This is a genomic window from Stenotrophomonas sp. GW821-FHT02D01, assembly GCF_059421765.1.
Genome location: NZ_JBWKVP010000003.1, coordinates 111,266 through 483,622 on the forward strand (window position 1 = coordinate 111,266; position 372,357 = coordinate 483,622).

Annotated in this window: 326 protein-coding genes and 3 pseudogenes (1 of these 329 running past the window's edge); 193 read left to right on the top strand and 136 right to left on the bottom strand. The window is 66.2% G+C overall.

Going from position 1 to position 372,357, the window contains the following annotated elements:
- The 7 genes from gspL to AC07UW_RS08045 form a co-directional block, all read left to right on the top strand.
- Window positions 1-568, top strand: partial view of a type II secretion system protein GspL gene (gspL, locus tag AC07UW_RS08015; protein WP_495211796.1) — the final stretch only. Its footprint begins 599 nt before the window's first position; 568 of the gene's 1,167 nt are visible here — the last part of the coding sequence; the start codon falls outside the window, past its left edge; it ends in the stop codon at window positions 566-568.
- Entirely contained in the window at window positions 565-1,089 is a 525-nt protein-coding gene (locus AC07UW_RS08020; protein WP_495211797.1) for a type II secretion system protein M, read from the top strand. The genes gspL and AC07UW_RS08020 overlap by 4 nt, the downstream gene beginning before the upstream one ends.
- The gene (gspD, locus tag AC07UW_RS08025) at window positions 1,086-3,461 is read left to right on the top strand and encodes a type II secretion system secretin GspD (protein ID WP_495211798.1); all 2,376 of its coding nucleotides are present in this window, start codon (window positions 1,086-1,088) and stop codon (window positions 3,459-3,461) included. Before AC07UW_RS08020 ends, gspD begins: the two co-directional genes overlap by 4 nt.
- Before the next feature lie 2 nt (window positions 3,462-3,463).
- Complete coding sequence (gene gspE, locus AC07UW_RS08030) at window positions 3,464-4,900, top strand: type II secretion system ATPase GspE (protein WP_495211934.1); 1,437 nt, start codon at window positions 3,464-3,466, stop codon at window positions 4,898-4,900.
- 7 nt (window positions 4,901-4,907) lie between these two features.
- Window positions 4,908-6,107, top strand: a complete 1,200-nt coding sequence (gene gspF / locus AC07UW_RS08035; protein ID WP_495211799.1) for a type II secretion system inner membrane protein GspF — start codon at window positions 4,908-4,910, stop codon at window positions 6,105-6,107.
- Window positions 6,108-6,377: 270 nt separating this feature from the next.
- Window positions 6,378-7,568, top strand: coding sequence for a substrate-binding domain-containing protein (locus tag AC07UW_RS08040; RefSeq protein ID WP_312112461.1), 1,191 nt, complete (start codon window positions 6,378-6,380; stop codon window positions 7,566-7,568).
- Between the two features lie 200 nt (window positions 7,569-7,768).
- Window positions 7,769-20,158, top strand: a complete 12,390-nt coding sequence (locus AC07UW_RS08045; RefSeq protein ID WP_495211800.1) for a filamentous hemagglutinin family protein — start codon at window positions 7,769-7,771, stop codon at window positions 20,156-20,158.
- A gap of 422 nt (window positions 20,159-20,580) precedes the next feature.
- On the opposite strand, the gene AC07UW_RS08050 is transcribed toward AC07UW_RS08045, so the two are convergent.
- Genes AC07UW_RS08050 through gspH form a run of 3 tightly spaced genes read right to left on the bottom strand, consistent with a single transcriptional unit; the run spans window position 20,581 to window position 21,997 of the window.
- On the bottom strand, window positions 20,581-21,195 hold the full coding sequence (locus AC07UW_RS08050; protein WP_223482583.1) for a prepilin-type N-terminal cleavage/methylation domain-containing protein: 615 nt from the start codon (window positions 21,193-21,195) through the stop codon (window positions 20,581-20,583).
- A complete protein-coding gene (gene gspI, locus AC07UW_RS08055; protein ID WP_313248210.1) occupies window positions 21,192-21,554 on the bottom strand; it encodes a type II secretion system minor pseudopilin GspI in 363 nt (120 codons plus the stop codon). Before gspI ends, AC07UW_RS08050 begins: the two co-directional genes overlap by 4 nt.
- Window positions 21,551-21,997, bottom strand: a complete 447-nt coding sequence (gene gspH / locus AC07UW_RS08060; RefSeq protein WP_313248213.1) for a type II secretion system minor pseudopilin GspH — start codon at window positions 21,995-21,997, stop codon at window positions 21,551-21,553. Before gspH ends, gspI begins: the two co-directional genes overlap by 4 nt.
- 116 nt (window positions 21,998-22,113) lie before the next feature.
- Here gspH and AC07UW_RS08065 point away from each other — a divergent pair, with 116 nt between their 5' ends.
- Complete coding sequence (locus AC07UW_RS08065) at window positions 22,114-22,572, top strand: hypothetical protein (protein WP_336028866.1); 459 nt, start codon at window positions 22,114-22,116, stop codon at window positions 22,570-22,572.
- A 7-nt stretch (window positions 22,573-22,579) separates the two neighbouring features.
- On the opposite strand, the gene AC07UW_RS08070 is transcribed toward AC07UW_RS08065, so the two are convergent.
- On the bottom strand, window positions 22,580-22,921 hold the full coding sequence (locus AC07UW_RS08070) for a hypothetical protein (protein WP_495211935.1): 342 nt from the start codon (window positions 22,919-22,921) through the stop codon (window positions 22,580-22,582).
- Window positions 22,922-23,122: 201 nt separating this feature from the next.
- Here AC07UW_RS08070 and AC07UW_RS08075 point away from each other — a divergent pair, with 201 nt between their 5' ends.
- The 6 genes from AC07UW_RS08075 to AC07UW_RS08100 all read left to right on the top strand — a co-directional run bounded on the left by AC07UW_RS08075 (window position 23,123) and on the right by AC07UW_RS08100 (window position 29,901).
- The gene (locus AC07UW_RS08075; RefSeq protein ID WP_313248218.1) at window positions 23,123-24,745 is read left to right on the top strand and encodes a ShlB/FhaC/HecB family hemolysin secretion/activation protein; all 1,623 of its coding nucleotides are present in this window, start codon (window positions 23,123-23,125) and stop codon (window positions 24,743-24,745) included.
- 37 nt (window positions 24,746-24,782) lie between these two features.
- Window positions 24,783-26,567 carry a DUF2341 domain-containing protein gene (locus AC07UW_RS08080; RefSeq protein ID WP_495211801.1) on the top strand — a complete coding sequence of 595 codons (1,785 nt, stop codon included), beginning with the start codon at window positions 24,783-24,785 and terminating at the stop codon, window positions 26,565-26,567.
- A gap of 10 nt (window positions 26,568-26,577) precedes the next feature.
- Window positions 26,578-26,991: an ExbD/TolR family protein gene (locus tag AC07UW_RS08085; RefSeq protein ID WP_230110066.1), complete on the top strand. Its 414-nt coding sequence runs from the start codon at window positions 26,578-26,580 to the stop codon at window positions 26,989-26,991.
- A 3-nt stretch (window positions 26,992-26,994) separates the two neighbouring features.
- On the top strand, window positions 26,995-27,693 hold the full coding sequence (gene tolA / locus AC07UW_RS08090) for a cell envelope integrity protein TolA (protein ID WP_312308927.1): 699 nt from the start codon (window positions 26,995-26,997) through the stop codon (window positions 27,691-27,693).
- 42 nt (window positions 27,694-27,735) lie between these two features.
- Window positions 27,736-29,475 (top strand): putative porin, encoded by a 1,740-nt coding sequence (locus AC07UW_RS08095; protein WP_495211802.1) that lies wholly within the window; start codon window positions 27,736-27,738, stop codon window positions 29,473-29,475.
- 96 nt (window positions 29,476-29,571) lie between these two features.
- The gene (locus AC07UW_RS08100) at window positions 29,572-29,901 is read left to right on the top strand and encodes a hypothetical protein (protein WP_093818477.1); all 330 of its coding nucleotides are present in this window, start codon (window positions 29,572-29,574) and stop codon (window positions 29,899-29,901) included.
- 34 nt (window positions 29,902-29,935) lie between these two features.
- Here AC07UW_RS08100 and AC07UW_RS08105 read toward each other — a convergent pair whose 3' ends face one another.
- The 4 genes from AC07UW_RS08105 to AC07UW_RS08120 form a co-directional block, all read right to left on the bottom strand.
- Entirely contained in the window at window positions 29,936-30,334 is a 399-nt protein-coding gene (locus AC07UW_RS08105; RefSeq protein ID WP_025874386.1) for an OsmC family protein, read from the bottom strand.
- An 80-nt stretch (window positions 30,335-30,414) separates the two neighbouring features.
- The gene (locus tag AC07UW_RS08110) at window positions 30,415-31,056 is read right to left on the bottom strand and encodes a hydrolase (protein ID WP_336028847.1); all 642 of its coding nucleotides are present in this window, start codon (window positions 31,054-31,056) and stop codon (window positions 30,415-30,417) included.
- Window positions 31,057-31,137: 81 nt separating this feature from the next.
- Window positions 31,138-31,818: a hydrolase gene (locus tag AC07UW_RS08115; RefSeq protein WP_313248232.1), complete on the bottom strand. Its 681-nt coding sequence runs from the start codon at window positions 31,816-31,818 to the stop codon at window positions 31,138-31,140.
- 68 nt (window positions 31,819-31,886) lie between these two features.
- Entirely contained in the window at window positions 31,887-32,753 is an 867-nt protein-coding gene (locus AC07UW_RS08120; protein ID WP_134832649.1) for a pirin family protein, read from the bottom strand.
- A gap of 150 nt (window positions 32,754-32,903) precedes the next feature.
- Here AC07UW_RS08120 and AC07UW_RS08125 point away from each other — a divergent pair, with 150 nt between their 5' ends.
- From AC07UW_RS08125 to AC07UW_RS08170, 10 genes are all read left to right on the top strand, one after another.
- Window positions 32,904-33,830 carry a LysR family transcriptional regulator gene (locus AC07UW_RS08125; RefSeq protein ID WP_313248237.1) on the top strand — a complete coding sequence of 309 codons (927 nt, stop codon included), beginning with the start codon at window positions 32,904-32,906 and terminating at the stop codon, window positions 33,828-33,830.
- Between the two features lie 122 nt (window positions 33,831-33,952).
- Window positions 33,953-34,456 carry an RNA polymerase sigma factor gene (locus AC07UW_RS08130; RefSeq protein ID WP_099784331.1) on the top strand — a complete coding sequence of 168 codons (504 nt, stop codon included), beginning with the start codon at window positions 33,953-33,955 and terminating at the stop codon, window positions 34,454-34,456.
- Between the two features lie 82 nt (window positions 34,457-34,538).
- Window positions 34,539-35,492 carry a FecR family protein gene (locus AC07UW_RS08135; RefSeq protein WP_336028839.1) on the top strand — a complete coding sequence of 318 codons (954 nt, stop codon included), beginning with the start codon at window positions 34,539-34,541 and terminating at the stop codon, window positions 35,490-35,492.
- 233 nt (window positions 35,493-35,725) lie between these two features.
- Window positions 35,726-38,836: a TonB-dependent receptor gene (locus AC07UW_RS08140; protein WP_495211803.1), complete on the top strand. Its 3,111-nt coding sequence runs from the start codon at window positions 35,726-35,728 to the stop codon at window positions 38,834-38,836.
- A gap of 56 nt (window positions 38,837-38,892) precedes the next feature.
- Window positions 38,893-39,657 carry a Slam-dependent surface lipoprotein gene (locus tag AC07UW_RS08145; protein ID WP_025874394.1) on the top strand — a complete coding sequence of 255 codons (765 nt, stop codon included), beginning with the start codon at window positions 38,893-38,895 and terminating at the stop codon, window positions 39,655-39,657.
- 90 nt (window positions 39,658-39,747) lie between these two features.
- The gene (locus AC07UW_RS08150; protein WP_495211804.1) at window positions 39,748-41,208 is read left to right on the top strand and encodes a surface lipoprotein assembly modifier; all 1,461 of its coding nucleotides are present in this window, start codon (window positions 39,748-39,750) and stop codon (window positions 41,206-41,208) included.
- A gap of 96 nt (window positions 41,209-41,304) precedes the next feature.
- Window positions 41,305-41,646: a type II toxin-antitoxin system prevent-host-death family antitoxin gene (locus AC07UW_RS08155; RefSeq protein ID WP_025874396.1), complete on the top strand. Its 342-nt coding sequence runs from the start codon at window positions 41,305-41,307 to the stop codon at window positions 41,644-41,646.
- 3 nt (window positions 41,647-41,649) lie between these two features.
- Window positions 41,650-42,303 (top strand): ATPase, encoded by a 654-nt coding sequence (locus AC07UW_RS08160; RefSeq protein WP_099842614.1) that lies wholly within the window; start codon window positions 41,650-41,652, stop codon window positions 42,301-42,303.
- A 35-nt stretch (window positions 42,304-42,338) separates the two neighbouring features.
- Window positions 42,339-42,959: a hypothetical protein gene (locus AC07UW_RS08165; protein ID WP_495211805.1), complete on the top strand. Its 621-nt coding sequence runs from the start codon at window positions 42,339-42,341 to the stop codon at window positions 42,957-42,959.
- Window positions 42,960-43,026: 67 nt separating this feature from the next.
- On the top strand, window positions 43,027-43,626 hold the full coding sequence (locus AC07UW_RS08170) for a hypothetical protein (protein WP_495211806.1): 600 nt from the start codon (window positions 43,027-43,029) through the stop codon (window positions 43,624-43,626).
- 49 nt (window positions 43,627-43,675) lie between these two features.
- On the opposite strand, the gene proP is transcribed toward AC07UW_RS08170, so the two are convergent.
- Window positions 43,676-45,163 (bottom strand): glycine betaine/L-proline transporter ProP, encoded by a 1,488-nt coding sequence (gene proP, locus AC07UW_RS08175; protein ID WP_495211807.1) that lies wholly within the window; start codon window positions 45,161-45,163, stop codon window positions 43,676-43,678.
- A 587-nt stretch (window positions 45,164-45,750) separates the two neighbouring features.
- On the opposite strand from proP, the gene AC07UW_RS08180 reads away from it, so the two are divergent.
- Both AC07UW_RS08180 and AC07UW_RS08185 read left to right on the top strand, forming a co-directional pair.
- Window positions 45,751-46,167, top strand: coding sequence for a baeRF12 domain-containing protein (locus AC07UW_RS08180; RefSeq protein ID WP_025874400.1), 417 nt, complete (start codon window positions 45,751-45,753; stop codon window positions 46,165-46,167).
- A gap of 5 nt (window positions 46,168-46,172) precedes the next feature.
- Window positions 46,173-46,496 (top strand): thioredoxin family protein, encoded by a 324-nt coding sequence (locus tag AC07UW_RS08185; protein WP_495211808.1) that lies wholly within the window; start codon window positions 46,173-46,175, stop codon window positions 46,494-46,496.
- A 124-nt stretch (window positions 46,497-46,620) separates the two neighbouring features.
- Here the strand turns inward: AC07UW_RS08185 and AC07UW_RS08190 are convergent, their stop codons facing one another.
- The gene (locus tag AC07UW_RS08190; RefSeq protein ID WP_495211936.1) at window positions 46,621-49,296 is read right to left on the bottom strand and encodes an autotransporter family protein; all 2,676 of its coding nucleotides are present in this window, start codon (window positions 49,294-49,296) and stop codon (window positions 46,621-46,623) included.
- A 273-nt stretch (window positions 49,297-49,569) separates the two neighbouring features.
- On the opposite strand from AC07UW_RS08190, the gene AC07UW_RS08195 reads away from it, so the two are divergent.
- On the top strand, window positions 49,570-51,921 hold the full coding sequence (locus AC07UW_RS08195; protein ID WP_495211809.1) for a GH92 family glycosyl hydrolase: 2,352 nt from the start codon (window positions 49,570-49,572) through the stop codon (window positions 51,919-51,921).
- A gap of 74 nt (window positions 51,922-51,995) precedes the next feature.
- On the opposite strand, the gene AC07UW_RS08200 is transcribed toward AC07UW_RS08195, so the two are convergent.
- Window positions 51,996-52,739, bottom strand: coding sequence for an SDR family oxidoreductase (locus AC07UW_RS08200; RefSeq protein ID WP_495211810.1), 744 nt, complete (start codon window positions 52,737-52,739; stop codon window positions 51,996-51,998).
- Window positions 52,740-52,845: 106 nt separating this feature from the next.
- On the opposite strand from AC07UW_RS08200, the gene AC07UW_RS08205 reads away from it, so the two are divergent.
- On the top strand, window positions 52,846-53,739 hold the full coding sequence (locus AC07UW_RS08205) for a LysR family transcriptional regulator (RefSeq protein WP_495211811.1): 894 nt from the start codon (window positions 52,846-52,848) through the stop codon (window positions 53,737-53,739).
- 33 nt (window positions 53,740-53,772) lie between these two features.
- Here the strand turns inward: AC07UW_RS08205 and AC07UW_RS08210 are convergent, their stop codons facing one another.
- Genes AC07UW_RS08210 through dkgB form a run of 5 tightly spaced genes read right to left on the bottom strand, consistent with a single transcriptional unit; the run spans window position 53,773 to window position 57,829 of the window.
- Entirely contained in the window at window positions 53,773-54,774 is a 1,002-nt protein-coding gene (locus tag AC07UW_RS08210; RefSeq protein WP_336028805.1) for an aldo/keto reductase, read from the bottom strand.
- A gap of 24 nt (window positions 54,775-54,798) precedes the next feature.
- A complete protein-coding gene (locus AC07UW_RS08215; RefSeq protein ID WP_313113540.1) occupies window positions 54,799-55,128 on the bottom strand; it encodes a MoaF-related domain-containing protein in 330 nt (109 codons plus the stop codon).
- On the bottom strand, window positions 55,125-56,063 hold the full coding sequence (locus tag AC07UW_RS08220) for a cyclase family protein (protein ID WP_336028801.1): 939 nt from the start codon (window positions 56,061-56,063) through the stop codon (window positions 55,125-55,127). Before AC07UW_RS08220 ends, AC07UW_RS08215 begins: the two co-directional genes overlap by 4 nt.
- 19 nt (window positions 56,064-56,082) lie before the next feature.
- On the bottom strand, window positions 56,083-57,012 hold the full coding sequence (locus tag AC07UW_RS08225) for a TIGR03571 family LLM class oxidoreductase (protein WP_495211812.1): 930 nt from the start codon (window positions 57,010-57,012) through the stop codon (window positions 56,083-56,085).
- Between the two features lie 13 nt (window positions 57,013-57,025).
- Window positions 57,026-57,829, bottom strand: coding sequence for a 2,5-didehydrogluconate reductase DkgB (gene dkgB, locus AC07UW_RS08230; protein ID WP_495211813.1), 804 nt, complete (start codon window positions 57,827-57,829; stop codon window positions 57,026-57,028).
- A 112-nt stretch (window positions 57,830-57,941) separates the two neighbouring features.
- Here dkgB and AC07UW_RS08235 point away from each other — a divergent pair, with 112 nt between their 5' ends.
- Window positions 57,942-58,844: a LysR substrate-binding domain-containing protein gene (locus AC07UW_RS08235; protein WP_495211814.1), complete on the top strand. Its 903-nt coding sequence runs from the start codon at window positions 57,942-57,944 to the stop codon at window positions 58,842-58,844.
- 52 nt (window positions 58,845-58,896) lie between these two features.
- Here AC07UW_RS08235 and AC07UW_RS08240 read toward each other — a convergent pair whose 3' ends face one another.
- Window positions 58,897-59,373: a MerC domain-containing protein gene (locus tag AC07UW_RS08240; RefSeq protein WP_033831217.1), complete on the bottom strand. Its 477-nt coding sequence runs from the start codon at window positions 59,371-59,373 to the stop codon at window positions 58,897-58,899.
- A gap of 32 nt (window positions 59,374-59,405) precedes the next feature.
- Here AC07UW_RS08240 and AC07UW_RS08245 point away from each other — a divergent pair, with 32 nt between their 5' ends.
- From AC07UW_RS08245 to AC07UW_RS08280, 8 genes are all read left to right on the top strand, one after another.
- On the top strand, window positions 59,406-59,939 hold the full coding sequence (locus AC07UW_RS08245) for a ZrgA family zinc uptake protein (RefSeq protein WP_336028788.1): 534 nt from the start codon (window positions 59,406-59,408) through the stop codon (window positions 59,937-59,939).
- On the top strand, window positions 59,936-60,631 hold the full coding sequence (locus AC07UW_RS08250) for an ATP-binding cassette domain-containing protein (protein ID WP_025874416.1): 696 nt from the start codon (window positions 59,936-59,938) through the stop codon (window positions 60,629-60,631). The genes AC07UW_RS08245 and AC07UW_RS08250 overlap by 4 nt, the downstream gene beginning before the upstream one ends.
- Window positions 60,624-61,877, top strand: coding sequence for an ABC transporter permease (locus AC07UW_RS08255; RefSeq protein WP_495211815.1), 1,254 nt, complete (start codon window positions 60,624-60,626; stop codon window positions 61,875-61,877). Before AC07UW_RS08250 ends, AC07UW_RS08255 begins: the two co-directional genes overlap by 8 nt.
- A gap of 8 nt (window positions 61,878-61,885) precedes the next feature.
- A complete protein-coding gene (locus AC07UW_RS08260) occupies window positions 61,886-62,428 on the top strand; it encodes a DUF3299 domain-containing protein (protein ID WP_495211937.1) in 543 nt (180 codons plus the stop codon).
- Window positions 62,418-63,047 (top strand): DUF3299 domain-containing protein, encoded by a 630-nt coding sequence (locus AC07UW_RS08265; protein ID WP_495211816.1) that lies wholly within the window; start codon window positions 62,418-62,420, stop codon window positions 63,045-63,047. The genes AC07UW_RS08260 and AC07UW_RS08265 overlap by 11 nt, the downstream gene beginning before the upstream one ends.
- A gap of 46 nt (window positions 63,048-63,093) precedes the next feature.
- A complete protein-coding gene (locus tag AC07UW_RS08270) occupies window positions 63,094-63,816 on the top strand; it encodes a hypothetical protein (RefSeq protein WP_495211938.1) in 723 nt (240 codons plus the stop codon).
- A gap of 125 nt (window positions 63,817-63,941) precedes the next feature.
- Entirely contained in the window at window positions 63,942-65,474 is a 1,533-nt protein-coding gene (locus tag AC07UW_RS08275) for an MFS transporter (protein WP_495211817.1), read from the top strand.
- Window positions 65,475-65,478: 4 nt separating this feature from the next.
- Window positions 65,479-66,039 carry a TetR/AcrR family transcriptional regulator gene (locus AC07UW_RS08280; RefSeq protein WP_025874422.1) on the top strand — a complete coding sequence of 187 codons (561 nt, stop codon included), beginning with the start codon at window positions 65,479-65,481 and terminating at the stop codon, window positions 66,037-66,039.
- A gap of 28 nt (window positions 66,040-66,067) precedes the next feature.
- Here AC07UW_RS08280 and fdhD read toward each other — a convergent pair whose 3' ends face one another.
- Window positions 66,068-66,925, bottom strand: coding sequence for a formate dehydrogenase accessory sulfurtransferase FdhD (fdhD, locus tag AC07UW_RS08285; RefSeq protein ID WP_495211818.1), 858 nt, complete (start codon window positions 66,923-66,925; stop codon window positions 66,068-66,070).
- A gap of 221 nt (window positions 66,926-67,146) precedes the next feature.
- Between fdhD and AC07UW_RS08290 the strand changes: the two genes are divergently transcribed.
- Window positions 67,147-69,432: an FdhF/YdeP family oxidoreductase gene (locus AC07UW_RS08290; protein WP_495211819.1), complete on the top strand. Its 2,286-nt coding sequence runs from the start codon at window positions 67,147-67,149 to the stop codon at window positions 69,430-69,432.
- Between the two features lie 9 nt (window positions 69,433-69,441).
- On the opposite strand, the gene AC07UW_RS08295 is transcribed toward AC07UW_RS08290, so the two are convergent.
- Window positions 69,442-69,876 carry a hypothetical protein gene (locus tag AC07UW_RS08295; RefSeq protein WP_495211820.1) on the bottom strand — a complete coding sequence of 145 codons (435 nt, stop codon included), beginning with the start codon at window positions 69,874-69,876 and terminating at the stop codon, window positions 69,442-69,444.
- A 110-nt stretch (window positions 69,877-69,986) separates the two neighbouring features.
- Here AC07UW_RS08295 and AC07UW_RS08300 point away from each other — a divergent pair, with 110 nt between their 5' ends.
- The gene (locus AC07UW_RS08300; protein ID WP_222389387.1) at window positions 69,987-70,310 is read left to right on the top strand and encodes a hypothetical protein; all 324 of its coding nucleotides are present in this window, start codon (window positions 69,987-69,989) and stop codon (window positions 70,308-70,310) included.
- Between the two features lie 117 nt (window positions 70,311-70,427).
- Window positions 70,428-70,970, top strand: coding sequence for a DUF411 domain-containing protein (locus AC07UW_RS08305; RefSeq protein ID WP_495211821.1), 543 nt, complete (start codon window positions 70,428-70,430; stop codon window positions 70,968-70,970).
- Window positions 70,971-71,012: 42 nt separating this feature from the next.
- Here AC07UW_RS08305 and blaL1 read toward each other — a convergent pair whose 3' ends face one another.
- The 4 genes from blaL1 to AC07UW_RS08325 all read right to left on the bottom strand — a co-directional run bounded on the left by blaL1 (window position 71,013) and on the right by AC07UW_RS08325 (window position 75,863).
- Complete coding sequence (gene blaL1, locus AC07UW_RS08310; protein WP_495211822.1) at window positions 71,013-71,882, bottom strand: L1 family subclass B3 metallo-beta-lactamase; 870 nt, start codon at window positions 71,880-71,882, stop codon at window positions 71,013-71,015.
- 93 nt (window positions 71,883-71,975) lie between these two features.
- Window positions 71,976-74,402 (bottom strand): TonB-dependent receptor, encoded by a 2,427-nt coding sequence (locus AC07UW_RS08315; protein WP_495211823.1) that lies wholly within the window; start codon window positions 74,400-74,402, stop codon window positions 71,976-71,978.
- A gap of 70 nt (window positions 74,403-74,472) precedes the next feature.
- Window positions 74,473-75,333, bottom strand: coding sequence for a FecR family protein (locus tag AC07UW_RS08320; protein WP_495211824.1), 861 nt, complete (start codon window positions 75,331-75,333; stop codon window positions 74,473-74,475).
- Window positions 75,330-75,863, bottom strand: a complete 534-nt coding sequence (locus tag AC07UW_RS08325) for a sigma-70 family RNA polymerase sigma factor (protein WP_495211825.1) — start codon at window positions 75,861-75,863, stop codon at window positions 75,330-75,332. Before AC07UW_RS08325 ends, AC07UW_RS08320 begins: the two co-directional genes overlap by 4 nt.
- A gap of 207 nt (window positions 75,864-76,070) precedes the next feature.
- On the opposite strand from AC07UW_RS08325, the gene AC07UW_RS08330 reads away from it, so the two are divergent.
- On the top strand, window positions 76,071-76,337 hold the full coding sequence (locus AC07UW_RS08330; protein WP_336028754.1) for a hypothetical protein: 267 nt from the start codon (window positions 76,071-76,073) through the stop codon (window positions 76,335-76,337).
- Between the two features lie 14 nt (window positions 76,338-76,351).
- Window positions 76,352-77,530, top strand: a complete 1,179-nt coding sequence (locus tag AC07UW_RS08335; RefSeq protein ID WP_495211826.1) for a low temperature requirement protein A — start codon at window positions 76,352-76,354, stop codon at window positions 77,528-77,530.
- Between the two features lie 23 nt (window positions 77,531-77,553).
- Here AC07UW_RS08335 and AC07UW_RS08340 read toward each other — a convergent pair whose 3' ends face one another.
- The 7 genes from AC07UW_RS08340 to pip all read right to left on the bottom strand — a co-directional run bounded on the left by AC07UW_RS08340 (window position 77,554) and on the right by pip (window position 85,016).
- Window positions 77,554-78,069, bottom strand: coding sequence for a DUF1697 domain-containing protein (locus AC07UW_RS08340; protein ID WP_495211827.1), 516 nt, complete (start codon window positions 78,067-78,069; stop codon window positions 77,554-77,556).
- Window positions 78,066-78,707, bottom strand: coding sequence for a response regulator transcription factor (locus tag AC07UW_RS08345; RefSeq protein ID WP_495211828.1), 642 nt, complete (start codon window positions 78,705-78,707; stop codon window positions 78,066-78,068). Before AC07UW_RS08345 ends, AC07UW_RS08340 begins: the two co-directional genes overlap by 4 nt.
- Window positions 78,700-79,758, bottom strand: coding sequence for a sensor histidine kinase (locus AC07UW_RS08350; protein WP_478030556.1), 1,059 nt, complete (start codon window positions 79,756-79,758; stop codon window positions 78,700-78,702). The genes AC07UW_RS08345 and AC07UW_RS08350 overlap by 8 nt, the downstream gene beginning before the upstream one ends.
- Before the next feature lie 162 nt (window positions 79,759-79,920).
- The gene (locus tag AC07UW_RS08355; protein WP_100552611.1) at window positions 79,921-80,658 is read right to left on the bottom strand and encodes an MgtC/SapB family protein; all 738 of its coding nucleotides are present in this window, start codon (window positions 80,656-80,658) and stop codon (window positions 79,921-79,923) included.
- 25 nt (window positions 80,659-80,683) lie between these two features.
- Window positions 80,684-83,443 carry a magnesium-translocating P-type ATPase gene (gene mgtA / locus AC07UW_RS08360; protein WP_495211829.1) on the bottom strand — a complete coding sequence of 920 codons (2,760 nt, stop codon included), beginning with the start codon at window positions 83,441-83,443 and terminating at the stop codon, window positions 80,684-80,686.
- Between the two features lie 60 nt (window positions 83,444-83,503).
- Window positions 83,504-83,803, bottom strand: a complete 300-nt coding sequence (locus tag AC07UW_RS08365) for a hypothetical protein (protein ID WP_032974628.1) — start codon at window positions 83,801-83,803, stop codon at window positions 83,504-83,506.
- Between the two features lie 265 nt (window positions 83,804-84,068).
- The gene (pip, locus tag AC07UW_RS08370) at window positions 84,069-85,016 is read right to left on the bottom strand and encodes a prolyl aminopeptidase (RefSeq protein ID WP_336028733.1); all 948 of its coding nucleotides are present in this window, start codon (window positions 85,014-85,016) and stop codon (window positions 84,069-84,071) included.
- A 148-nt stretch (window positions 85,017-85,164) separates the two neighbouring features.
- Between pip and AC07UW_RS08375 the strand changes: the two genes are divergently transcribed.
- The gene (locus AC07UW_RS08375) at window positions 85,165-85,836 is read left to right on the top strand and encodes a TraX family protein (RefSeq protein WP_336028731.1); all 672 of its coding nucleotides are present in this window, start codon (window positions 85,165-85,167) and stop codon (window positions 85,834-85,836) included.
- A 10-nt stretch (window positions 85,837-85,846) separates the two neighbouring features.
- Here the strand turns inward: AC07UW_RS08375 and AC07UW_RS08380 are convergent, their stop codons facing one another.
- From AC07UW_RS08380 to AC07UW_RS08400, 5 genes are all read right to left on the bottom strand, one after another.
- A complete protein-coding gene (locus AC07UW_RS08380; protein ID WP_495211830.1) occupies window positions 85,847-87,202 on the bottom strand; it encodes an AMP-binding protein in 1,356 nt (451 codons plus the stop codon).
- A complete protein-coding gene (locus AC07UW_RS08385; protein ID WP_336028728.1) occupies window positions 87,199-87,780 on the bottom strand; it encodes a hypothetical protein in 582 nt (193 codons plus the stop codon). The genes AC07UW_RS08380 and AC07UW_RS08385 overlap by 4 nt, the downstream gene beginning before the upstream one ends.
- 78 nt (window positions 87,781-87,858) lie before the next feature.
- Window positions 87,859-89,658 carry a hypothetical protein gene (locus AC07UW_RS08390; RefSeq protein ID WP_495211831.1) on the bottom strand — a complete coding sequence of 600 codons (1,800 nt, stop codon included), beginning with the start codon at window positions 89,656-89,658 and terminating at the stop codon, window positions 87,859-87,861.
- Window positions 89,655-90,632 (bottom strand): hypothetical protein, encoded by a 978-nt coding sequence (locus AC07UW_RS08395; protein ID WP_495211832.1) that lies wholly within the window; start codon window positions 90,630-90,632, stop codon window positions 89,655-89,657. The genes AC07UW_RS08390 and AC07UW_RS08395 overlap by 4 nt, the downstream gene beginning before the upstream one ends.
- Window positions 90,633-90,634: 2 nt before the next feature.
- The gene (locus tag AC07UW_RS08400; RefSeq protein WP_336028723.1) at window positions 90,635-92,215 is read right to left on the bottom strand and encodes a MoxR family ATPase; all 1,581 of its coding nucleotides are present in this window, start codon (window positions 92,213-92,215) and stop codon (window positions 90,635-90,637) included.
- A gap of 117 nt (window positions 92,216-92,332) precedes the next feature.
- On the opposite strand from AC07UW_RS08400, the gene AC07UW_RS08405 reads away from it, so the two are divergent.
- Both AC07UW_RS08405 and AC07UW_RS08410 read left to right on the top strand, forming a co-directional pair.
- A complete protein-coding gene (locus AC07UW_RS08405; protein ID WP_336028720.1) occupies window positions 92,333-93,445 on the top strand; it encodes a DNA glycosylase AlkZ-like family protein in 1,113 nt (370 codons plus the stop codon).
- Window positions 93,446-93,523: 78 nt separating this feature from the next.
- Window positions 93,524-94,315, top strand: coding sequence for an exodeoxyribonuclease III (locus AC07UW_RS08410; protein WP_495211833.1), 792 nt, complete (start codon window positions 93,524-93,526; stop codon window positions 94,313-94,315).
- Here the strand turns inward: AC07UW_RS08410 and AC07UW_RS08415 are convergent.
- From AC07UW_RS08415 to AC07UW_RS08460, 10 genes are all read right to left on the bottom strand, one after another.
- Window positions 94,312-96,030 carry a sensor domain-containing diguanylate cyclase gene (locus AC07UW_RS08415; protein ID WP_495211834.1) on the bottom strand — a complete coding sequence of 573 codons (1,719 nt, stop codon included), beginning with the start codon at window positions 96,028-96,030 and terminating at the stop codon, window positions 94,312-94,314. The two genes, AC07UW_RS08410 and AC07UW_RS08415, sit on opposite strands and share 4 nt — an antisense overlap.
- A gap of 70 nt (window positions 96,031-96,100) precedes the next feature.
- Window positions 96,101-96,295, bottom strand: a complete 195-nt coding sequence (locus AC07UW_RS08420) for a hypothetical protein (RefSeq protein WP_025874451.1) — start codon at window positions 96,293-96,295, stop codon at window positions 96,101-96,103.
- Window positions 96,292-96,927 (bottom strand): DNA-3-methyladenine glycosylase, encoded by a 636-nt coding sequence (locus AC07UW_RS08425; protein WP_495211835.1) that lies wholly within the window; start codon window positions 96,925-96,927, stop codon window positions 96,292-96,294. The genes AC07UW_RS08420 and AC07UW_RS08425 overlap by 4 nt, the downstream gene beginning before the upstream one ends.
- 70 nt (window positions 96,928-96,997) lie before the next feature.
- A complete protein-coding gene (locus AC07UW_RS08430; RefSeq protein WP_312109764.1) occupies window positions 96,998-97,948 on the bottom strand; it encodes a cation diffusion facilitator family transporter in 951 nt (316 codons plus the stop codon).
- A gap of 116 nt (window positions 97,949-98,064) precedes the next feature.
- Window positions 98,065-98,661, bottom strand: a complete 597-nt coding sequence (locus tag AC07UW_RS08435; protein WP_495211836.1) for a nucleotidyltransferase family protein — start codon at window positions 98,659-98,661, stop codon at window positions 98,065-98,067.
- Window positions 98,658-99,650 carry an XdhC family protein gene (locus tag AC07UW_RS08440; protein ID WP_442251065.1) on the bottom strand — a complete coding sequence of 331 codons (993 nt, stop codon included), beginning with the start codon at window positions 99,648-99,650 and terminating at the stop codon, window positions 98,658-98,660. The genes AC07UW_RS08435 and AC07UW_RS08440 overlap by 4 nt, the downstream gene beginning before the upstream one ends.
- Complete coding sequence (gene paoC / locus AC07UW_RS08445) at window positions 99,647-101,848, bottom strand: aldehyde oxidoreductase molybdenum-binding subunit PaoC (protein WP_495211837.1); 2,202 nt, start codon at window positions 101,846-101,848, stop codon at window positions 99,647-99,649. The genes AC07UW_RS08440 and paoC overlap by 4 nt, the downstream gene beginning before the upstream one ends.
- Window positions 101,845-102,801: an FAD binding domain-containing protein gene (locus AC07UW_RS08450; RefSeq protein WP_223482540.1), complete on the bottom strand. Its 957-nt coding sequence runs from the start codon at window positions 102,799-102,801 to the stop codon at window positions 101,845-101,847. The genes paoC and AC07UW_RS08450 overlap by 4 nt, the downstream gene beginning before the upstream one ends.
- Window positions 102,798-103,442: an aldehyde dehydrogenase iron-sulfur subunit PaoA gene (gene paoA, locus AC07UW_RS08455; RefSeq protein WP_032974655.1), complete on the bottom strand. Its 645-nt coding sequence runs from the start codon at window positions 103,440-103,442 to the stop codon at window positions 102,798-102,800. Before paoA ends, AC07UW_RS08450 begins: the two co-directional genes overlap by 4 nt.
- A gap of 144 nt (window positions 103,443-103,586) precedes the next feature.
- The gene (locus AC07UW_RS08460) at window positions 103,587-106,382 is read right to left on the bottom strand and encodes a PAS domain-containing hybrid sensor histidine kinase/response regulator (RefSeq protein ID WP_495211838.1); all 2,796 of its coding nucleotides are present in this window, start codon (window positions 106,380-106,382) and stop codon (window positions 103,587-103,589) included.
- Window positions 106,383-106,540: 158 nt separating this feature from the next.
- On the opposite strand from AC07UW_RS08460, the gene AC07UW_RS08465 reads away from it, so the two are divergent.
- On the top strand, window positions 106,541-107,323 hold the full coding sequence (locus tag AC07UW_RS08465; RefSeq protein ID WP_495211839.1) for a CHAD domain-containing protein: 783 nt from the start codon (window positions 106,541-106,543) through the stop codon (window positions 107,321-107,323).
- A gap of 91 nt (window positions 107,324-107,414) precedes the next feature.
- Here AC07UW_RS08465 and AC07UW_RS08470 read toward each other — a convergent pair whose 3' ends face one another.
- The 13 genes from AC07UW_RS08470 to AC07UW_RS08530 form a co-directional block, all read right to left on the bottom strand.
- Complete coding sequence (locus tag AC07UW_RS08470) at window positions 107,415-107,675, bottom strand: hypothetical protein (protein ID WP_025874461.1); 261 nt, start codon at window positions 107,673-107,675, stop codon at window positions 107,415-107,417.
- Window positions 107,672-109,021: a TFIIB-type zinc ribbon-containing protein gene (locus AC07UW_RS08475; RefSeq protein ID WP_495211840.1), complete on the bottom strand. Its 1,350-nt coding sequence runs from the start codon at window positions 109,019-109,021 to the stop codon at window positions 107,672-107,674. Before AC07UW_RS08475 ends, AC07UW_RS08470 begins: the two co-directional genes overlap by 4 nt.
- Window positions 109,022-109,045: 24 nt before the next feature.
- On the bottom strand, window positions 109,046-110,194 hold the full coding sequence (locus tag AC07UW_RS08480; protein ID WP_442243623.1) for an SPFH domain-containing protein: 1,149 nt from the start codon (window positions 110,192-110,194) through the stop codon (window positions 109,046-109,048).
- Between the two features lie 200 nt (window positions 110,195-110,394).
- Window positions 110,395-112,833 carry an aminotransferase class V-fold PLP-dependent enzyme gene (locus AC07UW_RS08485; protein ID WP_495211841.1) on the bottom strand — a complete coding sequence of 813 codons (2,439 nt, stop codon included), beginning with the start codon at window positions 112,831-112,833 and terminating at the stop codon, window positions 110,395-110,397.
- Window positions 112,834-113,035: 202 nt separating this feature from the next.
- On the bottom strand, window positions 113,036-113,569 hold the full coding sequence (locus tag AC07UW_RS08490; RefSeq protein ID WP_032974662.1) for a lipocalin family protein: 534 nt from the start codon (window positions 113,567-113,569) through the stop codon (window positions 113,036-113,038).
- A gap of 14 nt (window positions 113,570-113,583) precedes the next feature.
- The gene (locus tag AC07UW_RS08495) at window positions 113,584-114,660 is read right to left on the bottom strand and encodes an SAM-dependent methyltransferase (protein ID WP_248150122.1); all 1,077 of its coding nucleotides are present in this window, start codon (window positions 114,658-114,660) and stop codon (window positions 113,584-113,586) included.
- A 5-nt stretch (window positions 114,661-114,665) separates the two neighbouring features.
- Window positions 114,666-115,442, bottom strand: a complete 777-nt coding sequence (locus AC07UW_RS08500) for a DUF1295 domain-containing protein (RefSeq protein WP_301863566.1) — start codon at window positions 115,440-115,442, stop codon at window positions 114,666-114,668.
- Window positions 115,442-115,984: a DUF2878 domain-containing protein gene (locus tag AC07UW_RS08505; RefSeq protein WP_025874468.1), complete on the bottom strand. Its 543-nt coding sequence runs from the start codon at window positions 115,982-115,984 to the stop codon at window positions 115,442-115,444. The genes AC07UW_RS08500 and AC07UW_RS08505 overlap by 1 nt, the downstream gene beginning before the upstream one ends.
- Before the next feature lies 1 nt (window position 115,985).
- A complete protein-coding gene (locus tag AC07UW_RS08510; RefSeq protein ID WP_495211842.1) occupies window positions 115,986-117,251 on the bottom strand; it encodes a class I SAM-dependent methyltransferase in 1,266 nt (421 codons plus the stop codon).
- Entirely contained in the window at window positions 117,248-118,015 is a 768-nt protein-coding gene (locus tag AC07UW_RS08515; protein ID WP_033831169.1) for a DUF1365 domain-containing protein, read from the bottom strand. Before AC07UW_RS08515 ends, AC07UW_RS08510 begins: the two co-directional genes overlap by 4 nt.
- Entirely contained in the window at window positions 118,012-119,289 is a 1,278-nt protein-coding gene (locus tag AC07UW_RS08520) for an NAD(P)/FAD-dependent oxidoreductase (protein ID WP_134832606.1), read from the bottom strand. Before AC07UW_RS08520 ends, AC07UW_RS08515 begins: the two co-directional genes overlap by 4 nt.
- 1 nt (window position 119,290) lies before the next feature.
- A complete protein-coding gene (locus AC07UW_RS08525) occupies window positions 119,291-120,247 on the bottom strand; it encodes an acyl-CoA desaturase (protein ID WP_336028666.1) in 957 nt (318 codons plus the stop codon).
- Window positions 120,248-120,331: 84 nt separating this feature from the next.
- Entirely contained in the window at window positions 120,332-121,099 is a 768-nt protein-coding gene (locus tag AC07UW_RS08530) for a hypothetical protein (protein WP_336028665.1), read from the bottom strand.
- Between the two features lie 144 nt (window positions 121,100-121,243).
- On the opposite strand from AC07UW_RS08530, the gene AC07UW_RS08535 reads away from it, so the two are divergent.
- From AC07UW_RS08535 to AC07UW_RS08550, 4 genes are all read left to right on the top strand, one after another.
- Window positions 121,244-121,867 (top strand): sigma-70 family RNA polymerase sigma factor, encoded by a 624-nt coding sequence (locus AC07UW_RS08535; protein WP_025874474.1) that lies wholly within the window; start codon window positions 121,244-121,246, stop codon window positions 121,865-121,867.
- The gene (locus AC07UW_RS08540; RefSeq protein ID WP_025874475.1) at window positions 121,864-122,538 is read left to right on the top strand and encodes a ChrR family anti-sigma-E factor; all 675 of its coding nucleotides are present in this window, start codon (window positions 121,864-121,866) and stop codon (window positions 122,536-122,538) included. Before AC07UW_RS08535 ends, AC07UW_RS08540 begins: the two co-directional genes overlap by 4 nt.
- A 19-nt stretch (window positions 122,539-122,557) precedes the next feature.
- Entirely contained in the window at window positions 122,558-123,241 is a 684-nt protein-coding gene (locus tag AC07UW_RS08545) for an NAD-dependent epimerase/dehydratase family protein (RefSeq protein WP_140225041.1), read from the top strand.
- Between the two features lie 77 nt (window positions 123,242-123,318).
- Window positions 123,319-123,624: a hypothetical protein gene (locus tag AC07UW_RS08550; RefSeq protein ID WP_312400485.1), complete on the top strand. Its 306-nt coding sequence runs from the start codon at window positions 123,319-123,321 to the stop codon at window positions 123,622-123,624.
- Here the strand turns inward: AC07UW_RS08550 and AC07UW_RS08555 are convergent.
- Complete coding sequence (locus AC07UW_RS08555; protein ID WP_336028657.1) at window positions 123,621-124,106, bottom strand: TspO/MBR family protein; 486 nt, start codon at window positions 124,104-124,106, stop codon at window positions 123,621-123,623. The two genes, AC07UW_RS08550 and AC07UW_RS08555, sit on opposite strands and share 4 nt — an antisense overlap.
- A gap of 80 nt (window positions 124,107-124,186) precedes the next feature.
- Entirely contained in the window at window positions 124,187-126,382 is a 2,196-nt protein-coding gene (locus tag AC07UW_RS08560) for an AsmA family protein (protein WP_336028656.1), read from the bottom strand.
- A gap of 120 nt (window positions 126,383-126,502) precedes the next feature.
- Between AC07UW_RS08560 and AC07UW_RS08565 the strand changes: the two genes are divergently transcribed.
- Window positions 126,503-128,356 (top strand): XVIPCD domain-containing protein, encoded by a 1,854-nt coding sequence (locus AC07UW_RS08565; RefSeq protein WP_495211843.1) that lies wholly within the window; start codon window positions 126,503-126,505, stop codon window positions 128,354-128,356.
- Window positions 128,357-128,410: 54 nt separating this feature from the next.
- Here the strand turns inward: AC07UW_RS08565 and AC07UW_RS08570 are convergent, their stop codons facing one another.
- From AC07UW_RS08570 to AC07UW_RS08590, 5 genes are read right to left on the bottom strand one after another with little or no spacing between them, the layout of a single operon-like run.
- The gene (locus AC07UW_RS08570; protein ID WP_495211844.1) at window positions 128,411-129,394 is read right to left on the bottom strand and encodes an alpha/beta fold hydrolase; all 984 of its coding nucleotides are present in this window, start codon (window positions 129,392-129,394) and stop codon (window positions 128,411-128,413) included.
- Window positions 129,391-129,723, bottom strand: a complete 333-nt coding sequence (locus tag AC07UW_RS08575) for a DUF6958 family protein (protein WP_336028649.1) — start codon at window positions 129,721-129,723, stop codon at window positions 129,391-129,393. Before AC07UW_RS08575 ends, AC07UW_RS08570 begins: the two co-directional genes overlap by 4 nt.
- Window positions 129,716-130,252 carry a GFA family protein gene (locus tag AC07UW_RS08580; RefSeq protein ID WP_336028647.1) on the bottom strand — a complete coding sequence of 179 codons (537 nt, stop codon included), beginning with the start codon at window positions 130,250-130,252 and terminating at the stop codon, window positions 129,716-129,718. The genes AC07UW_RS08575 and AC07UW_RS08580 overlap by 8 nt, the downstream gene beginning before the upstream one ends.
- Window positions 130,253-130,280: 28 nt before the next feature.
- A complete protein-coding gene (locus tag AC07UW_RS08585; protein WP_336028644.1) occupies window positions 130,281-131,198 on the bottom strand; it encodes a TolB family protein in 918 nt (305 codons plus the stop codon).
- Window positions 131,195-132,259 (bottom strand): twin-arginine translocation signal domain-containing protein, encoded by a 1,065-nt coding sequence (locus AC07UW_RS08590; protein ID WP_336028641.1) that lies wholly within the window; start codon window positions 132,257-132,259, stop codon window positions 131,195-131,197. The genes AC07UW_RS08585 and AC07UW_RS08590 overlap by 4 nt, the downstream gene beginning before the upstream one ends.
- Before the next feature lie 89 nt (window positions 132,260-132,348).
- Here AC07UW_RS08590 and AC07UW_RS08595 point away from each other — a divergent pair, with 89 nt between their 5' ends.
- From AC07UW_RS08595 to AC07UW_RS08610, 4 genes are read left to right on the top strand one after another with little or no spacing between them, the layout of a single operon-like run.
- Window positions 132,349-133,278: a LysR substrate-binding domain-containing protein gene (locus AC07UW_RS08595; RefSeq protein ID WP_336028639.1), complete on the top strand. Its 930-nt coding sequence runs from the start codon at window positions 132,349-132,351 to the stop codon at window positions 133,276-133,278.
- Window positions 133,275-133,736, top strand: a complete 462-nt coding sequence (locus AC07UW_RS08600; RefSeq protein WP_025874482.1) for a helix-turn-helix domain-containing protein — start codon at window positions 133,275-133,277, stop codon at window positions 133,734-133,736. Before AC07UW_RS08595 ends, AC07UW_RS08600 begins: the two co-directional genes overlap by 4 nt.
- Before the next feature lie 11 nt (window positions 133,737-133,747).
- Window positions 133,748-134,179: a VOC family protein gene (locus AC07UW_RS08605; RefSeq protein WP_336028635.1), complete on the top strand. Its 432-nt coding sequence runs from the start codon at window positions 133,748-133,750 to the stop codon at window positions 134,177-134,179.
- Entirely contained in the window at window positions 134,176-134,406 is a 231-nt protein-coding gene (locus tag AC07UW_RS08610) for a hypothetical protein (protein ID WP_099842541.1), read from the top strand. Before AC07UW_RS08605 ends, AC07UW_RS08610 begins: the two co-directional genes overlap by 4 nt.
- An 81-nt stretch (window positions 134,407-134,487) precedes the next feature.
- Here AC07UW_RS08610 and AC07UW_RS08615 read toward each other — a convergent pair whose 3' ends face one another.
- A complete protein-coding gene (locus tag AC07UW_RS08615; protein ID WP_363733365.1) occupies window positions 134,488-135,228 on the bottom strand; it encodes a DNA/RNA non-specific endonuclease in 741 nt (246 codons plus the stop codon).
- Between the two features lie 464 nt (window positions 135,229-135,692).
- On the opposite strand from AC07UW_RS08615, the gene AC07UW_RS08620 reads away from it, so the two are divergent.
- The 3 genes from AC07UW_RS08620 to AC07UW_RS08630 all read left to right on the top strand — a co-directional run bounded on the left by AC07UW_RS08620 (window position 135,693) and on the right by AC07UW_RS08630 (window position 137,734).
- On the top strand, window positions 135,693-136,040 hold the full coding sequence (locus AC07UW_RS08620; protein ID WP_336028628.1) for a hypothetical protein: 348 nt from the start codon (window positions 135,693-135,695) through the stop codon (window positions 136,038-136,040).
- Between the two features lie 124 nt (window positions 136,041-136,164).
- On the top strand, window positions 136,165-136,929 hold the full coding sequence (locus AC07UW_RS08625; RefSeq protein WP_336028626.1) for a DUF72 domain-containing protein: 765 nt from the start codon (window positions 136,165-136,167) through the stop codon (window positions 136,927-136,929).
- On the top strand, window positions 136,922-137,734 hold the full coding sequence (locus tag AC07UW_RS08630) for a DNA-formamidopyrimidine glycosylase family protein (protein ID WP_313248398.1): 813 nt from the start codon (window positions 136,922-136,924) through the stop codon (window positions 137,732-137,734). The genes AC07UW_RS08625 and AC07UW_RS08630 overlap by 8 nt, the downstream gene beginning before the upstream one ends.
- Here the strand turns inward: AC07UW_RS08630 and AC07UW_RS08635 are convergent.
- From AC07UW_RS08635 to AC07UW_RS08650, 4 genes are all read right to left on the bottom strand, one after another.
- Window positions 137,704-138,057, bottom strand: a complete 354-nt coding sequence (locus tag AC07UW_RS08635) for a hypothetical protein (RefSeq protein ID WP_336028622.1) — start codon at window positions 138,055-138,057, stop codon at window positions 137,704-137,706. The genes AC07UW_RS08630 and AC07UW_RS08635 overlap by 31 nt on opposite strands.
- A gap of 65 nt (window positions 138,058-138,122) precedes the next feature.
- Window positions 138,123-138,377, bottom strand: coding sequence for a hypothetical protein (locus tag AC07UW_RS08640; RefSeq protein WP_313248401.1), 255 nt, complete (start codon window positions 138,375-138,377; stop codon window positions 138,123-138,125).
- A gap of 116 nt (window positions 138,378-138,493) precedes the next feature.
- Entirely contained in the window at window positions 138,494-138,991 is a 498-nt protein-coding gene (locus tag AC07UW_RS08645) for a YciE/YciF ferroxidase family protein (RefSeq protein WP_032974702.1), read from the bottom strand.
- Window positions 138,992-139,138: 147 nt separating this feature from the next.
- On the bottom strand, window positions 139,139-139,408 hold the full coding sequence (locus tag AC07UW_RS08650; RefSeq protein ID WP_336028617.1) for a hypothetical protein: 270 nt from the start codon (window positions 139,406-139,408) through the stop codon (window positions 139,139-139,141).
- 175 nt (window positions 139,409-139,583) lie between these two features.
- Between AC07UW_RS08650 and AC07UW_RS08655 the strand changes: the two genes are divergently transcribed.
- Together AC07UW_RS08655 and AC07UW_RS08660 are read left to right on the top strand one after the other, a co-directional pair.
- Window positions 139,584-140,051, top strand: coding sequence for a BLUF domain-containing protein (locus AC07UW_RS08655; protein ID WP_180831124.1), 468 nt, complete (start codon window positions 139,584-139,586; stop codon window positions 140,049-140,051).
- The gene (locus AC07UW_RS08660; protein ID WP_336028613.1) at window positions 140,048-140,494 is read left to right on the top strand and encodes a DUF1579 family protein; all 447 of its coding nucleotides are present in this window, start codon (window positions 140,048-140,050) and stop codon (window positions 140,492-140,494) included. The genes AC07UW_RS08655 and AC07UW_RS08660 overlap by 4 nt, the downstream gene beginning before the upstream one ends.
- Before the next feature lie 52 nt (window positions 140,495-140,546).
- On the opposite strand, the gene AC07UW_RS08665 is transcribed toward AC07UW_RS08660, so the two are convergent.
- Complete coding sequence (locus AC07UW_RS08665) at window positions 140,547-140,786, bottom strand: hypothetical protein (protein WP_336028611.1); 240 nt, start codon at window positions 140,784-140,786, stop codon at window positions 140,547-140,549.
- Between the two features lie 247 nt (window positions 140,787-141,033).
- Here AC07UW_RS08665 and AC07UW_RS08670 point away from each other — a divergent pair, with 247 nt between their 5' ends.
- The 6 genes from AC07UW_RS08670 to AC07UW_RS08695 all read left to right on the top strand — a co-directional run bounded on the left by AC07UW_RS08670 (window position 141,034) and on the right by AC07UW_RS08695 (window position 148,049).
- On the top strand, window positions 141,034-141,567 hold the full coding sequence (locus AC07UW_RS08670) for a sugar dehydrogenase complex small subunit (RefSeq protein WP_312108183.1): 534 nt from the start codon (window positions 141,034-141,036) through the stop codon (window positions 141,565-141,567).
- Between the two features lie 46 nt (window positions 141,568-141,613).
- Window positions 141,614-143,254 carry a GMC family oxidoreductase gene (locus AC07UW_RS08675; protein ID WP_495211845.1) on the top strand — a complete coding sequence of 547 codons (1,641 nt, stop codon included), beginning with the start codon at window positions 141,614-141,616 and terminating at the stop codon, window positions 143,252-143,254.
- Window positions 143,251-144,648, top strand: coding sequence for a c-type cytochrome (locus AC07UW_RS08680; protein WP_495211846.1), 1,398 nt, complete (start codon window positions 143,251-143,253; stop codon window positions 144,646-144,648). The genes AC07UW_RS08675 and AC07UW_RS08680 overlap by 4 nt, the downstream gene beginning before the upstream one ends.
- A complete protein-coding gene (locus tag AC07UW_RS08685) occupies window positions 144,645-145,916 on the top strand; it encodes a carbohydrate porin (RefSeq protein WP_495211847.1) in 1,272 nt (423 codons plus the stop codon). The genes AC07UW_RS08680 and AC07UW_RS08685 overlap by 4 nt, the downstream gene beginning before the upstream one ends.
- 124 nt (window positions 145,917-146,040) lie before the next feature.
- On the top strand, window positions 146,041-147,615 hold the full coding sequence (locus tag AC07UW_RS08690; RefSeq protein WP_495211848.1) for a S15 peptidase family protein: 1,575 nt from the start codon (window positions 146,041-146,043) through the stop codon (window positions 147,613-147,615).
- A gap of 80 nt (window positions 147,616-147,695) precedes the next feature.
- Entirely contained in the window at window positions 147,696-148,049 is a 354-nt protein-coding gene (locus AC07UW_RS08695; protein WP_164279926.1) for a hypothetical protein, read from the top strand.
- Between the two features lie 112 nt (window positions 148,050-148,161).
- Here AC07UW_RS08695 and AC07UW_RS08700 read toward each other — a convergent pair whose 3' ends face one another.
- The 4 genes from AC07UW_RS08700 to AC07UW_RS08715 all read right to left on the bottom strand — a co-directional run bounded on the left by AC07UW_RS08700 (window position 148,162) and on the right by AC07UW_RS08715 (window position 152,037).
- Window positions 148,162-148,566: a hypothetical protein gene (locus AC07UW_RS08700; RefSeq protein WP_495211849.1), complete on the bottom strand. Its 405-nt coding sequence runs from the start codon at window positions 148,564-148,566 to the stop codon at window positions 148,162-148,164.
- 464 nt (window positions 148,567-149,030) lie between these two features.
- A complete protein-coding gene (locus tag AC07UW_RS08705; protein WP_495211850.1) occupies window positions 149,031-150,053 on the bottom strand; it encodes an NADP-dependent oxidoreductase in 1,023 nt (340 codons plus the stop codon).
- 52 nt (window positions 150,054-150,105) lie between these two features.
- Window positions 150,106-150,894, bottom strand: a complete 789-nt coding sequence (locus AC07UW_RS08710; protein WP_025874510.1) for an SDR family NAD(P)-dependent oxidoreductase — start codon at window positions 150,892-150,894, stop codon at window positions 150,106-150,108.
- 45 nt (window positions 150,895-150,939) lie between these two features.
- Complete coding sequence (locus AC07UW_RS08715; RefSeq protein WP_336028566.1) at window positions 150,940-152,037, bottom strand: alkene reductase; 1,098 nt, start codon at window positions 152,035-152,037, stop codon at window positions 150,940-150,942.
- 148 nt (window positions 152,038-152,185) lie between these two features.
- On the opposite strand from AC07UW_RS08715, the gene AC07UW_RS08720 reads away from it, so the two are divergent.
- Complete coding sequence (locus tag AC07UW_RS08720; RefSeq protein WP_336028563.1) at window positions 152,186-152,767, top strand: TetR/AcrR family transcriptional regulator; 582 nt, start codon at window positions 152,186-152,188, stop codon at window positions 152,765-152,767.
- A 62-nt stretch (window positions 152,768-152,829) separates the two neighbouring features.
- On the opposite strand, the gene AC07UW_RS08725 is transcribed toward AC07UW_RS08720, so the two are convergent.
- Together AC07UW_RS08725 and AC07UW_RS08730 are read right to left on the bottom strand one after the other, a co-directional pair.
- Window positions 152,830-153,525: a type 1 glutamine amidotransferase domain-containing protein gene (locus AC07UW_RS08725; RefSeq protein WP_495211851.1), complete on the bottom strand. Its 696-nt coding sequence runs from the start codon at window positions 153,523-153,525 to the stop codon at window positions 152,830-152,832.
- A 16-nt stretch (window positions 153,526-153,541) separates the two neighbouring features.
- Window positions 153,542-154,477: an NAD-dependent epimerase/dehydratase family protein gene (locus tag AC07UW_RS08730; RefSeq protein WP_336028556.1), complete on the bottom strand. Its 936-nt coding sequence runs from the start codon at window positions 154,475-154,477 to the stop codon at window positions 153,542-153,544.
- A 174-nt stretch (window positions 154,478-154,651) separates the two neighbouring features.
- Between AC07UW_RS08730 and AC07UW_RS08735 the strand changes: the two genes are divergently transcribed.
- Window positions 154,652-155,104 carry a MerR family transcriptional regulator gene (locus tag AC07UW_RS08735; RefSeq protein ID WP_336028552.1) on the top strand — a complete coding sequence of 151 codons (453 nt, stop codon included), beginning with the start codon at window positions 154,652-154,654 and terminating at the stop codon, window positions 155,102-155,104.
- Between the two features lie 26 nt (window positions 155,105-155,130).
- Here AC07UW_RS08735 and AC07UW_RS08740 read toward each other — a convergent pair whose 3' ends face one another.
- Together AC07UW_RS08740 and AC07UW_RS08745 are read right to left on the bottom strand one after the other, a co-directional pair.
- Entirely contained in the window at window positions 155,131-156,792 is a 1,662-nt protein-coding gene (locus AC07UW_RS08740) for a fatty acid--CoA ligase (protein ID WP_336028551.1), read from the bottom strand.
- A 25-nt stretch (window positions 156,793-156,817) separates the two neighbouring features.
- Window positions 156,818-158,662: a 3-hydroxybutyrate oligomer hydrolase family protein gene (locus AC07UW_RS08745; RefSeq protein ID WP_336028548.1), complete on the bottom strand. Its 1,845-nt coding sequence runs from the start codon at window positions 158,660-158,662 to the stop codon at window positions 156,818-156,820.
- 88 nt (window positions 158,663-158,750) lie between these two features.
- Here AC07UW_RS08745 and AC07UW_RS08750 point away from each other — a divergent pair, with 88 nt between their 5' ends.
- Window positions 158,751-159,425, top strand: a complete 675-nt coding sequence (locus tag AC07UW_RS08750; protein WP_025874518.1) for a response regulator transcription factor — start codon at window positions 158,751-158,753, stop codon at window positions 159,423-159,425.
- A 7-nt stretch (window positions 159,426-159,432) separates the two neighbouring features.
- Here the strand turns inward: AC07UW_RS08750 and AC07UW_RS08755 are convergent, their stop codons facing one another.
- The 4 genes from AC07UW_RS08755 to AC07UW_RS08770 form a co-directional block, all read right to left on the bottom strand.
- The gene (locus AC07UW_RS08755; protein WP_495211852.1) at window positions 159,433-162,765 is read right to left on the bottom strand and encodes a hybrid sensor histidine kinase/response regulator; all 3,333 of its coding nucleotides are present in this window, start codon (window positions 162,763-162,765) and stop codon (window positions 159,433-159,435) included.
- 70 nt (window positions 162,766-162,835) lie between these two features.
- The gene (locus AC07UW_RS08760) at window positions 162,836-163,321 is read right to left on the bottom strand and encodes a MaoC family dehydratase (RefSeq protein ID WP_336028536.1); all 486 of its coding nucleotides are present in this window, start codon (window positions 163,319-163,321) and stop codon (window positions 162,836-162,838) included.
- Complete coding sequence (locus AC07UW_RS08765; RefSeq protein WP_336028534.1) at window positions 163,318-164,196, bottom strand: alpha/beta fold hydrolase; 879 nt, start codon at window positions 164,194-164,196, stop codon at window positions 163,318-163,320. The genes AC07UW_RS08760 and AC07UW_RS08765 overlap by 4 nt, the downstream gene beginning before the upstream one ends.
- Before the next feature lie 11 nt (window positions 164,197-164,207).
- A complete protein-coding gene (locus AC07UW_RS08770) occupies window positions 164,208-166,382 on the bottom strand; it encodes a TonB-dependent receptor (RefSeq protein WP_495211939.1) in 2,175 nt (724 codons plus the stop codon).
- Window positions 166,383-166,563: 181 nt separating this feature from the next.
- Between AC07UW_RS08770 and AC07UW_RS08775 the strand changes: the two genes are divergently transcribed.
- Both AC07UW_RS08775 and AC07UW_RS08780 read left to right on the top strand, forming a co-directional pair.
- Window positions 166,564-167,967 carry a GntP family permease gene (locus AC07UW_RS08775; RefSeq protein WP_495211853.1) on the top strand — a complete coding sequence of 468 codons (1,404 nt, stop codon included), beginning with the start codon at window positions 166,564-166,566 and terminating at the stop codon, window positions 167,965-167,967.
- 87 nt (window positions 167,968-168,054) lie between these two features.
- The gene (locus AC07UW_RS08780) at window positions 168,055-169,059 is read left to right on the top strand and encodes an extracellular catalytic domain type 1 short-chain-length polyhydroxyalkanoate depolymerase (RefSeq protein WP_312785750.1); all 1,005 of its coding nucleotides are present in this window, start codon (window positions 168,055-168,057) and stop codon (window positions 169,057-169,059) included.
- Between the two features lie 116 nt (window positions 169,060-169,175).
- Here the strand turns inward: AC07UW_RS08780 and AC07UW_RS08785 are convergent, their stop codons facing one another.
- From AC07UW_RS08785 to msuE, 3 genes are read right to left on the bottom strand one after another with little or no spacing between them, the layout of a single operon-like run.
- The gene (locus tag AC07UW_RS08785; RefSeq protein WP_223495141.1) at window positions 169,176-170,216 is read right to left on the bottom strand and encodes a methionine synthase; all 1,041 of its coding nucleotides are present in this window, start codon (window positions 170,214-170,216) and stop codon (window positions 169,176-169,178) included.
- 40 nt (window positions 170,217-170,256) lie between these two features.
- Complete coding sequence (locus tag AC07UW_RS08790; RefSeq protein ID WP_495211854.1) at window positions 170,257-171,234, bottom strand: DUF1852 domain-containing protein; 978 nt, start codon at window positions 171,232-171,234, stop codon at window positions 170,257-170,259.
- A gap of 58 nt (window positions 171,235-171,292) precedes the next feature.
- Entirely contained in the window at window positions 171,293-171,874 is a 582-nt protein-coding gene (gene msuE / locus AC07UW_RS08795) for an FMN reductase (RefSeq protein ID WP_033831130.1), read from the bottom strand.
- 175 nt (window positions 171,875-172,049) lie between these two features.
- Here msuE and AC07UW_RS08800 point away from each other — a divergent pair, with 175 nt between their 5' ends.
- Window positions 172,050-172,964, top strand: coding sequence for a LysR family transcriptional regulator (locus AC07UW_RS08800; protein WP_495211855.1), 915 nt, complete (start codon window positions 172,050-172,052; stop codon window positions 172,962-172,964).
- A gap of 20 nt (window positions 172,965-172,984) precedes the next feature.
- Window positions 172,985-173,872: a methylenetetrahydrofolate reductase gene (locus AC07UW_RS08805; RefSeq protein WP_495211940.1), complete on the top strand. Its 888-nt coding sequence runs from the start codon at window positions 172,985-172,987 to the stop codon at window positions 173,870-173,872.
- 14 nt (window positions 173,873-173,886) lie between these two features.
- Here AC07UW_RS08805 and gcvA read toward each other — a convergent pair whose 3' ends face one another.
- On the bottom strand, window positions 173,887-174,798 hold the full coding sequence (gene gcvA / locus AC07UW_RS08810) for a transcriptional regulator GcvA (protein ID WP_495211856.1): 912 nt from the start codon (window positions 174,796-174,798) through the stop codon (window positions 173,887-173,889).
- A 131-nt stretch (window positions 174,799-174,929) separates the two neighbouring features.
- On the opposite strand from gcvA, the gene AC07UW_RS08815 reads away from it, so the two are divergent.
- Genes AC07UW_RS08815 through AC07UW_RS08830 form a run of 4 tightly spaced genes read left to right on the top strand, consistent with a single transcriptional unit; the run spans window position 174,930 to window position 177,777 of the window.
- On the top strand, window positions 174,930-175,751 hold the full coding sequence (locus AC07UW_RS08815) for an MBL fold metallo-hydrolase (RefSeq protein WP_495211857.1): 822 nt from the start codon (window positions 174,930-174,932) through the stop codon (window positions 175,749-175,751).
- Window positions 175,748-176,614 carry an MBL fold metallo-hydrolase gene (locus AC07UW_RS08820; protein ID WP_218787529.1) on the top strand — a complete coding sequence of 289 codons (867 nt, stop codon included), beginning with the start codon at window positions 175,748-175,750 and terminating at the stop codon, window positions 176,612-176,614. Before AC07UW_RS08815 ends, AC07UW_RS08820 begins: the two co-directional genes overlap by 4 nt.
- A gap of 43 nt (window positions 176,615-176,657) precedes the next feature.
- Entirely contained in the window at window positions 176,658-177,341 is a 684-nt protein-coding gene (locus tag AC07UW_RS08825; RefSeq protein WP_495211858.1) for a hypothetical protein, read from the top strand.
- Between the two features lie 52 nt (window positions 177,342-177,393).
- Entirely contained in the window at window positions 177,394-177,777 is a 384-nt protein-coding gene (locus AC07UW_RS08830) for a nuclear transport factor 2 family protein (RefSeq protein ID WP_495211859.1), read from the top strand.
- A gap of 15 nt (window positions 177,778-177,792) precedes the next feature.
- Here AC07UW_RS08830 and AC07UW_RS08835 read toward each other — a convergent pair whose 3' ends face one another.
- Window positions 177,793-178,725, bottom strand: coding sequence for an ABC transporter six-transmembrane domain-containing protein (locus tag AC07UW_RS08835; RefSeq protein ID WP_495211860.1), 933 nt, complete (start codon window positions 178,723-178,725; stop codon window positions 177,793-177,795).
- 273 nt (window positions 178,726-178,998) lie between these two features.
- Between AC07UW_RS08835 and AC07UW_RS08840 the strand changes: the two are divergent.
- The 3 genes and pseudogenes from AC07UW_RS08840 to AC07UW_RS08850 all read left to right on the top strand — a co-directional run bounded on the left by AC07UW_RS08840 (window position 178,999) and on the right by AC07UW_RS08850 (window position 181,992).
- Window positions 178,999-180,171: pseudogene (locus tag AC07UW_RS08840) on the top strand (serine hydrolase domain-containing protein).
- Between the two features lie 69 nt (window positions 180,172-180,240).
- Window positions 180,241-180,822 (top strand): hypothetical protein, encoded by a 582-nt coding sequence (locus AC07UW_RS08845; protein ID WP_495211861.1) that lies wholly within the window; start codon window positions 180,241-180,243, stop codon window positions 180,820-180,822.
- A 300-nt stretch (window positions 180,823-181,122) separates the two neighbouring features.
- Entirely contained in the window at window positions 181,123-181,992 is an 870-nt protein-coding gene (locus AC07UW_RS08850) for a S1 family peptidase (protein WP_495211862.1), read from the top strand.
- Between the two features lie 64 nt (window positions 181,993-182,056).
- Here AC07UW_RS08850 and AC07UW_RS08855 read toward each other — a convergent pair whose 3' ends face one another.
- The 4 genes from AC07UW_RS08855 to AC07UW_RS08870 form a co-directional block, all read right to left on the bottom strand.
- Window positions 182,057-182,548 (bottom strand): hypothetical protein, encoded by a 492-nt coding sequence (locus tag AC07UW_RS08855; RefSeq protein WP_495211863.1) that lies wholly within the window; start codon window positions 182,546-182,548, stop codon window positions 182,057-182,059.
- Window positions 182,549-182,592: 44 nt separating this feature from the next.
- Window positions 182,593-182,829, bottom strand: coding sequence for a hypothetical protein (locus tag AC07UW_RS08860; RefSeq protein ID WP_495211864.1), 237 nt, complete (start codon window positions 182,827-182,829; stop codon window positions 182,593-182,595).
- A gap of 20 nt (window positions 182,830-182,849) precedes the next feature.
- Window positions 182,850-191,561 carry a glycoside hydrolase family 94 protein gene (locus AC07UW_RS08865; protein WP_495211865.1) on the bottom strand — a complete coding sequence of 2,904 codons (8,712 nt, stop codon included), beginning with the start codon at window positions 191,559-191,561 and terminating at the stop codon, window positions 182,850-182,852.
- A 330-nt stretch (window positions 191,562-191,891) separates the two neighbouring features.
- Window positions 191,892-192,857 (bottom strand): AraC family transcriptional regulator, encoded by a 966-nt coding sequence (locus AC07UW_RS08870; RefSeq protein ID WP_495211866.1) that lies wholly within the window; start codon window positions 192,855-192,857, stop codon window positions 191,892-191,894.
- A gap of 191 nt (window positions 192,858-193,048) precedes the next feature.
- Between AC07UW_RS08870 and AC07UW_RS08875 the strand changes: the two genes are divergently transcribed.
- Complete coding sequence (locus AC07UW_RS08875; protein WP_223495124.1) at window positions 193,049-194,206, top strand: MFS transporter; 1,158 nt, start codon at window positions 193,049-193,051, stop codon at window positions 194,204-194,206.
- A 143-nt stretch (window positions 194,207-194,349) separates the two neighbouring features.
- Here the strand turns inward: AC07UW_RS08875 and AC07UW_RS08880 are convergent, their stop codons facing one another.
- Window positions 194,350-195,243 carry a LysR family transcriptional regulator gene (locus tag AC07UW_RS08880; RefSeq protein WP_033831116.1) on the bottom strand — a complete coding sequence of 298 codons (894 nt, stop codon included), beginning with the start codon at window positions 195,241-195,243 and terminating at the stop codon, window positions 194,350-194,352.
- A gap of 109 nt (window positions 195,244-195,352) precedes the next feature.
- Between AC07UW_RS08880 and AC07UW_RS08885 the strand changes: the two genes are divergently transcribed.
- From AC07UW_RS08885 to AC07UW_RS08920, 8 genes are all read left to right on the top strand, one after another.
- Entirely contained in the window at window positions 195,353-196,411 is a 1,059-nt protein-coding gene (locus AC07UW_RS08885) for an alpha/beta hydrolase (protein WP_495211867.1), read from the top strand.
- A complete protein-coding gene (locus tag AC07UW_RS08890; RefSeq protein ID WP_495211868.1) occupies window positions 196,408-197,610 on the top strand; it encodes an MFS transporter in 1,203 nt (400 codons plus the stop codon). Before AC07UW_RS08885 ends, AC07UW_RS08890 begins: the two co-directional genes overlap by 4 nt.
- Before the next feature lie 163 nt (window positions 197,611-197,773).
- A complete protein-coding gene (locus AC07UW_RS08895; RefSeq protein WP_495211869.1) occupies window positions 197,774-198,403 on the top strand; it encodes a TetR/AcrR family transcriptional regulator in 630 nt (209 codons plus the stop codon).
- Between the two features lie 62 nt (window positions 198,404-198,465).
- Window positions 198,466-199,578 (top strand): efflux RND transporter periplasmic adaptor subunit, encoded by a 1,113-nt coding sequence (locus tag AC07UW_RS08900; RefSeq protein ID WP_134832557.1) that lies wholly within the window; start codon window positions 198,466-198,468, stop codon window positions 199,576-199,578.
- Window positions 199,575-202,640, top strand: a complete 3,066-nt coding sequence (locus tag AC07UW_RS08905; RefSeq protein ID WP_495211870.1) for an efflux RND transporter permease subunit — start codon at window positions 199,575-199,577, stop codon at window positions 202,638-202,640. The genes AC07UW_RS08900 and AC07UW_RS08905 overlap by 4 nt, the downstream gene beginning before the upstream one ends.
- Window positions 202,641-202,676: 36 nt before the next feature.
- On the top strand, window positions 202,677-203,954 hold the full coding sequence (fabF, locus tag AC07UW_RS08910) for a beta-ketoacyl-ACP synthase II (RefSeq protein ID WP_033831109.1): 1,278 nt from the start codon (window positions 202,677-202,679) through the stop codon (window positions 203,952-203,954).
- Between the two features lie 2 nt (window positions 203,955-203,956).
- Window positions 203,957-204,568 carry a TetR family transcriptional regulator gene (locus tag AC07UW_RS08915; RefSeq protein WP_495211871.1) on the top strand — a complete coding sequence of 204 codons (612 nt, stop codon included), beginning with the start codon at window positions 203,957-203,959 and terminating at the stop codon, window positions 204,566-204,568.
- Window positions 204,569-204,737: 169 nt separating this feature from the next.
- Entirely contained in the window at window positions 204,738-205,925 is a 1,188-nt protein-coding gene (locus tag AC07UW_RS08920) for a serine hydrolase domain-containing protein (RefSeq protein ID WP_495211872.1), read from the top strand.
- 12 nt (window positions 205,926-205,937) lie between these two features.
- Here the strand turns inward: AC07UW_RS08920 and AC07UW_RS08925 are convergent, their stop codons facing one another.
- From AC07UW_RS08925 to AC07UW_RS08940, 4 genes are all read right to left on the bottom strand, one after another.
- A complete protein-coding gene (locus AC07UW_RS08925) occupies window positions 205,938-207,539 on the bottom strand; it encodes a phosphoethanolamine transferase (RefSeq protein WP_495211873.1) in 1,602 nt (533 codons plus the stop codon).
- A gap of 112 nt (window positions 207,540-207,651) precedes the next feature.
- Window positions 207,652-208,044, bottom strand: coding sequence for a diacylglycerol kinase (locus AC07UW_RS08930; RefSeq protein WP_495211874.1), 393 nt, complete (start codon window positions 208,042-208,044; stop codon window positions 207,652-207,654).
- A 60-nt stretch (window positions 208,045-208,104) separates the two neighbouring features.
- Window positions 208,105-209,361 (bottom strand): sensor histidine kinase, encoded by a 1,257-nt coding sequence (locus AC07UW_RS08935; RefSeq protein WP_495211875.1) that lies wholly within the window; start codon window positions 209,359-209,361, stop codon window positions 208,105-208,107.
- Between the two features lie 9 nt (window positions 209,362-209,370).
- Window positions 209,371-210,066 (bottom strand): response regulator transcription factor, encoded by a 696-nt coding sequence (locus AC07UW_RS08940; RefSeq protein ID WP_495211876.1) that lies wholly within the window; start codon window positions 210,064-210,066, stop codon window positions 209,371-209,373.
- 123 nt (window positions 210,067-210,189) lie between these two features.
- Here AC07UW_RS08940 and AC07UW_RS08945 point away from each other — a divergent pair, with 123 nt between their 5' ends.
- The 3 genes and pseudogenes from AC07UW_RS08945 to AC07UW_RS08955 all read left to right on the top strand — a co-directional run bounded on the left by AC07UW_RS08945 (window position 210,190) and on the right by AC07UW_RS08955 (window position 211,594).
- Window positions 210,190-210,735, top strand: coding sequence for an NADPH-dependent FMN reductase (locus AC07UW_RS08945; RefSeq protein WP_223495110.1), 546 nt, complete (start codon window positions 210,190-210,192; stop codon window positions 210,733-210,735).
- A 217-nt stretch (window positions 210,736-210,952) separates the two neighbouring features.
- Window positions 210,953-211,114: pseudogene (locus AC07UW_RS08950) on the top strand (helix-turn-helix domain-containing protein); the annotation flags it as partial.
- Window positions 211,115-211,246: 132 nt separating this feature from the next.
- Window positions 211,247-211,594, top strand: coding sequence for an RcnB family protein (locus AC07UW_RS08955; protein WP_059064347.1), 348 nt, complete (start codon window positions 211,247-211,249; stop codon window positions 211,592-211,594).
- A gap of 79 nt (window positions 211,595-211,673) precedes the next feature.
- Here the strand turns inward: AC07UW_RS08955 and AC07UW_RS08960 are convergent, their stop codons facing one another.
- Complete coding sequence (locus AC07UW_RS08960; RefSeq protein ID WP_033832140.1) at window positions 211,674-211,952, bottom strand: hypothetical protein; 279 nt, start codon at window positions 211,950-211,952, stop codon at window positions 211,674-211,676.
- A gap of 275 nt (window positions 211,953-212,227) precedes the next feature.
- Between AC07UW_RS08960 and AC07UW_RS08965 the strand changes: the two genes are divergently transcribed.
- Window positions 212,228-213,280: a sensor domain-containing diguanylate cyclase gene (locus tag AC07UW_RS08965; protein ID WP_495211877.1), complete on the top strand. Its 1,053-nt coding sequence runs from the start codon at window positions 212,228-212,230 to the stop codon at window positions 213,278-213,280.
- 91 nt (window positions 213,281-213,371) lie between these two features.
- On the opposite strand, the gene AC07UW_RS08970 is transcribed toward AC07UW_RS08965, so the two are convergent.
- Window positions 213,372-214,619 carry an arsenic transporter gene (locus AC07UW_RS08970; RefSeq protein ID WP_033831083.1) on the bottom strand — a complete coding sequence of 416 codons (1,248 nt, stop codon included), beginning with the start codon at window positions 214,617-214,619 and terminating at the stop codon, window positions 213,372-213,374.
- 517 nt (window positions 214,620-215,136) lie between these two features.
- Here AC07UW_RS08970 and AC07UW_RS08975 point away from each other — a divergent pair.
- Both AC07UW_RS08975 and AC07UW_RS08980 read left to right on the top strand, forming a co-directional pair.
- The gene (locus AC07UW_RS08975; RefSeq protein WP_495211878.1) at window positions 215,137-215,661 is read left to right on the top strand and encodes a DUF6622 family protein; all 525 of its coding nucleotides are present in this window, start codon (window positions 215,137-215,139) and stop codon (window positions 215,659-215,661) included.
- Between the two features lie 130 nt (window positions 215,662-215,791).
- Window positions 215,792-218,443, top strand: a complete 2,652-nt coding sequence (locus AC07UW_RS08980; protein ID WP_495211879.1) for an excinuclease ABC subunit UvrA — start codon at window positions 215,792-215,794, stop codon at window positions 218,441-218,443.
- A gap of 30 nt (window positions 218,444-218,473) precedes the next feature.
- On the opposite strand, the gene AC07UW_RS08985 is transcribed toward AC07UW_RS08980, so the two are convergent.
- Together AC07UW_RS08985 and AC07UW_RS08990 are read right to left on the bottom strand one after the other, a co-directional pair.
- Window positions 218,474-218,959 (bottom strand): hypothetical protein, encoded by a 486-nt coding sequence (locus AC07UW_RS08985; protein WP_495211880.1) that lies wholly within the window; start codon window positions 218,957-218,959, stop codon window positions 218,474-218,476.
- Window positions 218,960-218,971: 12 nt separating this feature from the next.
- Window positions 218,972-219,328, bottom strand: coding sequence for a hypothetical protein (locus AC07UW_RS08990; RefSeq protein WP_495211881.1), 357 nt, complete (start codon window positions 219,326-219,328; stop codon window positions 218,972-218,974).
- Window positions 219,329-221,211: 1,883 nt separating this feature from the next.
- Here AC07UW_RS08990 and AC07UW_RS08995 point away from each other — a divergent pair.
- The 7 genes and pseudogenes from AC07UW_RS08995 to AC07UW_RS09025 all read left to right on the top strand — a co-directional run bounded on the left by AC07UW_RS08995 (window position 221,212) and on the right by AC07UW_RS09025 (window position 228,155).
- Window positions 221,212-221,397 (top strand): hypothetical protein, encoded by a 186-nt coding sequence (locus AC07UW_RS08995; RefSeq protein WP_336028353.1) that lies wholly within the window; start codon window positions 221,212-221,214, stop codon window positions 221,395-221,397.
- A 55-nt stretch (window positions 221,398-221,452) separates the two neighbouring features.
- Window positions 221,453-222,565 (top strand): MvdC/MvdD family ATP grasp protein, encoded by a 1,113-nt coding sequence (locus tag AC07UW_RS09000; protein ID WP_495211882.1) that lies wholly within the window; start codon window positions 221,453-221,455, stop codon window positions 222,563-222,565.
- A gap of 89 nt (window positions 222,566-222,654) precedes the next feature.
- Entirely contained in the window at window positions 222,655-223,641 is a 987-nt protein-coding gene (locus AC07UW_RS09005; RefSeq protein ID WP_495211883.1) for a DUF6624 domain-containing protein, read from the top strand.
- 150 nt (window positions 223,642-223,791) lie between these two features.
- Window positions 223,792-224,928, top strand: a complete 1,137-nt coding sequence (locus AC07UW_RS09010; RefSeq protein ID WP_495211884.1) for an HlyD family secretion protein — start codon at window positions 223,792-223,794, stop codon at window positions 224,926-224,928.
- A 44-nt stretch (window positions 224,929-224,972) separates the two neighbouring features.
- A complete protein-coding gene (locus tag AC07UW_RS09015) occupies window positions 224,973-227,072 on the top strand; it encodes a peptidase domain-containing ABC transporter (RefSeq protein WP_495211885.1) in 2,100 nt (699 codons plus the stop codon).
- A gap of 248 nt (window positions 227,073-227,320) precedes the next feature.
- Window positions 227,321-227,611, top strand: a pseudogene (locus AC07UW_RS09020) (TraX family protein); the annotation flags it as partial.
- 97 nt (window positions 227,612-227,708) lie between these two features.
- Window positions 227,709-228,155 carry a hypothetical protein gene (locus AC07UW_RS09025; protein ID WP_495211886.1) on the top strand — a complete coding sequence of 149 codons (447 nt, stop codon included), beginning with the start codon at window positions 227,709-227,711 and terminating at the stop codon, window positions 228,153-228,155.
- 41 nt (window positions 228,156-228,196) lie between these two features.
- Here AC07UW_RS09025 and AC07UW_RS09030 read toward each other — a convergent pair whose 3' ends face one another.
- Window positions 228,197-228,661 carry a DUF3653 domain-containing protein gene (locus AC07UW_RS09030; RefSeq protein WP_495211887.1) on the bottom strand — a complete coding sequence of 155 codons (465 nt, stop codon included), beginning with the start codon at window positions 228,659-228,661 and terminating at the stop codon, window positions 228,197-228,199.
- Window positions 228,662-229,229: 568 nt separating this feature from the next.
- On the opposite strand from AC07UW_RS09030, the gene AC07UW_RS09035 reads away from it, so the two are divergent.
- Window positions 229,230-229,922, top strand: a complete 693-nt coding sequence (locus AC07UW_RS09035; protein ID WP_495211888.1) for a response regulator — start codon at window positions 229,230-229,232, stop codon at window positions 229,920-229,922.
- Between the two features lie 29 nt (window positions 229,923-229,951).
- Window positions 229,952-232,246 carry an ATP-binding protein gene (locus AC07UW_RS09040; protein WP_495211889.1) on the top strand — a complete coding sequence of 765 codons (2,295 nt, stop codon included), beginning with the start codon at window positions 229,952-229,954 and terminating at the stop codon, window positions 232,244-232,246.
- A gap of 1 nt (window position 232,247) precedes the next feature.
- Here the strand turns inward: AC07UW_RS09040 and AC07UW_RS09045 are convergent, their stop codons facing one another.
- From AC07UW_RS09045 to AC07UW_RS09085, 9 genes are all read right to left on the bottom strand, one after another.
- On the bottom strand, window positions 232,248-233,003 hold the full coding sequence (locus tag AC07UW_RS09045; RefSeq protein WP_495211941.1) for a SapC family protein: 756 nt from the start codon (window positions 233,001-233,003) through the stop codon (window positions 232,248-232,250).
- A 111-nt stretch (window positions 233,004-233,114) separates the two neighbouring features.
- The gene (locus AC07UW_RS09050) at window positions 233,115-233,387 is read right to left on the bottom strand and encodes a hypothetical protein (protein ID WP_025877210.1); all 273 of its coding nucleotides are present in this window, start codon (window positions 233,385-233,387) and stop codon (window positions 233,115-233,117) included.
- A 202-nt stretch (window positions 233,388-233,589) separates the two neighbouring features.
- Window positions 233,590-235,632, bottom strand: a complete 2,043-nt coding sequence (gene fusA, locus AC07UW_RS09055) for an elongation factor G (RefSeq protein ID WP_495211890.1) — start codon at window positions 235,630-235,632, stop codon at window positions 233,590-233,592.
- A gap of 404 nt (window positions 235,633-236,036) precedes the next feature.
- Complete coding sequence (locus AC07UW_RS09060) at window positions 236,037-236,786, bottom strand: hypothetical protein (RefSeq protein ID WP_495211891.1); 750 nt, start codon at window positions 236,784-236,786, stop codon at window positions 236,037-236,039.
- A 66-nt stretch (window positions 236,787-236,852) separates the two neighbouring features.
- Entirely contained in the window at window positions 236,853-237,614 is a 762-nt protein-coding gene (locus tag AC07UW_RS09065) for a heme ABC transporter ATP-binding protein (RefSeq protein WP_495211892.1), read from the bottom strand.
- Window positions 237,611-238,654, bottom strand: coding sequence for a FecCD family ABC transporter permease (locus AC07UW_RS09070; RefSeq protein ID WP_100436257.1), 1,044 nt, complete (start codon window positions 238,652-238,654; stop codon window positions 237,611-237,613). The genes AC07UW_RS09065 and AC07UW_RS09070 overlap by 4 nt, the downstream gene beginning before the upstream one ends.
- On the bottom strand, window positions 238,651-239,697 hold the full coding sequence (locus AC07UW_RS09075; RefSeq protein WP_495211893.1) for a heme/hemin ABC transporter substrate-binding protein: 1,047 nt from the start codon (window positions 239,695-239,697) through the stop codon (window positions 238,651-238,653). Before AC07UW_RS09075 ends, AC07UW_RS09070 begins: the two co-directional genes overlap by 4 nt.
- A gap of 50 nt (window positions 239,698-239,747) precedes the next feature.
- Window positions 239,748-241,127 carry a YncE family protein gene (locus AC07UW_RS09080; RefSeq protein ID WP_495211894.1) on the bottom strand — a complete coding sequence of 460 codons (1,380 nt, stop codon included), beginning with the start codon at window positions 241,125-241,127 and terminating at the stop codon, window positions 239,748-239,750.
- 119 nt (window positions 241,128-241,246) lie between these two features.
- On the bottom strand, window positions 241,247-242,275 hold the full coding sequence (locus AC07UW_RS09085) for an alpha/beta hydrolase (protein ID WP_495211895.1): 1,029 nt from the start codon (window positions 242,273-242,275) through the stop codon (window positions 241,247-241,249).
- Between the two features lie 270 nt (window positions 242,276-242,545).
- On the opposite strand from AC07UW_RS09085, the gene AC07UW_RS09090 reads away from it, so the two are divergent.
- Window positions 242,546-242,920, top strand: coding sequence for a hypothetical protein (locus AC07UW_RS09090; protein ID WP_495211896.1), 375 nt, complete (start codon window positions 242,546-242,548; stop codon window positions 242,918-242,920).
- Between the two features lie 85 nt (window positions 242,921-243,005).
- Here AC07UW_RS09090 and AC07UW_RS09095 read toward each other — a convergent pair whose 3' ends face one another.
- The 5 genes from AC07UW_RS09095 to AC07UW_RS09115 form a co-directional block, all read right to left on the bottom strand.
- Complete coding sequence (locus tag AC07UW_RS09095; RefSeq protein WP_248150400.1) at window positions 243,006-243,407, bottom strand: DUF805 domain-containing protein; 402 nt, start codon at window positions 243,405-243,407, stop codon at window positions 243,006-243,008.
- 85 nt (window positions 243,408-243,492) lie between these two features.
- Complete coding sequence (locus tag AC07UW_RS09100; protein WP_495211897.1) at window positions 243,493-244,791, bottom strand: replication-associated recombination protein A; 1,299 nt, start codon at window positions 244,789-244,791, stop codon at window positions 243,493-243,495.
- Between the two features lie 99 nt (window positions 244,792-244,890).
- Entirely contained in the window at window positions 244,891-245,523 is a 633-nt protein-coding gene (lolA, locus tag AC07UW_RS09105; protein WP_495211898.1) for an outer membrane lipoprotein periplasmic chaperone LolA, read from the bottom strand.
- A 110-nt stretch (window positions 245,524-245,633) separates the two neighbouring features.
- Window positions 245,634-247,574, bottom strand: coding sequence for a DUF3857 domain-containing protein (locus tag AC07UW_RS09110; protein ID WP_495211899.1), 1,941 nt, complete (start codon window positions 247,572-247,574; stop codon window positions 245,634-245,636).
- Between the two features lie 41 nt (window positions 247,575-247,615).
- Window positions 247,616-249,979 carry a DNA translocase FtsK gene (locus AC07UW_RS09115; RefSeq protein WP_025877236.1) on the bottom strand — a complete coding sequence of 788 codons (2,364 nt, stop codon included), beginning with the start codon at window positions 249,977-249,979 and terminating at the stop codon, window positions 247,616-247,618.
- Between the two features lie 232 nt (window positions 249,980-250,211).
- Between AC07UW_RS09115 and trxB the strand changes: the two genes are divergently transcribed.
- The gene (gene trxB / locus AC07UW_RS09120; RefSeq protein WP_176020735.1) at window positions 250,212-251,183 is read left to right on the top strand and encodes a thioredoxin-disulfide reductase; all 972 of its coding nucleotides are present in this window, start codon (window positions 250,212-250,214) and stop codon (window positions 251,181-251,183) included.
- Between the two features lie 172 nt (window positions 251,184-251,355).
- Window positions 251,356-252,480 (top strand): GNAT family N-acetyltransferase, encoded by a 1,125-nt coding sequence (locus tag AC07UW_RS09125; RefSeq protein ID WP_495211900.1) that lies wholly within the window; start codon window positions 251,356-251,358, stop codon window positions 252,478-252,480.
- A gap of 61 nt (window positions 252,481-252,541) precedes the next feature.
- Here the strand turns inward: AC07UW_RS09125 and AC07UW_RS09130 are convergent, their stop codons facing one another.
- A complete protein-coding gene (locus AC07UW_RS09130) occupies window positions 252,542-253,810 on the bottom strand; it encodes a hypothetical protein (protein WP_495211901.1) in 1,269 nt (422 codons plus the stop codon).
- Window positions 253,811-253,881: 71 nt separating this feature from the next.
- Between AC07UW_RS09130 and aat the strand changes: the two genes are divergently transcribed.
- The 3 genes from aat (at window position 253,882) to AC07UW_RS09145 (ending at window position 255,525) form a co-directional block, all read left to right on the top strand.
- A complete protein-coding gene (gene aat, locus AC07UW_RS09135; RefSeq protein WP_495211902.1) occupies window positions 253,882-254,622 on the top strand; it encodes a leucyl/phenylalanyl-tRNA--protein transferase in 741 nt (246 codons plus the stop codon).
- A gap of 86 nt (window positions 254,623-254,708) precedes the next feature.
- The gene (gene infA, locus AC07UW_RS09140) at window positions 254,709-254,927 is read left to right on the top strand and encodes a translation initiation factor IF-1 (protein ID WP_005409596.1); all 219 of its coding nucleotides are present in this window, start codon (window positions 254,709-254,711) and stop codon (window positions 254,925-254,927) included.
- Window positions 254,928-255,129: 202 nt separating this feature from the next.
- Window positions 255,130-255,525 carry a hypothetical protein gene (locus tag AC07UW_RS09145; protein WP_447945064.1) on the top strand — a complete coding sequence of 132 codons (396 nt, stop codon included), beginning with the start codon at window positions 255,130-255,132 and terminating at the stop codon, window positions 255,523-255,525.
- Between the two features lie 73 nt (window positions 255,526-255,598).
- Here the strand turns inward: AC07UW_RS09145 and clpA are convergent, their stop codons facing one another.
- Window positions 255,599-257,881, bottom strand: coding sequence for an ATP-dependent Clp protease ATP-binding subunit ClpA (gene clpA, locus AC07UW_RS09150; RefSeq protein ID WP_032974818.1), 2,283 nt, complete (start codon window positions 257,879-257,881; stop codon window positions 255,599-255,601).
- A gap of 137 nt (window positions 257,882-258,018) precedes the next feature.
- On the opposite strand from clpA, the gene AC07UW_RS09155 reads away from it, so the two are divergent.
- Window positions 258,019-258,831: an APH(6) family putative aminoglycoside O-phosphotransferase gene (locus tag AC07UW_RS09155; protein WP_495211903.1), complete on the top strand. Its 813-nt coding sequence runs from the start codon at window positions 258,019-258,021 to the stop codon at window positions 258,829-258,831.
- 45 nt (window positions 258,832-258,876) lie between these two features.
- Here AC07UW_RS09155 and clpS read toward each other — a convergent pair whose 3' ends face one another.
- Window positions 258,877-259,203, bottom strand: coding sequence for an ATP-dependent Clp protease adapter ClpS (clpS, locus tag AC07UW_RS09160; protein ID WP_025879127.1), 327 nt, complete (start codon window positions 259,201-259,203; stop codon window positions 258,877-258,879).
- Between the two features lie 113 nt (window positions 259,204-259,316).
- Between clpS and AC07UW_RS09165 the strand changes: the two genes are divergently transcribed.
- The 9 genes from AC07UW_RS09165 to AC07UW_RS09205 all read left to right on the top strand — a co-directional run bounded on the left by AC07UW_RS09165 (window position 259,317) and on the right by AC07UW_RS09205 (window position 266,242).
- On the top strand, window positions 259,317-259,805 hold the full coding sequence (locus AC07UW_RS09165; protein ID WP_025879126.1) for a hypothetical protein: 489 nt from the start codon (window positions 259,317-259,319) through the stop codon (window positions 259,803-259,805).
- A 1-nt stretch (window position 259,806) separates the two neighbouring features.
- Window positions 259,807-260,268, top strand: coding sequence for an NUDIX hydrolase (locus tag AC07UW_RS09170; RefSeq protein WP_025879125.1), 462 nt, complete (start codon window positions 259,807-259,809; stop codon window positions 260,266-260,268).
- Complete coding sequence (mnmA, locus tag AC07UW_RS09175; RefSeq protein ID WP_025879124.1) at window positions 260,265-261,407, top strand: tRNA 2-thiouridine(34) synthase MnmA; 1,143 nt, start codon at window positions 260,265-260,267, stop codon at window positions 261,405-261,407. The genes AC07UW_RS09170 and mnmA overlap by 4 nt, the downstream gene beginning before the upstream one ends.
- Window positions 261,404-262,018 carry a high frequency lysogenization protein HflD gene (gene hflD / locus AC07UW_RS09180; protein ID WP_495211904.1) on the top strand — a complete coding sequence of 205 codons (615 nt, stop codon included), beginning with the start codon at window positions 261,404-261,406 and terminating at the stop codon, window positions 262,016-262,018. Before mnmA ends, hflD begins: the two co-directional genes overlap by 4 nt.
- Before the next feature lie 164 nt (window positions 262,019-262,182).
- Entirely contained in the window at window positions 262,183-263,373 is a 1,191-nt protein-coding gene (locus tag AC07UW_RS09185) for a methyl-accepting chemotaxis protein (RefSeq protein ID WP_025879122.1), read from the top strand.
- A gap of 98 nt (window positions 263,374-263,471) precedes the next feature.
- Complete coding sequence (locus tag AC07UW_RS09190) at window positions 263,472-263,687, top strand: hypothetical protein (protein WP_080148816.1); 216 nt, start codon at window positions 263,472-263,474, stop codon at window positions 263,685-263,687.
- Between the two features lie 154 nt (window positions 263,688-263,841).
- On the top strand, window positions 263,842-264,306 hold the full coding sequence (locus AC07UW_RS09195) for a hypothetical protein (protein WP_495211905.1): 465 nt from the start codon (window positions 263,842-263,844) through the stop codon (window positions 264,304-264,306).
- Window positions 264,307-264,455: 149 nt separating this feature from the next.
- Window positions 264,456-264,983, top strand: coding sequence for a hypothetical protein (locus AC07UW_RS09200; RefSeq protein WP_495211906.1), 528 nt, complete (start codon window positions 264,456-264,458; stop codon window positions 264,981-264,983).
- 122 nt (window positions 264,984-265,105) lie between these two features.
- Complete coding sequence (locus AC07UW_RS09205; protein WP_495211907.1) at window positions 265,106-266,242, top strand: GAD-like domain-containing protein; 1,137 nt, start codon at window positions 265,106-265,108, stop codon at window positions 266,240-266,242.
- A 142-nt stretch (window positions 266,243-266,384) separates the two neighbouring features.
- Here AC07UW_RS09205 and AC07UW_RS09210 read toward each other — a convergent pair whose 3' ends face one another.
- The gene (locus AC07UW_RS09210; protein ID WP_495211908.1) at window positions 266,385-269,144 is read right to left on the bottom strand and encodes a bifunctional diguanylate cyclase/phosphodiesterase; all 2,760 of its coding nucleotides are present in this window, start codon (window positions 269,142-269,144) and stop codon (window positions 266,385-266,387) included.
- Between the two features lie 143 nt (window positions 269,145-269,287).
- Between AC07UW_RS09210 and AC07UW_RS09215 the strand changes: the two genes are divergently transcribed.
- Both AC07UW_RS09215 and AC07UW_RS09220 read left to right on the top strand, forming a co-directional pair.
- A complete protein-coding gene (locus AC07UW_RS09215) occupies window positions 269,288-271,390 on the top strand; it encodes a sensor histidine kinase (RefSeq protein ID WP_495211909.1) in 2,103 nt (700 codons plus the stop codon).
- 4 nt (window positions 271,391-271,394) lie between these two features.
- Window positions 271,395-273,170 carry an EAL domain-containing protein gene (locus tag AC07UW_RS09220; RefSeq protein WP_088099874.1) on the top strand — a complete coding sequence of 592 codons (1,776 nt, stop codon included), beginning with the start codon at window positions 271,395-271,397 and terminating at the stop codon, window positions 273,168-273,170.
- An 88-nt stretch (window positions 273,171-273,258) separates the two neighbouring features.
- On the opposite strand, the gene AC07UW_RS09225 is transcribed toward AC07UW_RS09220, so the two are convergent.
- From AC07UW_RS09225 to flgA, 4 genes are all read right to left on the bottom strand, one after another.
- Window positions 273,259-274,476, bottom strand: coding sequence for an ATP-binding protein (locus AC07UW_RS09225; protein ID WP_025879115.1), 1,218 nt, complete (start codon window positions 274,474-274,476; stop codon window positions 273,259-273,261).
- A gap of 92 nt (window positions 274,477-274,568) precedes the next feature.
- Window positions 274,569-274,907 (bottom strand): flagella protein, encoded by a 339-nt coding sequence (locus AC07UW_RS09230; RefSeq protein WP_025879114.1) that lies wholly within the window; start codon window positions 274,905-274,907, stop codon window positions 274,569-274,571.
- Window positions 274,904-275,209 carry a flagellar biosynthesis anti-sigma factor FlgM gene (flgM, locus tag AC07UW_RS09235; RefSeq protein ID WP_025879113.1) on the bottom strand — a complete coding sequence of 102 codons (306 nt, stop codon included), beginning with the start codon at window positions 275,207-275,209 and terminating at the stop codon, window positions 274,904-274,906. The genes AC07UW_RS09230 and flgM overlap by 4 nt, the downstream gene beginning before the upstream one ends.
- Window positions 275,210-275,284: 75 nt before the next feature.
- A complete protein-coding gene (flgA, locus tag AC07UW_RS09240; protein ID WP_088099872.1) occupies window positions 275,285-275,941 on the bottom strand; it encodes a flagellar basal body P-ring formation chaperone FlgA in 657 nt (218 codons plus the stop codon).
- A gap of 132 nt (window positions 275,942-276,073) precedes the next feature.
- On the opposite strand from flgA, the gene AC07UW_RS09245 reads away from it, so the two are divergent.
- From AC07UW_RS09245 to AC07UW_RS09565, 65 genes are all read left to right on the top strand, one after another.
- Entirely contained in the window at window positions 276,074-277,018 is a 945-nt protein-coding gene (locus tag AC07UW_RS09245) for a chemotaxis protein (protein WP_025879111.1), read from the top strand.
- 139 nt (window positions 277,019-277,157) lie between these two features.
- Complete coding sequence (gene flgB / locus AC07UW_RS09250; RefSeq protein WP_025879110.1) at window positions 277,158-277,553, top strand: flagellar basal body rod protein FlgB; 396 nt, start codon at window positions 277,158-277,160, stop codon at window positions 277,551-277,553.
- A 3-nt stretch (window positions 277,554-277,556) separates the two neighbouring features.
- On the top strand, window positions 277,557-277,964 hold the full coding sequence (gene flgC / locus AC07UW_RS09255; protein ID WP_025879109.1) for a flagellar basal body rod protein FlgC: 408 nt from the start codon (window positions 277,557-277,559) through the stop codon (window positions 277,962-277,964).
- 23 nt (window positions 277,965-277,987) lie between these two features.
- Window positions 277,988-278,671: a flagellar hook assembly protein FlgD gene (locus AC07UW_RS09260; protein WP_025879108.1), complete on the top strand. Its 684-nt coding sequence runs from the start codon at window positions 277,988-277,990 to the stop codon at window positions 278,669-278,671.
- Between the two features lie 32 nt (window positions 278,672-278,703).
- A complete protein-coding gene (gene flgE, locus AC07UW_RS09265) occupies window positions 278,704-279,927 on the top strand; it encodes a flagellar hook protein FlgE (RefSeq protein WP_025879107.1) in 1,224 nt (407 codons plus the stop codon).
- 32 nt (window positions 279,928-279,959) lie between these two features.
- Window positions 279,960-280,709: a flagellar basal body rod protein FlgF gene (locus AC07UW_RS09270; RefSeq protein WP_025879106.1), complete on the top strand. Its 750-nt coding sequence runs from the start codon at window positions 279,960-279,962 to the stop codon at window positions 280,707-280,709.
- Window positions 280,710-280,812: 103 nt separating this feature from the next.
- On the top strand, window positions 280,813-281,598 hold the full coding sequence (gene flgG, locus AC07UW_RS09275) for a flagellar basal-body rod protein FlgG (protein WP_025879105.1): 786 nt from the start codon (window positions 280,813-280,815) through the stop codon (window positions 281,596-281,598).
- A 22-nt stretch (window positions 281,599-281,620) separates the two neighbouring features.
- Window positions 281,621-282,313, top strand: coding sequence for a flagellar basal body L-ring protein FlgH (flgH, locus tag AC07UW_RS09280; RefSeq protein ID WP_495211910.1), 693 nt, complete (start codon window positions 281,621-281,623; stop codon window positions 282,311-282,313).
- Between the two features lie 2 nt (window positions 282,314-282,315).
- Complete coding sequence (locus AC07UW_RS09285) at window positions 282,316-283,458, top strand: flagellar basal body P-ring protein FlgI (protein ID WP_025879103.1); 1,143 nt, start codon at window positions 282,316-282,318, stop codon at window positions 283,456-283,458.
- 1 nt (window position 283,459) lies between these two features.
- A complete protein-coding gene (flgJ, locus tag AC07UW_RS09290) occupies window positions 283,460-284,653 on the top strand; it encodes a flagellar assembly peptidoglycan hydrolase FlgJ (RefSeq protein ID WP_025879102.1) in 1,194 nt (397 codons plus the stop codon).
- A gap of 8 nt (window positions 284,654-284,661) precedes the next feature.
- Complete coding sequence (flgK, locus tag AC07UW_RS09295; RefSeq protein ID WP_495211911.1) at window positions 284,662-286,542, top strand: flagellar hook-associated protein FlgK; 1,881 nt, start codon at window positions 284,662-284,664, stop codon at window positions 286,540-286,542.
- Complete coding sequence (gene flgL, locus AC07UW_RS09300) at window positions 286,539-287,741, top strand: flagellar hook-associated protein FlgL (RefSeq protein ID WP_033831049.1); 1,203 nt, start codon at window positions 286,539-286,541, stop codon at window positions 287,739-287,741. Before flgK ends, flgL begins: the two co-directional genes overlap by 4 nt.
- 367 nt (window positions 287,742-288,108) lie before the next feature.
- The gene (locus AC07UW_RS09305; protein ID WP_025879099.1) at window positions 288,109-289,329 is read left to right on the top strand and encodes a flagellin; all 1,221 of its coding nucleotides are present in this window, start codon (window positions 288,109-288,111) and stop codon (window positions 289,327-289,329) included.
- A 72-nt stretch (window positions 289,330-289,401) separates the two neighbouring features.
- Complete coding sequence (locus tag AC07UW_RS09310; RefSeq protein ID WP_032974832.1) at window positions 289,402-290,592, top strand: flagellin; 1,191 nt, start codon at window positions 289,402-289,404, stop codon at window positions 290,590-290,592.
- Window positions 290,593-290,678: 86 nt separating this feature from the next.
- A complete protein-coding gene (locus tag AC07UW_RS09315; protein WP_032974833.1) occupies window positions 290,679-291,857 on the top strand; it encodes a flagellin in 1,179 nt (392 codons plus the stop codon).
- 443 nt (window positions 291,858-292,300) lie between these two features.
- Window positions 292,301-293,719 (top strand): flagellar filament capping protein FliD, encoded by a 1,419-nt coding sequence (gene fliD, locus AC07UW_RS09320; protein WP_336028160.1) that lies wholly within the window; start codon window positions 292,301-292,303, stop codon window positions 293,717-293,719.
- Between the two features lie 129 nt (window positions 293,720-293,848).
- Window positions 293,849-294,265 (top strand): flagellar export chaperone FliS, encoded by a 417-nt coding sequence (gene fliS / locus AC07UW_RS09325; RefSeq protein WP_025879005.1) that lies wholly within the window; start codon window positions 293,849-293,851, stop codon window positions 294,263-294,265.
- Entirely contained in the window at window positions 294,262-294,555 is a 294-nt protein-coding gene (locus AC07UW_RS09330) for a hypothetical protein (RefSeq protein ID WP_025879004.1), read from the top strand. The genes fliS and AC07UW_RS09330 overlap by 4 nt, the downstream gene beginning before the upstream one ends.
- Window positions 294,552-295,130 carry a PilZ domain-containing protein gene (locus AC07UW_RS09335; RefSeq protein WP_025879003.1) on the top strand — a complete coding sequence of 193 codons (579 nt, stop codon included), beginning with the start codon at window positions 294,552-294,554 and terminating at the stop codon, window positions 295,128-295,130. Before AC07UW_RS09330 ends, AC07UW_RS09335 begins: the two co-directional genes overlap by 4 nt.
- 91 nt (window positions 295,131-295,221) lie before the next feature.
- A complete protein-coding gene (locus tag AC07UW_RS09340; protein WP_025879002.1) occupies window positions 295,222-295,854 on the top strand; it encodes a response regulator in 633 nt (210 codons plus the stop codon).
- Between the two features lie 300 nt (window positions 295,855-296,154).
- On the top strand, window positions 296,155-297,564 hold the full coding sequence (gene rpoN / locus AC07UW_RS09345) for an RNA polymerase factor sigma-54 (protein ID WP_025879001.1): 1,410 nt from the start codon (window positions 296,155-296,157) through the stop codon (window positions 297,562-297,564).
- Window positions 297,565-297,578: 14 nt separating this feature from the next.
- Window positions 297,579-297,956 carry a response regulator gene (locus AC07UW_RS09350; protein ID WP_025879000.1) on the top strand — a complete coding sequence of 126 codons (378 nt, stop codon included), beginning with the start codon at window positions 297,579-297,581 and terminating at the stop codon, window positions 297,954-297,956.
- On the top strand, window positions 297,953-299,458 hold the full coding sequence (locus AC07UW_RS09355; RefSeq protein WP_495211912.1) for a sigma-54 dependent transcriptional regulator: 1,506 nt from the start codon (window positions 297,953-297,955) through the stop codon (window positions 299,456-299,458). Before AC07UW_RS09350 ends, AC07UW_RS09355 begins: the two co-directional genes overlap by 4 nt.
- A 248-nt stretch (window positions 299,459-299,706) precedes the next feature.
- Window positions 299,707-300,123, top strand: coding sequence for a hypothetical protein (locus tag AC07UW_RS09360; RefSeq protein WP_495211913.1), 417 nt, complete (start codon window positions 299,707-299,709; stop codon window positions 300,121-300,123).
- A 521-nt stretch (window positions 300,124-300,644) separates the two neighbouring features.
- A complete protein-coding gene (fliE, locus tag AC07UW_RS09365; RefSeq protein ID WP_025878997.1) occupies window positions 300,645-301,010 on the top strand; it encodes a flagellar hook-basal body complex protein FliE in 366 nt (121 codons plus the stop codon).
- Between the two features lie 12 nt (window positions 301,011-301,022).
- Window positions 301,023-302,669 (top strand): flagellar basal-body MS-ring/collar protein FliF, encoded by a 1,647-nt coding sequence (gene fliF / locus AC07UW_RS09370; RefSeq protein WP_025878996.1) that lies wholly within the window; start codon window positions 301,023-301,025, stop codon window positions 302,667-302,669.
- Between the two features lie 10 nt (window positions 302,670-302,679).
- On the top strand, window positions 302,680-303,666 hold the full coding sequence (gene fliG / locus AC07UW_RS09375) for a flagellar motor switch protein FliG (protein WP_025878995.1): 987 nt from the start codon (window positions 302,680-302,682) through the stop codon (window positions 303,664-303,666).
- Window positions 303,663-304,304, top strand: coding sequence for a FliH/SctL family protein (locus AC07UW_RS09380; protein WP_033831041.1), 642 nt, complete (start codon window positions 303,663-303,665; stop codon window positions 304,302-304,304). Before fliG ends, AC07UW_RS09380 begins: the two co-directional genes overlap by 4 nt.
- A complete protein-coding gene (locus tag AC07UW_RS09385) occupies window positions 304,301-305,701 on the top strand; it encodes a FliI/YscN family ATPase (protein WP_025878993.1) in 1,401 nt (466 codons plus the stop codon). The genes AC07UW_RS09380 and AC07UW_RS09385 overlap by 4 nt, the downstream gene beginning before the upstream one ends.
- Complete coding sequence (gene fliJ / locus AC07UW_RS09390) at window positions 305,698-306,165, top strand: flagellar export protein FliJ (protein ID WP_025878992.1); 468 nt, start codon at window positions 305,698-305,700, stop codon at window positions 306,163-306,165. The genes AC07UW_RS09385 and fliJ overlap by 4 nt, the downstream gene beginning before the upstream one ends.
- On the top strand, window positions 306,165-307,328 hold the full coding sequence (locus tag AC07UW_RS09395; RefSeq protein ID WP_495211942.1) for a flagellar hook-length control protein FliK: 1,164 nt from the start codon (window positions 306,165-306,167) through the stop codon (window positions 307,326-307,328). Before fliJ ends, AC07UW_RS09395 begins: the two co-directional genes overlap by 1 nt.
- Before the next feature lie 221 nt (window positions 307,329-307,549).
- Entirely contained in the window at window positions 307,550-308,065 is a 516-nt protein-coding gene (locus AC07UW_RS09400) for a flagellar basal body-associated FliL family protein (RefSeq protein WP_025878990.1), read from the top strand.
- 10 nt (window positions 308,066-308,075) lie between these two features.
- Window positions 308,076-309,080 (top strand): flagellar motor switch protein FliM, encoded by a 1,005-nt coding sequence (gene fliM, locus AC07UW_RS09405; RefSeq protein ID WP_025878989.1) that lies wholly within the window; start codon window positions 308,076-308,078, stop codon window positions 309,078-309,080.
- Window positions 309,077-309,412 (top strand): flagellar motor switch protein FliN, encoded by a 336-nt coding sequence (gene fliN, locus AC07UW_RS09410; RefSeq protein ID WP_025878988.1) that lies wholly within the window; start codon window positions 309,077-309,079, stop codon window positions 309,410-309,412. The genes fliM and fliN overlap by 4 nt, the downstream gene beginning before the upstream one ends.
- Window positions 309,409-309,813 (top strand): flagellar biosynthetic protein FliO, encoded by a 405-nt coding sequence (fliO, locus tag AC07UW_RS09415; RefSeq protein WP_033831039.1) that lies wholly within the window; start codon window positions 309,409-309,411, stop codon window positions 309,811-309,813. The genes fliN and fliO overlap by 4 nt, the downstream gene beginning before the upstream one ends.
- 1 nt (window position 309,814) lies before the next feature.
- Window positions 309,815-310,594 (top strand): flagellar type III secretion system pore protein FliP, encoded by a 780-nt coding sequence (fliP, locus tag AC07UW_RS09420; RefSeq protein WP_025878986.1) that lies wholly within the window; start codon window positions 309,815-309,817, stop codon window positions 310,592-310,594.
- A gap of 109 nt (window positions 310,595-310,703) precedes the next feature.
- The gene (locus tag AC07UW_RS09425) at window positions 310,704-310,973 is read left to right on the top strand and encodes a flagellar biosynthetic protein FliQ (RefSeq protein ID WP_005413254.1); all 270 of its coding nucleotides are present in this window, start codon (window positions 310,704-310,706) and stop codon (window positions 310,971-310,973) included.
- 16 nt (window positions 310,974-310,989) lie between these two features.
- Window positions 310,990-311,781 (top strand): flagellar biosynthetic protein FliR, encoded by a 792-nt coding sequence (gene fliR / locus AC07UW_RS09430; RefSeq protein ID WP_105164005.1) that lies wholly within the window; start codon window positions 310,990-310,992, stop codon window positions 311,779-311,781.
- Between the two features lie 161 nt (window positions 311,782-311,942).
- On the top strand, window positions 311,943-314,063 hold the full coding sequence (locus AC07UW_RS09435) for a putative bifunctional diguanylate cyclase/phosphodiesterase (protein WP_495211914.1): 2,121 nt from the start codon (window positions 311,943-311,945) through the stop codon (window positions 314,061-314,063).
- Window positions 314,064-314,196: 133 nt separating this feature from the next.
- Entirely contained in the window at window positions 314,197-315,327 is a 1,131-nt protein-coding gene (gene flhB / locus AC07UW_RS09440; protein WP_033831035.1) for a flagellar biosynthesis protein FlhB, read from the top strand.
- A complete protein-coding gene (gene flhA, locus AC07UW_RS09445) occupies window positions 315,324-317,426 on the top strand; it encodes a flagellar biosynthesis protein FlhA (RefSeq protein ID WP_032974843.1) in 2,103 nt (700 codons plus the stop codon). The genes flhB and flhA overlap by 4 nt, the downstream gene beginning before the upstream one ends.
- A 145-nt stretch (window positions 317,427-317,571) precedes the next feature.
- Window positions 317,572-319,197, top strand: a complete 1,626-nt coding sequence (gene flhF, locus AC07UW_RS09450) for a flagellar biosynthesis GTPase FlhF (protein WP_495211915.1) — start codon at window positions 317,572-317,574, stop codon at window positions 319,195-319,197.
- On the top strand, window positions 319,184-320,071 hold the full coding sequence (locus tag AC07UW_RS09455) for a MinD/ParA family ATP-binding protein (RefSeq protein ID WP_025878980.1): 888 nt from the start codon (window positions 319,184-319,186) through the stop codon (window positions 320,069-320,071). Before flhF ends, AC07UW_RS09455 begins: the two co-directional genes overlap by 14 nt.
- Complete coding sequence (locus tag AC07UW_RS09460) at window positions 320,068-320,811, top strand: RNA polymerase sigma factor FliA (RefSeq protein ID WP_025878979.1); 744 nt, start codon at window positions 320,068-320,070, stop codon at window positions 320,809-320,811. The genes AC07UW_RS09455 and AC07UW_RS09460 overlap by 4 nt, the downstream gene beginning before the upstream one ends.
- Before the next feature lie 19 nt (window positions 320,812-320,830).
- Complete coding sequence (cheY, locus tag AC07UW_RS09465) at window positions 320,831-321,223, top strand: chemotaxis response regulator CheY (RefSeq protein WP_005413247.1); 393 nt, start codon at window positions 320,831-320,833, stop codon at window positions 321,221-321,223.
- Window positions 321,223-321,828 (top strand): protein phosphatase CheZ, encoded by a 606-nt coding sequence (locus AC07UW_RS09470; protein ID WP_025878978.1) that lies wholly within the window; start codon window positions 321,223-321,225, stop codon window positions 321,826-321,828. Before cheY ends, AC07UW_RS09470 begins: the two co-directional genes overlap by 1 nt.
- Window positions 321,829-321,830: 2 nt before the next feature.
- Window positions 321,831-323,669 (top strand): chemotaxis protein CheA, encoded by a 1,839-nt coding sequence (locus AC07UW_RS09475; RefSeq protein ID WP_495211916.1) that lies wholly within the window; start codon window positions 321,831-321,833, stop codon window positions 323,667-323,669.
- A 126-nt stretch (window positions 323,670-323,795) separates the two neighbouring features.
- Complete coding sequence (locus AC07UW_RS09480) at window positions 323,796-324,536, top strand: flagellar motor protein (RefSeq protein WP_025878976.1); 741 nt, start codon at window positions 323,796-323,798, stop codon at window positions 324,534-324,536.
- Window position 324,537: 1 nt separating this feature from the next.
- Complete coding sequence (gene motD, locus AC07UW_RS09485) at window positions 324,538-325,551, top strand: flagellar motor protein MotD (protein WP_495211917.1); 1,014 nt, start codon at window positions 324,538-324,540, stop codon at window positions 325,549-325,551.
- Between the two features lie 4 nt (window positions 325,552-325,555).
- Entirely contained in the window at window positions 325,556-326,338 is a 783-nt protein-coding gene (locus tag AC07UW_RS09490; protein ID WP_032974847.1) for a ParA family protein, read from the top strand.
- Entirely contained in the window at window positions 326,335-327,699 is a 1,365-nt protein-coding gene (locus tag AC07UW_RS09495) for a chemotaxis protein CheW (RefSeq protein WP_495211918.1), read from the top strand. Before AC07UW_RS09490 ends, AC07UW_RS09495 begins: the two co-directional genes overlap by 4 nt.
- A gap of 94 nt (window positions 327,700-327,793) precedes the next feature.
- Window positions 327,794-328,102, top strand: coding sequence for an STAS domain-containing protein (locus AC07UW_RS09500; RefSeq protein ID WP_032975458.1), 309 nt, complete (start codon window positions 327,794-327,796; stop codon window positions 328,100-328,102).
- Window positions 328,099-328,464 (top strand): response regulator, encoded by a 366-nt coding sequence (locus AC07UW_RS09505; RefSeq protein ID WP_025878971.1) that lies wholly within the window; start codon window positions 328,099-328,101, stop codon window positions 328,462-328,464. The genes AC07UW_RS09500 and AC07UW_RS09505 overlap by 4 nt, the downstream gene beginning before the upstream one ends.
- 45 nt (window positions 328,465-328,509) lie before the next feature.
- A complete protein-coding gene (locus AC07UW_RS09510) occupies window positions 328,510-330,489 on the top strand; it encodes a chemotaxis protein CheA (protein WP_154880256.1) in 1,980 nt (659 codons plus the stop codon).
- A gap of 385 nt (window positions 330,490-330,874) precedes the next feature.
- A complete protein-coding gene (locus tag AC07UW_RS09515; RefSeq protein WP_495211919.1) occupies window positions 330,875-333,121 on the top strand; it encodes a methyl-accepting chemotaxis protein in 2,247 nt (748 codons plus the stop codon).
- A 213-nt stretch (window positions 333,122-333,334) separates the two neighbouring features.
- Window positions 333,335-334,108, top strand: coding sequence for a flagellar brake protein (locus tag AC07UW_RS09520; RefSeq protein WP_495211920.1), 774 nt, complete (start codon window positions 333,335-333,337; stop codon window positions 334,106-334,108).
- A 181-nt stretch (window positions 334,109-334,289) separates the two neighbouring features.
- Window positions 334,290-334,781 carry a chemotaxis protein CheW gene (locus tag AC07UW_RS09525; RefSeq protein WP_025878967.1) on the top strand — a complete coding sequence of 164 codons (492 nt, stop codon included), beginning with the start codon at window positions 334,290-334,292 and terminating at the stop codon, window positions 334,779-334,781.
- Between the two features lie 137 nt (window positions 334,782-334,918).
- Window positions 334,919-335,302 carry a hypothetical protein gene (locus AC07UW_RS09530; RefSeq protein WP_025878966.1) on the top strand — a complete coding sequence of 128 codons (384 nt, stop codon included), beginning with the start codon at window positions 334,919-334,921 and terminating at the stop codon, window positions 335,300-335,302.
- Window positions 335,303-335,400: 98 nt separating this feature from the next.
- The gene (locus tag AC07UW_RS09535; protein WP_117310339.1) at window positions 335,401-337,776 is read left to right on the top strand and encodes a methyl-accepting chemotaxis protein; all 2,376 of its coding nucleotides are present in this window, start codon (window positions 335,401-335,403) and stop codon (window positions 337,774-337,776) included.
- A gap of 516 nt (window positions 337,777-338,292) precedes the next feature.
- A complete protein-coding gene (locus AC07UW_RS09540) occupies window positions 338,293-340,557 on the top strand; it encodes a methyl-accepting chemotaxis protein (RefSeq protein ID WP_495211921.1) in 2,265 nt (754 codons plus the stop codon).
- Between the two features lie 32 nt (window positions 340,558-340,589).
- Window positions 340,590-341,459 carry a CheR family methyltransferase gene (locus AC07UW_RS09545; RefSeq protein ID WP_032975462.1) on the top strand — a complete coding sequence of 290 codons (870 nt, stop codon included), beginning with the start codon at window positions 340,590-340,592 and terminating at the stop codon, window positions 341,457-341,459.
- On the top strand, window positions 341,456-342,052 hold the full coding sequence (cheD, locus tag AC07UW_RS09550) for a chemoreceptor glutamine deamidase CheD (protein WP_108759286.1): 597 nt from the start codon (window positions 341,456-341,458) through the stop codon (window positions 342,050-342,052). The genes AC07UW_RS09545 and cheD overlap by 4 nt, the downstream gene beginning before the upstream one ends.
- Window positions 342,049-343,122: a protein-glutamate methylesterase/protein-glutamine glutaminase gene (locus AC07UW_RS09555; RefSeq protein WP_099783897.1), complete on the top strand. Its 1,074-nt coding sequence runs from the start codon at window positions 342,049-342,051 to the stop codon at window positions 343,120-343,122. Before cheD ends, AC07UW_RS09555 begins: the two co-directional genes overlap by 4 nt.
- Before the next feature lie 239 nt (window positions 343,123-343,361).
- On the top strand, window positions 343,362-344,792 hold the full coding sequence (locus AC07UW_RS09560) for a hypothetical protein (RefSeq protein WP_495211922.1): 1,431 nt from the start codon (window positions 343,362-343,364) through the stop codon (window positions 344,790-344,792).
- A 103-nt stretch (window positions 344,793-344,895) separates the two neighbouring features.
- Window positions 344,896-345,279 (top strand): hypothetical protein, encoded by a 384-nt coding sequence (locus AC07UW_RS09565; protein ID WP_223495031.1) that lies wholly within the window; start codon window positions 344,896-344,898, stop codon window positions 345,277-345,279.
- Between the two features lie 115 nt (window positions 345,280-345,394).
- Here AC07UW_RS09565 and AC07UW_RS09570 read toward each other — a convergent pair whose 3' ends face one another.
- The 5 genes from AC07UW_RS09570 to AC07UW_RS09590 all read right to left on the bottom strand — a co-directional run bounded on the left by AC07UW_RS09570 (window position 345,395) and on the right by AC07UW_RS09590 (window position 350,555).
- On the bottom strand, window positions 345,395-346,486 hold the full coding sequence (locus AC07UW_RS09570; RefSeq protein ID WP_495211923.1) for a WG repeat-containing protein: 1,092 nt from the start codon (window positions 346,484-346,486) through the stop codon (window positions 345,395-345,397).
- A 219-nt stretch (window positions 346,487-346,705) separates the two neighbouring features.
- A complete protein-coding gene (locus tag AC07UW_RS09575) occupies window positions 346,706-347,170 on the bottom strand; it encodes a hypothetical protein (protein WP_495211924.1) in 465 nt (154 codons plus the stop codon).
- A gap of 124 nt (window positions 347,171-347,294) precedes the next feature.
- Entirely contained in the window at window positions 347,295-349,886 is a 2,592-nt protein-coding gene (acnB, locus tag AC07UW_RS09580) for a bifunctional aconitate hydratase 2/2-methylisocitrate dehydratase (protein WP_495211925.1), read from the bottom strand.
- A 39-nt stretch (window positions 349,887-349,925) separates the two neighbouring features.
- Window positions 349,926-350,324: a type II toxin-antitoxin system VapC family toxin gene (locus AC07UW_RS09585; RefSeq protein WP_008267153.1), complete on the bottom strand. Its 399-nt coding sequence runs from the start codon at window positions 350,322-350,324 to the stop codon at window positions 349,926-349,928.
- A gap of 6 nt (window positions 350,325-350,330) precedes the next feature.
- Window positions 350,331-350,555, bottom strand: a complete 225-nt coding sequence (locus AC07UW_RS09590) for an AbrB/MazE/SpoVT family DNA-binding domain-containing protein (protein WP_230111144.1) — start codon at window positions 350,553-350,555, stop codon at window positions 350,331-350,333.
- Between the two features lie 300 nt (window positions 350,556-350,855).
- Here AC07UW_RS09590 and acnA point away from each other — a divergent pair, with 300 nt between their 5' ends.
- Entirely contained in the window at window positions 350,856-353,609 is a 2,754-nt protein-coding gene (gene acnA / locus AC07UW_RS09595; RefSeq protein WP_495211926.1) for an aconitate hydratase AcnA, read from the top strand.
- Window positions 353,610-353,871: 262 nt separating this feature from the next.
- Here acnA and AC07UW_RS09600 read toward each other — a convergent pair whose 3' ends face one another.
- Entirely contained in the window at window positions 353,872-355,422 is a 1,551-nt protein-coding gene (locus AC07UW_RS09600; RefSeq protein WP_059064113.1) for a BCCT family transporter, read from the bottom strand.
- Between the two features lie 170 nt (window positions 355,423-355,592).
- Here AC07UW_RS09600 and betI point away from each other — a divergent pair, with 170 nt between their 5' ends.
- From betI to AC07UW_RS09625, 5 genes are all read left to right on the top strand, one after another.
- Window positions 355,593-356,183, top strand: a complete 591-nt coding sequence (betI, locus tag AC07UW_RS09605) for a transcriptional regulator BetI (RefSeq protein ID WP_099818365.1) — start codon at window positions 355,593-355,595, stop codon at window positions 356,181-356,183.
- Window positions 356,184-356,224: 41 nt separating this feature from the next.
- Window positions 356,225-357,697, top strand: a complete 1,473-nt coding sequence (gene betB, locus AC07UW_RS09610; RefSeq protein WP_312785826.1) for a betaine-aldehyde dehydrogenase — start codon at window positions 356,225-356,227, stop codon at window positions 357,695-357,697.
- Between the two features lie 101 nt (window positions 357,698-357,798).
- A complete protein-coding gene (gene betA, locus AC07UW_RS09615; RefSeq protein ID WP_312785827.1) occupies window positions 357,799-359,481 on the top strand; it encodes a choline dehydrogenase in 1,683 nt (560 codons plus the stop codon).
- Between the two features lie 222 nt (window positions 359,482-359,703).
- A complete protein-coding gene (locus AC07UW_RS09620; protein ID WP_336027938.1) occupies window positions 359,704-361,380 on the top strand; it encodes a long-chain fatty acid--CoA ligase in 1,677 nt (558 codons plus the stop codon).
- A gap of 161 nt (window positions 361,381-361,541) precedes the next feature.
- Window positions 361,542-362,414, top strand: coding sequence for a crotonase/enoyl-CoA hydratase family protein (locus AC07UW_RS09625; RefSeq protein ID WP_025878947.1), 873 nt, complete (start codon window positions 361,542-361,544; stop codon window positions 362,412-362,414).
- 96 nt (window positions 362,415-362,510) lie between these two features.
- On the opposite strand, the gene AC07UW_RS09630 is transcribed toward AC07UW_RS09625, so the two are convergent.
- From AC07UW_RS09630 to AC07UW_RS09655, 6 genes are all read right to left on the bottom strand, one after another.
- Entirely contained in the window at window positions 362,511-364,682 is a 2,172-nt protein-coding gene (locus AC07UW_RS09630) for a response regulator (protein WP_495211927.1), read from the bottom strand.
- Window positions 364,679-365,824 (bottom strand): cyclic di-GMP phosphodiesterase response regulator RpfG, encoded by a 1,146-nt coding sequence (gene rpfG, locus AC07UW_RS09635; RefSeq protein WP_025878945.1) that lies wholly within the window; start codon window positions 365,822-365,824, stop codon window positions 364,679-364,681. The genes AC07UW_RS09630 and rpfG overlap by 4 nt, the downstream gene beginning before the upstream one ends.
- A 203-nt stretch (window positions 365,825-366,027) precedes the next feature.
- Entirely contained in the window at window positions 366,028-367,539 is a 1,512-nt protein-coding gene (lysS, locus tag AC07UW_RS09640; RefSeq protein ID WP_154880240.1) for a lysine--tRNA ligase, read from the bottom strand.
- 199 nt (window positions 367,540-367,738) lie between these two features.
- Entirely contained in the window at window positions 367,739-369,379 is a 1,641-nt protein-coding gene (locus tag AC07UW_RS09645; protein WP_495211928.1) for an acetolactate synthase large subunit, read from the bottom strand.
- Between the two features lie 75 nt (window positions 369,380-369,454).
- Window positions 369,455-370,846: an NAD-dependent succinate-semialdehyde dehydrogenase gene (locus AC07UW_RS09650; RefSeq protein WP_495211929.1), complete on the bottom strand. Its 1,392-nt coding sequence runs from the start codon at window positions 370,844-370,846 to the stop codon at window positions 369,455-369,457.
- A 682-nt stretch (window positions 370,847-371,528) separates the two neighbouring features.
- Window positions 371,529-372,311, bottom strand: a complete 783-nt coding sequence (locus AC07UW_RS09655) for a helix-turn-helix transcriptional regulator (RefSeq protein WP_025874707.1) — start codon at window positions 372,309-372,311, stop codon at window positions 371,529-371,531.
- Window positions 372,312-372,357: the final 46 nt, after the last annotated feature.

The window sequence follows — 372,357 nt, forward strand, 5'->3', positions numbered from 1 at the left end:
CGTGCCGCCCGCTTGGGCCGAGCGTCTGCCGGCGAGCGTGCTGACGCAGGCGGTTCAGTGCAGCGGTCCGCTGCCTGGCTGGTCACTGCCGTTGCCGGCCTCGCGTGCGGGTGCGCCACGCGTGGCCATCGGTCTTGCGCTGGCGGCGGCAGTGCTGGCTGCGCTGGGCCTGCAACTGCAGGTGTCGCGCTGGCACAGCGAGGGTGAAGCCCTGCAGCATGACATGGCGCGGCAGTTCAGCACGCACTTCCCCGAGATCGACGATGTGGTCGATCCGGTGGTGCAGGCACGGCGGGCACTGGCGGTGCCGGCAGCGCCACGGGCGCTTCCTGCCGTGCAGCAGCAGGTTGCCGGCGTGCTGCAGGCCATCCCCGAGTTGGCTGGCCAGGTTCGCAGCCTGCGCTATCAACCGGGCCAGATGGACTTGGAACTGGACGCCGACGCACAGGCGTTGGCCGAGGACGCGCAGCGGCTGGAGCGCTGGCAGCAGGCGATGCAGGCACAAGGGCTGCAGCTTGCGCACGAAGCCGGTGGCCGCTTGCGGATCAGCAGCGGGACTGCTCCGTGACCACAGCGGAACTACGGCCGGCGGGCTTCGTGCGCGGACTGTCGCAGCGTTGGCAGCGGCTGGCGGCGCGCGAGCGCGCGATGCTGCTGTTGATGTCTGCAGCGATAGCGGCGGCCGCACTGTGGCTGGGCTGGCTGCAGCCGCTGCTTAAGCAGCGCAGCCATTGGCAGGCTGAGCTTCCACGGCTGCAGGCGCAGGCGGCAGCACTTGCACCGCTGCTGCGCGCCCGTGAACAGCAGCAGGCGCAAGTCCGGCGGCCGACACTTGCAGGCCTGCGCCAACAGATCACCGCTGCGGGCCTGGCCGGCAGCCTGCATATCGAAACGCGTGACGGGCGCTGGCACCTGCAGGTGCGCAGTGTGCCCGCCGATACGCTCTGGAACTGGCTGCTGCCCTTGCTGGCCGACCCGGCCATCGAACTGCAGCAACTGCAACTGCAACGAACAGGGGACGCGAACATGCCGGCGGCACGGATTTCCGGAAACATCGTGATGGCCGCCCAGGGCGGTGGCCATCCATGAAGGCGATGCGCAGCCTGGGCTGCAGCGCGGCATTGGCACTGGTGGTGGGCCTGGCCCATCTTCCGGCGCCGGTGCAGGCGCAGGACGCCAATGGCGAACCGGTGCAGCTGAACCTGGTGGACACCGATATCGGTGGGGTGCTGCGCATGGCGGCACGCTTCACCGGCCGCCAGTTCCTGGTCGACCCCCGGGTGAGCGGCAAGATGACCGTGGTCTCCGATGGGCCGGTCAGCCGCGTGCAGGCTTACCAGCTGCTGCTGGGTGCATTGCGCATGCGCGGTTTTGCCGTGGTTGAAAGCGGGGGCGTCAGCCGGGTGGTGCCGCAGGCCGATGCCAAGCTGCTGGGCGGCCGCGTTGGTGCCGGTGGTGCGGGCGGCGAGATAGCCACGCGCACATTTGCCCTGCGCTACGAGAGTGCCGCGGCGCTGGTGGCGGTGCTGCGACCGATGATCACCGCGGACAATCCGATCACCGCGAACCCCGGCAACAACACGCTGGTCATCACTGACTACGCCGACAACCTGGAGCGCATCGCGCGGGTCATCGCCAGCGTGGATACACCGGCCGGCATGGACACCGACGTGGTGAAGCTGCAGCAGGGCATTGCCGTGGACGTGGCGGCGATGGTCGCACCGCTGCTGGATGCGCAGGGAGCGGAGCCGGCGCAGAAGGTGGTGGTGATGGCCGACCCGCGCAGCAACAGCGTGCTGCTGCGTTCCAGCAGCCCGGGCCGCACGCGCCTGGCGCGGCAGCTGGTGGAGAAGCTGGACAAGGCCCAAGACGAGTCCGGCAACCTGCATGTGGTGTACCTGCGCAACGCCCAGGCGACCCAGCTGGCCGGGGTGCTGCGTGGCGTGGTGGCAGGGCAGAGCGATGCGCCCGCGATGGGCAGCGCCGACGGCATCACCGCATTGCCGGGCGAGACCAACCGCAGCGCCAGCACGCCAGCGCAACCTGCGCAGGGCAAGAGCAAGGGCAATGCGCTGGAATCGCCACGGCTTGATCCGGGCCGTCGTGATCCGATCGATGCCGGCAGCACCGGTTTCAGCCAGAACGGCATCTCGGTGCAGGCTGACATCGCCACCAATACCCTGCTGATCTCCGCGCCGGAGCCGGTGTACCGCAACCTGCGGCGGGTGATCGACCAGCTGGACCAGCGTCGCGCGCAGGTGCTGGTGGAGAGCCTGATCGTGGAGGTCAACCAGACCGACGCCGCCGAACTGGGCGTGCAATGGATGCTGGGCAACGGCCGCACCTTTGGCGGCACCCACTTCGGCGGTACCACCGGCGGCAGTGGGCTGAACACCACCGCGCGCACCACGCTGGATGTGCTGCCGAAAGACGGCCTGAACATCGGCGTGATCGACGGCACGATCAACCTGCCAGGCGTCGGCCAGATCCTCAACATGAAGGCGCTGGCCAATGCGCTGCAGAGCAAAGGCGGCGCCAACATCCTCTCTACACCCAACCTGATGACCTTGGACAACGAGGCGGCCAGCATCATGGTCGGGCAGACCGTGCCTTTCGTCAGTGGCCGCTATGTGACCGATGGTGGCGGTGGCAGCAACAATCCGTTCCAGACCATCGAACGCGAGGACGTGGGCCTGAAGCTGCGGGTGCGCCCGCAGATTTCCGAGGGCGGCACGGTGAAGCTGGACATCTACCAGGAAGTCAGCAGCATCGATGCGCAGAGCTCGGGCAGCGCCGGCATCATCACCAACAAGCGCGCGCTGGATACCAGCGTGCTGCTCGATGACGGCCAGATCATGGTGCTGGGCGGCCTGCTGGAAGACAGCGTCAGCCACGGCCGCGATGCCGTGCCGGGGCTTGGGAAGATCCCGGTGCTGGGCGCGCTGTTCCGCAGCGATACGCGCAAGCGGGCCAAGACCAACCTGATGGTGTTCCTGCGCCCGCACGTGGTGCGCGACCCGGCCGCCGGACAGCGCCTGACCCGCGATCGCTACGACTACATGCGCAATGCACAGGCCGCTGCGCAGCCGGTACAGAGCTGGGCGTTGCCGGCACTGTCGGCACCGCAGCTGCCGCCGCAGGACCTGTCGGTGCTGGGCCAGGGCAATGCACGTGATGGCCAGGGCCAGCCGCTGCAGAACGGCAGCCTTGCGGCGTTGTATCCGGCCAGCGAGGGCACTGTGCAGGTGGTGCAGTTCGCGCAGGGGCTGGATGCAGCGCGTGCCACGCAGGCCGTGGCACAGGTGCGCGCGCTTGGCCTGCAGGCCTATGCCGAAACCACGCCGGGCGAAACTGGACAGCGACTGCGGGTGCGGGTGGCACGCGACCCGGCCACGCTCGACCCGGCGCTGCAGCAGCTACGTGGGCTGGGCTACACCCCGGAACTGGTCATCGGCCCATGAGCATGGCCACGCCGCCGCCAGCGCTGCCGTATGCCTGGGTGCGCAGCCACGGGGTCATGCTGGTCGAAGCAGGCGGAGCGCCGGTACTTCTGGGGACCGCCGAGACCGCTGCCTGGGCAGTGGCCGAGCTGCGCCGCCGGCACGGGCCGCTGCCGTTCCAGGTGCTGGATGCGGCGGCCTGGCAGCAGCGGTTGGGCGAGCAGTATCGTGACGGTGGCGATGCCGCTGCGGTGGTGGGCGCGGCCGAAAGTGAAGTCGATCTCGACCGGCTGATGCAGGACATGCCCGAGGTGACCGATCTGCTGGATGCACAGGACGACGCGCCGGTGATCCGCATGATCAACGCGTTGCTGGCGCAGGCCGCGCGTGACGGCGCCAGCGACCTGCACATCGAACCTTTCGAAACGCATTCGGTGGTGCGCTACCGCGTCGATGGCACCCTGCGTGACATGGTGCAGCCACGACGTGCGTTGCACGCGGCGCTGGTCTCGCGCATCAAGATCATGGCCCACCTGGATATCGCCGAGAAACGCCTGCCGCAGGATGGGCGCATTGCGATCCGCGTGGGCGGCCGGCCGCTGGATATCCGCGTCTCCACCGTGCCCACCGGGCACGGCGAACGGGCGGTGCTGCGCCTGCTGGAAAAGGATGCCGGGCGGTTGCAACTGCAACGCCTCGGCATGGCCGACGATACGCTGGCCACCTTCAACGGGTTGATCCGCCAGCCGCATGGCATCGTGCTGGTGACCGGGCCGACCGGCAGCGGCAAGACCACATCGCTGTATGCGGCACTGGGGCAGCTCGACAGCAACACCAGCAACATCCTCACCGTGGAGGACCCGGTGGAGTACGACTTCGCCGGCATCGGCCAGATCCAGGTCAACGCGCGCATCGGCATGAGTTTCGGCACGGCATTGCGCGCCATCCTGCGCCAGGATCCGGACACCATCATGATCGGTGAGATCCGCGACCTGGAAACGGCGCAGATCGCGGTGCAGTCGTCGCTGACCGGTCACGGCGTGCTGGCGTCGCTGCATACCAACGATGCGATCTCGGCGGTGACCCGCCTGGCCGACATGGGCGTGGAACCGTTCCTGCTGGCCTCATCGTTGCGGGGCGTGCTGGCGCAGCGGCTGGTACGCAGGCTGTGCCTGCACTGCCGGCGTGACGAACTCGATACCGAGGGGCGCACCGTGTGGCGGGCCGTAGGCTGCTCCGCCTGCGCGAACAGCGGCTACCGCGGGCGCACCGGCATCCATGAGCTGTTCGTGGTGGATGAGCGCGTGCGGGCGTTGATCCATGAAGGGCAGGGCGAACCCGCGCTGCGTGAGGCCGCGCGCCGTGCCGGCATGCGCACCCTGCGCCAGGACGGGCAGCGCTGGGTCGACAGCGGGGTGACCACGCTGGAGGAAATCCTGCGCGTGACCGGCGACGACTGAGGCGCGCATGGCACTGTTCGACTACCAGGCCGCCAACGCACAGGGGCGCATGGAGAAGGGGCAGCTGGACGCCGACAGTGCGCGCGGCGTACGCCAGCAACTGCGTGGGCGTGGGCTGACACCGGTACAGGTGTCGGCCGCACGCAGTGCCGGCGGTGGCTGGGGCGCGCGCAGGCTGTCGGCCAGCGAACTGGCCTGGGCCACGCGGCAACTGGCCAGCCTGCTGGCCGCCAGCCTGCCGCTGGAAAGCGCATTGAGCGCGGTGATCGAACAGGCAGAACGGCCACATGTCGCGCAGGCACTCACTGCGGTGCGTGCCGATGTGCGCGGCGGCCAACGGTTGACCGTGGCGTTGGCGGCACGGCCGCGCGACTTTCCCGCGATCTATCGTGCCCTGGTGGGTGCCGGCGAGGATTCCGGCGATCTGGCACGGGTGATGGAGCGACTGGCCGACTACATCGAAGAGCGCAACGCGCTGCAGGCGAAGGTGCTGACGGCATTCATCTACCCGGCAGCGATCAGCCTGGTGTCGGTGGCGATCGTGATCTTCCTGCTCAGCTACGTGGTGCCCCAGGTGGTGACGGCGTTCGTGCAGGCGCGGCAGACGTTGCCGATGCTGACCCAGGTGATGCTGGCGGCCAGTGCTTTCGTACGCGCGTGGGGCGTATGGACGGGGATCGGTATCGGCGCATTGGTGGTGGGCTGGCGGCTGGCCCTGCGGCAACCGGAGCTGCGCCTGCGCTGGGACAGCCTGCTGCTGCGCGTACCGATGGTGGGGCGCTTCGTGCTGGGCGTGAACAGCGCACGCTTCGCATCGACACTGGCGATCCTGCTTGATGCCGGTGTGCCCTTGCTGCGCGCACTGGACGCCGCACGACAGACACTGGGCAACGCGCTGCTGGCGCGCTGTGCCGATGATGTGGCCGCACGCGTGCGCGAAGGTACTTCGCTTGGCGCTGCGCTGAAGGTGCAGAAAGTGTATCCGCCGATCCTGGTGCATCTGGTGGCCAGTGGCGAGAAGACCGGTTCATTGGCGCCGTTGCTCGACCGCGCTGCACAGACCATCTCGCGCGAGATTGAACGCCGCGCGATGGCACTCACTGCATTGCTGGAGCCAACGATGATCCTGGTGATGGGTGGCGTGGTGCTGACCATCGTGCTGGCCGTGCTGATGCCGATCATGGAAATGAACCAACTGGTGCAGTAGATCCATGCCATGCGTGGGTGAAGCGTCACGCGCGCGATGCGCGGCGCATCCACGCATGGCGTGGATCTACTGATACCCGGTTTTCTCCAGACAATTCTCCACACCTTTTTCCGATCTTCCACAGGTTTCTTAAGCGGCCTGTCATCGGCGACGGCCAGCATGTCCCTGTCGCCGCAGAGTGGGCTGGGAGGCCCTCGGCGGCAGCAGGCGTGTAGTGACCGTTCCTCCCTTGGTGTTTCACCTTCGCAGTAAACCCTTCAGGAGAAGATCATGAACAAGTACAAGACCCTGGCCGCGCTGGTTGCTACCGCGCTTCTCGCCACTGCCGGTGCCGCCTCGGCGCAGACCGTTACCGGTGGTGGCGCTTCGCTGCCGGCCGACCTCTACAAGGGTCAGGCGGACAGCATCCTGCCGAGCAACTTCAGCTACGCCGTGACCGGTTCGGGCACTGGTAAGAAGGCCTTCCTGCAGAATGATTCGCAGCTGTTCTCGACCACCGGCACCGTGCACTTTGCCGGCAGCGACTCGGTGTTGAGCTCGACCGAACTGAGCACCTACACCACCAACTACAACCAGACCAGCAATGCCAACCGCTATGGCAACCTGATCCAGGTGCCGTCGGTGGCTACCTCGGTGACCATTCCGTTCAACAAGGCCGGCTCGGCGGTTGACCTGAGCGTGGCACAGATCTGCGGTGTGTTCTCCGGTGCGATCACCGACTGGTCGACCATCGATGCCAACCGTAGTGGCCCGATCCAGGTGGTCTACCGTCCGGAAAGCAGCGGCACCAGCGAGATGTTCACCCGCTTCCTGACCGCCGCCTGTGCGCCGGAAGTGGCTGCCACTTCGAACCTGGTCGATGGCAAGTTCGCCATCAAGTCGACCTTTGCCGATCTGTACAAGCGTGATGCCAACAACAACCTGCCGGCTTTCCTCGTGGCCGCGCCGGCCACCGGTGGCACCTCGCTGTACAACGCCGTGTACGCGCAGGCCGGCCGCATCGGCTATGTGGGTCCGGACGTGATCCCGAGCCTGACCGATGCCACCAAGGTTGCAAAGGTCAAGGGCTTCTCGCCGGACCAGGTGAGCGTGCAGGCCACCCTGGAAACCGTCGCGCCGCCGACCGGCACCGCTGCCGAGAACCCGGCCAACTGGGTGCCGGTGTTCGGCAATCCGTCGGCTGGCTATCCGATCGCCGGCTACACCAACCTGGTCATCGGCCAGTGCTACAAGGATTCGACCGTCGCCAACAGCCTGCGTGGCTTCCTGATGCGCCACTACGCCACTGACTACACCGCCACCCCGGCGCTGGTGGCCCATGCCAAGGCGATCACTGACCACGGTTTCATCCCGCTGACCAAGGCTTGGCGCGATGCGATCCGCAACCGCTTCGTGCTCGCCGGCAACGCCGCTGGCCTGAACAACCCGAGCACCTGCGCTGGCATCGGCCGTCCGCTGTAATCGCGCCCGTTGGTTGCAATCTGTGTTGACCGACGCCGGCCCCTTGGGCCGGCGTCTCCTTTTCGGCGACGGTGCGGGCCGGTGCAGCGCATTGCTGTCGGCTTCATGTCACGTGAACCGTCTATCAGTGGCAGGGCATGCGTTGCGCGTGCCTCCCGATCGCTGCCGCAGCTGCGGCCCACCAGGTTGATGAGGTTCCGATGTCGCTCCCGCACACGTCCGCTGTTCATTCGGCCGCGCCGATGCGCCGCAACCACCCGATGGCCTGGGCCATCGCGGTGGCATTGGGAACCCTGGCTGCCCCCGCCAGCCATGCGCAACAGGCATTCAGCCCGGGCTGGTTCGCCGACCGCGGCGCGGCGCAGGGTGCGGCCGCACAGAGCGGGCGCATGCCCAATGGCGTGCCCATCCAGTTCCAGTTGCCCGCGCAGCAGCAGGACGCCGCGCGGCAGAAGCTGCAGCAGTCGATCGACAACCTGGGCACCGCGGCGCAGGCGATCGCCCTGCAGCAACGCATGCAGGAACAGGCCCGGCAGGCGCGTCGCGAGGCCGGCTTCGTGGTGGCCGATGGATTGGGCAAGGATGGACTGAAGGTCGATGAGAACCCCCTGACGCGCGGCTGGGTGAATGCGCGCGAGGCGATCCAGTCGCAGGGCAGCGATGGCCGCGTACAGGTCAGCATCGAGCAGACTGCGGACCAGGCGATCCTGAACTGGGAAACCTTCAACATCGGTGGCAACACCACCCTGAACTTCCTGCAGAACCCCGACTGGGCGGTGTTGAACCGGGTCAACGACCCCAACGCGCGGCCCAGCCAGATCCTGGGCCAGCTGAAGGCCAACGGCACGGTGTTCGTTGCCAACCGCAACGGCGTGGTGTTCGGCAACAACAGCCAGGTCAACGTCCGCAACCTGGTTGCTGCTGCTGCACGCATCAGCGACGCGCAGTTCCGTGACAACGGCCTGTACAGCGCCGACACGAGCACCTCGGCCCTCACCGATGCAGTGGGCAAGGTCATGGTTGAACGTGGCGCGCGCATCACCACGCATGAACCAACCAGCGCAACGCGTGGCGGCGGCTATGTGTTGCTGGCCGGCCACAGTGTGGAGAACGCTGGCCAGATCGAGACGCGCAAGGGCCAGGTCCAGCTGGCGGCCGGCGACAGCTTCGTGATCCGCCGTGGCGTGGGTACTGCGGCCAATACCGCTTCGACCACACGCGGCAACGAAATCGCGCCGCGCCTGGTCAACGACAGTAGCGCCGGCAGCGTCCGCAATACTGGCCTGCTGCTGGCCCGCGAGGGCGACATCACCCTGGCCGGACGCAGCGTCGAGCAGGCAGGTGTGGCCGTGGCCAGCACCACGCTGGGCCAACGCGGCACCGTGCACCTGCTGGCCTCGGCCAGTGACACCCGGGCCAAGGTCACCTTGGCCGAAGGCTCGACCACAGCGGTGCTGATCGAAGACGATGGCAAGGCCAGCGCACTGGATACCCAGCGCGATGCACTGCTGAAGGAGTCGGCCGAACAGGATGCGCTTCGTGCAGCGTCGCGGACGACGACCTTCGACAATCTGTCCCTGCACAGCGATCGGCGCGACCAGTCGCGGGTGGAGATCGTTTCCGGGGGCGACATCCATTTCCAGGGCAACTCGCTGACGTTGGCTACCGGCGGCCAGGTGATCGCCGATGCCGGTCGCCGCAGCCAGCTGGACAACGGCGCCCGTGTGGATGTCTCCGGCGCGGTAGGTGTGCATGTGGCTATGGAAAGCAACAACGTACAGGTCAAGGTGCAGGGCAATGAACTGCGCGATTCGCCCGACAACCGCGACAGCGGCAAGCTGACCAGCAGCGAAGTATGGATCGACCGCCGGCAGCTGATCCACGTGCCGGCGGGCACCGGCGGCCACGAAGGCGATCGCTGGTATGCCGCCGGGGGCCTGCTGGAGGTGGGCGGCTATCTGGACAACCAGGGCCACTCCATCAGCGAATGGGCTGCGCAGGGCGGCACCGTGTTGCTGGGCGGCAGCGAGGTGGTCGCGGCCGCGGGCTCGCGGATCAATCTGGCAGGCGGCAGTCTGGATGTGCAGAGCGGGGCGATACAGCAGAGCTGGTTGCGCGGCATCGATGGGCAGGTATACCGGCTGGACGACGCGCCGGCGGAGATGCTGTTCGATGGTCTGTACAAGGGCTACGAGGTGAAGCAGGAGCGCTGGGGTGTCACCGAGGCGTTCCGCAATCCCATCGTTTTCGCTGCGCAGCGGACTGACAACGGCTACACCGTCGGCCGCGATGCCGGGCGCCTTGTAGTGTCCGCGCCGACCGCGTTGCTGGACGGCCAGGTGGAGACCACGACCTTCCAGGGCGCGCAGCAGGGGCGACGGCCGGATGCTGCGCTGGAAGGCTATGCGCAGGCGCAGACGGCGGTGGCGCGCAACGCAGGGCTGTATCTGGGGCGCTATGACGCCCAGGGTCGCAACGGCGTGTTCGATTCGGACGTGCATGTGCGCAGCGCGACGACAGGGACAGCGACAGCGGGTGTGTCGCTGCAGTCGCCGATCGTCAGTGAGCGGCGCAATACGGTCTGGCTGGATGCCGGGCTGGTCAACGCGCAGCAGTGGGGCTCCATGGACCTCGCCAGCGCAGGCAGCGTCGCGGTCGATGCACCGCTGGCGCTGCAGGCGGGCGGCGCACTCAACCTGATCGGCAGCACGGTGAACGTGGCCGGTGACATCCGCATTGTCGGTGGCCAGCTGCAGGCGGGCAATCTGCTGGACGTGCTGGGGCGGCCGACAGCGCTGCTGCGCGATGGCCGCGCCAGCGTCGCCATCGCCGACGGTACCCGCATCGATCTTGCCGGTGGCTGGAGCAATGCGTCGTTCGGTGCCGGGCAGGACAGTGGCCGTGCATGGATCGACGGTGGCAGCCTGCGCCTGCAGAGCAGCCATGACGTCACTGTGGGCAGCCGGGTGGCCGTCGATGTCGACGCCGGTGCTGCGCTGGACATGCAGGGCAAGGGCCGCATCGGCAAGGGCGGAGGCGTGAGCCTGCAGGCCAACACCGCCGAGGTGGCTACCGACGGCAGTGGTCGCGTGCGATTGGGTGAAGGCAGCTATTTCAGCGGCCGTGGCGAGGGCGGCGGCACGTTCGCGTTGGGTACCGGAGGCAAGGCGGTCGTCGGCGCAGCGGAGCAGGACGTGACGGTGGTGCAGCTTGACACCGCGTTGTTCGGCAGTGGTTTCGCGCAGTACGACATCAACGCGCACCAGGGCCTGGACGTCGCCGACGGTACCCAGCTGGTCGCGCGCATGCCGGGTCTGCGCCTGGCTGAAGACGCACGCACGGCGCGGGATCGTGCCTCCGCGCTGCAGCCGTGGTCGGCACCGTTGTATGCCGCCGATCCGCAGAGTGGGCGCATCCGGCAGCGCAGCGGGGCCAGCATCACCCTGCGCTCGGACCGCAACAGCGTGGGCGGCGACCTTCGGGTGGGCCGCGATGCGCGGGTCGCCGTCGATCCGGGCCAGGCGATCACCCTGCTCGGTGCGGGCAACATCGACGTGGAGGGGACGCTGCAGGCACGAGGCGGCCGCATCAGCATCGACGATGTGCGCCCGGATACGGCGCTGTACGCCGGCCAGCGCAGCGAGCGCACCTGGCGGATCGATGACGGTGCGGTACTGGACGCCAGCGCCGATTCGGTGTCGATGGTCGATGCTGCTGGCCGCCTGCGCGGCCAGGTGCGGACGGGTGGGCGCATCGAGATCGGTGGCGCGCTCGACTGGGAGACGTCGGCTTTCGTCGACAACCGGCCGCCGGAAGCCTTCATCGTGGTCGAGCGGGGCGCGCGCCTGGACGCACGCGGCGCTTCGGCCGAGCTGGACATCGACGGCCAGGGCCGTACCCGGGTCGACAGCGACGGGGGCCAGATAGTGCTGCGTTCGGCCAATGCGCTGTACCTGCAAGGGGCGATGGATGCGGCGGCCGGTGGCAGTGGGGCGCGTGGTGGCACGCTGGGCCTCGCCTTCGGCGGCAGCGTGCATGCACGCGGAGCAACCGAGGAGGTGCTGCGCGAACGGGTGATCACGCTCAGCCAGCAGACTGCGGCCGAGACGTCGCTGCCAGCGCGGCTGGACTATGGGCACGCCGCACTGTCGGTGCAGCAGATCCAGGCCGGCGGATTCGACAACCTGTCGGTCTTCGGCGACATCCGCACGCTCGGCAATGTCGACCTGCGCATGGCCGAGTCCCTGCGCATCCATGGGCAGGGGCAGTCCAGCCTGGGCGTGGCGGCAGGCGCGAGCACCCCCAGCGCGATATCGCTGTCGGCGCCGTATGTGCGCCTTGCGCAGGCGCGCTGGAAGCAGCTGTCGGGCGAGAGCCTGCAGTTCACCCAGGGTGCGGTGTCAGCTACTGCGGGCGATCATGCGCTGGCGGTCAACGGCGATCTCATCGATCTTCGCGATGTCACCTGGCTGCCCAGTTTCGACCATCTCTCGTTGAACAGCCGCAGCGATGTGCGCCTTCTTTCCAGCATCGCCAGCAACGCTGCGGTCAGTTCGCTGCTGGCACCGGGCTCGATCGACCTGACCGCGGCGCGCCTGTATCCGACGTTCGGGGCGGCGGGCCGGGTGGTGGCGGGTGCATCGGCGCAGACCGTGGACACCGTCGACTACTGGGCGAACCCGGATGCGGTGCTGCGCATCCAGGGCAACGGCACGGCATCGGGTGTCCCTGCATCGGCGTTCGGTTCGCTTCGACTGGTGGCCGCTACCGTGCAGCAGGGCGGTGCGGTGTGGGCGCCGATGGGAACACTGCAACTGGGTGGTCTGGCCGTGGGCGGTACTGCCGGCGGACGGGTGGAACTGCTGCCCGGCAGCATCACCTCCACCAGCGGTGCCGGCCTGGCGCTGCCCTATGGCGGTACCGCCGATGGCGTCAACTGGCGGATCGGCAGCCGAAGCGTGGATTCCTTGACCGCTGGTGGCATCAGCTCGATGGGCGTCACCCTGAAAGCCAACCAAGTGAACGTGAGCCCGGACGCGCTGCTGGACATGTCCGGTGGCGGCGACCTGACCGGTGCAGCATTCATCTCCGGGCGGGGCGGTTCGGTGGACGTACTGCGCACCGCGTTGGCCGATGCCAATCCCCGCTATGCGTTCAGTGCCTCGGGCAACCCGGTGTATGCCATCGTGCCCGGCTATACGGGCGCGTTCGCGCCCACCAGCACCGACGGCTTCGCCGCGCCCGGCATCGGTCAGCAGATCACCGTGCCGGCGGGTGTTCCCGGATTGCCAGCGGGCACCTACACCCTGCTGCCGGCCAACTTCGCCCTGCAGCCCGGTGCGTTCCGTGTCGAGCTTGGCGCGACCGGTGCGTCCGGCATCTCCCGGCCGCTGCAGACCGGCACCGGCACCTGGCGTGTGTCCGGCCACCAGCGTGGCGATCTGGGCGGCGTGGAATCGCCACTTCTGACCGACCTGCTGTTGACACCGGCGGCGGTGGTGCGGCGGCATTCGGGTTACAACGAAACCAGCTACAACGCCTTCGTGCAGGCAACGGCCGACCGCCGCGGCGAATCGCGCGGCTGGCAGACCATCGATGCGCTGGGCCTGACCCTGGCGCTGGGCGAGGGCGCCGGACGCCAGGGCGCGGCGGCGATCGACTTCGCCGGTACCGCGCGGTTTGCCGCCGCCAACGACAAGGGACGGGGCGGCACCCTGGTTGCTTCGATGGCCAACCCGGCCATCGGCACGCTGGAGGTCATCGGTGCGGACGGCGTGGCGCAGGCGCGCGATCGCGGCGTGACCTTCACCGACCAGGCACTCAATGCGTTCCAGCCCGCGCGCATTGTGATCGGTGGTCAGATCAACCAGGCGGCGTCGCAGGTGGCAGTGACCGGCCAGGCCCGCAGCGTGGCGATCCGTTCCGGGGCCACGCTGCAGGCGCCGGAAGTCCTGGTGGCAGCAGCCTCCGGTGGCAGTGGCATCCTGGTCGAAGCCGGGGCGACCGTGGACACATTGCCCTACGCACGCGCTGGTGGCGACGCCGTCGACACGCTGCCCTACCAGGTCACGGGCGGCCTGCTGGCGGTGTCCAACCAGCGGCTGAACCTGATCACCGGTTCCACAGGCGTTGCCGCCGGCCCGGTGGCGATCGATATCGGCGGCTGCCAGGACGCGTGCGAGGGACAAGCGCGCCTGGTGTCCGACGGCAGCATCGCCGTCGCCACCGACGGCACCCTGCAACTGCGCGATTCGGCCAGCTACGGCACGCGCCAGCTGGGCGTCAGCATGGCTGCATTGAACCTGGGCAGCGCCGAAGCCATCGCACAGGCGGCAGCAGCGGGTGCACTGCCCGCCGGCATGACCATGAACCAGATGGTGCTGCAGCAACTGTTGCGTGGCAACGTGGCTACCGGCGCACCTGCGCTGGACACGCTGAGCCTGGTGGCGCGCGATTCGGTGAATGTGTTCGGCAGCGTCGACCTGGATGCGCGCGACAGCGCCACCGGCGTTGGCAGCCTGCGCACGCTGGTGCTGGGTGCGCAGGCGATCCACGGCTATGGGAACGCCAGCGACCGTGCGCGCATCCTGGTGGATACGCTGGTGTGGGATGGTGCGCTGGCGGCCACGCAGGCCACGGGCAGCAACGTGGCCGTGCCGCCGTCAGAGCCGATGGTGGATCGCTTGGGCGACGGCCAGCTGGATATCGTCACGCGCACCCTGACGCTGGGGCGTGCGCCGTACAGCAGGCCCAGCTCCGAGGTCGCGGCCAACCGTCAGGTACTTGGCTTCAGCGCGTTGAACCTCGGGGCTTCGGAACAGATGGTGTTCTCGGCGAAGGGAACACTGGATGTGTACCAGCAGCGCGGCGAGTACCTGGCAGACAAGGGCTGGCAGTACAGCGGCGGCAGCGTGGCCATCAGCACGCCCCTGCTGACCGCCGACCCCGGCGCGCAGCTGGCCCTGCGCACCGGCGGCAGCTTCGCCCTGCATGGAGGCAACGGCAAGGCCGGTGGTGATGCGCTGGGCAGCGAACTCAGCATCGACGCCGATCGCATCCTGCTGGACAGCACGATTGCGCTGGCCTCCGGCCGCCTGTCGGCCAGTGCACGCCAGGGCATCGGCGTGGGTGCGCATGCGGCGCTGGATCTGGCGGGTCGTAAGGTCAGCCTGTTCGACGTGGACAAATACAGCTGGGGCGGCGATGTGCTGCTGTCCAGCGACAGTGGCGAGGTGACCACCGATGCCGCCTCGCGCATCGATGTGTCGGCGCGCAACAACCGCGGTGGACGATTGACGGTCAATGCCCTGGCCGGTCGCGCGGATCTGGCCGGACGTGTGGACGGCGCGGCCAGCGGCCGCTACGACGCTGGTGGCACCGTGGTGCCCTACGACGCGAGCGAACTGGTGGTGCGTGCACGCCAGCTGCTGGATTTCGCAGGGTTGAACCAGCGGCTGAACAGCGGCGGCGTGACCGGCGCGCGCACCTTCCAGATCGGCGAGGGTGACCTGCAGATCGGCGACGAGGTGAAGGCGCGCCGGGTCGACATCAGCGTGGACAAGGGTAGCCTGACCGTGGCCGGGCGCATCGACGCCAGCGGCGAGCAGGTCGGCAGCATCCGCCTGTACGCCCGTGATGCGCTGCAGGTGAACGGCACGCTCGACGCGCATGGCAGCGGCCTGCGCGTGGACAGCTACGGCAAGATCATCGACAGCGCCAACCGGGCGACGGTCGAACTGGGCAGCGCGGCGGGCCAGGTCAGCATCGGCGCTGGCGCCGCGATCGACCTGCGTGCCGGCAGCGGGGTCGCCGTGGGCAGCCAGCGCGGGCAGAACGATGGCGTTGCGCGCGGTACGCTGAAAATCGATGTGCCGCGGATCGGCACCGATGACGCGGCCATTGCCGTTGCCGACGGTGTGCGCATCACCGGTGCGGCCGACATCCAGGTCAACGGCGTGCGCCGCTATGACGATGCACCGCTGGCCTCCAGCGTGGATGTGCACGGCAACCGGGCGCAGGTCGTGACCCAGCAGTGGCTGGACCAGATCGTCGATCCGGATAACCGCACGTGGATGGACGGGGCGCTGGCCAATGCCGATCTGCAGCAGCGCACCACAGCGCTTGGCAGCCACCGGCTACGTCCGGGCGTGCAGGTGGTGGCGCGCCGTAGTGCGGACAACCCCGGTGGCGACCTGACGGTTTCCGGTGACATCGACCTGTCTGGCTACCGCTACGGTCCCGATGCCGACCGTCTCGACCCGGCGCGGCGCGGGTTTGGCGAATCGGCCTCGCTGGTGCTTCGGGCCGAAGGCAACCTCAACATCCATGGCAGCATCAACGATGGCTTCGCGCCACCGCCCGCCAACCCGGATGAAGCCGGCTGGGAACTGATCGAGGGTCGCAGCAGTGGTGCCGCCAACACACCGTTCGGTGGCAGCCTGGTGGTGCCAGTGGAAGGCGTACAGCTGCAGCCGGGTACCGAATTCCCGGCGGGCGCCACGCTGAACTATGCGGTACCGGTGGAATCGGCTGTGCTGCCGGCCGGTACCGTGCTGCCCGCAGCGATGACACTCGCCGACAGCTTGCGACTGCCTGCCGGCACCGTGCTCGGTGCGGCGGTGACCACCCGTGATGGGCAGACCTTCGCCGCCGGCACCCTGCTTGACCAGCCGTTGCAGCTGGAGGCAGGGGCGCGCCTGGGTGGTGGCTTCCGTCTGCGCAGCAGCGTGCAGATGGCTGCACAGGATTGGCCCGCCGGTGCTGTGCTGCCGATCGCGTTGCGTCTGGCACGGGCGGTGGACCTGAAAGTGGGCGCATACATTCCCTCCATGACCAAGGTGGAGCTGGCCGCCGATGCGCCGGTGAAGCTGCGACCTGCCGATGCCAATGGCAACCAGGGCCGCAACTGGGCGCTGGCGCCGATGCTGGCGGAAGGCACGACGTCGTGGGACCTGACCGCTGTGGCCGGCGCGGACAGCGACGCTGCCGATCCGCGCACGCGTCGCTGGGGCAGTGACGGCAGCGTGGTGCTGGCCGATACCCATCAGGGATCGGTGGGCACGGTGAAGACCGAGATCATTTTCGTGGGCGACCGTGTGCTGACCGAGCAGGCCTCGCTGGACTGGATGGGGGACACCTCCTACGCCGGCCGCCCGATCGCCGAACTGGCCGATATCTTCGGTTACACCGAAGAGGAGTTCTGTGCACTGGCAGACGGTTACTGCGGCCCCGCGCCGCGGCAGGTGGCCGCACAGGGCTCGCTGGATTTCTGGGGCGACGAATCCTACGTCGGCACGTCGGCCAAGGACTTCGCGGCGATCTTCGGCATGACCGAAGACGAGTTCTGCGGATCGGCACCCACCTATTGCTTCGGCGGAGGCACGCAGACCGAGGTGACCACCTACGGCAAGCGCCCCGGCACACCCGCGTGGAGCGTGCTGCGCACCGGCAAGGGAGATCTGGAACTGCTGGCGGCCGGCGACGTGGTGATGAAATCAGGATTCGGCGTCTACACCGCAGGGACACCCACCTCGCTCGGCAACGGTCGTGATGCGGACTTTAATTCGCCGCGTGCGCCGGCGCCCTGGAACAGCGCTCTGCTCGGAAAGGGCGTGGTGCCAGGCAGCTACGACGCCGCACTGGCGGGCTACCAGGCGTGGTATCCGGACCATGGTGGCAACCTGCGCGTGGAGGCCGGGCGAGACATCGTCGGCGATGTGTGGACCGCGCGCGCCGAGTCGGGCAGCACCGACCGGGACATGGCCCTGCATGGCAGTGCCGCAGTGGGCAACTGGCTCTGGCGGCAGGGCACCGGCAGCACCGCCGGGGTGAAGCCGGTCCCGACCAGCTGGTGGGTGAACTTCGGCACCTACGCCAATGTCTCGGCCACCGCAGGCAGCACGCCGCGGATGGTGGGTTTCACCGGCTTCGGTACGCTCGGTGGCGGCAATCTCACGCTTGACGCCGGCCGCAACGCCGGTGTGCGCGAGGCGATGGGCGATGCTCTGGGGTTCATGACCGCACCGCACTCGGGTGCGATCGTTGCCGCGGTCGGTTCCACCGGACGGGTCAGTGATGGCCAGCTGTACCTGACCGGCGGTGGCGATCTGCGCTTGCGCACCGGGGGTGTGCTGAATCCGGAGCTGACGGCCACGTTCTCCAGCCTCAACACCGCCAGGGCAGCGCAGGACCTCGATCTCAACGGCACCTTCACCAACCTGCGGGGCAGCCTGCTGCTGGAGGCCGGTCGCATCGGTGGCATGGGCGTGACGCTGGAGAACTACGGCACACTCGGTCGCCAGCGTGCGGCCGACCTGTTCGCCGCCGACAGTGCACGTGCGATGGGCGGTCCGGTGCTGGTGCTGGGCGATGCCACGGCATCGCTGCAGGCGCGCGGTGACGTAGTGCTGGGTGGTGTTGGCGATGCTGGCCGGGTAGCGGTGGCGAACTACAGCGGTGTGACCCAGGACAACGGCAGCCGCGCCGCCGGTACCACGTGGTTCTCGCTGTGGACCGCATCCACCGCCGTGGACCTTTTCAGCGCCGGAGGCGATCTTTCGCCGGGCGTGGCCGGACCCCTGAATCTCAGCGGCAGCAACCTCGGCGCCGAGCAGGTGCAGCTGCAAGCCGGCGGGCGCGATCTACTGCAGTACTGGCTCTATCCTTCGCGGTTCAGCGCGGTTGCCGCACAGGGCAACATCACCTTCGACCGCCTTAGCATGCAGGACAACACCCAGGACGTACTGCTGCTGGCACCCTCGGCCAGTGGTCGCCTGGATGTACTGGCCGGCGGCGGCATCTTCGCCCAGCCGGGCGCCACCCAGATCGCGCGTTCGGCCGCGGATACACGTATGCCGGGGCCGTTCGATCCAGCCTTCATGGCCCAGGTGGGCGATGGCAACGGCAACCTCACCCGGCCGCACCACAATCTGTCGGTGGATGGCCATTCGGCGACGCCGGAGGCGGCATTGCCGCTGTTCGCGTTCGGTCCCAATACACCGTTGTCGAATCTGCCGGGTGCACTATCGCCCAGCCGCTTCTATGCCGTGGGCGGCGACATCATCGGCCTGCAATCGGGTGCGCAGCGTACCTTGGATCGCTCCGGCAGCCAGCGCACGCAGTTTGCTCTGTTCGAGGCGGCCGGTGCGGTGCAGATGCGCGCCGGGCGCGACATCCTGGGTGTTTCGCTGACCGCCCTGAACAGCACAGCCACCGATGTGTCGGTGGTGGACGCAGGGCGCGACATCGTACACCTGGATGCCGTGGTGGCCGGTCCCGGCAATCTGGAGGTCAGTGCGGGTCGTCAGCTGCGGCAGGAGGACGTGGGCAGCATCGTGACGCTGGGCGGTATCGTGCAGGGCGATGCCCGCTCGGGGGCGAGTGTCGGCCTGACCGCCGGCAACCAGCAGATCGACTTCGCCGCACTGCGCGCGCGCTATCTCGACCCGGCCAACCTCGCCGATCCAGCGCAGTCGCTGGCGGCGCAGCCGGGCAAGGCGGTGAAGATCTATGACAAGGAACTGAAGCAGTGGCTGCAGCAGCGCTTCGGTACCTCCAGCGAAGGCTCGGATGCACTGGCCGCGTTCGACGCGTTGCCGAAGGAACAGCAGCGCATCTTCCTGCGCGAGGTCTACTACGCCGAGCTGCGCGAAGGTGGTCGTGAGTACACCCATGCGGAAGGGCCGCGTTTCGGTTCCTACCTGCGCGGTCGCGAAGCGATCGCCACGCTGATGCCGGACAAGGATGCGAATGGCGCAACCATCAACCGCGCTGGCGATATCGTGATGTACGGCGGTTCCGGTGTGCGCACCGAGGCCGGCGGCAACATCGAGTTGATGGCCCCGGGCGGGCAGATCGTGGTGGGCGTGCAGGGCGTGGTGCCTCCCGCAAGTGCGGGCCTGGTCACCCAGGGTCAGGGTGACATCCGTCTGTTCAGCCAGGACAGCGTGCTGCTGGGCCTGTCGCGGGTGATGACCACCTTTGGCGGCGACATCGTGGCATGGTCCGAGCAGGGCGACATCAATGCCGGACGTGGTTCGCAGACCACGCTGCTGTACACCCCGCCGCGTCGCGTCTATGACACCTGGGGCAACGTGATCCTCTCGCCGCAGGCACCGGCCAGCGGCGCCGGCATTGCAACGCTGAACCCGATCGCCGAAGTGGCACCCGGCGATGTCGACCTGATCGCACCGTTGGGCACCATCGATGCAGGCGAGGCGGGTATCCGCGTGTCGGGCAACATCAACCTGGCGGCATTGCAGGTGCTCAACGCCGCCAACATCCAGGTGCAGGGCGACAGCAAGGGCCTGCCGGTGCTGGCCTCGGTGAACGTCAACGCGCTGGCGTCGGCAAGCGCTGCGGCCAACAGCGCCAGCCAGGCCGCACAGGACGTGATGCGCAAGAGCCAGGACGATGCGCGGCGCAACCAGCCGTCGGTGATCAGCGTGCAGATTCTCGGCTTCGGCAGTGCCAGCAGCAGCATCGACCCGCCAGCACGCGGAAACAGGGCCGCCGCCAGCGGCTACGACGTCAACAGCGCCTTCCAGTTCCCGCAGGCGCGGGCAGACGCGGGCAAGCAGCAGGTGCAGTAGATCCATGCCATGCGTGGATGGAGGAACGGTGCGGACCAAGGACCGCACCCACCACGCGCAGAACACAGGATCGGGCCAGCTGCCAGGGAACGGTGGCGGCCCCAGCCAGGACGGCACCGAGGGCAGGGAGCAGCCATCAGCGGTGAGGACCACCGACACGGCGCCGCCGGGCGCGGGACAGCGCCCGGCGGCAGGAGGGCGGTAGATCCACGCCACGCGTGGATGCCTCTCGGTAGATCCACGCCATGCGTGGATGCCTCTCAGTAGATCCACGCCGCGCGTGGACGCCTCTCAGTAGATCCACGCCATGCGTGGATGGCTGGGTCAGCTTCAGTGCCGACCAACGGTCGGCACCCACCAGAGCAGGCTTGGCAGCAGAAGCAGGCCTGGCAGTAGATCCACGCCATGCGTGGATGCTCCTCTCAGAGCGCCAACACCCGCCGGTAGCTCAACGGCCCGCGCCCATCACGCAACCCCAACCGCAACTCCAGACCGGTCGCCGGCAAAACCTCCCCTTGGCTGGGCAGCATCGCCCAACCCACCCCGGGCTGCCATGCCCGCACCTCAAAGCGCTGCACATCACGGGCCACCAGCAACCCGCGCGTCGGCTCGGGCGCCGGCAGCGGATAGTGATCGGACGGCGTACCGCTGGCGCGCCACAACGTGCTGCCTTGCCGCCACCAGCGAACGCGCTGCCACTGCAGCCCATCACTACCGACGCTGCGGGTGATCTCCAGCGTGAAGCCACCATCGGGGTGGCGCTCACTGGTCAACGACGGCGGCAGCAGCCGCGCGGGTTGATCGGCCGGCCGCACCGCGCCGTTCATCAGCGCATCGTCAGCGCGCATCTCGATATCGCGCTGGAACTGCTGCAGCACCCGCATCGCCGTGCTGGTCTCGGCATCCGCCTGGCGCAGGCGCTGGTCCGTATTGGCAACGCTGTCCAGTGCGCGCCAGCAGATCACCGCAAGCACGCCCATGATGGTGATGGCGATCATCACCTCGATCAGGGTGAAACCGCCCGCCGCGCGTTTCATGGCGCCGCCGTCCACGGCAACTGCAGGCGCGTCAGCGATTGCTTCGGCGCATCTTCGGCCACCACGCTCAACTCCAGCTGCGGTTGCCCGTCCATACCACTGCCCAGGTGCTGCTGCACCAGGAAGCGGGTGCGCCCCTGCAGGCACAGCAGGCGCGCATCGCTGGGTGGCTGTGCGGACAGACGCAGCTCCTGCCAGCGGTCCTGCGCGCACAGCAGGGCCAGCCGGCGGTCCCGCAGGCGCGACTGGTCATCGGTCGCCACCGCCACCGAGCGCATCACCGCTGCCAGCGCGATGGCCACGATGGCCAACGCGATCAGCACCTCGATCAACGTGAATCCGTGTTGCTGCCGCTTCACTGCATGACCTGCAATTGTCCACTGCCATCATCACGAAGACGCAGTCGACGACCGTCCAGCGACAACGCCAGCTCCCACGGCACACCAATCCATTCGGGGCTCAGCTCGATGGCGGCCGTGGGTTGCACGGTGATGCCACGGGTCTGCCACTGCTGGGGGCGCAGCAGGTCATCGCGCCGCAGCTCGACCCAGCCCTGGCTGTCGCGGCGGCTGAAGCGGTAGCCCTCCGCAGTGGCCTGCCAGCGGATCGGCCGACCATCGATGCGAGCTTCGTCGCGAGCGACCTGCAGGCGCTGCGCCAGCCGCTCGGATTCCTGCCGCAGCTGCCGCGCGGGGTCGAGCAGGCTGCCCAGGCCGAGGCCGATACCCGCCGTGCAGATGCCGATGATGACCAGCACCACCATCAGTTCGATCAGGGTGAAACCGCGTGGCCTGCGTTGCATCGCACATCGCCTCCCGTCCTTGCCGATAGCTGCCAGCCTAGATGCGGATGATGAAACAAAAGCGTCAGCGGCGGCTGCTAGCGTGGCCGCACAGGAACCTGGCGAAGGTGCAGAACATGGACGGCTGGCGTTGGGATCGCAATCGCATGTTGACCCTGCTGGCGGCCATGCTGCTGCTGACCGTGGCGGGATACTGGGGCATGGCCCTGTTCATGGCGCCGGCTCGCGCTGCCGCCGCCACGATGCAGGTCGCCGTACCCGCTGCCCCGACCTTCGACGACGCTGCGAGCGCACCGCTGGTGCGGCTGCTCTCGCCCGGCGCGGTGCAGACCGACGTGACCGTGCTGGGCGTAATGGCCGGGCAGCAGGCGCCGCTGGCGCTGCTGTCGGTGGATGGGGCGCCTGCACAGGCCTATGCACCGGGCCAGCGTCTCGGCCCATCCACGGTACTGGCAGCAATCAGCGCGAACGCGGTTGAACTGCAACAGGCAGGCCAGCCGCGCTCGCTGCCCGTGCCCGAACTGCCGCCCATGCCTACCGATGGCATCGTCCCCACCGCGCTGGGGCGGCACTGAACACGACTCAGCGCGCTGGGCGCTGTGGCACCACCGAACGCCCGAACGCATCGCCCATGCGTTGCCGCGTGCCCTCCAGGTTGTACTGCAGCAACTGGTTGCCGGGCTTGCGCAGCAAGCGTTCGGCTTCGGGAAGGTCGGGGCGGGCGGCCGTGCCTGCTGCCGGCGCCAGCTTGCGTTGCAGGCAGTCCCAGGCGGGGATGCGCTCGCCGTTGACCTGTACTTCGATGCATGGCGCTGCATCTGCCTGTTTGGCAGCCTGCTCAGCCCGCGCCCAGGGCGCAGCCAGAGCCAGAACCAACGCCACACAGAGGGCAGGGCGGTTTGGTGTAGCCAGGGTGGCGTGCATCTTGAATCTCCCGAGGCAGCAGGCGCTTTGCAATGAAGACGTGTGCCAGGCGAAGTGTCCGCCTGCGCCTGTTTCAGCATCGTCAACAGATGACAGCGCTGTCACAAAACTGTTGGCGGTTTTGACGCGGCCTGCACGTCCTGTTGGTAGACCCACGCGCCGCTCCCTGGCCATTCCCTTCGATACGACGCGATGCCTTCGATGACTCCCGTTCCGTGCCGTGCCGTTCGCCTTCCGCTGCGCCTGCATCCTTTGCTGCTGGCCCTGTCGTCGTTGCCATTTCCAGCGCTCGCGCAGGACGCCGCACCAGCGTCCACGGTGAACATCAACGAGTACATCGTGCGCGGCAACACCGTGCTTGATGCGCGCCAGATCGAACGTGCAGTCGAACCGTTCCTCGGCCCCGGCAGGACGCTGGCCGATGTCGAGAAGGCACGCGATGCAGTCAACGCGCTGTACCAGCAGGGCGGCTACCAATCGGTCTATGTGGAGCTGCCCGAGCAGCAGGTCAACGCAGGCGTGGTGCTGCTGAAGGTGCAGCAGACGCCCATTGGCCAGCTGCGCGTGGTCGGTGCCCGCCATGACTCACCCGAGCGCATCCGCGAACGGGTACCGGCATTGGCTGAAGGGCGCGTGCCCGACTTCGACCAGGCACAGAAGGAACTGACGGCGCTGAACGAAGGGGGCCGCCGCCAGGTGCTGCCGCTGGTACGCGAAGGCCAGGTGCCCGGCACCATGGATGTGGACCTGCAGGTAGAAGAAAAGTCACCTTGGCGTGCCAGTGCAGCGCTCAACAACGACCACAGCGCCGATACCGAGAAGCTGCGCCTGAGTGCATCGCTGGCCCACGACAACCTGTGGCGGCGAGGACACAGCGCGAGCATCGGCGTGTTCATCGCGCCGGAAGACACCGACCAGGCAAAGGTGTTCTCCGCGTCCTACACGGTCCCCTTCGAGGGCACGCCGTGGAGCCTGGAAGCATCGGGCTACAAGTCCGACAGCCGCGTACTCAATGCCGGCGGGCAAGGCGGCGCGGGCACGGGCACCGGCACCAACGTGATCGGCAACGGTCATTCGATCGGTCTCAAGCTCAACTACCGCCTGCCGGGCAGCAGCGCTTGGTGGCGCCAGCTCAGCCTCGGCGTGGACTTCAAGGACACCGAAGAAGACACGCAGATGGGCAAGGACAGCCTGAAAACGCCGTTGAAGTACGCGCCGGTCACCCTGGCCTTCGTCGGCGTGCGCCAGGGCGAGAACGATCAGCTGAGCATCAACACGCAGCTGGTGGCGGGAACCCGGCGTCTATTCGGTTACGGCAGCAACGCCACTGATTTCGGTCAGAAGCGCTACTGGGCCGATCCGAGTTTCGTGGCGTTCAAGGCCGATGTCTCCAACACGCACACCTTCGGCAACGACTGGCAGTGGTATGCGCGTGGCTCGCTGCAGGCGACCGACGCGCCGCTGGTCTCGGCCGAACAGTTCGCCGCCGGCGGCATGTACACCGTGCGTGGCTACCTGTCGGCCGAAGCAATCGGCGACTACGGTGGCCTGGTCAACCTGGAATGGCGCACCCCGGCGTGGTCGCTGTGGAGCGGTACCGACCTGCGGCTGTACAGCTTCGCCGACGCGGCCTACCTGCGCCTGCGTCAGCCGCTGCCGGAACAGCGCGACAAATACAACCTGGCGTCGGTCGGGCTGGGCGCGCAGCTGCGCCTGGGCGAACACCTGCAGCTGCGCCTGGACTACGCCTGGCCATACGCCGATGGCCCGGTTACGCGCAAGGACGACCCGCGGCTGCATTTCAACATCAGCACCAGCTACTGACCCTTCCCTTGAGATGCGTTCTCCGGAGACCTTTTGCATGGACCGTCTGCTTTCCCGAATGTTGCTGCTGTTGGCTGCGCTGATCGCGCTGCCCGCCGCCGCGGCCGATGCCAACTGGTGGCAGGCCGAATGGAAGTACCGCAAGCCGATCACCGTCGACGCAGGCCCACAGGGCGCGGGGTTGACCGGCAACCCCGGGCGTACGCCGCTGCTGCTGCGCCTGCATACCGGCAACTTCGGCTTTGATGGCACCCAGGAGGGTGGCAACGACCTGCGTTTCGTTTCTGCCGACGGTCGCACCGTGCTGGCCCATCAGATCGAGCAGTTCGACCCGAACCTGGGCCTGGCCCTGGTCTGGGTGGACGTTCCGGTACTGACTGCCAGCGCGCCGCAGACGATCTGGATGTACTACGGCAACGCGAAGGCGCCGGCCAGCGGCAATGGCCAGCAGGTGTTCGATCCGGACTACACGCTGGTCTACCACTTTGCCGAAGCCAACGCGCCGGCGCGTGATACCACGGCCTACGGCAACACGGCCGGTGCGGTAGTGCCTGCGGCGGAAAGTACGGTGATCGGGCGTGGCGCGCAGCTGGGCGCCAGCCCGCTGGCGCTGCCGGGCAGCGCGTCGCTGGCACAGGAAGCGGGTGCGCCGCTTACCGTTTCTGCCTGGATCAAACCGGGCGCGCTGACCACCGCGCAGGCGATCTATGCGCGCCGCGACGGCAGCGCCGAGCTGGTGGTGGGTATCGACAACCGGGTGCCGTTCGTGCAGCTCAACGGTCAACGCAGCACGCCGGCGCAGCCGATTCCGGAAGGGCAGTGGGCGCATGTTGCGGTTACCGCCGAGAAGGGCTCGCTGCAGCTGTATCTGAACGGTCGCGTGGTGGCCCAGCTCAGTCGTGAGCTGCCGGCACTGACCACCGCAGCGGTGGTGGGTGCCGATGCGCCGGGCGCGGCGCAACCGCTGGCCAACTTCGATGGCGCGCTGGATGAACTGCGCATCTCACGCGTAGCACGCCCGGCGGCGCTCCTGCTGGCCGATGCCACCGCGCAGGGCGCCGATTCGCGCTTGATCAGCTACGGCGCCGACGAGCAGTCGGCCGGGCAGAGCCACTTCGCCTTCATCCTCAAGGCGATGCCGTTCGATGCCTGGGTGGTGGTCGCCATCCTCGGCCTGATGATGCTGTTGTCCTGGGCGATCATGATCGCCAAGAGCCGTCATTTCGGCCGCACCAGCAAGGCCAATGCGGTGTTCACCGAGAGCTTCAGCAAGCTCTCCGGCGTGCCGCTGCGCACGTTGTCCGAGATGGACCGGCAGGGCAAGGTACCGACGGCGATGCACGACGGCTCGCTGTGGCGCATCTACCAGGTGGCCATCGATGAGATGCAGCAGCGTCATCAGCGCGATGGCAACTCCGGCTACCTGAGCGCGGCCACCATCGCCGCCATCCGCGCGTCGATGGATGCGGTGATGGTGCGCGAACAGGAGGCGATGGCGAGGCGCATGAACTGGCTGTCGACCACCATCGAGGGCGCACCGTATGTCGGTCTGTTCGGCACCGTGATCGGCATCATGCTGGTGTTCGTGGTGGCGGCGATGGCCGGTGCGGTGGACATCAACTCGGTGGCCCCGGGCATGGCGGCAGCGCTGCTGTGTACCGCCGCCGGCCTGGGCGTCGCGATTCCTGCGCTGTTCGGCTACAACTGGCTGGGCGCACGCGCCGAAGCGATCGGCGCCGACATGGCGGTGTTCATCGACGAGTTCGCCGCCCGCCTGGCCGAAGAGCAGGACGGGCGCGGCCCGGCCGCGGTCCAGGGCTGAGGGGCCTGCCATGGCCTACAAGGCGAAGTTTGGCGTCAAAAAGCGCGAGAAGGGCATCAACGTGACGCCCTTCGTCGACGTGCTGCTGGTGGTGCTGGTGATCTTCATCCTGACCAGCAACGCCTCCATTCCCGGCATCGAGGTCAATCTACCGAAGGCCAGCAACAGCACGGCACTGGAGAAGCCCAAGACCAAGGCGATCACCATCGACCCCAGCGGCCAGGTGTTCCTGGATGCGTACCCGGTGACGATGGCCGAGCTGGAGGACCGCCTGCGTACCGAACGGGCAACCTCGCCGGATTTCCCGGTGATCGTGCGCGGTGATGCGCAGGTGCAGTACGCGCGCGTGGTCGAGGTGCTGGATCTGCTGCGCCGGCTGGAGCTGGCCCAGGTCGGCCTGGTCACCGGCAAGGCGCAGGGCTGAGGCATGGCCGGTCATCGACCACCCCTGCAGGAGCCCGGTACGCGCGGACGCCAGTTGCTGGTGACGATCGCGCTGGTGCTGGCGGCGCTGCTGGTACTGGGTGTTGCCGTGTGGTGGCTGCTGTTCAAGGACACCGCCAGCACCCGCCGGCCGGTGGTGCAACCGCCGATGCTGGCGTTGCCACCACCGCCGCCGCCTCCACCACCACCGGAAAAGCCGCCTGAGCCGGAGACGCCACCGGAAGAGACCGTGCCCGAGCCGGAGCCGCTGGAGCAGCCAACGCCGGCCGAAGAACCGACGCCGACGCCGGACAATGCCGACCCGGTGACCATGGACGCCGATGCGCAGGCCGGCGGTGACAACTTCGGCATCCAGTCGGGCAGCGGCGGTGGCTCGTCCGGCGTTGGCCGTGGCGGTGCCGGCAACGCCAGCTATGGCCGCTACCTGGGCTATCTGATGCAGCAGGCGATTTCGCGCGATGCGCGGGTCAAGCGCCTGGCGTTCCAGCTGCAGGTCAATGTCTGGCTGGCGCCCGATGGCCGGCTGGAGAAGGTCGAGCTGGTGCGTGGCAGCGGCAACGAAGAGGCCGACGTGGCCGTGCTTGAAGCACTGCGACAGATCGGCAAGGTCGACCAGATGCCACCGGCGTCGCTGGATTTCCCCGCGCGCGTGCTGATCCAAGGGCGCCGTCCCGGCGCGTGACCGATGAATTCCGTGATTTCCCTTCTTTCGATGAGAACCGTGATGAACGACCACGACCGCGCTCGAACCGCATCCCGCCGCCCACGGCCGGCCCGACGGGCGCTGCTGTGCTGCGCCGTACTGCTCAGCCTGACCGTTCCGGCCAGTGCGATGGCGGCCGAAACCACCATGGTCAAGTTGATCAAGGGATTGATCGCCAGTGGCGCGCTCAAGCCCGAAGACGGCCAGGCCCTGCTGGTGCAGGCCGAAGCAGAAGCGGCGGCTGCGCAACGCGGCACCGCCGGCAGCACAGGCAGCAGCGGCGGGGTGGCGCTGGAGGCCGGTGATGTGCGCGTGCCGTACGTGCCGCAGAGCGTGCGCGATGGAATCCGTGATGAGGTACGCCAGGACGTGATGGCGCAGGCCAAAGCCGAGGGCTGGGCCGCGCCGAACGAGGTGGCCGAGTGGACCAAGCGCATCAAGGTCAGCGGTGACATGCGTGTGCGCAGCGAATCGCGCTTCTACTCCGAGCGCAACAGCGACATCGAGACCAACTGGGCCTCGGTGAACGCCGGCAACGGCTTCGATACCAACAACAACACCAACCTGCAGCTGCCGCCGCTGCTCAACACCCGCCAGGACCGCCGCAACCTGTGGCGCATCCGCGCACGGCTGGGCATCGAAGCGATGATCGGCCAGCACACCACCGCAGGCGTGCGCCTTGCCAGCGGCAGCAGCAACGGGCCGGTGTCCACCACCGAACAGCTTGGCGGTGGCCTGGGCAAGAAGGACGTGTGGCTGGATCAGGCATGGCTGGCCTACAGCCCGTCCGACTGGGTGACGGTGCGCGGCGGACGCTTCGGCAATCCGTTCTGGACCAGCGACACCCTGTTCTCCAACGATCTGAACTTCGACGGCCTGGCGGCCAATCTCAGGTACGACCTCGCCGAGGACGTCGGCCTGTTCGGCAACCTGGCGGTGGTGCCGTTGGAGTACACCTCCGACAGCGCGCCCAGCCAGAGCCGGGTGAAGACGCCCAACGAGAACAAGTGGCTGTCCGGTGCGCAGGTGGGGGTGAACTGGCGCTTCAACGATGACAACAGCCTGCGCGCGGCACTGGGCTACTACGATTTCAAGAACATCAGCGGTCGTCTGTCGTCCCCGTGCGCGCTGTATGCCGGCGCGGTCGGTTGCGATACCGACTGGTCGCGGCCGGCATTCATGCAGAAGGGCAACACCCTGATGCTGATCCGCGACATCGCCCGCAACCCGCTGGATCCGGCCAACACGCCCACGCCGCAGTACGTGGGCCTGGCTTCTGCCTTCCGCCTGGCGACCTTCAACCTGCGCTGGGATACACAGCTTGCGCAGGACATCGGCATGCGCCTGGATGCGGACTACATCCGCAATCTGGCCTATGACAAGCAGGCCATGTTCGCGCGGGCCAACAACGGCATCGTCAACAACTACGGTGCCGGTGGCAGTGCCAGCATCGACACCTTCCGCAGCGGCGACACCGCCTGGATGCTGCAAGCCACCTTCGGCGCCACCGAGCTGAAGGAGAAGGGCCAGTGGCAGGCCCTGCTGGGCTACAAGCGGATCGAGGCCGATGCACTGCCCGATGCCTACAACGATCCGAACTTCCACCTGGGCGGCACCAATGCGCGCGGCTACTACGTGGGCGGCGCCTATGCGCTGGACGCGCGCAGCTGGATCAGCGGCAAGTGGATGGCGGCCAAGGAAGTGTCGGGCCCGCCGTTGTCGATCGATGTGTTCCAGCTGGAGTTCAATACCGGTTTCTGATCGGACAGCGTGACCACAGTCACGACACGTGTGGCGGGGGCGCGGCAATGCGCCCGTCTAGGAAAGGAGACCACGCGTTGCACAAAGGAGGAGTGGATGAGTCGTCGCAAACTGTTCGAGAGTTCCGAGCCCGCCGCGCAGGCACTGGGCATTGGGCCGGCCTATGTCTCGGTGGAGGGGTTGCGCCAGCACCTGGCCGAATTCCTGCTGTATGCAGGGCGGCCGGTCGTCATCATGCGCGGGCGCAGCGAGGTTGGCTATTTCCTGCCGGCACGCTGCTGGCGCCAGCGCGAGGATGATCCGCTGGCTGCCGCCGCGGCCGATCAGCTGCTCGATGCCGCCGGCTTCCAGATCGAAGACATCCAGCAGGTCGAACAGGAGTTCAACGCCATGCGCCAGCGCACCGTGCTGCATTCAAGGCGTTGAGGGGCCAGTAGATCCACGCCATGCGTGGATGCGCTTATGCTGCCGCCCCGCGCTCGCTGGTGATCCGTGCACCCTCGCGCATCACCAGCGTCACCGGGGTCTTCTCCACCACCTCCAGCAGGCGCTGCCACTGCGCATCACTCAGCTCGGCGGTGGCATGCAGCACGCGGTGCACATGGAAGCGTCCATCCGCATCACGTTCGGAACGCAGCTCGGCGTGGAACTCGCCCAGCTCCCAGCCCTTGCGCTGGGCGTACATGCGCAGGGTGATGGCGGTACACGCGGCCAGCGAGGCCAGGTACAGGTCGAACGGGGCGAAGCCCTTGCCCTGGCCGCCGAGTGAAGCGGGTTCATCGGCCGCGACATCGAAGTGGCCGTTGCTGATGTGGTGCAGGTAGTTGTCGGCGGTCGAAACAATGCGTGCGTAGGCCATGGGAATCCCCGGTTGTAGGGCCGAGCCATGCTCGGTTGCAGGAAAAGGCGGCGCCAGCCGGAGCCGGAGCCGCCAAGGAATCACTCGCTACGATCGTACGAGAACTGGATGCCGGCCGTGCCACCGGTTTCGATGAAGAGATTCATGAAGGCCGGCACGGTCTCCGCCCGCATCCAGTCGCGCTGCAGTTCGCAGAACAGCTGCGTCACGCTGATCAACTGGCCGCCAGCCTGTTCGATGCGGCGCAGCGCGGCATCATGCGCGGCCAGCGACGTGCCGCCCACCGCATCGACCACCACGTAGACCTCATAGCCTTCCTTCAGTGCATCCAGCGCGGGGAAGGTCAGACAGGCTTCGGTCCACAGCGCGGTCATGATCAGTTTCCTGCGGCCGGTGGCCTCCACCGCCTTGCGGAACTCGACATCTTCCCAGGAGTTGATGGTGGTGCGGTCGTAGGTCGGGTAGTCGCCCAGCACCTTGCGCAGCTGCGCGATCGGCGGCTTGTTCAGGCCGGTCTGCACGTTCACGGTCGAATGCACGATCGGCAGGCCGTAGGCGACCGCCGCCTTGGCACTGCCGACGATGTTGTTGACCAGCAGCTGGCGGTCCATCGAGGCAATGGAGTTCACCTGTACCGGCTGGTAGTCGATGATGATGAAGGCGGAATTCTGCGGGGTCAGCAGGTGGTCGCTGACGGGGTCGCGGATCGGTTCACTGGCCATGGGGGGTGTCCTGGTCGGGGTTGGCTTGCGGTGGAGCCGGCGGCGTGCCGGCAGGCGGAAATCGCCGTGGATGCAGCGGGCTCAGCTACGCTGGGAATCCAGCTGCTCATGGTTCTTCTGCACGTCCTGCGCTTTCTGGTAGCTCTCGATCAGCAGCTGGTAGTTGGGGAAGATCTGCGTGTAGACCTCTGCCCACTGCTGGGCGTCCTCGCGGTTCCAGGTGCGCTGGATTTCCGAGGCGACCGCAGCGGTGTCCATCGGCACCACACCGGCCTGCACCACGCGCGCCAGGGTGATTTCCTCGGCCATCTTCGAATAGGTGCCGGAGGCGTCGACCACCGCGAACACCTGGTAGCCGTCGGCGACGGCGGCAATCGAGGGGAAGGCCATGCAGACGCTGGTGATGGTGCCGGCGATGATCAGCTGCCTGCGGCCGGTGGCCTTCACCGCGGCGACGAACTCGGCGTTGTCCCACGCGTTGATCTCGCCGCGGCGCGCCACGTACTGCGCATGTGGTGCGGCGTCATGGATCTCCGGGATCAGCGGGCCGTTCGGCCCCTGCGGCACCGACGCGGTGGTGATCACCGGCATCTTCGCCAACGTGGCCATCTTCGCCAGGGCGGTGGCGTGCGCGCGTACCGAAGTGAACGGCATGTCGCCGATGGTCTGGAACAGGCCACTCTGGTGGTCGATCAGCAGCATCGCGGCGTTGTCCGGGTCGATCACCGGGCGGGCGCCGTTGAAGTTGGCGGGGGTACTCATGGTCAGTCTCCTGGGGAGGGGCGAAGGCCAGGAAAGCGGCGGGCGGTTGCCCGCCGCAATGCAGTGGATCAGTGCGCGATCTGGCCGAAGCGGCCGCCGTTGAAATCGTTGACGGCCTGGCTGATCTCGGCCTGGGTGTTCATCACGAACGGGCCATAGCCCACCACCGGCTCGTCGATCGGTTCGCCGCTGAGCAGCAGCACGGTGGCGTCGCTGTCGGCGTCGATGAACACGTCTTCGCCGCTGCGGTCGAAGGTCACCAGCTGTGCTTCGCCGACTGCCTGGCCACCGTTGATCCGCACCGTGCCCTTCAGCACCACCAGCGCCAGGGTGCGGCCGTCGGCCACCGGCAGCTCGGCGTGCTGGCCCTGCAGCAGGCGGATGTCCCACACGTCCATCGGGGTATGCGTGCGGGCCGGGCCGGCATGGCCATCGAATGTCCCTGCGATGACGCGTACGCGGCCGGCACCGTCGGGCAAGGCCACTGAAGGAATCTGCGCATCGAGCAGGGTCTGGTAGCCCGGTGCGCCCATCTTGTCCTTGGCGGGCAGGTTCACCCACAGCTGCACCATGTCCAGGGTGCCGCCGCGCTTGCTGAATTCCGGCGTGTGGAATTCCTCATGGAGGATGCCGGAGGCAGCGGTCATCCACTGCACGTCACCCGGGCCGATGGTGCCGCCGGCACCAGTCGAGTCGCGATGGGCCACTTCGCCTTCGTAGACGATGGTGACCGTCTCGAAGCCGCGATGCGGATGCTGGCCGACCCCGCGCGGGGTCTCGCTGGGCGGGAAACTGTACGGCCCGGCGTAGTCCAGCAGCAGGAACGGGCTCAGGTGCTGGCCGTGGGTGTTGTAGGAGAACATCGAGCGGGCGGGGAAGCCGTCGCCCACCCAGTGCGGGCGGGGGGCGCTGTAGGTACCGGTGACACGCTTCATGGCGATCTCCTGACCGGAGCAACCGGTCGCTGTTTTTCGTTGCGGAGACGATATCGGCGTGACAATGGTCCCGGTAGTCTGCAGAATTTGCCGTCATAGTCCTATTTCGTGAACGATGCAGGCCCAGTAGGGGCCGCAGGAGATCGTCCCGTGTTCATCGCCGACATCCGCCGCTGCGATCTGAACGACCTGTTCTACTTCGCCATGGTGGTCGAGCATGGCGGCTTCTCGCAGGCAGGGCGCGCACTGGCCATGCCCAAGTCCAAGCTCAGCCGCCGCATCGCCCTGCTGGAGGAACGGCTGGGTGTCCGCCTGATCCAACGTTCCACCCGCCGCTTCTCGGTCACCGAGATCGGCCAGGACTACTACCGCCACTGCAAGGCGATGCTGGTGGAGGCCGAAGCGGCCGAGGAGGCCATCGCCCTGTCACGCGCAGAGCCACGCGGCACCCTGCGGCTGGCCTGTCCGATCGCACTGCTGCACGCGCGCATTGGTGCCATGCTGGCTGACTTCCTGGCCCTGCATCCGCAGGTGACCCTGCAGCTGGATGCCACCAACCGGCGCGTGGACGTGGTGGGCGAGGGCGTGGATGTGGCCATCCGCGTGCGCCCGCCACCGTTGGAGGACAGCGATCTGGTGGTGCGCGTGCTGGCCCGCCGCATCTGGTGCACCGCTGCCAGCCCGGCCTTGCTCAAGCGCATGGGTACGCCGAAAGTGCCGGCTGATCTGGCGATGATGCCAACCGTGGACCTGGCATCGCCCGCCCAGGTGCATGCCTGGGAGTACGCCGGGCCGGAGCAGGTGCAGGCCAGCGTGCACCACCGCCCGCGGCTGGTCAGCGATGACATGATCGCCCTGCGCAGTGCGGCGGTGGCCGGTGTCGGCGTGCTGATGCTGCCGCGGATGATGATCACCGACGAACTGGCCAGCGGCGCGCTGGTGCCGATCCTGCCGCAGTGGCAGCCCAGGCACGGCATCGTGCATGCGGTGTTCCCGTCGCGGCGCGGCCTGCTGCCGGCGGTGCGCGCGTTGATCGACTATCTGGCCTCGCGTTTCGAGGCGCTGGAAGAGCCGTAGATCCAGGCCGTGCGTGCAGCGTGGCGGATGACCGGGGGTGCAGGATCGGCGGTTGCCGCCTACACTCCCGGTCCGGACCGTCGCCATCACGCCCATCATTCCCCGGTCCGGCCTTGGCACTTATGTCTCCCAATGCCCTGGCGCTGATCGAGCTGTTGATCCGCGAGCGCCGTGCGTTGTCCCGCTTCATTGCCCGCTACCTCGATCCGGCCAGTACCGAGGACACCCTGCAGAACCTTTATCTGAAGGCCAGCAGCGTGCCCGGCGACCCGCCGATCCTGGAACCGCGTGGCTATCTGTACCGCATGGCCTACCACCACGCGCTCAACCGCAGCCAGGCCGACGCGCGCGAACGGCGGGCGATGGCGGAGTACGCCAGCGACCTGGCAGATGCCAGCACTGATGGCCAGGCGCAGGCGCTGGACCAGGCCCAGCTGCGCGAGATCAGCCAGACCATCCTGGCGCTGCCGCCGCAGGTGCGCGAGTGCTTCGTGCTCAACCGCTACCTGGGGTTGAGCGAACGCGAGATCGCCGAGCGCCTGGGTATTTCCAAGAGCGTGGTGGGCAAGTACGTGCTGCGCGCGGCCCTGCTCATCCAGCAGCACCAGCGGGGAAGCCGGGCATGACCGGCATGTGCTGTGGGCAGATGCCGCTCGCCGTTGTCTCAACTGTAAGGCGCACCCGTTGGTGGTGCCGCGGGCCACAATCATGACTACGTCCATACCCTCGCCGCGTCAGGCCAGGCAGGCGTTGCGCTGGGTGATACGGTGCAATGCGGGCCGGTTGCCGGAGCGCCAGCAACGCGCCCTGCAACGCTGGCTGCAGGCCGATCCCCGGCATGCCGATGCCTGGCGCCAGCAACAGGCCTTCTGGCAGGGCCTGGATGCCGCCGGCCCGGATGTTCTGGCTGCGCTTCCGGAGCTGACAGCCGAACCCGCTCTGCGGCCTCTGCAGCCGCGGCGTCGACTGCCTTGGCTGCTGGCCAGTGCGGCGGTGCTGCTGCTTTCGGTGACGGTGGCGCCGCACGCATGGCTGCTCGTCCACAGCGATGTGCGCAGCGACAACGCGCCGCGCACGGTGCAGCTGCAGGATGGCAGCACTGCCATATTGGATGCAGGCAGTGCGCTGGCGCTTGATTTCAGCGCCGGCCAGCGCCGCCTGCAGCTGCTGCGTGGCAGGGCCTGGTTCCAGGTGGCGCACGAAGCACGACCGTTCCGGGTGGAGGCCGGCGGTGGCGAGATCCGTGACATCGGCACGGCCTTCAGCGTTGCACTGCAGGATGCCGTGGTGACCACCGAGGTCAGCCAGGGCGAAGTGGAGATCAGGCCGGGTCATGTCGCCGCGCAGCGGATGCAGGCCGGGCAGGCACGCGCGTTCCGCGATGGCCGCTGGCTGCAGCCGCTCCAGCTGGCCGATGTGGAGGCCATCGCACCGTGGCGACGCGGCGAGGTCGTCATTGATGATCTGCCTGCGCAACAGGCGATCGAGCGCCTTGCCCGCTATCGGCGTGCGCCGGTCTGGGTTCTGCGCGGCCAGGGCGCGCAGGTGGCGGTGAGCGGGTTGTTTCACCTGCAGCAGCCGGATGCAGCCATCGCCGCGGTGGCCCAGCAGGCCGGTCTGCGCAGCCAGCGCTTGCCTGGCGGCGCGTTGTTGGTGTGGTGATGCCACGGGAGTAGCGGGTGGGTTCATCCACGCATGGCGTGGATCTACTGGGGCGCATGGTAGATCCACGCCATGCGTGGATGATCTGACGATCAACAAAAAACCGTGGGCAGTTCCGGCTCCACGTTGTCTCTAATGGTATAGCCAGAGCGAAACCGCGTTTCTTCTCAAGCCAACCGAACCGCGTGCACCCGACGTGCGCACGGTCCCGCCACCTTGAGGAGTCACCGTTCATGCCGTTCCCGGCATCCGCCCGTCATCGCCGCGCCACCGTCCTCGCCCTGGCCATCGCCACGGCACTGGTTCCCTTCGCTTGGGCGCCGACCGCCCGCGCCCAGGCCGCTACTGCGTCCGTGCGCGCGTATGCCATTCCCGAACAAGCCTTGGCCGACGCAGTGCGCAGCTTCGGTCGCCAGTCGCAGGTGCAGGTGGTGTTCCGCAGCGATCTGGTGGAAGGGCGGCGCTCGCGCGCAGTGCAGGGCCAATACAGCCCCACCGAGGCACTGGACCAGTTGCTGCAGGGCAGTGGCCTGCGCGCGCAGCAGGAGCCGGGCGGCACCTGGACCCTGCAGGCCGCCGCCGATGACGGCGGGGTGGTGGTCACCGACACGCTGAAGGTGGGCGGACGCCTGCAGGCCGACGGCGGCGAAACACGTGATCGTTGGGGATACGACGACGTGTTCGCGCTCGACCTGAGCACGGCCTATTCCGGTCGCGACCGGGTGGAGCGCTATCGCGGCGCCAACCCGGCCGATGTGGTCAAGGACCTGGTCGGTGTGTTCAGCGGCGATGCCCGCAACAGCGGCGCGCTGGACCTCAACATCCGCGGCATCCAGGGGCCGGGACGGGTGCCGGTCAGCATCGACGGCGGCGAGCAGGCGCTGACCGTCTGGCGGGGCTACAACGGCGTCAGTAACCGCAACTACATCGATCCCAACCTGATTGGTGGCATCCAGGTCATCAAGGGGCCAGCGTTGGTGCGCGATGTACACAGCGGTATCGGCGGAGCGATGGTCATCAAGACCCTCGACGTCGACGACATCGTGCCGGCCGGCGAGCGCTTCGGCGGGGAGCTGAAGATCGAAGGCAGCAGCAATGCGGTCTCGCCGCGCCTGCCACGGCTGCACACCGGCGAGGACTACCGCACGGTGGAGGGGTTCCCGCAGTCGTCGCCGGCCTCGCCCTATGCTGACCGCACCCTGGTGGTGCCAGTGAAATCGCGCAGTGGTGACAACCCGTTCGATGGCGATGACCAGGCCTGGCGCCTGGCGCTGGGCTGGCGCGGTGAGCGGGTGAACGTGATGGCGGCCTACGCGTGGCGCAAGCGCGGCAACTATTTCTCCGGCAGCAAGGGCGGTGCGTACTACGACCAGGACCCGCGCGAGCAGTACGAATACCAGGGCATCGACTACATCACTACGCTGGCGCGCTACTTCAAGCCGGGTGATGAAGTCCCCAATACGTCCAGCGAACAGGAGTCGTGGCTGCTGAAGGCCACCTGGCAGATCACCGACGACCAGCAGCTCAAGGCCACCTGGCGGCACACGCTTTCGCACTATGGCGAGATCATGCCCTCGCGCATCCTGTCCGCACCGGATTACGGGCGCATCCAGTGGCCGCTCAGCCGGGTCGATTCCGATGCCTGGAACCTGGAATACCGCTGGCAGCCGGCCGGCAGTCGTTGGCTCGACCTGCGCGCCAACCTGTGGCGAACGGAAACCAACAGCGATACCTACACCGCCGGTGGCTTCCCCAACTTCGCCTCGGGCAACCCCGATTGGGATCCCAGCCGCAGCCCGATCCTGCGCAACACCGCGCTGGCCAATGCCCGTAACGACCGTACCGGCCTGACCCTGAGCAACCGCTTCGGCCTGCATTCCACGCTTGACCTGACCGTAGGTGGCAACTGGCAGTACGAAACGCTGCGTTCGGGCGATCCGTACTTCGGCGTTACCGACGGCTGGCGCATGTACCCGCGCGCCGGCCGGCGCCAGGAAGGCGAAGGCTACCTGAGCCTGGAATGGCGGCCGGTCGAGTTCCTTACCCTCAACGCCGGTGTGCGCTACAGCCGCTACTGGGCGTTCGACGATTTCCTGCAGGCGCATCCGGAGCTGCTGACCCGCAGTGTCGGCAGCAAGGAGGCGCGATACCGGGTCAATGAGCTGCCGCCTCGCCCTGCGAGCCTGCAGGGAGAGATCGATGCGATCGAATCGGAGCGTGAGTTCTGGGAAAGCATCGGCATGGGCTCGCTGGTCGACGACCTGCTGAAGAACCTGCTGAGCAAGTACGAAACGCCGGTGCCGGTGGAGCACAGCATCGCCTGGGCAGCGGATGCCGATGGCAATTACACGCGAGCCAGCAACCCCTGCCTCAACGGCCAGGTGGCCGCCATCCCCGGGCTGCTGCCGATGGTGCTCGGTACCGACCAGACCTGCCGGGTGCAGAACGCCGTGCAGGGGCAGGCGGTGCAGGCGCACAACAGCCGCCGCCGCGACCATGCCTGGCTGCCCACGTTCTCGGCCACCGTGCATTTCTCACCTACTGCGCGCCTGTATGCCCGCTACACCGAGGCCAAGCGCTTCCCCAGCATGTTCGAAAGCACCATCGCGTTTTCCAGCAGCCTCAATCCGCTGTATCCGCTCAAGCCCGAACACGCTTACAACTACGAGCTGGGTTATGTGCACAACCTCTCTGCGCTGTTCGGCGGCACCGCCGATGCGGACGTAAAGCTCAGCTACTACGTGCAGAAAACCCGCGATGTGATCGAGCGCGATGCGTATTTCCTGTTCGACAACATCGACAAGCAGACCCTGCGCGGCATTGAGCTGCAGGCGCGCTTCGACAACCGACGTTTCTTCAGCGACCTGGGCATCGCCCGCACCCTTGAAAACGAAGTGTGCGACGAAAGCACCGCAGTACAGCTGGATGCCAACCGCGGCCTGGTGCCCAACTGCGTGCAGGACGGTTTCGTCGGTGGCTATCTGCTGACCCAGGCCGTGCCGAAGCTGTCGGTGAACCTGTCGCTGGGCACCCGCCTGTTCGACGAGCGGCTGGAACTGGGCAGCCGCATCGTGCACTACCGGCGTCACCACAACCCGGACCTGCAGGCTTACCGCGACCGCTTGCTGGCCGGCGGCAGCAGCCTGCTGTGGCAGAACGTGCCGTTCACCTGGGGAAACATCACCACGGTGGATGCCTATGCGCGCTGGCGCTTCAACGACCACGCCAGCGTCGAACTGGTCGGCAGCAATCTCGGCAACCGCTATTACGTCGACCCGGCCACGCGCTCCACGCTGCCGGCGCCCGGTCGCACCCTCAAGCTCGCAGTCACCGCGCGCTTCTGACGCCTCACCGATTCAAGCGTTGTACCTGTAGTTCCCTCAATCCAAGGAGTTTTTCCATGAAAATGTTCTCCCGCTCCCTGCTCACCGTGGCCGCCAGCCTGGCCCTGGCCGGTGCCGCCCACGCTGCCGATATCGTCGGCGCCGCCAGCGCCGTCACCGATCCGCAGTTGAACGTCAACGTCGGCGAATCGCAGGTCAATGGTGGCCCGCACGTCGCTGGCAAGGCCGGCATCGGCGTCGGCACCGTGTCCGGTGGCACCCGCGTGGACTTCCAGGGCCTGAGCGCCTATTCGGCACCCACCACCGTCAATGGCACCACCGTGCGCACCCTGGCCATGCCGATCACCGGCACCCCGGGCAACCACGCCGGCATGGGTCACTTCAACTTCGTCAAGGTGGGCAGCGGCGATGTCTGGTTTGGTGAATGGTCCAAGGATGGCGCCGCCGGTGGCTTCAACAACCGCCAGGTCTATTTCGCTGGTGACCGTGCGGGCACCACGTTGCCGGCAGGCGTGGCCACCTACAGCGTGGCGGGCCTGAACAAGTTCAACGGCAGCAACCTGCTGACCGGTGCGTTCCGCGCCGACTTCGGTGCCGGCACCCTGCGTGGCCAGATCGCCGGTGGCGGCCTGACCGTGGGCGTCAACGCTGCCATCAACAGCGCCAATGCGTCCTTCGCAGGCACGGCCGTGGCCAACGGCTCGGTGTCGGGCAGCACCCAGGGCCAGTTCTTCGGTGCCAACGCCGCCACCCTGGCCGGCATCGCCACATTCGCCGGCAACAGCCAGTACGACACCGCCTTCGGCGGCAGCAAGAACTGATCGCCACGCCCCTGACGGGGCAGGGCAGGGACAAGCCGCGATCCGCCAGTCCCTGCTTCGGCCCGCGATAGTGCTTCAACCGGATCGAACATGCGCCACCTTCTCTTTCTTGTCGTCCTGCTGCTGGCATGGCCGCTCAACGTTGCCCACGCCCAGCAGGAAGACCTGCGCCGTGTGCTCGAACAGGGCAGCGAGCTGCGTCATCAGCAGCAGGACCAGCAGCGCCTGCGCCAGGCCGAACACGAGCGACCGACCATCACCCTCGACGGCCAGCAGTACCGCGTGGAGCGCACTGTCGACGACCTCGGCCAGGCGCTCTATCTCGCGCTGCAGCACCAGCAATGGCAGGCCGCGGCCGCCTTCCTTGCCGAGTACATCGAACTGCCTGGCCACGATCCGCTGCTGCGCCACTACGCGCAGGGTGCGCTGGCGCGCGTGGGTGGCCAGCACGGCAAGGCCGCGGCCGAATACGAGGCCGTGCTCGCCGCGCAGCCGGACTTCCTGCCGGCGCGGCTGGAACTGGCGCGTGTGTATGCAGAGGACCAGCGCGACCGCGATACCATCACCCTGTTCGAGGCGATCGCAGCCGGCATCGATGGCGGCGACCCTGCAACGGCGGGCGTGCGTACGCGGGTGGACGGCTACCTGCAGGCCCTGCATGCACGCCAGCGCTGGAAGGGTGGCATCGCCGCCGGCCCCGCCTGGAGCGACAACGTCAACCGCAGTTCGGCCAGCCGCACCTGCCTGTTTGGTGACGGCACCACCTGCTTCATCGAACGCCGGTTGCCCGATGCACAGGCAGCGTTCGGCCTGGACTACGACGCCAGCCTGGAACGGCGCCTGCCGTTGGCCGGCCACCATGGGCTGTACCTGCGCGGGCTGGCGTTCGGCCAGGCGTGGCGTGGGCACAGCGACTACAACGAGCTCAATGCCAGCGCGCAGGCCGGCTACAGCTGGCGCAGCGCACGGCATACCTTGCTGCTGGCGCCCAGCTACGACTACCAGGGACTCGGCAACCACGCGCTGCAGGGCGGTGCCGGCATGCATGGCGAATGGCAGTTCGCCGCAGATGCGCGCAGCCTGCTGAAGCTGGAAGCCGACTGGAAACGCCAGCGCTATCGACAGCAGGGCTTGGCCAGCAACTACGACGGTGAACTGGCGGCGATCTATGCCACCTGGTTCCGCGCGCTCAACCCGCGCTGGACGGTGTTTGCCGGGGTCGACCTGAGTGACAGCAGCGCCGCCGATCCCGCCAATGGCTACCGGCAACGCGGCCTGCGCCTGGGCGCAGCGCGCCAGTGGAGAGGCACCACGGCCACGGTGTTCGTGTCGCTGCGAGAGCGTGACTACGATGCCTGGAGCCCGCTGCTGGAAGCGCGTCGGCAGGACAGCGAGCAGAACCTGATCGCCATCGTGCGCAGCGAGCGCCTGGCCGTGGCCGGGCTGGTGCCCAGCCTGAGCCTGCGTTACGCACGCATCGACAGCAACGTGGACTGGCTGTACAGCCACGACCGCAGTCTGCTGAGCGTGAAATGGGAGCGGGCGTTCTGAGCCGTTGGGGGGGCAGGAGGGGTGGGGCAGTCCATTAATCCCCAATTTGGCCAAATTGGGTATAGTGGCCGCATATCCTTCCGCTGGAGCCGTGCCATGACCCTCCCGCTCGACCTGCCCGGCCTCGACAAGGCCCCGGCATCCTCGGTCAAGACCCGTGGCTGGCCCAGCCTGATGCGTACCGTGCGCGAGAAGCAGGCGCTGGTCATCACCAACCACAATCACCCCGAGGCGGTGATCGTGGACATCAAGACCTACCAGGAGCTGTTGGCCAGGGCCAGCGGCAGCGACAGCGAGGAGCGCAGCGACGTGCTGTCGCGCCTGCGCAGCGAGTTCGACCAGGCGCTGGCCGGGCTGCAGCAGGGTGAGGGGCTGGGCAAGGTGATGGGCAAGCCGATCCGCCGCGGCCACAAGGTCGCGCTCGGCCGTCCGCTCTGAATCATGGGGCGGATCCTGGCGTTGGCCGGCGTCAACGGCGCCGGCAAGAGTTCGCTGCTCGGCACCTGGCTGGAGGCCGACGGCCTGGGCTGGTACAACCCGGACAGCTTCACCCGGCGCCTGGTGGAGGCGGGCTGGCCGTTGGCCGACGCCAACGCCGAAGCGTGGCAGGAGGGCGCACGACGACTGCGCCAGGCGATCGCCGACGGCAGTGACTTCGCCTTTGAAACCACCCTGGGCGGCAACACCATTCCGCGCCTGTTGCGCGAGGCCTGCAGCCAGCATGACGTGGCGATCTGGTTCTGCGGGTTGGCCACCGTCGAACTGCATGTTGCCCGCGTGGCAGCCCGCGTTGCCGCCGGTGGCCATGATATCCCGCAGGACAAGATCCGCGCGCGCTTCGATTCCGCACGCGAGAACCTGTTGGCATTGATGCCGCACCTGGCCGAACTGCACGTGTATGACAACAGCGCGCCGGCCGATCGCTACGGACGTGTTGCCCCCTTGCCGGTGCTGGCGCTGGATCGCCAGGGCCTGCAGTATCCGGTGTCGGTGGTGGAACTGCTGCACACCCCGGACTGGGCCAAGCCCATCGTCATGCGCGCGATGGAACTGCATGCCGACAGTACGCCGCTTGCCGGCCCGCCTGTGCGATGATCCGAGCCCGCAGATTCATTGATCGAGGAACACGGATGTACGAGCGGAAGCACTGGCAGGCCACTGGCCTGCGCGCGCTGGTAGCGGCCATGGCATTGACGGTGGCGGCGCCGCTGTTGGCACAGGATGCAACGCCGGCCGACGCCAAGGCCGAGGCGCCGAACGAGCCGATGAGCTACGACAAGGCACGCCGCACCGCCGAGGCATCGCTGCGCCTGCACCCGGGCACCGACAGCCAGTACGACTACCGCCCGCTGTGGGCCGGCAATGCCGACCTCGATGGCGACGGCCGCCCGGAGATCATCTATCTCTACACCGCGACCCAGACCGGCAGCGCGATGCAGCTCAACGAGCTGGTGGTGATGACCCCGCTGGCCGAAGGCGATGCACGAGGCCAGGCCACGTCACCCGGCAAATCCGCCTATGACGATGAAACCTACGCGTTGATCCGCGCCTCGGGCTACGCCGATGACGCTGTTGTGCACATTCCCGGCGAAATGGAAACGATCACCATGGACGGTGACCGCATCCGCGTGACCTTCAACAGCACCCGTAGTTCGAAGCTGTGCGTGCGTGGCAAGGTTGCCTGCCCACCGGAAGGTCAGCATGCCTCGGTGTATCGCTGGAGCCCGGGCAAGTTGACCCGCGCCGACTAGTCCGCATCAACGGCAGCGCCAGGCCATGCCAGGTGTATGCACGCAACGAATCACCAAGGAGAACGCCATGCACGGACCTGCATTTTTTCATCCCGTCCTGCTGCCTTCCGCATTGGCGCTTTGCGCGCTGGTGGGCGGTGGCCCGGCATCTGCGGCATCGCAGGCATCGCCACCGAGCCTGGTACAGGCGTTCCACGCAGCCGAAGCTTCGCTGCGGCGTATCCCAGGCGATGACATCGAGAGTGATTTCCGTCCCGTGTGGACCGCCGTTGCCGATCTGGACGGTGATGGCCGCGCAGAGGTCATCTACCTCTACACATCGACCTATACCGGCGGCTCGTTCGCGCAGAGCAATGTGGTAGCGGTGATGACCGCGTTGAGCAGGAACGACCCGCGTGGCCAGGAGAACCCGAAGAGTCTGTCGCCGGTGGAGGCAGAGGATTTCGCCGCCATCCGCGCTTCAGGCTACGGCGATGACGCGGGTGAGCAGATTCCTGGTGCGGTGCACTCCATCAGGATCGAAGGTGACCACATCATCGTCGCGTTCAAGGTCGCTGCCGGTGCACGCACGTGCGATGTCGTGGATTACAAGCATGTCTGCCCGCCAGATGGCGACTATGTCTGGCCCCTGCGCTGGACCCCGGGCAAGCTGACCCGCGTCGACTAGCGCTGGGCACCCGGCAGCGCCAGGCAATGCCTGGCGCCACCCCGGCCAGTCAGGCCGGGGTCACCTGTTCCGGTTCGGCCACGTCCGGCAACGGCGGCAGGGCGCGGTCCACCGTGACCGGTGCATCGCTCTTCAACAGCGCAGCCGCCTCCTTGTCGCAGCCCACGGCCGGCGGCGAACCGCGCAACGGCAGGCCGGCGGTTTCCTTCACGAAGATCATCGTGATCAGGCCGATCACCGCTGCGCCCATCAGGTAGTAGGCCGGCACCAGCGGATCGCCCGTGTGTTCCACCAGCCAGGCGGTCACCAGCGGCGTGGTGCCACCGAACAACGACACCGACACGTTGAACGCAATGGACAGCGCGCTGTAGCGCACCGGCGTATAGAACAGTGCCGGCAGCGTGGATGGCATCGAACTGGTGAAGCACACCAGCGCCAGGCCCAGCAGCATCAGGCCGAGAAAGATCAGCCAGTCGTTGCCGCTGCCCACCAGCAGCAGGCTCGGCACCGCCAGCACCAGCAGCGCGATGCAGGCGCCGATGATCATCGGGCGCCGGCCCAGCTTGTCGCTGAAAAGGCCACCCACGATGTTCAACGGCATCATCACCAGCATCACGATGATGATCAGCAGCAGGCCCTTGCTCTCCGCATATCCCATGGTCACGCTCAGGTAGCTGGGCATGTAGGTCAGCAGCATGTAGTCGGTCACGTTGAACACCAGCACCAGGCCCATGCAGACGATCAGCTGGCGCCCGTGCACGCGGAACAGGTCGACCAGGCCGGGGCGCTCATGGTCGCGCTTCTCGGCCTCTTCGGCGAACGCGCGGAACGCTGGCGTTTCCTCCAGCCGCATGCGCATGTACAGGCCCAGCAGGCCGAGTGGGCCAGCCACCAGGAACGGAATGCGCCAGCCCCAGTCCAGCATCTGCTCGCTGCTCAACAGCATGTGCAGTGCGGTCACCGTACCGGCACCGGCGATATAGCCGCCCAGCGTGCCGAACTCCAGCCAGCTGCCCATCAGGCCGCGGTTGCGGTCGGTGGAGTACTCGGCGATGAAGGTCGCCGCACCGCCGTACTCGCCGCCGGTGGAAAAGCCCTGCACCACGCGCGCGAGCAGCAACAGCACCGGCGCCCAGATGCCGATGCGTTCATAGGAGGGAATCAGGCCGATGGCGAACGTGCCCAGTGCCATCATGATCATGGTGAAGGCCAGTACCTTCTGGCGCCCGTAGCGGTCGCCCAGGGGGCCGAAGACCATGCCGCCCAGCGGGCGTACCAGGAAGGCCACAGTGAACGTGGCGAACGCGGCGATCACCTGTGCGGTGGGGTTGCTGGACGGGAAGAACACCTGGCCGATGGTGACGGCAAGATAGCCATAGACACCGAAGTCGAACCATTCCATCGCATTGCCCAGTGCAGCGGCGCCGACGGCGCGCTTGAGCATGGGTTTGTCGACAACGGTGATCTCGTCGACCTTCAGATGGCGGCGGCGTTTGAACCAGCCGAAATGGGCATGGGCATCGGAGTTGTCCTGCATGGGGACTCCCTTGGAAGAATGGAAATGGCGTTGGAATGGGCGGTACGAATGTCCCGGAATTCGGAAACGGCGATGCTGGCGCAGCAGGCGCAGGGGCATCGGATGGAAGACCCGGAAGGGGGCGAAAGGCGTGTGCGATGAAACGCCGCGCACGCAACATGCATTGCCCGCTGCCAGAACGCAGAGCGACATGCTGGACGAACGGATGGGTCCGATTACGTGTCAGCGCACGCGCGGGTGGGGCAGGCGCAGGGAACAGGCGGGGCAGGGCCCGCAGGCGTCATCCGCCGGGATCCAGCGCGAGGCGATGGAAAGGCGAGGGAGAGGCAATGATGGAAAGCGAAGCGCCGGTCGGCAGTGCTTCCCGCAGGCCAGCAACAGATGCTGACGTGCAGTGGGTCGTGTCGATCATGCGTTCATGATAACGGTTACAGTGTGAGCGTGCCGAGAATCGCGTCAGTACGAACGCAGCGTTCCATGTTGCCTGTTCATGCACATGACCCACGCACATCGAATGAACATGTTGTGCTCGCTTCGCTCACGCCATGGCTTTTACGGTGGTCACGAACCAACGCAAGGAGTAACGCATGACCCGTCGCATTCCCGAAGGCACCTTGGTTATCGTCGCCGACGGTGGCTCGGCCCGCGTGTTCACCAACGTCGGCAACGAGCACAAGCTCACCCTGAAACAGGAAGGCGAGCTGCGCCTGCAGGACATCAGCGAACAGGGTGTGTCCGGTCAGGGGCCATCCGGTGCGGTGCCCAAGGACATGTCGATCTCGCAGCTCAACGAGGCGACCTTCGCCAAGCAGGTGGCCGAGCAGCTCAATGAAGACGCGCTCAACAACCGTTATGCGCATCTGGTGCTGATTGCCGATCCCACCACGTTGGGCCGCATCCGTCCGTTGCTGCATAAGGAGACGCAGGCGCGCTTGCTGGCCGACATCGCCAAGGATCTTACCAACGCGCCGCTGGAAGACATCCAGCGCACGCTGCAGGCGTAACCGACATGCCGTTCACGCCTGACCATGTGGCAGCCGAGCCCGCCCGCGCGAAGGTGGATGCGCAGGCCGGTTGGCTGTTGCTGGAGTTCGGCGCACCGTGGTGCGGCCATTGCCAGGCTGCACAACCGGCACTGCAGGCCTTCGTCGAGGCACAGGATCTGCCGCACTGGAAGGTCGAAGACGGCAAGGGCAAGCCGCTGGGCCGCTCGTTCCAGGTGAAGCTGTGGCCCACCGTGATCCTGTTGCGTGATGGCATGGAAGTGGCGCGTGTGGTGCGGCCGGTGGATGCGGCAGATCTTGCAACGCTTCAGAGCGCGCTGCCGGATTGACAGCCTCCCGTAGCGCCGAGCCCACGCTCGGCTCAATCCGGCAGTTCCCGTAGTGCCGGAGCATACCGAAGCCGAGCGTGGCTCGGTTCTACACGCTTGAGTGCCCAAAAGGCGAGAAGCGGCCTTACCAGCTGTAACTCACACCCACCTGCGCACTGGTCTGGTGGAAGCCACTGGCCTTCTGCAGCGACAGCCCGCCCCAGGCAACCACACCGTTGCCGAACGTCAGCGACGCACCGGCACTGAGCTCGCCACGGCTGCGCGGAATACGTGCGTCCACCACCTCGTCGTCCATGCGGATCTGCGATTCGGCGCGGGTGCGCAGCCAGTGGGCCGCGATGTACGGTTGCACTTCGGTGGCTCCATTGCCCCAGCGCGTCACGCCGGACAGGCGCAGGCCAGCGCGGCCGAACAGGCCGTCGGCATCTTCGACGGTCACCACCGTACCGTTGGCTTCGGTGTGGTGGTGAGTGTCCCAACGGCTGTAGCCCAGCTGCAGCTGCGGCTCCAAGAAGATGCCAGCATTGCCGGCACCACCCACACGGTAGGCGTAGCCGGCTTCAACGGCGCCCTGCCATGTGCGGGTGCCATAGCGCTCGTCAGCCAGGCCGATACCTTCCACGCGATTGCGGAACTGCGCGCGCTGCAGCGAGCCGTCCACGTAGAAGCCCGCATACGGGTCAGCGCCACTGCCGCCGCGCCAGGTGCCGTACACGCCCAGTGCCTCACCCTTCACCTTGCCACGGGCGTAGTAGCCGGTAAGCGTGTTGGTGGAGGTGCTGCTGGAATTGCCGCTGGACAGCGTCACGCCCACGCCGCTGCCGGAATCGTGACGCCACACATCGGCGCCCACGGTCAGCGCCTGGCTGTTGCCGCGGATGACCAGCTGACGGCTGACCCCCTCGAAGCCACTGCGAGAGCCCTCCACGCGTGCCCACGCACGGCCACCATTCTGGCCAGCCTCGCGCTCGTGGTAGCCGAGACGGAACATCGTCTGAGCGGCCTGCAGGTTGGCCAGATAGGCGCCGGGTTCGGGGCGCGGCACGGGCGCAGGGGCGATTGGATCGACCGGATCAACCGGACGAACCGGATCCACCGGATCAATTGGATCGACCGGATCAATTGGATCCACCGGAGGCGTGCAGCTGCTCGGATCTACGTCGCACGGATCGGGTGTAGGCGGTAGCTGTGAGCGTAGGTACCAGTTGCCATCGCCAGCCGCTCCCTTGTGCAGGAAATAGTCGTACTGCCCGCCCACGGCACGGCCAGCCAGGGTGAACTTACCGTTCGACGCGCCGCCCACCTGGATCAGCTCAATGCCTTGGATGGTCTGCGCACCGGCACCGCCCACATTGTTGACTCGCACATGGGCGGTGCCGCTGGTATCGCCGCCGATGATCAGCTTGTCAGTGGCTGCGTTGTCGCCGGCCAGCACGGTATTGAGGACAATCGTGCCACCGGTGCCGGTGAAATCGCCGAGGATGTTCAAGACGTGGAATGCATCCCCCTGTCCAAGCGCTATCAGGCCACCCTGGTCGAGCCGCAGGCTATCGATGTGGCTGTTGGCAGTCAGTTGCCACCGCGCATCGTGTACAGCAACTGCCCGCGCCTGGTCGATCTGCCCGATCAACGTAGCGCCATCACGCAGGGTGACATCCAGCGCGGCGCTTGAGTGGCCCACCAGGTTGCCCACCAGATGAGAGGCAGATACCAGCAGGTCCACCCGGGCGCCAGCCTGTGCCCGCAGGAGGGTGCCGCTGCCTGCGCTCACTGTAGTACCGCCGCGCAATTCGATTGGAATGATCGCCGAGGCAGCAGGGGTCACCAGGATCGCATCCCCTGCGCTTGCCTTGACCTGGACACCCTCCAGCAGGACGCGGCTGCCTTGAAGATCTGAATCCACGCGCAGCGCCGAAAGGGTTCCGTGGATATGACCGCCGTATGCGGCCAGCGAACTGTCGCCCTGTAGCCGCAGGCCGATGCCGTTGGAGCCCTCGCCACTCAGGTGGCTGTCACGGAGTGTCAGACTTGCGGTCCCGGACAGCGCCACTGCGGTGCCATCCGTCGCGAGAATGGATGCTCCCTCCACGTGCGCCTGCGCGGCAGTCGCATTGTCGATGATCTGCAGCCCAAGTGTGCGGCCACTCAGGGTGCTGTTGGTGATATCGGCGCTGCTGTCGGTCATGGTCATCGCGACATCGCCGGCCTGGATGTGGCTGTCGGTGATCCAGGCTTTGCTGTCCATCAGCTTCATCCCGGTACTGGCGAAGCGGTTGGTTGCCTCTACTCGCACGTCCTGGAGAAAGACCTCTGCGTTGTCACTGGCGTCCACGCCAACTTGATTTGCAGTCACCGTGGAATGGCTGACATGGACCTCGGTACCACTACGCAGCGCCTCGATGCCCGTGCCCGTTGCGATGATGTCGAGATCTTCCAGATGGCCCACGCTGTAGCGAAAACGCGCAGCTACCGTGCCTCTGCCGAGAGTGCCCAATGTTCCACCACGAACGTTGACACGTCCTCGCGTGGCGATCACTTCATTGATGTGGGCATCGGTTGCCTCCAGACGGGAGTCGGTTACGAATGCGATCAGGGTTCGGGATTGGGGTGACAACGTGAGCAGCGCGCCATCGGTGATGAACCAGTCCTCGGCTCGGTCACCGGGCTGGACAACATGGCTTGCATCCGGCCCCGAAACGGCGCCGGCCAGCGCGTGGGGTGAAGGAATGACGAGCGCGGCCATCAGTGCAATGGGCAGCGTTCGTGCGCGCGGAAAAACCGGCATCGGGCGGATTGCCATGGTGTTGGTCTTCTTGAACGGGGGGCGTGCCCCAGCCGATGCGCGAGTGGCGCTGCTCGGGCCGATAGAGTGTTGAACGCAGGGGCCGCATGCACCATGCAATTTGTTGCAAAGAGCGGGGTGCCGCGGGCGATCTTTCGCGCAACGGGAAGAAGGGCCCGCCGTGGCCGGACGCGGTTGCCAGCCGGTGTCCCTGATGTCACTCAATCGCACCGCAGCATGCCAGCGCTTCACCCCGGTGCTAGGATCTGACCACCACCTGAATCGATCCAAATGCCGATGCCCACGCTGGACCGTCGTCTCCTGATCGCTGTCGCCGCCACGGCGATGTTCGCCTCCGGCCTGGCTGCGGCTGCCCCGGCCAAGACCGCCGCCGACAAGGCCTATGCCTCGGTCGATCCCTTCATTGGTACCGGCGGTGAGGGGCACACCTATCCCGGCGCAACGGTGCCGTTCGGCATGGTCCAGCTCAGCCCGGACACGCGCATCCAGCCGCGCGAGAAGGCCTACGGCTGGGCGGCGGGCTACCGTTACGACGACAGCAGCATCGTCGGTTTCTCGCACACACACTTTTCCGGCACCGGTCATTCCGACCTGGGCGACATCCTGCTGATGCCGTTCACCGGCAACCCTGGCCTGGAGCGCGGCGACCCCGAAAAGCCACGCAGTGGTTATGCCTCGCGTTTCCGCCACGATGACGAGAAGGCCGAACCGGGCTATTACGCGGTCACCCTGGACGACTACAAGGTGCGCGCCGAGCTGACCACCAGCGCCCGCGTGGGCGTGCATCGCTATGCGTTCCCGAAGGGCAGCGAAGCCAAGGTGCTGCTGGACATGCGTACCAGCATGTATGACTACCCGGGCAAGATCCTGTGGTCGCGGGTACGCGTGCGTGGCGATGGCACCATCACTGGCTTCCGCGAGACGCGTGGCTGGGCCGCCGGCCGCCAGCTGTATTTCGCGATGCGCTTCTCGCGGCCGCTGGCCAGCCACGAGCTGCACAACACCGAACAGGACATCGTCTACAAGGGCTTTACGCCCCCGGGCGAGAAGGACCCGGCGCAGCGCGCGCAGATCGAGGGGCGGCAGCTGGTGGGCACCTTCGACTTCGGCAAGCTGGATGCACCGCTGGTGGTGAAGGTGGCCATTTCGCCGGTCAGCGAGGCGGGCGCCATCGCCAACCTCGATGCCGAAGTGGCCGACTTCGATTTCGACCGTGTGCGCGCGCAGGCGAAGCAGGAGTGGACGCAGGCGTTGTCGGTGCTGGATATCGACGCACCGGAACATGCGCGTCGCAGCGCCTACACCGCGCTGTACCACACGCTGCTGGGGCCGACGCTGTTCATGGATGCCGACGGCCAGTACCGCGGCGCTGACAACGCCGTGCACCAGGCCAAGGGCTACACGAACTATTCGACGTTCTCGCTATGGGATACCTACCGGGCGCTGCACCCGCTGCTGACCCTGGTGCAGCCGGAGAAGCGCAACAGCGATTTCGTCAATTCCATGCTGGCCCATCATGAGCACAGTCCCTACGGCATGCTGCCGGTGTGGTCGTTCCATGGCCTGGAAGACTGGTGCATGATCGGCTACCACGCGGTGCCGGTGATCGCCGATGCCTACGTGAAAGGCATTCGTGGCTTCGACGCGGACAAGGCCCTGAAGGCGATGGTGCAGACCGCCAACTACGGCCCTTACGATGGCATCGCGCAGTACCGTGAGCTGGGCTACGTGCCGATCGACGAGGAGGGCGAAGCAGCCAGCAAGACGCTGGAATACGCGTTCGATGACTGGACCATCGCGCGCATGGCGCAGGCGATGGGCAAGACCGATGTGGCCGCAACCTTCGACAAGCGCGCGGGCAACTGGCGCAACGCCTTCGACAAGGACACCGGCTTCATGCGGGCGCGCAAGCGCGATGGCAGCTTCCGTACGCCGTTCGATCCCAGCGCCAGTGGCTACGGCACCGACTACACCGAAGGCAATGCCTGGCAGTACTCATGGTACGTGCCGCAGGATGTGGCCGGCCTTGCCGCAGCGCATGGTGGCAGTGACAAACTGCTGGCGCGCCTGGATGAAGTGTTCAACGCGAAGGTCGATCCGGCCATCTTCGAGCACATGGAAGACATCACCGGCCTGATCGGCTGGTATGCGCATGGCAACGAGCCCAGCCACCACGTGGCCTACCTTTACTCGCATGCCGGCCAGCCGTGGCGCACGCAGGCACGCCTGAAGCAGATCATGGACACGCAGTATGCCGATCGGCCCGATGGCCTGGCCGGCAACGATGACGTGGGCCAGATGTCGGCGTGGTACGTGTTCACCGCGCTGGGTTTCTACCCGGTGGCACCGGGCTCGGGCGAGTACATCCTCGGCCGGCCGTTCCTGCCGAAGACCGCAATGCGGCTGCCCAACGGCAAGACCTTCACCATCGTGGCCGAAGGGCTGGACGACAAGCACACCTATGTCGGCTACGTGACCCTCAACGGCAAGCCGTTGCAGCGCACCTTCCTGCGCCACGATGAGATCCTGGCCGGTGGCGAGCTGCACTTCACCATGCAGGCCGAACCGAACAAGGACTGGCCGGGGCAGGGCGCGCAGGCACCGTATTCGATGAGCCCGTGACGGAGCGCCCACCAAGGTGGGCGACTACCGATGTGGCGTGATCTGGTAGATGCCAACCTTGGTTGGCATGCGGTCTACACCATCCCACCATTGGCCCGCAGCACCTGGCCATTGATCCACTCGCCATCGGCACCGGCGAGGAACGCTACCGCGCCGGCGATGTCTTCCGGCGTACCCAGCCGCTCCAACGGATTCATCTTCGCCAGCCGATCGATCAGTTCCGGCGACTTCCCGTCCAGGAACAGATCGGTGGCGGTCGGCCCGGGCGCCACCGCGTTCACGGTGATGCCGCGCCCACGCAGTTCCTTGCTGAGAATCGCGCCCATGGTTTCCACCGCGGCCTTGCTGGCGGCATACACGCTGTAGTTTTCCAGCTTGATGCCAACCACGCTGGTGGACAGGGTGACGATGCGGCCACCATCGCGCACGCGTCGCGCGGCCTCGCGCAGCACATTGAATGCACCCTTGAGGTTGATGCCGATCACGCGGTCGAACAGGGCATCATCGCTGTCGGCCAGTGCGGCCAGCTGCAGCACGCCGGCACTGTTGACCACCACATCGATGCCACCGAAGCGCGCCTCGATGGCGTCGAACAGCGCGTGCACGGCCTGCGGTTCGGCGACATCGGCCTGCAGGGCGATGGCGTGCCCTCCGCTGGTGGTCAATTCGGCAGCCAGTGCTTCGGCCTCACCACGGCGGCCGGCATAGTTGATCACCACGGCATGGCCGTCGGCGGCCAGACGGCGCGAGATGGCAGCGCCGATGCCACGGGAGCCCCCGGTGACCAGGGCGACAGAGCGGGAAGCAGAGGAGGTCATGGCAGATTCCAGAAGGGCGCGCCGGCATGGCGCAGGGCCATCTTCTTCTCTCCGCCGTCGCGGATAATCATGGATAATCCGGAAACATCATCCGGCTGCCCGAACAATGGACAGATTCACCGCCCTGCGTGCGTTCGTGCGGATCGTCGAGCGCCGCAGCTTCAGCCGTGCCGCCGAAGACCTGGGGCTGCCGCGGGCCACGGTGACCGACGCGATCAAAGCACTGGAGCAGCGTCTGGGCGTGCGCCTGCTGCACCGGACCACGCGCGTGGTGATGCCGACGCTGGAAGGCGAGGCCTTCTATGGCCGCTGTCTGCGCCTGATCGCGGACATGGACGATGCCGAAGCCGCATTCCGTGACGTGCCGCCACGCGGGCCGCTGCGCATCGAGGTGCACGGTACGCTGGGGCGCCACCTGTTGTTTCCGCATCTGCCGGATTTCCTGCAGCGGTACCCGGACATCGAACTGGAGGTCAGCGAGGGCGACCGCTATGTCGACCTGCTGCGCGAGGGGGTGGATGGGGCCATCCGCGTGGGCACCCTGGCCGACAGCGATCTGGCCGCACGGCGCCTGGCGTTGCTGCGCGAGGTCACGGTGGCGTCGCCCGCCTACGTGAAGTCACACGGGCGGCCGGAAAACATCGCGTCGCTGGCGGCGGGACACCAGATGGTCGGCTACCGTTCCAGCGCCACCGGCCAGCTGATTCCGCTGGAGTTCCAGCAGGGCGGGCAGGTTCGCCACGTGCCACTGCCGGCACGCGTGCGGGTGTCCGGTGCCGACGCCTTCCTCGGTTCCGCGCTGGCCGGGTTGGGCATCATCCAGGCACCGCGTTACCGGATGGACCCTTACATCGCGCGCGGGCAGCTGCTGGAGCTGTTGCCCGGGATGCCACCCACACCGAGCCCGGTCAGCCTCGTCTATCTGCGCAACCGTACGCCATCGCCGCGGCTGCGGGTGTTCATCGACTGGGTGGCGGCTGTGTTCGAGCACGCAGGCTGACGCCGACCGTAGCCGGCGTCGCCGACCTGCCGCTCAACCCAGGCCGGGCAGCGGCGCGTGCGATGACACCAGCTGGCGGTCGCGCAATGCCTGCCAGAACGCGGTGGGAATCGTCGCCCCGGCCAACGCCAGGTTCTCGGCGATGCGCTCGGGACGGCTTGCGCCGGGAATCGCCGCTGCCACTGCCGGGTGCGCCAGCGAGAACTGCAGCGCGGCGGCGCGCAGGTCCACCTGGTGTTCTGCCGCAACGTCGCGCAACGCCTGCACGCGGGCCAGCACCTCTGGTGTGGCGGTCTGGTATTCGTAATGCGCGCCGCCGGCGAGGATGCCGGAGTTGTACGGCCCGCCGACCACGATGCCGACGCCACGTGCGGCGCTGGCCGGCATCAACCGCTGCAGGGCCTCTTCGTGGTCGAGCAGGGTGTAGCGCCCGGCAATCAGGAAGCCATCCGGGTCGGCCTGCTGCAGCGCCATCTCGCAGGGCTGCACGCGGTTGACGCCCAGGCCCCAGGCCTTGATGACACCTTCCTCGCGCAGGCGGGTGAGCGCCACGGCGGCGCCGTCCATCGCCTGCTGGAAGACCTCCTTCCAGGCATCGCCATGGAAGTCACGCGCCGGATCGTGGATCCAGACGATGTCCAGGCGATCGGTACGCAGGCGCTGCAGGCTCTCCTCGATCGCGCGCAGGGTGCCGTCAGCGCTGTAGTCGTAGACGATGCGGTTGGGCAGGCCATGCTCGAACAGGCCGCCTTTCTCACCAAGGTCGCGCCGGGTGGTGTCTTCCACCTCGTCCAGCACACGGCGGCCGACCTTGCTGCTCAGTACATAGGCATCACGGTCGTGATGCTGCAGGGCCTCGCCCAGGCGCAGTTCGGCCAGGCCAGCGCCGTACAGCGGTGCGGCGTCGAAGTAGCGGATGCCCTGCTGCCAGGCTGCCTCGACGGTATCCAGCGCCTCCTGCTGGGGGATGTTGCGGTACATGTTGCCCAACGGTGCGGTGCCGAAGCCGATGGGCGAGGGAATGGAAAGTCGCATGGGAATCTCGTGGGGAAGGGACATTCAGTCGTGCGGGGGCAGCGCCTGCAGCGTGCCCTGCATGCGGTGGAAGCGGCCATCGGTGGCGGTGAACCACGCCAGCGAATGGCCGTGCAGGAAGTCATCGACGTGCACCACGGTGGCACCGTCGGCTTCCTGCCAGGAAATGGCATAGATGCCCTCGGCAACCTGCCGCCACTCGCAGTTGGCTTCGCCGTGGGCACCGGCATAGGCACCGGAGACGATGGCGTAGTGCACGCGATGGCCATCAGCGCTGTAGCGGTTGTCAGCGGCCAGGCCGTCATAGCTGACCCGGAACCGGCGACCGGCAAACATCGGCGGGGCGTCGCTCATCGGATCGCCACCGGGTTGATGTTGACCTGGGTGGAGCCGACGTACAGCGGCTGGCCGAGCACGAACAGGAATTCCCACGCCTTGTCGCGCACCAGCGCGCGGCTGTCGATGAGTTCCAGGTTGTAGATGCCGCGCTTGGCCAGCATGTACTGGTTCACCGGGAACTCGTCGGCGCCGTGCGGATTGGGGTAGACCTCCGAGGCCCAGGTGTCACCGCCGAAGGCGACGATGCCCTGGTCGGCCAGCCACTTCGCCGCGTCCATGCCGATGCCCGGCTCGACCTCCAGGAACTGCGTGTTGTCCTTGCCGATCAGCTCCAGCCAGCCGGTGTTGAACAGCACCACATCGCCCTTGCGCAGGGTCAAGTGCTGCTGCTTCAGCACGGCCTGGATGTCGGCGACGCTGAACTCGGTGCCGCCGGGCACGATGGGCTTGCCGTAGTACGCGGTCATGTCCAGCACCACGCCGCGTGTGACCAGCGGCGGCACCTTCTCCACGCCCAGCCTGCGCACGCCATCGACGCTGACGAAGTCGGCGGCCTTGTTGCCGTTGTAGTAGACGTTGTCGATGCCGATGTGGCCAATGCCGTTGAGCTGGGTGCCAACACCGGTCCAGGCGTTCACCAGTTCATCGTTGAAGGTGAATCTGTTCGGGCCCAATGACTTGCCGGCCTGTTGCCCGACCTGCACGTTGTACAGGCGGAAGCTGCGATGGCGGAAGGCGGGCAGGTTCTTGTCCACCGGTACCGCCAGCGGATACGTCTTGCCGGTCTTCACCAGCGACACCGCCTGCTTGACCACATCGGGGGTGAGCAGGTTGGCTGCGCCGATCTCATCGTTGGCGCCGTAGACGGAGGGATACCAGTCCGCAGCGAGAGCGGCGGAGGGCAGCGGGAGCGAGGCCAGTGCAAGCAGGGTCAGGGAGGTGATGTTCATTGCGGGGCTCCAGTGCCGGTCACGCGTGCGCCGCGAACTGCGGCAGCACGTACTCGGCGATTTCGTGGAAGGTGTCGGCCAAAGGCCGTTCGTTGCGGCGGAACTGCAGGCCGATGTGGTCGACGCCGGCGGCCTGCATCGCCTGCAGTTCGGCCAGCAGCGCATTGCGGCCGCCGCGCAGGCCGAAGCGCCAACGCTGCAGCGGTGCGTCGGCCCGTTCCAGCAGATCCAGGTGGATGAAGCTGGCATAGGGTTTGTTGCCGGCTACCGCGCGCCACGCCGCCACGCGGTGGGCGTGTTCCTGGGGCGTGCCGGGGTAAGCCAGGCAGCCGTCCATATGTGCGCCGATCCAGGCCGGCTGCTGCTGCGCCAGGCCGGCCACCAGCAGCGGCAACGCCGGACCGTCGGCAGGCAGTACTTCCAGCCCCTGCGGCAGCCGTGCAGCGGTGCCTTCGCGCAGCTGCCCGATCTGCTCGCGGAAACGCGTGCCACGGGTGTCGAAGTCGCGACCGAACAGCGGGTATTCCACCGGCCGGTCGCCGCTGGCAACGCCCAGCAGCAGGCGATCGCCACTGAGCTGCTGCACGCTGCGTGCCGACTTCAACGTCAGCAGAGGTTCGCGGATCGGCAGCACCACCGCGCCGGTCCCCAGCAGGATCTCTTCGGTGATGCCTGCCAGGTAGCCGAGATAGGTGAATACTTCGAACACCTGCGCGGCATCGCCGAACGCCGGGTCGTACACCGGCACGTCGCGCACCCACAGCGCACGGAAGCCGAGGCGGTCGGCCAGCCGGGCAAGGTCGGCGTGCTGCTGCAGGTCCGGTTCGCCCGGCAGGCGGCGCGCCGTGCGCCGTGCCTGTTCGCCCAGCGGCGTCCAGTCGTTGTCCAGCGGCGCTTCAATGCCAATGCTGAAGCCGCCCGCCTGCAGTCGTGTCAACGCAGTAGCCATCAGCGCGTGCTCCTCAGTCCCAGGCAGGCGCCAGGCCCGGCGGGTCGACTTCGCGGCCGTTGCGCTCGAGTGCGGCGATCGCAGCCATGTCTTCGGCATCCAGCTGCATCTCGCGGGCAAGCAGGTTGCTGGCCAGGTTTTCGCGCTTGGTCGAGGACGGAATGACGGCGTAACCCAGCTGCAGCGCCCAGGCCAGTGCGACCTGGGCCACCGTGGCCTGGTGCTTGTCGGCGATGGTGGCCAGCACCGGGTCCTTCAGTACCTTGCCGTAGGCCAGGGTCATGTAGGAGGTCACCGCGATGCCCTCTTGCTGCAGGAAAGCGGTCAATGCCGGGTTCTGCAGATAGGGGCTGAGCTCGATCTGGTTGGTGGCGATCTGGCCCTGGCCAACTACGGCGATGGCCTGGCGGGTCAGTTCGATGTTGAAGTTGGATACGCCGATCTGCCGGGTCAGGCCCAGCGTCTTTGCTTCGGCCAGTGCGGTCATGTACTCGCGCAGCGCGACCGCGCTGCCCGGTGCCGGCCAGTGGATCAGCAGCAGGTCGACATGGTCGGTGCGCAGCTTGGCCAGGCTCTCGCGCAGGCTCGGCAGCAGTCTGTCGGCGGCATGGTTGTCGACCCAGATCTTGGTGGTGATGAACAGTTCGCCGCGCGGTACACCGGATTCGGCGATGGCCTGGCCGACCTCGGCTTCATTGCCGTAGATCTGCGCGGTGTCGATGGCGCGATAGCCGAGCTCGAGGGCGTTGCGCACTGAATCGATGACGGTCTGGCCGGTCAGGCGGAACGTGCCGACGCCAAAGGAAGGAAGGCTCATGGGAACTCCAGCTGGGTAGGGAGCGGTGTGCTCCGATGGGGGCCAGTCTGGTCGCTTTACATTTGCAGATTAAGCCGTGTATACGGGAAATGCTTTTGCGCCGAGGTAAAGAATGAAAACCACCCTGGATGAGCTGAAGGCGTTTGTCGCCGTGGTCGACAGCGGCTCGATCACCGCCGCCGCCGAGGTGCTGGGACTGACCATCTCGGCCACCAGCCGCACCCTGGCGCGCTTGGAGGACAAGCTGCAGACCACGCTGCTGCGGCGGACCACGCGACGGCTGGAGCTGACCGAAGAGGGCGCGGCGTTCCTGGAATACGCGCGCACGATCCTGGCCACGGTGGACGAAGCCGAGGAACAGATGGCGGCGCGCCGGCAACAACCGGTAGGGCGGTTGCGGGTGGATGCGGCCACGCCGTTCATGCTGCACGTGATCGTGCCGCTGCTGGCCGGCTTCCGCGAGCGCTATCCGCAGGTGCAGTTGGAGCTGAACTCCAACGAGGGCATCACCGACCTGATCGAGAAGCGCACCGACGTGGCGTTCCGCATCGGCGTGCTGCGCGATTCCACCCTGCATGCGCGGCCGATCGGCCACAGCCGCATCCGCGTGGTCGCCAGCCCGGAGTACCTGCGGCAGTACGGTACGCCCACCCGCATCGCGCAACTGCGCGCGCACACGCTGCTGGGTTTCACCCACCCGGGTTCACTCAACGAGTGGCCGCTGACCGACGCCGATGGCGGTCCATTGGTGATCCAGCCGGCCATTGCATCTTCCAGCGGAGAAACGCTGCGGCAGATGGCGGTGAACGGGCTGGGCATCGCCTGCCTGTCCGATTTCCTGACCCGCCAGGACCGGCGCGAAGGGCGCCTGGTACAGCTGTTCGCCAAGCAGACCAAAGAGGTCCGCCAGCCGATCAACGCGGTGTACTACCGCAACACCGCGCTGGCCGCGCGCATCACCTGTTTCGTCGACCACGTGACGCAGACGCTGGGTCAACGCCCGTTCGACGAATAGCGTCCTGGCGGTCGGCGGACAGCCCGCGCTAGGCCGCCGCTTGTGAGCGGCATCAGCCGGCGGGCCGCAGGGCCCGCCGGTTGCGCAGATGTGCGGTGGCCAGCATCACCCCACCACAGGCGGTGGCAGCGCCGTGCCAGAGCAGCGATTCCTTCAACGGCAGGTACAGCGAGGCGGACAGCAACAGGATCGCGCCTGCCAGGGCCACGCACAGCGGCAGGGCGCGTCGATGGCGCCGCTGGCCGGCGGCGGTGCTGAGCAGGGCGATCGACGAGGCCAGTAGCGCGAACAGCCATTCCCAGCGCGACATCACCAGCAGTGCGGTCATCGCGCCATGGCCAGGGTGCTGGAACGAGCGCAGCGCCATCATCGCCGCCGGCGTGAAGGCCAGCAGCAGGGGCAGGGCCACGCAATGCACGGCACAGGCCAGCGACAGCCATGCGCCTGCCAGATCGAAACGGGGATGCCAGCGTGCCGAAGCTGGCGGTTGGGTGCGGGCCCTTGCGGGCGAGATCGGGATGTGGTCCATAATGTTACATAGTAACAATACGGAGCCGCCCGATGAAACGTTCTGCCGCCCTTCTGCTGTTGCTTGCTGCCCATTCTGCGAACGCCCACGACGTGCGCCATCACGGTGCTCATGTCCATGGCCAGGCCGATGTCGATCTGGCCGTGGACCAGGGAACGCTGGAACTGGCACTGCGTGCGCCCGGCATCGGCATCCTCGATTTCGAGCGACCGCCGGCCGACAGCCGCGAACAGGCCGCATTGGCGCGGGCGCGATCGATCCTGCAGAGCGGCAGCTGGGTCACGTTGCCGACCGCTGCGCAGTGCCGGTTGGACCATGCCGAGGCGACGGCGGAGGGCTTTGCGCCAGTGGCTGTGGCAGCACAGCCAGGCCAGCACACGCACGCTGGATTCACCGCCGCACTGCGCTACCACTGCGCCAACCCGGCAGCACTGCGCGGGCTGGCATTGCCGCTGCCTACGCTGTTTCCGGGGCTGCACGAGGTGATCGTCAACACCGCAACGCCGACCGGGCAAGGCCGCAGCGTGGTTACTGCTGACAGCCTGCGGGTGCCGCTGGCGCCATGAACGACGATGCCATCATCGACCTGCAGGGCGTGCAGTTCGGCTACTCAGGCCGTGCAGTGCTGGACATCGCACAGCTGCAGGTGCGCGCAGGCAGCAGCGTGCTGCTGCGCGGGACCAGCGGCTCGGGCAAGAGCACGCTGCTGGGCCTGCTGGCGGGCATTCTGCTGCCGGCCAGCGGCAGCATCCGGGTTGCCGGCCATCGGGTGAACACGCTCGGTGCCGCCGCGCGCGATCGTTTCCGTGCCGACCAGCTGGGCGTGATCTTCCAGCAGTTCAACCTGCTGCCGTTCCTGAGCGTGCGCAACAACATCGCCCTGGGCGTGCGCTTTTCGCCATTGCGCAACGCGCGCATTGAAGGTGGGCTGGACGCGGAAATCGCACGCCTGCTGCGTGCGCTGCAGCTCGATCCGGCACTGATGCCGCGCGCGGCAGGCACGCTCAGCGTCGGCCAGCAGCAGCGCGTTGCCGCTGCCCGTGCCTTGATCGGTCGCCCGGCGGTACTACTGGCCGACGAACCGACCTCGGCGCTGGACCCCGAAGCGGCCACGGCGTTCGTGCAGCTGATGTCCGCGCAGTGCCGCGCCGCTGGCACCACCGCGCTGGTGGTCAGCCACGATGATCGCCTGCAGCCGTTGTTCGACCAGGTGTTGTCGCTGGGTGATCTGAACCGGGCAGGGGGTGCACATGTTTGAGTTGGCCTGGACCAGCCTGCGCAGCCGCGCCTTGAGCGTGAGCCTGACCGTGCTGGTCATCACCCTGAGCGTGGTCCTGCTGCTGGGCGTGGAGCGCATCCGCACGCAGGCCCACGAAGGCTTTGCCAGCACCGTCTCGGGTACGGACCTGATCGTGGGCGCACGCTCGGGACCAGTGAACCTGCTGCTGTACTCGGTGTTCCACATCGGCGACCCGACCAACAACGTGTCCTGGCAGTCCTACCAGGAACTGTCTACGCTGCCGCAGGTGAAATGGGCGGTGCCGCTGTCGCTGGGCGATTCCTGGCGTGGCTATCGGGTGATCGGCACCACCGCCGGTTATTTCGAACATTACCGGCATGGCGCAGGGCATGCGCTGGCATTCGCGCAGGGCCAGCCGTTCGACGACCTGTATGACGCGGTGGTCGGCGCTGAAGTCGCGCAGGCCGCGCGCATCGGCCTGGGCGCTGAGATCGTGCTGGCCCATGGCACTGGTGCGGTAACGCTGGCCACGCATGCCGACAAGCCGTTCCGCGTGGTCGGCATCCTGCAGCGTACCGGCACGCCGGTGGATTCGTCCGTGCTGGTGTCATTGCCGGCGATCGAAGCGATCCATGTCGATTGGCGCTCCGGCGTGCAGTTGCGCAGCCAGCATGTCAGCGCAGAACAGGCACGGCAGCTTGATCTGACCCCGACCAGCATCACCGCCTTCATGCTCGGACTGAACTCGCGGATCGCCACCTTCGGCGTGCAGCGCAGCATCAGCGAGTATCCAGACGAAGCACTGCAGGCGATCCTGCCCGGCGTGACGTTGCAACAGCTGTGGCAGTCGCTGGGCACTGCCGAGCGCGCGCTGCAGCTGATCAGTGCGATGGTGGTGCTGCTGGGCATGGTGTCACTGATGGCGCTGCTGGTATCGACGCTGCAGGAACGCCGCCGTGAGATGGCGGTGCTGCGCGCCACCGGTGCGCGTCCGGCCTATGTGGCCTGCCTGCTGGTCGTTGAGGCCGTGGCCACTGCAGCAATGGCCTGCGCGTTGGCGCTGGCGGTGCTGACCTGTGCCAGCGCGGCCGGGCGCAGCTGGGCGCTGGCCAATTTCGGTCTGTCGATCACCCACGTCTGGCCGGACGCGCGCGAACTGGCCTGGGTGGGCGGCGTGCTGCTGATCAGCGCGGTTGCCGGCCTGCTGCCTGCGCTGCTGGCCTACCGGCGCACCCTGGCCGATGGCCTGGCGCCTGCGTCGTGAGCGCGGGCGTGCGCTGGCTGCTGCTGGCTGCGGCAATGCTGCTGGTTGCCTGCAAGCGGCCGACCGATACCGGTGTGCAGGCACTGCCGCCGTCGCCGGTACAGAGCAATGCTGGCACGCAAAGCGAGCAGGAACTGGACTGGCTGCAGATGCTGCCCAGCGATGAACTGGCAGCACTCGAGCGCGGTGAGGGGCCGGAGGTGCAGCACAACGGCAACCGGCGCATGGCCCAGTTCGGTACGTTCCGTACGGTGGACGCGGTACTGGATCGCGCAGTGCGGTTGCCGGGCTACGTAGTGCCTTTGGCCAACGCGGCAGATGGCCGACTGGTCGAATTCCTGTTCGTGCCGTACTACGGCGCGTGCATCCACGTGCCACCGCCGCCACCGAACCAGATCGTGCATGTGCTGCTGCCGCGGCCGATCGCCATGCCCGACATGTACTCGCCGTTCTTCCTGGCAGGCGTGCTGCGCGCCGAGCGGGTGGACGATGATCTTGCCGGCTCCGCCTACAGCATGGCCGACGCCGAACTGAGGCCTTATGAACCGTAGCGCGAAGCTGCTTGGCGGTGTGCTTGCCGCTGTACTGCTGGCCAGTTGTGGCCGGCCCGCCGTGGACGCCCCGCCGCCACAGGCCAACAATGCTGCTGCGTCGCCGGTGGCGGCGTCTGCAGTGATCGACCGCTGGGACGCGCTGATGCCCGAAGAGGACAGCTTCCAGCGTCCACCGCCGCAGATCGGGTTGTCGCGTGGCAATGGCATGGACGGGGTGGGGGGCTTGATCGACGATACGGGTTCGGGCTCGCTGCCTGGGCAGGCCATCGATCACTCCAGCCCGCTACGCGCGCAGCAGTTCGGCTCGTCGGCGGTGGTCGATGGCGTGGATGGACGGGCGCTGGACCTGGATGGCTATGTGGTGCCGCTGGCGATGAACGACGCCGGGCAGGTGGACGAACTGCTGTTCGTGCCATTCTATGGCGCGTGCATCCACGTACCGCCGCCACCACCGAACCAGATCATCCATGTCACCCTGACCAGCCCCATCACGATGGGCGCGCTGTGGGATCCCTACCGGCTGTCAGGGCGCCTGCAGGTGAAGCACTTCGAGGCGGATATCGCCAGTGCGTCCTATGACGCTGCCGCAGCGACGCTTTCCGCGATCAGCCGATGACGAGCACCCGATGACGAGGCTCCGCGCACGCACCGTCGCGCTGCTGATGGCGGTGTTGCTGCTGGCAGGCACCGGGGCGGCGCTGCTGTGGAACGCAACGCACGCGCCCTCGCCACCGGTCGTTGCATTTCCCGCACCGGTGGCGGAGGCGCAGGCACGCATCGAACATCACCTGGCTGCCGACAAGGCCTTTCGTGATGACCTGCTGTTCCTGCTGGTGGCGACGCTGCGCGACCGCTGCGAACCCGAGCAGGCGGGAGTGCTGGCGCGCATGGCCAACCGCGCGTCGCTGCCGGTGCTGGCGGCGGTCAGCGCCGTTACCGCGCAGGATGCGAGCCTGGACCGACCGATCTACCAGTACATCCAACACCGCGCCGACGCCACCGGCTGCGGTCAGCCACTGCGCGTGCCGGCAGGCGAAGGCGGCACTATCGAGGTGGACATCGAACAGTACGCGCGCACCTTCCCGGACAGCTATTTCGATCCGCAGCGCAGCAGCGTGCCGCGTGACTTCAGTGGGCGTCCGCTGGCGGAACGCGCCGGCAACGCCTGCAACAGCGTGGTCTATTCAGTGCTGCCGCTGGGAGGGGTCGATTGGCGCTGCAGCACGCTGCGCAGCAACGCCCGCGCCCGGGTGCGGGCGCTGTGCGAAGAGGAGATGCAGCGGCAGCACGGCCATCTGCGTGGCGAGCTGGATGCCGCGGTGGGACACGCCATGCAGGACCCGATCGTGCAGGCGGTCGCTGCCTTGCCTGCGGAGTGCAGGTAGGCCCAGGGTTATGAGGCAGGGAGCATTGCGCCTCCCGGCAGCTGAATGGCGTTCGCTGGGACATTTATAACTATACAGGACATCCTGTATAGTTACGGGCGTACTCCTTCCCCATCCAGGTTCCCATGGCTCTCTCCCAGCCCTTGGACGGTACTCCGTCCCTGTCGCGCGCCCGACGCTGGTCGCTGCTGTTCACCGTTGCCGCCGGCCTGCTGCTGGTCACGCTGGACAACTCGGTGCTGTATACCGCGCTGCCGACCCTGACCGAGGAGCTTTCGGCCAGTGCCGGGCAGGCGCTGTGGATCATCAACGCCTATCCACTGGTGATGGCCGGTCTGCTGCTGGGCGCTGGCACCCTGGGTGACCGCATCGGCCACCGCCGGATGTTCCTGATCGGCCTGGTGGTGTTCGGCATCGCTTCGTTGGCGGCCGCATTCTCTGCAACCGCAGGGCAGCTGATCGCCGCGCGTGCCTTCCTCGCGGTGGGTGCGGCGGCGATGATGCCGGCCACGCTGGCCTTGATCGGGCTCAGCTTCCATGAAGAGCGTGAGCGCAACATCGCCATCGCGATCTGGGGTTCGGTGGCCATCGTCGGTGCGGCGCTGGGGCCGATCATCGGTGGCTTGCTGCTGCAGCACTTCTGGTGGGGCTCGGTGTTCCTCATCAACGTGCCGGTGGTGGTGGTCGCTTTCATCGCGACCCTGCTGCTGGCGCCGGAAGGGCAGCGCGACAGCACCCGCCCATGGGACCTGCTGTCCTCGCTGCTGGCACTGGCAGCGCTGTCGGGCCTGGTACTGGCGATCAAGTCACTGATCGCCACGCCGCCCTCGTACAGCGTGGGCGCGGTCTCGCTGCTGCTGGCGGTCATCTCCGGCATCGCCTTCAGCCGCCGCCAGCAGCAGTTGCCGTATCCGCTGCTGGATTTCGCCATCTTCCGCAATCCAGCCTTCCTTGCCGGCACCCTGTCGGCGGTGTTCACCCTGTTTGCGATGGCCGGGCTGCAGCTGCTCACCACCCAGCGTTTCCAGCTGGTGGCCGGCCTCAGCCCGTTGCAGGCGGGCCTGCTGGTATCGGTGGCGGCGCTGGGCAGCCTGCCCAGCGCGTTGCTGGGCGGCAGCGTGCTGCATCGCGTCGGCCTGCGCCCACTGATCTGCGGCGGCCTTGCGGCCGGTGCGGTAGGTGTGGGCGTGGTGGCGCTGGGCTTCCCGCATGGGCTGGGCTGGGTGGTGGCCGGCATGGCGATCACCGGCTTCGGCATGGGTGCTGCCATCTCGGTGGCGTCCACCGCCATCCTCAACAACGTGCCGCCGCATCGCGCGGGCATGGCCTCGTCCGTGGAGGAAGTGTCCTACGAGTTCGGTGGCCTGCTGGCCGTCGCGCTGCTGGGCAGCCTGAGTGCTGCGATGTACGGCGCTTTCCTGCCCGAGTCTGCGGGTATTCCGGTCGCCGCACGCGAGGGCTTCACCCAGGCGCTGCACGTGGCGCGTGAGGTGGGGCAGGGCGAGTGGTTCGCGCTGGCCACCGCGGCTTACGATCGCGGTTACCAGATCGTGCTGCTGGTGATCAGTGCGGTGCTGGCGGCCGGCGCGGTGATCATCGCGCGCCTGCTGCGTGGACGCGCCGGCGGCCGCGACGGCGCCGCCGATCGCGTAAAATAACGGCATGAGAACCAGCAAGCGCGAGCGCATCCTCGACGCCGCCGTCAGCGTGATCAACCGCGACGGCGTGCGTGCGGTCACCTTTGAATCGGTGGCGGCCGAGGCGCAGTTGACCCGCGGCGGCCTGCTGTACCACTTTCCCTCGCGCGAAGCGTTGCTGCGCGGCATCGACGAGCACCTGGTGCAGAGCTGGGAAGCATCGATGGAGGCGCTGCTGGGCAAGTCGGCCGGCGAGGCCACTGCGCTGGAGCGCTACCAGACCTTCGTGCGCGTTTCGGCGCAGAGTGCCACCCGTGCCGAGCTGATGTTCATGCTGGACTCGGTGGACCCCGAATTCCCCAGCGAGCGGCCGTGGGCACCGGTGGTGCAGCGCTGGGCGCCTTCGCCACCGGCCGCCGGCAGCGACGACCCGGCGGCGCTGGATAATTTCGTGGCGCGGCTGGCCGCCGATGGCCTGTGGATCTACGAGGCCATGTACGAAGGCCAGCTGGACGAGAACGTGCGCGCGCAGGTGACCGAACGGATCGGCGGGCTGCTCTCCCCCGAGCGGTCCCGGAAGGCGTAGCAGCAAGTCCATCCGCTGAGGGCGGCCATCAAGCAGGCGGATGCCCGTGCAGGCCATCCCCCTGCAGCCGTTCCGGGTGGGTATACACGTTGAAGCCCTCTTCGCGGGCGAAGCCCACCAGACACAGGCCGGCACTGCGAGCCAGGTCGATGGCCAGCGCAGTCGGGGCCGAGACGGCGGCCAGTACGCTGGCACCGGCGCGCGCTGCCTTGCTGACCATTTCGTAGCTGGCACGGCTGGACACCACCAGCAGGCCGCCATCGATGCTGTGTTCGTTGTGGTGCAGTGCACCTATCAGCTTGTCCAGCGCATTGTGGCGGCCGACGTCTTCGCGCACCCAGCCGATGCGGCCACTGGCATCGGCCCAGGCCGCTGCATGGGTCGAACCACTGGCTGCATTCATCGGCTGGCGTAGGGCCAGGCCGGCCAATGCCCGCTGCAGTGCAGCCGTCTGATAGGTGCGGCGGTCTTTTACCGGAGGCAGCGGACGCAGCACGTCCTCCAGCTGGCGCGCACCGCACAACCCACAGCCGCCGCGACCCGGCAGCAGGCGCCCGTTGTCAGGATCCAGTGCGGCGCCGGGGGCGTCGGCGGACACGCTCATCCTCAGCTCGATGCCCTCCAGTTGTGGCTGCAGCTGGATGGACAGCAACTGATCAGGACGCTCGATCAACCCTTCGCTGAGCGAGAAGCCCAGCGCGAAATCCTCCAGGTCGCATGGCGTGGCCATCATCACCGCGAAGGCCGCGCCGTTGTAACGCATCGCCACCGGTACTTCTTCGGCGATCGTATCGACCCGTTGCTCCTGCCCCGTGCTGCGCCAGCGTTGCAGCGTGCGCAGGGCCGTGCCGGCGGGCGGGGGCGAAGGCAACGTGGATCCGGGCATGCGGCACATCCTGGGTAAAGCAGAAGGGCAGGCTACGCCCGGAGGATAGCGCAGCCATCCAGTGAAGACGCGGCGGTAACCGTTGCCATGGCAGCCTGCTGTACCCGGGCCGGGCCATGGCGGCCATGGCGCCGGGGTTGCCGGTGTGCTTGACTGGCCACGGCAGCCGGGCGTGGTCCCGGCACTGCAGGCAGGCACTCCACCAACGCAGGTTCCCGACCATGTCCGAACAGAAGCCGCCGCGTTACAAGCCTTACAACCAACCGGCAGGCGGCTGGGGGGCCGCCGGTGCGACCGCCAAGGTGCTGCTGCAGCAGAGCGTGATCGGCAAAGGATCCAAGGCGCTGCTGGCGATGAACCAGCCGGGCGGATTCAAATGCCCCAGCTGCGCGTTCCCCGATGCCGACCACCGCAAGAAGCTGGAATTCTGCGAGAACGGTGCCAAGGCCCTGGCCTGGGAAGCGACCCAGCACCGGGTGACCCGTGAGCTGTTCGCTCAGCACACCGTCACCGAGCTGATGGCGCAGACCGACTACTGGTTGGAGCAGCAGGGCCGGCTGACCGAGCCGATGCGCTACGACGCCGCCACCGATCACTACGTGCCCTGCGAATGGGACGAGGCGTTCGCGCTGATCGGCCGTCATCTGCAGGCGCTGGACAACCCTGACCAGGCCGAGTTCTACACCTCCGGCCGCACGCCCAACGAGGCGGCGTTCCTGTATTCGATCTTCGTGCGCGAGTTCGGTACCAACAACTTCCCGGACTGCTCGAACATGTGCCACGAGCCGACCAGCCGTGGCTTGCCACCGGCGATCGGCGTGGGCAAGGGCACCATCGTGCTGGACGACTTCGAACACGCCGAGGCGATCTTCGTGATGGGCCAGAACACCGGCACCAACTCGCCGCGGATGATGAGCAACCTGGTGGAAGCGCGCAAACGCGGCGTGCCGATCGTGGCGGTCAACCCGATGCCGGAGCGTGCCCTGATCCGCTTCACCGAACCGCAGGACGTGGTGCAGATGGCCACCTTCGGTTCCACCGAGATCACCAGCGAGTTCGTGCACGTCCGCATCGGCGGCGACTTGGCGCTGATCAAGGGCATGATGAAGGTGATGTTCGAGCGCGAAGCCCAGGGTGAGTCAGTGCTGGATCATGCCTTCCTGGCCGAACACACCGTTGGCCTGGAGGCGCTGCGCGAGGACGTGCTGGCGCAGGACTGGGATGAGATCGTGCGGGTGTCGGGCATCGCGCAGGAACAGATCCGGCGCTGCGCGGAGATCTACATCCGTTCGCAGGCGACGGTCATCTGCTATGGCATGGGCCTGACCCAGCACCAGCAGGGGTCGCGGCTGCTGCAGCAGGTGGCCAACCTGTTGTTGCTGCGCGGTAATTTCGGCAAGCCGGGCGCGGGTATCGGTCCGATCCGTGGCCATTCCAACGTGCAGGGCGACCGCACCGTCGGCATCGACGAGAAGCCGACGGCGCGCTACCTGGATCGCGTGCAGCAGGTGTTTGGTTTCGATCCGCCGCGCGAGCACGGCCACCATGTGGTCGAGTCGATCGCGGCGATGCTCGATGGCAGCGCCAAGGTGTTCATCGGCATGGGCGGCAACTTCATCCATGCCGTGCCCGATACCGAGCGCGCCTACCAGGCCATGCGCAAACTGGAACTGACCGTGGGCATCGCCACCAAGCTCAACCGGGGGCATCTTGTGCACGGTCGCGACGCGCTGATCCTGCCGGTGGTGGCGCGCTCGGAGTGGATCCGCACGCCGAAGGGCGAGCAGTTCGTCACCATCGAAGATGCGATGTCCAACGTGACGGCGTCGCGCGGCGTGCTGGAACCGGCCAGCGACCACGTGCTGCCGGAGGTGGAGATCGTCTGCCGGATGGCGATGGCGGCGTTGCCGGACAGCAAGGTGGACTGGGCCGCGTACATGCATGATTACGGCCCGATCCGCGACCTGATCGCGGCCGTCTATCCGGACATCTATGCCGGCTTCAACGAGCGCATCCAGGCACTGCACGGCTTCCACCTGGATATTCCACCGCGCCGGCGTGTGTGGCCGACCCCGAACGGCAAGGCCAACATCCTCGTCATGCCGGGCCTGGAAGTGAACACGGTAGTCGATGACCCGGAGATGCTGCGTCTGGCCACGGTGCGTTCGCACGACCAGTACAACACCACCATCTACAGCTACAACGACCGCTACCGGGGCGTGTACAACGACCGCATGGTGGTGTTCATGAACATCGAGGACCGTCTGGCGCGCGGGCTCGGCAAGGAAGCCTTGGTAAGCCTGGAAACGATCAGCGACGACGGCGTGACGCGGCGAATCGAAGGCCTGACCGTGCTTGACTACCCGATGCCGCGCGGGGCGCTGGCGGGCTACTACCCGGAGCTCAACCCCCTGCTGCCGCTGGACTACTACGATCGGATCAGCGGTACGCCAGCAGCGAAATCCATTCCGGTACGGATGCGCGCGCAGGTCGACGTGCCCGCGTAGGCGCCTATCCTACAATTGCTCGTTGTCGCTCAGCACGATGCTGCCATCCAGCAGCACCGGCACCATCTGGGTCCAGCCCTTGGCGTTGTAGTCGAGGCTGACCAGGTACACCCAGCCGCGCGCTGCGTCCTCGCTCTGCGGCGCAGCGCCGGCGGTGAACCGCTGCAGGCTTACCTCGGAGACCACGAAGTCATCGCCGGGATAACGCAGGCGCGCGTGGGCCAGTGCTGCCGCCGCAGCTTGATGCACCGACAGCGGCGGCTCGGCGCGCGCCGGGTCGAACACGGGAAGCGTTCGCAACCGCGTCCCGCTTACCTGCCAGCGCTCATGGGTGTGGTCACCATCGCCGCTGGACAGCACGGTCCATTGGCGTTCGCCTGCCATGGCCGGAGGGCTAAGCAACGCGGACAGCAGGAGGGCAGCAGAGGCGAAGCGGGCAGGCATGGAAAGGCTCCAATGAACGTCATGCATGATGACAGCAGGCAGCGGCGACGGGCGCATCGTGCGTCGGCTATCATCAGCCCGTGGATATATCCGGCCTGCTGCTGCGACTGATGCTGCTCCTGACCCTGGTGCTCAATGCACCGGCGCTGGCGCTTGCCTCGGGCGGCATCAACGGTCAGTCCGGCGGTGGTCATTGCGATGGCCCCCACGAGATCGCCGACGCTGCGATCTCTGTCACGCCCGCCTGCTGCGATGAACGGAACGCAGCCGCGTGCAGCAGCGAGGGTTGCGAGTGCGTGCCTGCGAGTGTGGCCATGCTGCCGTCGGCGGCAAGCCTTGCTGCATGGCCGCTGCGTGCAGTGCCCGGTGACGCGCTGCCGCCGGCTCATCCCGCGCCTGCGCTACCTCACCTGATTCGCCCGCCGATCGCCTGATCGCGCGCAGGTTGCGTACCTGCCGTCCTGCAGTACCCCTCATCTACTTGACCCACGCGCATCCGTCGCGTGGATGGCAGGCGCTCGCGCCTGCGATTGCAAAGGAAAACCTGATCCATGAACCGCATTCTTTCCCTGAGCCTGTTACTCACCCCCGTTCTGCTGGCCACCGCCTGCGCGCGCGCCTCCGAAGAGGCCACGTCCTCGCCTGCATCCGCAACCGCCACCGCCTCGCCAGTCGCGGTGACGGCCGGTGCGACCATCGATCCGGAACTGCCACTGGCGATCGTGCACAAGACGGCCAGTTGCGGTTGCTGTGGCGTGTGGGCCGACCACCTGAAGGCTGCCGGCTTCGCGGTTGAGATACGCGATACCGATGACATGCATCCGGTCAAGCAACGGCTCGGCGTACCGGCCGGCAAGGCGTCCTGCCATACCGCCGAGATCGGTGGCTATGTGGTGGAAGGCCATATTCCGGCCAGCGACATCAAGCGCCTGCTGAAGGAACGGCCGACTGCGCGTGGCTTGGTGCTGCCAGGCATGCCGGCCGGATCTCCGGGCATGGAAATGCCTGATGGCTATGTGCAGCCGTATACCGTAGAGCTGGTGCGCACCGACGGCAGCACCGAGCCCTTCGCACGGCATGGGCAGGGCGACTGACAAGGTTCAGCGGGCGCGGCGGCGGATCGCCGCCGCGCCTGGTCAACGCTGCTTTTCGCGTTGCTTCTTCAACTGCGCGTCGAAATTGCGTTCGGCCGTGTCGGCGTAGTCCTGGCAGGTCATTGCCTTGGCTCCTGCCGATGTGCCCGCTGCGTAGTTCCAGCCGCTGGCGCCGGGATGCGGGGTCAGCAGAACATCGCAGGGCAGGGCGCGCACCGTGGCGAAGCTGCGGCGATAGTCCTCGATCAAGTGCGGGTAACGCGGGTTGGCCTGCAGCTGATAGCCCGGCGCACTCAAACTGTCGGCATAGACCATGCGCACCGGTTTGCCGCCCCGGGTGTCGGTCCAGGTCCAGGCGGTGCTGCCCGGGGTATGGCCGGGCACGAAGTGCGCGGTGAAGTCGACGCCACCGAGCGAGACCACCTCGCCATCCATGATGATCCTGTCCGCCGTTGCCGGCGGATAGGTGATGTCGTCGCCGAAGTGCAGGTCGTTGCTGCCGCCACGTGCCAGCAGCACCGCAGATTCGGCATTTGCGACGATCTGCGCAGCGGTACTGCGCTTGAGCGCAGCAACCGGGCCGGCGTGATCGGCGTGGGCATGGCTGAGCAGGATCAGGCGCAGATCCTGCGGCGTAACGCCGCGCGCTTTCATGTTGCGCAGCAGGTGGTCGGCCATCTGCGGCATGCCGCCATCGAGCAGCACCGCGCCCTGCGGCGTCTGCACCAGCAGTGCGGTCAGGTCTTCGGTGCCGATCTGCCAGGTGTGATCGGCAATCTGCAGCGGCGCCATCGGCTGCAGCCAGGAGGCATCAACGGTGTAGGCACGCAGTTGCGGCAGCGCTGGTTCGGCGGCAGAGGCCGCAGTGGGAAGCAGGGCAGCGAGCGTGATGGCGAGGGTCTGCAAGCGCATGGGAGGGCACCGATGAAGGAGGCCCAGAAACTAGCATGGGCCTCCTTCGTCGCGTCACGCATAGAATTCATGGCACCCATAAGGCGCCATGTCTCAGTAGCGGTACTGCCACCCCAGCGTCAGTACACGCCCGCGCCCGGCAAAATAGCTCGGGTTGGATGGCGTGGTCTGCGAGTAGTAGGTGATGTACTGCTTGTTGGCGAGGTTCTGCACGCCCAGGGTGAAACTGCTCTTGCCCAGCGCATAGCGGGCGACCAGGTCGAACGTGGTGTAGCCCTTGAAGCTGGCCACCGGCACGCCGCGCAGGTCGAAGTCGCGATCGAAGGCATGGCTGGCCTGCAGGCGGGTGCTGAGCTGTGAGGTCCAGCCCTGTTCCCAGAATGCGGTCAGCCGGTTCGGGGCGATGTTGACGCCCGCCAGGTCGCTTTCCAGTTGACCATCCAGATTGGCGTCGTAGCGGCCGTTGGCGCGGGCATAACCCAGGCCGAGGCGGCTGTCGCCCAGGCGCAGGCGCAGATTGGTCTCGAAGCCTTCCACCCGGGTAGCCTGGCGCTGCACGTTGTAGGCATCGATGCCGGCGTCATAGACCAGTACCGAACCCAGCTTGGATTCGGACGTGTAGTACGCAATGTCGCCGCTGAAGCGACCATCGTCATATTCCAGTCCGATCTCTCGGTTGTCCGACACCACCGGCGACAGGTCCACCAGGTTGTCCACGCGCTGGCCATCGCGATTGATCGCGCGCAGCACGCGGCCAACATCGGCCACGGTGTAGCCTTCCGAATACGACGCGTAGGCATTGAGACGGTCATTGATGTACCAGACCGCGCCGAAGTTCGGCAGCGTCTCGCTCATCGTCGGCTTGCCGCCTGCCACCTTGCGTGCGCCGTAGCGGGGCAGGGTGGTGTAGTCGCCCACCTCCAGCTCGCCCTTTTCGTAGCGCAGGCCAGCGGACAGCATGACGTGGTCGGTGGGCCACCACTGCAGCTGCAACAGCGGCGACAGGCTCTGGTAGGTGGTCAGCGGCACCCAGTTCAGGCCACTGGCCAGCAGCACCTGGTGGGTGCGGTCACGCAAGCCATCCAGGCCCAGGGTGACGTCCAGCGACGTGTCGCCGATGCGGCGCCAGCTCTGGGTCAGCTTGAAGCCGCGTTTGCCCGATTCGTTCTGGGTCTGGTCCCAGGCAGCGTTGGCACCCGTGTTGCCCCACGGGTCCCACTGGCTGGCGCCGTAACGCCCTTCGAAATCAACCGCGAAGGCCTGCGCCAGGAACTGGCCGCCGAACAGATCGGCGTTGCTGTAGTCCAGGGTCAGCGAGCGTGAGCGGTTCATCGGCGGATCGAGCGGCGTATCGCCGGGCACCGACGTGGCCGGGCGACCGGTGCGGAAGTTGCCATCCACGGGCAGGTAATTGTCCAGGCCACGCAATTCGTAGCGATTGGCCATCAACTGCAGGCGCTGGCCTTCGGCAATGTTCCAGCCAAGCTTGGCGAAGATATTGGTCGAGGTCGAATCCATCAGTTCGCCCTGCGCGTTGGTGCCGATCGCACGGCCGTCGCCGTCGTAGTACAGGCCCTGCCGTTCATGGGCCAGGCCGGCCACGAGGTCGAACTGTTCACCGCGGATGCCCACCAGTGCCGAAGCGCGCTGGCCGTCATCATCGCGCCGGCGCGGCGAGGCGGCGGTGAGCGAAAGGCTGCTGTCCAGCAGGAAAGCACCCGGTTCGCTCGGCGCACTGCGGGTGATGATGTTGACGATGCCACCGGTGCCGCCGATACCCTGCAGCGCGTTGGCGCCGTGGATCACTTCGATGCGTTCGATCATCGCCGGATCGATGGTATGTGAATCACGCGAACCATCGCGCAGCGGCGTGGACTGCGGCACGCCGTCAACCATGTACAGGATGCCGCGCCCGCGCATGCTTTCGCCATAGTTGGACATCTTCTCGCGCGCCGGGGCGAAGGCCGGGATCTGCGAGGACAGTACGCGCGACACATCCGAGCCCAGCGCCAGCTGTTGCTGGACGTCCTCACGGGTGAGCACGGTGATGGTGTTGGGCATGGCGGTCTCGCCCTGCGGCATGCGCGCGGTGGACGCCGACACGGTCACTCTGCCGAGTGAGGTCGTGGCTGCCGGCGTTGCTGCCGTACGCGGGCTGTCTGCTTTTGCCGCCGGCGTGGCGGTTGCGACCGCACTGCGGATCACGAACACGCCCGGCGAGCGTTCCTCGACGCTCAGGCCCTGGCCGGCAATCAGCCGTTGCAGTGCTTCGCGCGGGGCATAGCGGCCGTCCAGCGCTGGCGCCTGGCGGCCGGCAACGCTGTCTGCAGCGAACAGCAGTTGGATGCCGCTCTGCCTGGCGACCGCATTGAGTGACTGTTGCAGCGGGGCGGCCGGAAGATGGACGTCCACCGCCGTGGGGGTGGACTGCGCCGCCGCCGGAAGGGCGGCGCACAGGCTGACGGCCAGCAGGGCAGGCGTCAGACGGCGCAGGGCGGCGGGCAGGGCAATGCGGGTCATGCGGGGTCCTTCAGAGGGGTTCATGCAGCAGCCGGATGAGCAGGGCCATAACCCACCCTCGGTGCCGAATTCAGTGGCGTGCGGAGATGTGCACGCTGCCATCGCCGCGGACGTGGACGGCGACGGGCAGGATCTCCGGCAGCAGCGCCAGCGCGGTGGCGGCATGGTCGCCATCGAACACGCCCGATACCTGCAGCGTGGCCAGTCCGGGTTCGTCCAGTACGATTGCGCCGTGGTGATAGCGCTGCAGGCTGCGTACCACCTCGCCCAGCGGGGCCTGCGCGAACTGCAGTCGGCCCTGCGTCCATTCCCCGCTGCCAGTGGCGATCGGCTGCGGCAGCTGGACCGGCCCTGTGCCTGCCAGCAGCTGCTGGCCAGGCTGCAGGTGCTGCTCGCCGTCACGGCCAGCAACGCGCACGCCGACCTCGCCTCGCCACAGGCGGACTTCACTGCGGTCACCGCGTCGCTCCACGTCGAACACCGTGCCGTAGTTGCGCACCTGCACGGGCCCGGCATCGACCTGGAACCGGCGCCAGCGCGAGGGCGCCACGTCGAAGCGGGCGCGTCCGGAGACCAGCACCGCGCGGCGAGAACGCAGATGGCTGCGCACCTGCAGATGGCTGCCCGCATCCAGCTGGATACGGCTGCCATCGGCCAGCAGCACGCTGCGACGCTCACCGACGGCCGTCTGGTAATCGCTCTGTTGCCAGCCGGGATCGACAGCGTAAAGCCCGCCGAATCCAGCGATCAACAGCAAGCCGAGCACGGCACCGCCGATCTGCCGGCTGCGATGAGGCCGATACAGCTGCGCCGGATCGGGCACCGGAAACAGTGCCTTGAGAGTGTCCCGATGTTGATCCAGCACACGATCAGGCGAAGGCGCGCCGGTCTTGTCCGGGCGTGGGGGGCGCGGGCGGCGTGGTGCTGTCACGTCAGTGCCCGCACATCCAGCGCCTGCCGGCAATCGACCATCGCCAACCGCAGATGCCGCTCGACCGCCTTCAGGCCGATGCCCATGCGGCGGGCAACCGCAGCCTGCGGAACGTCATGGATCTTGTGCAGGATGAACACCTGGCGGCGTCGACAGGGCATCGCACGGATGACGTCGACAAGCCGTGCCAGTTCCTGCGCGGCAACGGCCTGTGTCGCCGGGCCGGCACCTTCGCAGGCCGCATCGGGCAGTTCGGCACGGGGTTCCACCCACTGGCGGCGCAGGTCTTCAGCACGGCAACGATCAACCGCAGCGTCATGCGCCATCCGTCGCAGCAGCGCCATCGGCTGCCGCACATCTGCCGGGGAGGGGCGTTCCAGCAGGCGTACGCAGACGTCGTGCACCACCTCGCGGGCCAGCCCGGGCGAGGCGAAGCGACGGCGCAGGTAATCCACCAGATCCTCGTAGTGGCGCACCAGCGAGGACACCAGCGGCAGCGCAGGTGGTGGGGAGGGCGGGGGCGTGGACATCCGGGGGAGGCAGTGCAGGCGGGAAGGGTGGGCCGCACAAGGCCAGCCTGCGCGGTGCCACGATAGTAATGGGAACTGTTCGCATTTGCTATCAGGGTGCCCGGTGAGGGATTGTTCGCCGCCCCCGGAAAGTGAATCCACGATCACCCTCTGCAGCGCACACTCGGCCGCAGATAGGCTGCAGGGCAGCCATCGGGGAGAGTGACCATGCACGTGCTTCTGGTGATCGTCGGCGGGTTCCTGTTGCTGGGCGTCTTCGCCCTGTTCGGCAAGCTCTGGAGCACAAGCAGCCCGCTGCTGCCAACGGCGCTGTTGGCCTTCATCGGCACCTGGCTGCTGGTGTCGGTGGCCAACATGTGGGTGGGGGTCAGCCGGGCGGGCTATACCGTGCGCGAGGAACTGCCGATCCTGCTGCTGGTGTTTGCCGTCCCGGCGTTGGTAGCCGGTGTCATTTTCTGGCGGCTGGGCCGCTGAACCGAGGATCCGCGATGCCGGCAACGCCCCGTCTTCCTGCCCTGCGTCGTCGCGACGGCCATCACGCGCGGGTGACCTACGAAGAACTGTTCTTCGACCTGGTCTACGTGTTCGCTGTTACCCAGCTCAGCCACCACCTGCTGCACCACCTGGGTCTGATGGGCGTGCTGCAGACGCTGGTGTTGTGGTTTGCGGTCTGGCTTGGCTGGCAGTACGCGTGTTGGGTCAGCAACTGGTTCGACCCGGAGGCGCCGCGTATCCGTGGCCTGTTGTTCGTCACGATGCTGCTGGCGTTGCTGATGTCTTCGTCCATCCCGGAAGCCTTTGCCGGTCGCGCCTGGATGTTCGCCGGTGCCTACGCCACGATGCAGGTAGGGCGGACGCTGTTTGTGCTGCTGGAAGTAGGGCGCTCGCACCCGCTGGCCGCCAATTTCAGACGCATGCTGGCCTGGGTCTGCGTTTCGGCCTGCTTCTGGCTGGCCGGTGCAGCGGTCGAGGGCAATGCGCGGCTGGCATTGTGGGCGCTGGCTGTCGCCTGTGAATACATCTCGCCGATGTTCGGCTTCGCGTTTCCTGGTCTCGGCCGCTCGCGCACCCGCGAGTGGACCATCGAAGGCGGGCATCTGGCCGAGCGCTGCCAGCTGTTCGTGATCGTCGCACTGGGTGAGACGCTGCTGGCAACCGGTGGCGTGCTGAGCGAGGTGGAGCACTGGAGTGGAGAGGTGGTTTCGGCGGTGCTGGCGACCTTCGCCGGTACGATCGCGATGTGGTGGCTGTACTTCGGCATCTCCAGCCGCGACGCCACCGACACCATCACCCGTTCCGACGACCCGGGCCGCATCGGCGCCTACTTCCACTACGTGCACGCGCTGCTGATCGCCGGCATCATCGCTACCGCCGTTGGCAACGACCTGGTGATGGACGAACCGGAGGCGAGGGTGACCCTGGCGTATGCCGCGATGCTGGCAGCAGGGCCGCTCATCTACCTGCTGGGCAGCGCACTGTACAAGCGGGCGGTCTACGGCCGCGTGCCGCGCTCGCACCTGGTGGGGGCAGGGGTTCTGGTCGTGCTCGGCTTCGTGCTGCCATGGATGCACCTGCTGGCGGCAGGGTGGCTGACCAGCATCGTGCTGCTGGTGGTAGGGCTGGCCGATACGCGGTTGAAACGGAACATCGCAGCGGCGCGCCGTTAGGGGGCTGCCCGGCAGGCCTGAGCTCAGCGCAGCTCCGCAGCCATCGCCGCCAGTCGGCTCACGGTGTTGATGTTGCGGCCGGTTCCGTTTGCTGCGAAGGGGACGCGCAGGCGCGAACCGGCCATGCCATCGCCGTAGTGGATGAACAGCTCGCGCTTGCCGAGAGCGAGCTGTTCTTCGCCAATACCCGTCACGCCCTGCAGCGGGTCCTTCGGCAGCTCCGCATCGATGAACAGGGCGACGACACGGTTGCCGGCGGCGTCCTTGAACGGGTTGCGGGCGACCACTTCGGCCATCTCAGCAGCGGTACGCGCCAGCACGCCGACCGGCTTGCCCGCATAAGCATGCAGGCTTTTCGCCAAACTGCCGCGCACACCCGCCTCGTCGAGCGTACTGCTGAACACGGCATTGCCGCTGGCGATATAGGTGCGGACGTCCCGGAATCCGGCGTTCTCGCACATCCGCACCAGCTCGGTCATCGGTAGCTTGCCGGTGCCGCCGACATTGACCGCGCGCAGCAGGGCCACGTAGGCGGTCATGGCGCAGCGGCCTGCAGCCGGTCATACATGCGCACCAGATCGACCAGCGTGCGTGCTTCCATCTTGCGCATGACCTGCGCGCGACGCACCTTCACGGTGATCTCGCTGACACCCAGGTCGGCGGCGATCTGCTTGTTCAGGCGCCCGCGCACCACGCCGGCAACCACCTCGCGCTCGCCGGCGTTCAAGGTGCGCCAGCGCAGCTGCAACGCCCCCAGCGCGTCACCCTCGCGACGCCGCTGGCGATCGATCCCGATGCCCCTGTGGATCGCGTCCAGCAGTTCCTGGTCGCGGAACGGCTTGGTCAGAAATTCGATGGCGCCGTCCTTGATCGCATTGACGCCCATGGCAATGTCGCCGTGGCCGGTGATGAACACCACCGGCAGGTGCAGATCGTGGCTGGCCATGCTGCGATGGAAATCCAGTCCGCTCTGCCCAGGCATGCGCACGTCCAGCACCAGGCACGACGGAGCGTCGTCCCGCGGGTGGGCAAGAAATTCCCCAGTGGAGGCGAAGGCCCGCACCTGCAGGCCCATCGATGCCAGCAGGTCCTCCAGCGCGGCGCGCACCGAGGCGTCGTCGTCGATCACATAGACGATCGGTGCCGGTTCCATAGGTGCTGTGGTGGCTTTACGCATGCGCAGCCTCCGTGGCCGTGGGCAGCTCGAAGATGAAGCAGGCGCCGCCACCGGGCGGTCGTTCCGCGCGGATATGGCCGCCGTTGGCCTCGATCATCGAGCGGCTCAGGCTGAGGCCCAGGCCGAGGCCGTTCGCCTTGGTGGTCCAGAATGCATCGAACACGCGGTCAGTCTGCTCAGCGGGCAGGCCGACACCGCGATCGCGCACGCTCAGGCTGACGTGGCCGCGACCATCGTACGCCGTCAGCAGGGACAGCCTGCGCTCGCTTACGGGCGTGTCCGACATCGCATCGACGGCGTTGAGGATGAGGTTGCCGATCACCTGCTGCACCTGTACGCGATCGGCATGGGCAGGGGGGAGTTCATTGCCCAGCACCAGCGCCACGGTCACACCATGCTGTTCCAGTTCGCTGCGCGAGAGTGCCAGCATTTCCTCCACGGCCAGGTTGAGGTCGAAGGCCTGGCGCTCTGGCGCGGCGCCTTGGGTCAGGCCGCGGATGCGGGCAATCACGTCACTGGCACGGTGGGCGTCGGCGACGATGCGGGCGATGGTCTGGCGTGCCTTGTCCAGGTTTGGCGGCTCCTGGGCCAACCAGCGCTGGCTGGCTTCGGCGCTGCTGGCGATGGCCGCCAGCGGCTGGTTCACTTCATGTGCGATGGAGGTGGTCAGCTCGCCGACGGTGGAGGCGCGGGCCACCCGCAGCAGGCGCGCCTGTGCATCCTGCACCGCGGCCTTGGCCGCTTCCATCTTCAATGCCAGGTAGGTGGTGATGCCGATCACCAGCATGCCGATCGCTGAATTGACCAGGCCGATGCGGTAGGTGCCGAAGCGGGTCAGGAAGAAGCTGAGGCCGGTCAACCCGATGCAGACTGCCGCAAGGGCGATGAGCCCGCGTGCGGGCAGCCGCCGCGACGCCGCCAGGATCACTGCAGCGTAGAAGCAGGCGGCGGCAACGGCGTAGTCGGTAACCGTATCGACCAGGAAGATGGCCGCCATCACGATGATCAGGGCCAGCACGACCAGGGGGCGGCGGGGCGACAGCGATGGCATCGGGACGGCTCCCTGGCGTGGGTGGAAAGGATAGCAAAGCGCTGTTCAGTAGATGCCGACCTTGGTCGGCATGCGCCAGAGAGATGCAGGGTAGTGCCGGCCGCTGGCCGGTATCTGCAGGGTGTTCCCGCAGTTCATGAGGTTGCCGGCCAGCGGCCGGCACTACTCCTCCAGGCTGGCGTTCCAGAATCCCTGCAGCACGCCCGGCGTGGCGGCCAGCGTTGCCAGCACCGCATCCAGTTCGCCGCCATCGACCGTGGTGGCGTACAGCACCGCTTCGATCTCGACATCGCGCTCGCCGAACGGGCGCTGGTCGACCGCGCGTACCGGGTACTGCGCCTGCTCCAGCAACAGCAGAAGCCGGTCCAGCACCTCGGCCTGCTGCTCGCGCTGACAGACCACGTTGATGGCGTAGGTGGCTTCGCTGAAGGCCTCCGGCAGCGGTTGCCGCTGGATGCGGTTCACCACCGGCCGCAGCAGGGTATTGGCAGCCAGCACGAACACCGCAGCCAGCACGGCTTCAGGCAGCAGCTTGATGCCGGCACAGGCGCCGACTGCCGCCGAGCCCCACAGCGTGGCGGCGGTGTTCAGGCCCGACACCTGTGCGCCATCCTTCATGATCGCGCCGGCACCGAGGAAGCCGACGCCGGAGATCACGTAGGCCACCACATGCAGTGGCGACGGCGGCCCGCCGTACAGGTCGTGGAAGCGCACGGCCAGGTCGACGAACACCGCTGCACCCACCGCTACAAGCGTATTGGTGCGCAGGCCGGCGGTGCGCTGGCGGAACTGCCGCTCCAGGCCGATCAGCGCGCCCAGCACGAAGGCGACGGACAGGCTGATCAGCGAGCTGAGGGTGGCGCCCGCGTTGAACGCGGGCAGGTGGGGGTTGAAGTCCATGAGGGTTCTCCCTGCGCCAATGCGCTTACTGCCAGCCGTAGCGACGGATGTAGAGCTTCTTCAGTGCGGTGGTCAGCACCGCATAGCCGAACAGGATCGCCACCAGGAACGGCCAGTAGCCGGCCGGCAATGCCTGCAGCTTGAAGTAACTGGCCAACGGACTCATCGGCAGGATCACGCCGATGGCCATGATCGCCCCGGTCATCAGCAGCAGCGGCGGCGCGGCGATGCTCTGCAGGAACGGTACCTTGGGCGTGCGGATCATGTGCACGATCAGGGTCTGGGTCAGCAGCCCGACCACGAACCAGCCCGACTGGAACAGGCCCTGGTCGGCCGGCGTGCGCGCATCGAACACGTACCACATCAGGGCGAAGCAGCTCAGGTCGAAGATCGAGCTGATCGGCCCGAAGAACACCATGAAGCGGCCGATGTCCGCCGGGTTCCACTTCAGCGGCCTGCGCACCAGCTCCTCATCCACGTTGTCGAACGGAATGGCGATCTGCGAGATGTCATACAGCAGGTTCTGCACCAGCAGCTGCAACGGCAGCATCGGCAGGAAGGGCAGGAACGCCGAAGCCACCAGCACCGAGAACACGTTGCCGAAATTGGAACTGGCGGTCATGCGGATGTACTTGAGCATGTTGCTGAAGGTGCGCCGCCCCTGGATGACACCTTCCTCCAGCACCATCAGGTTCTTTTCCAACAGGATGATGTCGGCGGCCTCCTTGGCGATGTCCACCGCGCTGTCCACGCTGATGCCGATGTCGGCTGCGCGCAGTGCGGGAGCATCGTTGATGCCATCGCCGAGAAAGCCGACCACCTTGCCCTGCGCGCGCAGCTCGCGCACCAGCCGTTCCTTGTGCAGGGGCGTGAGGCGGGCGAACACGCGGTGCTCCTGCAGTGCGCGCGCCACGGCAGCGTCGTCCATGCGCTCGATCTGCGGGCCGGTCACGATCGTGTCGGCGTCCAGGCCGACCTGGGCGCAGATCCGCGCGGTGACCAGTTCGTTGTCGCCGGTGAACACCTTCACTTCCACACCATGCGCGGCCAGCGCCTGCAGTGCGTGAGCAGCGGATTCCTTCGGCGGATCGAGGAAGGCCACATAGCCGACCAGGGTCAGATCCCGCTCGTCGGCCTGCGAGTAGACCGTCTGGCTGGCGGAGGTTTCTTTCATCGCCACCGCCACCACGCGCAGGCCCTGTTCGTTCAGTTCCTCGGTGGTTTGCCGCACCCGGGCCAGGCGCTGCTCATCCAGCGGCATATCCTTGCCGTTCTCGCGCACGGTGCTGCACACCGCCAGCATTTCCTCCACCGCGCCCTTGCAGATCAATTCGTGATGGTCCTCGCGCTCGGATACCACCACCGACATGCGGCGGCGCTCGAAGTCGAACGGAATCTCATCGACCTTGCGGTAGTCCTGCGACAGGCGCAGCGAGCTCTGCAGCTCCACATGCTCCAGCACCGCACGATCCAGCAGGTTGATCAGGCCGGTCTGGAAGTGGCTGTTGAGGTAGGCGAAGGTCAGCACATCCTCCGAATCCTGCCCGAACACATCGGTGTGCCGCTCCAGCGCGATCTTGTCCTGGGTGAGGGTGCCGGTCTTGTCGGTGCACAGCACTTCCATCGCACCGAAGTTCTGGATCGCGTCCAGGCGCTTGACGATCACCTTGCGCCGCGACAGCAGCACCGCGCCCTTGGCCAGGGTGGAGGTGACGATCATCGGCAGCATTTCCGGGGTCAGGCCGACCGCCACCGACAGCGCGAACAGGAATGCTTCGGTCCAGTCGCCCTTGGTCCAGCCATTGACCAGCAGCACGAACGGCACCATCACCAGGGCAAAGCGGATCAGCAGCCAGCTGACACTGTTGACCCCGGCCTGGAATGCCGTAGGCGCGCGATCGCTGGCACTGCTGCGCTGGGCGAGGGTGCCGAAGTAGCTGGTGTTGCCGGTGGCCAGCACCAGTGCTGTTGCCGTGCCGGACACCACATTGGTACCCATGAACAACACGTTGGCCTGTTCCATCAGGCCGGCGTCGGCGTTGCCCGGCTGCACGAACTTCTCCACCGGCAGCGATTCGCCGGTCATCGCCGCCTGTGCGACAAACAGATCCTTGGCGGCGAGCACGCGGCAGTCGGCCGGGATCATGTCGCCTGCCGACAGCACGATATGGTCACCCGGTACCAGGTCGCGGATCGGCAGATCCAGCAGCCGTGCCGGTCGCCGGCTGTGCAGCTGTGCGCCGAAATACTGATCGGCCACTTCTGCCGCCTCGGTGCCCGCAGCGCGGCGCAGCACGCGGGCGGTGTTGCCTACCAGCGCCTTCAGCCGTTCGGCGGCGCGATTGGAGCGCCCCTCCTGCACGAAGCGGATCAGGGTGGACAGCACCACCATCGCGCCGATCACCACCGTCGCCTTGGCGTCTTCGGTCAGCCAGGACACGGCCGCCAGCACCGTCAGCAGCAGGTTGAACGGGTTGCGATAGCACTGCCACAGATGGCGCCACCACGGCAGCGGCTTCTCGTGATCGACCTCGTTGGGGCCGAAGCGCAGCAGGCGCTCTTCGGCCTCGTGCGGGCTGAGACCATCGACATGTGACTGCAGGGTGGCCAGCGCATCGGCTTCGCTGCCCTGTGCAAGCGCGAGCAGTCCAGCAGTGAGCGCGGCGGGCGCGGCCTGCGTAGTGCCACGGCCATAACCGGCTTCGGGCATCGCGCGACGACCGAACAGGTTGCCCGCGCGACGGCTGCGCAGGAAGGCGTTGAACCAGGCGTTGAGCAGGCTCATGGGAAGGTCCTCTTGGAGCGGCGCCGGGCGGAGCCGGCGCGTGGAGCGGAAGGGGTGGTATCAGGCGTGGCGCATGGCCAGCACCGACGGAGACCAGGGCTGCATGCGCAAGCGTTGGCTGCCGCCGATGCACAGCGGCTTCATCGCATCGCGCAGCGGGTAGGGCAGGTGGCGCAGCACGTTGATGCGCTCGCTGATCGGCAGCAGCGACAGTGCGTCGGCCACCACCCGTGGCGAGCCGAGGGCCAGCGAACGGGCGAACAGGACAGGGCCGTGCTGCAGCAGCAGGCTGCGCAGGCCGGAAACATCGCGCTCGCCGATCAGGCGGCGGACGGTGATGTAGAGAATCTTGTAGGACATGGGATTCCTCCGGGCAGGCGCTGCCCGGGGCTCCCATCGCTTACACGGACAGGAACCGGCGTTCAGTCGCCAGCAGTGAACAAGGGGGCAGGCAGGGGCGCGCGTTGCGCCCGGCAGGGTCGGGATCCATCTGCGTCTCCGCGTGGGGCGGCCAGTCGCTGGCCAGTGGCGCTATTGTCCGCGCTCGTATTCAGCAGGCCTAGAGGCCCGTGGGTTAGCCCGGCTATACCTTGGTATAGAAAAAGGGGCCGTTGGCCCCTTTTGTTCAGCTGCGGTCCGCGAATGCGTCGGTGGCCCGCACCAGGGCATCGGTCGTGGCCGCTTCGTTGGCGCTGTGGCCGGCGATGACCATCTCCAGCCGGGCTTCCGGCCACGCCTGTGCCAGGTCCCAGGCACTGCGCGGCGGGCAGATGATGTCGTAGCGCCCCTGCACGATGACACCCGGCAGATGGCGGATGCGATCGATGTCGCGCAGCAGCTGGCCGTGCTCGAGGAAAGTGTTGTGACGGAAGTAGTGGGCCTCGATGCGTGCCTTTGCCAGCGTATCGAGCGGATCGGTAGCGGACACCGCGTCGACGTCGTGCACCAGCGTGGCGGCATTGTCTTCCCACCCCAGCCAGGCCTGTGCCGCGGCGATGCGGATGCCTTCGTCGGCGTGGTCCAGGCGCTTCCAGTACGCGTCGAGCATGTTGCCGCGCTCGTCCTGCGGGATGTGGGCCTGGTAGCGATCCCAACGCTCCGGGAAGATCCAGCGCGCACCGCCGTTGAGCTCGGCGAACCAGCGGTTCTCTTCCTCGCGCCCCAGGAACACGCCGCGCACGATCAGTCCGGTGGCGCGGTCGGGATGCGCCTGTGCATAGGCCAGCGACAGCGTTGAGCCCCAGGAACCGCCGTAGACCAGCCAGCGCTCGATGCCCAGGTGTTCGCGGACCTTCTCGATGTCGGCCACCAGATGCTGCGTGGTGTTGTCGCGAAGCTCGCCGAAGGGCGTGGAGCGGCCGCTGCCGCGCTGATCGATCAGCACGATGCGATAGCGGTTGGGGTCGAAGAAGCGACGATGGGTAGGCGAGATCCCAGCCCCCGGGCCGCCGTGCAGGTACACCACCGGAATGCCATCGGGCGTGCCGCACTCCTCGACATGCAGGGTGTGCAGTGCATCCACGGGCAGCGTGTGTTCGCGGTACGGGGTAATCGGCGGGTACAGCGTGCGCATGGCAGTGCCTCACAAGCAGGGCGTACAAGCATAGCGGGGCATATCGACCAGCGTCATCCGCCCCATGTTCAAGTACTCTCTGCGTTCAAGGGGGAGCGCCATCGATTCCTGGCGATCTGGACCCGGCAGGACGCAGAGGATGTATGGCATGAGCGCGCAGGACGTCGCGGAACGACACCCAATGGCGGGCAGCGCCCTCAGCAGCAGCGCCCGTGAGTCGCTGAAGTGGCTCGCGCTGCTGTCGATGACCGGTGACCACGTAGCCAAGGTTGTTTTCGGTGGCTATGTGCCGGTGGTCAGCGAGTTGGGGCGCATCGCTTTCCCGCTGTTCGCGCTGGTGATGGCCTGCAACCTTGCGCAGCCGGGGGCGGATCTGGGCAAGTCGATCCGCCGGCTTGGGGTGTGGGGCCTGGTCGCGCAACCTTTGCATGTGCTGGCCTTCGGCTATTGGCTGCCGTTGAACATCCTGCTGACGTTCTGCCTGGCCGCCGTGGCCGTGCATGCGCTGGTCAACAACCGGCAATTATTGCTGCTTGTGGCGGGAGGACTGCTGCCGTTCTTCGTGGATTACCAATGGGCGGGGGTGGCATTGGTGATGCTGGGCTGGATCGCATTCCGCCACCGGACATACTGGCTGCTGGCGTTCGGATTCGGCGGGCTGTGCTGGTTCAATGGCAATGGATGGGCATTGCTGGCCATCCCGCTGGCGCTGGCGGTCGCGCGCGTGCAGTGGCGGCTGCCACGATGGCGCTGGGCGTTCTACGTCTACTACGTGGCGCACCTGGCGGTGCTGGCCGCCTATGCGCAATGGCTGCGCTGACGCACGGCACTCATCGCGGCGGCGAACTGCTCCCGGCTACGTCGCTGGTGTACTGCAGAACCTTGTCTTCGCGCTGCAGCGCAATGACATCCACAGGCTGTCCTCGCAACACTGCGCGCAGGCAGCGGATCGCCTCGGCAGAGTAGCCCAGCTCTGCAGGTGGCAACGACAAGGCAACGCTGCCATCGCTGTGCTGATGCACCACGTATCGTGACAACGGCAGCGCAGCCAGCGCATGTGTCAGGTCGATGTTGTTGATCCACTGCTGGTCGGCAGTCAGATAGCGTACCGGACGTCGCCCCTGCAGGCCGACGATCATCGGCGTATCGCCGGCCATGGCCAGCGCGCCGCGGTCGCCGGTGCGGTAGCGCAGCAGCGGCAGGCAGAAGTTGAATCCGCCGCTGAGCGTGATCTCACCGACCTCCCCGGGCGGCGACGGCGCCCCGTCGGCACCGAGAATTTCCACATACATGCGCGGCTGCAGCAGTACATGGCCGCCGGCAGCATCGTCATGCACGGCCAGCGGGCCCGCCTCGTTCATCGAATACAGATCGAGCACCGCGCAGCCAAACCGCGCAGCCAGCGCCTGGCGCAGGCCCGGAGACAGCGCCATCGATACCGACAACAGCGCCTGCGGCCGGTGCCGTACGGGCAATTCCAGCAGCGCTGCGAAGGAAATCGGATCGCCGGCGATCACTTCCGGCTGCATCTGGTCGATGTAGCGTGCGCGGTCATCGGGATGGCGCCAGTCATCGGGATGCAGGTTGATCTTGGCCAGGCCGGATTCGTCCATCGTCGGTGTCACCGAAACATAGGTGAAGCACCGCTGCTGCATGCCCAGCAACATCACCCCCATCTGGCCGCGGCCGTGCGCCAGGGTGATGCCGAAGCGCTGCAAGGCGCGCTTGTGATGGGCCAGATAGCGTGCCGCCACCACCGGATGCGATGGCAGTACCAGTGGATGGCCGGTGGTGCCGGTGGTGCGGAAATTGATCATCCGCTCCAGCGGTACCGGGTCTGGCACGAAACGGGCGATGTCCGCTGCGAGGTCGCCACGGTGGACCGGTGCAATGTCGGTGAAGGCGGCTGGCATCGCCTGCGTGCGGTAATACGGCACCTGCGCAAACACCTCGGTCACATGCGCCTGCAGCCACGGTGGCGGTTGGTCTGGCGTCCACTCGAAGCGCGCGCAGGCGATCTCCCGTTCGTAGCCACGCAATGCCGTCACCTCATCGGCACGCAGGCGGTTGCCGCTGGCATTGCGGAAGATCGGCGCCGCCGGGTGCTCGCGCATCTGCTGCAGCATCGCCAAGCCCGCCGCGCTCAGCGTGGGATAGCGATCGGCATCGGTCGGCTCGCGGCTCACTCGCGGGTCCACTTGTCCGCAGACTCTTCGGCCGCCTTGCGCGCCAAGGCCTCGCGGATGGCACGTGCGCGCTCTTCAGTAGCGCGGCTGGCATCGAGCAGACGCTGCCGTTCCACGCCGCTGACCCGGGCCAGGCGATCGGCCGCCTGGGCCGCCGTTTCACCCTGCGGCTGCAGGCCCAGCCGGGCCACGACGGTGCGCACCAGTTCTTCGCGGCGCTCCGGATCGAACACGAACCGGTCTGCGCTGGTACTGGTCGCCAGCGCCGGCACTGCTTCGGTGAACAGGGGCATCCACGCCTCGGGAGCAATTTCCAGTTCATTCCAGTACGCATCTGCCATCAGCCATGCGGTCACTGCTGACAGCGAGAGCTGGTTTGCATCCACGCCGGCCAGATCACCCGACAGCGTTGCCCGCAGTGCAGGGGGCAGGTACAGCGAGCGTGCGGCAAAGACATCGCCCACCACCGCCGCGACGTGCAGCCGGCCGTTGCCGGCGCGGCGCGGTGGCTCGAGGAAATCGGGCGGCATGTCCAGCAGGCGCCGCAGCAGAACATCAAGGGAGGGGCCGGAGAGCATGGTCAGGGTCCAGACTTGGCAAATACCTGGGTGGAAGGGCAATCGTCACAGGTGCTGCGGGCGCAGCGCGGTCCACGATCATCGCTGCACCCGCATGTCGCCAGGGCCGTAGTGCTGCTGGCTGAAGGCGCGCGCGAACTGCAGCAGGTCGGCCATGTCACGCACCACATGGATGTTCCATCCCGCGTCGCGTGCGCGCAGCAGATCGCCGGTCCATCCCGCGTTGCCGGCATCGGCGATGCGGGACGGCAGCGGGCTGAACAGGTTCAGCGCCATGGTGCCGCCACCACCGGCCACACGCAGCGCTCTGGCGGCCACCTCCCAGCCGCTGTTGCCGCGCTCATCCTTGTCGAACATTGTGGTGATGCCGTCGTCGGAGATGTGCAGGATATGCACCGCCCGTGCATGCGGCGGACGCTCGGCATAGGTGTCACGCAACCGGTGGATCGGAAACGCGGTGGCGCCACCGAAATAGCCGGTAAGCACCTTGAGGATGTCGTCTTCCGAACGCACGAAGCCGTCAGTGTGCAGGTGCTGCCCGGTGCCGCTCCACAGCGTGGCCTGCACGCGTGCACCCACGCGCAGCGCCGACAGCGCGATGATGGCGCCGGCCAGCGTCAGGAACGAGGTCCATGCCTGCGGGTTGGGCATCGAACCGGAACTGTCCACGTACAGATCCAGGTCCACCGGTTCGGCAGCGGGTTCACGGCCGGGTGCCAGCCCGTGCACACGCTGTACCGTCGTCAGCCCGGGAATCACATGGGGTGACTGCAGTACCGATTGCAGCCAGTCCACTGCGTCCAGTGCATCGCCGGCTTCCCAGGGCTGCAGCCCCTCCGGCAGCGGCTCCAGGGCCTGCGGCTGCGGCCGCGACGGGTAGCGGATCAGGTGTGGCAGCGCGCGCTCGCGGTAATAACGCACGGCGATCTGATGGTCATCCAGGTCCAGGCCGGCCGCGCGCAGGATCTGCCCGTACTCGAACGGCTCGCGCATCTGTCCTGGCGAGTGCGCAGGGTCCCCAGCGAGCGCATCCGCAGGCAGATCGCTCTTCTGCGGTGCGTCTCCGCCGCGCTCATCGCCGGTGATGCGTGGATCGGATGCGGGGTGCGGCGCCGGCGCCAACTCGTCGTCCTCCAGCTGCCCCAGGCCGACCGGTTGGCTTCCCTGGCCGGCGTGCCGGGTATCCATCAAGGCATCCACCCGCGCATCCTGCTGTGATTCCAGCAGCCAGGGCAGCAGCAGCGTGGCGAAGCGACCAGCGCCGATCATCCAGTCGCTGGCGTAGACGCGCACGACGCGTGCACCGAGCCAGGCATCGCCCTGCAATGCGCTGTCGTCGGCCGAGCCCCCCAGCGTGCCGCGCGGCTGCTGCCACAGTTCCTCGTAGATGCCCATGTACAGCTGCCAGACCGGCGAGCTGGCCTGCGCCGATTGTGCGGCCAGGCGTCGATAGATCGCATCCATGCGCAGCCCGCTCTGGCGCTGCAGGCGATCGTTGATGAGCAGGTCGGTGTAAAGGTTGGCGACCATCGGTGCATGCGCTTCCAGCGTCGGCAGCGCACGGCGGATGCGCGCCAGCAGACGTGCATGGTCGCTTGCGGTGGCAGGCGCCAGCACGTGGTGACCGATCTCGTGGGCGAGGATCTCCAGCGCGTAGGGTTGCAGCTGCAGGCGCTGTACTTCTTCCAGATCGATGACGATGCGCTGGTCGGCGAGGCGGATGGCCGCGAAGCTGCCGGTCAGGCCCTCGGCGGCCGCCTGCATGCGCGAATGGCACAGCTTCGGGCCCTGCAGCCGGGTGAAACGGCTCCATGTGGCCAGTGCCTGTGGCCAGGCCTCGCGCCAGGGCTGCAGCGGATCAGCGACCGTGGCACTCATTGGGGTGGCAACACATGCACATGGTGCGACCACGGCGAGAACAGGGCGATGCCCGACGCGCCGGAGACCGCACACAGGTCGTCCTTGGACAACGCCGGCGCCATCCACTGCACGCCCAAGCGGGCGGTCACATCCGGCGCCGGTCCGCTGCTGCTGCCCGCTGCGTATTCGGCGGCGCTGGCAGGCAGCAGGACGGTACCGAAGGCATCGGCGAGCAGCAGGAAGTACCCGCCTGCACTTTCGACCACGAAGCCCTCGGTCGCTGCACGAACCTGCGGCGGTGCCGGAAACGCGCCGTCCAGGCCGCTGAAGCTGCCGACACGATGCCCGCGCAGGTCGACGCTGCCCTGCCGCGGATTCCACCAGCGGTCCTGCTCAAGCTGGACCCGGACCGAGGCCAGATCACCCGCATCGATGCCCAGCACGGCGGCGACCGTATTCGCGGGCAGGGCATCGATACGGGCAAGGGCAGGGCGGCGCAGCTGCACCATCCCCGCCTGCCAGGCACAGAGCGCGCCTATGTCGCGCAGTTCCGGCAAGGATGTACACACGCCTGCATGCGCGGCCATCGCATCGATCCACTGCGCAACGCGAACGTCCGGACTGGCGCCCAGCCGCACCACCGCATTGCTGATGGTGCCGAGGGTCTCGCGCGGAGCGTGGGCCAGCAACGGGGCGAGGGCCGGGGCCAGCGAGCGCCAGGCCTGCTCGACCCACGGGAGACGCGCCTTAGGGCCGGCATGGCCCTGCGCCACCAGCTCCAGACCGATCTCGAAGGCGGCCTCGCAGGCGCCCTGCGTTGCCGACGGGTGGTGGCGCTGGATGGCCTGGCAGAGGGGGTCGATGGTCTGGGTGACGAACGCGCTGAAGGCGGCCATGTCCAGGCCGGGCCAGCGGTGGCGGGCATCGGCCACGGCCTGGTTCAGGACGGAACGGCGCGCGGCCAGCAGCTCGGCGAGAACGGCGGAAACCACGATCAGCGTGCCCGCAGCCAATGCAGGTAGTTGGTGTAGCGCTGGTGCAGGTACTTCAGCTTCAGCAGGTCGTCGTACAGATGGCCGTACAGCTTGCGTCCCTTCACCCGTTCGTCCACCAGACGCTCGATGCGGGTCAGGCGCTTGCGCGTTTCCGTCTCGGTCATCCCATCCAGGCCCTGCTGGAACTGTGCCGACAGCTCGCCCACCGGATCGTCGCGATCCAGATCCAGCCGGTCATATTCGGCATTGGAGGCATCGAGCAGCCAGCGCAGCCAGCTGAGCCGATCGCTGCGATAGGGCGCATTCTCCGGCAGGGCGAAGAAGGGAGCATCAAGATCCGGTTGCAGCTTGTCGTTCAGCACGAAGGGCAGTACCTGGCGCACATCCTCCAGGGCAACGGCAGGGCTGCCGCGGAAGTACGCCATGGCCTTGGCGAACATCAGCAGGGTCATCAGGTTGCGCACCGACAGGCCGTTGCGGGTCTGGCAACCCAGGTCCTTCATGCGATCGCGGCCGCTGTCGGCAGCGGTTGCCTGCGCCCATTCGGTGCCGGCCAGGCGCACGGTATCCTTGGTCAGGTACTCGAACTGGGCGCCGGCGGTTTCCATCAGCTCGAACTGGCTGCTGAAGAATTCGATGCGGCGGCGCACGTCCTGCGGTACGTCGACCGCGCGGATCTCCTGCAGCAGCTGGTCGCCCTCGGCCTCGCTGAAGATGATGTCACGCGGCACGACCTCTTCCGGGCGGATGTCCTGCTCGATGCGCAGCAGCATCTCTTCCAGGAACCGCGGGTTGAATGCCAGTGCCTGCACCACCACGTCGATGCGGTCGCGCAGGGCTTCGATCACCTGGTAGGTACCGCCGCCGCGATCATCGTTGGCGGTCAGGTACCACGCCGAGTCCGGGCATTCGTAGACGTGGTTGAGGATCTCGGCGTAGTTGTCGCCCATCACCGTCAGCAGGGCGCTCTGGGTGCGGGTGGGAATGCGGTTGTATTCGTCGATGATCTTCACCCGCATGCCCAGCCACGACCGCCAGGCAATGCGGATGTCCGCCATGTCCTGCGCGGCCACCAGGTCGGCGGGCAGGGGGTTGCCGAGCAGATCGGCGATGGTCATCTGCGGGTGCCCGTGCTGCATCGCCCGACGCACCTCGCGGACCGGATAGCCGGCCAGGACGCCCATCAGGATCGCGCTGGCGGTCTTGCCGCGCCCTGGCCCACCCACGAACAGGCACTTGCGGCGGGTGGCGAAGGTCAGCAGCGGCAACAGCACGTAACTGGAATAGCTCTGCGCCGATGGCAGGGTCAGCGGCCGCCGTGTGTCACCCACCGCGAACGAGGCGGAGGGGCCCTCGTGGTACTCGATGTCGTAGTGCGGGCTGATGATCGCGTTGTTGACGATCCAGAAGTAGGCCTGGCGCAGTTTCTCGTCCAGCCGCAGCGGGGCGGCGGCTGCATCATCCTGCAGGCGCACCGGCCCTTCGTACAGCTCGGCCACATCGAATGTGCGCGGTGCAGTGTCGGTGCGCGGGTTGGTCGGCGCCTGCGACAGGCGCTGGAACAGGTTGAACGGTGGCACGCGATTCCCTTGGCTGTGGCCTGCTGGGGAGATTGTAAGCGGCGGGCCAGCGGATCCGGCGCGCCTTGCGCGGATGACGTCCTGCAGCGGGGCGGCCGGCAGTCCTACAATCGGCCCATGCCGACCTCGCCGACCCTCGATGATCTGCGCCGCTACGCCGTAGCCCGCACGCTGTTCACGCCTACCACGTTGCTGACAGCGATCCGTCGGCTGGGCTTCGTGCAGGCCGACCCCATCCGTGCGCCCGCACGCGCCCAGGACCTGACCCTGCGGCACCGGGTGAAGGGCTACCGGGCCGGTGATCTGGAGCGCCGCTACAGCCGACTGCCGATCGAGGAAGACTTCCTGGTCAACTACGGCTTCCTGCCGCGTGAACACCTGTCCCTGATGCATCCCCGGGTGTCCCGCAGGCCATGGGACGCGAGCACGCGGCGCAAGGCAGCCGACGTGCTGGCGTTCGTGCAGGAGCGGGGGGCGGTGCATCCGCGCGAAGTCGACCAGGCGTTCGCGCATGGCCGGGTGACCAACTACTGGGGCGGCACCAGCAACGCCAGCACCCACCTGCTGGACGGCATGCACTATCGCGGCATGCTGCGCATCCATCGTCGTGACAGCGGTACCCGCATCTATGCCGTTGCGGCACATGCCCCGGCCGATGGCGGCAAGGCTGCACGCCTGCAGCGTGCCACGGCACTGATCGATCTGGTGGTGCGCAAGTATGCGCCGCTGCCTTCTGCGAGCCTCACCTATCTGGCGCGGCTTCTGGGCTATGGCGCACCGCATCTGGCGGAGGAGATCCAGCAGGCACTGCGGTTGGCGCGCGAGCAGCTGGCGGGCTGCAGCATCGATGGAACCACCTGGTACTGGCCGGCCGACGAGAACCCCCGTTCGCGGCGCTACCAGGCCGATGAACAGGTGCGGCTGCTCGCGCCGTTCGATCCGGTGGCCTGGGATCGGCGACGGTTCGAACTGCTCTGGGGCTGGGTGTACCGGTTCGAGGCCTACACCCCGGCGGCCAAGCGTCGCTTCGGCTACTACGCGCTGCCGCTGTTGTGGCGCGACCAGGTGATCGGCTGGGCCAATGTCGCGGCGAAGGATGGGCAGCTGCAGCCCAGCTTCGGTTATGTCGATGGCAGCGCACCAAGGGACGTGGCATTCAGCAATGCGCTGGAGGAGGAGCTGGAGCGGATGGCGAACTTCCTGCCAGGGACGGGCCCGGCAACGCCGTGATCCTGCGTGCGGCGTCCTCCACGCTGCCTGCATGCCGCCTCGCCAATACTGCAGGCCCGCCGCTCGGGTACTTCCGCAATGGCTCGCCGCAAGACACTGCGCATTGCCACGTTCAACGTCAATGGCATCGGCACGCGCTTGCCGCATCTGCTGTCCTGGTTGCAGCGTGAAGCGCCCGACGTGGTGGCACTGCAGGAGCTGAAGGCGGTCGATGCCGCTTTTCCGGTCGACGCGCTGGAGCGGGCAGGGTATGGCGCACTGTGGCTGGGTGAGGCGCGCTGGAACGGGGTGGCGATACTGGCCCGCGATGCCATGCCGATCGAAAGCCGGCGCCGCCTGCCCGGCGAACCGGCCGATACGCAGAGCCGGTACCTGGAAGCTGCCGTGCATGGCGTTGTGGTTGCGGCGCTGTACCTGCCCAACGGCAATCCCCAGCCGGGGCCGAAGTTCGACTACAAGCTGCGATGGATGCAGCGGCTGATCCGCCATGCGCGCACCCTGGTCGATCTTCCGCACCCGGCACTGCTGCTGGGGGATTTCAATGTCATTTCAGACGACGAGGATGTGTACGACCCGGCCTCGTGGCGGCGCGATGCGCTCATGCAGCCGGAGGTCCGCGATGCCTTCCAGCAGCTGCTGGCGCAGGGGTGGACCGACGCCCTGCGCACGGTTCATGGCGACCAGCGCATCTACACCTTCTGGGACTATTTCCGCCAGCACGCCGAACGCGATCGCGGCCTGCGCATCGATCATCTGCTGCTGAACCCGGTACTGGCCAAAGGGCTTGAGGATGCCGGTGTCGATCGTTGGGTGCGGCTGCAGGAGAAGGCCAGCGATCATGCCCCTGTGTGGGTCACCGTTACCCGCTAGTCGGCGCTGCCCGGCGGACGCATCTCGCGACGTACCCTGGCCCGCGTGCGATACAGCCGGCTGTCGGCCTTGTGGATGGTGTCGGCAACGGGTTCGCCGGGGACGTTGACGGCGGCGCCCATCGAGAACGCGGTGGGAGCACGCGCGGCGTTGCCCGCATACCAGGCTTCCAGCGCAGCCAGCCGCCCGGCCGCCGGTTCGATCAGCGCCACCAGGAACTCGTCGCCGCCCAACCGCACTGCCGCCTCATTGGCCTGCAGCGGCGCGCGCAGGAATTCGGCGAACTCGACCAGCACCGTGTCGCCACGACGGTGCCCCAGGGTGTCGTTGACCTGTTTGAAGTGATCCAGGTCGAACACCAGGCAGGCCCAAGACCGTGAGGCGACGTCGTCGAGCCGGTGCAGGTACCGGCGGTTGTGGCACTGGGTCAGCGGATCCTTCAGCGACAGTTCGCGCAAGCGCTCTTCCTGCAGGCGCAGCGCGGTCACGTCCTGGGCGTGGCCGAGCACGAACGGCGGATGGGTCTCGGCGTCCAGTACGTTGTTGTAGGCCCAGTAGCGGCGGGTGCCATCGGCGGCGAGCAGTTCGATCACGCCTGCGTCGGTATGGTTGGCTTCGATGCGCCGCAGGTAGGCCTTGAACGCCTCGCGCTTTTCCGGCGGCATCAGGTCGCACAGGCTGCGGCCAACCATCTCGCTTTCCGGGTAGCCCAGCGACTGCACGGCTGCCGGATTCACCGATGTCACGGTGCCGTCCAGCGTGTGCGTGCAGATCAGGCCCAGGCTGTAGTGGAAGAGACGGCGATAACGCACCTCGCTGGCTTCCAGCGCGTCCACCACCGCGCGTTCTTCGGTGATGTCCTGGATGGCACCGACCAGCCGTGGCAGGCCCTCCACCTGTTGCCGGGTGCCCACCACGCGGGTCCAGATGCTGCGGCCATCGGCGGTGGTCATCGGCAGCTGCACTTCCCAGGGCGTGCCATGTTCGGTGCAGCGCTGCACCGCCGCCTGGATGATGCTGCGGCTGTCCGGACGATAGAACGACAGGGCCGATTCGAATGTTGGCTGGTAGCTGGAACGCACGCCGTGGATCTGCTTGGTCTCGCGCGTCCAGCGCACTTCGCGGGTGGCCAGCTCCAGCTCCCAGCCGCCGACCTTGGCGGCAGTGTTGGTGCGTTCCAGGAAGTCCTCGCTGCGCTTGAGATCGCGATGCAGCGCCTGTGCTTGGTCGATTTGCCGCAACAGCGCACTGCGCTGCTCCAGCACCTGAGTCGTGACCCGGCCAAGATGGACCATCAGCTCACGTTGCGACGGTGACAGCACGCCAGGCAGGGTGTCGAGCAGGCACAGCGTGCCGATGCGCGCGCCATGGGCAGTGGCCAGAGGGATGCCGGCATAGTGGCGCACCCTGGGCCCGGCGGTGACCAGCGGGTTGTGGGCGAAGCGCGGATCCTGCCGCGCATCCGGAATCTCCAGCAGCGCGTCCTGCTCGATGGCGTACGTACAGAACGAGATGGAGCGCGGCGTTTCGCTGACATCGCCCAGGCCGATGCTGGATTTGAACCATTGCCGTTGTTCGGCAACGATGGAGACCAGGCCGATGGGCATGCCGGTGGCGGCGCGCGCGGCGGCGACGATGGCATCGAACACCGGCTCGGGCGGCGTATCGAGCACGCCCAGCCGTTCGATTTCGCGAAGTCGGGTGGCCTCATCCATGGCTGTCCACGCTAGTACCCGGTCTGTTAGCGCCCTGCGTACGGCAGTGATGCCGTCGTGATGCGCCTGCTCATGGCTGTTGCAGGGAAGCCTGCAGGGCGCTGGCCAACGCGGCGTCCCCGGAGACGAGGTCTTCCCAGCGCAGTTCCAGGCCCTTCCGCCGTCCCTTCTCGACCAGCTTCAGTCCGCTCGGGTCCAGGGTCAGCGTATAGGCCTGGCCGGCGATGGTCAGTTCACGGCGCAACGGTTTGTCGAGAGGTGTCATCGGGGGCTCCTTCGCGATGAGGCGCGGGCAGGGCGCACTGAAACGTGACGATGATCGCGAACATGCCAGCGCCAAGGAAAATCCACTGCCCGGGTGATGCCGATGCGTGGGCCCACCACCGCATCGTCGGGGGGCCGCGTGCCGTCATCCACGAGGGTGATGCCGTGGCTGGCGGTGACCAGATCGGCGCCATCAACGCACCGGTCCAGGCCGAACGCCTGCGACAGTTTGCCGGGACCGCTGGCGAGGTCGTGATCGTGGCGGGCAGCTGGCCGCAGCGGGTACATCCGTTCCTGTCCGGCAACCGGCTCTGCCGCGCGCAGCAGTACCGCAACACCCTCGCCGACCTCGCCGCAGACCACATTGCTGCCCCAGTGCATGCCGTAGGTGAAATACACATACAGGTGCCCGGCCTCGCCAAACATGCTGGCGTTGCGTGCGGTCCTGCCGCGATACGAATGGGCAGCCGGATCCTCACTGCCGGCGTAGGCTTCGACTTCGACGATACGCGCTGCACGGCCGTCGCTGCGCACCAGCAGCTTGTTGAGCAGGTCCGGTGCAACCACCGTCGACGGGCGCCGGTAGAAGGTGCGGGGTATCGGTATCCAGGTATCCGGCAGCCAATCCATCATGTTGCGGCAGTGCTCGCTTCCCAAGCCTGCTTCAGTGTGGCGTGCAGCGGGTGAAGCCGCCGCCATCGATTCACTCCGGGTCAGCCAGCGCCGCGCGCCGCCTGGCGAAGACTTCCGGCGTCTGCGGTTTCACGAACAGCGCCACCAGTTCCGGGAACTCCTGCTTCACCGCACCCTCGATGCGGGTGATGCAGGCTTCGATCTGCGGGGTGGTGCGGTCGTCCTCGAATTCGGCGCTGAGCATGGCCACCACCTGTTCCGGGCCCATCTGCATGGTGGTCACGCCATTGGCACGGCGCAGGTCCGGATCGGTCACGGCCACCGCCATGATGCGTTGGGCAACGGCCGGGTGCGCAGGTTCGCCCACCAGCAGGCCCTTGGTTTCACGCGCCAGCAGGAATGCGGTCAGCGCCAGCACGCCGGCAATGCACAACGAGGCGACCCCATCCAGTACCGGCATTTCCAGCAGCTGCGCGGCCAGCAACCCGACCAGGGCAAAGCCGAGGCCGAGCAGGGCGGCACTGTCCTCCAGCAACACGGTGAAGGTGGAGGGGTCCTTGCTGCGGCGGAACGCCTCGAAGTATCCCAGTGAGCCCTTGCTGCGGCGGAATTCGCGTAGCGCAACCCACCATGAAGCACCTTCGAACAGGATGGAGATGCCCAGCACGCTGTAGCTGATGGCGTGGTTGGTGGCCGGTTCCGGCTGGCGGATGTGCTGGATGCCCTCATAGGCCGACACCCCGGCGCCGGCGGCAAAGACCAGCAGGGCGACGATGAAGCTCCAGAAGTACAGCTCGCGGCCGTAGCCGAACGGGTGCAGGGTGTCGGGGGCCTTTTCGGCACGGCGCAGACCGTACAGCAGCAACACCTCGTTGAGGGTATCGACCAGCGAATGCACGCCTTCGCTGAGCATCGCCGAACTGCCGGACAGGCCGGCGGCGATGAACTTTGCAACGGCGATGGCGAGGTTGCCGGCCAGCGCGGCGTAGATGACAAGGCGGGAGCCTGAGGGTGCGGCCATGTGCGGGAATGCTGGCAGGTAGCGGGCGCTCCATCCTGCGCGGCGGAGCGTCCGCGCAGCGTGTATGCCAAGCGCCCGCGCAGCGCGGTCGGTCCAGTTCAACTGTCGCCGGGCCCTCAGGCGGACGCAGGATCCAGCCAGCCGAGCGCGCGCGCGCGGCGCAGGTCCTCGGGCGTATCGATATCGCATTCCAGCCCGGCGCCGGAGCAGCGCGCAATGCCCTCGGTCTGCCGCAGCCGCCGGCCAAATCCCCCGTCTGCAGGTTGCAGTCCTGTGCCGGCAAACCAAGTGCCCGGCACCACCGCCGGCACGCCGATGGTGTCGCCCAGTACCGTGGCGGCGCAGCCGGACGGTGCAGCGGTTGCCGCGCCCAGCAGCGCGCGCAGGTGCTCCACGCGCAGCGTCGGTTGATCGCAGATCATCACCAGCACCCTGGCGGCGCTGTGCACGTGGGTGGCGGCCAGCGCCAGGCTGCCGCCGATGCCGAGCCCAGGGGTGGGATTGCGCAGCCGCTGCGCCGGCAGACCGTGGAGTTCTTCTTCGAAGTGGGGGTGCTGGGGCAGTACCACCACCAGCGTGTCTGGCAAGGTTTCCAGCGCCAGCCGCACGCTGCGTCGCAACAGCGTCTCTCCGCCCGCGCGCAGCAGCTGCTTGGGCTGCCCCAGGCGCTGGCTGTACCCGGCTGCGAGCACCACGGCCGCATGCCCGGTCATGGCGTGGCCAGGGGCGTTCCGTGCCGCCATGCCTGCAGCTGCGCGGCAATGCTCAAGGCAATCGCTTCGGGACCACGTCCGCCCAGTGGCAGGCCGATCGGTGAGCGCAGGCGCGGTTCCAGCGCACGGCGCGTATGGGTATCCAGCACGCTGAAAAGGTCGTCCTTGCGACGGCGTGGCCCCAACAGCCCGATGAAGGGCACGCGCGAGCCTGCCAGCCGTTCGAGCGCGTCACGGTCGAGCTCGAAATTGTGATGCATCACGAGTGCGGCATCGGCCGCGCCGGCGGCAGCGGAAGAACAATACGAACCAGCGGCAAGGGGCAGGTGCTCGCGCCAGCGGGGTCGCGGTTCCTCAACATGCGCGCACCAGCCCAGATGGTCCAGCAGGGGTAGCAGAAGCGCGGCCTCCGGGCCTGCTCCGTGCACGTGCACGATAGGCGACCGGTGCCACTGCAGCCGCCAGCGGTGGCTGCCGTCCGGCGACTGCGGGGCGGCCGGGGGCACCGTGCGGGTGAAGGTGAAGCCGGCGCAGCGGGCGTCCAGCCGTCCATCAGCCTGCAGTGCCAGGTGCAGCGTATGCGGCCCTTGCAGCCAGGCATCGAGAAGCTGTTCGATGCCGCCGAGCTGCGGCAATGGAAGCAGTGCCAGCCACTGGCGACCCCGGCATCCGGTGGCATTGCCGGAGAACAGCGCAGCGTCGTCGCGGTTGTCGATCTCCATCCATGCGATGCGCCCGGCATCCACCGCGTTGGCGGCCTGTCGCGCCAGCTCCGGTTCCAGGCAGCCGCCACTCAGCCAGCCCACCTGTCGACCCGGTTCGAACAGCGCACAGGTGCCCGCGCGGCTGTAGCTGGACCCTTCCGTCTGCAGCACCACTGCCAACGCAGCCGGACGACGGGCTCGCGCCGCGTCGGCGGCAGCCTGCAGCACCGGGCGCGGGTTGCCACCGTCCAGATCCAACGGGGCAGGGTGGAGCGCACTGGTCATGCGATGTCCGGCAGGCCAGCGAGCAGCTTGTCCAGGGTCAGTGGATAGTCGCGCACGCGGATTCCGGTCGCGTTGTACACCGCGTTGGCCACTGCCGCGCTTACGCCGCACAGGCCCAGCTCGCCAACGCCCTTGGCCTTCATCGGCGACGACGCCGCATCGCTTTCATCAAGGAACACCACCTCCTGGTGCGGCACGTCGGCATGCACGGGTACTTCATAGCCGGCCAGGTCGTGATTGACGAAGAACCCCAGCCGCCGATCCACCACCAGTTCCTCCGACAGCGCTGCGCCGATGCCCATTGTCATCGCGCCGATCACCTGGCTGCGCGCGGTCTTCGGGTTGAGGATGCGGCCGGCTGCGCACACGGCCAGCATGCGGCGGATCCGGCTTTCGCCCGAGGCCACATCCACGCCCACCTCGACGAAATGCGCGGCGAAGGTCGACTGCTGGTACTTCTCCTGCAGCGTGTCGAACTCGATGCTGTCTTCGGCCACCAGCTCGCCGGCCTGAGCGGCATCGGCAAGGGCGCGGCTGCGGCCCCCTGCGGTCACCTTGCCGGCTTCGAACTGCGCTGCCGCCGGGTCCATTCCTAGCGCCTGCGCGACCTTCGTACGCAGTGCCATGCATGCGGCGTAGACGCCTGCGGTGGAGCTGTTGGCGCCCCACTGGCCACCGGAGCCGGCAGCCACGGGATAACGGGAATCGCCCAGCTTGACCGTGACCTGCTGCAACGGAACGCCGAGCATTTCCGCGGCCGTCTGGCCGATGATGGTGTAGCTGCCGGTGCCGATGTCGGTCATGTCGGTTTCCACGGTGACCTGGCCATCAGCGGCCAGGCGGACGCGTGCGCCGGATTTCATCACCAGGTTGTTGCGGAAGCCTGCTGCCACGCCCATGCCGACCAGCCAGCGTCCATCGCGCACGGCGCCCGGGGTGGCGCTGCGCTGCTGCCAGCCGAACCGTTCGGCGCCCGTGCGCAGGCACTGCACCAGCTGCCGCTGTGAAAAGGGGCGCTCGGGATTGGACGGGTCGACCTGGGTGTCGTTGCGGATACGGAATTCGATCGGATCCAGGCCGAGCTTGATGGCCATTTCGTCCATGGCGATCTCCAGCGCCATCAGTCCCGGCGTTTCGCCCGGCGCGCGCATGGCATTGCCTTCGGGCAGGTCGAGGGTGGCCAGGCGCAATGCGGCCAAGCGGTTGGGCCCCGCATACAGCAAGCGCGTCTGCTGCACCGCTTCCTCCGGCGAGCCGCCTGGCAGGTTGCCCGACCATGATTCGTGGCCGATGGCGGTCAGGCTCCCTTCCGGCGTTGCGCCCAGCCGGATGCGCTGCAGCGTGGCCGGGCGGTGCGTGGTGTTGTTGGCGATCAGCGGCCGCTGCAGGGCCACTTTCACCGGCCGCTTGGCAGCGCGAGCGGCGAGAGCGGCCAGCAGCGCATCGGAGCGCAGGAACAGCTTTCCGCCAAAGCCGCCGCCGATGTAGGGCGACACCAGCCGCACCTTGTCCTTGGCGATGCCCAGGGTGCGGGCCAGATCGGTGCGGCCCCAGTCGATCATCTGGTTGGAGGTCCACACCGTCAGCTGGTCGCCTTCCCAGGCGGCCATCGTCGCGTGCGGCTCCATCATTGCGTGCGACTGGTCCGGGGTGTGGTAGGTCGCATCGAGCGTAACCGCCGCCTGGCTGAAGGCCTTCTCGAAATCGCAGACGCGCGCATCGGGCTCCGGCGTCTGCAGGGAAGCGCCTGCCTGCTTGGCCTCCGCCAGATCGAAGTGGCCGCGCTGCGGGGCATAGCGGATGCGGATCTGTCCGGCCGCAGCGCGGGCCTGTTCGAACGTTTCGGCCACCACCACCGCTAGTGCCTGGTGATAGTGGTGCACCTTCGGACCACCCAGCAGCGGCGCGGCGTTGCGCTTGACCGGATGCAGCGGCCCGGCGGTGTCGGCGGTGACGATGGCCAGAACGCCGGGCGAGCGCCGCGCTGCGTCCAGCTCCATGCGGGTCACGGTGCCGGTGGCAATGCCCGCCCCGACCACCACGCCATAGGCGGGGGCGGAAGGCGTGGCGTCATGCCATTCGTGTGCGTAGGTGGCCTTGCCGGTGACCTTCAGCGGGCCGTCGATGCGATCGTGCGGCTTGCCGACGACGGTCTGCGCATCGATCGGATTGCGCCCTGCGGGGGTGTCGAATTTCATGCCTCGGCCCTCACGTCCTGCAGGATGGAAGCCAATGTGCGTTCGGCCAGTGCCAGTTTGAAGGCGTTCTGTGCGGTGGGCGCAGCACCCTGCAGCAGCACCGACATCACGGCGGCGGCGCCCTGCGGCAGGGCTGCATCGGCCGCAGCGCTGTGCCACGGCTTGTGGGCGACACCGCCAAGGGCGATCCGGCCGCTGCCGTCGGGCCGCAGGATCGCCGCCACCGACACCAGGGCGAACGCATACGATGCGCGGTCGCGCACCTTGCGGTACACGTGCACGCCACCCGGGGGCGGCGGCAGGACCACGGCGGCGATCAGCTCGCCCTTGTCCAGTACGGTGTCGATATGCGGCGTACGGCCAGGAGCGCGATACAGGGCGTCCAGCGCGATGTTCCGGCGCGATCCGTCGGCGCGGACGGTCTCCACCGATGCATCCAGCGCCATCATCGCCACCGCCATGTCGCTGGGGTGGGTGGCGATGCAGTGCTCGCTGGCGCCGATCACGGCCAATTGCCGGCTGAAACCTTCGCGCGCGCCGCAGCCACTGCCGGGTAGCCGCTTGTTGCAGGGCTGTGCGGTGTCGTAGAAATAGGGGCAGCGGGTGCGTTGCAGCAGGTTGCCGGCGGTGGTGGCCTTGTTGCGCAGTTGACCCGATGCGCCGGACACCAGTGCGCGGGTCAGCACCGCATAGTCGCGCCGGATGCGCCGGTCGGCCGCCAGATCGGTATTGCGTACCAGCGCGCCGACGCGCAGGCCTCCCTGGCTGGTGGGCTCGATGGTGTCCAGGTCCAGCCCGTTGACGTCGATCAGGTGGGCGGGCGTCTCGATCTCCAGTTTCATCAGGTCCAGCAGGTTGGTGCCGCCGGCAATGAACCGAGCGCCCTGGGTACGCGCCGCTGCCGCTGCCGCCTCGGCGGGAGAGCGGGCGCGCTCGTAGCTGAAAGCTCTCATGCGCTGGCCTCCCCGACGTCCTGGATGGCCTCGATGATGTTGGAATAGGCACCGCACCGGCAGATGTTGCCGCTCATGCGCTCGCGCAGTTCTTCGGCGGTGAAGGCGCTGGGCGCGTCCAACGCGGCGCTGACGTGGCTCGGTATGCCGGCCTTGATTTCCTGCAGCACGGCGACGGCCGAGCAGATCTGCCCCGGGGTGCAATAGCCGCACTGGAAACCGTCATGCTTGACGAAGGCCGCCTGCATCGCGTGCAGCCGGTCTGGCGTGCCGAGGCCTTCGATGGTGGTGATCTTCGCGCCCTGGTGCATCACCGCCAGCGTCAGGCAGGCATTGATGCGCCGGCCGTCCACCAGCACGGTGCAGGCACCGCACTGGCCGTGGTCGCAGCCCTTCTTGCTGCCGGTCAGGTGCAGGTGCTCACGCAGGGCGTCGAGCAGGGTGACGCGGGTGTCCAGCCGCAGCGATCGCGCTGTTCCGTTCACCTCGAAGTCCACCTGCATCAGTTCCGGTGCCCGTGCACCGGTCCGGTCCGGCTCCGCCGCAGCGACCACGGCAGGCAGGGCCATGGTGGTGGCCGATCCCGCGCTCAACTTCAGCAGTTCCCGGCGCGAAAGGGGAAGGTGTGACGGTGGGCTCATCGTGGCTCCTCGCTGGCTGCGGCAGGCTGGCTGGCGGTTTCAGTGCCGGGACAGCATGGCGGTGCCGCGGTAGGCATGCGGTGAAGCATGACCCGGTCGCGCATTCATCCGCTGCCGGCTGCGGCGCAAGCTGCGTGGCGGCCTTCAGCCATCGCCGGCCAGCGCGATCCTTACCCGCGAGGCCAGCTCGCCGATGGTGAACGGTTTGCCGATCAAGTGAACCTGCGCATCCAGCACGTTGTTGTCGACCAGCGCGTTGCGGCTGTTGCCGGTGGCGAACAGCACCTTCAGCTGCGGATGGCGCGCGCGTGCCTGCTCGGCCAGCTGCCGTCCATTGACCTCGGGCATCACCACATCGGTAAACAACAGCGCGACCTCTGGATGGGCCTGCAGCAGCGCCAAGGCGCTGGCGGCGCCATCTGCGGCCAGTACACGATAGCCGAGTTCAGTGAGGGCATCGACCGAGAACGCGCGGACGGCCGCATCATCGTCCACGACGAGAATGTGCTCGCGCCCACCGTGCAGGGCCGGCGCATCGTCATCCGATGCGGCAGCGGGCATGTCGACGTCGGCCAGCAGCCGCGGCAGGTAGACCTGTACCCGCGTCCCTTTGCCGGGCGCGGAATCGAGTTTCACATGCCCGGCCGATTGCTGGACGAAGCCATACACCTGCGACAGCCCGAGCCCGGTACCCTGGCCGACCTGCTTGGTGGTGAAGAACGGATCGAACGCGCGCGCCATCACCTCCGGCGTCATCCCGTTGCCGTCGTCGGTCACCGCGATCACGACGTAGTCGCCTGCAGGCACGCCGGCATGCGCCGATGCGGTGTCGAGGTCGACGCGCTGGTTGCGGGTCTCGATCTTCAATCGGCCGCCGGAGGGCATCGCATCGCGCGCGTTGACCGCCAGGTTCAGGACCACGTTCTCCAGCTGGTTGGCGTCGGCATGGGTCCACCACAGGCCCGCGCCGAGTGCGGTTTCAAGGATGATGCTGCTGCCAAGGGAATGCACCAGCAGGTCGGTCATGCCGGCCACCAGGCGGTTGGCATCCATCGCCACCGGCTGCAGCGGTTGCTGGCGCGAGAACGCAAGCAGGCGCTGGGTCAGCTGAGCGGCGCGCTGCGCGCCATCAAGGGCCATTTCAATGTACCGGCTGGCGCGCGCGTCGCTGTCGCCGAGGCGCAGCGCCAGCAGGTCGAGCGGCCCGATCACCGTCGCCAGCATGTTGTTGAAGTCATGGGCGATACCTCCGGTCAGCTGGCCCACCGCCTCCATCTTGCGGCTCTGCCGAAGCGCCTCTTCCACCCGCAGGCGCTCGGCGACTTCGGCCCGCACACGTGCCTCCAGCTGCCCGTTCAGCTCCTGCAGGCGCGCATCGGCGGCCTTCCGCGCGGTGATGTCGATGGCCACGCCCAGCACGCGCACGCACCTGCCGAACTCGAAGATGCCGCGGCCCTTGGCGGCGACCCAGCGGACGATGCCGTCCTCCTTGCCGACGGTGCGGTATTCCACGTCATAGGTCTTGCGTTGCTCGGGATCGCAGGCGGCGGCGAACGCGGCCAGGGTTGCCGCGCGGTCGTCCGGGTGCAGTCCGGCACGGAAGTCGTCCATGGTCACCGGCGCACCGGCGGAGATGCCGAACATGGCCTTGGTGCGCGCCGGCCAGATCAGCACGTCCTGCACCATGTCCACGTCCCAGAACCCTTGCTCGCCTGCTTCGGTGGCCAGCCGCAGGCGCTCTTCGCTGTCGGCCAGCGCCGCTTCGGCGGCCTTCCGCCCGGAGAGATCCAGCATGGCCCCGATCATCCGCAGCGGGGTGCCATCAGCGTCGCGCAGGACCGTTCCGCGATCCAGCACCGACGCATAACTGCCATCCGCGCGCTGGAAACGGTACTCGTCCGTCCAGCCGCTGCCGTTCCCCTCGATCACGGCGTGGATGCCGTGATCGAGGCGTGCGCGGTCATCGGGGTGGATGTGCCCCAGCCACCATTGCGCGGTCGTGTTCTTTTCCGTGTGGCCGAACAGGCTGGCCAGCGCTTCGTTCCAGATCACCTGGCCATCGGCGATGCGCCAATCCCAGATGGCATCGTTGGTGGCCTGTGCGGCCAGCCGGTAGCGCTCTTCGATATCGCGACGCTCGGCTTCGGCGGCCTTGCGGTCGGTGATGTCCAGCGACGTACCGACCAGGCCGATCACGGCGCCATCGGCGTCGCGCAGCGGCGATTTGGTCGACAGCCACCAGGCCCGGCGACCATCGGGGAAGCTCACTTCCTCCTCGAGCTGCTCGCTGTTGCCGCTGGACATGATGCGCTCGTCGGTCGCCATCACCGACGCCGCCTGGGCGGGGTCGCCCAACAGCTCGGCATCGGTGCGCCCGATATATTCCCCCGGCGGCAGGCCGATCAGCTCGGTGGTGCCGTGGTTGCCGATCAGCAGCCGGCCTTGCCGATCCTTGGCATACATCACGCCCGGTGCCGCCTCCACGAACGAGCGCAGCAGCGCCTGCGCCTGGTCGCGCTCGGCCTCGACGCGCAGGCGCTCATCGATGTCGATCAGCACGCCCGGGAAACCCAGCGCGCGGCCCTGGGCATCCATATCGACCCTGCCGATGCTTTCCAGCCAGTGATAGCTGCCATCGGTGGCGCGCGCGCGGTACTGGTGGGCAAAGCGCCCGCCCGCCTGCACGGTCTGCTCAATCGCCGCCGACAGCGCGGGCAGGTCATCGGGATGCACGGCGCCCAGTACGTCCTGCAGGTGCAGTTTCCGCTGCGCCATTGCCGGGTCCAGGCCGAAGGCGCGGGCCAGGGCTTCATCGACCGTGAGCTGGTCGGCCTGGACGTCCCAGAACCAGGTGCCGACGATGGCCCCGGCGGCCAGTGCCATGTTGACGCTGTCGGTGGCCCGGCTGTCGCGGGTGGCAAATGAGGGCAGGGACGTCACGTTGATCTCGAGCGGGAGGATGGGTGCTGCGCCAGCGTGGCGGGATCAGCACGGGCGAAGGGGCGCAAGTCTAGGCAGCGCCGCGTCACGGCTGCGTGGTGCCGGTGCCCGACGGGGCGCAGGCTACACTGCGGCTCCCATCCCGGCAGGGAACACCGATGCCCGCAGCAGAAGCCGGCGAGGCCTTTCGCCAGAGAGCGCTGCATGAGTGTGCCGCGATCGCTGCGGCGTTGTCGTCGGCATCCGACCCGCACCCGGCCATCCATTCCGCGCGCAAGGCCATCCGCCGATTGCGGTCCCTGTTGGCGCTGCTGGAGCACGCAGCGCTGGACGTCGAGACTGCCGACCTGGGATTGAAGCGCCTGGGTGATGGCCTGTCCCGCCTTCGCGATGCGCATGTGGTGGTCGAGGTCGCCCGGCAACTGCAGGAGCGGGTTGCCGATCCGCGATGGAACGGCGTCATCCGGATGCTGGTCCTGCGTCGTGAGGGGCTGCTGCAGGCGACCCTGCAGCGTGACCCGGGGTTTGCACGCCGCCTGCGTGTCCTGGCAGCGGTGCAGCAGCAGTTGGCGGTCCAACCCTGGCATCAGCTGCGGCGTGGCCCGCTGCGCCAGAATCTTGAGCGTAGCTGGCGCCGCGTGGACAAGGCTGCCGCACGGGCGAAACGCGACGGCAGTGCCGCAGCGGTCCACCGCTGGCGCCGACGCGTGCGCAAGCTGCGCATGCAACTGGATATCGCCTGCGACCTGCAGCTGCACGTGCCGCACAGCAGGCCGCTGCACGCCTCGGGGCATCGTTACAAGGCGCTGCATCGGCTCAGCGACGAGCTTGGCCGGCAGCAGGACCTGCGGCTGCTGCGCAACCTGGTGCGGGCGATGCCTGCCAGTGACGGCAAGCGCTCAGTGATGCAGCAGATCAACGGAGAGGTGGCGCCGGACTGAATCGAGGGGCATCGGAACATACGGCCACCTGACGTTCCGGTTTGCTTCGAAGGCTGGGAGGGTCCCAGCCCCCGAAGCGCTGGCGGAGCGTTCAATCGTCTCCGCTGCTCACCCGCGCCACCCGCTTTCGATACTCATACACGTTGTCGCCGCGGATCCGCTTTTCCTGCGTGCCCGAGATCGAATCGACCCGGCGATCCGAGCCGGTCACCGGCTTGGCATCGATCTCGGTCTCGTGCTCGAACGAATGCGATTTGTCGGTGTTCCGGTAGAACCGGTACAGCGCCCAGTACAGCGCAGTTGCGCCGGCCGGGCCTGCGGCCAACAACCAAAGACCACTGTCATCACTCATGTGCTGGCCACCAGGAAGGCAATTGCGAGGGCTTCGATGATCGTGCCGGCGGTCAGCGCCGCCAGCAGCATCTTCCACTGCTGCACGGGCACGCTGCCCATGGTTTCACCGGTCCGGCCGTTCACCGCGATGTAGTGCAGCATGCCGCCGTTCTTGCCGGGCTGGTGGTACGAATACAGCCACACCGGCAGGTACATGGCTACCCAGCGGGTGCCGTGCACTTCCAGTTGCTCCTGTTCCCAGCGCACGCCACGGTCGTAACGGCGCACCGTGCCTTCCACCTGCGCGCGGGCGATCGACAGCAGCTGGTCTTCCAGTCGCGGCCGCAGCTTTTCGACGTCCAGGTTGCGCTTCTCCGAAGTGAACCCCGCCAGGTACGAGGCGTTCCACTTCACCGCGTTCTTGGTGTCGAACGGCAGAATCGTGTTGATGATGTTGTTGGTGTTGGCGCGCGTGTCCAGGTTGCCGCGCTCGGCAGAGGATTCCAGCGGCAGGTCGTCCACGGTGAAATCGACCTGGCGTTCCACCTGGTAGATATCCGCGTCGTAGTAGGTCTGCTTGTTCTTCTCGGTGCCACGGGTGTACTCGCGGGTCTTGATCTCACCCTTGCCAGCCACCGCTGCGCTGACATTGCCGTCGACGATCATGTAGGGCAGGTACACGCCCACCACGTTTTCCGGGGTGAACTGTTCCTTGAACGCCTTGAGCGCGAACATCCGGCGCTTGTCGACGAACTGGCGGATGCGCGCGACCGCATCCTCCTTCTTGATATGGAACGGCAGCACGGCGTCGGGCACCGCGCCGTTGGCGATCTGTTCGTTCACGCCGAACACATGCCGGCACCAGTGGCAGCGCGCCGTCATCGTGCTTTCGGTGTTGACCGTGACTTCGGCGCCGCAACCGGTGCACTTGAAGGTCATCAGCGCCGAGGTGTCGGCATCGATATCGCGTGCGCCCGATGCGATGACGGTGCCACGCAGCTGGTCGATGGCTTCACCCAGCCCGAATTCCTCCTCCACCCGCGCGCCATGCCATTCGTGACGGCAGTACAGGCAGACCAGGATGTCGGTGCCCAGTTTGGGCCTGATGTCGGTGGCGCCGCACTTGGGGCAGCGGTTGAGGCCGTCTTTCAGTTCGGCCGCAGCGGTGTCGATGGCGACCGGGTCGGGCGCCTCGACTTCGTTGCGGATGGCCTCAGGCAGCTTGGAGGTATCCAGCGGGAAGCTGCCGGGCAGGGGAGGAACATCCTGCGGCGAACCGGGGCCGTCCAGCACCGCCGCCGGCAGGGGCGGGGGTGCTGAAGCGGATCGGGGCAGCGGCGGAGGCGTGTTTCTGGGATCGGACATGGTGGTTGCGCGTCCTGCGTCTTCTTACAGTCCCAGCGCCTTGGCCTTCAGCGCGTCGTAGTCGGTCTGGGTGATCAGGCCCAGGTCGAGCATTTCCTTGGCCTTCTTCAGCTTGGCTACCGGGTCGTCGGCGGCAGGGGCGACCGGGGTTGCCGGCTGCTGCAGGTTGCCCGCGCCGAACATGCCCGACGCCATGCCCACGCCGACAAGGCCGGCGGCACCGCCGTTCTCACCGGCGGACTGGATGCCCTGGGCGACGCTGGCCTGCAGGTTGGAATTGCCACGCGAGCCGGACAGCGCATCGGCGCGCTGCACGGTCTTCAGCAGTTCGCGGGTGTTGGCGTCGTACTCGATCGAGACGATGGCGGTCTTGACGATGGCCAGGCCACGATCGGACTTCCACTGGTAGCCCTGTTCGACGGCGGCCGACAGGCTCTGCGCAAAGCCCAGCGAATCCTGCTGCAGCTTGGTGATGCGGTTGCCCTTGCCCGGATCGTTGGTGTACAGGCTGAACGCCGGCGCCAGCGAACCCACCACTTCATTGAACAGCTGGCTGGCAGCGGCATTGTCCAGGTCGGTGAAGTCGAACACCTGGCCCGGCCGCAGGTAGCTGGCCGGCACGAAGTTCTTCACGAACAGGATCGGGTCGACGATCTTCAGCGTGTACGAACCACGGGTGACCGCGCCGACCTGGGTGTTGAGGAAACCGTCGTCCCAGTAGATTTCCGACTGGGTGCCGAAGCGGTTGTCCGGCAGTTCCTTCAGCGAAACAAAGAAGGCGGCCTGCTGCGAGCCCGGCTGGCCGCCGAACTTGAAGCGCTCCCAGCTCTGCTTGATGAAGGTGCTGACCAGGCCGTCGCCGGCGAAGATCGACTGCGAGTTCAGATCGTCCGAGCGCCACTCGTAGCCACCCGGCTCGGCCACGAAGGCAGTGATCGCGCCATCCTGGAACAGCAGCAGGCCGTAGCCCTCGGGGACGACGATCTTCGAACCGTTGCTGATGATGTTGGAGGAGCCGCTGGTGTTCGAACCGCGCCCGGCATTGGTGCCCTGCGGCACCGCCGCGAACAGGGCTGCCGTGGACGGCAGGCCGGTCGGCACGGTGTAGAAGTCCTTCCACTGGTCGGCCAGCACACCGCCGACTGCACCCTTCACCGCTTGTACCAGACCCATGACCCACTCCCTGTAGTTGCCGGACAGGCACCACGCCTGTCGTGCTCGGCTGACTATAGAGGAGGCAGGCTGCATGCGGCTAGCGGACGGGCAGATCCCCATTCATCTCGCGTCACAGGCCAGGTGCGGTTGATCAGGCCGTGTCTGGACTGTCGGCACCGCGCCGCCGACAGTCCGCCCGGGCACGGCCCCGCAGCGATTCAAGCCTGCACAGTGCTGGCAACCCGGGGTTCCGGAGCCGGTGCCGATGATTGCTCCATCACACATTCCAGGCCTGAAGCATCTGTGTCCAGCAGGCAGGTGGCGAACAGCAGGAAGCGATAGGCATCGGTGAAATTCGATCCCAGCCCGAACGAAATCCTGACCGCACCGCAATCACCCTTCTCCAGGATCTTCTCGTCGAATGTGGTGCAGTCGAGAATCTTCCCGGTCTTGTCCAGTTCACAGTGCTCGGCGCCTGCGGTAGCGTAGGTCGCCTGCTGGACGGCGCCCAGGTTGCAGAAGCAGCCATTGCGCAGGGTGATGCCGAACCGGTCTGCGGCGCGCTTGATGCGGGCGTGCGGCAGGATCGAACCATAGCAGTCGAAGAAGTTCAGCATCAGCGTCGCGCCCCGCTGCGCAGCGGGCGGGCCATAGATCTGGCACAACGGCAACGCGCCGCCGATGTGGTGGCGAAGCGATGACAGCTGCGACTGCAGCCACTCGGCCAACGCACGCGAGCGCAATGCGACCGCTTCCACTCCGCCCAGCGCAGCCACGAATTCAAAGCCTCTGGCGATGGCCGGGAAGGCGGCGTAGTTGGGCGTGCCGACTTCGAATCGCTGGCCCGCATCGCGGTACAGCAGGCGATCGGTGGGTGACCATGGCCCGGAGTAGTAGCACACGCCACCACCGGCAAACGACGGCGGTTTCAGCAGGTCGAGTGCGGTCCGCCGGGCGAGCAGGCAACCCGCGCCGGTGGGGTAGCCGAATATCTTGTAGAACGATGCCACCACGAAATCGGGGTGATGACGGCCGCAGTCAAGCCGGTATTGCGGCACCAGGGCTGCCGCGTCACACAGCACCGTCGCGCCATGCGCCTGGGCCCGCTCGATCCAGGCCAGATCGTGCCGGGCGCCGGTCGCATTGGATTGCGCGGGAAAGGCGAGCAGATGCGGGGCGCCGGGCTGCAGCCGCTGCAACGCGCGCCACATCAGCCCTTCATGCAACAGCAGCTCGTCATCCAGCGGAATGTACTTCACCTGTGCGCCCTTCGCCGTTGCGTACTCGCGCAAGCCGTGTACCGAGGTGTGATTGTCCTTGGTCAGCAGTGCCTGCGACCCGGCCTGAAACGGGAATGACTCGGCCACCAAACGGATTGCACTGCTGGCATTGGCGGTGAACAGTATCTCGTACTCCTCCGGCGTGGTTCCGAAGAAGGCGTGGATCTGCTCACACGCCCCATGAAGCGCGTCCTGGGATGCTTTCGATCCGCTGTGCGGATTGCCGAGAATCGTCCGCTTGAGTGCCTGGTAATCCTGCTCAAGCAGGCTGTCGGGTGGCAATGTTCCGCCCACGTGATCCAGATAGGTCACCTGTTGCTCATCCAGCCGCGCATATTCCTGCTGACGCATGGCCTCGACCTGATCATGGGGATAATCGGGGTGGTCGGCGAGAAACCGTGCGCGAGCGCTTTCGAAGCCGCGCATCGCGCACGCGTCCTGCTGCAGCGGCAGGTGGAACGCCAGCAGGGGTGAGAAATCCGGTGCCCGGAGGGCGGCCTGCGCAGGGGTGTGTGCAGCATCCACACAGCCGCGCAGCAACCAGGCTTCCACCTGGTAACGCCGGTCTGGCACTGCTGCATGGACGGCATCCAGCATCGCGTCCAGATAGCGTTCCCTGCTGGGGGCGTCGCACTGGTTGAACTCCTCCAGAAGGATGCAGGCGTTGAACAGGAACTCGCGCACATCGGCGTCGCCCATGGCAAACGCGAGGGGCCGCAGTTCAGCCATCTCGCCCTCGCGCGGGGAAAGTCCTTCGATCGCGAACGCGCGTGTGATGGGCGACGGGTCGGTCAGGCTCAGGGCTGCATCCATCAGCCGCGAGGGCATGCCAAAGTGCTGCCGGGACTGTTCGCGGGCCAGCTCGAACAGCTGGTTGTAGTGGAATGCCGTGGCGTAGACCCGTCCGCCAGGGCGGAGCACGCGCCTGAACTCGCGGGCGACGCGCGCCTTGTCCGGCGGGAACATCAGGCCGAACCCGCAGACGATGACGTCGAAGCTGGCGTCGGCGAAGGGCAGCTCCGCCATGTCCACATCGGCAAGGAGGGGCACGTTGCGCTGCACCTCATCGCTCAGCACGCTGCGTGCCACGTTCACAGCGATCGCTGAAAGATCGGTGGCGACCAACCGTAGGCCGAGCGGCCTGCTCAGGTGCTGGTAAAGGTTTGCGGTGATGACCCCGGTGCCGCAGGCGACCTCCAGGACGTCGGACGCGTTGAAACCGGCCCGGATGTCGCCAGCGATCTCCTCGGCCAGCAGCTTTCCGTAGGGACCGAAAATGCGCTGGCTCAGTACGCGCTCATAGAACTCCATGAACGTGCTGAGCGACCATTTCCGTTCGGATACAACCTTGCACTGATGCGGCGAGACATCCTGCATGGCACGCTCCCTGTGGCCGGAGGCCGGTGAATCTTCGCCGCCTTTATTGCATGGGAGTAAATGTCTTTAAGTGATATTAATCACATAAAGCGGGATTGATAATCCTTGAAAGGCCGGGCAGCCCTATATTCCCCCATTCATGGGGCAATGGCGCCATTCGGCGCTAGCGTCATTCTGTTCTGGAGCATCGCTTCGCGCAGGGTCAGCGCACCGACTGCGGCACACGGCGCAGCTTGCCGGTGTCGTATCCCATTGCCTGGATGCGGGCGACCGCCTGCTGGTAGTCCGCCTCGCTCACCTGCGGCGTGCGCGCCATGTACCACACGTAGTCACGCTTGCTGCGGGCCACGATGGTCTGGGTGTAGCCCTCATCCAGCCAGGCGATCAGGTATTCGGCCTGGATGGGCCAGATGAACTGCATTCCCCAGACCGCACCATTGCCGTGTTTTTCCACACGGCCCACCGGGTGCATCGACTTCTGTGGCGACTGGAAGCTGCCCTTGCGATAGGTGAAAGTGGTCTGGATGCGGCCATCGGCCTGCAGCGCGTAGCTTTCCACCGCGTCGAAGGCCTCGCGCTCGGGCCGGGACGGAATATGGGCGATGACATACCAGTCGCCCATGAAGCGCGGCACGTCCACCTTCGGAGGCAGCGGGATGGGGCGGGTGTCGTGGCTGCTGCAGCCTGCGCCGAACAGGGCAACGGCCAGCAGCGGGAACAGCGATGCGATACGCATGAGGGCGGTCTCCTTCAACGCGGGCGGAACAGGTAGTGGGCGACCAGCCATTGCTGGCCGTCGTCGTAGCCGAACAATTCGGCGCAGGCCATCCAGAACATGCGCCAGCGCTGCCACCAGATGCGTGCCGCCGCTTCGTCGCCATAGGTCTGTGCCAGCACCGGCAGCAGCTGTTCACGGGCAGCATCCTGGTTGGCCAGCCAATGGTTGGCCGTGCGCTGGTAGTGCGTGCCGTCCAGCAGCCAGCGCTGGTCCAGCACCAGGTCGCGCTGGAAGTGCAGCAGCGTGTCCGCTGCCGGCATCAGGCCGCCGGTGAAGAAATGCCGGCCCATCCAGTTGTCGTCGCCCTCGGTCTCGAACGGATACATCAGCGTGCGATGGGCGAAAATGTGCACGAACAGTGCACCGTCCGGCTTCAGCCAGCGGGCAATGCGGCCCAGCAGGCGGTCGTAGTTGCGGACATGCTCGAACATCTCCACCGACACGCAGCGATCAAACGCAGCGGCAGGCAGGTCCAGCTGGTTGACGTCCCGGGTGAGTACCTCGACGTTGCCGAGCCCGCGCGCCTCGCACTGCGCCAGGATATGGCTGCGCTGGCTGTGCGAGTTGGAGACGGCGGTGATGCGCGCGTTCGGGTAGCGCTCGGCCATCCACAGCGTCAGCGAGCCCCAGCCGCAGCCCAGCTCAAGAATGTCCTGGCCGTCGGCCAATCCGGCGCGCTGCCCGTACAGCTCCAGCATCGCATCCTCGGCCTGGTCCAGCGTCTCGCGGCCGGTGCGGTAGTAGCAGCTGCTGTACTTCAGGCGATGCCCCAGGCAGCCCTGGAAGAAGGCGGCAGGCACCTCGTAATGCTGGCGGTTGGCCGCATCCACGTGCAGTGCCAGTGGGCTGCCAGCGAGCTCGGCGATACGGCGGCTGAAGCGCTGGGCCTGCTCCTCCATGCTGCCGCTCGACTCCTCGGCCAGGCGTTGCGCACACAGGCGGCGTATGCCCGCGCGCAGCGCCGCATCGGGCAGCCAGCCACGCTCGGCCCAACCGGTAAGGCCGGCTTCCGTATCGGCAACCGGAGCAAGGGACGGGGTGCTGTTCATCGGGATCACTCCTTGGGGTTGCGCGGAAACCAGGGGAAGAACATCGGGGTACTGCGCTGGTAGTCGCGATAGTCATCGCCTCGACTGCGCAGCGCCTGTTTCTCGGTGAAGGGAACGCCACTGAGGTAGCGCAGGAACACGTACATCAGCACCGGCCCGGACCAGGCCAGCCACCACAAGGGTGAGCCGGCTGCCAGCAGTACATAGGTGAACCAGTGCAGCCACTCGAAGAAGTAATTGGGATGGCGCGTGTACCGCCACAGTCCTTGGCGGCAGGTCCGGCCCCTGTTCGCCGGGTCGGCGCGGAAGCGTGCCAACTGACGGTCTGCCAGTGCTTCGCCGCCCACGCTGAGCAGCCACACGACGACCGCCGCTGCGATCCAGCCAGGCATGTCGCTGTGGGGATTGCCGGCCACGGCCGTGAACGGCAGCGCAAACAGCACCACCAACAGCGCCTGCGCCATGAAGAAGCCGAAGATCCTGCCCTGGTGTCCGTGCCAGTGTTCGCGCAGATAGCGGTAGCGACCGTCTTCTTCCTCGCTGCGTACGCGGCGCCACAGATGCAGGGCGAGACGACTTCCCCACAGGCCACCGAGCACGGCCAGTGCGATGCGTGGCTGCAGCGCGCCATCGCCCAGCCATGCAAGCAGCAGCGCGCCTGCCGCCACGCCCTTCGCCCACAGGACATCGACGATGCCGATGTTGCGGTGCCTGCGCTGCCAGGTCCAACCCCAGGCCATGATCAGCACGGCGTACAGCAGTACCCACCACAGAATGCTCATCAGGCTGCTCCGATCAATGGGGTGTCACGATTGCTGGGCGTTCCGCGACGGGCGACGGCGCACAGCAGCGACAGTGCCACGCACCAGCCCAGCGCCAGTGTTGCCACGCCCAGCCAGGCCGGGGCGGTGAAATGTACGGCCTGGAAACCCCGCGCCGCGGACAGATACGCCAGCGGCGCCAGCAGGCCCAGGGCCACCGGCAGCATCCAGTGCCGCTGCAGGAACGCCATCGACGCCGTCAGCGTCATCGCAAAGGCCGCCCACAGCGCGAAAATCCACGGTGGCGGCACCCATCCAAGCGGTGCGGCGGCGTACTGCACAGCACCGCTGGCTGCAGCGCTGCCATCCACCAGCCAGGCACACCCCAGCGCGAGCAACAGCAGGCGCAGCTCCAGGCGTGGCCGCGTCGAGGCAAGCAACTGGCTGCCGACATAGAGTGTGGCCGACAGCAGGGCCGGCCATTGCCAGCCGCGGCCGGCTCCGGCAACGGCGCACAGCCATACCAGCTGGTTGCCGATTACGTTGACCCAGGTGCGGCGCATGTCAGCTGGCCCGTTGGCCATGGACGTCCGCCTCGGGACGGTAGCCCGGCCGTGCCAGCAGCAGATGGGACACGCCGATCGAGCGCTCGAGGAAGCCGCCCTCGCAGTAGGCCAGATAGAACTCCCACAGCCTGCAGAAGCGGTCATCGAAACCCTGCGCACGTACCGCCGGCAACTGCGCCAGGAAGCGCTGCCGCCAGGCGCGCAGGGTGAGTGCATAGGAGTGGCCGAAATCCTGCTGGGCGATCAGCTGCAGGTCGCAGGCCCGGGTCTTGGCGGCCAGGATGGCGTTGATCGAGGGAATGAAACTGCCGGGGAACACGAAGCGCTTGATGTAGTCCACGCTGCGACGCGCCTGCTCGTAGCGCTGGTCCTCGATGGTGATGGCCTGCAGCAGGGCCACGCCATCGGGCTTCAGCAGCCGCTGCAGGGTGGCCATGTAGGTGTCCAGATACTCGGCACCGATGGCCTCGATCATCTCGATCGACACCAGCTTGTCGAACTGGCCCTGCAGATCACGGTAGTCCTGCATCAGCAGGGTCACGCGCTCCTGCAGGCCCGCCTCGGCCACACGCTGGGCGGCAAGCGCGTGCTGTTCGGCGGAGATGGTGGTGGTGGTCACATGGCAGCCGTAGTGCTGGGCGGCATGCAGGGCGAACCCGCCCCAGCCGGTACCGATCTCGACGACGCGATCACCGGGTTGCAGCTGCAGCTGCTGGCAGATGCGGTCCAGCTTGCGGCGCGAGGCGGTTTCCAGCGAGTCGCCGGCATCGCTGAACACCGCCGAGGAGTACATCAGGTCCGGCGACAGGAACAGCGCGAAGAAGTCATTGCCCAGATCGTAGTGGGCGGCGATGTTGCGGCGACTGCCTTCGCGGCTGTTGCGCCGCAGGCGGTTCCAGCCGCGCAGCAGCCAGCCACCGATCCGCGCCGGCCCGCGTTCCATGCCATCCAGCAGGTCGCGGTTGCGTACCAGCAGCCGCACCAGGGCCACCAGGTCATCGCAGTGCCAATCGCCGTGGATGTAGCTCTCACCCGCGCCGACGCTGCCCTGCGCGGCCACCTTGCGGTAGAACGCCATGTCGCTGATGGTCACCGTGGCCTGCAGTGCGCCGGCACGATCACCGAGGACGACCTCGCCCAAGGGGTCGCGCACCCGCAGCCCGCCTTCGCGCAGCGGCGCCAGTACCGCCAGCAGCCTCCGGCGCAGGAATGCGTCCACCGCGCCGGGGCGGGGCAGGGCAACGGAAGGATTCAGCTCGTTCATCGCGGTTTCTCGGCAAGAGCGGGGTGGTCATGCACGGGATTGCGCTTCAGCCACAGGCGCAGTGCCTGCCAGTGGATGGCGGCTACCACCTGCACGGTCATCAACGGGTAGAACGCCAGTACCCGGGCCAGGCCGCGGCCATCGAGCGGGCGTCGCTGCATGGCCTGGGTGGCATCGAACTGCCGGACACCGTCGCGCCAGACCTGCATATGCACGCGCAGGTCATCGCCGGGCGCGGTGAAGCGCCAGTCGTAGCGGCAATCCATTGGCATGAAGGGGGAAACGTGGAAGGCTTTGTCGAACTGCCAGCGCAGGGCACGCCCCTGCGGCTGTGCGCTTTCAACAGGCAGCACATAGGCGTGCCGTTCCTTCCACGGCGTGTTGGTGATGTCGGCGACGATGCAGTCCAGGGTGCTGCCGTCGGCCCGATAGCAGTAATAGAAGCTGACCGGATTGAACACGTGGCCACCGAAGCGCAGGTGCGCCAACAGCCGCACCGGGCCGTCCGGGCGCCGCCCCAGCACGGTCGCGGCATGGTCACGCACGGCGTCTGCAAGCGATGTCCTGGGATCGCCGAGATAGTCGCTGCGGCGGAACTCTGCCAGGTTGCGGCGCCCGACCGACCACAGCCAGCGCCCGGCAAATACCTGGTCCAACTCGTCCAGGTCCAGCAGCAGCTGCGCGATGGGGTAGCGGAAGGCATGCGGATGCGGATGGTGCCGGCGGTGCACCACCTGCCCGAAGTAGAGGGCGCTGGCGCTCACGCGGCCACCTCCACCTGCAGGGGAGGCGGCGCGCCGGCATTGCGCAGTTGCAGCGCATCCACTACGCGGCGGGCACTGCGGATTCCATCTTCGTGGAAGCCCCAGCCCCAGTACGCACCCGCAAACCAGGTGTGCCGCCGGCCCTGCAGTTCGGCCCAGCGCCGCTGCGCGTCCACCGCAGCCGGATCATGCACCGGATGCGCGTACTGCAGACGGCGCAGCACCTTGGCCGGATCGATGGCCTCGCTGCGGTTGAGGGTCACCACCAGCGGCGTATCACCGGGCAGCCCCTGCAACAGGTTCATGCAGTAGCTGACCGTGCAGGGTGCGGTGGGGTCGCGCGGTACATGCGCGTTCCAGGCCGCCCACGCCTTGCGGTTGGCGGGCAGCAGGGAGGCGTCGGTGTGCAGTACGGCCTCGTTGGGTTGGTAGCGGATCGCGCCGAGCACCGCATGCTCGATCGGATCGGCGTCGGCCAGCAGGGCAAGGGCCTGGTCGCTATGGCAGGCCAGGATCACTTCATCGAAGCCTTCAATGCCGGTTGCGGTGTGTACGCGTGCACCCCAGGGCATGCGCTCGACCGCATGCACCGGGCATTCCAGCCGCTCATGCACCCGCCAGCGCGCACGCAGGGCGTCCACGTAGCGCGCCGAGCCGCCCTTGACCACGCGCCAGGGCGCGCGCCCGGTCATCTGCAGCATCTGGTGATTGGCCATGAACTGCACCAGGTAACGGGCCGGGAAGTCCAGCACCTGCGCGGTCGGCGAGGACCACAGCGCCGAGGCCATCGGCAGCAGATGCTCCTGCACGAACGCTTCGCCATAGCGCTGGCTGTGCAGGTACTGGCCCAGCGTGGGGCCCTGCTCCTCGCCCAGCAGCAGGGGCGCGTCGCGATAGAAGCGCCGCAGGTCGGCCAGCATTCCCCAGAAACGCGGTGAGAGCAGGTTGCGGCGCTGGCAGAACAGGCCATCGAGCGATGTGGCGTTGTACTCCACGCCGCTGCGCTCGCTGTGCATCGAGAAACTCATCGTGGTGGGCTGCGAGTCCACGCCAAGTTCGTCGAACAACGCCGACAGCAGCGGGTAATGGTGCGGATTGAAGACGATGAACCCGGTGTCGACCGCCATCCTGCGGCCGTCCACTGTCACCTCGTGGGTGTGGGTGTGGCCGCCCAGATAGTCGTTGGCCTCGAACAGGGTGACGTCATGCTCGCCGTCCAGCCACCACGCACTGGCCAGACCCGCGATGCCGGAACCGATGACCGCGATACGCATGTCAGTGCCTCGCCTTGGCCAGTACCCAGGCCGGGATGGGCTTGAGGCCCTTCACCAGGCCCAGCGCAGCCATTGCGCGCAGGCCATACCAGCTGATGTCGATCTCCCACCAGCGGAAGCCCTGGCGGGCGGTGCCGGGAAAGAAGTGATGGTTGTTGTGCCAGCCTTCGCCGAAGGTCAGCAGCGCCAGCCAGAGGTTGTTGCGGCTGTCATCACGGGTCTCGAAGCGGCGTCGGCCGAATCGGTGCGCCAGCGAATTGATGGTGACCGTGGCGTGGAACAACACCACGGTGGAGATGAAGAAGCCCCAGACCAGCAGCTGCGGGCCGGAGGTATGCAGGCCTGGCGCCACACGCTCGAGCACCGCACCCACGCCATACAGCGCAGCGGCCAGCAACACCGGAACCACGGTGTCGAACCGGTCCAGCCAGCGCAGCTCGGGGTAGCGGGCCAGATCGGGAATGCGCTGCAGATCGGTGGCAAAGGCACTACGGGTGAGGAACCAACCCATATGGCTGTGCCAGAACCCGCCCTGGCGCGGGGAATGCGGGTCCTGCGGTTGATCGGCGTGGCGGTGGTGGTGGCGGTGGTGCGCTGCCCACCAGAGCGGGCCACGCTGCACGCTGGCGGCGCCGATGACCGCGAACACGAACTGCACGGTGCGCGATGCCTCGAACGTCCGGTGCGAGAAGTAGCGGTGATAGAACGCGGTGATGGCGAACATCCTGATCGCGTACAGGAACACTGCGACGGCAACCGCTGTCCAGGACACGCCCACCCAGATCACCCCGAGGCAGGCCACGTGCAGCAGCGCGAAGGGCAGGGCGCGCAGCCAGTCGATGCGGTCACCCTGGCTGCCGTCGATCGCCGCTTCGCTTCCGGCATCGGTGTCGAACCAGCGCTGGAAGGTGCGCAACAGGCGCGAACGTCTGCGGAGTGGAGGCGCTGCGGATGCCATGGACGGAAGCCCGAGGGAGTCGATTGCCTACCTATACGCGTTGCAGTGCAGGTTGGATGCAGTGGATTGCATCAGACTGCATGTTCACCTGGTCGTAACATCACAGCGCGCTACCAGCGGTCGCTGCAGCTCAGTGCGCCAGCGCTGCGCCGGCTGCTCGGTTGCGGGCGCGGCGAAGCGCACGGTCACCTGCGGATAATCGCCACGTGCATCGCGCAGGTTGCTGGTACCACGGAACTCGAGCAGGCGGCGATCAGCATCGGCGTAGACCAGCGACAGACGTGGGGCCACCGCGCCGAACCAGGTATCAAGGCGGACATTCACCGCATGGGCGGAAAGCCCCTGCCAGCGCACCGGGCCCTGGTACTGCACCTGCACGGGGTAGAAGCGTTGCCGGCCGGGCACCAGAAAAGGCAGGCTGACCGGTGCTCCACCCTGCAGCGTCCGCCAGTGGGCCCGCACGGCGGCATCGAAGCCGGCGTCGATCACGGCATCCGGGGGCAGCGGCAGCTGCCTGGTTCGGGAAGGCGTGGACGTGTCCTCCTTCCAGTCGACCCGGACCACGCCGGGGTCGACCCTCACATCGGCCGCTTGGCCGCTGCGGGCGTCCTGCAGCACATAGCCCCGCACCTGCGGCCGGGTGGCGGCGGGCATCTGCTTGCGGGCGAAAGGTTGGCCCGCAGGGCAAAGGTATTCCACCCAGCGTTCGCTGCCATCGCCGGCGCCGCGCTGCCAATGCACTTCGCGGTAGGCAATGACTCCGTTGGCCAGGGTGGCCACGCCCTCCGAACGCAGCAGCGGCGCGGCCGAAGCGGCGCAGGGCATGCAGAGCAGCAACCAGGCAAGACGCATCGGGGCGATCCATGGGAGGCTTGCGGGCCTGTACGCGCGACGGCGCCGGCTGGATGCACGTTGGCACCCATCCCGGGTGCATCCAACAGGCGCCACCGTGCGTAGAGGGAAGGACTCCTCTTCACCCAACGGCAGCCCCCGCCGATGTACCGTCCTCCCGCCAGTCCCTCCCATCCCTTCGACACCGCGCGGATCGTGTCCAGTTCACAGCAGCCCAGCAACGAGCCAACGAACTGGAACGGCGAGATGGATGGCGTCGCCCGGCTGCGCGATCGTGACTGCTTCATGCGCATCTACGACCATTTCATGCCGCGCCTGTGCATTTATCTGCGTGGCCTTGGGGCACCCGCAGCGGTGGCCGAAGAGCTGGCCCAGGAATGCCTGCTGCGCCTGTGGCTGCGCGCGGCCGAGTTCGATCCTGCCCAAGGTGCGCTGAGCACCTGGTTGTATCGCATCGGCCGCAACCTGCACATCGACCGCGTGCGTCGCGAACGCAGCTGGATGCAGGTGCAGGAAGCCGTGGAAGACGCCGCTGCCGCCGACGTCGGCGAGCGCAGCAGCGCCGAGCAGTTTGCCGACCATGCCCGCCTGCGCCAGCGCATCAATGAACTGCCGGCCACGCAGGCGCGTCTGGTTCGCATGTCCTACTTCGAGGCCAAGAGCCACAGCGAGATCGCGCAGGCGCTGGGCATGCCGCTGGGCACGGTCAAATCACACCTGCGACGAGCGTTCCTGCAGTTGCAGTCGAAGGTCGGGGGTGCACCATGAATCCGCACCACCACCTGCATGAGTCGACGCTGATGAGCTACGCCGCCGGTGCTCTGCCGGCACCGTTGAGCATCGTCGCCGGCACCCATCTGGAGCAGTGCCCGCACTGCCGCCAGCGGCTGCGCGAAGCGGAGGCCATCGGTGCCGCACTGCTGGAGCAGACCCAGCCCGTGGCGGACGAGGCGCGGCGGGCGGGCCTGCGCGAAGCGATGCTTGCGCAGCTCGTCGAGGTCCAGGCCGACGCGGTGCCAGGCCCGCTGCGGTCGATGCCGCGCGAACGCCCCGAGGCGGATCCGGACCATCTGCCGACGTCGCTGCATCCGTACTTCGGCGATTCGCTGGGCCGGCTGCACTGGCGCTGGATGGCGCCGGGAGTGCATTGCATCCGTGCCGAGCAGATGCCGTCGCTGATCATGCTGAAGATCGCGCCGGGCAAATGCCTGCCGATGCACAGCCATGGACGCAGCGAACTGACACAGATCCTGCGGGGTTCCTACAATGATGCGCTGGGTCTTTTCGCGCCCGGCGATGTGGCCGACCTGGACGAGGAGGTCGAGCACCAGCCGGTAACGGCGCCGGGCGTACCGTGCATCTGCGTTTCCGCGCTGGATGCGCCGCTGGTATTCAGTGGTTGGCTGGCCCGCCGGATCCAGCGCTTCGTGAAACTCTAGGCTTCCTCAAGGTCAACGCATGTACGAAACACGCCCGCTGCGGATTCTGCTGACCGGCGCGACCGGACTGGTCGGGCAGGGCGTTGCCCGTGCCTGCCTCGCTTCGCCGCAGGTGGCGCGCACCGCCGCCCTGGTCCGCGGCAAGGCCCCCCTTGACGCGCGTATCGAGCAGATCGTGCTGGCCGATTTCCAGCATGCCCGTGGTGTGGGCCCGCAGCTGGCCGGATTCGATGCGTGTTTCTATTGTGCCGGAGCACCGCCGGTCGGCACCGCCGAGGACGAGTATCGGAAGGTGACGCTCGATGCCACCCTCGCCGTGGCTGCAGCATGGGCCGAGGCGAATCCGGACGGCCGGTTCCTGTATGTCTCCGGCGCCCATGCCAATCCCCACAGCCGGATCATGCCCCTGCGCATCAAGGGCGAGACCGAGGCCGCATTGGCGCAGCTCGCGGTGCGCACCGTCATGCTGCGTCCTGCCGGGGTGCGCCCGGTGGCGGGCACCGGCACCCGTCATGCGGCGTTGAAGCCGCTGTATCGCTTTGGCGGCCCCCTGATGGCGGCGGCGGGCCGCGTCCTGCCCTCACTGGTGACCAGCAACGAAGCCATCGGCCGCGCGATGATCGTGCTGGCGACGATGCCGGAGCCGCCGCCGGTGCTGGAATGTGCGCAGATCAACCGACTGGGTGGCGCTGCTGCAGCCTGATGGGTGCGGTGCACATCTGCTGCACATCGCGCCTACTACAGTCGTCGCTCATCCTTCTGTGACGCATCGACGTGAACCTGCATCCATCGTCTTCCCTGCTTCGCCCATCGCGCCCAGCGCCTGAGAACGGCCGCTTCGACCTGCTGGATGTCAATGCACTGCAGGATCCCGGCAGCGGCCGCATCGTCCATCTGTATTCGCTGGTGGCGCGCTGCCTGTGCTGCGAGGTCGTATTCAAGGCGCAGGAGGGCGATGGGCTTGTCAGCACGTCTGCCGCGCGTGTACTGCGCTGCCCGACCGGCTGCGGTGAGCAGGCCTTCAGGGGCAGCGCGCTGCGCCAGTGGCGGCCCGCAGCGCAAGGCTCTCAGGCATTGCCCGGCTAAAGCGCGGCCGGATTGGCCTGCCACACCGCGTAGTTGAGCGCACTGGCAAACGTCACCCATGCCAGGTAAGGCAGCAGCAGCCATGCCGCCGCCGGACGCACGCGATGGAAGGCGACGATCGTGGCCACGATCAGCGCCAGCAACAGTGCGATGTCAGCGAACGCCAACGCCCCCTGTTTCCAGCCGAAGAACAGCCAGCTCCACAGCACGTTGAGGGCCAGCTGCAGCAGATAGAGTGCCAGCGCAGGCGCGGCCGCGCGCCATCCGCCCTGGCGCCACACCAGCCACGCCGCCAGCGCCATCAATGCGTACAGCACCGTCCACACCGGACCGAACACGCTGGCCGGCGGTGCCCATGCCGGCAACGTCAGGCTTGCGTAGAAATCCGCTGCCGAGATCGAGGCACGCGCGCCCAGTGCGGCCGCCAGAAAAGTGACGATGGCCCAGCCCAGAAGGCCAACTGCTTGCCTGCGGACATTCACGGTGTCTTTCCTCCTGCACTATCGCGAACTGCGGTAGTGCGTTGTACGTAAAGGCGTCGCGACTGGATGCAGCCTTCGGGTCAGTCCGCCGTGCCACCGTCGCTGGCCGCTGCAGCACCGGGCAGCAACGCGGGCCGACCGTCGAACCATTCCCGCGCACCGGCCAGATGCCATTGGCGGCGCTGCCCATCCAGCTCGATGCCGGCACCCAGCAGGCCCCAGCGAAGGTAGAGGTCGCCACGCTTGCGCTGGTCCAGCAGATCCAGCCGCGCACGCAGCGAAAGGCGCTCGTTCTCCGCCTGCAGTCCATCCAGTACCAGATGCCCGGCGCGCCAGCGCAGGCGGGTATGCGCATCCACCTGGCCGGAGTCGAGCAGCGACAATGCCCAGCGCGGGTAATCGCTGCGCTCGGCAAACAGCGCCAGCAGCGGGCCCGCGTCGCGCATGGCAAGATCCGCGCGTGCGTCCACCTGGAACGGTGACTGCGCATCGATGTCACCGCGGGCGATGGTGACCCGGCCCCACCACGGCTGTGAACGCTGCTGCTCACCCACCTGCACGTTGCGCAGCTCGATCACGCTGCCGCCCAGATCGAAGCGGCGCTGGCTGAAATCGCCACGCCGCAGCCTGCCATCAACGCGGGCGTCGCCTTGCAGGCCAAGCCCGGCCACCTGCAGGCGTGCGCGTTGGCTGCGCAGGCGGACACTGCCATTGCCAACCCGGCCTTGGGTATCCAGTTCAACGTCGCCGCTCACCTGGCCAGCGCCTCCCAGCAGCCGCACCTGGCCGTTGCCCAGGTAGCGGTTGTAGGCGGTGAGGTCTGGAATGCTTGCGTCATCGAAGCGCAGCTGCGCGCGCACGCCCTTGCGCAGCTCGCGCAGGCGACCGTCACCGGTGAGTGTCAGTGCCAGGTCGCGCCCATCGAACAGCGTGGCACCCTTGGCGCCGCCTGCACGCGCATTGAACGTGGGAAGCTTCACTGCCAGTACGGCGTGCGTCGGCGTCCCGGCCTGCAGTTGGCCATGGGCGCTGGCCGTTCCCTGCATGTGCACGCCGGCCACTTCGGCCACCGCCCGCGCTGCAGGTATATCGACGCTGCTGCCAGCGGCCAGCTCGCCGTTCTGCAGGCGCAGGTCGGCGCGCAGCACGCCACCGCCCTGCAACTGGAACCAGGGTTTCTGCACGAACAGTGCGGGAATCCAGTTGAGCGAGGTGAAGGTCCATTCGCCCTTGACCGTTCCGGAGGTGCGGCCCAGCATCTCGCCGGGTTCGGCGAATGGAATGTGCCGCCCGGTGATGGTCAGATCCGCGTCCAGCGCAGCGCCTGTGCCCTCGCGCTGCGGCAATCGCGCCTGCAGGCGGATATCGCGGGCGGCATCCAGCTGCACTGCCAGCGTTCCGCGGTCGGGGGCGCCAGCTCCCATCTGCAGGGGAACCCGCCAGACCGCATGGCTGCCGGGCTGAAGCGCGCCCTGGTCCAGGGTGATCGCGGCCTGCAGCTGCCCCGGCACGGCGGCGCTGGCAATGGAAGGACGTTGCGTGTCCGTATCCAGGCGCAGGCCCTGGCTGCGCGCCTGCACCTCCAGCACGGCATGCAGCAGCCCCAGCTTTGCCAGCCCGGGTGCCTGGTCGCGGTAATGCCGTGGGTAGGAGAACTGCGTCTTCAGCTGCATGTCGCCGAGCAGCTGGGTGCCGTCAAGGCTGACGTCGGCATCAGCGAACGCCACCTCCGAGTCCAGCAGTTCCGAGGGACCACCACGCAGCTGCTTCAGGAAACCGACCGTGCCGCTGCCCTGGCCAACGATCAACAGCTTGCCCACGCGGACGCTGCGGATGGTTTCGCTATGAATGGCATCGAACCGCAACGTCCAGCCGCGATCGCCGCGCGGTGGTGAGGGAATGGCCTCCTCCACGCGCGCGATCTCGGCGGCCACCCCGGTCGCGTGCAGCGACGGCACGCGCACCTCGCGCTGGAACAGCGGCAGCAATGCCAAGCGTGCACTGGCGCGGTCTGCGCGCAGCACATACACCGTGTGATTGACGTGGCCGCGCATCTGCACATTCCAGGCGATGACATGCCCCGGCAGCAGCGTGATCGCCGGGCCAGTGGTCATCACGAACTTGTGCGGCTTGCGGTTGGTGACCTGATCGAACAGCGGCGTATTGAGGAAAACATTGCCTGCCAACAGGTACAGCAGATACAGGCCCAGCAGGTACGGCAGCAGCTTGCGGCCGTGACGGCGCCATCGCTGCGGGCGGGCGAGGGAGTGGGGCATGGACCCTCGGCGTGGAATGGGATGGCCATCACTATCGTAGATGCGGCTGCGGCGCGATGTGAACGTGCTGCGCACACCGCGTCCTATAATCAGCGCGTCACTGTTCAAGGAGGTCACGGCATGAATGCCCAGACCAGCAAGGAAGGCGCAACCCAGGATGCGCCGCGCGATGCCGCCTCGGCGTCGTTCGATCCGACCTACACCTCGGCCAACAGCGAGGTGCGGGCCGCCGCCGGTGGTTACTCGGTCACGTTGAACGAGGGCGACGGCGCGTTGAAAGTGGGTACCGAGCACAAGCGCGCAGCGTCCAGTCTCGCATCGCAGTTCCAGGGGACGTCGCTGAACATGGCCGGCAGCCCGACGCCCGATGGCGGCAGGGATTACCTGCTCACGATGGAGTCGGTGGTCGGGGCAAGCGCGAAAGGTGCCGGCTTCCAGGACACCAGCAGCACCGGCGTACGCGGGCGCTACAGGGTCAGCCTGCCCAGCGAGGCGGTGGACGTCGATCCCACCCGCATCAACCCGTTCGATCCGCAGACCATTCCCAAGGGGGGCAGCGTCACCCTGGATGGCCAGCAGTTCACCGGCACCGCACTGGAAGGCAGCTTCCGCAACATCGCCATGCAGAGCCAGACGACCGAGGCGAGCGGTGCCAGCTACCGCGTGGATCGCCTGGATGATGGCCGGGTGCGCGTCACCACCGGGCCGAACGAGGCGGTGGAAGCCTTCAACGGCATGGGATTCAGTGCCGGCAGGTTCAGCGCGATTGCCGGTCGCCAGGACGCGCTCGGTCACGCTGCCGTCCGCACTGCCACGTTCGACCTGGATCAAGCCGAAGGCCGCCAGGCCTATGAACAGTTCATCGACAACGGCACGCTGAGCGGCCAGACCCCGGGCGTGCAGGATCTGGCGACGGTCGAGCGGCTGGGCATGAGTTCGCAGGCGCGGCTGAAGGTCGGCTATGGCGACACGTTCGGCCTGGACCTGGCGGGTGCACGCAACAGCGGCGACGTGGTGCAGGTCAGTCGCGAGGACGGCAGCCGCACCGAACTGCGCAGCGTGCAGTACAACGGCAACCTGCCGGCAACCCGGGTCAGCGCCTACGGCGCCGACGGCCAGGAAGACAGGGCGCAGCGCCGCTATGAATTCACCTTCGACCTGCGCGGCCATGCGCAGGGTGAGCAGATTGCCGGAATGGCCAACGCGGCGCTGTCCGGCGACCCCAGCGGTGATCGCGGACCGGTGAAGGCCGGTGAGCTCACTACCCTGAGCTTCAGCGAGGCCCAGATGCGCACGCTGATGGAGCGTACCCAGTCGATGGTCGGGGACAACCCGATGCTGGGGCCATCGTGGCAGGTGCTTGCAGAGGACGGCAACGGCAGGCCGCAGCAGGATGTGGACGCCTTTGCACTGGGGCTGGCGCGCAACCAGGGGCAATCCACCTATGGCATGGCCGAACGCCTGTTCCATATCGCCGCGGCGGGCGGCAAGGATCTGCAGAAGATCGACGCTGCCGTGCAGGGCGATCACCTGCAGTCGCTCGCGCCGCCCTCACCGCTGCTGCCCCGGCAGGACCCACGGCACACCGTCAGCCCGGACCACGACATGTGGCTGCAGAGCCAAGGCGCGGTGAGCAGCCTCGACCAGGCGATGGGGCGCCAGCCTGATGAGATGAGCGAACGGCTGGGCATGGCCCTGCTGGTCGCGGCCAAGGCCAAGGGCATGCAGCGGATCGACGAGGCCGTGCTCAGTGACGACGGCAGGTACGCGTTCGCGGTGCAGGGCCAGCCGCACGCCGCCGATCGTCAGATCGCCCGCACCGATACTGCGCAGGCAGTGGCTACGCCGGTCAGCGAGCACGTGCGCGAGCTGCAGCAGGGCCAGTCGCTGGCGGCAAGCTCTGAGCAGGCGAGCCAGCAGCAGGAGCGGGAGCAGTTGTCCCAGGAACACGCTGCACGGGCCATGGCGCGTTGACTCGGGCGCGCCAGCCCAGCGGCTGGCGCATCGGATCAGCCAGGCCTATAAGGCTCACCAAAGCGCCCGGGCCTCATCGGCAAGCAGCGCAGGCTGTTCCTCAGGCCAGAACAGGCGTCCGCCTTCCACCCAGCGGATACCGCGCGATGCCGGCAGCGTCTGGTGCAGCCACTCGGCCCAGCGCCCCGGAAAGAGGGGATCGGCCGTTCCCCACACCATGCGCGTGGGAATCGTACTGCGTTGCAGCGAGGCTTCGATGGCCACCAGCGGATTGGGCTCGAACGCCGCGAGGTGGCCATTGAGCTGCTGTTGGCGCAGGGGCGAGGACACCAGCGGGCGGAAACTGTATTCGATGGCCTCATCGCTGAAATGTGCCGGATCCACATAAGCCGAGCCACCGATACCGGCCGCTGATCGCGCGTAGCCGCGATCCTGCAGGTGGCGCACAATCTTCTGGTGATAGGTGCCTGCGCGTGCGGCGGCCAGCGAGTTCTTCATCTGCACCGGCGGGCTGTTCTGGTGCACGTCGCAGTTGGTCAGCAGCATCGTGCGCACGCGGCTCGGGTGCTGCACAGCGAACAACTGGGCCACGGTGCCGCCACTATCATTGGCAACCAGGTCGACCATCGCAACGGACAGCGCATCAAGCAACGCAACGAGCATGTCGCTCTGTGCCTGCGGAGACAGGTCCTGCGTGGCCGCCACCGCGCTGTGGCCCAGGCCCATGAAATTCGGTGCAATGCAGCGGCGGGACGAGGAAAGCTGCGCGATCGCATGCCGCCACTGGAAGCCGCTCAACGGGAACCCGTGCAGGAACAGTGCGGCCGGACCTTTCCCTTGTTGCACGCAGGCGATGCGCCCGAACGGTGTGCGGACCCAGCGCCGGCGGGCGGCGAACGCTGCGGCATCCATGGGCTCGCGCAGGCCCGCGCTGGCGCCGCGCACGCTGGGCGGCCATCCCATGGCCAGCAACAGTCCAGCACCGATCAGCAGTGACCTGCGCGACGATGAAGGCGCATCGTTGGATGGACCGCTCATGACGTCACCGCCGTTCGACCGACGACCGCATGCTTGAACAACCGCACGGGCTTGCCCGCTGCGCGCTCGATCACGCCCTTGGCTTCCAGATCCAGCTGCACGGCCTTCAGCCACCAGCCTGCGGTCGCGCCTGCGGGGAACAGATCTGCAGGCAGCGCCGGCAGCAATGACTGCTTGGCAATGGCAACGGAAACCCCGGGCGGCGTCTGCGGCAGCACGCCGAGCAGGGCGATGCGCATGGCGCTGTACTTGCCCCGGTCGACCCACTGGGTCCTGCCGGGCGAGGTGATGCTCTCGATCTCGATCTCGATCTTGTCTGGCTCAGCCATGGACCTCTCCTTCAATGCGGATATCCGGGCTGCGCAGGCCCATCGCAATCCAGGCCTTCATCAACCGGGCATAGAAGCGCAGCGAGTGTTGCTTGAGGTTGGGTACATCGGTGGGCAGCACGGAGTGATCGGGCAGATCGCCCACCATGGTGCGCATCTGCAGCGGCGGCCGGGCGTCCTCCGGCCACAGCCCGCCATACAGGCTAAGCCAGTGGCCGCCGGTCAGTTCAAGAAACAGTGGCGTATTGCAGCAGGTGGCCAGCACGCGACGGGTGCCGGCATCGGCTGAGAGGCGGAACGCGGCCAGGCGCTCCACTCCTGCCAGGAACTCCACCCGGTCCTTGCGATACATGACGAAACGGGTAGTTCCATGCGGTCCGAGCAGCCGCTGGGCGCCGGGCAGGCGCTGCAGGCGCAGACCTGCGGCGCGGCAGCTGTTGCAGCAGCAGTCGACGCAGGCGATGGGTGTGCCGGTCAGGTTCAACGTCACTTCGCCACAGCGGCAGGCAACCTGTTGTACGGAAGGCATGTGGATGCTCTCTTCGGGGGCTCTTTTTCTATCGACGAACCGGGGGGGCCGGAATCGACAGGGACGGTGGCAGCCGATAGCCCACCCGGTACAGGTCCAGGCTGGCGCCATCGCCGCGACGCGCTGAATAGGTGAGCGTGCCAGGGCGGGACCAGTCGAGCATGGCCCCATAGCTGTCGCTCGCACCGTCGTTGACGGGTGCGGGCAGTCGCATGCCGGGCGCGTAGCGGTCACCGAACGCGCGTGCCGCGAACTGCTCGACCCGCGAACTGCCGAAGTCCTGTGCACGTGCGAAAACGATGGTCCGCCCATCGCCCAGGAAGGTGGCGTCGAACTCCTGCGCGGCCGTGTTGACCGCGCCTGCCACCGGCCGCGCAGGTTGCAGTTGGCCATCGTCCACCCGCGCGACATACAGATCATGGCCACCGGCGCCACCTGCTCGGTCGCTGGAGAACAGCAGGGTGCCACCGTCGGGCGCGAGCATCGGCGCAAACTCGTTGGCGGGACTGTTGACGGCAGACCCGAGATGCTCGGCGGCACCGAACTGCAGGCCCTGCACGCGCACCCTGTACAGGTCGTCGCCGCCCAGGCCACCGGGGCGATCGGAGCAGAACAGCACGAAGCGGCCATCGGCGGTAAACGCAGGGTCGAAATCGCGGCCGGGTGTGTTGAACGGAACCGGGCGCGCGGCACTCCACTGGCCGTGCTGCAGATGCGAAACCCAGATGTCATGGCCGCCTTCGCCAGGCCGGTCACGGCTGAACCAGAGCGCCGTTCGCCCATCGGGGCTCAGCGTCAGGCGGATTTCGCTGTATCGGGTCGACGCGATGCCTGGTGCGAAACGCTCTGCGTGAGGGTCGAGTGCCAACGCCTCCCGGCTGGCATCACCCCCCAGCAGTCCAGCGACCGCGACCGCAAGCGCGACCAGTGAGGCAAGCGCGTTCATGCCTGCCGCTCGAAATCGCTGATCCAGTTGGTCTCCCAGGTCGCTCCGCCGTCTGCGGATGCCGCCTGTTCCCAGCGTGCGGAACGCGAGGTGATCCGCGACCAGATCACCCGCGTTCTGATCGGCTGCCCCTGCAGTTGGTCGTCTCCCATGAACGTGCCGACGCCATCGACAAAACCGCCGCGGACCGGCGCGCCGATCCGCGTGGGATCGCGGCCATCCAACCACCAGCTCGACCACTGGCCACTGCTGGCATCCCATGCGCGGATGCCCATGCCGCGTACGGTCGCAGCGGGGAAGTTCATGACGTTGTCGCCAACGTTGCCAAAGCCGCCCAGCACCGGCCAGTTGTGCAGCGTGCCATCGAAGTGGTCCCAGCGGTTGCTGCCAGACAGGCGTTCGCGCAGCCGCTGGTGCTGCACGGTCCAACGGCCGACCAGGAAGTCGAAGTCGCGGGGCGCATCCGACTGCAGCGGCAGCGGCGAGGGTATCGCTGCCGTGCGGGTGAACCAGTTGCGCCAGTTCACTTCCCAGTGCACGCCGTTGTCCGCGGAGAATGCCTGCTCCCACCACGGCTGCGCAGCGTGGATGTCGTGCCAGCGGAACCAGACCTGAATGGGCTGGCCCTTGAAGGAATCCACGCCACGGAAGCTGCCGCCTGTACCGCTGAAGCCGCCACGCACCGGCGCTTCGAAGCGGCTGGGAGCGCGGCCATCCAGCCACCAGATTGCCCAGGTGGCGGAAGCCGGATCGAAGGCACGTACACCCAGGCCGCGGTAGGCGCCGCCGGGCAGCTGCATCAGGTTGTCATCGATCGTGCCCAGCCCGCCCAAGGTCAGCCAGACCGCACTGGTGCCAGTGAAGTCCACCCACCGCGTGTCCGCCACCAGGCGTTCCTGCAGCCGGCGGTGACGCACGTTCCAGTTGCCCTGCAGCCAACGCCAGTCATTGGCATGGTCTCTGCCGGCATGGGAAGGGCTGGCGCCCAGCGGCAGGCACAGCCCGAAGGCGCCGGCACCGTACAACGCGGCAAGGCCGCCCAGAAATCCACGTCGCTGCATGTCTGATCCCCGCTGTCCGAGGCCTCATTTTCGGCGCCGTACGGGGGGATTGACCACGCGGATATCGAGGCTCAGGCTAAGCCACACTTATGGTCGCCCACCGCCACCTGCCGTCGCTCGTTGCCATCCGTGCCTTCGAGGCCGCGGCACGGCTGGGCAGCTTTGCGCGGGCCGCGGAAGAACTGGACACCACGGCGGCATCGGTCAGCTATCACGTCCGGCGCCTGGAAGATCAGACCGGTGCACGGCTGTTCCTGCGCCACGCCCAGCACGTCGAACTGACCGAGGCCGGTGCCAGCGTCGCAAAGGAGGCGACCTGCGCCTTCGATGCCCTGCGTGCCAGCTTCATGCGCGCCGCCGACATGGATGCCACGCGCCTGCGCCTGACCGCACTGCCTACGTTGGGCACCAGTTGGCTGACGCCGCGGCTGGGTGGCTTCCGCGCCCGGCATCCGCAACAGGTGCTGGAGCTTGATCTGTCGGCGGAGCCGCAGGACTTGGCAGGCGGACGTTTCGATGCGGCCATCCGCAATGGTCACGGCGACTGGCCGGGGCTGCACGCGGTGGAGCTGTTCCCCAGCGTGTTCACGCCACTGTGCGCGCCCGCGCTGCTTGAAGCCGTCACCGGCCTGGGCGGCGCGCGGCTGCCGGATGTGCCATTGCTGGGGCGTCCGGACTGGTGGGCGCTATGGTTCCAGGCATTCGCGCAGACACCGGCACCCGGGACGGAGCGCTTCGCCACCAACTTCGCTGCCGAGCACCTGGACGTAGCCGCAGCGATCGCCGGCCAAGGCATCGCCATCGGCTCGCCGATCCTGTTCAAGGCCGAGCTGGATGCGGGGCGCCTGGTACAAGCCCACGAAGGCGTGGCCAGCGATGGCCGCAGCTTCTGGTTTGCCAGCCCGGCAGGACGCAGCAACGCCCCGAAAGTCGCGCACTTCCGTGAGTGGCTGTGCACCGAGGCAGCGGCGGCCCGGCATGCTGCACGATCCTTGCTGCGCAGGTTGGCCACGCCATGACCCAGAGCCCGGAACTGCTGCGCCGCCTGCTGCGTGCAAAAGACCACATGGACCGGGCCAGCCATGAAGACTGGCCGGTGGCGCGGCTGGCCGGGATCAGTGCGGTTTCCGCGGCCCATTTCGCGCGCTCCTTCAAGGACGCGTTCGGGGTGCCGCCGCACCGCTATCTGCTCAGCCGCCGCATCGAGCGCGCTGTCGCCCTGCTGCGCGATACCGACCTGCCGATCACCGAGATCGCACTTCAGACCGGGTGGACCAGCCTGGGCACCTTTGGCCGCATCTTTCGTGACATCACCGGCGACAGCCCCGGCGCCCTCCGCGACCGTGAGCGGACCGATGCCCCGGCGCAGGGCCCGGTGCCGGAGTGCCATGCGCGTGCCGCACGGCGCCCGGACCTGAAGATCGCAGTTTTGGAGAAGCGCCGCCGCACCGGCCTTGTTAGCGTAGATCCCACCTGAGGGAGGATCCTATGACTGGCATGGTGAATGTGGTCGGCCTGTATGTGCACGACCAGGATGCGGCACTCGATTTTTACGTCAACACACTCGGCTTCCAGGTGCATACCGATGTCGGCAACGGCGACTATCGCTGGCTCACGGTGCATTCGGGCGGCGAGGGTGGTTTCCAGCTCGGCCTGTTCAAACCGGGGCCGCCGGTACACGATGCGGCCACTGCGCTGACCCTGCAGCAGATGGTGGCCAAGGGTGCGATGCCGCCGCTGGTGCTGGCGGTGGACGATTGCCGCGCCAGCTACGAGCGGCTGCTGGCACGTGGGGTGGAATTCACCCAGGAGCCGGTGGAGCGCTATGGTGCAGTGGATGCCGGATTCCGTGATCCGTCCGGCAATGGCTGGAAGATGATCGAGCGCCCTGGGAAGACTGTCGCGAGGACGCCGCAGTGAGGGCCGGCAGCTGGGCGCGTCCCGTGCACCGCTGGACGTCTATCGTCTTCACCCTGACAGTGATAGCCAACTTCGTGGCGCGCTGGATGGGGCAGGGCGAACCACCGGACTGGCTGACCTACTCACCGCTGCCGCCGTTGTTCCTGCAGCTGTTCACCGGGTTGTATCTGTTTGCGTTGCATTACCGCCGCAGGCCGGATGCCGCGCGCGCCGGCGTCGCACCCTGACGCGGGGCGCGGAGTCAGATCAGGCAGGGTCCTCACGCAGCGCAGGCCCGGCGGAGAAGGCTCTGCCGGGCCATCCGGCGCTCAGCTCAGATCACATTCGCTCGGCAGCGGCCAGCTGGCACTGGGCAGCATGTTCTTCAGCGACGCCGGTGCATTGATGGCCACGTAGCTGGCGCCCAGCAGCTCTTCCAGATCCGCGATGGTGACCAGATAGCTATCCAGGCCACCCAGTCCCGCTTCATTGGGAATGATCCAGCTGATGGCCTTGGCGGTGCCGGTGTTTGGATCCTTGGTGATGATCGTCTTCCAGAAGAATTCCGGGGTCGGAATACCATGGCTGGCCAGGAAATAGTCATTGGACGCATCGCCGTAGACAACGCCACCATAGACGTCTACCGGAGCGATGTCCCTATAGCATTCGGCCACGTTCTCGGCCTTGACCCAGGCGCCCTGATTGAAGCTGGAAACCTGCGGCACGATGTTTGTCATGTAGTTGGCGCGACGGATGTAGGTGGCGTCGTAGTCCATGTGATTGGACGTCACCAGATGTCCCCGGTCATAGCCGGACCGCACGCTGGCATACGAGGCGGTGCTGGCCTGGCCGAGGCAGCCTGCCGGCAGGTCCGGGTCCTTGTAGAAGCTGGACGGGCGGGCCGCCGAGCCGGTGTCAGCCACCAACGTGTATTCGTACCGTGTCGCGCTGTGGATGCTGCAGTCATAGGTCAATACGAACCCACCCTTGTTGAGGGTCACAACCTGGGCATGCGCAGCCCCGGCAAAAGTGCTGAAAACAAGGGCAAGGAAGAACGTGGCAAGGCGCATTGCGGATCTCCATGGATATGGGCAAGGCGCAGCCGTCCACCACGGCAGGCCAGGCCTTTCCGTGTGAAGGACGATGCGGTGACAGGTGTTGGGGATGCGTCCCGGCCGTAGCCGGTACTGCCTGGGATCTCGACCGCGCACTGGCGTCAGGAAAGCTGTCGCGGTGTCGTTAGCGTCATTTTTTGTCGTCAACAGGTCAACGACCAAAGTGCGAAGGTGTGACTGCGCGCAAGCACTGGGCTCCTGTCAGATCAGGGTGCCCATGCATGAAAGGAAGACCTGTTAGTGGCGTGGCCGCTCTCCACAGACCGCTTTGTCGCTGGGCAGAGCAGGGCGAAGGAGCTCGCTTCCAGCAGCACGTCGCGAAGGCGGTCGAGGCCTGCACGCAACGGCCATCCATTCTTGACGGCGCCTTGGCGCCGGACGTGGATACTTCCGCCGTCATTGGCCGAGGAGGACTGAAAATGGGTAGCACCGAGACCAGCAGGGCGCCGCGCATTCTGCGCGTGGAAGTGATGCCGCTGGACTGCGGGGAAACCGCAGTGGTGGTGGAACTGGCATCGTCCCCCGGCAGGGCCTGGGAGAAGGCACTGAAGCGCGTGATTTCTGAAACCGAGGGGCTTGAATCGGCGCAGTCGCGCTGTGACGGCCGCTTCGTCTACATCATCGGTATCGAGCCCGGTGGCCGTGGCACGCTCCATCGGGTGAACCAGGTCCTGGCCGCCACCCACGAACGCGTTGCACCGCGCAACGGGCATTCCATGCCGATGCCACAGCAACCGGCAGGCGCCATGGTCAACGCCAGCCTCTGAGCAGCGATGGCCGATACACGGCAACCGGCCGGCTGCAGGCCGGCCACGCCCGGCGGCACAGGCTTCACGCTGCAGCCAACGTGCGTTCACCATGTTGCTACGGGCCTGTCGCCACCGTAGCGCCATGGCACGTGAACTCCGTCATCCGCGACCGGGCCACCCGGTCGCCGTGGGCTGCGCAGGGTGGTCGCTGCCCACGGATATCGCCCGCGCGTTCGCGGCGGGAGACAGTGCGCTGCAGCGCTATGCATCGCGCTTTCCGATCGTGGAGATCAATTCGTCGTTCTACAGACCACATCAGCCCGCCACGTATGCGCGCTGGGCGGCCAGCGTGCCGCACGGTTTCCGTTTCTCGGTGAAGATGCCGCAGGCCATTTCCCATGACGCGCGCCTGCGCGGTGCTGCGCCGTTGCTCGACACGTTCCTGCATGCGGTGGGGCATCTGGGGGATCGGCTGGGCGCCCTGTTGCTGCAGCTGCCGCCGAGCCTGGCCTACGATGGCCGCACGGCCTCGGCCTTCTTCCGGGCGGTGCGCCGGCGCAGCGCCATGCGGGTCGCCTGCGAACCACGCCACCCGAGCTGGTTCGACGACAAGGCCGACGCGCTGCTGGATGACCACGGCATTGCCCGAGTCGCGGCCGACCCCGCCCGGGTTGCAGGGGCTGATCAGCCGGGTGGAGCCAGGCACTGGAGCTACTGGCGGTGGCACGGGCAGCCGCGCATGTACTACAGCGCCTACCAGCAACCGCAGCTCTGCAGTCTGGGGGCCGCCGCAATACAGGCGGCCCAGGCGGGGGAGGCGTGGATCATCCTTGACAACACGGCGCACGGCCACGCCGTGCCCAATGCACTGCAACTGCAGTCGATGCTGGAGCACGCCAATGCCTGAAGGTCCTTCCATCGTGCTGCTGCGCGAGGCCGCCGCCAGGTTCAAGGGAAAGACCGTCCGTGGCGTCAGTGGCAACAGCACGCTCGACCTGGCCTGCCTGGAGGGACGCCGGGTGCGGGCCGTGCGCAGCTGGGGCAAGCATTTCCTGCTGGAGTTCAGCCACGTCAGTCTGCGCATCCACTTGATGATGTTCGGCAGCTGGCGCATCGACGAACGCAAGGAGACGCCAGCGCGGGTATCACTGCGCTTCGACAATGGCGAACTGAACTTCTACACCTGCTCGGTGAAGCTGATCGATCAGCCGTTGGACGAGGTCTACGACTGGCGCACCGACGTGATGAGCGACCTGTGGGACCCCCGGCTTGCCCGCCGTCGCCTGAAATCGATGCCCGATGTCCTGGTCTGCGATGCCCTGCTGGACCAGACGCTGTTCTCCGGCGTGGGCAACATCATCAAGAACGAGGTGCTGTTCCGCATCCGGGTCCATCCGGCCAACCCTGTTGGTGATCTTCCGCCGCGCAAGCTTGCCGAACTGGTCAAGCAGGCCCGCGAATACAGTTTCGACTTCCTGCACTGGAAGCGCGGCTTCGAGTTGAAAAAGCACTGGCAGGTGCACACCCGGCGGACATGCCCCCGTTGTGGTGGTCCGGTCAGCAAGGTCTACATGGGCACCACGCATCGGCGCACCTTCTTCTGCCCGGTGTGCCAGGTCGATTATCGCGCTCGGACGCCGCGGCCGCCGGCGAAGAAGCGCACCCTGGCGAGAGGCCCGGTTCAGCGCGGTGGTGCAAGGCCCGTGCGTTGATATGAGGACGTGGATGGCAGCGAAGCGATGATCTGGCGGTTGCTGAGTACTTCGACGGCGCCCGATCCCTGCAGGCTCTGCAGGGACGGCCGGCGGCGGTCGGGCAGGGTGGCGACCGCTTCCCGGGCGACCACCGTCGCGTTGGCCAGCAGCGCCGGCAGTGGCGTGGCGAGGAAGGCGGAGTGCTTCGGCTTGAGGATGAAGTAGTGTTCCTCGCTGGGGGCAAGGTACTCGACGATCTGCCCCGAGGCTCCGCCCTTTCGCCGGTAGGCCTCGACCAGTTGCGGGAAATCGCGCTGCCAGTTACCGAAGTTGTCATTCACCAGCGCGCCGGAGCCGCCTGACAGGCGCGGGCTGCCCGGCCCCCTCGGCGGGAGCGCAGGCCCGATCACTGGCCAGTTCCGTCGTCCCCCTCACCCTTGTCGTGCCGAGCGGGCGCTACTCGCTTGCCAAGCCGTTGCGCCTGCTCATCCGGCGTGGCAGCGGCGACGAAGGGAGAGATCGGATCACTGGCCGGGAACGTCTCCGTCAACGCCTGATCATGATTGGCACTGTTGTGGGCCTTGGCCTGTCCAGCGCTGGCAGCAGGCACCGCAGCCGTGTCGTCATCCGGATGGGGCAGGTCTTTCTGATCGCGCTGCATGACATTTCCTCATTGATTGGACCGCATCGTGCGGGGGGCATTACGACGGTATCCTCGTGCAGAAACGCGCCGCCCCCTGGGGGCGACGCGTAGGCTGATCTGCGGTGCACCTGCGATCACGCGGCCTGGGCGGCCTTGGCGTTGCCGCCGCTCTTGGCCAGCAGGGTCAGCTTCTCGTCCGTGGCCTTTTCTTCTTCCAGCGTTTCCAGCAGCAACGGCACAGCGTCCTTGTATCCGAGCTGCTTGGCCAGCGCGGCGATGGTGCCGTAGGAAGCGATTTCGTAATGCTCGACTTTTTGCGCGCCGCCAATCAGTGCTGCATCGCGCACCGGGCCCTTTTCAATGCTCTCGATGACTTCCTTGCCTTCTTCCACCAGGCCTTCCATCGCCGCGCACTTGATCCGCTTCAGGCGGATACCCAGCACTTCCACCACCTGGTCGATGCGCTCGATCTGGCCCTGGGTCTCCTCCAGGTGGGTCTCGAACGCGGCGGCAAGTGCGGGGTTTTCTGCAGCCCGGGCGAGCCGTGGCAGGGCCTTGGTCAGCTGCTTCTCGGCACTGTAGATGTCGGACAGTTCGTGGATGAAAAGGTCTTCTGCGGTCTTGATGGCCATGGTGCGCTCCAGCGGGGAAGGAGCGACGAGGCTATCTCGGCCGGTGTTGGGATGCGGGGTAGATGCAGTGAACGGCGGATGCGCATCGAACGCGCAGATGCATGCATTCCCCTCACGCCGGGCACTCTGCGCCCGTCGGAACCAAGCTCAGCGTTGGTCGGCCGCTGCTGCAGATTGGCCGGTTGCCGCCAGGTGTTCGCCGTCCACCAGGCGCGCATTGCTGACGGCCTGGTGCGACCCGCATTTTCCACAGGTCAGTAGCGTGCCTCCCGTCATCCGCTTGAGCTCCGCGTCGGCGCGGGACACGTGGTGGCACTGGTTGCAGCGAAAGGCGATAGAGGTGACCTGATCGATGCAGCCTCGCGCATCGGTCGCGTAGTCCACTGAAAAGACGTAGAAGAGTCCGGTGTCAGGCATGAAGTCGATCTCGCGGGCGGACCTGTTTCATGCCATGGGGCAGCAGTGCTTGGCGTGAATCCTTTTCGGGTTCATTTTCACATTCCACTGAATTGTTCTGTTTCAGGCTGCGCCTGCTGAGCTGCCTCAACCGGCCTTCTGCTACGGTTGGGAGCCCACTGCAGGGAGGTCGAACGTGCCCATCAGAGCCGTTGTGTATACCAGCGAGGCGGCAGCGGATATTGCTGCCAGCCGGCTGGGCCAGACCGGTGGCAGGCTGTGCGGAATCGTGGATGACGCAGCACGTTTCAACCGTGATGCCGGCGTCACCGGCGTACTGCTGTTCGATGGCGCGCGCTTTGTGCAATACATGGAAGGCCCGGACGATGGCCTGCAGGTGGCATATTCCCGGGTGCTGGGTGCCAGCAGCCACGGCGGCCTGATCGAACTGCAGCGGGGCAGGGTGGGGCAGAGACGGCTGCCTTTCTGGCCCATGCGTTGGCTGCCGGTGGAACCGACGGAGCTGAGGCGGGTGGCCGGCGCGGACTGGACCGGTTTCGTCCAGCGCGAAGGCACCGGTGCGTCCACCAGTCCCACGGGCATGGAGCTGCTGCGCGCCCTGGTTGAACCCTATACCGCCTCACCCAGTACGGAGTCGCCATGACACAAGCAACTTTTCACAGCGAACACCACCGCCGGCTGGACGTTCTTGCCGGAGCCTGGGAGACCACCCTCATCGCGCTGCAACCCGACGGCAGCACGGGCGGGGTGTCGTTCGCATCGGACGTTTACACGTGGATGCCCAATGGTCACTTCCTGGTGCATGAGGTCGACGCGATGATGGACGGGCAGCGTGTGCGCTCCACGGAAATCATCGGCGTCGATGTTGAAGCCGGTGGTTTCTTCAGCCGCAGCTACGACGCTGATGGTGGCACCAGCGATTTCACGTCACGACTTGATGGCGGCTGGTACACCATCCAGGGCCAGTCCCAGCGGTTCGACGGCGTGATCAGCAGCGACCGGCAGTTGCTGACCGGGGAATGGGAGCATCGGGTCGGCGATGACTGGATACCGCTCGTCCGCATCGTGCTTGAAAGGGCCGAGTAGATTCGCTTGTTCCGCGGGCGCCCCCGATCGGGGGCTTCGCTGTTGGCCGCGCCTAGCGCTTGGGCGGTGACGGCGGCGCGGCTTCTTTCCCGCGTTCGGCCCCTGGCCCCGAGGCCTGGTCTTCGGAGGCGGCGGTGCCGCTGCCGCCGCCGGGCACGTTGCGCGCCGGCACGCTGGCCGCTGGTGGGGTTTGCCGAACCGCATCGGCATGTTGTGCCTTATCGGTCGGTTCGCCTTGATTGCAGGCCGACAATGCCATGGTCGCCACGGCACACAGCAGCAGTACCCGCATGGCCACTCTCCAGAGTAGGAAACCCCTTGTTTCTAGCGTTGAGCGCGTTGTGAGGGCGTGACGGGGGCGGCAGCGCACCGGCTGAAATCTGCCTCTGCCGGTGCCGGGAAGAAGGGCGCTTCGCCGCGCTGCGGCTCTTCCTGCTCACTCCGCGACGACGTTCAGGTGCGTTAAAGTTCACCGCGTAGGTGCCCCCCGCGTCGCGGTCAGGGGCAGCCGAAGAAGTGACGCATCAGGAGTCCACATCATGAGTGTTCCCGAGGGATTGGAAGGGAGTGGGCAAGGCCTGACGCGCAGAACCTTCCTGCTGGCCGTTGGCTCTGCTTCGCTGCTGGTTGCCTGCACCGGCAAGGCGCCAGCAACCCATGCCGGTGCCACGCCAGCGAAGCGGACGGACGGGCGCTTTCTGCAGCTCTCCCAGGCACTGACCGGCAAGTCCGACCTTGATCCGGCAACCGCCGGGCGCATCGAAGCCGCCTTCGCCAAGCTGCATCCCGACATGCACGCCCAGTTCCCCGCACTCGCGGCGAAGGCGCAACAGGTGCAGGGCCCTGAAGCGCTGCTGGCGGCTGTTGGCGATGCACGGCCGACAGCGCTGGCCATCATCACTGCCTGGTACACCGGCAGCGTAGGCAAGGGGCCGCAGGCCATCACCGTTTCCTATCGCGATGCGCTGATGCAGCGCCCGGTGGACGATGGCCTGTTCCCGCCCACCTATGCACAAGGCGGTCCCGCATGGTGGACGGCCGAACCGCCGGCGGCGGTACGCGCGCACGGCTGAGCCTGCGCTTCCAGCTCTTTTCCCGTAATTGTTATGGATTCCCCTCATGAAAGCTCCGGTTTTCCGTGATGGCGACGCCGATGCCGATGTTGTGATCGTCGGTTCGGGCGTCGTTGGCGCATTGATCGCCCACCAGTTGGTTCGTGCCGGAAAATCGGTTCTTGTGCTTGAGGCGGGCCCCCGCCTGCATCGTTCCGACGTGGTCGAGAACTGGCGCAACGTCAGCTTCGAGCGGCGCATCGGCAGTGATTTCCAGGGACCGTATCCACAGTCACCGCTCGCCACCGCGCCGCTGTATTTCCCGGCCAACGACTACGTGGGCCTGACCGGCCCCGACGCCAGCAGCTTCCATCAGGGCTTCATCAAGGCCGTGGGTGGCACCACCTGGCACTGGGCCGCCTCCTGCTGGCGCCACCTTCCAGTGGACTTCAAGATGCAGTCCACCTATGGGGTAGGGCGCGACTGGCCGATCAGCTACGACGACATCGAACCTTATTACTGCCGCGCCGAGGAGGCGATGGGCGTCTCCGGGCCGAATGATCCGGACAAGCAGAGCCCCTCCGAGCGATCCAGGCCCTACCTCGCCGACATGATTCCCTGGGGCAACGGTGACAAGGTGTTCGCCGAGGTGGTCAATCCGCACGGCTACAACCTGGTGCCCATTCCGCAGGGCCGCATGGTCACGCCCTGGAACGACCGGCCCGCCTGCTGCGGCAACAACAACTGCCAGCCGATCTGCCCGATCGGCGCGATGTACAACGGCATCCATACCATCGAAGCGGCCGAGAAACTGGGTGCGCAGGTGCTGGCCGAAGCAGTGGCCTACAAGATCGATACCGACGCGCAGAACCGGGTAACGGCCATCCATTGGTATGACAACAACAAGGTCAGCCACAAGGCCACCGGCCGCAGTTTCGTCATCGCGTGCAACGCACTGGAGACGCCGCGTCTGCTGCTGCTTGCCGCCAACGAGCAGAACCCGAACGGTATTGCGAACAGCTCCGATCAGGTCGGGCGCAACATGCTCGACCATTCCGGTTTCCACTGCTCGTTCATTGCCGACAGGCCGATCTGGCTGGGCCGTGGACCGGCGCAGTCCAGCTGCATGGTTGGCCCGCGAGACGGCGCCTTCCGCTCGCAGTACTCGGCCACCAAGATCATCCTCAACAACATCAGCCGGGTGGCGATCGCCACCGACCAGGCGCTGAAGAAAGGCCTGGTCGGCGACGCGCTGGATGCGGAGATCCGCCGCCGTGCGGTATTCGGCGTGGATCTGTCGATCAGCCTGGAACCCTTGCCGGATCCCAGCAACCGGTTGACGCTGTCGAAAACGCGGGTCGATGGCCACGGCCTGGCCTGCCCGGATATCCACTACTCGCTGGGCGACTACGCCCGCAAGGGCTATGACGAATCCTGCAAACAGCTGCGGCATATCGGCTCGCTGTTCAATGCCGAGGAGTTCGTCATCACCACGGCACTCAACGCCAACAACCACATCATGGGCTCGACCATCATGGGCGCGGATCCGCGCGATTCGGTGGTCGATGGCGATTGCCGCGCACACGATCATCCCAACCTGTGGCTCCCGGGTGGCGGCCCGATGGTGTCGGCCAGCGTGGTCAACAGCACCTTGACCATGGCCGCGCTTGCGCTGAAGGCAGCAGATGCCATCGAGCGTGCCGCATGAAGACCTTCTGCTCGCTTCTGCTGATGATGCTGGCTGCAGCCAGCCAATCCGCGCGCGCAGACGAGGTTGCCGAACGTGGGCGCTACCTCTCGGTCGCTGCGGACTGCGTGGCATGCCACACCAGCCCCAAGCAGGGCAAACCCTACGCAGGCGGCTACGCGATTGCCTCGCCGCTGGGTGAGATATGGGCAAGCAACATCACGCCCTCCAGAAGCCATGGCATCGGCCTCTACAGCGAAGATGATTTCGCCAAGGCGGTACGCGAAGGCGTGCGCAAGGATGGCGCCCACCTGTATCCGGCGATGCCCTATACCTCGTATGCCAAGCTGACCGACGAGGACATCCACGCGTTGTATACCTACTTCATGAAGGAGGTGGTGCCGGTCGATGAGGAAGCACACGCGACCGAGCTGCCGTTCCCCTTCAGCATCCGCCAGTCCATGGCGGTGTGGAACCTGCTGTTCCTGGACAAGGAAACGTTCAAGCCCGATGCGGGCAGGAGCGCGCAGTGGAATCGCGGCGCCTATCTGGTGGAGGGCCTGGCGCACTGCTCCAGCTGCCACAGTCCGCGCGGGCTGATGATGCAGGAGGTGGGCGGCAAAGCCTTCGCCGGCGGATCGCTGGGTGACTGGTACGCCCCCAACATCACCTCCCACCCCACCAGCGGTATCGGGGGTTGGAGCGATGCCGAGCTGGCCCAGTACCTGAAGACCGGCCGCGTCGCCGGCAAGGCACAGGCCGGTGGCGGCATGGCCGAAGCGGTGAGCAACAGCCTGTCCAGGCTGCAGGACGAGGACATCGCCGCCATCGTCGCCTACCTGCGCACGGTGCCGGCCGTGGCCGACCCTGATGCCACGCGGGCCGCCTTTGCCTGGGGCGATGTCGCCTCGACGGCGGGCGAGCAGCCGGTACGAGGTACGGGAGCGGCACTGGCATCGGGCGGCGTACTGTACTCGGGCTTGTGCGCAAGCTGCCATGGATCGCGGGGCGAGGGCAGCAGGGACGGGTACTACCCCACCCTGGTGCACAACACCACCGTCGGCATGACCCGCCCGCAGAACCTGATCGCCACCATCATCGGCGGCATTGACCGCGATGTGCACGGCGAACACGCGTTGATGCCGCACTTCTCGAAAGGCTCGTTCGTACAGGACCTGAGTGACGCCGATATCGCAGCGGTTGCGACCTACGTGCGCACGCAGTTCGGACCGGGCGACCAGGTCACCGAGGCGCAGGTTGCGCTGACCCGTGCCGGCGGCGAGAAGCCACTTCTGGCGAAGATTGCACGCTTGTGGCTGCCGATGCTCATCCTTGCCGTGCTGGCGTTGGTAGGCATCGTGCTGCTGGTGCGACGCGCCTGGAAGACCCGAAAGGCGCGGAGGGCGGCCGCATGAATTTCGTATCCTTGACCGGCATCGGGCTGCTTGCCTTCATCGTCAACGGGTCGGTGTCGGCTGCCGAATCAAGTGCCACCGCCAAGCCCAAATCGGTCGACAGCGTCGCGCAGACGCCGCTGAGCGCGGATTGGGCAGCGCGCCTCTGGCTGCAGGACCACGGCGTTACCCCCAGCGCACGCATCGTGATTGGCAGCGGCGTCAACAGCGATGGTTACAAGGGCAGTGGCTGGTCCACCGCCGAGCACATCGACCTGGGCGCGACGATCGACACCGGCAAGGCATTCGGCTTCGACGGCACCTTGCGCGTGGTGTTCTCCGATCGCTTTGGCAACGCCATCAACGAACGATCCACCGGTTCCTACATCCAGAACCAGGCCTTCTATGGCCAGGGCCAGAACCTGCGTTTCAACGAGCTCTCCTACGAGCGTTTGCTGCTGGACAAGCGGTTGAGCCTGAAGGGTGGCTTCTACTCGATGGGCAACGACTTCGGTGGCTTGCCTTACACCTGCAACTTCAACAACAACGGCCAGTGCGGGCATCCGCTGGGCCCGATCTACAGTTCTGGCTGGCTGGACAATCCGACAGGCCAATGGGGCCTGCGGGTAAAGTGGAACGATCCTTCAGGCTGGTACGCACAGACCGGCATCTACGACGTCAACCCGACGCGCAAGCAGGCCAACAGTGGTTTCCGTGTTTCGACGAAGGGAAAGACCGGCCTGTTCCTGCCGGTCGAGCTGGGCTACAGCCATGGCAAGTCCGGAGAGGACTATGGCGGTACCTACAAGGTCGGCTACTACCTGGATACCTCCAACGCCGATGACATCGGTGACCCGACGGCACCTCGCGCTTCGCATCGCAGCGGTTCGTACGTGCAGGCCGCACAGCGGGTGTGGAAGCCCGAGGGTGACACGGTGCGCGGCATTTCGGTGTTCGGCGTGGCTACCCGTGCCGACGCAAAAACAGGGCTGATGCGCTACTCGTGGGAAGCGGGCGTGAGCTGGCGTGGCGTGATTGCATCGCGCGAAGATGATGTGCTCAGCCTGGCCTGGAACCGGCTGGACATCTCCGACCGGCTCGCCCGCCATCAGCAGCTGACCGGAAAGGATGTGCAGAGCAACGAGCAGTTCGTCGAGCTGAACTACGGCGTGCAGGTCGCCCCGTGGCTGGTGCTGCGGCCGGCGGTGCAGTACGTGGCACGGCCCGGCGCCTATGCCAGCCGACCCGACAGCTGGGTGTTCACCCTGCAGGCGCAGGCAACGCTGTAGGCGCATCTGGGCCTGCAGCATGGGGTGCCGAACGTGCGCCCCATGCTGCAACGCAAGGTGTAAGCCACCATTCGCACTGGTACGGTCCTGCCCGTTGCACCACCAACGACGGGGAGAGACGACGATGCGCAAGGTATTGCTGCTGTTGATCCTGCTGACCGGACTGGCGCCCACCGCCTGGGCTGCCACGGTCAAGACCACCCACCGCACCCTTCCCAGCTGGGACGGCACGCCCCTCGGGGTCTTTGTCATCGAACCCCAGGACGCAGGTGGCGGCAAGTACCCGCTGCTGGTGATGCCCAGCAGCTGGGCCGTTCCCAGCGTGGAGTACGTAGGGGTGGCACAGTCGCTGGCCAAGCGCGGCTATGTGGTCCTCAGCTACAGCTCGCGCGGCTTCTGGGAGTCCGGCGGGGCCATCGATATTGCCGGGCCGGCCACGGTCGAGGATGTCAGCGCATTGATCGACTGGGCGCTGGACAACACCCAGGCCGACCCGGCGCGGATCGGCGTCTCGGGCATCTCCTACGGCGCCGGCACCAGCCTGCTGGCGGCGGCACGCGATCCCCGCATCAAGGCGGTGGCCGCGCTCAGCGGGTGGGCCGATCTGCAGGCGTCGCTGTACGCCAACGACACCCCCAGTGCACAGGGAATCGCGCTGCTGGTGGCCGCCGGCCTGGTCACCGGCCGATCCGGGGCAGAACTGGCCACGATCAATCGCAACGTGGTGGTTGGCAACTACCAGGGGGCAGTGGAATCGCTGCTGCCCGTGGCCGCCATCCGCAGCCCCGCTGCGAGCATCAGCGAGATCAACGCCAACCAGCCGGCCGTGTTCCTGGCCAACGCCTTCAACGACAGCCTGTTCCCGCCGGGTCAGCTGGTGGATTTCTTCAACCAGCTGAAAGGCCCCAAGCAGCTGCAACTGCGCCACGGCGACCATGCCCTCAACGAGGCCTTGGGCGCACTGGGCATTCCCAACGAGGTCTACGAGTCGGCGGGCGACTGGTTCGACCATTACCTCAAGGGCGTGGCCAATGGCATCGACCGCGAACCGGCGGTGCAGTTGAAGTCACAGAAGGGCAGCTGGAGCAGCTACCCGAACTGGCAGGCGACCAACAGTGGCGCGGTCAGCTACGCGTTGACCGCACCCGGCGGCCTGCTTCTGCCCACCGGGGGGCTGGTTGAAAATGGGCGCAGCAATGGCTGGAACTACCGCATCGGCAGCGGCCTGGGGACCGCCGCCAATTCCGGCGTGGCGATGGTGTCCGGCTCGCTGCAGATGATCAACCTTCCGCCGGGTGCGTACGTGCCTTTCATCGGGCGCAACGCCGCCGGCGTCTGGCAGGGGCCGGTGTACTGGAACGCACGCCGCCTGGACGGCGCGCCGGAAGTGCGCGTGACCGTCACCCCCAGCCGCGCCAACACCACGCTGTATGCCTATCTGTACGCGGAAGATGTGCTGGGCAATGGCCAGCTGATCAGCCACAAGCCGTACACCCTGCGTGGCGTTGCGCCCGGCCAGGCGACCACCCTCGATCTGCGCCTGGAAGCGAGCAGCTGGAACATTCCGGCGGGTAGCCGGCTGACGCTGGTGGTCGATACGGTGGACCTGCGCTATGCAGGCATCAGCCAGTTCGGCGGGGCGGTGACCTTCAGTTCGCCCGCGTCCGCGCCATCGGTGCTGAAGGTGCCGTTGCATTGAGTTGCAAGCGGGCGCCCGTCGTTGCGGGCGCCTGCTTGCGTTGGTTACGCTGTTCGCATTCATGACGCATGGAGTATTCGATGGGGCCGGAAACGCTGATCGGCACAGCGGCAGCTGCCATCGCGCTGGTGGTAGTGCTGGCCCTGTTCAACAAGAAGCGACAGCCACCTTCGCGGATCTTCAAGTGCGGTCGCTGCGGCAGCGCCGCTCACCACAATGATCGCACCAGCAACGCCTGGCGCAATGGCAAGACCCGGTTCTTCTGCCAGGCCTGCCATCGCCAGTGGCTGCAGTCACAGCCGCCGTCCGAGCGGAGAAGCGGCGACGCTCGGAGCGATTTCACATCCAGCACCAGCAACGGCGGCTGCCTTGGCGTGCTCGCGCTGCTGGCCGTGTTGCCACTGGGCGGATGGCTGGCCTGGGCCTGTATCTGAAACTACGTTTCGTGCCGTCCTGCAGCGTGCGGGGCCTCCTGCCATCCACGTAGTACGGGCTGGCAGGTCGAGCTGCGGACACTAGAGGGCAACCGCGGACCGCGTGCTGCACTCAAAGCTTGCCGGCCGTCCTGTAGCGGGACGCACCCTGGTCGATGAGCATCTGCAGCTCGTGCAGCAACGCCGGATCCCATGCATCGAAGTTGAAGCAGGACTTTCCTTGCATATGCTTCTTCAGGGCCGGGCTGATGCCCGCCAGAAGCTCGGGAAAGGTGTAGACGGGCATGAAGTGGAACGAATGCCTGCGGCCCGATGCCTTCACCGCGCCGAAGAACTGCGCCTTGCCCTTGGCGTCTGCGTTCCTGCAATTGGCGTAGAAGTGACCGTCATCATCGTGTACCACCAGAAGATCGGCCTTGTAGGTGAGCAGCAGATCCCGCAGGGCGACGAACAGGTCGGGCGACGGCCCATCCAAAGCACTGTTCGGCTGGGAGGCAGGCAGGCGAGGGTTCTTCATCGAAGTCGGCCCGGAGGGGGAATGCAGCGGGAGTATCGCGCGCAGGTTCTGCTGGGCCAGCCTAGCACGCGCCCAGAGGCGGGTAAGGGTGCGATCGGTGCTGCCCGGATGCAGGCGTCGGGCAGAGGAGGATATGGGTCCTGATGGTACGGGCCAGTGTTGGCAGATGGCGATGGACTTGCAGCCTCGAGCACCTGAACATGGCGCTGCAAACACGCCCCCTGCAACCTGGTACCTCGATGAAGACTCTGGCTTTGATCGCACTTTCTCTTTCCATCTGCATCAGTCTTGCCGGATGCATCGCCCCGTTCCGCGTCAAGGCGCGTGAATATGCGGTAGCCGGCTCGACCGCGCCCAAAACGCCGGCCCCGTCCATTCCTGCAGCGCCACCGCGGTGACGGCGCGGAGCAGCAATGGGCGAGGGCTTCGGTGCTGTTGAAAGCAGCGGGCCCGATGCTGCCTCCTCAGGGCTGCACGTGCTGTGTGTGCACCATCTGCACCACCACCTTGCCCTTGGCGCGGCCGCCGTCCATGTAGGCCAATGCTCTGCCGGTTTCCTCGAAGGGAAAGACCGTGTCCACCACCGGGCGCAGGGCGCCTGACTCGACCAGTGCCGTGACCTGTTCCAGCTGTTGCCCATCAGCACGCATGAACACGAAGCTGTACCGGATGTTCCTGCGCGCGGCCTTGCGGCGGATGCGAAGACTCAACAGGCGCAGCACCTGCCGAAGCAGCCAGGCCAATCCTCTTGCCGCACCGAATGCCGGCGTGGGTGGCCCGGAAATGGAAATCAGGTGACCGCCGGGCTTGAGGATGTCGAGGGATCGATCGAGTTCGTCGCTGCCGAGGCTGTTGAGGACCACGTCGTAGTCACGCAGCACGGCAGCGAAGTCCTGCTGCCGGTAATCGATGACGACGTCCGCACCCAGTGCCTTCACCCAGGCAACGTTGGCCGTGCTGGTGGTGGTGGCGACGAAGGCGCCCAGGTGCTTGGCAAGCTGGATCGCAATCGTGCCGACGCCACCGGAGCCGGCCTGGATGAAGATCCGCTGTCCCTTCTTCAGTGCTGCGGTTTCGACCAGCACCTGCCAGGCGGTCAGTGCCACCAGTGGCAGGGCGGCCGCCTCGACCATGCCAAGGTTCTTCGGTGCAGGTGCTACCGACGAGGCCTTGACCGCGATGTACTCGGCAAATCCGCCGATGCGATCATCGTCCGGGCGGGCATACACCGGGTCGCCCGGCTTGAACCGGCCTGCGCGATCGCCGACCCGCACCACCGTCCCGGCCACATCGTTGCCCAGGATCAACGGAAAGCGATAGGGCAGGATCTGTTGGAACTCGCCGTGCCTGATCTTGCTGTCCAGTGCATTCACGCCTGCGGCATGAACCCGGATCAGGACATCGTCGTCGCCCACATGCGGCTCGGGCACGTCGGCGATGCGGCCGACGTCCTTGCTGCTGTAGCGGTCAATGATGAAGGCTTTCATGGCGGGTAGTTCCTGCAGTGATGGGGCCGGATGGATGCAACGGAGGCCGGCCTCAGGCGCCGGTGCGGTAGCGCTCTGCGGCGTGCGCCTGGCGGATGTCGCCGAGCAGGGCCTGACGTGCGCCATCCAGCGTGTCCCAGCGTTCGGCCACGTGCAGGGGCGGAATGGTCACCGTTTCGCGACGATCGAAGCCGACCAGCGCTGCATCGACCAGTTCGCCCACGTCCATCACTTCAGCAAGCGTGGTGATGTCGATACCGGCGCGTTCCCAGATCTCGGTGCGCGTGGCAGCAGGCAGCACCGCCTGCACATGGACGCCCTTCGGGGCCAGTTCCTGGCTCAGGCCCTGCGACAGGAACAGCACGTACGCCTTGCTTGCGCCGTACACGGACATGCCGAACTCCGGTGCAAGGCCAACCACCGATCCGATGTTGACGATCGCGCCGTTGCCGGCACCGACCAGCCGCGGCGCAATGGCGGCGGCCAGGCGCGTGAGCGCGGTGGTGTTCAGGGTGACCAGGCGTTCGATGGCGTCGGCCGACTGTGCGAGGAAGTCTCCGGACTGGGCGATACCGGCATTGTTGATGAGGATGCCGATGCGCGCATCGTCGCGCAGCCGTGCCTCGACCGTGGCCAGCGCGTCAGCCTGGGTGAGATCGGCCGGCAGTATGTCCACCGCCACGCCGGTCTCTTGGCGCAGTCGCGCGGCGAGTGCTTCCAGTCGGGCGCTGTCACGCGCGACCAGGACGAGGTCATGGCCGCGCCGCGCGAAGCGGTCGGCATAGGTGGCACCGATGCCGCTGGAAGCGCCGGTGATGAGGACGGAAGGGAGGACGGACATGATGGATTCTCTGGACGGGGGACGTGTCGGATGCGGGCGGCCGCGTTACTGCGCGTGCGCTTCAGCCAGGGTGGGGTAGTCGGTGTAGCCTTCGGCGCCACCGCCATACAGCGTGGCCGGGTTCAGTGCCGCCAGCGCTGCGCCGCGCTTGAGGCGCTCGACCAGATCGGGGTTGCTGATGAACGGGCGACCGAAGGCGACCAGATCGGCCTTGCCTTCGGATACACGGGCGCTGGCCAGCTGCAGGTCGTAGCCGTTGTTGGCCAGGTAGGTGCCGTTGAAGCGACGGCGCAGCCCATCGAAGTCGAACGGTGCCACATCGCGCGGGCCACCCGTGGCGCCCTCGACCACATGCAGGTAGACAATGCCCAGCGCGCTGAGTTGATCGACGATGTAGTCGTACTGGGGCTGCGGATCGCTGACGGTGGAAATGGCATTGGCCGGCGACACCGGCGAAATGCGCACGCCGGTGCGGTCAGCGCCGATTTCGCGCGCCACCGCAGCGGTCACCTCAAGCAGGAGGCGGGCACGGTTCTCGACCGAGCCGCCATACGCGTCGGTGCGCTGGTTGGCCCCGTCCTTGATGAACTGTTCGAGCAGGTAGCCGTTGGCGCCGTGGATCTCCACGCCGTCAAAACCCGCAGCGATGGCGTTGGCAGCGGCTTGGCGGAAATCGTCGACGATGGCGGGCAGCTCGTCGATGTCCAGGGCGCGCGGCTCGGACACATCGACGAAACCATTGTTGACGAAGGTCTTGGTCTGCGCGCGGAGGGCCGAGGCGGAAACCGGTGCGGCGTTGCCGGGCTGCAGGTCGACGTGCGAGATGCGGCCGACGTGCCACAGCTGCACGAAGATGTGCCCGCCGCGTGCGTGCACCGCATCGGTGACGGTGCGCCAGCCGTCGATCTGGTCCTGCGTGTACAGCCCCGGGGTGTCCTGGTAGCCCTGCGCCTGCGCCGAGACCTGGGTGGCTTCGGTGATGATCAGGCCGGCTGATGCGCGCTGGGCGTAGTAGGTGCTGGCCAGCGGACTGGGCACCAGGCCCTCGCCGGCGCGGTTGCGCGTCAGCGGTGCCATCACGATGCGGTTGGCCAGCGTCAGCGGGCCGAGGGTATAGGGCTGGAAAAGCGTGGCGTCGGACATGGGGGGGGTGGGCTCGTCTACGGAGGAGGAAGGGTCTGGATCAATGATGATGACCATCATCATTGATGTCAATGGTTTGATGATGAATATAATCTATGTGTGTTAAAGTGCCCTCCACACGCGACAGGACTCCCAAGGGCGAAGGCTCATGAAGGTCACCAAGGCACAGGCTCAGGCCAACCGGGCACACATCGTCGAAACCGCCTCCACGCTGTTCCGCGAGCGCGGCTACGACGGCGTTGGCGTGGCCGACCTGATGGCCGCCGCTGGCTTCACCCATGGCGGCTTCTACAAGCATTTCGGTTCGAAGGCCGACCTGATGGCCGAAGCAGCCGCCTGCGGCCTGACCAGCTCGGCTGCAGCGGTGGCCGAGCTGGATGTCCAGGCATTCGTGAGCGAGTACCTTTCCCGCGCGCACCGCGACGGGCCTGGCCAAGGTTGCACGCTGGCGGCGCTGTGCACCGATGCGGCGCGGCAGACGGACGCGGTCAAGGCTGCCTTTGCGGCCGGCATCGAGGCCAGGCTGGCAACACGTGTCACGCAGGAGGGGCAGGTGCAGCGCGATCCGGACGATGCGGCGCGTGCGCGCAGGATTGCGCTGATGGCTCAAGCGGTCGGCGCGCTGGTGCTGTCGAGGTCCTGCCCGGACGAATCGCCGCTAGCGGACGAAATCCTGGATGCATGCCGGGCGGATCTGCTGGCCCGGTTACCAGCTGCGTCCAGCCGCTGAGCTGCGCCTTCCAGCGCCAGGATGTGCTGGAAGACGCAGCGCTGAAAGGCAAATGGCCGGCGCTAGCCGGACGTGCGCAGCAGCGCCGCAACCGCCTTTGCCGTCGCCTTGGCCGACTGCGGATTCTGGCCGGTGACCAGCTTGCCATCGACAACCACCTTCGGCACGAACGGCAGTAGCCCCTTCTCGTACAGGGCTCCCCGCCGGGACATTTCCGCCTGCGCGTTGTACGGCATCTGCCTGGAAACACCCGACAGGATTTCCTCGGTCCAGGAGAATCCTGTTACCCGCCGGCCCTGCACCAGCAGTTTCCCATCGCTCAGCCGCGTATTGAGCAGGCCGCAATAGCCGTGGCAGACCGCCGAGACGATTCCGCCCTGCTCATGGATGTCCCGCGTGATTTTCTGGATGGCCTCGCTGTCCGGGAAATCCCACATCACCGCATGCCCACCGGTGAAGTAGATCGCGTCGTAAGCGGTAGCGTCGACGTTGTCGGGGGCGAGCGTGTTGTCCAGCAGTGCCATGCGCGCCGGATCCTGCAGCCATGCCTTCGCCGAATGGTCCAGCGCCGGCCATTTCAACGAGCGCGGCTCAAGTGGTGAGTGCCCGCCGCGTGGGCTGACCAGGTGCTGTTCATGGCCTTGCCCAGCGAACAGGTCGTAGGCATGCGTCAGTTCCGACAACCAGAGCCCGGTCCTGTGGCTGGGGTCATCGTAATGCGCGACGTTGGTGACAACATGAAGGATGCGACGGTTCATCAGATACGCCTCTGGCTCATTTTCCGGTTTCCCATTCGTGCTTGATCTGCCGCAGTCCTGCGTCGTAGCTGGTTACGGGAAAGTCGGGAAAGCGCTGCTTGAACTTTCCGGATTCGAAGCGATTGTCATGCTCATAGCGCGGCAGCAGCTCCCGAATCTCGCGCGCACCTTTCGAGAACAGGCCGGCGATGTACAGCGCAGTCCTGCCGAGGGTGGCATGGGTGTCCGGCCTGCCGAACACAGTGCAGGCCAGGGTGGCGAACTGGGCATAGGTCAATCTCGGCTCACTGCAGGGCAGATGCCACGTCTGGTTCTGCGCGTCGGGCGTATTGCCCAGCAGTGCGAGCGCGCGACTGGCGTCGGGCGTCCAGATCAGCGTTCTGAGGGTATCGTCGCGCAGTGGCACGCGCGGCGACTTGCCAGCCTTCAGCCTGTCGATGATGAGGGCATTGGTGAAGCTCTGCGTGCCGCCCGGGCCATAGAATTCCGGTGCTCGGGCAATGGTGACGGCGATGCGCCCGGCTGCCATCTCATCCAGGACCATGCGCGCCATCTCTGCGCGCACGCGTGCCTTCCTGCCGGCCGGTGCGAAGGCGGTGTCCTCGGTCTGCGCAGCCGCCGTCTGCGGATACATGTAGGTATTGTCGAAGTACGCAAATGCAGCGCCGGTGGCGACGGCGGCATCCAGTGCGTTCCTCAGCATGGAAGGAAACTGCCGCTCCCAGAGCCCTGAATCCGGCGGCAGCCCTGCGGTGAAATAGACGATGTCGCTGCCTTCAACGGCTTTCAGCGTCTGCTCTGCATCCAGCAGGTCCGCCGGCACAAGCTGGTCGCCCGTGTTGACCGGCCGCGGCGTGCGGCTCACCAGGCGAAGGTCGTCGGTGTAGGTACGCCTCAACTCGCGCGCCAGTTCGTGGGCGATCTGGCCGTTTGCTCCCAGAATGGTCTGCATCTCTTTTCCTTGGGCGTCTGGGCCTCTGATCGCCCGGGGTGGAAGTTCAGCCCAGGGCGCCCGCATTTCAGTGCCGCGCGGGTGCTCGCCAGACCGCCGTCGGCAACCTCTCACGCTGACGGTCGCGGCAGTGTATGTTTAAAGTCAACTTGAAGGTCAAGGGGCAGTGTCAAGATGAAAATCGGGGATCTGGCCAAGGCCACGGGCCTGGCCCCATCGCGTATCCGGTTCTATGAGGCCGAAGGCCTGATCAGCGCGCCGCCCAGGGGGAGCAACGGCTACCGGATCTATTCCCCGGACGTATTGGGCGTGCTGCAGATCATCGACAACGCGCAACGCGTCGGCTTCTCACTTGATGAGATCCGGCATTTCCTGCCTGGGGGCACGCAGGCGTGCGATCACCAAGGCCTGGTCGAGTCGCTGGGCAGGCGCCTGGCCGAGATCCGGCGCTTGATCCTGCAACTGCAGGAGAACGAAGCGCGCCTGCTGGGCATCATCGAGGGTGTCACCCAGCGTCCTGAGGGCATTTCCTGCACCGACAACCAGGTCAGGCTGATGGATCTGCTGGATCCTCCACGGCGCCAGCGGAGCGGGCGCGCAGGGCGACCAACCAGAAGAACGAAGTGACCCTCTGTTGACCGCAGGCATCAGCGTCAACCTGCGTCGGTGGCTGCTCCCACATCATGCAGGCTGCGCAGCTTCTTCTTGTTGATCTTGCCCACGCTGGTGCGTTCCAGCGAATCGACGAAGCTGACGCGGTCGGGGATCGCGTAGCGGGAGATATCACCGGAGCGGCTGCGTGCTGCGACCAGTTCGATGATCTCCGCCTCGGTCACATCGCTGCCGTGCTGCCGGACCACCAACGGCAGCGGTCGCTCGCCCCATTTCGTATCGCTGATGCCGATCACCGCAACCTCGTTGACCGCCGGATGCAGGGCGATGATGTCCTCCAGGGCGAGCGAGGAGATCCACTCGCCACCGGTCTTGATCACATCCTTGATGCGGTCGGTCACGCGCAGGTAGCCGCTGCCATCGATGTTGCCGATGTCCCCGGTGTGCAGGTAACCGCCGGCCCATAACGCCGTCGAAGCGTCTGGATTGTGCAGATAGCCCTGAGTGAGCCAGGGCGTGCGCACCACCACTTCCCCGGTGGCGATGCCATCGTGGGCAACATCATTCATGCGTTCGTCGACGATGCGCAGATCCACCAATGGCACCGGAATGCCGGCCTTGGTGCGCAGGGACAGCTCCTCGTCCGGGCCGTCCACGGCGTCGGCATCGATCTGCGCGAGGGTGAGCAGCGGGCAGGTTTCGGACATGCCGTAGCCGCCGAAGATGTCGATGCCACGGGCCAGTGCCTGCTGCGCCAGGGCCCGCGGTAGTGCCGCGCCGCCGATGATCACCTTCCAGTTGCGCAGGTCGGTATCGGCAGCAGTGGGATGGCCCAGCAGCATATGCAGGATGGTCGGCACGCAGTGCGAGAACGTCACCTTCTCGCGGGCGATCAATGCCAGCAACGCCCCCGGCAGGTAGCGACCGGGGTAGACCTGCTTGATGCCCAGCAGCGTGGCCACGTACGGCATGCCCCAGGCATGGACATGGAACATCGGCGTGATCGGCATGTAGACATCGTCGCGGTGCAGGCGGCCCTGGCTGGACGCGCTGCCGAGGGCTGCCATCGCCGCAAGCGAGTGCAGCACCAGTTGCCGATGGCTGAAGTACACGCCTTTGGGCAGGCCCGTGGTGCCGGTCGTATAGAACGTGGTGGCGCGAGTGTTCTCGTCGAAGTCCGGGAAGCGGGTGATGGGCGTGGCCTCGCGCAGCCCGGTCTCATACTCGGTCACGAAACCCGCTGGCAGCGGGCCCTCATCATCATCCAGCAGGATGCGCGTGCGCACGTCCGGCAGCTGTTCTTCGATGGCGTAAAGCACCGGCAGGAACTCGCGGTTGGCCAGGATCACCCGCGCACCGCTGTGATTGAGCGTATAGGCAATCTGCTCGGGCGCCAGGCGGATGTTCACCATCATCAGCACCGCTCCGATCATCGGCACGGCGAAATAGCTCTCCAGGTAGCGGTTGCTGTCCCAATCCATCACTGCCACCGTATCGCCGCGCTTTACCCCGAGCGAGGTCAGCAGCCCGGCCAACTGGCCGATGCGCGCCTGCAGGGTGCGGTAATCGAAGCGGACCTTGTCGCCGTAGACGATTTCCTGCTGTGGACGCACTGCCAGAGGTGTCAGCAGCAGCTGCTTGATCAGCAGGGGATAGGCATGAGGCTCGGTGGCGGGCGCGTCTGCGGCGGTGGCGAATGACATGTGATCTTCCTGATGGGGCGGCGCGTCAGCGGCCGGGGTGCGCGGGAATGGACAGCTGCTCGCGCAGCAGCGGCGCTTCCGCGCGTGGGCTCGGCTGGATGAGTGCATCCTGCGGCAGCGCTCGCGCTGGATCTTCAAGGTGATCCCACACCTGGTCCATCGCCGCGAACAGGTAGGGCAGCAGCGGGACGTAGCGCTTCCGGTAGTCCGGGAAGGCCAGCAGCGAGTCGAAGTGCTGTGCCTTGTTCACCCGCCAATAGGCGATCTGCGCCCCGGCCTTGCGGGCAAGTGGCACATAGCGATCACTGGTCATGCTGATCGGTACCAGCCCGTCGTCCAGGCCATGGATCAGCACGATCGGCAGGCCGCGACGCGGCGCCTTGGCAGTCGCTGCGGCGATGCCGGCGCGTACCCGTCGGGCATCGGCGCTGTCGCCCTCGCCGAGTGCACGCAGGCAGTTCAGGCCACGCAGCGGATCAGCTGCTGCCCCGGTGGCATTGCCATCCACCAGCACCACGCCGCTGCCCGGCGGGATGCCACTGCCCTCGCTCCACCAGGTTGCACGAACCTCGGCCGTGGCCGCGTGGGGTCTGCCGTCTGTTCCGGCGGCCGAGAAGCTGTACGCGCAGGGATGTTCGCCCGCGGCGTAGCGTCCATAGGCTGACGAGTAGGTCGCTGCGATGGCGCGCCACAGATCGAAACCGGTGGAGAATGCACCGGCGCGAAGTGCATCGGCGCTCAAACCCGCGTCGAGCAGCTGCTGTCGTGCCGACTGTGCCTGTGCTGCAGTGTCATCGCCCTGCACCAACCCAGCGGATTTCAGCGTGGCACATCGCTGGGTCCACCCCGGCACGGCCTGCGCCCGCATCGGCGGTTGTGGCAGATCGTCCTCGGTCAGCAGGGCACAGGGCATCAGCAGCGCGGCCTGGGTGACGAAGTCGTACAGCGGCGGAGCGCCTGCCACCGAGACATTGGGTTCGCCGGCCACCATTGCATCGAACCAGTCGCCTTCGATCTCCGCCGCACGCAGCACGGCGCCACCGCCATTGGATACGCCCACGCCCAGCGTGCGTGTGTTGGCCGCAGTGAACGGGGCCGATTGCGGATAGGCGCGGTCCAGCGCCTGCAGGCCGAACTGCAGCGCCTGCAGCAGATGGCGTCCCCAGTCTGCTTCCGGGTTGTCACCCGAATGGGCATGTTTGAAGGCGATTCCCTGCGCGGCTGTCGCACCCGCAGGAATGAAGGCCAACGCGCCTTGGCTGGCTGGCGTGCCGTCCGCCTGGAAGCCGGCCTTGGCGTCCAGATCGTAGTAATCACTGCCGGCGCCCTTGTCGGTATAGGCGACCGCGCAGCCATGTGCCAGGCCCCAGCTGCCGGCAACCGCGATCGCGCCATGGATGCCACGCGAACCGGAAGATGCCGCGACGACCAGGCAACGCCGCGCGGCGTCGAAGCTGTCGGGCACCTGCACCAGTACCCGATGGGGATGGCGGGCGCCGGGAACGCGCGCATAGGCGGAGAATTCGCGGCCGGGTACCGCCTGCAGGCTGCCGTAGACATCGCCAAAGCCGCCGCCGGGTGTCAGGTCGGCGATGCCGCGCCAGCTGCTCCAGATCGCACGACGCCGGACTTCCTCCGCTGTGGGCTGGGCCGGGTTGGCAAACGCCGGCGCGGTGGCCGAGCGCAGGGCGTCGATGCCCAGGCCTGCGGTCAGCAGTTCGTCGCTGCCGCGATGCACGGTTTCCCGCCACTGCTCGAACACCGGAACAGCGGTAGTGGGGCGGGGCGGGGCGGCGTGAGTGCTGGAGATGCTGCCCAGAAGCAATGGCAGCGCGGCGCACAGCAGCATGACGGGGCGGTGGATGTTCATTGCTCCACCCTAACCATCCGGGCGACGCACGCCAGCGTACCTTGGTACCCGTGCCCAGGCGCAGGCGATTTGCTAACCTCGGCTGGACATGCCGACCCTGCTCATCGCCGATGACCACCCCTTGTTCCGCGCGGCGCTGCATCGCGCCGCCGAAGAGGCAGTGGCTGACCTGCAGATCAGCGAGGCCGATTCGCTGCACGGCGTGCTCGAAGCGATCGAGAGCCAGCAGATCGATCTGATGCTGCTGGACCTGCACATGCCGGGCAACCACGGCCTTGCCGGACTGGCAACCATACGTGCGCTGCAACCGGGGCTGGCGATCATCATCGTTTCGGCCAATGAAGAGCCGCACGTGATCCGCCGCGCCATCGACCTGGGCGCAGCCGGGTACCTGCCCAAGAGCTCGGGCCTGACCGACCTGCAGTCCGCACTGCAGACCGTGCTGGAAGGTGAGCGCTGGATACCGGCGCTGCTGCGCGAGCCGGTGGCGCGGGTGGCGCCCTTCAGCAAGGACGCCGATCTTGCCGCGCGCTTGTCCAGCCTGTCCGCGCATCAGTACAAAGTGCTGAGCCTGGTGGCCGAAGGGCTGCTCAACAAGCAGATCGCCGACCGGCTGGGCGTGCAGTTGCGCACGGTCAAGGCACACATGACCCGCATCATGGGACGACTGGGCGTACGCAATCGCGCGCAGGCCATCCGCGTGCTGCACGAAATGGGGTTGACCGACCCATCCCGGCAGATCGAAGACGCGCAGGACGCCTGATCCTTCGTCAGGTCCTTTCCGTGCTGGCCGTTGCCAGCAGATGGTTGATCGCCCAGCGCAGCGCCAGCGGCTTGAACGGCTTGTTCAGCAGTGACAGGCCCACACTGCGCACTGCATCGCGCGTGTCGCTACCGGTATCGGCGCTGAGGATCACCGTCGGCCGCGCGCCATGCGCGGCGACGAGGCGCTTCCACAGTGCGACGCCGGTATCGCCCTCATCAAGGTGGTAGTCGAACAGCCACAGTGCCGCCTCATGTGCTGACGCATCCAGCGCAGCGACATCGCGCGCCGCGATGACATCGCAGCCCCAGGCAAGCAGCATCTGTCGCAGTGCCTCCAGCGCCTCCGCATCGTTGTCGACCACCAGCACGCGGATGCCCTTGATGCTGCTGTTGCCAGCGGCAGATTCAGTGCGTGGGGCCTCAGGCGGCGCTGCACGCGCCACGGTGATGGAGAAGGCCGAGCCGCGATCCAGTTCGCTTTGCAGTTCCAACGGTGCATGCAGCAGGTCGGCAATGCGGTGCGCGATGGTCAGGCCAAGACCGAGGCCCTGGCCATTGCTGCGGTCGCCACGGTGGAATTCCTCGAACACCACGGCTTGTTGCTCCGGCGCGATGCCGGGGCCGCTGTCATGCACGCCGATCGACAGTGCCTGGCCTTGCCGGCGAACGCCCAGCAGTACGCCGCCACGGCGGGTGTAGCGGATGGCGTTGGCCAGGAAGTTCTGCAGTACGCGGCGCAGCAGCAACGGGTCGCTGTGCACCCACGCGCGGGTGCGCACATGGCGGAACTGCAGGCCGCGTGCCGCGGCCAGCACGGCGAACTCCTGCGCAAGCGGCTCCAGCACGGTCGACAATGCGAACGGGCGCGGATCGGCCACCAGGCCACCGGCTTCCAGTCGCGAAATATCCAGCAGGCCCGACAGCAGATCGTCGGTGGAATCCAGCGCGCCGCGAATCTGGCGCAGGAAACTGTCCAGGAATTCCGATTCGATGTGCTGCGACATGGCGTCGGTCAACAGCTGCGCCGCATGCAGGGGCTGGATCAGGTCATGGCCGACCGCAGTCAGGAAGCGGGTCTTGGCCACGTTGGCGCGCTCGGCTTCATGTACCGCCTGCTCCAGCCGGGCGGTGCGGTCCTGTACGCGACGCTCCAGGGTTTCGTTACTGCGCTTGAGCGCGTCCTCTGCCCGCCGGAACTCGGTGACATCGGTGAAGGTGGCCACATAGCCGCCACCGGGCATTGGGTTGCCTCGGATCTCAACGATGGTGTTGTCCGGGAAAATCCGCTCGGAAAGGTGCGGCGTGCCGCGCCGCATGTGCACCACCCGCCGCTGCAACGCCTTGTCGCGCGAGTCACCAGGGGTGTCGCCGATCTTCAGCTGTCCCAGTGCCCACGCCGTCAAGTTCGACACCGGCTGCCCCACCTGCAGCAGCTCCGGCGGGAACTTGAACAGCGCGGCGTAGCGGCTGTTCCAGGCCACCAGCTGCAACTGCGCATCGACCACGCTGATGCCCTGGCTCATGTTCTCCAGGGCAGCCTCCAGCAGGCGCTGGTTGAAGCGCAGTACCTGGGTGGCTTCACCGACCGCGCGGGTAACAGCGTCCAGCGGCGCTGCGCCACCATCGCGTGCCGCCTCCACCAGCAGCCGCGCCATGCCTGCACCGACCACGGCGGTCAGTTCGCGCTCGATGGCAGTCACCCGGTCGTCGTCCAGCATCTGCCCGGCGTGCCCGTCCATCAGCTGGCGTGCCCGTTCCTGGCCGAGGAAGCGACCAGCCGTCTTGCGCAACGATGCAGCGGCCACCGCGTCGCGCTGCCGAGGCACAGAAGGACGCACCGCGCGCGACACCAGCACCACGGTTACCAGGTTGACGGCCAGGCTGGCGCCCATGCTGATGGCGATATGGCCCGGCTGCATGCGCAGCGAGAACATCGCCAGCCAGTGCAGTCCGTCGGGACCGGCCGACGCCAGCGGGGCAGGGAGCACCATGGGCAGCAGCACCAGCCACAACCAGACCAGCGAGCCCAGCACGATGCCGGCAATGATGGCCGGGGAGGGCGTGCGCGGACGGTATACCGCCAGCAGCACCGCCGGTGCCAGTTGCGAGAGTGCGGTGAACGACATCAGGCCGAAATCGCTGAGCGCCTCGGTGCCGCTCATCGCACGGCTGTACAGCCACGACATCAGGAACACGGCGAGGATGCCGGCGCGCCGGAAGGCCAGCACCCGCGGTCGTAGATCCGCGCCGGTGTTGAAGCCATTGACGCCGCTCAGCAGGCGCGAGCCCACGCCGTGGTTGCCGAGCATGATCGACAGGGTCAGCCCGGACAGGATCATCATGCCGGTGGCGGCACTCAGGCTGCCCAGGTATGCCAGCAGTGCCAGCAGGTGATGGCCGCGCTCCTGCGGAAGGGCCAGCACATACAGATCGGGCGTCATCGAGGGCGGCAGCTGCGCGGCACCGGCCAGTGCCATCGGCACCGACGGCAGGCCGATCAACAGCAGGTAGACCGGGAACAGCCAGCGCGCCGTCTTCAGGTCCGATGACTGGCGCAGCTCGACCACACCTACATGGAACTGATGGGGCAGGGTGAACGCGGCCATGGCACCCAGCGCCACCATGGTCAGGTAATCCGGCACCACTGCCGGCGGCGGGAGGTGCGCCATCTTCTCAAGCAGCGGCGTGCCGGCCTTGTGCACCGATAGCGCGGCATACAGGCCAATGGCCAGCAGTGCCGTCAGCTTCAACAGCGATTCCAGGCCCAGCGCGACCACGATGCCGCGGTTGTGCTCGGTCGCCGACGCCTTGCGTGCACCGAACAGCGTGGTGAACGCCGCCATCGTCAGTGCGAACCAGAACGACACGTCCAGCTGCCAGCCAACGGGTGCGAACTGATCACCGAGCAGGGCGGCAAGGCCCTGGCTGACCGCTTTCAGCTGCAGTGCGATGTAGGGAATGATGCCGAACAGCGCGACCAGGGTAATGGTGATGCCCAGCCCTTGGTCGGCGCGCAGGCGCGCGACCACCAGGTCGGCGATGGTGGCACTGTTGTGCTGCTTGGCCAATCGCCCCAGCCGCACCAGGAACGGCAGGCCGAAGGCAAAAATGAGGGCCATGCCGATCAGTGTCGGCGGGATCGGGAAGCCCCACTGCACGCCCTGCGAGGCGGCCCCGTAGTAGGTCCACGCCGTGCAGTGCACGCCCAGTGACAGCGCGTAGATGGCTGGCCATACCTTCGACAGCCGATGCCCCTGGCGTTCCCCCCACAGGGCGACGCCGAACAGCAGCACGGTCCACGCGATGCAGGCGAACAGGACGATGGAGGGCGTCAACATCGCTCCAGTGTAGAGAGAACCGCGGCCGGCGGGCAGCGGGCCGGTCCTGCGCTGCGGGGGTAGGGCGGCGCTAGTCGGCGAGCACGATCAGCGACAGCTGTTCGGCGACCACAGCCACCTCGCCGGCGGGAACCACTTCCACGGTCTTGTGCTGGGTCAGCAGCCACTGCCCGGGCCTGCGCGCTTCCAGAGATACCAGTTGTGAGCGCACCCGCACCTCGGAACCGCTCGGCACCGGCGCCAGGAAGCGGACCTTGTTCAAGCCGTAGTTCAGTACGTGGGCGATGCCGGGAAAACCGGCCAGGGCCGCCACGTCGTCCTCTACGGTAAGCGAGAGCAGAAGGAACCCATGGGCGATGGTCTGCCCGCCCGGCAGGCCGGTCTGTGCCCGGGCCGGATCGGTGTGGATCCAGTTGTGGTCGCCGGTGGCCTCGGCGAAAGCATCAATGCGCGACTGCGCGATGCGCGTGCTGCCGCTCAGCCGCTCACTTGCCGCCCATTGGTGCAGGGCCTGCAGGGCGGCAGGCAGCGCATCCCTCGACACGCCGGAACTCATCGCACGCGATCCAGCAATGCCAGGATCGCGTCACGCGCCTCGGGCTCGGACAGCATTGGAGCATGGCCTACCTCCGGTACTTCAACGAGGCGGGCGTTGGGCGATGTGGCGGCCATCTGCTGCGCGACATCGGCAGGCAGGATGTCCGACAACGCTCCGCGGACCACCAGCACCGGCACCCGCGAGGTCAGGCCACGCACAGCGCGCCACAGCACCGGGCGCAGCAGCCACAGCACCCACGGCCGGGTGGTGCGGATCACCGTCGGGTCGTAGTCCAGTTCCAGCAGGCCATCGCTGCGCTGGCGGAACGTGCGTACGGCCATCGCCCGCCAGTCCTCGGCGGTGAAGCGCGGAAACGCGGCCTTGCCGATGGATTCCACATAGGTCGTGGCCTGTGCCAGATCCATCGGCGGCACGGGCTTGCCGGCGTACTTGCCGATCCGCGCCAGCGCTTCGCGCGGCACCTTGGGGCCGGCATCGTTCAGAACTGCTGCGGCGATCAGCCCGGGCGCACGCGAGGCCAGGGTGATGGTGACCAGCACCCCCAGCGAGGTGCCGACGAATACCGCCTTGTCGATGTTCTGTGACCGCAGCAGGGCCACCATGTCGTCGGCATAGGTGCGCGGGTTGTAGCTGGACGGGTCCGATGCGCGTTCCGAACCTGCGCGTCCACGCAGGTCAACTGCGATCACCCGCCAGCCGACGGCGGTCAACGATTGCGCAAGGGCATCGAAGTCGGCGCCATTGCGGGTCAGGCCGGGGATGCAGACCACGGTGCCGCGCGCCGGCTCCGCGCCTGCAGGTGCATGGTCACGCGCATGCAGGCGCAGGCCATCGTCACTTTTCCAGTACAGATCATCGTAAGACGGTGTCATGCAGAAGCTTCCTAGAAGTCGTAACGGACGCTGAGGCTATATTGGCGCGGCGGCCCATAGAAACCAATCAGCGTGCCGACCGCCGGAATGTTGTAACCGGTGGTGCGGTATTCCTTGTCGGCCAGGTTGGTGCCCTGCAGCGAGAAGGTCCAGGCGTCGTCGAGCTTCCAGATCACGCCGGCATTGACCAGCCCGTAGCCGTCCTGGCGGATCACCGGGCTCAGATCGGTGGTCGGCCACACTTCACTCTGGTAGCTGTAGCTCACCCGTGCGGACAGGTTGCTGCCATTGGCCAGCTCGGTGCGGTACTCCACGTTCAACGCGCCCGAGAAGTCCGGTGCGTTGGTGAACTTCATCTGCTTGGCCACGTTGACGCCGCGGTCCAAGTACTCGTCATACTTGGCATCCAGCCAGGCCAGGTTGCCGGAGATCAGCCAGTGCTGGCTGGGCAGGTACTGGTACTCGATTTCCAGGCCATTGATGGTGCCGGCGCCGGCATTGGTGAAATCGCCGAAGAAGGCATCGTCGACACCGTCGCCGTTGGTATCGATGCCGGTGAACACCGACAGCTGGATGTCCTTGTACTTGTTGTGGAACGCCGACAGGTTCAGGAACAGGCGCTGGTCAAGGAAGGCCATCTTGCTGCCGATCTCGAAGCTGTCGACCGTCTCGTCATCGAACGGCTCGGCCGAGCGTGGCACCGCAACGGCATTGGCGCGGATGTTGTAGCCGCCCGACTTGAAGCCACGCGTTGCCAGGCCGTAGACCATGATGTCCGGGGTGATCTGGTAATCCAGCGACACCTTGGGCGAGACGTTCTTGAAATTGGTCTTCTTGTCGAAATCGGCGGCGACCGCGATCGGACGGGTGAACGTCGCATCCGAGTAGAAGCGGTTGAGCACGATCGCGCGCTTGTCCTCGTCGGTATAGCGGGCGCCGACGTCCAGCTTCAGCTTGCTGGTCAGGTCGAACGTCCAGTCGGCATACAGCGCGATGCTGTCGGTGAGCACCTTGCCGCGGGTGTCGCCGAACTGCAGGTTGAAGAAGTTGTTGCGGATCTGTCCGCCGGCCTCGCCACTGAACTGGTAGAGCCCCACCACGCCGCGCACGCGGCCGCCGGCATCGTAGTTCAGCTGCACCTCGTTGCTGACCTGGTCATCATGATAAGTGCCACCCACATCGGCCAGCTTGACCGGCGTGCTGTCGAAGTCGATGTTCGCGTCGCTGTCCGACTCGCGCTTGGCCACCACGTACTTCAATGCAACGTCTTCGCTGGGCCGCCAGTTCACCGTGGCCGAGGCGCCCTTGGTCTCCACGCTGTTGAGGTTGCGCATGCCCGAGCGGATGTCGTAGCGGTCATCCATCGGCGGGTAGGCGCGCACGAACGGGTTGGGTGCCAGCATCTTCGAGCCACGCATGCCGGACTGGTCATCGATCCAGTCCAGGGCGAACTGCACGTCGAAGTCGTCGCGCGCATACGCACCCAGGTTGAAGCGTGCCGCATTGATCTGCTTGTCACTGACCGGCTGGTTGGTGAAGGTGTTCTCGCCGAAGCCGTCACGATTCATGCTGGCGACCGCCACCCGCGCCCGCAGGCCGCTGTCGGCCCCGCCGATCGGGCCGCCGATCGCCGCCTTGGCGTCCAGCTGGCTGTAGTTGCCCACGGTGATCTGGGCGAAGCCTTCGGTCTGGGTGGGCAGGCCGCGCGAGATGTACTTGATGGCACCGCCAATGGTGTTCTTGCCGTACAGCGTGCCCTGCGGACCGCGCAGCACCTCGATGCGCGAGACGTCGAACACGTCCAGCAGCGCACCCTGCGGACGGGCGATGTAGACGTCGTCCAGGTAGATGCCCACGCCCGGGTCAGCGCCCCAGGTGGGGTCGGACTGGCCGACGCCGCGGATGTAGGCGGTGACCGTGCTGCTGGCGCCGCGCGCCGCGTAGATGGTCAGGTTGGGGACCTGTCCATCAAGGTCGCTGATGTCCTGGACGTTCATCTTGTCCAGGGCTTCGGACGTAAAGGCGGTGACGGCAACCGGAACCTCCTGCAGGGTTTCCTCGCGCTTGCGTGCGGTCACCGTGATGCTGTCCAGGTTGGTGGCCGAAGCGGTGCGGGCGGCTGCCGGCGTGCCCTGCGGTGTGTCCTGCGCCAGGACCGGCCCGGTGGCCAACAGCGTGCCGATCATCAGGCTCAAGCAATTCCGTTTCATTCGGTCCTCCCCCAAGGCATGTACGCGGCGAATGGCCCATTGCCACCCATGGACGCTAGGCTAGCGGCGCGGTTGCGCACCGGCGAGTGGACCTAGGTCCAGTCGGCAGCGGTCACCAGATCCGGATACTGGGCGCGTCCCCATCCGGAAGCGCCGTATGTCGTTACTGATCGTACTTGCAGCGCTGGCCTTCCTCATCCTGGTGGCCTACCGCGGTTACAGCGTGATCCTGTTCGCGCCCATCGCCGCGCTTGGCGCAGTGCTGCTCACCGATCCCTCGCTGGTGGCACCGATGTTCACCGGCTTGTTCATGGACAAGATGGTCGGCTTCCTCAAGCTCTATTTTCCGGTGTTCCTGCTGGGCGCGGTGTTCGGCAAGCTGATCGAACTGTCCGGCTTCTCCCGCTCGATCGTGGGTGCGGCGATCCGCTTGTTCGGACCGCAGCGGGCGATGCTGTCGATCGTGCTGGTGTCGGGCCTGCTCACCTATGGCGGCGTATCATTGTTCGTGGTGGTGTTCGCGGTCTATCCGTTCGCGGCCGAGATGTTCCGCCAGAGCAACATCCCCAAGCGCCTGATTCCGGCCACGCTGGGGGTGGGCGGCTTCAGCTTCACCATGGACGCATTGCCGGGCACGCCGCAGATCCAGAACATCATCCCGACCACGTTCTTCGGCACCGATACCTGGGCGGCTCCGGTGCTGGGTACGCTGGGCAGTGTGTTCGTGCTTGCGGTGGGCATGGCCTACCTGGAGTGGCGCCGTCGCGCGGCGGTACGCAGTGGCGAGGGCTACGGAGACCCGGCCACCCTGGTGAACGAGCCGGCACCGTTCGCAGGCACCCATCTGGCGCACGCGGGTATTGCCGTGCTGCCGCTGATGCTGGTGTTTGTGTCCAACAAGCTGTTCACCCTGGGCATACCGCACTGGTACGGCGCGGAGCACAGCTTCGTGCCGTCTATCATGGGCAGCTCGGCGCCGGTGGTGCAGGGCGTGGCGAAGATCACCGCAATCTGGGCCGTGCTGGGGGCGCTGCTGGTTGGCATCCTGTCGGTGCTGGCGCTGGCCTGGCGCCCGGTAGTCACGCAGTTTGCCGAGGGCACCAAGGCGGCGATCGGTGGTGCAGTGCTGGCCGCCATGAACACCGCCTCGGAATATGGCTTCGGCGCGGTCATCGCCGCGTTGCCGGGCTTCATGGTGGTGGCCAACGCGCTGGGGGCGATCAAGGACCCCCTGCTGCATGAAGCGGTCACCGTAACCGGTCTTGCCGGCGTCACCGGCTCTGCATCGGGCGGCATGAGCATCGCCCTGGCGGCAATGTCGGAGACCTTCATCGCCAACGCGCAGGCTGCCGGCATCCCGATGGAGGTGCTGCATCGCGTTGCCGCGATGGCATCGGGCGGCATGGACAGCCTGCCCCACAACGGTGCGGTCATCACCCTGCTGATGGTCACCGGGCTGACCCATCGCCAGGCCTACAAGGACATTTTCGCAGTGACCATCATCAAGACCCTCGCGGTGTTCGTGGTGATCGGCATCTACTACGCCACCGGCTGGGTTTGACAGCGGCGTCGCAGCACCCTCTGGAAGGTCGGTCCACGAGGATTTCCGGTACCACTTCATCCACGACTCACGCATGAGGATCTGGTCATGAAATCTGGAATCGATTCAATCAAGGCGCTGATGCTGCTGCTGTGCACCTGGCTGGCCACCACGGGTACCGCCTCCGCGGCAGACCCATCCGGACATTGGGATGTTGGCCTGTACGGCAATCTGTTCGGCGCCCGCGAGTACCAGGTGTGGGTGCCGGCCGGCTACGATGAAACGCGGCCACTGCCCCTCCTGCTGGTACTGCACGGCTGCGTGACCGGGCCGAACCTGATGGGCGAGGCCTCCGGCTTCAACGAGGTCGCCGACACCGAAGGCTTCATCGTGGTCTACCCGCGGCAGAACGTAACCTCCAACCCCGCACGCTGCTGGAACTGGCAGCTGCCGATCAATCAGGCGCGCGACAGTGGCGAAGCCTCCATCCTGGCCGGCATCGTGGACAAGGTGAAAGCGGGCTACAGCATCGATCCGCACCGGGTGTACGTCACCGGCATTTCCGCCGGCGGGGCGATGACTTCGATCATGCTTGCCTGTTATTCGGATGTATTCGCGGCGGGCGCGATCCATTCCGGCGGCATGTACAAGGGCGCGACCACGATTTCCGGCAGTGCCTATGCGCTGTTGGCCGGCAGCATCTACTCACCGGACAGCAACGGGCGGCTGGCGTGGCAGTGCTCGGGCTCGCCGTCGCCGCGGCCGATCCCGGTGCTGGTCTTCCATGGCACCGCCGACGCCACGGTGAACCCGATCAACGGGCAGCAGGCCGTGCGCCAGTTCCTGCAGACCAATGACCTGGCCGACGATGGCCTGGACAACGACTCGGTGAAGTACGTGCCGACCAGCACCTTCCACGGCCAGGTGCCGGGTGGGCGTGCCTACACGGTTGACTCTTACACCTATGGCGGCAGGACGCTGGTCCAGCATTACGTGGTGCAGGGGATGGGGCATGCCTGGAGCGGCAGCCAGTCCGGGTTGCCGTTCACCGACCCCAAGGGCCCGGATGCCACGTTGATTACCTGGCTGTTCCTGAAGGATCAGCAGCGCTGAGTTTCGGGCGCAGGAGCAGGGGAGGCGGCGCCAGTGTGGGAGCGGTGGGCTCCCGCACTGGCGCGCGGCCTTGGCCTCATCCATCCAAACGTGTCCGCCCGCATGCGCACTCGTGCTCAGCCGCGGGCCAGAATCTCGTCGCGGATGATCTGTGCGCCCGCGCTGAGCGCGCGCAGCTTGCCTCGTGCCACGTCACGCGACAGCGGTGCCATGCCGCAGTTGGTGCTGGGGTAGAGCTTGTCAGCATCCACGAACTGCAGGGCCTTGCGCAGCGTGTTGGCCACCTCCTCCGGCGTTTCGACCGTGCTGGAAGCCACATCGATGGCACCGACCATCACCTTCTTGCCGCGCACCAACTCGATCAGGTCAATCGGCACGTGCGAGTTGTGGCACTCCAGCGAGATGATGTCGATGCTGGACGTCTGCAGCTTCGGGAACGACTCTTCATACTGGCGCCATTCCGAACCCAGCGTCTGTTTCCAGTCGGTGTTGGCCTTGATGCCATAGCCGTAGCAGATATGCACCGCGGTTTCGCACTTGAGCCCTTCGACCGCGCGCTCCAGTGCAGCGACACCCCAATCGTTCACTTCATCGAAGAACACATTGAAGGCCGGTTCGTCGAACTGGATGATGTCGACGCCGGCCGCCTCCAGTTCCCTGGCTTCCTGGTTGAGGATCCCGGCGAACTCCCAGGCCAGCTTTTCGCGGCTCTTGTAGTGCGCGTCATACAGGGTGTCGATCATGGTCATCGGGCCCGGCAGCGCCCATTTGATCGGCTGCGTAGTCTGCCTGCGCAGGAACTTCGCATCTTCCACAAACACCGGCTTCGGGCGGCTGACAGCGCTCACCACGGTGGGCACACTGGCGTCGTAGCGGTCGCGGATGCGGACGGTTTCACGCTTCTGGAAATCGACGCCACTGAGGTGTTCGATGAAGGTGGTGACGAAATGCTGCCGTGTCTGTTCGCCGTCACTGACGATGTCGATGCCGGCGTGCTGCTGTTCCTGCAGGGACAGGCGCAGGGCATCCTGCTTGCCTTCAATCAGGCCGTCATCCTGCAGCTTCCAGGGCGACCAGAGCTTTTCGGGCTCGGCCAGCCAGGAGGGCTTGGGCAGGCTGCCTGCGGTGGAGGTGGGGAGCAGTTTCTTCGTCGACATTGCGTCTTGTGTCCTGAGGGGCGAATGGAAAAGCGGTGGATCAGCGGGCGGCCCACTGCTCAAGCACGGCGCGGTACGGCTTGATGAAATGTTCTTCGGTGAACCGGCCTTGCTTGACCGCCAGCTGGCTGCGTTCTTCGCGGTCGTAGACGATGCGGGTGGACGAATAGTCCTGGTGCTTCAGGCTGGGCCGGTAGACCTTGCCCGCTACGGAATTGGCGTTGTAGATCTCGGGGCGGTAGATCTTCTGGAAGGCCTCCATCGTGCTGATGGTGCCGATCAGTTCCAGATTGGAGTAGTCGCCCAGCAGGTCACCCTGGAAGTAGAACGCCAGTGGCGCGACGCTGCCTGGCGGCATGAAGTAGCGCACCCGCAGGCCCATCTTGTCGAAGTACTGGTCGGTGGGGGAGAACTCGTCCTGTCGGTATTCCACGCCCAGGATGGGGTGGTGGTTCTCGGTGCGGTGGTAGGTCTTGCTGCTGGAAACGCTGATGCAGATCACCGGCGGCTTGCTGAAGTGCGCACGGTAGGCGTCGGACGCCAGGAAGTGCTTGAACAGCTTGCCATGAAGATCGCCGAAGTCTTCGGGAATGCCGAAGGTGGCCTTGCCTTCGTTGCTGGCGGGCAGCACGACGCTGAAATCGTAGTCGCGGACGTAGGAGGAGAAATTGTTGCCGACGATGCCTTCCGTACGCACGCCGGTACGCGTGTCGACGATGGTCGGCCGCAGCACCTCGATCAACGGGAACGCATCGCTGCCGTCGCTGCCATCGATGTGCATCTCCACCGAGATGATGTCCAGCTCGACCGCGTAGCGATCCGCGCTGGGGTTGTCCCAGTGCGCCAGATCGTTGAAGCGGTTGTTGATCATGCCGAGCGTGTTGCGCAGGTTTTCCTGGCGGGATTCGCCGCGGGCCAGGTTGGCGAAGTTGGTGGTGATTCGCGTGCCGTCAGCGGGCTGGTAGTCCTCGTTGAAGGGGATGCGCGTGATGCTGAAGGTGAAGTTCTCGGTCGTCATGGGCGGCGTTCCGGGTTGCGGGGGTGACATCCGAATGCAGGTCGCTGGCATTCGGCATTCAGAGGACTGCAGCGGCCTCGGTAACGGCAGGTGCTGCACGATGGGAGAGGGCAAGCAGGGGCATCGCTCGCTGCACCGCCAGCCGCGCCCGCTGCATCAGGGCCTCGTTCTGCACGCAGCCGTCTGCGAAATCCTTGTCGGTTGCGTAGACACCCAAGGGCAGGGTTCGCGCCTGGAAGAAGCTGAAAAGCGGTCGCAGCTGGTGGTCGATCACCAGCGCGTGGCGTTCGCTGCCGCCGGTGGCGGCCAGCAGGATCGGGGTATCGACCAGCGCGTCCTGGTCGATGAAATCGAAAAAGTGCTTGAACAGGCCGGTGTACGAGCCGCGATAGACCGGCGTGGCCACCACCAGTACATCGGCCTGCTCGACAGCGGCCAACTGCCGCTCTACGGTTTCGGGCAACTGCGAGCGCCGGAGCGCACCGGCCAGTTGCGGCGCCAGTTCACCCAGTTCAATCAGGTGCTGATCGCAGGGGACGCCTTCACCGATCAGGTCCAGCAGGTGCTCGGCCAGGGTCGCGGCCCTTGAAGGGCGCTGCAGCCCGCCGGAAACGGCGACGATACGGAGGGGGCGGGTCATCTCTTCGCTTCAGCAGGGGAGGGGCTGCTTCGGGGTGATCTGCAGGGGCGCAGTCCTGCTGGCCGGTGGGGTAACCGGGCTGGCAGGGATCCGAAGGCATGAGCCGATGCTAGCCAGCCCTTCCCATGACGTAAAATGGTATTACTTCACCAATCCATGAGTGAGATTCATCGTCATGTTGGAGCGGATCCATCTCAGCATCGTGCAGCAGGTCGAGCAGCAGGGGTCGCTTACGGCCGCCGCCGGCGTGCTGAACCTGACCCAGTCAGCCTTGAGCCACAGCATGAAGAAGCTGGAGCAGCAGTTGGGCACCAACGTCTGGCTGCGCGAAGGCCGCAGCCTGCGCCTGACCCAGGCGGGCCAGTACCTGCTGGCGGTGGCCAACCGGGTGCTGCCGCAGCTGGACCTGGCCGAGGAACGGCTGGGCCAGTTCGCGCAGGGCGAGCGTGGCGCGCTGCGCATCGGCATGGAATGCCATCCCTGCTACCAGTGGCTGCTGAAGATCGTCTCGCCCTATCTGGCCAGCTGGCCCGACGTCGATGTGGACGTCAAACAGAAGTTCCAGTTCGGCGGCATCGGCGCCCTGTTCGGCTATGAGATCGACCTGCTGGTCACGCCCGACCCGTTGCTGAAGCCGGGCCTGAAATTCGTCCCCGTCTTCGATTACGAGCAGGTGCTGGTGGTGGCCAAGGGCCACGCGCTGGCGTCGGTCGAGTACGTCAAGCCCCGCCAGCTCAGCCAGGAAATACTCATCAGCTATCCGGTGCCGTTCGAGCGGCTGGATATCTACAACCAGTTCCTGCTGCCGGCCGGCATCACGCCCCGGCGCCACAAGGCCATCGAAACCACCGACATCATGATGCAGATGGTGGCCAGCGGTCGCGGCGTGGCCGCCATGCCGCGCTGGCTGGTGGAGGAGTACGCGGCCCGCATGGACGTGGTGCCGGTGCGTCTGGGCGCGAAAGGCATTCCCAAGCAGATCTACCTGGGCGCGCGTGAGGCCGATACCGGTATCGATTACCTGCAGGCATTTGTCGAACTGGCACGGAACAGCTCCATAAGCGCCGGCAGCCTGCGTGGAGCCGGTTGATGTCAGCACGCGTTGGCCGCATGGAGCCACTGGCGCAGACCTTCGTCAACGCCTTTTCATTGGAAGTCAGTGCCAAGGCCATGCCTGCGTTGCGCGCCGAAGCCACCCGCATTGCACGGGGGACGACGATTTCCATTCCCTACCTGCCGAGCGAGGACGATGCTGCGCGACTGGCGGCGGCACGCAGGGTGCGCGAACTGGGGTTCGAGCCGATGCCGCACCTTTCCGCACGCCGCCTCGGCTCGCGGGCGGCGCTGGAGCACTTCATCGAGCGTGCCGTCATCGACGCCGGCATTGAGCGCTGTTTCGTGATCGCAGGCGATCTTGCCACGCCTGCCGGGCCGTTCGCCGACAGCACATCGATCATCGAGAGCGGAATTCTGGAGCGCGCCGGCATCAAGGTCGTGGGGGTGGGCGGGCATCCGCAAGGCCATCCGGTGATGACCAGCGCCGAGGGGTGGCGCGTGCTTGAAAGCAAGTGCCAGCGTATCGAAGAGCGAGGCATGGCACCGCTGGTCATCACCCAGTTCGCATTCGACGCCGATAGCGTTCTTGCCTGGTTGAATGAACTGCGCGCCCGTGGCATCACCCATCCGGTGCTGGTGGGCGTCCCCGGGCCGGCCAGCATCGCGCGGCTTGTACGCTATGCGGCCATGTGCGGCGTCGCTGCAAGCACCTCGATGCTGTCCCGCTACGGCATCTCCATCGGCCGCCTGCTGGGAAGAGCCGGGCCGGATGTGTTCGTGGATCGCCTGGCAGAGGGCCTGACCGAAGCCCATGGGCAGGTCAGCCCGCATCTTTTTCCCTTCGGTGGTATCGCACAGACCATGGAGTGGGTGGAGCACTACCGGAAGCGTGCAGGCGATGCGCGCACGACCCGCTTACCTGGTGCCGATGAACTGCCGTAACACGCATGGGCCTGTCATGGCCGATCACTGCACTCCTCAACCAGCCATTGGCAGAACGCCTGCACATCGGGGCGGTCCTGAGCCATCTCCCGACGGATCAACCAGAATGCGTAACGGTTCTCCAGCCCCAGGCTGAAGGGTTTCACCAGCCTGCCTTGGCGGAGATCATCTTCCACCAGCGGCGCCACGCCAAGCGCCACGCCATGGCCGGCCACCGCCGCTTCCTGCGCAAGATAGATGCTGGGAAAGACCGGCCCGGCGCTTGCGTTGATGTTGGTGGCGCCGGCGGCCTCCAACCAGTGCGACCATGCCGGCACGCCGGGGCGGTCCGTGGCACTTTCATCGTGCAACAAGGTGCAGTGGCGCAGATCATCAGGCTGCTGCAGCCGGCCAGCAGTGCCGGCCAGCAGCGCGGGCGAGCACACAGGGAATACCGACGCCTTCAACAGCAGCTCAGCGCGCACGCCGGTGTAGCTGCCTGCACCGTAGCGGATGCCGACATGGAATCCTCCGCGCAGAAAGTCGGCATGTTCATTGCCGGTGTCGATGCGCACCCGGACATCGGGGTGCGCATGGTGAAAGCGGTGCAGCCTTGGGGCCAGCCATTTGGCGGCGAACGACTCCATGGTTGTCACCCGCAGCTCGTGTGGTGCGCGCGTCCTGGCGCGCTCCAACGCCAAGTCCAGCTGCCCAAGTAGATCGCCGATCGTTGTTGCCAGTGCCGCGCCCTCTGATGTGAGCGCCACGGCGCGGTGATTGCGCTGGAACAGGCTTACGCCCAGATAGGCCTCGAGGTGTTTGACCTGATGGCTGACCGCAGCCGGGGTGACGAACAGCTCACGCGCCGCCTGATTGAAGCTGAGGTGGCGGGCAGCCGCTTCGAACGTGCGCAGCGCATTCAGTGGGGCAGTGGGGCGGGCTTTCACGGGCACCATCCAACGCAGGGGCCCTGCCATCGTAGCGCATGAATTTTTCTAACGCGAAGCGTAGAACTACTCGTTTGCCGGGTGCCGCATGAGCTGGTGATGATGCCGATCCACCACCCGGAAAACCCGCCGTGCGTATTCAGGAGCTTGCCCCAGATGTGCTGATGTTCGTCGGTGACCAGGTTGAATCGGTCGCTACCGCCTTCGTCAACGGAGACCAGGTGCTGCTGGTGGACGCGTTGGGCAGCGAGGAGGATGCCGCCTGGCTGCGGGACGTACTGCACGGGCAGATGGGCAAGAGGGTGCGACTGGTTGCCGCCACCCATTTCATGAGCGACCACATCTGTGGCATGACGCTCTTTCCAGAGGCACTGACCCTGGCGCACCGCCATCACCGGCATGCCTTTCTTTCGCAGAACCAACCGGTGGCATCACGCTACCGCGATCCCGATATCGTGTTCGACAATCTCGCCATGCGCTGGGGGCGCCACCAGCTGCGCATCCTGTACAACCCTGGCAAAACGATGGACCACATGAGCGTGGATGTGCCGAGCGCCGATCTGGTCTGCGTGGGCGACAACATCGTCGGCAACATCGTCTATCTCTCCCGGTCGGACCCGGCGCTGCAGCGCGCCGCCATCGGCCGTATCCAGCAGTTCGGGCGCAGCAGGGTGGTCGGCGGGCATATCGGGGTCTTCGATGCGGCGGTGCTGGGCAATGCACTCCACTATCTGCAGCGGATGCAGGAGATCGTCGTGGACATCCGGCTGCGAGCCGCACCGACGGAAGCCACGGCGCTGATAGCAGCCATCAGACTGGAGGATTGCATCGCGTCGGGAATAGCGCCGACGGCATTCGAACGAGAATGGCATGGACACAATCTCACGGCGATCGTCGCGCAGTCGATCTTCTCCCTGGATGCTGCGCTGGCAGCAAGGGAGCAGGCCGCATGAAACACGATTCCTTCAACGCGCCGGCGCTGGGCAGTCGCAGACGCTTCCTTGCCAGTTGCGCCGGTGTGGCCGCTGCTGCGCTGGTCCCTGCCGGCGCCGCAGCGCCACCGGCGGCGATGCGCAGCCTGCGCGCCCAGCGATTGGCGTGGGCCGGGGTGCGGCTGCAATTGCCGGAGAGCACGCTGCTGATTGATCCGCTGGTGAATCCCGCAACGTGGGGCAAGGCGTTGCCGGACCGGCTGGTGCCGGTGAACGATGTGCTGGGCGAAAGCCACGTGCTTGTCACCCACACCCACTCCGATCACTTCGATGCAGATGCGGTTGCGGCGGCGCTCAGCAAAGGGGGAACACTCGCATATCCAGCCGGCCTGCAGCCCATGCCGCTACCCGCAGCCGCACGTGCACGGCCGAGCGCGCTGTGGGAGCCCCAACTGCTGGGCGACTTCACTGCAACGCCGGTACCGGCATCGGACGGCTACGGCGATACGCAGGTGTCCTGGGTGGTAACAGCAGGCGGCCGACGCATCTTCCATGGCGGCGACACCCAATGGCACGGCCATTGGTGGCGTATCGGGCGCCAGTTCGGACCGTTCGATGCGGCCTTCCTCCCCATCAATGGCGCCACGTTCGGTTGGCGCGAGCCGATAAGTGGCCAGCCTGGCGTACTGACGCCGGAGCAGGCGGTGGCAGCGGCGGCAATCCTCGGTGCACGCACGCTGGTGCCCATTCACTATGGCATCAGCGGAATGGACAACTATGCGGAAGTGGACGACCCGCTTGGACGGCTTCGCAAGGCAGCCGGTGACCGTGCCGTGGCCGTGCAGGTCGTCGAGCCGGGCGCGTGGCTGACATGGCCGGCGTAGTCCCGTTTCCGCGCGTGCATCATTCCTGGCCCTGGGAGAACCCATGAATCGAACACACTGCATTGCAACCGCCATCGCGTTTTCTTCTTTTTCCATGGCCGCCCTGGCAGCGGAAACAAACAGCCCCAAACGCCCTTCGGTCGAGCAGCTGCAGAAGGTGATCGTCAGCACCTCGCCGCAGACCCGTGTGGATGCTCCGGACAAAGAACGCATCACGGCGCGGCGGATCGATATCGTCGACGAGAACGGGGTGATCCGGATGACGCTCTCGGGCCAGACGCCACCGCCCATCATCGATGGCATCCAGTACAAGCGAGCCTTCAATGTGGCGGGCATTGTGCTGTACGACCACAAGGGCAGCGAGCGCGGTGGCTTTGGAACCGCAGACGTGGAGGGCGGCATTGCCGTACTGGCGCTTGACCACCCGGCCATGGATGCAATTGGCTGGCGTGTGTCGCCTGACGGCGACGTGCGGTTCTCGATCAACCAGGCGCCGCCGCTGATTCGCGAGCCGCGGCTGGACAACCGCCTGATTCCGGGGGTGCAGACGCCAACACGCATCGAGATGGCGGTGGCTGCCGATGGCACCCCTGCCATCGCGCTGAACGATCAACAGGACCGCGCCAGGCTGCGCCTGACCGTAACGCCGGAAGGCTACGGGGCCATCGAGTTCCTGGACGCGCAGGGCAGGGTGATCCATACCCTGGCGCCCGAAGCCCATCGGTAGTGATGGCAGGTTGTCACTGACGCAGCAATCGCCCAACTACCATGGAGCCGGCATGGACACTGAAATACGGCAGCTCGAAGAAGCGCTGCGCATCGCGATGCTCACCAGCGACGTGGCCGCGCTGGATGGCCTGATTGCAGACGCCCTGATCTTTGTGGGGCCTTCGGGCGAAGTGTTTGGCAAGCAGGATGATCTGGCCCTGCATCGTTCAGGGCGCCAGAAGCTGAGCGTGGCCGAATGGCAATCGGTGGAGATTGCCCTGCATGATCAAACCGCTGTTGCACTCACCACTGCGGACCTGGCCGGAACCTTCGATGGCGAAGCCTTCTCTGGCCGCTTCAGGTACTGCCGATTCTGGGGGAAGACGGACGGTGTCTGGCGGGTGCTGGGCGGCTCGGTTGTCGCTCTGCCCGCAGCAATGGAGACAATCGCCTAGACAGCCGGCGGCGGCTCATGGCCCAGGGCGGACGTTGCTCTCTGCATCCTCCATTCCCGGGCTGACCCGTCGGCCGATGTCCTTCAGCCTTGCCAGCTGGTCGACCATCGACGGTGCATCGTCCAGGCTGCCGACAAAGGTCCACAGGTAGGTCATCACCGCATAAACGTGGCCAGGGGTCACGCCATCGGTCGTGGCGAGGCGGCCGATGGTCAAGGCAAACAGCACCGCAGCGGCCGCGCCGACCACCACGAAGGCACCAGCCTCGCGATCGGACAGCAGGATGCGCAGTCGCGACAGGGTGCGGTAGTGGCGGCGCAGCACGGACGGGCCAACCCGGTCGACCAGCCGGATTTCATGCTCCAGCCGGTTGTTCAGGCGGCCGTGCAACTGCTCGTTGCGGCGAGCGAACGAGGGCAGCAACACCAGCGCACCGAGCAGGGCGATGAGGCTGGCGGCCCCCACCAGGGGTTCGATTGCCAGCAGCATCGCCGCCGCGCCGAACATGGAAACGAGCGCAGTGGCGATGATCGGCACGTGCTTCTCGAAGAAGTCGACGAACTCGCGGGCCAGTACCACCCGCGCCGCCGAGGTGGAGGTGGCCTGGCCCAGGCGTCGCTGCGCCTGCACCACGTTTACGGCCAGATCGGCGTAGATACGGGTGAAGGTGCGTGTATCGACCGCACGGCGGGCGGCGCCTACCAGCCAAAACAGCAGCACCACGCCGGCGTAGGAAATGGCATGGCCGACGTTGCCACGGATGATCGCGTCCACCGCGAAGCCGGCGAACAGCGGATAGGCCAGCAGCAGCGCATTCTCCAGCGCCACCAGCGAAAAGGTGCCGGTGAGCTGCCAGGGGTAGGTGCGCAGGATGGCTTTCAGGGTGGCGGCCGCATTCTGCTGGCCGATGCTGCCGGCTGCGACGGCCGGATCGTGTGGGGGCTTCATGGGGACCTGGGCAGATCGAGGATGGGGCAGGGGATCGATGGAGGCATTTCCCCTGATCGCTGCCAGTATCTGCAGTCCTTTGGAGGGAGCATGGAGGGGCGATGGAGATTGCGTGGAGATGCTGGCAGCGTTCAGCGACGGGCGTGCACCGGGCAGGGGAGCTCGACCCGGGGCGAGGCTCGGCATCCATCGGCAATCGAGCCCCTGCCATCGGGTATCTTAAGAGCCCTTTTCCCACCTCCCTTCAAGCGCCTACGCATGCATGCGAATCCGATGACTGTTCGAAACAGGCGATGGTTCCGCTGCCTCGTAGTGTCGGCCGCGCTGTTGGCCGCAAGCTGCGCCAGCGAGAAGGCCGCAACGACGGATCTGGGGGCGGAGATCGATGAGATCGCCGCAGCGCTGATCCAGCAGCCGTTGCTTCATTCGGCCTCGATCGGCGTCGTGTACCGGGGCGAGGAATTCGTCCGTCATCGCGGCGACATGGAAACCGGCAAGCCTGGCCCTCCAACCGATGCGACCCTCTACGAGATCGGTTCGTTGAGCAAGACCCTGGCCGGCACCCTGATGGCCAATGCCGTTCTGGAACACAAGGTCAGTCTGGACGACGACGTCCGGCAGTACCTGCAGGGGGACTATCCGAACCTGCAGTACAAGGGCGAGCCCATCCGCATCCGCCATCTGCTGTCGCACACCAGCGGCCTGCCGAACATGCTGCCGGAACGCGCGAACACGGTGTTGGAGGACTTCACCGATCATCGTACGCCCAGCGAACTCAATACCCTCTATGCGCACTACGGCAAGGCTGACTTCTTCAAGGATCTGCACGCCGTCGAGATTGACCGGGCACCCGGCAAGGACTAAGCCTACTCCAGTGCCGGAACGGAACTGACAGCGCATATCCTGGAAACCGTCTACAACAGCGACTACGAGTCGCTGTTACGGGGATTCCTTGGCGATTCCGCGGCGATGACGGGTCTCAGAATCAGACTCAGCGACAGCGAAGCGTCCCGGCTTGCGGTCGGCTATCACAGCGACAACCCGATACCGACCACGCCGATGCCACAGTTGCCGTGGGGCGCCTCCGGGAACGTGAAGGCAACTGTCCCGGAAATGGTGAAGTACCTCAGGTTCCAGCTGGCCAACGGGCCGGTGGTAAAGGAGTCGCATCGCCCTCTGGTCACGTTCGATTCGGAGTTCAGCATCGGCTACTTCTGGAACATCGTTTCCGGTGACCGGCTGAAGGGCGTCTACCATGCGCATCATGGTGGCGTACCGCGGTCGCAGTGCTACATCTACATCGTGCCCAAATACGATCTTGGCATCTTCATCATCACCAACCAGAGCGGCGACCAGACGGCGCGCGCCATGGAGGCTGCGATCGATACGCTGGTCGAAAGAATCGCCGCGCGGGAAGCGCTCGCTGGTAATGATGTTTCCCGATAAAGAGGGTGTTTCCCAGCTGTGCGGTGTGGTGCCGAACAGTGTTGGCACCCCAGGCAGGAGCATTGCGCATTGATCACCCTTACGTTGAACAGGATTCTACTGCTCGCAGGCTTGGGGCTTGTCATTGCGCCGAACGCCCCGGCAGCAGAATCGATCCGCAACACCGTTCCCAGGCAGGATGAAATCGATCAGGCGCTGGCGCTCGTGTCCTGCAAGGCGGATCGCACCGCATTCCGGGCGTTGGCCCATCAATTGCGTGACATCGCAACCCGCGGGAAGCCATCGGGTGGCTGGCAGCCGATCGCCGGCAAGGGTGGGGGTTACAGCAATGCACTGGGCGACATGCCCGGCATTGTCGCGGAAATGAAGCTTCCAGCACCGGCTCTGGTCTTCGGTCATCCGTCCACGCGGCTGATACTGTCGCGCAGTTCCGTGGTGGCTGTCTTCGATGCAGCCCTTGCTGCAGACCTCACCAAAGGGCTTTCCCTCGATGGGCCGGGGACGCAGGGCGAACCCGGAGGAATGCGGGTGGTCCAGTCAGCACCCGAAGCCCAGGGCGATGGCATCGAAGTGATGGCACTGGTGGCCCAGCGCATCGAGGCCGACCCGATGCCGATCGCCGTGGCTGGGTTTCTGTACTTCACCCGGTGAAGGGCGCGCCGTTCTCATGGACGGGGCCCTTCCCTGTTCCCGATCTTCGCTCGGGGGCTGTGAACAGAGAGGTTCAAGGGCGCGAACCAATCTGGAAATCCTACGCACGTACGGGCTGTGCGATCCGCCGGAATGCCAGGCTCGCCTTGCGCGGTGAACACTAAACGTCTCGGCGCTTCCCGGCTTCAGGCGTGGTTTCCACCCCTTCGTCGGCCGCCACGGGAATTGGTCGCGCGTCCATCAGCAGTGTCGATGCGTTTGCTAGGCTGGATCGATCGACCACAAGGATGAATGCTTTCGATGAATCGCTGGCTCTTTCTGCTGCTTGCCGCGCTCCCGTTCGCTGCCGGGGCCATCGTCATCCGTGATGATGTCGAAGATGGCAGGTACCGCATCGAACGATCTGACTTCCCGGCGCTGGCGGACATGCCAGGAGAGGGGCACGGCGTTCTCATCGCCCCGCGTTGGGTGCTGACCGCAGCGCATGCAGCGCCGATGGAAGGAATGGGAGCAACGATCGCGATCAATGGCAACGCGTATGGCGTTGAACGCGTATTCCTGCATCCCGGCTACCGGAGGATGCCCGAGGCCCTGGGCAAGGAGGCGATGGCAACAGGAAGTCCTTCCCGGATCCATGCCTTCCTGGCAGCCTCGGATGACATCGCGCTGATCAAGCTTGCCGCGCCGGTGACCGATGCCACGCCCGTGGCGCTGTATCGGGGTTCAGCAGAGGTCACGCGGGTCGCCGTCTTGATAGGGAAGGGCGCCACCGGCAACGGTGCGGTTGGCCAGTTGCCGGATGCGCCGCACCGTACATCCCTGCGGCGGGCCCACAACACGATTACCGGCGGCAATCAGCGGTATCTCTGGTACCGGTTCGATCCGCCGCCGCAGGGCCTGCCGCTTGAGGGCGTACTGGGAAGTGGAGACAGCGGTGGCCCGCTTGTGGTCAACGACCACGGCACCTGGCAATTGGTGGGACTCGGGTCCTGGATCACGGCCGTACCGGAGCATGCCCTTGAAGCGGGTTTCTATGGCCAGATGGTCCACAACGTTCGCGTGTCACGCTACGTCGACTGGATCGAGGCCGTCATGCGGCAGGGGGACGATAGCCTGGCGCCCAGCAAAGCCGGACGCGCCAATGGCTCACTTGAAAATGGGCGCCCGTAACAGGTCCGATCGTGAAATTCCGCACAAACTGATCCGAAGCGGAGCGCGCGCAGATGTGCCGCGCTCAGCGCCCCGCGCATGTCACTGAGGTGGCCCGCGGGGCGGGCACCCGCCACACCTGTTCACCTTCCTCGTCATTGCCCACGTAGAGCGCGATGCGCCCATCCTCCTCGCGGCGAAGCGTGGGACTGAACGTGATGGTGTCCATTTCGCCGCCCTTGCCGACGAAACGCATTTCACCGCCGCAGACAAAGTTCGAACCGGCCTGCTCTCCCAGCGCACCACAGTTCAGTGGCGAGGATTCGGCGCGGACCAACGGCTTTACCCGAGGCTGGATGCGCCCCTGGTCAGCCAGCTCGCAGAAGTAGTCGGCGATGGTGTTGCGCATCTCGGCCTGTGAGGGCATCCATGCGGGGCAGCGGGACGCGTCGTCCTGGCAGCTGCTGGCCGGGGCGGTGGAAGCGGGCTGCGTGGACGGTGCTGCGATCGTCCCGGAAAGCGGCAGCAGGGAAGCTGCGATGGCAAGCAACAGGCGAGTGGAGACGGGCACGCGCATCTCTGGTCAGTTGAGCCCGGCATCGTAACGCAGCGCGCTGGCCTTCACTCTCCTGGCGTCCCCGGCGGCAGGCTGTCATCACGCTCGTACCAGGATGGAAGCTCCAGCGCGTGGCTTTTGAGCATGGCCTGGATGCACGCGTGCGCCTGGCCCCTCTCCGTGTGCTCGCATTGGTCCAGAATCTCCGCAGCCAGCGTTTCGAACTGCGGCCAGAACTGCGCCGGATGGCGCGACCGCGCCAACCAGTGCACCAGCATCTCGGCCAGTGCATCAAGCTGCACCTGTACTTCAGGGCGCACGTTCATCCCGGGGCCGCGCCCAGGTCAAGCGCGACGCGGTAGTGATGGCCGTCGTCGCGCAGCAGGACGCTGAGGTCCGGCTGCAGCACGCCATCCACGTGCAGCGTAGGCTGGTCCTGCGCAGTACGGGTCACCACGAACTCGTAGAAGCTGCGGCCGAAGCGGTAGCTCAGTTCGAATGACGGCCAGTGATCGGGCAGGCACGGTGCCAGCGACAGACGATCGCCCTGCCGACGTATGCCCAGCAGCGATTCGACCAGCAGGCGATACATCCAACCGGCCGAGCCGGTGTACCACGTCCAGCCGCCTCGCCCGACGTGCGGAGGCACGGCGTAGACATCGGCTGCCAGCACATAGGGCTCGACGCGGTAGGTCTGGATCGCCTCCGGGTCCAGGGTGTGACTGAGCGGGTTGATCATGCCGGCCAGCTCCCAGGCACGCACCGCATCGCCCTGCTGTGCGAATGCCATGGCCGCCCACACGGCCGCGTGGGTGTACTGGCCGCCATTCTCGCGCACGCCCGGTACGTAGCCACGAATGTAGCCGGGGTCTTCCGGGGTCTGGTCGAAGGGCGGATCGAGCAGCTGGATCAGCTTGGCGTCCTTTCGCACCAAGTGCGTGTACAGCGAATCCAGCGCCTGCGAGGCACGTTCAGGCGCGGCGACGCCTGACAGCACCGACCAGCTCTGCGAAATCGAATCGATGCGGCATTCTTCGTTCTGTGACGAGCCCAACGGGGCGCCGTTGTCGAACCAGGCGCGGCGATACCATGCCCCGTCCCAGGCATGCTGTTCCAGGTTCTGGCGCAGGCTTTCGGCCTGCTGTTGGCACCACTCTGCACGGGGTGCATCGCCATGCGCGTTGGCCAGCCCGATGAAGCGGCGGAGCGTGTCATGCAGGAAGAAGCCGAGCCACACGCTTTCACCGCGCTGCTGGTCGCCGACGCGGTTCATGCCGTCGTTCCAATCCCCGCTGCCCATCAGTGGCAAGCCGCGCTCGCCGAGCAAGCGGCAACCGCGCTCGAGCGCGAGCACGCAGTGCGCATACAGCGTGCCGCGCTGCGTCGAAGGCGTGGGCATGTCGTAATACCCTTCCTCTTCGGGTGTCACCGCGCGCCCCTCGATGTAGCCGACCACTTCGTCCAGCACGCTGCCGTCGCCGGTAACCTCCAGGTAGCGGCATGCCCCCTGCGGCAGCCAGAGGTAATCGTCCGAACAGCGGGTGCGCACGCCGCGACCTTGCGGAGGGTGCCACCAGTGCATCACATCGCCTTCGGTGAACTGGTGTGCAGCGCATAGCAGCAGGTGCTCGCGGGTCAGGTCCGGGCGAGCGTGCACGAGGGCGAGTGCATCCTGCAGCTGGTCGCGGAAACCGAACGCACCGCCTGATTGATAGTAGCCACTGCGTGCCAGGTAGCGGCAGCCCAGCGTCTGGTAGACCAGCCAACCGTTGGCCAGTGCGTCCAGCGCCGGGTCTGGCGTGCGCACCTGCACCGTGGCCAGCACGTTGCGCCAGTGGATGCGCACCGCGTCCAGCGCGTCGATGGCCTCATGGGCGCCCTGGCGGCTTCGTGCCAACGCCAGCGTTTCCTTGCGGTTGCGCCCGGCGCCAAGGCGGAACGTGGTTTCGCTGCGGTCGCCTGCAGCCAGCAGCAACGGCACCTGGATCGCCGCGCACGGATCCAGGCCGGCACCCAGCCGTGAATCCAGGCGCTCGCGACGCAGCGCCGCCGGAGCGTGCAGGCTGCCGTTGCGGCCGATGAACTCCAGTCGGTCACAGGTCCAGCCGCAGCCATCGGCATCGGTGTCGAAGAAGGCCATCCGGCCGCCGAAGTCGGTGCTGTAGGTGTTGCGCGCCAGCAGCGCGCCACTCTGCGGGTCACGTTCGGTGAGTACGTGCATGCGCGACTTCGCGCGCAGGTCACCCATCACCCATTCAACGTAGCCGATGGCCGACAACCGCCGTGGCCGGCCCGACAGGTTGTGCAGCCGCAGGACCGAGAACTTCAGCGGCGCGGCGACGTCGACGAAGACCCACAACTCGCTGGCGATGCCGTCTTCAACATGCTCGTAGACCGTGTAGCCGAAGCCATGGCGCGTACGGTACGCGCCGGTGCCACGGCGCGGCAGCGGCATCGGCGACCAGACACGACCGGTGTCTTCGTCGCGCACGTAGAAAGCTTCGCCCCCAGTGTCCGACACCGGATCATTGAGCCAGGGCGTCAGGCGGAATTCGTGTGCATTCTCGAACCATGTGTAGCCCGGTGCACTCTCGCTGACGACCGTGCCCAGGCGGGCGTTGGCGATCACGTTGGCCCATGGCGCCGGCGTCGGCGCGCCTTCGCGTACCACCACCACGTACTCGCGGCCGTCCTCGCTGAAACTGCCGGTGCCGTTGTCGAATCGGCCGGTGCCGCGGTAAGGAAGGAAAGGCCACGGGTCGTCCACTTCTTCGTCGTGCTCGGCGCTCGGCGGCAGTCCGGGCTCCGGGCCCAGGTCGGCAACGATGGGCAGCCCAGGCGTCGCCTCCATCGACAGGGCCAGCTCCTGCTGCAGCGCCTGCGGCACCAGGGCCGGGATCCGTCGCGGAGGCAACGGCTGACGCCCCACCTGCGCGACCAACGTACCGTCTTCGTCGCTGATGACCGCCCGTGCCACCGCCTGCAACAGAATGCGGTCCTCGTGGGTCATGTTCTGCACCGGCCGCACGAAAATGCCGCCGGGGCGGTCGAGCAGGCCGGTCTCCGAACTGGCGGCCACCATCCCCAGAATCTGGTCCTGCAGCTCCTGCCGATAGCCGGCCTTGCTGTCGTTCCAGATGACCAGGTCGGTGTTGAGGCCCTTCTGGCGCCAGTAGGCATGCGCCTGCACCAGTTGCCGGACCAGTTCCACGTTGTCCGCGTCGGTGACCTTCAGCAGCACGATGGGCAGGTCGCCGGAGATGGCATGGCCCCACAGCCCGGATTGTCCTCGCTGGTTCTGCTGCAGGACGCCTGCACCGGCGCGCAGCAGCGGACCGGCATACAGCACGTGGCTGGCCAGGCGCTCATACAGCGATGCCTCGGCCTGGCTTGCGTTGATCTGCCGGCGCACCACCTGGCTGTGTGTCCAGGCCAGATCGAAGACGCGGTCGGCCAGGCGGCGATCACGGTATTTGTCCACCAGTGCTTCGCAACCGCCGCGACTGGCGCCGATGCCATACACCATGTCCAGCTGTACGGTCTGCTCGGGCTCAAGCACCACGCGGACGCGGATGGCCACGATCGGGTCCAGCACAGAGCCATCGGTGCCGGACAGGTCGGCATCGGTGGTCAATGCCTGCGGCGTCCGCGGCGTGTTGCCACGGCCCAGGAAGCGCGCACGGTCGGTTTCATAGGAGATCGCCACCACTTCCGCATCGTGCACCGCCACCAGATGGAACATCCACGGCGGCACCTCGTCGTGCGAACGTGGCCGGCGCGTGCACAGCACCGCCTGCTTGGCGGCCAGGATCTCGCTCTGCACGAAGAGGTTGCTGAAGGCCGGGTGCGCATCGTCGGCCGCTGCGGGTGCCAGCACCACTTCGGCATAGGTGGTGATCTCGACCGTGCGCGGGCGACGGCTGCGGTTGGTCAGGCGCAGGCGCCTGAGCTCGATGTCGTCCTCGGCGGAGATGGCGACCTGCAGGTGGCTCTCGCAGCCGCGGCGCACACCGCGGAATTCCGCCTTGGCGTCAGAGAAGATCGCCTCGTAATTGTCCACTGCCACGCAGGTGGGCTGGTAGGCGGCAGACCAGAACTCGCCGCTGTCCACGTCGCGCAGATAGCAGAACGTGCCCCAGGCATCGGTGGTACCGTCCTCGCGCCAGCGGGTAAGTGACAGGTCGCCGTGGCGGCTGTAGCCGCCGCCGGCATGGGTCAGCATGCCGTGGTAGCGACCGTTGGACAGCAGCTGCACTTCCGGGCGCGGGCCACCCGGGTCGCGCAGGACACGCAGGGACGTCTCGTGCTCGGCCAGGGCCGAGTGCTCGCCAAGCGCTTCGACCTCATGGGGATGGAACACGCCCACGCGCGGGATACGTTCCTGCAGCAGCAGCAAGGTCGCCTGGAACTCGACATCGGCAAGGAAGCGGCGCTGCATCGGCTGGTCACGCAACAGGTAATCCAGCGACAGCAGGCCCATGCCCTGGTGGTGGGCCATGAACGAACGCAGCAGGACGTGATCCTGTCCCGGCGGCACCCGGGTGGGCGTGTAGTCGATCGCCTCGTACATGCCGAAACGCCCGCAGAAGCCCAGTTCTTGCAGCGCCTGGAGGTTCTGGCAGGCCGCTTCCGGCGCCACCATCAGCGCCATCATGCTGGCATAGGGCGCGATGACCCGGTCCTGGCCCAGGCCGCGCTTGAGCCCCAATCCGGGCACGCCGAACGCCCGGTACTGGTAGTTCAGGCGGGCATCGACGGCGTTGTAGCCGGACTCGGACACGCCCCATGGCAGGTTCAACGTACGGCCGTAGACGATCTGCGCCTCGACCGCGTGCCGTGCGGTCTGGTCCAGCAACGTGTCCGGATAGCTGGGCATCACCAGCTGCGGCATGAGGTACTCGAACATCGAGCCACTCCATGACAGCAGCGTCGGCGTACCGTTGACCTCGGTGAGCATGCGCCCGAGCGCAAACCAGCTTTCCTGTGCAAGCTGGCCCTGCGCAATGGCAACGAACGCGCCCAGCCGCGCTTCGGAAGCCAGCAGGTCGTAGAAGCTGTTGTCGAGGCGGTGGTCGTCTACGTTGTAGCCGATCGAAAGCAGGTTGCGGGTACGGTAGAACAGGAACCCGTATTCCATCAGCGAGAACTGCCCGGCGCGGTGCGCCAGGTCCTGCAGCTGCTCGATGCGTACGCGCGCGTCCGCGCCGGCCGTACCGGGCAGGGCGGCCAACTGGCGCAGGCTTGGCACCGGTGCATCGACGGCCGCGCTGGCATCGGCAGGGATATCGGCCAGCGAGGCCTGGGCGGCATGGCATTCGGCGGCGAACAGGGCCGGCCAATGCAGCTCACCGTCCTCGGGCGAAGGCGGTGCCGGCCATTGCAGCAGCACGGCGTCGGCCAGACCGGCCAGTTCCTGCAGGCGGGCCAGCAACTGCGCCGTCCCGACGGGACGCTCGACACGCGTAGACGCCAAACGCTGGCGAAGATGATTGAGCGCCTCGACCAGCGACGCATCGTCGGCGCGATGACGCTGCCGCTCCTCTTCCAGCACGCCCAGCGTATCGGCCAGGCCATCGAACGTGTGCGGCGCCAGCACCGGCGCGTCCACCAGCGCGAGCAGGCCTTGGCGCAGGGTAAGCAGGTGGCCGGCAAGGTTGCCGCTGTCGACGGTGGAGACGTAGCGCGGCGGCAGCGGCGCCAGGGTTTCGGTGTCGTACCAGTTGAGGAAGTGGCCGCGATGGCGCGGCAGCTGGTCCAGCGTATCGAACGTGCGGGCGGTACGTTCCGCCACCGCGCCCTGCTGCAGATAGCCGAAATCCCACGCAGACAGATTGGCCAGCAGGGACAGGCCGATGTTGGTCGGCGAGGTCCGCCGCGCGACCACCAGCGCCGGATGCTCCTGGATGTTGTCCGGCGGCAGCCAATGATCCTGCTCGCGCACCCAGGCCTGGAAGAAGGACCAGGTGCGCCGCGCCAGCCGGCCCAGGAACGCCCGTTGCGTGACCGACAACTCGGCCACGCTCGCCGCCGGCGGGCGACCCAGCCACGCCATCAATGCCGGCGCAAAGGTCCACGCCAACAGCAGGGGCAGGGCAATCGGCAGTGCCTGCGGACGCACGCCGGCCACCACAGCCACCAGCGCGAGCGCCAGCAGCGAGGATGGCGCCATCACCCGCCATTCCGCGCCGCGATCGCTACCAAGGCGGCGTTCGACTTCGCTGGAGGGATTCCATTGCAGCAGGTGACGGCGTGTGACGGCCATGCGCCAGAGCGTGCGCAGCACGGCGTCACTGGCCAGCAGTGCTTCGTAGGGCAGGCACGCTATCTGGGTGGACGCGCGCAGCAACGACTGCAACGTACCGCGCCCGACCTTGATGTAATGCGCTTCCAGCGGCGTGTCTTCCGGAACGCTCAGGCCATCACGCAGCATGCCTATCAGCGGCGGCGCGAACCACAGCGCCAGCACCCACGCGGTCCACGCAGCAGGGTTCCGCGCATACAGCCAGCCAGCAAGCAACAACGCAAGGGCAGCAATCGGAACCACGCTCCGGCGCAGGTTGTCCAGCAACTTGCCGCGCGAAAGCAGGCTGAGCCGGTTGCGTTCCCAGCCCGGGCCCGGGCGCGGTGTCCACGGCAACAACCACGGCAGCAGCTGCCAGTCGCCACGGATCCAGCGCGCACGGCGCTTGGCATCGGCGGCGTAGCGCTCGGGATAGTCCTCGTACAGGCGCACATCACTGACCAGGCCTGCGCGTGCATAGCAGCCTTCCAGCAGATCGTGGCTGAGGATGCGGTTCTCGGGCAGGCGGCCCTCCAGCGCATGCTCGAAGGCCTCGACGTCATAGATGCCCTTGCCAACGAACGAGCCTTCGTCGAACAGATCCTGGTAGACGTCGGAAACCATGCGCGTGTACGGATCGATGCCGGGCTCGCTGCCGAACATCCTGGCAAAACGCGAGGTGCGGCGCCGGCCCAGGCTGGTGCCGACGCTGGGCTGCAGGATGCCGTAGCCCTCCACTACGCGTTGCAGCTGCGGATCGAAGCGCGGGCGGTTGAGCGGGTGCGCCAAGGTGGCGACGAACGCGCGTGCCGCATCCCGCGGAAGCTGCGTGTCCGAGTCCAGCGTGATGACGTAACGGACGCCGATCAGGGCCGCCGCGTCTCCGACGATGCGCATGAACGCCGCCGCATCGCCTTGGCGGAGCAGGGCATTGAGCGCGGCCAGCTTGCCGCGCTTGCGCTCGTGGCCCATCCACACACCTTCGCCCGGGTTCCATTGCCTGGGCCGGTGCAGCAGGTAGAAGCGATCGCCTCGCTCGGGCGCGTAACGATGGTTCAATTCCTCGATCCGTGCCACGGCGTGCGCAAGCAGAGCGTCGTCCATCGGCGCCTGTGCTGCTGGCGCGTCGAGAAAATCCGTCAACAACACGAAGCGCAGCTGGGGATCGCGGTTGGCCAGGAAACGCACCTCCAGCGCTTCGACCAGAACGTCGATGCCGTCGACGCTGGACAGCATCGAGGGGACCGCGACCACGGTGGCGCACGCGGCAGGAATGCCTTCGCTGAAATCAAGCTTGGGAAGCGGCCTGGGGGCGACCAGCACCGTCGCGGTCCAGTTCACCAGCACGATGCCGAGTTCACTGAATGCCAGCAGCCCGAGCAGCGCGGCCAGCCAGACAGGTACCGAGCCGCTGCCGGTTGCCAGCAGGCCGCTGGTCGCCAGCACCGCCAGCAGGCCGATCGGCAGCAGGTACAGCGCAAGCGGCACGCGATGCGCCAGTCGCCGTGCCTTGCGGTGGCGCGGTGCTGCCTCGGCCACCGCCGCTACAGTGGTCTGCAGGCCTTCGCCGACCAGCCAGTAGCCCACGTGCGTGCGTGGGCCGTCCGCCGGCGTAGCCGCCCGTGCCAGGTCCAGCGCGATGACCGCAACGCGCTCCTCGGCGATGCGGCTGCCGCGGGCAATCTTCTCCACCACGTGGCGGTAGGCATCGCGGGTGCCGAAATCCATCTGCGCATAGACGGCCATGGGGTCTTCCCGCAGCCGCTGCTCGACCACACTCATGTCTTCGACAAAGGTGCGCCAATCCATGGTGGAGAGGAAGCGCAGGCTGCCGATGCTGTTGCCGATGGAGACCTGGTCGGCCGCCTGCTGCTGCCCCTCGGCGGCAACCAGTTCGTCGATGCGCTGCCCAGCCGCTGCCGCCCACTGTTCCAGCCAGGCGATGGGCATGGCCCACGCGCCGCCGCGCCCCTGCAGCGAGCGCGTCAGCTCGGCGATGAACGCGCCGGTCAGCGGCGGCGCGGATCGCGCCATGTCGGCAACCACCAGGACCACATCGGTAGGGGTATCGGACGCCGCGCGATTGAGGTTGTCAGCCCACTGCGTGGCGAGGCGGCGGTCGGTCCCATCGCGCATCACCCGCGCGGCCATGCGCCGCAGGTTCTCCAGCAGTGCCAGGCGCAGCATGATCGGAACCGCCCACAGTTCGCCCAGGCTCAGCGGCGCGAGCGACTGGTACGAGGCGATGAAGCGGCCCAGCGTATCGGCGTCAATGCGGCCGTCACCGTGCGCGATCGCCTGCATCGACAGCTCATACACCCGTGGCAACCCGGCCGATGGGCCGGAGGCAAGTGAAGGCAACTGGCGGCTGTAGCCGCGCGGCAGGTGGCGTCGCGCGGTCTGGATCTGTTCTTCGACCAGGTAGTAGTTGTCGAGCAGCCATTCCCCGGCCGGGGTCACCGGCCGCTGTTCGCGCACTACGCTGCTCAGCAGCGTGTTGGCGTCTTCCAGCACACGCTCGTTGGCCTGCAGCCGTTCTAGCAGGCGCTCCGGGCTGGGGCGCAACCGCACGCGATGCTGTCGCGCAAGCGCGCGGCCGTACTCCTCCATCTGTTCAACGTTGTACAGCGCGGCACGCAGTGGGCCCTCGGTGGCCTCGATGGCCGGGGCCGAGGCCTGGTGCTCACGCCAGCGCCAACGCACACGACGACGCAGGCGCAGCCAGCGGCCAAAAAGACGACGAAGGTGGGGCATAGGTTACCGATGGGGGCAGGGCGCGTCCTGCATGGTTGCATTGCAGGGGCCGTGGTAACTGTGAAGGCCGGGCCCGGTTGGCGTGCTCGCCGCTCAATGCGGTCTGATCCTGAGGCGACCCGGAGTCAGCAAGGCAAGGGTAGTGCCGGCCGCTGGCCGGCAACGCGCCATCCATCGTGCTCCTCGGCTACGATGGATGCCAGCCTGCCCGGCGCACTGCTGGTCTTCGGGAACGTAGTGCGCATTGATGATGAAGCGCGCTGCAGAGCTGCAGCGGCGATGAACCGCACAGTGCAGTACGGTTGTTCGGAGGCAGGGCGGCAGGTCTTTCTATGTCGAGGCCAAGGCGCGCCCGCGCCGGGTCGCCCCAGGCGAGTGCCCCATAATGCGCTTGTAGGCGCGACTGAAAGCGGCCTGCGACGCGTAGCCGAGACGCTCTGCCACTACCTCGATCGGTAGGCTCTGGTGGGTCAGCCATCGGCTCGCCAATTGCATTCGCAGCTCAGTCACGTACCGCAGGGGTGCGGTTCCAATAACGGTCTGGAACCGATCTGCAAAGACAGAGCGTGAGATGTTGGATTCTGCGGCCAGCGCTTCGACGGTCCAGTCACGCCCGGGGTCTCTGTGCAGGGCAAGCAACGACAGCGATAGACGCGGGTCGCGCATGGCCATGACCAGGCCGGATGCGCCGTCGCAACCGCGCTCGACCCAGTCACGAACGATCATGGCGGCCACTGCATCCGCCAGCCGGGAGAGTATTCCTGCATATCCGATACGTCCGGAGCAGACCTCGCGCTTCATCGCGTCGACCATGGGCAACAGCCCAGGGAACTGCGTGCCGTTGCCATCGGCCAACATCACCGCCGGCATCACCTTGCTCAGCCCTTGCATGCCGCCCAGATCGAACACCATGCAGCCGTGGAAGAGCACTGCGCTCGGCACGGCATGCGTGCTCGGGCATGTGTCTATGCCGCTCACCGCGTCACCCAACGGGGCTGCGTCTATCGTTTCCAGGCACTGGACGGGGTGGTCGTCGCCCGACAGCAACGCGTGTTCTTCTCCGCGGGGAAGAAGCACGACATCCCCGGCAGACAGGCGGTGTTGGCTGCCGTCCGCGCCACGAAGAATGGCAGTGCCCACTGCCAGGTAATGGAAGTAGGCATGGCCTGGCTTCGGAGGAAATCCAAGTCCAAAGGTCGGCCCGGTCTGAATGCGTCGGTATTGAACGCCATGCAGCCGCATGCCGGTCAGCAGCTCGCTGATCAGGTCGGTGGGCTGGGATGGAGCGTGGCGCATGGAGACGACCCGGGGTTTCGATCAAAAATACAGGTCAGGCAATCATAGATCATCCGGGTGTGGCTCCCTAGACTCTCGGCTGCACGATTGCACTGGGATCTTTGATGAGTAATGACGTAGCTGATGCCGCAGACGCACCTGATTCTGTGGCCTGGAGTAGCGGGGAACCTTCTTCGTCGGCATGGGTAGCGGTGTTTTCGCTGGCCATGGGTGTCTTCGGGCTGCTCACCGCCGAATATCTGCCTGCCAGCCTGTTGACGCCGATGGCGGCGGACCTGGCGGTGTCGGAGGCGCTGGCTGGTCAAGCAGTGACGGTGACCGCTGTAGTGGCCCTGTTCGCTGGCCTGCTGGTGCCGCGGCTGACCCGTTCGATAGACCGGCGCCTGGTGCTGTTGAGTTTCACGGGTCTGATGATCCTCTCCAACGCCCTGGTGGCATTGTCGTCCAGCATGGGCGTCCTGCTGGTGATGCGCGTCCTTCTGGGCATCGCGCTGGGCGGTTTCTGGAGCATGGCAGCGGCCGTGGCCATGCGGTTGGTGCCGCCACAGCGCGTGCCTCGCGCACTTTCCATCATCTTCAGCGGCATTGCGGTCGGCACCGTGGTTTCCGTTCCTTTGGGGAGCTATCTCGGAGGTCTGCTGGGCTGGCGCAGCGCTTTCTGGGCTGCGACGGCGGTAGGTGGACTCACGTTCGCGTTCCAGTGGTTCACGCTGCCCCGAATGGCCCCGCGCAAGGCGGCAGTCCCAGAGTCGGTGGTGCGGCTCCTGCGCCGGCCAGGCGTTGCGGTCGGCATGCTGGGCTGCGTTCTGGCGCACACCGGTCAGTACTCGCTCTTTACGTACATCCGCCCCACGTTGGAGAGCCTGGGGCAGATGAGCGCGGATGGCCTGGCGCTGATTCTGCTCGGATTCGGTGTGGCGAATTTCGTTGGCACCCTGCTGGCCGGCTGGCTCATGGAGCGCAGCTTGAAAGTCACGTTGGTGATCATGCCCGCCTTGGTCGGCGCAGCCGCGCTGGGCATGCTCCTGTTGCCGGTGGGCGTTGGCGGGCTGTCGGTCCTGGTCGCGCTCTGGGGCCTGGCCTTCGGTGGCGTGCCCGTGGCCTGGTCGAGCTGGGTTGCACGTGCGGTGCCCGATCAGGCCGAGAGTGCCGGCGGGATGGTGGTCGCTGCTGTGCAGTCTTCCATCGCCGCGGGTGCCGCTTTGGGCGGCCTGGTGTTCGGGTTCGGGGGCATTGTTGCCGTGCTCACCGTTGCTGCGGCGGTGATGCTCATCGCGAGCCTGCTCATTGCGTTCCGTGTCAGGGTGAGTTCGGCGACGTTGTCGGCGGGTCCGGCGTTTCACATCTAGCCGTCATCCGTCCTGAGCGTCCTACTGGGTATCAAGCCGGTGATCGACCGGGTATTTTCGTGCGCTGAAGTACCTGAGGCGTTCAGCCGGCGCGGGCAATGTGGGCCGCGCTGATCTTGTCGGCCCTGGTGTCGCCCCGGACCTCAGGCATCTCGCCTCAGCCAGGCCACCAGCGCCGAAAATGCCGGCGAGGGCTGCCGACGGTTCGGGTAATACAGGTGATAACCGGGGAAAGGCAAGCACCACTTGTCCAGCACGGCAACCAGCCGCCCCTCGGCAATGTGGTCGGCCACCATCGGCTCGGGCGCATACGCCAGGCCCAGTCCATCCAGTGCGGCATTGATGACGTGGATCATGCTGTTGAAGACCAGTGGCCCATCACCGCGCACGGTGAATTCCTTGCCCTTCTCTTCGAACTCCCAGGCATAGATGGCGCCGTTCGGGCGATGCCGGATGTGCACGCAGCGATGTTGCGTGATATCGGCAGGCTTCCTTGGCTTGGCGTGCCTCTCGAAGTAGTCGGGGGATCCAACCACCACCAGGCGCCAATCCGGTCCGACCCTGACCGCGATCATGTCCTTGCTGAGCGCCTCACCCAGCCGGATGCCGGCGTCGAAGCGCTGTTCAACCACATTGGTGAAGCCGTAATCGACGTAGAACTCAAGTGTGATGTCCGGATACTCGGCGAGGAACCCGGCAAGGCGAGGGCGGACGATGGTCTCCATGGAATCGTCCGTACAGGAGATACGAAGAGTTCCGGCCGGGCGGTCGCGCAGATCCCCCAGTGCCTCGACGCTGGCGACGATGGCCTCGAAATGCGGTGCAATGGAGCGCATCAGGCGCTCGCCCGCCTCGGTCAGGGAGACGTTGCGCGTGGTCCGGGCCAGCAGGCGGATGCCCAGGCGCTCTTCCAGCAGCCGCATGGAATGGCTGAGCGCTGAGGGCGTAACACCGAGGCGGACAGCTGCCCTGGTGAAGCTCTGCTCCTGTGCCACCACCAGGAAGGCTTGCAGATCATTGGTCTTCACGCCGTTCATGGGCCAATTGTGAGCGCAACTCAATAATGCATCAACTTTCAGCGGGCTTATCGCGGTAGCGGGCGGCGCCTATCGTGGCGACCTGACTCCCCACTGAGGCCGTCCGTACATGAAACCCACCACGCTGCTGTTGGCACTGATCGCCAGCCATTTCGTTCCGCAGTCGGCCTTGTCCGCCGAGGCGCCGGCGGCCACAAGAACCGCCGGCGCCGACAATTTCTACAGAAGCGCCAGCGTAAAAGGCGAGCGCGTCAGCTTCCTCAACCAGTACCAGATGGAAGTGGTCGGGACGCTGTACCGGCCTCAGGGCCTGACGCGTGGCGGCCGCGCACCCGCCGTGGTGGTCGGACACCCGATGGGCGCAGTGAAGGAGCAGAGCTCACAGCTGTATGCGCAGAAGCTGGCGGAGCAGGGTTTCGTTACGTTGGCGATCGATCTTTCCTTCTGGGGAGAGAGCGCGGGTACCCCGCGGCACCTGGTGTCGCCTGAAATCTATTCGGACGATGTCAGCGCGGCGGTGGACTTCCTGAGCACGCAGTCGTTCGTGGATCCGCAGCGGATTGGTGGCCTGGGCATCTGTGGCAGTGGCAGTTTCATGATCAGCGCAGCCAAGATCGACCCGCGCATCAAGGCAATCGCTACGGTCAGCATGTATGACATGGGGGCCGCCGCGCGCCAAGGGCTGAACCACGCGCAATCGCTGGAGCAGCGCAGGCAGATGATCAAGGCTGCAACGGACCAGCGTCTGGTCGAGTTCAACGGTGGGCCGGCAGTCCATGTACCTGGCACCGTGAACAAGCTCGAGGCCGATACGTCCGAAGTGCAGCGCGAGTTCTTTGATTTCTACCGCACGTCGCGCGGCGCTTACACTGCCGAAGGCGAGCGCAGCGACTTGACCACCCAGCCGCTGTTCAGCAGCTTGGTCAAGTTCGTCAATTTCTACCCCTTCAACGATATCGAGACCATCTCGCCCAGGCCGATGCTGTTCATCTCTGGCGATCACGCACACTCGCGTGAGTTCAGCGAGGACGCGTACCGCAGGGCAGGGCAGCCGAAGGAGCTCTACTGGGTGAGGGGTGCCGGTCATGTAGACCTGTATGACCGCACCGACCTGATTCCCTTCGCAAGGTTGGCGACGTTCTTCCAGCAAGGCCTGGCTGGGAAATGAGCAGCAACGACGCGACGGCCGACCGGGCCAACTGGGGCGGGGTGCTGGCAATGACGCTGTGCGTGTTCGCACTGATCGCCTCTGAATTCATGCCGGTGAGCCTGCTTACGCCCTTGGCGGCTGACCTTGGCGTGAGCGAAGGGCTGGCCGGGTATGGGATTGCCATCTCTGGTGCCTTCGCCGTGCTGACCAGCCTGTCGATCTCCCGGTTGGCCGGGAGCATCAACCGGAAGACAGTGCTGCTGACGCTCACCGCATTGATGGCGGTATCCGGCGTGGTGGTGGCATTGGCTCCCAGCTACCCGATCTACATGATGGGCCGGGCACTGATCGGCGTGGTGATCGGTGGCTTCTGGTCCTTGTCTGCGGCCACGGCCATGCGGCTGGTGCCGGCAGCGCAGGTGCCGCGAGCACTGGCAATCTTCAATGGCGGCAACGCGCTGGCAACGGTAGTGGCTGCCCCCTTGGGCAGCTACCTTGGCGGCGTGATCGGATGGCGTGGGGCATTCCTGTGCCTCCTGCCTGTGGCCGCCATCGCGCTGGCATGGCAGTGGCTGTGTCTTCCTTCCATGGCCGCGGAACGACGGCAATCCCGGGGCGGGGTGCTGGCACTGCTGCGGCGGCGGGTGGTGATGTTGGGAATGGCGGCGTGCGGCATCTTCTTCATGGGGCAGTTTGCCTTGTTCACCTATGTGCGCCCGTTCCTGGAAAAGGTCACGGGTGCAGGGGAATCCGCCGTTCCGCTGGTGCTGCTGGCCATTGGTGCAAGCGGCGTTGAGGGCACGCTCGCGATCGGGGCATTCATCAGGCGTGGTCTCTATCGCACACTGGTGGCCGTCCCGATCCTGATGGCGGTGATTGCCGCGGCGCTCGTGGCGCTGGGGCCTCAACTCTGGCCGACGGCCGTACTGTTTTCGGCATGGGGTCTGCTGGCCACGGCTGCGCCGGTGGGTTGGTGGAGCTGGCTGGCGCGCACGTTCACCAACAACGCTGAAGCGGGCGGCGGGCTGATGGTAGCGGTGGTGCAGTGCTCGATCGCGCTGGGTTCCAGCCTTGGCGGCGTGCTGTTGGACAGTGTTGGTTTCGCCTGCACATTCCTGGCCAGTGCGGGCTTGCTGCTGTTCGCGGCATTGCTCGCCTATGTCACGGCCGCCGATGCTGCGTCCGCATCCGGCTCGGCGGTCGCCGTAGAGGCATGAGGCTGATGAGACGCGCGACGAGGATCATTTGGCAGCTGCTTTCGCTTTGCCTTGCCTGCTCTTTTGCCGGAGCTGAAAATCAAACAGCCGCCGGGCGGGTGGTGGACCGATACCCAAACGGTCACCATTTGCCGGCGTGACGGCGCGGCGCTACGCTTCCACGATGTCTACTTCGACCTCCGCAGCATTCGACGGCGGGCGCGGCCCCGCCGAGCACGACGTGCGCACCCAGATCATCGTGGCCGCCACCGCGCATTTCAGCCATTACGGCTACGACAAGACCACGGTGTCCGACCTTGCCAAAGCCATCGGTTTTTCCAAGGCTTACATCTACAAGTTTTTTGCCTCCAAGCAGGCCATTGGTGAGGTGATCTGCGCCAATTGCCTCGGTCAGATCGAAAGCGAGGTTCGTCAGGCCCTGCAGGGGGTGCAAGCGCCTGACGATAGGCTGCGTGTGTTGTTCACCGTCACTGTGGAGGCCGGTCTTCGCCTGTTTCTGCAGGATCGGCGCCTGTATGAAATCGCCGTCGCCGCTGCGACGGATCAATGGCCATCAGCGAAGGCGTATCAAGACCGGATCGGGCAGCTTGTTGAAGATATCATCAAGGAGGGACGTGCCTGCGGAGCCTTCGAGAGCCGGACATCACTTGAAGAGACCGGCCGCGCGGTCTATCAGGTCCTGCTTCCTTATCTGAACCCGGTGACGCTGCCGCACCTGGCGCCCTTGCACGAAGAAGCGCCCAAAGCCTTGCAGGAGCTGGTCCTCAGGAGCTTGCAGCCACACCAGAAGTGACTATTGACGAAATGAGTCACTAGGAACAAAATGCGTCCGGACACCCCACTCCGGAAGGCCGCATGCGTCGCCGTTTTGTACTCCCAGCCATTTCCTGTGTTGTTCCGTTGCTCCTTGTGGCCTGCAGCAGGGCGGGTGAAAGCGACCCCCGAACCGCGCCGCCCATCGTCCGGGTCGCCCAGGTGCAGCCGGACACGGGAAACGCGCGGACCTTCACTGGCATCGTCGCCGCACGGGTGCAGAGCGATCTGGCCTTCCGGGTGGGGGGCAAGATCACCGAGCGCCTGGTCGAGACGGGGCAGACGGTCAAGCGCGGCGACGTGCTGTATCGAATTGATCCCATCGATCTGAACCTGGCCGCAGCGTCCCAGCAGCAGGCAGTCATCGCAGCCCGTGCGCAGAATGTGCAAGCCACCGCGGACGAGGCGCGCTATCGCGACCTGGCGGCCAAGGGCGTTGTATCCCGGTCGGCCTACGATCAGATCAAGGCTGCCGCAGACGCGGCGTCCGCGCAGCTCAAGGCAGCCGAAGCCCAAGCCCGTGTCGCGCGCAATGCCAGTCAGTACACGGCACTTGTTGCCGATGCGGATGGGGTGGTCATGAACATTCTGGCCGAGCCCGGCCAGGTCGTTGCAGCGGGGCAGATCGTCGCCCGGCTTGCCCGTGCAGGCAGCCGCGAGGCCGTCGTCCAGCTGCCCGAGACACTTCGGCCGCAGATCGGCTCGGCGGCGTCCGCTTCCCTGTTCGGGGCAAGTGGCAGGATTCCGGCACGGTTGCGTGTGCTCTCTGAATCGGCAGACCCCGCAACCCGCACCTTTGAAGCCCGCTACACCCTGGAGGACGGCAGCACGGCATTGCCGTTGGGGTCCACCGTGGCGGTAGCGGTTGAAGGCACCGCAGCTGCAGGCAGGGCGGGGGGCGTTGAGGTCCCATTGGGCGCGGTGTTCGATCCCGGCAACGGGGCCGGTGTCTGGGTCATCGGGGGCGAGCCACTCAAAGCCCGTTGGACGCCGGTAGTGGTCAAGCGATTGGGTGACGACCAGGCCCTGGTTGAGGGCGCGTTGAGTGCATCCGACCGCGTGGCCGCGCTGGGCGCGCACCTGCTCCGCGAAGGGCAGGTGGTTCGTCTGGCCGATACCGCCACGACCACCGCTGGCAAGGGAGCCCACCCGTGAGTGGGTTCAACCTGTCGGCGCTTGCGGTGCGCGAGCGCGCCATCACGGTTTTTCTGATCTTCCTGGTCTCGGTTGCCGGCATCGTGTCGTTCTTCCAGTTGGGCCGCGCGGAAGACCCGGCATTCACCGTGAAGGTGATGACCGTGGTGACGGCCTGGCCGGGGGCCACGCCCACGGAGATGCAGGACCAGGTGGCCGAGAAGCTGGAAAAGCGCCTGCAGGAGCTGCGCTGGTATGACCGCAGTGAAACCTATACGCGTCCCGGCTTGTCGTTCACCACGCTGACCCTGCAGGACGGTACGCCTCCTTCGGAGGTGCAGGAAGAGTTCTACCAGGCGCGCAAGAAGATGGCCGACGAAGCCGCAAACCTGCCCGCAGGTGTCATCGGCCCAATGGTCAATGACGAATACGCCGATGTCACCTTCGCGCTGTTCGCGTTGAAAGCCAAGGGCGAGCCGTTCCGCGCGCTTGCACGTGACGCCGAAACCCTGCGCCAGCGCCTGCTGCATGTCCCGGGGGTAAAGAAGGTCAATATCATCGGCGAGCAGTCCGAGCGGATCTATGTGGAGCTTTCCCACCAACGTCTGGCCAACCTGGGCATCACGCCGCAGGCAGTGTTCGCCGCGCTGAACGGGCAGAACGCGTTGACGCCCGCCGGCTCCGTGGAGGCCAAGGGCCCGCAGATTTTCATCCGCCTCGACGGCGCGCTGGATCAGCTGCAGAAGATCCGGGATACCCCCATCGTTGCGCAGGGCAGGACGCTGAAGCTGCAGGACATCGCCACCGTCAAGCGCGGCTATGAAGATCCGTCGACCTTCATGATCCGCAACGGGGGCGAGCCCGCCATGCTGCTCGGGATCGTCATGCGCGACGGCTGGAACGGCCTGGATCTGGGCGCCTCGCTCGACGCTGAGGTCAAGAAGATCAACGACGGCCTGCCGGTGGGGATGGCCCTGGAGAAAGTCACCGATCAGGCGGTGAACATCAGCGCCTCGGTCGACGAGTTCATGATGAAGTTCTTCGTCGCACTGCTGGTGGTGATGGTGGTGTGCTTCGTCAGCATGGGCTGGCGCGTCGGCATCGTGGTGGCAGCTGCCGTACCGTTGACGCTGGCCGCAGTGTTCATGGTGATGGCTGCCACCGGAAAGAACTTTGATCGCATCACGCTCGGTTCGCTGATCCTGGCGCTGGGCTTGCTGGTCGATGACGCGATCATTGCCATCGAAATGATGGTGGTGAAGATGGAAGAGGGCTACAGCCGGATCAAGGCATCGGCCTATGCCTGGAGCCATACGGCGGCGCCGATGCTGGCCGGCACCCTGGTCACGGCCGTGGGCTTCATGCCCAATGGCTTTGCCCGCTCAACTGCCGGCGAATACACCAGCAACATGTTCTGGATCGTCGGCATTGCGCTGATCGTGTCGTGGGTGGTCGCGGTGTTCTTCACGCCCTATCTTGGCGTGAAGCTTCTGCCTGAACTGAAGGCCGTGGAGCGCGGCCACAGCAGTCTCTACGATACGCCGCGCTACAACCGCTTCCGGTCGATCCTGGCGCGCGTGATTGCGCGCAAGTGGCTGGCCGCAGGTTCGGTAATCGGCCTGTTCGTGCTTTCGGTGGCAGGCATGGGGTTGGTGAAGAAGCAGTTCTTCCCCATCTCTGATCGCCCGGAGGTACTGGTCGAGGTGCAGATGCCCTACGGCACCGCCATCGAACAGACCAGCCTGGCGGCCAGGAAGGTGGAGAAGTGGCTGTCCGCGCAGGAGGAGTCGAAGATCGTCACGGCCTACATCGGCCAGGGCGCGCCGCGCTTCTACCTCGCCATTTCGCCGGAGCTCCCCGATCCCGCGTTTGCCAAGATCGTCGTCCGCACCGACAGCCAGCAACAGCGCGATGCGCTGAAGGCAAGGCTCCGCCAGGCAGTGGCGGAGGGACTGGCGCCTGAAGCACGCGTGCGCGTCACGCAGCTGGTGTTCGGGCCTTACTCGCCTTATCCGGTGGCCTATCGGGTCAGTGGCCCGGATCCGGATGTCATCCGCGGCATTGCGGCCAAGGTCGAGCAGATCATGCACGCCAGCCCGATGATGCGGACCGTGAACACCGACTGGGGCGTTCGCACGCCAACGTTGCACTTCATGTTGGACCAGGACCGTCTGCAGGCGATGGGCATGACCTCTGCGTCTGTCTCGCAGCAGTTGCAGTTCTTCCTCAGCGGGGTGCCGGTCACTGCCGTTCGTGAGGACATCCGCACCGTCGAAGTGGTTGCCCGATCTGGCGGGGATACGCGCCTGGACCCGGCGCGCATTGCCGATTTCACCTTGGTCGGCGCCGGTGGCCAGCGCGTGCCGTTGTCCCAGATCGGCGCTGTCGAAGTGCGCATGGAAGAGCCGGTACTGCGGCGGCGCGATCGCGTGCCGACCATTACCGTGCGCGGTGATATCGACGATGCCCTGCAGCCACCGGACGTATCGGCGGCCATCAGCCGGCAGCTTCAGCCACTCATCGCCTCGCTTCCCGAGGGATATGCCATTGCCCAGGCCGGCGCCATTGAAGAGTCCGGCAAGGCGATGAGCGCCATGCTGCCGCTGTTCCCGATCATGCTGGCGATCACCTTGCTGATCATCATCCTGCAGGTGCGCTCGATCTCCGCAATGATCATGGTCTTCATGACCAGCCCCCTCGGCCTGATCGGTGTGGTCCCGACCCTGCTGTTGTTCCAGCAGCCGTTTGGCATCAACGCTCTGGTTGGACTGATTGCATTGTCGGGCATCCTGATGCGCAACACGCTCATCCTCATCGGTCAGATCCACGAAAACGAGGAAGCCGGGATGGAAACCTTCCACGCGATCATCGAGGCGACGGTTCACCGGGCGCGCCCGGTGATCCTGACCTCCCTGGCAGCGGTGCTGGCCTTCATTCCGCTGACCCATTCGGTGTTCTGGGGAACGCTTGCCTACACGTTGATCGGCGGCACCATCGCCGGCACCGTGATGACGCTGGTGTTCCTCCCGGCGATGTATGCCATCTGGTTCAAGGTCCGAGCGGACAAGACCCGCGTTGCCTGAAAGTGGCCTGGATCTCTTTTACATGGGAAGTGAGTCATGAACATTGCCGACAAAGATCGCATCGTAGTGACCGGAATGGGTGTGGTGAGCCCGCTGGGCTGCGGCGTGGAAACGGTGTGGTCGCGCCTGCTGGCGGGACGTTCCGGAATTGGCCCGCTGGGCGAGGCGCTTTCCGCCGGAACGGGCTGCAACGTAGGCGGCCGCGTGCCCGACCGGGTGCAGGATCCCGAGGCGGGCTTCGACTCCAGCGACATAATCGCGCCAAAAGATCTGAAGAAGATGGACCGGTTTGTCGAGTTTGCGCTGGTAGCTGCCCACGAAGCGCTTGCGCAGGCCGGGTGGCGTGAGGCTGATGAGCGTGGCCTGCTGCGAACGGCGACCGTGATTGCTACCGGGATCGGTGGCTTTGGATCCATCGTCAATGCGGTGCACACCACCGAAAGCCGTGGGCCTGGCCGGTTGTCGCCTTTCACTGCGCCTACTTTCCTGGCCAATATGGCGGCAGGGCAGGCGTCGATCCGGTACGGGTTCAAGGGGCCGCAGAGCGCACCCGTCACGGCATGCGCGGCGGGCGTCCAAGCCATTGGTGATGCGGCGCGCCTCATCCGGTCCGGCGAGGCGGACATTGCACTGTGTGGCGGCGCGGAAGCTGCGATGCATCGGGTCAGCCTGGGCGGCTTTGCGGCGGCCAAGGCACTGAGCACGTCGTTCAACGACACGCCACAGGCAGCGTCCCGCCCGTTTGATGAGCAGCGGGACGGCTTCGTCATGTCCGAAGGGGCAGGCCTGCTGGTTATCGAGCGGCTGGATCATGCGCTGGCGCGTGGCGCCACCCCGCTGGCCGAGCTGGTCGGCTACGGCACCACCTCCGATGCGTATCATCTGACTGCGGGCCCCGACGACGGCAGTGGTGCGCGCAGGGCGATGGAGATCGCGCTTGCGCAGGCGGGCATTGCCGCCGGGCAGGTCGACCACATCAACGCGCACGCAACCTCGACCCAGGTGGGGGATCGGGCAGAGCTTGCGGCCATGCGTGCCTTGTTCGGTGCCCGTCCAGATCTTCTGATCTCTGCCACCAAGTCCAGCACCGGGCACCTGCTCGGGGCAGCTGGTGGCATCGAAGCCATCTTTACCGTGCTTGCTTTGCGCGATCAGGTCGCACCAGCGACACTCAACCTCGGCCGCCCCGATCCATTGGCCGAAGGGCTTTCGATCGTCGCCGGCGTGCCGCGCAAGGCAGGTATCGAGTTTGCGCTGACCAATGGATTTGGTTTTGGCGGCGTCAATGCCAGTGCACTGTTCAGGCGCATGTGAGCGTGGCTGCCTCCAGCGGCTTCCCAAGCAAAACCGCCCTGCGCTGGGAAGGTGCACGGGCGTTGAGCCGGCGCTGGATGCTGGATGCCGCCGGCACTGTGTTTGCTGAAGAAGGGTTCGAGAACGCGACGATGAAGCGCATTGCCGAGGTCTGTGGCGTTACCAAGGTCACGATCTATGCGCACTATCGTGACAAGGCGCGGCTCTACAAGGCGGTCATGGACGGCCATCTGGCATCGATACCGGATGCCCGGCTCGACGCGCACGGAGCAATGGATCTTGGTGATGTGCTGATGCGCATCAGTGGCGACATCGAACGGTTGGCAACGGACCCGGCATGCCAGGCCTTCTGCCGGACGCTGTCGCGTTCTGATCATGCGCGTGATGTCTACATGGAACACTGGAGCACGAAACTGGAACCGTATCTGGACCTTGCGACACGAGCGATGGCGAGCGCCCCGGTCCGCTCGAGCCACCCGGGTGACAGTGAGAAGTTCCTCAGGCTCATCCTCACAGAACATGGCCTGCCTCATGGGGCGATGCCCGTGTCCGGGAGTGAAGCAACCGTGACGCTCTTCATGCGCGCCTATGGGATGACGCTGCCGGAGGCCTGAAGGACTCCCCGGGAACATTGAGTCGATGCCTCAAGGCCATCCGGCTTTCGCCATGGCCCGACCAGGCATTCAGCGCACGCTCGATTTCAGTCCAGGAAGCATGACTTCATGCACTGCAGATTGACTACAAATGTAGTCAATGTCTCTGTGTCCATTGAAGGAGCCCGCCATGAGAGCACCTCTGCTTGCCTGCCTGTTCTTCCTGGCGCTACACCCGTTTGTGGCCGCAGCCAACACGCCTGATGCCTTGGCAGCGATAGAGCGGAATGCCCGCAACGCGCATTCCGACGCGGTCTACATTGAAAGCGGGCGCCGGGTGCTGCTGCAGATCGCGCCGGCAGCCGGTGAAGACCGCATCCACCTGATGTCGGCGACCAAGTCCGTCGTCGCCCTGGCCATCGGGCTGCTGCTCGATGACGGCAAGCTCGCATCCATCGACGAACCGGTCAGCACGGTGTACCCGGAATGGCGCCAGGGCAGGAAGCGTGACATCACGATCCGGATGTTGATGGACCACACCTCCGGCCTGCAGAACGTGGCCAACGCCGGGGTGGAACTGGAGGGCGCGCCGGATCTGGTGAAGCTGGCGCTGGCGGCCGAGGTGTCCAGCGATCCAGGCACCACCTTCGCCTACAACAACAAGGCGACCAATCTTCTGCCGGACATCGTGCAGCGGCTTGCCGGCAAGCCACTGGATGCCTATCTGGACGAACGGTTGTTCAAGCCGCTTGGCATCAGCGGCCATGCATGGATGAAGGACCAGGCCGGGACGCCCATGGGCATGGCCGGACTGTCGTTGTCGGCGGTTGATCTTGCAGCGATCGGACGATTGATGCTGGACGGCGGCGTCACCGCGGACGGCAAGCGGTTGCTGAGCGAACGCTCGGTAGCGTTGATGACCGCCGAAAGCGCGCGTTCCCCCGACGTCGGCCTGTTGTGGTGGCGCATCCCCGCATGGGAGCACTACCGATTGAAGGCCGGTGCAGCCACGCTTCTGAGCGCTCGCAGCATGGATGCCGTGATGCTGGACGCGCTGCTGGCCGCCGACGGCCAGGTATTTGACAGCAAGGCAGCGCTGATCAGCTTCCTGGCCGAACGGCTGGGACCCAGCTGGCCACAGCGCTACGCTGCGGAAATCACTGGGCGTGGACTGAAGCTCGGCGACATCTTCGACATCGACCGAGGGCCGGTAGCGGCATACGCCGCCAACGGCTATCTCGGCCAGCACCTGGTCATTGTTCCCGACAAGGGCGTGGTGGCGGTAAGGCAGATTCAACGGCGGGAGAGCCACAGCGCCCCGCTCGACGATTACGCCGCGTTTCCCATGGATGTACTGCGGCTGGCAGAGACGCTGTGACCGGCCAGCACGCTAGGGAATGCGGCAGCCCGCGAACACATCCAGTCCCGGCTGGTAGATACCGCTGCTGATGGCGAACAGTCCCAGCAGGGAGTGGAAGAGATTGTCGTGGCTGTAGGATCCGGTGCGCGCAGCATGGCGCAGGCAGGCCAGATCAAGGCGGGCATGGGTTGCAAAGCCCGGGGAGAACCACATCACCATCGGCACCTGGGTCTGCTCGCGTGGCGCTATGAAGTAGGGCGTTCCGTGCAGATACAGGCCGCGCTCGCCAAGCGACTCGCCGTGATCGGAGACATAGATCAGTGCAACGTCACGCTGCTCCGAATAGGTCTGCAGCAGGTCGATGGCCTTGCCCAGCAGCCGGTCGGTATAGACCAGCGTATTGTCGTAGGTGTTGGTCAGCGCTTCGTTGCTGCACTTCTGTATCTGGTTGCTGTCGCAGGTAGGGCTGAATGCCCTGGAGTCGGCGGGATAGCGTTCAAAGTAGGTGGGGCCATGGCTGCCCAGCTGGTGCAGCACGATCAGACCATCACCCTGCATGGCCGCGATGCGCGTGTCCAGCTGGTGCAGCAGGATCTCGTCATGGCAGGTGCCATCCTTGTTCACGCACAACCCAGGCACCTTCAGCGGCGGCATGTCGTCGGTGGGAACGCGGTTGCACACGCCCTTGCAGCCACCGTTGTTGTTGTCGCGCCAGAGCACGCTGGCGCCGGTGCGCTGCAGGATGTCCAGTACGTTCTCTTCCGATGCCGCAGCGACGCCTTCGTACTGCGACCGCGGCATCTGCGAGAACATGCACGGCAGTGACACCGCCGTTGATGTGCCGCAGGATGCAACGTCCCGGAAGCTGATGACGCCGTCCTTGCGTGACAGCTGCGGGTTGGTTGGGCGCGGATAGCCGTTGAGCTGGAAGTTCTTTGCACGTGCCGTCTCGCCGGCCACCAGGATGACCAGGCGCGGGCGCTCGCCGGGCGCCCGCGCGGCGTCTTCGCCGATCGTGCGCAGCGGCTGTGCCTTGGCGCTGTAGCTGCTCCGGAGGTAGCCATAGGTGTGACGAAGGACGTTCAGCGGCAGCACCTGCTCGCGGATGTAGCGGTTGTTGCGGAGCAGCGACGAATACTCCTTGTAGAACGCCAAGCTTACCGCTGCCAGCACCATCAGCGTCGCCAGCACGTTCCCCAACCACACCAGCGCCGCCCGCAAAGGGCGCCCGCTGTTTCCACTGCGCATGATCAGCAGAACGCATGTGGGCAGCGCGCCCAGCAGCAGCACCGTCAGCAGCAACGGCAGCGACAGGTAGGAGGTCATTTCAGCCTGGTTGGTCTCCAGCGCGTTCCGCACCATGTCGCGGTCGATCAGTACGTTGTAATGCAGCATGAAGTAGGTGCACGCAGCGCTGACGACAACCAGCAACGCCAGCACCGGTTTGCGCACATAGGGAAGCATGCCGATGGGCGTGAACAGCAGATTGAACAGGCACAGCAGAAGCACCGGAAGGCTGCAGAAGAACAAAGCGCTGCGCAGATCATGGATATCGATGAGAGACCAGAGCGTCTTCCAGAGAGCGATGTTTCCCAGCGTGGTGAAGAACAATGCCGTGCACCAGACAAGCATGATCGGATGTTGCGGGACAGACCTGAAGCATGAACGCACGTGCAGAATCCGCTGAGCCAGAAGTGCGCGCAGTATCTGGACGCGTTCATCAGGAAGTTGTCAGGTTCCTTGCTCATCCCATCAGGACCACGGCCCACACCGTAGCCACCATCAGCAGGGCCGTGCTCTGTGCGGCACTGCCCATGTCCTTGGCGTTCTTGGAAAGTGGATGGTGTTCCAGAGAGATGCGATCCACCACCGCTTCAATGGCCGAGTTGACCAGCTCCACCAGCAGGCTGATGAAGCAGACCATCAGCATCAGGGCGCGCTCGCTGCGGCTGACGTCCAGCAGGAGCGCGACGGTTGCCAGCGCGCCATGCAGCAACAGCAGCTGCCGGAACGCGGCCTCACCCTTGAATGTCGCGACGAAGCCGTCGCGGGAATGGATCACGGTATGCAGGATGCGGCGCAGCCCGGTCTTGCCGTGCGCGTACTTGCCGTTGCCCTTGGGTTGCCCTGGCTGCATTTCGTACCTGCCTTCATGAAGAGATCCGGCAAGGGTGGAAGGAGCAATGTCAGGAAGCTGTCAGGTATCGGCTGCGGCTGGGCGCATCTGCAGGGTGAAGCAGCAGCCTCGCACCGAGGTCTCGACCGTCATCTGCCAGCCAAGATGCTCGACCACGCGCTGCACGATGGACAGGCCCAGACCTTCGCCACTCTGCCGGGCGCTGGTCACGAAGCGCTGGAACTGCTGCGCGTCGATGCTGGACGGCAGCCCCGGGCCAGTATCGGCAACCCGCAGCGTGGTGCCACGCAGCTCCACCCGTACTTCGCCTTCCTCCGTGTACTGGCACGCATTGCGCAGCAGGTTCCAGATCACGCTCTGTGCCAGCACGTCATTGGTCAGCAGCTGCTCGTCCTGCGCCGCATCAAGGGTCAGCCGCACCGGCTTTCCTGCCAGCCACGGCACGCATCGCGCCATGCATTCCTCGATCACCGGTCGCAGCAGGAGGTTGCTGCGTGGCACCGTCCTGGGGTCGCGGGAAAGCAGCAGCAGGCAGGTCAGCTGGCGCTGCATTTCCTGCGTGGTCCGCACAATGCGCTCGGCACTGGCCAGCAGCCGGCTGTCGGCCGGCAGCTGGTGCAGCAGCGTTTCGGCAGCGCCACCGATGATCGCCAGTGGTGTGCGCAGTTCATGGCTGGCGTCGCCGGCAAAGCACTGTTCACGCTGCAGGAACTGCTCAAGTTCGTCGCTGTGTTGGGCAAAGGCGCGCGCCAGAACGCCGATCTCGTCGCGCGCGTCCTGGAAGGGGAAGGGCTTGTGCTTGTTCTGCACGGCACCAGCCAGGCGCGTAATGGGCGCGATGACGTGGGCCGACGTCCGGCGACCAATCCAGAACGCACAGAGCACGCAGATCAGGATCACCAGCGCAGCAAAGGCGTTGATCAGGTGCTCGAGGTAGGCGTAGTGATCACCGTGCTGCAGCAGGTAGTAGCGCTGCCCGCTGCTTTCGAAGACCCGAAGGTGCCATTCGTTCGGTACGGCTTCACCGTGGTAACCCAGCCCGTACCGGCGCAGCACCTGCGGAACCGTATGCGGATCAAACAGCTGGCTGCCTTCCGGCAGGTCCGGTTGCACGCCTTGGGCCAAGGCCACCTGCAGCCTGCGGACCTCCCGGTCCTGACTCATCGAAACCACGGAGGCCCTTACTTCGTCATAGTCCACCAGTTCGACCAGTACGATGAAGCCCATGGCACCGGCCATCAGCAACACGAACGCAACGGTGATGCGCGTTCTCAGGGTCAAGCTTCGATAGAGGGACTTCAGCGAGCGGGCATTCATGGGTGGCGACTATCCCGCATGTGCTGGCGCCGGCGTGCCCAGGCGCCAGCCGACACTGTGCACGGTAGCAATGAGTGCAGGGTCGAACGGCCTGTCCACCTGAAGGCGCAGCTCATGGATATGCGTACGTAGTGCGCCGCTCTCTGGCGGCTCGTCGCCCCATATCAGGTACTCCATCTCCTGCTTGCGCACCACCGCCGGCGCGGCCCGCATCAGGCACATCAGCAGCTTGTGCGTGGTCGGTGTCAGGTTGAGGGCCTGGCCCTGGCGCCATGCCTGTGGCGAACGGGTGTCGACCCGAAGGTCCGCCCAGACCAGCACGCTCTGCACCTGCCGGCCCTGGGCGCGGCGGACCAGCGCCTTGATGCGCGCGTCCAGCTCCTTCAGGGAAAAGGGTTTGACCAGGTAATCATCCGCACCCAGCGCGAGCCCCTGCACGCGGTCTTCCACCGGATCACGGGCGGTCAGCATCAGGATCGGCACCGGGTTCTGGAACTTCTCGCGGAGTGTCCGGCACAGCGCCATGCCATCAAGACGGGGCAGCATCAGGTCCAGCAGGATGGCATCGTAATCATGCTGCGTTGCCCTGCGCAGGCCGCTGGCACCATCCCGTGCGTCGTCAAGTACGTAGCCCAGTGGCTCGAAGAACGCGTAAAGGTTGGCAACCAGCTCGGGGTTGTCTTCAATGATGAGCAGTCGTGTCATGGGCTACGTGCATCCGTGCATGAGCACCGGACTTTGGACGATCACCTGGGGTTTGCCAAGTGCGGGGAGGTGCTGCAGGCCATCGCCGGGCGCGGCGACAGGCGCCTGTGATAGCGTGCCAGGATGAAGATCCTTGCCATATCCGGTAGTGCACGCCGGCTGTCCACCAACACCGCATTGCTGAGGGCGCTGGAAGAAATCGCGCCGCCGGATATCGCGCTGACGACCTGCGCCGATCTCGGCGGGCTTCCCGTTTTCTCTCCCGACCTTGAAGATCTGCCCTTGCATGACAGCGTCGTGCGCTTCAAGCAATGCATTGAAGCCAGCGATGGCATCCTGATTTCAAGCCCTGAGTACGCAAGAGGCATTCCCGGCGGCCTGAAGAACGCCATGGATTGGCTGGTATCGGGCGACCTCGTGGTTGCAAAACCCATCGCCCTGGTGCACGCCTCCCATCGCGGCGAAGACATGCTCGCTTCTCTCCGGCTTGTGCTGTCGACCATCAGTTCCCGCTTCAACGAGGAACTGTTCCTGCGCTTTCCTTTCATGAAGATGGAGCCGGAGGCCATTGCCAGTGCTGTAAGGCAACCGGTCAATCGCGCGCCGGCAGAGGCCTTTCTTCAGGAATTCGCCCGCTACTGCGGCCGACCGCAGGGTGATCGCGCATGATCGATAGCGCGGCCTGCTGACAAGGGCGTTCTGGACACGCACCGTGCGTCCGCGAGGCCCGGCCATGCGCTTGCGGCGTCAGCGGGTCACAGGGGGTGCAGATGGGAATAGCCTGCAGCTTCCACGAACTGCGGCAGCGTCCACAGCTGGCCATTGGGGCCCCAGCGCCTGCAGACGCTGTACATGTCGCCGGCAATGATGGCGCCCGCCGCAGCAGCTCATCCAGTCGGTGCGCTTGAACCGGGCGCGGCTGATGCTGGAAAGCGGCAGGCTTTCGGTGGAAGAGGTGGCCGCGCAGGTGGGCTTGGGCGATTCTGCGACACTCAGGCGATTGCTGCGCCGCCGATTGGGCCTGACTCCCACCCGGATTCGAGGGTGAGGGCGCCGCATTGCTGAATGCGGGTTTGCGGGCGCCCATCGGATCCGGTCGGGCTCACGGATTCATTCACAGGCGCTGCCATATATTCCGGGTCACAACGCCGCATACCGCGGTTGGACCGGGAGCATCCCCATGAAAACCGGACATTTACTTGGCATTGCCCTGGGCGCTGCAATCACCTTGATGGCCGCCCCCGCCTGGGCCGATCCGCCGCACCATGCACGTGGCAACGGACCGCCGCCCCACGCAGGCGGCCCCCACAACCGCGACGCACCGCCGCCGGGCTGGCAGAAAAAGGCATGGCGCCGCGGTGACCGCTTGCCCTGGGCCGAAGTTGACCGCCGCTACTGGGTGGACGACTACGCGCATTACCGTCTGCGCGACCCCGGTCGCGGTCAGCGGTGGGTGCGGCAGTCGGATACGGAATACCTGCTGGTGGAGATCGCCACCGGCGTGATCATCGACGCCTTGCGTCGCTAGGGATTCCGGCACGGGCCCCCGGGCGGCACGCAGCCGCCGCGGGGGTAATGGCGGCACGACCGCCGGTGACATCGCGCTCTCACCCCGGCAACTCGCACTTCATCTTGCCGTCCACGTAATACGGCTTGGGTACGTTCGGGTTGTCGCTGGTCTTCTCAAAGACCACTTCGAACGACGCTGCGTCGGGCGAGCCCTTGCGATCGGTACACGCGTCGTGGAGTTTTTTCTTGACCGCAGCAATACCGGCCTCGCGGTTGGCACCGTCGGCGCTGTTGGTCAGGTTCACGGTTTCAGCCAGGGCCAAGGGGCTGAAGGCAGACAGGCAGCCGGCGATCATCAGGGTATGCAGCTTGGTCAAGGGGTGCACCTCGCGGAAGTCCAATGAGGCGGTCAGCATAATGCGGGAGCGTTAACAGCACGTGCCCGGTAGCGCTATGCCTGGTCGATCAGGAATGCCGTCGGGCGCAGGTATCTCGTCGCCCCGGATGGAGCCCACGTTCGCAATCTCGCGATGCGACTGCGATTGCCGCACTCCATCTCCCATTGACCTGTCGTTGACGCACAGATGTCAGACTCGCGGGCAAGTGGATAGCCGGGTGCAGGGCAGGGGAGTGATCATCAGGAGAGCTGGCAATGCCGTTCTTCACTGACTCAACAGAAGTCGCCGTCGAGGGCGTCGGTGCAGCCCGGCGCATCGGCTGGATGCGCTTCGTGGGGAACGGCCTGGGCGCGCTTCCGATTGCCTCGATCATTCTGGAGCGTCAGGCGGATGCTGCGCCCTGGGTGCTGCTGTTGCTCAACGCCATCGCATGGCCCGCGCTGGCGATGCTCCTGACACGTCGCGCCCGCGAACCTGCAGCAGCGCAGTTTCGCTGCATGATCGTCGACTCTCTCTTTGGAGGCGCATGGATCGCCTTCATGGCCCTCAGCACGGTGCCCAGTGCGTTGTTTGCCGCGTTGCTGGTGGCCGACAAGATCGCCGCCGGCGGCATCCGCCTGGCAACGAGGGCAACCCTGGCCCTGGTGGTCGGGTTCGCCGCCACCTGGCTTGCCCTGGGCCTGCCTTATCACCCCATCACCTCGCAGCGCACGGTTGTCCTCAGCCTGCCTTTCCTGTTCGTCTACGGCATCGGGTTGAGCGTGCTGAGCTGGCGGCTGGCGCGCCGGGTGAAATCACAGAATCGCCAACTGCAGCGCCTGAGCCGGATGGATCCGTTGGTGGAGCTGGCCAACCGCGGCTTCCTGATCCAGCGCGCCCAGCAGGTGCTGCAGACGGGGCAGCACCACGGCGGCGACGCGTGCCTGCTGATGCTTGATGTTGATGATTTCAAGCGGATCAATGACTCGCATGGCCATCGTGCCGGCGATGAGGTGCTTCGCCGCATCGCGGTAGTGCTGCGTCAGCTAGCCCAGCCGGGTGACATGCCAGCACGTCTGGGCGGTGATGAGTTCGCCGTCCTGCTGCGCCAGCGGATACCGGCAGAGGCCATGGATGTGGCCGAGCAGATAAGGCACTACCTGCAGGAGCCGGGTGCCCCTGAAACAGCCGATATCCAGTTCAGCGTCAGTATCGGCATCGCCGCAGCGGCTGGCACGGGCAGCGCAGAAGATTGGTTGGCGAAGGCGGACAAGGCGCTCTATCACGCAAAACGGCACGGCAAGAACACCGCAAGCTACGCCGAGTAATCTGCACCGGGCAAGTGTCTGTGAAGCAGCTGCCGATCCTGGGCGCTGCGCTGGTCGCGATAGGTGGCCTGGCGTTCCAGCCCGCGCCAGATCAGAGCAGCAGCAACGCCCCGATCAGCGCGGGCGGCATCACCAGCGCGCCGACACGCAGGAAGTCGAGCGCGCTGACATGCTCGCCTTCGCGGCGCAGCGCCACCAGCCACAGCATGGTGGCCAGCGAGCCGGTCACCGACAGGTTCGGGCCCAGGTCCACGCCGACCAGCAATGCCGCGCGCGTCTGCGCCGGCAGCTCGGCCATCTGGCCCAGCGAGCCCGCAGCCAGGCCCACCGGCAGATTGTTGGCCACGTTGCTGAGCAGTGCGGCTGCGCCTCCGGCCAGCCAGCCCGCCTGATTCGGCGAGGTCTGCGCCAGCGCCTGCAGGTTGCTGGCCGCTGTCTGGATGACACCGGTCTGCGAAACCGCTTCAACCAGCACGAACAGGCCGGCCACCAGCGGCAGCACGCCCCAGGAGACGTGGCGCAACAGCGGCAGCGGGCTGCGGCGCTGGCGGATCGCCACCACCGCTACGCTCAGCGCGCCCGCACAGAACGTTGTCAGGCCCAATGGGCCGTTCAGTGCGGAGGTCACCAGCAGCACGGTGCCGGTGAACAACACGCCCAGCGCACTCAGGCGGCCACCCTCGGTAAGCGGGCGATGCTCGGGCGACGCTGCCAACGGCTGTGCGATCTCGCGGCGATGCACCCAGCGCAGCACCAGATACGTGGCACCGATCGCGGCCAGCGACGGCAGCGCGAACTGCGCCAGCCACTGCAGCAGCGGCGGCATGTGGTTGCCATACACCACCAGGTTGGCCGGGTTGGAAATAGGCAGCACGAAGCTCGCCGCATTGGCGATGAACGCACAGACAAACAGATAGGGCAGGGGGTTGGCGCGGGCCGCCTTGCAGGCGGCATAGACCGCGGGCGTCAGCACCACCGCCGTGGCATCGTTGGACAGGAACACCGTCACCACCGTGCCGACCAGGAACACCAGATCGAACAACCGCCGACCCGAGCCGCCCGCATGCCGTACCGCATACAGCGCCAGCCAGTCGAACAGGCCCTCGCGCCGCGCCAGCTCGGCCAGCACCATCATGCCGACCAGGAACAGATAGACATCCCGGCCTTCAGCAACCGCGTGCCAGGTCGTGCCGAGCGACACCGCCCCAAGCAGCGGAAGCAGCGCGGCCGCGCCCAGCGCCCACACGTACTCCGGAATGCGGAACGGCCGGAACAGCAGGCCGACGGTGGCAACGGCCACGGCCGCCCAGATGATGAAGGGGGAAGAGGAAGCGAGCATGGATTGGGTGGGGTCTCAGTTGCACCGGCGCGTAGCCAACAGCAACGCGCGCTACAACGATGGCAAGTGCGAGAAAGTCGGCATCATACCGTGCCGGCTGCAGCGCCGGCCCCGCCAGCAAAGGGCCGTATCAGAACCCGGCGTGCGCCCGATTGAAGGCTCATGCCATTCACCGTGACGCATCACGGTAATTCCGATTCCGGACATCCGCATCGCAAGGGTAGTGCCGGCCGCTGGCCGGCAAGACGCCATGTGGTGCCGCCTCGGCTACGATTCGGTGAGCGGCACAACGCCGGTGGAGCAGGGGTGCAATCGACATGCGGACAGGAACCGAATTCGATTCATCCGTTCGCTGGTCACGGTGACACGATAGGACACGCGTACATCGCCGAGCGCCGCGCAGAGGACGGGGTGCAGGCTGTATCGCTGACACCTGTCACTTGTCCGGGCAATGCGTACCGCCAATAGTGAGCGCCACCGCCGCCTGCCTGGCCGGCACTCACCGAAAGGACCTCCCGTGAACCTGCTGCAGCAACTTCTCTGGCAGACCCCCATCTGGGTCTGGGTGCTTCTGGCGTTCCTGGTCTCGCGCGGCATCGCGGCCATGCGGCCGGGGCAGACCTCGCTGCGGAAGCTGACCATCGTGCCGGCGCTGTTCAGCGCCTGGGGCATCTGGTCGATCAGCCACCGCTATGGCGGCTCGCCGTTGGCGTGGGGCGAATGGCTGGCCGGCATCTGCGCGGGCGCAGCAGTGGGCTGGCTGCTGCTGCGCCGGGCAACCCTGACCGTGGACGCCTCCACGGGCACGCTGTGGCGCAGTGCCGACTACAGCCTGCTGCCACTGCTGCTGGTCACGTTCGTCATCAAGTACGGTTTTGAAACGGTGCTGGCCGTGGCGCCAGGCCTGAGCAGCAACGCAGGTTTCAGCGCCGCCTATCTCCTGCTGTCTGGCGGATTCACCGGCATCTTCATCGGCAAGTACTGCCGCTATCTGGCGGCGTCGCGCCGGGCAACGCCCAGCGGGATGCAGCCTGCGGGCTGAGTCCAGCCCGGGATGAGGGGGCGGTGCACGCGCTTCGGTCGTGCCCTCACCACATTCACCTCGCAGCAGCGAAAATGCAGCCTTGGGCGCGCTCCAGGGCGCACCGCTCACTGCCTGCAGGAACGCAACGATGTCCAACAACCCTTTCGGTGAATCCTCATGCGCTGCCGCAGCCAGCGGTTGCGTGGAGGTGCGCGGCGCGCGCGAGCACAACCTCAAGAATGTCGATGTCTCCATTCCGCGCAATGCACTGGTGGTGTTCTCCGGGGTGTCGGGGTCGGGCAAGTCGTCGTTGGCCTTCGGTACCGTCTTCGCTGAGGCGCAGCGGCGCTACTTCGAGTCCGTAGCGCCATACGCGCGGCGCCTGATCGACCAGGCGGGCGTGCCCGATGTGGACGCCATCGACGGGCTGCCGCCGGCGGTGGCGTTGCAGCAGCAGCGCGGCGCCAGCAATGCACGTTCCTCGGTGGGCAGTGTCACCACGCTGTCCAGCTTGGTGCGCATGATGTACTCGCGCGCCGGAGCCTACCCCGCCAACCAGCCCATGCTGTACGCCGAGGATTTCTCGCCCAATACGCCGCAGGGCGCCTGCAGCACCTGCCATGGCCTGGGGCATGTGTACGAGGTGACCGAAGCGCTGATGGTGCCGGACCCGTCGCTGAGCATCCGTGAACGTGCCATCGCCTCCTGGCCGCCGGCATGGCATGGCCAGAACCTGCGCGACATCCTGGTCACGCTGGGCTACGACATCGACGTGCCGTGGAAGAAGCTGCCGAAGACGGACCGCGACTGGATCCTGTTCACCGAGGAAACGCCAACCGTGCCGGTCTATGCCGGCTTCACGCCCGCAGAGACCCGTGCCGCACTGAAGCGCAAGCTGGAACCCAGCTACATGGGCACCTATGCCGGTGCGCGCCGCTACGTGCTGCACACCTTTGCCAACACCCAGAGCGCGCTGATGCGCAAGCGCGTTTCGCGCTACATGGAAGGCAGGTTGTGTCCGGCCTGCCACGGAAAGCGCCTGAAGCCGGAAGCGCTTTCGGTCACCTTTGCCGGCGTGGATATCGGTGAGTTCATGCGGCTGCCGCTGGACCAGTTGGCGGACCTGCTGGGGCCCATCGCGCAGGGCGATTTCAGCGCGCACAGCCGCGGCGCGCGTACCAGCGGCAGCGCCACGAAACGCGATCGCACGCAGCGGGCTGCAAGCGGCCGACCTGTTCACGCTGGGGCCCCCGACGTGCGGCTGACCTCGGCCCTGTCGGAAGAGAAGCGCCTGGCCGCGCAGCGGCTGGCAGGCGGCGTCATGGCGCGTGTACACCAGCTGCGAGGCCTGGGCCTGGGGTACCTCTCGCTGGATCGCGCCACGCCAACCCTGTCGGCCGGCGAACTGCAGCGCCTGCGGCTGGCCACGCAGCTCAGCTCGTTGCTGTTTGGCGTGCTGTACGTGCTTGATGAACCTTCGGCCGGCCTGCACCCCGCCGACAGCCAGGCGCTGTACGACGCGCTGGAGCGGTTGCGCGACGGCGGAAACTCGGTGTTCGTTGTCGAGCACGACCTGGAGCTGATGCGCCGCGCGCAGTGGCTGGTGGATGTTGGCCCGGAGGCGGGTGAGCACGGCGGGCGCGTTCTCTACAGTGGCGAGCCCGACGGCCTGCGCAAGGTCCAGGAATCGCGCACGGCCCGGTATCTGTTCGACCAGGTGCCTGCGGCCGCCAGCCGGCAGCGCAGCGCCAACAGCTGGCTGGAGCTGAAGGGCATCCACCGCCATAACCTGCAGGGTGTGGATGCGCAGGTGCCGCTGGGGTTGCTGACCGCAGTGACCGGCATTTCAGGGTCGGGCAAATCCAGCCTGATGGCGCAGGCACTGCCCGAGCTGGTGCTGCTGCACCTGGGGCATGAGCCCGAGGACAACAGCGCCGAGAATGCGCCCACCGACGCGCCGACCGTGATCGAAGCGACCCGAGGCCGGTTGGCTGGCGATGTGGACGCCATCCAGCGGGTAGTGCAGGTGGACCAGAAGCCCATCGGCCGCACCCCACGCTCCAACCTGGCTACCTATACCGGGCTGTTCGACCACGTGCGCAAGCTGTTCGCCGCTACGCCCGCCGCGCGCCGTCGGCGTTTCGATGCCGGCCGTTTCTCGTTCAACGTGGCCAAGGGCCGATGCGAGACCTGCGAAGGCGAAGGTTTCGTCAGCGTCGAACTGCTGTTCATGCCCAGCGTCTATGCGCCGTGCCCCACCTGCCATGGCGCCCGCTACAACGAGGCCACGCTGAAGGTGCTGTGGAATGACCGCAACATTGCCGAGGTCCTGCAGTTCACGGTGGACCAGGCGCACGCGTTCTTCATCGAGGAAGAGGCCATTGCCCGTCCGCTGCAGCTGCTGCAGGAGATCGGCCTGGGCTATCTGCGGCTGGGCCAGCCGGCCACGGAGCTTTCAGGCGGCGAAGCCCAGCGCATCAAGCTGGCGACCGAGCTGCAGCGCAGCCAGCGCGGGCGCACGCTTTACGTACTGGACGAACCCACCACCGGCCTGCATGCATCGGACGCGGACAGGCTGCTTGTGCAACTGCAGCGACTGGTGGAAGCGGGCAATACGGTGGTGATGATCGAGCATGACATGCGCGCGGTCGTGCAGGCGGACTGGGTGATTGACGTCGGACCTGGCGCAGGCGCTGCGGGCGGCACCATTGTGGCGAAGGGAACGCCGCAGCAGGTGGCGCGCGCCAAGGGCAGCATGACGGCGCCCTTCCTTGCGCGGGAGCTGCGGCAGGGTAGGTGAGGTGAGGGCGTCGCCGGGGCCGTAGTCCTACTACCGCACGCCACACCGCCCATCCTCAGGCACATCGCCAGCAAGGGTCAGCAGCAGCCGATCCTGCAGCGTAGGTTCCTGCACGCCAGACAGGACCTGCTGCAGATAGCTCAACGGCACCAAGGACCATTGCAGCGTGGCCTGCAGCGGGAAGATCGCAGGCGCCCGATGCTCGGTACCCAGCGCAACCCTGATCAGCAGAAGCTGCGGCTGCCTCTCCACGTCCAGCACCGGCACACCCTTGCAAAGGATCTGGAAGGAAGCCGAAGCGGGCGCCCCATCCTGGAACTCGAAGCCCTCCCGCGCCCGCGCCTCTGCGAATCGATATGCATGGCGACGCAGCGTCCAGAATGTCTCATCGGGTACATCACGGTACGCGAGTACTTCGGGCTCAACGGGCTCTGGAAAATGTATCTGTACTGCAACGACCAGCGCCAGAAAGAGTACCCACATCACGCCGTGGCACACCTTCATTTCAGGCCCCACCGAAGTGATCCTTCAGTCTGTCGGCTGCAGCCGTTCGCTTGCGTGGGCTGCAAGCCCCAGGCCGGCCATGATCAGCCCTTCCATCACCCGGTCGCCGACGTACTGCTCCGGCTCGCCGTTCTGGCGCGTGCGTTCTGCGGCCAGCAGCACTTCCAGCACCACGCGCAGGCCTGTCAGCGAGCAGTCGGCATCGGCCAGCGCCATCTGCCGGCCACGCAGCTGATGCCGCTCTGGCCAGGGCTGACCGTTGGCGGCCACGCCCGAGCCGATGCTGTGTAGCAGCGCGATGAGGGTGTTGGGGTCCGCGGCAGGCCCGGCCGAGGGTGCCTCGTGGATGGGCTGTGGGGCAGGGGAGTAGGGCGCGGTCATGGCAGGGCTCCTTGCATGCAGGCAGAAGCCGCCACCGATAAAGGTGGCGGACGATGCGTGGCTCGAAATCCGGCGTGCAATCAGACCGGCAGGCGCAAGGCCTCCACGCACCGCCCGCCATAGCCGGCAGACGTATTGCCAGCCGGCACCACCTTAGCGATGGTGCCGACTGGCAAGCGTAAGTCACGATTACACAACCGGGATTTCGAGGCCCGACCACCGGTGTTCGGTGGCATGGCAAGGAATACGCCCGGTTGTGCGCGATGCCAATACAGTAAGGGCAATGCCGTCACCGTTTTCGGCGTTTTCAGAATCGTTGCATAGCAGGGAAGGGCGCTAGAGGCTTGGCCCGCAAGGGCTGCCGGCGGTGCCGATTGGCCTGCATATTCTGTGCAGGTACCGACATACTCTGACCGGGAGTAGGCCAGACGCGACAAATGGATGGACGGGACGAACCCTCGATGCCCCTTTTAGGTCTGCCCCTATCCGCTGCAATCAGAGTGCACTGCGTGGCTGACGCCACGCTCCACGCCATGGCACTATCCGGGATGCGTCAGGGGCGCTTGATAGAGGGGTACATGGAACGTACGCAGAAAACGCCAACGATGGCCGATTCGGCTCTCGGCGAGTGAGGTCATTCGTGCGAATGCGGCGCTTCCTCCTGCTTCCGCTGCTGGCAGTCCTGGCGGCATGCCAAGAACCTCCCCCGCAGCACCCCGTGCATGCGATGCTCCGGCCCTACCTGCTGTGTCGACCCAGTGGGTGACAACGCGGTGGTGGTCCATCTGTACCGCGACAACTGCCGCGTAAAGGAAGGCCCGGGCAGAGCGACAGGCGCGCCAACTGCACACCATTCTTGCCCTGATCCGCCCAATAGACCCCAGACCATGCAATTCAACGTAGCTGACAGCTTGCTCCTTTTTTTAGGTTACTTCGGTCTGGATGACCGAGTCATGCCTGGAGGCGGTCGAGCTCACCAGGGTGAACGTGCTCCGTAATCCAGCGCCAACCGTCGCCACACAGGCGTTCCAGTGGCACTACGGCGACCACACTCGGCTGCACAAGCGCCATCTGGTGCAGTACCAGCGGCACGACGGCACAGATCCACAGAAGCACGACCCAACATGCGATGTTCGCGCCTAGTTCCCCACTGCCCGGACTGTAATCCAAAGCCTTTAGAGCGCGGCCGTGTAACAGTCCGCAACCGCACTTCGAGCCGGTCTCATCAAAGAGGTTTCTTGACTTGCCAGAACCGGAAGTGCCTACCAACGCGGTGTTTGATGCTCGAAGGATTGCACCTGTCCTCTATCGGCAATTGGATGTCAGTGAATAAGTTGACCCCGGGATGGGACGTCTACGCGACATGAGCATCAGAGAGAGAGAGGGGAGGGCGGCTAACAGTGTCTTCTCTCTCAAGCCGCTATGCCGCTATCGCTGCTTGTGTGGTTGACGTGAAGAGAGCTCTCAATGGCAGCGCGACGACCCATCAAGGGTGCGCTTGCAACGTGGTTGGCTGGCGCAAGCCGAGATCGACCTAGAACTCACTGTTCTACGGGGGGATCAATGGAGATGCTTTCTATTGTGCTATCCATTAATAGCCTGGCCGGAAGACAGGCCAGTGCATTCTCTACAACATTGAATACACGGAGTATGAAAATGAGTGGAAGAAGCAATGGAGCTGTATCGATGCACTCGGAAGCAACCGCAGCGCAGCCAATCGGGGTCACCCTGGCTCGCCCGCTTAGCCTGGAAGAGATTGAAGGCGTAAGCGGTGGGGTCAAGAAGACAAAGATTGCATCGGCCGGCGGTAATTCCAATGGAGATTGGAACGTCGACGTCGGCGCTGACTGGTAAGTTGAAGACACCACTAAAAGGAGTTTGAGATGTCGAGCGAGTTCGAAGTTAGTCAGTCTAAATCTGTGATCGAGCCGATCGGCAAAGGGCTTGCCCGCCCTGTGTCGATCGAGGAGCTCGAAGACATTGCCGGTGCGGCAATAAAGACACAGAAGCTTTCGGGCGGCGGCAACGGCAGTGGAGAGTGGCGCGTCGACGGCCAGGTGGAGTGGTAACAAGGACGTTCTGGGCCGCTGCTTGCAGCGGCCCTTCCATCACTAGGGGTGCGCTTTGAACAGCGAGATTCTGATCATAGGAAGTGAGCTCGATTATCACGCCGCGCTGGTGGCATGGGCGATCAAGAAGAAGGGCGCAACGCCCGTTTACTTCGACAGTAGCGATTACGGAAATTCGAACGGCCTCGATATCGCTAGCTTTTCGACGCGTGACGACAACACGCATTTCCACCTCCCGGGAAATACGATTAGATCGGTTTACAATCGCAGATCATACACCGCGATTGAAGATGGAATTCCGACTAGCAAGGAATCAAGAAAATTTGTAAAGCTTGAGAGGGATACATTTAACCGCTGGCTCTTCCAGTCCTACAACCAACTGTCAGGATGCAACTGGGTTAATGGGCTGGAGCAGAATAAACTTGCGGAGAATAAAATTCTTCAGCTAATTACAGCCAAATCGGCTGGATTGAGTGTTCCCGACACACTCGTATCTGGGGACGCGGCGCTCGTAAGGCAATTCGTGAGTGAGAACGAGGGGCAAACCGTCTACAAGCCACTGACGGGCCAAGTATGGCTGAGAGGTGGCATGCCTGTGCTCCAGACAACGACAGCGCCAATCCAAGAGCAAGACCTCAATGACGAGGGTATCGCCCTTTGTGCGGGCATCTATCAAAAATCCGTGAGGAAGGAATCGGATGTTCGCGTGGTGATTGTCGGAAAGGAACTGTTCGCGATGAAGTATTCGCCGACCGTCGAATCGCCATCAGTCGACTACAGGACGTACCTGAATCAAAATCAAGTTAATTGCAAGTCGATCCGGATCCCGCCTGCTGTTCGCACCAGCCTGCTAAAGCTGATGGAACTTCTAGAGCTGAGCTATGCCTCGGCAGATTTCGCAATTGACATGAATGACCAGTTTGTGTTTCTTGAGCTCAATCCAGGAGGGCAGTTCGGCTTCGTTGAGGACCTTCTGCCAGACTTAAAAATAACGAATGCACTGGCTAACCTCTTGGTGTTCGGTGATGAGAGTGTTGCAACTCCAGCGGTGTCAATGAATGAATTCGAATCTTCAAGCGAGTTTCCTGCCTTCGTGGACCGCCACAAGCAGTGGCCGGGCAGCAACGTATTTGTTCCCGATTACGCAATGAGTCACATCGCCAAGTGAACTCTTTGGTCGATAAGAGATCTCGCACAGCGTCTTGCTGGGCAACTGACCACGACTTGAACTCCGCGATGTGAGGCGCCGTGATGTGCATGCGCGACGTCACCTCCGCTATGAATATTTCTGACAGTAGAGAACAAGCGATGCTGCCACGAACCTCTTTGTTAATTCGCAGAACTCTAATTTCGCTATCACTTGTACTCTGCCTCGGCGCCCACGCTCATATTGCCAGCGCCCATGAAGGACAGCAAGATTTCTTCGCGGCCCTTGATTACTACGGGGAGGACGATTATGAGAACTGCTCGAGTACGCTTGAGAAGCTATATCTTTCGAACGGCACCATTCCTGAGGGAGGTCACTTGCTTCTGGTCGAATGCACTGCCGCAGCTGGAAGATTGGATGACTCACTCAGGTACGCGACCGAGTTAAGCCGACAGGGCAGGGTTGACCTAATTGAGCTTAAGACTAAGGATCGCCCAGGCCTGCAGCGGCTCCGTGCAAGTGATCGCTGGAAGGGAGTCATAGAGAGTATCGAGTCAGAGCGTGCCGCAGCTTCTGAAAGAATTGATACCGAGCTTCGGAGGCAATTGCTCGAGAGAGAGGCTGCAGATCAGGATGCTCGAAAGAGACTCACCCTAGGTGCAGATCAAGCTACTCGGCGAGCGGTCGATATCGTGGACGAAAGCAATACGGCTTGGCTTAAATCGATCGTGTTATCACGCGGCTGGCCAGGCAAATCGTTAGTGGGGCGTGAGGCCGCCAAAGCAGCGTGGGTGCTTGTGCAACACGCAGACAGGGAGCCTGATTTTCAGCGCCTCGCTCTCGCCGAGATGGAGAAAGTTGGTTCATCAGAGGTTGACCCAGCCGACGTCGCGTTCCTTACGGACCGCGTGTTGCTAGCATCAGGCAAGAAGCAGCGTTTTGGCACGCAGTTCAAGACTTTCGGTGACCGCATTGAGCTAGAGCCAACTGAGGACATGCCTGGACTGGCTGACAGGCGAACAAAGGCGGGCCTTCCTCCCATCGAGGAATACAGGAAGATGCTGCTCGACGCGTACTCAAGCAGAGATGGTAAATAATCTCCGCGCAGACATAGTAATGGCTAAGTGAACGGGATGACGAACAACTTATTCCGCGGCGAAGTCTTCCAGGCAAGACGGGAGGAATGGCTAGGAACAATACGAATCCATCCGCCTCAGTTGGGGTGGGCGTTTGCCACGATCGGCTGCTTGACGGCCACTGCTTTGGCGTTGGGTCTGCTCCTTGGAACCTACACGCGCCGAGTGACCGTCTCTGGCGCAGTTGTTCCGCAGGGCGGAGTAGTCCTGGTTCCATCGCTTCGAGCGGGGGTCGTGTCAGACATCCTTGCAGAACAGGGCTCCCACGTAGAGGCGGGGGGCTCGCTAGCTTTGCTCACGAGCGGAAGAGGCATTTCAACAGCAGGCGAGGAGTACAGCCAACTGGATGAACAGCTCGGCAAAAAGAAGGTGACACTCGTCGCGGAGCTTTCACTGACCAAGGAATCGCTGAAGTCAAGGACGAAACGTCTCTTAGAAGAAAGGCGTCTTCTCCTCAGGCGTGCTGACCAAGCCAGTGAGCAGATAAAAATTCAACAGAAACGCGTTGAAAGTGCGCATGACCTGTATCAGAGATGGCAGAGGGGCGGAGAGCTTGGGGTGATAAGTGCGGCCCAGGTTCTGCAGCAGCACGACGTGTTTTTACAGGAGATGGCAACTCTTGAAGAACTCAGAGGCGAGCTTCTGAGTCGGCGACAGGCGGTTGGGCAGCTTGCGAGTCAGATCGAACAGCTTTCATCCTCAAGTGCTGCCGATGTAATGGCCATTGAGAAGCAGCTGGCGGACACCGAGCAGGATGTAATTCGAAATGCATCCATTGGGAACCCGGCCATTCGTTCCTCAGTAACAGGAACGGTCACCAACGTCCTCGTGAAGATTGGTCAATTTGTTCCAGAGGGCGCTCCTATTGCGACAATCGTGCCGGCCGGCTCGCAGTTATTGGCCGAACTGTGGGTTCCAAGCGCAGAGATTGGGCTCATCGAGAGCGGGGACCAGGTAGGGATTCGCTACCAAGCCTTTCCCTATCAAAAATTTGGAAGCGCCACGGGCATAGTGGAAAGCGTCTCAACGTCGCCTGTGCCGGCGGCAGAGCTTACGAAAATGCTGGGCTACGAAGTCAAAGAGGCCTCCTACCGGGTCAGCGTCAGACTGCCATCCCAGTTCATTGAGGGGGCGCAGAAAAAACACCTACTACGGCCAGGAATGAAGCTCGATGCTGACGTGCTTCTCGAGACGCGAACACTGCTTGAGTGGCTATTTGAGCCCATACTAGAATCAACTAGGCGTTAATTGTGCCGTGGCCGCTAGGCCTCATGACATGGAGTCGCGGGTATATGCTTTCGCTGTGGGGTAACGGTCGTCAGTTGCCAGTGGTATTGCAGAACGAGTCTGCTGAGTGTGCGCTTGCGTGCCTAACGATGATTTGCAAGTTCCACCGTAAAGATGTATCTCTCGCAGGTCTTCGTCGACTTCTTGGGAGTTCCAGTCGTGGGGCACGGCTGAGTGATCTGGTTCGAATGGCCGGACAGCTGGGCTTTGAAGCAAGGGCATTGAGAGCTGAACTCGACTATCTTCGACACGCGCAGGCCCCCTGCATCCTTCATTGGGACCTTAATCACTTTGTTGTGCTCAAACGCGTCCATAAAGATTATGTCGAGGTCCACGACCCGGCTATCGGGATAAGGCGCCTTCACCTCGACGAAATCAGCCGTCATTTCACGGGAATCATTCTTGAGCTGAGTCCGAGCTCAAGTTTCGAGCCAGTGACTGTAAAGGATTCCATATCCTTGCGCGCCTTAACCGGAAGGGTGTTCGGTGCAAAGCGCGTACTATTTCAAGTACTGATCCTTGCATTCGTCATTGAGATTCTCGCCCTGGCTTTGCCGTTCCATTTGCAAACCGTCATGGACACAGTCTTACTTACCGGGCAGCGCAGCCTACTGACCACGCTGGCTCTCGCGTTTCTAACCTTGATCGTTGTTTCGTCTGCCCTGTCGTTCGCACGGGCGTATATCATAAGCTGGCTTGGCGCTACTATTCAGTCCCAGTGGACATCGAATCTTTTTGGCCATCTGCTGAACTTGCCAACCGCATTCTTTGAAAGACGATCCATCGGCGACTTGCTGTCTCGATTCTCCTCAATACACTCAATTCAGTCAGTTGTAACCGGGAGCTTCGTCGAAGCGGTTCTGGACGGGCTGATGGCCACCCTTGCGCTAGGAATTCTGCTTTGGTACAGCGTGCCACTAACATCTGTTGTGGTAGCTTCCTTCTTCGTCTATCTTTCTGTGCGCTGGATCATGTACAGATCGCAGTGGCTTGTTAATGAGGAGCTTCTCGTTTGTCTGGCGAGACAGCAGACTGAAGTCATGGAGTCTATAAGAGGAATTCAAACTATTCGGCTCGCCGGCAAGCGCTCAGAGAGACTGTCGCGCATGGCCAACATGACAAATGATGCCGCTGATCGCTCCATGCGCGGGCAGCGCCTTTCTCTTGTTTTTGGTGTTATAAGTCAAAGGCTTTCAGAAGTGGAGCGTGTGATACTCGTGACGGCAGGCGCCTATCTAGTAATGAAGGGATCGCTATCTGTCGGCATGCTCGTGGCCTACCTGGCATACTCATTCCAGTTTTCCTCGAAAGCCAAGTCACTCACCGACAAGCTAATGGATTTCCGAATGCTGAGGTTGCATGCGGAGAGGATTAGCGATATCGCACTGGAGCCACCCGAACGCAACACTTCCAGACAACGAACAGGCTCGCGACTGGAGCCGAACATCAGCGTCAGGAATCTTGGTTTCAGGTATGCGGATAATGAGCCTTGGATCTTTCGAGGCATCAATATTGAGATCAAAGAGGGTGAATCAGTTGCGATTGTCGGACCCAGCGGGTGCGGAAAGACAACGCTAATCAAAGTTATTATGGGCCTTCTCGAACCAACAGAAGGCACGGTTGAAGCCGGAGGAGTCGACATCAGGGACGTAGGACTAGATGCGTATCGCGAGATGATTGCCACAGTGATGCAGGACGACATTCTCTTCAGCGGAAGTATTGCCGACAACATCAGCCTGTTTGACGACTCGTCCGATTTGGATGACATCATTGAAGCAGCAGCAAAGGCCGAGCTCCACCAGGACATCATGGCAATGCCAATGGGGTATGAGACCCTGGTCGGCGACATGGGCTCCGCCTTATCTGGCGGCCAGCGGCAGCGGGTCGTCCTGGCAAGGGCGCTTTTCCGAAAGCCTCGGATTCTGTTCCTCGACGAGGCGACCAGTCATCTTGATCCAGCAAGAGAGAGGGCCATCGATCTACAGATCAGGAGGGAGAGCATGACTCGGATTATTGTTGCTCACCGCCCGGGCACCATTGAAAGCGCTGATCGGGTGATCTCCATGGTTGACCAACCTCTTGCGCCAGCACTTTGCGAACAGTGAGGCCAGTTGAAGGCCGAGTTGACTAGCTATTGACTCTACATTGAGCTTCTTCAGCGGGTAGTCGGGCATTATCTCTAGGTTTGAGCGGGCGAGGCGGCGGCGAACGGCAGGCGGGCATGGGTGCTGGAAAAGCCACCCCATACAGGAGGATACTCTCTCGAATCATCATTCAGGGGGGAGGCATGGAGCGCCTGAGAAGCACGCCCCAGTATCTTTCGAGTCGCTCTAAATAGGCAACGATGTCCAACCCGTTGTTCGCGCTGGTGATGGCCTATAACCTCGCCCAACCCGGCGCCGATATGGTCAAGTCGGTTCGCCGGTTGGCCCTGTGGGGCGTGATTGCCCAGCCTGTGCATGCGTGGGCATTCGGCTACTGGTTGCCGCTGAACATCCTGCTCACCTTCGCGCTGTCGGCCGCGGCGATCTACGCTGCCAGCCAGCGCGGATCGCCGGCCCTTGCGTCCCTCGCGGTAGCCGCGTTGGTGATGCCGGCATTCGTTGATTACCAGTGGTCCGGCGTCTGGTTCGTGTTGTTGGCGTAATCCATTACTGGGTTGCCCGATGGCTGGATCGAGCTTTCCGGCGTCATAGCCAAGGCTAAAGCCAGGACACAGGATCAGTTTCAGGGGGAAGGTAATGCTCACAAGGATTGCGGCAGGATTGCTGCTAAGTGCAGTTGTTGGCTCGGTTGCCGCCCAGCAGCAGATCTACCAGCAGCAGATCTACAAGTGCGTGACTAAGGCCGGGACTGAGTATCAGTCCATGCCATGTGCCGATGGTGCTCCGTCCAAGACGTGGAATGTGGAGGTTGCGCCCAGGTCGGATGCGGTCGTTGCCAATGAGCAACGCATAGACGCCATGCGGCAGCAGAACGCGGCCGCCCTCCAGCCACCGCCGCCCCAGCAGGTCTACCGCCGCAACAGTGGCGGAGGTCAGCTACACCACATTTCGCAGTACCGCGACGGCCAACGGTGCGAGAACGCGAAAGCTGAGCGGGACCGCGTCTACCGGCAGGTCGGACTGCATCGCACTTTCATGCTCAGTCGGCGCATGGACGATATGGTCTATGAAGCCTGCAAGTGACGGTTTCGGGGTGTAGGGGCAACGCCCCTACGGAAAGCGCCTCACACGCGCCGGCGCGGCTTCGGCCCACGGCGCATGTAGACCACATTGGACGGCTCGGCGTCGGAGCGGGGTCCACTCATGCCCAACCGCCGTTCTCGGCGAATTCTGAGCGCTTCGGCAAGGTAGATCACGCTGGAATTCTTTGTGGCAGAAGCCTTTTGAGTAGCTACCGATCGGGCGGACACATCGGCACAGGCCTCGGCCATCAACAGCCGCCATTCTCGGGCAATGTTGCAGGTCAGCGACCACCAAGCCATGTCGCAGGGTTCCAGTTGGTGGCCTTCGGGGGGTGAACATGTGGCCGCCCTGAAAGCCGAAACCGGCCCAAGGCCGGTTAGATCTATGCGGTCATGGGGATCAATCTTGATCATGTCCTTGTCGGGTGAACGAGCAGGCAGGCAAGAGCCGAGCCAGAGCCGCAGCCATTGCCATGCGCAGCCAACGAACCCAACAACGGCGGCCATGTCATTTCGCATAATGTATATTATGTTCAATGCAGACTGGGCATCGACTCCGCCACCAAGACCAGTGGCACCTCGGACATCACCCGGGCCCCAACCCTAGCCATAGTGCCTCTGCACCCTTGGTCACCGGCGCCTCAGGGGCACCCCGGCACATCCTGGCAACACACGCCCACACAAGCATTCGCACGCTCCAGTCTCCACCAGTCAGGCGAACTTCGCCGGACTAGCGTTCAATTCTGAGGGAAACCCAAGCCCTCAGTCCTGCAGAATTCAACGCCGGCGGACCCGCGACCGCGACCGTCGTGACGCGTCACGTTAATTGCACCCGCCAACCCGTCAATCGCGCCGCCCTGGAACGTCTTGTGATTGGACCTGTCCTTGACCAGAGCGTGGACGCTGGCATCTCGACAGCCGAGCGCGCGGTCCGCACGCTCCCTGCAGACGCGATTCAAAAATTGCCAGCCGCAACAGGCCACTTGGCTGCACCCACCCTGTGCGGATCCCGGCGCAACGCTCCAATTTTTCTCGTTTTCGCTTTAGGAAAAGTCTCAAAAATTGAACGTTTTCGATGCTCGACGCGACAGCAGCGCCAGAATGGGCGCCACGCCACTCGGCGCCGACAACACCCCTGCGCATGAACGGATTCCCTGCACCGCGCCGGCTTCGCCTGGCGCTGCTCGATGACCATGACGTCGTCCGCCGCGGCACCGCCTTTCACCTCGGCAACGACGGCCGCTTCAAGATCGTGGCCAGCCACAGTGACAGCCAGGCTTTCGTACGGGCCCTGCAGCAGTGTCAGGCAGACGTGGCCATCATCGACATCAGCCTGGCGCCCGGTGACATCAGCGGCGCGGGCCTTGTGCAGCATCTGCGGCAGGCGTTGCCGGGGGTAACGCTGCTTGGCTTCGCCGGCGAGAACTCGGTAGCGATCATCAATCACTTGTTGGATGCGGGCATCAGTGGCTTTGTTGGCAAATCCGAGCCTTTGGCTGAACTATCCGACGCGGTCGTACGCGTCGCCCAAGGTCTTTGCCGTATCCCGCCTTCGTGCAAACTGCTGACATCCTGCGATGCGCTGAGCCGGAATGAGCGCGAGGTCATCCGGCTGGTCCTGGATGGACTGACCGTTTCGGAGATCGCATTGCAGCGGCACCGCAGCGTCAAGACCGTCAGCACACAGAAGGTTGCCGCCTTGCGCAAGCTGGGGCTGCGCAATGACGCAGAGATCTTCGCGATGCGGCAGCAGCTGGAGGCTCTGTGATCGCGCTGCTGAGGCGCGTCCGCAACCCCATGCTGTTGGCGCTTCTCACCCTGCTTCCCTGCACGTCCGCGGGCGACATCCAGCATGAAGAATGGGGCGCTGGACGCGAGGTCCGGGTGGCCGCAGGGCCCACGCTGCAACCTGCTCCCGACGATGCTGCCGATCCCGAGCTGCTGCAGACGCTGGCGCATGGCTATGCCTCACTCGTCGCCCATCATTCCGGCCTGGTCTTCGTCGAAATTCCGTTCCCCAGCACCCTCGCCGCGATGATTGCCGTATGTGAGGGACGGGCTGATCTGGTATTGGTGCAGGGCGCTGGCGATGGGGCGCGCCTGCCCTGCCCCAGCCTGGCGCCTTCGCGCAGCTTTCCGGGTGGCGCAAGTGTGTTGGCCGGCCGCATTGGCGAGCGCTTGCCGCGCCGCGTTTCCGATGTCGGCACGCTGCGGATCGCTGCCGTTGCAGGAGGTCCGTACCCGGCGTGGCTCGCCGATCGCCATCCTGCAGTAGCCGTCCTGCCCCAGCCCAGCATGCGGGCTGCATTGGCGGCGGTGGATGACGGCATTGCCGATGCAGCAATCGGCCTGGAATCCACGGCGGGCGCGATGGCGCGGCGTCACTTTTCCCACAGCCTGCGCCTGCAGGTGCTTGATACCAGTTTTCCAACCCAGCTGTATCTGCTGGCCCGGCGCGAAGACCAGAAGCTGCTTGAGCGCATCGAGGTGGCGCTGGATGACATCACCATCGAAGAGCATGCCCAGTTGTTGCGCCGCTGGGCCCGGCAGGCGCTGCCGATCGCGTTCGGCCAGTCAGCTCGCGACGGTGTCGACCGCTTCGCGTTCTGGCTGTTGCCGGCGGCGGCTCTACTGCTGACGCTTCCATTGCTGGCTATGCGCGCACGACGCCAGCAGCGCCGTCGCAATCAGAAGCAGGCGCAGATGACGGGCATCATCAGCCATGAGGTACGCAATTCCGCCCAGGCGGTCATGGCCTCAATCGACCTGTTGGGCCAAGCACAACTGCCTGAGGGCCAGCGCGAGCTGGTGACCGCCGCGGCCAATGCCGGTCATACACTGCGCGGACTGCTCAATCGCGCAGTGGATTTCTCCCGTCTGGCCAGCGGCACCTTCCGGCCAAGGCGGCTGCCCTGCGACGTTCCCGCGCTCTGCGCGCAGGCGCTGCAGGCGATTGCGCCACAGGCGCAGAAGAAAGCACTGAGCCTGCAATTCTCCACGCCGCAGGCGATCTTCCCCGTTCTGTTGACAGACCCGGACTGCCTGCGCCAACTGCTCGACAACCTGCTCGGCAATGCCGTCAAGTTCACCGACGCAGGTGGTGTTGAACTGCGCCTGCAGCTGGATGGGCCAGCAAAGGCCGCGTCACTGCTGATAGAAGTCATCGACAGTGGCGTCGGCATCGCCCCAGCGCAGATGAGTGACCTGTTCAAGCCCTTCCAGCAGGCCGATGCCGGCAGGCAGCGCGGCGGCAGCGGGCTGGGCCTGTCCATCTGCCGCACGCTGGCCGAGGCGATGGGCGGCAGCCTGGATGCCTACAGCGTGCATGGCCGTGGCAGCCGCTTCATTCTTCGTCTACCGGTGCAGCGGGCGCCGGAAGACGTGTCGGCAACTGCAGCAGCCCCGGTCCCATCCACGTTGGCCGGCGCGCGCATTCTGCTGGTCGAGGATCACGCGCTGAACCGGCAGCTCATTGCAGCCCAGTTGCGACGCTGGGGCGCGACCGTGCTTGAGGCTGCCACTGCCGCCGATGCATTGTCGATGCAGCTGAAGGCGCCCTGCCCGCTGGTGCTGCTCGACATCGGCCTACCGGGAATGGATGGCTACACGCTGGCCCAGCAGCTGCGTCGGCATGAGGCAAAAGGGGCGCCCCGCGCTCGACTGCTTGCGCTCTCCGCCTTCACCGGTGGCGGCCACACGCTGCGCTGCCAGGCTGCCGGCATCGACGCTGTGCTGGTCAAGCCGCTGCAGATCGATGCACTGCTACAGGCGCTGGATCAGCCTGCCCCCGTCCGTACCACCGGGGGCATCGACCACGAACTGGCGGCCGCATACGAAGAAGACATCGATCGCGAGCTGCAATGCGTGCATGAGGCAATCGACTGCTGTGACGCCCAGCGACTGCGCCATCACGCGCATCGCCTGCAGGGCACGTTGCAGATGCTCGGCGAGGGCGACATGGCGGCGCTTGCCAGCGAACTCTGGGGGCTGGGCGACCGTATGCCCCCGGGGTGGACCGAGGCAGGCCACCTGCTGGCCCAGATGCAAGCCTGGCGTGGCTCCCGGGGTGCAGGAGCCGCGCCGTCGCCCTGAATCAGGAGGCGTTGCGCCCCGCCTGGCGGCGGGTCAGGTCGTTGAAGCGGCCCAGCGACATCAGGTGCTGATGGATCAGCGCCAGCCAGCCGTTGCGGTGCCATTCGATGACGGTCGCATCCGGCAGCGCAATGAACTTCTCGACGTCCACCACGAAGAAGCCGTTGAGGTTGAACTCACGGCCGTCAGGCAGGCGCACGGTTGCATTGCGCTCGACCAGCAGGCCGTTATCGACCAGCGCCTTGGAGAACGCCTGGGTCTGCTCGTGTTCGCGGGTGAACTGCCCGCAGAACTCGAGTGCCTGCTGAACCATGTCGGTGGCCTTGCCATCGACGAACAGCGGCTGCCCTTCTTCGCCGCCACGGACGATGCGCGGGCTCTCTTCGTCGATACCGAGCAGGAAGTCATTGTCCGCGCCGGTGTCGATGAAGATGAAAGGATGGCGGCGCAGGTAAGCCGGAATGTAGGTCTCGTCGTCCCATAGGCCATCGGTGATGAACAGGTTGTCGGTGGTCACACCCACTGCCGCCATCGGCACCGCGCTCGGGCCTGCGAACAGAATCGGGAAGTGGTGCAGCGCCAGCGAAAATTCGCCCAGCACCAGCGGAATGGAGTTGCTGCTGGCAGCGAATTCAAGCTTGCCCGGCAGGATGCGCAGATCGGCATGCAGATCTGCCTGCAGCGGCACCGGACGGGTGTAGAACAGGGGCGCGCTGTTCGGCGCAGCTTCGGTGGTGGTGTCGCTGGTGGTGGTCATCGTGAAAACCATGTCGATCATGCGCGCCTGCCATCCCGGGCGCGCCAGCGGGAACAACCTGAATCCCGCATTATCAACAAGGCAGGTGACAACGGCCACCCCGCAGCCGATTTATTTCAACTGCAACGGGTAGCGCTGCCACAGAACGTGGACCAGGAAGCCGGCCAATTCGGTGTCGCGTGCACTGACCGCCGCGCGGATCTTGTCCAGCAGGACCATGTCGCTGCAGTGCCGAACATCGGCGTGATTGGCCTGTCCCGCGCGTCGCGCCCGGTAGCGTGCAGCCCGCTGCGCGTCGCTCATTGCGTACCCGAACTTGGGCGGCCGACCGCGTTTGCGCGGCAGGGTCAGCTCCAAGGTTCCGGGATCATTGTCATCACGCATGGGCAGGGTGCGGGCGGCGGCAAGCAATGGGGGGTGCGCAATTTATCGTGAGGCATCACTTTAATCCAGCTTTTTCTGCAGTTTTGTTGCAATGCAGTGCAAGTGCGTCGTGCACGACGGGCACACATCCACGCATGGCGTGGATAAGCCCCCCGCCAATACGTAAAAAGGGAGCCCGCGAACGGGCTCCCCTGCTCTTTCCTTACGAAGCACGCACGGGCTCGTAGCCATGCAGGTGCGATTCGCTGCTGGCGCGTCCCTGGCTCAGCGAACGCAGCGAAGTCGTGTAACCGACCAGTTGCGCCAGCGGCGCGAACCCGCTGACTTCGGCGCGACCGTCCTGGTCGTCGATGCGGGCAACGCGTCCATGGCGGCGATTCAGATCGCCCACCACGTCCCCCACCGAGGCCGACGGCGAATGCACCGTCACCGCCATTACCGGTTCCAGCAGCTGCGTACCGCTGGCCGCCAACGCGGCCTTGATGCCCTCGCTGCCGGCCCGATGGAACGCCATCTCCGACGAATCCTTCGCGTGGGTCTGGCCATCCACCAGGCTGACTTCGATGCCGACTACCGGATGGCCCTGCGGGCCTTCCGACAGCGCAGCACGAACGCCCTTCTCCACCGCGGCGATGAAATTGCGCGGCACCACGCCACCGACGATGCGGTCATTGAACACGACCTCGCCGTCGTCGCGCGGCACCACATCCAGCACCACGTGCGCGAACTGGCCCTGTCCACCGGTCTGCTTGACCAGACGGCCCACGACGCCTTCAACGGCACGCTGCGGCGTTTCCTGGTAAGCCACGCGCGGCGCGCCAATGCCGATGTCCAGCTTCCATTCGCTGCGCAGGCGCTCGACCATCACTTCCAGGTGCAGCTCGCCCATGCCCCAGGCCAGGGTTTCACCGGTGTCGCGATCGGTTTCCACCCGGAACGAGGGATCTTCCTGGGCCAGGCTGGCCAGACCCTGTGCCAATCGGATCAGGTCGGCCGCACGTGCAGGCTCCAGCCGCCATGCCAGCACCGGGGCCTGCGCCTGGATGCTCTCCAGAAGCAGCGGCTGCCCTCGCCCGCTCAGCGTTTCACCGCTGACCGCATCCTTCCAGCCCAGCACCGCCACGATGTCGCCGGCCACGGCCTGCCCGATGTCCTGGGTCTGGTCGGCCTGCACGCGCACCAGCCGGCTGATGCGACGCCCTTGCGGGTGCTGCGAGCTGGCCACGTTGTCGCCTACCTTCAAGGTGCCCGAGTACAGCCGCACGAAGCTCAACGCACCATGCTGCTGGTGGGTGATCTTGAACAGCAGGCCAGCCAGCGGACCGTCCGGGTCCGGCGGCAGCAGGACGTCGCCGCCCTCGCTTTCAGCGGTAACGGCAGGGCGATCCAGCGGCGACGGCAGGTAATCGACCACCGCATCCAGCAGCGTTTCGATGCCCTTGTCCTTGAAGGCGGCGCCGGCCAGCACCGGCACGCCAGCACCCGCCAGCGTCGCGCGGCGGATCGCGGCGCGCAGCATCGCGGCGTCGATGTCACGGCCTTCCAGCCATGCCGTTGCCAGCACATCGTCGTGGTCCGCCACGGCTTCGACCAGCGCATTGCGCTGCGGCCGCCACTGCGCGCGCTCGGCATCGCTCCAGTCCGTCACCGTCGCCGCGCCGCCGTCCTGCCAGTGCAGCACGCGGCCATCGACGAGGTCGACCCAGCCATGGAAGTCACCTTCGCTGCCCAGCGGCATACCCAGCGCCCACGGTCGCGCCCGCAGCTTGTCCTGCAGCTGCTCCAGCACGCGCTCGAACGAGGCGCCGATGCGGTCCATCTTGTTGACGAACGCAATCAACGGCACGCCGTGCCGGCGCGCCTGGCGCCACACGGTTTCCGATTGCGGCTGCACGCCGTCCACGGCCGAGAACACGGCCACGGCACCGTCGAGCACGCGCAGCGAGCGCTCGACCTCGATGGCGAAGTCGATGTGGCCTGGCGTGTCGATCAGGGTCAGCTGGTGCAGCGGCAGATCGCGTGGCGCCCATTGCGCGTGCACGGCAGCAGCGCCGATGGTGATGCCACGTTCGCGTTCGATCGCCGAGAAGTCGGTGGTCGCGTTGCCGTCGTGCACTTCGCCGACGCGGTGGATCTCGCCGGTCTTCCACAGAAGGCGTTCGGTAAGCGTGGTTTTGCCGGCGTCGATGTGGGCAATGATGCCGAGGTTGCGAAGACGCGACAGCGTCTGGGTGTTGGTGTTCATGAGAAAGGTTCCTGCTGGGCCAACTTCGGGGGCCGCACACGCTGGTTGGCAACGGCGTGTGCGGCTAGCGTTCGGTCTCGGCGATCTGGTGCATGGCACGTTCTCCTTGCGGTGGAGCGGGTTGAGGAATGGGGGGAAAGAAACGAAAAGAGCGCCCCGGAGGGCGCTCTGTGGATGGTCCAGCGAAGGCCGCGATCAGCGACCTCGTAGGGCTCCAGGCAGACACGCCCGTTCCGCGCTTGCGCGGGTCAGGGTGAAAAACTTCAGGAGCGGCATCCGGTTCATGCGGCGCATTCTAGACCTGTGAATCTGGCGCGCAAGTGAATATTGCGCACATGGATGGAACGATGAGCCCCAAGGTAGAGCCACCCCATGGGTGGCTGCAACCCAGGTAGTCAGGCGCATTACTTGCAGTCGTGCAGCCGGCGGGCATCGCCCACGGTCGCCGCGTGCTGCTCAACGGTCGACACCCAGCCCTTCAGCGACATGGCCGGATCGTTGCCCTGCTTGCGCGGACCACCATGGATCAGCACTTCGGTCCAGCTGCCGGTCGGCGCCAGTTCGGCCAGGCGCGCGGCCTGGTCCTCGTCGGTACTGAAGGTGTCGTCAGGCGAGGAGGGTTTTGCGTTGTTGACCGTCGCCTGCTTGCGTACGCGCACACGCAGGGCGCCATCCGGCATGCGCTGCGTGGCCACCTCGTAGCGCTCCACGCCGTAGGCCCACTTTGATTCGCCGGGGCGACGCGTCTCAGTGCCGTCATCGGCAACCTCGATCGACTCGCCGGTGACCGAGCCCAGCGCAGCAATGCCGCCGAAGCCGGCCATCATCGCCTCGTAGGCCACCATCTGCCGCTGCTCGACCGACAGCTTGCTGGCGTCCGGTTTCATGCCGGGCAGGTTGAGATAGGCCGCCTTCTTGCACAACAGCAGCACGCGCTTGTCCTCCCAGGCCATCGAGATCTCACCATTGGCGAAGTACTCGGTGGTGAACGATGAAACCGCTGCACCCTCGCCGGTCGAATGGCGAGTCTCAATCAGCGACGCCTCTTCGGACGCTGTCATCAGCGAGACCTTGGTGGTCGCGGCGGCTCCTGCGGTACCGATAACGCCGATCAGGGCAGCGAACAGTGCGCAACGCGTGCGGGAGAGAGTCATCAGGCCATTCCTTTGAAAAAACGAACCGCACATGATACGCGGCCAGGCCCGGGGCGCCGCTTCGCCTCAGGTAACCACCACCAACGGCACACCGCGGCGCGGATGCTGCAGCACCACCACGTCCTGCTGGTAGACGCGCTGCAGGTTGCCTTCGGTCAACACCTGCTGTGGCGTGCCATCGGCCGCCACCCTTCCCTGCTCCAGCAACACGATGCGATCGGAGTACCCGGCCGCCAGGTTGAGGTCATGCAGCACCACGATCACGCACGCACCGGCTTCGGCGCAGGCACGCACGCTGCGCAGGGTGCGCTCCTGGTGGCGCAGATCCAAGGCAGCCGTGGGCTCATCCAGCAGCAGCAACGGCGTGTCCTGTGCCAGCACGCGCGCGAACGTGGTGCGCGCCGATTCGCCGCCGGACAACTGCTGCACTTCGCGCAGGCGCAGCGCCTGCAGCTCGGCAGCACCGATCGCGCGTTCCACCTGCGCCTCATCCACCTGCGGATCCGGCGGGTGCGGCAGGCGCCCCATCGCCACCACTTCCTCCACGCTGAAGGCGAAGCGCACGCCGTGCTCCTGCGGCATCACCGCACGTTCGCGCGCAAGCGGCCCGGCCCTGTAGTCGCGCAACGGACGTCCATGCAACTGCACATCGCCACCGTCGGCACGCAGATCGCCAGCCGCCACGCCCAGCAGGGTCGACTTGCCGGCACCGTTGGGCCCCACCAGCGCCGTCACCGTGCCCGGCTCGAATGCGAGGGTGATGCCATGCAGGATCTCGCGCTGCTGGCGACGCACCACCACGTCGCGCAGTTGCAGGAAGGCGCTCATGCGGCCGCCTTGCGGCGCTGCTGCAGCACCAGCCATAGGAAGAACGGCGCGCCCAGCGCGGCGGAGAACAGGCCCAGCGGAATCTCGGCAGGCGGGTCCAGGGTGCGCGCCGCGGTGTCGGCCACCACGATCAGCAGTGCACCCAGCAGGCCCGACAACGGCAGCAGCCAGCGATGGCCAGGGCCAACCAGCAGGCGCGCCACGTGCGGCACCACCAGGCCGACGAAACTGATCGAGCCGGCGAACGCCACCGCAGCGCCGACCAGCAACGCACTGAAGGCCACCAACAAGCGCCGTGTACGCGCCACGTCCAATCCCAGATGCTGTGCCTGCCGCTCGCCGAGCGCCAGCATGTCCAGCGGTGTGGCCAGGCGCTGCAGTGCGAAGGCGCCGATGGCGAACAACGGCAGCACCGCCACCACGTCGGCCCAGTTTGCGCGCGCCAACGAGCCCATCTGCCAGAACACCAGCGATTGCAGCTCGCTTTCGTTGGCGATGTAGGTCAGGAAGCCGATCAGTGCCGAGCAGAATGCGGCCATCGCAATGCCCACCAGCAACAGCGTGGCATTGCCACTGCCCTTGCCCGGTCTCGCCAGCGCGTAGGTCAGCCCGATCGCGGCGGCACCGCCGCCGAAGGCCGCCACCGGCACCAGCCAGCCGGCTGCACCCGCAGCACCCAGCACGATCGCCGCCACGGCACCCAGCGCGGCGCCCTGGCTGACACCGACGATGCCAGGATCGGCCAGCGGATTGCCGAACAGTCCCTGCAGGCTGGCACCGGCCATCGCCAGCGCCGCGCCGACCATCGCCCCCAGCAGCGCACGCGGAATGCGCAGCTGCCAGACCACGGCCAGGTCACGGCTGCTGACCGATTGCGGATCCAGCAGGCCCAGCTTCACCGCCAGTGCCTGCATCACTTCCAGCGGTGGCAAGCGCAGCGGCCCCACGGCGAACGACGCCAGCACCGCGCCCAGCAGCGCGAGCAGCGCAATCAACAACATCGTCCGCCCACGACGGCGGCGTCGATCCGCAGGGCTCATGCCTTCGGCAGCGCCGCCAGCGCCTGCGCCAGGGCCAAGGCGCCCGCACCGGAACCGATGCTGGCGTACTTCAACTGTGCATCCGGCATCACCCAGACCCGGTTGGCCTGTCCGGCCGGGGTCTGCTTCAGCGTCGGGTACGCCTTCCACAGGCCTTCGGCACCACCGAACAGCTGCAGGTCGTGCTCGGTCACCAGGATCACTTCCGGCGCCGCCGCGACCACGCCTTCGTTGCTCAGCTGCGAATAGTTGGCCACGCCGGCCTCGGTGCCGATGTTCAGGCCGCCGGCCAGTGCGATCAGCTTGGCCGATGCGCTGTCGGCACCGGCCACGGTCGGCGAGCCGCCCGCTCCTGTCGCGGACACATGAATCACCCGCGGCGCATGCCCCAGGCCCTTGCCGATGGCAGCAGCCTCATCCAGCTGGCGCTGCACCTGCGTGGCCAGGGTCTGCCCTGCATCGCCCACGCCAAGCACAGCGGCGATCTTGCGCACCTTGTCCGGCGCCGGCTGCAGGTCGTCGATCACCACTGCGGGCTCGCCCACTTCGCGCAGCTTCTTAGCCAGTTCGGTGTGGCGACGCAGGCTGTTGCCGATGAACAGCGACCCCTGCAGGCTGAGAACCCCCTCCACGCCGGTCGTGCGGTTGAACAGGAACTGGTGCGGTGCGGCCAGGCCTGCCTCGGTGGTGGTGTTGGTCGGCGCGGCGAACACCTGCTTGCCCAGGCCCAGCGCCTCGATCACCGCGATGATGTCGTCACCGCCAGCAATGATCCGGCTGGTGTCATCCACCTCAACACTGGCGCCATCGTCGGACTGCACCTTGGTCGGCAGCAGCACCTGCTGCCCCGGCAGGGTCGGCACGTCATTGCCCGCCACGCGCTGCCAGCCTGCGGGCAACGCCCCAGCCTCGGCGGTGGCAGCAGTCGGCGCAGCGGCCCCGGAACTGCTCGACGACGGCGGCGCTTTATCGCCACAGGCGGCCAGCACCAATGAAACGGCAAGCGGGAGCGCGCAGAGGCGCAGGCGGGAAGCGATGTTCATGCAGGTTCTCCTTGCTGGCAGGGCGGCGGAGTGCCGCCCTGCCCTGTGGCTTACGGCTGGCGCAGGCTGATGCGGGTGATGCGGTCACCCTTCGGATCTTCAGCGCCACGCGACTTGTTCACGGCGAAGACATTGCCCTTGCCATCGGCGCGGACGTGATTGGGGAAGGTGCCGCCATCGAGGTTGCCGACCACCTTGCCATCACGGTCGACGGCAGTGACGGTGCCGGCACCGCGATTGGTGACGTAGGCCAGGCCACTCTTCGCATCGAAGGCCACGTTCAGTGCACCGGCGCCGACCGGCACGTCGTGCACGACCTTGCCGCTGGCCACGTCGACGATCAGCAGGTTGTCGGTGCCCTGCGAGGCCACGTAGAGGCGGTTGCGCTCGGCATCGAAGGCAACGCCCGACGCGCTGATCGCATTGCCCAGGTCGATGACCTTGTCGACCTTGCCGCTGGCCACATCGATCACCGCCGCTTCCGGCGTACCGATGCTGACCGTGAACAGCTTGCCGCTGGGCTCATCCAGCACCAGGCTCATCGGCACAAACTTCTCATCGTCCACGCCCGAGGCCAGGGTGATCGGCTCCAGTGCCTTCAGCGTCTTCGCATCGAACACCGACAAATGGTCCTCACCGGCGGCCGAGGCGAACACTTTGCCGTGCGTGCTGTCGACCACCACGTCGCGGGCGTGCGGCACGGCTCCGACCGGGAACTGGTGGACCAGCGACAGATCCGCCTGGCGATAGACAGCCACGGTGTCCTGGCGGGTGTTGCTGACCCAGACGTTGCCATTGGCATCATCCACGCCCACGCCATACACCGCGAACACGGCGCCGTTGGTGCTGCCCGGCACCTGCGCCGGGGTGATGGCCTTGGTCACCTTCAGCGACTTCGGGTCCAGCTTCAGCAGCTGCGACTGGGTGACCGGCGGACGACCGACGGCCGAGGTCACGAACACGGCATTGCTGGCAGCACTGTAGGCCGACTGGTACAGGCCCGGCACCAGCTTGTTGGACTTGGTGGCGAACTGCGCCTGGCCCGACAGCGGCAGTTGCGGCGACACGCGCAGCTTCAGCACGGCTGCGGCGGCGGGCTGGCTGGCGCGCACCACCACCGGGTGGGTGCCCGGCACCGCGTCGGCCGGAATGGCCAGCTGGGTCTTGAAGTTGCCATCGGCATCGACCACCACCGGCTGGCTGTTGAGCACGGTATCGCCACGCAGCAGGCTGACCTGCTGGCCCGGCACGAAGCCGCGGCCGGTGACATCGGCGGTGCTGCCGGGAATCACGTTGTCACCGCGTGAGACAACCTGGCCCTTGAAGGTAGCGCTGGCCGGCTGGTCGAACACCGGCTGCGCGGTGGCGGTTACTGCCAGCAGCAGGCCGGCGGCCAGGGAAGTGAGACGGAAAGACGGACGGAACGACATGGAAGGCTCCTTGCACACGTAGGCCGCGCCTCGTGGCGCGGGATTCATCGGTTGCCTTGGCCACTGCACGTCGACAGTCCGCCTGGGTAGTGGTCGCACGGCCCTGCCGTGCGAGGGATTCATTCGGCGACGTTGTCACCACCGGTTGGCTGGCCGTCACCGGCGCTGCGATCACTCACGCCATACAGCTCATGCAGGGCCGCATGGAAGGACGCGGGCAGCATCGGGCCGTGGCCGAGGCCGGGGAACTCGCGGTACTGCACGCTCAGCCCCGGCACTTTGCCCAGACGCTCGGACAGCTGCATCGCCGCATCCGGGGTGGCGCCACCAATGCGGCGCAGATGCGCGACCACGCGCGGATTGCTCATGTCGCGCTTGCCGCGGTCGCCGACACGCTCGGCACCGCCCAGCATCAGCCACACCTTTGCTGGCTGGCCATGCACGTTCTGCACGAACTGCTCCTCGACGTCGCCCAGCGGCGCGCCCTGGCTCCACCACAACGACGGGCTGGCGCTGAGGTAGTACTGGAAGGCGGCCGGACGGGTGTACAAGCTGCTGAGCACGAACAGACCGCCCAGCGAATGGCCCCACAGAGCCTGCTGCTGGCGATCGATGTTGGCGCGGCGTTCCACTTCAGGCTTGATGCGGCGCTCGATCATGTCCAGGAACGCCGCTGCGCCACCTCCGACGGCCTGGGTCTTGCCGCTTTCGTCATCGGCGCGATCGATCCACGCGGTGTAGTCGCGGGTGCGCGCGGCAGAATCGATGCGCAGATCGTTGTCGTAGCCGATCAGCACCAGCACCGGCGGCGCCTTGCGTGCGGCCAGCTCGGCCAGCAGTGGTTGGTCCAGCACCATTGCCACGGCGTTGCCGTCCAGTGCGTACAGCACCGGCGATGGCGCCTTGGAGGCCTTGGCCGGAATCGCCACATTCACCCGCCAGCGGCGCTGCCGGTCGGGGCTGTCGATCACGAAACGCTGGAAGCGATAGCTGGCCGCCGGTGCATCAAGCACGGTCTGGCCCATCTTCTGCAGCGGATTGCGTTGCTGCGCGTATGCGTACGGGGTAGCCAGGAGCAGGCCCATCATCAAGGCGGCCAGGCCGGACAGCAGCGGGCCACGGCGCGGAGGCAGGACGGAAGACTTCATCAATGACGGCGAAAGCGGCACACGGCCACCGGTTCACAAGGGACCGCAGTCTACCTTAAACGCGAATGATTATCACATCGATCAAACGTCACGCTGTGTATCACGCGCGCGACAGTGCGTGAGCCAGCGCTTGCGCCAGAAGTCCGGGTTCATCTACTTTGCCTGCCATCGGGGCGCAGGAATCGCCCCGCCCTTGCGGGTGCCTGCCTGGCCCCTGCCCATCAGCTCCACAACCGCCATGGGATCGGATCCCATGATTGTGAGAACACCTTGAAGCACAAAGCACTGATCGCACTCGTTGCCGGCCTCCTTGCCCCGCTGGCCGGCCACGCCGCGCCAAGTCTGGCCGGGCTGTATTCGGCCTATGAAGAGGCCGGCTATTCCTCCCTCGGGCTGGAACAGCTCAACCAGACCGTGCAGTTCACGGCGGTGAGCCTGGGCGCCTCCAGCAACCTGCAGGGCGAGCCGGTCCTTGAGGCTGGCGACGAAGATGGCCAGGTGCTGGCCCGCCTCACCGCCTCCGACGACGAGCAGAACGCCAGGCTTGCAGCGATGGAGGAAGGCGTCACCTTCACCGCCAGCTGCACACTGCAGTTCAGTTCGGGATCGGATTACCTGGCGCTGGGCGACTGCGTTCTGCAGTAATCGGTTCGGCACCGCCGACAGCAGCGCAGAAACAACGAAGCCGGCCCTGGGCCGGCTTCGTTGCATCGGGCCGACACCCGTTGACTCAGGGGCCGGCGGGCACCGGACCGTACGGGTTGTCCTGCGGCGTACCCGGCAGCAGCGCAAAGATCAGGATCACCACGCCACCGCCCGGCACCAGCGCCAGCAGGTACAGCCACCCGGACTGGTTGCAGTCATGCAGGCGGCGCACGGTTACCGCGATCAGCGGCACGATCGTGGCCAGCCAGAGCGCACCCACCAGTGCCGCCGCGCCAATCGTGATCCCGGCCATCCAGCTGGAATCGGCGTCCAGCACGAGGCCGGCAACGAGCGCCACTGTCAGCGCAATCACGCATACCGCAGCTCCCGCAAGCAGCAGGAACAGCTGGAACATCCAGTACTCGCGGCGGTTGGCGCGGCCCTCGAACTGGGCGTAGCGCTTCAACGGCAGAATCATTTCCTGCACGGCATCGTTCCTTGAAAAAATAAGCCGCGCAGTCTGCCAAATGCATGCGGGCGGGGCAATGCGCCGCCTTGCGACACGCAGATGACTACGCGCCCTTGGCCGCCCTCGCCGCCTCACGCTCGGCACGCAGCCGGTCGAGCTTTTCCTTCAACTTGATCTCCAGCCCGCGCGGCACCGGGTTGTAATACACCCGCTCGCCCATCGCGTCAGGGAAACCGGTCTGGTCCAGCGCGATGCCGCCCTCGGCGTCATGGTCGTACTGGTACTCGGCACCGTAGCCCAGTTCCTTCATCAGCTTGGTCGGTGCATTGCGCAGGTGCAGCGGCACTTCTTCGGTACCGCTGTCGCGCACATCGGCCTTGGCCTGGTTGAAGGCGGCATAGCCGGCATTCGACTTGGCGGTGCTGGCCAGGTACAGCACCAGCTGCGCGAAGGCGAGCTCACCTTCCGGGCTGCCCAGCCGCTCGTAGATGTCCCACGCTTCCAGCGCCATGCTTTGCGCGCGAGGATCGGCCAGACCGATATCCTCGATGGCCATGCGGGTCAGCCGGCGCGCCAGATACGAGGGATCACAGCCGCCGTCGAGCATGCGTGTGAGCCAGTACAACGCGGCATCGGGATTGGAGCTGCGCACGGACTTGTGCAGCGCCGAGATCTGGTCGTAGAACTGCTCGCCGCCCTTGTCGAAGCGGCGGGTACGGTCGGCCAGCACCTGGGTCAGCGTCTGCGGGGTGATGCGCCCGCCCTCCCCGCCCGCGAGCTCGGCGGCGATTTCCAGCAGGGTCAGCGCACGGCGGACGTCGCCGTCAGCGGCGGTGGCGATCTCCAGCAGCAGCTCGGGCGCGACTTCGATGCCTTCCTCGCCCAGCCCGCGCTCGCGATCACCGAGCGCACGTTCCAGGGCTTCGACGATGTCGGTCGGCGAGACACCTTCCAGCACATGCACGCGGCAACGCGACAACAGCGCCGAGTTCAACTCGAACGACGGGTTCTCGGTGGTGGCACCAACAAACAGGATGGTGCCGCGCTCGATGTGCGGCAGGAACGCATCCTGCTGCGCCTTGTTGAAGCGGTGCACTTCGTCGACGAAAAGCACCGTGCGACGACCTTCGGCGAAGCGCTGGGCGGCCTCGGCCAGCACCTGGCGCACCTCCGGCAAGCCGGACAGCACGGCAGAAATGGCACGGAACTCGGCGTCGGAGTATTCAGCCAGCAACAGCGCCAGCGTGGTCTTGCCGCAACCGGGCGGCCCCCACAGGATCATCGAATGCACGCGACCGGATTCGACGGCGCGCCGCAGCGCGCTCTCCGGCGCGAGCAGACGCTTCTGCCCGACCATTTCGTCCAGGGTGCGGGGGCGCATGCGCTCGGCCAGCGGGCGCATGTGTTCCCGATCGACACTCAGCAGATCGGGCCCGGGGAATGAAGTGGAGCGATGTCTTGGCACGCGGCCATTGTACCGCGAGAGCGTGCCAACCAAGGGTCAGGTACCGGTAGTGCCGGCCGGCGGGGTGAAGCGGAAGGTGTTGGCGGCGAAGCTGGGGTTGCGCTTCCAGCCGCTGAAGCTGATCACGGTGCGCTGGCCCACGGCGTCGGTGATCTCCATCTTCGCCAGACCCTGCGCGTTGAAGCCCAGCGCGGCGTACTGGAAGCTGGCTTCGGTCTCGCGCTTCGGCGACAGCGACAGCCACTGCAGGCCATCGCGGGTAGCGGCCTCTTCGCTCACGTCGTACTGCTGCTCCAGAAGTGCCGGGTTGATCAGCGCGGTCAGCGGGCTGTTCTGCTCTTCCTTGCCCTGCTCGCGCACGGTCGCCTGCTCCAGGTCCGGCTCGAACATCCACACCTTTTTGCCATCGGCCACGATCAGCTGCTCGTGCGGGCGCACGTATTCCCAACGGAACAGGCGCGGTGCCGACAAAGCGACGCGACCACTGGTGGATTCCTTGACCTTGCCGCGGCTGTCGAACACCTGCTGGCTGAACTGCCCATCCAGGCCCTTCAGGCCGGTGGTGAAGGTCTTCAGGTCATCACGGGCGCCGGCCCAGGCGCTGCCGGCGGCGGCACAGGCCACGGCCAGGGTGGTGGTGGCGAGGAAACGGCGGAGGCGAAGGTTCATGCAGGGATCCTGTGGGCGCGCGGCCAGGAAAGTTGGGTGCCAGTGTGCCCGGCGAAAGATGAATGGGCGATCAGGACGCCATTATGACGCCCTGATCGCTGATCGGCGATTCAGCCGCCAGCGGCCGGCAGCTTGCCGTACAGCACCTGGCCACGGAAGCCGCGGCGTACCTCGCGGAACAGCGCGCGGAACGCGGCATAGTCCTGCGGCTGGCACAGCGCCTCGGCGCCGCGCACCGCGTTCTGCTGCAGGCGGTGATGCACGGTCACTTCCTGGCCCTGCCGGCTCCAGTCGACCCGGTACTCGCCGGCCGCATTGGCAAACCGCTGGCTGCGCGGAATCGCGATGATCGGGGCATTGGCCGGGAACTGCAGGCGATAGGTTTCCTCGCGCAGGCTGGCATTGCAGTAGAACGGCGTCTCATTGTCCGGCGCCGAGGCGCTGGCATACAGCCCGCGTACCGATTCACCACCGGGCGGATCGGGCACGGCCATGCCGCCGGCCACATCGAAGTCCACGTAGTCCTCGGCCTGGAAGGCCATGCGATAGCCAAACGGCCGGGTCAGGTCGACCGGCACACCCTGCAGCTGCAGCTGGCCGCGGCCATCGAAACCGGACGCGGCCATGATCGATTCTTCAGCGCGTGCCCGGTTCTGTGCATTGAGCTGGGCGAACTGCGCGCGCATGCCGATCTCGGCGTTGTCGCTCAGCTGCGGCACTGTCTCGCCACGCAGGTTGCCCTGCGCGTCGAAGGTGAAGCGCACATCCATCACCGTGGCGTTGCGCTGCGGATCATTGGCCGGCGTGCGCGCCAAAGTGGCATCGCGGGTGTGCAGCACCGGCGCGCCGAGGTCGCCGTCGGGAAGCTGGCCGAAGCGCGCCCAGGCACTGGTCGAGTCCAGGTACAGGTCGAACTCGGGCACGTAGGTGATGGCGTGGTTGAAGCGGCCCAGCAGCGGAATCTTCGGCAGCGTCGGGCCGCCACCGGCACCGATCAGCACCGGCGAACTGGTGATGCCCTTGGCTGCCAGCAGCGCCTCGAGGATCGTCACGTGGTCCTTGCAGTCGCCATAGTGGTTGTCGAGGATGCTCTGCGCACTGTTCGGCTCCAGGCCGCCATTGCCCAGGTACACCGCCACGTAGCGGATGTTCTGCGCGACCCAGCGGTACAACGCATCGGCCTGCGCGCGACGGTCGCTGATGCCGGCGGTGACTTCATCGGCCAGCGCCTGGATCTCCGGGGTGACCTGTGCGGCCGGCCCTGCTTTCAGTTGATAGGCGCGACCCATCTGCGCCCAGTCGCGGTAGGTGCTGGCCATGATGTTCGGCCCGAACTCCCACACCGCCGCCGACCAGTTCTGCGCCTGCATCGGCTCGCGGCGCTGGTAGCGCCAGCGCCACGTCGCCTGGCCGTTCTTCACCACCGGGCGATCGCTGCCCTGCACGCCGCGGCTGTCCACGTGCATGGGCAGGTTGGCTGGCGCGCTCAGAGTCACCTCGGCATCGTCGTACTGGGTGAACACATTGAAGGTTTCCCACAGGCCGAAGTAGCCCGGGAAGTACGGCGTCAGCTGGGTGCGCCGCACCTGATAGAACAGCCGGGTCCCAGGCGCCAGGTTGGGGAACACGATCACCCGAACCTTGCGGTCGGCATACATCGCGGCCGAGGCGCTGGAATAGCTTTCCTGGGTATAGATGCGGTCGGCCGGCACCTCGCGACGCTGGCCGTCGGCGGTCAGCGTGTAGGCGTTGACCACGTCCAGCGTTTCCATCTTCTCGCTGTAGCTCAACCGCACCTGGCTGAACTGCTCCACCGCTGCCTTGGTCTTGAGCAGGATTTCGTAGGTTTCAGTCTGTACATTGCCGGCATCGGCCCGCACCTGGTAGTCGGCGCGATAGCGGACGAAGCTGAAGTTGTTGCTGGCCTCGGCATCGCTGCCGGTGGACGGCGGCGCGACCGCAGGTGCAGCCGTCGCGGCGGCATCGGCCAGCGCCGGGCCGGCTGCCAGCAGGCAGGCCAGCGCCAGCGCGCAGGAAACGGGTTGAAGCATGCGTCGGTTCCTTGGACGTCGGGAATGCGGCAGGGCTTGGCTTACTTCGGCGGCGGCGGTGCCAGCACCGTGCGGTCGCCGTTGTGCTCGGGCGGACTGACCACGCCGGCCGCTTCCATGGCCTCGATCAGTCGCGCCGCGCGGTTGTAGCCGATCTTCAGGCGACGCTGCACGCCGGAAATCGACGCGCGGCGGGTCTCGGTGACCACGCGCAGCGCTTCGTCGTACAACGGGTCGGACTCATCGCCGCCGCCGGAACTGGTCTCCGGCAGGCCGGTCGCACCGACCACCACGCCATCGCCCATCGTCTGTACTTCGTCCAGCACGCCGTCGACATAGTCGGCCGGCCCCATTGCCTTGAGGTGCTCGACCACGCGATGCACTTCCTCATCGGACACGAAGGCGCCGTGCACACGCTCGGGCATCGCCGTGCCCGGCGGCAGGTACAGCATGTCGCCGTGACCGAGCAGCGTCTCGGCGCCGGACTGGTCGAGGATGGTGCGCGAATCGATCTTCGAGCTGACCTGGAAGGCGATGCGGGTGGGAATGTTGGCCTTGATCAGGCCGGTGATGACGTCAACCGACGGGCGCTGGGTGGCCAGGATCAGGTGGATGCCGGCCGCACGTGCCTTCTGTGCCAGTCGCGCGATCAGCTCTTCGACCTTCTTGCCGACGATCATCATCATGTCGGCGAATTCGTCGATGAAGATGACGATGAACGGCAGCGTCTCCAGCGGGCGCGGCGCCTCGCCCAGCTCCGGGTTCGGCTTGAACAGCGGGTCCATCATCGGCTGGCCGGCGTCCTGGGCGTCCTTCACCTTCTTGTTGAAGCCAGCCAGGTTGCGCACGCCCACCGCGCTCATCAGCTTGTAGCGGCGCTCCATCTCGGCCACGCACCAGCGCAGGCCGTTGGCGGCCTCCTTCATGTCGGTGACCACCGGCGCCAGCAGGTGCGGAATGCCCTGGTAGACGCTCAGTTCGAGCATCTTCGGGTCGATCATCAGCATCCGCAGGTCTTTCGGCGACGCCTTGAACAGCAGGCTCAACACCATCGCATTGACCGCCACCGACTTGCCCGAACCGGTGGTACCGGCCACCAGCAGGTGCGGCATGCGCGCCAGGTCGGCCACGGTCGAGCGACCGGCGATGTCCTTGCCCAGCGCGAGGGTCAGCGAACTGGCCGACTTGTCGTACTCCTTCGAGCGCAGCAGCTCGGACAGGTAGATCATCTCGCGGGTGACGTTGGGGATTTCCAGGCCGATCACCGACTTGCCCGGGATCACATCGACCACGCGCACCGACTTGACCGACAGGCCACGGGCGATGTCCTTGTCCAGCGAACTGATCTGGCTGACCTTGATACCCGGCGCCGGCTCGATCTCGAACCGGGTGATGACCGGGCCGGGGTTGGCGCCGACCACCTGTGCATCGATGCGGAAGTCCTTGAGCTTGAACTCGATCTGCCGCGACAGCGCGTCCAGGGTGTCCTTGTCATAGCCCACGGGTTGCGGCTTGGGATCATCCAGCAGGGCCAGCGGCGGCAGGTCCGAGCCGTCGCCATTGACGCCACGGAACATCGGGATCTGGTTGTCGCGCTTGGCCCGGTCGCTCTTTTCGATCACCGGCTCCGGGCGCGGCTCGATCTTCACCGGCTCGCGCTTGGCGCGCACTTCGGCATCGGCCTTGCGCACTTCCTGGCGCTCCTCGCGCAGCGCACGGGTCTGCTGCCATTCGGTGGCCTGCTCCTTCTTGCGCTCCAGCAACGGTGCCAGCGACATCACGCCGCGGCCGATCTTCTCCATCACCACGAACCAGGACAGGCCCGTGGCCAGGGTGATCGAGGCCAGCAGCAACACCAGCACGAACAGGTTCGCGCCCAGCGCGCCAAAGCCCACGCTGAGCGAATTGCCGACCAGCTTGCCGAGAATGCCGCCTGCATGGGAGACGTCGCCACTGAACAGGCGCACGTGCAGGAAACCGGTGCCGGCGATCAGGAAGCCGACCAGGCCGACCAGCCGCAACGCGGGGTCCAGATCGTTCTCGCCCTTGCTCTCACGCTTGAGGCCGAACATTGCGATCCAGGCCAGCGCGCCCAGCACCACCGGCAGCAGGAAGGCGATGTAGCCGAACAGCTGCAGCAGCACGTCGGCGATCCACGCGCCCGCGCGGCCGCCCATGTTGTGTACCGGCGCAACCACGCTGCCGGTGTGTGACCAGCCCGGGTCCGTCGCTGAATAGGTGAAAAGGCTGGCAGCCAGATACAGCAGCGCCGGCGCGATGGCGATCAGACCCAGGTCGCGCCACAGGCGCTGACGGCGTGGGTTGTCGGTCGTGGCCGCTGCCGCCGAGCGACGCGATGCCTTTTTGTCGTCGGACTTGGAGCGTTCGGGGACCTGCTTCGCCACCTTAGACCATACCTTTGGAATGCGCTGTTAGTGTTTGATAATAAACGAGACGGCGTCAGTTTTCAGTTATCCGTTGCCGCGCAAGCGAGGACGGGGCCTGAAACCGCCCGTGGATGGCGCTGTTCTGTTCATCGGCTTGAATCGCCCTGCCCCAGCCGCCACTCTATGACCAGCCAAGGATGCTGTGCAAACATCGCCGCGCCTTGTCCCATCTACCTTTTCGCGAGTCTACATGAGCACCAGCCTGCCCTCCCGCCACCAGCGTCTTGTCATCCTCGGTTCCGGCCCGGCCGGTTGGACCGCTGCCGTCTACGCTGCCCGCGCCAACCTGAAGCCGGTCGTCATCACCGGCCTGCAGCAGGGTGGCCAGCTGATGACCACCACCGAAGTGGACAACTGGCCGGGTGACGCCCATGGCCTGATGGGCCCGGACCTGATGGCGCGCATGCAGGCCCACGCCGAGCGCTTCGAGACCGAGGTCATCTTCGACCACATCCATACCGCGGACCTGTCGCAGCGCCCGTTCAAGCTGATCGGCGACAGCCACGAGTACACCTGTGATGCCCTGATCATCTCCACCGGCGCGACCGCCAAGTATCTGGGCATCCCGACCGAAGACGAGTTCAAGGGCCGCGGCGTCTCCGCCTGCGCCACCTGCGACGGCTTCTTCTACCGTGACCAGGACGTGGTCGTGGTCGGCGGCGGCAACACCGCCGTGGAAGAAGCGCTGTACCTGTCCAACATCGCCCGCAAGGTCTACCTGGTCCACCGCCGCGACACCCTGAAGGCGGAAAAGATCATGCAGGACAAGCTGTTCGCCAAGGTTGCAGCCGGCAAGATCGAAACCGTCTGGCACCACCAGGTGGAGGAAGTACTGGGCAACGAGGCCGGCGTGACCGGCGTGCGCGTGAAGTCGACCCTGGACGGCAGCACCCGCGACATCGATGCCCACGGCTTCTTCGTGGCCATCGGCCACCACCCGAACACCCAGTTGTTCGACGGCCAGCTGACCATGAACAACGGCTACCTGGAAATCCGTTCGGGCCTGGGCGGCAACGCCACCCAGACCTCGGTGGAAGGCGTGTTCGCCGCCGGCGACGTGGCCGACCAGCACTATCGCCAAGCGATCACCTCGGCCGGCTTCGGCTGCATGGCCGCACTGGACGCAGAGCGTTACCTGGATGCACAGGGCAAGGCCAGCTGAGGCTGGCTTCCATAGCGCCGAGGCATGATTGACCGGGAAGGCCGACGTGAAAGCGTCGGCCTTTTCTTTTCAGTAGTGCCAGGCCATGCCTGGCAAGCACGACCGAGCCCGCAACAAACTGGACCGGTTACGCAAACCCAGCTCGCATCCCACCTGCCCTATCCTTTCCCCCATGCCCAGCGCCCGCTTCCTCGACTCCCTGCAGTCCGTTCCCGCCACCGACTGGGATGCCCTGCACGACGGCGGCAACCCATTCGTCAGCCACGCTTTCCTGTCCGGCCTGGAAACCTACGGTTGCCTGCGCGAGGACTGGGGTTGGCAGCCGCAGCATCTCACCCTGTGGGACGGCGATGCCTTGCTCGGTGCCATTCCCGGCTACCTGAAGACCAACTCGCATGGCGAGTTCGTGTTCGACCACGCCTGGGCCAATGCCTATGCGCGCCATGGCCGCGACTACTACCCGAAGTGGCTCGGCGCGGTGCCGTACTCGCCGGTGACCGGCCCGCGACTGCTGGCCCGTGATGCGTCGCAGCGCACCGCCCTGCTGACGGCACTGCGCGAACAGATGCCCGCACTCGCCGTGTCGTCAGCACACATCAATTTCCACACGGCGGCGGACGAAACAATCTTCGACGACGACTGGCTGCTGCGCGAGGACATCCAGTTCCAGTGGCAGAACCCAGGTGACTGGTGCACGTTCGAGCAGTTCCTGGGCGCGATGAACCACAAGCACCGCAAGAACATCCGCCAGGAGAGGTCCAAGGTGAACCGGCAAGGCATCACTTTCCGGGTGGTGCATGGCGACGAAGCCACCCGCGCCGATCTGCAGGCCATGTACCGCTTCTACCTGCAGACGTTCCTGGAATACGGCAACGCGCCGGCGCTGACCGAGGCGTTCCTGCGCCATCTGGCAATTTCACTCGGGCGCGGGCTGGTGCTGTTCTTGGCCGAACAGGACGGTGAGCCGATCGCCGGCGCGCTGTGCCTGCGCGGCGGCGACACGTTGTACGGCCGCTATTGGGGCGGCGCCACCCTGCCCGGCCTGCACTTCGAGGCCTGCTACTACCAGGGCATCGAGTACTGCCTGCGCGAGGGCGTGGCCCGCTTCGAACCGGGTGCGCAGGGTGAGCACAAACTGGCGCGTGGTTTCCTGCCGACCATCGTGCGCAGCCGGCACTGGGTGGCCGATGCGGAGTTCGCCGAAGCGTTGCGCGACTGGTGCCGGCAGGAGCGGAGGGATGTGCGGCGCTACCAGCAGGAGCTGCAGGGGCATGGCCCGTTTCGCGCGGAACCGTAGCGTCGGAGAAGCGCGCCAACCAAGGTTGGCATCTACCACGGCAATGGCGGGAATGCTGCGCTCAGGTGCATTGCCAGAAGTGCCCGCTCACCCGGCACTTCGCGCACCAGAAGCTGTACAGCATGCCGCCACTACCCCACAGCAACATGCCTTCATTGGTAGTCGGCAACGTTGAGTCCAGCTGCATCACGAAAGGCATCTGCTCGCCGCAATCGATGCACGCCGGGTAGTGCGCGCTCTGCACCCAGCTCGGTGCGCCACCCACCCGCGACAGGTTCTGCCGGTGATTGGACTGGCCCCAGTCCTGCTGCTGCCAGCGATGGCTGTCCATCGCGGCAAGACCCACCTCGGCCTGCAGCAGGTCGCCGCTGTCGGTGGGCTTGATCGGCACCTGGCAGTGCTGGCTGGGGTGACAGCTCGGCATGCCTTCTGCATCGTGCCGATAGAAACGCACCGGCGGGTCTTCCCAGCCACAGCAGTCCAGGCACAGCCCGAGCGTGACCTCACCCTCCGCGTCCGGCTGCAGCGCCGCAGCATCGGACTGCAGCAGACGCTGCAGCGGCGCATGACAGCTGCCGCACATGGCATCGAGCAGCCCGCCCATGCGCCCGGCGTGACGCACCTGGCCGCTATTCCAAGTGGGGTGCAGACGCCAGATCCGCTTGCGCCAGGCAGGCTCTTCGGCCACCTGTGCGCGATGCTGTTCGCGCCCGAAACGCAGGTGCAGCGGTTGCTGGCCATGCAGACGGCGCAGACGCGGGACATGGGCCAGGCCCGCCCAGTGCGCCCAGACCTCGGCATCCAGGTCGCTCCAGTCGGCCAGGTAGCCACGGGCGGCGGCGTGGGTCTCCGGCTGGGTGGCCAGCAGCACTGCCTTGGCCCGCTCCAGTTCGCGATCGTCGTCTGCCTCGGTCAACCGATGCGCCCAGTCAGTCGCAACCAACGGCGGCAATGCCTGCCAGACCTGCGAGGCCAGCTGGATGTGATCCTCGATGGCGACCTCCAGCAGCGCCTCCCAATCGTCCTGCAGCGTCTGCGGCGCCTGGTAGCTGGCAAACTCCAGCACGCTGGTCAGCAGCTCGCCACGCTCGCCGTCACGATAGCGCCGCCAGGCGTCAATACAGACCGGGGCAACAGCCTCGTCCGGCAGCAGATCCAACGCCGTGTCGAGGAAGGTGGAGCCGGGTGAGCGGCGATCCAGCGCCTGCAGCAGCAGCGCGCCGAGCTGTGGGCGGTCTTCGCTGGCCAGGGTCAACAGCATGGCCAGGCTGTCATTGCGTGTGCGCGGCGCATCGTGCGCATCGAGGATGGCGGTGATCAGATCGCTCATGCGGGGCTCCTTGCCGGTAGTGCGTGATGGTGCCAGACATCGCGCATCGCCACGACGAATACAATGCCGTCATGACCCGTCAGTTGCCTTGGCGCCTGGCTGATGCGCCGGATGCCCCCTTCCCGCCGGCCGAGACAGCGCTGCGCCAACCCGATGGCCTGCTTGCGGTGGGCGGCGACCTGCATCCGCTGCGCCTGCTCAACGCCTATGCCGGCGGCATCTTTCCGTGGTTCAGCGAAGGCGAGCCGATCCTGTGGTGGTCGCCGGATCCGCGCATGGTGTTCCGTACCGACGGCGTGCACCTGAGCAGCAGGTTCCGCCGGCAGCTGCGCGGCAACTGCTGGGAAGTGACCGCCGATACCGCCTTCAGCCAGGTGATGCGTGCCTGCGCCAGCGCCCTCCGCCCCGGCCAGGACGGCACCTGGATCAGCCCGGCGATGGTGGATGCCTACAGCCAGCTGCACGACCTGGGTTTCGCACATTCCTTCGAGGTGTGGGATCGGCAGACGCTGGTCGGCGGCATCTATGGCGTGGCCATCGGCACGATGTTCTTCGGTGAAAGCATGTTCAGTGGCGAAAGTGGCGGCTCCAAGGTGGCACTGGCCGCACTGGCACGCACGCTTCACGGCTGGGGTTGGCCACTGATCGACGCGCAGGTAGAGAATCCGCATCTGCTGCGCATGGGCGCCGAGCATCTGCCGCGCGCGCCGTTTCTGCAGCAGGTCCGCAGCGCGGTACAGGCGCCGGGCCGGGAAGGCGCCTGGACCCGGCTCGTCGGGCGCGTGCCGGCAGCGGATTTCGCCGGGGAATAACACAATCTTTGCAAGCTGGGCGTTTGACGCGTAAAATGCTGCGCCTTAGGCCCAGCGTGGCCGTTTTCTGAACCGCACAGGACTACATGTCGAAAGACGATTCCATCGAGTTCGAGGGCACCGTCAGCGAGACGCTGCCGAACACCACTTTCCGCGTTCGTCTGGAAAATGGGCACGAAATCATCGCCCACATCTCCGGCCGCATGCGCAAGAACTACATCCGCATCCTCACCGGTGACCGGGTCAAGGTTGAAATGACCCCGTACGACCTGACCAAGGGTCGTATCACCTACCGAATGAAGTAAGCGGCTGGCGCGTTGCGCCACCCCGACAAGGCCAGCCCTGGACGCTGGCCTTTTGTCATGCCTGCAATCCGGCCCTGCCGGACGACACCCTGACCGAATGCACCGTGACATCGGTCAGCCATGCTTGCGGCAGATTCGCATTCGCAGCTGTGGCGGCATCGTGGCATCCGATCCAATCCGGATCGCCACCCCTGCCCCCGCCATGAACATGCCCTCCCTGCCCGCTGGCTTCGCTGCCCTTGCACTCATTACCGCCACCCTGATCGCACCCGTCGCCCAGGCCGCCGACACCCCGGCGGCAAGCACCGGCGACAGCTGTATTGCCTTGAGCGAAGACCAGCAGATCGTCCGCGCCGGCGCCGATCGTGATGTGCTGCTGCGCAATGGTGACCAGCACTACCGCGTTGTGTTCAAAACCTCCTGCAACAACGCAGTGACCTCGCGCCGGCTGGCGTTTGAAACCCAGGGCGAGAGCAACCAGCTATGCGGCGACTCACGCAGCGAGCTGAAGACCGACCGCGCCAACTGCACGGTCGAGCGTATCGAGCCACTGGACGCCGCCGCCTTCAAGCGCATGGCCCGCCAGCGCAGCCGCTGAAGGGCTGACACGACAAGGGCGGCCTGAGCCGCCCTGTCGTTGCTTCCGTCGCCGGGCAATGCCCGGCAGGCGCTTACTCAACCGTGGCCGGCAACAGCCGCTCAGGCTCGGCCTGCGCCTCGACAACCAGCTCGTCGTTGCGCACGTCGATGCTGACCTTGCCGCCGTTGACCAGCTTGCCGAACAGCAGTTCGTCGGCCAGCGGGCGCTTCACCTTGTCCTGCAGCACCCGCGCCATCGGGCGGGCACCCATCAGCGGGTCGAAACCGTGGTGGGCCAGCCAGTCGCGCGCAGTCGGCGTGGCCGACAGGCTGACGTGCTTCTCCTGCAGCAGCATCTCCAGCTCGATCAGGAACTTGTCCACCACGCGCAGGATGTGTTCGAAGCCCAGCGGCTGGAACTGCACCACCGCATCGAGGCGGTTGCGGAATTCCGGGGTGAACGCACGGCGGATGGTCTCCATCGCATCGGTGGCGTGGTCCTGCTTGGTGAAACCGATCGAGCGCCGCGAGGCCTGCGCCGCGCCGGCATTGGTGGTCATCACCAGCACCACGTTCTTGAAGTTGGCTTCGCGGCCATTGGTGTCGGTCAGCACGCCGCGGTCCATCACCTGCAACAGGATGTTGAAGATGTCCGGGTGCGCCTTCTCGATTTCATCCAGCAGCAGCACGCAGTGCGGCGTCTTGACGATCTTCTCGGTCAGCAGGCCACCCTGATCGAAGCCGACGTAGCCCGGAGGGGCACCGATCAGGCGACTGATCGAATGCGGCTCCATGTACTCGGACATGTCGAATCGGACCAGCTCGATGCCCAGCTGCAGCGCCAGCTGCTTGGTCACCTCGGTCTTGCCGACACCGGTGGGGCCGGCGAACAGGAAGTTGCCGATCGGCTTTTCCGGATTACCCAGGCCCGAGCGCGCCAACTTGATGGCCGACGCCAAGGTGCCGATGGCCGGATCCTGGCCGAAGATCACCATCTTCAGGTTGCGCTCCAGGTGCTGCAGCACATCCTTGTCGGTGGCACTGACCTGCTTGGCCGGGATACGCGCCATCTTGGCGACGATGGCCTCGACCTCCTCGACGTCGATCAACTCCTTGCGCTGGCCTTCCGGCATCAGGCGCTGGCGGGCACCGGCCTCATCGATCACGTCGATGGCCTTGTCCGGCAGCAGGCGATCAGCGATGTGCTTGACCGACAGATCGACGGCGGCCTGCAGCGCTTCATCGGCGTAGGTGACGCCGTGGTGGGCTTCGTACTTGGACTTCAGGCCCTGCAGGATCTCGTAGGTTTCGCCCACGGTCGGCTCGACGATGTCGATCTTCTGGAAGCGACGGGCCAGCGCCCGGTCCTTCTCGAAGATGCCGCGGTATTCCTGGAAGGTGGTCGAGCCGATGCAGCGCAACTCGCCCGACGCCAGTGCCGGCTTGATGAGGTTGGAGGCGTCCATGGTGCCGCCCGACGCCGAGCCGGCACCGATGATGGTGTGGATCTCGTCGATGAACAGCACCGCATTGGGCACCTTCTTCAACGCGGTCAGCACGCCCTTCAGGCGCTTTTCGAAGTCGCCGCGGTACTTGGTACCGGCCACCAGCGCGCCCAGGTCGAGCGAATAGATGACCGCATCGGCCAGCACGTCCGGCACCGAACCTTCAACGATGCGTCGGGCCAGGCCCTCGGCAATCGCGGTCTTGCCGACGCCGGCCTCGCCCACGTACAGCGGGTTGTTCTTGCGGCGGCGGCACAGGACCTGGATGGTGCGCTCGATCTCGTCGGCACGGCCGACCAGCGGGTCGATGCGACCGGCACGGGCCTGCTCGTTGAGGTTGCTGGCGAACTCGGTCAGGGCATCGCCCTTGGGCTCGCCTTCGCCCCCTTCCATGCGGCCCTCACCCTCGGAGGAGGACGGCTGCTCGCCTTCCTCGCCCAGCTTGGCGATGCCGTGGGACAGGTAATTGACCACATCCAGCCGGGTGACATCCTGCTGGTTGAGGTAATAGACCGCGTGGGAGTCCTTCTCGCCGAAGATGGCAACCAGCACATTGGCACCGGTGACCTCCTTCTTGCCGGAGGACTGCACGTGGTACACGGCCCGCTGCAGCACGCGCTGGAAGCCCAGCGTGGGCTGGGTATCGCGGCCGTCATCTTCGGCCAGGCGGGACACGGAGGCCTCGATGGCCTGCTCCAGCTCCTGGCGCAGGCGGTCGGCGTCGGCGCCACAAGCCTTCAATACGGCCTGGGCGGACGGGTTGTCGAGCAGTGCCAACAGCAGGTGTTCGACCGTCATGAACTCATGTCGGGCCTCACGGGCGCGCTTGTAGCACTGGCCGATGGTGTGTTCGAGGTCTTTGCTGAACATGGATTACTCCGGCGGCAGTTGGAGACAATATGCGGCCTGACTACACGATTTCCATCACCCTAGCGGATTGCGACGTTCAGATGGCGTTAGCACTACCAAACGCTTGATCATCGTTCACTCCAGGACAGCCCACCCACATGAGCGAACCCTACCTGAGCCGCTGGCGATTGCGACGTGATGGTCCTTCGATCCGTACCCCCCATGCCCGGCTCTGGCCGGTGCTGACCGCCTCTGGCGAGGCGGCCATGTTGAAGGTGAGCACGGAGACAGAGGAACAGAACGGCCATCGCCTGCTGCGCTGGTGGAACGGCGACGGTGCCGCACGCCTGCTGGCCCACGAGGGGCCGGCGATCCTGATCGAACGGGCGCGCGGCGATTCGCTGCGGCAACGCTCGATCAAGGGCGAGGACGACGCCTGCACCATGATCCTGTGCCAGGTCCTGCAGCAGCTGCACCGGCCACGGAGCGCGCCACCAGAAGATCTGGTCTGCCTGCGTAGATGGTTCGCCGATCTGCTGCAACCAAGGGCACTGCTGCCGCCATTGCTGGAACAGTGCAGATCGCTGGCGATGGCACTGCTGGAGGACGAGCAGGAGATCCGCCCCCTGCATGGCGACCTGCACCACGACAACGTGCTGGATTTCGGCGCGCGGGGCTGGCTGGCGATCGACCCGAAGCGGTTGCTGGGCGACCGCGCGTTCGACTACACCACGATGTTCAGCAATCCGGACCTGTGCGGGCCGGGCATCCATGTGGCAACACGGCCCGAGCGCTTCCATGCCCGGGTGGAACAGGTCTGCCGGCTGGCCGATCTCGAGCGCACGCGGCTGCTGCGCTGGATCGCGGCCAGTGCCGGCCTGTCAGCGGTGTGGTTCAGGGATGATGGCGACCCGGCCGACATCGATGAGGCGGTGGCCGAGATGGCCGTGCAGACGCTGGCGGAGGCGTGACTCGAACTGGCAGGTGCCCACCCTGGTGGGCACGCCGCGCCAGGGTCAGGCCTTTTCCATCGTGCACAGCAGCGGGTGCTGGTTCATCCGCGCGTACTCGTTGACCTGGGCCACCTTGGTTTCGGCCACTTCGCGGGTGAACACACCGCAGACGCCACGGCCACGGGTGTGGACGTGCAGCATCACCTGGGTGGCCTTGTCCAGATCCATGTTGAAGAACTGCTGCAGGACGTCCACGACGAAATCCATCGGGGAGTAGTCGTCATTGAGCAGCATGACCTGATAGAAGGGCGGCGGCGCCACTTCCGGGCGCGCGGGCTCCACGGCAACGCCGTGCTCGTGGTGGGAATCGGGGGCGGACTCGCGAGGCATCTGCCGATTATAAGGGGTGCGACGGCCTTGCGTAGGCCCCGCGTGGAATGGACGGCACGGGCGCCCGCCGTCACAATTGCACCTTCCCACACACATGGTTTCACAGGATCTTCATGAAAAGGACCCTTCTCTCCGCCCTGCTGATCGCCCTGGCTGCCGCGGGCACCGCTGGCGCTGCGACCACCACTGACAGCACGAAGGCCGACAAGGCCGTTGCCCGTCACCTGGAAAAGCTGGGTTACACCTACGAGGTCGATGAAGACGGCGATTACCAGATGGTGTTCGATGTCGAAGGCGATCGCACCCAGATCGTCTATGTGCGCTCGTCGGTGGAAGACTTCGGTACCCACAACATCCGCGAGATCTGGTCGCCGGGCTACACCTCGCAGACCAAGCAGTTCCCGGTGGCCGTGGCCAACCGCCTGCTGGAAGATTCGCAGGACGCCAAGATGGGCGGCTGGGTGAAGCAGGAGTCGACCGCGATGTTCGTGGTGAAGATCGATGCCGACGCCACCTCCGACCAGCTCAGCGACGCCATCGATGCGGCCATCCGCACCGCCGACGCGATGGAGCTGGAGCTGACCAAGAAGGACGATCTCTGAGTTGAACACCTCGCCGGACCCGCGCTGGGCACCGCATGCAACCGTCGCCACCGTGGTGGTCGACGGCGGCAGGGTGCTGCTGGTGGAAGAAACCATCGAGGGCCGGCAGGTGCTGAACCAGCCGGCCGGGCATCTGGAGCCGGGTGAAAGCCTGGCCGAGGCCGCCCTGCGCGAGACCGTCGAGGAAACCGGCTGGACGGTGGAACTGACCGCCTTCATCGGCTGCTACCAGTGGACCGCCGGTGACGGCACCCCGTTCCTGCGCTTCTGTTATGCCGCGCGCCCGGTCTCGCACGACCCGGCGCGGCCGCTGGATGCCGGCATCGATCGGGCGCTGTGGATGACCCCAGCCGAACTGCAGGCCGCCGCCGGACGCCAGCGCAGCCCGCTGGTCTGGCAAGTGCTGGCCGACTACCTGGCCGGCCAGCGCTATCCGCTTGCACTGGTCCGGGAGGTCGCATGAGCAGCCCACGGGTGATGGTTGGCGTGTCTGGCGGCGTGGATTCTTCCGTGGCTGCCTGGCGCCTGGTGCAGCAGGGCGAGGCCGTGGCCGGTCTGTTCATGCAGAACTGGGCCGACGACGGCAGCGGTGACTGCCGCGCCGAGGACGACCGCCGCGACGCGGTAGCGGTCTGCGGACTGCTGGGCATTCCGTTCCATTTCCGCGACTTCTCCAACGAATACTGGCAGGGCGTGTTCGAGCACTTCCTGGCCGAATACGCCGCCGGCCGCACGCCCAACCCGGACGTGCTGTGCAACCGCGAAGTGAAGTTCAAGCACTTCCTTGATGCGGCCCGAGAACTGGGCGCCGAGCGGATCGCCACCGGCCATTACGCGCGCATTGCCCAGCGCGGCCATCAATGGCTGCTGCTGCGTGGTGCCGATCGCTCCAAGGACCAGAGTTACTTCCTGCACCAGCTGGGGCAGGAGCAGCTGGCGGCCACCCTGTTCCCGATTGGTGACCTGGAAAAGAGCGACCTGCGCCGGATTGCCCGCGACGTCAGCCTGCCGACCCATGCCAAGAAGGACTCCACCGGCATCTGCTTCATCGGCGAGCGCGATTTCCGTGAGTTCCTTGGACGTTACCTGCCGGCCAAGGCCGGGCAGATCCTCGATCCCAGCGATGGCAGCGTGATCGCCGAGCATCCTGGCGTCTTCTATTTCACCCTGGGCCAGCGCGAAGGCCTGAACATCGGCGGCGTGCGCGGCCGCCCTGCCGCGCCCTGGTATGTAGTCGGCAAGGACGTGGCCAGCAACGTGCTGTACGTGGACCAGGACCGTGACAGCCCATGGATGCTGTCCAACCGGCTACGCTCGGAAACCGCGCATTGGATCGCCGGCGCGCCACCGGCACGGCGTTTTGAATGCACCGCGCAGACCCGCTACCGCCAGCCCGATGAGCCGTGCACGGTGGACGTGCTGGACGACGGCAGCGTGCAGGTCACCTTCGCCCGGCCGCAGCGTGCAGTCACCCCCGGGCAATCCCTGGTGCTGTATGACGGTGAGGTCTGCCTGGGTGGCGCGGTGATCGCCGCCACCGACGCGCCGCTGGAACAGCGCCTGCGCACCACCCCTTCTCCTTTTGAGGTAATCGCTGCATGAGTTTCACTGTCGACGACCGCGTTCTGGCTTTGGCCGGCATTGCCCAGGCCCTGCAGCAGGTACGCCGTATCGCCGATACCGGCCATTCCGACGCCGCGGCCGTACGCACCGCCGTGGACAGTGTGTTCCGCATCGATGCGTCCTCGCCGCAGGCGGTATTTGGCGATCGGCATGCACTGAAGTCCGGCCTGCGCCTGCTGCACAACCATTTCCGCAACCAGGGCCAGGACCCGATCCTGCCCAAGCTGGCCCTGTCGGTACTGCAGCTGGAGCGCCGCTTCGTGCAGGACGGGGCCACCGTGAACAAGGTCGCCTCGGGTATCGAGCGCGCCCAGCGCCAGGCCACCGACCTGGGTGACAGCGGCCACCCCGATGTGCTGGCCGCGCTGGGCGGCCTGTATGCAGACACCATCAGCCACCTCAAGCCGCGGGTCATGGTGCAGGGCAACCCGCATTACCTGGGCCAGGCCGGCGTGGTGGCCGAGATCCGCGCGCTGCTTCTGGCCGCCGTGCGTGCCGCTGTGCTGTGGCGGCAGCTGGGTGGCAGCTACTGGGACTTCCTGCTCAGCCGCAAGGCCATGGTCGAGGCCGTGGACCGGCAGCTGGCCTGAGGCCATGGGGTCGGATCCCTTTCCGGCACGGAAAGGGCTCTGACCCCGAACAGCCCGGCAGCGCCGGAAAACCGGCGCATTCAGAATGCACTTCGAAGCACATCGACGTTAAAGAGAAAGGGGGTACGGCCGATACATCCTCCGTGCACCTCCCGAGAACGTCCATGTACTCACGCATTTTCATCCGTCTGGCCGCCCCCCTGGCTCTGACCCTGCTGCTCCCCTTCGCCATCGGTTTCGAATGGCCGGTCGCCCTGCGTTGGGCGATCCTGACCACGATGACGCTGAGCTGGCTCGGCTTTGCGTGGTGGACCGCCCGCGCCCAAGCGCACCGTTCCCCGGAACATGCCCGTGTCCTGCGTGAGCAGGACCAGCTGCTGACCGAACTGCGCAACTTCGTCGGCAACGAGATCGACGGTTCGCGTGGTGAAGTGGAACGCGCCCGCGACCTGATCCGCCAGGCCGTCTCCAGCCTCGGCGGCAGCTTCGATGCCATGAACCGCAAGTCGCGCCAGCAGAGCCAGGCCCTGTCACGCATCGTCGACCGCGCCGGTGACGAAGGCGGCGCCGGCCTCGACGTTGCCCGCTTCGCCCAGCACGCCAGCCACCGCATGGAACAGCTGGTGGAAGCGCTGGAGCAGGTCAGCGGCCAGAGCAGCACCACCGTGCAGCACATCGACCAGATGGCGCAGCACCTGGATGGCATCTTCGCGCTGCTGGAAGACGTCAAGTCGATTGCCGACCAGACCAACCTGTTGGCCCTGAACGCCGCCATCGAAGCTGCGCGTGCCGGTGAAGCCGGTCGTGGTTTCGCGGTGGTCGCCGACGAAGTGCGCAACCTGTCCGAGCGTTCGACCACCTTCAACGAGCAGATCCGCAAGCTGGCGCACAGCTCCAAGGATGCCATCGCCAAGGTCCGCGAGACGGTTTCGCACATGGCCTCGCGCGATATGGACCGCTCCCGTGAAGCGCGCCAGGAAGCCGCGGCGATGCTGGACAACGTGGCGCAGATCAACGCTTCGCTGGGTGACGGCATGCGCGAAGTGTCCGACTGCGCGCGCTCGATCGATGGCAGCGTGGCCGAAGCCGTGCGCGCCCTGCAGTTCGAGGACATCGCCACACAGGCCCTGGGCGGCGTGCATACCCACCTGGACCGCCTGACCGCGATCAACCGCGAAGCGGTGGCCCTGCAGGAACTGCTGCACCGCAACGGCGGCGTGTTCGACGAGGAAATCGCCTCTGCCCTGCAGCGCACCGGCAACCGCCTGCGCGAACTGCGCAGCGAATGGGAGCGTCCGCCGCACAAGCCGGTTGCCCAGCAGAGCATGGGCGCCGGTACGGTCGAGCTGTTCTGATCCTGATGTCCGCTGCCCCTTCCGGCAGCGTGCGAGGCCCCGGTTCTGCCGGGGCCTTTGCGTGTGACCCGCCTTTGGATGCATCCTGCAAGCGCACCATGACCCTGATCCGCGCCCTGCCCCCGATCAACGAGAACGAGCGCCCGCGCAATGCGGGCGTACGTGAGCAGCTGCGCCAGCTGGAAGAGGTGGCCCGCGAAGAAATCCAGGAGCTGCAGAAACTGGCCGACGCGCGCCCTGCCCCACCGGCAGCCGGCGATGACGTGCTGGGCCTGGCGTGGGACCTGGGGTTGGATGGGGAAGCCTTGAGGTAGATCCACGCCATGCGTGGATGGCTTTCACCCGAGCACCAGCCATCTCAGGTCTTCCTGTCGATTAGTGCCCGCTGCCAACAGCGATTTGAGAATTGTTGCATGGCTTGAGCCGGGCCAGCAGGACACACTGCCTTTTTGCAACCCAGGCATCAGCATGACGCTAGACCTTGACAAGGCCCGCGAAGCCTTCGAACAATTTTTGATGATCATGGACGACCAGATTGAATGGCTTGTCGACCAGGCGCACGTCCGCGGCATCGAACTTGACGGGAGTCTGGAGAGCCTGGATCGCCTGGAGATCCTGTACACGACGATGGCTGCGACGCTATCGGAGGACGAACAGAATGCTCTGAGGGTTGTGTTTGCACGATATCTGGGCGATGTAGTGTGGGAGCATCACGGCGGCAAATGGACCCTGCCACTGGATGACCCCAAGGACATAAACTTCAACATGCCGGTTATCGTGGGACACTCATCCTGCCCGTGGCTGGAATTCAATCCCATCCATACGATGCGAGCCTATTCACTTCGGCCCAGGCCGGGAATGATCCGAAGCATCGTTGCGCACAGCGTTGATCCACAGATTCTGGATCTCAGTGATCTGGTGGAAGAGGATTGATCCAGAGGGACTGCTGGCCACCTGCGCTTTCTCGGGCGTGCACGCCACAACGCTACGGATGGTCCCGACATCATCCACGCATGGCGTGCATCTACTGGCGTGGCGTAATCGCTATGGCATGATGCCCCGGCCCCATTCATGGAAGACCGATGGCCATCGCTCTGATCGCATTGCTGCTGATCGAACTCCTGCTGCTGGCCCTCTGGGCGCCATTCTTCTTCCGCACCGGCATCGCGCTGTTCAACCAGCGCATCGCCGCTACGCCGGCAGAGCTGGCGCAGCTTTCACTGGCCGGTCTGGAGCATGACCTGCCGCCCGATACCTGGCTTTGCCTGGTGTTCCGCGCGCTGCCGGACGGCAGTATCGCCTTTCGCGAGAGCTTCGTGCCGAGCGTTGGCCGTCGCTACTTTCCGCTGATGCGCGGGCGGGTGATGATCGACGCACGGCGCAGGGAGGTGCGGGTGGTCGGGCTGTGCAGCTGGTTCGCGCTGGGCCTGACACTGATGCTGGTGCCGGTCATCCTCGTCCGACCCGCTGCGTGGCCGATGCTGGTGGCCCTGCTGCTGTTCTACATAGGCTATTTCATCCAGCGCCGACGCTATGCAGACGTGGTTGAAGCGGTACGCGCACGGCTGCGGTCCGAATTTCCGCAGCGCTTGGTTGCCGCGCCGCAGTAGATCCACGCCATGCGTGGATGGATCCATCAGAGCCCTACAGTTTCGGATTGTTTGCATGGACCTCGGCCAATCCGCCGTTCATCGTGGCAGGCCGATTCCGGCTCTGATCAGACTGTCGCCCGATGTCCAGCATAGCCCTCTGCCTTTCAGTTGCCTTGCAGCTTCCGGCAACCCCTCACCCATTGACCTTGGATCCCGATTCACTCGGGGCGCTTCAGCAGGCCCTGCAGACATTTGGAGAGTTCCAACAGCCCTACTCCGCTCCGATCGATCCGTACGATCCTGACGCAGGCGTGATCGACGCAGTGGTCGAGGTGGCCGCGGGGTGCGTGCACGACGGTCCGCCAGTCATCATCCTTGACGATGATGCCGATGAGGCACTGCAGCGCTATCTGGTGCTGGAGGAGTCGTGGCACGGCCTTCCAGCGGGCGCGTTGTTGCTTGTCTCAGGAGGCAAAGCAACCGTCATTCCATCCCACGAATCGACCCCGCAGCTTGCACACGCCAAGGCGATGCTGACGTTCCTGGACTACCTATCAATCGGCTTCGACGGAAATGCGCTGGCCGCCCCCGGCATCGGAGCGCAACCAGCGGGCATTGAATCCGACGCGTTCATGCAGAGCTTCACTGTGAGCTCCAAAAGCGAGGCGGTTCCCGAGGCAACACTTGCGGCATGGGAAGGCGTGTTGCCTGACCTGCTGCTGGCGCTGTGGCGACGCGACGGGTTCGCACGCTATCGCGACGACAGGCTCGTCATGGTCGATCCCCACCTGTATGCGGGGGTTGTCGAAACTTACCTGCAGGGCAATCCGCTGCAGCACGCCGATATATTTCACGCCTACGCAGTGACCGCTTTCGGCCAGATTCTGTTGTGTGGGGAGAATACCGCCGTGCAGATCAGCATCGACCCGCACGGCGCACAGGTTTCGGCGGACTCGGATGTACCGGGCCCCGCCGATGCGGCGGAGCGCTACTGGAAACTGGCGTTCCTGCTGGACGTCTTGGATGGGCCTTGTCTTGACGTCACCGACGAAGAGGAGCGGCCCTTGTATGCACATGCACTCGATTTCCTGGGGCCTTTGGCTCCGAACGAGATTTACAGCTTCTCGCCCGCGGTTGTCGAAGGCGGCTGGGAGGCAGCGCACCTGGTCAAGCGGGATCGTCTCGCTGAACTGAAATCACTTGCCGAGCAGACAGCAGCGAGGCGGTCCTTCCGGCCCGATGCTGAATACAGGCAAATCCGCGCTGTGCATAGCTGATCGCGATCTCAGGCATACATGCCGACCAACGGTCGGCACCTACCATTCCAGGCTCCGGTAGATCCACGCCATGCGTGGATGATCGCGGGCGGCATCAGTGCCGACTAACGGTCGGCAGCCACCAGAGCAGGAGCGCGGCGCCTCAACGCGCCAGCACCACCTCACTGGCCGCATCGGTTCGGCCTGGCGCGAGGTGCTGCTGGCGCAGCCACTGCGCCAGGTCGCGCGGTGTGAGCGGGCGCGAGTACAGGTAGCCCTGGATCTCGTCGCAGCCCTGGCGGCGCAGCATGTCTTCTTCCTGGTGCGTTTCCACGCCCTCGGCCACCACCTTCATGCCCAGTGCGTGACCAAGATGGACGATGGCCTGGGTCACCTCGGCGGTGCCCGAGTCATGCAGCATGCCCTGCACGAAGCTGCGGTCGATCTTCAGGCGGCCGACCGGGAAACGGTTGAGGTAGTTGAGGTTGGAGAAGCCGGTACCGAAGTCGTCCACTGCCAGCGGCACGCCGTGCCGTTCCAGCACATCGAAACAGTGGCGCAGGATGTCGGTGTCACGGATCAACGCCGATTCGGTCAGCTCCAGCTCCAGCCGCTGCGGTGGCCAGCCGTGCGCGTGGCAGATCTCGATCACGCGCTCGGCAAAGCCACGATCACGCAGCTGCACCGCCGACACGTTTACGGCAATGCGCTCGAAATGCAGGCCGGCACGATCCCACGCGGCTGCCTGGCGACAGGCTTCGGACAATACCCAGTCGCCGATGCGGACGATTTCGCCGCACTTTTCGGCGATCGGAATGAACTCCGCCGGGCTGCAGTAGCCGATGCCCGGGCGATGCCAACGCAGCAACGCCTCGATAGCCGGTGGCTCGCCATGATGGGCGTGCAGCAGCGGCTGGTAGGCCAGGCTGAACTCGTCGCGCTCGATGGCGCCATGCAGTCCGTGCTCGATCTCCAGCCGGCGCTGGATCCGCGCCAGCGCGTCCTGGCTGTAGTACTGATAGGTATTGCGACCAGCTTCCTTGGCCGCGTACATCGCCGCGTCGGCAGCGCGCAGCAGTGAGTCGAAGTCGGTCTGGCTCTCGCCAAGCATGGCGATGCCCACGCTGGCGCCAACTTTCAAGGTGGTGTCGCCACGGCGCAGCGGCTCGGCCAGCGAATTGATCAGCTTGCGCGCTACATGGCCGGCATCTTCCGGCTCGGCCAGGTCGCGCAGCACCACGATGAACTCGTCACCACTGAAACGACCAAACAGGTCGTTGTTGCGCAGGTTCTGGTGCAGCCGGGTTGCGGCGGCCTTCAGCAGCGCATCGCCGGTGGCGTGGCCGAAGCTGTCGTTGATGTTCTTGAAGCCGTCCAGATCGATGAACAGCATCGCCAGCGAGGTGCCGCGATCACGCGCTTCCTCGATGGCTTCGGAGGTCTGCTCGCCCAGCAGCACCCGGTTGGGCAGTCCGGTCAGCAGGTCGTAGTGGGCAAGCAGTTCAATCCGCTCGTTCGCTTCGCGCTCGCGGGTGATGTCACGGAACAGAACCACGAAGCGCGGCGGCAAGCCATCGCGACGGTCCAGTTCGATCAGTACCTGCACCCATACGCGCAACCCGGACTGGCGGTAGAAGCACAGATCCAGCTGCTCCGGCAGGCCGCCACCGGCAATGCGCCCCAGCGCCGCTTCAAACGCCGCACGCGAATCCTCTGCATGCAGTGCCAGCGCCTGGTCGAGGGTGATGGGTTCCTTGCGCAGGCCGTGGATGCGATAGCACTCCTCGGTCCATTGCATGTTGCGCGTCGCCACTTCGATCTCGCAACCACCGATGCGCCCCAGCGCGGACACGCGGTTGAGCAGTTCGGTACGCCAGCGGATGAGGGCGTCGGTCTGATGCTGTTCGGTGATGTTCTGCACCTGCCCCAGCAGGCGCTTGGGCTGCCCTTCCATGTCCAGCAACGGTTGCATCCACAACCGCAGATGCTGCGAGGGTTCGTTGCCGCGGGTCAGTTCCAGTTCCAGGTTGGCGGCGCGACCATCGCGCCACAGGCGGCGCCAGGCCGCACGCAGTGCACCACGTGAGCGCGGGTGCAGCTGCTTGAGCCAGCGTCGCTGCCCCGGGATGCTGTCCTGCCGTAATGCCAGCAGCGAGCGCAGTTCCGGCGACCACCAGAATTGGCGGCTGTGCGGATCGAACGACCAGCTGCCCATGCTGGCGATGCGCTGGGCTTCGCGCAGATGCAGCTGTTGCTCCTGCAGCAGGGCTTCCAGCTGCTTCTGCTGCTCGATGTCGGTATGGGTGCCGACCATGCGCAGCGGCTGGCCATCGGCGGTACGGGCCACCACCCGGCCGCGGTCCAGCACCCATCGCCACTGGCCATCGGCCTGGCGGAAGCGGAACTGGGCGCTGTACTGCTCACTGTCGCCGTGCAGGTGTTCATCCAGCGCGGCGCGCACCTGGGTGATGTCGTCGGCGTGCACGCGCGCCAGGATCTGGGTGGCCGTTTCCTCACCCAGCGCGGGCGTGCGCGCCACCCGGTCGCTGGGGATGTCCCAGTCCCACAGGCTGTGGCCGGCGCTGTCCAGTGCAAGTTCCCAGCGACCGCCGCCATCAACCGGCACCGGCTCGGGCACGCTGAGGGTGAAGGCGAGCAGGTTGCCGCTGCCGTCATGCACGGCACGCAGGTGGCCATCGTAGTGACCACGTGGGCCGCCCGGCAGCGTGCAGGCGACGATGCCACCGTCGGCGGCCAGCAGGCGCAGGTCTTCCAGCATTGGCGCGTACGCGGCCACCGTGGCCGGCAGGCCATGCTCGCGCGCAGCCGGATTGGCCGCGAGCGGGCGCCCGCTGCGGTCGACGATGACCAGCGCCGAGGCGAGCGGATGCTGCAGCAGGCTGGCGATGATCCCTTGGTCCACGCGATCTTGCTCCGGATGAAACGCCCGACAGCGGGGCACGCAGTGGTTAACGGCGCCTGCCGCGGATAATTGAGTGGCCAGGGCACACCTGCGCGGTAAGATGGCCCGCACCCCTTCTTCCCTGCCGCCTCCCTGCCCTGTCCATGCCCGTAGAACCGACCGGCACCGCCCCTGTTCCCGACCCGCGGATGGCGCAGGCGCTGGGCCGCGACCGTCGTCGCGTGGTGCTGAGCTACCTGGCGATGGCGCTGGCCTGGATGATCGCCACCGACGGCGCGGTGACGGCACTGGTACCCGACCCACAGCAGGCGGCACTCTGGCAGAGCATGAAGGGCGCATTCTTCGCCCTTGCCAGTGCTGGCCTGCTGTACCTGCTGCTGCGGCCGCTGGCCGAGCACGTGCTGCACACCCATGCCCGCCTGCAGGCCTCCGAGCTGCGCCTGCGGCAGATGTTCGAAGGCAACCCGGGCCCGATCCTGGTCTATGACCTGGACAATCTGACCATCCTCGATGCCAACCCGGCCGCCTGCAGCACCTTCGGCTGGGACCGTGACGAACTTCTGGCGCAGACCATCGACGTGCTCTGGCCACCTGGCCAGGACCAGGCGTTGCAGACCAAGCTGGAGGAGATCCGCGGCGCGCCCGAGCAGCTGTGCATCCTGCGCGCGCAGCTGCAGCTGCGTGATGGCAGCCTGCGGCAGATGGAACTGCGTTCGAACGCGATCGACTACGACGGGCACACCGCGCGCCTGCTGATCGCCATCGACCGCACCGCCGAAGACCTGGCCCAGCTGCGGCGCGACCAGGCATTGGCCCGCGTGGAAGAAGCCCACGAGCTGGCCCGGATCGGCGCGTGGGAGCTGGACCCGTCCACCGGCCAGGGCCGTTACTCCAACCAGGTCTATCGCCTGCTGGGCCGTCGCCCGCCCGAGGCGCGACGCTGGCATCGTTTCGACGAGCTGCTGGTGGCAGCCGATCCGGCCACGGCCGCACAGACCGATCAGGTGCTGGCCGAGCTGTGCTCGGGTGAGCAGGTGCAGGTGGACGTGCTGCTGCCGGTACTGGCAATGGATGGCCGTGCGCTGATGGTGCACCTGCGTGCCGCCAGCGGCGTGGATGAAGCCGGACGTGACCGGATACTGGGCACGTTGCAGGACGTGACCGAGCGTGAGCAGTCGCGGCGCCTGTTGCGCGAACGCGAAGAGCAGTTCCGCGAGCTGGTGCGGGTGCTGCCCGATGGCGTGGTGATCCTGTCCGACGAACATGTGCTGTATGCCAATGCGTGGGCGGCCGGCCTGTTCGGCTACGGCAGCCACACGCTGCTGGGCGAGCCGCTGTCGGCCCTGGTGGCAGGCGGCGATCTGGCCCGGATGCGCGCGCAGATGCGCGCCGGGCAGCCGCAGCACAGCCCGGGCCACAGCAGCGTGGTGGCCATGCAGCGCGCCGATGGCCGCAACTTCCAGGCTGGCATTGCGGTGGGCGACGTGCGCTACGGCGGCCGCGACTGCAAGCTGCTGATCGTGCGCGACCTGAGTGAATCCGAACAGACCCGAAGCGCGCTGGAGACCAGCAACCGCGAGCTGCAGGCGATGGCTGGCCGCCTGTTCTCGCTGCAGGAGGACGAGCGCCGGGCGATCTCGCGCGACCTGCACGATGACATCGGCCAGGCGATCACCGCGATCAAGCTGTCGGCCTATGCGGCGCAGGACGAGGACGATGCGCAGCGGCGCGGCGAGGACCTGGCGCAGATCGTCAGCCTGGCTGATACCACCGTTGCCAAGCTGCGCGACATCTCCACCCTGCTGCGGCCGCCGCAGCTGGATGCGCTGGGCCTGGAGGCGGCGTTGAGCTGGCAGGCGCGCGTGCTGTTCCGCTCGTCCACCGTCGAGCTGCAGGCCGAGATCGAATCGCTGCCCACGCGCCCGGACAACAGCATCGAGCAGGCCTGTTTCCGCATCGCCCAGGAAAGCCTGACCAATGCACTGCGCCACGCGCGCGCCAGCCAGGTGGTGCTGCAGCTGCGCGACGTCGACCAGCGCGGGCTGCACCTGATGATCCGTGACGATGGCGAAGGGTTCGATCCGGATGGCCCGCGCGGCCTGGGCCTGATCGTGATGCGCGAGCGCGCGCAGAGCGTGGGCGGCCATGTGCGGATCGAGTCGGCGCACGGCGCCGGTACCCTCGTCGATGTCCACCTTCCTTACCAGGCCGCTGTTACGGCGGCCGTCGAGTCAGCGGAATACTGAGCCCATGTGGAACCCCAACCTGCCCCCGGTCAGCATCGATGATGCACCTGATCGCCTCGGCGCCGGCAACCCCGAGCTGCAGGCGATGGTCGCCGAAGCCGCCTCCGGTGGTACCCCGCTGATGCTGATGCATGTGGACATCGACCACTTCGCCTCGGTCAACGAGAACATGAGTGCGGAGGTTGGTGACCAGGCTCTGGTACTGGTGGCCCAGCGCCTGCAGTCCTACCTGCGCGGACGCGGCATGCTGTGGCGGCATGGCAGCGATGAGTTCCTGATTGCCGTGCCGCGCACCGCCGATCTGCCCCTGGCCGAGGATTTCGCCGAAGAGATCCGCCAGCAGATGGAACTGCCGCTGTCGGTACTGCCCTATACGCTGTTCATGACCGGCAAGCTGGGCGTGAGCCTGTGCCCGGAGCACGCCAGCAGTGCCTCGCGCCTGCTCGACCATGCCGAGGACGCGCTGTACCAGGCCGCCCGCGAAGGCGGCAATGCGGTGCGCATCCATGCGGTGGACACGCCGCCGAGCGCGCACAGCGAGAGCATCATCGCGCGGCAGATCGTCGATGCCATTCCCAACGGCGAACTGAAGCTGCGTTACCAGCCGCTGGTCAGTGCCCGCGATGGCCACGTGGTGGGCATGGAGGCGCTGCTGCGCTGGCAGTCGCCGACCCTGGGCATGCTGGTGCCGGAGCGTTTCATGCGCACCGCCGAGCGACTGGGCATCATCGTGCAGATTGGTACGTGGGTGCTGGAAGGTGCGTTGAAGCAGGCCCGGCTGTGGCGCGACCAGGGCTTTGATGACTTCACCATCGCGGTGAATGTGTCCACCCTGCAGCTGCTGCGCCCGAATTTCTTTGCCGAAGTGATGGGCGTGATCCAGGCCTCCGGCGTGCCAGCACAGATGCTGACGCTGGAGATCAACGAAAGCGCGCTGACCAACAACGTCAACTTCGTCCACGAAACGCTGGCCAACCTGCGCAACGAAGGCATCAGCCTGAGCCTGGACAACTTCGGCACCGGCGATTCGAGCCTGAGTGCGCTGGTGCGCTACCCGGTGGACAAGCTGAAGATCGACCGCAGCTTCATCAAGAGCGCTCCGGCCGGCAACCGTGAAGCGGCGATCGCACGCGCGATCATTGCAATGGGCCACCAGCTGGGCATGACGGTGATCGCCAACGGCGTGGAATCGCAGGCACAGCTGGGCTTCCTGCGCCGCAACGACTGCGACGTGTTCCAGGGGTATCTGTTCGGCGAACCGATGTCCGCCGATGCCGCCGGCATGACCCTGCGCCGCCGCTACCTGCGCCCCGAAGCGTTCGCCGAAACCCGGCCGGACCGCACCCTGCTGCTGCTGGATGACGAGGAGAACGTGCTGCGCTCGCTGGTGCGCCTGTTCCGCCGCGATGGGTACCGCATCCTGGCGGCAGGCAACGTGCGCGATGCATTCGATCTGCTGGCCATCAACGACGTGCAGGTGATCCTGTCCGACCAGCGCATGAGCGACATGAGCGGCACCGAGTTCCTGGGCCGGGTGAAGATGCTGTACCCGGACACGATCCGGCTGGTGTTGTCGGGCTATACCGACCTCAACACGGTGACCGATGCGATCAACCGCGGTGCGATCTACCGGTTCCTGACCAAGCCGTGGAATGACGACGAACTGCGCAAGCACATCCACCAGGCCTTCCGCACGTACGAGGAACAGCGGCGCAGCAACGGTGGCCTGGCGGCTGTCGAGCCGGCCGACGGCGGTGAGGATCGTTCGCCGCTGCGCTGAACCCGGGTAGTGCCGGCCGCTGGCCGGCAACCCGATGAACCTGGAAGCCCCGCATCTGCCGGCCAGCGGCCGGCACTACCGTGCTGCTTCAGCGCGGCTGCTTGATCGGCAGCACCAGGCGGAAGCGCGAGCCGACGCCCGGGGTGCTGTCCAGATCGATGCGGCCGTGGTGCTTGTTGATGATGCTGTAGGAGATCGACAGGCCCAGGCCGGTACCGCTGCCCACCGGCTTGGTGGTGAAGAACGGATCGAAGATGCGCTGGCGCAGTTCCGGCGAAATGCCACCGCCGGTGTCTTCGAACTCGACCCACACCGTGTCGCCGTCCACGCCGGTACGCACGGTGATCGTGCCGCGCTCGGCGATGGCATGGCCGGCGTTGAGCAGCAGGTTCATGTAGACCTGGTTCAACTCCGAGGGCAGACATTCCACCAGCGGCAGCTGGCCGAACTCGCGCACCAGGTGCACCTTGTACTTGAGCTCGTTCCAGATGATGTTGATGGTCGATTCAAGGCCGGAATGCAGGTCGACCAGCTTCCACGATTCGTCGCGGCCGGAATAGGAGAAGTCCTTCAGGTCGCGCACGATGCGGGTGACGCGCTCGATGCCTTCGCGTGACTCGGCCATCAGCTGCGGCAGATCGCGGCTGATGAAATCGATGTCCAGGCGGTCACGGATATCGTCGATTTCCGGAATCAACGCCTTCGGGTCGGGCGCACGCAGGGCGCGTTCGTAGGCTTCGATCACCGTGAACAGGCTGCGCAGGTATTCCTGCAGGCTGCCCAGGTTGGAATGCACGTAGCCGATCGGGTTGTTGATCTCGTGCGCCACGCCGGCGGCAAGCTGGCCGATGGAAGCCATCTTCTCCGACTGCAGCAGCTTTTCCTGGGTGCCGTTCAAGCGCAGGTAGGCCTGGCGCAGTTCGGCATGGCGCTGCTGTAGTTCGCGTTCGTAGTCTTCCTGGCCTTCGATATGGCGGAACAAGGCCAGGTAGTGCCCCGAACCGGGTTCGCCATGGAAGTACAGATGGGCGATGACCACGCCCTCGCCCAGCGGCAGGCTGCCGTTCCAGTGACCGTGCTGGCGCGCATGTTCCAGCGCATCCGGCGGCAGCAGCTGGCGCAGGCGCTGTGGCGGCGGCAAGGTGCCTTCATCGCTGCCCAGCAGGCTCTGCGCGGCCGGGTTGGCCAGGGCGACCTGCCCATCTTCGGTGAACAGCAGCAAGCCCTCGCGCAGGCGCTCAAGCAGGGCCTGCAGCACCGGTTGCGGCGGAAGGGGGGCGGTAACCAGAACGTTGGCGGCAGACACGGCGGCTCGGGGCGATCAAACAGGCGCCCAATATACGCGTTCACGCGGCGGCCTACAGCCGCCATCGGGCGGTCAGCCGACCGCCGGTCCTGTCAGGCGACGGCGAGTGGCCGCCGCGCGGTGACGGTATGCGACTGGCCCTTGGCATCGTATGCCGAGGACTCTTCGGTGCGGCCCATCTGGCGCAGTGCCCAGTTGACCTCGCGCCGGCGCCGCGACAGCAGCACACCGTTGGCGCGGTTGCGCTCGGCCAGTTCCTGCAGCTGCTCGCCCTCGCCCACCGGTGGCGCGCCTTCCAGCGCACGCAGCGCTTCCAGCTTCGCACCGGTGGCACGGATCAGGGCATGCACGTCGTGCTCGACCAGGGCCTGGCGTTCAACGTCCAGGGCCTGGGCAAGGCGCTGCAGCGGCTCGCTCATCGCCGCGGTCATCCTTGCAGCTGCTGGTCCAGTTCAAGCATGCGCGAAGCGATCGCGTCCGGATTGATCTTGTAGGTGCCGTTCTGAAGCGATTCGCGCACCGCTGCAACACGCTGGGCGTCGATCGCCGGAGCGGTGCTCAGCTCACGCTCGATGGCCTGCAGGTTGGTGGCTTCGCCGGTCAGGCGCAGGCTGTCGGCCGCCTCGACTGGACGTGCCGCCGAATCGGTGCTGACGCCGGGCTTGGCGGCCGGGGTGGTCACGCTGCGCAGTGCCTGGGGGACCTGCAGGTTGCCGTCGATTTTCTGGCTCATGGGGTGTCCTGGAGTTGCCGTACACAAGGGATAACGGCCGCAGGGCCGTGATCTTTAGGGGAATTCTGCATTATTTCAACGCGCCACGATTACGTCACCGGTCGCGTCCACCGTGCCCTGCACGATACGGCGAGAGGACAGGTTTTCCACCGAGACGCGCTCGTTCTGGCCGGCATCGCCCAGTGCGCGCCCGGCGATGCGGACCTCGACCGAACCACGCCGCGATACCAGTGCCACACTGTCTCCTCGCTTGATGAGACGCTGTGCAACCAGATCGTTGCTCGACAACAGTGTTCCTGCCGGCAACGGCCGACGGGCGATGCGGCCGATCGCTGCGGCAGGATCGGCCAGCACTGCACCGGCAATCCGTGCCGCGTCACGCTGGGCAGTACTGATATCGGCGGCGGCGATGGATTCTCCAGTGCCGATGCCACGGGTCAGCACCAGCACGGTCTGGTTGCGGCGCACCTTCACCGGCACGAACAGGCGCCAGCCACCGGCGTCGGGACAACTCACTTCCACGGTGGTGTTTGCCGTGGGCTGCACCTGCAACGCGCCGCCGCATTTTGGAAGGCGCAGCGCATCGGCAACCACGGCCTCACCTTCAGTGCCGGCGGCCAGGGTCGACAACGCGGCAGCACGGATGCTGGCCACCGGCTGCCAGTCGGCAGCGGTTGCCCACGGCGCGGCTACGGCCATTGCAGTGGCAAGGAAAAGAACAATGCGGCGCATGGCGCCTCCTGTCGGTAAGACCTGGCCCAGACGCGTGCAAGCTGCGTGCCACAGGCACAGGGCGGACAGCTTCCCGGCCGCGGCGCTGCACTCGCCCTCAAGTTCCCCCCTGCCCGCGCCGATACAGCAGCCATGTCCCATGACCTGCTCAACCGGATCGACCAGCGAACCCGACTGGCCGGCCACAATCGCCTGGCGCTGCTGCTGTTCCGCCTCGGCGGACGTCAGCTTTTTGGCGTCAATGTCTTCAAGGTGCAGGAAGTGCTGCGCCGCCCGGAACTGTTCCAGGTACCCGGCCTGCCCGGCCAGTTCGCCGGCGTGGCCGACGTGCGCGGCCGTTCGGTGCCGGTGCTGGACCTGGGCCTGGCCATCGGCCACCCCGAGCGCGAGCCCGATGCGGACACCGCACCCGGTTACCTGGTGGTGACCGAGTTCAACCGCTCGATCCAGGGCTTCCTGGTCAGCGGCGTGGAGCGCATCGTCAACATCGCGGTGGAAGACATCCACCCGCCGCCGGAACTGGGCGCTGAATCGAGCTACCTGACCGCGGTGACCCGCTTCCAGGGCGAGCTGATCCAGGTGATCGACGTGGAAAGCGTGCTGGCCGACATCGCCCAGGTGCGCGGTGAGGCCGTGCTCGACCCGGCCATGGCGATGCCCGCCGACGCTCCGCAGCTGCAGGTGCTGGTGGTGGATGATTCGCGGGTGGCGCGACAGCAGATCCGCAGCGTGCTGGACCAGCTGGGGGTGGGCGCGACCCTGCTCTCGGACGGCAAACAGGCGCTGGACCACCTGCTGCAGATCCATGCCTCGGGTGAAAACCCGGCCGAACGCTACGCCATGGTGATCTCGGACATCGAGATGCCGGCGATGGACGGCTACACGCTGACGACGGAAATCCGGCGCCATGCCGGCCTGTCCGGGCTGTACGTGCTGCTGCATACCTCGCTTTCGGGCGTATTCAACAATGCGATGGTCGAGCGCGTGGGTGCCAACGCCTTCGTCGCCAAGTATTCGCCGCACGAGCTGGCCGACTTCGTGCTGGACCGCCTGCGCAAGGTGGCGATGGCGGCGTAAGGCCGCCTCGATACGGTAGTGCCGGCCGCTGGCCGGCACCCCGTTGTGTCTGAGGTTGCCGGCCAGCGGCCGGCACTACCCCTCAGGGTTTGGCACACCGCTTGCAGCTTCCCGGGCAACGTTCCCGTGGGAGTGCACCGTGCGCAACCTGATTACCGACTACCTGGGCGTGCATGCCCAGGCAATGCCGTTGCGCGAACAGCGCATGAAGCTGATCGCCAGCAACCTCGGCAATGCCGACACCCCCGGCTACAAGGCCCAGGACCTGGACTTCGATTCGGCCCTTCGCCATGCGCAGGGGCTGGATGCCAACGGCCTGATGACCACCACCAACGAGCAGCACTACGAAATCGGTAGTGGCCTCAACCCGTTCCAGGTGGCCCGCGAGGGCGTACAGCCCAGCATCGACGGCAACACCGTCGACCCCGATGCCGAACGCGCCGCCTATGGCCGCGCAGCACTGGAATACCGCGCTTCACTGAGCTTCGTCGAAAGCAAGGTGCGTTCCATGCTCACCGCGATCACGGGGCAATAAGCCATGAGCAACCTGCCGATCTTCGATATCGCCGGCTCCGCACTGCAGGCGCAGTCGGTGCGCATGAGCACCATCGCCTCCAACCTTTCCAACGCTGACAGCATCGCCGGCTCGGCCGACGCGGTGTACAAGCCGCTGGAACCGATCTTCCAGGCGGTGACCAGCAAGACCGATCCGAACATCACCTCGGTGCAGGTCAAGGAAATCACCCAGAGCAACGCGGCGCCGATCAAGCGCTACGAGCCAGGCCATCCGCTGGCCGACGGCGATGGCTACATCTACCAGCCCGACGTCGATCCGGTGGCGCAGATGGTCAACCTGATCTCGACCTCGCGCAATTACCAGGCCGGCGTGGAGATGTTGACCACCGCCAAGGAACTGGCCCTGGCCACCCTGACCATGGGCCGCTGAGGCCCGCTGCACCGGACACCGCCATGACCACTGCCGTCAACAACCAGAGCAACCAGGACGTCTACGCCGCACTCGGCCTGAACGCCCCCAACAGCAACGCCACCAAGAAGAAGAACACGCTGGACCAGGCCGATTTCCTGCGCCTGATGACCGAGCAGCTGCAGCACCAGGATCCGCTGAAGCCGATGGACAACACGCAGATGGTCTCGCAGATGGCGCAGATGTCGACCGTGCAGGGCATCACCGATCTGAACAAGTCGGTGAAGGGCTTCCAGGAGTCGATGGCCAGCGACCAGGTGCTGCGTGGCGCCGCGCTGGTCGGCCACCAGGTGCTGGTGCCGTCGGAAAAGCTGGTGCTGGAGAAGGAAGGTTCGGTGGAAGGCACGGTTGCCGCGCCGGCCGCGGGCATCGTCACCGTGGACGTCACCGACGCCAACGGCGCCAAGGTCACCTCGATCAGCGTTGAAGCCAAGGCCGCCGGCGAGACCGCGTTCACCTGGGATGGCAAGGATGCCAACGGCAAGCGCATGGAGCCGGGCAAGTACAACATCGTCGCCAACCACGTCGACACCACCGGCAAGAGCACCAAGCTGTCCACCTTCGTGCAGGCACCGGTGGAAAGCGTGACCGTCGGTTCCGACGGCCTCTACCTGAATCTCAAGGGCCTGGGCACGGCCCCTCTCGACTACGTGCTCCGCGTCAGCTGAGCCGCACCTACCGCATCCAACAGGAGCATCCCATGGGCTTCAACATTTCCCTGTCCGGCATCAACGCTGCCAACTCGGACCTGAGCGTCACCGCCAACAACGTGGCCAACGTCAACACCACCGGCTTCAAGCAGTCGCGTGCGGAATTCGCCGACCTGTTCGCCGCCACCAGCTACGGCCTGTCCAAGAACGCGATCGGTTCGGGCGTGCGCGTCTCCAACGTGGCCCAGCAGTTCATCCAGGGCAACAACGAGCAGACCGGCCGCAGCCTGGACATGGCCATTTCCGGTGAGGGCTTCTTCACCATGAACATGAACGGTGCACGCGTGTACTCGCGCGCCGGCAACTTCCAGACCGACGCCGCCGGCTACGTGGTCAACCCGCAGGGCGCACGCCTGCAGGTGTTCGCTCCGAACGCCGACGGCACCAACTTCGACGCCGGCCGCCTGGTCGATCTGCAGCTGCTGACCACCGACAGCCCGCCCAAGCAGACCAGCGAGGTCAAGGTCGGCTTCACCCTGCCGGGCAATGCCAAGCAGCCGACGGTGAACCCCTTCGACCCCACCAATTCCAACAGCTACAGCCACTCCAGCGGCGGCATCACCGTGTATGACTCGCTGGGCGTCAGCCACACCCAGGTGTCCTACTTCGTCAAGGAAGCAGCCACCAACGCCTGGACGGTGCACAACTACGTCGATGGCCAGCCGGCCGGTACGCCGACCCCGCTGACCTTCGACAACGCCGGCAAGCTGACTGCACCGGCCAACGGCAAGATCAGCCTGGGCACCTTCACCCCGACCACCGGCGCCGGCGTGCTGAACATGACGCTGGATGTGAGCGGCTCGACCCAGTACGGCGAGAAGTTCGCCCTGCGCAACACTCAGCAGGATGGCTACGCGGCCGGCAAGCTCAACGAAATCACCGTTTCGGAAACCGGCGTGGTGTTCGCCCGCTATTCCAACGGCGACGACAAGCCGCTGGGGCAGGTCGCACTGACCAGCTTCAACAATCCGCAGGGCCTGGAACAGAAGGGCAACAACCTGTGGGTGGAGACCTTCGATTCGGGCACGCCGCGCACCGGCGCCGCCGACACCTCCAACCTCGGCAAGATCCAGGCCGGTTCGCTGGAATCCTCCACCGTCGACCTGACCGAACAGCTGGTCAACATGATCACCGCGCAGCGCAACTTCCAGGCCAACGCGCAGATGATCACGACCCAGGACCAGATCACCCAGACCGTCATCAACATCCGTTGATGACCTGCTGACCCTGTCACGGAACTCCCCGCATGGATAAAGCCCTTTACGTGGCGATGACCGGTGCCCGCGCCTCCCTGCAGGCGCAGGGAACGCTCAGCCACAACCTCGCCAACTCGGACACCCCCGGCTTCAAGGAAGCGCTGGCCAACACCGAAGCCTTCCCGATCCGTGGCCCGGGCTTTGCCTCGCGGGTGGATGCACTGCATGTCGATGCGGGCTTCAACCGCACGGCCGGCGCGCAGCACATCACCGGCAAGCCGCTGGACCTGTCATTGCAGACCGGCACCTGGCTTGCCGTGCAGTCCACCGATGGCAGCGAGGCGTACACCCGTGGCGCCGCGCTGTCGGTGACCCCGAACGGCCAGCTGGTGACCTCCAGCGGCCGTCCGGTGCTGGACGACAACAACAACCCGATCGCGATTCCGCCCTACCAGGCGATGGAGATCGGCAACGACGGCACGATCTCGATCATCCCGCAGGGCGAAGGCCCGCAGACGATGGCGATGATCGGCCGGATCAAGGTGGTGCAGGCGCCGGATGATCGCCTCGAACGCGGCCTGGATGGCCTGTTCCGCAATACCGATCCGCTGCAGCCGTTCGCCCAGGCGCAGGGCACGGCGGTGCACAGCGGCCAGCTGGAAGGCAGCAACGTCGATGCCGCCGGCGCGCTGGTGCAGATGATCCAGCTGCAGCGCCAGTACGAAATGCAGGTGCAGGTGATCAAGCACGGCGATGACAACGCGCGCAGCGCCAACAGCCTGTTGCGCCTGGGCAGCTGACGGAATTCCGGCACCGGCCCGCGCCGGTGCTGGCACGCCGCTTGCACTCCCTACCCCATGGGCCGCACCGCGCGGCCGGCTTCACCCAGACAGGACTCCGAAGATGAACCAGGCATTGTGGATCGCGAAAACCGGACTGGATGCGCAGCAGATGCGCATGTCGGTGGTTTCCAACAACCTCGCCAATACCAACACCACCGGCTTCAAGCAGGACCGCGCCAGCTTCGAGGACCTGTTGTACCAGCAGGTGCGCCAGCCCGGCGGTTCCTCTTCGGCACAGACCCAGCTGCCCACCGGCCTGCAGATCGGCACCGGCGTGCGCGTGGTGGCCACCGCCAAGAACTTCGAGCAGGGCAGCCAGCAGCAGACCGGCCGCGCGCTTGACGTGATGGTCAACGGCCGCGGCTTCTTCGAAGTGCAGATGCCCGACGGCAGCTCGGCCTACACCCGCGACGGCTCGTTCAAGATCAACCAGGACAGCGAGCTGGTCACCAACAGCGGCTACCCGGTGCAGCCAGGCATCCAGATTCCCGAAGGCGCGCAGTCGGTGACCATCGGTACCGACGGCACCATCAGCGTGAAGATGGCCGACGGTGCGGCATCGGTGGAAGTGGGTGCATTGACCCTTACCGACTTCGTCAATCCGGCGGGCCTGCAGGCACGTGGTGAAAACCTGTTCCTGGAAACCACCGCCTCCGGCCCGGCGCAGAACGGCAATCCCGGCCTGAACGGCCTGGGCACCGTGGTGCAGGGTGCGCTGGAAGGCAGCAACGTCAACGTGGTGGAAGAGCTGGTGTCGATGATCGAAACCCAGCGCGCTTACGAAATGAACGCCAAGGCGATCTCGACCACCGACTCGATGCTCGGCTACCTCAGCAACAAGCTCTGACCGCCCTCACCGGGAAACTGCCATGTCGCCCCTTTCTTCCTTCGCCCGTACTGCCCTCGCCTGCGCCGTGGCTGCCCTGCTCGGCGGCTGCGTGATCGCTGGCGACGTGCGCCCCTATCCGACGATGGCGCCGTTGCAGCCGATCGTGCCGCCGCAGGCCGAACCGACCGCCGGCGCGATCTACGCCGCCGGCCCGACCCTGCAGCTGTATTCGGACCGCCGTGCGCGCGATGTCGGCGACCTGCTGACCATCACCCTGCTGGAAAACACCACTGCGCAGACCAGCGCCAACACCGCCACCAACAAGGAATCGAACCTGAGCCTCGGCACGCCGTCGATTCTCGGTGCACCGGTCACCCTGGGCGGCAAGGACATCCTGAGTGCAACGGCCAAGGGCGCACGCGACTTCACTGGCAAGGGCAACAGCGCGCAGAGCAACCGCCTGCAGGGCAACGTGACCGTGACGGTGGTGCAGCGCCTGCCCAACGGCAACCTGGTGGTGCAGGGGCAGAAGAACCTGCGCCTGAACCAGGGTGATGAGCTGGTGCAGGTACAGGGCATCGTGCGCCCCGGCGACATCAGCGCGGACAACACCGTGCCTTCCAGCCGCGTGGCCGAAGCGCGCATCGTCTATGGCGGCCGCGGCCCTGTCGCGCAGTCCAACGCGATGGGTTGGCTGAGCCGCTTCTTCAACTCCGGCCTGACGCCGTTCTGAGTATGGCCATGAAACTCTCCTTCTCTTCTTCCTGGCAGCGACGCGCGGCGTCGCTCTACTGTGCCGTGTTCATGGTCTTTGCGGTGGCTGCACCCGCCAGCGCCGAGCGCATCAAGGACTTGGCCCAGGTGGGTGGCGTGCGCGGCAATGCACTGGTGGGTTACGGCCTGGTGGTCGGCCTGGATGGCAGCGGCGACCGCACCAGCCAGGCGCCCTTCACCGTGCAGAGCCTGAAGAACCTGCTGGGCGAGCTGGGCGTCAACGTACCGGCCAACGTCAACCCGCAGCTGAAGAACGTGGCGGCGGTGGCGATACACGCCGAGCTGCCGCCGTTCGCCAAGCCCGGCCAGCCGATCGACATCACCGTATCCTCGATCGGCAACGCCGTGTCGCTGCGCGGTGGCTCGCTGCTGATGGCGCCGCTGCGCGGTGCCGACGGCCAGGTCTACGCGATTGCCCAGGGCAACCTGATCGTGGGCGGCTTCGGTGCACAGGGCAAGGACGGTTCGCGCGTCTCGGTGAACGTGCCCAGCGTTGGCCGCATTCCCAACGGTGCGACCGTTGAGCGCGCCCTGCCCGATGTGTTCGGCGCCAGTGGCGAGATCACCCTGAACCTGCACAACAGCGATTTCACCACCATCTCTCGGATGGTCGGTGCGCTCAACAATGCCTTCGGCGAAGGTTCGGCGCGTGCCGTGGACGGCGGCACCGTTGCCGTGCGTGCGCCCACCGATGCCGGTGCGCGCATCGGCCTGCTGGCCCGTATCGAAAACCTGGAACTGACCCCGGGCGCTGCACCGGCCAAGGTAGTGGTCAACTCGCGTACCGGCACCGTGGTCATCGGCCAGCAGGTGCGTGTCGGCCCGGCCGCGATCTCGCATGGCTCGTTGACGGTGACCATCCAGGAAAACACCAACGTCAGCCAGCCCAACGCTTTTGCCGGTGGCCAGACCGTGGCCACGCCGCAGTCGACCATCACCGCTACCAACGATGGCAGCCGGATGTTCAAGTTCAACGGTGGCACCACCCTGGACGAGATCGTGCATGCGGTGAACGCCGTTGGCGCGGCACCGGGTGACCTGATCGCGATCCTGGAAGCACTGAAGCAGGCCGGCGCCCTGAGCGCCGAGCTCGAGGTGATCTGACATGCGCATCACTCCCGCATTCGAACTCAGCCCGGCCCAGCAGAACGACCCGGCCAAGATCGACAAGGTCGCGCGCCAGCTTGAAGGCCAGTTCGCGCAGATGCTGGTCAAGAGCATGCGTGACGCCAGCTTCGGCGATTCGCTGTTCCCGGGTGAAAACAAGATGTTCCGGGAGATGTACGACCAGAAGATCGCCGAGGCGATGACCCGCGGCAAGGGCCTGGGCCTGTCGAGCATGATCACCCGCCAGTTGTCCGGCGCGCAGGCCGATGGCCCGGCGCTGGATACCCGGGTGGACCCGGCCAAGGCCAGCCGCGCCTACCAGCTCAATGCGCCGGCGGCGCCGTCGCTGCCGCTGCAGGATGCCGGCCAGGCCGTGCGCATGCTGCAGCAGATGGCGGCCGGTGTGCAGGATGGCGCGCAGTCCTCTGTCGCCCCGATGGAGCAGGCGCTGGACCTGATTGCGGGCCGGGAAAGCAGCGGCATGCACCGTTCGCTGGGTACCGACGATCCCTATGCCGGTGCCATCGGCGGCGCCGATTGGGCCGCTGCCAGCGACCAGTGGGCGCCGACCGCCAGCAACCGCGGCAGCAGCGGCACCCCGGCCGACGCACTGGCCACGCGCACCGCCGTCGCCCAGCTGGGCGCACATACCCCGGAAGGCTTCGTCGCCAGCATCTGGCAGCACGCGCAGAGCGCGGCCAAGGAACTGGGCGTGGACGCCCGCGCCCTGGTTGCCCAGGCAGCGCTGGAAACCGGCTGGGGCAAGCGCCAGATCAAGCATGCCGATGGCAGCACCTCGCACAACCTGTTCGGCATCAAGGCCACCGGCTGGAAGGGCCAGAGCGCTACCGCCGGCACCCATGAGTATGTCGATGGCGTGCGCCGCAACGAGACCGCCAGCTTCCGCGCCTACACCTCGCCCGCAGAGAGCTTTGCCGACTACGTGCGCCTGCTGAAGACCAGCCCGCGCTACCAGCAGGCGCTGCAGGCCGGCACCGATGTGCAGGGCTTCGCGCGCGGCCTGCAACGCGCCGGCTACGCCACCGACCCGCGCTACGCGGCCAAGATCGCCGCGATCGCCGGCGGCCCGACCATCGAGCGCGCCGTGGCCGCCGTGGCCGACGCCGGCTCACGCATCGGCCAGACCTTCGCCAGCACCGCAACCGCGGCGCTGGGTATCACCCGTCGTTGAGGAACCCCATGTCCAGCGTACTTTCCACCGGTACCAGTGCCCTGCTCGCCTTCCAGCGTGCGTTGGCCACCACCAGCCACAACGTGGCCAACCTCAACACTCCCGGCTACAGCCGGCAGAAGGTCGACTTCGCCACCGCCACCCCGCAGAACTATGGCTATGGTGACGTTGGCAACGGCACCCGCATCGTCGACATCCGCCGCGCCGCCGATCAGCTGGCGATCTCGCGCCTGCTCGACAGCGGCGGCGAACTGGCACGCCTGAAGCAGCTCTCGGGCATGGCCGACCGGGTCAATGCCCTGTTCTCCGACGCGGCCACCAACGTGGCCGGGGTCTGGTCGAACTTCTTCGATACCGTCAGCGGCCTGTCCTCCAACGCAGCGGGTACTGCCGACCGGCAGAACATGCTCGATGGCGCCAAGGCCCTGGCCAACCGCTTCAGCCAGCTCAACACCCACCTGAACAACCTCAATGGCGAGGTCAACAATGGATTGATGGCCGGTGCCACCGAAGTCAACCGGCTGGCGTCGGAGATCGCGCAGATCAACGGTGCCATCGGCACCAACATCGCCAACGCCGCGCCCGACCTGCTGGACCGCCGCGACCAGCTGATCTCGCAGCTGGTGGGCTACACCGGCGGCACCGCGGTGATCCAGGACGGCGGCATCATGAACGTCTACACCGCCGGCGGCCAGGCGCTGGTGGTGGGCACCACCGCATCGAAGGTCACCACGGTGGCCGACCCGTACCAGCCCGAGCGCCTGCAGCTGGCGCTGCAGACCCAGGGCGGCACCATCACCCTGGACCCGAAGGCCGTGGGCGGCCAGATCGGCGGCCTGCTCGAATTCCGCGACACCGTGCTGACCCCGGCCCAGGCCGAACTGGGCAAGCTGGCTGTGGGCCTGGCCGAGACGTTCAACAGCACCCATCGCCAAGGCGTGGATCTGTACGGACAGATGGGTGGCGACTTCTTCAACATCGGCACGCCGCGTGTCACCGGCAATGCCGGCAACACCGGGACCGGTTCGATCACCGCCAGCTATGGCGACCTCGGCAAGCTGGAAGCACAGAACATCGTGCTCAAGTTCGATGGCGGCAACTGGGCCGCCAGCCGCGCCGACACCGGCGCCAGCGTGCCGCTGACCGGCACCGGTACCGCTGCCGACCCGTTGATCATCAACGGCGTGAAGCTGGTGGTGGGCGGTACGCCGGCGGCCAACGACCGTTTCCTGCTGCAGCCGACGGCTGGCGTGGCCGGCAGTCTGGAGATGGCGATCACCGATCCGTCGCGCATTGCCGCGGCCGCCGCCATCAAGGGTGCTGCCGCACTGGCCAACACCGGCACCGGCAAGCTGAGCGGCGTGACCGTGACCGATGCGGCCAACGCCAACCTGCGCAATCCTGCTGCGATCGTGTTCACCTCGGCCACCACCTACACCATCGATGGCGGCCCACCGCAGACCTATACGCCCGGGCAGACCATCAGCGCCAACGGCTGGAGCTTCGTGCTCGATGGCGTGCCGAAGAATGGCGACACCTTCAACATCACCCCGACCCCGGCCGGCTCGTCGGACAACAGCAATGCCACCAAGCTGTCCAAGGTGGAATCGGCCAAGGCGTTCAACGCCGGCACGGTGACGCTGGGCGGCGCATTGGGCGGGCTGACCACCCAGGTCGGTGCAGCAGCGCGTTCGGCGGAGTATTCGCTGGGGGCGCAGCAGGTGATCGCCGACCAGGCACAGGCAGCGCGTGACGAAGTGTCCGGCGTCAACCTCGATGAGGAGGCGGCCGACATGCTGCGCCTGCAACAGGCCTACCAGGCCGCCTCGCAGCTGATCTCCACCGCCGATTCCATGTTCCAGACCATCCTGGGAGCCGTGCGCCGATGAGCAACCGCATCTCCACCGGAATGATGTACAGCCAGTCGGTAGCGCTGATGATGGCCAAGCAGGCCAAACTCAGCCACCTGGAACAGCAGATCGCCACCGGCAGCAAGATCGTCAGCGCCAAGGACGATCCGGTCGCCGCAGGCGCTGCGGTGGGCCTGGACCGCAGCCTGGCCGCACTGGAACGCATGAAGCTCAATGGCAACAACGTGCAGAACCGCCTGGGCGTGCAGGAAAACACCCTGGCCCAGGTCAACGACCTGATGGCGCGCGTCAACGATCTGACCATCCAGGCCAGCAATCCCGCCTTGAGTGCGCCCGACAAGAAGACCCTGATCACCGAGTTGAACCAGATCCGCGAGGGCCTGCTGTCGCTGGCCAACAGCAGCGACGGCACCGGCCGCTACGTGTTCGGTGGTACCAACGACAGCGATCCGCCGTTCGCCAAGATTGACGGCAAGGTCGTCTATCGCGGCGACCAGACCCAGCGCCAGGTGGAAGTCGGCCCGGATACCTACGTGCGCGACGCCCTGCCCGGCAGCGAGATCTTCCTGCGCATCCCCACCGGCGATGGCTTCGTCGATGGCAGCGCAGCGGCAGGCAACGCCGGCAATGGCGTGCTGACCAACATCACCCGTGATGGCAGCGACAGCTGGAACGGGCAATCGTTCAGCGTGCGCTTCACCGCGGCCGACCAGTACGAAGTGCTCGACGGTGCCGGCAACGTAACCGGCACCGGCACCTACAAGGCCGGCAGCGAACTGGAGATCAACGGCGTTCGCCTGCAGATCGCTGGCGCGCCAGCAACAGGTGACAGCTTCAACGTGCAGGCCGCCAGCAGCCGCGACATCTTCGGCACCATGGACAAGCTGATCGCCGCACTGGATGCCGATACCGGTACCCCGGCGAAGATGGCCGCGCAGCAGAACGAGCTGCAGAGCGCATTGCGTGATGTCGGCCGCGCGGCGGAACGGATGATCGATTCGCGCGCTGCCGGTGGCGCGCAGCTGAAGGCGCTGGACAACGCGGCGGAGATGCGCGAGGCCAATGGCGTGACGCTGAAGACCACGCTGTCGGAGATGCGCGACCTGGACTACGCCGATGCGTTGAGCCAGTACCAGCTGGAAAGCACCGCGCTGCAGGCGGCCCAGACGCTGTTCTCGCAGATGCAGTCGATGTCGCTGTTCAACAAGATCCGCTGATTCCACGCGCCAGCGCTGGAACCCAAGGCCGCGATGCCCTGCATCGCGGCCTTTTTCGTTTCTGCCGGGCATACGCCCCGCCGCCACCATTCAGCTTGCCGGGCAGGCGCCGATACCCCTTCTGGCGCCGGCCAGGTCCTGCCTGGCCGCCCGTTCCAGGCTTCACGCCGGCCCTTCCGTGTCGGCGGAAATCCCCGGAAAAACAGCTTTCAGCGACGAAATTCGGTTGCAACGAAATTCCCGGCTAAAGGTTGTTGACAAAGCGCCGTTATTCATTTGGCAACGGCGAAGCACACAGCCAAACAAAAAAATCAGGCGGCGCTTCGTTCCATTCACCAACGGGTTCCACATAAGAGGAGACGACCCCATGGCACAGGTAATCAACACCAATACGATGTCGCTCAACGCTCAGCGCAACCTGAGCACCAGCGGCAGCTCGCTCGCCACCACCATCCAGCGCCTCTCGTCCGGCCTGCGCATCAACAGCGCGAAGGACGACGCCGCCGGCCTGGCCATCAGCGAGCGCTTCACCACCCAGATCCGTGGTCTGGACGTGGCCATCCGCAACGCCAACGACGGCATCTCGCTGGCCCAGGTGGCCGAGGGCTCGCTGAACGAAGTGGGCAACAACCTGCAGCGCATCCGCGAACTGGGCGTGCAAGCCTCCAACGCCACCAACTCGGCCAGCGACCGCAAGGCGCTGCAGGCTGAAGTGACCCAGCTGGTCAGCGAAATCGACCGCGTCGCCAAGCAGGCCGACTTCAACGGCACCAAGCTGCTGGACGGTTCGTTCACCAGCCAGCTGTTCCAGGTGGGCGCCAACGCCGGCCAGGCCATCGCCATCAACAGCGTGGTCAACGCCAAGGCCGATTCGCTGGGCGCGGCCAGCTTCGCCAACGTCTACACCGGCACCAGCCTGGCTGCAGCCGACAAGGCCACCGCCGATACCACCTACTCCGGCCTGCAGATCTCGGTGACCCCGCCGGGCGGCGCCGCCACCACGGTCACCGTCAGCGACTTCACCGTGAAGGCAGGCGAATCGATCACCTCGGCCACTGCGGCCGCGATCAACAACAAGCTGGGCGAGACCGGCGTGGTCGCCTCCGTCAACGCCGGCGTGGTCAGCCTGGCCTCGGTCAAGGACGGCCAGACCTTCGCTCTGGGTGTCAGCGCCGCGACCCCGCCGGCCGGCGCCACCGCCGCCACCATCGCCGGCCTGGGCCTGACCGAGACCAGCACCAACGGCGGCACGCTGACCGGTGCAACGGCCAGCTTCGTCAAGGACCTGAACGTCACCACGGCCGAAGGCGCACAGAAGGCGATGTCCATCGTCGACAAGGCCCTCGAATCGGTCAACAGCGTGCGCGCCGACCTCGGCGCGATCCAGAACCGCTTCACCTCGGTGGTCGCCAACCTGCAGACCTCCTCGGAGAACCTGTCCGCATCGCGCAGCCGCATCCGCGATACCGACTTCGCCAAGGAAACCGCCGAGCTGACCCGCACCCAGATCCTGCAGCAGGCCGGTACGGCCATGCTGGCCCAGGCCAACCAGGTACCGCAGAACGTGCTCAGCCTGTTGCAGCGCTGACATGAGCCGCCCCCGGGGCACGTCGGGGGCGTCTAACCCAACTCACGTGCAACCGCTCAAGGACCTCTCCTCATGGCACAAGTAATCAACACCAACACGATGTCGTTGAATGCTCAGCGTAACCTGAGCACCAGCGGCAGCTCGCTGGCCACCACCATCCAGCGCCTGTCCTCCGGTTCGCGCATCAACAGTGCCAAGGACGATGCGGCCGGTCTGGCGATCTCCGAGCGCTTCGGCACCCAGATCCGCGGCACCGACGTGGCCATCCGCAATGCCAACGACGGCATTTCGCTGGCACAGGTCGCCGAAGGTTCGCTGACCGAAATCGGCAACAACCTGCAGCGCGTCCGCGAGCTGTCGGTGCAGGCCTCCAACGCCACCAACTCGGCCAGCGACCGCAAGGCACTGCAGGCCGAAGTGACCCAGCTGGTTTCGGAAATCGACCGCGTCGCCAAGCAGTCGGACTTCAACGGCACCAAGCTGCTGGACGGTTCGTTCTCCAGCCAGCTGTTCCAGGTCGGCGCCAACGCCGGTCAGGCGATTGCCATCGACAAGACCATCGATGCCAAGGCCAATGCCCTGGGTGGCGCCAAGTTCGACACCAACGCGCTGGCCCTGGCCGATCCGGGCACCAACGCTGATTTCAGCACCAGCGGCCTGTCCATCAACGGTGTGGCCATCGCCGACGTCTCGGTCAAGCAGGGCGCCGACGCCGCTGCCACCGGCAAGGCCTCGCGCGAAGCACTGGTGACCGCGATCAACGCCAAGATCGGCGAAACCGGCGTCTACGCCGAAGTGAACGGCACCACCGGCGTGACCCTGACCTCGGTCAAGGACAGCACCAACGCTGACGGCTCGTTCAAGGCCATCACCGCAACGCCGGGCACCTGGACCGGCGCCACCGCCCCGACCTTCACCGCCACCACCGCTGCGGCGGCACCGGCCTCGAAGTTCGCCAGCGATCTGGACGTCAGCACCGTCAAGGGTGCACAGCAGGCAATGGAAGTGGTCGACAAGGCCCTGGGTGCGATCAACAGCACCCGCGCCGACCTCGGTGCGATCCAGAACCGCTTCACCTCGGTGGTGGCCAACCTGCAGACCTCGTCGGAAAACCTGTCGGCGTCGCGCAGCCGCATCAAGGACACCGACTTCGCCAAGGAAACCGCTGAGCTGACCCGCACCCAGATCCTGCAGCAGGCCGGTACGGCCATGCTGGCCCAGGCCAACCAGGTGCCGCAGGGCGTGCTCAGCCTGCTGCGCTGATCGGCTCCTTGATCGACCACCGGGCGACGGCTGAGCTGCCGCCCGGTTCCTGAAATACGTTCCACCTTCGCCAAAGGAAAAGCACCATGGCACAAGTCATCAACACCAACACCATGTCCCTGAATGCTCAGCGCAACCTGAGCACCAGCGGCAGCTCGCTCGCTACCACCATCCAGCGCCTGTCCTCCGGTTCGCGCATCAACAGCGCCAAAGACGATGCGGCCGGCCTGGCGATCTCCGAGCGCTTCGGTACCCAGATCCGCGGCACCGACGTGGCCATCCGCAATGCCAACGACGGCATTTCGCTGGCACAGGTCGCCGAAGGTTCGCTGACCGAAATCGGCAACAACCTGCAGCGCGTCCGCGAGCTGTCGGTGCAGGCCTCCAACGCCACCAACTCGGCCAGCGACCGCAAGGCACTGCAGGCCGAAGTGACCCAGCTGGTTTCGGAAATCGACCGCGTCGCCAAGCAGTCGGACTTCAACGGCACCAAGCTGCTGGACGGTTCGTTCTCCAGCCAGCTGTTCCAGGTCGGCGCCAACGCCGGCCAGGCCATTGCCATCGACAAGACCATCGACGCCAAGGCTGGCTCGCTGGGCACCTCGACCTTCGCCACCGGCGCGACCGCTGCCCTGGCCGCCAGCACCGACGGTGCCCGCTTCTCCGGCACGGTGATGGGCGTGGACATCGGCACGGTTGAGGTCAAGGCCGGTGCCACCACGGCCGACGCATCCAAGGCCGTGGCGACCGCCATCAACGCCAAGCTCGGCGAAGCCGGCATCTACGCCGAAGCCAATGCCGACGGCACGCTGAAGCTGAGCTCGGTGAAGGAAGGCAAGGCTGTTGCCGCTGCCGATATCGCCCTGATGCGCAGCGACTACGATGCCACCGGCAAGACCTGGGGCACCGCGGCTGCCGCTGGCGCCTACACCGCCGGTACCGATACCTCGGCCAACGTGCAGAAGCTGGACGTGAGCACCGTGCTCGGCGCCCAGCAGTCGCTGGAAGTGGTCGACAAGGCCCTGGGTGCGATCAACAGCACCCGCGCCGACCTCGGTGCGATCCAGAACCGCTTCACCTCGGTGGTGGCCAACCTGCAGACCTCGTCGGAAAACCTGTCGGCGTCGCGCAGCCGCATCAAGGACACCGACTTCGCCAAGGAAACCGCTGAGCTGACCCGCACCCAGATCCTGCAGCAGGCCGGTACGGCCATGCTGGCCCAGGCCAACCAGGTGCCGCAGGGCGTGCTCAGCCTGCTGCGCTGATCCACGGCAAGAAGGCGCCGCTACCGTCGGGTTGAACCGACGGTAGCGGCAACCCGACAGCCACGGCGTACTCAGGTGCCGGCCATGCCCGGCCCGGGAAGCTTCCCGAACCGGCTTGGCATCGCCCGCCCCTGCGGACCTCTCTTTCAGCGTTGTGCATGTTGACTGTACGTACCGGGCGGCTTCGTCTCCCCCCGATTGTCAGTAGCCTGATCCCTCCCCTGCATTGGGGGAGGGTTTTTTACAGACCCCCGGCAGCCCGCGGTGAACCCACCCGCACCCTGCCCCAGACCTCCTGCAACCGGCGTGCCAGAATCGCCCCGCAAGCCAGTGGCACGGCGCATGCATCAACGAAGTCCTCAAGACCCAGCGGCACAGGCCGCTATTTTCGTTGACGACGGGCCGCCGTACGACGGCCAGGCCCGTATACCAGGAGAAACGACGTGGCAGACTTTGGATACGGTGGCATTGGCTCAGGGCTGGACATCTCCAGCATCGTCAACCAGCTGGTCGCAGCGGACCGCAAGCCGGCCGACAATGCGCTGAACCTGCAGCAGTCCAAGACCAAGATGCAGCTGTCGTCGCTCGGCACGGTCACCTCGGCCTTCGACAAGCTGAAGACCGCCCTGACCGCATTGAAGGCCACCACCGCCTTCGACACCCGAACCGTCAGCGCAACCGGCAAGGCCGGCCCCAACAACGCCGACGATGTGCTGACCGCATCGGTGGCGCTGTACGACCTCGGCACCACGAAGGCGGCCGCAGCCAACGGTACCCACAAGATCGAGGTGAAGAACCTGGCGTCGGCGCACAAGCTGATTGCCGACACGTCGGTTCCCAAGACCGATACCTTCGGTGCCGGAACCTTGACGCTGACCGTCGGCGTAGGCGACAAGGCCAAGACGATGAACGTACAGGTGGAGGAAGGCGACACGCTTACCACCGTCCGCAACAAGATCGACGCCGCCGGTCGCAAGGAAGGCGTGCAGGCCACGCTGATCAGCTCCGGCGACAACCAATACCTGTCCATCGCCCAGGAAAAGACCGGCGCGGCCAGCGCGATCAAGCTGGAATACGCCGGCAGCGATCCCAAGCTGGGCGCACTGGTCGGCAGCCTGAAGGAGAACAGCCCCGCCAAGGATGCGGTGCTGACCATTGACGGCGTGGAAGTGGTGAGTGCCAGCAACACCGTGACCGACGCGGTGCCAGGCCTGACCCTGAACCTGAAAGTGCCGGGCCTGAGCACCGTCACCATCAGCACCGACACCACCGCCGCAACCAAGGTGATGCAGGAGTTCGTCACCGCCTACAACGCGGCCGTCGCGGCGATCAACACCGAAACCAAGTACGACCCGAAGACCAAGGAAGCCGCCGCACTGACCGGCGATGCGCAGATGCGGGGTGCGATCGCGCAGCTGCGCTCGACGATGTCCGGCGTGCTCAAGGACCTGGCAGGCGACCAGCTGGACGCCAAGGCACTGGGCCTGCAGACCCGCGGCTATCCCAACGCCGACGGCACCCTGGTGCTGGACAGCACCAAGTTCGCCGCAGCCCTCGCCGCGCAGCCGGAGAAGATCCGCCAGGCGGTCACCGGCGATACCGGCGGTGCCGGCCGGCTGTATTCGCTGGTGGACGGCTACGTCAGCACCACGGTTGGCAAGGAAGGCGCCTTCGTCGCCCGCACCAAGGGGCTGAACACCACGCTGGACAACATCGACAAGCGCCGCAAGGATCTGGACGCGCGCATGGTCGGTGTCGAGGCCCGTTACAAGAAGCAGTTCGTGGCATTGGACAGCCTGATGGGCAAGCTGCAGCAGAGCAACACCGCCCTGCAGCAGCAGCTGGCCCAGTTGAACCGCTGAGGAAACACGCACGGCGCTCAAGTTTGGCGCCGTACGCACCGATAACGGACGCAACAGCAATCATCGCAGTGCCGGCGTCAACGGTCCCTTCGACCGCACCCCGGCACCCCGCGCAAGGGAGAATCACGAATGTACGGTTCCAGCCGTCAGTACGCCGAGCAATACCGCCAGGTGGGTGTGACCAGTGCGGTCGCCGATGCCGATCCGCACAAACTGGTGGCGCTGCTGCTGTCTGGCGCGCTGGAGCGCGTGCGCCGTGCACAGGCCACCCTCGACCAGGGCGACCAGGCCGGCAAGGGCAAGGCGATCGGCGAAGCATGCGCGATCGTCGCCCATCTCAACGGCTCGCTGGACCATGAAGCCGGCGGCGAAATCGCCGGCAACCTGTCGGCGCTGTACGACTACCTGCTGCAGCGCCTGACCGAAGCCAACCTGCACAACGACCGCGCCGCACTGGACGAATCGCTGCAGCTGCTGGGCGAGATCGACGGTGCCTGGAATGCCATTCCGCACGAACAGCGCCGTCCCGCGGCGGTGGCGCCATGAGCCTGCTTGAACTCAACGCGCAGCTGGATGCATTCGAGAAGGCCCTCGACGAAGAGGCCTTCGAACAGGCCGACAGCCTGCTCGATGGCCATGACAGCACCCTGCACGCACTGCTGAGCCAGCCGCTGGGCAGCGCCGACCACGCGCCGCTTTCGGCCCTGCTGGAGCGCCAGCAGAGCCTGCTCGGCCTGCTGCGCCAGCGTCGCGACGCAGTCTCCGTGCAGATGCAGGACGGCCGCCGCTCCCTTCGCGCCGCGCATGCCTACCTGCAGGCAGAATCGCTGGCATGACTGTGCTGCCGACCACGTCCCTGCACCACCCGGCTGAAAGCGAGCTGTTCGACGAAACGCTCAGCTGTGAACTGGCCCTGCCCGCCGAGTTCCAGGCCGGCAGTGCAGTGGGCCGGACCAGCAGTGCCGAAGGCCTGCTGCGCAGCTTGGCACTGGTCGAAGACAGCCGCATCGACGAACACGAAGAACGCAGCGAAGCCAGCCTGCAGCTGCAGCGCCTGGAAGCCAAGGTGGACCTGACCATGGTCCTGCTCGGCCGCCTGATCCGCCAGCAGGGCCAGGAACCAACGCTGCGCCCGGTGCGCTGGTCGCGCCGTGGCATCCGCCTGCAGCTGGGCCCACGCAGCGGCAGCACGCCCGGCCAGGCCGGCGTAGTCCGCCTGCAACCCAGCGACTGGCTACCGGACCATATCGACCTGCCGGTGGAAGTCATCGCCGAAGCGGCCGATGGCGGTGGTGGTCACTATCTGTGGCTGCGCTTCCATCGCCTCGGCGATGGCCTGGAAATGGCGATGGAACGGCATCTGTTCCGGCTGCACCGCCGGCAGGTGGCCGAGGCCCGCCGCGCACGCTGAAATCTGCCACCATGCAGGCGGACGGACAGCCCTTGGCGTGCCCGTTCAGCTAAGTTAAGGTGGACCCCCCTCCCCAACCTCCAGCGTGCCTGTGCGAGTTCTCATCGTCGACGATCACACCCTGGTTCGCGCCGGCCTGGCGCGGCTGCTGCAGGGGTTTGCCGACGTGCAGCTCGTCGCCGAGGCCAGCAATGCCGAACAGGCACTGCAGATGGCCCTGCAGCACGCACCGGACGTGGTGTTGATGGACCTGTCGCTGCCAGGCCGCACCGGCCTGGAAGCACTGAGCGACATCCGCCTGCGCGCACCCGGTACGCGCATCGTGATGATGACCATGCACGACGACGCCGCCCACGTGCGCGACGCCCTGGATCGGGGTGCCGTCGGCTTCGTGGTCAAGGATGCCGCACCGCAGGAGCTGGAACTGGCGCTGCGTGCCGCGCATGCAGGCCAGGTATTCCTGAGCCCGCAGATCTCGGCCAAGATGCTGGCGCCGATGCTCGGTCGCGAAAAGCCGACCGGCATTGCCGCACTGTCGCCGCGCCAGCGCGAGATCCTTCGCCGCATCGGCAAGGGCGAGAGCAACAAGGAAATCGCCGCCGATCTTGGCATCAGCGTCAAGACGGTGGAGACCCATCGCGCACGCATGATGGAATCGCTGGGCTGCCGTCGCGCCAATGATCTGCTGCTGCTGGCCGCGCGCCACCAGCACGAACTGGAATGACGCCCCCGCGTCGGCGGTAACGCCGCTGCGCCACTGGCAGGGCCGGCGCCGAAATACCGTCACCCACACGCATCCCGACGGGATTCCGTACAGCACGCACGACCTGCCGCCGTGGCCGCTGACCACGAATCAATGACTTGGCGCGCGTAATCGTCAAAATCCCGCGTTTGTGTAGGGGTTTTCCCTACACGGTGTCGGGAACACCACCAACACCCTCAGGAACCCCCCGATTCCGCCCCTGCCGGATCAAAAGCAAGATGTGTTCCACAAGGCGTCGGGGAGCGGCGCCGGGGAACCACGATGAAGGCTTCACTCTCGACCCAGCTGGGCCAACAACTTCACCTCACCCCGCAGTTGCTGCAGTCGATCCGGCTGCTGCAGCTCGACGGCCTGCACCTGGAACAGGAAATCCAGCGCCTGCTGGACTCCAATCCGCTGCTGGAAATCGAAGACGCCGAAGCGCCCGCCGCCGAAGCTACCGATCCGGCCACCACCACGCTGGATACGGCCGCGTTCGACGAACTGCCCGAATCCTCGATGTGGGAGGTGTCCGGCGCCAACTGGCAGGACGGCGACGACGACCGCATGGCGCGCATCGCCGCTGGCGAGTCGAGCGACCCGCAGCTGCGCGTGCTGCAGCGCCTGGCGCTGGACCTGGACGAGCACGAACTGGCCGTGGCCGCCTTCTGGCTGGAACACTGCGACGATGCCGGCTACCTGCAGGCACCGCTGGCGCAGCTGCAGCTGCTGGCCAGCGCGCAGTTCGACATCGATGCCGACGGCGTTGAAGCCGTCCGCCAGCACCTGCTGCAGGGCGAGCCGGCCGGCATGGCGGCGCAGGATCTGCGCGAATCGCTGCTGGCCCAGCTGTGCAGCCTGCACGGCGTGGTGCCGGCCCGGCATCTGGCCGCGCGCATTCTGCAGGGCGCGCTCGACGCGTTGGCCGCGCACGACTACCCCGCCCTCGCCCGCCAGCACGATGCCGAGATCGAGGACGTGCGCGAAGCCGTCCGCCTGATTCTGTCGCTGCAGCCGCGCCCGGGCGACAGCCTGCTGCCCGAGCGCAATGCAGTGGTGGTGCCGGACGTGGTCGCCTGGCACGCCGACGAACAATGGAAGGTGGCGCTGAACCCGGCCACCAGCCGCCGGGTATCGATCAACAGCCAGTACGAACAGGCTCTGGCTGACAGCGGTGAGGCTGCGCCGGCCCTGCGCGAGATGCTGCAGGAGGCACGCTGGTTCAGCCGCGGCCTGTCGATGCGTTACGACACCCTGCTGCGCACGGCGCGGGTGATCGTCGAGCGCCAGGCAGCCTTCCTGGTGCGTGGCGAGGAAGCCATGGCACCGCTGACCCTGAAGGAAGTGGCCGAAGAAATCGGCATGCACGAATCTACCGTTTCGCGCATCACCACCGGCAAGTACCTGCAGACCCCGCGCGGCACCTTCGAACTCAAGCACTTCTTCGCCGTGCGCCTGGAAGGGGCCAGCGTGTCCGGCCAGGCGGTCAAGGCCATGGTCCGCCGCCTGATCGACGCCGAACCGGCCGGACGCCCGCTGGCGGACGAGGCCATCGCTGGCCTGCTGTCCCGCCAAGGGGTGAACATTGCCCGTCGAACCGTCGCAAAATACCGCGAACAACTGGATATCGCCCCGGCCCGCGAACGGCGCCGGGTCAACGCCAGGCAACCGCAGCTGGCCCGGGTGGGCTGAAAAGGATGTTGGACATGAACAAGCTCACAGTTCTGCTGGTCGATGACCACGAGGGCTTCATCAACGCGGCCATGCGCCACTTCCGCAAGATCGACTGGCTGCAGATCGTCGGCAGCGCCGGCAACGGCCTGGAAGCGATCGAACGCTCGGAAAGCCTGCGCCCGCAGGTGGTGCTGATGGACCTGGCGATGCCGGAAATGGGCGGCCTGCAGGCCACCCGCCTGATCAAGTCGCAGGATGATGCACCGTACATCGTGATCGCCAGCCACTTCGATGACGTCGAGCATCGCGAGCACGCACTGCGCGCCGGTGCCGACAACTTCGTCAGCAAGCTGTCCTACATCCAGGAAGTCATGCCGATCCTGGAAGGCCTCAGGGAGGAACGGTCGTGAGCGAATCGCGCATCCTGGTACTGGACAACGACGCGGTGCGTGCCGAGCGCACCGTCGCCCTGCTGGAATTCATGGACTTCAACCCGCGCTGGGTTTCCGACGCGGCCGATTTCGACCTGACGCGCCAGCGCCAGAACGACTGGATGGCGGTGATCGTCGGCAGCCTGGACGACAGTGCCGCCAGCACCGCCCTGTACGCCTGGCTGGGTGGCAGCAGCCTGCCTCCGCCGGTGCTGCTGGCCGACGGTGACGCGACCGCGTTCGCGCAGCGGCATGGCCTGCACGAAGCCAACATCTGGCCGCTGGAAGCGCCGCTGCGCCATGCGCAGATGGAAGCCCTTCTGCGCCGCGCCAGCCTCAAGCGCCTGGATGCCGAACACCAGGCGGGTGCCGTGCAGGACCACGGCCCGACCGGCGACGGTCCGGCGGTCAGTGCACTGCGCACGATGATCGAACAGGTCGCCGCGTTCGACACCACCGTGCTGGTGCTGGGCGAATCGGGCACCGGCAAGGAAGTGGTATCGCGCAGCATCCACCAGCGCTCGCCGCGCCGCGACGGTCCGTTCGTGGCGATCAACTGCGGCGCGATTCCGGCCGAACTGCTGGAAAGCGAGCTGTTCGGCCACGAGAAAGGTGCCTTCACCGGCGCGCTGACCGCACGCAAGGGCCGTTTCGAAATGGCCGAGGGCGGCACCCTGCTGCTCGATGAGATCGGCGACATGAGCCTGCCGATGCAGGTCAAGCTGCTGCGCGTGCTGCAGGAGCGCAGCTTCGAGCGCGTCGGCGGCAACCAGACCATCCGCTGCAACGTGCGGGTGATCGCCGCAACCCATCGCGACCTGGAAAGCCGCATTGCCGATGGCAAGTTCCGCGAAGACCTGTTCTATCGCCTCAACGTGTTCCCGATCGATGTGCCGGCCCTGCGCGAACGTCGCGAAGACCTGCCGGCGCTGGTGGAAACCATCGCCACCCAGCTGGCGCGCACCGGTCGCGGCGAAGTGCGCTTCACCCCGGAAGCGCTGCAGGCGCTGGCCGGCTACGAATGGCCGGGCAACGTGCGCGAACTGACCAACCTGGTCGAGCGCCTGGCCGTGCTGCACCCGGGTGGCTCGGTGCGCGTGCAGGACCTGCCGGCACGCTACCGCGGCGACGCCGCGCTGGCCGTACCCGCTGTGGTCGCGGCCGCTCCGGTGGTCGCCAGCGAAGAACGCCTGGACCTGCGCAGCTTCTCGTTCCACACCCCGGGCAGCGGCAACCAGCCGTCGCTCGAGCATGGCATCGCCGTCAACCGCGCCGCAGCGCCGGCCGCGTTGCCGGACGACGGCCTGGACCTGCGCAACCACATGGCCAACATCGAACTGGGCCTGATCAACGAAGCACTGGAACGCACCCAGGGCGTGGTTGCCCACGCCGCCCAGCTGCTCGGCCTGCGCCGCACCACCCTGGTGGAAAAGCTGCGCAAGTACGGCATCGAACGCGAAGCGGCCGAACTGGCCAGCTGACACGCGTCACCAGCATGAAGGGGGCACGAACGCCTGGGCTTGCCCGGGCGTTGGTGTTTGTGGGGTCCGCCTGATGCGCGGGCGGGTCCGACGGTTCCATGGCAGCGGCCGGATTGCTCAGTAGATCCACGCCATGCGTGGATGACGGGCGACGGTACCGAGAATATTTCGCTGCATTTGCACGTTTTCCTACAGACAACGCAACCGCACCGCGGAGCATGGCAAGGACATCCCAACGAGGTTCCGCCATGCATCGTCTGACTCTGCTTGCCGCCCTGCTCTGCCCGGCCCTGGCCACGGCCGCCGACTGCACCCTGCCCACGACACTGGACCAGCACCAGTTCACCAACCTCAGCGATCCGCTGTACCAGCCAGATAATCCGAATGCCGGGCGCATGGTGCAGGTCAGCTTCGGCAGCAATCAGTACGTGCTGCACATCCTAGGCGCCGACCTCCGCATCGGCGGCAGTTACCACTACCAGCAACTGGCTCCGCACATTGCGGAAATCCAGATGACCGAAGCCCACCCCGCCGGCCCCGCCCGCTACACCCTGCTGCTGACCTGCCTGACCGACCACCAGGGCCGCTTCATCTACACCCAGCACGACGGCCCCATCGCCCCACGCCAGCGCCAGAATTCCGGCCGCTGGACCCTGCAGCCATAGGCCAAAAAACCGACGCCGGTGAAATGACGCGTCACACGCCTCGAGAGCAGCATCCACGCATGGCGTGGATCAAGCGTGTCGACCAAGGTCGACACCTACCAAGAGCAGCGTGCCGACCAACGGTCAGCACCCACCAACAGCAGCGTGTCGACCAAGGTCGACACCCACCAAGAGCAGCGGGAACCTGTCGAAGGCGGGGTGGGTCCGGTTGCGGGGGCGTGAGCCGCATGGATGCGGCGACCGAGCTTACATGGACGTACTTGCAGCGTCCCCCGCCACCGGACCCACCCCGCCATCCCACAGGAACCCCGCTTTGGCTGTTGCTGTTGCTGTTGCTGTTGCTGTTGCTGTTGCGGTTGCTGTTGAGGTTGCCGGCCAGCGGCCGGCACTACCGCGGGGCGCGGGGTGCAACCCCGCAAAGCAACACCCCCCTCACTTCACTGAACCGATCAGCCATTTCGGCACGGCACTTGCACTAGCTCCAGCAGACACCCCCATCCCTGTTTCTGGAACCGTTGCAGATGTCCCACTCCGTCACTTCGATCCTTTCCCAGATCCGCTCCTACCAGACCCAGGTGGGACAGCCCGCGCTCAACCCGCTGGCCGAAGCGCCGCGTAGCAATGCCCTGCCGGGCACGGTGCTGGATGCGCCGCAGGTCCAGCCTGCCAGCTTCACTGAAACCCTGCGCGGCGCCATCGCCGGCGTCAACGATGCGCAACAGAAATCCGGCGCGCTGGCCAAGGCCTTCGAACTGGGTGAACCCGGTGCCGACCTGGCCAAGGTGATGGTCGCCTCGCAGCAGTCCCAGATCGCCTTCCGCGCCACCGTGGAAGTCCGCAACCGTCTCGTCCAGGCCTACCAGGACGTGATGAACATGCCGCTGTAAGGATAGAAACGCATGGCCCTGTCGCTCTCCAAGGAATCCCTGAACGCCGAAAAGGCGGGCCAGTGGTTCGACCGGCTGCAAAGCCTGCAGATCACCCGTCGGCTCGGACTGATGGCGATGATCGCCGTGGCCGTCGCGGCCGGGCTGTTCGTGTTCTTCTGGTCGCAGAAGCCGGGCATGGTGCCGCTGTACACCGGCCTGGACCAGAAGGCCACCGCTGAAGCGACCGATCTGCTGCGTGCCGCACAGATTCCGTTCCAGCTGGACCCGGCCACCGGCGGCATCACCGTGCCGGAGAAGAACCTGCATGATGCCCGCCTGAAACTGGCGGGCTCGGGCCTGACCGACAGCGGCAAGCTCGGCTTCGAGCTGATGGAGCGCGACCCCGGTTTTGGTGTCAGCCAGTTCGTGGAAAGTGCGCGCTACCAGCACGCGCTGGAAACCGAGCTGTCGCGCACCATCAACACGCTGCGCCCGGTGCGCGATTCGCGCGTGCATCTGGCCATTCCCAAGCCCAGTGCGTTCACCCGCCAGCGTGATGTGGCCAGTGCCTCGGTCACCCTTGAACTGCGTGGCGGCCAGCAGCTGGAACGCAGCCAGGTTGATGCGATCGTGCACATGGTTGCTGCAGCCATTCCCGATCTGGCGCCGGAACGGGTGACCGTGGTCGACCAGAGCGGTCGCATGCTCAGCGTCAGCGACCCCAACAGCGAAGCGGCCGTCAACGCTGCCCAGTTCGAACAGGTGCGCCGCCAGGAAACCTCGTTCAACCAGCGTATCCGCGAGCTGCTGGAACCGATGACCGGCCCCGGCCGGGTCAACCCCGAAGTCAGTGTCGACATGGACTTCTCGGTGACCGAGGAAGCACGCGAGCTGTACAACGGCGAGCCGCAGAAGCTGCGCAGCGAGCAGATGAGCGAGAACACCAGCAGCACGCCGGGCCCGCAGGGCGTACCGGGTGCCACCAGCAACAGCCCGCCGGGCCAGGCCGCCGCACCGGCCACCGCGCAGGCACCGACCGAAAGCAGCAAGAACGCGACCCGCAACTACGAGCTGGACCGTACCCTGCAGCACACCCGCCAGCCGGCCGGCCGCATCAAGCGCGTGTCGGTGGCGGTGCTGGTGGACAACGTGCCGCGCGCCGGCGCCAACGGCAAGGTTGCACCGCAGCCGCTGTCGGCGGCCGAACTGACCCGGGTCGAGGCACTGGTCAAGCAGGCCGTCGGTTTCAGCGCCGAGCGTGGCGACACCGTGTCGGTGATGAATGCCCCGTTTGTGCGTGACACCACGCCGGTGGAAGGCCCGGCCTGGTGGGAACTGCCGTGGGTGCACGATGCCGGCCGCATGCTGCTGGGTGCGCTGGTGGTGATGGCGTTGCTGTTCGGCGTGCTGCGCCCGGCACTGCGCGGCATCACCGGGCAGAACCGCAAGAACGAAGAACTGGCGCTGGAACCGCACACCGCGGACGTGCAGCTGGTCGATGACGATGGCACCCCGCTGCCGGCGCTGGGCGCCGACCGGGTCAGCCTGGGCGGGCCGGAAGCGCTGGCCCTGCCGGTGGATTCTTATGAGGAACGATTGCGGATGGCCCGTGAAGCCGTGAAGACCGACTCCAAGCGCGTGGCCCAGGTGGTCAAGGGCTGGGTGGCCAATGACTGAGGTCGCGCCCCTGACCGGCGTGCAGCGCGCCGCCGTCCTGCTGCTGTCGCTGGGTGAACTGGACGCGGCCGAAGTGCTGCGCCACATGGAGCCGAAGGAGGTGCAGAAGATCGGCATCGCCATGGCCACCATGTCCGACATCACCCGCGAACAGGTGGAACGGGTGATGGACCAGTTCAGCCAGGAACTGGGCTCGAAGACCTCGCTTGGCGTGGGCTCGGACGACTACATCCGCAACATGCTGGTGCAGGCGCTGGGCAGCGAGAAGGCCGGCAACCTGATCGACCGCATCCTGCTGGGCCGCAACACCACCGGCCTGGACGCACTGAAGTGGATGGACCCGCGTGCGGTGGCCGACCTGGTGCGCAACGAGCACCCGCAGATCATCGCCATCGTGATGGCGCACCTGGAAACCGACCAGGCTGCCGACGCGCTGAAGCTGCTGCCCGAGCGCACCCGCGTGGACGTGCTGCTGCGCATCGCCACCCTCGACGGCATTCCGCCCAATGCGCTGAACGAGCTCAACGAGATCATGGAACGCCAGTTCGCCGGCAACCAGAACCTGAAGTCGTCCAACATCGGCGGCGTGCAGTGCGCGGCCAACATCCTCAACTTCATGGACAGCGGCCAGGACCAGGCGATCCTGGGCGAGATCGCGCGCATCGACGCACCGCTGAGTGGCCGCATCCAGGACCTGATGTTCGTGTTCGACGACCTGGTGGACCTGGACGACCGCGAGATGCAGCTGGTGCTGCGCGAAGTGAGCGGCGAGCGACTGGGCCTGGCCCTGCGCGGCGCCGACATCAAGGTGCGCGACAAGATCACCCGCAACATGTCCCAGCGTGCAGCCGAGATCCTGCTGGAAGACATGGAAGCGCGCGGCCCGGTCCGCCTGTCCGACGTGGAAGTGGCGCAGCGCGAGATCCTGGCCATCGTCAAGCGCATGGCCGATGAGGGCACTGTCACCATCGGCGGCAGCGCGGAGGCGATGCTGTGAGCAACGTCGTGCGCTGGCTTGCCCCGGACCTGCTGGCCCAGCCCGAACCGGTGCTGGACCACGACGAGGCCTTCGAACTCACCGAGCCGGACCCGGAGCATGAGCCCGAGCCGCCGCTGCAGCTGCCGACCCTGGAGGAAATCCAGGCGATCCAGGACAGCGCCGAGAAGGAAGGTTTCGACCAGGGCCATGCCGATGGCTTCAGCCAGGGCCAGGCCGAGGTGCGCCGCTTGGTCGCGCAGATCGAGGGCATCCTCGACAACTTCGGCCGGCCGCTGGCACGCCTGGAAAATGAAGTGGTCGGCGCCCTCGGCGAACTGGCGGTACGCATTGCCGGTGCGCTGGTTGGCCGTGCCTACGAGGCCGATCCGGCGCTGCTGGGACAACTGGTCGGCGAGGCGATTGACGCCGTCGGCGGCAGCAACCGCGAGGTGGAAGTACGCCTGCACCCCGATGACATCACCGCCCTCGCCCCGTTGCTGACCCTGTCGCCGCAGCAGCGCCTGGTGCCTGACACCAGCCTGAGCCGTGGCGACCTGCGCGTGCATGCCGAAGCGGTACGCATCGACGGCACCCTGGAAGCCCGCCTGCGCGGCGCGCTGGACGCCGTGATCCGCCAGACCGGAGCCATCGCATGAATACCAATACCGCTTCGCAGCCGTCGCCACCGGCCGACTGGGCCGTTGCCCGCAACCTGCGCCTGGCCAACCGCCTCGACGGCCTGAAAGTCGACACCGCGCACGGTCGCGGGCTGATCCGCGAAGGCGTGCTGCGGCGGGCGGTCGGCCTGACCCTGGAAGCGGTCGGCTGCGAAGCGCCGCTCGGCGCCAGCTGCAAGGTGGAAGTGGTTGACGGCGGCTGGGTCGATGCCGAAGTGGTCGGCTTCGCCGGCGAACGCACCTACCTGATGCCCAGTGCCGAACTGCACGGGCTGCTGCCGAATGCGCGGGTGGTGCCCTCGGCACGTCGTGGCGGCGTGGAAGTGGGCGAAGGCCTGCTCGGCCGTGTCATCGACAGCGATGGCGTACCGCTGGATGGCAAGGGCCCGATCCGCGCTGAAGGCCACGTCGGCATGGCCGGCGTGTCAATCAATCCGCTGGCGCGCGAACCGATCACCCAGCCGCTGGACGTGGGCGTGCGCGCGATCAATGCGCTGCTGCCGATCGGCCGCGGTCAGCGTGTGGGCCTGTTCGCCGGCTCCGGCGTCGGCAAGTCGACGCTGCTGGGCATGATGACCCGCTACACCGCCGCCGACGTGATCGTGGTCGGCCTGATCGGCGAGCGTGGCCGCGAAGTGCGCGATTTCGTTGAAAGCACGCTGGGCGAGGAAGGCCTGCGCCGCGCGGTGGTAGTGGCCAGCCCGGCCGACCGGCCGCCGCTGGCCCGCCTGCATGGCGCCTACCGTGCCACGGCCATCGCCGAGTGGTTCCGCGACCAAGGCCTGAACGTCCTGCTGCTGATGGATTCGCTGACCCGCTTCGCGCAGGCGCAGCGCGAGATCGGCCTGTCGGTGGGCGAGCCGCCCACCACGCGCGGCTATCCGCCATCGGTGTTCGCCAAGCTGCCGGCACTGGTGGAACGTGCAGGCAACGGCGCCAAGGGGCGCGGTTCGATCACCGCCTTCTACACTGTGCTGACCGAAGGCGACGATCCGCAGGATCCGATCGCCGATGCAGCGCGCGCGATTCTTGATGGCCACATCCTGCTCTCGCGCCGGGTGGCCGACAGCGGCCTGTACCCGGCCATCGATGTGGAATCGTCGGTCAGCCGCGTGGTCACGGAAATCGCCGACGAACCGTGGCGCCTGCGCATCCGCAAGTTGAAACGGCTGGTCTCGGCCTACTCGGCCAACCGCGACCTGATCGCCATCGGCGCCTATCAGCGCGGCAACGACGCGGCGACCGATGAAGCCCTTGAGCGCTGGCCGGAAATCATGGAATTCCTCGGCCAGGATGTGGCCAAGGCCGCAGATCTACCGCACAGCCAGGCGGCGTTGCAGCGCCTGGTGGAACAAGAGAACGAGAGGCTGACATGATCCAGTCCAAGCGCATCGACCCCCTGCTGAAGCGGGCCCAGGAACACGAAGACGCGGTCGCCCGCGACCTGGCCGAACGCCAGAACGTGCTCGACACCCATCTGTCGCGTCTGGACGAACTGCGCCGCTACGCCGAGGAGTACGCCAACGCGCAGATGGCCGCGACCAGCCCGGCGCAGCTGTTGAACCGGCGCGCATTCCTGGACCGGCTGGACAGCGCGGTGGAACAGCAGCAGCAGACCGTCAACGGCAACCTCGAAAAAGTGGAAGCCGAACGCGCGCGCCTGATCCTCGCCAGCCGCGACAAGGCCGTGCTCGAGCAGCTGGCCGCCAGCTATCGTGCGCAGGAAAAAGTGGTGACCGACCGCCGCGACCAGCGCGAGATGGATGACATCGGCGCACGCCGCGCGCGCCTGGCGCAGACCGAAGACCAGGACGATGGCGAGCAGGGAGGCCGGTCGTGATGCCCTCCCCGTTGAGCAGCAACGCCAGCGCACCGACGCCCGGCGGCAGTGGCAATGCCGGCAGCGCACGCGCCTCGCGCAGCGATTCCGGCAAGGATTTCGGCCAGATGCTGCAGGGCGGCGGCGCGTCGACCGGCACTCCCGCTACCGCGACAAACGCCAGCAATCCGGCAACACCGGCCAACGCTGCAACAACCCCCGACGGCAACCCGGGCAAGGCGACGCCGCGGCCGACCGACGGCGAAGCAGCCGCCACGGATGCCAGCACAGCGACACCTGCTGTACCGGCGACGTCGGCAGCCAGCGACGACAAGGACACCCCGGCCAACGCGGACGACGCGCCCTGGCCGCCACTCGGATTGGCCGGCCTGATGCTGGCCGTGCCCACCGGCGTCGATCCAGCGCCTGTGCTGCCGCCGCCAGCGGCCAGCGATGCCGAAGGTGGCGCGCTGCCCTCCGCTGCACTGGCACCCGCGGCCGCCGCAGTGGCGACCAACGCGAGCCAGGGCGCGGCAGCGCCGGCCGCCAGCGCTCCGGCATCCGCTGCCGGCGATGATGAGGCCAGTGGCCTGCCGTTGCCGGAGCTGGTGATGGGGGGCAAGGCATTGGATCGTGCCGACGACGGTGACAGCCTGCAGATCGGCGACCGCGCACCTCCGGCACCGCTCCAGCCCCCCCTGCCCGCCGCCCTGCAGGACCTGAAGGCCGCACTGGCCAGCAATGCCGTCTTCAATGGCGAACCGACTCCGAAGCCGGTGCTGGGCGATGATGGTTTCGACCAGGCCATCGGCGCGCGCATCGGCTGGCTGGCCGACCAGAAGATCGGCCATGCCCACATCCGCCTCAATCCGGAAGACCTGGGGCCGGTGGACGTGCGCCTGCAGATGAACGGTGACAAGGTCCATGCCAGCTTCAGCAGCCCGCATGTGGATGTACGCCAGGCGCTGGAAAGCAGCCTGCCGCGCCTGCGTGAACTGCTCGGCGAGCAAGGCTTCCAGCTGGCCCATGCCGATGTCGGCCAGCAGCACAGTGGCGACGGCACTCCGGGCAGCCCGGCGGGCGGCGGCGGTCGTGGTGGTGACGGAGAACCGTCACTGGGCGACACCACGGTGTCGGCGTCGCAGCTGATCCGCCAGCGCGGGTTGTTGGACGCGTACGCCTGACCGGCGTGCCAACCAAGGTTGGCACCCACCAGAGCGGGACGGTCGGCACCTACCAGAACACGGGTAGCGCCGGCCATGCCCGGCGGATTCCCGACATTCCGCCGGGCATGGCCCGGCGCTACCGATATGAACACCCGACGGAATTCCGTCACCGCCCTCTCCGGCCACTCCGGCACACCCCTTGCATATCCCGGTGAAGCAACCCTCAGGAGCTTCACCCCGTGGCCGCAGCCGCTGACAAAACCAAGAAGACCGCCGACAAGGACAAGACCGCCAAGCCGCGCAGTCCGATCCTGATCACCGCCCTGGTCGCCGTACTGGCCGCCGGTGCCGCCGGTGGCGGCGTCTGGTTCTTCACCCAGTCCAAGCACGAAGACAAGACCGCGCAGGCGCCGAAGAAGACCACCACCCCGGCCCCGGCCCAGTACTTCGCGCTGGAACCGGCATTCGTGGTCAACCTCAACGGCTCGATCGACGGCCCGCGCTACCTGCAGGTGGAAGTGCAGCTGATGACCCGCGATCCGGCCGCGCTGGAAGCGATCAAGACCCATGCCCCGGCCATCCGCGCGCGCCTGCTGATGCTGTTCTCGCAGGTCAGCCCGCAGCAGATCGCCGACATCGCCGGCAAGCAGAAGCTGCAGGCCGATTCGCTGGCCGAAGTGCAGAAGGTGCTGAAGGCCGAGACCGGCAGCAACGGTGCCGACGACCTGCTCTTCACCAGCTTCGTGACCCAGTAAGGGCTCCCCGATGAATGACCTGCTGTCCCAGGATGAGATCGATGCCCTGTTGCATGGCGTGGACAGTGGCGCGGTCGAAACCGAGCCGGACGCCCCCAGTGGCGAAGCACGCTCCTACGATTTCGCCAGCCAGGACCGCATCATCCGCGGTCGCATGCCGACCCTGGAAATGGTCCACGAGCGTTTTGCGCGCCTGTGGCGGATCGGCCTGTTCAACCTGATCCGGCGTTCGGCCGAACTGTCCGTGCGCGGCATCGAGCTGATCAAGTTCAACGACTACATGCACTCGCTGTATGTGCCGACCAACCTGAACCTGATCCGCTTCAAGCCACTGCGCGGTACCGGCCTGATCGTGTTCGAACCGACCCTGGTGTTTGCCATCGTCGACAACTTCTTCGGCGGCGACGGGCGCTACCCGACGCGCATCGAAGGCCGCGAGTTCACCGCAACCGAAATGCGGGTGATCCACCTGCTGCTGAAGCAGACCTTCGCCGACCTGCGTGAAGCGTGGGCACCGGTGATGGACGTGGAATTCGAGTACATCAACTCGGAGATCAACCCGCACTTCGCCAACATCGTGACGCCGCGCGAGTACGTGGTGGTGTGCCGCCTGCATGTCGAACTCGACGGCGGTGGCGGTGACATCCACGTGACCCTGCCCTATTCGATGCTTGAGCCGATCCGCGAACTGCTCGACGCCGGCATCCAGAGCGACCGCAACGACCGCGACGAGAGCTGGGGCCGCACCCTGCGCGAGCAGCTCAACGTGGCCGAAGTCACCCTTTCCAGCGTGCTGGCCAGCAAGCGCATGACCCTGCGCGACCTGACCCGGCTGAAGGTCGGCGACATCCTGCCGATCGACCTCAGCCCGCAGGTGCCGCTGTGCGTGGAGAACATCCCGGTGTTCACCGGTGAGTTCGGCGTCGCCAACGGCATGAACGCCGTAAAGATCACCGCTACCCATCCGCCGGGCACCCGTCCGCGCGTACCCGTCATCCAGGAAGACCCGCAATGAACGATATCGACGCCCTCGAACCGACCCCGGCCCAGTTCAGCAACCTGCAGGCCGATGAAGCGACCGGCCCGGATTTGAACCTGGACGTGATCCTCGATGTGCCGGTGACGCTGTCCCTGGAAGTCGGCCGCGCCCGCCTGCCGATCCGCAACCTGCTGCAGCTCAACCAGGGCTCGGTGGTTGAGCTGGAACGCGGCGCCGGCGAATCGCTGGACGTGTTCGTCAACGGCACGCTGATCGCCCATGGCGAAGTGGTGGTGATCAACGACCGCTTCGGCGTGCGCCTGACCGATGTGGTCAGCCCCAGCGAGCGGATCCGGAGACTGCGTTGAGCCTGCTCGCCACCACCCTGGCCGTCGCCAAGACGGCCCCGCAGATCGGCCAGCATGCGCCGGCCGCACCGAGCCTGTTCGGTGCGGTACTGGCCCTGCTGGCAGTGCTGGCCCTGGTCATCGGCCTGGGCTGGCTGCTCAAACGCCTGCCCGGCAGCGGCTTCCGCCCGGCCGAGGGCATGAAGCTGGTGGCGAGCCTGAATGTCGGCGCCAAGGAACGCGTGGTGGTGGTCGAGGTCAATGGTCAGCAACTGCTGCTGGGCGTGACCGCCGGTGGCATCAACGCCCTGCACACGCTGCCCGAACCGCTGCCACCGCCTGCGCCGGTACGCGTACCCGACCTGAAGAACCTGCCGAATTTCGCCCAGCTGCTGCAACAGCGGCTGCGCAAGGACCCCTGACATGCGTGTGACCCGTTCCCGTCTTGCCACCCTGCTGCCGTGGCTGAGCCTGATCGCCCTGTGCCTGCTGCCTGCGTTGGCGTTCGCCGCCCCGGGCGCGCCGACCACGCCGCTGCCGGACATCAACGTCGGCAAGATCGGCGGTGCGCCGGTCAGCCTGCCGTTGCAGACACTGCTGTTGATGACGGCGATCACCCTGATCCCGTCGATGCTGCTGGTGCTGACCTCCTTCACCCGCATCATCATCGTGCTGGGCCTGCTGCGGCAGGCGCTGGGCACCGGCCAGACGCCGTCCAACCAGGTCCTGCTGGGCCTGGCCCTGTTCCTCACCGCGATGATCATGCTGCCGACCTGGGACAAGGCCTGGAGCACCGGCATGGCGCCGTACCTCAATGGCGAGATCGACTTCCAGACTGCCTGGACGCTGACCACCACGCCGCTGCGCGCCTTCATGCTGGCGCAGATCCGCGAGACCGACCTGATGACCTTCGCCGGCATCGCCGGTCACGGCACCTACGCCAGCCCTGATGCGATTCCGTTCCCGGTGCTGGTCGCGTCGTTCGTCACCAGCGAACTGAAGACCGCCTTCGAGATCGGCTTCCTGATCTTCATCCCGTTCGTGATCATCGACCTGGTCGTGGCCAGCGTGCTGATGTCGATGGGCATGATGATGCTGTCGCCGATGCTGGTCTCTGCGCCGTTCAAGATCCTGCTGTTCGTGCTGGTCGATGGTTGGGTGCTGACCGTCGGCACGCTGGCGGCCAGCTTCAACCCGGCCTGATCCGAAGGTCAGCCGAGCATGGCTCGGCTCTACAGAGGCGACGCCGGGCAGTGCCGGCCGCCGCATTGACCACCGCCGGGCATGGTCCGGCGCTACCGATGGAACCATGATGTCCCCCGAACTTGCCTTGACCGAACTGCGTGGCGGCCTGATTACCGTGCTCTGGGTGGCCGGCCCGCTGCTGCTGACCGTACTGGTGGTCGGCGTGGTGGTGGGCGTGGTGCAGGCGGCGACCCAGCTCAACGAGCCGACCATCGCCTTCGTTGCCAAGGCCGCGGCCCTCACAGCGGTGTTGTTTGCACTGGGCAGCCTGCTGATCGGCCATCTGGTCGAATTCACCACGCTGCTGTTCCAGCGCATCCCGCACCTGATCGGCTAGACGGACGCGCACGCAGATGGACGCCGCCACCCAGATGGCCGCCGACGGCCTGAACGCCTTCGGCATGATCGGCACCGTGCTGTGGACCATGCTGCGCATCGGCGCAGTGGCCATGGCAATGCCGATGATCGGTACTCGCGCGGTGCCCGGCCGGGTGCGGGTGATGCTGGCCGGCACGCTGGCCATTGCGTTGGCGCCGCTGCTGCCGCCGGTACCGGACTGGACCGGCTTCGACGCCGCTACCGTGCTGACCATCGCCCGCGAGCTGGCGATCGGCGTGGCCATCGGTTTCATGCTGCGGCTGGTGTTCGAGGCTGGTGCCATGGCAGGCGAACTGGTCGCCCAGGGCACCGGCCTGGCGTTTGCGCAGATGAGCGACCCGCTGCGCGGCGGCACCTCCGGTGTCATCGGCCAGTGGTTCTATCTGTTGTTCGGCCTGCTGTTCTTCACCGCCAACGGCCACCTGGCGCTGATCTCGCTGGTGGTGGACAGCTACCGCGCCCTGCCCATCGGCGCGCCCCTGCCCGACCCGCACGCGTTCTTCAGCATCGCCCCGACCTTCCTGCTGACCGTGCTGCGTGGCGCGCTGACCCTGGCCATCCCGCTGACCGTGGCGATGCTGGCGGTCAACCTGGCCTTCGGCGTGCTGGCCCGCGCCGCGCCGGCGTTGAATCCGATCCAGCTGGGCCTGCCGGTCTCGCTGCTGCTGGGCCTGTTCCTGCTGACCCTGCTGGTCGGTGAAATGGGGCCGCCGGTGCAGCGCCTGTTCGATGCCGCCTTCCAGGCTGCCGATGCAGTGACTCGCTGACGCGGTCGTCACGTTCTGCTGCTTGCCGTCCCCCCCGGTGCCCGCGTTAGAGTGAATGCGCAGCGACCGGGGGGACGCTGCAACCGGCGGCTCTGGTCGCCCGCCTTGCGCATGCCCCACCGTAGTTTTTCCGTTGACAGGCAGGTCCGGGAGACTGACGAATGCTGGTAGGCACGTACAACCCGTGGCTGGTGGCGACCTCATTGCTGGTTGCAGTGATGGCGTCCTACACCGCACTGGCGATGGCCGGGCGCACCGTCACCGCGCCCGGCAAGGGCGCGACCTGGTGGTGGCGCCTGGGCGGCGGCTTTGCGATGGGGCTGGGCATCTGGTCGATGCACTTCATCGGCATGCTCGCCTTCGACCTGCCCATTCCACTGGGCTACGACCTGCCCATCACCCTGCTGTCGCTGGCACTGGCGATCGGCTCGTCGGTGTTCGCGCTCTGGCTGGTATCGCTGCGCACCCTGCCCCATCCCCGCCTGGCCGGCGGAGCGCTGCTGATGGGCAGCGGCATCGCCAGCATGCACTACGTGGGCATGGCCGCAATGCGCATGCAACCGGGCATCGACTACCAGCCGGTGTGGCTGCTGCTGTCGCTGCTGGTCGCGGTGGCCGCGTCGTGGACTGCCTTGTACGTGGCCTTCCGCCTGCGCGCGCAGCACACCCGCATCGGCGACCGCCTGGCCGCCGCCGGCCTGCTCGGCCTGGCCATCGTCGGCATGCACTACACCGGCATGGCCGCCGCCCGCTTCCCGGAAGGCAGCATCTGCGGCGCAGCGGTGGGCGATGGCCTGCAGAACAACTGGCTGGCGATGCTGGTGGTGGTGCTGACCGTGGCGATCCTGGCGGTGGTGCTGGTGGTGTCCTGGCTGGACCAGCGGGTGGAGGCGCAGCTGTTGCGCCTGCGCAATTCGCTGCTCAGCACCTCGTTGACCGACGCCCAGCAGGAACTGACCCAGGCCGCGCTGCACGACCCGCTCACCCGTCTGCCGAACCGGCTGCTGCTGCAGCGGCGCATCCTGCAGGCGCTGGCCGAGGCCGAACAGGGCGGCAGCCGCTTCGCGGTGATGTTCATGGATCTGGATGGCTTCAAGCAGGTCAACGATGCCTATGGCCACCAGGCCGGCGATGCGCTGCTGGTGGCCGTAGCAGAACGCACCCGCCAGCTGCTGCGGCCGCACGACATGCTGGCACGGCTGGGCGGCGACGAATTCGTGCTGGTGGTGCGCATCGAACAGGACGAGGACCTGCCGACCCTGGCCCGGCGCATCCTGCAGGCGGTGGGCAGCGGCCCGCTGCTGCCGGACCACGAGCTGCAGGTGAGCGCCAGCATCGGCATCGCGATCTGCCCCGACCATGCCGCTAGCGAACGCCAGCTGATGGCCTTCGCCGATGCAGCGATGTACCAGGCCAAGGAGTCGGGCCGCAATGCGTTCGTGCTGTTCGCCGACTGGATGAACGACAGTGCCGAGCAGCAGTTCCGCCTGCTGGCCGACCTGCGTCGCGCGATCGGCAGCGAGCAGCTGTTCCTGCATTACCAGCCGAAGATCCGCGTGGCTACGCAGAAGGTGGCTGGCGCCGAAGCGCTCATCCGCTGGCGTCATCCGGAACAGGGCCTGATTCCGCCGGACCGCTTCATCCGCCTGGCCGAGCGCAGTGGCGCGATCAACGAGATCGGCCGCTGGGCGCTGGACCAGGCCTGCCAGCAGCTGCGGCACTGGCACGATGCCGGCCACGAAAGCTGGACGATGTCGGTGAACCTGTCACCGGTGCAGTTCAGTTCGCCGCACCTGCTGCAGGACGTTCGCGAGGTGATCGAGCGCTACGCGATCGCCCCGCGCAACCTGGTGCTGGAGATCACCGAAAGCACGGTGATGCGCGATACCGATACCAGCCTGCGCCTGCTGCAGAGCTTCTCCGCCCTGGGCGTGGGCATCTCGATCGATGATTTCGGCACCGGCTACTCCAGCCTGCTGTACCTCAAGCGCCTGCCGGCCACCGAGATCAAGATCGACCACGCATTCGTGCGCGACCTGGAACACAGCGCCGAAGACGTGGTGATCGTGTCGGCCATCGTTGCGCTGGGCCATGCGCTGGACATGGACATCGTGGCCGAGGGCGTGGAGACCGCCGCGCAGCGCGCCTACCTGGAGCGCCTCGGCTGCGACTACCTGCAGGGCTTCCTGCTGGGCCGGCCAGTGGACGCGGCCCGCTTCATGCAGCTGCACGACCTGCCGCGGCCACGGGTGGAGCTGGCCAGCCCCCGTAATCCCCAGTAGATCCACGGCATGCGTGGATGGCCCTTCCCGTGGACCCAAACCCGGTAGATCCACGCCATGCGTGGATGCCCCGCGCCGCCGTAACGGAACGATTCTTGCACGCACTCCGGCATTCCCTGCTGCAGTGCCTGTGATGTCCGAGAACGAATCCGCCGGCGAAAAAACCGAACAACCGACAGAAAAACGCCTGCGCGACGCCCGCGAACAGGGCAACCTGCCGCGCTCGCGTGAACTGGGCACGGCCGCCGTGTTCGGCGCCGGGGTGATCGCGGTGATGGCCATGAGCGGCTCGATGGCCAGCGGCGCCAGCGCCTGGATGCGCCATGCGCTCAGCCCCGAACAGAGCCTGCGCCAGCACCCGAAGGCGCTGTTCGGCCACTTCGGCGACCTGCTGCTACAGCTGATGTGGGTGATCGCTCCGCTGGTGCTGGTCTGCCTGCTGGCCAGTTTCCTGGCGCCGGTGGTGATGGGTGGCCTGCGCTGGTCGGCCAAGGCGATGATGCCCGACATCAACCGCATGAACCCGATGAGCGGGCTCAAGCGCCTGTATGGCCCCGAAGCCATCGCCGAGTTCATCAAGTCGCTGCTGCGGGTGGCCTTCGTCGGCGTCGCCGCCGGCATGGTGGTCTGGACCAGCTTCAACACCCTGCGCGGGCTGATCCACCAGCCGCTGGAAACGGCCATCGGCGACGGCCTGGGCTTCACCCTGCGGCTGCTGCTGGCCACCGCCGGGGCGATGCTGGTGCTGGCCGCCATCGACGCGCCGTACCAGCGCTGGAACTGGATGCGCAAGCTGAAGATGACCCGCGAGGAGCTGCGCCGGGAGATGAAGGAAAGCGAAGGCAGCCCGGAAGTGAAGGGCCGCATCCGCCAGCTGCAGCAGCAGATGGCCAACCGCCGGATGATGGAGGCGGTCCCCACTGCCGACGTGGTGGTGGTCAACCCCACCCACTACGCGGTGGCCCTGAAGTACGAAGGCGGGGCCATGAATGCCCCCACCGTGGTCGCCCTGGGCGTGGATGAAACGGCCCTGCGCATCCGTGAAGTGGCCGACGGCAACAAGGTCGCCATCGTCTCTGCCCCGCCTTTGGCACGCGCCTTGTATCGGGAAGGCCAACTCGGCAAGGAAATCCCCGTGAGACTGTATTCAGCCGTCGCCCAGGTCCTCTCTTACGTCTACCAGCTGCGCAGCTGGCGGACCGGCCCGATGCCGTCCACGCCGCACATCCAGGTTGATGAGTTCGGCAACGGGGGCCGTCCATGAGCGCCCAGGCATCCAGCTTCAATACCCGCCGCGCGCTTGAAATGATCCGCCAGGGCCTTGGCGCGCCGCTGATCGTGCTGGCCCTGCTGGCCATGGTCGTGGTGCCGCTGGCCGCGCCGGTGCTCGACGCACTGTTCACCTTCAACATCGCCATCTCGCTGATGGTGCTGCTGGCGGTGGTCTACGTGAAGCGCCCGCTGGACTTCACCATCTTCCCGATCGTGCTGCTGATCACCACCATGCTGCGGCTGGCGCTGAACGTGGCCTCCACCCGCGTGATCCTGCTCAACGGCCAGAACGGCCACGAAGCGGCCGGCAAGGTGATCGCCGCATTCGGTGAGTTCGTGATCGGCGGCAACTACGCCGTCGGCATCGTGGTGTTCGCGATCCTGACCATCATCAATTTCGTGGTCATCACCAAGGGCGCCGGCCGCGTCTCGGAAGTGACCGCGCGCTTCATCCTCGACGCCATGCCCGGCAAGCAGATGGCGATCGACGCCGACCTCAACGCCGGTTTGCTGACGCGCGAGGAAGCCAAGCTGCGCCGCGAGGAAGTACGCGAGGAAGCCGACTTCTACGGTGCGATGGACGGTGCCAGCAAGTTCATCCGCGGCGATGCGATCGCCGGCATCCTGATCCTGTTCATCAACATGCTGGGCGGCCTGGCCGTGGGCGTGCTGCAGCATGGCATGCCGTTCGGCGATGCCGCCGCCACCTACACCCTGCTGTCGATCGGTGACGGCTTGGTGGCGCAGCTGCCGGCGCTGCTGGTCTCCAGCGCGGTGGCGATGCTGGTTACCCGTGCCTCGCGCTCGCAGGACATGGCGCAGGCGATGACCGGCCAGGTGTTTGGCCAGTACCGTGCGCTGGCCATCACCGCCGGCATCCTCGGCGTGGTCGGCCTGGTGCCGGGCATGCCCAACGTCGCTTTCCTGACGCTGGCGGCCATCCTCGGCTTCATCGCCTGGAAGGTGTACCGCAAGGGCCTGGTGCCGGCGCAGGCCGACACCGCTGCAGGCGACGCCAACGCACTGAACGCGCTGGGCCGCCCCGCTGCCCCCGCACCCACCGCGGAACTGAGCTGGGACGAGCTGCGCCCGGTCGATCCGCTGGGCCTGGAAGTGGGTTATCGATTGATTTCGCTGGTGGACAGCAACCAGGGCGGCGAGCTGATGCCGCGCATCAAGGGCGTGCGCCGCAAGCTGACCCAGGACGTCGGCTTCCTGATTCCCTCGGTCCACATCCGCGACAACCTGGAACTGCCGGCCAACGGCTACCGGGTACTGGTGCATGGCGTGCCGGTGGCCACTGCCGAGATCCATCCCGACCGCGAACTGGCGCTGGACCCGGGCAGTGCCCTCGGTCCGCTGGAGGGCATCGCGGGCAAGGACCCGGCCTTCGGACTGGACGCGACCTGGATCCAGCCACACCAGCGCGCCCAGGCCGAAACCCTGGGCTATACCGTGGTCGACCCGGCCACGGTGGTGGCTACCCACCTTTCACACCTGATCCGCGAGCACGCACCGGAGCTGCTCGGCCACGAGGAAGTGCAGCACCTGCTGGCCAACCTGGCCAAGAGCGCGCCCAAGCTCGTCGAAGATCTGACGCCGAAGGCGCTGCCGCTGTCGGCAGTGGTGCGCGTGCTGCAGAACCTGCTGGTCGAGCGCATTCCGATCCGCCAGCTGCGCAAGATCGCCGAAGCACTGGTGGAACACGCCCCGCACAGCCAGGACCCAGCCACGCTGACCGCCGCCGTGCGCACCGCATTGGGCCGCTTCATCGTGCAGGAGATCGCCGGAATGTCGGCGGAGCTGCCGGTGTTCACCCTCAACCCGCAATTGGAACGTGTCTTGCAGGAGTCCACGCAGGGCAACGGCGCCGCGCTGGAACCCGGACTCGCTGAGCGACTGCACCAGAGCCTGGCCGAATGTGTCAGCAAGCAGGAAGCCCGCAACGAGCCCGCGGTGGTGCTGGTACCTGGCCCGGTGCGAGCCGCGCTGGCCCGCCTGGTCCGCCACAGCGTTCCGTCGCTGTCGGTCCTGGCCTACAGCGAGGTGCCGGAGGACAAGCGCCTGAAGCTGGTCGGAACGATCAGCTGACGCCGCCCTGCAACGCGCCAGAAAACAGACACCACTTTCAAACACCCGCAACAGACAGATTCCAAGGGGAACCCGAACCGTGCAGACCACCGACCATCCGCGTTCTCCGACCGCCACTCCGCCGACTTCGTCCCGTGACCACAGCATGAAAATCAAACGATTCGTCGCCGCCGACATGCGCTCGGCCATGAACCTGGTGCGCAAGGAACATGGTCCTGATGCCGTGATCCTGTCCAACCGCCGGATCGAGGAAGGCATCGAGATCGTGGCCGCCGCCAACTACGATGAGAGCGCCGTGCAGCGCGCCCTGGAAGCGTCGCGCCGCGACGTGGCACCGCCGCCCGCGCCGAAGCCGCGCAGCGCCGCCGACGCAGTGATCGCCGCGGTCACCCGCCGTCGTAGCGGCACCCCGGCACCGGAGCCGGTGGCCGCCACCACCTCGGCCGTCGCCGCCCTCGCCCGCGCCGCCGTCGGCGCTACCGGCCGCACCCTGGACAGCGCCGACGAGATCGTGCCGACGCGTGGCAGCACCGGCTTCGCCGCCACCCTGGCGCGCGCCGCCGTCAATGAATCGACGCTGCCGGAACAGATCTTCGCCCCGTTCGCCGACGCCATCGTGGCGCCCTCACCCTCGCCTGCGGCAGCCGCGCCGGTGAACCGCGCCCGCTTCCAGATCGACCCGCCGCTGGAAGACAGCGCGCTGCTGCCGGCAGTGACGCCGCCGCCGTTGCCGGTTGCCCTCCAGGCCACCACGGCACCCGAAGACCAAGCCTCACACGCGCCGGTTGCCGTGCAGCCGACCGAGGCTGCACCGGCACCGATGCCGGCGCTGGCGCCAGCACCCGCGCTGACCCTGGTCGCCGATGACGCCGAGATCCGCCACCTGCGCCAGGAAGTGGCCGGCATGCGCCAGGTGATCGAGCGCGAGATGAACCGCTTCACCGACGAGCGCCTGCGCGGCAGCCCGGTGCGTGCCACCGCGCTGGACCTGATGGACGAGTACGGCTTCGACGCCGGCATCGCCCGCGACGTGGCCATGCAGATCCCGCTGGAAACCGAAGCGCATCGCGGCCGCGGCCTGATGCTGGGGCTGATCTCGCGCAAGCTGCCGATCGCCCCGGTCGATCCGATGGAGGAAGGCGGCGTGATCGCCCTGGTCGGCCCGACCGGCGCCGGCAAGACCACCACCATCGCCAAGCTGGCCTCGCGCTTCGCCGAAGCCCATGCCGCCCGCGACGTCGCCCTGGTCACCACCGATACGATGCGCATCGGTGCCCGCGAACAGCTGTACGGCTACGGCCGCCAGCTCGGCATCGCCGTGCACGAGGCCAACAGCGGCACCGACCTGGACCAGCTGCTGGAACGCCTGAAGGACTACAAGCTGGTGCTGATCGACACCGCCGGCCTGGGCCCGCGCGACCGTGCGCTGGCCGCCCAGCTGCAGTGGCTGCGCGCCGCCCGCCAGGTCCGCACCCTGCTGGTACTGCCGGCCAACACCAGCTTCGGCGACATGGACGAGGTGGTCCGCCGCTTCGGCGCGGCCAACCTGCAGGGCCTGGTGCTGAGCAAGCTGGACGAGACCGGCCGCTTCGGCAACGCCCTGTCGGTGGCGGTGGACCACAAGCTGCCGATCACCTGGGTGACCGATGGCCAGGACGTCCCGGACGACCTGCACCGGGCCAGTGCAGCCAATCTTGTACTTCGCCTTGAAGATTTGCGCCGCGCGGCCGATATGCCCTGCAACCCGGAGTTGAACCATGCCGTCGCGTGAGTACGCCAAGCTGACCACCACCTTCCCGCTGACGGCGACCCGCAGCGAGCCGCTCGGCCCTGTGCGCACGATTGCCGTGACCGGCGGCAAGGGCGGCGTCGGCAAGACCAACGTATCGGCCAACCTGGCCGTGGCGCTTGCGGGAATGGGCAAACGCACCCTGTTGCTGGACGCCGACCTGGGCCTGGCCAACATCGACGTGATCCTGGGCCTGAGCCCCACCAACACCCTGGCCGACCTGGTCGCTGGCCGCTGCAGCCTGGATGACGTGATCATCGAAGGCCCGAACGGCGTGCTGGTGGTACCGGCTGCGTCCGGCCGCCGGCACATGGCCGAGCTGGCCCCGGCCGAGCATGTCGGCCTGGTCAACGTGTTCTCCGAACTGGAGCGCGAGCTGGACATCATGGTGGTGGACACCGCCGCCGGCATCACCGATGGCGTGCTGACCTTCTGCCAGGCCGCGCAGGACACCGTGGTGGTGGTCTGTGATGAACCAGCCTCGATCACCGACGCCTATGCGCTGATCAAGGTGCTGTCGCGCGAACGTGGCGTGGACCGCATCCAGGTGGTGGCCAACATGGTGCGCGACCCCAACGAAGGCCGCGTGCTGTACGAGAAGCTGACCCGCGTCTGCGAGAAATTCCTCGCCGATGTCTCGCTGAACTACCTGGGCTGCGTGCCGCAGGACGACTGGCTGCGCCTGTCGGTGCAGCGCCAGCAGCCGGTGGTGAAGGCCTATCCGTCCAGCCCGTCGGCACTGGCGATCACCGAGATCGCCCGCCGCACCGCCCGCTGGCAGGCACCGACCGAGCCGCGCGGCGGCGTCGAGTTCTTCCTCGAACGCATCATCAAGCAGCGCGGGGTGGCCGCATGAAAGGCGCCGCCCAGTACAGAGAGGTCCAGCGCACGGCGGCCAATGAGGTCATCGCCCAGCACTCGGACCTGGTGCGGCGCATCGCCCACCATCTGGCCGCACGCCTGCCGGCCAGCGTTGAGGTGGACGACCTGATCCAGGCCGGCATGATGGGCCTGATCGAAGCCTCGCGCAGCTACGACGCCGACCAGGGTGCCTCGTTCGAGACCTACGCTTCGATCCGCATCCGCGGTTCGATGATCGATGAGATCCGTCGTGGCGACTGGGTACCGCGTTCGGTGCACCGCCGTGCCCGTGACGCTGCGGCCACCATCCGCCGCCTGGAGCAGAGCACCGGCCGTGCCGCCAGTGCCACCGAAGTGGCCGCCGCGATGGAGATGCCGCTGCCCGAGTACCTGCGCCTGATGGAGGACGCCTCGCGCGGCCAGGTACTGAGCCTGGAGTCGCGCATTGAAGACCAGGGCGAGCTGGACACCGTCGCCCAGGGCGGCCCGACCCCGCAGCAGGTGCTGGAGCGCGGTGAATTCGGCCGCGAGCTGGGCAATGCCATCGGCCACCTGCCCGAGCGCGAACAGCTGGTGCTGTCGCTCTACTACGAGCAGGAACTGAACCTGAAAGAGATCGGCGCAGTGCTCGGCGTGAGCGAGTCGCGGGTCTGCCAGATCCACGGCCAGGCGGTCCTGCGCCTGCGTGGCCGACTGAAGATTTTCGAGGCGGCCGACGCCGGCCTCGAGAGCTGATCAACAAAGGAACTCTGCTTTGAACAAGAACATGCGCATCCTGATCGTCGACGACTTCTCGACCATGCGTCGTATCGTCAAGAACCTGCTGGGCGATCTGGGCTTCACCAATACCGCCGAAGCCGAGGACGGGCATGCCGCGCTGTCGCTGCTGCAGAGCCAGCCGTTCGACTTCGTGGTCACCGACTGGAACATGCCGGTGATGACCGGCATCGAACTGCTCAAGGCCATCCGTGCCGATGCCAAGCTGAAGACCCTGCCGGTGCTGATGGTGACTGCCGAAGCCAAGCGCGAGCAGATCATCGAAGCGGCGCAGAACGGCGTGAACGGTTACATCATCAAGCCGTTCACCGCACAGACGCTGGAAGAGAAGCTCGGCAAGATCTTCGAACGCCTGGCGGCCAGCGCTTGATGGATACCACGGTCGACAAGAGCGCCCTCGCCCTGCGCCTGCAGGAAGCCCTGGATGCACTGGAATCCGGCGACGAGGCGGCGTGGCGCCAGCGCATCGACGGCCTGGTCGCGCTGCGCACCCAGCCGATGATGAGCGGCCTTTCGCGGCTGGCCCGCGAGCTGGGCCAGGCGCTGGGCGAACTGCCGACCGTGCCCGATGAAGCCGGCGAGCTGGACGATGCCTGCGCGCGCCTGGACCACGTGGTGGCGATGACCGAACAGGCCACGCACCGCACCCTGGACCTGGCCGAAGAGTGCCGCAGCCTGACCGAACAGCTGCGCGCCGACGGCCTGCAGCCGGGCCAGGACGTGCAGCTCGACCGCATCCGCCACAACCTCACCGAGATCGCCCTGACCCAGAGCTACCAGGACCTGACCGGGCAGATCATCCGTCGCGTGGTGGGCATCGTCCGCCGCGTGCACGAAGGCTTCGGCGCGCTCGGCCTGCCGCCGGAACAGCATCGCACCGATCCGGAACTGGCTGGGCCGGCACTGAAGGGACTGGACCGCCATGCGGTCTCGCAGAACGACGCCGACGACCTGTTGTCGGATCTGGGGCTGTAACCATGGGCGCAGTAGCCGACGACATCACTGCCGATTTCATCATCGAGGCCCAGGAGATCCTGGATCGCCTCGGCGAACAGCTGGTGTCGCTGGAACAGGCACCGCAGGACAATGAACAGCTCAACGCGGTGTTCCGCGGCTACCACACGCTGAAAGGCGGCGCAGGTTTCCTTGGCATCACCGCGATGGTCGAGCTGTGCCACGCCGCCGAGGAAGCACTGGGCGCCGCACGCGCCGGTCAGGCCGTCCTGCAGGCGCATCACTTCGATGCCGCCCAGCAGTCACTGGACTACCTGCAGTCGATGCTTGACGCGGTGTCTTCGGGCACCGAGCCGGGCTTTGCCCCGCCCGAACTGGTCGCCCAGTTCGACGTGCATGGCGGCGGCGCTGCCGCGCCTGCGGCCGCGACGCCGGGTGCGGGTGGTGGCGACCTGATCACCGACGACGAGTTCGAGGCCCTGCTCGACCAGCTGCACGGCGGCAAGGCGCCGACAACCGTGGCGGCGGCAAAGAAGGCCGACGACATGATCAGCGAGGACGAGTTCGAGGCATTGCTCGACCAGCTGCATGGCGGCGCCGCCCCGGGCAGCAACACCACCGCAGCGGCTGTTGCGGTACCGGCACCGCGACCGGCGCCCTCGCCGGCCCCGCCCGCTGCCAAGCCCGCACCCAACAAGCCTGTCGCCGAAGCCGAACACACCGTGCGTGTGGACACCAAGCGCCTGGATGCCATCGTCAACCTGATCGGCGAACTGGTGCTGTCACGAAACCGCTTGAAGACGCTGCGCACACGCCTGCGCGATGAAGAGCTGGACCGCGCCGTGTCCACGCTGGATATCGCCACCGCGCGCCTGCAGTCGGCGGTGATGCGCACCCGCATGCAACCGGTCGGCAAGGTGTTCTCGCGCTTCCCGAAGGTGGCGCGCGACGTTGCGCGTTCGCTGAAGAAGGAAGTGGACCTGGAACTGATCGGCGCCGAAACCGAGCTCGACCGCAACCTGGTCGAAGCGCTGGCCGACCCGCTGGTGCACCTGGTCCGCAACGCCATCGACCATGGCGTGGAAATGCCTGACCTGCGCGAAGCGCAGGGCAAGCCGCGGATGGGCCACGTGCGCCTGTCGGCACAGCAGGAAGGCGACTACGTCAGCATCGAAGTGCAGGACGATGGCGCCGGCATCGATCCGGAAAAGCTGCGCGCCAAGGCGCGCGAGAAGGGCCTGATCGATCCGGAAGCCGCCGCCCGCCTGAGCAGCGAGGAATGCCTGCACCTGGTGTTCTTGCCAGGCTTCTCGACCAAGCAGCAGGTCACCGACATTTCCGGCCGTGGCGTCGGCATGGACGTGGTGCAGTCGCGCATCCGTGAGCTGAGCGGGCAGATCCAGATCCAGTCGGAACTGGGCCGCGGCAGCCGCTTCATGATCCGCGTACCGCTGACCCTGGCGATCCTGCCGACCCTGCTGGTGCAGGCCGGCGAAGACGTCTACGCACTGCCGCTGGCCCGTGTGATGGAAGTGCTGCATGCGCCGCGCACCTCGCTGGGCTGGTTCGACGGTCGCGCCGTGCTTGACCGCCGCTCACACACGCTGGCGCTGGTGGACCTGCGGCAATGGCTGGATGTGACGCCGGCCGCCTCGCCCCTGCTGACCATTGTCGTGCTGCAGGCCGGTGAAGCACGCTTCGGGCTGGTGGTGGACCAGGTGCGCGGGCGTGAGGAAGTGGTCATCAAGCCACTGCCCAAGGCCCTGCGCGGCCTGCGTGGTTATGCCGGTGCAACCTTGATCGGTGATGGTCGCATGGCACTGATCCTGGACGTGGACGGGCTGCGCAGCCCACACGACTGACCTCGTTGCTGAACCCGGCGCACCGTAGCGCCGGGCCAGGCCTGGCGACACAAGAAACTGTGAACTCCGTTACAGCAGATTCTCCCGGTGTCTCAAGTCCCATTCATACAAGCCGATACCGGACCCATGGATAGACTCAGCCTCATTGGACTTTTCCTCGCCCTGGCCTCGCTGGTTGGTGGCAGCATCCTCAAGGGCGCCGGCCTGGCGTCGTTGTGGTCGCCTGCGGCGTTCGTGATCGTCATCGTCGGCACCATCGCCGCCATCCTGCTGCACACCTCGCCAGCGGTGTTCAAGCACGCCTTCAAGATCGTGCGCTGGGTCGTGCGGCCGCCGCACAGCGACCGTCGTGAACTGATCCAGCAGATCGTGGAGTGGAGCAACATCGCCCGCCGCCAGGGCCTGCTCGGCCTGGAATCGCAGGTGGAAGCACAGCAGGACCCGTTCCTGCGCAAGGGCCTGCAGCTGCTGGTGGACGGCGTTGAACCCGAATCGATCCGGCATATGCTGGAGATCGAACTGGGCAGCCAGGAGCACCAGGACCAGGCCGCCGCCAAGGTGTTTGAAAGCATGGGCATCTATGCGCCCACGCTGGGCATCATCGGCGCCGTGCTCGGCCTGATCGCGGTGATGAAGAACCTCGCCGACCCGAGCAAGCTCGGCCACGGCATCGCCGCCGCGTTCACCGCCACCATCTACGGCATCGCCTCTGCCAACCTGCTGTTCCTGCCCATCGCCGCCAAGCTGAAGGGCGTCATCGCCCATTCCAGCCGCGACCGCGAAATGGTCATCGAAGGCCTGATCTCGATTGCCCAGGGCGAGAACCCGCGCAACATCGAAACCAACCTCTCCGGCTTCCTGCACTGACATGGCCCGCCGCAAGCACCACGAAGAGCACGCCAATCACGAGGCATGGGCCATCCCCTATGCCGACCTGATGACGCTACTGCTCGCCTTCTTCGTGGTCATGTACGCGATCTCCTCGGTCAACGAGGGCAAGTACCGGATCATGGCCGACGCCCTCACCGATGCCTTCGGTGGTGCGCCGCGCACCATCAATCCGGTGCAGGTGGGCAACAAGCAGGTGCAGGGCGGCGGCTGGGACAGCCCGTCGGTGATCAAGTCCGGCACCAAGATCGGGCCGTCCGCTCCCGCGCCCTCGCATGACCCCACCCTGCTGCCGGCGATGGCCTCGCAGATGCGCATGCCGGTGTCGGTGCACAACCAGGAACAGATCGCGCGTGCCGAGCGCCAGCTCAACAGCATCGCCGACCGCCTGACCGCCGCGCTGGCGCCACTGATCGACCGCGGCATGATCAGCGTGCGCCGTACCGAACTGTGGATCGAAGTGGAGATCAACAGCGACATCCTGTTCCCGACCGGCTCGGCGGCGCTGGACGTGCATGCGCGCGACACCCTGGCCAGCCTGGCCGGTGTGCTGCGCGACGTGCCCAACAGCGTGCGCGTGGAAGGCCACACCGACAACGTGCCGATTGCCACTGCCACCTTCCCGTCCAACTGGGAACTGTCGGCCGGGCGCGCGGCCAGCGTGGTGCATCTGTTTGCCGACCAGGGGCTGCAGCCATCGCGGCTGGCGATGGTCGGCTACGGCCAGTTCCGCCCCCGCGAAGACAACGACAGCGCACAGGGCCGCAATCGCAACCGGCGGGTGATGGTCATCATCCTGGCCGACACCAGTCATTCGGTGGACCCGCTCGGCGAACGCCTGAATGCCGCCACCGGCGCTGCCCGCGGCGCCAGCGAACAGGCCGCCACCGCACCGGCCACCGCCCCCACTTCCCCCATCGCACCGGTGCAGTTGCCACCGGTGCCGGCTGGCAGCCGTGTCGGCGCCGCCGTTCCCCCGGCAATGAAGGAGTAATCCGATGCGCATCTGGGCAGTCGCCAACCAGAAGGGCGGAGTCGGCAAGACCACCACCACCCTCGCCCTCGGTCGCGGCCTGGCCGCGCTCGGCCACCGCGTGCTGCTGATCGATCTCGATCCGCATGCCTCGCTGACCCGCGCCTTCGGCGTACCGATCGAGCCGGCACCGGCCGGCGTGCTGGAACTGTTCGGCGCACCGCCGGCCGACCTCTCCGCGCTCAGCCATGCCAGCAACATCGGCGGACTCGATTACGTGTGCGCGCAGGCCTCGCTGGCCACGCTGGAACGACGCAGCGCCAACCAGCCTGGCCTCGGCCTGGCCCTGCAGAACGCGCTCGCCCGCCACCAGGGCCAGCACGACTACATCCTGCTGGACTGCGCACCGACCCTGGGCCTGCTGATGATCAACGCACTGGCCGCGGCCGATCGGCTGATCATTCCCACCCAGGCCGAGCCGTTGGCCCTGCACGGCCTGGATGGCATGGTCCGCACCGGCGAGATGGTCGAGCGTTCACGCCGCCGGCCGCTGCCGATCTCGATCCTGCCGACGCTGTTCGACCGCCGCACCCGCACCGGCAATGAATCGCTGCGCGCCATGCAGGACCGCCACGCAAGCCGCGTCTGGGAAGACGCGATTCCGATCGACACCCGCATCAGCAACGCGGCCGGCCTGACCCTGCCGAGCATCGGCGAGGACTACCCGGGTCGCGGCCTGGCGGCCTATCGGCGTGCATTGAACTGGATCCTCGGTGAGGACGCACGTGCCCTGGAGCAGGCGGCATGAACACCACCGGCATGCTGGACGACTATCTGGACGAGCTGCTCGGCGACATTGCCGTCGCACCGGTCGCCGCTGACGCCGCGCCACGCCCGACGAGCGCAGCAGCCGACGGCGAGCGCGAGCCGACCTGGGACGATCTGCCGGCCGAAGTGATCTACGAAACCGACGCCGTTGCAGTGGCCCCGGCCAACGACGATGCTTCGCTCGAAGCCGCCTTCGACGCGGCTGCCACGCCTGCGGCCGACACCGGGCGCGAGCCGACCTGGGACGATCTGCCGGCCGAGGTCATCTACGAAACCGACGCCGTCGCAGCCGCTCCGGCCAACGATGATGCGGCGCTGGAAGCCGCCTTCGACGCCGTTGCCACGCCTGCGGCCGATACCGGGCGCGAGCCGACCTGGGACGATCTGCCGGCGGAAGTGATCTACGAAACCGACGCCGTCGCAGCCGCTCCGGCCAACGATGATGCGGCGCTGGAAGCCGCCTTCGACGCTGCTGCCGCACCTGCCGCCGACGCTGACCGCGAGCCCACCTGGGACGACCTGCCGGCCGAGGTCGTCCATGAAACCGCGCCCGTGGCCGTTGCCCCTGTCGCACCGCCCGCGCCGGAACCCACCTGGGATGACCTGCCGGACGAAGTGATCTACGAAACCGACGCCGCCGACAGCTTGGCGCACACCGACAGCCCCGGATTGCAGGCCGCCTTCGAAGCCGCCGCCGACGGCGAGGTGGTTGCTGCCATCGCTGCGCCGGCCGTTGCCAAGGCCGCCGCGCGTCCCGCGCCGGCACCGATGCCATCGATGACCCGCGCCGCCGTCGCGCCGCCGCCACGGCTCGCGGTGGACACCCCCTCCAGCAACCGCCCCGGCTCTTGGCAGGAGCTGCAGGCCCAGGCGCATCAGCCCGCCAGCAGCCCGCATCCGCAGAACCGCCGCGCCGGCGAACGCACATCGCGTTGGCTGCGGCTGCGCTGTGGCGCCCAGGCCTACGCGCTGGAACTGCTGAAGGTGCAGGAAGTGGTGCTGCCGGTGCCGTTGCTGCCATTGCGCGGCACTGCCCCGGAAATGCTCGGCATCATGAACCTGCGTGGCCAGGTGGTGCCGGTGATGGATCTCGGCCTGCACCTGGGTGCAGCCTCCGCCGAGGATGACGCGCAGACCCGCATTGTCGTGCTTGAAGAGAACGGCGAGACCCTGGGCCTGCGTGTGTCGGCCGTGGAGGACGTCGCCAACCTGACCGACTCGCAGATCGAACCACCCGATACCGCCCGCATCTGCCAGATCTCCAATGAACTGTTCCGTGGCGTGGCCCGCATCAGCCAGCGGCCGATGATCCTGCTCGACGCCACGCAGCTGCTGGGGTGAATCCGTGCTCTGAATCGGCGCTTCGCGCCGATACCCCTAAAGAACCGCCCCACGGTGCCGTTATGAATGCTGGAACCGTTTGTCCGGAGCAACGATGAGCACTGTCGAACTGGGTGAGGATCTCGGCATCGAGAGCAGCACCGAGCTCAAGAACCGCCTTTCGCCCTTGGTGGCGGAAGCAGGCGAGCTGACCCTGGATGCAAGCCAGGTCGGCCGCATCCACACCGCCAGCATGCAGGTGCTGTGCGCCTTCGTGCAGGCCCGCCGCGAGGCAGGCCTGGGCACCGGCTTCCACGGTTGCACTGCAACCTTCCGTGACGCTGCACGCCTGTTGGGCGTCACCCAGGCCCTGGGCCTGGACGTACCCCATGACAACCTGAAATCTGTGGAGAACGCTGCATGAGCGCACGTATCTTGGTGGTGGACGATTCGGCGTCGATGCGCCAGATGGTTTCCTTCGCCCTCACCTCGGCCGGTTTTGCCGTCGAAGAAGCTGAAGACGGCGCGGTCGCGCTCGGACGTGCCAAGGGCCAGCGCTTCAATGCGGTGGTCACCGACGTCAACATGCCGAACATGGACGGCATCGCGCTGATCCGCGAACTGCGCCAGCTGCCGGACTACAAGTTCACGCCGATGCTGATGCTGACCACCGAGTCGGCAGCGGACAAGAAGTCCGAAGGCAAGGCCGCCGGTGCCACCGGCTGGCTGGTCAAGCCGTTCAATCCCGAACAGCTGGTCGCCACCGTGCAGAAAGTGCTGGGCTGATCGCCCCGCACTGCTCCCCCTCTTCGCTTCCGGATCGCCACTGCCATGAGCATGGACCTGCAACGCTTCCACGCCACCTTCTTCGAGGAGAGCCGCGAAGGCCTCGACGCCATGGAGGCTGGCCTGCTGGCCCTGGAATCGGGACAACAGGACCCGGAGATCATCAACTCGGTGTTCCGTGCCGCCCACTCCATCAAGGGTGGCGCAGGCACGTTCGGCTTCGATGCCATCGCCGGGCTGACCCACGTGCTGGAAACGCTGCTCGATGAGCTTCGGGCCGGCAAGCGCGCACTGGAAGGCAACGCCGTCGATGCGATGCTGTCGTCGGTGGACGTACTGCGCGCCCTGTTGCGCGAGGCCGAGCACGGCCAGCCCGCCGATCCTGCAGCGGTCGCTGCGGTGAAGGCGCGCCTGGAAGCGGTGCTGTCCGGCCAGGCACCCGCCGCCGCTGCACCCGCTGCCGCCAGCAAGGTGGACGACACGCCGGAAGCCTGGCAGATCGGCTTCACCCCGGCGCCGTCACTGTTCATGAGTGGCAACGACCCGTTGCGCATCATCCGCGAACTGGAACACCTGGGTTCGCTGCAGGTGGCCGCGCGCATGGATCGCCTGCCCGGCTTCGCCCAGCTCGACCCGCTCGAAGCCCACCTGGCGTGGGACCTGGGCCTGGTCGGCAAGGTGCCGCGCAGCAAGATCGAAGACACCTTCGCCTGGGTGCTGGACGACTGCGAACTGGACATCCGTCCGGCCGCACCGCCAAGCCTGGCCACCCAGGCACCGGCCGCCGCGCCGGTCGCTGCTCCTGCGCCCGCCGCTGCCGCACCGGCTGCAAATGCCGGCGGCAACCAGGAAGCGGAAACCTCCATCCGCGTCAGCGTCGACAAGGTCGATGCACTGATCAACCTGGTCGGTGAGCTGGTCATCACCCAGGCCATGCTCAAGCAGGTCTCGCACGCGCTGGACCCGGTGCATGCCGAGAGCCTGTTCGCCGGCCTGGACCTGCTTGAACGCAATACCCGTGACCTGCAAGAGGCTGTGATCGGCGTGCGCATGCTGCCGGTCGACGCAGTGTTCCGCCGCTTCCCGCGTCTGGTCCGCGACCTGTCCGGCCGCCTGGGCAAGCACGTGCGCCTGCGCACCATCGGCGAAGGCACCGAGCTGGACAAGGGCCTGATCGAGAAGATCGCCGATCCGCTGGTGCATCTGGTCCGCAATTCCATCGACCACGGCCTGGAAATGCCGGACGTGCGTCGCGATGCTGGCAAGGACGAGACCGGTACGATCACCCTGGCGGCCTCGCACCAGGGCGGCCACATCGTCATCGAAGTCAGCGACGACGGCCGCGGCCTGAACCGCGAGAAGATCCTGGCCAAGGCGCAGGAACGCGGCCTGGCCGTACCGGACAACCCCACCGACTCGCAGGTCTGGGACCTGATCTTCCAGCCCGGCTTCTCCACCGCCGATGCGGTCACCGATCTGTCCGGCCGCGGCGTGGGCATGGACGTGGTCCGCCGCAACATCCAGGCGCTCGGTGGCGAGGTGCAGATTGAAAGCGGCCTCGGCACCGGCACCCGTACGCTGATCCGGCTGCCGTTGACCCTGGCCATCCTCGACGGCATGACCGTGGCGGTGGCCGGCGAAACCCTGATCCTGCCGCTGGCCTACGTGCTTGAAGCACTGCAGCCGCAGCCTGACGACATCCGCAGCATGGCCGGCGAAGGCCGCGTGCTGCGCGTGCGTGGCGAATACCTGCCGATCCTGTCGCTGAGCGAGTACTACGGCTATGGCCAGCGTGCACCCGGCAGTGAATCGCTGGTGGTGGTGGTTGAAGGCGATGGCCAGAAGATCGCGCTGGAAGTGGACGAACTGGTCGGCCAGCAGCAGGTCGTGGTGAAGAACATCGAGAACAACTACCGCCGCATCGGCGGGGTCTCCGGTGCCACCATCCTCGGCGATGGCCGCGTCGCCCTGATCGTCGACATCGGCGGCCTGGTGCGTTCGCTGCGGGTGCCGCAGGCCGCCTGAGCTGCGCTACACGTTGTACCTGACCGCCGCCCTCCGGGGCGGCGGTTTTCGTTTGCGCGCGGGCGCAGGCAGCAATCGTACCCACGCGTAACGCGGCGGCGCCCACAACTGTGACCTCCGTCGTCCTGTGTCGTGAACCTGATCGGGCGCATGGTTTCGCCTGAAACCACGCCGCCACGACGAAAGCCCCGCCACTGCTTGCTTTCCGTTGGTTTCCCCTACGCCAGCGAATGTGACATCGGTCCGTAAAGTACGGCGTAGCTGCGCCGCTATCTCGGGTTGACGGCAGTCACCGAACCTTCACCCGGCACCACCGTTCCCTCCTGCAACGACCTTTTGCCCGCGGCGCCGCCGCCGGAATTCTGCCCACCTTGGAGCACCCTGCATGAAGTGGTTCCACGATCTGCCCATCGCCCGCAAGCTGGCTGTGGGATTCACCCTGACCACCCTGATGACCGTCGTGCTGGGTGCATTCGCCCTGGTCCGCCTGTCCGAAGCCAACGCCAAGCTGACCTCAATGGCGACCAACGACATTCCATCGGTGCAGTACCTCGGTGAAGTGCGCTCGCAGCTGGGTGAGTTCCGCACCTATGAACTGGCCCAGATCAGCATGCTGGACCAGCCGGAGAAGGTCGCCGATTACAACAAGCGCATGAACGACACCGCTGCGGTGGTGCGCGAGCAGCTGGCGGCCTATGCCAAGCTGCCGTCCGGCGACAAGGAGCGCACGCTGTACCAGGCCGTGCAGGCCGACGTCGATGGCTACTTCGCTGCCAATACCAAGCTGCGCGAAGCGGCCACCGCCGGTGATGGCGAAGCGGCCCGGCAGATTTCCGATGAGCAGTCGCGCCCCTTGCGCCGCAAAGCCTTCGAAGACCTGAAGGCGCTGGGTGCGCTGCTGGGAACCCAGATGCAGGGCAAGATCGACGACGCCAACGCGACCCACCGCAACAGCATGCTGGCCATCATCGCCGCCATCGTGCTGCTGGTCGTGGTCGCCGCCACCCTGGCCGTGATCATTTCGCGCGCCGTGGTCGGCCCGCTGGGCAAGGCAGTGCAGGCCATCCAGGCCGTCGCCCGCGGCGATCTCAGCGTCACTACCCAGGCCACCGGCAAGGATGAGGCGGGTCGCATGCTGACGGCCACCGCGGAGATGACCGCAATGCTGCGTCGCTTCTCCGAGCAGACCCAGCTGATGGCACAGATGCATGCCGGCCCCGATATCAGCCACCGCATTCCGGAAGACTTCCCGGGCGTCTATGGCCAGCTCGCCGGCGGCATCAACACGGTCATCTTCGAACACCTCGATGCGATCCGTGATGCCATCGATGTGCTCAACCAGTACGCCACCGGCAACCTCACCCCCGATGCGCGCCGGTTGCCGGGCAGCCGCGCGATCCTGCACGAATCGATGGATGCGGCCAAGGCCAGCCTGCTGGCCATCAACACGCAGATCCAGCAATTGGCATCGTCCGCTGCCGCCGGCGACTTCAGCCAGCGCGGCGATGCGCAGCGCTTCGATCACGATTTCCGCGTGATGATCGAGCAGCTCAACAGCATGATGGAGGTCGCCGACGGCAATCTTGGCCAGCTGTCGCAGCTGCTGCAGTCCATCGCCGCGGGCGACCTGACCGCACGCATGGACGGCCAGTTCCACGGCGTGTTCGCCCGCATGCGTGACGATGCCAACACCACCGTCGCCCAGTTGACCCAGATCGTCAGCCAGATCCAGGCCAGCACCTCGAGCATCACCCTGGCCTCGGGCGAAATCGCCTCGGGCAACAGCGACCTGTCGCGCCGTACCGAACAGCAGGCCGCCAATCTGGAAGAAACCGCCGCCTCGATGGAGGAACTGACCTCCACCGTGCGCCAGAACGCCGAACATGCGCGCCAGGCCAACCAGCTCGCCATCGGTGCGCACGGCGTGGCCTCGCAGGGCGGTGAAGTGGTCGGCCAGGTGGTCACCACCATGTCGGCCATCGAAGCCTCCTCGAAGAAGATCGCCGAGATCATCTCGGTCATCGATGGCATCGCCTTCCAGACCAACATCCTGGCGCTCAATGCCGCAGTGGAAGCGGCCCGTGCCGGCGAACAGGGCCGTGGCTTCGCCGTGGTCGCCAGCGAGGTGCGTACCCTCGCCCAGCGCTCGGCCGCCGCCGCCAAGGAGATCAAGGGGCTGATCGACGAATCGGTCGGCAAGGTCGCCGAGGGTTCCAGCCTGGTCCACCAGGCCGGCAGCACCATGGGCGAGATCGTCGCGTCGGTGCAGCGCGTGACCGACATCATGGCCGAGATCTCCGCCGCCTCGCAGGAGCAGTCGGCCGGCATCGAACAGGTCAACCAGACCGTGGTGCAGATGGACGAAACCACCCAGCAGAACGCCGCGCTGGTGGAAGAAGCCACCGCCGCAGCGCGGGCCATGGAAGACCAGGCCGCGCAGCTGGGCGAGGCCGTCGCACGCTTCCGCCTGGCCGCACCGAGCGCGGGCAATGCGATACCGCGCGCAGCCATGGCCGTGGCCGGCAGTGCTCCGCGCAAGGCGGCGCCCGCATCCATCGCCGCACCTGCGCGCGTGCGCAAGCCCGTTGCGCAGCCGGCCCTGGCCGGTGACGGCGACTGGCAGGAGTTCTGATCGCAGCATCGGGGTGGCCGCGCGCCACCCCGTCAGCGGAAAGGTAGCGCCGGGCCGTGCCCGGCCCGGGCGTTACGCTTGCCCGACCGCCGCGGGCATGGCACAACGGAGCAAACGAGTGCGTTCGGTGCTACATAAATCTGCAACGCAGCCGATACCTCTTTCGAGCCACGCGCCCACACGCGTCGGCGCCCGCCCCTGACCACAGATTCCATGTCCGACGGCCACGACACTGCACTGCCCGAAGTCCATGCGGCCGATGCCGCGGACGATCGCTTTCTGGTCCGCAACCCCCGCCAGGTGCGGCAGCTGCTGCGCTCACTGATCGAGCAGCGGTCACTGATCAGCGCCCATATCGACGGCCGCGATCGCTCCTTCCCCACCGCTCTGTTGGACCTGGACGAGGACGATGACGTGCTGCTGCTCGATGGCAGCCCGCAGGAAACCTCCAACCGCGCCGCAGAACAGGCCGACCACCTGCTCTGCTTCGCCCAGCTGGAACGAGTGATGGTGCGTTTCCGCCTGCACGAACTGCAACGCGTGGACAACGAAGGCCACGTCGCCTTCCGGGCACCGTTCCCCGAGGAGCTGGTGCATCTGCAGCGACGCGAACTGTACCGGCTGGAGACCCCCATCACCGATTCACCGCACCTGCTGCTGCCACCGGGCGAGGCCCAGGCCGAAGCGCTGTCGATGCGGGTGGTGGACATCAGTGGCGGCGGCCTGGCGGTGACCGTGCCCGTAGATTGCGCGGTCTTCGGCCTGCAACAGCGCTACCGCGCGCAGCTGTCGATGCCCGATGGCCCAGACCTGCAGATCGAACTGGTGGTCTGCAACCTGCTGCCGCAACGCCTACCCAACGGCACCGAGGTCAAGCGCGTTGGCATGCGCTTTGACGACCTGCCACGCGGCGGCGACAGCGCCATCCAGCGCTACATCTTCCGTATCGACCGCCAGCGCAAGGCGCGCCGCAACGGCGAGCTCTGACACCCCACGGCGGGCGGATCCACGCCACGCGTGGATTCATGCCCTCCCAGGTAGATCCACGCCATGCGTGGATGCAGGAGCTGCCGGCCAGCGGCCGGCACTACCAGATGCCTAAAGTCCCCCACCCAGGGGCCGATATCGAGCCTGACACCGGCACTTCCGGCAGAACCAGGACCCTTCGATGAACGACAAGAACAGCTCCGCCGCCGGCGCCGATGGCGAATTCCTCAGCTTCACCCTCGGCGCCGAGCACTACGGCGTGGACATCCTCAAGGTGCAGGAAATCCGCGGCTACGACGCCGTCACCCGCGTCCCCGACGCGCCGGATTACATCAAGGGTGTCATCAACCTGCGCGGCACCATCGTGCCGGTGATCGACCTGCGCCTGAAGCTGCGCCTGGAAGACGCCCGCTACGACGCCTTCACCGTGATGATCGTGCTCAACGTGGAAGACCGCGTGGTCGGCATCGTGGTCGACAGCGTCTCCGACGTGATCCCGCTGTCGGCCGAGCAGATCCGCCCGACCCCGGAATTCGGCGCCGCCGTCGACACCCGCTTCATCTCCGGCATCGGCACCCACGACGACCGCATGCTGATCCTGCTGGACATCGAAACCCTGCTGGACAGCGCCGACATGGGCCAGACCAACGTCGTCGAAGACGCTGCCGCCTGAACAAACGGACCTTCTTCACGTTTCTGTTACGCAGCCCTTCAGTTCCCCTCATCCACGCCGATAGGGGGACAGAAGCCGGTCGCGCAGGAACGCGCCAAGGCCGGATCCACCATCACCATCCCCGGAGAATCACCCCGATGAAGTCCCTGCTTGCGTTCGTTTCGGCTGCCGTCCTGGCCACCACCGCTTCCTCCGCCTTCGCGCAGTCGGCCGAGATGATTCCGCCGGAGATGGCACCGCGCGCCGTCGGCAAGGACGGCATGGTCTGCGGCAAGGTCGAAAAGGCCCGCTTCGCAGAAGGTTCCGAAGGCCAGCCGACCTTCCTGTACATGGGCGGCGCCTTCCCGCGCCACACCTTCTCGGCACGCATCGCCGGCGAGAACCGCGGCAAGTTCTCCTTCCCGCTGGAAACCCTGGAAGGCAAGACCGTGTGCGTGATCGGCAAGATCCAGCGCGACGCCTCGCGCGCGGAAATCGAAGTCAGCTCGCCGTCCAGCCTGAAGCTGGCCAACATCAAGTAATCCGCTGTCCGTCAGACCGCGCCGGCCAGCGTGCCGGCGTGGCTGTTGCAACCGGGCCCCGCGCCCGGCCGCGTCTGCCTTAGGAGATCGCAACGCCCATGCCGTGGATCAACAACCTGAAACTGATGCCGAAGCTCATGCTGACCTTCGGTGTCCTCTTGCTGGTGATGCTGCTGCAGGGCATCGTCGCCTACCGTGGCCTGCATTCGCTGAACAACGTGACCACCGAGCTGGCCGGTTCACGCATGGAGAGCATCCGCATGGCCGGCGAGATGCGCGGCATGCTCGGCGAGTACCGCAACAGCGCCTACCAGCAGCTGATCCGCGCCAGCGACGACGTCAAGGCCGACGCCCGCAAGCAGGCCGTCGAACTGCGCACCAGCATGGACAAGTCGATCAAGGACTATCCGAAGCTGGTCGACAACGCACAGCAGAAGAAGCTGTTCGACACCTTCGCCAAGGACTGGAAGGACGCGCTGGCCTCCTATGACAGCGTCACCGAAATGCTGGAGCTGGACCTGCCCGACGATGCGATCGACACCTTCGTCGGCGAGACCCGCACCAAACACCGCAAGGCCGGCGCAGCGCTTGAAGCGCTGATCGCCGAAGACAACCGCCTCGCCCGCGCCTCGCGCGACGAAGCCGCCTCCACCTACTCCGCCTCGGCCGTGCTGACCGTCATCGCCCTGCTCGGCGGCGCCGCGCTCGGCCTGGTGCTGGTGTGGCTGTTCGCCCGTGCCCTGGTCGGCAGCGTGCGTGGCGCCGTATCGGTGGCCAACGACGTTGCCGGTGGCAAGCTTGATGGCCATATCGACGTCAGCCGCCAGGACGAAGTGGGCGAACTGATGCAGGCCATGCAGCGCATGCAGCGCGACCTGCGCGAGCGCACTGAAACCGACCAGGCCATCGCCCGCGAGAACCTGCGCATCCGCACCGCGCTGGATTACAGCTCGACCGGCGTCTACCTGACCGACCCCAACAACACCATCGTCTACAGCAACCGCGCCCTGCAGCAGACCCTGGCCCAGTACCAGGACGAGTTGCGGCGCGACCTGCCCGACTTCGACGTCCACGCCTCGCTGGTCGGCAAGCCGGTCACCGTGCTTGAACACCGCGGCGAGATGGACAACACCCTGCTGGCCAACCTCAAGCAGCATGGCGTTGCCCGCCGCCCGATGCAGTACGGCGATGCCCAGTTCGCCCAGGTCGTGTCGACCATCCGCAACGAAGACGGCGACACCGTCGGCTACGTGGTGGAATGGCGCGACCGCACCCAGGAAGCGCAGGTCGAGGCGGAAGTGGCACGGGTGATCGCCCAGGCCGCTGCCGGCGACCTGTCCGGCCGCATCGATGCCAACGACAAGGAAGGCTTCTTCCTGCAGCTGGCCCAGCAGATCAACGGCCTGCTGGACGCCAACTCGGGCAGCATCGAACAGATCTCCGGCCTGCTCGCCGCACTGTCGCAGGGTGACCTGACCGTGCGCATGCACGGCGACTACCAGGGCGTGTTCGCCCGCATGCGTGACGATGCCAACGCCACGGCCGCACAGCTGAGCGAGATCGTCACCCGCATCAAGCAGTCCAGCCGTGCGATCAGCTCGGCCGCCGGCGAAATCGCCTCCGGCAACAGCGACCTGTCGCGCCGTACCGAACAGCAGGCCGCGAACCTGGAAGAAACCGCCGCCTCGATGGAGGAGCTGACTTCCACCGTTCGCCAGAACGCCGAGCACGCACGCCAGGCCAACCAGCTCGCCATCGGCGCGCACGGCGTGGCGTCGCAGGGTGGCGAAGTGGTCGGCCAGGTGGTCACCACCATGTCGGCCATCCAGGCCTCGTCGAAGAAGATCGCGGAAATCATCTCGGTCATCGACGGCATTGCCTTCCAGACCAACATCCTGGCGCTGAACGCCGCGGTGGAAGCGGCCCGTGCCGGCGAACAGGGCCGCGGTTTCGCCGTGGTCGCCAGCGAAGTGCGTACCCTCGCCCAGCGCTCGGCTGCCGCCGCCAAGGAAATCAAGGGCCTGATCGACGACTCGGTCGGCAAGGTCAACGACGGCTCGGCGCTGGTGCACAAGGCCGGCGCCACCATGGGCGAGATCGTCGCCTCGGTGCAGCGCGTGACCGACATCATGTCCGAGATCTCTGCTGCCTCGCAGGAGCAGAGCGCCGGCATCGAACAGGTCAACCAGACCGTGGTGCAGATGGACGAAACCACCCAGCAGAACGCCGCGCTGGTGGAAGAAGCCACCGCCGCCGCACGTGCGATGGAAGAACAGGCGGGCCACCTCAGCGAGGCGGTCTCGATCTTCGTGGTCGACGAAGCCGAAGCCGTGGTCGCCACGCGCGCACCGGCACCGCGCGCGTCTGCACCGGCAGCCCCGGCTCCGGCACCGGCCGCACCGCCGGCCCGCCGCAGCACCGGCGGCCGATCCATGGCCACCGAACTGGCTGATGGAGACTGGCAGGAATTCTGATTCCTGCCTGACCTGAGGCACGAAGACGCCCCGGCCCTGCGCTGGGGCGTTTTTTTTGCGGCCTCGTCAGGTGTTGTCCAGCCAACGGCGCAGTGCTTCCGGGGTCAGATCCGTTTTCCGCAGGAAAACGGATCTGACCCCTCTTTCCAATTGGAAACTCAAGCACTTGCCGTCCGACACAAGGATATCGAATGGGCCGGGCCAGGGTGGGTTGGCGGGGGTGTCCGCGGCATGGATGCCGCGGCCAAGCCCCCAGGGACGGGTTTACGGCGTCCCCCGCCAACCCACCCTGGTCCGGCCCTTCTCGCAATCCGTGACAGCCGACCATCCGCTGTTGCTGTTGCTGTCGCTCCAAAAGCCTGCCGCAGGCAGCGCCGCAGCCGCCGCTGCGAACAAACCTGAATACGTTCGAACAGCCCACCTCAATCCCCCGCCCCAGCGGCCGATAACGGTCATGTCACCGCTGCTCCCGATCAGCACCGGCGCCTCCACCCACCACCACCCGGGTACTGCTCGATGAATCTCCTGCATCGCTGGCAACACTACTTCAGCAATCTCTCCGTCCGACGCAAGCTCAATCTGCTCACGCTGCTGATCGCACTCGGCGTGATCGCGCTCTCGGTGATCGCTGCCCGCATGCAGTACCTGGACCTGACCGATACCCGCAAGTCTTCGCTGAAGACCCAGGTCGAACTGAGCTACGGCATCCTCGACCACTACCATCGCCTGGCCGGAACCGGCGAGCTCAGCGAAGAAGCTGCCAAGGCCGCCGCGCTGCAGGCGCTGGAAGTCATGCGCGCGCATAACGATACCTATTACTACAACATCTACGACACCGGCTATCACGTGCTCATGCACCCGTTCCGCAAGGATCTGGTGGGCAAGGACATGAAGGATTTCCGTACCGGCGATGGCATCCGCATCTACTACGACCAGATCGAAGCGGCCAAGGCCGGCGGCGGTTTCGTCGCCTATCGATGGGCCAAGCCCGGCGAGAAGGGGGAAGTCGAAAAGGTCGCCTACGCCGGCCTGTTCAAGCCCTGGAACTGGGTGGTCAGCAGCGGCGTGTACATGGATGACGTGCAGCAGCAGGCACTGGTCTTCACTGCCATCATGACCCTGGCCGGTGGCGTGCTGGTGCTGATCGTGCTCGCATTGAGCTGGGTCATCGGCAACCGCATCGCACGCCCGCTGAAGCAGGCCACCGCCGTGGCCGAAGGCATTGCCGGCGGCAAGCTGGACAGCCACATCGGCCCGCAGCCGCATGATGAAACCGGTCGCCTGCTCGAAGCCATGTCGCGCATGCAGCAGCAGCTGCACGCGGTCATCAGTGGCCAGCGCGAGATGGCGCGCCGCCACGATGGCGGTGAACTCAGCTACCGCATCGACGCCAGCAGCTTCCCCGGCGAATACGGACTGATGGTGCAGGAAACCAACGTCCTGGTCGGCAGCCACGTGCAGACCCTGCACGATGTACTGAACGTCGTGCAGCAGTACGCCGTGGGCGACCTCAGCAGCGACATCGCGCGCTATCCGGGCGAAAAGGCGGCGATGACCACCACCGTCGATACGGTCAAAGCCAACCTCGGCCGCATCAACGCCGAGATCAAGCAGCTGGCCAGTGCCGCCGCCGCGGGCGACTTCAGCCAGCGCGGCGATGCACAGCGCTTCGATCACGATTTCCGCACCATGCTGGAAAACCTCAATGCCATGATGGCAGTCAGCGATGACAACCTCGGCAAGCTCTCGCAGCTGCTGTCGTCCATTGCCGACGGCGACCTGACGGCACGCATGCACGGTGACTACCAGGGCGTGTTCGCCCGCATGCGCGACGATGCAAACGCCACGGTCAGCCAGCTGACCCAGATCGTCGGCCAGATCCAGGCCAGTGCCTCCAGCATCACCCTGTCGGCCGGCGAAATCGCGTCGGGCAACAGCGACCTATCGCGCCGTACCGAGCAACAGGCCGCCAATCTGGAAGAAACCGCCGCCTCGATGGAGGAACTGACCTCTACCGTGCGCCAGAACGCCGAACACGCGCGCCAGGCCAACCAGCTCGCCATCGGCGCGCATGGCGTGGCCTCGCAGGGTGGCAGCGTGGTCGGCCAGGTGGTCACCACCATGTCGGCCATCGAAGCCTCCTCGAAGAAGATCGCCGAGATCATCTCGGTCATCGATGGCATCGCCTTCCAGACCAACATCCTGGCGCTGAACGCTGCAGTGGAAGCGGCCCGTGCCGGCGAACAGGGCCGCGGTTTCGCCGTGGTCGCCAGCGAAGTGCGCACCCTCGCCCAGCGCTCGGCCGCCGCCGCCAAGGAAATCAAGGGGCTGATCGACGACTCGGTCGGCAAGGTCGCCGAAGGTTCCAGCCTGGTCCACCAGGCCGGCAGCACCATGGGCGAGATCGTCGCGTCGGTGCAGCGCGTGACCGACATCATGGCCGAGATCTCCGCCGCCTCGCAGGAGCAGTCGGCCGGCATCGAGCAGGTCAACCAGACCGTGGTGCAGATGGACGAAACCACCCAGCAGAACGCCGCGCTGGTGGAAGAAGCCACCGCTGCGGCACGGGCGATGGAAGACCAGGCCGCACAGCTGGCCGACGCCGTGGCGATCTTCCGCCTCGACAACCAGGTCGCTGTCGCAGTGAAGGCGTTGACCGCGAAGGTCGCGCCGAAGGCTGCCAGCCCTGCGCCTTCGCGACCGTTGTCGACGCCCGCACCGATCCGCCGTACCCACTCCAGCACCGTCGTCTCCAACGACGGCGACTGGCAGGAATTCTGATCCTCGCGGCGGCTCCGGCCGCCGCCCCGCCGATGGACACGTCACCCGTGCAGAGCCCTACCCCCATCGTCAGCGGTACGCGCGAATTCGAATTCGCCGACCGTGATTTCCGCCGCGTCTGCGACCTGATCTACCAGCGCGTGGGCATCGCCCTCGCCCCGGCCAAGCGCGACATGGTGTACGGACGCCTGTCACGCCGGCTGCGCACGCTTGGCATGCGCAGCTTCCAGCAGTACCTGGACCACCTGGAACAGGGCGATGGTGACGAGTGGCAGGCATTCACCAATGCGCTGACCACCAACCTCACTGCGTTCTTCCGCGAGCCGCACCATTTCGACAAGCTGCGCGAAGAGCTGCAGCAGCGCAACGGGCGCGGCCCGCTGCTGTTGTGGTCGTGCGCCGCCTCCACCGGCGAAGAGCCCTACTCGATGGCGATCACCGCCTGCGAAGCGTTCGGCACCCTGAAGCCGCCGGTGCGCATCGTCGCTACCGACGTTGACACCCAGGTGCTGGCCACCGCCGGCCGCGGCGTCTACAACATCGACCGTGTCGCCGGCCTCGACCCGGACCTGCGTCGCCGCTATTTCCAGCGTGGCAGTGGTCCCAACGAAGGCCAGTGCCGCGTGCTGCCGGCGCTGCGCGAGCTGATCGAATTCCGCCCGTTGAACCTGCTGGCACCGCGATACGACGTCGGTGGCCCATTCGATGCGCTGTTCTGCCGCAACGTGATGATCTACTTCGACAAGCCGACCCAGCGCGCGATTCTTGGTCGCCTGGTCAACCACCTGGCCGACGACGGCCTGCTCTATACCGGCCATTCGGAGAACTACCTGCACGCTGCCGATCTGATCCAGCCCTGCGGCCGTACCCTGTACCGTCGTGCGGCAAAGGCCGGCGCATGAACGCATCACTGCGTACCGACGATGTGATGCGCTACCAGGACGCACGCTTCAAGACCGTCGCCGCCAAGCTTCTGCCAACCCAGTACCTGGTGGTGGATGACACAACCGCGCTGACCACTACGCTGGGCTCCTGCGTGGCCGCTTGCCTGCGCGACCCGGTACTGAAGATCGGCGGCATGAACCACTTCCTGCTGCCCGAAGGCAACGCCGGCGACGGCGCGCCCGCGCGTTATGGCAGCTACGCGATGGAACTGCTGATCAACGACATGCTCAAGCGCGGCGCCCACCGCAAGCGCATCGAGGCGAAGGTGTTCGGCGGCGCCAACGTGCTGAAGGGCTTCACCAGCAATCCGGTAGGCACCCGCAACGCCGAATTCGTGCGCCAGTACCTGCAGGCCGAGCACATCCCGATCCTCGCCGAGGACCTGTGCGGCATCCATCCGCGCAAGATCTGGTTCTTCGCCGATACCGGCCGCGTGGTGGTGCAGCGCCTGCCACACGCCCACGAAGCCGAAGTCGCCGCGACCGAATCGGCCGTACGCGCACGCCTGTCCAAGGCCCCGGTCACCGGTGGCGTGGAGCTGTTCGAATGACCCTGACCGGCAACGCCCCCTGCCGGGTCCTGATCGTCGACGACTCCGCCGTCGTGCGGCAGATGCTCACCGAAATCCTGTCCAGCGATCCGGCCATCGACGTGGTCGGCACCGCCGCCGACCCGCTGCTGGCCCGCGAGAAGATCAAGCGCCTGGCCCCGGACGTGATCACGCTGGACGTGGAAATGCCACGCATGGATGGCCTGGCGTTCCTGGAAAACCTGATGCGCCTGCACCCGCTGCCGGTGGTGATGATCTCTTCGCTGACCGAACGCGGCGCCGATACCACCCTGCAGGCACTGGGCCTGGGCGCGGTGGATTTCGTGTCCAAGCCCAAGCTCGACGTGGCCCGCGGCCTGCAGGGTTATGCCGATGAAATCATCGCCAAGGTAAAGATGGCTGCGCGTTCCCGGGTGCGCCCGCTGGTACGCGTGGCCACGCCGAAACTCACGCTGGACGCAGCACCTGCCGCGCGCCCGGCAGCAACGCAGTTCCGCACCACCGACCGCCTGATCGCCATCGGCTCGTCGGCTGGCGGTACCGAAGCATTGCGCGTGGTGCTGGAAGGCATGCCCGCCGACGGTCCGGCCGTAGTGATGACCCAGCACCTGCCCGCCAGCTTCAGCACTGCCTTCGCCGAACGACTGGACCGTCACTCGGCAATGGCCGTGCGCGAAGCCAGCGACGGTGAAGCGGTTCTGCCCGGCCACGCCTACCTGCCTCCGGGCGGCAAGCACCTGCGGATCATCCGCGACGGTGCGCGCTGGCGCTGCCGTGTCGACGATGGTCCTGCGGTGAACCGGCACAAGCCGGCGGTGGACGTGCTGTTCCGCTCGGTGGCACAGAGCGCAGGCGGCAACGCCATCGGCGCGATCCTCACCGGCATGGGCGACGACGGTGCACGCGGCCTGCTGGAAATGCGCCAGGCCGGGGCTCCGACATTGGTGCAGGACGAGGCGACCAGCGTGGTCTGGGGCATGCCCGGCGCGGCCTTCAAGCTCGGCGCTGCCGAGGAACAGGTGCCGCTGGAGCGCATTGCCGAACGGTTGCTGGCGCTGGCGCGCGGCTGAGCGTCTGCAGCGTCACCTCTGCCACTCCCTTTTTTCCACGTGCCGGCCGGGAAAGGCCGGCACGGATGTTTCGATTTTCATGGAGCTTGACCATGGCCCTGCGCGCCCTCCCCGCCCGATCCTCCCTGCTGGCAGTCGTCCTGTTGGCCCCACTGGTGACTACAGCTGCCACAGCACCGGCCACGCCATCGGCCAGGCCCGTGCCCCAAAGCGATGGCCCCGCCTCCTGGACCGAGCGTGTGCAGATCCTGAGCGGCCCGGACAGCGCATCGAAGCGTCTGCACGCGCCCGACGTGGCACTGCGCATCGTCACTCCCGATGACAGCGAGGCGCTCACACCAAAGGGACTGGCCCTGCTGTTCAGCGGCAACGAGCCGGACTACTTCCGGCGCAACCACCTGCCCGGCAGCATCATCGAGGGCCAGGCCAGCCCCGCCATCACGCTGATGCCGAATGTGGCCAAGGCACTGGTGGGCGGCTACTTCCGCTATGCACCCGACGCTGTGCCCACGCAGACCAGTACGCTGCGCTTCAGTGCAGATGATTGGGTGCTGGTACACCAGGGCAATACGCGCAAGGATCCGCTGTACCGCCTCAACCATTCCAGCACGATCCAGCAGCGCCGCGCCGATGGCAGCCTGGCCGAGATCATCAGCTGCAACGACAGTGATGACCGGGCGACCCTGGGCGCGTGGCAGGCCGATGACTACGCCAGGCTCAAGAGCGCGGCGCAGAAGATCACCATGAAATGCATCGACAAACTCATCAAGCGGATACCGGCGATGTACCCACGCCCGCTGGCGGCGGAAGACCTCAGTGCCTATGCGGGCGGCGCGGTTCCGCCGGCACGGGTGCGCGTGTTCGCCGACTTCGGCCGGACCACGACGTTGTTTACCGATGCCTCCTGCCGCACCGACTACCGTGACCGGATTGACGTCAAGTACAACAACGCCGGTGACAAGGGCCTGCTTGGCATTCCCAGCACCGAGGCCCTGCGCAGCAAGGAGAACCAGCGATTCTCCACGCTCAGCTACCAGGAGTACGAAGTTCCCGGTGGCAAGCCGCTGATCTTCGAGGCGGCCTTTGACCCGAAAAGCGGTCTCTACTGCAAGGGCACGCTGTCAGGCCAGTTCGTGGCCAAGCCCGGGCAGGATTACGAGGTGGAATTTGAAGTGGCCGACAAGATGTGCCGGCTGCATATCCGCCAGGTGCATGCCGATGGCAGCGTGACACCACAGCAGGCGCGGCCAACCCCCACGATCTGCGAGGGCACCCGCGCGCCGGTGCGCATCGAACCGCGCCAGGACATGCAGGTCCTGCTGTTCACCCCGGGCAAGCTGCAGATCCAGGACGCCACGCAGAACAGTGCGCCGCAGCAGCTGAGCGACGACGCCAGCGCCAACGCCGCGCTGCAGCAGGTGCTGCAGCAGGCCAGCAGCACCCCCGGTACGCGGTTGTGCATCGTGACGCCCGGCAGCACCTACAGCAGCCCACTGCGCGACGCGCTTTGGAACCGGGTGCTGGAATCGCCACAGGCGCTGCCCAGTCTGTGGCTGGAGGCTGCCGCAGTGACTCCGTCGCACAGCGCCGCAGCAGGCGCCCAGGTCGACCTCGCCACCGCCATGACCCACTGCAAGGCAATCCCGATCAAGGAATTCGCCGCGTACTGATGGCCGTCCAACGCAGGCGGGATGGGTCATGCCATCCCGCCTGCGTGTCGGCCGCGGTGCCGGCATGGGCCGGATGTGCTTTCATTGCAGCAACGCATAACGGATGCTGCGCGTGTCGACACGGATGTGGTGGAAAGCCCACCTGCTGGCCCTACTGGTGTCGCTGCCCGTGGTTCCGGCCGTCGCCAGTGGCGACCTGTTCTACTTCGAGGCCCAGCACGGCGAGATATTCTTCACGCTGATGATGGTCGGCCGTGAGGACCCCGGCGAAGTCAACGTCAGCTGGAAGGGCCCATCGATTGCGGAGGTACCGAATGTTCGCCGCCGGTACTACATCGAATTCAACCGCGCCAAGCGGCGGGCCTACGTCCGCCCGCTCACCCGCGACGGCCTGCCCTGGTTCGAGATGGACGTCTCCGGCGGGCGTGGCAACGTGCTGTTCGCCGGCCAGCGCCTGCAGGGCACGGCGGACTGGACCATCCAGTAACAAAAAGCCCCCGGCTTGCACCAGGGACTTTCATCACAACAGTAGTCTCACCCGCTCGGGTAGCGCCGGGCCATGCCCGGCGTGATCTTCAATCCGCGTCAACCTGCCCCGACTGTCATCTGGGGCTCGGTCGCAAGCTCGCCAGAACGGATCGGTCAGGCTTCATCAGCTCCAAAGTCCGGTCTGTCTTCAACATCTCAAATAGACCATCCGCGCGATGATGAATCGATAGGAATCCCTGCTCAAACAGCATTGTTCCTGTGTCTGGATCAAGAAAATTAACCGTAACATCACCGGCACTGTTTCGCTCACGCACGGAAACCAAGCCATTCGAAACACTCACGTAGCCGTAGCGGGGCGCCAGCCTCCACCGCCCCGACTCATCCAGAAGGCCCCAGCGACCCCGCAGTGAGAGGGCATAGACCCTCGTTCCATCCGCCAAGAGCGCCGGTGAGGGATCATGCGGGGTGAAATCAGCCAGCGCATTACCGCGCAGATCGAGTATGTGATACCCCGGGTCATACCCCGGCCGTTCGAATGCCGCGACCAGATTCGGACCCAATGGCCTTATTCGACGGTAGCGAGGAGGAATCAGCCAAGCGCCAGCGACATCTATTACACCCCATCCTCCATCGGCTTGGGCCAACAGCAGTTGGTCATCCAGTCCTGCCGCGGTTTGAAAAGGCGCAAGTCGGTAGTACAGGGAGGACGAGATGCTGCCATCATCCAGCATCATGAAACGCACCCCTGCTTCGCCGGGCTTTTGATACCGGACCATCCTGCGGTTCAACGGATACAGGCCTGCAGTGTGTTGCGCAGAGCGCAGCGATCCATCCAGGCCTACGACGTACTCATCATCTTCCGAACTGAAGATTACATAGCCCACTCGTTCAGCGAACTCATCTGTCTTCATACAGTGGCCTGCAGGGGTCGGAAACATCGAACCCGCGCGCGTGAAGTGCAGGCACTCGCCGTCTTCGGCTACCGCAGAAAGCAGGTACTCACCCCGACCAAACTTGAACCGATATCGACCCATGGGTGCCACTTGCACCCCGTGGGGATCCAGCACCGTGTCGTTGCCGCCTTGGGTGGCGAGCGCGAAACCCGACCTGTTGAAGGTCATCTGGTCGTAGTCCTGGCGTCCTATGCCTGCCAGCGATCGATCAACCAGGCCAAAGTGGACACCATCGCGCGAAGCGATGGCCACTTCCCCCTCATGACCCAAGGGACCAAAACTGCCAAAGACACTGAAAACGGGACCGGACCTGCCCTTCGCGTCAAGGAAGCGGGTCGTGCAGCGCCGCTTTTCACTGTTGCAGAGCTCTACAGCCGGGTTTCCAGCCCAGGACGCCGATTGCAGGAGATCGTTCTCGCCTTTCTCCTCAAACCGACGCACCAATCGGCCCCGTGCATTGAAGAAGTCGATTCACGTGAACGCCTTGGGCGGGTTCCGCAGCAACACCTTGGCTTCGATCATCCCGTTGCCATGTACCTCAACCCAGTCGTAATGCGTTTCAAGGACGATACGTCCTTCTGAATTCATGACGCCCCTGTTCGTCCCCCTTTCGAAGACCGCCACTCCACTTTTGAATGGGCGGATGTATTGCATTCCCCGATGCTCGGCCAGTTGTCGGCCCGTGCCATCCAGCACCACGCAGCGACCCTCATGACAGAGGCCGTGGCGTGTAGTGCTATCGAAACGTGGCGGCGGTTCGATGGGCTGTGGCATTGCGGGCGCCGGCGTTGCGCCTGCCGATGGCGCAATGGTCAGAAGTACAGAAGCCAATAGAATGCCCAGAGCCTGGGTGGTGACGGTACGGCGATGGGTAGGGCAGGAAGTCAGCAGAAATGAGCGGCGCATCTCAGTCGAGACCGAAGAGGGGGCATCCACGGTAGGCGCCATGCATCTCCACAGAAATACAACTTCTACGAAAGTGCCGCTCCACAAAAAACCCCCGGCTTTCACCGGGGGTTCTTCGTTTCAACGGGCTGCCGGCCAACGGCCGGCCCTACCTTCAGGCAGCGACCGTGTTGGCCACGTCCTGGTATTCCTCGATCTGGTCGAAGTTCATGTAGCGGTAGATCTCGCTGCCGCTGGCGGCGATCACACCGATATCGGCCATGTACTCTTCCTTGGTCGGAATGCGGCCCAGGCGCGAGCAGATTGCCGCCAGTTCCGCCGAGCCCAGGTACACGTTGGTGTTGCGACCCAGGCGGTTCGGGAAGTTGCGGGTCGAGGTCGACATCGCGGTGGAGCCTTCGCGGATCTGCGCCTGGTTGCCCATGCACAGCGAGCAGCCCGGCATTTCCATGCGTGCGCCGGTCGCGCCGAAGGTGCCGTACACGCCTTCCTTGGTCAGCTCGGACGCATCCATCTTGGTCGGCGGGGCCACCCACAGGCGGGTCGGCAGGTCACGCTTGCCTTCCAGCAGCTTCGCAGCCGCACGGAAGTGACCGATGTTGGTCATGCACGAACCGATGAACACTTCGTCGATCTTGGCGCCAGCGACTTCGGACAGGGTCTTCACGTCGTCCGGGTCGTTCGGGCAGGCCACGATCGGCTCGTGGATGTCGGCCAGGTCGATCTCGATGACGGCGGCGTACTCGGCGTCGGCATCCGGCTCCAGCAGCTCCGGGTTGGCCAGCCACGCTTCCATCTTCTCGATACGGCGCTGCAGCGAGCGCGGATCCTGGTAACCCTCGGCAATCATCCACTTCAGCAGCGTGATGTTGCTGGTGAGGTACTCGATGATCGGTTCCTTGTTCAGGCGCACCGAGCAGCCGGCCGCCGAACGCTCGGCCGAGGCATCGGACAGTTCGAAGGCCTGTTCGACCTTCAGTTCCGGCAGGCCTTCGATTTCCAGAATGCGGCCGGAGAAGATGTTCTTCTTGCCAGCCTTGGCCACGGTCAGCAGGCCCGACTTGATCGCGTACAGCGGGATCGCGTTGACCAGGTCACGCAGGGTCACGCCCGGCTGCATCTTGCCCTTGAAGCGCACCAGCACCGACTCCGGCATGTCCAGCGGCATCACGCCGGTGGCAGCGGCGAAGGCGACCAGGCCCGAACCGGCCGGGAACGAAATGCCCACCGGGAAACGGGTGTGCGAGTCGCCGCCGGTACCGACGGTGTCCGGCAGCAGCATGCGGTTGAGCCAGCTGTGGATCACGCCGTCGCCCGGACGCAGCGAAATGCCGCCGCGAGTGGAGATGAACTCCGGCAGGGTGTGATGGGTCTTGACGTCCACCGGCTTCGGGTAGGCCGCGGTGTGGCAGAACGACTGCATCACCAGGTCGGCCGAGAAGCCCAGGCAGGCCAGGTCCTTCAGCTCGTCGCGGGTCATCGGGCCGGTGGTGTCCTGCGAGCCCACCGAGGTCATCTTCGGTTCGCAGTAGGTGCCCGGGCGCATGCCCTGCCCTTCAGCCAGGCCACAGGCGCGGCCGACCATCTTCTGTGCCAGCGAGAAGCCCTTGCCGGTGTCGGCCGGCTGCACCGGCAGGCGGAACAGGTCGGTCGGGGCCAGGCCCAGCGCTTCACGCGCCTTGCCGGTCAGGCCACGGCCGATGATCAGCGGAATGCGGCCACCGGCACGCACTTCGTCGAACAGCACTTCGGACTTGACCTGGAATTCTGCGATCACTTCGCCGTTCTTCAGCGCCTTGCCGTCGTACGGACGCAGCTCGACCACATCGCCGTGCTCCATCTTCGACACGTCCAACTCGATCGGCAGCGCGCCGGCATCTTCCATGGTGTTGTAGAAGATCGGGGCGATCTTCGAACCCAGGCAGACGCCACCGGCGCGCTTGTTCGGGATGTACGGAATGTCATCGCCGGTCCACCACAGCACGCTGTTGGTGGCCGACTTGCGCGAGGAACCGGTGCCGACCACGTCGCCGACATAGGCGACCAGATGGCCCTTGTCCTTCAGCGACAGGATCTGCTGGATCGGGCCGCGCTTGCCGTCTTCTTCCGGGGTGAACGCGGCGTCGTCACGCTTGTTCTTCAGCATCGCCAGGGCGTGCATCGGAATGTCCGGGCGGGTGGTCGCGTCCGGTGCCGGCGACAGGTCGTCGGTGTTGGTCTCGCCCGGCACCTTGAACACGGTGACGGTCAGGCTTTGCGGCACTTCCGGGTTGCTGGTGAACCACTCGGCATCGGCCCAGCTCTGCAGCACGGACTGGGCGTTGGCATTGCCGGCCTTGGCCTTTTCCTGCACGTCATGGAACGCATCGAACACCAGCAGGGTCTTCTTCAGCGCGTCGGCAGCGATGGCGCCAACGCTGGCATCGTCCAGCAGCTGCACCAGCGGCGCGACGTTGTAACCGCCCAGCATGGTGCCCAGCAGTTCGGTGGCGCGCTCGCGGCTGATCAGCGGGTTCTGCTCGCTGCCCAGTGCGATCGCGGCCAGGTACGAGGCCTTGACCTTGGCAGCGTCATCGACGCCGGCCGGCACGCGGTGGGTCAGCAGGTCGAGCAGGAACTCGGCCTCGCCCTGCGGCGGGTTCTTCAGCAGTTCGATGACATCGGCCGTCTGCTGCGCGGTCAGCGGCAGGGGCGGGATGCCAAGCGCAGCGCGCTCGGCGACGTGGTGGCGGTAGGCTTCCAACATGACAACTCCCGGGTAATACGATTTGAGGATTGGACGGGCTCAGGCTTGCGGCACGATCAGCTTCAGGCCCTTGAAGTAGTCGCGGTAAAACGTGTCGTTCCAGGTGATCAGGCCATCGCACTGCAGCAGTGCGTGGGCGCCGACCATGAATTCATCCAGGCTGCGGCGGCTGCCGCTGCGCTGGCGGTGACGGCGGTGCATCTCGCCGGCGCGCAGCGCCGACTTGGCTTCCATCGGGTTGAAGTGCACGCCCATTTCTTCCAGCGCTTCGAGCACCTCGGCACCGCCGCGCAGCGATGCGCAGACCTCGGCCAGGGTCGCGCCGCAGACCACTACGCGGCCACCCACCAGGCTCTGCCTGAGGATGGCCTCCACGGCATCGGCCTGCGGACCATTGCTGAGCAGCTCGACCAGCACCGGTGAATCAACGGCGATCATCACGGCTTATTCCTCGTCGCGCACCGAACGCACGGCGGCGTCGGCCGATTCGAAGCCATCCAGCGCGAACTTGCCGCGCGCCCGTGAAATGGCATCGTCAACACTCTTGCGCAGGATGATGCGGCTGCCATCCAGTTCGACCTTCAGCAAGGTGCCCTTGGTCAGGCCGAGGGCATCACGCACCGCCTTGGGCAGGGTGATCTGTCCGCGTTCTGCAACAGTGGCTTCCATCGGTAGGCCCTCCAGAGTATGCACAAATTATACATACTTCCCCGGGCATACTTCCACCCTGAACTGGACCGGCACTCCGCCAGTCCTTGCCTCGCAAAGGATCGGCCACACACGTGACATACGCCATACACCTTCCCCTGTAGTCTGGAACCGATGCCGCAGGCCGGACCCGGCCCGGGTGAATCCATTCAGTTTGGGGTTCATACTGGGAGCACCGGGGCCAGCAGGCCCGCGGCGACCGCAAGCAGGCCCGTCCACGCACGAGCCACTGCAAGCCATCCGCAAGAGGAGTCATCCCGCATGAGCGATTCGTTCTCCACCCGCAGCCAGCTGGACGTCGGCGGCAAGACCTACGACTACTTCAGCCTGCCCAAGCTGGGCCAGCGCTTCGACATCTCCCACCTGCCCTACTCGATGAAGATCCTGCTGGAGAACCTGCTCCGGCACGAGGATGGCGGCGTCACCGTCGGCAAGGATCACATCGAGGCCGTCGCCCGCTGGCAGCCCAGCGCCGAACCGGATACCGAAATCGCCTTCATGCCCGCGCGCGTGGTCCTGCAGGACTTCACCGGCGTGCCCTGCGTGGTCGACCTGGCCGCGATGCGCGATGCGGTGGTCAAGCTCGGCGGCCGCCCCGAACAGATCAATCCGCTGATTCCCTCCGAACTGGTCATCGACCACTCGGTGCAGGTGGATGTGTTCGGCAAGCCCGACGCGCTGGACCTCAACGGCAAGATTGAATTCCAGCGCAACCAGGAACGCTACGGCTTCCTGCGCTGGGGCCAGAAGGCCTTCGACAACTTCAAGGTGGTGCCGCCCAACACCGGCATCGTCCACCAGGTGAACCTGGAAAACCTGGCCCGCGTGGTGATGACCGCGGACAAGGACGGCAAGGCCGTTGCGTATCCGGATACCGTGTTCGGCACCGACAGCCACACCACGATGATCAACGGCATCGGCGTGCTCGGCTGGGGCGTGGGCGGCATCGAAGCCGAGGCGGCCATGCTCGGCCAGCCTTCGTCGATGCTGATTCCGCAGGTGGTCGGCTTCAAGCTGACCGGCAAGCTGCCCGAAGGCGCCACCGCCACCGACTTGGTGCTGACCGTCACCCAGATGCTGCGCAAGCTCGGCGTGGTCGGCAAGTTCGTCGAGTTCTACGGTGATGGCCTGCAGCACCTGCCACTGGCCGACCGCGCGACCATCGGCAACATGGCGCCCGAATACGGCGCCACCTGCGGCATCTTCCCGATCGACAACGAATCGCTGACCTACCTGCGCCTGTCCGGCCGCAGCGAAGAGCAGATCGCCCTGGTCGAAGCCTATGCCAAAGCGCAGGGCCTGTGGCACGACGCCAACAGCCCGCATGCGCAGTACAGCACCACGCTGGAACTGGACATGGGCACGGTGAAGCCCTCGCTGGCCGGCCCCAAGCGCCCGCAGGACCGCGTGCTGCTGGAAGACGTGCAGAAGAACTACCGCGACGCGCTGGTCGGCATGACCGCCAACCGCGACAAGCGCAGCGAGGATGTCTCCACCTTCGTCAATGAAGGCGGCGGCGCGGCAGTTGGCAACGAGCAGCTGGCCAAGGGCTACGCCGACATCGAGATGGACGGCCGGAAGGTACGGCTGAAGGACGGCGCGGTGGTCATCGCCGCCATCACCTCGTGCACCAACACGTCCAACCCGGCGGTGATGATCGGTGCTGGGCTGCTGGCCCGCAACGCGGCCGCCAAGGGGCTGGACCGCAAGCCGTGGGTCAAGACCTCGCTCGGCCCAGGCTCGCGTGTGGTCACCGACTATCTTGAAAAGGCCGGCGTTCTCACCGAGCTGGAGAAGATCGGCTTCTACGTAGTGGGCTATGGCTGCACCACCTGCATCGGCAACTCCGGCCCGCTGCCGACCGAAGTCAGCGCCGGCATCGCCAGTGGCGACCTGGTGGTGACCTCGGTGCTGTCGGGCAACCGCAACTTCGAGGGCCGCGTGCATCCCGAAGTGAAGATGAACTACCTGGCTAGCCCGCCGCTGGTGGTGGCCTACGCAATCGCCGGCACCACCGACATCGACCTGACCACCGAGCCGCTGGGCACCGGCAGCGATGGTCAGCCGGTGTACTTGCGCGACATCTGGCCAAGCAACAAGGAAATCGGCGACGTCATCGCCGCCACGGTCGGCCCGGAGATGTTCAAGCAGAACTACGCCGACGTGTTCAAGGGCGATACCCGTTGGAACACCATCGCCTCGCCGGACGGTGACCTGTACGCGTGGAGCGATGCGTCCACCTACATCAAGAACCCGCCGTACTTCGATGGCATGACCATGCAGGTCGGCAGCATCGATGATGTGCACGGCGCACGGGTGATGGGCCTGTTCGGCGATTCGATCACCACCGACCATATCTCCCCGGCCGGCAACATCAAGAAGGATTCGCCGGCGGGCCGCTTCCTGCAGGAGCGCGGCGTGCAGCCGGCCGACTTCAACAGCTACGGCAGCCGCCGCGGCAACGATGACGTGATGGTCCGCGGCACCTTCGCCAACATCCGCATCAAGAACCTGATGTTCGGTGGCGAAGAAGGCGGCAACACCCTGTACTACCCGGCCAACGGCGGCCAGCCGGAAAAGCTTGCGATCTACGATGCGGCAATGAAGTACAAGGCCGACAAGGTGCCGCTGGTGGTGCTGGCAGGCAAGGAATACGGCACCGGCTCGTCGCGTGACTGGGCCGCCAAGGGCACCCTGCTGCTGGGGGTGAAGGCGGTCATCGCCGAAAGCTTCGAACGCATCCACCGCTCCAACCTGGTCGGCATGGGCGTGCTGCCGCTGCAGTTCCGCAACGGCGAAAACGCACAGTCGCTGGGCCTGGATGGCTCGGAAGTGATCGATGTCACCGGCCTGCAGGATGGCGCCAGCAAGCGCGCCACGGTCACCGCGACCAAGGCCGATGGCACGAAGAAGACCTTCGAAGTCTCGGTGATGCTGCTGACCCCGAAGGAAGTGGAGTACTTCCGCCACGGTGGACTGCTGCAGTACGTGCTGCGCCAGTTGGCAAGTCGCTGAACCCTTCCGTGGACCCAATGGGCGGAAGCCCGGCCCCCGCGCCAGCGCGGGGGCGCTGCGGAGGCGAGCGAACCCGTGGTTCGCAAGCGCGCCTCCTCGCCCACCACGGTGGCCTGCTGCAGTACGTGCTGCGCCAGCTGGCTGCCAGGTAACGGGTAGCGCCGGGCCATGCCCGGCGGATCCCGGAAACAAACGAAAAGGGCCGGATCCTCACAGATCCGGCCCTTTTCTTTAGCGCTCGCCGGGCATGGCCCGGCGCTACCTACCGGCGTGGCGCGTCCGGGTCGGTACGCAGCGCCTTCAGCAGGCCCCACATGTAGAACGCCAGGATCAATGAGAACGGCAGGCCGCACAGCACCACCGCCGTCTGCATCGCGCTGAAGTTGCCGGCCAGCAGCAGGCCGACGCTGGCCACGGTAATGCCCGCCGCCCAGAACACGCGCAGCCAGATCGGCGCGTCATGCCCATCCTCCACGCCATCATCGACACGCCGGGTGCACAGGTTTGCGATCATCAGCGTGCCCGAATCGACCGGGGTCAGGAACAACACGAAACCAATGACCACTGCCGCACCAGCGATGTACGGCGCCGCGGGCAAGTACTCCAGCAGCTTGAACAGGGTCATCGCCGCATCGTGCTGGGCCACTTGGCCCAGCACCGCCTGGCCGTGGTTCAGTACCAGGTCGATGGCGGTGTTGCCGAAGATCGACAGCCAGGCCAGGGTGAAACCCAACGGGATCAACAGCACGCCCATGATCACTTCCCGGATGGTGCGGCCGCGCGAGATGCGCGCCACGAACAGGCCCACGAACGGTGCCCAGGCGATCCACCACGCCCAGTAGAACAGCGTCCACGAGCCCATCCACTCACGTCCCTTCGGATCATTGAGGTACATGTCGAAGCTCTTGCGCACGAACGCGCCCAGATAGTCGCCGGTGTTCTGCACCAAGCCATCGAACAGGTGCAGGGTTGGCCCGGTCACCAGAACGAACAGCAGCAGCAGGCACAGCAGGCGCACGTTGAGGTTGGACAGCCAGGCGATGCCTTTCTCCACGCCGGCAACCACGCCGATGGTGGCCACGACCATCATCACCAGCACGATGGCCACGAGCACCTGCGGCGTATCCGGGATGTGGAACAGGTACACCAGGCCGGACTGCACCACCAGCGCACCGATGCCGAGGTTGGTGACCATCGAGATCAGCGTCGCGAGGATGCCGAAGCCATCCACCATGTCACCGATGCGGCCATGGATACGCTCGCCGAAGATCGGGTACAGCGCCGAACGCAGGGCCAGCGGCAGGTTGCGGCGGTAGGCGAAGTAGCCCAGCGCCACGCCGACCAGCGCGTACAGCGCCCAGCCATGCAGGCCCCAGTGCAGGAAGGTCAGCACCATCGCTTCGCGGCCGGCAGCGACCGTACCGCCGGGCTGCCCGGGCGGGTTGAGGAAATGATCGAGCGGCTCGTAGGCGCCGTAGTACAGCAGCGCGATGCCGATGCCGGCCGAGAACAGCATCGACACCCAGGCCACGTAGCCGAAGGCCGGCGATTCCTCGTTATGGCCCAGGCGGATGCGCCCATATGGCGAGAACGCCAGCCACAGCACGAAACCCAGGCAGGCCACGATCAGCAGCATGTACCACCAGCCGAACGCCGCCGAGACCTCGGCCTGCGCCCATTGCAGCCAGTGCTCGCTGGCCTCCGGGAAAAAGACGGTCAACGCACCGAGGATGCCGATGGAGACCGACGAACTGAAGAACACGAAACGGTTCAAGCGCAGGGGCGAGCGCTTGGGATGAGCCAGGGAAGACATGGGGTCGTCTCATCAGTCCAAGGGGGCACATGGGCGGGGCCGGACCGGAAACCGGGCCCATGGCGTGGGGGCGCGACCGGCATCGTAGGGTTTATTGATTGAACGTTCAATCAATAAAAAGTATGATCTTCACCAGCCCGGCAGTCCGGGTCGCAATCCGTGGAGAGACAATGCCGAAGAAAGGCGTGGAACCGGTCCGTCGCGAGCAGTTGATCCGGGCCACTTTCCAGACCATTGACGAGATCGGCATGGCCGATGCCACCGTCGCCACCATCGCAAAGAAGGCCGGCCTGTCCAGCGGCATCGTCGCCCACTACTTCGGCGACAAGGACGGCCTGCTCAATGCGGCGATGCGGCAGATCCTGCGCGAGCTGAAGGCAGCCGTCGCCCGCTATCGCGACGCCGCGGCGGACGACGCACGTTCACAGCTTCGCGCCATCGTCGATGGCAACTTCGACGATAGCCAGACCAACGGGACCGCCATGCGTGTATGGCTGACGTTCTGGGCCGCGAGCATGCACCAGCCGGAACTGACCCGGCTGCAGCGCGCCAACGACCAGCGACTGTTCTCCAACCTCTGCCACCAGTTCAACCGCCAGTTGCCGCATGCGCAGGCACGCCTGTCCGCACGCGGACTGGCCGCGATGATCGACGGACTGTGGCTGCGCGGCAGCCTGGTCGGTGGAGACTTCAACGCCGACAAGGCCCGCCGCATCGCCTACGGCTACATCGATTTCCAATTGCAGGCCAACGCGCCCTGAGCGCGCCACGACCCAGCCCCACCCCTTCCAGGAGCAAGCCGATGACCACCCTGCCCGTGCAACAGCTCTACATCCACGGCCGCCGCGTCGACGCCACCAGTGGCAAGACCTTCCAGACCGTCAACCCTGCCAATGGCCAGGTGCTGGCCGACGTGCAGATCGCCAGCCAGGCCGATGTCGAACGCGCCGTTGAAAGCGCCAGCGAAGGCCAGAAGGTGTGGGCAGCGATGACCGCCATGGAGCGCTCGCGCATCCTGCGCCGTGCCGTCGAGATCCTGCGCGAGCGCAACGATGAGCTGGCCCACCTGGAAACCCTGGATACCGGCAAGGCGCTGGCCGAAACCACCACGGTGGACATCGTCACCGGTGCCGACGTGCTGGAGTACTACGCCGGCCTGGCCACCGCCATCGAAGGCATCCAGCTGCCGCTGCGCGAATCGAGCTTCTTCTATACCCGCCGCGAGCCGCTGGGCGTGGTCGCCGGCATCGGCGCCTGGAACTACCCGATCCAGATCGCCATGTGGAAGTCGGCCCCGGCCTTGGCCGCCGGCAATGCAATGGTGTTCAAGCCGTCCGAAGTGACCCCGCTGACCGCGATCAAGCTGGCCGAGATCTACTCCGAAGCCGGCGTGCCGGACGGCGTGTTCAACGTCGTGCAGGGCCCGGGCCGCGAGATCGGCAACTGGCTGACCGAGCACCCGGTGATCGAGAAGATCTCCTTCACCGGCGGCGTGGCCACCGGCAAGAAGGTCATGGCCAGCGCCGCGTCCTCGTCGCTGAAGGAAGTGACGATGGAACTGGGCGGCAAGTCGCCGCTGGTGATCTGTGACGACGCCGATCTGGACCGGGCCGCCGACATCGCGGTGATGGCCAACTTCTTCAGCTCCGGCCAGGTCTGCACCAACGGCACCCGCGTGTTCGTGCCGCGCAGCATGCTGGCCGCGTTCGAAGCCGCGGTGGTCGAGCGCGTCAAGCGCATCCGCATCGGCGACCCGATGGCCGCCGAGACCAACTTCGGCCCGCTGACCAGCTTCCCGCACATGGAAAACGTGCTGCGCTTCATCGAAAGCGGCAAGAGCGAAGGCGCGCGCCTGCTGACCGGCGGCGGTCGTGCCACCGACGGTGCCCTGGCCGACGGCGCCTACGTGCTGCCGACGGTGTTCTCCGACTGCCGCGACGACATGACGATTGTCCGGGAAGAAATCTTCGGACCGGTGATGAGCATCCTTGCCTACGACGACGAGGACGAAGTGATCCGTCGCGCCAACGACACCACCTTCGGCCTGGCCGCAGGCGTGGTCAGCAAGGACATCAGCCGCGCCCACCGCATCATCCATCGCCTGGAAGCTGGCATCTGCTGGATCAACACCTGGGGCGAGTCGCCGGCCGAAATGCCGGTGGGTGGCTACAAGCAGTCCGGCGTTGGCCGCGAGAACGGTATCTCCACCCTCGGCCACTACACCCGCATCAAGTCGGTGCAGGTCGAGCTGGGCGACTACGCCAGCGTGTTCTGACCGGCGCACCCTGAGCACCGCCCATCGTCCGGCCACCGCGCCGATCCGACATTCCGCCGGGACGCCTGCATGCAGCGCGCCCGGCCTGCAGGAGAGCAACCATGAGCACCCATAACGAGTACGACTACATCATCATCGGCGCCGGTTCGGCCGGCAACGTGCTGGCCACCCGCCTCACCGAAGATGCCGATGTCAGCGTGCTTCTGCTGGAAGCCGGTGGCCCGGACTACCGGCTCGATTTCCGTACCCAGATGCCCGCCGCACTGGCCTTCCCGCTGCAGGGCAAGCGCTACAACTGGGCGTACAAGACCGATCCCGAGCCCTTCATGAACAACCGCCGGATGGATTGCGGTCGTGGCAAGGGCCTGGGCGGTTCGTCGCTGATCAACGGCATGTGCTACATCCGCGGCAACGCGATGGACTACGACAACTGGGCCGGCATGCCGGGCCTGGAAGACTGGACCTACCTGGACTGCCTGCCGTACTTCCGCAAGGCCGAAACCCGTGACATCGGCCCGAACGACTACCACGGCGGTGACGGCCCGCTGCGCGTGACCACGCCCAAGGCCGGCAACAACGAACTGTTCGCGGCGATGGTCGAGGCCGGCGTGCAGGCCGGTTACCCGCGCACCGACGACCTCAACGGCTACCAGCAGGAAGGCTTCGGCCCGATGGACCGCACGGTCACGCCGAAGGGCCGTCGTTCCAGCACCGCCCGTGGCTACCTGGACCTGGCCAAGCCGCGCCCGAACCTGACCATCGTCACCCACGCGCTGACCGACCGCATCCTGTTCTCGGGCAAGCGCGCAGTGGGCGTGCAGTGGCTGCACAACGACCAGCCGCAGCGCGCCACCGCACGCCGCGAAGTGCTGCTGTGTGGTGGTGCCATCGCCTCGCCGCAGATCCTGCAGCGCTCCGGCGTCGGCCCGGCCGACCTGCTGCGCAGCCTGGACATCGACCTGGTGCACCACCTGCCCGGCGTCGGCGCCAACCTGCAGGACCATCTTGAGATGTACCTGCAGTACGAGTGCAAGAAGCCGGTCTCGCTGGCCCCGGCACTGAAGCTGTACAACCAGCCGGCGATCGGCGCCGAATGGCTGTTCCTGGGCACCGGCATCGGCGCCAGCAACCAGTTCGAGGCTGGCGGTTTCATCCGCAGCGATGCCGAATTCGACTGGCCCAACCTGCAGTATCACTTCCTGCCGGTGGCGATCAACTACAACGGCTCCAACCCGATCAAGGCACACAGCTTCCAGATGCATGTCGGCTCGATGCGCTCGCCCAGCCGCGGCCGCATCCACGTGCGCTCGAAGGATCCGCGCGAAGATCCCAGCATCCTGTTCAACTACATGTCACACGACCAGGACTGGCGCGAATTCCGTTCGGCGATCCGGATCACCCGCGAGATCTTCGCGCAGCCGGCGCTGGCACCGTACAGCGGCCGTGAGATCTCGCCGGGCAGTGCCCTGCAGACCGATGCGCAGATCGATGCGTTCGTGCGCGAGCATGCCGAGACTGCCTACCACCCGTCATGCTCGAACAAGATGGGCCACGCCGATGATCCGATGGCAGTGGTCGACGGCCAGGGCCGCGTGCACGGCCTGGAAGGCCTGCGCATCGTCGATGCCTCGATCATGCCGCAGGTGGTCACCGGCAACCTCAACGCACCGACCATCATGATCGCCGAGAAGCTGGCCGATGTAATCCGTGGCCGCGCCCCGCTGCCGCGCAGCACTGCGCCCTACTACAAGGCCAACGGCGCACCGGTGCGCTCGCAGGGCTGACGCAAGCGGCCTGCCATGACGGTCGTTGGTGCCGGCTGCGGGCATGCGCTCTCCACGCCACCGATCACCGTGATTGCCGGCCAACGGCCGGCACCACAGGAAATGCAGAGGCCCCTTGCGGGGCCTCTTCGCGTTTTCCCTACGGGGCGGTATGCTGCGGAGAGCGGTTCTGGCGGATACTGTCCGCGCCGCACCCATCATTACGATTCCTGGAGGGGGAATATGAGTCTGGATCGTCCCTGGCTGCAGAGCTATCCGAAAGGCGTTCCCGCCGAAATCGACGTCAACGAGTTCCATTCGGTAGTTTCGGTCTTCGACGCGTCCGTCGCGAAGTACCGCGACCGACCGGCCTACTCCAGTTTCGGCAAGACCCTCACCTACGGTGAGACCGATGCCCTGGTCGAGCAGTTCGCCGCTTACCTGCTGGGTGAGCTGAAGCTCAAGAAAGGCGACCGCGTCGCCCTGATGATGCCCAACTGCCTGCAGTACCCGGTGGCGACCTTCGGCGTGCTGCGTGCCGGCCTGACCGTGGTCAACGTCAACCCGCTGTACACCGCGCGCGAGCTGAAGCATCAGCTGGTCGATGCCGGCGTGACCGCGCTGGTGGTGGTGGACAACTTCGGCGACACCGTCGAACAGGTCATCGCCGATACCCAGGTCAAGCAGGTCATCACCACCGGCCTGGGCGACCTGCTCGGCGCCAAGGGCACGATCGTCAACTTCGTGCTCAAGTACATCAAGAAGATGGTGCCCAACTACCACCTGAAGGGCGCGATCCGCTTCAAGCAGGCGCTCAAGCTGGGCAGCCGCCACACCCTGCCGAAGGTCGAGATCGACCATGACGACGTGGCGTTCCTGCAGTACACCGGCGGCACCACCGGTGTGGCCAAGGGTGCGATGCTGACCAACCGCAACCTGATCGCCAACATGCAGCAGGCCTCGGCCTGGATCAGCGCATCGGGCATCGAGATGGGCAAGGAATGGATCATCACCGCCCTGCCGCTGTACCACATCTTCGCGCTGACGGCGAACGGCCTGGTCTTCATGAAGTTCGGTGGCTGCAACCACCTGATCACCAACCCGCGTGACATGAAGGGCTTCGTCAAGGAGCTCAAGTCGGTGCGCTTCACCGCGATCACCGGTGTCAACACGCTGTTCAACGGCCTGCTCAACACCCCTGGCTTCGACACCGTCGATTTCTCCTCGCTGAAGGTGACCCTGGGCGGCGGCATGGCCGTGCAGCGTGCGGTGGCCGAACGCTGGAAGAAGACCACCGGCGTCACCCTGGTCGAGGCCTACGGCCTGACCGAGACCTCGCCGGCGGCCTGCATCAACCCGCTTACCCTGGCCGAGTACAACGGCTCGATCGGCCTGCCGATTCCGTCCACCGATGCCTGCATCAAGGACGACAACGGCAACATCCTTGCGCTGGGCGAAGTGGGCGAACTGTGCATCCGCGGCCCGCAGGTGATGAAGGGCTACTGGCAGCGCCCGGAGGAAACCGCCAAGGCCATCGACGCCGACGACTGGCTGCACACCGGCGACATGGCGAAGATGGACGAGCACGGCTTCTTCTACATCGTCGACCGCAAGAAGGACATGATCCTGGTGTCCGGCTTCAACGTGTACCCCAATGAAGTCGAAGACGTGATCGCGATGATGCCGGGCGTGCTGGAAGTGGCCGCGGTCGGCGTACCGGACGAGAAGTCCGGCGAGGTGGTCAAGGTGGTCATCGTCAAGAAGGACCCGAACCTGACCGCCGAGATGGTCAAGGAGCACGCCCGGGCCAACCTGACCGGCTACAAGCACCCCAGAATCGTTGAATTCCGAAAGGAGCTGCCGAAGACCAACGTCGGCAAGATCCTGCGTCGCGAACTCCGCGATACGCCGGCCCCGTAAGGGTTTCCGGAAATTTGAACGCGCTCAGGCCCGGGTCGGCAACGACCCGGGCCTTTTCGCATGCGCGGGCCCGGGGCCGGTGTAGCATCGCCGCGTGAGTGGACCGTTCGGCCCGCCGGCCACCACCTTGATCTGCGGGCCGCACCGCCGAGGACCCTTCCATGAGTACCATCGAAAAGCTGCCCAGCAGCGGCTCGCCCTATGCCACCATCCGCACCCAGGACAGCGCCGACGGCGCCGCACACTGGCTGTTCATGCACGCCGATGCCTCCACCGGCGTGCGTCCCTGCTGCCGCAAGGACATGCTGGACGAGATGTGGAGCTACATGAGCGCCATCACCCGCGGACCGGCGCAGCGCCACAGCGGCCAGCTGCGCCATTTCGTGCTGGCCTCCGACGCCGCCGCCTACAACCTGGGCGGCGACCTGGACCTGTTCACCCGCCTGATCCGCGAAGGCAACCGCGACCTGCTGCTGACCTACGCCCAACGCTGCGTGGAGGGCGTTCACCACCTGCACACCGGCTTCGGCGGCGACGTCCGCTCGATCGCCCTGATCCAGGGCGATGCGCTGGGCGGTGGCCTGGAAATGGCCCTGGCCTGCCACACCATCGTGGCCGAGGAAGGGTGCGGCATGGGCCTGCCCGAAGTGCTGTTCGGCCTGTTCCCGGGCATGGGCGCCTACTCGTTCCTGTGCCGCCGGGTGGCGCCGCAGCTGGCCGAGAAGATCATCCTCGACGGCCGTATCTACAGCGCCGAGGAGATGCACGCGATGGGCGTGGTCGACGTGCTGGTCAGGAAAGGTGAAGGCCGCGGCGCGGTCGAAGAGATGATCCGCCAGCAGCAGCGCCTGCCGCAGTCGTACCTGGCAATGAATGCCGCGCGCAACCTGGCGCAGGCGGTCAGCTATGACGAACTGCTGGAAATCACCAAGGTCTGGGTCGATTCGGCACTGGCCCTGGGCGATCGTTCGCTGCGCACCATGGACCGTTTGATCAAGGCGCAGACCCGACGCGCCAATCTGGATGTGGCCTGATACGTTCCCCTCCCCCGCAGGGTTCAAGCCCGGCTGGCCACCGGGCTTTTTTTATGCGGCGCGCAGTCATCGACAACCCGCCGCGCAGGCCCGGCTCTACCGCTCGCCGTCGTCGGCCACGCCACGTGCCTTGCGTTCGGCGCGTGCATCCAGCGCCTGCCGGCCTTCCTTGATGGCCCCCTGCAGCACCGCAAGGCGCTGCCGCCATTCGGCCTTGAGCTGCCAGTCGGCCATCCGCATCAACTCACCGGCGCGGTTGGACGCGCGCACCAGGCCCAGGTTGCTGGCCACGCCCTTGATCGCATGCGACTGCTCGCGGAAAGCGCCCCAGCGTGCCGCTTCACCATCACCTTCGGCCTTGCGCAGGCAGGACTCAGCATCGTCCAGGCACTGGCGAATGAACTCGCGCTCGAAACCCTCGCCCATTCCCAGCGAGGCCAGCTCATCAAGCACGCCGGTATCGAGCACGCCATCGAGGTTGGTGACGGTGCGCACGATCGGCGGCGCACTGGCCTTGAGCTGTGCGTTGTTGGCAATCTCGGCCAGGGTGTCCAGCAGTCGCACTGCCACCACGGGCTTGGCCAGGAACGCATGTGCACCGGCCTGGGTACAGCGCTGGATGGCTTCGGGAGTGACGTCGGCGCTGAGCACCAGCACCGGCGTGCGCGGGCCGCCGCCGGCCTGCATCACCCGCAGCTCCTTCAGCATGTCCAGGCCACTCATGCCCGGCATGTGCAGATCGACGATGGCCGCATCGAACTCGCTTTCAGCCAGTGCGTCGAGCACCGCTTCGCCTCCATCGACGCACAGCACCTTGTGCCCCGCCTTCTGCAGCAGCCGCTGCAGCACCATGCGGTTGGCCTCGTGGTCGTCAGCGACCAGGATCTGCATGCTGCGCACCCGCGCGCGATGGCGCAGGAACGGGTCGGCAAACGCGATGACGTTGCCGCCGGCACCGGTTTCGTCGCCAGCAGCGAGGGTCGGCACCGCACCCGGGACCACCGGCTGCGGCGGCGCGAACGGCAGCTCCACCCAGAAGTGGCTGCCCTGCGGCGGGTTGTCCAGGTAACCGATCTCGCCGTCCATGGCTTCGACCAGCCCCTTGGCGATGGTCGTGCCCAGGCCGGTCCCCTCATGGCGGCGGGCCATGCTGACGTCGGCCTGCTCGAAGGCCTCGAACAGACGCGGACGCATCGCCGGTGCAACGCCGATGCCGGTGTCGAGAATGTCAAAGCGCAGCCGCACCCCACCCTGGGTGTCGGCGTGGACAACGCTGACGCGGATCTCGACCCGGCCGTGATCGGTGAACTTGACGGCGTTGCCGGCCAGGTTGAGCAGGATCTGCCGCAGATGCCCGACGTCGCCGCGCAGGGTCGGCGGCACGGTCTCGGCCACCTTCACCCGGTAGTCCAGGCGCTTGCCCTTGGCCTGCGGCAACAGGATCAGGCCGATCGCCTGCATCACTTCGGAAAGAACGAAATCCTCGGCGACCACGCGCAGCTTGCCGGCCTCGATCGCCGAAATGTCCAGCACTTCCTCGACCAGCGCCAGCAGGCTGCGCGATGACGCCTGGATGGTACTCACGCACTCACGCTGCTCGTCATCCAGGCGCGTGGTCGCCAACACTTCTGTCATGCCATTCAATCCATTGAGTGGGGTACGAAACTCGTGGCTCATGTTGGCCAGGAATCGACTCTTGGCTTCGCTGGCGCGCCGCGCCTCGGCCATCGCTTCGGTCAACTGCCGCAGCAGCGTGGAAAAATACAGGGGAACCGCCGCCAGGCCAAGCCACAGGCCGATGGCCAGGCGTGCGTTCTGTTGCCAATAGGGGGTGGACAGTGCGGTGCTGCCGAAGCTGACCATCGCCATCGCCACGGCCACATACAGGTAGTGGTTGCCGAAGCGCATGCCGTTGCCCACCGTCACCCACATCACCACGATGTAGACCCATGACAGCGGCTCACCCATCTGGATCATGCCGGCAGCGATCAGGCCGTAGTCGGCCAGCATGCCCAGTACGCGGCGCGGATCGGAACGCTGCGGCCGCCACAGCAGCCAGCCGAACAACAGCAGCGACAGACTCAGCCCCGTCAACACGATTGCCAGCACACCGACATACTGGGTGTGCGGCAGATCGTGCCGCGCCGAAGGCAGCAGCACGTAAGCCAGGATCAGGCTGATCAGGACGATGCGGACGATCTGCTGCCCGTGCTCGCTGTCCTGCCGCTGGGACAGGCGCAACCGCAATCGCGACAGCAGGCGTTTCACGCGCCCAGTCCCGGCCGTGCAGAGGCGGTGGAGTGCTCGGCGCAGATCTGTTCCAGCTGCTCACGACCGCGCAGCAACGCGTCCACGCAACGCGGATCGAACAGGCGCCCGCGCTGGGCATACAGGTAGGCCATGGTGGCTTCCATCGTCCACGCTTCCTTGTAGGGGCGCGGCGAGATCAGCGCATCGAACACGTCGGCCACGGCGACGATGCGTGCCTCCAGCGGAATCGCATCGCCGACCAGTCCATCGGGATAACCACTGCCGTCATAGCGCTCATGGTGACGCAGCGCGATCAATGCACCGACCTGGATGAAGCGGTTCTGGCTGCCGCTGAGCAGTTCATGGCCAATGCGTGGATGCCGGCGCATGATCGCCAGCTCCTCATCATTGAGCTTGCCCTGCTTGAGCAGCACCGCATCGGGAATGGCGATCTTGCCCATGTCGTGCAGCGGCGCGGCCATCTCGATCAGCTTGACGTCGTCTTCCGGCAGGCCCAGCTGCTCGGCGATCAGGCCAGCCACGCGCGCCATGCGCTCAAGGTAGGCACTGGTGCCGGCATCACGGAACTCGATCGCACGCGCCAGCCGCGACAGCGTCTCGCGCTCGCGCTCCTCCACCTCGTGCATGCTGGCCAGCAGCCGCTGCTCCAGCGATAGCGCACGCTGCTTCACGTTCTCGGTCTGCTGCCGCAACTGCAACAAGTTGTAGCAGCGTGCGCGCAGTTCGCGCGGGCGGATCGGCTTGACCAGGAAATCGATCACGCCGGCTTCCAGTGCTGCCTGGCGGATCGGCTCGTCACCCACCACGGTGATCAGGATCACCGGAATATCGCGATGTTTGGGCAGCCGGCGGAAGCGGCGGGCGAATTCCAGCCCGTCCATCTCCGGCATGCGGTAATCGAGAAGCAGCAGGTCGACCGGGTACGATTCGCACCATGCCAACGCCGTCAACGGATCGCCGAAGTCATGCACGCTCAGTTCCGGCGCGATGTCCTCGATGACGTGACGGAGCATCGTCCGTGCGGAAGTCTGGTCATCGACGATGACGATGTTCAAGGCGTTCTCTGCCTGCTTTCTCGACCATGCTGAAAGGTCAGCGGGCGAGGATACCCCGCCGCTGTGCACGCTGGCACCCTGCATCGGCTCGACTCCCGTCACAAGCTCCCCGATTCATGATCGTCGTCACAATGTGAAGCGGATTCTCCACATTGCGGCCTCCCCTGACGCCATCAAGCCATAGCCAGTGTCAAGGTTGTGCAATAACGATACGCCGAGTGCGGGTTGCGTCAATGGCGCCGTCTCAAACCGAGACGGCGCGCACAAACGGACGCCGAAAACGCCGGTTACTGCTCAGGACGCATGTACGGGAACAGCAGCACGTCGCGGATCGAGCTGCTGCCGGTCAGCAGCATCACCAGGCGATCGACGCCGATGCCAAGGCCGCCGGTCGGCGCCATTCCGTACTCCAGCGCACGGATGTAGTCGGCGTCGTAGTGCATCGCCTCGTCATCGCCGCCTTCCTTCGCCGCCACCTGCGCCTGGAAACGCTGGGCCTGGTCTTCCGGGTCGTTCAGCTCGGAGAAGCCGTTGGCCAGTTCCTTGCCGTTGACGAACAGCTCGAAGCGATCGGTATAGCCCGGATCGTTGTCGTTGGCGCGGGCCAGCGGCGAGACCTCCACCGGGTGATCGGTAATGAAGGTCGGCTGGATCAGGGTGTGCTCGACGGTGGCTTCGAAGATCTCAAGCAGCAGCTTGCCCCAGCCGTAGGACGGCTTGACGCGGATCTTCAGGCGCTCGCAATGGCGCAGCAGCGCGTCACGGTCGGTGCAGTCGGCCGCGGAGATTTCCGGGTTGTGGTGGCGCACCGCTTCGTCCATGCGCCAGCGGCGGAACGCCGGGCCCAGGTCGATGTTGGCGCCGTCCCACTCAACCACGGTGGAGCCGTTCACCGACTGCGCCACGTCACGGATCACGCCTTCGGTCAGGTCCATGATCTCGTTGTACGTGGCATAGGCCTCGTACAGTTCCATCATGGTGAATTCCGGGTTGTGGCGGGTGCTGACGCCTTCGTTGCGGAAGTTGCGGTTGATTTCGTAGACGCGTTCCAGGCCACCGACGGTCAGGCGCTTGAGGTACAGCTCCGGCGCCACGCGCAGGTACAGGTCAAGGTCCAGCGCGTTGTGGTGGGTGGTGAACGGCTTGGCCGCCGCGCCGCCGGGGATGTAATGCATCATCGGCGTTTCGACTTCGAGGAAGTCGCGGTTGTCCAGCCATGCACGCATCGCACGGATGATCTTCGAGCGCTTGATGAAGACCGCGCGCGACTCCGGGGTCACGATCAGGTCGACGTAACGCTGGCGGTAGCGCTGCTCGACGTCGGCCAGGCCATGCCACTTGTCCGGCAGCGGGCGCAGCGACTTGGTCAGCAGGCGGATCGACTCGGCCTTGACCGACAGCTCGCCGGTCTTGGTGCGGGTCAGGCCACCTTCGACAGCAATGATGTCGCCCACGTCCCAGCCCTTGAAGGCGGTGTAGGCATCACCCAGCACGCTGCCCTGCAGGAACAGCTGGATGCGGCCCGATTCGTCCTGGATCTGGGCGAAGCTGGCCTTGCCCATGACCCGCTTGGCCATCAGGCGACCTGCCATCTTCACCTGGCGGCCGTTGCCTTCCAGCGTTTCGGCGGTCCACTGCTCCGCATCGGCGAATTCTTCCTGCAGGCTGCCGGCGAAGTCCTCGCGACGGAAGTCGTTCGGATACGCGATCCCCTGCCCGCGCAGCGCTTTGAGTTTCTCACGGCGCTCGGCGATCAACTTGTTTTCGTCGACGGGGGGGGTATCGGTAGCTTCGCTCATGGATCTGCGGGAATCGTGTAGTGAGGGGGAGTCTTGCGCCCGGCGCAGCCGGTTGCCCAGCATACCAAAAGCGCCCTGCCCCGGCCTCTGGATGGCCCCTCCCCGACCTTGTGCCGCCCTGCTCCGGTAGCCGCCAACCTTGGTTGGCGATCCACCGTGTGTCGACCAAGGTCGACACCTACCGGGTCATGCCCCAGATTCACCCGTTCCCGGGGAATGCCTGCCGCAGCTCTTCCACCAGCACCCGCTGGTTCTCCGAATAGTCCACCGGCACCGACACCAGATGCACGCCGCCCGCGGTGAAGGCCGCTTCCAGGGTCGGAATGAACTGCTCGATCGCCGTCACTTCATGCCCTTGGCAGCCATAGGCCTCGGCGTATTTGACGAAGTCCGGATTGCCGAAGGTCATGCCGTAGTCGGCGAAACCATCCACCGCCTGCTTCCAGCGGATCATCCCGTAGGCGCCGTCGTTGAGGATCAGCACCACCAGGTTCAGGCCCAGCCGGCGCGCGGTCTCCAGCTCCTGGCTGTTCATCATGAAACCGCCATCGCCACAGACCGCCAGCACGCGGCGCTGCGGGTACAGGATCGAGGCCATGATCGCCGACGGCAGGCCCGCACCCATCGTCGCCAATGCGTTGTCCAGCAGCAGCGTATTCGCCACCTGGGTGCGGTAGTTGCGCGCGAACCAGATCTTGTACATGCCGTTGTCCAGCGCCACGATGCCGTCCGGCGGCATCACCTGGCGCACGTCATGCACCAGCCGTTGCGGCGTGAAACCGGCCTCTTCGGCACGATCGGCGATGTGCTCCAGGATCGTCGCGCGCAGCGGCAGCAGTGCAGCGGCGTTGTCCACCCTGCCCTCGATACGGTCGGCCAGCAGGGTCAGCGAGCGGCCGATATCGCCGATCACCTCCACCTGCGGGAAGTACACCTGCTCCACCGCGGCCTGCGAATAGCCGATGTGGATGACCGTGCGGCCACCCGGGCGCATCACGAAGGGAGGCTTCTCCGTCACCTCGTGGCCGATGGTCACGATCACGTCTGCCTGGTCGATGGCCATGTGCACGTAGTCGCGCTCGCTCAGCGCCGCCGTGCCCATGTACAGGCCCGAGCCACCGGCCACCGCGCCCTTGCCCATCTGCGTGGTGACGAACGGAATACCGGCGCGCAGCACGAAGGCCGACAGCGCTTCGCTGGACTGCGGCCGCGACGCCGCCGAGGCGATCACCAGCAGCGGCCGCTTGGCCTCGCGGATGATCTGCGCCGCACGGTCCAGCGCCTCGGGACTGGCGATCGGCCGATCCACCGGGTGTGGCGGGATCAGTGCAACGTCCTCGATCTCCATCGCCGCGATGTCCTCGGGCAGTTCCAGCAGCACCGGCCCGGGGCGCTCCTCCAGCGCCGTGCGGAAGGCCTCGCGGACGATGGTGGGGATGGTGCGCGCCGAAACGATCTGCCGCGCCGACTTGGTCAGCGGCTTCATCGTGCTGACGATATCCACGATCTGGAAGCGCGCCTGCTTGCTGGCCACGATGCCCTTCTGCCCGGTGATCATGATCACCGGCCACGCGCCGAGCAGTGCGTAGGCGGCACCGGTGGTGAAGTTCAGTGCACCCGGGCCGAGCGTGGCCAGGCACACGCCGGGCTTGCCGGTCAGGCGGCCGTAGGTGGCGGCCATGAACACGGCAGCCTGTTCGTGGCGGGTGATGACCAGCTCGATGCTGGAGTGGCGGAGCGACTCGACGACATCGAGGTTCTCTTCACCGGGAATGCCAAAAATGCGCTCGACGCCCTCGTTTTCGAGTGCGGCGACGAGCAGATCGGAACCCTTGGACATGGAATGACGTCCTTCTCGCAGTGCGTGATGATGGAACGTTGCAGGGATGCTGACAGGAACGGTGGATGGCCCGCGTCAACGGCGGTCGAACCACACCGTCTGCGCGTTGACGAATTCGCGGATGCCGAAATGCGACAGCTCGCGGCCGAAGCCGCTCTTCTTCACTCCGCCGATCGGCACGCGTGGATCGGAGGCAGAGAAACCGTTGACGAACACGCCACCGGTCTGCAGCCGGCGCGCCAGCTGCATCGCGCGGGCGTGGTCGCCCGTCCACAGATTGCCGCTCAGGCCGAACTCGCTCTGGTTGGCCAGTTCCACCGCATGGTCGGCGTCGCGCGCGCGGCTGATCGACGCCACCGGCCCGAAGGTTTCGGTGTCGAAGGCCTGCATGCCCGGCTCGACGCCAGCCAGCACGGTGGGTGCATAGAAACTGCCGGGGCGATCGAGCTGCTTGCCGCCCACGAGCAACTGCGCACCGGCCTCGACCGACGCGCGCACCTGTGCATCAAGCTGTTCCAGCAGGTCCTGCCGGGCCATCGGTCCGATCCGGTTGCCGGCCTCGCGGCCATCGCCCACGGTCAGCGCCTGCACGCGCTCGCAGAACAGCGCCACAAAACGCTCATACACGGCGTTTTCGACGATGATGCGCTTGCCGGCAATGCACACCTGCCCGGTGTTCTGGAAGCGCGAGGCCACCGCGGCATCGACCGCCGACTCCAGGTCGGCATCGGCCAGCACGATGAACGGATCCGAGCCACCCAGCTCCAGCACCACCTTCTTCAGCGCCTGCCCGGCCTGCGCAGCGATGCTGCGCCCCGCGGCGACGCTGCCGGTCAGGGTCACGGCCGCGATGCGGTCATCGGCAATGGCGGCACTGGTTCCCTCGCGGCTGATGTTGGCAGCGCTGAAGGTGCCGTCCGGCAGGCCCGCATCGCGCCACGCAGCGGCGAGCAGCCCGGCGGTGCCGACGATGTTCTCGGCCGGCTTCAACAGGAAGCCATTGCCGCCCATGAGGATCGGCACGGCTGCGCGCATCACCTGCCAGTACGGGAAATTCCACGGCATGATGCCCAGCACAACGCCCAGCGGCAGGTAGGAGACATAGGCCTTGTTGTCGGCCACCGGGGTGGGTTCATCGCGCAGGAACGCCGCACCGTTGTCGGCGTACCAGTCACACAGCACCGCGCACTTCTCGATCTCGGCCAGCGACTCGGCGTGGACCTTGCCCATTTCGGCAGTGGCCATCGCGGCCAGGGGTTCACGGTCGCGGCGCAGCACGGCAGCCATCGCGCGCAGTACGCTCGCGCGTTGCTCGAGTGACTGCGCACTCCAGGCAGCAAAGCCGGCCTGGCCGCGATCAAGGATCGCTTCCAGCTCGGCGTCAGTGGCGAAGGGGTGGCTGGCGATCTGCTGGCCGGTCGCCGGATCGCGGGAAATGGCAGCGGGGGCTGCGGGGGAAGCGGACATGCAGGTCTCCTGTTGTCTCGACAACGGGCGGCTGCCCGTTTCCTGACAAGGAATGTGGACCCGATCGATGGCAGCAACAAGGCGTCTGCGTATCCTGTGACCTGTACTTACCTGCCTGAATGGGGTTGGTTTCCCGGCAGGGCTGCGCCCTGCACCCGCAGAGGCAACAGCAACGGCAGAAGCAAAGCAACAGCGGCATTCCGTGAGATGGCGGGGTGGGTCCGGTGGCGGGGGACGCTGCAAGTACGTCCATGTAAGCTCGGTCGCCGCATCCATGCGGCTCACGCCCCCGCAACCGGACCCACCCCGCCTTCGACAGATTCCCGCGGCCTGTTGGAACGGCTCTTGGGGTCAGATCCGCTTTCCGAAGGAAACGGATCCGACCCATTTTGTCTATGGATACCTGAAAGATTTCATCCACGCATGGCGTGGATCAACGTGTCGACCAAGGTCGACACCTACCAACAGCCATCGGAATCTGACAGAGGTGGGGCGGTGTCGGAGTGCGGGGTGTCAGCCGCATGGATGCGGCTGCCAAGCCTACACGGACGTACTTGCGGCGTCCCCGCACTCCGACACCGCCCCGCCACCCCACGGAAAGCCCGCTGTTGCTGTTGCTTTTGAGGTTGCCGGCCAGCGGCCGGCACTACAGCAGGTGCAGGGCGCAACCCTGCCGACCAACCTACCTTCGCGGCAGGTAGGTCACCAGTGACAGGTCATGCCGGCTCTCCGGCACCAGCGCCACGTACTGCAGGTCCAGCAGACCGCGCGTGGGATGGTTCAGCTTCTTCGCACCTTCGTCGAAACGACGCACATCGTGCTCCGGCCACCACTGGCGGAACTGCTCGCTGTGCGCGCCGATGTCCTCGGCCAGTGCCAGGAACGGCGCCTTGTCCGGCGCCTGCGCCATCGCCGCGCGGAAGCTGGCCAGCAGCCCGCGGGTCATTTCTTCCCAGTTGAGGATCAGCGTGCGGTACGGCGGATACAGGAACATCAGCCGCAGCGTGTTGCGTTCGTGCGGCGCCAGCTGACCGTAATCAACAAACAGATCGGCGATGGCCGGGTTCCAGGCCAGGATGTCGAATCGGGTATTGCGCACGTAGGCCGGGATCGGCTGCATCGCCTCCACCAGCTGGCGCAGGCCGTCAGTCACCGTCTCATCGGGCGATTCCAGCGGCACGCCATAGCCGGACAGCGCGAACGCGTAGGCGCGCTCGTCGTCGCTCAATCGCAGTACCTGCGCCAGGCGCTCCAGCACCTCGGGCGAGGCGCGCACTTCGCGGCCCTGCTCGATCCAGGTGTACCAGCTGACACTGACCCCGATCGCCAGCGCGACTTCCTCGCGCTTCAGGCCCGGCGTGCGTCGGCGGCCGGCTGGCAGCCCCAGCGTTGCTGGGTCGACCCGCGCACGGCAGGCCTTGAGAAAGCCTCCCAGTTCCTTGCGTTCGGCTTCACTGCGCATCATCGCCCTGCCCTGCAGGTTTCAATGGCGTTGGGGGACGCCGAAGACG

Coding starts and splice junctions, on each gene's coding strand:
- fliR (WP_105164005.1), top strand. CDS start 310,990: ATGGACGCCGCCACCCAGATGGCCGCCGACGGCCTGAACGCCTTCGGC.
- gspE (WP_495211934.1), top strand. CDS start 3,464: ATGGCCACGCCGCCGCCAGCGCTGCCGTATGCCTGGGTGCGCAGCCAC.
- AC07UW_RS08835 (WP_495211860.1), bottom strand. CDS start 178,725: ATGAAGCCCCCACACGATCCGGCCGTCGCAGCCGGCAGCATCGGCCAG.
- flgC (WP_025879109.1), top strand. CDS start 277,557: ATGAGCAACCTGCCGATCTTCGATATCGCCGGCTCCGCACTGCAGGCG.
- paoC (WP_495211837.1), bottom strand. CDS start 101,848: ATGAAATTCGACACCCCCGCAGGGCGCAATCCGATCGATGCGCAGACC.
- AC07UW_RS08780 (WP_312785750.1), top strand. CDS start 168,055: ATGAAATCTGGAATCGATTCAATCAAGGCGCTGATGCTGCTGCTGTGC.
- AC07UW_RS08365 (WP_032974628.1), bottom strand. CDS start 83,803: ATGTCCTACAAGATTCTCTACATCACCGTCCGCCGCCTGATCGGCGAG.
- lolA (WP_495211898.1), bottom strand. CDS start 245,523: ATGAACCTTCGCCTCCGCCGTTTCCTCGCCACCACCACCCTGGCCGTG.
- AC07UW_RS08725 (WP_495211851.1), bottom strand. CDS start 153,525: ATGAACCGTCGCATCCTTCATGTTGTCACCAACGTCGCGCATTACGAT.
- AC07UW_RS09625 (WP_025878947.1), top strand. CDS start 361,542: ATGAGTACCATCGAAAAGCTGCCCAGCAGCGGCTCGCCCTATGCCACC.
- AC07UW_RS08625 (WP_336028626.1), top strand. CDS start 136,165: ATGGCACGTGAACTCCGTCATCCGCGACCGGGCCACCCGGTCGCCGTG.
- AC07UW_RS08595 (WP_336028639.1), top strand. CDS start 132,349: ATGGTCGCCCACCGCCACCTGCCGTCGCTCGTTGCCATCCGTGCCTTC.
- AC07UW_RS08675 (WP_495211845.1), top strand. CDS start 141,614: ATGAAAGCTCCGGTTTTCCGTGATGGCGACGCCGATGCCGATGTTGTG.
- fliJ (WP_025878992.1), top strand. CDS start 305,698: ATGATCCAGTCCAAGCGCATCGACCCCCTGCTGAAGCGGGCCCAGGAA.
- AC07UW_RS08690 (WP_495211848.1), top strand. CDS start 146,041: ATGCGCAAGGTATTGCTGCTGTTGATCCTGCTGACCGGACTGGCGCCC.
- AC07UW_RS08080 (WP_495211801.1), top strand. CDS start 24,783: ATGGACCGTCTGCTTTCCCGAATGTTGCTGCTGTTGGCTGCGCTGATC.
- AC07UW_RS08830 (WP_495211859.1), top strand. CDS start 177,394: ATGGACACTGAAATACGGCAGCTCGAAGAAGCGCTGCGCATCGCGATG.
- gspD (WP_495211798.1), top strand. CDS start 1,086: ATGAAGGCGATGCGCAGCCTGGGCTGCAGCGCGGCATTGGCACTGGTG.
- AC07UW_RS08900 (WP_134832557.1), top strand. CDS start 198,466: ATGCGTCGCCGTTTTGTACTCCCAGCCATTTCCTGTGTTGTTCCGTTG.
- AC07UW_RS09190 (WP_080148816.1), top strand. CDS start 263,472: ATGACCCTGATCCGCGCCCTGCCCCCGATCAACGAGAACGAGCGCCCG.
- AC07UW_RS08425 (WP_495211835.1), bottom strand. CDS start 96,927: ATGATGGATTGGCTGCCGGATACCTGGATACCGATACCCCGCACCTTC.
- gspF (WP_495211799.1), top strand. CDS start 4,908: ATGGCACTGTTCGACTACCAGGCCGCCAACGCACAGGGGCGCATGGAG.
- AC07UW_RS09100 (WP_495211897.1), bottom strand. CDS start 244,791: ATGCGCCCGCTGGCCGAGCGCATGCGCCCCCGCACCCTGGACGAAATG.
- AC07UW_RS08250 (WP_025874416.1), top strand. CDS start 59,936: ATGAACGACGATGCCATCATCGACCTGCAGGGCGTGCAGTTCGGCTAC.
- AC07UW_RS08715 (WP_336028566.1), bottom strand. CDS start 152,037: ATGTCCGACGCCACGCTTTTCCAGCCCTATACCCTCGGCCCGCTGACG.
- AC07UW_RS08415 (WP_495211834.1), bottom strand. CDS start 96,030: ATGGATGAGGCCACCCGACTTCGCGAAATCGAACGGCTGGGCGTGCTC.
- clpS (WP_025879127.1), bottom strand. CDS start 259,203: ATGCCTCGCGAGTCCGCCCCCGATTCCCACCACGAGCACGGCGTTGCC.
- AC07UW_RS08520 (WP_134832606.1), bottom strand. CDS start 119,289: ATGCGTATCGCGGTCATCGGTTCCGGCATCGCGGGTCTGGCCAGTGCG.
- AC07UW_RS08590 (WP_336028641.1), bottom strand. CDS start 132,259: ATGCAGCGACGTGGATTTCTGGGCGGCCTTGCCGCGTTGTACGGTGCC.
- AC07UW_RS08295 (WP_495211820.1), bottom strand. CDS start 69,876: ATGCCTGCCCGCTTCGCCTCTGCTGCCCTCCTGCTGTCCGCGTTGCTT.
- AC07UW_RS08045 (WP_495211800.1), top strand. CDS start 7,769: ATGTCGCTCCCGCACACGTCCGCTGTTCATTCGGCCGCGCCGATGCGC.
- AC07UW_RS09260 (WP_025879108.1), top strand. CDS start 277,988: ATGACCACTGCCGTCAACAACCAGAGCAACCAGGACGTCTACGCCGCA.
- AC07UW_RS08575 (WP_336028649.1), bottom strand. CDS start 129,723: ATGGCTGAGCCAGACAAGATCGAGATCGAGATCGAGAGCATCACCTCG.
- AC07UW_RS08920 (WP_495211872.1), top strand. CDS start 204,738: ATGAGAGCACCTCTGCTTGCCTGCCTGTTCTTCCTGGCGCTACACCCG.
- infA (WP_005409596.1), top strand. CDS start 254,709: ATGTCGAAAGACGATTCCATCGAGTTCGAGGGCACCGTCAGCGAGACG.
- AC07UW_RS08945 (WP_223495110.1), top strand. CDS start 210,190: ATGAAGATCCTTGCCATATCCGGTAGTGCACGCCGGCTGTCCACCAAC.
- AC07UW_RS09530 (WP_025878966.1), top strand. CDS start 334,919: ATGAAGTCCCTGCTTGCGTTCGTTTCGGCTGCCGTCCTGGCCACCACC.
- AC07UW_RS08695 (WP_164279926.1), top strand. CDS start 147,696: ATGGGGCCGGAAACGCTGATCGGCACAGCGGCAGCTGCCATCGCGCTG.
- fliE (WP_025878997.1), top strand. CDS start 300,645: ATGTCCCACTCCGTCACTTCGATCCTTTCCCAGATCCGCTCCTACCAG.
- flgL (WP_033831049.1), top strand. CDS start 286,539: ATGAGCAACCGCATCTCCACCGGAATGATGTACAGCCAGTCGGTAGCG.
- AC07UW_RS08385 (WP_336028728.1), bottom strand. CDS start 87,780: ATGCTCTCCGGCCCCTCCCTTGATGTTCTGCTGCGGCGCCTGCTGGAC.
- AC07UW_RS09350 (WP_025879000.1), top strand. CDS start 297,579: ATGAACAAGCTCACAGTTCTGCTGGTCGATGACCACGAGGGCTTCATC.
- AC07UW_RS09050 (WP_025877210.1), bottom strand. CDS start 233,387: ATGCGTGATGACAATGATCCCGGAACCTTGGAGCTGACCCTGCCGCGC.
- AC07UW_RS09505 (WP_025878971.1), top strand. CDS start 328,099: ATGAGCGCACGTATCTTGGTGGTGGACGATTCGGCGTCGATGCGCCAG.
- AC07UW_RS08760 (WP_336028536.1), bottom strand. CDS start 163,321: ATGAGTTCCGGCGTGTCGAGGGATGCGCTGCCTGCCGCCCTGCAGGCC.
- AC07UW_RS08500 (WP_301863566.1), bottom strand. CDS start 115,442: ATGAGCATTCTGTGGTGGGTACTGCTGTACGCCGTGCTGATCATGGCC.
- AC07UW_RS09080 (WP_495211894.1), bottom strand. CDS start 241,127: ATGTCGTTCCGTCCGTCTTTCCGTCTCACTTCCCTGGCCGCCGGCCTG.
- AC07UW_RS08665 (WP_336028611.1), bottom strand. CDS start 140,786: ATGCGGGTACTGCTGCTGTGTGCCGTGGCGACCATGGCATTGTCGGCC.
- AC07UW_RS08785 (WP_223495141.1), bottom strand. CDS start 170,216: ATGTCGACGAAGAAACTGCTCCCCACCTCCACCGCAGGCAGCCTGCCC.
- AC07UW_RS09455 (WP_025878980.1), top strand. CDS start 319,184: ATGCCGTCGCGTGAGTACGCCAAGCTGACCACCACCTTCCCGCTGACG.
- AC07UW_RS08300 (WP_222389387.1), top strand. CDS start 69,987: ATGCTGCTCCTGACCCTGGTGCTCAATGCACCGGCGCTGGCGCTTGCC.
- AC07UW_RS08130 (WP_099784331.1), top strand. CDS start 33,953: ATGTCTCCCAATGCCCTGGCGCTGATCGAGCTGTTGATCCGCGAGCGC.
- AC07UW_RS08050 (WP_223482583.1), bottom strand. CDS start 21,195: ATGAAACGCGCGGCGGGCGGTTTCACCCTGATCGAGGTGATGATCGCC.
- tolA (WP_312308927.1), top strand. CDS start 26,995: ATGGCCGGTCATCGACCACCCCTGCAGGAGCCCGGTACGCGCGGACGC.
- paoA (WP_032974655.1), bottom strand. CDS start 103,442: ATGAGCCCACCGTCACACCTTCCCCTTTCGCGCCGGGAACTGCTGAAG.
- AC07UW_RS08775 (WP_495211853.1), top strand. CDS start 166,564: ATGTCGTTACTGATCGTACTTGCAGCGCTGGCCTTCCTCATCCTGGTG.
- flgK (WP_495211911.1), top strand. CDS start 284,662: ATGTCCAGCGTACTTTCCACCGGTACCAGTGCCCTGCTCGCCTTCCAG.
- betI (WP_099818365.1), top strand. CDS start 355,593: ATGCCGAAGAAAGGCGTGGAACCGGTCCGTCGCGAGCAGTTGATCCGG.
- mnmA (WP_025879124.1), top strand. CDS start 260,265: ATGAGCAGCCCACGGGTGATGGTTGGCGTGTCTGGCGGCGTGGATTCT.
- AC07UW_RS08750 (WP_025874518.1), top strand. CDS start 158,751: ATGCCGACCCTGCTCATCGCCGATGACCACCCCTTGTTCCGCGCGGCG.
- fliM (WP_025878989.1), top strand. CDS start 308,076: ATGAATGACCTGCTGTCCCAGGATGAGATCGATGCCCTGTTGCATGGC.
- AC07UW_RS08345 (WP_495211828.1), bottom strand. CDS start 78,707: ATGCGTAAAGCCACCACAGCACCTATGGAACCGGCACCGATCGTCTAT.
- AC07UW_RS08855 (WP_495211863.1), bottom strand. CDS start 182,548: ATGCGCGTGCCCGTCTCCACTCGCCTGTTGCTTGCCATCGCAGCTTCC.
- AC07UW_RS09470 (WP_025878978.1), top strand. CDS start 321,223: ATGGATACCACGGTCGACAAGAGCGCCCTCGCCCTGCGCCTGCAGGAA.
- AC07UW_RS09035 (WP_495211888.1), top strand. CDS start 229,230: ATGCTCGACGCGACAGCAGCGCCAGAATGGGCGCCACGCCACTCGGCG.
- fliP (WP_025878986.1), top strand. CDS start 309,815: ATGCGTGTGACCCGTTCCCGTCTTGCCACCCTGCTGCCGTGGCTGAGC.
- AC07UW_RS08560 (WP_336028656.1), bottom strand. CDS start 126,382: ATGCCCCACTCCCTCGCCCGCCCGCAGCGATGGCGCCGTCACGGCCGC.
- betA (WP_312785827.1), top strand. CDS start 357,799: ATGAGCACCCATAACGAGTACGACTACATCATCATCGGCGCCGGTTCG.
- AC07UW_RS08685 (WP_495211847.1), top strand. CDS start 144,645: ATGAATTTCGTATCCTTGACCGGCATCGGGCTGCTTGCCTTCATCGTC.
- msuE (WP_033831130.1), bottom strand. CDS start 171,874: ATGACCCGCCCCCTCCGTATCGTCGCCGTTTCCGGCGGGCTGCAGCGC.
- AC07UW_RS08495 (WP_248150122.1), bottom strand. CDS start 114,660: ATGAACAGCACCCCGTCCCTTGCTCCGGTTGCCGATACGGAAGCCGGC.
- AC07UW_RS09015 (WP_495211885.1), top strand. CDS start 224,973: ATGCTTTCGCTGTGGGGTAACGGTCGTCAGTTGCCAGTGGTATTGCAG.
- AC07UW_RS09515 (WP_495211919.1), top strand. CDS start 330,875: ATGAAGTGGTTCCACGATCTGCCCATCGCCCGCAAGCTGGCTGTGGGA.
- AC07UW_RS08115 (WP_313248232.1), bottom strand. CDS start 31,818: ATGAGTACCCCCGCCAACTTCAACGGCGCCCGCCCGGTGATCGACCCG.
- AC07UW_RS09310 (WP_032974832.1), top strand. CDS start 289,402: ATGGCACAAGTAATCAACACCAACACGATGTCGTTGAATGCTCAGCGT.
- AC07UW_RS08980 (WP_495211879.1), top strand. CDS start 215,792: ATGTCCAACAACCCTTTCGGTGAATCCTCATGCGCTGCCGCAGCCAGC.
- AC07UW_RS08745 (WP_336028548.1), bottom strand. CDS start 158,662: ATGAACATCCACCGCCCCGTCATGCTGCTGTGCGCCGCGCTGCCATTG.
- AC07UW_RS09165 (WP_025879126.1), top strand. CDS start 259,317: ATGAAAAGGACCCTTCTCTCCGCCCTGCTGATCGCCCTGGCTGCCGCG.
- AC07UW_RS08190 (WP_495211936.1), bottom strand. CDS start 49,296: ATGGCAATCCGCCCGATGCCGGTTTTTCCGCGCGCACGAACGCTGCCC.
- AC07UW_RS08850 (WP_495211862.1), top strand. CDS start 181,123: ATGAATCGCTGGCTCTTTCTGCTGCTTGCCGCGCTCCCGTTCGCTGCC.
- AC07UW_RS09545 (WP_032975462.1), top strand. CDS start 340,590: ATGGACACGTCACCCGTGCAGAGCCCTACCCCCATCGTCAGCGGTACG.
- flhB (WP_033831035.1), top strand. CDS start 314,197: ATGTCCGAGAACGAATCCGCCGGCGAAAAAACCGAACAACCGACAGAA.
- AC07UW_RS09075 (WP_495211893.1), bottom strand. CDS start 239,697: ATGAACATCGCTTCCCGCCTGCGCCTCTGCGCGCTCCCGCTTGCCGTT.
- AC07UW_RS08355 (WP_100552611.1), bottom strand. CDS start 80,658: ATGGACTTCAACCCCCACCTGCCCGCGTTCAACGCGGGCGCCACCCTC.
- flgM (WP_025879113.1), bottom strand. CDS start 275,209: ATGAGCCAGAAAATCGACGGCAACCTGCAGGTCCCCCAGGCACTGCGC.
- AC07UW_RS08435 (WP_495211836.1), bottom strand. CDS start 98,661: ATGACCGGGCATGCGGCCGTGGTGCTCGCAGCCGGGTACAGCCAGCGC.
- betB (WP_312785826.1), top strand. CDS start 356,225: ATGACCACCCTGCCCGTGCAACAGCTCTACATCCACGGCCGCCGCGTC.
- AC07UW_RS09525 (WP_025878967.1), top strand. CDS start 334,290: ATGAACGACAAGAACAGCTCCGCCGCCGGCGCCGATGGCGAATTCCTC.
- AC07UW_RS09650 (WP_495211929.1), bottom strand. CDS start 370,846: ATGTCCGCTTCCCCCGCAGCCCCCGCTGCCATTTCCCGCGATCCGGCG.
- AC07UW_RS08135 (WP_336028839.1), top strand. CDS start 34,539: ATGACTACGTCCATACCCTCGCCGCGTCAGGCCAGGCAGGCGTTGCGC.
- AC07UW_RS09520 (WP_495211920.1), top strand. CDS start 333,335: ATGTCCGACGGCCACGACACTGCACTGCCCGAAGTCCATGCGGCCGAT.
- fusA (WP_495211890.1), bottom strand. CDS start 235,632: ATGAACACCAACACCCAGACGCTGTCGCGTCTTCGCAACCTCGGCATC.
- AC07UW_RS08735 (WP_336028552.1), top strand. CDS start 154,652: ATGAAAATCGGGGATCTGGCCAAGGCCACGGGCCTGGCCCCATCGCGT.
- AC07UW_RS09065 (WP_495211892.1), bottom strand. CDS start 237,614: ATGAGCGCCTTCCTGCAACTGCGCGACGTGGTGGTGCGTCGCCAGCAG.
- flgG (WP_025879105.1), top strand. CDS start 280,813: ATGAACCAGGCATTGTGGATCGCGAAAACCGGACTGGATGCGCAGCAG.
- AC07UW_RS08265 (WP_495211816.1), top strand. CDS start 62,418: ATGAACCGTAGCGCGAAGCTGCTTGGCGGTGTGCTTGCCGCTGTACTG.
- AC07UW_RS08210 (WP_336028805.1), bottom strand. CDS start 54,774: ATGCGACTTTCCATTCCCTCGCCCATCGGCTTCGGCACCGCACCGTTG.
- AC07UW_RS08800 (WP_495211855.1), top strand. CDS start 172,050: ATGTTGGAGCGGATCCATCTCAGCATCGTGCAGCAGGTCGAGCAGCAG.
- flgJ (WP_025879102.1), top strand. CDS start 283,460: ATGCGCATCACTCCCGCATTCGAACTCAGCCCGGCCCAGCAGAACGAC.
- AC07UW_RS08990 (WP_495211881.1), bottom strand. CDS start 219,328: ATGACCGCGCCCTACTCCCCTGCCCCACAGCCCATCCACGAGGCACCC.
- AC07UW_RS08095 (WP_495211802.1), top strand. CDS start 27,736: ATGAACGACCACGACCGCGCTCGAACCGCATCCCGCCGCCCACGGCCG.
- AC07UW_RS08525 (WP_336028666.1), bottom strand. CDS start 120,247: ATGGCATCCGCAGCGCCTCCACTCCGCAGACGTTCGCGCCTGTTGCGC.
- AC07UW_RS08155 (WP_025874396.1), top strand. CDS start 41,305: ATGACCCTCCCGCTCGACCTGCCCGGCCTCGACAAGGCCCCGGCATCC.
- AC07UW_RS08510 (WP_495211842.1), bottom strand. CDS start 117,251: ATGAACGAGCTGAATCCTTCCGTTGCCCTGCCCCGCCCCGGCGCGGTG.
- AC07UW_RS09130 (WP_495211901.1), bottom strand. CDS start 253,810: ATGAGCGATCTGATCACCGCCATCCTCGATGCGCACGATGCGCCGCGC.
- AC07UW_RS08505 (WP_025874468.1), bottom strand. CDS start 115,984: ATGCGCCGCACCTGGGTCAACGTAATCGGCAACCAGCTGGTATGGCTG.
- AC07UW_RS08565 (WP_495211843.1), top strand. CDS start 126,503: ATGAATGCCCAGACCAGCAAGGAAGGCGCAACCCAGGATGCGCCGCGC.
- AC07UW_RS09590 (WP_230111144.1), bottom strand. CDS start 350,555: ATGGAAGCCACTGTTGCAGAACGCGGACAGATCACCCTGCCCAAGGCG.
- AC07UW_RS09145 (WP_447945064.1), top strand. CDS start 255,130: ATGAACATGCCCTCCCTGCCCGCTGGCTTCGCTGCCCTTGCACTCATT.
- AC07UW_RS08270 (WP_495211938.1), top strand. CDS start 63,094: ATGGCGGTGTTGCTGCTGGCAGGCACCGGGGCGGCGCTGCTGTGGAAC.
- AC07UW_RS08215 (WP_313113540.1), bottom strand. CDS start 55,128: ATGAGCGACGCCCCGCCGATGTTTGCCGGTCGCCGGTTCCGGGTCAGC.
- AC07UW_RS08600 (WP_025874482.1), top strand. CDS start 133,275: ATGACCCAGAGCCCGGAACTGCTGCGCCGCCTGCTGCGTGCAAAAGAC.
- AC07UW_RS08740 (WP_336028551.1), bottom strand. CDS start 156,792: ATGTCATTCGCCACCGCCGCAGACGCGCCCGCCACCGAGCCTCATGCC.
- AC07UW_RS08150 (WP_495211804.1), top strand. CDS start 39,748: ATGCGCCACCTTCTCTTTCTTGTCGTCCTGCTGCTGGCATGGCCGCTC.
- AC07UW_RS09510 (WP_154880256.1), top strand. CDS start 328,510: ATGAGCATGGACCTGCAACGCTTCCACGCCACCTTCTTCGAGGAGAGC.
- AC07UW_RS08330 (WP_336028754.1), top strand. CDS start 76,071: ATGCACGTGCTTCTGGTGATCGTCGGCGGGTTCCTGTTGCTGGGCGTC.
- motD (WP_495211917.1), top strand. CDS start 324,538: ATGGCCCGCCGCAAGCACCACGAAGAGCACGCCAATCACGAGGCATGG.
- AC07UW_RS08430 (WP_312109764.1), bottom strand. CDS start 97,948: ATGGCCGCACCCTCAGGCTCCCGCCTTGTCATCTACGCCGCGCTGGCC.
- fliF (WP_025878996.1), top strand. CDS start 301,023: ATGGCCCTGTCGCTCTCCAAGGAATCCCTGAACGCCGAAAAGGCGGGC.
- AC07UW_RS08245 (WP_336028788.1), top strand. CDS start 59,406: ATGAAACGTTCTGCCGCCCTTCTGCTGTTGCTTGCTGCCCATTCTGCG.
- AC07UW_RS08280 (WP_025874422.1), top strand. CDS start 65,479: ATGAGAACCAGCAAGCGCGAGCGCATCCTCGACGCCGCCGTCAGCGTG.
- AC07UW_RS08615 (WP_363733365.1), bottom strand. CDS start 135,228: ATGCGCCTTGCCACGTTCTTCCTTGCCCTTGTTTTCAGCACTTTTGCC.
- AC07UW_RS09385 (WP_025878993.1), top strand. CDS start 304,301: ATGAATACCAATACCGCTTCGCAGCCGTCGCCACCGGCCGACTGGGCC.
- AC07UW_RS08680 (WP_495211846.1), top strand. CDS start 143,251: ATGAAGACCTTCTGCTCGCTTCTGCTGATGATGCTGGCTGCAGCCAGC.
- AC07UW_RS08240 (WP_033831217.1), bottom strand. CDS start 59,373: ATGGACCACATCCCGATCTCGCCCGCAAGGGCCCGCACCCAACCGCCA.
- AC07UW_RS09230 (WP_025879114.1), bottom strand. CDS start 274,907: ATGACCGCGGCGATGAGCGAGCCGCTGCAGCGCCTTGCCCAGGCCCTG.
- AC07UW_RS08570 (WP_495211844.1), bottom strand. CDS start 129,394: ATGAGCGGTCCATCCAACGATGCGCCTTCATCGTCGCGCAGGTCACTG.
- AC07UW_RS08070 (WP_495211935.1), bottom strand. CDS start 22,921: ATGCACGCCACCCTGGCTACACCAAACCGCCCTGCCCTCTGTGTGGCG.
- AC07UW_RS08825 (WP_495211858.1), top strand. CDS start 176,658: ATGAATCGAACACACTGCATTGCAACCGCCATCGCGTTTTCTTCTTTT.
- hflD (WP_495211904.1), top strand. CDS start 261,404: ATGAGTTTCACTGTCGACGACCGCGTTCTGGCTTTGGCCGGCATTGCC.
- AC07UW_RS09395 (WP_495211942.1), top strand. CDS start 306,165: ATGCCCTCCCCGTTGAGCAGCAACGCCAGCGCACCGACGCCCGGCGGC.
- AC07UW_RS09110 (WP_495211899.1), bottom strand. CDS start 247,574: ATGCTTCAACCCGTTTCCTGCGCGCTGGCGCTGGCCTGCCTGCTGGCA.
- AC07UW_RS08490 (WP_032974662.1), bottom strand. CDS start 113,569: ATGCGTATCGCATCGCTGTTCCCGCTGCTGGCCGTTGCCCTGTTCGGC.
- AC07UW_RS08605 (WP_336028635.1), top strand. CDS start 133,748: ATGACTGGCATGGTGAATGTGGTCGGCCTGTATGTGCACGACCAGGAT.
- AC07UW_RS08485 (WP_495211841.1), bottom strand. CDS start 112,833: ATGCAGGATGTCTCGCCGCATCAGTGCAAGGTTGTATCCGAACGGAAA.
- AC07UW_RS08545 (WP_140225041.1), top strand. CDS start 122,558: ATGTACGAAACACGCCCGCTGCGGATTCTGCTGACCGGCGCGACCGGA.
- AC07UW_RS09025 (WP_495211886.1), top strand. CDS start 227,709: ATGCTCACAAGGATTGCGGCAGGATTGCTGCTAAGTGCAGTTGTTGGC.
- AC07UW_RS09425 (WP_005413254.1), top strand. CDS start 310,704: ATGTCCCCCGAACTTGCCTTGACCGAACTGCGTGGCGGCCTGATTACC.
- AC07UW_RS08645 (WP_032974702.1), bottom strand. CDS start 138,991: ATGGCCATCAAGACCGCAGAAGACCTTTTCATCCACGAACTGTCCGAC.
- AC07UW_RS08325 (WP_495211825.1), bottom strand. CDS start 75,863: ATGTCCACGCCCCCGCCCTCCCCACCACCTGCGCTGCCGCTGGTGTCC.
- AC07UW_RS08955 (WP_059064347.1), top strand. CDS start 211,247: ATGAAAACCGGACATTTACTTGGCATTGCCCTGGGCGCTGCAATCACC.
- AC07UW_RS08820 (WP_218787529.1), top strand. CDS start 175,748: ATGAAACACGATTCCTTCAACGCGCCGGCGCTGGGCAGTCGCAGACGC.
- AC07UW_RS08185 (WP_495211808.1), top strand. CDS start 46,173: ATGCCGTTCACGCCTGACCATGTGGCAGCCGAGCCCGCCCGCGCGAAG.
- acnB (WP_495211925.1), bottom strand. CDS start 349,886: ATGTTGGAAGCCTACCGCCACCACGTCGCCGAGCGCGCTGCGCTTGGC.
- AC07UW_RS08865 (WP_495211865.1), bottom strand. CDS start 191,561: ATGCCCCACCTTCGTCGTCTTTTTGGCCGCTGGCTGCGCCTGCGTCGT.
- AC07UW_RS08535 (WP_025874474.1), top strand. CDS start 121,244: ATGTACCGTCCTCCCGCCAGTCCCTCCCATCCCTTCGACACCGCGCGG.
- proP (WP_495211807.1), bottom strand. CDS start 45,163: ATGCAGGACAACTCCGATGCCCATGCCCATTTCGGCTGGTTCAAACGC.
- AC07UW_RS08965 (WP_495211877.1), top strand. CDS start 212,228: ATGCCGTTCTTCACTGACTCAACAGAAGTCGCCGTCGAGGGCGTCGGT.
- acnA (WP_495211926.1), top strand. CDS start 350,856: ATGAGCGATTCGTTCTCCACCCGCAGCCAGCTGGACGTCGGCGGCAAG.
- AC07UW_RS09600 (WP_059064113.1), bottom strand. CDS start 355,422: ATGTCTTCCCTGGCTCATCCCAAGCGCTCGCCCCTGCGCTTGAACCGT.
- AC07UW_RS08145 (WP_025874394.1), top strand. CDS start 38,893: ATGAAAATGTTCTCCCGCTCCCTGCTCACCGTGGCCGCCAGCCTGGCC.
- AC07UW_RS09200 (WP_495211906.1), top strand. CDS start 264,456: ATGGCCATCGCTCTGATCGCATTGCTGCTGATCGAACTCCTGCTGCTG.
- AC07UW_RS08225 (WP_495211812.1), bottom strand. CDS start 57,012: ATGGCTACTGCGTTGACACGACTGCAGGCGGGCGGCTTCAGCATTGGC.
- AC07UW_RS08805 (WP_495211940.1), top strand. CDS start 172,985: ATGGAGCCACTGGCGCAGACCTTCGTCAACGCCTTTTCATTGGAAGTC.
- AC07UW_RS08470 (WP_025874461.1), bottom strand. CDS start 107,675: ATGAGTGATGACAGTGGTCTTTGGTTGTTGGCCGCAGGCCCGGCCGGC.
- rpfG (WP_025878945.1), bottom strand. CDS start 365,824: ATGCAGGGTGCCAGCGTGCACAGCGGCGGGGTATCCTCGCCCGCTGAC.
- AC07UW_RS08620 (WP_336028628.1), top strand. CDS start 135,693: ATGGGTAGCACCGAGACCAGCAGGGCGCCGCGCATTCTGCGCGTGGAA.
- AC07UW_RS09585 (WP_008267153.1), bottom strand. CDS start 350,324: ATGATCGCCGTTGATTCACCGGTGCTGGTCGAGCTGCTCAGCAATGGT.
- AC07UW_RS08335 (WP_495211826.1), top strand. CDS start 76,352: ATGCCGGCAACGCCCCGTCTTCCTGCCCTGCGTCGTCGCGACGGCCAT.
- AC07UW_RS08110 (WP_336028847.1), bottom strand. CDS start 31,056: ATGGCCAGTGAACCGATCCGCGACCCCGTCAGCGACCACCTGCTGACC.
- AC07UW_RS08375 (WP_336028731.1), top strand. CDS start 85,165: ATGAGCGCGCAGGACGTCGCGGAACGACACCCAATGGCGGGCAGCGCC.
- AC07UW_RS08100 (WP_093818477.1), top strand. CDS start 29,572: ATGAGTCGTCGCAAACTGTTCGAGAGTTCCGAGCCCGCCGCGCAGGCA.
- AC07UW_RS09495 (WP_495211918.1), top strand. CDS start 326,335: ATGAACACCACCGGCATGCTGGACGACTATCTGGACGAGCTGCTCGGC.
- AC07UW_RS08940 (WP_495211876.1), bottom strand. CDS start 210,066: ATGACACGACTGCTCATCATTGAAGACAACCCCGAGCTGGTTGCCAAC.
- AC07UW_RS08755 (WP_495211852.1), bottom strand. CDS start 162,765: ATGTTGACGCCCTCCATCGTCCTGTTCGCCTGCATCGCGTGGACCGTG.
- blaL1 (WP_495211822.1), bottom strand. CDS start 71,882: ATGCGCTTGCAGACCCTCGCCATCACGCTCGCTGCCCTGCTTCCCACT.
- gspH (WP_313248213.1), bottom strand. CDS start 21,997: ATGCAACGCAGGCCACGCGGTTTCACCCTGATCGAACTGATGGTGGTG.
- AC07UW_RS08165 (WP_495211805.1), top strand. CDS start 42,339: ATGTACGAGCGGAAGCACTGGCAGGCCACTGGCCTGCGCGCGCTGGTA.
- AC07UW_RS08730 (WP_336028556.1), bottom strand. CDS start 154,477: ATGCAGACCATTCTGGGAGCAAACGGCCAGATCGCCCACGAACTGGCG.
- AC07UW_RS08540 (WP_025874475.1), top strand. CDS start 121,864: ATGAATCCGCACCACCACCTGCATGAGTCGACGCTGATGAGCTACGCC.
- AC07UW_RS08700 (WP_495211849.1), bottom strand. CDS start 148,566: ATGAAGAACCCTCGCCTGCCTGCCTCCCAGCCGAACAGTGCTTTGGAT.
- AC07UW_RS09645 (WP_495211928.1), bottom strand. CDS start 369,379: ATGTCCAAGGGTTCCGATCTGCTCGTCGCCGCACTCGAAAACGAGGGC.
- AC07UW_RS08465 (WP_495211839.1), top strand. CDS start 106,541: ATGCCCGCAGCAGAAGCCGGCGAGGCCTTTCGCCAGAGAGCGCTGCAT.
- AC07UW_RS08480 (WP_442243623.1), bottom strand. CDS start 110,194: ATGGGTCTGGTACAAGCGGTGAAGGGTGCAGTCGGCGGTGTGCTGGCC.
- AC07UW_RS09555 (WP_099783897.1), top strand. CDS start 342,049: ATGACCCTGACCGGCAACGCCCCCTGCCGGGTCCTGATCGTCGACGAC.
- AC07UW_RS08770 (WP_495211939.1), bottom strand. CDS start 166,382: ATGATCGGCACGCTGTTGGCCACCGGGCCGGTCCTGGCGCAGGACACA.
- AC07UW_RS09195 (WP_495211905.1), top strand. CDS start 263,842: ATGACGCTAGACCTTGACAAGGCCCGCGAAGCCTTCGAACAATTTTTG.
- AC07UW_RS08120 (WP_134832649.1), bottom strand. CDS start 32,753: ATGAAGCGTGTCACCGGTACCTACAGCGCCCCCCGCCCGCACTGGGTG.
- AC07UW_RS09460 (WP_025878979.1), top strand. CDS start 320,068: ATGAAAGGCGCCGCCCAGTACAGAGAGGTCCAGCGCACGGCGGCCAAT.
- AC07UW_RS08235 (WP_495211814.1), top strand. CDS start 57,942: ATGAAAACCACCCTGGATGAGCTGAAGGCGTTTGTCGCCGTGGTCGAC.
- AC07UW_RS08530 (WP_336028665.1), bottom strand. CDS start 121,099: ATGCGTCTTGCCTGGTTGCTGCTCTGCATGCCCTGCGCCGCTTCGGCC.
- AC07UW_RS08405 (WP_336028720.1), top strand. CDS start 92,333: ATGCCGACCTCGCCGACCCTCGATGATCTGCGCCGCTACGCCGTAGCC.
- mgtA (WP_495211829.1), bottom strand. CDS start 83,443: ATGAGCCTGCTCAACGCCTGGTTCAACGCCTTCCTGCGCAGCCGTCGC.
- flhA (WP_032974843.1), top strand. CDS start 315,324: ATGAGCGCCCAGGCATCCAGCTTCAATACCCGCCGCGCGCTTGAAATG.
- AC07UW_RS09480 (WP_025878976.1), top strand. CDS start 323,796: ATGGATAGACTCAGCCTCATTGGACTTTTCCTCGCCCTGGCCTCGCTG.
- AC07UW_RS08140 (WP_495211803.1), top strand. CDS start 35,726: ATGCCGTTCCCGGCATCCGCCCGTCATCGCCGCGCCACCGTCCTCGCC.
- AC07UW_RS08065 (WP_336028866.1), top strand. CDS start 22,114: ATGGACGGCTGGCGTTGGGATCGCAATCGCATGTTGACCCTGCTGGCG.
- fabF (WP_033831109.1), top strand. CDS start 202,677: ATGAACATTGCCGACAAAGATCGCATCGTAGTGACCGGAATGGGTGTG.
- AC07UW_RS09435 (WP_495211914.1), top strand. CDS start 311,943: ATGCTGGTAGGCACGTACAACCCGTGGCTGGTGGCGACCTCATTGCTG.
- flgE (WP_025879107.1), top strand. CDS start 278,704: ATGGGCTTCAACATTTCCCTGTCCGGCATCAACGCTGCCAACTCGGAC.
- AC07UW_RS08705 (WP_495211850.1), bottom strand. CDS start 150,053: ATGAAAGCCTTCATCATTGACCGCTACAGCAGCAAGGACGTCGGCCGC.
- AC07UW_RS08340 (WP_495211827.1), bottom strand. CDS start 78,069: ATGACCGCCTACGTGGCCCTGCTGCGCGCGGTCAATGTCGGCGGCACC.
- AC07UW_RS08350 (WP_478030556.1), bottom strand. CDS start 79,758: ATGCCATCGCTGTCGCCCCGCCGCCCCCTGGTCGTGCTGGCCCTGATC.
- AC07UW_RS09620 (WP_336027938.1), top strand. CDS start 359,704: ATGAGTCTGGATCGTCCCTGGCTGCAGAGCTATCCGAAAGGCGTTCCC.
- AC07UW_RS09085 (WP_495211895.1), bottom strand. CDS start 242,275: ATGAAGTCTTCCGTCCTGCCTCCGCGCCGTGGCCCGCTGCTGTCCGGC.
- AC07UW_RS08630 (WP_313248398.1), top strand. CDS start 136,922: ATGCCTGAAGGTCCTTCCATCGTGCTGCTGCGCGAGGCCGCCGCCAGG.
- AC07UW_RS08075 (WP_313248218.1), top strand. CDS start 23,123: ATGACTCCCGTTCCGTGCCGTGCCGTTCGCCTTCCGCTGCGCCTGCAT.
- cheD (WP_108759286.1), top strand. CDS start 341,456: ATGAACGCATCACTGCGTACCGACGATGTGATGCGCTACCAGGACGCA.
- AC07UW_RS08275 (WP_495211817.1), top strand. CDS start 63,942: ATGGCTCTCTCCCAGCCCTTGGACGGTACTCCGTCCCTGTCGCGCGCC.
- AC07UW_RS09185 (WP_025879122.1), top strand. CDS start 262,183: ATGTACTCACGCATTTTCATCCGTCTGGCCGCCCCCCTGGCTCTGACC.
- flgH (WP_495211910.1), top strand. CDS start 281,621: ATGTCGCCCCTTTCTTCCTTCGCCCGTACTGCCCTCGCCTGCGCCGTG.
- AC07UW_RS09315 (WP_032974833.1), top strand. CDS start 290,679: ATGGCACAAGTCATCAACACCAACACCATGTCCCTGAATGCTCAGCGC.
- AC07UW_RS08105 (WP_025874386.1), bottom strand. CDS start 30,334: ATGGCCTACGCACGCATTGTTTCGACCGCCGACAACTACCTGCACCAC.
- AC07UW_RS08880 (WP_033831116.1), bottom strand. CDS start 195,243: ATGAACGGCGTGAAGACCAATGATCTGCAAGCCTTCCTGGTGGTGGCA.
- AC07UW_RS08670 (WP_312108183.1), top strand. CDS start 141,034: ATGAGTGTTCCCGAGGGATTGGAAGGGAGTGGGCAAGGCCTGACGCGC.
- AC07UW_RS08885 (WP_495211867.1), top strand. CDS start 195,353: ATGAAACCCACCACGCTGCTGTTGGCACTGATCGCCAGCCATTTCGTT.
- AC07UW_RS08925 (WP_495211873.1), bottom strand. CDS start 207,539: ATGCTTGTCTGGTGCACGGCATTGTTCTTCACCACGCTGGGAAACATC.
- AC07UW_RS09245 (WP_025879111.1), top strand. CDS start 276,074: ATGTCCCATGACCTGCTCAACCGGATCGACCAGCGAACCCGACTGGCC.
- fdhD (WP_495211818.1), bottom strand. CDS start 66,925: ATGCCCGGATCCACGTTGCCTTCGCCCCCGCCCGCCGGCACGGCCCTG.
- AC07UW_RS09285 (WP_025879103.1), top strand. CDS start 282,316: ATGGCCATGAAACTCTCCTTCTCTTCTTCCTGGCAGCGACGCGCGGCG.
- AC07UW_RS09500 (WP_032975458.1), top strand. CDS start 327,794: ATGAGCACTGTCGAACTGGGTGAGGATCTCGGCATCGAGAGCAGCACC.
- AC07UW_RS08420 (WP_025874451.1), bottom strand. CDS start 96,295: ATGACACCTCTCGACAAACCGTTGCGCCGTGAACTGACCATCGCCGGC.
- AC07UW_RS08640 (WP_313248401.1), bottom strand. CDS start 138,377: ATGCAGCGCGATCAGAAAGACCTGCCCCATCCGGATGACGACACGGCT.
- AC07UW_RS09335 (WP_025879003.1), top strand. CDS start 294,552: ATGACTGTGCTGCCGACCACGTCCCTGCACCACCCGGCTGAAAGCGAG.
- flgA (WP_088099872.1), bottom strand. CDS start 275,941: ATGCGCCGCATTGTTCTTTTCCTTGCCACTGCAATGGCCGTAGCCGCG.
- AC07UW_RS08040 (WP_312112461.1), top strand. CDS start 6,378: ATGAACAAGTACAAGACCCTGGCCGCGCTGGTTGCTACCGCGCTTCTC.
- AC07UW_RS09040 (WP_495211889.1), top strand. CDS start 229,952: ATGCTGTTGGCGCTTCTCACCCTGCTTCCCTGCACGTCCGCGGGCGAC.
- AC07UW_RS08720 (WP_336028563.1), top strand. CDS start 152,186: ATGAAGGTCACCAAGGCACAGGCTCAGGCCAACCGGGCACACATCGTC.
- AC07UW_RS08205 (WP_495211811.1), top strand. CDS start 52,846: ATGGACAGATTCACCGCCCTGCGTGCGTTCGTGCGGATCGTCGAGCGC.
- AC07UW_RS08660 (WP_336028613.1), top strand. CDS start 140,048: ATGACACAAGCAACTTTTCACAGCGAACACCACCGCCGGCTGGACGTT.
- pip (WP_336028733.1), bottom strand. CDS start 85,016: ATGCGCACGCTGTACCCGCCGATTACCCCGTACCGCGAACACACGCTG.
- AC07UW_RS08305 (WP_495211821.1), top strand. CDS start 70,428: ATGAACCGCATTCTTTCCCTGAGCCTGTTACTCACCCCCGTTCTGCTG.
- AC07UW_RS08450 (WP_223482540.1), bottom strand. CDS start 102,801: ATGAGAGCTTTCAGCTACGAGCGCGCCCGCTCTCCCGCCGAGGCGGCA.
- AC07UW_RS08160 (WP_099842614.1), top strand. CDS start 41,650: ATGGGGCGGATCCTGGCGTTGGCCGGCGTCAACGGCGCCGGCAAGAGT.
- aat (WP_495211902.1), top strand. CDS start 253,882: ATGACCCGTCAGTTGCCTTGGCGCCTGGCTGATGCGCCGGATGCCCCC.
- dkgB (WP_495211813.1), bottom strand. CDS start 57,829: ATGAGCCTTCCTTCCTTTGGCGTCGGCACGTTCCGCCTGACCGGCCAG.
- fliS (WP_025879005.1), top strand. CDS start 293,849: ATGTACGGTTCCAGCCGTCAGTACGCCGAGCAATACCGCCAGGTGGGT.
- AC07UW_RS08895 (WP_495211869.1), top strand. CDS start 197,774: ATGTCTACTTCGACCTCCGCAGCATTCGACGGCGGGCGCGGCCCCGCC.
- AC07UW_RS09045 (WP_495211941.1), bottom strand. CDS start 233,003: ATGACCACCACCAGCGACACCACCACCGAAGCTGCGCCGAACAGCGCG.
- AC07UW_RS09360 (WP_495211913.1), top strand. CDS start 299,707: ATGCATCGTCTGACTCTGCTTGCCGCCCTGCTCTGCCCGGCCCTGGCC.
- AC07UW_RS08180 (WP_025874400.1), top strand. CDS start 45,751: ATGACCCGTCGCATTCCCGAAGGCACCTTGGTTATCGTCGCCGACGGT.
- AC07UW_RS08765 (WP_336028534.1), bottom strand. CDS start 164,196: ATGACACCGTCTTACGATGATCTGTACTGGAAAAGTGACGATGGCCTG.
- AC07UW_RS08085 (WP_230110066.1), top strand. CDS start 26,578: ATGGCCTACAAGGCGAAGTTTGGCGTCAAAAAGCGCGAGAAGGGCATC.
- AC07UW_RS08255 (WP_495211815.1), top strand. CDS start 60,624: ATGTTTGAGTTGGCCTGGACCAGCCTGCGCAGCCGCGCCTTGAGCGTG.
- AC07UW_RS08290 (WP_495211819.1), top strand. CDS start 67,147: ATGTCCGAACAGAAGCCGCCGCGTTACAAGCCTTACAACCAACCGGCA.
- AC07UW_RS08580 (WP_336028647.1), bottom strand. CDS start 130,252: ATGCCTTCCGTACAACAGGTTGCCTGCCGCTGTGGCGAAGTGACGTTG.
- AC07UW_RS09540 (WP_495211921.1), top strand. CDS start 338,293: ATGAATCTCCTGCATCGCTGGCAACACTACTTCAGCAATCTCTCCGTC.
- AC07UW_RS09490 (WP_032974847.1), top strand. CDS start 325,556: ATGCGCATCTGGGCAGTCGCCAACCAGAAGGGCGGAGTCGGCAAGACC.
- AC07UW_RS08995 (WP_336028353.1), top strand. CDS start 221,212: ATGTCGAGCGAGTTCGAAGTTAGTCAGTCTAAATCTGTGATCGAGCCG.
- AC07UW_RS09565 (WP_223495031.1), top strand. CDS start 344,896: ATGCTGCGCGTGTCGACACGGATGTGGTGGAAAGCCCACCTGCTGGCC.
- AC07UW_RS09070 (WP_100436257.1), bottom strand. CDS start 238,654: ATGAGCCCTGCGGATCGACGCCGCCGTCGTGGGCGGACGATGTTGTTG.
- AC07UW_RS08390 (WP_495211831.1), bottom strand. CDS start 89,658: ATGAGTGCCACGGTCGCTGATCCGCTGCAGCCCTGGCGCGAGGCCTGG.
- AC07UW_RS08200 (WP_495211810.1), bottom strand. CDS start 52,739: ATGACCTCCTCTGCTTCCCGCTCTGTCGCCCTGGTCACCGGGGGCTCC.
- AC07UW_RS08970 (WP_033831083.1), bottom strand. CDS start 214,619: ATGCTCGCTTCCTCTTCCCCCTTCATCATCTGGGCGGCCGTGGCCGTT.
- AC07UW_RS08220 (WP_336028801.1), bottom strand. CDS start 56,063: ATGAACATCACCTCCCTGACCCTGCTTGCACTGGCCTCGCTCCCGCTG.
- lysS (WP_154880240.1), bottom strand. CDS start 367,539: ATGAGCGAAGCTACCGATACCCCCCCCGTCGACGAAAACAAGTTGATC.
- flhF (WP_495211915.1), top strand. CDS start 317,572: ATGAAAATCAAACGATTCGTCGCCGCCGACATGCGCTCGGCCATGAAC.
- AC07UW_RS08935 (WP_495211875.1), bottom strand. CDS start 209,361: ATGAATGCCCGCTCGCTGAAGTCCCTCTATCGAAGCTTGACCCTGAGA.
- AC07UW_RS09030 (WP_495211887.1), bottom strand. CDS start 228,661: ATGGCCGCCGTTGTTGGGTTCGTTGGCTGCGCATGGCAATGGCTGCGG.
- AC07UW_RS08790 (WP_495211854.1), bottom strand. CDS start 171,234: ATGACGACCGAGAACTTCACCTTCAGCATCACGCGCATCCCCTTCAAC.
- AC07UW_RS09060 (WP_495211891.1), bottom strand. CDS start 236,786: ATGACTCTCTCCCGCACGCGTTGCGCACTGTTCGCTGCCCTGATCGGC.
- AC07UW_RS09005 (WP_495211883.1), top strand. CDS start 222,655: ATGCGCGACGTCACCTCCGCTATGAATATTTCTGACAGTAGAGAACAA.
- trxB (WP_176020735.1), top strand. CDS start 250,212: ATGAGCACCAGCCTGCCCTCCCGCCACCAGCGTCTTGTCATCCTCGGT.
- AC07UW_RS08710 (WP_025874510.1), bottom strand. CDS start 150,894: ATGTCCGTCCTCCCTTCCGTCCTCATCACCGGCGCTTCCAGCGGCATC.
- AC07UW_RS09205 (WP_495211907.1), top strand. CDS start 265,106: ATGTCCAGCATAGCCCTCTGCCTTTCAGTTGCCTTGCAGCTTCCGGCA.
- AC07UW_RS08410 (WP_495211833.1), top strand. CDS start 93,524: ATGGCTCGCCGCAAGACACTGCGCATTGCCACGTTCAACGTCAATGGC.
- AC07UW_RS08870 (WP_495211866.1), bottom strand. CDS start 192,857: ATGCGCCACGCTCCATCCCAGCCCACCGACCTGATCAGCGAGCTGCTG.
- AC07UW_RS09305 (WP_025879099.1), top strand. CDS start 288,109: ATGGCACAGGTAATCAACACCAATACGATGTCGCTCAACGCTCAGCGC.
- AC07UW_RS09475 (WP_495211916.1), top strand. CDS start 321,831: ATGGGCGCAGTAGCCGACGACATCACTGCCGATTTCATCATCGAGGCC.
- clpA (WP_032974818.1), bottom strand. CDS start 257,881: ATGTTCAGCAAAGACCTCGAACACACCATCGGCCAGTGCTACAAGCGC.
- AC07UW_RS09215 (WP_495211909.1), top strand. CDS start 269,288: ATGCCCGTAGAACCGACCGGCACCGCCCCTGTTCCCGACCCGCGGATG.
- AC07UW_RS09330 (WP_025879004.1), top strand. CDS start 294,262: ATGAGCCTGCTTGAACTCAACGCGCAGCTGGATGCATTCGAGAAGGCC.
- AC07UW_RS09155 (WP_495211903.1), top strand. CDS start 258,019: ATGAGCGAACCCTACCTGAGCCGCTGGCGATTGCGACGTGATGGTCCT.
- AC07UW_RS08315 (WP_495211823.1), bottom strand. CDS start 74,402: ATGACCCGCATTGCCCTGCCCGCCGCCCTGCGCCGTCTGACGCCTGCC.
- AC07UW_RS08440 (WP_442251065.1), bottom strand. CDS start 99,650: ATGACCAGTGCGCTCCACCCTGCCCCGTTGGATCTGGACGGTGGCAAC.
- AC07UW_RS08195 (WP_495211809.1), top strand. CDS start 49,570: ATGCCGATGCCCACGCTGGACCGTCGTCTCCTGATCGCTGTCGCCGCC.
- AC07UW_RS09220 (WP_088099874.1), top strand. CDS start 271,395: ATGTGGAACCCCAACCTGCCCCCGGTCAGCATCGATGATGCACCTGAT.
- AC07UW_RS08170 (WP_495211806.1), top strand. CDS start 43,027: ATGCACGGACCTGCATTTTTTCATCCCGTCCTGCTGCCTTCCGCATTG.
- AC07UW_RS08475 (WP_495211840.1), bottom strand. CDS start 109,021: ATGTCCGATCCCAGAAACACGCCTCCGCCGCTGCCCCGATCCGCTTCA.
- AC07UW_RS08585 (WP_336028644.1), bottom strand. CDS start 131,198: ATGAACGCGCTTGCCTCACTGGTCGCGCTTGCGGTCGCGGTCGCTGGA.
- AC07UW_RS09535 (WP_117310339.1), top strand. CDS start 335,401: ATGCCGTGGATCAACAACCTGAAACTGATGCCGAAGCTCATGCTGACC.
- AC07UW_RS09655 (WP_025874707.1), bottom strand. CDS start 372,311: ATGATGCGCAGTGAAGCCGAACGCAAGGAACTGGGAGGCTTTCTCAAG.
- AC07UW_RS08650 (WP_336028617.1), bottom strand. CDS start 139,408: ATGCCTGACACCGGACTCTTCTACGTCTTTTCAGTGGACTACGCGACC.
- fliN (WP_025878988.1), top strand. CDS start 309,077: ATGAACGATATCGACGCCCTCGAACCGACCCCGGCCCAGTTCAGCAAC.
- AC07UW_RS09270 (WP_025879106.1), top strand. CDS start 279,960: ATGGATAAAGCCCTTTACGTGGCGATGACCGGTGCCCGCGCCTCCCTG.
- rpoN (WP_025879001.1), top strand. CDS start 296,155: ATGAAGGCTTCACTCTCGACCCAGCTGGGCCAACAACTTCACCTCACC.
- AC07UW_RS08890 (WP_495211868.1), top strand. CDS start 196,408: ATGAGCAGCAACGACGCGACGGCCGACCGGGCCAACTGGGGCGGGGTG.
- AC07UW_RS09125 (WP_495211900.1), top strand. CDS start 251,356: ATGCCCAGCGCCCGCTTCCTCGACTCCCTGCAGTCCGTTCCCGCCACC.
- AC07UW_RS08930 (WP_495211874.1), bottom strand. CDS start 208,044: ATGCAGCCAGGGCAACCCAAGGGCAACGGCAAGTACGCGCACGGCAAG.